The following is a 461,373-nucleotide window of genomic DNA, read 5'->3' as shown; positions in this document are numbered from 1 at the left end:
TTATTTTACCAATATCAAAGGTTGGCTTTGGTTTTGCAGCTGGAGGTAGTGAGTTTGTTTTAGAAGGTTCCCCTAAAACTCCTACTGAAACTGAGAAAAAGCATCCATTTGGTGGTGGTAGTGGTGGTGGTGTTTCCATTACTCCAATTGCCTTCTTAGTAGTAAATGGACAGGGAGTAAATATGGTTCACTTAGACCAAAATACACATTTATATGAAAAACTACTCGATTTTGCACCTCAAGTTGTTGATAAAATTCAACAAATGATTCAATCTAATCAGAGTAGTGGTCAGTCACAAGGATCAACAGGACAAGATGCACAAGATATCAATATAAATGTGGATAATGACTAATAATGTGGCTTGAGGATGTTCCTACAGGATGTGATCCTATATGGAGCATCCTCTTTTCAGGTGTAAAGTTAGATCATTACTACTATATTAATGCATATCACTATCATCACGATGGTTTATATGTTATTTTATGTATGAAAACAAATAGAGCGTATAAGGAGGAGAATTGAGCATGGCAAATGTAACTTTTAAAGGAAATGCTGTTACTTTAAATGGCACAGAAGTGAAAGTCGGTGAAAAAGCTCCTAATTTTAAAGTGTTAGCAAATGATTTATCTGAGGTATCTTTAGACACTTATGCTGACAAAGTGAAATTAATTAGTGTAGTACCTTCTATTGATACTGGTGTTTGTGAACAGCAAACGAAACGTTTTAATGAAGAAGCGAGTAAGCTTGGTGGGGTGGAAGTATTAACTATTAGTGTTGATTTACCTTTTGCTCAAAAGCGTTGGTGTGCTGCAGAAGGGATTGAAAATGTACATACATTGTCAGATCATAGAGATTTGTCTTTCGGAACAAATTATGGTGTTGTAATAGAAGAGTTACGACTATTAGCTAGATCTATTTTTGTAGTTGATTCTTCTAATAAGGTTGTACATGTTGAATATGTACCTGAAGTAACGGATCATCCTAACTATGAAGCTGCTCTAGATGCAGCTAAAACAGCACAATAATTAAAAAAGAAGTGAGGATGTCCAAAAGGATAATACCCTTTTGAGATATCCTCTTTTCTTGTAATGAGGATATTTAGCCAATTTTCCTACTTATACGTTTAAATCTTATGAAAATTCATTAAACTAAATATTTAGATAGATATAAAAGGGAGTGGAGAAAGTGACAACAACTATCGTTGAGGAATTATATACCGTATTAGATAATGGTTCTCAAATTTTACAAGATGCATTAAATATTCCATACATAGAAGCAATATCTGAAATGGGTGAAGTCATTTTTCATCAAGAAGTAACACATAATATAAAAGAGGAAAGTAAACAGTTAGTTTTAGATGAATTGAAAAAAATTACTGACTATGAAGCAATTACAAATGAAGAATATAGAAGAGCTATACAGTTAGCTGTACTTAAAGGGATGAAGGAAGCTACTCAGCCACATCACGCAATGACACCAGATGCTGTTAGCCTTTTTATTGGATATTTAGTAAATAAAATTTTAGGGTACGATAAGAAAGGAGAAACAGCTATCATTTTAGATCAAGCTGTTGGCTCTGGAAATTTGTTAACGGCTATTATGAATCAAACAGAAAAAAGTCACGGCATCGGTGTTGAAGTTGATGAAACTTTGCTGAAAATAGCATATACTAATGCAAATTTACAAAAGCATTCCGTGGATTTATTTCATCAAGATAGTGTAGCGACACCAACAGTAAAAAACGTTGATATCATTGCTTCGGATTTGCCTATTGGATTCTATCCAAACGATGATATAGCGAAAGATTTTGTGCTGAAATCTGATGAAGGGCATTCCTTTGTCCATCATTTAATTATTGAACAAGGTTTTTCTCATGTAAAAGAAGGAGGATTTCTTGTATTTTTAGTGCCTAACTTCTTATTTGAATCTCAGGAAGCAAAAAAACTCCATGATTTTATCAAAAAAGAAGGAGTCATTTATTCTTTTCTACAGCTTCCTAAATCAATGTTTAAAAATGGTCAATGGGGAAAAAGTATCCTAATCTTAAGAAAGAAGAAGCAAGGCATTAAGATACCTAAAGAGGCGCTATTAGTGGAACTACCGTCTTTTTCAAATAATAGTGCATTAACAGATATGATGAATCGAATTTCCAAATGGTTTGATAGCTACTTGTGATAAGTTCACATAAATGTCATTATTTTTTATGTGTTGAAGTGGGAAAACATGTTTTTAAGAAGAAGTATTAATATAGCAAGCTTTTTGTTGGAAAAGGCAAAGCGTTTACATTTTTCTGTGTTATAGTATCTTACACTGAAAAAGTGAAACATGTATTGCAATTCCTTATATACCATGGTTTAATAATGTAGGGAAAATTATATAACAGTTTTAAAAAAGAAATACTTGAAGGACAGAAGGAGCGGTATAAGAATGTCAAAAATTATGGCAATAAATGCTGGAAGCTCATCATTAAAATTTCAGCTTTTGGACATGCCTAGCGAGGCTGTAGTGACAAAAGGTATTGTTGAGAGAATAGGCTTAGATGATTCAATTTTTACGATTGAAGTTAATGGGGAAAAGAAAAAAGATGTTACAGAGATTGAAGATCACTCAAAAGCTGTTAAAATTCTTTTAGATAAATTGACGACGTATGGGATCATTGAAAACTTAAATGACATTGACGGCATAGGTCATCGTGTTGTACATGGTGGAGAAAAGTTTAATGATTCTGTTTTAATTTCCGATGAAGTAATAAAAGGTATCGAGGAAGTATCTGAATTAGCGCCTCTACACAATCCAGCGAACTTAGTTGGTATTAAAGCTTTTAGAGAGGTATTGCCTAATGTCCCAGCAGTTGCGGTTTTTGATACTGCTTTCCATCAAACAATGCCAAAAGAATCTTATTTATATAGCTTGCCATATGAATATTACGAGGATTACGGTATTCGTAAATATGGTTTCCACGGTACTTCACATAAATATGTGTCAGAACGTGCTGCTGAATTACTCGGACGACCTTTAGAACATTTACGATTGATTTCTTGTCATTTAGGTAATGGTGCGAGTATTGCTGCCATCGATGGTGGTAAATCGATCGATACGTCAATGGGATTCACACCGCTAGCTGGTGTGACAATGGGTACCCGTTCTGGTAACATTGACCCTGCTTTAATACCTTATATTATGGAAAAAGCAGATTTGACTGCAGAAGAGGTAATTTCCGTTTTAAATAAAAAAAGTGGGATGTTAGCTTTATCTGGATTCTCAAGTGACCTAAGGGATATTGAAATTCAATCAAATGAAGGTAATGAAAGAGCAAGGTTAGCGCTTGAAGTTTTCACTTCGAGAATTCATAAATATATTGGTTCGTATGCAGCGAGAATGCATGGACTAGATGCTGTTATTTTTACTGCAGGTATCGGTGAAAATAGTGAAACGATTCGTGCAAAAGTATTAAAAGGTTTAGAATTTATGGGTGTTTATTGGGATCCTACGTTAAACAAGGTTCGTGGAGAAGAATCATTCTTAAACTATCCACACTCTCCTGTTAAGGTAATTGTAATACCAACAAATGAAGAAGTGATGTTAGCGAGAGATACAGTACGTTTGGCTCAATAAATAGCACTCCAAGGTATTCGATAAGATTCTTATCGGATACCTTTTTTAAAAGTAAGAAAGTATAAATTTGGTAGTGGAATTTTTTTCGCCGTGCGTACTAGCGAGAAGATCAGTCACTAGTACTTTAAGAGCTACGTCGAAATTCCACTGCTTGTAAGAAAAGACTAAAAACGAGCTTTACAAAGCTCGTTTTTAGTCTTTTTTATTATATGAAGATTAAAAATTAACTTTATGGCTTATAAATTTTTAAGGGGGAAATTCGGATATATCTAAGCTGTGATGAATACTTAATAAACTAGAAGTATTTTTAAGGGAGAGGGTAGTTGGTGACACTTACAATTCGAGAAAAGGAAATATGGAGAGAGATTGAGGAGTGGGAATTTGATACATTTTATGGAAAAGAAACAGATTTCTCACGTACTTATCAGTTATTATTTGATCGAGCAGTTTTATCAATAAATGTATTAGATACGAAGAAAATGCTTTCTCGAATAGAAAATATATTATTTCACTTTCACGCAATGCTTTTACAAACACGTATTGATAAACAAGCAAAAAGCGAATTAATCGACCAAGCTAGAATTTTTCGATCAGATATATATGAAATTAAAGATATGCAAAAATTATCTATCGATCAAATTCGATTTCTTGCAAAAAAACAGTTAGCAAGACAAAGGTTAACTGCCCTTGCTCAGGGGGGACTAACAGGTGCAGGTGGTGTCATTTTTACTTTAAGCGATTTACCGTTACTGCTTATGATTAATTTAAGGACTGTTCACTTGATCGCAACAACGTACGGATATGATTTAAGGAAACCATATGAACTAATGCTCGTTTTAAAAGTGTTTCATGCTGTATCTTTACCTAGGACTTTACGAAAAAAAGCATGGGATCAATTGTTTGAAGAGTTGAACTTAAATGATGAGGATTTATTTTTTTATGAAGGAGAAGAGGATGTTTTGAGCTCAGGATGGATACAACAGCCAATGAAACATATAGTTAAGTTGTTTTTCCTTATTTTCGCAAGAAAAAAACTAATCCAAGGAATACCGATTTTTGGCATTTTAGTAGGTTCAGCATTTAACTATCGATTTACAAACTATATTGCTGTTGCCTCTCACCAGTTTTATCAGAAACGTTGGTTACTAGAAAAGAAAGGAAGGACTAGTAGTAGTTAAGTAATGAATAGGGGAGCGTCAACTTGGTATTTGACACAAAAGGCGATGATGATACTAGCCCGCGCGTCATCCCCCACAAATTGCTTAGAGGTTGACTCAAAAGGTAAAAATTTAACCTTATGAGTCAACCTCTTTACGCATGCATTTTTACTTTAACACTTTCCCCAGCACGATACCATATCCACAAATCATTAATGATAGAAGCTAATTCTGCAATGGATGAATTAAGTTCACAGCTTTTTTGGAACTCTTCTTCCTCATATAATTTTTTTTGTAGCGTATTAATTTCTTGTTCGATTTCTTTAATTCTGTCTGGTATGTCTCCACGCACTTCTTCCCATTTGTTCATGATTTCTTCTTGTTCACTTGAGGTAAGCTCATCCCAAGTAACTTTAATGTCAGGAACAGGTATTCCGAGGCGTGAATCAAAAACAAATACAATCAATGTCCGACTCCTCCAGTTAGCTTAAAGATTATTCATTACGTACAATTAATACATCACAACGTGCGTGCCTTGCGATATGTTCAGATACACTTCCTATTAAAAATCTCTCGACTGCATTCAACCCGGTAGCGCCAGTTACTATTAAGTCAACATTATGCTTTTTAGCAACATCTTTTGCAATTTTTACCTTTGGTGAACCAAAGTCAATAACCATAGCTACGTCCGTAACACCTGCATCTAAAGCTTGTTGACGATAATTTCTAAGCATTTCCTCTGCGTATTTCTCTGCTTCTGCATAGACCATCCTATCATAATGCTCTACGGCCGCAAAAGTACGTGTGTCTACAATATGACAAATAATCAAATTCCCATCGTTTTCAAGCGCAATGGTTATTGCTTTAGCCAATGCACGCTTTGCTTCTTTCGAACCGTCTACTGCAACAAGAACTGTATCATAGTTTACAGGCATACTCTTAGCCTCCTTAATTGGAAAGAGATTAGGGATATTTTTCTTATTTTTATTATATCAAATAATACTCTCTTCTAGTGGAATGTTGAATAAATATGTTTGCTTTTTGAAACTATATTCATGAGGAGAGGGGGTGCTGTTCTTGAATAAGAAAAATGAACATTCATCAATCGTATTTGATGAAGCAGGACATATGGAGACATATCATCAATTGATGAGTTCTTATTATCAATATACTGAGAGCATTGACAATGGTGATAATGTAGAGTCTGCTGAAAAAGATCATTAAAGGATTTTTCCTTTAGTGATTTTTTTTCAATGAGAGTATAAATATTGGCGGTGGAAATGCTGCCACGCGTAGTAGTGAGAAGAGCAGAGGGCACTGAAAAAGTGGTGTTCTTTCACTTTTTCAGTGTCCTCAAAGCAATGAGCGTAGTCGTTGCAGTCTTTTAAAAGACTACTATGAGTGGGTTTCTCATAGTAGTCGCGCAACGAACGAAGCCATTGCAAATACTTTCTGCAATTTATGGGACAACCTCTTCCTAGAAAAAGAAGTGAAAATATTGGCTGTGGAAAAGCTGCCACGCGTAGTAGTGTGGAGAGCACTCACTACTACTTTAAAGACATGTGGCTACATTTCTTCACCGCTTCTAAGAAAAACTAAAACCGAGCTTTACCAGCCCGTTTTTAGTTTTTCTTATTCAATCAACTTTTTTTACAAGTGTGTATGTAGATAAGTATAATGAAGTTATATAATATTATACTTTGTATAACGAAAGTAGGTGACACTTTGCGACATGCATTAATTACAGCTGGAACGAAGGGATTAGGTAAAAGAGTAACTGAGCAGCTGTTAAAGGATGGATATTCTGTAACGGTGACGCATCGAGATGATAACGACAAGTTGGATGCTGTAAAAAATGAATGGGGTCGCCACCTAGAAAGGATCCAGTTTATTCGAGGAGATGTGACGTGTAAAGAAGATTTAATTCGCATCTCCGAAGAAACCGTTAAGGCATGGGGACGAATAGATGCGCTAGTAATGAATGCTGGTCCATACATATTTGAGAGAAAAAAGCTTATCGACTATTCAGAAGAAGAATGGAACAAGATGTTGGATGGTAATTTAAATTCTGCGTTTTATTTGTTAAAGCAAGTTATTCCTATTATGCGAAAGCAAAAGTCAGGTAGAATTATTGCATACGCATTTCAAGGAGCAGATCATTCACCAGGCTGGTTATACCGTTCAGCCTTTGCTGCAGCAAAAGTAGGCTTAGTTTCATTAACAAAAACAATCGCTATTGAGGAAGCGGAGAACGGGATAACTGCAAATGTTATTTGCCCAGGTAAAATTGTCGGAGAAATGAAAGAAGCCTCTATCACGCAGTCGCGTCAATATGGACATGAGGAAACGCCTATTGGTCGCTCAGGGACTGGGGAAGATATCGGTAGAACAATTAGCTTCTTATGCGATGAAAACTCGGATATGATCACTGGTGCTGTTTTAGAAGTAACAGGTGGAATGGACGTATTGAACCGCTTCAGGTAATAGAATATAGTAGTATATTTTTACTAAAACTACCTTAAATTAAGCTAGAGGTGGTTTTAATGAAGAAATATCTTATTGCTACAGGAATCGTTGTACTATTATTATTTTTGATTACTCCTGTTACATTTGGAAAAGAATTTTCTTGGTATCAACATATGACATTAAAGATATCATTGCAATCTAAAGATACTTACTATGAATGGGAATATGAGAACCCAACCTCTTTTGAATATGAGTATGGGGATAGCATTAAGCGTGGCGAGAAAGCGAAACAATCGTTTGAAGCAATCTTAAACCATTTAGATTTAAAACAGGCTAAAATAACGGATGATCAAATTAATCAAATAGAAAAGATGGGCTACGAGGAAATAGAACGTTTTGTTGTCCGGAGTGTTGATAAAAGCGGATATACAAGAACGTGGATATGGAAAAAAGGCGAATCTTGAAGGGGAATTATTTGAAAGTTACTTCATTGTTATTGTGACTCTTTTCCACAATGTGGACGGCAAGCGACCTTATTTGTGCTCTTTACTTGTTTGTTTAGTGCCAATATGAAGGTGGGACAGGGTTGACTCAAAAGGTCGATTTTTTACCTTTTGAGTCAACCTCTAAGCTTTTAGTAGCTTTTGGGACACCCTCGTTTTTGTAATCAAAATGAATGAGCATACCTATCTATTGAAAAAATAAGAAAGGCCAGCTACAAAATGCGAGAACCTCCTATGTACAAGGAACGATAGTTAAGGCTCTTGGAAATTTAGTTAACAACTCATGTCCATCATTAGTGATGAGTACATCATCCTCAATCCTCACACCCACTTTATTAGGAACGTATATACCAGGCTCAATTGTAAAAGTCATCCCCGCTTTAAGAACACTATTATTTGTAGCATTTAGTGAGGGGTACTCGTGTACTTCAATACCTAATCCATGTCCAATTCGGTGAGGGAAATATTCAGCAAATCCGTGATCAGCTATTTTTTGTCTTGCAGCTGCATCTAACTGTGATATTTTATTACCAGGACTACATAATGAAATCGAAGCTTCTTGAGCACTCAATACAACCTCGTAAACTTCTTGATCTTCTTCCTTTACATGATCAAAAAATACAGTCCTTGTGATGTCTGAGCAATAGCCATTACAGACAACACCTAAGTCAAACAATACAGCATCTCCTTTTTTAAGCTTTCGATTCCCAGGGTTCCCATGAGGATCACCAGCTTTTTCGCCGAATAGCACCATCGTGGAAAATGACATTTCACGAATACCTTTTTTCTTCAATTCGTATTCTATTGTGGCAAGTACTTCCATTTCTGTGATTCCTTCTTTCAGTGCGCGGACCCCAACCTTTACTCCGTAATCTGCTAATTTTGCGGCTTCCTTTAAATGAACAACTTCTTCTTCGCTTTTTATTATTCTTTGATTTAAAATTGCTTCATCCACTTCAAAAAGTTCTACATCTCCGTTAAATTGCTGGATTTCTTTCATTCTATCCCAAGATAAAGACTTCTCTACAGCTACCTTTTTCATTGGTATGTTTCGTTTATTAAATTCCTCTTTGATCAATTGCCAAACATTATCTGTATCACTATAGCCGATAATATCGCCACCACTATAAATATGTTTAACTTGATTTACTTCCATATTTGGACAAACAAAGAATTCATCACCATTTTCAAATAAAAATATAGCAACTAATCGTTCGTGAGGATCCGTATCAAACCCAGTTAAGTAATAGACATTTGCTCTTGATTGGCAAATGAGAGTGTCTATTTGGTTTTCTTTCATCCAGTTTAAAAGTTCAGTGCTACTTTTTGTCATTCCTTCGTCCTCCTTCGGTTCCCTACATACTTAATCTTAACAATATGTGCTGAAACTATCTACTTTCAAATACGAAGGAAAACATTAGATAATAGTAGAATAAATATGATGAAGTACGGGTATGAAGGGTAGTAGTACATTTTTTAAAGGAGAGATGTTATATGAAAGTATCATATCATGGGCATTCCGTCGTTATGGTTAATGCAAATGGAAAAAAGATTATTATTGATCCTTTTATTACAGGGAACGGGCAGACAGATTTGAAAGTAGAAGATATACAAGTAGATGCTATATTATTAACTCACGGTCATAACGACCATGTAGGTGATACAGTTGAAATAGCTAAAGCAAATGATGCCTTAGTTGTTGCTCCATTTGAACTTGCAACATTTTTAAGTTGGAAAGGAGTACATACACATGCTATGCACATAGGTGGAGAGTATCAATTTGACTTTGGAACCGTAAAATACACCCAAGCATTTCACGGTTCGTCTTATACTGATGAGGATAGCAAACAAATTATTTATACAGGAATGCCTGGTGGAATTATATTAAAGGCTGAAGGGAAAACAATGTATCATGCCGGTGATACTGCACTATTTTCTGATATGAAATTGATTGGAGAGCAGCATGACATAGATCTCGCTTTCTTACCAATTGGGGATAATTTTACGATGGGACCAGATGATGCACTAGTTGCATCACAATGGTTGAAGGCAAAAAAAATTGTTCCTATTCACTACAACACATTTCCAGTAATTGAACAAGACCCAGTAGCGTTCGTACAAAAAGTCAATGCTGAAGGGATTGTCATGAATGCAGGAGATATCCTTCATTTGTAAAGAGAGCATTAATTCTCTTAGTGAAAAATCGTGATTAGTTCTGCTCAAGGTAAAATGGTGATTTGATTTGTCATCATTCCTTGAGCTTTTTTATGGTCAGAGGGGAGAAAATAAACCTACCTTTAACTACATAGGTGAAGAGCCAAAAGATGTGCTATCTTTCCAAGCTGATAATTTTTGTAATAAAAAGCTGTTTATAGTATTGAAGTAGAAGTCTGACATGATTATAATTGTATTAATACAGATAGTCGGGAACGATTAAAACAGATTTTTAGATAAAGGAAGTGAGTGCTCAATGACTAAGCACGAACAAATATTACAGCATATAGCATCATTAGAAGTAGGGAATAAAATTTCAGTACGTCAAATAGCAAAAGCACTACAAGTGAGTGAAGGTACAGCGTATAGAGCGATTAAAGATGCGGAAAATCAAGGGTTAGTAAGTACAATAGAACGAGTCGGTACGATTAGAATTGAAAAAAAGCAGAAGGAAAACATAGAAAGATTAACATACGCAGAAGTGATAAACATTGTCGATGGACAAGTACTTGGCGGGCGTAATGGTCTATATAAAACGCTCAACAAATTTGTTATTGGTGCCATGAAAGCAGATGCCATGATGCGTTATGTTGATGCCGGAAACTTATTAATCGTTGGTAATAGAGAAGAAGTACATAAGTTAGCATTGGAGGAAGGATCAGCAGTGCTAATCACTGGTGGATTTGACACGAGTGAACATGTGAAGCAATTAGCAGATGAATTAGAACTTCCTATTATCTCTACCTCTTATGATACCTTTACAGTAGCGGCAATGATAAATAGAGCTATTTATGATCAATTAATTAAAAAAGAAATTGTTCTAGTGGAGGACATTTTGACACACCTAGACGATACCGTTTATATGACTACTTCACATACGATTGAAAAGTGGCACGAACTTAATAATCGTACAGGGCATAGTCGTTATCCAGTTGTAGATGATAATCTGAAAATACAAGGGATTGTGACTGCAAAGGACGTAATGGGGGTAAGTCCCTTTATAGAAGTAGAGAAAGTAATGACGAAACAGCCCATCACTGTAACGAGCCAAACTTCAGTAGCTTCTGCAGCACACAGAATGGTTTGGGAAGGTATTGAAATATTACCGGTCATTGATAGCGGAAAGAGGTTATTAGGAATTATAAGCCGTCAAGACGTTCTAAAAGCGTTACAAATGCTACAAAGACAGCCTCAAGTAGGAGATACAATTGAAGACCTTGTAACGCGTCATTTTGATGATGTATCGACATCACAGGAACATTGCTTCCAACTGGAAGTAAACCCACAAATGACCAATCATTTAGGAACAATATCTTATGGGGTAATTACGACGATTGTAACAGAAGCAGGAAGTAGAGTATTGAGAAAATATAAGAAAGGTGATTTAGTAGTAGAAAACATTACGTTATTTTTTATTAAGCCAGTACAAATAGATAGCAAAATAAAAATATATCCAAAGGTATTAGAGGTAGGACGAAAATTTGGGAAGGTAGATGTTGAAATTTTTCACGATGGACAAATTGTTGGCAAAGCGATGTTAATGGCTCAATTAATTGACAGATAAGTCTTCTACATAATACTATCATTGAAATGCAAGGTGTCGTAAAAGGAGTAACCCTTTAGGACACCTTTCCACTTATTCTGATTTACTTAATTGTTCTACTTCTTCTCTTGCTAAAGGAAGAAATGTTCTATATTGTTTAAAGCCAAAGATCACATTAACAAGGCCAAAGATTACAAATACTAATGCAACAATAGCAGCAACTTGTGAACCGAGGCTATTGTAAGAGTTAATTCCAAACGAAATGAAGAATATGCCGATGGCAATACTTCCTTTAGAGGAGTACCAATACTTTTCCATAGGCCCTCTACCTTTCGTTTGTTGAACTTTATAGTAAACAAAAAGTACTAATGAAACAACAATAATCATGACTAATACCATAGTGAAGTGCTCCTTTTTACCACACTAAACAATCTATATAGTGCTACGTTTTTTCTTTCTCTAGTAAAGTAGCATAAAAATAAAGAAAAATCCAAGGATGTTAATAACAATTTGCAAATAATAATAAAATATATAGTGATTTAAACAAAGGCTTTTTTCGCATAGATTGTGTTTTTAATAATATTTATATCTTTGGCTGTACTAGTCGCCACCTTTCGTTTCACCAATCTGAAAAAAGCAACAATTTTTACGAAAACAGCCTAAACAAAAAAACAAACTTAAAAAGATATGAGGGATAAAATGAAAGATATCATCTTTGAAAAAATTAAAGAATGGGATTCAATTATCATTCATCGTCACGTGCGGCCTGATCCAGATGCTTATGGCAGTCAAGGGGCACTGAAGGAGTTAATAAAAACTCACTTTCCAAATAAAAAGGTTTATATTGTAGGGGAACATGAAAAGTCATTACAGTTTTTAACTCAAATGGATAATGTAACTGATGAAACGTTCGCACGCTCGTTAGTCATTGTATGTGATACAGCTAATAGAGAACGAATTGATGATGAACGTTATCGAAATGGTGCTTTTTTAATTAAAATAGATCATCATCCAGAGGTTGATGTGTATGGTGATATTGCATGGGTCGATGAAACAGCAAGTTCAACGAGTGAAATGATTTGTGAGCTATTCATTGAATTTGAGAAAGATGGCGCTCAAATATCAGAAGAGGCGGCAAGATTATTATATGCTGGAATGATCGGTGATACGGGGAGATTTAAATTCCCTAATACAACGGAGAGGACGTTTATGTGGGCTGGTAAGCTAATAAAAAAGGGGTTCTCAAGAGAACAACTGCATGATGCAATGTATGAAACGACATTACCTATACTCCGCTTAGAAGGTTATGTATTATCTGAATTAAAGCTAAGAGAATCAGGTGCAGGTGTCGTTTATTTGACTAAGGAGACGCTTGAAAAATTTCAAGTTACTTCTAAAGAAGCAGCAAGTATTGTCAATTCTTTCTCTACATTAAAAGGGATTAAAGCATGGGTTTTCTTTGTAGAAGAGGAAGACATTATCCGAGTGAGGTTACGCTCAAAAGGTCCTGTTATTAATAAGCTGGCAGAACGTTATCATGGTGGTGGACACCCGTTAGCATCTGGTGCTCAAGTAAAGGCGTGGGAAGAGACAGACGAAGTGATAGCTGAATTAGACTCACTTTGTGAGGCTTATGAATAGAGTGGTTATACAAATTTACTCGCACACTATATGAAACAGAGATATAAGTGATAGTTTCTGGTGACCGCTCCTACCTTCTTTCGCTGCATAGGGGAAGACTCAAAAGATAGACATTTAACCTTTTGAGCCTTCCTCTCTTATTTCTTAATCTACCTTTTCAATTCTCAAATTCATCTCAAGCGTCGTATATAAAACTAATTGTTCTACGATCAGTTGATAGCTCTGTGATGGCGTAACAAACTGTTTATTCTCGACCATACCTAAAAGGAGTTCTTTTGAGCCTGCTACCGTCTCAATATCTTTATTACGAACGCGTTCTAATTCCTTTTCCACCTCGCTTCTTAGCTGATGGAGCGTTAGTTCACTTATTTTTATATCTTCTTCATTTACAAATTTAATGCTAACGTCTTGAATCGTTAAGCTCTGCTTAATATCATTGTTCCTTTCATCTTGCTCCTTACGTAAATTTTCAATCGTATCTTCTTGGTTTTCAATCGTCGTTTTTTGTTTATTTATTTCAAGCACTAAATTTTCATGGATGGAGCCAAAATTGTGAATAAAGAAAAACCAACCGATGATCATACCTAAAATAACGCCGGCAAAAAAACGTTGCCAGCTCTTATCATGATAAAGAGGGGGGATTCTCATCCCGACCCCTCCTGAGTAATCCATTGAATGATGACACTACCAGAGTGCGCACCACTTAAAGCTGCAAAAATCATCATTAGTGTTTTAAAAATATCGCTATGCGTTCCTTCGAATATACCTCTTTCTAGGCTAGAGATAGCATCAAAGGTACCACCAATTGCAGCTACAAGTGCCCAGATTTTTAAGCTTGAGGATAAATCATACATGATGGAAAGAGGAGGCTTACCAATTAAGTAGGCACCTATACCACCAACAATTGTTCCTCCAATTATTACTCCGAACGCAACAAAATAGTCAATAACTAATGTTGCCAGGAAATCTTTATCCATTTCTTGCTCCTCCTTTGCCAACCTCTTTGTACATTTTTATGGACAAAGTAGTGAAGATATGCAAAGTACATTTGATATTTTAAAAAAACGTAATCTATACGTCTAGAAAATCTCAGTTTTGGAAGAGTTGCTAGAAAATTTGATGCATAAAAAAAGTGAAAAGAACAAGTGTTTCCGTTACAATGAAATTATAAAATATTCTCCAGAATGAGGGGGAACAGCGATGTCTTTTGTACATCTTCATGTTCATAGTGAATATAGTCTTTTAAGAAGTACGGGTAAATTAGAAGAATTAGTAAAACAAGCAAAACACTTAGGATATGAGGCGTTAGCTATAACAGATATAGATGCCATGTATGGTGTCATTCCTTTTTATAAAGCTTGTCTAAAAAATAATATAAAACCGATTATTGGTGTTGAATTGGCATATGTCAAAAACCAAGACGAAGTAAAAAAGGATCATCACCGACTTTTATTTTTAGCGGAAAATAATGAAGGCTACCAATCACTTATTAGGCTTACGACGAGAGCACAGGAAAAGTCGTCAAGCTTTGGTCCATACGTAACTTATGAGGAATTACAGGCTAACAGTAACGGTGTGATCGCTATCTCTCCCTTTGCGGAGGGGTTAGTTCAACAATACATATATGACAAACAAGATGCGAGTGCCCTTCAACATTTTGAATGGCTACAAAGTATTTTTGGGAAAGAAAATGTCTTTTTAGAATTGCAAAATCATTGGCGCCAAGAGGAACGAGAGAAACTTCTAGCTATATCCAATTGGCTTAAAGGAAAAGAAGATGCAATACGAGTCATAGCGAGTAACCATATTCATTTTACACATAAGGAGCAGCATGATGCGCATCGGGCAATACAATCGATACGTTTAGGTATTAAGCTTGATGAACTACCTCATGATTACTCATCTTCTGAATACTATTTAAAATCAATCGATGAAATGCATCACCTTTTTAAAAAGGATGGAGAGGCAAGTCGCAATACACTAAGGGTAGCCGATAAATGTAACGTAAAAATTGAATTAGGGAATATGATTCTACCTCATTTTCCTCTTCCGAACGAAACAACAGCTACTGAATACTTGCGTGAATTATGTTATAAGGGTATTCAAGAACGCTATGAAAATCCATCGGAAGAGACATGGAAAAGACTAGATTATGAACTAGAAGTCATCTCTGAAATGAAATATGAGGACTACTTTTTAATTGTTGCAGACTTTATGAGATATGCCCATGAGAAAAAAATATTAACTGGGCCAGGTCGAGGCTCCTCTGCAGGATCAATTGTTGCATATGTACTTAAAATAACAAATGTTGATCCAATGAAATATGGTCTCATTTTTGAGCGTTTTTTAAATAGAGAAAGAATTTCGATGCCAGATATAGATATTGATTTTCCAGATAATCGTAGAGATGAAGTAATCCGCTACGTAAAAGAGAAATACGGGAGGACACATGTTGCACAAATAATCACATTTGGGACGTTAGCAGCAAAAGCTGCGATACGTGATGTCGGACGAGTTTTAGGTATTGAACTACCTATCATTGATAAAATTTCTAAAAGTATACCGTCTAGACCGAACATCACGCTAGAAAATGCTTTGAAAGAATCAACTGTATTACAGGGAATGATAGAGAGTGAAGAGAAGGTGGCAGAGCTATTTACGATTGCGAAAGAGGTCGAGGGACTTCCTAGACATTCTTCTATTCATGCTGCTGGAATAGTAATGAGTAAAGAACCATTAACCAATGTTGTCCCACTCCAGATTGGGAACGATGAGATGTATTTAACTCAATTTCCAATGGGCGACATTGAAGATATTGGTTTGTTAAAAATGGACTTTCTCGGTCTAAGAAATTTAAGCTTCATTGAGCAAATTTTAAAGCTCATTCATAACCAACAACACATCGATATAGAGTTAAATAACATCCCTTTTCATGACGTTAACACCTTTACTTTACTAGGTAAAGGGCAAACGAGTGGTGTATTTCAGCTAGAATCTACTGGTATGAGAAGTGTTTTGAAGAGATTAAAGCCTACAGAGTTTGAAGACATTGTCGCTGTAAATGCTTTATATCGTCCAGGACCGATGGAAAATATTCCTGTATATATACGAAGACTCCATAAAGAAGAGAAGGTGACATATCCACATCCTTCTCTTGAGGAGATTTTATCGCCTACATATGGAGTTCTAATTTATCAGGAACAAATCATGCAAATTGCTTCTAAAATGGCTGGTTTTTCTCTTGGAGAAGCGGATATTTTGAGAAGAGCTGTCGGAAAAAAGAAAAGGGATGTATTAGAAGAACAACGGCAGAAGTTTGTTCAAGGATCTATTAGTAAAGGATATGACGAAAAAGAAGCAAATGAAATGTACAATCTCATCCTTCGCTTTGCTGATTACGGCTTTCCGAGAAGTCATGCTGTAGCATACAGTATTATCGCCTATTACCTTGCCTATTTAAAAGCAAATTATCAGTTAGAATTTATGACTGCGCTTATGGGATCAGTGATACATCATCACGATAAATTAGGTGAGTATATTACCGAAGCGCGGCGAAGCGGAATGAAAGTTCATCCACCTTCTATTCAACAAAGTGAAGCACAGTTTTCTATAAAAAATAAGGACATTTGGATTGGTTTACATGCGATAAAAAATGTTGGAGTTCAAGCCGTTCAGGCCATTTTAGAGGAAAGAGCAAAATCTGATTTTGACAGTTTATTTGATCTTTGTGCACGTATTCCTACTAGGTTGTTACCTAAAAGAGCATTAGATGCTCTCATTGTAGCAGGAGCACTTGATTGTATTCATGATGATAGAGCACAGCTCTTAGCTAGTGTAGACGACGCAATAGAGTATGGTGAAAAATTACGTGAGCAAGAAAAAAATGCCCAAACAGAGCTTTTTATAGAAGAAGTGAAACAACCAGAATATATGTCTGTTCCACCTTTATCAAGTAAAGATCGCTTAAACTTTGAAAAACAAGTGCTTGGTTTTTATGCGTCTGGGCACCCGATTGAATCGGAGTTAGCACTTGTAGAAAGCTTTGGAAGACTTTCGGTTATTGATGCGAAAGAAAAAAAGTCTACGTTGCGAATAGCAGGGATGATTGAAGATGTGAAAGTCATTAAAACGAAAAAAGGAGATCAGATGGCTTTTGCCCAATTATCAGATGAGACAGGCGAGATCGATTTAACATTCTTTCCAGAAGTGTATAAAGATTGCCGCTTAAAACTCCAAAAGGGAGAACTTGTTTTTGTTCAAGGAAATGTACAAGAGCATAAAGGAGAAGGAAAGGTTGTTGTAGAAAAGTGTACAACAATATCTTTGTTGAAATCCAAGAAGGCAAAAGGGACGGAACCAACGCTATATTTAAAAATTAATGCGCTACATGAAAAAAAAGGATTAACAGCGTTAAAGAAAGAATTGGAGATGTCTCCAGGTAACGTAAGCGTGATTATTGTTTACGAAAGAACAAAGAAAGCATTACATTTATCGGAAATGTGGAATGTTTCTGCTGATGAGAGATTATTATTAAAACTAAGAAGTCTATTAGGAAAAGAAAATGTTTATTTAAAAGGTCATAAATAATCAGCTAGTTTCAGGGGTTAAATACATTCTTAAAGCTTACATCGATGGATAAGAGAATATTAAGGGATGTATAAGCTAGAATATTTTGTTATAATGTTAGTTGCTCAAGTGGTCAGACCACTTTCATTTTGTAAAAAGGGAGAGTTGGAATTGACGAACCTACGTGAAGAAGCATTACATATGCATCGGTTAAAGAAGGGGAAGTTAGAAACGAGAGCAAAAGTACCTGTTCGAAATTCCGAGGATTTATCTTTAGCGTATTCACCAGGAGTAGCCGAACCTTGTAAAGAAATTTTTGAAGATCCCCAATCAGTATATGAATACACTGTAAAGGGAAATATGGTTGCTGTTGTATCTGACGGTACAGCAGTGTTAGGGTTAGGGAATATTGGACCTGAAGCAGCAATGCCTGTGATGGAGGGGAAAGCAGTTTTGTTTAAATCCTTTGCAGGAGTAGATGCTTTTCCAATTTGCTTAAACACAACGGATGTAGAGAAAATTGTAGAAACTGTAAAGGTTTTAGAACCAACTTTTGGTGGAGTAAATCTGGAAGATATTTCAGCACCTAGATGTTTCGAGGTTGAAGAGCGCTTAAAAAAAGAAATGAATATTCCAGTTTTTCATGATGATCAACATGGAACAGCCATAGTCACTGCAGCGGGATTATTAAATGCCTTAAAGTTAACAAATAAATCTTTACAAGAAATAAAGGTTGTTGTTAATGGCGCAGGAGCAGCGGGAATTGCTATTATTAAGCTTCTAAAAAGTATGGGGTGCAAGGACTTCATATTATGTGATTCTAAAGGAGCAATATATGAAGGGCGCCCATATGGGATGAATGACTTAAAGCATGAACTTGCACTAGTGACTAACCGAGGTAAAAAGGAAGGCTCTCTTGAAGACGTGGTTAAAGAAACAGATGTATTTATTGGAGTATCTGTTGAAGGAGCTTTAAGTAAAGAGATGGTTCAAAGTATGAATGATGACCCTATTATCTTTGCAATGGCAAATCCAATACCAGAAATTATGCCTGAAGATGCAAAAGAAGCGGGTGCTAGTGTCATTGGTACTGGTAGGTCCGATTTTCCAAATCAGGTAAATAATGTTCTTGCCTTTCCTGGGATTTTTCGCGGAGCTTTAGATGTTTACGCAACGCACATTAATGAAGAAATGAAGGTTGCTGCAGTAAAAGCTATTGCCGATTTAGTGAGCGAAGAAGACCTAGAAGCTGACAAGGTTATTCCAGCACCATTTGACCCCCGCGTAGCACCAGCAGTTGCTAAAAGTGTTGCACAAGCTGCTATGGAGACTGGTGTCGCTCGTAGAAAAGTAGACCCAGAAGCTGTTGCAAGAAAAACGAGAGAACTAACAATCATAGAAGATGGTTAAAAATAATAAGGCAGGTGCCCTTTTTAGTGTCTAAAACGAACAAAGTTTATTTAAATATATTGAAAGAAATTGATCGAATTATTCATGCAGATCAATTGTCACCAGGAGATAAGCTTCCTTCAGAAAGAGAACTAGCTGAACGGCTAAACGTCGGCAGGTCTTCGGTGAGGGAAGCGCTACGCTCCCTAGAATTATTAGACTTGATAGAGACGAGAAAAGGAGAAGGGACGTTTATCGTCGAATCTGGGGGACATAAACTTGCAGAAATATTAGCTAGCTTTTTTTTACGAGACATAAAAGCTCGGCAAGATGTAGTAGAAACAAGAAATATAATAGAAACTGAAGCAATTAGATTAGCTTGTAAAAGAATTACAAGTGATCAATTAAATAAATTGCGTGATATTATTCAGCAAACAGTTAGTAAATGTGCTGGAGGCAAGTATCCAATAGAAGAAGATTATTTATTTCATAAATTGCTAATGGAAGCGAGTCACAATCGGTTAATGCTCAACATTTGGCGTCCTCTTGTAGCGTTTAGTAAAGTAGCACTAAAAGTTTCATTAGCACAGGATGAAAGTAAAATAGAACACAATATTGTAGAGGAGCATGATGCTATATATCAAGCCTTAGTTAGTAAGGATGAACCATCTGCGGTAGCTTCATTACAATATCATTTAAAAAATAGTCGCCTTTAATGAAGTAAGAATAGTTTTCATAGTCTTTGATGTAGAAAGGTGGGATTGACAGTGACAAAGATACGAAGTTTATTTTCAAAAAAGAAAAAGTATGCAACAATCCCTTCAGAACAAGCAAAACAGGAAGTTCCAGAGGGCCTCATGACTAAATGTCCAAGCTGTAAGACAATAATGTATACGAAAGAATTACGTAAAATTAAAATGGTATGTAACGGCTGTGGATTTCATCATAAAATCACAGCAATAGAAAGACTAGAAATGACTTTAGATGAAGGAAGTTTTAGAGAATACGATAAGGATATGATCGCTACAGATCCATTAAACTTTCCGTCATACAAAGAAAAGTCTGAGTTAGATCGTAAGAAAACGAAAATGAACGAAGCAATAGTTACAGGGGAAGGGACGATCAATGGTTTTCCCACTATCATTGGTGTAATGGATTCTAGATTTAGAATGGCAAGTATGGGATCAGTTGTAGGAGAAAAGATTACGAGAGCAATTGAGCAAGCAATTGAACAGGACAAGCCATTTATTTTATTTTGTGCATCAGGTGGGGCAAGGATGCAAGAAGGTGTATTTAGTTTAATGCAAATGGCTAAAACATCAGCTGCATTGAACCAACTTCACGAAGAGGGACAACTATTTATTAGTGTGATGACACACCCAACTACAGGTGGGGTATCAGCTAGCTTCGCATCCATAGGTGATATCAATTTAGCCGAACCAGGTGCGTTAATTGGCTTTGCAGGTCGTAGAATTATTGAACAAACAATACGACAAAAGCTGCCTGATGACTTTCAAACAGCAGAGTTTTTATTAGATCATGGTCAACTGGATAAAGTCGTATCAAGGCATGATATGAAAGCCACTTTAACGACTATTCTGGAACTACATCAACCTCAAACGAAATGATAAAGGAGGAAGTACGATGGCGGAGCAGCAATTACCTTTCGAAAAGCCAATTATAGAATTAAAGACTAAAATAGCAGAGCTAAAAGAATTTACTGCTGAAAAAGGGATTGACTTATCTGGTGAAATAGAAAAGCTAGAAGGTAGGTTAGAGCAGTTAGAGAAGGATATATACGGAAACTTAAATCCATGGGAAAGAGTACAAATAGCACGGCATAGTAAACGTCCGACTACAAAAGATTATATCGAACGTCTCTTTACTGATTTTATTGAATTCCATGGTGATCGTTTATATGGTGATGATAAAGCAATTGTTGGTGGAATCGCAAAATTTAATGATACACCAGTTACTGTCATTGGGCACCAACGAGGTAAAGATACGAAAGAAAATATAAAAAGAAATTTTGGAATGCCTCATCCTGAAGGGTACAGAAAAGCTTTGCGTCTCATGAAACAGGCCGAGAAATTTAATAGGCCGATAATTTGTTTTATAGACACGAAAGGAGCAGACCCGGGTATTGAATCAGAAGAAAGGGGGCAAAGCCAGGCCATTGCAAAAAATTTAATAGATATGGCTGGATTGCGTGTTCCAATTATATGTGTTGTTATTGGTGAAGGTGGAAGTGGTGGAGCACTTGCATTAGGAGTTGGGGACCGAATATTTATGCTTGAAAATTCTACTTATTCTGTTATTTCTCCTGAAGGTGCTGCGGCGTTACTATGGAAAGATTCAAGTTTAGCAAAAAGAGCAGCAGAAACAATGAAGATTACAGCACCTGATCTAATGGAGCTTGGACTAATAGATAAAATGATTCCTGAGATTAGAGGTGGTGCTCACCGAGACATCGACAAGCAAGCACTTGAGATTAAAAAAGTGATTACTAATTCTTTGAAGGAATTGAAAAATATGTCACCGGATGAAATTGTCACAAAACGTTACGAAAAATTTAAGAATATGGGAGAATATACAACTGAAAGCGATACCATGCTGATAGAATAAGGAATATGCTTTCCCAAAAATGGGAAAGCGTTTTTACATTTGCAATTCCTCGTATTGTTTTTAATAAATGAAAATGGTATTTTTAACACATATTAAAAAAAAAGAGTTAGTTTATGAAGAGGTGAAGGTATAAATGAAACGTATTGGCGTTCTTACAAGTGGTGGAGATTCACCAGGAATGAATGCAGCCATTCGTGCCGTAGTTCGTAAAGCAATTTTTCATAATTTGGAAGTGTATGGTATTTATTACGGCTACGCAGGCTTAATAAGCGGAGATATTAAGAAACTTGAAATAGGTTCTGTAGGAGATATTATTCATCGTGGTGGAACAATGTTGTATACTGCACGATGTGAAGAATTTAAAACATTAGAAGGTCAGAAAAAGGGAATAGAGCAACTAAAGAAATTTGGTATAGAAGCACTTGTCGTTATCGGTGGAGATGGGTCCTTCCAAGGAGCAAAGAAATTAACGGAACATGGATTCCCAACGATAGGTGTACCTGGTACAATTGATAACGATATCCCTGGTACTGATTTTACGATCGGCTTTGATACAGCACTAAACACTGTGATAGATGCTGTCGATAAAATAAGAGATACTGCAACGTCTCATGAACGTACATATGTAATAGAAGTGATGGGAAGAGATGCTGGAGATATCGCTTTGTGGGCTGGTTTGGCCGATGGAGCAGAGTCAATTTTAATTCCAGAAGACGATTTTAGTATGGATGATATTATAGATCGTCTAGAAAAAGGGCATAAAAGAGGAAAGAAGCATAGTATTATTGTAGTTGCAGAAGGCTGTGGATCAGGTGTTGAGATTGGTAAAACAATTGAGGAAAGAACAAAACTTGATACACGTGTTACAGTTTTAGGCCACATTCAACGTGGTGGTTCACCAACTGCATCAGACCGAGTGTTAGCAAGTCGATTAGGAGCTTATGCAGTTGAATTATTGTTAGACGGTGAAGCTGGTAAAATGGTAGGTATTGAAAAGAATCAGCTAGTATCACACGACATTGACGAAGCATTATCAAGAAAGCATACAATCGACCTGAATATGTATAAGCTTTCAAAGGAATTATCCATTTAACATAGCCCTTCAGCTATTTGTAGAAGATGTGATGCATTTTTAATAGCTAGGACAAGCTATTTTGTCCTGGCTTTTGTATGGGAATAGGCAAATAGTTGTAGACTATATATAAGCTATTGTTTTAATTATGAGGAGGAAATAAAAAGTGAGAAAAACAAAAATAGTTTGTACGATTGGTCCTGCGAGTGAAACTGTAGAAAAACTAGAACAATTAATATCTGCTGGAATGAATGTTGCGAGATTAAATTTTTCCCATGGTGATTTTGATGAGCATGGAGCTCGTATTAAAAATATTCGTGAAGCTGCAAATAAACTAGGTAAACCTGTTGCGATTCTTTTAGATACAAAAGGTCCAGAAATCCGTACACAAACGGTTGAAGGTGGAGCTATCGAATTAGTGAAAGGCTCTGCGCTTAAAGTAGCTATGACTGAGGTAGTTGGTACGACTGAGAAAATTTCAGTAACATACCCTGGACTTGTTGATGATGTACAAGTTGGTTCAACAATCCTTCTAGATGACGGGTTAATTGAATTGAAGGTTACAGAAGTCGGTAATGAAGAGTTAACGACTGAAGTAATGAATAGTGGTACATTGAAAAATAAAAAAGGTGTCAACGTTCCTGGTGTCAGTGTTCAGTTGCCTGGAATTACAGAAAAGGATGCAAACGACATCGTTTTCGGTATTGAGCAAGATGTAGATTTTATTGCGCCATCTTTTGTGAGAAAAGCTTCGGATGTGTTAGAACTTCGTGAATTACTTGAAAAGCATAACGCTGGTCATATTCAAATCATCCCTAAAATTGAAAACCAAGAGGGTGTAGACAATATTGAAGAGATTCTTGAAATCTCTGATGGTTTAATGGTAGCACGTGGAGACCTTGGCGTTGAAATTCCTGCTGAAGATGTACCGTTAGTTCAAAAAGAGTTAATTAAAAAGTGTAATGCACAAGGGAAGCCTGTTATTACAGCTACACAAATGTTAGATTCCATGCAACGTAATCCTCGCCCAACTCGTGCAGAAGCTAGTGACGTAGCAAACGCTATATTTGATGGTACGGATGCAATTATGCTATCAGGTGAAACGGCTGCCGGTGATTACCCAGTAGAATCTGTACAAACGATGAGAAACATTGCGTTGAAAACTGAAACAGCGCTTAAATATAAAGATATTCTTCGTAAAAAGACGAAGGAAAGTGAACACACTATTACAGATGCAATTAGCCAATCTGTATCACATACTGCTCTTAATTTAAATGCATCAGCTATTATTACTGCAACAGAAAGTGGACACACTGCAAAAATGATTGCGAAATATCGTCCGCAATCTCCAATTGCTGCAGTAACAAGCAGTGAGCGTGTATGTCGATCATTAGCGTTAACTTGGGGTGTATATCCATCTGTAGGTCATAGTGCTGATTCTACTGATGAAATGCTACAAATTGCAGTAGAAGGAGCTTTACAGACGGGGTTAGTACAGTATGGTGACCTAGTTGTTATTACTGCAGGTGTACCAATTAACGAAAAAGGTACAACAAACATTATGAAGGTACATGTAGTAGGTGAAGTTGCTGCTAAAGGGCAAGGTGTAGGTCGTAAATCTGCTACAGGTAAAGTAGTTGTTGCTAACAGCGCAACAGAAGCTCTTAACAAATTAAATGATGGTGATGTATTAGTAACAACAAATACAGACCGTGACATGATGGAGGCTTTTGAAAAAGCTGGAGCAGTTATTACTGAGCAAGGTGGCCTCACTTCTCATGCTGCTGTTGTTGGACTAAGCTTAGATATTCCTGTAATTGTTGGTGTTGAAAATGTAACTTCACTCTTTAATGAAGGTGAAGAAGTTACAGTTGACGCGCAACACGGATATGTTTATAAAGGACAAGCAAACGTACTTTAAATGACTGAATAGAGTCTGTCCAAATTTGCTAGTGAAAGTTCGATAAGGTTGACTCAAAAGGTTTAGTAGAACCTTGAGTCAACCTATTTTTTTCGAATCACATAAAAGAGGGTATTTTTAGGGAAAATGTATTTTATAAACATACTCATATGTTTATAGCTTTAAACAACAAAAGATATTAATGGTATAATAGAAACATTAATTATTAAATATGAATGAATGTTTACTCGTGAGAAGTATACATAAAGGTGGGGAAGCAATATGGGGCGTTTATTTTTTTTACTTATTATTATTGTACCGGCTCTAGAAATTTGGGTGTTAATATTGTCTGGAAATATGATAGGTGTGATCCCAACGATTCTATTAATTATACTAACCGGTGTTTTAGGTGCTGCCTTAGCTAAAAGGGAAGGACTAAATGCAATAAGGACAGCACAGATGCAAGCATCACAAGGAATGGTACCGAGTAGCGTACTTTTAGATGGAATATGCATATTAGTTGGTGCAGTTGTATTACTTACACCGGGTTTTATAACGGATGCTATCGGGTTCTTCTTGTTACTGCCTTTAACGAGAGGGGTTTTCAAAGGCTTTCTCCAAAAAATGTTTCAACGCATGATTCGTTCTGGAAACATCGTGTTTCATTCAAATAAAAGGTGGTAAGAGTTTGATGTAACCCTCTCAACTTCCTTAAAAGCAACGTTCTACTTTAATAGAGACAAAAAAAGATGTTATAAGGGAAGTCCCTTTGACATCTTCTTTTTCAGGAGTGATTCTTTAATGTTACTCCCATTATCGTCCTTTTATATAATAAAACACTTCATCAATCACCCCAGCTCGAATGACTGATTGAACAAATATGAGCAATGCTGGACCAAGTAGTAAACCTAACACGCCGAATAATTGATAGCATGCAAAGAGTGATACTAATAAAGCTAATGGCGGGATTCCCATATGTTTTGACATCACTTTTGGCTCAGCTAAATTTCTTTGAATTATGACAATAGCATAAAGGATAGACAATCCTATCGCTAATCCCCAATGGCCAGAGAAAAAAGTGTATAGGATCCATGGGATAAAAACTAACCCTGTACCAAGGTAAGGTAATAGATCAACGATAGCAATTAATAATGCAGTGGTTATTGCATAATCTACGCCTATAATTAATAAACCAATGAAGACAATAACTCCAGTCATTGAAACTAATATTAACTGTGCAAATACATAACCTACAATGGCCTTTTTCCACTGCTCTGTCATTCTATTAGCTATCACTTTTATTTTTTTTGGTGTTTTCGACTCAAGCCACTGCATCATCGTCGGCCAATCTTTCGTAATAAAAAAAGCTCCAAGTAAAGCAAAAAAGAGAACAGTAATGGTATTAGGTAAAGCCATTAGAAAGTCTGCAAATCCATTGAGGACATATTGTATAATATTGCTCATTTGTTCCCCGAAGTTACTCAAAAGTCTCTCTAAGGACTGATGAATAGTGGTTTGTTGACCTGGATCTAATTGAGAAGAAAATGCGATAAGCCCTTCATATATAGGGAGTAAGTAAGTGTCGAACCATAAGTGAATGAACTCAATGCCATCATGAATATAAGTTGGAAGCTCCTTAGTTAAGTAACTAAGTCCTGCGACAATTTCAGCGACTAGTAAGGTAATGAGAGCTGAAAAAGTTAAAATAAAGAAAACAATAATTAATAAAACAGCTGAAGATCTATTCCACCCAAATTTATTTTCGATAAAATTTACTGCTGGTAAAAAAATAAGAGAAATAATCAATCCAATTAAAAAAGGATAAAGATAAATAGTAAGGATATAAATAAGTGCAATAATAAGGAGTAGGTAAGTTAATACGATACTTGCACGAATAAAGCGTTGAATATAAGTGTCCTTATGCATGATCACTCCCCCTAGACAAGCTCTTAAGACAATGTATGCTTTCTAAGGGAGAATATGCTCTTGAAAATTCTTGCTCTGAAGCTTGAATTGCAAAACATAAGTGAAAGTATGAGCAACATTTTTTTAATTATAATTTTCATATGCTAGAATGAAATAGTTCCCGTACAGTAGGAGGATTTACATTATGAGTCACGGAACAATATTTATGTTAGTACTGCTTGCAATCGGGATTTTTGCAAAAAATAGTTCACTCATTATTGCGGTTGCCTTTTTATTAGTGATACAGTGGATTGACCTTGGGGAAAAGGTTTTTCCCTTTTTGCAACAAAAAGGAATTCAAATTGGAGTTACCATTATTACGATAGCTGTACTTGTCCCTATTGTTACTGGTGAGATAGGGTTTAGAGAGCTACAGGGGGCATTAAAGTCTTCTTATGCTTGGATCGCACTTGCATCAGGCGTATTAGTTGCTGTTATAGCATCCAGTGGGATTGAACTTCTTAAAAGTGATCCACATATTACAGCAGCACTAGTCTTTGGAACGATATTGGCCGTCGCACTATTTAATGGAGTCGCTGTAGGTCCGTTAATAGGAGCTGGAATTGCTTATCTTGCAATGAAGGTCGTTGCTTTTTTTAGCTCATTTATTGGTTAAGTAGTTGTAAAGTTAAATATTCAAACAAATTAAAATAATGTTACAAGTCGGAATTTTTAGCTCTTTTATAAATAAAAAGTTCACAAAAATGTGAAAAATGGTATAATAAAAAACAAATGGTAAGTTTATTTACATACTTATTTATAATAATTAGTTAAGTAAGACGTTTGGTAACCGCTTACTTAAATGTTGTGTTATCCTTTGTTCAACAAACAATACGTTTGAAAGAAAGTATATTAATAAAATTTTATGTGAGGGTGTATAAATGAGTGATGTTTTTCATTCGTTTTTTTTGCGGAGCATTGTCTCCCAAATGATACATGATAAAATTTGAGTGAGAAAAATATACTCAAATAATATTGGGGAAAAGGAGAGGTAGATATGAGTACGACTAAGGGGTTAGAAGGTGTTGTTGCAACAACATCGAGTGTAAGTTCAATCATTGATGGAGTTCTAACGTATCACGGATATAACATTGATGATCTAGCGGATCACGCTAGTTTTGAAGAGGTTGTATATTTATTATGGAATCATCGACTTCCTAATGCAGCAGAACTTAAAGATTTCAAAGAAAAATTATCAGAAGCTGCGACTGTTCCTCAAGAAGTATTAGACCAATTGAAAACAATTCCTGTTGATTCTGTTCATCCGATGGCAGTTCTTAGAACAGCGGTTTCAAATCTAGCATTGTTTGATGATAGTGCTGACGATATGAGTGAGGATGCAAACAGAGAAAAAGCAATCAAGCTTCAAGCACAGCTACCAACTTTAGTTACAGCGTTCTCGAGAATCCGTGAAGGAAAAGAACCTGTTTCTCCTAAAAGCGACTTAAGCTTTTCCGCAAATTTCCTCTATATGTTAACTGGTAAAGAGCCTGATGAAATTTCAGAAAAAGCATTTAACAAAGCACTAGTACTACATGCAGATCACGAACTAAATGCTTCTACATTTACTGCGCGAGTCTGTGTTGCAACGTTATCAGATATGTATTCAGGGATTACCTCAGCAATTGGAGCGTTAAAAGGTCCTTTACATGGCGGGGCGAATGAGCGCGTAATGAAAATGCTTTCTGAAATTGGGGATGTAAGTAACGCTGAGTCATATATTAAAGATGCACTTTCAAGAAAAGTGAAAATTATGGGCTTTGGGCACCGTGTTTATAAAAATGGTGATCCAAGAGCAAAACATTTAAAGGAAATGTCTCGTCAATTAACACATATTACTGGAGAAACAAAATGGTATGAAATGAGTATAAAAATTGATGAAATTGTTAGTGGTGAAAAGGGCTTATTACCAAATGTAGATTTTTATTCTGCATCTGTATACCACAGCTTAGGTATTGAGCATGATCTTTTCACACCGATATTTGCGGTAAGTAGAGTTTCAGGATGGATTGCTCATATACTTGAGCAATATGATAATAATCGCCTTATCCGTCCAAGAGCTGAATATACAGGACCGTCAGTACAAAAGTGGCTTCCAGTGGAAGAAAGATAATGGTGTTGTGAATGATGGGAGGAGAGAGTACCTTATGGAACTCCTCTTCCCATTGGTTACATAAAGGGATGTTCTAGTAGAATTTCCTACTAAATCAAAATAACAAATAGAATTATCGGGAGGTATTTAGTATGACAGGAGAAAAAATAACAGTAAATAATGGGGTACTTAATGTTCCTAATCAACCAGTTATACCATACATCGAAGGAGATGGGATTGGTCCAGATATTTGGGCAGCGGCATCAAGAGTAATCGAAGCGGCTGTTGAAAAAGCGTATAATGGCGAAAAGAAGATTGAATGGAAAGAAGTACTAGCAGGTGAAAAAGCTTTTAACCAAACAGGAGAATGGCTTCCTAATGAAACGCTAGATACAATAAGAGAATACTTAATTGCCATTAAAGGTCCTTTAACAACACCAATTGGTGGAGGTTTTAGATCGTTAAACGTTGCTCTCCGACAAGAGCTAGATTTATTCGCTTGTGTACGACCAGTTAGATGGTTTGAAGGGGTTCCTTCACCAGTAAAGCGTCCAGAAGATACAGATATGGTCATTTTCCGTGAAAACACAGAGGACATTTATGCAGGTATTGAGTTCCAAAAAGGCTCAGACGAAGTGAAAAAATTAATAAATTTCCTACAGACAGAAATGGGAGCAACAAAGATTCGCTTCCCAGAAACGTCTGGAATCGGTGTAAAACCTGTTTCTGAAGAAGGGACACACCGCCTCGTCCGTTCAGCAATTCAATATGCTATTGATGAAGGACGAAAAAGTGTCACTCTAGTTCATAAAGGGAACATCATGAAATTTACGGAAGGTGCTTTTAAAAATTGGGGCTATGAATTAGCAGAGAAGGAATTTGGAGATAAAGTGTTCACATGGGCACAATACGATAAAATTGTAGAAGAAAGTGGTCGTGATGCTGCGAATGAAGCACAATCTAAAGCGGAAGCGGAAGGGAAAATTATTGTAAAAGATGCAATAGCGGACATTTTCCTACAGCAAATTTTAACACGTCCAAAAGAATTTGATGTCGTTGCTACGATGAACTTAAATGGGGATTACGTATCTGATGCACTTGCAGCGCAAGTAGGTGGAATCGGAATTGCACCTGGAGCAAACATCAATTACGACACAGGTCATGCAATTTTTGAAGCAACACATGGTACAGCTCCTAAATACGCAGGACTCGATAAAGTAAATCCATCGTCGGTACTATTATCAGGGGTGCTAATGTTACGACACTTAGGATGGACTGAAGCAGCAGACTTAATTGAGAACTCTATGGACAAAACAATAGGTAGTAAAGTAGTAACATATGATTTCGCTCGTTTAATGGAAGGCGCTACTGAAGTATCTTGCTCTGCATTTGGTACAGAATTAATTAATAATCTGTAATAAATGTGATTAATCGGAATATTAATCATTGGGGGGGGAGCAACATACATGGCTATTAAAAGAAGGAAGATTACAGTTGTTGGTGGGGGATTCACAGGAACAACAACAGCATTACTGGCAGCACAAAAGGAATTAGGAGATGTCGTATTAGTGGATATCCCGCAATCGGAAGGTCCTACTAAAGGTAAAGCGCTAGATATGTTGGAATCTAGTCCGGTACAAGGATTTGATGCCAATATTATAGGTACATCAGATTATAAGGATACGGAAGGCTCAGATATTGTAGTTATTACAGCTGGAATTCCAAGAAAACCAGGGATGAGTCGAGATGATTTAGTTGCAACGAATGCTGGGATAATGAAGTCAGTTACAAAGGAAATTGTAAAGTATTCGCCAGACTGCTTTATTATTGTTTTAACAAACCCTGTAGATGCGATGACTTATACAGTGTTTAAAGAATCCGGCTTACCTAAAAATCGAGTTATTGGTCAATCAGGGGTGCTTGACACAGCTCGATTCAGGACATTTGTTGCACAAGAATTAAACATATCTGTTGAAGATGTTACTGGGTTTGTACTAGGTGGACATGGTGATGACATGGTGCCAATGCTCCGTTATTCCTATGCTGGTGGTATTCCATTACAGTCTTTAATAGCTGAAGAACGATTAGAAGAAATTGTTGAACGTACGAGAAAAGGCGGCGGTGAAATTGTCAATCTACTAGGTACGGGCAGTGCTTATTTTGCGCCAGCGGCCTCCATCGTGCAAATGGTAGAAGCAATTTTGAAAGATAAAAAACGTATTTTGCCTTCAATCGCGTATTTAGAAGGTGAATACGGATACGAAGACATTTACTTAGGAGTTCCTACCATCCTCGGTGGCAGTGGAATTGAAAAAGTGATAGAACTTGATTTAAATGATGATGAGAAATCAGCATTAGCTAAATCAGTAGCTTCTGTAAAAAATGTCATGAATGTATTGGATAAGGCATAAACGTGTAAAATAATAAAGAGATCCAGATAATTTCTGGATTTCTTTATTTAACAATATTGTAAGCGCTTACTTTTTATCACGCAATGATTGTAAGGGGTGATTGTTTGTTTGCGAAAAAAAGAAAACTTGGCCAATTGATAGATCAATTGCATATAGGTCAAACTTTTGAAATGTCACAAGCCATCAATGATAAAGATATTTTATTATACTTAGGCTTCACAGATGATGCAAATCCAGTTTATATCCAGCATGATTATACAGCTAGAACTCCATATAAAAAGCCAATTGTTCCAAACGTGATGATAAATGGTATTGTAACAACTGTTATATCGATGCACTTACCGGGACCTGGGAGCACCATAAATAAATTAAATCTTTCCTATCCGCACCCTCTATATCACTATGGAACACTTTCATTGAAAATGAAAATAAAGGAAATTGATCATAGTAAACATAAAATCACCATTGAAGCTCTAGGAGTGAATGAAATAGAAGAAAAAGTGTTAGAAGGAGAAATAGAAGTAACTCCTCCTTATCCTTGGAAGCCGATGACACATGATGCGGGCAATTTTGAGAACTTTTAATTGATATGTTTTAGTCGAAGAGTGCGATGCTCATGGAGCAATCCGCTCTTTTTTGTTTTAATTTATTTCCAGTATTTGAGAGATATTTCGATTATCAAAAATGTGTTGTATTCTTTAGTGTTTTATCTCTCCTCAAAAGGGGAGAGTCTAAATGTAAATAAAATGAAGTTTAATCACCCGTTAGAAGAGTAACGCCATTCTGAGTGTCTATGAACAGAAGTTTAATATCCCATCATCAGAGCACCGCATGTCTGAGTGTACAAGAACTAATATTTAATATCCCATCATGAGAGGAATCCAAGTGTGAGTGTCTATGAACAGAAGTTTAATATCCCATCATGAGAGCACCGCATGTCTGAGTGTACATGAACAAATATTTAATATCCCATCATCATAGGAATCCAAGTGTGAGTGTCTATGAACGAATTAATCGCCATCAATAAAGGGAACTTACCTCACTTTATCTGAACCAACATTTAACTCCTCTTATATAGAAATGTCAAATAAAAGTAATATGTGTTCCTCTATTTTTTCAAACACAAACATTCTTTGCTATGTAGAGAAAAATTTGATTTGTCTAAATGCAAAAATATAGTAAGATAAAAGAAAATAAAAAATATAAAATCTTTTGGGGATATATAGCGAATGACATGATATCGTTGTAAACTGCAGTGATATCTATTAGGAGGAATTGTGATGGCACAGCACATACTAGTCGTAGATGATGAAGAATCTATTGTTACTTTACTTCAATTTAATTTGGAGCAAGGGGGATTTCAAGTTTCTACGGCGATGGATGGACAGACAGCACTTGATAAAGCACTAAATGAGTCATTCGATTTTATTGTATTAGATTTAATGCTTCCAGAAATGGATGGATTAGAAGTTTGTAAGCAGTTAAGACAAAATAAAATAATGACGCCTATCTTAATGTTAACAGCCAAGGACGACGAATTTGATAAAGTACTAGGTTTAGAGTTAGGCGCAGACGATTACTTAACAAAGCCATTTAGTCCAAGAGAGGTTGTAGCTAGAGTTAGGGCAATTTTAAGAAGAACGAAAGCAGCGAAGCGAAGTGAAAAGGATGATAATGAAAAAGAAAAAATAGTCATTGGTGATGTTGAAATTTATTCTGATAATTACGAAGTGTTTTTAAAAGGCAATCAGCTAGAGCTTACACCTAAAGAGTTCGAATTACTTTTGTACTTAGCTAATCATAAAGGGCGTGTCATGACAAGAGACCAGCTCTTAAATGCCGTTTGGAATTATGAATTTGTTGGTGATACAAGAATTGTAGATGTTCACATTAGTCACTTAAGAGAGAAAATAGAACCTAATACAAAAAAACCAATATATATAAAAACGATTCGAGGATTAGGTTATAAGTTAGAGGTACCGCTAAAAGATGAATAGTTTCCGAGCTAAACTCATTTTTCCGATTACACTCATAATTTTAATTGTGCTAACAAGTTTAGGTGTAATTTTAGGCCCTTTATTTAAGGAGTTTTACTTTGAGCGAATGAGTGAGCGAATTGCTAAAGAGACAGAAGTGGTCGCTTTATATATTGAAGACGTACCTTTAAGCGATCAAAAGCTTCTTGGTCAGAAAATGAATGCAATGGCCGATAGGCTTGAGATTAGAATTACAATGATTGATATGGATGGAAATGTCATTGGGGAAACGCATGGTGAAGCCGAGCTAATGGAGAACCACTTATCTCGTCCCGAAATTCAAAGAGTGAACGAACTTGGGGCAGGACAAGAAGTACGATTCAGTAATACGGTAAATAAAGAGCTACTTTATTATGCTATTCCATTTATCCAATCAGGTGAGCAAACAGCTTATATTAGGACAGGTATACCAATAGAACAATTAAATTCTATGTATCAAAATATATGGGGTGTCATTTTCGTTAGTTTTTTAATAGGATTTGTTGTGATTGTTGTTTTAATTACTAAAATAACGAATCAACAGCTTACACCTATAGAAGATGCACGAATAGTTGCTAATCAATTGGCGAAAGGAAATTTTTCTGTTAGAACGTATGAAGGTATTCCAAACGAAGCGGGACAATTGAATCGTTCTTTAAATGTATTAGCAGAAAATTTATCACATATTACGAAAACGTATGAAGTACAGCAAGATAGACTTGAAACGTTAATTGATAATATGGGCAGTGGCTTACTACTTATTAATTCTAAAGGGGATATAACGTTAGTAAATAAAACATGCCAATCAATTTTTCAAGAAAATACGGATCACTGGATTAATAAATTGTATTACCAAGTTATTAAGCATAGGGAAGTCATCAAGTTTATCCAGGAAATATTGTTAACAGAGAAAAGAATTAAAAAACATTTAGCACTACCTATAGGTATTGAGATTAGACATTTTGATGTTTACGGTGCACCAATTATCGGTTCTGATTTAAGTCTTACTGGTATAGTTCTTGTTTTTCACGATATAACCGAATTGAAAAAGCTTGAGCAGGCTAGAAAAGATTTTGTTGCAAATGTGTCTCATGAACTGAAAACACCAGTTACATCACTTAAAGGATTCACAGAAACACTTCTCTCTGGAGCCGTACATGATGAGCAGTTAAGAGAGAAATTTCTAACGATTATCTCTAATGAATCAGAAAGGCTAGAATCTCTCATTCATGATTTATTGGAACTCTCAAAGATAGAAGGATCACAATTCGTATTGAATTGGGATTTGGTGAATATCGATGTTTTATTAAGTGATGTTTTTATGATGTTAGAGAGTAAAGCTCAAAATAAAAATATTCATTTTTCAAAAGAAGTAATTGGTGACACTGTCATAGAGGCTGATGCACATCGTATAAAACAAGTTTTTATTAACATTATCAATAACGCGATCATGTACACACCGAACGATGGAGAAGTTCATGTAAAAGTCATCGAAAAGGCTGAAACAGTTATTGTGGAGGTGCAAGATACAGGTATTGGTATTAGCAAGAAAGAAATTCCGAGAATTTTTGAGCGTTTTTACCGTGTTGATCGTGCACGTAGTCGTAACTCTGGAGGAACAGGATTAGGGTTAGCAATCGTAAAACATTTAATTGAAGCTCATAGAGCAACAATGAGTGTAGATAGTGAAGTTGGTCAAGGGACGACTTTTAAAATGGAATTTAAAAAGCAACAAGAAAAGAAGTTTCATTAATTTTTTACGTTAGCTTAATATTTCATTTACAAAGGGGTGTTATAGTAAATCTAGCTATACATCCCCTTAGGAACGAATGTCTATATAGACTTCGTTCTCTTTTTTTAAGATAAGTATAAATTTGGCAGTGGAATTTTTTCGCCGTGCGTACTAGCGAGAAGAGTAGTACTTTAAGAGCTACGATTTCCACTGCTTCTAAGAAAAGACTAAAAACGGGCTTTGAGGAGGGCACTGAAAAAGTACAAAACACCTTTTTCAGTGCCCTTGCTTCAAAATCGTTTTTAGTTTTTCTTATTTTGCAATGTGAAACTCTGCGTCGCTATTTACTCCAGAATACTCGATTGTCGAAGGCATACTAATAAAAGACCTATAACAAGCTTCATGAAGCTTGTTATAAGTTTTTCTTAAATGATAAAATAAGTAAAAGGTTGGAATAATGAGCCTATACTTTTTAATGAGGTGTTTAATTATGAATAAACTCGTCTTAGTGGACGGAAATAGTATCGCGTATCGTGCTTTTTTTGCATTGCCATTGTTAAATAATGAAAAAGGTGTATTTACAAATGCAGTTTATGGTTTTACTACAATGCTTTTAAAGATATTAGAAGAAGAAAAACCGACACATATGCTTGTTGCGTTTGATGCAGGGAAAACGACATTTCGTCATAATACATACAAAGAATATAAAGGTAAACGTCAGAAAACTCCAGGAGAACTAGCGGAACAGCTCCCAGTGATGAGAGATTTGTTGAAGGCTTTTAATATTACATATTATGAAGTGGAAAACTATGAAGCAGATGACATTATTGGAACACTTTCAACAAAAGCCTCGAAAAGTAATTGGGAAGTTAAGATTGTTAGTGGTGATAAAGATTTATTACAGCTAGTGTCCGAGAATGTAAAAGTAGCATTAACTAGAAAAGGAATCACGAATGTGGACACATATGATTTGCAGATGATTGATGAAAAATATGGGATTAAACCTGAGCAAATCATAGACATGAAGGGACTAATGGGTGATGCCTCTGACAATATTCCTGGTGTACCAGGTGTTGGAGAAAAAACAGCCCTAAAGCTTTTAAAGCAATTTGGAACAGTTGAAAAGCTTTATGAATCATTAGAAGATGTCTCTGGGAAAAAGTTAAAGGAAAAGCTAGCGGAGAACAAAGACAACGCATTTATGAGTAAAAAGCTTGCAACAATTGAGTTAAATAGTCCTGTTACTATCGATTTTGAAGATACAAAGCTTACTGATCCTAACAATAAAGAAGTAACCGCTTTGTTTAAAGAGCTAGAATTTAACTCACTTCTTGAAAGGATTGACCAAGAAGAAGAGGCAGAGCAGCCATTGGTAGATGTAGACGTGGAGGTAGTTCATACTATAACAGAGGACATGCTATATAGTCCTTCGGCAATTGTTGTCGAAGTGTTGGAAGAGAACTACCACAACGCAGAAATTGTAGGTATCTCTATTGTAAATGAAGTTGGTAGTTACTACATTCCAACTGAAGTAGCAATCAATAGTGACATGTTTAAAAAATGGGCAAATGATGAGAAAAACGAAAAATGGATTTTTAATGCAAAACAAGCAATCGTATCTTTAGGGTGGAACGATATCTCTTTAAGAGGTGTTACGTTCGACATACAAATTGCATCTTATTTAATTGATCCTTCCGCTAGCTCACATGAAATGGCAGATATTTCAAATAGGAAACGAAGCTATACGGTGAAATCGGATGAAGCTGTTTACGGGAAAGGGAAAAAGCGCCAAGTCCCAGAAGAGGAAATCGTGGCTCAGCATTTAGTTAGAAAAGCTGCGGCTATTAATGTATTGAAAGAAGAGTTAGAAAGTGAACTAAAAGAGAATGAGCAATTTGAGCTTTTTAAAGATTTAGAAATGCCATTGTCTATTGTGTTAGGCCACATGGAGATGAATGGTATTAGTATAAATAAAGAAGAGCTTCTTCAGATGGGAGAAACGTTAAGTGATAAACTAAGTACGATGGAAAAAGAGATTCATGAGCTAGCAGGGGTCGAATTTAACATTAATTCTCCGAAGCAATTGGGTGAAATATTATTTGATAAACTGCAATTACCAGTTGTTAAAAAGACGAAGACAGGTTATTCGACATCGGCTGATGTATTAGAACAGTTAAGGGACAAGCATGAGATTGTGGAGAAAATTTTACTGTACCGTCAACTTGGTAAGTTAAATTCAACCTACATTGAAGGATTACTAAAAGTCATACACCAAAAGTCTGGAAAGATTCACACTATATTTAACCAGGCATTAACACAAACAGGGAGACTAAGCTCAACAGAGCCTAACCTTCAAAACATTCCAATTCGACTTGAGGAAGGAAGAAAAATAAGACGAGCATTTGTGCCTGAAAGAGAAAATGCAGTTATTTTTGCTGCTGATTATTCACAAATTGAGCTTCGTGTTTTAGCACATATATCAAACGATGAAAATTTAACAAATGCCTTCAAAGAAAATATGGATGTGCATACGAAAACAGCGATGGATGTATTTCATGTTTCAGCAGATGAAGTGACGAGCTTAATGAGAAGAACAGCAAAAGCAGTCAATTTCGGAATTGTATACGGCATTAGTGATTATGGTCTATCACAAAACTTAGGGATTACCCGTAAAGAAGCGAAAAAGTTTATTGACCGTTACTTCGATAGCTATCCAGGAGTGAAGGAGTATATGGAATCGATTGTGGAGGAAGCGCGTGTTAATGGCTATGTTACGACGATGCTTCATAGAAGAAGGTATTTACCCGAAATTACTTCTAGAAACTTTAATTTAAGAAGTTTTGCTGAACGTACCGCAATGAATACCCCTATACAGGGAAGTGCAGCTGATATTATTAAAAAAGCAATGGTGAAAATGGAAGAAGAGATGAAGGAAAAAGGATTGAAGTCTACGCTCCTATTACAAGTACATGATGAATTGATATTTGAAGTAGTTCAAGAGGAAATTGAGACGATGAAAGAGTTAGTTCCAAAGGTGATGGAGAATGCTGTTAACCTGGCAGTTCCTTTAAAGGTTGATTTTTCATTTGGAGATACATGGTACGACGCAAAGTAATGGAGCCAATGAGAAGGTGAGAAAAAATGCCCGAATTACCAGAGGTCGAAACAGTAAAACGAACGTTAAAAAAGTTAATCTTAAATGAGACAATAAAAGATGTACGAGTTTCCTGGCCAAAGATCATTAAGGAGCCAGACGATATTGATGAATTTAGACTAAAACTAATTGGACAAACGTTTCACGATATTAAAAGAAGAGGGAAGTTCCTTGTTTTTCTATTAGATGACTATGCGCTAATTTCTCACCTACGTATGGAAGGGAGATACGGCATCTTTTCTGAAGACGAAGAGCCAGATAAACATACACACGTTCGATTTATTTTAGAAAGTAATAAAGAACTACGCTATCGAGATGTGCGTAAGTTTGGGACGATGCACTTATTCCCAAAGGGAGAAGAGTACAATCACTTACCATTAATACAGTTAGGAGTGGAACCATTTTCAAATGAGTTCACGCCTGAACGTTTATATCATCTTTTAAATAAGACAACAAGAAATATTAAAGCGACCCTTTTAGATCAGACATATGTCGTTGGATTAGGAAATATTTATGTTGATGAGGCATTGTTTCGAGCTAATATCCATCCAGAGGTTGCAAGTAATGAACTTAATACCAATGATGTGAAAAAGCTTCACAAAAGTATTGTTGATACGTTAGAAGAAGCTGTTAATATGGGTGGCTCCTCTATAAAAACATACGTAAATGGTCAAGGAGAAATGGGGATGTTTCAGCAAACACTTTACGTGTATGGTCGAAAAGGAATGGAATGTAAAGTGTGTGGAGACGAAATTGTAAAAAACGTTGTTAGTGGAAGAGGAACTCATACGTGTCCATCCTGCCAAAAGGTACGTAATCATTGATGAGGGACATGATAAATTGTAAACATTTTTAAAAGATGAAGCGAACTTTCATTTTTCAAGTACATTGGAAAGGCTCTAACCATATACTATCGTATCACTGATAGGAAGGAGCTCATGCCAATGGCGGAAATGATCTCGCTTTTTCTTCTTGCATTCGCTGTTAGTATGGATAGCTTTGGAGTCGGTTTGACGTACGGATTAAGAAAAATGAAGTTACCTTTTTCTTCCTTACTGTTTATAGCTGGCTTTTCAGCTTTTTCTATTTTAATTGCAATGGCGATAGGTAGTGGGTTACAGCAACTAATTTCCACTAGCGTAGCAGAGTCAATTGGTGGCATTATACTAATAGGGATTGGTGCTTGGGCGATATATCAATCGTACCGACCAGCAAAAACTGAAAAGAAAACAAAAAAAGAAAAAGAAACATTAATTAATCTAGAAATAAAAACGTTAGGTATCGTTATAAAAATATTAAGAAAGCCTATGGTAGCAGATTTAGATAACTCGGGTGCTATTACTGGAAAAGAGGCACTATTACTAGGGCTAGCATTGTCATTAGATGCTTTTGGTGCAGGAATAGGCGCTTCTCTTATCGGACTTTCACCTTGGCTAATGGCAATTAGCGTTGGTGTAATGTGTGGGGTGTTCTTAAGCCTTGGTATGAAAAGTGGTTGGTTATTTTCAGGTATAAAGTGGATACAACGCTTTTCTTTTTTACCAGGTTTATTACTTATTATTATTGGGGTGTGGCAACTGTAATCACACCCCTTTATACATATCATGACTAGGACAAGGAGGTATCACATGATTATCGGACTTACTGGAGGCATAGCTACAGGGAAGTCTACTGTCTCCCTTATGCTAAAGGAGAAAGGATTTCCAATAGTAGATGCAGATCAAATAGCAAAAGAAGCTGTAATGCCTAAACGTGAAGCTTACATCAAAATTGTGGAAACCTTTGGAGAAGGCATTTTATTGCATGACACGTCTATTGATCGAAAAAAGCTTGGTTCAATTATTTTTAAAGATGAAGGGAAAAGAAAAGCACTGAATGATATCGTTCATCCCGTTGTTAGAAGAAAAATGAAAGAAGAAACGAATATGTATAAAAAAAATGGTTATAAAACTGTTATTTTAGATATCCCTTTATTAATAGAGAGTAACCTTCTTTCTCTTGTCGAGAAGGTATTACTAGTATATGTCCCTCAAACGATACAGTTAAGACGCCTCATGACTCGTGATTCATCAACGGAAAAAGAAGCACTTAGCCGAATACATGCACAAATACCAATTGACGAAAAGAAAAAATACGCAAATGCAATTATCTACAATGATGGCACATTTGAAGACACTAAAAAGCAATTAAATGAACTCATTCACCGCTGGCAATTAATATGCAAATAAATTTAGCATCTCCATTTGTTACTTCTGTGAATGAAAGTGTATCTTTTTACACGTTACACTTCATAATAACGTTAGACAACATATATGGAGGTAAGTGAATGAATACTAGCATTACACATTACATGATGAACGTAAAAGAGACAGTCGAGGAAGCGCAAAAGGAATTATTAGATATAAAAATAATAAGAGAATACGATCCAACAGAGTATAGTTATGCGTTCAAACAATTAAAGGAATTAGAAGAAGAGGCAAGTGTCCTTTTAGAAACCGCTACTCCTGAAGAGCAAGTAGCTATTCGTGAGGCGAGAGACCTCGTACTTTACACACAAGAAGTAATGACAAGAGGAATATAGTTTTTTGAGTGAATAAAAGTTCTTCAAACCCATACACAGCAAGCTTATGGTTGATAACATTGTTTTTCCTCGTGCTATGTGTGAAAAAGCGAATAGCAAGTTGTAAAGGGGTTGTGACTCTTATGAATACGATGGGCAGGCATGTTATTGCAGAATTAAAGGATTGTAACTTAGAAAAATTAATTGATATGCAATACATGGAAAGGGTTTTTGTGGATGCGGCACTAGAAGCGGGTGCGGAAGTAAGAGAAGTAGTATTTCATAAATTTGCACCATACGGAATAAGTGGAGTAGTGATCATTAGTGAGTCACACTTAACTATTCATAGTTTTCCGGAGCATAAATATGCTAGCATTGATATTTACACTTGTGGAGATCTAGACCCGCATGTTGCAGCAAACTATATTATGGGATCTCTAGAAGCAAAGTCGACACAATCGTTAGAATTATCTCGAGGTATAGGTCCTATCAAAATAAATCAATAAGAAAAGGGTAGATAAGGAGAAAGTGCAAAACTTTCAAAAACTGTTTTAAATTAGCTTTTAACATTTCATTAATGTGACACCAAATTACCGATGGTGTCACATTCCTTATGCATTAACTTTTCATTATTTCCATCTAATTTTAATTGAATAAAGTCTTATTTCTTGCTATTCTTAAATTGGTAAGGTGGGATGATAAAATGGGAATAATACAAAAAGCAAAATTGTATTTAGGAAATCATACAGAAACGAAGGAAAATCATTTTGATGAAAAGTTAAGGACACGGTATTACAAAGCAATGAAAGATAAAGTTATTGCAGAAATCGAAGGTGTAATAAATCAGCGCCAAGGTTATGAAATAGCTAGAGTTGAAGAGGATCGTGGAGAAGTAATTGTGAAAGTAAAGAAAGGAAAGAAGAAGTTAATTGTTTTTACTGTTATTATGGTAAGACCAAATAAAACAGCTGTGGATATTTCAGTAGATACAGATACGGTGCTATTTACTGATTTTGGACATAGTCGTCATGTTATTTATGGGATTTATGAAGATTTAGACAAGCGACTAACTTTTATAGGTAGTGGCTTAGGAGACGAGCTTATTAAATATTAATTAACGGATAAAGACCAATCGGAGATGATCAACATATGATTTGTCCAAGCTGTCATCATAATGGGACAAGGGTCTTAGATTCAAGGCCGAGTGATGAAGGGCATTCCATTCGCCGCCGTAGAGAGTGTGAGGAATGTAGCTACCGTTTTACAACCTTTGAACGTGTTGAAAAAACACCATTAATTGTTGTGAAAAAAGGTGGAAATAGAGAAGAATTTAGTAGAGAGAAAGTATTGAGAGGTCTTATTCGTGCTTGTGAAAAACGTCCAGTCCCGTTAGAAAAGCTTGAAAAACTTGTAGAAGATGTTGAAAAAGAGATTCGCAACAAGGGATTATCAGAGGTACCATCTAATGAAATTGGTGAACAAGTAATGGAGCATCTCGTTGTATTAGATGATGTTGCATATGTGCGGTTTGCTTCTGTTTATCGACAGTTTAAAGATATAAACGTATTTGTTGAAGAACTTAAAGAACTATTAGATAGGGAAAATAAAAAGTAGAATGATGATCTTGGAGCGAAGTGAACGCTCCTTTTTTATCTTTATCGACTATATATATATCTATTACTAACTTTAAAGAAGAAAAGGTGAAGGCTTTGCATTGGAAAGAAATTTTACCGTCTGATCGATTTATTGCTTATATGAAGGATCGCTTACACGAAACAGATAGAGATGTATTAACGTTACTATATCAACCGTTAATAGGAGCTACAGCTTTTAGTTTATATATGACGTTAGCAAGCGAGTTAAGTAGGCATGTAGGTAAAAAAATTGAGCGAACACATAAAACATTAATGATCTATACGGGAAAGCACCTTGATGAAATTTTTCAAGAGCGAAAAAAGCTAGAAGCAATAGGATTGTTAAAAGTATATAGAGAAAAACAGACAGATGAATTTGTTCATTATTATGAATTACAACCTCCAATGTCACCAGAATCCTTTTTTTTAGATGATATGTTGAGTGTCTTTTTATATAATCGAATCGGAAGTAAAGACAGATATATTCAGCTACGTAACTGCTTTAAAGTAGAACAAGTCGATATTAGCAATCATGAAGATATTACGAGATCATTTGATCAAGTATTTACTTCTCTACATCCTTCAGAATTAAATAGTGTACACCCAGATATGGATGATGTTTTAACAAGAAGTGACGCTCTTGAGGGACGCAAGAAGAATGAAAATTACATTATTGAAGGAATTGATTTTGACTTTAACGCCTTTTTATCATTTTTGCCTCCATTTGTAGTGAAGGATGGGCTATTAAAACGAGATAAAAAAGCATTAATTTATAAAATGGCATTTTTATATAAATTAACCCCTAATGAAATGAGTAAGGTTGTCCAAGATTCCATTTTGCATACCGATGAGTTAGATGAAGAAGAATTCAAAAAACAAGTGAAACGTAGGTACCGTATGAATGAAATCGATAAGCCACCTACACTTGGCTTACGAGTACATCCGGAAGCGCTACGTACGATAGAAAAACCTAAAACAGCAGAAGAAGAACAAATTTATTACTTCGAAACGACATCACCAATTGAATTTATGCAGGACTGGGGAAATGGTGCTAAAGTTTCGCCAAGCGATTTAGAGATAATTGAAAAGCTCATGTTTGATTATAAGCTTGAACCTGGTGTTGTAAATGTTTTACTTGAATATATTTTTATTATGCATGATAAAAAATTAAATAAAAACTTAGCATATAAAATTGCCAGTCACTGGGCGCGAGCGAATTTAAAGACGGTGAAAGAAGCGATGAATTTTGCTAGGAAAGAATATGATAAAATAGAAAGCTTCCAAAAAAGTAAAGAAACGAAGGCGGCTAATACGATAAAGAATACTTCTAAAAATGTACGCCAAGAACCTTTGCCTAAATGGATGACGGAAGATAAGTGGAAAAGCAAAACAGAAAGTGCAGAACAATTGTCAGAAGCTAAAAAGAAAGTGGAATTATATAAAGAAATGTTAAAGAACTCGAAGAAGGAGGGATAAAAGTTGGATTCGATTAGAGATTCATTACAACATTTTTCTGATGGAAAGTTTGAAAAAAGATTCCAAAAAATGAAGGTTGAAACATTAAGCAGCGAGCGTGTTCAAAACTTTTTATCCGAAAATCCACATGTAACGAATGAACAATTAGATCGTGCGATAAATGAACTATATCAATATAAAACGCAGTGGGATAACTGTGACAATTGTCCGGGTGTTGAAGCCTGTTTGAATATCATGAAAGGATATCAGCCGAAGCTATCAACATACCGGGACGATTTACAGCTAGAGTACCAGGTGTGCTCAGTAAAGAAAACGGCTGATGAAAGAAAGCGCCAATCGTCATTAATAAAAAGCTTATATGTACCAAAAGAAATGACTCAGGCAACGTTTGACGATATTCATGAAGACCATTCTTCGAGAATGATGGCAGTAGCCAATGCGCTTGAGTTTATCGTTAATGTGAAACCAGGAGAAAATGGAAGAGGATTGTACGTATATGGCCCATTTGGTGTTGGAAAAACGTTTCTGATGGGTGCCATTGCGAATGAATTAGCAGATAGAGAAGTTTCTACTCTGATTGTTTATGCTCCAGACTTCTTTCGAGAGCTAAAAAATGGTATATCTGATGGATCATATCAATCGAAGCTTGATGAAGTGAAGCAAGCTCCTGTTCTTATTTTAGACGATATTGGGGCAGAAACAATGTCTAACTGGGTGAGAGATGATATTTTAGGCGCATTACTGCAGTATAGAATGATGGAAAAGCTGCCAACGCTCTTTACTTCGAACTTTGACCTTGATGAGCTAGAACATCATCTTTCTTACACGCAAAGAGGTGGAGTAGAAAAAATGGATGAGCTAAAGGCAAAAAGAATCATGGAAAGAATACGTTATTTAAATGATGTTATTGTTATGAATGGGGAAAATAAACGAGCATAGTTTCGTATCGATAATTTTCAAGCTTTTCCAAGGAAATTACTAGGATTATATGTTACGATAGTTTTATAAGTAATAATAATTGTTATTTTATATATGATATGGCTTGCCTACTTACTAGTTTTATAGGAATGGGGGAAAATGATGAGTATTGATCATATTCTTGATCGCGCTCGTAATGGTGAACGGATTTCTGTTGAGGATGCTGTTCAGCTTTATGAAAGTGATGAAATTGAAAAAATCGGAGCAGTAGCTAACGAAATGATGCAAAAATGGCACCCTGATCCAGTAACGACATTTGTTATTGGGAGGAATGTAAACTATACAAATTTTTGTGATACTTATTGTAGATTTTGTGCCTTCTATCGACCACCAGGACATGAAGAGGGTTATGTGTTAGATGATGAGGAAATATTTAAAAAGATTCAAGAAACGATTGATATTGGTGGAACTGAAATATTAATGCAAGGTGGAACGAATCCAGATTTGCCATTTAGCTATTATACGAATTTATTAAAGGAAATTAAAAAACGTTTCCCTCAAATTACGATGCATTCATTCTCACCAGCAGAAATATATAAAATGGTGGAAGTTTCTGGGTTATCATTAGAAGAAGTATGCCGTCAACTTCACGAAGCAGGTTTGGATTCACTGCCAGGTGGTGGTGCGGAAATACTTGATAATAGAACAAGAAAACGCATTAGCCGTTTAAAAGGTACTTGGGAAGAGTGGATCGACTGTATGAAAACAGCTAAAAACGTTGGAATGCACGGAACTGCTACGATGGTTATTGGATTTGGAGAAACATTTGAAGAGCGTGCGCTTCACTTAAAGCGTGTTCGTGATGCCCAAGATGAAACAGAATGCTTCCTTGCCTTTATTTCATGGTTATTCCAACCAGATAATACTAACATGAAAGCAGAAAAGCTAACTCCAGAGGATTATTTGAAGAATGTTGCAATTTCGAGAATATTCCTAGACAACATTCCAAACTTCCAATCCTCCTGGGTTACAATGGGACCAGAGGTTGGGAAAAAATCGTTATCTTTTGGTTGTAATGACTTTGGAAGTACGATGATTGAAGAAAATGTTGTATCCGCTGCAGGGGCGACACATAAAGTAAACACTAACTTAATATTGAGGTTAATTCGTGAAGCAGGTAAAACACCTGCACAACGTGATACAAAATATCGCGTTCTGCACACTTTCGAAGAAAAAGAATCAGCAGAGAAAGACTTCATTATGCAAAACTAAAAAACTAAATGATTTACTCCAAAAGGTCGCCTAGCAACCATTTGGAGTTTTTTTATATTTCTACTCCTCCATCATGTATTTAATATTAAATTTTATATCAAATTATAAGTTTTTTTAAAATATATGATCGTTTTCAAATTCCCGATTCATAATTAAACAGTACGTCCATATATATGTATTAGATTAGATGTTTGCAAAAGAAGAGTTGAAACTAACGATGAATTACTCCCGAGACGCTCAACTCGATTTGCACGATTGGGAGGGGCTGCTGTTGTTAACGATTCAATTTAAGGATTCCTCTTTATGTGAGGCCTTCTATCATCAATTGCTTCATTCATTAAGTACATATGGTGGTGTGAAAAAATCAATTAGTATAGAGAAGACAGAACAGTATACAAATTTAAGTATCAATTTCTCTACTATTCTCGGAGGTGGAATGAGTCAAAGAAAAAAGTTAGTAGCAACCGTATTAACGAATGTAACGATAAAAAAATTTTTGCCTATATGGCTAGAAGAATGTATTAGAGGTCGGTTTTACTTTGAGGACCAATATGAGGTAGGGGCAATTATTGAGCACGCAAGAGAGGTATTTTTTAATGAAAAGCCTGATGTTCCTTTAAAAACAAACTTTATCGAATGGCAAAAAGAATTATTTATGTTGTATTACCATTTTATTAAAGAGGCTATGCACTTTTCCTTTGACTCTTTTATCATTTTTCGATTAAGGAAATTTAAACTTCAACTCGTCGATGTAGTAGAGAAAGCGATTGATGAGTATAAAATAGAACATGATTACCAAGTGATGCTTAACACGTGCAGAGAATTCTTAAGAAATCATGAATCTCGTATTGATACGATACATGTGTATTTAAATGAGAATATAGAAATACAAGATGACAGTGGCGAAAGTATATCACTTCAGCAAATTCGCAATTGGCTAACACGTGACTTAATGTTTGAGGATCCGCTTCCGTTATCTCAACGAGTAATTGGACCATTGGTTTGTATTGCACCGAAAAAAATATTTATATATCCTCATGAAAACGAATATGATGGACTTGTTCAAACATTATTGTCTATATTCGAGGAGAGAGTGAATATCGTTGATAAAGAAGATACAAATACCGTTAATTTATTGCAATCTTAAATCATAAGAGTGAAATTAGGAATTATTTTGAGTTGTAAATATACATTCGTTAAACTTCACATAAATTTTTCCATTACACACTTGCTTTTCTTAATTCGACTTATTATAATACTATCCATAAGGAAATCAAGGATCAGTAATGATGAGGACATGGGTGTATTCGAATCAACTTACAGAGAGGGAAGACATTTGCTGGAAGCTTCCTAGTTTGGCGAGACACTTACCACCTCTAAACTTCAGTACAGAACGAGTCACGACTTTATTAAGTGCTGACGGAAACTCACCGTTATATGAGAATGAAGCTAGACAGGAAAATGTTCATGTTGTTTTCTTGTTTAGGAATTAGGGTGGAACCACGTGTAACACACTCGTCCCTTTGTATGAGAGGGACGGGTGTTTTTTGTTTTTTAAAAACATTGCTCCTCAAGTATAGAAAGCTTTAACCTTGAGAACCTTTTCAAATTTAACGTAATAGAAAAGGAGTGTATTTTCATATGTCAGATCAAATTGTAATGACTTTCCCAGATGGTGCGAAGAAAGAGTTTTCTAAAGGTGTGACAACTGAGGATATTGCAGGATCGATCTCACCAGGATTAAAGAAAAACGCACTTGCAGGCAAAGTCGATGGGCAGTATGTTGATTTACGTCAACCTTTAGTAGAAAATGGGAATCTTGAAATTATCACGTATGATTCACAAGATGGTTTAGAGATTCTTCGTCACAGTACAGCTCATTTAATGGCACAGGCGGTAAAACGTCTATATGAGAACGTAAAATTAGGGGTTGGACCAGTCATTGAAGGTGGCTTTTACTATGACATCGACATGGAGCATTCGCTTACACCAGAGGACCTTGAAAAAATTGAAAAAGAGATGAAGCGAATTGTTGATGAAAACTTAGAGATAAGACGTGTAGAAGTGAGCCGAGAAACGGCTGTACAACGCTATAAAGAAATAGGTGACGACCTGAAACTAGAGTTATTAGAAGATATTCCAGAAGGTGACACAATAAGTATTTACGAGCAAGGAGAATTTTTTGATCTTTGTCGTGGCGTACACTTACCTTCCACTAGTAAAATAAAGAAGTTTAAACTCATGACTGTTAACGGTGCATACTGGCGTGGTGACAGTAAAAATAAAATGTTGCAGCGTATATATGGAACAGCTTTCCCGAAACAACAACAGCTAGAAGATCACTTAAAAATGCTTGAAGAAGCGAAAGAGCGTGATCATAGAAAGCTAGGTAAGGAATTAGGTATTTTTACAATAAACCAAAAAGTAGGACAAGGACTTCCATTATGGCTTCCAAAAGGAGCAACAATTCGTCGTACAATTGAACGTTACATTGTAGATCTGGAAGAGCGACTTGGCTACGATCATGTGTATACACCTGTTTTAGGAAGTGTAGAGCTATATAAAACGTCCGGGCACTGGGATCACTATCATGAAGACATGTTTCCTACAATGGAAATGGACAATGAGGATCTAGTACTAAGACCGATGAACTGCCCGCATCATATGATGATTTATAAAAACCAACTCCACAGCTATCGTAATTTGCCAGTTCGTATTGCTGAGCTAGGAACAATGCACCGTCACGAAATGTCCGGAGCATTAGCAGGCTTACAACGAGTTCGTGCTATGACACTGAATGATGCTCATATTTTCTGTCGACCAGATCAGTTAAAGGATGAATTTATTAGAGTAGTAGAGCTAGTACAAAATGTATATCAAGATTTCGGAATTGACGACTATTATTTCCGCCTATCCTATCGTGATCCTGAAGATAAGGAAAAATATGTGGATAATGATGAAATGTGGGAAAAAGCGCAAGCGATGTTAAAAGAAGCGATGGAGGATATGAACGTAGACTATGTCGAAGCAGAGGGGGAAGCGGCATTTTATGGTCCTAAGCTTGATGTGCAAGTAAAAACAGCACTAGGTAAGGACGAAACCCTGTCTACTGTGCAGCTTGATTTCCACTTGCCAAATCGTTTCGAGCTAGCCTATGTTGGGGAAGATGGGAAAGAACATCGTCCTGTCGTCATACATCGTGGAGTTGTTTCAACAATGGAGCGTTTTGTAGCGTTCTTAATTGAGGAGTATAAAGGAGCTTTTCCTACTTGGCTTGCACCTGTACAGGTTGAGGTCATTCCAGTAAGTGAAGTGCACATGGATTATGTAAGACGAGTGGAAGATAAATTAAAACAAGCTGGTGTTCGTGTACACGTGGATGTTCGTGATGAAAAGCTTGGCTATAAAATAAGAGAAGCACAAATGCAAAAAATACCTTATATTCTCGTGCTTGGAGATAAAGAGATTGAAGCAAGTACTGTGAATGTAAGAAAATATGGCCAGAAAGACTCTGAAGCAGTAGGTTTAGATGAATTTGTTTCGAGTATGAAAGAAGAAATACAAAACAGAAAAAAATAGTTTACAATACAGGACATTTTTAAAAGCTGTCCCAAAAGCTATTAAAAGTTTAGAGGTTGACTCAAAAGGTAAAAATTAGGCCTATTGAGTCAACCTCTTCTTTAAATATCCCTATTTAGTACGCAATATCATGAAATTAATAATGTATTGTGAATTAGTAAGAAAAACAGTAGAATATAAATAAGGTTTTTCAACATTATATTACAAAAAACGCCATTAACTTTGAAGTCGAATAGGATGTGCATATTATGTTTCAGTCATTAGGTACCGTTAGTAATTGGGTGAATAGTTTTCGAGAAAATTTAATGCAAGAATATGAAAACATTAGTGATTATAGTCACTCAATGCTTATACAGTTGGAAGAATTACTTCGCGCCTTTGACCATTCGTGCATATTAGTTCTGACTGATAGTAGTGGCAGCATTATTGAAGTGAACGATACATACTGCCAAGTCTCAGGATATTCAAGAGATGAATTAGTAGGTAATACACATAGGTTAGTCCACTCAGGCTATCATACACAAGAATTTTATCATAAGTTATGGCAGACAATCATGAATGGCGATATATGGAGTGGTGAAATTAAGAATCGTAAAAAAGATGGCTCAATTTACTGGGTAAAAGCAACGATCTACCCTATTTATAATAAAGAGGGAAAAATTGACATGTTTTTATCGATTCGTCTTGATATTACAGAAGGCAAGATATATGAAGAAAAACTGAGACAAATTATTGAAAAAGATTATTCTACCATTATTAAAAATATTCAAAATTTCATTATAAGAGTTTTACCATCTAATGATAAAGGGCCGGTTGTCTCATTATTAGAAGGTCACTTAGCAAAAGTGATTGGGATTGATACAGAAAAAGCTAAAAATAAACCAATCGGTGAAGTTATTGGGAATAGCAGAGATAAAGACATCATTACTTCAAGATTTAAACAAGCCTTTGAGGGACAAAAGGTTGAATTCGACTTCAAGCATGGATATCGAATTTTACACGCTTCAATAACACCAATTATTCATTGCAATGAAGTAATTGAAGTGATTGCAACAATCAATGATATCACTGAACTAAAAAACTCTGAGCTTGCAGTAAAGAATATGGCCTATCATGATGCACTTACAGGTTTACCTAACCGTAGAATACTTGAAGAAGATTTAATGTATCGTCTAGTCGATGCTAAAACACAACAAAAAAAGGCGAGCCTTATCATTGTAGACTTGGATAAGTTTAAATATATTAATGATACGCTAGGTCACAATGTTGGAGATCGCTTTATCATGATGGCAGCTGAAAGGCTTCAAACATTAACGTTTGATAATCATGTGGAATATTTCAGATTATACCACTTAGGTGGAGATGAGTTTGCATGGATTATTATTGGTCCAGATGAACATGTATGTATAGTGACTAGACAAATATTAACATTGTTTGATGAGCCATTTTACTATCGAAATGGTGAATTCCATCAAAAAGCTAGTATCGGCGTTTCTGTATTTCCAGAACATGCTACTAACCCTGAAGAGTTAATGAAGGCAGCTGATATGGCATTGCTTTCTGCTAAACACGCTGGTGGCAACACATTTAGAAAATTTAATTCACAAATGAAGAATGTATTTGTCTCAAAAGTGTTAATGGAAGATGATCTAAGGCAAGCCATTATAGCGAATAACCAATTCGAGCTTTTTTATCAGCCGGTAATGGATGTAAAACAGCAAAAAATAAATTCGTGTGAGGCACTTATTCGTTGGTATCATCCTAAAAAAGGACTTATCAATCCTGCAGATTTTATTCCAATTGCTGAGGAAACAGGTTTAATTATTCCGCTAGGGGAGTGGGTCATTCGTCAAGCTTGTCGAGATCTAAAACGCTGGGAAGAATCACAAATACATTTGAACATTTCTGTTAATATTTCAGCATATCAGCTTAAACAATCAGACTTTGTTGAAAGGTTAACAACAATTGTGAGTGACGAACGTGTACTCCCTAATCGGATACAGTTAGAGATAACTGAAAATGGACTAATGGAAAATACAACTGATTCCATTAATACACTACAAAAGCTAAAACAAATAGGCTTTACGATTGCTATCGATGATTTCGGCATAGGATACTCATCTTTGAGCTATTTAAAGCAATTTCCTGTTAACTGTCTAAAGATCGATCGCTCGTTTGTAAAAGATATTCCAAGCGATAATTCAGATAGTGCAATCGTATCTTCCGTAGTTAAATTAGGTAAAGACCTCGGATTGCTAGTAGTCGCTGAAGGAGTAGAAGGACAGGAAGCAAGTGATTACTTATCTTCGATTGAATGTCCATACTTACAAGGTTATTACTATAGCAAGCCAATTAAATTTGAAGATTTTACCGATTTGATGAATGAGCATGTAATGTAAAAAAACATATTTGACATAAGCAGTCTTGTATGATAAATTGTTCAAGTGGAACAAAATAGGAAACAAAGCAAGAAGAAGCGCCCGCTTCTCACCTGATTGACTAGAGGTTGACAGGTTACATGATTGTGATAAACACGTATGTAGAAGTGTGGGCGAAATATGCACCCACATTTTTTTTATGTACACATCACACCATTTTCACGTATTTGTGAAAAGTGGAGAGTCCAAGGTGTTTGATTACGTCTTGCTTTGATCCCCAAAAATTTATGGAGGTGGCTCAACATTAGTAAGGATATGATGATCAACGACGCGATTCGCGCTCGAGAAGTACGCTTGGTCGGTGCAAACGGAGACCAAATTGGTGTAAAAACAAAGCAAGAAGCTTTAGAAATGGCTCAAAATGCTAATTTAGATCTTGTTATGGTAGCGCCAAATGCGAAACCGCCAGTATGTCGGATCATGGATTACGGAAAATTCCGTTACGAGCAGCAAAAGAAAGAAAAAGAAGCTCGTAAAAACCAAAAAATTATTAACACAAAGGAAGTTCGCCTAAGTCCAACGATAGAAGAGCATGATTTTAACACGAAGCTTCGTAACGCTCGTAAATTCTTAACGAAGGGCGATAAAGTGAAAGCTGCTATTCGCTTCCGTGGAAGAGCTATTACGCATTCTCAAATTGGGAAGGTCGTATTAGAAAAACTTGCTTCGGAATGTGAAGACATAGCTACAGTCGAACAAAAGCCAAAGATGGAAGGACGCAGTATGTTCCTTATCCTTTCACCAAAAGCTGAAAAATAGACGAAATCGAATGCAATATAGGCATTTCTTGCAAGACAACAACAACTGATTTTATTTCTTTACAAGACAAACAACGAAATATGCACAAAGGGAGGTCACCCAACATGCCAAAAATGAAAACTCACAGTGGTGCTTCAAAACGTTTTAAGAAAACGGGAACTGGAAAATTGAAGCGTGCTCATGGATATACAAGTCACTTAGCAGCAAACAAATCTCAAAAGCAAAAGAGAAAGCTTCGTAAAGGTGCACTTGTAAGTAAGAGTGATCAAAAACGTATAGGTCAAATGATCTAATACGTCAATAAAAAAACACTAACGTAGAATTGATTGAGAAGGAGGGATTACGATGGCTAGAGTTAAAGGCGGTTATGTAGCGCGTCGTCGTCGTAAAAAAGTATTAAAACTTGCAAAAGGTTATGTAGGTTCTAAACATAGATTATTTAAATCAGCACAAGTGCAGGTAATGAAATCATTACTTTATGCATACCGTGACCGTAGACAGAAAAAGCGTGATTTCCGTAAACTTTGGATTACACGTATTAACGCTGCTGCACGTATTAACGGATTATCTTATAATCGTTTCATGCATGGTTTAAAGCAGTCTGGTATTGAAATGAACCGTAAAATGCTTGCAGATATTGCAATCCATGATGAAAAAGCTTTTGCTGAATTAGCAGAAAAAGCAAAATCAGGACTAAATAATTAAGTAAAAACCACAAAAGTCACTTTCGAGAGAGAGTGACTTTTTTTTTACCCATAAGAAAGTGTATGAGTAAGGGATGATTGCACCACTCGCATCATTGATGCTGCTGTTCACTCACCAATGCTTAAAAGGAGGGACTCAAAAGCTAATATCGCTCTTTTTCAGTGCCTTCGGTTAAAAGCTAGTAGTGAAATAAAAAAATCAGCGCGCCTGTGCTTAAATTAGGAACACATATGCTGGCACATATTCATACATTTTATAGAAAGGATAGAATCATCTGATTTATCTAGTATCATACTTTATATTAATAAGTATATTAACCGTATTCACAGTAGGACACGATAAGCATCGAGCGAGAAAAAGAAAGTGGAGGTATTCAGAAAAGTACCTTTTTTTACTAGCAATTATAGGTGGTTCAATAGCAATGCTCATAGCTAATCATGTATTTCGTCATAAGACTAAAAAACGCCTATTTACTCTCGGGCTACCAGTAGTGATTAGCATACAGTTAATCATTGTTTTATTTTTATATTTTTAGCTAGTAGCATAGTTTAAGTAGATAGACATATTATTTAGAAGAGAGGAGGAAGGCAACATGGATATGTTTGATGGAGCAATTCCTCATGTAATGGAAGAGGCAGGTTTTCTTGCACCTATATTATTTGTTCTTATTCATTTAATTCGTCCGTTTTTGTTTATACCAGTTATAGTAGTCTGTATAGCAGGTGGGATCCTATTTGGTTTCGTACATGGGACTATTTATAACATTATTGGCTTATCGTTAATGAGTCTTATTTTCTACAAGTTAGTAGATATTTTCCCCTCATTTCGCAGGAAAATAACAAATTTGAAGAAGAAGCTCTTTAAAGATCGAGTCATCACATTAGGGCAAGTAATGATTTTAAGAATGATGCCTTTTATGCATTTTCATTTGTTATCGCTCTATTTAATGGAAATGACAAAGTCATTTAATGAGTACATGCGTTATTCTATCGGAGGTGTCATTCTTCCATCAATTATCTATACAGCCTTCGGACAATCGGTTACTGAAATGCCTATTTACATTTCAGCCTTCTTTTTTCTACTATTAATAGGGTTATACGTCTATTTAGGGAAATATAATACGACTACTTATAAATGGAATCACTTTTTTCATGTGAAGTCTTCTGAATGATAAAGGTTAACTCATAGGGCACTAGATGCCATATGAGTTTTTTTACAATTGATTGAATTTCATCATTATCACCCCTTGCACGCTTTCCCTGGAGGGGACTGGAAAAGGTAAATATCGGAGGCCACTGAAAAAGTACTTAAAATTAAAGGGAAGACTAATTAATATAAGGTTGTTTGAATAGAGAAGTTGATGAGACCTGTGCAAACTTTCGCTTTCCGTGGGCGGCTGGTGAGCCTCATCGACCTGTGGTCTGCGGGGTCTCACTCCTGCCTTTAATCCCATAGGAACGAGCGTTACTTCGTCGCCTTATGCTTCGAGTTGTCTCGACGGATACGCTCCAAAGCATATGCTCGTAGAGGAAGAGACAGTTACCTCGCTTGCTCCGGTCTCATCAACTTTCCCTATAATGAGGTATATTGAATATTAATGCAACGAAACAGCAAATTTTTCACTTTTTCAGTGGCCTTAAATATCGACCTTTTTCAGTCCCTCTTGAATACACTGCGAGCTGTCTCGACGGATGCAGCTTCAGAGGGAAACTAGAAGAGGAAGAGACAAGCGAGTATCCTGCAGTGAAAATAAACACCCAAGTTAATAGAAAAAAAATTTTTTTAAAGTGAAATTAACTAACTTGATAAATAGGCATTTTTTCTATCATTCACTATTGTCAATCTTGCTTATTTTTTAAAGAATCGATGACCTCTAGCAAGTCTTCATTTTTTTCTTCAAAATAATGAGCAAATGGACACCCAACAGTTCTTACACGTTCAAGTACAGAAAAGAGATGGTAGTCATCTGGATTTAAATTTTCATCTACCTCTTTCCAAAAAAGTGGAGCAGCAACTGTCGCTCCTTCCCTTCCTCTTGTGGAATAAGGAGCGATAATGGTTTTCCCATGCCAATGCTGTACATAGTCAATGTACAACCTATTCCCTCTATTTTTTTTCATTCTTTCAACTGTGAAAAGGTCAGGTTGTGTTTCAACTAAATAATGTGCGATAAAGGAAGTGAATACACGTGTATCTTCATAGCTAATCGGACTTGTTGCTAATGGAACATGAACTTGTAACCCCTTATTTCCAGAGAGCTTTGGGAAGCTAATAATATTAAATTTATCAAATAGTTTTTTCATTTCCATAGCTGCAACAACAGCTAAAGAAAAATCTTCACGCGATGGAGGATCTAAATCAAATACAATTTCCCTCGGGTAGTTATCATGTAAAAGCTGAAAGGGGATGTGAAACTCTAGTGCAAGCTGATTCCCTAGCCAAAGTAAAGATGATAAATTTTCACAAACAATATAATTAATATCATCCTCCATATGCGTTCTTATAAAAGGAGGTGCATATTCAGGACAATTCTTTTGATAAAAGACTTCTCCACTCACACCATGTGGGTATCTGCGAACAGTCAATATTCTATCGTGTAAAAAAGGAAGCATGAATGGAGAAATATCATGTAGGTAACATATATATTGATCCTTTACAATTACAGGGGATTGCCATAATGGCTTATCAGGATTTGTTATCGTCACTTCCTTTTTTACATTTTTGTTTAGTAGAATGAGTTGCCCTTTAGTACATACCGTCCATGACAAATCGGTACGGAATTGTTGGAAAACTGGGTTAGTTAATTTGTCACTTATAATGCCTTTAAATGTTAACTCTACTACAATACCGGGTTCAATATGAATGAAGCTACCTTTAATAGACGATTTATTCTTTCTAACAATTTCGGTCAGTGCTTTTTTTTCTTCCTCGCTCATGCCATCTGAAAAAGACCCTATTTGTAAAACTTCTTGATTTATTAATAGCCCACAAGTAAATTCATTCGTCTTATTATTCATACCTGTAATAAAAAAGTAGCCAACATAATTCATCTTTTTAGAGAAGCTATTTAAAGTGATCATTTTGAAACCTCGTTTTCAATTCATCATTTTGGTAAGAGACATTCCGTTGGTGGTATATCGACAAATGATTGAATGCTGGGCTGTCGAATGGAACGTCCTTTTGGCCATTCTATATACTTTATTTTCACAGTTAAGCTCGGCTTTATCCATTGTGCGTCCTTAGCGCGTTCAGGCTCATTAACGAAAGGTTTTTGTGCAATTTTTAATTGGTCTACGAAATTAGTAAGTATTCTCCAATCATTTTGTGTTAGTTTTCCAGTGCCAGCATGCCCGATATAATGAAGGTTCATATCGTTGTCGTATAAGCCAAGTAATATGGCATTAACAATCCCGTTTCGGTATGTGACGCCGCCAACTACAGCAATGATATCCTGGAAGTTTTTTATTTTTAGCCACCTGTTATCTTTACCTCCAAAAGCATAAGTACTACTTAGCTTTTTTGCTACGATTCCTTCCATACCTTGTTGCTTTGTTACATCAAAAAGAGTTTCACCATCATCGTAGGAAGGGGTTAATTGTATGAACTCATTAGGTGTTATAATTTCCGATAAAAGATCTTTCCTATCTGACAAATGCCAATCGTTTACCCACTCATCATTGTAATAAACGATATCAAATATACAATAAAATACTGACAAGATTGGAATTAGTTGCTTTACTTTATCCATATTGCGAAGTGCATCTCTCCGCATCACTTGATGGAAGGATGGTTTTCCATTTTCGCCGAGTGCGATCACTTCACCATCTAATATGACAGAACTTGCCTTACAATATGAGTGAATGTCTAGTAATTCAGGAAACTGTTGTGTCCGTTCATTTTGCTTTCGATTAAAAAGACGGACATTATCACCGTTATAATAATTGATAATCCTAACACCATCCCATTTCATTTCATAAATCCATTCATTTCCTTGAGGCACGATATTTGCTTGAACAGGTTCAAAAGGTTTAATGAAGTCGATGTTCACCATGCCCCCTCTACATTACTTTGCTTGCTTTTCTGGATTCTTTGTCACTTTCGGCTTCGCTGTCGTTTTTGTTTTCGTTTTTGTTGTTGTCTTTTTCGTCGTCTTGCTTGGCTTTGCTTTTTCGATGCTTTTTTCTAATGCTTGCATGAGGTCTATTACGTTCGTTTGCTCCTGCTTTGTTACTCCTTGATCTTCCTCGACTTTTTCACGGATAAGTTCTAAAAGCTCTACTCGATATTCATCGGTATATTTTGATGGATCAAACTCTGCTGTCAAATGATCAATTAATGTTTTGGCGGTTTCAAGTTCATTCTTTTGGAATTCTGCTTCATTCGGTATGTTTGGAACATTTTTTACGTCTCTTACTTCGTCCGGAAAGTGGAGCGTTTCCATCACGATAGTGTTACCGTACACCCGAATAGCTGCTAAGTTCTCTTTTGATCTAATTGTTATTTTAGCGAGTCCAATTTTATCAGTTTCCTGAAGAGATTTTCTTAAAAGGGCATATGCCTTTGAACCTCCCTCATTTGGACTAACATAATACGTACGGTCAAAGTATATCGGATCAATTTCATCTAACATGACAAAATCAATAATTTCAACAGCTTTATCCTCCTGCTCTTTCTTTAGTTTCTCAAGCTCTTCATCATCTAAAACAACATATTTCCCTTCTGTATATTCATACGCTTTGACGATTTCTTCATTTGATATTTCTTTACCACATTCTGAACATGTTTTTTCGTACTTTATAGGTGCATGACAATCTTTATGAAGGTTTCTTAGTTTGACATCTTTATTTTCTGTTGCAGCATGCAATTTTATAGGGATATTAACTAAGCCAAATGAAATGCTTCCTTTCCAAATCGTATGCATGTCCATCATTCTCCTTTTAGTTAATTTGAATTTAGTATGCACCGATTATGATTATTCAATGAGGAGACATTCCTGGAGATAAGGAAAGGTCAATTTTAAGAATTTGAAGCTAGTGGAGAGCGTCGTTTCAGAAGTGAATGATGATGAAAGAAACGGTTCTTTAGGGGGGAAAAAGAGGAGACTTATTAGGAATATTTTTTTGATGTTATACCTGGAGAAGGGGTGGAATTGCCATCTAATGTTGCGGCAAATTTTTCTTAACAAGATCTAACTGACAAGAGGCCATCTAGCTAATTCGCTATAGGTAAGATGGCGAGGCAAACGAACTTAAAAGGAGGTCAAGTGTCTCCTTATCTTCACCCATAATAAAAGCTGAAGGTAAAATAAGACAGTGTGTCCCTGTACCTCCAGCGATTAAACTAAAATAAATCAAACCCACAGCGTTAATTATTTCGCTTAACTAGCTGTTTAATCGGGCTTCTCCAATCTATTTCCGCTTTCGGATAGTGAATCAAGATTTCTTTTTCGATAAAGTGGAAATCCTTTTTACTGAGTCCTTTCAATTCATCTGTATCTTCCGTTGAAATAATAATAGAAGTAACTTCAAAGGAGTCATCAGTTGCCCCTAAAAATTTTTCCCCTTCAAACATGACGTTTCGATATGTGAACAACAAGTTTTTTCGCACATTTTCAGGATCGTCAAGCAAATAAAAACCACCTTGATTATGGGCAGCTTCAAGCTTTCTACGAGGATCTAGAAAGTATTTAATTACACTATAAATGATAATTACAATAGCTGTTAGGAGGAACAAGCGAAATAGGATCACTGTCATCACGATCAACGCTCCTTTTATATTTTGATACAATCATCTATTCCCAATATCATTGTTTTATGAACATTTAATACATTGATTTCTATTGTATACGAATGAAAGCTGAAATGGTTTCAAAATTTTTTTCATCATCTGATATAATACATATAATATAGTTTGTTAACCAATACAAATGCATTACTAATTATCAACACTACATAACAAAATGCCGTATGTAAAGGGATTAGTAGATGTCCTGAATAGGCAAGAAAATAAAAGGAGTAAAAAAATGGACTTTCAAATGCTTTATAAAATGCAAAAACAGTTGGATAATCATATAGAAGCAAAACATCAACTAGAAGATGAAAATGTATTAGATAGAAAAATTCTTGCGTTTCATGTTGAACTAGCTGAATTGGCAAATGAGACGAGATGCTTTAAATTTTGGAGTGAAAAAGCCCCATCAGATGATGCCATTATTTTAGAAGAATATGTTGATGGTATCCATTTTATATTATCAATTGGGATAGAATATGGTTACGACAACGAAACAATGTTCGAAGCTCCTAAGCAAACTAAAAAGACAGGAGAAGCACTAGTCCCATATTTTTTTGAAGTAATTAATGCAACATCATTACTAAGAGAAAAGGGTGACAAAACATCGTTTGATCATTTATTTACTTCTTACCTAACTTTAGGAGAAGCGTTAGGATTTTCAGCAAATAATATAATAGATGCCTATAAGAACAAAAATGAAGTGAATTATCAACGACAACAACAGGGATACTAAAGGATACCAATCCGAAGTGGGTTTATCTATTGTATTGAAGGTACTTCGGGATTCGAAATTTGAGCTACTACGTAAAAGTAGGTATAATAGCTTTTAGGACATCATTATTGTTTTATTGAAAATAAGGAGGTACATAATTCATGGATGAAATGTTAAATATGTTGAAAGATCTTACTGATGCAAATGGAATTCCAGGTAATGAAAGAGAACCGAGAGATGTGATGAGAAAGTACATCGCCCCCTTTGCTGATCAAGTAGAGACAGATAATCTAGGAAGCTTAATTGCTAAAAAGGTTGGGGATCCAAATGGCCCTAAAATTATGGTCGCGGGTCACCTGGACGAAATAGGATTTATGGTAACTAGCATCGATGATAAAGGGTTTGTTAAATTCCAACCAGTTGGTGGTTGGTGGGAGCAAGTGATGCTGGCTCAACGTGTGACAATTATGACTCGTAATGGGAATATTCCCGGAGTAATTGGGTCTAAGCCGCCACATATTCTACCAGCTGAAGCGAGAAAGAAACCAGTCGATAAAAAGGATATGTTTATCGATATTGGCGCTTCAAGTAAGGAAGAAGCACAGGAGTTTGGTGTTCGACCAGGAGACTCTATCGTTCCAGTATGTGAATTTACTGTCATGAAAAATGAAAAAATGTTAATGGCAAAAGCGTGGGACAATCGCATTGGCTGTGCGATTGCAATAGAAGTGCTAAGACGTCTAAAGGATGAACAACATCCTAATGTCGTGTACGGTGTAGGAACCGTTCAAGAAGAAGTTGGGTTACGTGGAGCAAGAACATCTGCACATCATATTCAACCTGATATCGGTTTTGGTGTAGACGTCGGAATTGCAGGTGATACACCTGGAGTAACAGATAAAGATGCTCTTGCAAAAATGGGTAAAGGACCACAAATCATCGTTTACGATGCATCAATGGTTTCACATAAAGGATTAAGAGATTTTGTTACGGACACTGCAGATGAAAAGAATATTCCTTATCAATTTGACTCTGTTGCTGCAGGTGGCACAGACTCTGGTGCGATTCACTTAACTGCTAATGGTGTACCATCACTTTCTATAACAATTGCAACTCGCTACATTCATACGCATGCTGCAATTTTACATCGCGATGATTTTGAAAATGCAGTTAAGTTAATTGTTGAAGTGATTAAAAAGTTAGATAGAAATACAGTTAACACGATTACATTTCAATAAAGACTAAGTAAATATACTATCATTGTAGTACAGACCAAAGAACCGGTTTGTACTACTTTTTTATAAGGAGAAGGTGGCGAAATTTCCTCGATGCTTCTTTTACCAATCCTCTTTCCTTTTTATTCTATGCTTTTCAATCCCCTCTTTCCTTAACGATTTGTATATGGCAACGATCATGAATAACATTAAAAGTGTAAATGGTACAGCTGTTGTTATCGCTATGGCTTGTAAGCCATCTAATCCGCCACTCACTATTAATGCAGAAGCAATAGCAGATATTAAAATACCCCAGGAAATTAAAAGGACATTTTTTGGTGATAGATTTCCTTGAGACGTAAATACACCTAACACATATGTAGCTGAATTAGCTGACGTTATAAAGAAGATGGTAATCAGTACTAATGCAATGAGACTTAATATTAATCCGAATGGAAGCTCGCTCAGCACTAAAAATAAACCAGTTTCAGGACTTGAATAAATTTGTTCAGACATAGAGATGTCTTCATTCATTTCCAAGAATATACCGGAACCACCAAATGTAACAAACCAAAAAACTGTTACAATCGTCGGTATAAAAAGAACACCTATAATGAATTGCTGCAAACTTCTTCCTCTCGAAATTCTAGCAATAAATGTTCCGACGAACGGGCTCCAAGAAATGACCCATGCCCAGTAAAAGAAAGTCCAATTTCCGATCCATTCATTATCTGTATATGGAGTAGTACTATAAGTTAATGCTATAAACCCACTAATATAGCTTCCCAATGTTTTTGTGAAATGCTCTAAAATAAATAAAGTTGGTCCTAAAAATAGGACGGCGAGCAATAAAAAACAAGCAATATATAAGTTTGTGATACTTAAATACTTCATCCCACGGTTTATTCCAGTCACAACAGATACTATAAAAACGACTGTAATGACAGAGACGATCGATAATTGAAGGAATATACTGTTTTCTATACCAATTAATTCGTTAAGCCCTCCGCTTATTTGTAAAGTACTCAGACCGAAAGAGGTAGCGATACCGATAGTCGTTCCAATAATGGCAACGATGTCGATCGATTTGCCTATAGGACCATGTATTCGTTCACCTATAATGGGATAAAAAGCAGAGCTTATTAATCCTGGGAGCTCTTTTCTAAATTTTGCAAAAGCAAGTCCTAGCGCAACTATTGCATATACAGCCCAAGGGTGGATTCCCCAGTGAAATACCCCATAAAGGATTCCTACCTCAGCAGCTTCTTGTGAATGCGGAGTGATACCATGTGGTGGAGGAGAATGGTAATGGCTCATAGGCTCTGCGACACCCCAAAACACTAAACCGACTCCCATTCCTGCAGCAAATAGCATGCCAATCCATGAAAAAAAACTGTATTCGGGTTTGTCATTTACTTTTCCAAGTTTCATATGTTTATATGGACCAAAGCCTAAATAAAGACAAAATGAAATGAACACAGCAGTACTCAATACATAGAACCATCCAAAGCCATCGATAGCAAAAGATAAAATATAAGTCATTGTGTTTTCCATGTGAGAAGGAAAGAGGAACCCCCATCCACTAATGAGAATAACTATAATGACGGATATGATTAAGACGATATTTTTAAATATTTTGTTCATAGTTGCCTCCAATAATAGAGATCGATTTTAAGAAACAAATAAGCAGTATATGCTTCTTTATCCATTTGAGTTGTAAAAAAAACGTCTTTTTTTTAGGGGAAGTATAATAAGACAATAAAAACAAATGGTGTTCCGTATGAGGTTGGTTGAGAGACACCATTTGTTTTAGAGAGAAAGAACTAAAAAATTCATTTGTATAAATGATACGACAAGCAGCAGTAAGAACTGTACTATTTTTAGTAGCGGAAAATATTTGTAACCATAACGAGGGTGCCCTCTAAGCGAAATAAAGGATGACTCGAAAGGCAAAAAATCAACCTTGTGAGTCATCCTCCCTCTTATTGTAATCCTTTAGAAATTTGATTAATTACTTGTTGTTTATCGTCTTCACTAGCATTCTTCCAATACACTTCAAATAAAACCCCTAACCCAGGAAGCATTTTCTCTTCTCCACTTTGTACTGCATCTAAAATGGTTTCTTCCACTTCTTGAGCGCTATTTCCTGATACGTTTTGTAAGATTGCACCACGTAAATTAAAACTCATTGTCATCTCCCTTTCGTTATGAATCAACTTTTTACCACAACAAGTGATTTATTTCTGTTATAGTATGAGTGATAGGACGTATGAATATGTAATAAAAAGGTAAAAATTGAGAATGTTTTCAATTACTGATCTCGTAATTATATATGAGCGTATGAAGTGTGGGGAGGAATTGTTAATATGGACCCGATAGAATCAACGAGTAATCCAAGGGTGAAGACCTGGAAAAAGCTGCACTCTAGAAAAGGTAGAGAAAAAACAGGCTTATTTTTAGTTGAAGGAGTACATCTTATTGAAGAAGCATTAAAAGCTTTTATACATATGAAAGAGCTTGTTATAGATGTTGACAAAGAAATTCCTGTAGAGTGGAAAGTATCTAATGTTCCACAAGTGTTCGTAACAAATAAAGTAATGAAAGAAATATGTGAAACTGAGACACCACAAGGGTTTGTTGCTATTTGTGAATTACCAGATAATAAAAATGTACCTTTGGAGAGAGGGAAGTTTTTATTTTTAGATGGTCTCCAAGACCCTGGTAACGTGGGAGCTATTATTCGTACTGCTGATGCTGCAGGCATAAACGGTGTTGTACTAGGAGAAGGTACTGTTGACCCGTTTAACGGAAAAGTCATTCGAGCAACACAAGGATCTATTTTTCACTTGCCGGTACAACGAATGGATTTAAAAGAAGCTGTTCAGATTTGTAAAGAAAAGAATATCCCTGTCTTTGGAACAAGTTTACAAGGAAGTACATATAATGCGATCCAACCGCAAGATAATTTTGCGCTAATCGTTGGAAATGAAGGAAGTGGTGTGGAAGATACACTACTAGAAATGACAGATCAAAATTTATATATTCCGATACACGGGAAAGCTGAATCATTAAATGTTAGTATTGCAACTGGGATTTTACTTTATCATTTAAGAGGATAAGATAATAATGTTATAGCTGTTGCGGAACAAAATAAAAACATATATAATAATTAGGAAAAATAACAGCTAGTTAATAATGGAAAGACGATGAAGGAGAGTAGTACGCTGATACGTTCTCATCCAGGGAGAAAATGCCTTAGACTGTGAGCATTTTTATGAAGGATACAGCTGAATTCACTCTTGAGTTGACACTGGAGCACAGAATAGTTTTCTATTTTGTGAAGGTGATCCGGCCTTGGAGTCCGTTATCTTCGTATGAGTGAATGAATACATTTGTAATCATTAACAAGGGTGGTACCGCGAGCTTTCGTCCCTTTCAGGGAATGAAGGCTTTTTTTATATTTTCATTACTATTAAACATGTAACCATGTTTCTAATATAAAGGAGGAAGAGGATATGATAGATCGTCTACAGCAACTAAAAGATGAAGCAATCACTAAAGCAAATGAAGCAACGACGATAAAAGAATTAAAGGATTTAAGGGTGTCTTATTTAGGGAAAAAAGGGCCTATAACTGAAGTATTAAAAGGAATGGGCAAGCTTTCCGCAGATGAGCGTCCTAAAGTTGGACAGGCAGCTAACGAAGTGCGTGAGGCTGTTGCAACGGTTATAGAGGAAAAGGAACAAAAACTAGAAGAAGCAGCATTAACAGAAAAGTTAAAAAGCGAGAGCATTGATGTAACATTGCCAGGTCGTCCGATAAATAAAGGTAGCAGACATCCACTAACATCTGTTGTGGAAACAATTGAGGATATTTTTATCGGGATGGGCTTTACTGTTGCTGAAGGGCCAGAAGTAGAAACTGATTATTATAATTTTGAATCATTAAACTTACCGAAAGATCATCCGGCAAGGGATATGCAAGATACATTTTTTATTACTAACGATTTATTATTGCGAACACAGACGTCACCAGTTCAAACGAGAACGATGGAAAAGCATGAAGGGCGTGGTCCAGTAAAAATAATCTGTCCAGGAAAGGTGTATCGTCGAGATGAAGACGACGCGACGCACTCGCATCAATTTATGCAAATAGAAGGATTAGTTGTAGATGAAGGTATTCGCATGAGTGATTTAAAAGGGATTTTCGAGCAGTTCGTGAAAAAGTACTTTGGTGAGGGAAGAGAAATACGTCTTCGTCCTAGCTTTTTTCCATTCACTGAACCTTCAGCAGAGTTAGACGTGTCATGTGCGATTTGTGGGGGAGACGGTTGTAGAACGTGTAAGCAGACAGGATGGATTGAAGTATTAGGTTCAGGAATGGTCCACCCAAATGTGTTACGTATGAGTGGATTTGATCCTGAAAAGTATACTGGTTTTGCTTTTGGTATGGGTGTTGAGCGATTTGCGATGTTAAAATATGGCGTTGATGATATTCGCCATTTCTATACGAACGATACGAGATTTTTATCTCAATTTAAGAGAGTTTAATCGAAGGAGGAACAGCTGTGCTTGTATCTTATAAATGGTTAAAGGATTATATTGAAATTGATGATTTAACACCGCAGGAAGTAGCAGAGAAGCTGACAAGAAGTGGTGTTGAGGTAGATATTGTTCATGCAATGAATCAAGGGGTCAAGAACATCGTTGTAGGTAAAGTAGTTGATTGTGAGAAGCATCCAGAAGCGGATAAGCTCAACCTCTGTCAAGTCGATATTGGGGAAGAAGAACTTACGCAAATCGTATGTGGTGCTGCAAACGTTGGCAAAGGTCAATATGTCGTCGTTGCAAAAGTTGGTGCTAGACTTCCAGGTGGAGTGAAAATAAAGCGAGCAAAGCTACGTGGTCAAACATCGGAAGGGATGATTTGCTCGTTGCAAGAGCTTGGTTTTGAAGGGAAAACAGTAGCCAAGGAATATGCTGAAGGCATTTACAATTTCCCAACAGAATTACCACCAGGAACAGATGCAATACCATTATTAAATTTAGATGATCACGTTTTAGAATTAGATTTAACACCTAACAGGGCTGATTGCTTAAGTTTATTAGGTGTTGCATATGAGGTAGGTGCTATTTTAGGGCGAGACGTAAAACTACCTCGTTTTTCTGTGAATGAGGCGAGTGAAAAAGCGGACGAATACATTTCAGTAAACGTGGATGCAAAGACGGATAGCCCATATTACGGGGCAATTGTAATTAAAGATGTAAAGATTGAGCCTTCTCCACTCTGGCTGCAATCGAGATTAATGGCAGCGGGTATTCGTCCACATAACAACGTAGTTGACGTAACGAACTATGTGCTATTAGAATACGGGCAACCACTACATTCTTTTGACTATGATCGGTTAGGATCAAAGGAAGTACTCGTAAGACGCGCAGTGGCGGGAGAAAAAATAACAACGCTTGATGACGTTGAAAGAACGCTTACGACAGACTATTTAGCTATTACTAACGGTAGTGATCCAGTAGCTTTAGCGGGAGTGATGGGCGGCGCTACTTCGGAAGTTGATAATGAAACGACAAACATTTTATTAGAAGCTGCATATTTTCATGGTTCTACAATTAGAAAAGCATCGAGAGAGTTAGGTCTTCGCAGCGATGCTAGTGCACGTTTTGAAAAAGGGGTAGACCCAAATCGCGTGAGAGAGGCTGGTCTTCGAGCAGCTGCAATGATCGCCGAATTAGCAGGTGGAACAGTTCTTTCTGGCGTTGTTGAGTTTGATGAGCTCGATGCGAAGCCGAATGTGGTGGAAATATCACTTGAAAAAATAAATGCACTTCTAGGAACGAATATTGATGCTAATACGGTAGAAGGCATTATGGATAAATTACAGTTTCCTTATGAAGAAGAAAATGGCGTATTTACAATTACTGCACCTACTCGGAGGCAGGATATAGTAATAGAAGCTGATGTGATAGAAGAAGTTGCAAGGCTATATGGTTATGATAATATTCCAACTACGCTTCCAAACACAGCGACAACACCTGGTGGATTAACTACTATTCAGGTGAAAAAACGTAAAGTTCGTCGTTTTCTTGAAAATGCAGGTTTGCATGAAGCTGTAAGCTACTCCTTAACTACGGCAGAGAAGGAATCGTTCTTTACAAAAGAAAGCAGTAACAGAGTAAATGTAGCACTACCTATGAGTGAAGAGCGCAGTGCACTTCGCACAACACTTATCCCACATTTACTTGATGCGTTAAGTCATAATAAGAACCGAAGCATGCAAGAAGTTCGTTTATATGAGGTTGGTTCTGTTTTTCAAACAGATGAGGAGACGATTACGAAGCAGCCTACAGAAACGACCTTCGTTTCAGGTGCGATAATGGGTCTTTGGCATGAACATAGCTGGCAAGGAGAGAAAAAGCCTGTTGATTTCTTCGTAGCTAAAGGGATCGTTGAAGGATTGTTAGCACAGCTGAACGTACTAGAGAAGGCAGAATTTGTCCAAACGGAAGTAGAAGGTTTCCATCCTGGTAGAACGGCTAAGCTCAAAGTTTCAGGTACTGATGTTGGAGTCATTGGTCAAGTGCACCCAACTGTTGCTAAAGAATGGTCATTACACGAAACATATGTGTTTGAATTAAACTTTACAAAGCTAGTAAATATAGAAACAGAAGAAATTCGGTATAATGCTATCCCAAGATTCCCAGCAATTGATCGTGACATTGCACTTGTAGTAACGGAATCAACACAAGCGGGTGAGGTTGAAAAAGTTATTGTAGAATTCGGTGGACCTCTACTTAAAAATGTTGCATTATTTGACGTGTATCAAGGTGAGCATTTAGATGCTGGAAAAAAATCATTAGCATTTTCTCTACGATATCAAGATCCTGAGAAAACGTTAACGGATGAAGAAGTCACGAAGGTACATGAAAATGTGCTAAAAGGATTAGAGGAAAAACTAGGAGCGACACTCCGGTCGTAAGGAAGAGAACACAAAGTCTTCAGGAGTCTTTATAGCTCCTGAAGGCTTTTTTAAATAACCCTTGTATGTATATCGATCGATTAAAGTCATTTATCATAAAGCTTTGTTAAACTTTGTTGTTGATTTTCGCTTCATGGGGTTTGCACCCGTGATAATCAACACTAGCCTTTAACAGTGCCTATTATAAAAAGGAGGAGCTACTACAATGAAAATTGCTTTTATTTCGGATATTCATGGTAATGCGACTGCGTTAGAAGCTGTTCTACACGACATTGAAAGGAAGCAGGTAGACAAAATAGTCGTCCTTGGAGATATTTGTTATCGAGGTCCTGAACCGAAAAGATCTCTACAATTAGTACAACAGTTAAATACAACAGTGTTAAAAGGGAATGCAGATGAATGGGTTGTTCGAGGAATACAGGAGGGAGAAGTCCCACAACATGCATTAAATATGATGAGAAAAGAACGAGAATGGATTGTTGAAAGGCTCGATAGTCACGACCTTACATATCTCGAAAATTTACCGACTAATCATGTTCTACAATTTTCAAATGATTTAAATATTCATTGTTTTCATGCTACACCATCAAGTCTCTTTGATGTTGTCCCACAACACGAGCAAGCAGATTCATTAAGTGAAAAACTGATGTCACAGGAGGAAGCGGGTATATACTTATATGCGCATATTCATCTACCATATGTAAAGTACATTAACGGAAAGGTAGTCGCAAATTTAGGAAGTGTTGGGTTACCTTTTGATGGTACTGCAAAGTCTTCTTATTTGATTGTCGAAGATGACAATGGGCAGGTTCAGTTAACGATACAGAGAGTAGACTATGATATAGAAAAAGTAGTTGAACAATATCAATCATTGCAATACCCAAATAGTGAATTAATGATAAACGTTGTTAGGAATGCACGCTTGCCTTAGAAAAAAACGAGGGTGTCCCAAAAGAATTAAAAGTTCAGAGGGTTGACTCAAAAGGTAAAGAAATCAAGGAAACTGAAAAAGTAGAAAACAACTTTTTCAGTTTCCTTTTATTTGTATTGCAGTCGCTCGCCTGATAGGAGAAACTTACTCCTATCAGGATTTTTAACAATTGCGATGGCTACGCACATTGCTTAAGGCCGCTGGAAAAGTGAAAGAACACGAGGCCACTGAAAAAGTACTTAAATTTAAAGGGTAGACTAATTAATATAAGGTTGTTTGAATTTAGAAGTTGATGAGACCTGTGCAAACTCGCTTTCCGTGGGCGGCTGGTGAGCCTCCTCAACCTGCGGTCTGCGGTGTCTCACCCCTGCCTCTGATCCCACAGGAACGAGCGTTACTTCGTCGCCTTATGCTTCGAGTTGTCTCGACGGATACGCTCCAAAGCATATGCTCGTAGAGGAAGAGACAGTTACCTCGCTTGCTCCGGTCTCATCAACTTTCCCTATAATGAGGTATATTGAATATTAATGCAGCGAACTGTAAGTTTTTCACTTTTTCAGCGGCCTTGTTGTTAGTAAGTCACCCTCATGATTATTTCATGGCCTTTTTCGTGTTTGCGAAATGCCACTTTGTACAACGATATAATGTTTCTTTTCCTTTCAGATGCAAAATGTTTCGGGCTGCTTCGTCGACCTTTGGACCAGCACCTTTAGGTAAAGGAAGACCAATATCACGCTCTAGCTTTTCCATTTCATTTAAAAAGGAATAACGAGCTAATATAGATGCAGCAGCAACGGAAGGATGAATATTCTCTGCTTTTGTAGCAAAATACAAAGGTTTTTTCGAAGTCCATGATTTACCCTTTACTTTTAAATACTCAAAATACCTATCTGGTTGTACAAACTGGTCGATAAATACTCCGTCATATGTGAAGGATTCGTCATCACACTTCTTCATTACATTTACGATTGCTTGATGGTGAAGCATCGCCTTCATCTGACCTTGATTCATCCCTCTTTCTTGTAGCTCATTATATTTTTCATTTTTCAATACTAACAAGCTATATGTACATTGTTTAACTAGACGAGGAGCAATTTCACGAATGGTAGTATCATTGATCATTTTAGAATCGCGAACTCCCCAGCTTTCAATTGCCTTCATTTGCTCTTTACTTAAATGAGCACATACAACTGTCATCGGACCAAAGTAATCTCCAGTACCTGTTTCGTCACTCCCCAATAAAATGAGGCTTGATACGTTAGAAGGGGGTTGGTAGGAGTGCTCATCAACACTCTTTTTTCCAGTGCTTGCTGCTTTTGGAACACTAGTAGCTATACTAGTCCACTTACCCGCTTCTAGACTAGCACCTTTTCCTTGAAACAATACTTTTCCCGACTTGTAGCCCGTTATTGTACAATCTTTTGTTTTTGCTGAAAAAACAGCCCCTTGTGGAGGTGTTTTTAAATCTGCTATGTAATAATTCTTTAGCTTCGTTAGCGTTTCGTTATTGACTTTTAACACTTCATGGCTCACATTTATCACCCTTTTCATTGACCGTATTTTAAAAATAAACCTCTTTACACGAGGGACACTGAAAAAGTGAAAGAACACCACTTTTTCAGTACCCTTCTTTACATCTTCTTCACAGTATAGCCAACATAGCAGTGTTCGTCATCTCTTTGCATAAAATCAAAGAATGAAATTGGAAAATAGCCTATGGAAATAGTAATATATACTATCTTTATATTTCCATCTACTCTTCTGCATGTTATGATATAAAATAGGATTTCTATGACGAATGGAGGCCTTGTGAGTGGGAGATGGACGTGAAAAAAGTCGAACAAATGTAACTATCTATGGTCAGCAATATACCATCGTCGGAGAGAAAAACGAAGAACACGTAAAAAAAGTGGCTGCGTTTGTTGACTGGAAAATGAGAGAAATAAAAAGTAGTAATCCCTATTTAGATACAGCAAAATTAGCAGTCTTAACTGCGGTCAATATAGGGAATGATTATATTGAACTATTAGAAAAATTGGAGAAAGAAAAGAAAGATGGGGATTTATAAAGATGTTAAGCTTTTTGTTGTTTTTCGTACTTCTAATTTGCTTTTTCGTCGGGTTCCGAAGAGGGCTCATATTACAATTAGTGCACTTGCTAGGTTTTTTTGTAGCATTTTTTGTAGCCTATTTATATTACCAGGACGTAGCACATTACATACGATTGTGGATTCCATTTCCACAACTACCATCCGAATCGACATTTACATTATTAGTAGAATCATTCGGGGCAGAGACAGTATATTATAATGGTATTGCCTTTGCAATTCTATTTTTTGCTACAAAAATAGTGATGCATATTGTGGGGTCATTATTTGATTTTTTAGCACACCTGCCAATCTTAAATATGATTAATAGATGGCTTGGAGGTATTCTAGGTTTTATTGAGGGCTTATTAATTATCGTTGTGTTATTACATTTAGCGGCACTCATTCAAATAGAGTTCATTCAACAAATTATTCAAACATCTTCGTTTGCTGAAATGATCTTTGAATATACTCCTGTAATTTCTGACCAAATAAAAGAGCTATGGTCAGATGTAGATGTATAATATAAAAAGTAGAGGGTGTCTAAAAAGGAAAAAAACCTTTTTATGACATCCTTTTTTCATATACTCTATCTAGATTATTTGCACGGATTACTAGTTAGAGCTATGATGATACAAGATAAGGGAAATGGGATACAATAGAGATAGTGTTTTTTTCAAAAAGAGGGTGAAATAAATGGCAGTAATAAATAAAAAAGATATTATCAAATCGTTAGAGATGATTGCAGTGTATTTAGAAATTAAAGGTGAAAATTCATTTAAAGTTTCTGCGTATAGAAAAGCAGCAAATGCGCTAGAAAGAGATGAAAGAACGATAAATGAAATAGATGATCCGTCTAAGCTTCAAGGAATTGGTAAAGGTACAGCATCAGTGATCAATGAGCTTATGGAAACAGGGCAATCAAAGCTACTCAATGAACTTGTTGAAGAATTACCATCTGGGCTATTACCATTACTTAAACTACCTGGTCTAGGTGGGAAAAAAATAGGGAAGTTATATCAAGAGCTACAAGTTGTTGATATAGATACATTAAGAAAAGCATGTGAGGAAAATAGAGTTCAAGTACTTGCTGGATTTGGGGAGAAGACGGAGGAGAAAATTTTAGCAGCGCTTAAAGAATTTGGAAAACGACCTGAGCGATTACCAATAGCGCAAGTAATCCCTGTAGCTGAGCTTTTAAAAGACCGTTTGAAAGAAATGAATGATATTGAGAGGTTTGAGCTTGCTGGAAGCTTTAGGAGAACGAGAGAAACCGTAAAAGACTTAGACTTTATTATTTCTACCTCAAAACCAGAAAAGGTAGGAGAGCAAATTGTGTCTATGGAAAATATACATTCTGTAAGTGGACATGGTGATACAAAAATTAGTTTAGAGCTAAAATTTGACGATTTAATCGTCTCAGTTGATTTTAGAATGATAAAGGACGAGGCATTTATTACAACGCTTCACCATTTTACAGGCTCAAAGGACCATAATGTACTCATGCGTCAACGGGCGAAGGAGAATGGTGAAAAAATAAGTGAATACGGTGTTGAGAATGAAGAAACTGGTAAAGTGTTGACATTCCAATCGGAAACAGATTTCTTTCAACATTTTGGTTTACATTATATTCCTCCTGAAGTACGGGAAGGTAAAGGGGAACTGGAAATATTTGAGGGAGAGTTTCCTCTTATTCATATTGATCAAATCCGCTCTGATTTACATATGCACACGACATGGAGTGATGGGGCTGACTCTATTGAAGAAATGATAGAAGCTTGTAGAAATCGTAAATACGATTATATGGCTATAACAGATCACTCACAATTTTTGAAGGTTGCAAATGGCTTATCTGAAGAACGTTTGAAACGCCAGCATGAAGAAATACGTAAAATAAACGACAGTATGAAAGACTTCACTGTACTTACAGGGGTTGAGATGGATATTCTTCCAGATGGATCGTTAGATTATAATGACGCAGTATTACAAAATATTGATTTTGTTATTGCATCGATCCACTCATCGTTTCATCAAGATAAGAAAACAATTATGAAACGGATAAGAACGGCAATGGAAAATCCACACGTGGCGATGATTGCTCACCCTACTGGTAGAGTAATTGGTAGGCGAGAGGGGTATCCAGTTGACTATGAGGAGCTTATTGCTTTAGCTGTAGAGACTGGAACGATTCTTGAGCTGAATGCCAATCCAAACCGACTTGATCTAAGTGCTGAATGGGTAAAAAAGGCTCAGGATGCGGGAGCTAAAATTGCTATTAACACTGACGCTCATAGACTTTCATGGTTAAACCATATGGAGGTTGGTGTAAATACAGGTAAACGTGGATGGCTTAAGAAGGAATCAGTTGTCAATACGTGGTCAGTAGAACAATTACTGCAATTTATTAATCAAAATCGATAAGGTATAGAACTTGGAGGTGACCCTTGTGTTAGAAAGGGTTTGTCGCATATTAGAATACGATAAGATGAAGTCGCAACTCGTTAACCATGCCAGTAGTTCCTTAGGGAAACAACGGGTGGAACATTTACAGCCGTCTTTAAACTTTTCAGAGATAGAGCATGCTCAAAAAAGTACGTATGAGGGGGCAAAGGTTTTAAGGCTGAAAGGTCAAGCACCATTAGGTGGAATACGAGATATAAGAGCTTCTGTAAAAAGAGCAAAAATAGGTGGAGCCCTAAATGAAATAGAGTTATTAGATGTATCCTCTACCATTTATGGAAGCCGTCGTTTCAAATCATTTGTTGAGGCGATGATAGAAGATGAAGTAGAGCTTACGATTATCCCGGAGTTAGCAGAAAACATTGTTCCATTAACAGATGTCGAACGGGATATTAAGCAAGCAATTGATGAAAATGGAGAAGTACTTGATTCTGCGAGCCCAGCACTTCGTACGTTAAGACAGCAAATACGTTCTTATGAGTCGAGTGTTCGTTCTAAATTAGAAAGCATTACGAGATCTAGTAGTGGTAGAAAAATGTTATCTGATGGGATTATTACAATTAGAAATGATCGATATGTTATTCCTGTTAAACAAGAGTATCGCGGTCATTTTGGAGGCATGGTTCACGACCAATCTGCTTCGGGTGCTACATTATTTATCGAGCCAAGTTCAGTGGTAGAGATAAACAACCAACTTCGTGAAGCTCGTATGAAAGAAAAACAAGAGATAAGCAGAATATTACTAGCATTATCCGTACTTGTAAGTGAAGTAGCGGAGGAATTATTAACGATAGTAGAAGTTATGTCAGAAATTGATTTTATTTTTGCAAAGGCGCTTTATAGTTTGGAAATTGGTGGCACTCAACCGAAGTTAAATGAAGATGGCTATATTCATATGGCGAAAGCAAGACATCCATTAATAGCAAAAGATGAAATAGTTCCAATTGATATAGAAATTGGGAAGGAATACTCCTCTTTAGTCATTACTGGGCCGAATACCGGGGGTAAAACAGTAACGCTTAAAACGGTAGGATTACTTACACTAATGGTACAGTCAGGACTTCAAATTCCGTGTGAGGAAGGTTCATCCGCCGCCGTATTTCAGCATATATTTGCTGACATTGGTGACGAGCAATCTATTGAACAAAGTTTAAGTACGTTCTCCTCACATATGACGAACATTGTTGATATTTTAAAGCATGTTGATCATCGCTCATTAGTATTATTTGATGAGCTAGGTGCAGGTACGGATCCGACAGAGGGTGCTGCATTAGCGATTTCTATTCTTGACTATGTATACAATGTAGGTGCTAAAGTAATAGCAACAACGCACTATAGTGAACTGAAAGGATATGCTTACAATCGAGAAGGCGTGATGAATGCAAGCGTAGAGTTTGACGTAGAAACGCTCCGCCCGACGTATAGGCTTTTAATAGGAGTTCCTGGTCGAAGTAATGCATTCGCAATAAGTCGCCGTTTAGGACTTAGTGATACGATTATAGAAGATGCTAAAAGTCATATTACAGCCGATACAAATAAAATAGAAAATATGATAGCCTCTTTAGAATCAAGTCGTAAAAATGCAGAAAGAGAAATGGAAGAATCAGAATTGCTAAGGAAGGAAGCAGAGCAACTTCATCAGCAATTGGAAAAAGAGTTTGAAAAGCTTCAAATGGAAAGAGAGAAAATATTACAGCAAGCGGAAGAAAAAGCAGAGCAATCTCTAAACAAAGCAACTGCTGAAGCAGAGAAGATTATTTCTGAATTAAGAGAAATTCAAAGAAGTAACCCGCAAATTAAAGACCATCAATTAATTGAAGCGAAAAAGAGATTAGAAGAAGCGAAGCCTCATCTCGTGAACAAGAAATCGAATGAAAAGCCAAAAACATCTTCAAATAGTAAAAAGAAAAAACTTATCCCTGGTGACGAGGTAAAAGTATTGAGCTTTGATCAAAAAGGACATATCGTTGAGCAAGTGAATGATAAAGAGTACTTTGTTCAGCTCGGTATGATGAAAATGAAGGTGAAAGCCGATGATATACAATATATGAGTAGTCCAAAACAGCTCGAAAAACAATCACTATCTACAGTAAGAGGGAAAGATTCCCATGTGAAAACAGAGTTAGATTTAAGGGGAGAAAGATACGATAGTGCGATGATGGAAGTAGAAAAGTATTTAGATGATGCCGTACTAGCTGGCTACCATCAAGTTTCTATTATACATGGAAAAGGGACAGGTGCATTAAGAAAAGGAGTACAAGATTTACTAAAAACTCACAGAAATGTAAAAGAAACAAGAATGGGAGCAGCTGGTGAAGGTGGTTCGGGAGTAACGATTGTTTCACTAAAGTAAGAGGGGGAAATACTGCATGTGGGATATCTTCCAGCACGATTATATGTATACTGCAGGACTTTATAGTATAGTTGTAATAGCGATTATTGTGTATTTATCGATATTTGAGCTTGTTACTAAGTACAGCACTTGGAATGAGATAAAAAATGGTAATGTTGCTGTTGCGCTTGCTACAGGTGGTAAAGTGTTTGGAGTAGCCAACGTTTTTCGTCATTCTATTATGCACAATGATACCGTAATGGAAATGCTTGGATGGGGAACGTTCGGCTTTATCCTACTTATCTTCGTGTACTTCATATTTGAATTTTTAACACCAGGCTTTAAAGTTGATGAACAGCTGAAGGAAAATAATAGAGCAGTAGGATTCATTTCATTTATATTATCTGTTGCACTTTCCTATATAATAGGTGCGAGTATACTGTAATGATGTATTGATATGTATTTGATACGAAATAGTAAATAAGCTACAAAATAAAGGTGATTATAATATGGAAACACTTTGGAAAATATTAATCGTTTTATGTGGGCTATTTGTAATAGCTGGATTAGTTTTTATGTATGTATATCCTTGAGAAATGTTATACGTTCTTCTTAAAAGGTAAGGAAAAAAAGACGTTAATAACAGCTGTTATACGTTATATATTCTTGCAATGGCTCCACTCGCCGCGCGCCCACTATAAGAAAAACCACTTATAGTGGGCTTTAAGGGATTGCGGCGCTACGCACATTGCTTAGAAGTTGACTCAAAGGTAAAATTCGACCTATTGAGTCAACTTCTTCTTATTTCGTAAAATGCGGTGCATATTCTGCCGCCATCTTTATACATTCTTCCATACTAACAGAACTAGCAATTCCTTTTCCTGCAATATCAAAAGCAGTGCCATGGTCAACGGAAGTACGGAGGAAAGGTAGTCCATTCGTAATTGAGACCGTTTTTTCAAAGTCCGTCATTTTCGCTGCAATATGTCCTTGGTCATGGTAAAGGGATAATACTGCATCATATTTCCCTTGTAATGCCTGATGGAAAACAGAATCGGCAGGAACAGGCCCGACTGCATCTATACCATCTTTTACAGCTAATTCTATACCTGGTGCAATTTCATCTACTTCCTCTCTTCCAAACAAACCATTTTCACCACTATGTGGGTTTAACCCTGCAACAGCAAATTTTCTAGTCGTTACGCCTAAACGTTGTAGTGCTTCATCACAACGTTTTAAATAATCATGAACACGCTCCTTCGTCATAGCAGCAATAGCATCTTTTAATGAAAGATGGCGAGTTAAGAAAAAGATTCGCATATTTCTAACTTGAAACATCGTTAATGGATCTGGCGTATTAGTCATGTCTGCGAGCATCTCTGTGTGTCCAATATGAGGAACGTTTGCAGCTTTTAACGATTCTTTATTAATAGGTGTTGTTGCAATGACATCTGCTTTTCCTTCATTTGCTAGAGTAACAGCCTCTTTAATGTATTCAAAAGCTGCTTGACCGCATTGTGCTTGTATTTCTCCAAACGAAAAGGAATCTGTATTTACGTTGTTCAGTGAGATGACATCTACTGTGCCAAATTCATATTTCGCTTCTTCTAGAGAAGAGACTTCATTCACTTTTAAATTTACGCCAGTTAATGCAATTGCTTTGTTTAATATAGCGGTATCTCCAATAACAAACGGTTTACCGGCTTGAAATACTTCTTTTTTTGCTAAAGCTTTAACAGTAATTTCAGGACCAATACCTGCTGGATCCCCCATCGGAATCGCAATGATTGCTTTTTTAGTCATATTATCGTCTCCTTTTTCGGCAAGTGCCTACATATATTAATCTAGACATGATCGCCCTTCAATAAAAGGGTGAAAAGCATCTAGTAGCCCATACTCATATCATTGTTTTCTTCTTTAAAAAATGGATGCATTGCAGGAGTGCTGTTTCGTCTCCGACAAGCCCACCTTTAGTTACGATAGGCATCTTATTAAAAGTGCCTTCAATTAGTCTGCCGTATGCAGCTAAAGGCAATACTTCATCTATTAACTCAATCCCTGAAGCGGAACTAATCGAACAGAGAGAAGCTGTAACATCCCCACCGCTAGTAAATACCCCTTTAAAACTAAAGTTCTCATTACATAGTAAAGAATAACTAATGTGGGCTAGTGCATCCGTTATTTGCTTAGCAAGGGTTGTTACAGAAACTTTTTGTTCTTTTGCAATGGATGCTAAATCCAGGACCTCATGATCTTGGCCGTGTGTCGTGACGAGAATGAGAGAATGTTCTTGTAAACTTTCTGCTTGTAATATTGCTGTATTTACTTCTCGCTTCCATGCAATCTTACTCCCTACTAAATTATTAGGGTCGACATAAATAGGATGAGCATCCGTTTTATTTAGTAAATATGATAGTTGCTCACTCGACGTTTTTGTACTACTACCTATTGTAACGAGGAGTTGATGTTTTTCTGATTGTAAATTTCTTGTTTCGTATGCATATTGTGCTGTTAATGGCCCAGGATCAACTGAAATGATGTTAAATTCATGAATAAGTGCCATTGCTTTTGCAATTCGAGTAATGTCATTGTTGGAAACAGCATCACAAGTGATGACTTTTTTTCCTTGATAAAATAATCGAACTAATCCTTGCTTTAGCTGATCCACATTGTCATATAGAGGTATGGAGGCAACGCTGTTAACGGTTTGCTGAGAAAGTAAAGTTGAAACATGTGATTGAGTAATTGGATGAAGTGGATCTTGTGCCACTCCAGTTTTATGTAAAGGAATATTATTAACATAAAGTATATCTTCTTTTACAATACGCCTTGAATCTGGAAATGCCGGAACTACAATAGCAACTGTATCTTTACCATGTTTATCTAGCATAGTATCAAGTTCTACTCCGATATTACCTCGTAAAGTACTATCAATACGTTTTGAATAAAGGGTGGCTTCCCAGTTTGCTAACAATTCCATTTTCTCTTCTACTCTTTGTTTCGCAATAGTTCGCTCACAATAACGACTATCTGTATCTAGTATGAGTGCTTCAAAATGTTCTCTAGTAGGTATTTGGGCATCTTTTACAATGGTTGCTGAGGAGAATCCAAACTGAGTAAGACGGACTCCTGTTCCATTTGCTCCTGTTAAGTCATCAGCAATAACTCCGATTTTCATTATTTTCCTCCTTGGTAATAGTAAAAGGTACTAAGCAAAAATAACGTTGTTGTGATAGCTTTCTACATTCTCTTTTTTGCTGTTTACGTCAGTTACGATACCATCAATATCATCGAGTGAACAAACCTTAGCGAATGCTTTTTTATTAAATTTACTAGAGTCGGCAATAAGCCAAGTTTCCTTTGCTGCTTTTATCATAAGTTGCTTTGCTTTTGCTTTATCTAAAGTTGGTGCAGTAATACCAGTTGTAGGATGAACAGCGTGAGCACCTAATAACAGTATGTCAACATTAATTTGTTGTAATAAAGCCTCTGTATGTGACCCAAGCATTGCACCAATATGATTTTGCAGGTGGCCACCCGTAACGAGGAGCTGATTGTTGCTATTTATTAATTCTAATGCGATAAAGATATCGTTTGTAATAATCGTAATATTTTCTTTCATTTTTAGGTGACGGGCAACTTCTAGTGTCGTCGTACCTGAATCTAAAAAGATAGTTGACCCAGCTGAAATGAAATTTGCTGCTTCAGTTGCTATAGCTTTTTTTTCAAATAGAAACTTATTTTCCTTACTCGAATGAGCTGTCTCATTTATTAAACCTGACGTAGATACGGCACCACCATGTGTCCTTACTATTTTATTGTCCCTTTCAAGCTGCAATAGGTCGCGACGTATAGTCATTGTAGAAACATGAAACTTATTTACTAATTCTTCTACATCGACTTTTCCTTGAAGTAATAAGTACTTTTCAATCTCTTTTCTGCGGTTTTTACTATTCATTTTCTTTTCCTTTCCGACATAAAAATGAACAACAATCACTTTTCAGTATGTCTATTTTGTTCGTTTTTGTCAATATATTTACCTAAATGTTCGTTTTGAACATTCGGCTGTGTTTAATACTTATTTAAGTTAACAAAAAATAAGGATATTATCTTAAATTTTTAGTATTTTTAACTAATTAATCATATGACATAATCATAATGTAAGCGATTACAAATATACAGGGGGAGGTTCTGATATGTTTGACAAATGGAAGAAGCTGCTATTTTTTGGTGCCGTTGTTGGTCTTTTAAGTTTAATGGTTGCATGTGGGGATGAGGGGAGTAGTGGAGAAAGTAACGAAAACGAAAATGGTGAGGATGATGCTACTCCAGACAGTGGAGAAGTGGTAGAGCTTACTTTTTGGGCATCGTCCAATCCAGACAGGGCTGATTTTCAATATACAATGGAGCGTGTAGAACAATTTAATGATGAACATAGTGACATTCAAATTAACATTGAAACGACAGCACATGCAGATTATAGGACGAGATTAAACACACAAGCTGCAGGTGGTCAGTTGCCTGATATATTTCAAGTGTGGCCAGGAGCCGAACTTGAGCCATTAGTGGAAGGGAACGCAGTAAAATCATTAAATGAAATTAAAGGGAACTGGACAGATAGCGGATTAGTCGATGAAGAGGTATTACAGGATTTTACTTTTGATGGGGAAACGTATGCGATTCCATCCGTTCAAAATCCTACTAGCTTCGTTTTTTATGACGTAGACATGTTAGCTGATGTTGGCTACGATGAATTTCCAGCCACATACGATGAGTTGTTGGAGCTTATTGAAGCTTTAAATAATGAGGGGATAACGCCGATAGCATTAGGAAACTCTGCAGCATGGCCTTTACAATCTGTATATATATCGACAATCGCTGATCGTTTTACAGGTCCTGACTTTTTATCGCAAGTATTTGCTGGAGAAAGAAAGTTTACTGATGATGATTTTGTTCAAGCTTTAGGAGTAATAGAAGAGTTATATCAGGTTGGAGCATTTAATGAAGATTTAAATACGATGGATGATAATCAAATGCTAGAATACTTCCTGCAAGGAAGGTCAGCGATGGTACTTGATGGGAACTGGGGAGTAATCAACATATTGACAGATAAGCCAGAGGACAAAAATGTAGGAATTGCCATATTCCCATTAGGAGATACAAATAGTGTCTCTACCGTAGCTGGGAACTCTTGGTCTATCAATGCTGATTTAGAAGGTGAAGAACTTGAAGCTGCCCATACTTTTATGAAGTGGATGTTTAGTGAAGAGTTTTACCAAGGTTTAGCTAATGTTGGGAGAGTAGTAGCAGCAGATGTTGATCTACCAGAAGACTCTGAACATGACCAATTGTTTATTGACATGCTTGAATTAGCAAGCTCTGCACCACCGGCACCAGTGTATGACGCAACGTTACCACAAGCGGTTAATAACGTATTACAAAATGAACTGCAAGCAATTACAATTGGAAGATCAACACCAGAGGAATCAGCAGAAAAAATTCAACAAGCAGTCGAAAATGAATGATATAATTAGTAATTAAAAACGGCTTGTCTCAAAAGGTCTACGACTTTTTGAGACACCGTTATTTCTAGGCAAAATCGTGATTCTTTCCTATTCATATGTCTGACTAATATCAGGAGTTATTAGTATGGAAAAGTGGATTCCTCTACAAAATTGGAGTTTAAAATGGAAGTCTGTCATCATGTTTCTATTACTTGTCATTACACCGACAATGACTATCGGAATAATGGTATATTACCAGACGAATGAAATTTTAAAAAGGCAAGTTATAGATACTGCAAGTAGGAATTTGATACATGTAGAATCCAATTTCTTGAATGTACAGGAGGAAATTGAGGACATATCAGGATATGTTATTTATAGTAATGAATTTCGCGATTTTATGACGTTAACAACACACGATGACAATTATAATGAAATTTATAAAAACCAAAACCAAATAAAAGGATTTATTACGTTTCATTTAACTAATAAGCCATACTTTCATTCGATGGTAGTAGAGGGAGTAAATGATAACTACTTAGAATTTGGTGACTTAGTTCAAGGTGATGAAACTGAATGGATTGAAAAAGCCGTAGGAAATGAAGGTCTCTTTATATGGAGTAGTCCTTATACGATGGAGAGAAGAATATGGTCTAATGATGAAGTTTCAGTCATTTCTTTGTTTCGTGTTATTAATCATTTATACGATATTAAACGACCTGTAGGCATGGTTACAATTCGCCTAGATGAACGAGAATTGTATGATTACGTGACAAATGGTTTTTCAGATAACACGCATGAAACATTTGTCATCAAAAAGGATGGGGAAGTACTTTTACATGAGGAACCATCCTATGTAGGAGCACGTTATCGAGATGAAAATTTTGTAAAGCAACTGACTACTTCAAATGAAGATGTATTTTCATATGAACTAGATGGAGAAGTGTATTATGCCGTAAAACAGAAGATAGAAGATAGGGAACTATTCTTAGTTTCTATGGTTAAAGAAGAGTATATACTAGCGGAGCTAGCAGGAATTCGCTTAACGATGAAGATTATGATTGGGATGGGGGTATTTATTGGGGTATTGGCTGTTTTTATTTCAATACTCATGATTATTCGTCCAATATTAGAGCTAACAAATGAAACGAAAAAGCTAGAGGACGGAGATTTTCAGGCAAATGTAAAAATTCGCTCTCACGATGAAATTGGAAAACTAGGGATACGATTCAATAAAATGGTAAAACAAATTCAAAGGTTAATTGAAACAAAATATAAGTTAGAAATAGAAAATAAAGAATCAGAACTGCAAGCATTACAAAGCCAAATTAACCCACATTTTCTATATAATACACTCGATATGATCCGTTGGACAGCGAGGTTAGAGAATGCAGCAGAAACAGGTAAAAGTATCGAAGATTTATCGAGACTTTTTAGAATTAACTTAAATAATGGAAAGCTATGGATACAATTGAAGGATGAAATGAAATATGTTCATAGTTATATAGAATTGCAAAAAAAGAGATTACCAGGAAAAACAAATGTCTTGATAGTAATGGAATCAGGTATAGAGAATGCGCTAGTCATGAAAATCATTTTACAGCCGTTAGCGGAGAACAGTATTAAACATGGTTTTAAAAATAACGGTAACTCTAAGCGTGTTTATATAAGAGCATATAGAAATGGTGATGGGATTAATATAGATGTGATTGATAATGGAACTGGATTAGAAGTACGTAAAACAAATGAAAAGCTTTCAAGGAAGCATGAGGATGAAAGTGGTTTCGGATTGAAAAACATAAATGATAGAATTGTAAATGCTTTCGGAAGTGACTATGGCTTAAAGTTAATTGAACCAGCCAATAGACAAGGCACCCATGTTCAATTATTTATCCCATTTATTTGCAGTGAAGAGGATCTTAAGAAAATTCTTAAGAGGGAGGATAAGTAATGATCTTAAAGATGCTAATAGTAGATGACGAACCTATAATATGTAAAGGGCTTCATACGACTATTGATTGGAGAGACATTGATATAGAAGTTGTGGGTACTGCCCACGATGGGAATGAAGCGGTAACGCTTATGAAAGACCAACATGTAGACATTATTTTGACGGATGTATGCATGCCTGAAATGGACGGATTAGCACTTTCTGAGCACATCATTACTGAGTATCCTAAGGCGAAGATAATTATGATTAGTGGTTTTGATGAGTTTAAGTATGCACGTCAGGCGCTAAGGTTAGGGGTAGAGGATTACTTACTAAAGCCAGTAAATATCGATGAGTTACTTACCCTTGTTAAGAACATAAAGAAAGTAATAATAGAGGATAAAAAAGAAGAAATACAAAAAGAAAAAATGATCACCTCTCAATGGGTACTCCATTATTTATTCAATGCACCGCTTTCTTTGGAAATGAAACATAAAAGTCTTACTAACGCTCAACATTATCGCATAGTCGTGAGTGTAATGAAAGATTACGATCAAAAGATGCGTCACTATTCCACGAAGGAAATTGCTCATGTTCGAGAGGAATGGAAGGAACAAATAAGTCATCATCTTTTAAAAAGGGATGTAGAAAATATATCGGTATTTAGTCAAGATGATGAATTAATAACTATTTGCTTCGAAAAGAATGATCAAAAATTAGATGACATTTTATTCAAAGAGTTAAGTGATAATATACATCATACTTTAGCATTCACAATACATTTTGCGATCTCAACTCTCCAAAATAATCTATCTAACATATCTTCTGTTTACAAAGATACTTCCGCATTAATGTCAGAATCAAGAGGAATTGGTAAAACGGTGCTGTTCTTAGATCAGCATAGCGATTTTGAAAATGAGGTGACTCATCAGCATCATTGGATAATAGAGAATGCCAAAAAATATATACAGGAACATTTTAATAAAGATGTAAAAGCCTCGGAATTGGCCGAAAAGCATTTCATTACACCAAATTATTTTAGTGTTATTTTTAAGCAAGAAACAGGAGTAAGCTTTTCTGAATATTTAAACTCAATCAGAATAGAAAAGGCGAGTGAACTTTTGTTAAGCACAGCAAATAAAGTATTCGAAATTGCTGAATACGTTGGATATAAAGAATATAAGTACTTTGTGCAAATATTTAAAAGACACACGGGTGTAACCCCGACCTACTATCGGAAAATAAATAAGGTAAACATAAAATAAATAGAGGATATAATCTTAATTTTATAGGATTTTTACATGTTCGCTTTTTCTTTATAATCATTAATGTAAACGTTTTCTTTCGAGAGAAAAGGAGGGGAGAGCATGCATCTACTAAAAAGACCTTGGAAAATTGGTTTAGGTATTTTACCAGCTTTAGCGATATACAGTATTTTTAGTATCGTACCAATCTTTATATCAATATATTATTCTTTTCATTCTTGGAATGGCTTCTCACCAATGCAGTTTGTGGGTTTAAGGAATTATCTCAATCTTCTAACTGACTCAATTTTCTGGGCGTCTTTAAGAAATAACCTATTAGTAGTATTAGCTTCCGTATTTGGTCAAATTCCAATTGCTCTAGGGTTGGCTTTATTATTAAATAGAAAAATTAAAGGTGCTAAATTTTTTCGGACAATTGGTTTTTTACCAGTAGTTATTTCAACTGTCGTTATTTCTATTACATGGAGAATGATGTATAACTCAGAGTACGGTATGATAAACAATTTTTTAGAATCTATTGGCTTAGGCTTCCTGCGACAAAATTGGTTAGGGAACCCTGACATAGCGATGTATGCAGTTTGTATCGTAATTATTTGGCAGTTTATTGGTCTCTACTTTATTATTTTCCTTTCTGCATTACAAACTGTCCCAAAAGATATTATAGAAGCTGCTGAGCTAGACGGTGCATCTGAGTGGCAAAAAACACGACACATCATATTGCCATCAATTTGGAATGTCATACTAGTAGCTATAGTCTTATGTATTAGTGGTAGTTTAAAAACGTTTGATCTGATTTTTGTTATGACAGGAGGAGGACCGGCCCATACAACTGAGGTAATGGCTACCTATATGTATGTGGAGACATTCCAAGGACTTCGTTACGGTTACGGAAGTGCCATTTCAGTGCTCATCCTCATATTTAGCTTAATACTCATTATTATTAATATGAAATTTTTAAGTAGAAAGGATGCATAGAAAGGAGGCAAAAACGATGCAACCAACCGTACAAAAGAAGTCAAATACATTAAAGACTTTTCAATCAGAGAAGGCGAGGAAGAAAAAGAATTTAAAACGAATTTTAATATATGGCATATTAATTGGTTTTACTGTTGTCAATTCCTATCCAATTCTATGGATGGTGATGAACTCTTTTAAATCTCGTCAAGAGTTTGCACTAAATCCTTTTGGATTACCAACAGAATGGATTTTCACTAACTATGCAGAAGCGTGGGTAACTGCAAATATCAATACTTATTTCTTTAATAGTGTGTTTGTAGGGCTAGTAGCGGTCATTATTGCAATTTTTACAGGAGCATTGGCATCCTTCTTTTTATCAAGGTTTGATTTTAAGGGGAAAAAACTTCTTTACGTTTTCTTTGTTATCGGTTTGTTAGTTCCTATTCATGCAACGTTAGTACCTATGTTTATATTAATGCAAAATATAGGTCTTATTAATACACGGTGGGCACTCATCTTTCCTTATGTTGCCTTTAATTTACCCATTACAATCTTTCTTCTAACGAGCTTTATGAGCACATTCCCTAAAGAAATAGAAGAGTCAGCGATTATGGATGGATGCGGTGTCTTTCGAGTATTTTGGTCGATTATTCTCCCAATGACTCGACCAGCAATTGCAACGGCAGTAATTTTAAATTTTATTAACAATTGGAATGAATTTGCATTTGCTCTCGTTCTCATCAATGACGATCAGTTACGAACACTACCATTAGGTCTTGCTAATTTCGCAGGTGAATATGCAACTAACTATGTTGCTCAAATGTCAGGATTAACGATTGTTTTAATCCCAACTATATTATTTTATTTAGTAATGGAAAAACAAATAGTCCAAGGAATGACACAAGGTGCTGTAAAAGGTTAAAATTTTAATGTTATTATTAAAAATAACTTTTGCATAACAAATAAAACGAATTGTATAATAGTGATAAGTAGACCAATGTATTGAGAAAGCAATGGCTACATCGCTAAATGAGGCTGACTCAATTGTTGATTTAATGACTAGAGTCAGCCTTCGTTTTTATTTTTAAAAAATAGGCTCAAAAATAAGTAGCTTTTTTAAAAGTATCTGTTAACAAACATAGGAGGGAAAATGCTGATGTCAAAGCTTGTTTTTTTCTACGATCCATCCTTTCCTTATAAAGGAGAGCGCCCTACAAATGAGGAACTAGCTGAACTAAAAAAAATAGGAGAAGTTGTAGCGGCGAAATCATTATCAGAATCATTACAAAATGCTGACTGTCTTATTCATTTACATGGAGAATATTTTCCTAAATCAGCATGGGCATCGATTTTACATTTTTTGAAAACTGGTAAGGCAATGTTGCATGTTGGTGGTGCCCCATTTAAAATTCCAGTGAGAGAGGAAGCGGGACAATGGGTCACAGAAACAGAACAGGTCGGCTACCATCAACAACTACATATTCATGAAACACACGATGTGACTTCTGATAGAGTTGATTATTATAAAGCTGATGATAAAGTTCCTTTATTTATAGGGAAAGAAAACCTATTTGAAGTGAAGCCTACCTTCAGCTTCTCTCTTCACGTAACGAAAGCAAGAGATTTGCAACATGAAAATGGTTCTGGTGGACCAATGGATGCTCATTTTTATCCGTTAATGAAAGGGGTAACAAGTGGAGGGAGAAGTATATCTGCTCCTGCCGTCCTGTTAGAACATACGAAAGGACATTTTTCTGGGGGGCGCTGGTTATTTATCAATCAAGCACTTACGAATGTGTTTTGGAATAATGGAGGTATTGAAGCTTTAGGTGAATGGGCAAGGTACTGCGCAAAAGGTGTGACAGAAATATGGGTAAAAACGAACTATGCTACGTACTTTGAAGGTGAACAACCGAGATTACTCGTTCAACTTCAAGCATTGCAAAGAGAAATTAAAGATAATCAAGATTGGACATTTCAGGTTACAGTGACATTAGACAATCAAAAAAACGAATGGGAACATGAATTTACTTTATCTGCACGCGAACATATAGAGTACTCTCAATATACTATTCCGATAAAAGCAAAGCCAGGGTTTTATCACATTATTTGTAAGGCGATTTCGTCAGATGGACAACAACGCACTTTCGAACATGGCTTTTGGGGATTTGATGAGAAATTACTACAAGAAGGTGACCCGCTCCGTTGTGGCCGTGACTACTTTGAAAAAAATGGCCGTCCATTTCCTATTGTAGGTATGACGCATATGACATCAGACGTATCGAGAAAGTTTTTATTCTTACCGAATGTTTCTGTCTGGAATGAAGATATGGCTCATATGAAGGGAGCTGGAATTAACTTTCTACGCACTGGACTTTGGACAGCATGGCGTAGTGTGATGTTTGTTGATGGTCACCCTTATGAAGAAGTGATGCGAGCAATTGATGCTTACATTTTAACAGCAAAAAAACATGATCTTGAAGTCACGTTTAACTTCTTTTCTTTTACACCTGAGACGTGGGAAGGGGAAAATCCATACCTTGATCCAAGAAGTATAGAAGCGCAAAAGCGTTTTATATCTGCTGTTGTATCTCGTCATAAACATACGACAAATGTTCAGTGGGACTTAATTAATGAACCTTCAATGTTTGATCCAAAACGTATTTTTCAAGGGGCGAGAACTTCAGGAGATGTCTTTGAACAAAAAGCGTTTGTTGAATGGTTGAAAGAAAGACACCATTACATTGAGGTGCTTCAAGAACATTGGAACATGACTCCAGATGAATTACCAACCTTTGATTCTGTGGAACTTCCAGAGCAAGATGATATAAACTTTGGAACTACGGATAAGCAATCTAAGAAGGGGAATCGCTGGTTAGACTATAGTTTATTTTCTATGGATATGCATAATCGTTGGGCGCGTGCTTTAACAAAAACAATCAAGGCGATTGCACCGAACCAATTAGTGACTGTTGGTCAAGATGAAGCGCTTGGGGGAAAAAGACCTTCCCCATTTTTCTATGCGGAGGCAGTAGATTATACAACTGTACATTCGTGGTGGCTACTAGACCATCTCGTTTGGGATAGCTTATTTACAAAGGACCCTAATAAACCGAATTTAGTTCAAGAAACAGGCATTATGCATGTAGAGCGACCAGATGGAAGCTCTAAACGTTCTGAGCTGGAGTCAAAATCCATACTAGAACGAAAATATGCTTATGCTTTTGCAACTGGCGGTGCCGGCGCTGTACAATGGCTCTGGAATACAAACCACTATATGAATAATATTAACGAATCAAATATAGGCGCTGTACGTTCTGACCAAACAGAAAAGCCTGAAGCAGATGTATCCTATGATTTTGGTGCATTCATTCCTAAAATTCAAGATTTGTTTAAAGGAAGAGAGCTTGAGGATATCGTTGTTGTTTATCCTTACTCAAACGACTTTTCTAATCGTGCCTTTGCATTTACTTCAACGGCTAAATTAACTCGTGTGCTTAATTATGAGTTGAAGGTGCCTTTTAGAGGGATTAGTGAGTATCATTTGGATAGTTTAAAAGAGCATCCGCCAAAGCTTATTATCGTTCCAAGCGCGCATAATTTTCAAACGTCTGCTTTGGAAAAAATCATTTCTCATATAAAGGAGTATGGTGGTACTTTGCTATGGACTGGGCCGATTAGTTTAGATGAATATTGGAGATTCAGACCAAGAACATCTATTTTTGGTAAAACGTCTCGAAAAAATATATTAAGAGAAGAAAGGATAAGTATTGAAGGATACCTTTATCCGGTATCGTTCCTTACAGATCAACAAGTTTCAGTTACGTTTGGGAAAAATCGATTGGCAGAGCTGGAAACGGAGACATTAGAAGCTCGGGAACAGTCAGATTCTCAAGGGACGAATGTGTTAGAAGAAAAGGTAGGTAATGGGAAAATAATATGGTGCCCATTACCGATTGAGTTGAATCATCGAGATGAGCCTTTACTTGCACTATATAATAAGGCAATCAAAGCCTCAGAGGTGAATCCAGAATTAGAATGGTTAATAGGTGGAAATCTTCCTGGAGTATATGGTAGAAAGGTTACGTTTAGTGAAGGGTACTTGTATGTTTTTGTCTCAGAAGATGCATATAACAACGATATTAAAGTAAAAGATCCTCTAACAGATGTAACATATTCATTCAAATTACAAAGCGATCGGACTGTCATGTTTGCAACAGATTTAAAAGGGGAGGTTTTTGCCATATATCGTCCTCAAGAGGTGTCAATAAACAAAAGCTAATGTTCAAGGGTGACTCAAAAGGTAAACATTCGACCTTCTGACTCACCCCTTTTTCATTTAAGCATTTAACTTCTAATCATACTGTCATATAATACTATCTTCGTACATATATAAAACAAAAAAGTCAATACAAAACATCAATAATTCAAAAAATTGAAACATATTAGTTTCAATTTGAATGCGTTTTCATTAAAATGGAGTGTAGAGGGGAGAAGTTCGAGATGTTGTTGTTGTGAAAATGGTGGTCAATCACTTTTCGCTTAGGAAACAACAAAGTTCTTAAAGAAGGAGAGGTCATTCTACTAAGGGAGGGAAAAGGATGGAAACGTTGAATGCAAAACCGTGGTTTAAGCATTACCCAGCGGAAATTCCGCAATCTGTCGAGTACGAAGTCGCAACCTTACAAAGCTATTTAAAGAAATCGGCGGAAAAGTTTCCTATGAAATCGGCGCTTAACTTCATGGGAAAGGAAATGACGTATACCGAGGTGTATGAAGCTGCCTTAAAGCTAGCAAATCAATTAAAGAAATTAGGTGTAGAAAAAGGTGACCGTGTTGCAATTATGTTAGCTAACACACCACAAGCAGTAATTTCATACTATGGTGCATTATTTGCTGGTGCGATTGTTGTCCAAACAAACCCGTTGTATGTGGAAAGAGAGATTGAGCATCAAATGAATGATTCTGGTGCAAAAGTAATGATATGTCTTGATCTCGTGTACCCGCGTGTAGCTAGAGTACAGGAGAAAACGAAGCTTGAACATGTAATTGTCACCGGTATAAAAGACTACCTACCATTCCCTAAAAATATGATCTATCCTTTCATTCAAAAAAAGAACACAGGAATATCAGTTAAGCTTGACTATAATGAACGGTTACATTCTTTTGTTAAGTTAATTGAAAACGGTACTATTGAAGAAATTGACGTGCATATTGATCCTAAGGAAGACTTGGCTTTGTTACAGTACACTGGTGGAACAACTGGACCAGCAAAAGGGGTAATGCTCACTCATTATAATTTAGTCGTTAATACTCAGCAGTGCCAATTATGGATGCCTAAGTTGAATGAGGCCGAAGAAGTGGTTTTAGCAGCTTTGCCATTTTTTCATGTTTATGGAATGACGACAGTAATGAATTTATCCATTCGAATGGGATTTAAAATGATTATTATGCCAAAGTTCGAGCCGAAGGATATATTAAAAGCAATTGAAAAACATAAAGCAACTTTATATCCTGGGGCACCTACTATGTATATTGGTTTACTAAATCATCCTGATATTACAAAGCATGACCTTTCCTCAATAAAAGCCTGTATAAGTGGCTCTGCACCGTTACCGCTAGAAGTTCAAACATCATTTGAAGAAAAGACAAAAGGTCGCCTTGTCGAAGGTTATGGGTTAACGGAAACTTCACCTGTTGCTGCAGCAAATTTAATTTGGTCTAGTCGAAAAAATGGAAGTATCGGCATACCTTGGCCAGATACTGACATGGCAGTTTTGTCAGTGGAAAATGCTGATATAGCTGAACCGAATGAGATTGGTGAAATTATGATAAAAGGACCTCAGGTTATGAAAGGTTATTGGAATAGACCAGAGGATACACAAGCAACTTTTAAAGGCGAATGGCTATTAACCGGAGATATGGGATATATGGATGAGGACGGTTTCTTTTATATCGTAGATAGGAAAAAAGATATGATCATTGCGGGTGGTTTCAATATTTATCCGAGAGAGATTGAAGAAGTTCTTTATGAACATGAAGATATTCAGGAAGCTTGTGCCATAGGTGTTCCTGATCCTTATCGTGGGGAGACGGTAAAGGCATTTATTGTTCTTAAAGAAGGACGTCAAGTCTCAGAGGTAGAGCTTGAGGAATATTGTCGAAAGCAATTAGCTGCCTATAAAATACCAAGAATATTTGAATTTAGAGATGAGTTGCCGAAGACAATGGTTGGTAAAATATTAAGAAGAGTGCTAGTTGAAGAAGAAAAAAGTAAGTTGAAGAAAACTGCTGAGGAAACAAGTAAAAAGGTAGAATAATAATCCAACTGAAAGGAGGTTGACTTAAAAGGGGGGGACTTTCCCTTTTGAGTCAACCTTTAAGCAATACCGCGCGAATGTAGCCAATTTCAATACTTTCAATCGCTTAAGTGACACCCTCTTTTAGTCAATATGCGTTGTCAACACTTCTTTAATTCAACATGAATTGTAGTAAGATCATCTCTAGTGTTGCGTATTGAAAATAGACAATTTGTCGTATCTAACTTTTATCTTTTATAATGATCTTGATAGAAAAATAAACTTCCTACAATGACAAGCAAAATAAACAGCACTAATACTAAAATAAAAAACATAGGAAAGGCAAGCAAAGTCAGCTTTCGCAGCTAGCACGCTTGCGTATCAACTCCTTTCAACTAAAGGTACTATATCCTATTCAAAATGTATTCATTTGTATAGCTTAGTAGCGGATTTCGCTTTTTTATGAATGTGAATAAATGTCATCATTATCGAACATATTGGCCAAGTGTTTAAATCATGAAGAAAGAGTACAAGACGCCTGGGGGAAAAGCGAGAGCTGAAGACACGATGAAGAAGCTGCCATGAAAATTTATACAAGCTAAGTAGAGATGGATAAGGTCAGCATGTAAGCTTTCTTTTTTACAAAGTGAAGGATGAAATTGATTCATGTAGCAACATAATCATTTGTTGACACAATCCGGTAATTAAATTAGAATGAATATATGAATGAACAATCATTCATTATAGAAAAACCATTTATAATACAGTTCGTTATTGTATATAGATCAAGGAAGTGATAAATATGGGAAAAAAACGCGGTCAAAAATATGAAGCAATTATTGATGCAGCTGTTAAAGTTATTGCGGCAAATGGTTATCACCATTCACAAGTTTCAAAAATTGCAAAGGAAGCTAGTGTAGCTGATGGAACGATCTATTTATATTTTAAAAATAAAGAAGATATATTAATCTCATTATTTGAAGAAAAAATGGGTCAATTTGTACAGAAGAGTAAAGAGAAGTTAGATAAAGAAGTGTCTATTGAGAAAAAATTGTTCATGCTTATTGAAATGCACTTGATGCAATTAGAAGAAGATCATAACTTAGCCATCGTTACACAGTTAGAGCTAAGGCAATCGAATAAGCAATTGCGAAATAAAATTAATGAAGTGTTGAGAGATTACTTAGGCTTAATTGATTCTATATTAGTTGATGGGGTGAAAGAAGGTGTCTTTCCAGCTAGCTTAAATGCTCGGTTTGCACGCCAAGTTATTTTTGGAGCTATCGATGAAGTTGTTACTAATTGGGTAATGAAGGAGCATAAATACGAACTTGTACCTCTAGCAAAGCCGTTACATGATATGTTATTAAATGGACTCAAGAAATAAAAATAGTAATAAAGAAAGGGGTGTACCGTTTGTTTGCATACTTGGAATTAGAAGTTGACGATAAAGTTGCGCTGGTGAAAATTAATCATCCGCCAGCCAACACACTCTCTCAAGCTCTACTGCAAGAGCTGTCAGACATCTTTGATGAGCTTCATCAAAATGAGGAAGTAAAAGTAGTTCTCCTTTATGGAGAAGGTCGATACTTTGCGGCTGGTGCAGATATAAAGGAGTTTTCAATCATAAATGGAAATGCTAGTTTTTATGATTTGAGTCGTAAAGGACAATTATTGTTCGATAAAATTGAAGCGTTTTCAAAGCCGGTCATTGCAGCTGTACATGGTGCTGCACTAGGCGGTGGACTTGAGCTTGCTATGGCTGCTCATATAAGGGTTGTTGCAACGGATGCAAAGCTAGGTCTTCCAGAACTTCAGTTAGGACTTATTCCAGGATTTGGTGGAACACATCGTTTATCTTCAATTGTCGGGAAAGCGAAAGCTACTGAACTAATACTAACATCAAAACCAATAAGTGGCGAAGAAGCAGTTCGCCTAGGATTAGCAAACACGGATTACCCTGAAGAAACACTTCTAGAGGAGGCGAAAGAGCTTGCTCGATTGATTGCTACAAAGAGCAGCCTATCTGTCAAGCGTACGTTACAACTATTACGTCATGAACAAAGTAGGGAAGAAAGTAACAAGCTTGAGTCAACATACTTTCATGAAGTGATGAGGACACAAGACGCAACGGAAGGTATTCAAGCTTTTATTGAAAAGCGTACACCGATATTTAAGGATCGGTAATTTTTTACCGTATAAATTGTCTGAATAGTGTAGTTAATAAGGGTTTGATCATTACCTTTCAATACAAATAGGAGGGGATATACATGAACATTTATGTTTTGATGAAACGTACCTTTGACACAGAAGAGAAGATTCAAATTACAGACGGAGAAATATTAGTTGACGGGGCTGAATTTATTATTAATCCATATGATGAGTATGCAGTGGAAGAAGCTATAAAATTAAGAGAAGAACATGGTGGAGAGGTCACGGTCGTAACTGTTGGTGACGAAGAAGCAGAAAAGCAGCTAAGGACAGCCCTTGCGATGGGAGCAGATAAAGCAGTTCTTATAGAGGATGAAGAGATAGAAAATGGTGATCACTACTCAACACAAGCCATTCTGGGGGCTTACTTCAACGATAAAGAGGTTGATATTATTTTAGGTGGGAATGTAGCCGTAGACGGAGGGTCTGGTCAAGTAGGACCTCGATTAGCAGAGCAGTTAGGCATTAATCATGTAACATCCATCGTAAAGCTTGAAGTTACAGATGGAAAAGCGGTAATAGAAAAAGATGTTGAAGGTGATATAGAAAAAATCAAAGTGGCTCTACCGCTACTAATAACAGCTCAACAAGGGTTAAATGAACCGAGATATCCTTCATTACCTGGAATAATGAAAGCGAAGAAAAAACCGTTGGATGTATTAGACATTGATGACCTTGATTTAGATGAGGAAGAAGTAGAAGGAAAAATTAAAACAGTCGACACTTATTTACCTCCAGAAAAACAAGCTGGGAAAGTATTAGACGGAGAGCTTGACGAACAAGTTGAACAATTAGTTTCTCTATTAAAAACAGAGTCGAAAGTAATATAAAAGGGGGAGATTGTCTTGGCAAAGAAAATGCTTGTTATCGGTGAGATTCGTGATGCACAGTTCCGTAATGTTACTTTTGAAGCAATTGCAGCGGCAAAAGGTATTTCCTCCGGTGGAGAAGTCGTTGGTGTTGTTCTAGGTGAAAAAGTATCAAATCATGCAAATGAGATGGTGGCATACGGGGCCGACAGGGTCATTGTAGTTGAAAATGAAAAACTAGCACACTATACTCCAGAAGGCTATGCACAAGCGTTAAATGAAGTTGTTAATAAGGAAAACCCTGACGGAATTCTTTTAGGTCATACTGCAGTAGGACGTGACATCGCACCTAAATTAGCTGCACGTATCGGATCAGGGCTTATATCAGATGCAGTATCATATGACGTAGTAGGTGAAGAAGTGGTTTTTACGAGACCGATTTATTCTGGCAAAGCGTTTGAAAAAGTTGTTGTAACGGACGGCATGATTTTTGCGACAATCCGACCTAATAATATTGCTGCCCTTGAAAAAGAGGAAGAAAGAAGCGGGGATATCGAGTCGCTGGATGTACCTATAATGGACTTAAAAACAATGATAAAAGAAGTGGTGAAAAATACATCTACTGGTATAGATTTATCAGAGGCTTCGATCATAGTAGCTGGTGGCCGCGGAATGAAAGGGGAAGAGAACTTTAGTATTCTTTATGAATTAGCGGATGTTTTAGGTGCTGCTGTTGGAGCATCTCGTGGAGCATGTGATGCAGAATATTGCGATTACGCGTTGCAAATTGGGCAAACAGGTAAAGTCGTTACGCCAGATTTATATATTGCTGTAGGAATAAGTGGTGCTATTCAGCATGTTGCAGGTATGTCCAATTCGAAAGTAATTGTTGCAATTAATAAAGATCCAGAAGCCGAGATATTTCAAATTGCCGATTATGGTATAGTAGGAGATCTGTTTGAAGTTATACCTAAGCTAACCGAGGAATTTAAAAAAGTTCTCGTAAATTAATGAAAGTAAAAAACAACCTTCCTTTCTCCAAAAAAGTGAAGGTTGTTTTTTTGAAGCATTTTTTTTGCACTATGAGGGAATGTTATTTATTATAGGAAATAAGTTGTAAATATATAAGAAAACAATGGACATAATTATAAGCAACATATTACCAGGTAAGAATTTAATGGTGATATAATACAGTATAAGGTAATTATTTTATTGTTTTGAGGAGGAATTTTGGAATGGCAATCGTTAACGTATCAGATCAAAACTTTGCCGCTGAAACAGGTGAAGGCGTAGTATTAGCAGATTTTTGGGCGCCATGGTGTGGCCCTTGTAAAATGATCGCTCCAGTATTAGAGGAGTTAGACGGTGAAATGGGCGACAAAGTAAAAATTGTAAAGCTTGACGTCGATGAGAATCAAGAAACTGCTGGGAAGTTCGGTGTTATGAGTATCCCAACACTGCTCGTATTTAAAGATGGGCAAGTCGTTGATCAAGTTGTTGGCTTCCAACCGAAAGAACAGTTAGCAAGCTTATTAAATAAGCACATATAATATTTAAAAAACTGAGTGATGTAAAATCATTCAGTTTTTTCTTTGTTAACCTAATATTGTGAAATTTGCCTCACATCAACTTCCTCCTAGATAGTTTTATTAGCCAATAACGACTTCAAGAAATTGTAAAGTATACCTCCTATTAAATCCTGTATAATAAAATGCACCTTTATGATAAATTTATAAATATAAACGAAGTGATATTAGTAATTGGGTTCAATATAAAAGGGGAGAACAAAAATGCCAGAATTAAAGGAGAAATTATCGTTAGTGCCAGCACAGCCTGGCTGCTATTTAATGAAAAATAAACATGGAACGATTATTTATGTAGGGAAAGCGAAGTTACTAAGAAATCGCGTCCGCTCTTATTTTACTGGTTCTCATGATAAAAAAACTCAACGCCTCGTTTCGGAAATACGAGACTTTGAATATATTGTCACTTCATCAAATATAGAGGCTTTACTTCTCGAGCAAAATCTTATTAAAAAGCATGAACCAAAATATAATGTACTCTTGAAGGATGATAAAAGTTATCCTTATTTAAAAATTACGAAAGAGGAGCACCCTCGCTTAATTACTACGAGAAAGGTCAAAAAAGATGGTGGGAAATATTTTGGCCCATATCCGAATGTGCACGCTGCTAATGAAACGAAAAAATTGTTGGATCGCCTATATCCGCTAAGGAAATGCCGCACGTTACCTGATAGAGTTTGTTTATATTATCATATCGGACAATGCTTAGCTCCGTGCGAGTTTGATGTTACACAAGAAAAAAATCAAGAAATGGTGCAAGAAATTACTAAATTTTTAAATGGTGGTCATAAGGAGATTAAAGAAAACTTAACGAATAAAATGCTAGAAGCATCTGAAGAGTTGAACTTTGAACGTGCGCAAGAATTGAGAGACCAAGTACAGCACATAGAAGCCGTGATGGAAAAGCAAAAAATGACGATGACAGATGAAGTTGATCGAGATGTATTTGGTTATGCATATGACAAAGGTTGGATGTGCGTCCAAGTATTTTTTATTAGACAAGGTAAATTGATTGAAAGAGATGTTTCTATGTTTCCAATGTACCAAGAGCCAGAGGATGATTTTTACACATATGTTGGGCAGTTTTATTTAAACGATCAACATCGTAAACCGAAGGAGATATTAATTCCGGAAGTGATAGATGAGGCTGTCGTACAAGAGTTTATTCAAGTGAAGACGTTTAAACCTAAAAAAGGACAAAAGAAGCAATTAGTTGACCTTGCTAATAAAAATGCACAAATAGCCTTAAAGGAGAAATTCGATCTTATAGAGCGAGATGAGCAAAAAACGATCGTTGCAATTGAACGTCTCGGTGCTGCACTAAATATAGAAACGCCTCATCGAATCGAAGCTTTTGATAACTCTAATATTCAAGGAGTCGATCCTGTATCTGCGATGGTTTCTTTTTTGGATGGTAAGCCAGATAAAAAGAACTATCGTAAATACAAAGTGAAAGATGTAGAGGGACCTGATGACTATGAATCGATGAGAGAAGTTGTTCGAAGAAGATATATAAGGTTGCTGAAAGAAAATCAACCACTTCCTGACTTAATTGTAATCGATGGAGGAAAAGGACAAATTTCTGCTGCGCAAGGTGTGTTAGAGGACGAGCTCGGCATTTATATTCCTGTTTGCGGCCTCGTAAAGGATGAAAAGCACCGTACTTCACAACTTATGATCGGAGATCCGGCTGAGGTCGTTCCTTTGAAAAGAACGAGTCAGGAGTTTTATTTACTCCAAAGAATTCAAGATGAAGTGCACCGATTTGCCATTACGTTTCATAGAAACGTAAGAAAGCAATCAATGTTTTCTTCTATACTTGATGATGTTGAGGGAATTGGAGAAAAGAGAAAAAGGGAACTTTTAAAGCATTTTGGATCGTTAAAGCGAATAAAGGAAGCTAATATAGAGGAAATTGAAGGTGTAGGTATACCAAAGTTAGTTGCTAAAGCGCTATTCGATAAAATACAAGAAGAGGAGCAATAATCGTAATTGCAAAAAAAAAATGTATTTGATAAACTACTATTTGTGTAATATTTCCTTACAAAAAAATAAAAATTCATAACTTTTTGCTCTTAGGAGTGAAGGTAGAGGTGCGAAAACCATCAGTAAACTATGAGAGAAGGTTGAGCTTCAAAGATCATAGCTTGAAAGGGGAATTCGCCGAAGAAGAAATGTTTTCTCAACGACAATCTTCTGGATCTGTATTGAATAAGTACAGAACTGTCATGCAGGAGAACTGCATGGAGCACTATCTCACGGAGCGGCTTTGTATGTATCATATTTTAAAAGTCGTATTCGACAGTGGGATATAGCCTACTGTCGTTTTTTATTTTATTTTTGTCGAAACCTCATGAAAAATTTCAGTTTAATTAAAGCTGAATAGGGTATGTTAGCTTCATACTTTCATAGGTTTCATCCGTGAGCTATCTTTATTGATTATGTTCTATTAAATAGGGCAGAGAGTACAATGAAATGTATGTTTGAATCAAAAGAGGAGGCGTTCATGTTGGCAACGATTGTTCAGAAGTTCGGAGGGACTTCTGTAGGAGATGTAACAAAAATTAAAAGAGCAGCTGAAAAGGTGAAAGCTGCAATGGAAGCAGGTAACAAAGTAGTTACCGTTGTATCTGCGATGGGGAAATCAACCGACGCGTTAGTAGGATTAGCGCAAGATATAAGTGAGCATCCTGATAAAAGAGAAATGGATATGCTATTAAGTACTGGTGAGCAAGTAACGATGTCCTTAATGGTTATGGCTTTAAAGGAAATCGGTATTGATGCCGTTTCGTTTACTGGTTGGCAAGCGGGGATTAAAACGGAGCCTATTCACCAAAACGCTAGAATAATGGGAATTGAGACAGATAGAGTGCAATCCGCTTTAGATGAAAATAAAGCTGTAATAGTAGCTGGTTTTCAAGGGATGACGGAAAGCGGTGAGATAACAACGCTTGGTCGTGGTGGTTCTGATACAACTGCAGTAGCGTTGGCTGCTGCCCTTAAAGCTGAATCATGTTCTATTTTTACAGATGTTACTGGTGTTTATACTTGTGACCCTAGAACTGCTAAAAAAGCTCGACAACTACATAGCATTTCCTATGATGAAATGCTGGAGCTTGCAAACTTAGGTGCTGGAGTATTGCATCCTAGAGCAGTTGAATTTGCAAAGAACTATAATGTACCACTTATTGTTAGATCAAGCATGGTTGATAAAGAAGGAACGATTGTAGAGGAGGAAGCGTCAATGGAACAAAATTTAGCAGTACGAGGATTAGCTTTTGAAGGTGCAGTGACAAAAATTACAATTGAACATTTACCGAATAACTTTAATACAATGTCAAATGTGTTCTCAGCACTTGCGGAATCGGGCATTGATGTCGACATTATCATTCAACAAATGACAGGCAAAAATGAAATGAATATATCTTTTTCCATTCACACACATGAATTGACAGAAGCGCTTTCTATTTTAGAGAAAAATAAAGAGGAATTAGGTTACGAGCATATTCGTCACGAGGATAACTTGGCAAAAGTATCAATAGTTGGTTCTGGTATGGTTTCAAACCCTGGTGTTGCCGCAAACATGTTTACAGTACTTTCTGAGCAAGAAGTTTCTATTAAAATGGTAAGTACGTCAGAAATTAAAGTATCTGTTGTCATACCTGAAGTAGATATGGTGAAATCAGTGGAAGCACTTCACACCGCATTTGACTTAGATGTGCGAGAAGAAGCGAAAGTAACATCATAGTAACAATAAATGGGGACTCATAAGGTTAGCCTTTTGAGTCCCCATTTTTTTCTAAAATAAATATTTATTAGTCCTTATAAATAGGATCGGAGTTATCCCAACGAACGATGATCCGACACGTTAAAGGCTTTTTCTTTTTCACTTCATATGTGGCCTCTGTCACATACTGTGTTTGCTGCTCAGTCCATTGCGCTAAAAAACCACATTCTAAAGTCACAGGGCGTTCGTGTATCATAAGGGGAGCTACTAATTCGTAATGTTTTTCGGTCCTTTTTTCTTTTAAGAGAGAAAGTGTTCCCCAGTTCGCCTTTTCAAAAAAAAGTGAGAGGTCATCTAATTGCTCTGTTTTAAGCTTTCTCGCAACTGATTTTCCTGCCCAGTATAAAATACTTTCCTCATCTTCCCCTAATAGTTCAGGTAATAATACATGGCGAAGAAGATGATTACTATAAGCTGAAACCTCCATATTGAGTTCTTCAATTGTGTCAATCCACTGTTTCTTCTTGGCCATTGCATTCATCCTTCATTTGTTAATCTGTAAACTTATTCTTTTATTATATTACCACATACATGATTCATTCGGATAAAAATTATCCATGAATTTCTTGGACAAACTATAGTATATATGTTAATCCCGTGTTATACTATTACCCGATTTATAGGCGGAGGTAATGTTAAATGAATCTTGGTATGAGTAAGTTTTTAAGTCCTTTTAGGATTATTGTATTTTCTTACATAATAGCAATGTTTGTATTTAGTATTTTTTTATACTTACCAATATCAGCGCAGCCTGGTGTAAACGTTACCTACTCTGAGGCTCTTTTCACATCAGTAAGTGCAGTAAGTGTCACAGGACTTACTGTCGTAAACGTTTCTGAAACTTATAGTGGTTTCGGTGTTTTTATATTAGCGTTAGCGATTCAATTAGGTGGAATTGGTGTGATGACACTAGGGACATTCATTTGGCTCGTATTCGGTAGGAAAATAAATCTTTCCCAACGTATGCTTATCATGGTAGACCACAATCAAATTGCTTTTTCTGGTCTCGTTAATTTAATGCGTGGAATTTTGTTTGTCGCTTTAGGAATAGAAATAATAGGTGCATTAATACTGGGAACGTATTTCTTAAACTATTTTGATACAGTTGGAGAGGCATACTATCAAGGTGCCTTTGCCGCATTATCAGCTTTTACGAATGCCGGCTTTGACGTTACAGGAGCTTCTTTAATTCCATTCGTTGATGATTACTTTGTTCAATTAGTTTCCATTCTTTTAATTTTCGCTGGAGCAATTGGATTCCCTGTATTAATGGAGTTAAAGGAGTATTTTACTTCGAAGGATAGAAGTTTTAGGTTTAGCTTGTTTACGAAAATTGCTGCCTCTACTTATTTTATTGTGTTCGGAATCGGTGTAGTAGGTTTGTGGATCATAGAAAAAAACGCTTTTTACGATGGATTAAGTTGGCATCAGCAACTATTTTTTTCACTATTTAATTCGGCTACTGCAAGAAGTGGCGGTTTAGCGACAATGGATGTCTCTCAATTAACTTTGGCGAGCTTATTGTTTTTATCAGCATTAATGATTATCGGCGCGAGTCCATCAAGTGTTGGTGGTGGTATTCGTACGACAACGCTTGCGGTCATGTTTTTAACAATTAGAAGCTTTGCTTTAGGAAGAAAAGATGTAAAAGCATTTGGGAGAGAAATACACGAAGAGGACCGCCAAAAAGCGTTTATCGTACTTTCTGTTTTCGTTGTTGGGTTGTTTACTGCCATTATTTTAGTTAGTGCTTTTGAGCATAGTAGTGAATTAGAGCTAATGGCGATAATATTTGAAGTGAGCTCGGCGTTTGGAACGTGTGGTTTATCGATGGGAATTACCCCAACATTAACACTTCCAAGTCAAATTACCTTGATGGTGCTGATGCTAATTGGACGGGTTGGTTTAGTAGCATTCCTCTTTTCTATTAGAGGTAGAGAAAAAACGAGTCATTATAAATATCCCACAGAACGTATCATTATTGGTTAATTCACAAAAAGGTATTTCAAGAAAATTGTGTATGCATTTCTTCACACATAAAACATTTATTATATTAAATGGAAAGTAACTGTATTAATGAAAGTAAAAGAATATATAATCGCATGTAAATAAAGAGTAAGAAGGGGGATTATGGTTAATAATCCCAGTAATACCAACGTTTTAATATTTATTTGAAAAGAGTTCTTTTAAAGAGTTAATTCTTTTGAGGGCTCTTTTTTTTTAATTAAATGCGAGACAAATAAAGGTTTAATAAGGAGATTGTGTTAAGCTAAACGCTTTTTTATAAAATTAAATACTGTATCCGCTTTCTTGACGCAGCATAGGGAAGAGGGGTAAAATGGAATTGTCACACTTTATACAAAATTGTGTGCAATTTAATGATTGACAATGTTAGAATAATAGAAATTGAGAAGTTAAAGGAGGTATATTTGTTCGTTCATAAAATAGGTTATTAGTATAGTATAAAACATAATAGGGGGAGAGTTTGATGTCTACTAATCGTGAGTTTTTCTATCGGAAATTACATTCCCTGCTAGGTGTTGTACCATTAGGTGCCTTTTTAGTCGTTCACTTTTTGGTGAACTACCAGGCGGTACAAGGACCAGAAGTATATAATCAAGCTGCAGGAATGATGGAACGCTTGCCGTTTTTATTAGTATTGGAATTTGGTCTTATATATATTCCAATTATTTTTCACGGCATTTATGGTCTATATATTGCTTTTCAAGCTAAACATAATACGTCTACATATAGTTATTTTAGGAACTGGATGTTCCGCTTACAACGTATTACAGGAGTAATAACGATCATTTTTGTCGCATGGCATATATATGATACGAGAATTCAAAAAGCACTTGGAGCAGAAGTGAATTATGACATGGTAGCAAACATTGTCGCTAGTCCGATCGCTCTTGTTCTATACATTATTTCAATCGTTGCAGCATCTTTCCATTTAGCGAATGGTTTATGGTCATTTGCTGTTACATGGGGAATCACTGTATCACCAAGATCTCAACAAATTGCAACATACGTTACAATGGCTATATTCGTTGTGATGTCCTATATCGGTATAAGAGCAATCTTAGCATTTGTCTAGCCAAAGAGAAGGAGTGTTTAGAATGAGCAAAGGTAAAATTATCGTTGTTGGCGGCGGTTTAGCTGGGCTAATGGCGACAATTAAAGCAGCCGAAGCAGGTGTTTCCGTTGACTTATTTTCCGTAGTACCTGTAAAACGTTCACACTCTGTTTGTGCGCAGGGTGGAATTAACGGCGCATTAAATACAATGGGGGAAGGCGACTCTACATGGGAGCACTTTGATGATTCTGTATATGGAGGAGACTTTCTAGCGAATCAACCGCCTCTAAAAGCAATGTGTGATGCAGCACCTGGTATTATTCATTTAATGGATCGTATGGGAGTAATGTTTAACCGTACTGGTGAAGGCCTTTTAGCATTACGCCGTTTTGGCGGTACACAACATCACCGTACAGCATTTGCTGGTGCTACGACTGGTCAGCAGCTTCTATATGCGCTAGATGAACAAGTACGACGTCATGAGGTAGCGGGATTAGTCACAAAGTATGAAGGCTGGGAATTTTTACACGCTGTCTTAGATGATGATAATGTATGTCGTGGTGTAACGGCACAAAACTTACAAACTTCTGAAATAGAATCCTTTAGAGCTGATGCTGTTATTTTGGCTACAGGTGGTCCAGGGATTATTTTTGGTAAATCAACCAACTCCATGATTAACACCGGCTATGCTGCAGCAGCAGTGTACGAGCAAGGTGCTTATTATGCAAATGGTGAATTTATTCAGATCCACCCTACCGCAATTCCAGGTGATGATAAGCTTCGACTTATGAGCGAATCTGCACGTGGAGAAGGTGGGCGTGTTTGGACGTATAAAGATGGAAAGCCATGGTACTTCCTTGAGGAGAAGTATCCAGCTTATGGGAACTTAGTTCCTCGTGATATTGCAACAAGGGAAATATTCCACGTATGTGTCGACTTAAAGCTCGGAATTAATGGTGAAAATATGGTTTATTTAGACCTTTCTCATAAGGATCCAAAGGAGCTCGATGTTAAGCTTGGTGGGATCATGGAAATCTATGAAAAATTTATGGGTGACGATCCTCGTAAAGTACCAATGAAAATATTCCCAGCAGTTCACTATTCTATGGGTGGATTATGGGTTGACTATAATCAGATGACCAATATTCCAGGTTTGTTTGCAGCTGGTGAGTGTGATTATTCTCAGCATGGTGCTAACAGATTAGGAGCAAACTCTCTAGTTTCAGCTATTTACGGAGGTATGGTCGCTGGTCCGAAAGCGATTGAGTATATTGAAGGTCTTGAAAAGAAGAGTGAGGAAATCTCAGATTCTGTTTATGAGGCACAGATCAAAGCTGACGAAGCAAAATTCCAAGAAATCCTTTCTTTCAATGGGAAAGAAAATGCATTTAAGCTTCACCAGGAACTAGGGCAATGGATGACTGAAAATGTAACTGTAGTTCGCGAAAATAAAAAGCTACTAGCTACTGATGAAAAAATACTAGAATTAATGGAACGTTTCAAGAACATTAATATTGATGATACTGCAAAGTGGAGTAACCAGAGTGCGGCATTTGTTCGTCAATTAGAAGGGATGCTAAACTTAGCAAGAGTCATTACACTAGGGGCTTATAACAGAAACGAAAGCCGAGGTGCGCATTATAAACCAGAATTCCCTGAACGAAACGATGAGGAATGGTTAAAAACGACTAAAGCGAAATATAACCCTGAAACGAATACACCTAATTTCGAATATGAAGATGTTGATGTATCTCTCATCAAGCCTCGTAAGCGCGACTACACTTCTAAGAAGAAGGCGGGTGAAAAATCATGAGTGGGAAAACAATTAAAATAATCATTACACGTCAAAAGGACATGGATAGTGCACCATACAAAGAAACTTTTGAACTACCATACCGTGAAAATATGAATGTTATTTCCGCATTGATGGAAATTCGCCGTAATCCAGTGAATGCAGATGGAAAAGAGACAACGGCTGTATCGTGGGATTCAAGCTGTTTAGAGGAAGTATGTGGCGCCTGTTCAATGGTGATTAACGGAAAGCCTCGTCAATCCTGTACAGCGTTAATAGACCAGCTTGAACAACCTATTCGTCTAGAGCCGATGAATACGTTCCCGGTTGTTAGAGATTTAGTTGTAGATAGAAGTAGAATGTTTGATTCTCTTAAGCGTGTAAAAGCATGGGTACCAATAGATGGAACGTATGATTTAGGGCCGGGACCGCGCATGCCAGAATCTAAACGTCAATGGGCATATGAGTTATCAAAATGTATGACTTGTGGTGTATGTTTACAAGCATGTCCAAATGTAAACAGTAAATCAGAATTTATTGGACCTGCAGCACTTTCTCAAGTTCGTTTATTTAACAATCATCCAACGGGTGCAATGCACAAAACAGAACGCCTTCAAACGATTATGGATGGCGAAGGTGGATTAACAAACTGTGGTAATTCACAAAACTGTGTGCAAGCATGTCCTAAAGGCATACCATTGACAACATCTATCGCTTCTTTAAATAGAGAAACAACATTACAATCCTTTAAGAACTTCTTTGGAAGTGACAATGTATAAAAATAATAAGGGGAGAGATTTGTCTCTCCTTTTATTTTGAAGAAAAGCGTTAATGAGTGAGACTCACATAACGTTTTTCTTATCAAAATTTCATGAATGATTATTCATTCATTTATTAGGGGGAAGGTAAATGAATTTACCCGATTACATCGGTAATTTTCAAGAATGGAAACAAAGCTTTCGTTTTTTTCATAACATATGTGTAAGGTTTTCTGAGACTGACGCATTTGGACACATGAATAATACAAATGCATTTGTCTACTTTGAAGAGGCACGCATTAACTTTTTGAGATCTTTAGGTCTTACAATAAAAGAAGGTAGTTCTGTATTTCCGGTAACTGCAGATATTCAGTGTAACTATTTGAAGCAAATTTTTTTTGATGAGACAATAAAGGTGGCAGTGAAGGTCGTACATGTGGGCAATACTTCAGTTGAATTGCATTATATTGTTTTAAACGAGAATAATGAAGTGTGTTTAACTGGGAGAGGAAGAATTGTTCAAATTTCAAGTGTTTCTGGAAAACCAGAACCTTGGAGCGATCATGTTAAAGAGCGATTAAAAAAAGGCAGTTAATCAAATATTTTTATTCAAATACCTTCTTATATCTCTTTTTTATTAGATGAATCGTAATTTTAAAAGAAAAAATCCTTTCTTGCCTAGTAAAGTCATGTCACAGGCATTCCATTCCTTACATAAGATAATGATGACTAAATACAAACCTACTGCTTGCTATAAATTAGACAAAGCAGCCCATGCAAGAAAGGGTGAAACTATTGAAAGAACATGAGTTCCGACCTAAACCATTACTAACGAAGCGCGAAAGAGAAGTGTTTGAACTTCTTGTACAGGATAAGACAACAAAAGAGATTGCCGCAGAACTGTTTATTAGTGAAAAAACTGTTCGAAATCATATCTCAAATACGATGCAAAAGCTTGGAGTTAAGGGGCGTTCTCAAGCTGTTATTGAATTAGTTAGATTAGGGGAACTAAAGATTTAAGCTAGCAATACACGATTGCAGTAAAGTTTTCGCTTAAAACCTCAGGGAAAATCACCCTGAGGTTATTTTTAAAGAAAACAAAAGATGATGGTTATTCATCATATTCTTTTAATCTATTTTTTGGAGTATTTTTATTGTATTGAAAAAAGAAAATATGTTACAATAAAACTTGTAAATACAAGTGGTTAAAAATGTAAAAAAATAAGTAGCGTTAGTATCATAAATGAAAAGTTATCACCAAAGAACGTGTTACTGATTCGATCAGGCATGAGTAAAGAGGTGTATATGAAATTCTCAACAGCATTTATTCTTTTGTTGAGCTATCGGATTGGTTTACCGGTATGTCATATATAGTCTTTGCTCATGCCTTTTTATTTTACTCACAAAATTAGCGTTAAACTTTTATAATATGGGTACTTTAATAGCGAGAAACGCTTATGATTACATTCGTAGACCACTAGTTAAATTATAAAAGGAGTGTTTTATTATGGCAGAAAAGAAATACACAATTACAGCAGACACAGGAATTCATGCGAGACCAGCTACACAACTAGTTAATAAAGCTGGACAGTTTGATGCAGAAATTACTTTAGAGCACAAAGGGAAGGAAGTAAACCTTAAATCAATCATGGGTGTAATGTCTTTAGGTGTCTCTCAAGGAGCTGAAGTAACAATTAAAGCAGAAGGGGCAGATGCTGATAAAGCGATGGCAGAACTTGATGCCCTTATGAAGGAAGGATTAGCAGAGTAATGACAATGAAATTAACAGGGATTGGTGCTTCGGCTGGAATAGCAATAGCGAAAGCCTTCCACTTAGTTCCTCCTGATTTAACAGTAGTAAAAGAAGAAGTGAATGATATTAATAAAGAAATAGAAAAATTTGATTTATCTCTTGAAACAGCTAAAGGAGAGCTCGAAGCAATTAAAGAAAAAACGCTTCAAAGTCTTGGTGAAGAGCACGCAGAAATATTCTCTGCTCACATACTAGTACTTAGTGACCCAGAATTAGTGGATACGATACGTAATAAAGTGAGAGATGAAAAAGTGAATGCAGCATATGCATTAAAAGCTGTTGCTGATCAATTCATTGCTATGTTTGAAGCAATGGAAAATGAATATATGAAGGAAAGAGCAGCTGATATAAGGGACGTCTCTCAAAGGGTTCTTGCACATGTTTTAGGTAAGCCAATCGTGTCTTTAACAGAAATAAATGAAGAAGTGATCATTATTGCTGAGGATTTAACGCCGTCAGACACTGCTCAGTTAAATAAACAATTTGTAAAAGGTTTTGTTACTGACATTGGTGGTAGGACTTCTCACTCTGCGATTATGGCGAGGTCAATGGAAATTCCAGCTGTTGTCGGTACAAAGTCCATTACAGGTGAAGCGGAGCACGGCATCACTATTATTGTCGATGGAATGGAGGGGGATGTCATTCTCAACCCTTCAAGTACAGAGCTTGCTGATTATGAGAAAAAGAAACAAGAACATGAAGAACAAAAAAGAGAATGGGCGAAGCTCGTTCATGAAGCTACTACAACGAAGGATGGTCACCATGTAGAGCTTGCTGCAAATATCGGTACACCGAAAGATATTGAAGGTGTAAAAAATAACGGTGGAGAGGCTGTGGGGCTTTACCGTACTGAATTCCTATATATGGGAAGAGATCAATTACCTACAGAAGAAGAACAGTTCCAGGCATATAAAAGTGTCGCTGAAGCAATGGATGGAAAACCTGTCGTTATCCGTACTTTAGATATTGGTGGAGACAAAGAATTACCTTACTTAGATCTTCCGAAAGAAATGAATCCTTTCTTAGGGTTTCGGGCAATTCGTCTTTGTTTAGAACAGGATGACATGTTTCGAACACAATTGCGAGCACTTCTAAGAGCAAGTGCATTCGGAAACATAAAAATAATGTTTCCAATGATTGCGACTTTGAGTGAGTTTAGACAAGCGAAGCAAATCCTTGAACAAGAGAGGAAAGGGTTATTAGATAATGGTACTGAAGTAAGTGATTCTATAGAGATAGGTATTATGGTCGAAATCCCATCTACCGCTGTTATGGCGGAGCAATTTGCAAAAGAAGTTGACTTTTTTAGTATAGGAACTAATGATTTGATTCAATATACGATGGCTGCAGATCGTATGAATGAACAAGTTTCCTATTTGTATCAACCATATAACCCAGCGATTTTGCGGTTAATAAAAATGGTTATCGATGCATCACATAAAGAAGGTAAGTGGACTGGTATGTGTGGGGAAATGGCTGGTGATTCAGTTGCCATACCTCTATTACTAGGTCTTGGATTAGATGAATTCAGTATGAGTGCTACCTCCATATTGCCAGCTAGAAGTCAGCTAGCGGGAATCACTAAAGAGGCCGCCGAGAAGGTCGCACAAGAAGCACTACACTTAAACACTGCTGAAGAAGTGAAATCGCTTGTAGAAAAATCATTTATAAAATAGTTTTATCAAGAGGATATTCCAAAAGGTTGAAATAGTAACCTTTAGGGTGTCCTCTTTTTTTACACCTAGAATGGAGTTTTAGTAAGAATATTTAAATCGAAGTATGGCAAGCATCTTTGACAAGTTATCATGAAGTGAAAAAAAACACCAAAGTTAAATTAACAAGAAATTTTTCATGAGATGATATTATTCTGAGACTAAGATCTTTTTAGAAAGTGAATGATGAAATTGCTTCAAGTATTCAGTAGCAGCATAATTCCCCGGTTTTGTACAAAGTATTGTTGATTGAAGGAAAGGGTACGAGACGCCTGCGGGAAAAGCAAGAGCTGAAGATCCATCGGGGTGGGGTTCCCCCGATTAGCTGAAGCCTTGCCCGCGGCAAGCGAGTATCCTGAAGTGAAAATCAACAACAATGTTCAAAGTAAGTCAAAAAGAAAATTTATTAATAAGAAAATATCTTTTGAAAGTATGATGTTATTTAGTGAATGATGAAATTGACAACTATAGAACATTTCATTAAAAATGAGTATCAAAATACAAAAAAACGTCGATATTTGTGGTTTTTCACTAGTAATACGAGATAAACACTTGAAATTATTGATGAAAACAACGAAAATAAGTTTATATGGTGTTTCGTTTTTCGAAAGGAGGGAATATGGATGACAGTACAAATAGATCAAGTAGCGCATATTGAAAAGTCATTACGAAGAATTGCGGATATAGTTAAACAAAAAGGGAGAGAGATTTTAAATGAATTCCCAATCACCCCTCCGCAGTTTGTTGCTCTACAGTGGTTAAATGAAAAAGGTGACATGACGATAGGAGAATTATCTTCTAAAATGTATTTAGCTTGCAGTACTACGACTGATTTAGTGGATCGTATGGAAAAAAACGAATTAGTAGAGCGAGTGAAAGATACGAAAGACCGTCGTGTTGTTAGAATTCACCTTTTAGATAAAGGTGCTACAATCATTCGGGAAGTGATTCATCAGCGACAAACATATTTACAAGGAATATTAGAAAACTTTTCCAAAGAGGAAATTGATTTCCTTGAGAAAAGCTTGAGTTTCTTGAACGATGAAATGAAACGTGACTCCGAAACATGGAAGTCAGAGTAAATATATATAATGGAAAGAGGAAGTATACCATTGGATAGACCAATAGGAGTGATTGATTCAGGTGTAGGTGGTCTTACTGTAGTGTCTGAATTAATCCGTCAACTACCGAAGGAAGAAATCATCTATATTGGTGATACTGCACGTTGTCCGTATGGGCCTAGACCAGAGTCTGAAGTGCGTAAATATACATGGGAAATGATTGATTATCTACTATTAAAAGATATAAAGATGCTAGTGATCGCATGTAACACTGCTACAGCTGTTGTGTTAGAAGAAGCGAAACAACAATTGCCAATTCCTGTTGTTGGTGTCATTCACCCAGGGACAATTGCTGCGTTGAAGGTAACTAAAACGGACCATGTAGGTGTAATTGGTACAGAAGGTACGATTAATAGTGGAGCGTACGAGCGTGAGCTGACGATGATTAATCACGAAGTGAAAGTGGAGAGTTTGGCATGTCCAAACTTAGTTCCTCTTGTCGAGAGAGGGTTATTTTCTAGTGATGAGGCGAGTGAGATTGTTAAAGAATCGTTAGCACCAATCTTAAGTACGAGGATTGACAGCTTAATTCTTGGATGTACCCATTATCCATTACTAGCACCTGTTATTAGAGAAATAGCTGGTGAAAAAGTAGAGATCATTTGTTCAGGGGATGAAACTGCAAGAGAGGTAAGTGCATTATTATATCATCAAGAGCTCCTTTTTAAAGAAGAACGTATTCCGAAACATGCCTTTTATTCTACAGGATCGAGTGATATGTTTGAGCAAATAGCTAAACAGTGGTTGCTGATGGAAGATATAGATGTACAAAAAATTCATCTTCATGAAAAGCCTAAAAATAGTTTTTTTATAAAACTTAATAAAAAATAAATAGTATAGTTAACGGTTTGAAAAAAGGCTGCACGTAAAGTGCAGCCTTTTTTGAGTTAAAAAGATTTTTTAAGGTTGTTCAATTATATTGGTCTAAATTTTAGATAAGCTCGTATATATGTTAGTACAAACTGTCAAGGAGGGAATAGTATGCGTCGCCTAAAATTAAAATCAGGGTGGTTGCTAATCGTTGCGGCTGCTGTTACACTCACAGCTTGTGGTTCGGATCCAGTTGATGATGTTTTACAAGAGATCGATCCTCCACAACAAATAAACTTTGTGGATGAAGAGGAAGGACTTGAAGTTGATCTAGTGGTAGAGGAAGATGGTGATCAATCCTCTAGTACTACAGACATGGATGGAGACGGGGTTGCTGACGAGGCCGAAGAAAAAGGTGGAACTGTCAGTGAAACTGTTATGAGAGAATTGTACTTAGTGGATAGCAATGGCTTAGTTGCTCCTCAAAGTGTAAATCTTCCTAGGGGAGATAGTGAATTAGAGGGGATTGTACAATACTTAGTTCAAGGTGGTCCGGTTACTGAATTATTGCCAAATGGATTTCAAGCTGTACTCCCATCAGGTACAGAAATATTAAATGCAGAGGTACAACAAGGAACAGCTACATTAAATCTTTCTGAGCAATTTACTGAATATCATCCACAACAGGAAATGCAAATATTACAAGCGCTCACTTGGACTGTGACACAGCTAGACGGTGTTGATAGCTTGAAGCTGCAATTAGATGGAGAAGAATTATCTATGATGCCTCAAAATGGTACTCCGATATCTTCTTCCGGTTATACAAGGAATCATGGTATTAACCTAGAGATGAGTGATCAAGCAGACTTAGTCAATACAAAATCAGTTGTTCTTTATTTCTTATCTCAAACAGATGATCAAACATACTATGTGCCTGTAACTCGTCGAGTAAATCAAGACGACGATTTATACGAAGCAGTGGTAGGAGAGTTAATAAAAGGTCCAGGAATGATGTCACCGCTTTTAACTGAATTTTCTAATGGTGTTGAGCTGTTAGATGCTCCTCAGCTTGCGAACGGCACGCTTACACTAAATTTCAACGAGGCACTTTTAAATATGTCTGAAGGAACAGCCCTTTCAGAGTATGTATTGAATATGATTGTTTATTCACTAACGGAACAACCGACTGTTGAAAATGTCTCACTTCAAGTCGATTCAGAATCATCAATCGAAGTAAACTCTGGTGAGACGCTTACTGAACCAGTTGCAAGACCGAATATGGTCAATACTGGAGAATATTAAAGAAATAAATAAAGACTCGTAATAATCTATAAAGGGTGACTCAAATGATGAAAAACAATTGGGTCACCCTATTCAATTTCTCAAAAAGTAAGTATAAAATTAGCAGTGAAATTTAATAGACTAACTAGTTTTTAGAGGTGCGGGATTCCACCGTTTTAAACAAAAATAGTGATAAATTTTTCCCTATGTGATTTATTTTTAGCTTTATTTGAAAAAGAGAGAATAAACGATTACTATAAAAGAGGTAGCAAAAAAGCTACCTTTATTTTTTGGGAAAGACAATAATAACAGCTTTTGTGAATCTGTTATAACGTTTTTCATAAGAAAACGGGATTGGAGCGTTAGTTCTATGCTTTTTTAGGTTAAAATAGCATAGGTATGACAATATGAATTTCGTGAACTACGATTTATAAAAAAGGAGTGATACGATGCGCCACGACGGTCGTAAAACAGATGATATTAGAAAAGTTGACATTATTCCTCATTACATAAAACACCCTGAAGGTTCGGTTTTAATCTCTTTCGGAGAAACGAAAGTTATTTGTGCCGCAAGCATTGAAGATAGAGTTCCTCCTTTTATGAGAGGGCAAGGAAAAGGCTGGATTACAGCAGAATACTCTATGCTTCCACGTGCGACAGAGCAAAGAAATATTCGAGAGTCAGCAAAAGGGAAATTAAGTGGGAGAACGATGGAAATTCAGCGTCTTATCGGTAGAGCACTACGGTCAGTAGTAGATCTCGATGCAATCGGTGAGAGAACAATTTGGATTGACTGTGATGTCATACAAGCGGATGGCGGTACGCGTACGGCGTCTGTAACGGGGGCATTTGTTGCCATGGCTTTAGCTCTACATAAATTAAAGGAAGCTAAGCAAATTAAAAAGTTTCCTATAAAACATTTTTTAGCAGCAATATCAGTTGGTGTAAATGAAGGGAATATAGCGATACTTGATTTAGATTACATAGAGGATTCAAAGGCGAATGTTGATATGAATATTATTATGACAGGAAATAGTGAATTTGTAGAAATTCAAGGTACAGGGGAAGAGGCAACATTTTCACGTAAGCAATTAAATGAAATGCTTGATTTAGCTGAGTTAGGCATTAACGAGTTGTTCCTCCACCAAAAAGAAGCACTCGGTCCTATTTCTGACTATATACAAACGCCTCATCTATTAGTAGAAGGGGAGAAATAAATGAGTACGAGCTTGTTTGTTGCTACAAAAAATGAAGGGAAAGTGAAGGAGTTTACTGCATTTTTTCAAGAAAGGGGAATCGAGGTTAAATCATTATTAGATCTTGAAGAAGATATTGACGTTCTTGAAGATGGGGATACATTCGAGGACAACGCAATAAAAAAAGCAGAAACAATCGGTAAAAAAATAGGACAAATCGTGATATCAGATGACTCTGGGTTAGAGGTAGATGCATTAGACGGTAGACCGGGAGTATATTCAGCAAGATATGCTGGTCAAGAAAAAAATGATGCTGCAAACAATGCAAAGCTTTTAAAAGAGCTAGAAGGAATATCAGATAACAATAGAACAGCTCAATTTGTTTGTGTTATTGCCGTTTATATACCCGGCCAAGAGACAAGAACGATTAGAGGTACATGTAAAGGAATTATTGCAACGGCCCCCCGTGGGAATTCTGGTTTCGGTTATGATCCGGTTTTCTATTTACCACATCTGAAAAAAACGATGGCCGAACTTAGTAGAGAAGAAAAAAACAAACTAAGTCATCGTGCGAATGCAATGCTTCTACTGCAGCAACAGTGGGATAAGTGGTCGTTATAAGGTTGCAATTATCTATATTAATATAATTAATTTGTTTGAAGGTGAATAACATGCGTGCACTAATTATGAGTGATAGCCATGGCTGGGAGCAAGAAATGCAAGCAGTGATTGATCGTCATGAAAAAAAAGTAGATGCAATCATTCATTGTGGAGATTCGGAGCTTTCAAAAAGCTCTCCATTATTAAAGAACGTTCATATAGTGAAAGGGAACTGTGACTTCGGAGGAGACTTCCCTGAAGAACTAACGATCGATGTTCAAGGGACGAAAGTATTCGTTGCACATGGACACTTGCTCAATGTAAAAATGAATGAGATGAATCTCATTTATAAAAGCCAAGAAACAGGTGCAAATATTGTATGCTTTGGGCATACGCATATACCAGTTGCATTTGAGCAAAATGGTGTTATAATTATAAATCCTGGTAGCATAAGGCTACCGAGACAGTACCCCTTAGGTACATACGTGATAGTTGAAACGAGTGATGAAGGCACTTCTGTGAACTACTATTCTGTAGATGGGATGCCTCAGGAAAAATTAAATAAAACTTTTTTGAAATAAGGTTGACATTTGAATGAGGATTGTATATATTAATATATGTCGCTGATTTAATACGATCCTCATTCACAGAAAAAAGAGATAACTTTGAAGCAAAAGCAAGTAGAGGAAGAAACATGTAAGGCGGATTAAAAAAACAGAATAAAAAATATGCGGATGTAGTTTAGTGGTAAAACCTCAGCCACGAGCGTTTACATCGTCGAATGATCTACGAGTTGTCTCGACGGATACGCATCGAAGCAAAAGCAAGTAGAGGAAGAGACATGTAAGGCGGATTAAAAAAAACAGAATAAAAAATATGCGGGTGTAGTTTAGTGGTAAAACCTCAGCCACGAGCGTTTACATCGTCGAATGATCTACGAGTTGTCTCGACGGATACGCATCGAAGCAAAAGCAAGTAGAGGAAGAGACTGTAAGGCGGATTAAAAAAAACAGAATAAAAAAATATGCGGGTGTAGTTTAGTGGTAAAACCTCAGCCTTCCAAGCTGATGTCGTGAGTTCGATTCTCATCACCCGCTCCATGTCCCAGTAGCTCAGCTGGATAGAGCAACGGCCTTCTAAGCCGTCGGTCGGGAGTTCGAATCTCTCCTGGGACGCCATTTACATAATGAATAAATAGCATCATATAAGCCTTCTATATCATTTAGTGAAACGGTCAGTATAACGGTCATGTAAGAAATTACACCGTATATCGACTTATACACTTTCGGTATAGGAGGTTTTTTGTATGACGAAAAGAAAAGGTATTTTAGATGTTGATGTGGACATAAGAAAGATAATTGGAGAAATACCCGCTCCACGCTATAACGTTGCCACTGAAGGCGGAATCTTACAAAAAGTATTAAATGATTCAATTACTATTCCAAAGGCTTTAGAAGTTATTACTAGGCAAATGAAAGTGAGTGGGAATAGAAGTCGAACTATAAATGATTATACATCATGTAAAACATTTTATAATACTAATACAAATTGCTTATGTATCTGATATTAATTCAGAAAAAATATAGCGTGAATGGAAGTAACCAAACTAAACTTACACGATTAAAATGTTTAAAAGCCTTCTTATCACTTTGCTTTGATAATTGGTGGATTGAAGTTAAGTTTTGGAAAACAATATAGGGCAAGAGGGAGAAGTGGTGGAAGACCTAAAAGGAAATTGAGAAGGCTTTGAAGCTATATGACACTGAACACTTCACAGTAAAGGAAATAGAGGAATGACACAAGTTTTTAAAGCTACATTATATAGAGAGATATGGAAAGTGGAAAAGTAAATAAGAGATTATGTAGGCACTCACTTATCACGGTGAGTGTCTTTAGCTTTATTTAGTTAGTAGGGGGTAATTTACAGTTAAATTGTAAATGAATTATTAGCATATTGTGAGAGTACATCCTCAGCTACAGCTTGTCCTTATATAGCGTCCGAACCTAATATACAATTACAATAAGAGTATTGATAATTTTGTATTAATATAAAAAATGGGTATTGATTGAGAGTGTAGTGTTAATTAATATCAGTTAAATGTAAAAAAACATTGTAACCTTTTCCTAGCTGGTACGACTAATTAGAAATTGAATTTAAGGGAGGGGAAAATTTGAACGAACAAATAAATACAGAGGAAGAAATTCGTCTAATCTATCGGCAATATTTTAAAGAGGTTTACCATTTTATTGTTTCATTTACAAATAATCATGATGAAGCCGAAGATTTAACTCAAGAAGTTTTTATTAGGTTATTTAAATCTATTTCTAAGTTTAAAGGAGAATCAGAATTAAAAACATTTATATTTTCTATTGCGAGAAATGTTGCGGTTGACCATTATCGTAAAATAAAAAGGAGAATGATTTTAGGGGATTTATTCTTAAATTTTGTTCCATCAAATAACAAATCTACAGAAGAGATTGTGGAACATAAGGAATCTATATCAAAGGTCTATAACTATTTACAGGAATTAAAACCTAGTTATAGAATGATCGTTATTCTTAGAGGGATAAATGAGTTTTCCATAAAAGAAACCGCTACAATCTTAAATTGTTCAGAAACAAATATTAAAGTTTCTTATCATAGGGCACTGAAGCTACTTAGACAAAAGATGGTTACAGAAGGAGATTCTAAAGGAGAAGGGTGGCTTAATAATGGGAAGTAAAGATGATAAAGATATAATAGATAGTTTAAGAAGAAATAAAGATTCTATTTTAATTCGAAAAGGTTTTGAAAAAGAGTTAGAAGAAAACCTAGTTCACCGCTTTACACGAAAAAACAAAAACAAATTACTTGTACCTGGTATAGTGACGATAGTTGCTAGTATTGTTTTCTTTTTATTAGTTATAAGTAGTGACAATGTATTTGAAGAACAACAGACGTTAACAAATACTGAAGAGCCATTAGTGTATATTTACCATACCCACACACACGAATCGTTTTTTCCAGAATTAGATTGGAAGGATGATAACGCCCTTGCCACAGCTTATGATAAAACAGTTAATGTTACTTTATTAGGAAAACATTTAGGGGAAACATTAGAAAGTAAAGGTATTCCAGTATTATGGGATGATACAGATTACACGAAAATGCTTGAAGAACAAAATCTTGAATATACTGAATCCTATAATGTAGCTAGGGAAAATATAAACACTGTTTTAAATAATCATCACAGTATAAAAATGTTATTAGATATTCATCGTGATAGTCTCCCACGTAATATAACAACTACCACAATTAATGATGAGGAAGTTGCAAAAATAGGTTTTATAGTTAGTGAAAATCATTTCAACTATGAAAAAAATGCAGAGTTTGCTAAACAACTCCATGAACTTCTTGAGGAACGTTATCCTGAACTATCAAGAGGAGTCCTTTTACTAGCTTCTACTGATCGCAATTATAATCAAGATTTACATGATAAATCTATCCTTATTGATATTGGTGGCGTATATAACACGTTAGAGGAAGTTAAGCAGTCTGCTGAATACTTAGCGGAGATAATTAGTGAAATTCTAAATGATAATAATTAAGGATAATACTGCAGATTAATTGTTGTTTTGAAAACTTATAGTAGTACTTAAAATGTTAATAAAAGAAAAGTTTTATTTCTTAGTAAATTAGTTAATACCACTTCTTCACAAAGAAGTGGTATTATTGCTTTCTTTTTTTTGTTGAAATCTTAATACCGTTCACATTTCTCAGAACAGATAGTAGAGAACGAAAGTAGATCAAGTGCCGATAGCACGCTTCTCAGAGCAGATAGGAAAGACATGAAGAAGAGTAAGTACCGATAGAATAATTCAAAGCATATAGATATATAAGAAAAATCTTCCGGTGTCAGAATTTTTAAGAACAAATAGAGCAAGAGTAGTGTGTTTAGTACTAATCATTTCATATGAAAGATGTACATATTTTTTAATTCCTATGGAATAGTAAAAACGTAATCAAATTTGATCTACATAAAATGGAGGGTTTAGAATGGCAGACATGCATGAAAAAAATACGAAAAATAAAGCTATCGAAAGAGGACGCCAATCAAACAAGCGTACAGAGCGAGAAAATGCACCTGGTTATGGTGACAAAAAGTTAGACGGTCCTAATAGACCTTCTGAATGATGTCTGGAAAATTCAAGAGGATGACTCAAAAGTCGAATTTTGCCTTATGAGTCATCCTCTATGCAATGTGCGGTGCCGCCGCAATCTCTTAAAGCCCATTATAAGTGGATTTCTTATAGTAGGCACGCGGCGAATCGAGCATTGTTAGAAAATATAATAGCTTTTGGGACAGCCAGCTCTTTATAACTACCCGCTATGCAAAGGAAATTTACGGGGTTTGTTTATAATGGTCACTTTTAAAGAAACTTTTTCTCCTTTCTACTATTTGTAATAATCTTTTTAATTCCTCATCTTTTTCATAATCTTCAAATGCAACAACAAACACCTTCCAACCTAATAAGGATAAATACCACTTTTTTATTTTTGAAAAAGTACTTCTTTTTAATAAGGCTATCTTGAATGGTCTTAAACATAAAGGGATTGTTAATAAACCATACTTCAATGAACAACTGACATAGTATCCCTTTCCTGTAATATAATCATAAATAGCACGTGTGCTCTTTGATAATGGTGGTACTTCCTTTTTTACAGGTGTTAATGTTATTTTTTTTCTAGCAATTGCGTAAATGAATGATGCTAATAAGAAAAAAGTTGTCATATGTACATCACCCCTTCAGATGTGTACTAACATCATTAACAAATACTTATCATTAAAAACTTAGTAATTTTAATTTTTATCTTCTTTCAAAAGGACATACTCTTCGGGAGATCATATTACCTGTCTATTTCAGAGATAACTATTTGTTTTTCATTATTTGAATTGGTAAACTGAATAAAAGTAATAAATAATTAAATTATGCCTCGAATGTTTCGTTTTGTTAAATTGAATTCAAAAAACTAAGTTTTATCTGTTCATCTAATTAGACCTTGAAATGAGGACAAAGGTGGTAATACTATGGGGAAACAAGTCGATAGTCATGAGAATAATGTTATCCTTTTTCCTGGTCTTGTGACTAGGCTTGTTGAAAAAGGGATGGCATCATTGAAAGAAAAAAAATATTATGATGCTTTAAAGTATTTTGAACAATCAACAGAACTTGAGTCTGAACATCCACAGGCGAGATATGGCTTAGTCATTACAAACATTGAGTTAGAAAGACTAGATGAAGCGAAAGATCATTGTGAATCAATGCTCCATGAAGGAATTGGACAATATTATGAAGTACTGCAAGTGTATGTGTCATTGTTAGTCCAACTCGGAGATTATCAAAAGGTGGAAAGCTTATTGGAAGGAGTTATGTCGGAAGAAAAACTACCTCCCAAAATGGCAGAATCGTTTTATCAGCTATTAGAATTCTCAAGGCAAATGATCTCACCACCAGTTGAAAGTTTAAATGAAGAAATCCATGACGAAAATATTGAAGACATAACAAAAAAAGATGTTTCTGATTGGTTATACTTATTAGAACAAGGCGAACCTGAGCAGCAGTGGGGGGCTTTGCAAAAGCTAAGTCAAATGGATTCGGAAGTTGTCCAGCATGCTTATAGAACTTTCTTAAAAGGGGAGCAAAACAATCCGGTACTTAAAAGCTACTTATTACAAATGCTAAAGGAATTAAACATACAAGATTCGATTGAAGTACATAAATTTGGTGAAACTTTTATTGTAAACATAGAAGAATTAGAAGATGTTTTTCAAGAAGAATTCGGAACACTCGTTTTAAAAGAGCTTGAGAAAAACTTGGGTCAAGAAAGTCCTTCCTTATTTGAGATGGTACAACAAATGTGGTGGCACTACTTATTTGCACTTTATCCGAAGTCACCGTCACCACCTATAGGGAATTTATGGGCAGCAGCACTCCATGTTCTTGGGCTAGAATTAATGGGTGGACAGCAGGAGGTGAAAGATGTAGTTAGTAGCTATCGAGTTAGAGAACAGGACGTTTATCAAGCTGTAGAACATATGAAAAAAATAGAGCTCAATATATTCGATTTAAATAGTAAACATACATAACAATGAAAATGATTGAAATCGTTCTGTTTAGTAGTATATAATAAAAGGGTTGTTTAATTTGTCAGATTATCAGTAATATTTCTTTAAAATGTTGGAGGGAAAGTATACATGACTGCAAAATGGGAAAAATTAGAAGGTAACTCCGGCGTACTTACTGTGGAAGTTGACAGTAGTCGCGTTGATACAGCTTTAGATGAAGCATTTAAAAAAGTTGTAAAAAAGGTAAACGTACCAGGATTCCGTAAAGGGAAAATTCCACGTAAAATGTTTGAGCAACGTTTTGGAGTGGAATCGCTATACCAAGATGCATTAGATATTTTATTACCACAAGCTTATTCAGAAGCAATCGAAGAGTCTGGGATTGAACCAGTAGATCGTCCAGATATTGATATCGAAACAATGGAACAAGGTCAAAATCTTGTTTTTAAAGCGACCGTTACAGTAAAACCAGAAGTAAAGCTAGGCGAATATAAAGGTCTAGAAGTTCAAGCACAAGAATCAGAAGTTACAGATGAAGATATTGATGCAGAACTAAAACAACTTCAAGAGCGTCATGCTGACTTAGTAGCAATCGAGGATGGAGAAGTTCAAACTGGTGATACAGTAGTAATGGACTTTGAAGGATTTGTTGATGGAGAGCCATTTGAAGGTGGTCAAGCCGATAATTATTCACTTGAAATCGGCTCGGGTCAATTTATTCCTGGCTTTGAAGACCAGCTAGTTGGTGTGAAAACTGGAGAAGAAAAAGAAGTAAATGTTGAGTTTCCTGCAGAGTATCATTCAGAGGAGCTTGCTGGTAAGCCAGCGACATTCAAAGTAAAGGTTCACGATATTAAGCGTAAAGAGCTACCGGAACTTGATGATGAATTCGCTAAAGATGTAAATGAAGACGTGGAAACGTTAGAAGATTTGAAAAAAGATCTTCGTGAAAAAATGGAAACTTCTAAAAAGCAACAAGCAGAAGCAACTACTAGAGATGAGTTAGTCCAAAAAGCAACAGAAAATGCAGAGATCGATGTTCCTGAAGCAATGATTACAACAGAAACGGACCGCATGCTTCAAGAATTTGGACAACGTCTACAAGCTCAAGGTATGTCTTTAGATATGTACTATCAATTCTCACAAACTGATGAGGAAGGCATGAAGGCACAATTCCACGATGATGCAGAAAAAAGAGTGCGTGCAAACTTAACTCTAGAAGCGATTGCTGAAGCAGAGAATGTAGAAGTTTCAGACGAAGATGTGGACAAAGAAATTGGAGAAATGGCAGAGACATATAAGCGTTCTGCAGATGAAATTAAGCAAATCCTTGCTATGCAAGGTGGCGTAAATACGCTAAAAGGTGATCTAAAAGTAAGAAAAGCAATTGACCTTTTAGTAGAAAATAGTAAAGAAGTTGAGTAATTAACCATTTAGGTAAAAATAAGAGGGATTCTGTAAAGGGATTTTAACTGACAAAAGTGAATAATTCGACATTATATCCTCTTATTTGAGCTTTCGGTTAACGAAGGACAAAGGCAAGGCATGAATATTTCATGCCTTGCCTTATACATAACAGTAAAATTTGCGAATAATGGAGAATTTTCTTTTTTATTATTTAAAGGGAATTTAAAACTCTTTGTTGTATGGTAATAAAATAAGCCTAATATTGATACGATAGAATAAGTCTTAAAAAAACAACGGATGTTTGTTAACAAAGAGACGGCTGTTAGGAATATTATCCATATGGAAATTGGAAATTCTCATAATCACTTTGTTTGACAGGTAACTTGTCGTGCTTTATCCTTGTGAGACATAAAAGTACGGATAGCTTTATATAACTTAGCTTCTTTTATAAGTAAGGGTTTCTATTTCAGGTCACTTTCATTATTATGGTACAATGCATCTATGTAGTTAATACTTTCTTTATAGAACGTACGAATCCTTTTGTCACGTTGGAGTTTGAAGGATGGCTATTGAATACGAACATCGTTGTGATTAAAAAATGAAACTGCAACGTAAAATGTAAATGATGAAGAGAAGATTTATTTGGAGTAACCAATCTAGATAAAAGCTCTGTTGCGTTTCTTAATTTTATTGTAAGGGGTGAACGGTATGTTTAAATTCAACGAAGAAAAGGGACAGTTAAAATGTTCGTTTTGTGGAAAAACACAGGATCAAGTGAGGAAGCTTGTTGCTGGACCTGGTGTTTATATATGTGATGAGTGTATTGAGCTTTGTACGGAAATCGTTGAGGAGGAATTAGGAACGGAAGAAGAAGTGGAAATGGAAGATATTCCAAAGCCACAGGAAATCCGAGAAATCCTTAATGATTACGTCATTGGGCAAGATCAGGCAAAGAAAACACTGTCTGTTGCAGTTTATAATCATTATAAGCGTGTTAACTCTACGAAGAAAAATGATGAGGTAGAACTTGCGAAAAGTAACATTTGTTTAATTGGGCCAACAGGTAGTGGTAAAACATTACTAGCACAAACATTAGCGCGAATACTTAATGTTCCTTTCGCAATCGCAGATGCAACATCGTTAACAGAAGCAGGCTACGTAGGGGAAGATGTAGAAAACATCTTGCTTAAATTAATTCAAGCTGCTGATTACGATGTTGAAAAAGCAGAGCGAGGTATCATTTATATTGATGAAATTGATAAAGTAGCTAGAAAATCTGAAAATCCTTCTATTACACGTGACGTATCAGGTGAAGGTGTACAGCAAGCGCTACTTAAAATCTTAGAAGGTACAACTGCAAGTGTTCCTCCACAAGGTGGACGTAAGCATCCACACCAAGAGTTCATTCAAATTGATACAACAAATGTACTCTTTGTTGTAGGTGGAGCATTTGATGGTATCGAGCAAATCATTAAGCGTCGTTTAGGGAAGAAAGTAATTGGTTTTGGATCTGAAACGACAAGTGAAGATTTAAAAGAAGGTCAATACCTATCAAAAATATTACCAGAGGATCTGCTGCGTTACGGACTTATTCCTGAGTTTATTGGTCGTTTGCCGGTTATCTCTAGCCTTGAGCCGTTAGACGAAGCAGCCTTAGTTGAAATTCTTACAAAGCCTAAAAACGCGTTAGTTAAGCAATATAAAAAGTTACTCGAACTTGATGATGTCGAATTAGAATTCAGTGATGACGCATTGAAAGAAGTGGCTAAACAAGCGATTGAGCGAAAAACTGGGGCACGTGGACTTCGTTCTATCATAGAAGGAATCATGTTGGATGTCATGTATGATTTACCTTCCAGAACGGATATAGCTAAATGTATCATTACTGACGAATCTGTAAAAGGACATAAGCGTCCAGTGTTAGAAACATCAGACGGAAAAGTAATTAAGGATAAGCAAGAACCTAAGGAAAGTGCATAAAAGGTAAGAGGGTACCCATCAGGTTGCAAAAGTGACCTTTACGGGTACCCTCTTTTTTTTCGCGTAATTTTGAACGCAATAAGATAGCTGATGGAAAAATATATTAAATAAATATACAGGTCGATATTTTATGTCAGTCACGTTCGAATTAATAGGTGAATATGTATAGTGAAGATAAGTTATTAATGAAATGGAGGAGGTTTAACTACAAACTTTTAATGATCATAAAAAGTAGCTGAGAGGTATTAAAAACCCTCATAAACCTATAATTAATAAAACTGCATAGAATTACTTATGATTGAGAGGTTAAGACATGAATATTTCAGGGTTGAATTTACCATTAAGAGATGAGAAGCCGAGACAGCATGGACTTACAGTGCTAATCGATAATGGACTACCAATCGAATACTTTAAAGATATGGTTAACAGTTCTGCTGAATTTATAGACTTTATCAAATTTGGCTGGGGAACGTCTATTGTCACAGGGAAACTGATTGAAAAAATTGAATGCTTAAAAGAGAATAACATAGATTATTTCTTCGGTGGCACTTTATTTGAAAAGTTTTTAAGTCAGGGGAAATTAGATCAATACTATTTGTACTGTAAAAAATTTGATTGTAAGTATATAGAAATCTCTAACGGAACGATGGAATTGACAAATAAAGAAAAAGCAAACTTTATTTCGGAATTTTCAGAAGAATTCAATGTGTTTAGTGAGGTTGGACAAAAGGATGCAGACAAAGCGGATGAGACAACCTCAAGTGACTGGATAGAATTTATTAAAGAAGACTTTGAAGCAGGTGCTACAAAGGTGATTACTGAAGCACGGGAAAGTGGTACAAGTGGATTGTGTAAGGCAACAGGAGAAGTACGAATGAAAATAGTGGAGGATATTTTAACTTCCTCTATCAATATAAAGGATGTAATTTTTGAAGCACCAAATAAAACAATGCAATCATTATTCATTAAATATGTAGGATCAAATGTCAACTTAGCTAACATTTCGTTTTCAGATACCATTCCATTAGAAACGTTAAGGTTAGGTTTACGTTCAGATACTTTTTATTTAGTTAATTTTGATTGGGGGAGCATTCGTGAGGGACAAAAATAAAGTTTTTCATTTAGCGATACCTTGTAAAAGCTTAGATGAGACAGTAGATTTTTATGAAAAATTAGGTTGTCAGCTGGCACGTCGTTATGACGACCGTGTGACTTTTAATTTTTTTGGTGATCAAGTTGTATGTCATTTGAATCCAGATAAAATTGACACTAAGCCAAAAATGTACCCGAGACATTTTGGCATTACCTTTACTAAGAAAGAAGAGTTTGATCAGTGTTTGACATTGGCGGAGGAAAGATGTCTTCCTTTTTTCCAAGAGCCAATGATGAGATTTGAAGGTAGACAAGAGGAACATGAAACATTTTTTCTTATTGATCCATCGAATAATCTTCTAGAGTTTAAGTATTATCAAGACACATCAATGGTGTATTAATATTCACACGTCTTATGCAAAAGCCGTATAAGAAACAATGTTTAAAATCCCAATAGAGTTGCTAAAGCAGACTGAAGGGCTAAGAAACAATGTTTAAAATCCCAATAGAGTTGCTAAAGCAGACTGAAGGGCTAAGAAACAATGTTTAAAATCCCATTATAGTTGCTAAAGCAGACTAAAGGACTAAGAAACAATGTTTAAAACTCCAATAGAGTTGCTAAAGCCGGATGAAGGTCAATAAAATAAAATCCAAAGTCCCATCATACTGGAGTGAACAGTAATGCCTCGCTGTACTGCGACTACGCGAAGTCCAATTATAGTAGGCATTACGCGAATGTACCAGCTATGATGAAAAGCTTCCATCGGGGTACTGAAATTAAAGAATCACTTTTTCAGTACCCTTACTAGCATTAAAGTTACATACAAAAAAGACCTTTTGATTTAATCTCATGTTAAATATTACCTCCTTGTTTTTTAAAGATTATAGTTGCATGTTAAGGAAATACTAAACTTCACAAAGAAGATTAGTCAGGGAGGGAAAAAAATGAATCTGACAGGAATAGCTTTCTTTATACAGTTATTTTTCGGTATCGTTATTGGGCTGTATTTTTGGAATATGTTAAGAAGTCAACGGACACAAAAGGTTTCTGTAGACAAAGAGTCAAAAAAAGAACTTGAGCAACTAAGAAAGTTGCGTTCGATTAGATTAAGTCAACCTTTATCTGAAAAAATTAGGCCACAATCTTTTTCTGATATTGTAGGGCAAGAGGATGGCATTCGTTCATTGAAGGCTGCGTTATGTGGTCCTAATCCTCAACATGTCATTATTTACGGTCCACCTGGTGTAGGGAAAACTGCAGCAGCGCGACTCGTATTAAATGAAGCGAAACGAAATCCGCTATCTCCATTTAAAGAAAAATCAACTTTTGTAGAATTAGATGGTGCGACAGCAAGATTTGATGAACGAGGTATTGCTGATCCACTAATAGGTTCTGTACATGATCCTATATATCAAGGTGCTGGTGCCATGGGACAAGCAGGGATACCGCAACCGAAGCAAGGTGCTGTAACAAAGGCACACGGTGGAATTCTTTTTATTGATGAAATTGGCGAACTACATTCCATTCAATTAAATAAGCTATTAAAAGTATTAGAAGATCGAAAAGTATTTTTAGAAAGTGCTTATTATAGTGAAGAAAACACCCAAATTCCTGATCATATTCATGATATTTTTAAAAACGGATTGCCGGCAGATTTCCGTCTAATTAGTGCTACTACAAGACAGCCGGAAGAAATACCGCCAGCGATTCGGTCTCGTTGTATGGAAGTTTATTTCCGCCCACTGAAGCCATCAGAAATATGTACAGTTGCAGAGAAGTCTCTAAAGCGTATAGGTATAGGCGCGGAAGAAGGCGTTCTTGAATTAACTGCAAAGTATGCAACGAACGGTCGTGAAGCGGTAAATATTATACAACTAGCAGCAGGAATGGCTACAAGTGCAAGTAGAGATCTCATTTCAAAAAAAGATGTAGAATGGGTTATTCACTCAAGTCAAAGAGCACCAAGACCAGAAAAGAAAGTCCATCAAGAGGATAAGGTCGGTTTTGTTAATGGCTTAGGTGTTTTTGGCCCGAATATGGGTGCTCTATTAGACATTGAAGTAAGTGTCATCGAAAATAAAGGAAAAGGTACAATTAACGTAACTGGTATTGCAGAAGAGGAAAGTAGCGGGAATCAAATGAAGCAAGTAAAAAGAAAAAGTATGGCAAAAGGCTCCGCTGAAAATGTGTTAACGGTTTTAAGAAATATGGGGGTTAATACATTTGATTATGATATTCATGTGAATTTTCCTGGGGGCATTCCAGTAGATGGTCCTTCAGCGGGTATTTCAATGGCTACGGCAATTTATTCAGCAATTCACCAAATTCCAGTCGCTCATTCCATTGCAATGACAGGAGAATTAGGAATACACGGTCATGTTAAGCCGATCGGTGGAGTTGTAGCAAAAGTGGAGGCTGCAATTCAAGCTGGAGCTACGGATGTAATAATCCCTAAAGGAAATTTCCAATCTATTCTTCAAGAGTTCAAAGGTATTCGTATTCACGCTGTCGATACATTAGAGGAAGTATTCCGATTAGCCTTCGTAAGCGAAGCAAAACAAGAAGAAATAGAAGGGAATGGAGCTTTACCTGAGGCAGCTTCATTTGCACTTGGACAAACCTAAGGGGAAAAAAAATCCGATCACCGACCGAGTGTTCAATGATAAGGAAATTTTTTAATGGTCTTTTCATCGTCTGAAACGAATCAAACGCTTTGCCTAAGGTTGACTCAATAGGTGGATATCAACCTTTTGAGTCAACCTCTCATTATGTTTGGGAAGAACTACATACATAAAGCATATTATCGCTTTTTTTCTTTACAAGAATAAAAAGTATGTGTGTTCATGTTAGACAAAACTATGCTTAATAAGATAAAATTGAACGAGACTTCATGATATTACTGGCGTTATTCTGTGAATGACGTCTGTTTTTATAACCTTTTCTGAATTCAATGCGAAGTAAAAGTCATATTTATGAGGAAAACTAAGAAAAATAACATTGTAGCCATGATGTTTTTTTCTTAAATAGTATAGATAAGGTGGAGATGTTTATATGGGTGAGCATACTCAAAGAAAACTCCCTTTACTGCCATTGAGAGGCTTATTAGTATATCCAACAATGGTGCTTCATTTAGATGTAGGTCGAGATAAATCGGTTCAAGCACTGGAACGTGCTATGGTTGACGAGAAAGAAATTTTTCTCGTTACCCAAAAGGAAATAGCAATTGATGAACCAGATGAAACTGATATTTATTCAGTAGGGACGTTAGCAAAAATAAACCAGATGCTAAAGTTACCTAATGGAACGATTCGTGTGCTCGTTGAAGGCCTACAAAGAGGGAATGTATTGACGTTTGAGGATAAAGAAGAGTACTTCGAAGTTGAAGTTGAACTCCTTGAAGAAAGACAGGAGGCAACCGTTGAAGAACAAGCATTAATGCGTAATGTTTTAGAGCAGTTTGAGCAATATATTCAAATTTCAAAGAAAATCTCGCAAGAAACGCTTGCCACAGTTTCAGATATTATTGAACCTGGTCGATTAGCTGATATTATCTCATCGCACTTGCCATTAAAAATAGTTCAAAAACAAGAAGTGCTAGAAACTTTTTCATTAAAGGAGCGCTTAACTTTAATACTTCAAATATTGAGTAATGAAAAAGAAGTATTAGGTCTTGAGAAAAAAATTGGACAACGTGTGAAGAAATCGATGGAGAAAACGCAAAAAGAATATTACTTGCGTGAGCAAATGAAAGCTATTCAAAAGGAACTTGGAGATAAAGATGGAAAAGAAAGTGAAATTGAGGAGTTTCGTAAAAAAATAGCAGCCGCTGATATGCCAGAATCAGTACAAGAAAAAGCAATTAAAGAGTTGGCTCGTTATGAAAAGATGCCGGCAAGTTCTGCCGAAAGCTCTGTAATAAGGAACTATGTTGAATGGTTAACACAAGTGCCTTGGTCAAAGGAAACAGAGGATTTACTTGATATACACCATTCCGAAAAAATACTGGATGAAGATCATTACGGATTAGAAAAAGTGAAAGAAAGAGTACTTGAGTACTTAGCGGTTCAGCAGCTAACTCGTGAATTAAAAGGTCCTATCCTTTGTCTTGCCGGACCACCAGGGGTAGGAAAAACGTCATTAGCACGTTCAATTGCCAGATCTTTAGGAAGAAATTTTGTGAGAATATCGTTAGGTGGTGTACGTGACGAAGCGGAAATTCGCGGACACCGTCGTACGTATGTCGGAGCGATGCCTGGTCGAATCATCCAAGGGATGAAGAAAGCAGAGACGATTAATCCTGTGTTTTTACTAGATGAAATCGATAAAATGGCGAGTGACTTCCGTGGTGATCCTTCTGCTGCAATGCTAGAAGTGTTAGATCCTGAACAGAACAACAGCTTTAGCGACCATTATATAGAAGAGCCTTATGACTTATCAAAGGTTATGTTCATTATGACAGCAAATAACATTGGTGCTATCCCAGCTCCACTCATGGACCGTATGGAAATTATCAATATTGCTGGCTATACAGAAGTTGAAAAACTAAATATAGCCCAAGAATATTTACTACCGAAGCAAGTAAAAGAGCATGGCTTAACGAAAGGGAAGCTTCAAGTTAAAGAAGAGGCGATTCTAAAAGTTGTACGCTATTATACTCGTGAAGCAGGTGTCCGTGGACTAGAGCGTCAAATGGCAACAATTTGCCGTAAAGCTGCGAAAATTATTGTTTCAGGAGAGAAAAAGAAAGTTATTGTAACTGATAAAACGATTGAAGATTTATTAGGTAAACCTAAATTCCGTTACGGAAAAGCTGAACTAGAGGATCAAATAGGTGCTGCTACTGGACTAGCATATACGACAGCAGGTGGTGATACTTTGCAAATTGAAGTATCTCTAGCACCAGGAAAAGGCAAACTGACACTTACAGGGAAATTAGGAGATGTTATGAAGGAGTCGGCTCAGGCTGCATTTAGCTATATACGCTCTAAGTCAGAGGAATTATCAATTGATTCCGACTTTCATGAGACGAATGATATTCATATCCATGTTCCAGAAGGTGCAGTGCCGAAGGATGGACCATCAGCAGGAATAACGATTGCAACTGCTCTCATCTCAGCTTTAACTGGGCGTGCGGTACGTAAAGAGGTAGGCATGACAGGTGAAATTACTTTAAGAGGACGCGTATTACCTATCGGAGGTTTAAAAGAAAAGTCGATGAGTGCGCATAGAGCAGGAATTACACATATTATCATGCCTAAGGATAATGAAAAGGATTTAGAGGATATTCCAGAAAGTGTTAGAAAGGATTTAACCTTTATTCCAGTGTCACACTTGGATGAAGTATTAAAGGAAGCTTTAGTAGGAGAGTAATATGAAAATTAACAGTGCAGAAATTATTATAAGTGCAGCAAAACCACATCAATTTCCAGCAGGGCCCTTTCCAGAAGTGGCTCTGTCTGGACGTTCAAATGTTGGAAAGTCATCCTTCATCAATACGATGCTCGCAAGGAAAGGCCTCGCGAGAACATCGCAACGTCCTGGGAAAACACAAACGCTAAATTGGTATTTTATTAATGAACGTTTTCATTTTGTCGACGTACCAGGCTATGGATATGCAAAGGTATCCAAGTCGGAACGTGAGGCGTGGGGACGTGTAATGGAGACATATTTTCAAGAAAGAGAGCAACTAAAAGGTGTTGTGCAATTAATTGATATTAGGCATAAGCCAACAGAAGATGATGTCATGATGTACGATTGGTTAAAGCATCACGAGCATCCTGTGTTAATTGTTGCAACAAAGGCTGACAAAATCCCTCGTGGAAAATGGGACAAGCATGTCAAGCAAATAAAGGAGCATTTAGAGCTTCATACAGAAGATAAAATCGTCGTTTTTTCATCAGAAACTGGTCAAGGAAAAGAGAAAGCTTGGAAAGAGATGAGTAATCTCCTTTTTGGGGAAAAGTAATAGTACAGAAGAAAAGAGTATATTTCAAAGGGTGACTCGAAGATTCTATCAATTTGAGTCGCCCTTTATTGTTCATACTCTTGTGATTATCTCTTCTTAAAAAACAACACATAAATACCAACGACAACTAACGCAATTGGCCAAATCAGGTCAAAGCTAGAAGTGAGGTTGTTTAACCAAGAAAATACCTTATCAGAATAAAGCGCAAATCCAGATATAATGAGTAATACAATAGCAGGAGTTAATCCATCTTTTTTATGAACAAAGTATTTCATAAAGAAAGCAATGCTAATGATTAGTGTAAAGTATCCCCAATGATAGCCCCAGCTAGAAAATGTATGAGCGCCATGAAAAAACACCCCTAAGCCGAGTAACACTGATCCAGAAAACATCTTAGTGTCATCTCGATTCGAGAAGCCTTGAAACGCAAGAACAATTCCAATAACAACTAAAATACTAGGCCAAGTAAAGACTGTGTCCGAAAAAGGAAATGAAATGTTAAATTGTCTTAAAAGAAAATAAAGTCCAACAGAGATTAATATAATTCCAGGAAAAAGGTTATTATTATTTTTCACTCATCACAACTCCTATAAATTGTTTTTTATCATAATTTTTTTGTAAAATATGGTTAATAGGGTACAATAATACACATGTTACCAAAAAATACCCACAAGGACACAAATTGTTCATAATTTCTCAATACCTTTTTTTATGTTATTCACTATAAAAATGTTATAATGTAAGACGAGTTTTGATAATAATTCTTATGAAATATAAATTATTCATAAATTTTCCAGTTGTTATGACGATAATAAATAAAATTGTGCAAGACAGATGATGAATTTCTAAAATTTATGGGGGTGAAAGCATGCACATCCTAGTCGTTAGTTTGAATTATAAAACAACTCCAGTTGAAATTCGAGAACAATTTAGCTTTCAAGATGATTTAGGTCGTGCATTATTGAAGCTTCGCCAATCGAAAAGTGTTCTAGAATGTGCCATTATCTCAACCTGTAATCGTACGGAAGTATACGTAGTAGCTGACCAGCTGCATACAGGTCGTTATTATACGAAAGTATTTTTATCTGAATGGTTTAATATTCAGAAGGAAGACTTCTCTCGTTATCTAGATATTAGGGAAGATGAACATGCTATCGAGCATTTATTTCGTGTTACGTGTGGCTTAGACTCGATGATTTTAGGAGAAACGCAAATATTAGGTCAAGTAAGAGATAGCTTTATACTTGCGCAGGAAAAAGAAACAACAGGGACAATATTTAACCATTTGTTTAAGCAAGCTATAACGCTAGCAAAACGCGCACACTCTGAAACGAATATCGGTGAAAATGCGGTCTCAGTAAGCTATGCTGCAGTTGAATTAGGGAAAAAGATATTTGGAGACTTTGACAATAAAAAGGTACTTGTATTAGGTGCTGGAAAAATGAGTGAGTTAACGGCTAAGCATTTAACATCAAGTGGTGTTAATGATATTACAGTAATGAACCGTACGAAAGAAAAAGCGATTATGCTTGCTGAAAAGTTTAATGGGAAAGCGTTAAGTATGGATGAGATGGATAGTTCTCTTGTAGCTACAGATATATTAATTAGCTCAACGGGTTCGCGAGACTATGTTGTAACAAAGTCTCGAGTAGAAAGCCTAGCGAAAAAAAGAAAAGGCCGTCCTTTATTTCTTGTTGATATCGCTGTCCCACGTGATTTAGACCCTTCTTTAGCAGACATTGAAAACGTCTATTTATATGATATAGATGACTTACAAGGGATAGTTGCTGCTAATCTTGAAGATCGTAAGAAGGAAGCTGAGAAAATAGAGTTAATGATTGAAGAAGAATTAATCGGCTTTAGTGAATGGTTAGACACTTTAGGCGTTGTACCAGTTATTTCGGCTCTTAGAAAAAAGGCTGTAACGATCCAAGCGGATACGATGGAAAGTCTTGAAAGGAAGTTAACGGGCTTATCTGATAGAGAAAAGAAGGTTATTCGCAAACATATGAAAAGCATTGTCAACCAGTTTTTAAGAGACCCTATTTCAGCAGTAAAGGAACTACCAGAACAGGAAAATTCAGAGGAATTATTAAAGTTTATTACAAAGGTATTTGCTATAGATGAACAACTGAAAGAGCAAGAGCAACTTCCTTCCTCTCAAATACAAATAAATAAAATAGAACGTCAGTGGAATGTGGAAAAACGGAAGGCAAAGCTAGCTAGTAATAATAAAGTGGTTGCCCGCTCTATATAGAGAGGGGAAAAGTGTATGCTACTAAACCTTTTGTACATCTCAATTATCATTATATACGCGTTGAGTGTGTTAGGATATTTTGTTGACTTCATTCAAAACAACCAGAAGGTAAATAAACTTGCCTTCTGGTTGCTTTCGATTGTTGCCATATTACAAACGATATTTATTATAATTAGAACTGTCGAATATAACCGGCTACCACTCATGACGATATTCGAAGGCATGTTTATATATGCTTGGATTCTTGTGATCTTTTCTTTAGTCATTAGTCGTTTTTCAAAGTTAGATTTTTTACTATTAGTAGTAAATATTATCGGCTTTGTCATTTTAACAATTAGTATATTTGCACCAACGGATGATATATCACCGAGGCTTTCTGACTTACTTATATTAGAGCTTTTAGTTATTCATGTGACACTGCTTTTATTGGCATATGGTTTATTAACACTATCCTTTTCACTATCTGTTTTATATGCGGTTCAACATCATTTGTTAAAGCAGAAGAGATGGGGAAAAAAGATGGTGAGGATTGGTAACCTTTCTGTTCTAGAGCGTTTTTCTTATATTTTTACACTCATAGGGCTTCCACTGATGCTTTTAGGGGTAATTCAAGGGATTGTATGGACGTGGTTAGAGTTTGACCAAATACCGTGGTTAGACTTAAAGGTCATTAGCTCATTTTTGGTGATGATTGCCTATAGCGTATATTTATTTCAATGGGCTGTAAAAAAGCAGCGTGGATACGGATTAGCACTTTTTAATATTGCAGCATTTTTGCTTCTTTTAATTAATTACTTTTTATCTAGCTCATTTTCTAACTTTCATATTTGGTAAAGTGTAAGCGTAGTATTAAAGGGATTATTTGAAAATAATGATATGATTCTTTACAATAAGTGTATTGATATCAGTTGGAGGTAAGCATGAGAAAAATAATAGTTGGCTCACGTAAAAGTAACTTGGCAATGACACAAACGAAGTGGGTTATAGAACAATTAAAATCACTAGGATTAAATTACGAGTTTGAAATTAAGGAAATTGTGACAAAAGGCGATAAAATATTAGACGTAACGTTATCAAAAGTTGGGGGAAAAGGTCTTTTCGTAAAAGAGATAGAAAAAGCAATGTATGATGGTGAAATTGATATTGCTGTTCATAGTATGAAAGACTTACCTGCCGAAATTGCTGACGGTATGGCGGTCGGCGCTATTCCGAAAAGAGTAGATCCAAGAGATGCATTCATTTCTAACAGTGGAAAAGGGTTAATGGATTTGCCTGCAGGGTCCATTGTTGGTACGAGTAGCCTTCGTCGTTCAGCACAAGTGTTAGCGAAACGACCAGATTTAGAGATTCAATGGATTAGAGGAAATATTGATACAAGACTACGTAAATGCCGGGAAGAAAACTTTGATGCGATTATTTTAGCAGCAGCCGGTATAGAGCGAGTTGGATGGACAAGTGATATTGTGACAGAATTTTTAGAGCCAGAAGTATGTTTACCAGCTGTAGGACAAGGTGCATTAGGTATAGAATGCCGTGCAGATGATAAAGAAGTACTAGCGCTTTTAGCTAAAATAAATGATAGTGATACAGAAAAAACAGTAACTGCTGAACGCGCTTTTCTCCATACGGTAGAAGGTGGATGCCAAGTACCAGTAGCAGGCTATGCGACACTCCAAGATAATGGTGAAATTGCATTAACTGCACTTGTTGGTTCACCAGATGGTCAGCAAATCTTCCGCGAATCAATTGCTGGGACTGACCCAGTTGCTATTGGAAAGGAAGTTGCACAGCGAATGCTTAAAGCTGGTGCAAAGAAAGTGTTAGACGAAGTGAAAGCTGACCTCGATCAATAAGGAGCTTGATATAATCATGACTTCACCACTTCAAGGCTATACTTTATTAAACACGAGGGCGATTCACCAAGCCGCGCCTTTAACGAAATACTTGGAAAAGCATGGGGGGAATGTCGTAGAAATTCCCCTTATTTCCATGAAAAAAACGTCTGACCCAAAAATAAAAGAAGCGATAAAAATGATACATACGTATGATTACATTGTTTTTACGAGCACGAATAGTATCTCCTTTTTTCTAGAAATCCTTAAAGAACAAGGTCTGAGTAAGCGTGAAATATGTAACATGAAATTTGCAGTTGTAGGGAAAAGTACGTTAAGAAGCTTAAATAAAGAAGGCTTCGACGCTGATATTATACCGCCAATTTTTGATGCAGAGCATTTAGCATCTGCATTAAAAACAGAACTGTCAGCCGGAGAGAAAGTACTCTATCCGAAAAGCGATCTTGCTAGAGATGTCTTAACTAGAGAATTACATAAGGTTGGTATTCAGATCGATGATCCGTCTGTTTATGAAACAGTGTTTCGTATCGATGATAAGGCAAAATTAAATGAACTTATAAAAAAGAACTTAATACATATTATTATTTTTACTAGTCCATCAACAGTGCATTCTTTTTTCTCGCAAGTCGATAAAGAAGTGGTGATGAACAATGTGGACAAGCTCCATTTTGCGGTAATAGGGTCAGTCACTAGTCGTGCATTAAAGGATGAAGGAATTGAAGAGATGATCATCCCTAAGGAATTTACGACAGAAGCTTTAGTCCATGCAATCATGAAGCATATTAAATAAAGTTAAGGAGGTTTATTTATGTCAACAATTGATTTTCGTCGCCATAGACGGTTACGTAGAACAGAAGGTATTCGTAATATGGTGAGAGAAACACACTTACATAAAGAAGATTTAATCTATCCTATTTTCGTTAAAGAAGGTACAAACATCAAAAATGAAATTGCTTCAATGCCAGGTATTTATCAATGGTCATTAGATCTAGTAGAGCAAGAGGTGAAGGAAGTTGTTGATCTCGGTATACCATCAATTATCTTATTCGGTATACCTCATGAAAAGGACGAGTGTGGAACATCTGCTTATGCTGAAGACGGAATAGTGCAGCAGGCGACACGCTTAGTTAAAGAAAAGTTTCCTCACTTAACAGTCATTGCTGATACTTGCTTATGTCAGTTTACTGACCATGGTCATTGTGGTGTGATTGAAGATGGACAAGTGTTAAATGACCCTACTCTTGAGCTTCTTGTGAAAACTGCAGTGTCGCAAGCAAAAGCTGGAGCTGATATTATTGCGCCGTCAAATATGATGGACGGCTTTGTAGCAGCGATCCGTCATGGATTAGACGATGCGGGATATCACGATATTCCAATTATGAGTTATGCAGTGAAGTTTGCATCATCTTTTTACGGTCCATTCCGAGATGCAGCCCATAGTTCACCTCAATTTGGTGATCGTAAAACATATCAAATGGATCCTGCCAATCGACTAGATGCTTTAAGAGAGGCACAATCAGATGTCGAGGAAGGAGCAGATTTCCTCATAGTTAAGCCTGCACTTTCATATTTAGACATTATGAGAGATGTGAAAGACCGTTTTCCACTTCCTGTCGTTGCCTATAACGTTAGTGGTGAATACTCAATGATAAAAGCTGCTGCTCAAAATGGCTGGGTAGATGAAAAAGGTATCGTTTTAGAAAAATTAGTAAGTATGAAGCGAGCGGGAGCCGATTTAATTTTAACTTATTTTGCAAAAGATGTTGTAAAGTGGTTAGAACAATAAATACATAGAAGGGGGCTTATTTTCTAATGAACCGAAATAAGTCAATAGAAGCATTTAAACATGCAAAGAAGGTTATGCCAGGTGGAGTCAATAGTCCTGTACGTGCTTTTAAATCAGTAAACTTAGACCCTGTTTTTATGGAAAAAGGTAAAGGGTCAACCATATGGGACATTGATGGAAATGAGTATATTGATTACGTGCTTTCTTGGGGTCCGCTAGTATTAGGTCATGCTGATGATCAAGTCGTAGAAGCATTAAAAGCTGTAACGGAAAAAGGAACTAGCTTCGGTGCCCCTAGTGAAATCGAAACGACGTTAGCTGAGCTAGTTGTAGAACGTGTACCTTCAATTGAAGTTGTTCGAATGGTTAACTCAGGAACAGAGGCTACAATGAGTGCCCTACGATTAGCAAGAGGCTACACTGGCCGTAATAAAATTGTGAAATTTGAAGGCTGCTACCACGGTCATGGAGATTCTTTACTTATTAAAGCTGGTTCCGGTGTAGCAACGTTAGGGTTACCCGATAGTCCTGGTGTACCTGAATCCGTTGCACAAAATACGTTAACAGTACCATATAACGACCTAGAAAGCTTAAAATTAGCATTTAGTGAGTTTGGGGACGATATCGCTGCAGTAATATTAGAGCCAGTAGCAGGAAACATGGGCGTTGTCCCTCCAGAGGAAGGATTCTTAGAAGGTGTCCGCAAAATAACTGAAGATAATGGAACTCTAATGATATTTGACGAGGTTATGACAGGTTTCCGTGTAGGCTACGAATGTGCCCAAGGGAAGTTTGGTGTTACACCAGATTTAACTTGTTTAGGAAAAGTTATTGGTGGTGGATTACCAGTAGGTGCTTACGGTGGGAAGCGTGAAATAATGGAAAAAATTGCTCCAGCTGGTCCAATCTATCAAGCAGGTACGTTGTCAGGAAACCCATTAGCGATGACAGCTGGTTATGAAACGCTCCGTCAGCTTACGCCTGAAAGCTATGAAGAATTTGAGCGATTAGGAAAACGTCTTGCTGAAGGCTTGTCAGCAGCTGCAAAGAACTATGGTATTCCACACCATATCAATCGTGCCGGATCAATGGTAGGCTTTTTCTTTACTAACGAAAAAGTAACTAATTATGAAAAAGCATCTTCATCAGATTTATCTATGTTCACACAATACTTCAAGTTAATGCTAGACCAAGGCATATCTATACCGCCTTCTCAATTCGAAGGAATGTTCTTATCTACAAAGCATACTGATGAGGATATTGACCGCACAATTGAAGCGGCAAAGCAGGCATTTGCAAAAATAAAATAAAAAACGAAGAACGAGCTTAGTAAAGCTCGTTCTTCGTTTTTTTTGGCTCTAAAATATATGTTGGGGTAATAAGAAAATTCTGAGCATATAAAAACACGCAATCTCCAATATCCTTTAAACTTGAATTGTCGAAGAAACAAGAAAAGGATAGGAGTTGCGTGCATATGCATTTTATCATGAATTTTCCTGGTTTAGAAGAGTTGACTGTAACAAAAACAGAAGTAGTGGCAGATTCGTTTCATATCCATGTAGAGATGGAGCGTAAAACACATCGATGTCCCGTATGTGAGGGGAAAACGAAGCAAGTTCATGACTATCGAATTCAGAAGATCCAACATCTGAAGATGTTTGAAAGAAACACATATTTGTTTTATCGAAAGAGACGCTATAAGTGTTCCTGTGGTAAGAGTTTTCCTGAAAAGACGAAAGTGATAGAAAAGTATCAGCGCCATACAGTGGAATGGAATCAGGCATTGGGATTGCGTGTCATTCAAGGAAAGAACTTTAAAGATACAGCTAGCCAGTTTCGAACATCTCCAACCACTGTAATAAGACGATTTGATAAAATTTCAACACCGATGTTTAAGGAAGTGGAGGAATTACCTGAAGTAATTGCGATTGATGAATATAAAGGAGATACAAACAAAGGAAAGTTCCAGGTTATCATAGCGAATGGAAAGACAGGAGAGCCGCTGGACATCCTTCCGGATCGTTCGGTGAAAACTGTTAAGTCCTACCTCCGAAAAAAAGGTGACAATGTAAAAATGGTAGTCATGGATATGAGTTATTCCTTCAAGTCAGCTGTAGAAAAAGCCCTGGGTAGTCCTGTGATTATTGCGGATCGTTTCCACTTCTGTCGCTATATATATTGGTCATTAGATCAAGTAAGAAGAAGAGTTCAAAAAGACTTTCATGATTACGACCGAAAAAAGTGCAAACGAATGAAGCATGTATTTAATAAACGCCATGAGGATTTAACAGAGAAGCAGCACTGGTATTTGGAAAGGTATTTAAATCTCTCCAGTGAATTAAGAAGGGCATATGAACTTAAGGAAGCCTTCCGATTGTGGTTTGATAAGGCAAAAGAGATAGGTTCCAAAGATGGCTTACGAGTAAAACAAGGTCTTAATAACTTCTATGAATTGGTTAAAAATTCAGGGATGAAGGAGTTTATAAAAGCGATTGAAACGTTTAAGAACTGGGAGAATGAGATAATTAATAGTTTTACTTTTGGCTACACCAATGGTCCAATTGAGGGGCTTAACAACCAAACGAAGGTCATAAAACGTAATGCCTTTGGATTTAAGCGTTATGACAGATTGCGAATGCGAGTGTTATTACATCATCAATTAAAAGGAAAGACAATTCAAGTAGGATAAAGGGGCAGGAGAATTATTCTCCCACCCCAACATTTGACTTAGAACCTTTTTTTTAGAAGCGGTGAAGAAATGATGCCACAATCTGCCCTTGAGCAAAGAAAAAGAAGAGTGAAGGTAAGATGGGACCACACGCCATCTACCTTCAGATAGAAGCACTACAATATAAGCAGTTGGCAAATTAGCAGCCTTCACCGCTTATATTCTAGAAATCTCAGATAGTTTACTCGATTTCGAAGCTATTTTTTTAACTCGCCTTCTTATTGTCATCCTCATTATCTACTTTTTTTCTTGACCATAAAGAAACGAGAATTGGTCCAGAAATGTTGTGCCATACAGAAAATATAGCGCTTGGTAGTGCAGCAAGTGGAGAAAAATGAACGCTAGCTAATGTAGCGCCAAGTCCTGAGTTTTGCATCCCTACTTCAATAGAAATTGCACGACGTTTCGTTTCGTCAAGACCAACAGCCTTTGCGGCAACATAGCCTAGTAAGAGACCGAAAACGTTATGAAGAATGACAGCCGTAAACAATAACAAAGCAGCAGATGCTAAATTTTCCTGATTTACTCCAACAACAGCAGCAACAATACCGAGTATAGCGACAATAGATATGACAGGGAGTGCCTCTGTACCTTTTTCCACTATATTCGGTAATAGCTTCCGCACGATAATCCCTAATGCGATCGGAACAATAATGACTTCAATGATAGAGAAGAACATAGCTCCTGCATCTACTGGAAGCCATTGACCTGCTAATAATAATAAGATTGCAGGTGTTAATAGTGGTGCTAATAAAGTAGATACGGAAGTCATCGCAACGGAAACTGGAAGATCGCCTTTTGCTAAATAAACCATTACATTTGATGCGGTTCCACCAGGACATGCTCCTACTAATACTAAACCAGCAGCTAATTCAGGAGGTAGTCCTAATAGTTTCGCTATTCCAAAAGCTACTAATGGCATAATGACGAATTGAGCAATGACTCCGAAAAATACAGGTATAGGTTTTTTAGCAACTGCGGAAAAATCAGATAGCTTCATCGTTAATCCCATTCCAAACATGATGATACCTAATAGTATCGTTATGTGAGGAGCAATCCATGTAAAGCCTTCTGGTGCTGAAAAAGCGATAACTGCAATAATAATGACAAAGAACGCAAAATATTTACTCACAAATTGACTAATAGATTGGATAGTTTGCATAACAAACAACTCCTTTATGTATTAATATTCTAACTATTATGAACTCATTGTGTGAGAAAATCAAACATTAAGTAGGACGAATAATGATTACTTAAAAGAACGTGTCGACATATGCTTGTTTTTTTACGAATAGGCATATTTTTAAAGCTTGAATCATACATGTGTAACGTATGAGTCACTTTAAGTAAGCTAGCAAAGACAAACACCGTAGAGCAACTAAGCGAATGGGCGAGTTTAAAATAAAGGGGGAATCACGTTGACTAACGAACAACCGTCATCCTTGGCATTCACTATTAAGGAATCAGTTTGGTTAAGCCAAGGCAATGAAATCGATGAACTGTTATCACTAGCATTAGAGCCAGATATCTCTATTCAGGAAGAGGAGGATCAGGTGAACGTAAGAGGAAACCTCTTACTATTTGGAGAGTATAAGCCAAAGGAAGAAGATTCAAGCGGAGGCTCTTTTTCAGACCAACTTTCTTTTAGGTCGATTGAAGAAGTTTCTATGACTGACGATGGAATAGGAATGATTAGGCATTCATTCCCTTTAGATGTAACGATTCCTCGTGAGAGAATACACCGTTTAGAGGACTTATATGTCACTGTCGACACCTTTGATTATGAGATGCCTAACAAAGGTTGTATTGAGTTAGAAGCTAGCGTATCTGTTAGTGGAATAAAAAGTGAGAGAGAAGTAGAGCGACAAGCCGAGAGTGTAGGGGATAGTTTATATCGTAATGTTGAGGAAGAAGAACAATATAGTCCTCCTCAATATACATTTGATAATTCTCCTATAGAAGAGCAAACTGTAGAATTTGAAATGAGCAGGAATGACAACAACCAAAATGATCGAAGTTTTCACTTTGAGGCGTATCGACAATCAGAACAAGATGAGGTTGAAGATGTAGAAGCAAATATTGATCCTACGCCGGTAAATGAAGTAGATGAACAGCCAGATAATGAGATTAATAGAGATGAAGATATAGAAAAAAATGTTGTAGAGGATCAAAATGAAGAGGAGGTCATTAAAGTAAATTCTGAGTCAGAAGAAGAGGTAAGTGAAGTTCGTTCAGAGTCTGTAGAGCCGTTAAAAGAGGAATCCGAGTCGGTAGATAGAACAGATGCGTCAGCTGAGCCTATCGTATCGTTTACTTCACAGGAACCAAAAGTATCATTTAAGGCTGATTCAAAGGATCTCAGTGGAGAAAATAGCGAAGCTGGAAGAGTTGATGAAGATGGAGAGACATCGAAGGCGAGTGAAAGAAAGGAAGAAAATGCACTTTACTTAACGAAGATGCTTACTAAAGGTGAAGAACAGTACTCGAAGCTTAAAATGTGTATTGTGCAAGAAGGAGAATCATTAGAAACGATTGCTGATCGGTATGAAATGCAAGTGAGTAGTCTCATCTCAGTAAATAGATTAAGTGAAGAAAGAGTTTCAGAGGGACAGATTCTTTACATTCCCGTAAGGCAGACTCCTACATCCAGTTCGTGATCGGGGGGAGTATAAATGGTTAGTTTACATGATATACAACAAAGCTACGGTTTTAATCAAGCACAATGGAAAGTAAATGGGGAGCTACTGTCGACTGAAAAAGGAATGAAACGGGTTACGCTATGGCCAGACGAGAAGCTTGCACGGTGGCATGCACAATGGCGAGATCGACTTGCTGAAAAAACAGGCGTTTTAACGAATCGAATGATTCAAACCGCACAAGGAGAAAGGATTTTACTTACAGAGGCAGGCTGGATTACACTTCATGATGAAGTGACCAGCCTCTACTCCTTCCAAGATCAAGAAAAACAATTCGGTTTCTTTCTAGGTCAATATTTCACTTTGGAGATGGATGAGTTTCATATTGACTTTGAAGAGCCAATAGTGACGGAAGAAACAAAAAAGAAGTTATATATGCAAATTCCACATTATAAAGATAACAAGGATGCTAGATTTTTAGAGGCGATTAGGAAAGAATCCCTACTAAGGTTATCAAAGGCAAATAGTTTAAAGGAGCAAGGTGATAACGTTATTGAACCTGTTGTAGCACCAGTTCACTCGTTAGATCAAGGGAAAATTGTATTTGAAGGGCTACATTGGACTCATAATAATGGAAAGCCAGAACAAGGTTATCGCTCCTTACGATTGATACTATCAGAATGGTTGGAGCGCTATGGGCAAGCATCCTTATTTAAGTTGCTAGACGAAGTGGACAACTATTTTCCTCTCAATAATAAGCATGGACAAAACTTGCTAGTAGATTGCCTTATACCTTGGGAATTCATTACGTTTTTGAGTTCTGTGAAAAATGTAGACGATGCAGAAGAAATGGCAATGTGGAAAGAGAAATTAAGCTACCAATGGGAGAGTTCTAGAAAGTTAGTGAAGGCAATTGTTGAATGGTTGGACGTCACACGGGAGAGGGTGACTGTATGAACATACAAGTTCAGCAAAAGCCTATAGGTGCAGTACTATTTCAATACGATATTTATCCAGAAAAAATAGAAACTGTAGGAAAAGTAAAAAAAGTTTTCTCTGCAAATGGTGTATATGCATTAAAAGAGGCAAAAATGAATCAAGAGGAAGCGGATTGGTTCGTTCATGTCATAAGGCGATTGGAGCGTATTGGTTTCCATTACGTCGTCCCCATTTTACCTACAAAATATGGGGATTACATCGTTCGGTACAATGAGCAAGCATATTATATGATGCCTTGGTATGAGGACAATACAGAGTTTCGTCACCCAGTACACCCTGAAGAAGTAATGGTGGAAGAATTGGCAAGGCTCCATGGCTTAACAGAAAGAACACAAGAGTATTCAGAAGAAGTGTTAGAGGAATCATATGAAACGTTAAAAAGACGATGGGGGTACAGAAGGCTTGAAATGGAGAGGTATGCTGATCAAATAGAAGGGAATGTATACTTATCACCATTCGAACTTACTTTTTTAACGCACTTCCAACGAAGTTTATACATGGCCGATGAAGCAGAGAAGCATTTGAGTTCATGGATAGAAGGAGCAAAACATAAAAAAAGCTTCAGAAGTGTTTTATGTCATGGAAAGCCGAGTCGAAAGCACGCTTGCTTTGATAAATATGGAACTGCGTATTTATTAAACTTTGAAAAGGCAGTATTAGACACGCCATCAAGAGATTTAGCATTATTATTCCGTCATTTTTTCCAATCAAGACCTTGGGATGAGCAAGAAGGTCAGCATTGGTTACACTTATATGAACGACACTTTGCATTGTTTGAAGAAGAGAAGCATTTATTTATAAGCTATTTAGCATTTCCAGAAAGTATTTACCAAGCTGTAGATGCTTATAAGAAAAAAGATAATGCAATGACTGAGCTCCAAGCAGTGACTCAATTAGAGAGGAAAATATTGACTATGAATCGCGTACAACGATTTATGACAAGCTTGTTTGAGAAAAAAGAAAATGAATAACTAAAAAAGGCAACCTCCAGTATAAACCTGCGCTAGTAACTGCAGTTTTGTAATGGTTGGTTGCCTTTTAAAAAACAATGCCCGTTCTAAATTTTAAGTGGGAATAGCAAATATGTTCTATCAAAGTAACCCACATTAAATATAGATCTTTTAACGAAAAGCATTCACTTCGAAAACCATCCCATTTGATGCGAAAGATAAAGGATTACAAGGGCACCTAATAATATAATGTCAAAGGTCGTAGGCAAAAAGAGAATACGTAAAAATTGTAAAATAATTAAAGGTAATAAAATTTGATACAATACGTCTATCCCACGCTGAAACCATCGAGGCCAACGAAATTGTCTGAAGCTTCTACGTCTTCTAAACAACGTAATCCTCCTCTCTATGCGCTCTTACTTTATTCATATGCACGGCTAATTCAGTTGTGTACTAAAAATAGTCTTTGTTTAAGTTGAAAAGTTTTTGGTGAAAATAGTAGAAGTAATGAAAAATGTGAAAATTCAAAGCTGCCTATTGATTATAAAGTCAATAAAAGGTAAAATAACGTGTACATAAATTGACTCTATTAAAAACGAAGATAGGGAAGAGTACATCTTGAGCCCATCAGAGAGGGAAACCATCGAAATATCGATGCTGAAAGGTTTCCTTGGAGGTAGAGGTGGAAGGTCGCCCTTGAGTTGTTATCGTGAACACATTGTCATTAGCGATAGCCGGTTCAGCACCGTTAAAGCCGTGAGTGTACAATCTATAGACGGGGTTTTAATTAATGCCCACTATTTTGATTGTAAACAAAGGTGGTACCGCGAGGAATATAACTCCCTTCGTCCTTTGACGTGAGGAGTTTTTTTTATGCGTTTTTTTAGCATAGTTACAATCAATGTTAATCAATTATTACATAAAAGGGATTACCCTAAGATTTAAGGAGGAAGAAAAAATGGAAAATAAAGAAATATCAATGCCACCAAAGTATGATCCACAATCAACTGAAGCAAAGTGGTATCCTTTCTGGGTGAATGGTAAGTTTTTTGAAGCAACAGGAGATGAAAATAAAAAGCCGTACACAATTGTTATCCCACCACCAAATGTTACGGGAAAGCTGCATTTAGGTCATGCTTGGGATACAACACTACAAGATATTCTTATTCGAGTGAAAAGAATGCAAGGGTATGATGCATTATGGTTACCTGGTATGGATCATGCGGGGATAGCGACACAAGCGAAGGTAGAAGGTAAACTTCGCGAAGAAGGCGTTTCTCGTTATGATTTAGGAAGAGAGAAATTCATTGAAAAGTCATGGGAATGGAAGGAAGAGTATGCGGAGACCATTCGTCAACAGTGGTCTAAGCTAGGACTATCATTAGATTATTCACGAGAGCGTTTCACACTTGATGAAGGTTTATCTGATGCAGTAAAAGAAGTGTTTGTACGTTTATACGAAGAAGGCTTGATTTACCGTGGTGAATATATTATTAACTGGGACCCACAAACGAAAACTGCATTATCCGATATTGAGGTTATTTATAAAGACGTACAAGGTGCATTTTATCATATGAAATATCCATTAGCAGATGGAAGCTGTCATATAGAAGTTGCGACAACTCGCCCGGAAACGATGCTAGGTGATACAGCAGTTGCGGTACACCCTAAAGACGAACGATATCAACATCTCATTGGAAAAAAAGTAAAGCTACCTATTGTCGGCCGGGAAATTGCTATTGTTGCGGACGATTACGTAGATATGGACTTCGGATCTGGTGCTGTAAAAATCACACCTGCTCATGACCCTAATGATTTTGAAATTGGAAATCGTCATGACCTTGAGCGTGTGCTTGTCATGGATGAAGCGGGAAAAATGAATGAAAATGCGGGTAAATATCAAGGGATGGATCGTTTTGAATGCCGAAAGCAAATCGTAAAGGACTTGCAAGAGGAAGGAATTCTTTTCAAAATTGAAGATCATATGCATAGCGTTGGTCATTCAGAGCGTAGTGGAGCAGTTGTAGAGCCTTATCTTTCAACACAGTGGTTCGTAAAGATGAAGCCATTGGCAGAGGAAGCAATAAAGCTTCAACAATCAGAAGGTAAAGTAGACTTCGTTCCTGATCGCTTTGAGAAGACATATTTACATTGGATAGAAAATATTCGTGATTGGTGTATTTCTCGTCAACTGTGGTGGGGGCATCGAATTCCAGCGTGGTTCCATAAAGAAACAGGGGAGCTTTATGTAGGTCGTACAGCACCAGAGGATATCGAAAATTGGGAGCAGGATGAGGATGTTTTAGATACTTGGTTTAGCTCTGCACTATGGCCATTTTCAACGATGGGCTGGCCAAATCAAGAAGCTCCTGACTTCAAACGTTACTACTCTACAGATGTATTAGTTACAGGTTACGACATTATATATTTTTGGGTAGCACGCATGATTTTCCAAGGATTACACTTTACTAACGAAAGACCATTTAAAGACGTACTCATACACGGGCTTGTTCGAGATGCTGAAGGTAGAAAAATGAGTAAATCTCTTGGAAACGGTGTAGACCCGATGGATGTTATTGATAAGTACGGAGCAGATGCTCTTCGTTTCTTCCTTTCAACAGGCAGTTCACCAGGGCAGGACCTTCGTTTTTATTGGGAAAAAGTTGAATCGAACTGGAATTTTGGAAATAAAATTTGGAACGCTTCTCGCTTTGCTTTAATGAATATGGAAGGATTAAAATATGAGGAAATTGATTTAACTGGTAAAAAGTCAATTGCCGATAAGTGGATCTTAACTCGTTTACAAGATACGATCACGCAAGTAACAAAGCTCATTGATACGTATGAGTTTGGAGAAGTAGGAAGAGCTCTTTATAACTTCATTTGGGATGACTTCTGTGATTGGTACATTGAAATGGCAAAGCTACCATTAAATGGGGATGACGAAGAGGCGAAGTTAACTACGCGCTCGGTACTCGCTTACGTTTTAGACCAAACGATGCGTTTATTACATCCGTTTATGCCTTTTATTACAGAAGAGGTATGGCAATACCTTCCGCACGAAGGCGAGTCGATCACAGTAGCAGCTTGGCCAACACGTGACGATGAACTTATGGATCAACAAGCAGTTAAGGATATGCAGCTGCTTCAAGAAATCATTCGCTCCGTTCGTAATACACGAGCAGAGTTAAATGTACCGATGAGTCGTGAAATTACCCTTCACATAAATGCTGATTCTGAGTCAATTCTTGATCAGTTAAACCGCGGTCAAGCGTATATCGAACGCTTCTGCCGACCAAGTGAGCTAAAAATGGGCACAGGTTTAACGGCACCAGAAAAATCGATGAGTTCTGTTTTATCCGGAGTGGAGCTATATTTACCTTTAGCAGGACTTCTTGATTTAGATGCAGAAATAAAGCGTCTTGAAGGTGAATGGAAACGACTAGATGGAGAAGTGACTCGCGTTCAGAAGAAGCTGTCAAACGACGGTTTTATTGCGAAAGCTCCAGAAAATGTAGTAGAAGCTGAGCGAGAAAAGGAAAAGGATTATTTAGAACAACGAGATAAAGTAGCAGCGCGATTAGAAGAATTAAAAAAATAGCTTGTAAAGTAAAACCAAGGATTGCTACTGATCCTTGGTTTTCTTGAGGAATAAGAAAATGAAACTTGGCAGTGGATATTGTCCGCCGTGCTACTAGCGTGAAGAGCATTAATTATAAACTTAAGAAATACCGGGAAATGCCACGCTTGAGGCTGTCAAAAAAGCTATAACAAGCTTTAGTGGTTGACTAAAAGGTAAAAATTTTGACCTTTTGAGTCAAGCTCAATAAATTGGTTAAAATAACAGTCAGACAAAAAGGGGGAAAGCAAATGACAGTGTTGAAAAGAGCAAGAGATTGGAATATTAATATTGGTACCCTCCCGACTGGGCCACTAAACAAAATTACGGACGTAAAAGGGGTAACAGTAGGACATAAAACAATCCGAGATGGTGAAATACATACTGGAGTTACCTCTATCCTCCCTCACCAAGGGAACATATTTCAGGAAAAAGTAGTTGCTGCAAGCCATGTATTAAATGGATTTGGTAAAACAGCAGGTACAATTCAAATTGATGAACTAGGAACGATTGAAACGCCTATATTACTAACAAACACGTTAAGTGTAGGAAATGTCTCAGCAAGCTTAATTAAATATATGCTGAAAGATAATCCGGATATTGGACGAACGACAGGTACAATTAACCCGATTGTGGCAGAGTGTAATGATATGCATTTTAATGATATTCGCCAGCAAGTCATTCATGAGGAGGATGTTTTTACCGCGATTAAAGACGCGAAGCAAGATTTTCCAGAAGGAGCAGTAGGAGCAGGAACCGGAATGAAATGCTTCGGATTAAAAGGGGGTATTGGCTCAGCATCAAGGGAAATAGAAGTGTTAAATAAAACATATACACTAGGTGTTCTCGTCTTAACGAACTTCGGTAAACTTCATGATCTCATTATTAACGGGAAAAACGTCGGAACTAAGCTTGAAAAGATGAAGGTAAATGACAAAATAGATAATAAAGATAAAGGCTCAGTCATCATTATTGTAGCTACAGACTTGCCTGTTTCTGAAAGACAACTTGAAAGAATAATAAAACGCTGTGGTGTAGGTTTAAGTAGGACAGGTTCCAAGATGGCACACGGTAGTGGTGACATAGTTATTGGCTTTAGTACAGCTGCAACCATTCCGCATAAGCGTCCAAAGAAACTATTAACACAAACATGTATTCACGAGGAAGAAATAGACCTAGCCTTTCATGCCATCGCTGAAGCGACTGAAGAGGCAATTATCAACTCTATGATCACTGCCGAAAAAACAGTTGGAAGAAGCGGAACTACGCTGCATTCTTTAGCTGATTATTTATCGGAGCTTGATTTATAATATCTTTAGACTAGGTAGTGAAGGTAGAATAAATTTAATATCCCTTCAGAAGGAATGTGCCGTTCTGAAGGGAGAAGAACCATGTTTTAAAATCCCGTCATGGCGCTGAGAATCGTGTGAAGGTAGAATAAAACGATTTAATATCCTTTTAGAGTGAAAGTGCTGATCTGAAGGGAGAAGAACCATGTTTTAAAGTCCCGTCATGGCGCTGAGAATCGTGTGAAGGTAGAATAAAACGATTTAATATCCTTTTAGAGTGAACGCCCCGGTCTGAAGGGGTAAGAACCATGTTTTAAATTCCCGTCATGACGGGGAGAATCGTGTGAAGGTAGAATAAAACGATTTAATATCCTTTTAGAGTGAACGCCCCGGTCTGAAGGGGTAAGAACCATGTTTTAAAGTCCCATCATGACGTGGAGAATCGTGTGAAGGTAGAATAAACATTCAATACACTTTTAAATGAAGCCAATATCCAAAAGGAACAATCTCATGTTTTACATGATTTCTATTTTAAGATTGATAAACATTCATTTACAGAGAAAAATCTGCATGTCATAATGAAGAAAAAGTGCTAGAGTGGGTGATAGATATGGCAGAAATCGCATTTTATGAAAACAAATTTGTAGATATTAATGAAAAAGTAGTACCAATTCAAGAACGTGGACATCAATTTGGAGACGGAATTTATGAAGTTGTACGAGTGTATAACGGACAACCATTTTTGCTAGAGGAGCATTTAGAAAGGTTTCAAAAAAGTGCAGATGCTATTGAATTGGTATTGCCTTTTCCTAAAGAGAAAATAACGGCGATTATTGATGAGGGCATCACTCGTTCGGAAATGAAAGAAGCCGACGTTTATTTTCAATTAACACGTGGAATTGCTCCAAGGCAGCACAATTATCCTGAATGTCCTGCGGTGTTTTCAATGACAGTTCGTAAAGCTCGTCCAATATCTAATCGAGAAAAAGGTATTTCAGTTATTACTCTCGAAGACGAACGGTGGTTAAATTGTTACATTAAATCACTTAATCTACTCCCGAATATCATCGCGAAACAAAAAGCACTAAAAAATGGGCATGGTGAAGCAATCCTTGTTCGTGAAGGTATCGTCACCGAAGGCTCTAGTAGTAATGTGTTTGCAGTGAAGGATGGTAAACTTTATACTCACCCTGCGACTAAAAGAATACTACACGGAATCACTCGTGCCAAGGTGATGCAATTAGCAAAAGAGCTTCGTATACCATTAGTGGAAAAGGAGTTTACAACTGATTTTCTAAAAAATGCAGATGAAGCTTTTATTACGAGTACAAGTGCTGAAGTAATGCCAATACATACGATTGATGATACGGTGTTACCTGTTGATAGACCAATAAGTAGTATGTTAGTGGAAGAATTTGTGAAGCTATATCATCATCACGCTATGAAGTAAAAACAAATGAGAATGTTCAAAAAGCTAGTAAAAGTACTGAAAATGGTATGTGAGCTGCTTACCCACAAGCTAATAAAAGTCCTGGCATTGCTACTCTCGCCGAACGCGCAATATAAAAAACACTTATAGCGGGGCTTTTAAAGGATAAGACTTATAAAAAAGACTTGAAACTATCTTCACAAAGTTTTAAGTCTATTTTTTTTGAAGTGGCTTCTACAACGAAAGAAAATTTAGTGGTGACTGAACAAGCAGAGGGAACTGAATTAGGTAAAGACCAGAGGCCACAGAAAAAGTACAAAGCAAATTTTCAGTGCCTTTTATTTGTGTTGCAATGGCTACGCTCGTCGCTCGCCTGATAGGAGAAACCCACTCCTATCAGGCTTTTAAACGATTGCGACGGCTACGCACATTGCTTAAAGGCACTTAAAAAGTGAAAGAAAGCCACTTTTTCAGTGCCCTCTAAAATCACCAGTTGTGTCCACATGAACTATTCAAGGAATCTCTCACGAATGTCTCGGGAAGGGATCATACATGACTCCTTTTTTCCAAACCATTTATATCGATTGTTCGAGATGAGAGAATAAAACAAGTCTCTAATAGGACGTGGAACGATAATAAGTGGATAAAACGCCCTCCACCCACGATCTAACCCTTTACATACTCGCAATGCTGCTGTTGATTTATAAAAAACTTGGTTATCTTCGATTAAAATGAAACTATTTATGTTTTCAGGGATTTGATACTCTGCTTTTAATTTGTTTCCTATTTCACTTTGAAGGGAAGCAAATTGGTAACGCGCATTCTTATCTCTTTTAATAATAAATTGCACACTTCCAACGCAAAAATTACAAACGCCATCAAATAAAATGATGCTTTTCATTAGCCATCCCTCAAATCTATGTATTTTTTTTATCCATTTAGACACCGGTGCGCTCCGAACGACTTGAACGATATATCGTCATTCGGTTATATACTAATTGTCTTATTTCTTATTCTAATAGTCAAAAAATAGTATTTGACTATTAGGATAAGGTAATTTTTTCGTTAAATACTCCTTAAGTCTTAGTTGAAATATTTCTCAAGTTCATTATGAAAAAACTTTTTTATAGGTAATATATAGACAAGAAGTAAATGAGGAGGAATAAAGAATGAATAAAATATGGATGTTTGTGTTAGGAATAGTTGCTCTAATTATTTTAATTGTCAACATAGGACCGATGATTGTCCTTGGTGTTAGCATATATTTACTTTATATCATCTTAAAGCAGTTTGGGAAAGCGGAGTCAACGACTGGGAAAATTGGCTGGATCATCGCAGGGCTTATCGTTTTAAGCATTGGATTATCTAATATTTTCGCGGTGATTGGTGTTGCAGCATTATATTTACTATATGTTCTTTATAAGCATTGGCAAGAAGAAAAAGAAGTGAAAACGGTATGAAAAAATGTCAAACATGCGAAATTTATGGAAGTAGAAATGTAAATAGGTGTATGATAGAAAGGGCGCGCGTAGCTGCGTCTTTTCGAAGTCATGATCATGTTACATGATATATTCTAAAAAACTACTATTAAAACAGACAGGAGGGCCTAATTGATGTTTCAACGCTTTTCAACAAACACATTGAGTTTGTTATTGTTAATAGGTGTCGCCCTTTTATTTATAGAACTATTCTTTTTTAATAGTGGATTAGTTTTTACGCTCATATTTTTCTCTTTCCTTATTTTTATAGGAAGAAAACAATATGAGTCTACTTTCGGGAAAATTCTTTTTGGGTTCGGCTGCATCGTATTATTTTTTACTGTATTAAATATGTTTGCATTTCGATTTTTAGCCATCGCGCTTGTCATTCTATTTTTTATCCATTATCAAAAATCTAAAGAGGAGCCTGAATATTTATCTCCTCAGTTCGGTGATGAAAATATCAATGCATTACCAGAACCCATTGTAAAAGTAGAACCTCTCTTTCAAAATAAATTTTTTGGGAATCAACAAACGAGTGAGTCACCATACCAATGGCGCGATATTAATATCCATGGTGGTGTTGGCGATCGCGTCATAGACCTTAGTAATACCGTTTTACCAGAGGATGCAGTCATATCGATCAGACATATTGTCGGTAATATAAAAATCTATGTACCGTATGAAGTAGAAGTTCACGTTCATCATAGCTCCCTATTAGGACGAGCAACGATATTTCATAAGCGTCACACGAAATTATTTAACGAGAGTATTTCCTATTATACAGAAGGCTACGGCGTGAATACACCGAGAGTTAAAATAGTGACGTCTGTTGTTTCAGGTGATATTGAGGTGAAGCGAATATGAACCTCATGCTAAAACAGATCATTGTCGGCGTCGTGGGAGCACTCATATTTACTATCATTATTGTCGGAACAACTTTTCTTATATTTCCATTAGAGGAATGGCGTTTACTATTTACTACTAAAATTTATGATGTGAATTACCTCATATTATTAGGTGGTCTTATCGTTATGACCGGAATCATTGTTGGTGCTTCATATAGTATTTATTTTTCTAAAAAGCTCACATATGTACACGATCAACTGGAGGACGTCGTGAAGGGAAGAAAAGTTTCCGACGTTGCTTTGGAAAAAAGTAAGGATATTATACCGATACAAAAGCAGTTATTGTTGTTGGAAGAAAAGCTTGAAAAACAAGCAGAACTTTCTCAGAGGTTAGCAACAGAACGAACCGAGGAGCGCGAAAAAAGCTTACAAGAAGTTATTTTACAAGAGCGTAATCGCCTTGCACGAGAACTTCATGACTCAGTAAGTCAACAGCTTTTTGCGGCTTCCATGATGATGTCAGCGATTAACGAAGGTGACCCGCCTGAGGACCCTGCAGTAAAAAATCAGTTAGGGCTAGTTGAACGGATGATTGAGCAATCACAATTAGAAATGAGAGCTCTATTATTACATTTACGTCCAATCGCGTTAAAAGAAAAAACGCTTTCGGAAGGAATGAACGAGCTACTCACGGAATTAAAACAAAAGGTACCAATGGAAATAGAGTGTAAAATAGAAACGCTTGAGCTAGAAAAAGGTGTAGAGGACCATTTATTTAGAATATTACAAGAGTCCGTCTCCAACGCACTACGTCACTCTAAAGCCGGACGACTACATATAATGCTAATAGAGCGAGATGAATTTGTGATATTGCGCGTGTCTGATGATGGTATTGGCTTTAATGTTGAAGAGGCAAAAACGAATAGTTCATACGGATTACTAAATATGCAGGAGCGTGCGCTTGAAATTGGTGGTACATTAAAAGTAGTAAGTGTTGAACAAGAAGGAACACGCTTAGAAGTGAAGATCCCATACCGTAGAAAAGGGGGCAAGTAACGTGATTAAAGTTTTATTTGCTGATGATCATGAAATGGTACGCATTGGCGTATCCTCCTATTTATCAGCGCAAAAGGATATTGATGTTGTTGCCGAAGCAAATGATGGAGATGAAGCAGTCGACTTAGCACTACAGTTAAAGCCAGATATTATATTAATGGATTTAGTAATGAAAAGGATGGATGGAATCGAAGCAACTAAAAACATCATTGAGAAATGGCCAGAGGCGAAAATCATTATCGTTACGAGCTTCCTTGATGACGAAAAAGTTTATCCAGCTCTTGAGGCAGGAGCAACAAGTTATATGTTAAAAACGTCTAAAGCGAAGGATATAGCTGATGCGATACGTGCTACATATGGTGGCCAATCGATTTTAGAGCCCGAGGTTACGGGGAAAATCATGAGTCAAATGAGAAAAAAACAAGAGGCTCATTTGCATGATCAACTCACGGAGCGGGAAATGGAAGTGTTGAAGCTCATGACAGAAGGGAAAGCAAACCAAGAAATAGCTGATGAGCTTTATATTGCCCTCAAAACGGTGAAGGTACATGTGAGTAATATTTTAAATAAACTCGAAGTACATGATCGCACCCAAGCTGTTATTTATGCATTTAAAAATAATTTAATTAGGTAGACTCCTTCACTTTAAAGGACTCAATAGATAAAAAGAGGGCACAGAAAAAGTGGTGTTCTTTCACTTTTTCAGTGCCCCTAAGTAATGTGCGTAGTCGTCGCAAACGTTAAAAAGCCTGATAGGAATGGGGTTCTCCTATCAGGCGAGCGACGAGCGTAGCCATTACAATATAAACTACAATCCCTCAACAATCACCGCTTTTGAGCCCCTTTCTTACGATAACAGTGTTTCCTTCACATGCTTCATAAATAGCGCGGCAATATTGATTTCACTATTCATATACAAGCTTCTACAGCCTACAGCATCCTCCATTTCGTTAAATAAAAGATCGCCGTTTTTATCAAATAAAAAGTCTATTCCGGCGAAATCAATCGTGATTTCTTCACACATTTTTGTAATAAGCATTTTCTCACGGTGAGACAAGTCATATAGCCGTGATGTTCCTCCTGTTGAAATGTTCGCACGAATTTCAGTACTAGTTTCACTTTCACGTAATATCGCAGCGACTATTTCATTATTCATGATATACACCCTCAAATCTTTTCCAGGGCTATCACATACTGGTTGTACGATGCAATCGTCACTGAAGGATGGCGCTAATTCGACTAGTTCCTTCTCAGTTTTGACGTGAAATACACCTACACCGCCACGACTTAACGGGTCCTTTACGACAAATGGGAAAGAAAGAGGTGGTTGTTTAACGAGCTGTAACTTTGTCGTTGAAACAGTAGGAAGCATTCTAATACCTTTATGTTGAAAATAAGCATGCGTTAGTCTTTTGTCGTTTGCTAAGCGCGCAACAGTAGCATTGTTAAATACGCGAATGCCATTAAGCGCTATCACTTCATTTAGCCAAGGAGAAACGGATCGGTTTATCACAAAGGAAGGCTTTTCCTTGTCAGTAAAGGATGTAGTACCATTTGCTAGCTGATACACTAAATCCTCATACGAGACTAAAGAAAGGACAAGGTCATATTGTTCTGCTGCCTCGTGAAGGAAGTTGATGAAACGTTCATTCTTATGTATATCTTCATTACGATAAATCAGCCAACCAAGACGTTTATCCACCATTTTATTCTCCCTTCCTGCAAGCCACTTTAATAAATTCAACCATTTCAACCGCTACATCTACCCCTGTGCATTCATAAATACTTCTAAGGTGAGGGTTTGAATTTACTTCGCAAAGAACAGGTCCATCTTCTCCAATGAGTAAGTCAACCCCAGCAAACACAGCTCCTACGGCTTTCGCACTTGCGATTGCCAATGCTTCTTCATTTGCAGTTGGCTTATATCGTATCGTTTTACCTCCAGCAGTGACATTTGCTCTGAAATCTGTTTCTGACGTGCGCTTCATTGCAGCTACTACCCGTTCACCGACAACATTTAAACGAATATCCGTACCTAGACTTGTCATGACAGGTTCTTGAAAAACGAGTTCCCTTCCTTTAAGTTCAGTTACTTTTTGTATTAATTCCTTTTCATTGTTAATCCAATAGACTTGTTGTCCGAAGGAGCCATAAGCCTCCTTCAAAATTAATGGAAAATTCAATGTTTCTTTAATCATTTCTACATGGGATTCGTCGGTCAACGGTAACCCTGGATAAACCTTTGGTGAAATGATTGTTTTCGGCATCGGTATGTGCTTAGATGACAACACTTGATGCATATATGCTTTATTATCACATAGCTCAATAGCGCTTGATGAATTAAATACAGGGATGCCAGCATTCTCTAAATGTCTTGCAAGGTGAAGGTCCTTATCGGCAAAATGAACGAAATCGGGACGTTTCCTACTCATATCTACTTTTTTTGATGTGAAGCTAGCCTCTCCACTTCGTTCTATAGTGACGAGAAGTTCATTATTCGCAATGGCATCGACATAGACGTCGTGCTCTTTTGCTACCTTTTGGAACCAACGAACGTAATCTATAAATTTATCTGTCTTTAAATTTCCGTTATATATTAACCAGCCATAAAGCGGATTCATAGGTGCAACTCCTTTCAGAACTATAAAAATATATGATAAAGTTATATTCGGAACAGATATGTTTAAGCATGATCGCCGTTCCTCGAGATTATCATGGCAGTAATGAAACAAAATTGCAATTATTCATATCATGGAGGCTTATAAAAAATGATTACGACATATAAAAATGCGATAGATTATGTCAACTCTAAACGAGTTGCCGGAATTAGATATGATTTAAAGCGAATGGAAAAGCTCATGGAGGCATTAAATCATCCAGAACGAAAAGTAAAGACGATTCATGTAGCAGGGACGAATGGAAAAGGATCGACCGTTACCTTTCTACGCTCTATGCTTCAAGAAGCAGGTTTTTTTGTAGGTACATATATGACCCCTTCATTTGGTGACGTCAGGGAGCAAATTGCGATTAATGGAGAGCCAATGTCTGAATCACAATTTACGACAATGATAAGTGAAATTGCACCAACAGTTGCGGTAGTTGAGCAAGAAATGGACGAGCTTATTAGCGAGTTTGAGCTCATAACGGCACTTGCATTATATTATTTCTCTTTTAAAAGCCCGGTTGATATCGCAGTCATTGAAGCAGGAATGGGGGGGAGAAATGATGCGACCAATGTCATTTTCCCACTCGTATCAGTAATTACTAATGTAGGCTATGACCATCAAGAATATTTAGGAGATTCATTAAAGGAAATTGCCAAAGAAAAGGCAGGTATTATTAAACCAGGGGTGGCTGTGATGACAGCCTGTGATTCTAATATACAATTTGTATTTGAAGAGGAAGCAAAGGAAAAAAGGTCTTCATTATACGCGCTACAAAGTCGAATTACTTATGAAACGAGTTTGGAAGCAGATACACAAACACTTTCGTACGAAGCAGCGTATCGGAAATTAAAACATGTTCCGTTAAAGCTATTAGGGGACCATCAAGGGAAAAATGCTGCCTTAGCACTTATGACGATAGACTACTTACACCAATTTTATGCGCTGATGGTCACAGATGAACAAGCTGTTGCCGGCTTATCTAAGGCACAACTAGCAGGGAGATTTGAAATAATAGATACTATCCCAGTGATCGTATTAGACACTGCACATAATCCTCCAGCGATAGAAAAAACGCTTGAAACAGTAAAAAAAAGATTCCGAGAAAAGGAAATAACCGTGTTGTTTGCTGCAATGAAGGATAAAGAAATAAAAACGATGATTGAACAGCTAGAAGGAGCTACATCAAAGCTATTTGTGACAACCTTTTCCTCGCCAAGGGCTTTACCACTATCAGATTTCGAGCAATTCGGCATCCATGAAAACCAGCTTGTTGAGCATCCAAAAGCATGGATGAAAGATTATGTAATAAATAATGAATCAAACATAGTATTAATTACAGGCTCACACCAATTTATAAATGATATGAAACGAAGCTTTCATTAAAAAATAGGAGATTAGCCTTATATAAGATAGTTTTATAAGACTAATCTCCTATCTTTATAAAAAAATATACACTTTATGTAAACGGTTACCGTATTGGTGCAATAATGTTTTTAGTTATTTCTTATGGTTCGAAAGTCTGATTATGTACCAAAAATGGACATTTTTTCCTTAACATATTAGTAGTAAGCATGGTAAAATAGTTTCATTATTATAATGATTTTTCAGAAAATTCGACATAAGCAATGTTGTAGCATTATAGAGACTATATCGTATCGTTTTTTACTTACATGAGTTGGAGGTGTGGCGATGACGGCTAAGAAAAAATATATAGTATGGGCCACTTGGCTTCTATTATATCCGATTTTTATTTATTTCTTTATTAAAAACGGTTTACCTATTTTTCTAGAAGAATGGCACGCTATTCTTTTCTTCTTAAGTCTTGTTTTATTTGCCTCAAGGTTTCCTATTCGGTTTCGTCACGCTAATATCGTTCCATTACACGGAATATCACTAGCGATATTCCTACAGTTCGGGTTATTAATAGAAATGGTGGTAATGCAGCTAGCTATTATCGTCACGCTATTAAGCTTAAAGCTCTCTAGAAATGAGATTTATCGATTACCAATTAACTCTATCGTTTTTTTATTAGTCTCGTTCGTTTCAGGGAGTGTATTTTATTTAATGGGTGGGATTACGGGGAATTTTTCCGAAATATCTATAATAAGCATGATTTTCCCTATCATTACATACGCAACAGTTTACTTTTTCTTAAATAATTGGTTCATATTTATTTTAAGAAAATATATAGTGAAGCTAAAAGGAATAAAGTTTTTTGATGAAGCGTTAGCGTGGGAAGCAGTTTCCGCAATAATGATTATACCTATTGGGATTTCATTAGTAGCTTTGTATCAAGAAATAGGATATTTAGCTGTACTATTAATTGGAATACCACTCGTTTTTCTTTCTCTCTTTTTAAAGCTTTATAATGAGAGTGAAAGAACAGGGAAATTATTAAAAAAAGTGAGTGCTTTTGGTTCTGAAATAAATGAAAACTTATCGGTAAATGATATATGTTCATTGTTTGTAAAAAAGGTAAAATCAATCTTTGACGTTAATTATGTTTATGTGTTTGATACGTTAAAGGATGGAAAGCTACAAGCGATTGAAATGTACACGACAAATAACCAAAATAATATTGGACTATTGTCCGGTGATAATATTAGTATAAATGTCTCACAAACAGGGGAATCAGTACTCTATACAGAAGCAAAGCAGTGGAAGCCGTTTGTTAATAAAGAACACTTTCCTCATGCACACTCCATTATGTCTGTACCCTCGGTAAGGAATAATGAAATAGTAGGTGTCATTACAATTGTTGCTAACAAGAAGCGTGCATTTGAAAAAAGTCATCTCATGATATTGCAAATAATGGCTAACTACATCGCCGTCGCGGCCCAAAATGCAAGAAACTATGAAAAAACGAAAAAAGATAGTGAACGTTGTGCATTAACAAACTTGTTTAACTTTCGTTATTTTGAAAATAGACTTTTGGAAAAATACGATGTTCCAGAGAAAGACGATCAATTTGCGATCATACTTCTAGACCTCGATCACTTTAAGAAAATCAATGATAATTATGGACATCAAAGTGGAAACGATATTTTATGCCAAGTTGCCCATTTGTTACAAGAGAGTGTAGGGACATCTGGAGTACTAGCGCGTTATGGGGGAGAAGAGTTTGTAGTGCTTTTAGAAGGTGATACTGCTCAATACGCTGAAGATATGGCTGAGACGCTGCGTCAAAACATTGAATCACAGCTATTTAAAGTTTCCGATGATTTAAACAGTGGCGATGGTAAGCTAGTTAGAATTACCGCTAGTATAGGTGTTGCAACAAAGCTAGAAAATGATGAAACAGGCATGTCTGTTTTACGTAACGCCGACCGTGCGATGTATACAGGAGCTAAGCAGCAAGGGAGAAATAAAGTAGCGTATTATTAACTGTTGGTTACTTGACTTCAAAAGTGTAAAATGAGGGCATTGAAAAGGGATGATGTTTGCCTTTTTCAATCCCTAATATTAAAGAGGGACTCGAAAAGGTGTACTTTCACCTTTTCGAGTCCCTCTTTGAATATAACAGTCTATGAGCTTTCTTTATAATCTTATTTTTCAACAGTTGGTGTCTGTAACTCAAAGTTAAATGTAGGAGTTTCTTCATCTCCGGAACCATTTCCAGGGAAGAAAGGAATTAAGCTGTCTTGATCAATCTCTTGGTAATCGACTCTAATTCCTCCACCAGAAGCTTCATATTCCTTTGAGATAATAGTTCCTCTTACTTGACTAGAACCAGTCATCTCAACTTTTGCTAATGGTGCAAACAGTACTCTTGTATTATTTTTAGAATCTCCAGAAATCTCAACCTTATTACCTCCAGAAATAATATGTCCAGTAAAGGTAGCAGAAGCACCTATATCTAGGTCAGCATGATTAATATATATCGAACCAAAAATTTGCGATTGGCCGCCTACTTCTAGTTTGTTAGATCCGCTATAAAATATATTTAACTGATCAGTTACGTCTTTAATCTCATTTTGATCACCTGAATGCGTGACATTTATGCGATTGGTACTCTGGAAAGTAAATTGATTTTCTATATATAAAGTCAACTTTCCTTCTCCTACTAAACGAATATGGCCTTGTCTTAGATGTAAATTATTCACTCTTATTTTTCGATGCTCATTTTCACCACCAACATCAATGGTCAAAGTTGTATTTGAATCAACGATGATCGTATTAAAATGTGCATCTTCTGAGAAAGTATAGCCTTGAAATGGCCAAGGACCGACGTGTAAATTTCCATTTGAAATAGGGCCACCATTTGCAGGTGTAGTTAATTCAGGGAAATTTGGGAATTGAGGTAATGTATAATCAAAACTATTTTGTATCACTTTTGGATCTCTTAATGTTACACCATTCGGTTTTGAAATAACATTATTCAAATTCCCACCTACAAAAATATCACCTGTAATTCTATTTCCACCACCGCCGGCAATCGTTATACTTCCAGGGTTATCAGAGACAGTTCCAACAGAACCATTAATGGACGTGCTACCATCTAGTTTTATTGTACTGTTGGAAAATACCGCCATGTCAGATGGAATAAATATAGGTGGACCACTTTCTCCCTCACTCATTGGTAAGGTAAAGGTCACTTCTACTACCCTTGAACGATTTCCTATCTCTCCAATTGATGTGATTTTGTAAACACCATCCATGTTAGTCTCATCGATGGTTACTATCGCCCTAGGTTCAATGCCTTGCTGAGGCTCAAAATTTGAATAGATAGTTTCATTAGGAAGAGGCCCAATAATTTCGTCTACACTCTCTTTATCTAGATTTTCTTTTATACTATTAATATGAAGGTTAATCCCTGACTCTGCAATATAATAGGCAGATTGATTATCTCTTTCCCCAGAACTCACTTTCAAGTTTGTTGCTGTGACACCGATAAGGCTAACAGTTAAAACGGACATGACAACGATTAAAATCAACACGAGAATTAATGTGATACCTTTTTCATTCGTCATGTATTTTTTCACATCTAAACTTAGCTTCATTCAGAATCACCGCCTCTTCCTCTTAAAAATATTGTGCTAGACAGTGATGTTGTTTGGTAATTAAGTTCACCTTGACTATGGATCGTTAATTTCACTCCAATACTCTCATGCGCTTCATTTTTTATGAAGATAGGATGATCGACTTGAACATTTTCTGCGATGATGTTTGAGTTATTTTGTATAATTTGATTATCAATAAATGAAAATATAGTAGATTCGCCACCGACCTTTTCGATCTTCAATTCAGTAAAATCTGCACTAAGTTCGGCTGAACTCCCACTTCTAATTTCTTTCGTTAACACATTCATTGCTAATCGAACATTTGCTTGATTATCAATTTGCTTTGATTGATTTGTGTATTGATTTTGTCCAAAAATCTGAATTGAGGTGATTAAAATAGCAATCATTGATATTAAAGCTACTGAAATGAGTAGCTCGACTAACGTTAAACCTTTTTCATTTTTAATCATATGACCACCTCTACTTCCAATCTAAATACGTTTCCATTTGTGCTGATAACTTTCCTTGTTCGATCACTTTAACTAATACATTTACGAGATCATTTTCGTTTGATAAAATAACCTCTATTTCATAACCATTTTTAATTTGCTGAAAAATATAATCTGGCTCTTCTAAATCAATGGGAGAATAATCGAATCCTTCTGCTTCATGTAGCGCATCAAAACTAGCTAATGAACCATCACTTATATGATAAATTTCCTCCATAACTGTTTGTGCTACGTAGGTGGCGTCCATCAGCTCTTCGGCAACATTAATAGAGCGAGCAGACTGAACAAACATCGATGCAATCGGTACAGTAACAATAGCTAATATCGTGATAGAGATTAGAATTTCTACTAATGTTCTACCATCTTCAACAAATATTTTACGAGAGAGGTCTTTTAGCACTATAATATCACCACCTTAATTTTTAAGTTTAAGCCTATAATAATATTGGTAATAAGAACTGTACACATGTGAAATTCACTATATTGAACAAATGATAAGTGAATAGTCCTATATATTTTTTTGCTTTTGGTAAAAAAATTCTATTTATTTAGTCCTATTATACATTATAATGAGTAATATAGTACATGACAGGATTTTATTTTTTCTGCTGATTGACATGGTACTTATTTACTATGTATCCGCGATGCGTTATCGTTAACTATAGAGAACATCACATACTAAAAGGTAGGTGAACGTTTTGAATCAAAGTCGAAAGCGATTAGGTGACTTATTAGTTGAGACAGGCCTTATTAGTAAAGAACAGTTAGAAGAGGCACTAGAACAAAAGACAAGTAACCAAAAGCTTGGTGATGTATTACTTCAACAAGGCTATATTACTGAGCAGCAATTAATAGAAGTACTTGAATATCAGCTTGGAATTCCACATGTTAGTTTATATCGTTACCCGATTGATCCAAAGATGACAAATCTAGTACCTAAGGAAATTGCTAATACGAGAAACTTAATGCCACTAAAGCTTGAAGGAGATAAGCTTTTCATTGCAATGGCAGATCCGATGGACTTTTTTGCTATCGATGATATACGTCTTTCCACTGGATTTGAGGTAGAAGTCGCTATCGCTACGAAAGACGATATTTTAAAAGCAATCCATAAATATTACGAGCTTGAGGATACTGTAGAAGAACTATTTGAGGAAATGCCTTCTACAGATGATAAAGAAATGGAAACATTAATTGAAAATGATTCACCCATGGTCAAGCTAGTAAACCAGCTTTTACTTAGAGCAGTTCAAGAGAGAGCTAGTGACATTCATATAGATACACAAGAAAGTAAAGTCATCATTCGTTATCGTGTAGATGGCGTGTTAAAAACTGAACGAACACTTCCAAAGCACATGCAAAATATGCTAATTGCTCGAATTAAAATTATGGGCAATTTAGATATAACAGAATCACGTATTCCACAGGATGGAAGAATTAAAGTGAATATTGATTTTCATCCTATTGATTTAAGAATCTCCACTTTACCGACAGTATACGGAGAAAAAATCGTAATGCGTATTTTAGACTTAGGCAATTCACTCAACGATTTAGAAAAGCTTGGCTTTAGTGAGAAGCATTATGAACAGTTAACAGAGATGTTGGACATGCCAAACGGTATTGTTTTAATTACAGGACCAACTGGATCTGGTAAATCATCGACGTTATATGCAAGCTTAAACCGCTTAAATTCGGAACAAGTGAACATCATTACGGTAGAGGACCCTGTGGAATATCAGCTTGAAGGGATTAATCAAATTCAAGTGAATACGAAGGTCGGGATGACATTTGCTAGTGGACTCCGCTCCATATTGAGACAAGATCCAGATATTATCATGGTCGGAGAAATAAGAGACTCAGAAACGGCAGAAATTGCTGTCCGTGCATCACTAACAGGCCACTTAGTATTAAGTACAATTCATACGAACGACTCAATCAGTACGATCAACCGATTAGTTGATATGAAAATTGAACCTTTTCTCTTAGCTGCATCATTGTCTGGTATTGTTTCACAACGTCTTGTCAGAAAGATTTGCCGAGATTGTAAGAAAGAACATGAATTAACATTGAGAGAAAAAGCAATTTTTTCTAAAAGAGGTATTGAAGTAGATAAAGTGTATCGAGGCGAAGGCTGCCCAACATGCAATATGACAGGCTATCGGGATCGAATTGCGATACATGAAATGCTTGTACTAGATGATGAGATAAAGCACATGATTATGAATGAAAAATCTAGCCATGCAATTAAAGAGTATGCGCTAAAAAAAGGAATGTCCTTTTTAGTCGATGATGGCTTAGAAAAAGTGAAGCTAGGTTTAACAACGACAGAAGAAGTTTTACGAGTAGCAACCGACAAGTAGGTGAAAAGACGTGGGTCGAAGCTTAAAAAAATTATTATCAGAAGCTATTTATCTCGAAGCCTCGGATATACACTTAACGATTGGGAAACCGCCAGTACTAAGGATTCATGGTGAATTAATAACACTCGATCAGGAAAGTTTAAAACCTGAGGACATTAAAGAGATGGTAGAAGAGGTATTACCAGAAGCGTTAAAGGAACAGCTAGAAACAAATCGTGAAGTCGACTTTTCATATGGAATTCCAGGTGTTTCGCGTTTTCGTTTAAATGCATATTACCAAAGGTCGCACTTAAGCATGGCGATTCGTGTCATTCAAGTGCAAATCCCGAGTTTAGAAGACTTAGCGATGCCGAGTGTGTTAAAGACAATTGCAGAGAAAAAGCAAGGGTTAGTGTTAGTGACAGGTCCTACTGGTAGCGGGAAATCGACGACTTTAGCCGCTATGATTAAGCACATGAACGAAAATGTAAAGAAGCACATTATTACGCTCGAAGACCCAATCGAGTATTTGCACAAGCATAGAAACTGTATTATTGATCAAAGAGAGGTTGGATCTGATACGAAGAGCTTCTCTACAGGATTGAGGTCGGCACTTCGACAAGATCCAGACGTTATTTTAGTAGGGGAAATGCGAGATTTAGACACGATTGCTACAGCCATTACAGCAGCAGAAACGGGTCATCTCGTTTTAGGCACGCTACACACATCTAGCGCTGCTGCAACAATTGATCGTATTATCGATGTATTCCAGCCAAGTCAGCAAGCACAAATTAGAATTCAGCTCGCTTCTGTTTTAGCAGCTGTCATTTCCCAACGTTTATTAACGACGGTCGATCGTCGTGGACGAAAAGCGGCAACAGAAATACTTGTGAACAATTATGCGATAGCGAATTTAATTAGAAACGAAAAAATACATCAAATCGAAAATGTACTTCAAACGAGTCGTTCAGAAGGAATGCATACGCTAGAAATGAGCATAAGACAGCTTTTAACGGATCGCTTAATCGATTATGAAGAGGCAAAACATTATATAAAAGAGAGGTGAATGGTTTGCCACAATTTCGCTATAAAGGAAGAACAAATACAGGATTACCGAAGGAAGGGACGATTTCAGGACAATCTCGTAAAAAAGCGATACAAAAGTTAAGAGACCAAGGTGTTGCACAAGCAACACTAGACGAAGTCCAACCGACCTTTTTAAATAAAGAGATTACTTTTGGTAACCCTGTAAAGCTTGGAGATTTTGTTCTATTTTTAAGGCAATTCGCCACTCTATTAAAATCGGGTGTCTCTATTGTAGATGCTACGAACATTTTGTCAAAGCAGACGAGCAGTAAGCCGTTAATGCGAGCGCTAGAAAATGTAGAGGAAGAGCTTTTATCGGGAATGTCATTTTCTGAAGCTGCTGAAAAGCAGAAAAATATATTCCCACCGATTTTCGTCAATATGGTTCGTGCTGGTGAAGCTACTGGGTCTTTAGACGAAGCGCTTGAGCAATTAGCTGTACAATTTGAAAAGCAGCATGATACGAAGCAAAAGGTAAAATCTGCATTAGCTTATCCAATCATTATCGCAATTGTTGCTACTGTCGTTGTTATTTTCTTATTAACGTCTGTTGTGCCAATGTTTGCATCGATGTTATCTGACTTAGGAGGTGAGCTGCCTGCAATTACTGTCTTTGTTTTAACTGTAAGTAATATCGTGTCAACATTATGGTGGTTAATTCTTATTGCTGTCATACTGTTAGCGGTCGCGATTTGGATTATGAGGAAAAACGATGATACGAAGTATTATTTAGACTACTTTCTCTTAAAATTACCGATATTTGGCCTCTTGTTGCAGAAGGCGGCATTAGCTAGAATGAGTAGGACGCTAAGCTCTTTATTTAGCAGCTCCGTACCAATTTTACAATCATTAAAAATTGTAGAAAAGGTCATCGGCAATGAGGTGATAGCACGTACATTAAAACAGTCACGTGATTCATTAGAAGAAGGAAAACGCCTCACAGAACCAATGAAGGATAATTGGGTATTTCCGCCACTAGTCGTTCAAATGATTAGCATCGGCGAGGAAACAGGCTCATTAGATCAAATGCTAGGAAAGGTCGCAGACTTTTATGAAAAAGAAGTAGAGTATGCAACCGATAGATTAAAAGCACTTATTGAGCCATTACTCATCGTGATACTTGCAGCAGCTGTTGGAGTCATTGTCATTTCCATCATCGTACCAATGTTCCAAATCTATTCAGAGATTTAAGTTATATTAAGGAGCGATGAAAAATGATCTACATGTGGGCACTTGGATCATTAGGAGCGAGTAGTGCAACCGGACTTTATATATAAATTATTTAAGTTGATTTGAGCGGAAGTTGTACGTGTCCAGTGGGTATAGCAATCGTTGTAGCCTCATCAAGAAGAGGGGGAAACAGTAGCCTGGCCAGTGAAAACGAACAAATGAAGCGATAATCAACAAACAAGATTTACAGAAAAAACATATAAAAGGAGAGAAAAAAACATGTTAAAAAGAATGGTTAAAAACGAAAAAGGTTTAACACTAATCGAGCTACTAGTTGTCGTTGTTATACTAGGAATAATCGCAGCAATTGCAATTCCAAGTATCGGTGGGTTAATTGATAACGCGAAGAAAGATGCACACGTAGGGAATGCACAGCAGATGGTAAACTCTGCAAGGATCTATTTTACAGCTTTTCCTGATGAAACATCTGTCACATTAGAGGAATTAGAAAATGAGAATTATTTAGATCCTATGGTAGACCCGGATGATAATGATGAAAATTATGAAGAAGGCACCGTAAATGCATTGGGCGATGGTCGATATTCTGTCTATTTAGAGGGGCAAGAAAGATATGTTGGTACTGCAGCAGGTGGAGCAATCAATCAATCTGACCTTGATAGAAGTGCAGTTCATGATAATTAATCATAAAAAATAAGGTTATATTCTGAAAGGAGCCCATCATGACACTATTCTTACACGTTTACTTATTCGTATTTGGTGCCATTTTAGGCTCCTTCTATAATGTAGTTGGTTTGCGGGTGCCCGCGGGAGAATCGATTGTCTCCCCGGGCTCCCACTGCCCTACATGTAAAAAGTCATTATCTTGGTTAGAGTTAATCCCAGTCATTTCTTTTTTCATTCAAAGAGGTCGCTGCCGTAAATGCGCAACGAAGATTTCTCCGATATATCCTTTCTTTGAAACGGTAACAGCATGTCTTTTTACGATTTCACCTTTATTGGTGGGATGGTCAAAGGAATTGCCAATTGCTTTAGCATTTATTTCTTTGTTAATGATTATTACAGTATCTGATTTGAAAACAATGCTCATACCGGATAAAGTACTCATCATATTTCTCGTTATTTTTATCGTATTAAGACTTGTCCATCCGCTTACACCTTGGTGGGATAGTCTCTTAGGTGCTTCCGTTGGCTTCGGAGTACTTTTGCTCCTTGCTATTGTAAGTAAAGGTGGTATGGGGGGCGGAGATATTAAGCTTTTTGGCGTTATCGGTATCATTTTAGGCTTTTACGGTGTATTAGTGACGTTGTTTTTAGCTAGCTTTATTGGTGCGATCGTTGGTGGTATTGGTCTTGTAACAAAGAAAGTAAGAAGGGGGAATCCAATCCCTTTCGGACCGTTTATTGCTGTCGGTGCAATCATTAGCTATTTTTTTCATCAATCAATGATTGAGTGGTATATACATTTACTTTAAGAAAGGAGGGGGCTTACTTGTTCAAATTTACGACGAAACCTTCTGTTGGGATACATATTAAGGACCACGTCATTCGTTTCGTTTCGATGAGGGGGTCTTCTTTAGCAAACGTAGAAAGCTTTGGGGAAAAATATTTACCTAAAGGCGTCATTGAAAAAGGAAAGATCGTGCAAGCTGATGTGTTTGAGGAAATGATGCTAGATTGTGTGAAAAAGTGGAACTTAAAAAATAAAGAAGTGATGTTTTTCGTACCAGATTCGTCTGTATTTTTTCGAAAGCTTTCCATACCTGCTGACATAAAGGAAGAAGAGATTAGAGGGTATTTGAATTTTGAGATTGGTGCCTCCATCCATCTGCCCTTTGACGAAGCATATTTTGATTACCACGTTTTGGAGACGAACGAAGCCGATGAAAAAAGACAAATATTATTCTTTGCTACGCCAGAACTATTAATAAAGGATTACGCAAAACGGCTAGAAAGTGTCAAGTTAAAGCCAATTGCAGCAGATATATCGGGCTTATCACTATATCGTTTTTTTCAACAAAACAGTGAGGCTGGAGATCGCGATCACTTCTTATTTATAGAATGGGACGTCACATCGATTAACCTTTCCATTTTCCACGATGATATCCCAGTGTTTATGCGTCATATTCCTCAAATTTTGGAAGAAACAGATTGGGATGTGAAAATTGGAGAAGATCATACGACATTAGTGTGCAAAAATGATGTGAAAATCGACGGAGAAATTAGTGACCACATACTTGAGGTTGAACGTGTACTCAATTTCTATAAATACTCCATGAATCAAGGACAAAAGGAAATTACGAATATTGTTTTAACTGGTGACCACCCAAAGCTCGCCACATTAATTAAAGATAGGCTTGCTGAAATAAATACAAATTCATCTTTAAAAGTGATAGAAGATCTTCAAGTAGAGCTTCACCCTCATTATATATTACCGTTGAGCCTATGCTTAAAAGAGGTGTAACCAATGACAATTGAAATTAATTTATTGCCAAAAAAGCCTAAAAAAAATTATATGCTTATTACTGTCATTGGAATCACTTATGGTGTTGCAATGGTTATATTAATTGCTGGAATTTTTTATTACCAAGCGTTACAGCGAGAGCAAGCTTTCCTCCGAGCTAACATTCAAACCGTACAGCAGCTACAAGAAATAGCAAGCTTACAGGAATTAGCAATGCCGGAAACCCAGCAGCTTGAAAAGACAGTTTCGTATTTAGAGGAAGGCTATGTATCTTCAGTTCTTGTTCTTGATCAATTCATTGCTCAGTTACCAGAAGGTGGTCAGTTTTTGAACTATCAATATAATGAAGGTGGTACCGTTCAAATTACGGCACAATTTTCTTCACAAAATGAGACAGCTAGTTACCTTCATCACCTAAACAGGTTGCCGTTTGTAAATAATGTCATGATTAATGATGTTCGAGCAGAAGGGGCAACGGGCACTGACGGTGAAACTGGAACAGAGCGCTTTGTAGCCTCGTATTCAATTGCCTTCCAAGAGGAACAAGCGAAGTTACTCGATGAGAGTAACTTGACTGATGAGGAGGGTAACGAATGAAGTTAGAAACGAGTAGAATTCAAAAACTTATTATTGCCTTTGTTATCGTCGTCGTACTGTCTGTTGTTGCTGCCTATTTTCTGATGATTTCACCGCTGCAAAAAGAGGTAGAAAGTGCTAGAAATGAGCTCCATTTCGAAGAACAGCTCTTAGAGACGTTACAACAAAATAATGACGTCGAGCCAGATCTAGGTGTAGAAGAAATAATGGCATACATACAAAAGGTACCAGTTATGCCGTTAATTGAAAACTGGATGGTTGATTTAGAGAGAGCGGAGACGGCATCTAACACATCCATTAGCAATTATAGCTTCTCACAAGGAGAAACGAGTTTTTCAATCCAGGAGGAAGCAGTGGAAAGTGACGAGGCAAGTGACGCCACGGAAGAGGAGCAAGTAAATACTAGCCATGAGCAAACAGTTCATTATATTAATGCGTCCTTGACCGTTACGGCAAATAGATTTGCTGATATGTATACATTTATAGAAAAAGTTGAAGATCTAAATAGAATAACAAAAGTCTCTGCATTAAGCTTTGGCGAGCCGTCAGGCGAAGAGGAAGGACAAATACTGTCATTTCAGATGACGATAACAACTTATTATTTACCAGAACTAAAAGAGGAATTAGAGCATTATGAGTTGACGGAGTTCTTCATCATACCAAGCGGAAAAGAGCAACCTTTTTAATGAGTCATACATGCTTTCGGGGCATCGATCGAAGGCAAAATATATTTCACAGGTAACATAAGCAAATAAGATGTGGCATATATCCAACCTAAAAAATCCAACCTCTATAATAAGAACGAACATTATAATTCTGGAAAAAATAAAAAGCCTGTATCGTAAAACAATCTACGATGCAGGCTTTTTCTATGGAAAAATGTTTTACCATTGTAAGTTGTATTCTTAAGCTTCGCGTCCATTAACTAAGATAATTCCACATAAATACGTTTCTTTTCATAAATTTCACCCCTACTACCGTCGTTCTGTATCTCTCTTTTGTTATATTTACTAATAAAAATTATCTTTAATAAACAAACTAAAGTTAGAGAAAAGTGATATAAAGGAGCAATTTAATATGAAATATTTTAAATTAATTCCGTTCTTCTTTATTTTTATTTTTTTAATAATAGGTAGTACGAAAGCAGCAGAGTCAAATAATAAAATAGCTTTATTAAATGAAAAATCAGATTTTCAATTATATGTTCCAAATAATCCATTTTTAGATCAGTCAAAAGTGATTATTAAAGATCCTGATACACTACAATTAGAACATGATGAGAAAATATCATTAGTTGCACTTCATTATATTGATCCTCATGATGATTCTTTCATATTGTCTATTACACAGCATAAAGCTTTTAACTACAAACAAAAGATAGATATAGTATTAATAGAACCTGATGGAGAAGTAAAAGAGTTTGTAAAAGAGGAAGAGTTTAAACCTAATTACAATACTGGAGAAAAGGTTACCATAAATGGACATGAAGGAAGATTCGAAAAATTAGCGGGGGAAAATAGTTTAGGTGGTATTTTATGGTGGATTGAGGATGATACGTATATTGAATTTCATACCCAAGTGTTAACGAAAGAGGAATTGGTGCAAATTGCAACATCTATGATACAGTGCACCAGTACGTGATTCCATCGCTTAGAAAGAGCGATTCAAGGAACGGAGTTCAGGTGAAAAGGTTAATGGATACCTTGAAGAATTCTAGTTTTCACCATCCATTTAAAAGCCCACTCTATTACGTTGATTACGCTATCGGCAAAGGGGGAAGTATGAGCCGCTGAAAAAGTAGAAATCTTGATATTTTATTGTATTAATATTCAATATATCTAATTATAGAATAGGTTGATGAGACCGGAGCAAGCGAGGTAACTGTCTCTTCCTCTACGAGCATAAGCTTTGAAGCGTATCCGTCGAGACAACTCGTAGCATTAGCGACGAAGCGACGTTCGTTCCTGCGGGAACAAAGGCAGAGGTAAGACCCCGCAGATGCGCAGCATTGAGGAGGCTTACCAGCCGCCCGCGGAAAGCGAGTTTGCACAGGTCTCATCAACTTCTATATTCAAATAACTTTATATTTATTAGTCTATACTTAAAGTATAAGTACTTTTTCACTGGTTCCGGAAGTATCCATCTATCATTCTATGCTACAACACTTCTGTGTCTTGTTATCAGCATATTGGACTATCTCAATACATAAACTGTCTATCTACTACTAATGACATCGCATCTAGTAAAATAAGATAAAAATAGTTTATAAAATAGTTCTATCATTTCACCCTTGTTAATAGAATACTAGTAAAGAGTTTGAGGAGGAAGGAGTCAGGTCGAAGTGGGGAAAAAAAATGACGTATCGATCCGTCTCAACGGTGAGGAAAAAGAATATTATGAAAGAAAAAAAGATGAATTTTATACGAAAACAGTAGATGAAGTAGCTGCGGCAACAGAACACACAAGTGATTGGGTATTATTTGAGCATGACAATGAGAGCAAGAAAGAAAAAAATGTAATAGATTTTGGAGATAAAAGGAAGAAAAAGCATGAGCCAGTAGAGCCGTTTTGGGATGATGGGAAAAGTGAAAAAGGACCTAAGCTACCACCATTTGGTAGAAAGAAAAAAGGACGTCTCCATTTTTCATTGCGATTTATGCAGGATTCTTTATTTATTTCTATCATTTCAGCAATCGTTGTCGGAAGTGTATTCGGCTATATTTTACTTAGCATGTTTACAGGAGAAGAAACATCTTCTAACGGTTCGAATGGACTAAGTAACGGAACAACGGCACCACAAGACGATGGAGTACCTGTTGCTGCTATCGGAGATGATGAGGAGCTAACTGGAGTACCAACGATGGAGTTTTTCGTTGTGCAGCAAGGAGCCTATTCTACTATGGATAAAGGAGATGAGGTTGCTTCTTCTTATAGTAATGATGGATTACCTGCATTTTTATCGGACGGTGGAGAGGAATTAATCTATTTATATATTGGTTTAGGTGGAGATCGTGATGTTACGGATAAAATTGCAGATGCGTATAGAGAGAAGGGAGAAGAGCCTTACGTAAAATCATTTGCAGTATTAGGTGAAGGGAAAGCTGCTACTGATGAAATGATAGACTTTATAGAAAACGGTATAACGTGGATGGAGGACGCAGCTAGCTTATCTGCACGCGCCATTGCACGGGAGGAAGTTTCTGAACAAGATGTACTTGATATGATTGATCTAGCAAAGCAATGGGAGGAGTCTTACAAAGCACTAACGGATGAGGATATGGATGAAGATATAGCAGAGCTTGCGGAGGCATGGCTAAAAGAAGGAGAACCAGTTTACACACTTACTTCTTTTTCCAGAAGCATTGCTTGGGATATACAAAACACATTACTAAGCACCATCCATATGTACGAGCAATTCGTCGAAGAAATGAATTGAAAAGTGATAGTAGTAGGGCAATGAAGAGGTGAAAATTGTATTAGAGGTACGACGAAATTCGACTGCTAGTCTTGTACCAAAAGCAGGTTGATTCAAAAGGTGAAAATTGACCTTTTGAGTCAACCTTGTTTTTGTTTTCAATCGTTTCCAATATAATAACGGTAGTTATTAATATTTGTAATGATTGTTTCATACATAGAAGTAAAATGATAATACTATGGAATGTAATAGAAAGGAAGGTAAAGTCATGTCACTAAAAGGGATGTCTACTCGTACGGAACGTGATTTGATGGGGGAGAAGGAAATACCGGCTGATGCCTATTATGGCATTCAAACGGTTCGTGCAAAGGAGAATTTTCCTATAACAGGGTATCCACCACATAAAGAGTTGATTCGTGCATTTGGCTATGTGAAAAAAGCCGCAGCAAAGGCAAATGCGGACGTCGGTGTCCTAAACAAAAACATTGCTGAAGCAATAATAAAAGCATCTGATGAGGTAATAGAGGGAAAACTGAATGACCATTTTATCGTCGATAGCATTCAAGGTGGGGCAGGAACATCGTTTAACATGAATGCAAATGAAGTCATTGCTAATCGAGCGATTGAAATTTTAGGAGGAAAAAAAGGAGATTATATAAAGGTAAGTCCAAATACACACGTAAATATGGCACAGTCGACAAACGATACTTTCCCAACAGCGATACATATCGCATGTTTACACTTGTCCTCTGGTCTTATTAGATCATTAAATGACTTAATAGAGTCAATGAGAAAAAAAGAGCGTGAGTTTGATGATGTGATAAAAATGGGACGTACTCATCTTCAAGATGCAGTTCCGATTCGTTTAGGACAAGAATTTGGCTCTTACAGGAGATTATTAAGTCGAGATTTAGGTCGTATTAAACGATCGGTTGACCTATTGTACGAAGTAAATATGGGGGCAACAGCTGTAGGAACAGGTTTAAATGCGATGCCTGAATACATTGAAAAAGTCACAGAGCACTTAGCGGCGATGACAAGTATGCCGTTACATCGCGCAGAAGACTTAGTAGACGCAACACAAAATACAGATGCGTATACACAATTATCTAGTGCAATGAAGATTTTAGCGATAAATTTGTCAAAGATAGCAAATGATTTAAGGTTAATGAGCTCTGGACCGAGAACAGGAATAAATGAGATTAATTTACCTCCTCGACAAGCAGGGTCCTCGATTATGCCTGGTAAGGTAAACCCTGTCATGTGCGAAGTAATCAATCAAATATCTTTTCAAGTGATAGGGAACGATCATACGATCAGCTTAGCCTCTGAAGCAGGGCAATTGGAGCTAAATGTGATGGAACCTGTACTCGTCTTTAATTTGTTACAGTCGTTTACTATTTTGCAAAATGGAATGAAAGTTTTCCGTGATTTTGCGATTGAGGGTATGACCGCAAATATTGAGCACTGTAAAGAATTAGTTGAACGAAGCGTTGGAATAATAACGGCAATCAATCCACATGTCGGTTACGAAACCGCTGCAAGAGTTGCTAAAGAGGCGATTACAACAAATCGACCAGTGAGAGAGATTTGCCATGAACGTGGTCTCTTGAGTGAAGAAGAGCTTGAGCGTATATTAGATCCGAATGAAATGACAAACCCTGGGATTGCTGCCCGAGAGTTAATCTTTGGCGAAGAGTAAGAGTAAGAGTTAGAAATTTACATTAGTTTAAAAAAAACAAGAAAAACTAATTGTCCAATTTGCTAGAGTTTTGTATACTTTAAATAACCTCTAGCAAATGGATATTATTTTGTTAGGAGGTCCGCATGAAACCTTTTATATTAGCCTCACAATCTCCGCGTAGAAAACAATTACTAGAGCAAGTTAACCTTTCATTTTCCATTGAAGCTAGCCAAGTTGAAGAAGTCATTCGTAACGAATCAACGCCAGAGGATATCGTTATTTCTTTAGCTCGGCAAAAAGCAGAGGACGTCTTTTTTCGAAACAAAAATAGTGTCGTACTAGGATCGGATACGATTGTCGTCATAGACGGCGAAGTGTTAGGGAAGCCAGAAAATGAAGCGATGGCTAGACATATGCTTCAACGTTTATCAGGGCGTACCCATCATGTATATACCGGTGTTTATATGATAAGTGAAGAACAAGCAGAAGGCTTCTTTGTACGTTCAGAAGTTGAATTTTACACTTTGACAAATGAAGAAATAGATACTTACATAGCCACTGGTGATCCATTTGATAAAGCAGGTTCATATGGTATTCAAGGTGTTGGTGCGATACTTGTAAAAAAAATTAACGGGGATTTCTTTGCTATTATGGGTTTACCCATTGCAAAGGTTGTTCGTGCACTAAAAAAATTTCATATTAATGTTGACCATTCCTAAGCTTGTACTTCTCCCAAGATAATCTTCAGTGCTCACGGATGATGGTCAGAGAGGGGAAGTACAATGAATGTTATGCTCATTCGTGATGTACCAAAAAGTGAACGCCCACGTGAGCGAATGATGAGGGAGGGTGCACAAACTCTTTCAAATCAAGATTTGATAGCTGTATTATTAGGTTCTGGGACAAAATCTGAATCTGTATTACAGTTAGCAGGACGAGTAATCCAGCATTTTGATGGGTTAAAGCTTTTAAAGGAAGCGTCTATTCCAGAGTTGCAAAATATTAAAGGGATAGGAGAAGCAAAGGCCGTAACGATTAAGGCAGCAATGGAGCTAGGGAAGAGAATCCAACAGTTTTCAGTAATTGATAGATATACAATCCGCTCCCCAGAGGATGCTGCAAATTATATGATGGAAGAAATGCGACACTTAACACAAGAACATTTCGTTGCACTTTATTTGAATACGAAAAATCATGTCATGCATAAGCAAACGATTTTTATTGGCAGCTTAAACGCGTCGATCGTACACCCAAGGGAACTTTTCAAGGAAGCATTCCGTTATTCCGCCGCGTCGATCGTATTTGCACATATAGGTATGAAATTTTTAGGGCGAAATAATAATTTGTTGTGCTTTTAACCTTATATTAATTTCGCCAGTTTTTTTGTGGCGAAAATGACCGATAGTAAAGATAGAACTGACACAATACTTGTAAAAGATCTGTATGATACGAGTAATGAAATTGAATAATTTAAAAAGAGATCTCATGAGTTCTCTCAGTTTGGCCACAGTAGTTGTTATGGGTAAGGAAATGTACCAAGGATGACATATCATATTTTCTACCACCATAGCTTCTGGTTTATTAAAAGTAAAAGCCATACGTATTTTAAAATATAAATGTTGTACTTGTTGTGCTAATTTAGATTTTCATAAAGAAATGTCTTCAACAATCTAGCCTTTTATTGAGTAAATTAATAATAAGAAAATAATATCAAATACTTGACCCTGTACCTAAGTACAGGGTTTATACTATATTTGAGGTGAAACAATGGAACTCCTGATAAGTGAACTAGCAGAAAAATGTGGTGTGAATAAAGAAACGATTAGATATTATGAACGTAAAAAGTTGTTACAACAACCATCTCGAACTCATTCAGGTTACAGAATATATTCAGAAAATGATGTTAAACGAATTAAATTTATTAAAAGACTGCAAGACCTTGGCTTTTCTTTGGGTGAAATATATAAATTGCTTGGTGTTGTTGATAATGATGAAGTTCGTTGCCGAGATATGTATAAATTTGTTTCTAAAAAAGAAGAGGAAGTTCAAAAGCACATAGAGGATTTAAAGCGAATTGAAACTATGTTACAAGATTTAAAACAGCGATGTCCAGACAGGAAACAATTACATGCTTGTCCAATAATCGAAACATTGATTAAAGACTAACTAACCAAAGGAATGATTTTAATGAAAAAATTTAAATTGTACATTCAAGGAATGACTTGCACAGGGTGTGAAGAACATGTGGGCGAAGCACTTGAAAAAATAGGTGCTGAAAATATTGAGACCAGTTTTCATCATGGTGAAGCAGTATTTGAATTGCCAGATGATATTGGTGTTGAAAGTGCACTAAAGGCAATTCATGAAGCAAAATATCAGCCTGGAGAAATAGAAAGGGTATCATCAGAAGAAAAAGTGGTCTTAGGTAATGAAGGAGATTATGACCTGCTTATCATTGGTTCTGGTGGTGCTGCTTTTTCGGCTGCAATTAAAGCGATTGAGTATGGGGCAAAAGTTGCCATGATAGAGCGTGGAACAGTTGGGGGAACATGCGTAAATATTGGTTGTGTTCCATCAAAAACACTCCTTAGAGCTGGGGAAATCAATCATTTAGCAAAAAATAATTCATTTACAGGTTTACAGACAACTGCTGGAGAAGTGGAATTAGCACCTTTAATCAAGCAAAAGAATGAATTGGTGAGTGAGCTTCGAAATCAAAAATATGTTGATCTAATTGATGAATATGGATTTGATTTAATTGAAGGTGATGCGAAATTTATTGATGAAAATACGGTTAAAGTCAATGGAAAGAAATTTTCTGCAAAGCGCTTTTTAATTGCAACGGGGGCTTCTCCATCTTTACCCCTGATTTCGGGACTTAAAGAAGTGGAGTATTTAACAAGTACAACGCTACTTGAATTAAAGAAAGTACCAAAACGATTAACAGTGATTGGTTCAGGATACATTGGAATGGAGCTTGGACAACTATTTCATAATTTAGGTTCAAAAGTAACACTTATGCAAAGGAGTGAGCGACTTTTAAAAGAGTATGATCCAGAGATTTCGGAAACAGTAGAAAAAGCCTTAGTTGAACAAGGAATAAACCTTGTAAAAGGAGCATCTTTTGAACGTGTTGAACAAGCTGGAGAAATCAAAAAGGTACATGTAACAGTAGATGGTAAGAAAAAAGTCATTGAATCAGAGCAGTTGCTTGTTGCAACAGGAAGAAAACCGAATACGGAAAAATTAAATTTACATGTTGCAGGTGTTGAAGTTGGACCTCGAAAAGAAATAAAAATCAATGACTATGCGCAAACAAGTAATGAAAAAATTTATGCAGCAGGAGATGTAACACTAGGACCCCAATTTGTATATGTAGCAGCATATGAAGGTGGAATTGTTGCTGATAATGCGATTGGTGGGTTAAATAAAAAAATAGATTTATCTGTTGTTCCAGGTGTCACATTTACAAAACCTTCGATTGCAACGGTTGGATTAACAGAAGAACAAGCAAAAGAAAAAGGCTATGAGGTAAAAACATCTGTCTTGCCTTTAAGTGCTATTCCAAGAGCGATAGTAAACCGTGAAACAACAGGTGTTTTCAAGCTTGTTGCTGACGCGAAAACACTAAAAGTGCTTGGGGTTCATATCGTGTCTGAAAATGCAGGAGATGTGATTTATTCAGCGACATTAGCCGTTAAGTTTGGCTTAACGGTAGAGGATCTAAAAGAAACTATAGTACCATACTTAACAATGACAGAAGGACTAAAACTAGCTGCTCTTACCTTCGATAAAGATGTATCAAAATTATCTTGTTGTGCAGGTTAAAGCTTTCTCTTTTTTGGCCAAATACAGTTAAATATAATAATTTAAGTATTCGATAATCTCGCGATTGTGGAACAATGTGAAGTCGCCTTTTAACTAGGCAGATCTGAATAGTTCTTTAATAATTTGATGTAAATAAATACGGAACCCAGCAACCTTCTCATGGAAAGTTTGCTGGGTTTTAAAGTATAGTTGCGTAAAATAGCGCCTAAAACAGGTGCAAAATAACTCCTAAAGTGACACATTAGAGGTAGAGAATAAGCAATTAATAGATCAAGTTCAAAAATTACACGGGAAGGTGTTTTAAACGACATTACACTCCTTATTTGTCCGTAATTTGGGAATCTAATTCCCTTTCATTCAAGTTTTTACTTGAATGTTTTTTGTAGAAAGAGTACACTATAATCAAATAGAAACTTGAATGAAAGTGGAGTGAGAAAATGAATAATAAAGATGCTTGTGAAATTTACTGTTATGACGAAGAAAAGGTTAATCGAATACAAGGGGAATTAGAGAAAGAAGATATTTCTAGTGTTGCCCAATTATTTAAAGCTATTGCTGATGAAAACAGGGCAAAAATTACCTTTGCATTGTATAAAGGTGAAGAGTTATGTGTTTGTGATATAGCAAATATTATTGGTGTCACGGTTGCAAATGCTTCCCACCACTTACGCACACTCCATAAGCAAGGAGTTGTGAAATTTAGGAAAGAAGGGAAATTAGCATTTTATTCACTTGATGATGAGCATGTTAAACAGTTATTTGTCATCGGATTAACGCATATGAAAGAGGTGAAAGTAAATGTCTGATCAACAAGCTAAATTATCTGAACAAGAAATGAAAACATATCGTGTTCAAGGATTTACTTGTGCAAATTGTGCAGGTAAGTTTGAAAAAAATGTAAAAAAAATTCCGGGAATACAGGATGCAAAAGTAAATTTTGGTGCATCTAAGATATCGGTTTCCGGTGGTGCAACGATTGAAGAACTAGAAAAAGCCGGTGCATTTGAGAATCTTAAAGTGACCCCTGAAAAAACAAGACGGGAAGTTAGACAAGAGATTAAAGAAGACAAAAACGTTTACCGTGTTGAAGGATTTACTTGTGCAAACTGTGCAGGAAAATTTGAGAATAATGTAAAACAGCTTTCTGGAGTTGAGGATGCAAAAGTAAATTTTGGTGCTTCTAAAATTTCTGTTTACGGTCATGCAACAATTGAAGAACTAGAAAAAGCCGGGGCATTCGAGAACCTTAAAGTGACTCACGAAAAACCTGCCCGTCATGATTCGCAAGAGGTAACCGAAGAGATAAAAGAAGAAAAAGTTCCATTTTATAAAAAGTATAGCACATTGCTTTATTCAACTTCGTTCCTTGCTTTCGGTTATCTCTCCAACTTTGTAAATGGAGAAGGAAATCTTCTTACAACCCTATTATTTTTAGCATCAATGTTGGTAGGTGGATTGTCGCTTTTTAAAGTAGGTTTGCAAAACTTATTACGCTTTGAATTTGACATGAAAACCCTTATGACAGTAGCTGTCATAGGTGGATCCATTATTGGTGAATGGGGAGAAGTTGCTCTTGTTGTCATTCTCTTTGCTATCAGTGAAGAGCTTGAACGATTCTCTATGGATCGAGCAAGAAATTCGATTCGTTCTCTAATGGGTATCGCCCCTAAAGAAGCACTCGTTAGACGTAATGGGCAAGAAATAATGATTCATGTCGATGATATTGCTGTTGGGGATATCATGATTGTAAAGCCCGGTGAAAAGATTGCGATGGATGGTGTAGTCGTAAATGGTTACTCTGCTGTCAACCAAGCAGCGATTACAGGTGAATCAGTACCCGTCGGAAAAACAGTTGATGATGAAGTATTTGCAGGTACTTTAAACGAAGAAGGATTACTTGAAGTAAAAATAACAAAACTTGTAGAAGATACAACAATTTCTAAAATTATTCATCTTGTAGAGGAAGCACAAGGAGAACGCGCTCCAGCGCAAGCATTTGTCGATAAATTTGCGAAATATTACACACCGATCATTATGATCATTGCGGCATTAGTTGTTATAGTCCCTCCTTTACTCCTTGGTGGCACTTGGGAAACATGGATCTATCAAGGATTAGCTGTTCTTGTTGTTGGTTGTCCTTGTGCTTTGGTCATATCGACTCCGATTTCTATCGTTTCAGCAATTGGGAATGCTGCGAAAAAAGGCGTTCTTATTAAAGGTGGAGTGTATTTAGAAGAAATGGGTGCCTTAAAGGCAATAGCATTCGATAAAACAGGTACATTGACAAAAGGTGTTCCCGTTGTAACTGATTTTAATGTATTGAATAACCAAACGAATGAAAAAGAATTATTGTCGATCATTACTGCACTAGAGTATCGTTCCCAGCATCCCCTTGCTTCAGCTATCATGAAAAAAGCAGAAGAAGAAAACATTTCATATTCTGATGTACTGGTAGAGGGTTTCTCTTCTATTACAGGTAAGGGTATTAAAGGGATTGTAAATGGGATGACTTATTATATCGGTAGCCCGAAACTCTTTAAAGAATTATCGAAAACTGATTTCGATAATGACTTTGAGAAAAATGTGACAGCTCTTCAAAATCAAGGCAAAACAGCCATGATTATTGGAACTGAAAAAGAAATACTAGGAGTTATTGCAGTTGCTGATGAGGTTCGTGAATCAAGTAAGGAAATTATTCAAAAGTTACATCAACTTGGAATTAAAAAAACGATTATGCTTACAGGTGACAACCAAGGTACTGCGAATGCAATAGGCAGTCATGTTGGGGTATCTGATATCCGAGCTGATCTAATGCCTGAAGACAAATTAGACTTTATTAAACAGTTAAGATCCGAGTATGGCAATGTTGCTATGGTAGGAGATGGTGTTAATGATGCACCTGCATTGGCGGCCTCAACAGTTGGTATTGCAATGGGTGGAGCTGGTACAGATACAGCCCTAGAAACGGCAGACGTCGCTCTAATGGGAGACGATTTAAGAAAACTTCCGTTCACTGTAAAACTTAGTCGAAAAGCTCTAAATATCATCAAAGCTAACATTACTTTTGCCATTGCTATTAAATTTATTGCCTTACTATTGGTTATCCCTGGCTGGTTGACACTCTGGATTGCCATCCTTTCAGATATGGGGGCAACCATTATAGTAGCGCTAAATGGTTTGCGCCTAATGAGAGTGAAAGAATAAAGGAAAAAAGGCTAAAAGGGCTTTCTAGACAGTCTAGAAAGCCTTTTTCTAAAATAACTCAAATAGTATTACTTTTTAATATTCATTCTAATTAATATGGGAAGATTGGGTATAAGTAAATATCAGTTTCATATTACATATAGGTATCTATATGGAACAAAAGAACTTTCATTGGAATTAAAAATAATTCTATTCTTTATTAAATCGAAGGAGGAAACTAAAATGACTGTTGAAGGAAAAAGAGAAGTAGATTTGTTAGTTATTGGTGCAGGTTCAGGAGGTTATGTAGCTGCTATACGTGCTGCTCAGTTAGGGAAAAAAGTGGTGTTGGTGGATAAAGCAGAGTTAGGAGGGGTTTGTCTTAATCGTGGATGTATACCTTCAAAGGCTCTTATCAGCGCTTCTGAACGAGTAAAACACATAAAACATGCTAATACAATGGGGATAAAAGTTTCTGGTGAAGTTGATGTAGAGATGCCAGAAGTAGTGAAGTGGAAGGACGGTATAGTTAATAAACTAACGAATGGTGTTCAAACTTTGTTGAAAGGAAATAGTGTCGAAGTCATTAGTGGGGAAGCTTATCTGACTGAACCCTATGTTGCCAAAATAAAAATTGGTAACGAAGAACAACTCTTTTCATACAAAGACCTAATCCTTGCAATAGGATCAGTACCTACTGAGTTAAAAAGTATGCCAATTGATAGAAAAAGAATCATCTCTTCGACTGAAGCATTGACGCTTCAAGAAGTGCCAAAACATTTAGTTGTAGTAGGTGGCGGTTATATCGGTTTAGAGTTAGGAACTGCCTATGCCAAATTCGGAGCTAAAGTGACCATCCTTGAAGGATCAGATACAATTCTTCCAGGTACAGACCCTATGCTGACAAGCGTAGTGAAACGTCATTTAAAGGAATATGGAATCACAGTCAAAACGAATGCTTTAGTCCAAGGTGGAGAAAATACAGGCGATGAAGTAAACATTGAGGTTCAAGTTAATGGAAAAGAAGAGATAGTCAAGGGTGACTATTGCTTAGTTTCCATTGGAAGAAAACCGAATACAGGAAAAATAGGGTTAGAAAATATTGGAGTAGAACTTGACCAACACGGGTTTATTAAGATAAATGATAAATGTCAAACAAATGTTGAACATGTATATGCGATTGGAGACTGTGCTGGTGGTTACCTCCTTGCTCATAAAGCTAGTTACGAAGGTAAAATAGCTGCCGAAGTTATAAGTGGTCTAAAAAGTGTGATTGATTTTCAGGCAATGCCTTTTGTAATTTTCAGCGATCCTGAAGTAGCTTATACAGGTTTAACGGAGAAGGAAGCAAAGGAAAAAGGATATGAAACGGTTTCTAGTCGATTTCCATTCCAAGCTAACGGTAGAGCCTTATCTGTTTCGGACGGTGATGGTTTCGTAAAAGTTGTAGCCGACAAAAAATCCAATCGAGTGTTAGGTGTACAAATGGTAGGACCAGATGTATCATCCCTCATTGCTGAAGCAGTTTTTGCGATTGAGTGTGGAGCAACAGCAGAAGATCTCAGCCTTACGATTCATGCACATCCAACTTTACCTGAACCACTCATGGAAGCTGCTGAAGGTGTTATGGGACGTGCTATTCATATGTTAAATAAAAAAGTATAATGCGAACAAGTTAGATCATTAGATTTGTATAGAATAATAAAATCACGACTGCCAACAAACTTTTAGTATATCTATATAGTGTGCGCAATTTAAGGAAGGGCTTTTCAATTTGAAGAAAAGTCCTTACCCTAAAATATTGGAGATGGAAAAATGATTGCAACGATACTTACAGCTGCTGCGGTATATTTAGCAACAGGAATTGATTATATTGTTATATTAATTCTTTTGTTTTCGCAAATAAAAAAAGGTCAGATAAAACATATTTGGATAGGACAATATATAGGGACTGCAATTATTATAGGTGTAAGTCTTTTAGTTGCTCTGGGGGTTGCAAATTTAATTCCTCAGCAATGGGTTATAGGACTACTTGGACTTTTACCACTTTACTTAGGTGTGAAAATATGGATTAAAGGGGAAGAGGATGAAGATGAAAGTAATATTTTATCCTTATTTTCCTCAGGTAAATTTAATCAATTATTTTTAACGGTTACTTTCATTGTATTGGCTTCCAGTGCGGATGATTTTTCCATTTATATACCGTACTTCACGACGTTAAATATGATTGAAATCTTTGTTGCTATTATTGTGTTTTTAATTATGGTTGGGGTTTTATGCTATGTCAGCTATCGCCTAGCTTCATTCGATTTTGTATCGGAAAAAATTGAGAAGTATGAACGTTGGATTGTACCAATTGTATTCATAGGGTTAGGGGTCTATATAATGTTTGAAAATGGCACATTCGATGCTTTGGTTTCATTTCTTCTTTGAAGTGACAAATCGTTGTTATTATTTTATTGGTTTACCTTGGCAGTATTGACGTGGATCAGCCTTACTACAAGGTGTAGGATCTGATGCAGAATATATTATAAGGAAAATAGTTAGCCAATAATCCTTCTTCAACTAACCATTTAGATGAAGAAGGATTACCGAAAATGATCAAACTTTTTATAATAAATTCTTGCTGTGATAGGACTATGGGATTCATTTTTGATCAATTGAATATTGCGGATGAATTGAGCCACTTATGCGGAGTTTTGAGCCCGCAATTGCGGAGAAAAGAGCCGGGCTTTGCGGAACGGAAAGCCACTCAAATATAGAAACCTCTTGTATGAAACGATAGGCGTTTACGACTCCATACCCTTTATACAATTGATTCCTGCGTGCGAGACATGGATACACAGCGACTGGGGAGAGGATGTCGATTCTTCAACTTACAACTTTACAGGGAGAGGCGGGCATGATAGCCTTGGCGGGCAAGCCAGCATGCGCTGCTGGTTTCCAGGCTTGGGACTCATGCCCGTAGAGGCTCCGTGTCAAGTTGTTATCTAGCGCATACCGCTTTAGGGTCTTACTGTTAAAAGAACACCTCCGCACAGCTGGCTCATTCTATCCGCAATACTCATCAATCAAATCTTTTTTCCGAAATGGATTCTATTATTTACCGTAAAACACGAGTTTACAAGGTATTTTTAATCAAACTTTTATAATTTCAAAGCCACAATTGTTAAAGATCAAAAGCCTAATTCCTTGCTAAAAGAAGGAGGAATTAGGCTTTTGTATCTGTAGATTTGAAATAAAGTCGTACCGTTTATAAAAAAGATGTATCGTTTTAAATAAAGTCGTACCGTTTATAATAAAGTTGTACCGTTTTACCCCTTTGGATATAATTGTCTAAAGGGGTGTTTTTATGTCAAAAAGAAAAAGAACATCTAAAATTGAGAAATGGATAAAAGAAGGCCGTGGATCAGGTATTGGTTCAGAATATAAACCATGGTTAAAAATTCAAGATGTATCTTCGTTAGGTAGATCTACTCGCTTGAAAGGAATAAAGACAAAGAGGCAGCACGAGTTTTTATCAGATTTAGAACGAAACTATTTTTATATAACTGAATTTTCCGATTTTGTTATTGATATTCGTGAGCAATTTCCTTTACTACCATTGGAAGAAACCAGTGTCATTGCAAATGAGTTAGGTATTAAACATCCTACTGATCCAAAAACGGGAGAACTGATTGTGATGACAACGGATTTTTTATTAACGATTAATAATGGACAAGGTGTAATTGAAGTAGCTCATACAATTAAAATGAAGGATGAATTATTAAAAGAGCGTATACTTGAAAAGTTTGAGATTGAACGTGAGTATTGGCATCGAAAAGAAATTGATTGGGGCATTGTAACAGAAGAAGAAATAAATAAAACAATGGCTAGAAACATCAGTAATATCCACGACTACTACGACATTAGAGATTATGATGTATTTTGTGAAATGAATGCCCAGTATATTGAAGACTTATCTATGTCTTTAGTGCAGAGGCTTTTAGGCACTAATGATAGCATCCGTAACATCACAAATGAATTTGATAAAGACACGCATTTACCTATTGGTAGTGGGGTTACATTATTTTATCATTTGTTAGCTCAAAAAATAGTCATTATAAATATGTTTAAACCGATAGATTTAGAGCAACCAATTAGTATTATATCGGTTGATGAGAGCAAGGTGAAGAAGGTGAAATACGGATGATTTTTATTAATCAGGTACTTCAATATGTGAAAGGTTCCAAGCGAATTCGTGTAATTGAAATAGAGGAATCGTATGTGTTTATTGTTGATATAGATGCTCATACGTCTATGCCTAAGAAAGAACTATACACAACATTAGTTACGGAAATTGAACAGAATGAATTGTTAGTAATAGCAGATCCATTTGGACGTGTTATAGCGGACAATGATCTAACAGCTGTACAGATTCTAAAACGTGAAGAAGATTGGGATACCATTCAAGAGAATTGTTTACTACACATGAATGAATTAATTCAGAAACGTGGAAGAGAATCCAAGATTAAAGAAATTGCTGAAGAGCTTAATGTAACACCAACTAAAGTGAAAAAACTTCTTAGTCGATATTGGCAGCGTGGTATGAATAAAAATGCCATGTTACCCGATTATGCAAACTCTGGTGGTAAGGGTAAAACAAAGTCTTTGACTGAAGCTAAAATAGGTCGTCCACGTAGAGTGAACATTAGTGGCGATTATCAAATTGGTATTAATATAACAGACGAAGTGAAACTACAGTTTGAGCATGCCATTAATAAATATTACCGAAAGACGAATAACTACTCGTTAAAGGATGTCTATCATTTCATATTGCGTGATTTTTATTCAGACCGGTATAAAGAAAATGGTGAAATGAAATACAGGGTATGGGAAGCTAACCGAATTCCGTCTTACAACCAGTTTTACTATTGGTTTAAGAAAATAGAAGATCCAAAGAAAGATATTCAGTTCCGTAAAAGTACTAAAGAATATGAACTAAAGCATCGTCCTATTTTAAGTGATTCAAAGTCGGAAACAAATGGTCCAGGTACTCGTTTTCAAATTGATGCTACAATTGCAGACATCTATTTAGTAAGCTCGTTTGATGTAAATAAAGTCATTGGTCGTCCTGTTATATATGCTGTTATTGATGTGTATTCAAGAATTATCACAGGAATATATGTTGGATTAGAAGGGCCTTCATGGATTGGAGCAATGATGGCTTTAGATAATATGGTAGCCGACAAGGTGGAGTTTTGTAAGCAATATGGAATCGAGATTACAGAGGAACAATGGCCAACAGAACATTTACCCGAAATTATAATTGCAGACCGAGGAGAGTTTGAAGGTTATTCTGTCGAGAATTTAATCAATAACTTAAATATAAAAATAGAAAATACTACTGCTTACCGAGGGGATTTAAAAGGAATTGTTGAACGTAAATTTCGTACGTTTAACGGCAAAGTAAAGCAGAAGGCTCCTGGTGCCATTCAAAAGGAGTTTCGTGAGCGCGGTGATCAAGATTATCGTTTAGATGCTACGTTGAATCTTAAAGAATTTACAACATTAATTATTACTCTAGTTCTTTACAATAATCATAAAATCATTGATAAATATCCAATGGAAAAGGAAATGATTACAGACGGTATAGTGCCAACACCGATAAATTTATGGTACTGGGGCATTCAAAATCGTAAAGGGCGTTTAAGAACAGTTAATCGTAATATTCTGCGCTTAAATGTGTTACCACGTGGTAAGGCAACAATTTCTAGAGCAGGTATTAAGTTTAAAAACTTGTTATATGGTTCAAGGCAAGCAATTGAAGAACAGTGGTTCTTGAAGCTGAAAAATCGCAGTATTGCGATTGTTTATGACCCTCGAAATATCGAAAAGATATATATTCCTCATGATAATGGCATGGAATATGAGGCGTGTACATTACTCGAACCAAGCCAACAGTATCGAAACGACTTTTTGGAGGAAATTGTTTTTCAGCAACAGTTACATAGTGAGTTAGAAGAGATTGAACATTCTAGTCAAGTTCAACTAACAATTAATACTGATGTAATGATGGATGAAATTATAAAAAAGCCAGAGAAGAAGAAAAAGCAGTCATATAATCAACCAACAAGTAAGAAAGAAAAGATTGCCTCTGTAAGAGATAACAAGCTTAGGGAAAAACAGTTGAATCGAGAAGAGGAAAAGTTTGATTTATCACCAGCCGTAGTCAGTGATCAAGCAGATGTTATTGATTTTGTAACAAAAGAAAAAGTTCAAGATGACAAATCTGAAAAATCTAGTTCACGTTTAATGGAAAAACTAAAAAAGAAGAGAGATGAGACGTTTGGAAAAGACGAATAGCCTTGTTCTTAAAGGAGATTTTGAGGAAGCTTTGTATAAGGAACAAGCTTTATCAGAGTACAGTAATAATCCATTCATCGAAGCTCTTCCCCCTATTTTCAGTGAAGACAATGTGCTAGAGCGATTTATGGTAACACCACGTATTACTCAGCAGGAAAAGCAAAGTGAAACGAATATCCGATATCATGTGCTAAAACGTGTGAAAAATTTTATTCAGCCCTTACCCATCCATTTTGAAGTGGAACGAAGACTTTCCACGTTAATTCGAAGAGGATATTTAGCACGAAATCCTTTGGATAAAACATTTTTAGAACGTATTCGAGTATTACACCAATTGCGTGAAGATGAGGAAGAAGCTCATAAATACATTGATGAGCGTTTGAATTATCTTCGTTCTACAGCAGATAGTTTATCTATTATTGGTATCTCTGGTATTGGTAAAACAACAGCAATTGAGCGATTGTTGCTTATGTATCCACAAGTCATTAAACATGAAACATATGAAGGACATCCTTTTAATCGTACACAAATTGTTTGGCTGAAAATAGATTGCCCGTATGATGGCAGCCTATCAACGCTTTGTAAAAGCTTTTTTAAAGCAATTGATAATTTACTTGGCACACGTTATTTAGAGAAGTACGGCTATTTAAATCGTGTTACGTCAACAATGCTTTTGCATATGACCTCATTAGCTAGTATGTATGGTATTGGTGTGCTGGTCATCGATGAAATCCAGCACCTACTACATTCTAAAAATGACCAAGAGGAAATGCTGAATTTCTTTGTTACTCTATCAAACACTGTTGGTATTCCTACAGTATTAATTGGTACTTCAAAGGCACAGCAACTATTTAAAGGAAACTTCCGACAAGCTCGTCGTGCAGCGAGTGAAGGAGCGATTATTTGGGACCGGATGGCTGCAGACAGTGAGGAGTGGGAGTTCTTCTTAGAAACTTTATGGGAATTACAATGTCTTAAAACACGTTCTGAACTTACTGAAGATGTGAAAAAGGCCTTTTATGAGGAATGTCAGGGGATAACTTCAGTTGCCGTGAACATGTTTATATTATCTCAGGAACGAGCTTTGTTTGATGACTCTAATGTGGAAGAAAGACTTACTCCACGCGTTCTGAAGAAGACAGCTAAAGAGGATATAAAAATTCTTCAACCAATGCTCAATGCAATACGTAAAAACGATTTAAATGCGATGTATAAGTACGAGGATATAATGATTAATCTAGACGATCTGATGGTTAACCATAAGCAAAATACAGAGTATGAAGGTGAAATCAAAGAGGCTATGAAAGAACGACAAAATACTTTGGAATATAAGCGGCAGGATACGATAGAAAGTTTAATTGTAGAGGTAGCTTCATTAGGTATTTTTGATAATCTTGAAATGAATGATATTAAGCGAATTATTATTAAAATTGTTGAGAATAACCCAATTGATACAGATATAAATGTATTAAAAACAGATTCAATTCAACAAGCTATTGCCGTAAATCAACAAAAGAAAAAGAAAAAAGAACCCTTAAAGCAAAATGGAGAGTTATTGCCGTTGCTCACATTAAGAACAGCCGCAATTGAAAAAAAGCAACATCCATACAAATTATTAAAATCAAAAGGATTTATTAAAAATCCACTTCAAGAATTTTATTATTAAATTGGAAGCTAATTCATGAGGTGTCTAAAAACCTAATTTAATCGACATGATAGAAGTAAGTCGATTAAAACTAGGAGGATTTTAGATGCTGCCCTTCTTTACAAATCCATATTCAAACGAATTGGTATATTCAGCGATTGCTCGTTATCACTTTTATAGTGGCAATATTGATTATAAAGATACATTAGAAGAAGTTTTTCATAGCCGTTCTGTGACCCCTAGTGTTGAGATTGGTAGCAATTTTTCTATATTAGCTCAGCAACTAGCTCCCAATCACTCTCTTGAAAGTTTATTATCTAAACATACCATTTATCCTTACTATGCTTCGTTTCTATCTAAAAGTCGTAAAAAAGAAATTATTAAAGATGTTCAAGGAGACGGACAAGGGCTTTATTCAAGACTTGGAATGGTTGCGGGAGGGATTTGTAAAAAGAATGGACTACTTTATTGTCCAAAGTGTGTAACTAACGATCTTGAACAATACGGAGAACCTTATATACATCGTGAGCACCAGCTACAAGGAATTGTTTACTGTGCTCATCATGAACTGATATTAAAGAAGTATCCTATTGATTTTTCAACGTCAAGTCGAATTGAGTTTATTCGATTTGATGAAAAACTGATGAATTTATCGATGCTACATGAAGTAGAACCTAAAGAGTTTATTACCATCCAAATTGCTTTAGCAAAGCTGGCTTATCAACTGTTGCAACTTCCAATACATAATTTTTGTAGAGAATCAATTAATTTTAAATACCGTACTCTCTTACGAGAACGTAATTTGATGACAGCTTCTAATCGAATTCGGCAATACGAGCTATATAATGCTTTTCAATCAAAGTTCCCAAAAGGCTTTTTAGAAAAGTGCGAGTCAGCTATCGTTGCAAATGATGAGTACAATTGGCTGAAGGTCATTACCCGCAAACTAAAACGTCATGTACACCCGTTCCGTCATTTGCTTATGCTTTATTTCTTAGAGCAAGACTTGGATTCCTTTTTACAAGTTGAAGCTGATACAGGCCCTTTTGGCAGTGGGCCATGGCCTTGTTTAAATAAAGCAGCTAATCATTATAAGGAATATGTGATCCAAGAAGTAAATGTAACGAGAGATTTTAAATCAAAAGCACCTATTGGTACGTTTGAATGCTCTTGTGGCTTTATTTACGCTAGAAAAGGTCCTGACAGATTATCTGAAGATAAATATCGTATTGGGCGTATAAAAGCGTTTGGAGACGCCTGGAAGGCTAAATTACGTGAGTTGGAAGCCGAAGGGACGTACAGTACAAGAACATTAGCTCGAATGTTTGGTGTAGATTCGAAAACGGTTATAAAATATCTTTCTTCCGAGATAAAAATAGAAGGACATTCAGAAAAAAGTATTCCTTCGAAGTTGCTAATTTATCGAAACCAATTATTAAAAGGAATACGGCAATACCCAAGTTATTCAAGGACAAAAATTCGTTTGTGTTTCCCAAAAGAATATATGTACTTGTATCGTCACGATAATGAATGGCTATTTGAACAGTTGCCTATAATTCAGAGGGAAAAGAATAACCAAGTAATTGTCGATTGGGACTCACGTGATCGTGCTCTAAAGTAGAGAAGCTTTACAAGGAGTTAATCGAGCTAGATAAACCTGTTCGAATTACAATCTCGAATATTGGAAATTGGAGGCGACTTAGCAACGCAGGGGTCACCAGCACAAGCCCAACTCTCGATTTCGCCAAGCCCTTGTCTATTGCACGAAGTAACGGCACGCCGAGGCCAACGTCTTTCTCGCTGAACCAGACGGAGACACCTTGTGACTCAAGTAGATCGTGCAGATCCTTGGCGACTCCCTTCCGGTCGTCCCACGCACGGCAGAGGAAGACGTCCCTAAGGTCAAGGTCAGGTAGCTCTGCTAGCTTTTCGACGCTGTTGCGGATTGGTGTGAGTGCCCTAACTTCTTGAACCGTGTACACCACGGACGAATTTGCTCCCGACCAACGCGGTTTTGCACTGCTTCTGGCCCCTCCGCTACTACTTCCGCCGCCTCCACTTCTATAAGACGGGGAATAAGAAGGGGTTGAGTACGACCTGTAGTTGCTACTGTAACTACCACCGCACGCTGGGCAGTTGGCTCGTGCACTTGCTGATTGATGTCCCCTTACTGGAGCCGTACATCTAGCCATGTTTCTACCTCCCTTATGGAATGAATTGTTCATACAAATTATATAATATTTCTCCAATAAGATACAGATAATCTGGGATATCCTACCTATCATTGAGAGTATGTTCAACCTAACGGAGCAGGATTGTTAAATAGCGGAATAAACTTATGATAAAGTTAAGTAATGGAGGTGTTTTAATGGAAATGAGAAACTTTATACTTCATCGAGATATACTTTCCGTTGAAGTAACAATAGATAAAAAGGATTACATTATCGGCGTTCAGTGGAAAACACCAGAAAAGCCATATGGTGAATAGGTTGTTTAAGCTACCGGGTGCAAGAGTGGAACAAGGAGTTGCAGAAGGCAGCTCCTTTTATTAATGGTCTAAGATCAATCCTTTAATGCGTAGTATACTGCGCAATAAATAATTTCGTATATTGAAGAATGTACTTTGGAGAAAGTATTATCTGGTGGGTTTTCAATAAACGGACCATTATCTGGCACAAAAATGATTGCCTATATTATATAAATTTGGAATAATTGGTATTAAGGAAACTAGGCAAGTTTTGAAGTTTTGTTAATAAAATTTTCATTTCATAGCTTTATTATTATGTAAATTTTAATTTTTAGAAAGGAGAGGGGGAATGAATCATGTCTAGTGATAATCTATCAAAAAAGGAACAGGAGAAAATAGTGGAAAAGTTAATTTCTAGTCTTGATGAGATGGGGCCAGAGGATGAATTAGATGAAGAATTATATGATCAGCTTGATTCGGATCACCAACAACAAGTAGATGATGCAATAAGGGAATTTGCTGATGCTGCTATTGGATCTGACACTTGGGACTCTGATGAATGGTGAGTAATTACTATTGAAATAACTTTTTAATAAGATTTATCTCAATGCAGTTATAAATTTAGCGAAATTACAAAATCAAAATGACTAATTAAACATATAATCAGGTCTAAGATTTTTTTCATTTCTGCCGCATTTCCATATTAGGAGGTGCGTCTTTTTATTTATAGGAATGTATTGTGAGGGAGTTGGTATAGCTTAGTAGAATCTTACTGCGCATTGAAACGACATGAGAAGGTAACTGTTGATGGTGATAAAGTGACTGTAGAGTTTCAAGTCAGGGGTTGAGCTTGAGGTTGAAATATAAGATATTGATCCGACCGCCAATCAAGGGAACTATAACTGATTGGCGGTTTTATTGTTTATACAAATATATGAAGATATACATAGATAAAATGTTATAAGGTATGTATAATTATGGTAATAAATCTAGCTGTCGAGGTGTAAAGTCTTACTATGATCGTTGGGTGAATGGGGAGACGGGAGTTAGACATGAGTTCAGCAGAAAATCAAGAAACACTGCGTATGTTTTTTCTCTGATAGTCGATTTGCTAACTGACAGCGTTTTATTTTTTTAGGTATTAAAGAGGCTTTATGGGCGATGACTCCTGGTTGGCATTTAGATGTCTAGCCCTAGTATTTTGGTTTGGAGTGGTTTTTATGCTTAGTATTGAAGAGTATATTGCACGCAGAAAAAAAGAAGACAAGCTTAATGAATTTGATCTTGATGCACGTACTCAGAATATGAAAATATGTGTAGATTATATCTTTGAATACTTCAATAACTATCTCAACACCACTGAATCTGAAGAAAAAACAGTGCTCCACAGCGAGAAGCTAGAAAAATATCGTAAACAGTTAGATGAATATGAGCCTGAAGTTAGAGATTGGGCTGTTAGTATGTATGATGAATATGGAAAGCAGGTCAACAAGTATATAGGGAATATCTTGAAAGAGGATGAGCTGTTTTTTCTTTATAATACTGACAGCGAATTTAGGAGTGTCTCTTATGAGTGCTATACTAAACTCATTAAAAAGCTTCCATTTCTTAAGGAGCAGACAGAAATGCTTTTTCTCTTTATCAAAGACTATCATAGGGTTCAAAGCCAAAAACATTCTGCCTTTCGCGTGCCAACAATATCTGAAGAGATTAGTGATTGGCTCGAAAGAACTTGGGCGAAGCATCAAGTAAACCTTGCTGCATTTGCTTTTGATTGGATTAACAGATTTCATGATAATGAAGATATCTGGCCTACTTCACATAGGAAAAAAAGTCAGTATTCCTATAGGAAGTATGACTATGATTATAAGCAGAAAAGTAATCTATTTAATCTCAACTCTTTGTATAGAAAAATACCAAAGAAACCATTCATAAAAGGAAAAAAGCAAGAACTAGAAATGCTATTTATGTACTATTGGCTACATGACATGGAAGGCGATAATGATTATTGGCAGGAGTATTTAGATGCAGTTTTACCGGCCCTAAAAGAAAAATAGAAATACGGGCAGTGATATTATTAACAATTGATGCAATATGACAGGGTGGGGTTAAAAGTTGAATTTATTCATTATTGGAAACGGTTTTGACATATACCGAAATTGAAAAGCAGAAAAACGAGGAGGAAGAATGAAACTCTACATATGTGGAAATGGTTTTGACTTGCATCATGGCTATAGAACCGGATACAGAGATTATCGCGATTTTATATTAAAACATCATTCACATGCATTTAAGGCTCTTGAAGACTTTCAGTATTTAGACTTGTCTATTTCAGATAAGTGGAGCGATCTGGAACAATCATTAACAATTAATTATGAGGAATGTATCGATGATGCAATTAATGAGTATTACCCAGATTTAAATGACGACAGCGATTCAAGATGGTATGGAATTGATATAGATTTGGAAGAACAAACAAAATTTATATTCGATTTTACTGGCCAATACTTTTTGGAATGGTTGGTCAATATAGAATTCTCAGACCCGGAAAATAAAATGCATTTAAGTGGAAGTGACTCATATATTACATTTAATTACACCAGCACTTTAGAACAAGTCTATAAAATTGCGCCTGACAACGTTTTTCATATTCATGGGCACATTGACTTGATTAACATTCGCGATATGTTTGACTGGATTACTCCGAGTTTTGCAACAATTGAAGAAGCTGAGACTGCTGAGCAAGTAAGGGTCGATTTAATCAATAACGATACCGTAAGACGACAAATACAATTTGGATCAGTAGGAAATAACATAGAGGTTATCAAAAAAGAAATGGAAGAAAAGTATGGACACAATGACTTCTATACTGTCTCAATTGAACCGGGGATTAAACACATTATTGAATTTTGTGATGCTGCATCAAAGAATTCAGAAAAGAATTATGCCTCGCTGGAGTCTTTTATTAATAGTAAAGACATAGATGAAGTTATTGTAATGGGACATTCAATTATGGGTGTCGATTTTCCTTATTATTCTGATGTGATTGTTCCTATTTTAAGGAGCCGTCGGTGGGTATTTTACTGGCATAGTAAAGATGATCTAGATAAGATAGAGTTATTTATTAAGCAGTTTTCACTAAATAATTTTTCCTTGATTAAATGGTAAGCGCTATTGTTGATATGTTCTCTTGAACGTCCAATTAACTAAAAAAAGCCAAAAATCTATGGCTATGTTCCCACGAACGTAAGAATATAAAAAATACTAAAGACAGCAATGCTATCCTCTCGAGCCATGTGGAGTGTGTAGCGCAGATAGTTTTAAAAGATGCAGGAGCCACTAAATAGGAGATTCCTGTGAAAACAGCCTAATGATAAAGGTCCCGATCATCAGTTATTGATGTTTGGAACCTTTTTGCACTATTTTTAGCTAGTTTTGTCTCAGCTTCTTTTTAGCGATAGCGTTTTGTACCAATGTATCTTGAAGCCCAATACGAATTATCCATTTTTGTAATGGTTACACCTCTTGAGGAACTAGCGTGAATAAACTCACCGTTTCCTAAATAGATACCTGCATGGGATGCTCCTGAGCGCCATGTTTCAAAGAAAACAACATCCCCTCTTTGTCGATCGGATGACACTACAGACGACCCTAATGGATAGTAATCTCTATGCGTTCTAGGAAGAGATATTCCATTTTGATTGAATGTATAAACGATAAAACCACTGCTGTCAAAGCCACTTGGTGTAATTCCACCCCATAGATATGGTGTTCCTAGATGTGATTTGGCATCAGCAATTAGTGATTCTACAAAATTATTGTTTGAATTGCTTACTTGGGAAGGACTTGCATCTACATTTCCTTGTACATTAATTTGCTGACCTACTCGAATTAAATTCGCGTTTGAAATAGAAGGATTAAGACTTAATATTTGATTTAGTGTTAACCCATGATTTCTTGCAATTCCAGATAGGAAATCACCAGCTTGTACTGTATAAGTGCTTGTACGATTCGAAAGTTGTGTGATAGATGTATTTGAACTACTTGAAACATTAATTTCTTGACCTACTCGAATCACATTTGGATTTGAGATCGTTGAATTAAAATTTAACAACTGCCTTAGTGTTAATCCGTGTTTTTTTGCGATAACAGATAATGTGTCCCCTGATTGAACTAGATATTTTGAAGTGTTATTTTGATTTAGATCAATCGTGGTAATTTCTTCTATCTTCAGTGTTTGCCCTTGGCGAATTAATGTCGATTGAAGGTTATTGATATCCATTAATTGTTTTACTGTTATGTTGTTGTTCGTTGCAATTCTCCATAATGAATCACCAGATTGAACGGAATATGTTGATGCCTGTACAGCACTTCCAAAAAGTAACGAACCTGCTAAAACACTTGATAATATCTTTTTTTTCATGATTGCTCTCCTCCATAATTAACAACAAATAAATTGTTTGTGTAATTAAATATAAATCAAGATTATCACTTATTTTTGAAAAAGAGGAGACACTTTATATTAAACTATTGTTACAAAATATTTCCCGATTTTTCATCTTCATTACGTGTTGATTTATTGTTATTACTATTAACCTTTGATAAATATGAAACTTTTCTAAAATACTTAATCAATAATTTAATGGGATAAATATTATAGAGGGAAAAGTAGATATTTAAATTAGTGGTGTCGGTACTAGCGGTACTATTAATGGTGTTACAGAGGTCTTAAAAGAAAGAAATCCTAATTTCGAAAAGCATGCCCTATGTAATAATCAAAGGAAATATATTTTTTTAGACAGATTAGAGATGAAAAATTAATAGTCGAAATTTGTTCAGTTCCATGAAGGAGCTGATTTTTTGTTGTAAAAAGTTGGAAAGTGTCAAATGTTAGACATGTTTTTGTGATCTTCCTGTAGCAATTTCTCCATCGTTTTTTCAAAATTCCTAGGTAAGATTGTATTATGTTTAACATGGTCATTAGCATTTGAAAATCTTATGGAAAGCTTAAAAATAGTGGGAAACATAGGTTCGTTTTACAAATTATGTTACTTTTTGGTGTTGACTTGGAGGATTGATAGATGGTTCCTCCGGAAGGACAAGCACAGGGGAAATCTTATAAAAGAGAGCCTTATTGACTATGAGGAGGAATTTCATGAATAATCGTAATATCATTTTATTGTTTACCATGTTAATTGCACTATCAACTCTCACTGTACTTACGTTTCAAGTAGTAGAAGCCAATGAAGAAGACTTAGAGAGGAAGATTGAATCCTATCAGGAACGTCAAGGTGAAATTGATAGGGAAGCAGAGGAAGCGAATCGTGAACTGGAAACAATTAAGCAAAAAATAAAGCAAGCTTACAATGAGTTTCAGGTGTTAGATGAAAAGGCAGTAGAAACAAAAAAACTAATTAATGAAAAGGAAATAGAGATGGATGAAACCGAAGAGCGAATCGAAGTACTGCATATAGAAATAGAGGAACTTGAAGAGAGAATTGCTCAGAGGGATGAACTGTTAAAGGATCGCGTGCGATCCATGTATCAAACGGGTGGAATTATCAATTATATAGAAGTGATTTTAGGTTCTAAAAGTTTCGGAGACTTAATAGAACGAGTGAGTGCGTTAACAACGATAGCCCGACAGGATAGGAATATATTAGAGCAGCATGTTGCCGACAAAGAAGCATTAGATATGGCATTCATTGATCTAGAATCGCAGTTAACGAGTTTAGAAGAACAAAGGAGAGAATTACAGTCATTATTACAGAAGATTGAAGACAAGCTTCAGGAGAAAGAGGAAATTGTAGAGATGCTGGAAAAGCAGCAAATTGATGTAGAAGATTTCATCGTTTCCTATGAGGAGGAGAAGACTATATTGAAAAACCAAGAAGCAGCTGCTAAAGCGGAATTGAAACGTTTGGAAGAAGATGGAAATAAGAAAACACAACCGTCTCAAACTAGTAATCGTTCGACTTTAAAACAAAATAATTCCGGTACGTTAATGTGGCCGACATTAAGTAAAGATATTACCTCTCCATACGGACCAAGAATCCATCCCGTCCGTAGAACTGAAGAGTTTCATCATGGAATTGATATAAGTAGAAACCGAGGAACGGATATTTTTGCTGCAGAATCAGGGTCGGTAATTGAAGCGAGATATATGGGGGGATATGGGAACACAATCATGCTATCCCACGTGATCAATGGTCAAACGATTACAACACTATATGCACATTTGGACTCGATTCATGTTCGTGTCGGTCAACGTGTCGAACGTGGAGAACAAATAGCAGTGATGGGGACAACTGGTGTATCAACAGGAGTTCACTTACATTTTGAAGTGCACGAAGGTGGATGGAATGGGCAAAAATCGAATAGTGTAGACCCATTGAATTATTTGAATTAATGATAATTTCACAGTTTCATCATATTTTCAATTTATACTGATAACAGATCACTAGAATTAGAAAACTGACTAACAAAGTTGAGGGGGGAAAGTTTAATGGATTTTTCGTATCTTGCACTGTTATTATGTCCATTAATGCTAATTGCCATGTTTTTCATCATTAAGAGTATGAACAGCAATAACAATCAGTCTCAAGGTAATAATTCAAATGTTACGGAAATGAAAAAGAATATTGGGAAATTGATGGAACAAAATGAAAAGCTAGTAAAGGAAATTGAATCACTAAAACGCTATCGATAATGGGTCATCTTTTATGTAAACTAGTTAACTTCTAATTGGAAGGGGGACAATGGAATGGATTCATCCTTATTAACTGTCATTTTGTTGATCGTATTTGTATATATGATGATTAAGTGTGGAAAAGGGATGACGGGGAAAAGCGGGGGCTGTTGTGGATCCGGTAAAACATCAAATAAAACAACAAACTTTTATAATTTGGAGTCGAAGCTAGATAAATTAGAAAAGGAAAATGAAAGCCTAAAAAATAAAATTAATGAAATGAAAGGTTAAGTTTATTTATTTGTTAGGGGTGAGACTTTGGATAATTATTTATTATTAGCTATTATTGCTTTAAAAGGGGTATGTCTATTCTTCTGCTGGAAAGCCATATCCGTATCTAGTAAACAAAATAAACAAGTGACACAAAACAATCTATCAAAGGAAGAAACGGAACTACTAAATGAAAGAATGAATAAAGCCTTCGAACAGAATCAACTTCTGCAAAAAGAGTTACAGCAGTTGAGGGAACATAGAGAAAAGTTATAGGTTAATTGATAAGAACCAGGTACCAATATGGAATGAGGTGCCTGTTTTTTCTATCATGTACCTCAAGTTTTTTTCTACTATTTATTAATAGGTGTTGTTATTGAAGTAGAAAGAATTTGGTAACGATGATTAAAGGAGGAACTCTAATTGAATAAGAAACGGATGATTTTATTACTTAGTATGCTGATTTTCATAGGAGTAGTTGTTTTTTTTACACTAGACAGAAATGTTGCAGTAAGTGCACCTGCTTTTTATGTAGCCAATGCAGGCGATGGAACACTTTCCAAAATTGATCTAGATGAAAGGGAATCGGTTGAATCTATTTCATTGGGTGTAAATGAGCTTTCTCATGGTATTGCTATTTCTCCTGATGAAAAAGTTGTTTATTATGGTACAGGTTTTCAAGGGAAAAGTTTACAAGCGTTGGAGGTTGATACACAGGAAATTGTCAGCGAATTAATTTTTGATGAGGGAGTACATGGGATTGACATTCATCCATCAGGTGAATTCTTGTACGTTTCACTAATGGGAGGTTTAGGAGAAGATGGGGGAGTCTTAGCTGTTGTCGATACGAACACATTTACAGAAATCGCAAGAATAACCACAGATGACGGTCCAGCTCATGTGAGTGTCACCAATGATGGAGCACAAATTTGGGTCGCAAATGTGAATGGTAACTCCATTAGTGTCGTTGATGCTTATACTTATCAAGTGCTCGCAACTATTCCTGTGGGAGAAGTTCCCAATGAAGTAGCAGTTAGTCCAACTATGGATTTTGCTTATTCAGCCAATGTCAGATCAAATACGATTAGTGTTATAGATATGGTGAGATTTGAAGTAATTGAAGAAATACAAGTTGGAGAAGGCGTTCATGGAGTAACGGTGTCTCCAGATGGGAAACAAGTGTGGACCGCAAATAATCATTCCAATGATGTTTCTGTGATCGATGTGGAAACCCTATCTGTCGTGAAAACAATAGAAACAGCCTCCTATGCTAATCATATCTCCTTTTCTCCTAATGGAGAATTTGCTTTTGTAACCCATCGGGAATCGAATAACCTAGTTATTATTGATACAAAAGACTATTCGATTTTAAATGAATTGGATTTAGGAAACGAACCACACGAAATGACGTTAAAAGGAATGTTAGCAAGTAACGAGACTATGGAAGATGATTTTACGGACAGACAAGAAACGAAAAACTACTTGGTAAGTGGAGAAGAGTTTACGGAAGGAGTGGATATTCAAATCCAGCTTTTATCTCCATACAACTTAGAGAATCAAGAGCTCATATGGGAACTAGCCAATGTTAATCCATTTGATTTCTTTTTCATAAATATAGATATGTCCACACATTCTGGTGATTTAATGGCGGTTCCATTCGATGAGGGGATTGTACTAGCTAATGAGGAAGGTACCGAAGTATCCCCTATTCAATGGATCGTCGTCAATGAAGAGTCACATCACCCGCGATATATGGCGATTTTTGAGAAGACAGTTAATATGACCCCGCTATTGACTAATCAAAACTCCTATTTAGAAATGATATTCCGACCATTCATCAATGAAGAGGAAGTACGGGTGGAGCTTAGTAAACACTAGGGTTAAACTATTGCTACTGTCGAATGGTGAGCCTTTTATTTGTATGACAATGGCTACGCTCGGCACTCGCCTGATAGGAGAAAACCACTTCTATCAGGCTTTTTAACGATTGCGAAGGCTACGCACATTGTTTAGGGACACTGAAAAGTGAAAAAACACAATTTTTACACTTATCCAACTGTGTGTCACTACCGTTTAGGGTCGTAATCAAAATGGATTTTGTCATATTTGTGAAATGTTTCGCTCTACATAGAAAATCTACATTTGGTTGCTACACTAAATTAATAAAATCGATTTATAGGAGGGATTTATACGCATGAAACCTATTTTTAATGTTGGGCCATTTACTATTTATTTCTTTGGCATAATGATTGCCATAGGAGCTTTAATTGGATTACTTTTATTTATAAGAGAGGTTAAGCGTAGAGGGTTTAATGAAAAGATCCTAATAGATGGAATCTTTTATTCCCTAATTGGGGGAATCGTGGGGGCACGTCTCATTTATGTATTGGTATACAACCCATCTTTTTATTTTACTAATCCAATGGAAATTCTTTCAATCCATAAAGGAGGACTCTCCATCCATGGTGGAATATTAGGGGGCCTTATTGTTGGCTACATCTTTTTAAAACGTCACAAGTTACCACTATTTCAAATTCTTGATATTGCTGCGCCGTCCCTAATCTTAGCCCAAGGAATAAGTAGAATAGGATGTGATGTATTTGGAGGGCCAATTTCTCACTCACTTCCTTGGGGTATTGAATTTAAGGGAGAATATTTACACCCTGCACAAGCTTATGAATTTATCTTAAATTATTTGTTATTTGGGTATTTATGGTTACGTTTAAAAAGACCTAACTACTATGGGCAAGTTTTTACCCACTATCTTATAGGTTTTTTAGTAATAAGAGGAATCGTAGAGTTTTCTAGAATTAATCCAATGGTTATGGGATTACTTAGTGTCAGTCATGTGATGAGCATTTTAGGTATTTTATTTGGATTGATACTTTCTATATATTTAAGACAAAACCAAATAAAAGGTCAATCATCACTGTTTGATAAAAACGATTTAGTTAAAACAAGTGTATCCGTTTTGATACTTATTACTGTATCACTACAAGTATATTATTCGGTCCAAGGGTAAGTTTATAGTCATTATAACAAAATTCCACTTTATCAGATAAAATAACTGAGGTAGTTTTTTATACCGGAAGAATAAATATCTGAGTAGAACTTATAAAAAGTAAAAATGGTAAAATGGTTTAGTTGTTATTAATATTTGTATAGCAAATGGGCATGAAGATCACGAAATTTACGAAGTGGACGAAGGTGACGTGGTAAAAGTTACCATTGTTAACAATACTGATGTAGATCACCCGATGCATCTTCACGGACATTTCTTTTATGTTGTAGCACGAAACGGAGAAGCTATATCTGGGTCTCCAATAAAAAAAGAAACATTAATTGTAATACCAGAAGAATCCTATGAGATTGTATTTGTTGCTGAGAATCATGGAAATTGGATGTTCCACTGTCATGAATTACATCATGCATCCAGTGGAATGGTCGCAGCCGTTCATTATTATGACTTTGAGCCTGTTTTCACACCTGATTTTACTATTCCTAACAAACCCGAATAACCATAGAAACACTCCCCTGTTATTTTAGGGGGAGCATTTATGGTAATGGTAATTTATAAAGGCTCTTTTCGTAAAGAAATGAGCCTTATAGAAGAACGCAGGTTATATCTAAACATATATTAATCAACTATGCTGGAGGAAAAAATTGAAATACTTTATATTACTTCTATTATTTGTACTCATTGGTTTTGGATTATACAATCAACAAGATTGGCTTATTTATTTTAAGTCTGGTGATTGGGCTACACTTCATGAAATGATGGGGCAAGAATTGCTTTTCATTCTATTAATTACATTTACCTTTATGATTATGCAGAATGTACTCTCCCTTATCCCCTTTCTGTTTTTAACCATGTTTAACATTTGGTTATTCGGGTTTCTAAATGGGTACTTGTGGAGTTTAATGGGAAATTTTTTAGGGTCTGTCTTGGTATTTTATTTAGCAAGATACAGTTTTCAGGAATGGGGACATAAATACAATCACCTAAGATTTAAGCAACAAATAGAACAGAACGGATTCAAGGTTATACTATTTATGCGACTATTCCCGTTTATGCCTGCAAGTATTGTTAATATTGGTAGTGGCTTGAGTAAAATAAAAGCGAAAGACTATGTATTAGCAACCTTTATTGGCAATACCGTTTTCGTATTTTTGCTCTCGTTGTTTTCAGCTGGAGTTATAGCTTTAGAATATCAAAATACTATATATGTACTCTTAACCATTAGTTTGTTGGTGTTTGCTGTCATAAAACTAAGGAAAATGAGACTCAAGGATAGATTGAAAGTTTAAATGTGAAAAAAATCAGCCGTGGTATTGCATCTGTCAGGTACATACTATGGTTGATTTTTTTTATTTACAAGAAAATTAGGAAAGAAACTTCACAAAAACTTCAACAAATCTAGATAATATATAAATACTGTGTTTATGTTAGAAACTCTAAGTTTAGTTGTAACATATTTGAATTTGTACAAAAAAAAACATAAAGCCTCGGAGGTAAGTTTATATGGATATAAAAAGTTATAGTAAATCTGTCGAACTTAATGATGCTATAGATAGGTCGATAGAATGTGCTGTTTCAACGACTTATACTATTACAGTTCCAAAGATTATAAGGAACATAATGGGGATTATTCCTGGAGAGCAGGTTAATGTTGGCTTATCTATTGAACAACAGGCATTGTTAATTAGTAAAGCAACTCGAGGTACAACAGACAACATAATGATAGTTAGAGATAATAATAAATTAACAATTCCTACAGAATTACGGAGAAGCTTAAACCTAAATAAAGGGGATAAGTTTAAAGTCCTTACCTTACAAGATAGAATGGCGATATTTAGAAAGAAGACTGGGAATTTAGTGAAAAGGAATTACTAATGGACTGAGGTGGGAAAGTGAAAAAAAACTCATAATGAGATTAACAATTCTTTTGGTAATCGTCCTAGCAATAGGATACACCCTCTTTGAAAGCCGTTTTTATAGTTTTGTTCGGTCTGGTTGTAGCTGGAATTGTAAAACCATCTGTATTAATGAAAAATTACCAAATCAGTTTTTCCAAAAGACCAAGCGGTTTTCTTGGCACGTATGCAATTGGATTAGTATTTGCTGCAGGGTGGACACCTTGTATAGGGCCAATATTGGCTTCAATAATATCCCTCAGTTTAAGTAATCCAGGTTCAGGGTTGATCTATATGGTGGCTTATAGTATTGGTTTTTCTATTCCGTTCTTTGTGATGGCATTTTTCATTGGAAAAATGAATTGGATAAAAAAATATATGAATCTCGTAATGAAAATAGGTGGATTATTAATGATAATCTTTAGAATAATGTTGTATTTTGATTTAATAGTCCTTCTAACAGCTTTTTTAGTTAATAACTTTTTTGATGGTTTTATGGGTTTTTAAAGAAAATCTAAAATAATAACTATTTAGGATGGTGAAAGTGTGAAGTATAAAAATTCAACTCTAATTATTATAGTAAGTATACTCTTAGTGGCTGCAATAATATTACTGGTACAAAATGTTATAAGTACTAGTAATAATGTCACTTTCCAACACATACATGGATTAGATTATTCAGGTGATGGTCAAACAATATATGTACCTGCTCATGATGGGTTAAAGTTTTATAAAAATGGTACATGGTATGATCAGACAGAAGGAGAGCTTCATGATTTTATGGGGTTTTCCATGTTTGAAGATGGTTTTTTCAGTAGTGGTCATCCAGCACCAGGATCTCAGATGGGAGATCCCTTTGGAATTGTAAAAAGTACGGACAGTGGTAAAACATTAGAAATCTTTGACCTATACGAAGAAGTGGATTTTCACGGAATGGCGGTTGGCTACAGGACGCGAGAAATATATGTGTTTAACCCACATCCTAATTCCCGAATGGAAGAACCAGGGTTTTATTATTCTACAGATGAAACAGAGACATGGAATCAAAGTGAGTTAAATGGTCTAATTGGACAACCCTCTTCCTTGGCTGCGCATCCTACAAAAGAAGGAGTGGTAGCAATTGGAACAAACACTGGTCTGTATCTTTCAAAGGATTACGGAGACTCATTTATACCTTTCCTTGAAAATTTGAATGTTACAGCAGTTTCATTTGATCATGGGGATTCTTTATTAGTAGGACTACCGCAAGGATTACTATCTATAAAAATGGATGGATCAGATCAAATTGATTTTAAAATTTCTTCGTTAGATAGTGGGGATGTAATAACTTACGTAAAACAAAACCCAGAAAATGAAAATGAATATGTGTATTCCACCCGAAATAAAGATATATTTTTGTCAAAAGACGGTGGGGCTACATGGGACAAGATCGTAAGTCAAGGTGTTGCTGAACAGTAGCATAATCTTCTTAAAAATCCAGGTAACATTTGAAATGAACCATTATATTTATAAAAACGGTTGGGAGGAACAATTCAATAATGAGTAAAAAACCAAATTCCAATACCAAAACGAAATCGTTAATATAGAAAGAAAAATAGAGGAGGAACCACCAGGAATCCCTAGTTGGGTAAAAGTATCTACATTTATAGCAGTTATTGTCGTACTACTAATAGTAATGATTATGTTAATTACTGGTGGTGAACACGGTCCTGGCCGTCATTTACCTGGTGGAAACTCTATTGGAGAAATTGAACAACATGATTTTGTAAATCATCCCACTGATAGGATTTGGTACTGGTGAAGATGTCATCAGGTCTTCGTAAATTCGTACTCATTTCACATATAACTCTATCTGTAGGTTGGATAGGTTCAGTTATTGCTTTTATTGCGTTAGATGTTGCTGTAATAACTAGTAATGATTCTCAGTTATTGAGGTCCTCTTATCTAGCAATGGGGTTAATCTACTGGTGGGTTTTAGTACCATTGGCAATAGGGGCATTAGTTACTGGTTTTGCGATGTCACTAGGAACCAAGTGGGGGTTGTTTCATCACTATTGGGTAATTTTTAAACTGGTATTAACTTCTCTTGCTACTGTTGTATTACTTAGCTACTCTCAAACAATTAACTATATGGTTAAGGTAGCTAGAGATCCTGTAACCTCCTTTGATGACATAAGTGCACTTGGTGGATCATTGGTCCATTCCGTTGGCGGTCTTACTGTATTGCTTATGATTATGATCTTGTCTGTTTATAAACCAAGGGGGATGACACGATACGGATGGAACAAGCAACAGGAATTGCGTCAATTATCGAAGCAGTAGGTGAAGTACAGATGCTTTTAAGCATTTATGATAAAGATTTAATAGATTTACTCCAATCTCTTAAAAATAGCCAAAACTAAAGGGGATGGTTAGCACCATTAAAAATAACAGTAAAAAATGAAGGGGAACTTCACTTATTTTTCATTAATTTATTATAAACTATGGCTAAACCTAGATTTAAAATTAGTTAATTAAAAAATAAGCCTTAAGGGAAAGAGATGGAGGATTTAATATGAATGATCGTATATTACTTGTGGATGATGAACAAGAAATGAGGAAATTGCTTCGAGTTTGTCTCACTCCTTATTCATATCTACTAGATGAAGCCTCAAATGGTGAGGAAGCAATAGATAAAATAAGTGCGGATTTCTATGACCTTATTCTTTTGGATATTATGATGCCAGAAGTAGATGGTTTCGAGTTGTTAAAAACCTTAAGGGAACATCTTGATAATAAAACTCCTGTCATATTATTGACGGCATTAGGTGATACGGAGCGAATTGTTGAAGGATTAAAGCTAGGTGCAGATGATTATTTAGTAAAACCATTTGAACCTAAAGAACTAGCTGCGCGTGTTGAGTCTGTTATAAGGAGGACAAAAAACTATAAATCAAAGGTGGAATCCTTTATTGTTAAGGATTTAGTATTTCAGCCTAGTAATTATAATATTTCTTTTAATAATAAGATTCTTCCTCTTACAAAGAAGGAGTTTCAAATATTTTATCGTCTAGCAAGTAACCGGGGGAAGGTATATAGTCGTGATCATTTATTAGAATTAGAGTGGGGAATGGAATACGAAGGAGATAATAGAACAGTAGATACACATGTGAAGAATATACGCGAAAAATTGAAGGCTGTAGGTTACACAGATGCCATTATCGAAACGGTTTGGGGAATTGGATATAAAGTTCCCAATGAATCATAAGGAAAGAAAGGATCCAGTATGTTGCCAAAAAATCTCTCTTCTAGAATAACTGCATGGGTAATGTTAATTTTACTACTATCGGTAATAATCCTTATTATTGGAGCAAATTGGATTACAAAAAACTTTTATCAAGAGCATTTAACAAATGAGGTTACTGGAAGAATAAGTTCTCACGCTCAGTTACTAGAAAAAGACGTAGGTGAATTGGTAATCGAGTATATTGAACAAATAGAAACGGATAAAAAAAGCTCCTTTTTGATATTAGATAAAGATTTAAACATTACTTATCTATCAGAAAAAGTTACAGATGCCAAATTACATCATTTTTTAAGCTGGATAAATGACAATGTTGGATTAGTTACTGCTGATGAACCCACAGTAGATCGTGTAGATACATCAATAAGGTTTCATATCCCCCATGTTTGGGCACTCATGCCAATTGTTGCGGGCGGAGAAGAAGAGATTACGGGTTATGTATTTTTGGACCAGGATACTGGAGACTTAAATCAAGCACAGCTAAAGCTTCTCTATTTATTAGCTATTATGGGTATTATAACATTTGTAGTAGGGTTAGTATTTACTAAATATTTAACAAAAAGAATTTCTAAACCGCTTAATCAAATCAGCGAAACAACAAAAAAGATTGCCGAAGGGAACTTCGATATTGAATTAGCTATTTCTGGTGAAGATGAAGTGAGCCGTCTCGCAAATAGTATTCAGTCCATGACGAAGCAGTTAAAACAATACCGTGACTCTAGAAGACATTTTATTTCGCACATCTCCCATGATCTCAGAACACCTATTACGTATATAAAGGGGTATTCTGCAGTAATGAAGGATACTGTAAAAGACGATAAGGATGATTGGAAGCAAAACTTAAACGTTATTTATAAAGAAGCAACGAGAATGGAGAATTTAGTTAGTGATTTATTTTTGTTAACCAAGCTTGAAGAAGGGAAAATCAAGCTGGAAAAAGAAAAGGTACCGGTCGCATCCTGGCTAAAAAGTATTTATGAAAGCAGGGCTTTAATGTTTAATCAAAAAAATATTAAGCACCGCCTTAACATCCAGGATGCATGTAAGGAGTTAATAGTTTTTATGGATGCTTATCGCTTAGAACAAGCGATCATTAATATAGTGGAAAACGCCATTAGGCATACGCCAAAAGAGGGAGAAATTGAATTATCTCTCTATAAAAAGTCAGAACAGATTATCTTTTCTGTTAGGGATACAGGTAGTGGTATCAACAATAAGGATCTTCCACATATTTGGGAAAGGTTTTATAAGGCAGACACATCGAGAAATCGGGTCATTAATGGAGGAACTGGATTAGGTTTGGCAATAGTAAAAGAGATTGTAGAGGCACATGGTGGGAAGGTTAAAGTAGCAAGTAAAGTTGGAGAAGGGACAACCTTTTCGATATATCTACCACTACAAGTAACTTAAAAATAATAAACTACAAATAGCACTAGATTTATAGCAATTGGAGGAAGTTTATGTTACAAGGAATAAAAAGTAAAAAGGTAATATTATTACGTCATCTGAGTGTAGGTGTATTTTCTTTTCTTCTCGTTTATTTATTTTATTTATCGTATTACACATGGGGGGTTATTCCTTCTTTGTGGCCAGATTGGGGTATGGATCATCCATTCTGGCGAGCGTGGGCTCATGCTGCGTTTATACTCTTATTTCTATCCCTCATTCTATCGCCCGCTGCAAAGCTTTGGCATCCGATAAACAAGTTTATCACATGGAGACGGGAATTTGGAATCTGGTTCGCCATACTTTCCTTCGGACATGGTTATGCTATTTGGGACCGTTGGGCTCGTTGGGATGTGGCAAGACTATTTGGTTTTGAATATATCGAAGAAGTAGGCGGGTATATTTTGTTTAGACCGGAAGTTGGAATTATGAATATGATGGGCCTTGTAATGGCTCCGATGATCGTTTTATTAGCTGTCACTTCCTTTGATAAAGCAGTGAGGCTTCTAGGAGTTTCTTCTTGGAAGTGGTTACACACAACCTTAATTAATGTCATTTTCTATATTGCGATGCTGCGAGGCGTTCTTTATTTGTTTTATTTCTTTCAATTTTCACCACCGAACTGGAGAGAGTATCCGTCCATTTGGTTCTTATATGTTTTTCTTGGTATGGCCGTTATTATTGTCTTACTTCAGGCCGTAGCTTTTGTGAAGACGGTACTAGAAAAGAGAAATGGCAAAGAAAAGAAGAGTATCCTTCAGGTTGCTTTTGTAATTAGTGTGGCAACAATGTTTATCATGCCAATAGTGCTACTTCTTGGTGCAGTAGCGTATTTTGACAGTCGTTCTATTAAGGAAGCTCCTATGTCTATTGGACAAGCATCTCCACAGCATTATGTATTAAACCATGAAGAAGATTATAATATCAACAACACCTGAGAAAAGCTTCGAGGTTGTCTCAAAAAGGGAAAAGCTCCCGTTGGAGGCAACCTCGATTTGTGTTATTAATCAACATTTTGTCTCATCATACCACGGTTATTTTCACCGTTGCCATGACAAGATCTGTACATAGCTTCCAATTCTTCATCAGACCAGTCTGGATGCATTTGTTGCATAAATGGGAGCATTTCCTTAAAGTTTGGGAAACCTTCGTCTGTTGAATAAGCAACCACAGAAGTTCCAATTCCAAAAACTAAACCTAATGCAACTACACCAATGATTATTTTTTTCATCTGTTTCATCTCCTTTACTATTTCTACTTTCATCTTACCCAGCATTTATGATGAACTAATGAAGAAGTTATGAAGAAGTTATGTGTTTTTTCTAATACGAGTTTTGGGAAAGAATGCTTATGCTATACTGTTTAAAAATAACATCTGGAGTGGTGGAAATGGCCATTACTGTATTTATAGTTGAAGATGAACCTATGATTATAGAAGTGCTTAAAGCATACCTTGAGAAATCAGGCTATCGAGTAGAGTCAGCCCAAAATGGAAAAGAAGGATTAACGAAAATTAGGGAAGGGAACCCTGATTTTGTAATTCTAGATTTGATGCTGCCTGATATGCCTGGAGAAGAAATTTGTAAACAAATTCGTTTAACCTCGGATGTTCCGATTATGATGTTAAGCGCCAAATCATCGGAAGAAGATAGAATCGGTGGGATTGTTATTGGAGCGGATGATTACGTAACAAAACCTTTTAGCCCTCGAGAGGTTATTGTACGGCTGGAAGCCATTTTACGGAGGACGAGAACATTAAATAAAATGGAGATTTTCTCTTTTAATAAAAAAGAGATCATTATTGATTTTATTAAAAAAGAAGTGCTATTAAATAATGAAACTATTTCCTTAACCCCTATTGAATTTAATATCATCACCATTATGGCGAAACATCCAGGGCGTGTTTTCAGCCGAGCTGACTTACTACAAAAAATTCAAGAAGATAGTTTTTTTGAAGGCTATGAAAGAAGTATTGATGTGCACATAAAAAATCTAAGGAAAAAGCTAGAAGTGAACACGAAACAACCAAAATATATTTTAACAGTCTTCGGCATGGGGTATAAGTTTGGAGGGAAACGGGATGTTTCGTACACTTTATAGTAAACTACTCACGTTTTTTTTGATTTTATCCTTAGGGGGAATTCTCTTAGTGGGTGTCGCTATCTATTTTGGCGTACAGGAAACCTTCCAGGAATATCTAATAAACAAGCGTGAAGGACAAATAAAGCAAGTCGTAATGGAATTAGAAAATACGTATGAATTAGAAGGGGATATAACTGTAGAGCCTTTATGGATGATGTTACATCATTATGGTTTTCAGGAACAATTATTTTTTCATGTGTTTAATAGGAATGGAGAACTCATTATTGATACGGCGCAAATGAATAATGGGATGGGACAACATATGATGAGTAGCCCCCCAATGGGGAGTGTGAATATTGAATCCGATATATTTGATTATATAGAACACCCGTTGGTTGTTAACGGTGAACAGATTGGTGTAGTAAAAGCATTTTTCCCTTCTGCATTTTTACAAGGTGATGTAGACTTTCTCACTCAATTTAACAAGTATTTAATTGGTGCGGTTATTATAATGATTATTGTATCGCTCATATTAAGTTTTATCTTTTCCAAACGATTAACAACGGGGTTAAAAGGAATTGCTAATGCAACTGGTGCTTTACGGAATCATCAATTAGATATTCAAGTGAAAGCAGATTCCAAGGTAGAAGAGATTGATGAATTAGCAAAGGGAATAAATGAATTAGCAGCGTCTTTAAAGGAAGGGGAGAGGCTTCGTAAGCAGTTTACGAGCGACCTTGCCCATGAATTAAGGACCCCGTTAACGACGTTGAGAAGTCAGTTGGAGTCCATTCAAGATGGTATTTTTTACCCGACAAAAGAAAGGTTAGATCAATGTCATCATGAGTTAATGCGCCTTGTACGCTTGGTTAATGAAATGGAAGAGTTACATGCTGCGGAAAACCCACGAATTCGATTAAATTTGGAACAACATAATGCAAAGGAGACTATCCACTCTCTGTATGATCGATTTCAGCCAATGTTTAAGCAAAAGGGGATTAATTTGAAAATTAAAGTGGACGAGGATATACAAATTAGAGCCGACCGAGATCGTTTTATTCAAATTATGACCAACTTACTGAATAACGCCCTGAAATTTACAGAAAGCAGTGGAGAAGTTCAGGTATTAGTGGAACAAATCGGTGAAGGAGTCTATATTTCAGTAAAAGACAATGGAATAGGCATGACAGAGGAAGAATTAAACCACATTTTTGAAAGGTTTTACCGTGGAGAAAAATCAAGGAATCGAAAAACTGGGGGCTTAGGTATTGGTTTATCAATTGTCAAAGCATTAATGGATGCCCATCGTGGGGAAATATACGTTGATAGTAAGAAGGGTCGAGGTACAACAGTAACTATATTTTTTTATTAAATTACATCACTAGTGTTGCATAAAAGGTGTCATAACTTTCAGATTAATCATCTGACCTTCGGAGAGCCAAAAAGGTAAATAGCTTAATAAAGGTGGCTCCATCCATTTGGAAATTTATTGACAATTAGACTGGTGCGACGACGACAAAAATCTTTTTAGGGAATGGTTTTCCCTTGTATCTTACGAAGCCAAATATGCGCTGATTTCCACAATGCAGCCCTTAAATACCGGCTAATTTGCAAGGTTTTTCGCTTACTATTTGTTTCGATTTGAACGAGAACATGTAGGCAGAAAACAATCAGTGCAATAAATACTTGGTTTTGGATCGCCCATTCACTTTGACCGTAGAACTTTTTGATGCTGAGATGCTGTTTTATCCATTTGAAAAACAATTCGATTGCCCAGCGAGATTTATACAGCTCTGAAATTTCTTCTGCACTCAAATCAAATCGATTGGTGATGAGGTGAAGTTCATTTCCTTTTGAGTCAATCACTTTTAGTAGTCGAAAATAGTTCTCAGCACGGTTTTGAGTTGTACCAATCAAGACCATTTGATCGGATAAAACGGATGACTCTTCAGGTAGTTTGAAATCGTAAACCTCCCGTATGACAGCGTTTTTCCGTAGTCTAGAAAGGAAAAAGTAGCCATCATCAGTCATCCGGTCAAAGCGTTCATAGTCAAGATAACCGCGGTCAAACACATACATGCATTCTTTGTCATCTACCATGACTTCAAGCTGATTGCGGTCGTGTTCCTTGGCCGTTGTAATCAAGGCCTTTTCGGGGTATGAAATCCCTTTTTCCATAAATACAAGACGCAAATGCAGTTTTACTCCAGCTTTTGTTTTCCGGAACTTAGCCCATTTATGATTGGTTAAATTAAGTGGCAAGGTGCTTGAATCAATGATTTTTAACGGCATGATGAGCTTTGTATAATGTGTTTTCGCGTGAATTTGTGACACTAAATCAAGGAAGAGCCGCTGAAATAAATCTGGATTCATACCATTCAACCGGCGTGAAAGTTGAGAAATACTGATCGAATCAAGGTTGATTCCTTCTTGAAGCTGGTCATCGAATAGACAATCACTCAGCGCATGAAGACTTTCTACTTCTTCGAGTTGTGCGTAGAGTAATAATTTTAGGAATGATTCCGTCGTAAGTTTCTTCGTATAGAAATCTAATTTCAATGTTTTCACCTGTTCTTCAAATAATTGATGATTTATTGGTGAAAACCATTGTCCAAATGAAGTTTTTGGTGTAATCTTATCCATGCGATTGGTCCTTTTTATTGGATTTGGACGGGATTACCACCTGACTTATCCATTATAAAGGACTTTTTCTTTGCACAAAATAATTAAATTGAACATTTTGAGTATTTTTAATAATTAATCTAAATTAATGCAACACTAGTGAAATTACATGTTAAATTACAATGTTACAATTCAATATTTATTATGTAGGAATTATTGTTTTGTGATGGTCGTCGATATCATAAGAACAGCTGATATCAACGATGAAAAGGGAAAGGTTTAAAATAATAAAGAAACTAGTACCTCTGAATATGTCTGTTACGAGAGTATATAATTGGTCTCTTGCTCCTTTAACTTCCCTGCAAGAAACCTATGATACACCAAGCTAAACCGGATTTATTAAGTAAAAATATTTTTATTCACTGAGACTAGTACAATAAAATAGATTTCGAGAGAGGTGAGTTGAAATAAGGCTTTTAAGTATGTAGCCTCATTAACTATTGGAAATATTATTCTGAATTTTGGTGTATTTAAATAGTGGACTAGCGCCCCTGTGATTCTCAAATCGCTAGTCCTTTTCCTTGAAAAACGTCAAATTAAGCATCACAAAGTAAACTAAAAAGTAAACCACCTTTGCTAAAAAAGGTGGTTTCTCTCCTATTAATCTTTAACTTCTCTTAGACTTTTTATTTAATGACAAGCGATACTATAACCTAATTCTTCAATGGCTTGCTCGATTTGAAGAACACGAACTTTTGAAATATCCAACTCCACAAGTACCTTATTCTCTTTTAAATTTACTTCTACCTTGGAAACACCGTCTAACTTCGATAATGCTCCTTCGATTGTAGAAACACAATGTCCACAACTCATACCTACTACTGCTATATTAACTTTTTTCATTTTACAACTCTCCTTTATTTTTAAATTAACAAAAATTAATGGTAAAAGGCGGTTAAGCGGAGACAGATTTAAACTTTTTTAATCGTAATGTGTTTAACACAACGGATACTGAACTGAAGGCCATTGCAGCTCCTGCTATTGCGGGATTAAGGAATATTCCTATGAACGGATAAAGAATACCTGCTGCAACTGGAATCAATACAACGTTATAACCAAATGCCCAACCTAAGTTTTGCCAAATCATATGCATGGTTGATTTTGCTAACTTTAATGACGTTACAACACTCATGATATTACCGCGCATTAAGGTAATACTTGCTGTTTCCATCGCTACATCGGTACCAGTTCCAATGGCAATTCCCACATCGGCTTGGGCAAGGGCAGGGGCATCGTTAATACCATCACCAACCATGGCAACTATTTCGCCATTCGCTTGTAATTTTTTGATTTCATCTGCTTTGTGCTCTGGAAGGACTTCCGCGATAAATTCATTGATACCGGCTTCTTTAGCAATTGCTCTCGCTGTTCGGTAGTGGTCCCCAGTAAGCATAATGACCTTTACATTCATTTCTTTTAGTGCCTTTATGGCAGCTATAGTATCTTTCTTTAACGTATCTGCAACCGCAATAATGCCGGCGTATTTACCATTAATGGCTACATACATTGGTGTTTTTCCTTGATCGGCTAGAGTTTCAGCAGTTTTAACCATATCCGGATTGGAAATGTTGTGTTCTTTCATCAATTTTAGATTACCGACTAGTATTTCTTGATTATTAAGTGACCCTATTAATCCATGACCTGTTATAGACTCAAAGGTATCAGGCTCTTGAAGTACAAGATTTTTTGAAATTGCTTCCTGAACAATTGCCTCGCCTAGTGGATGCTCGGATACTCGTTCAACAGAAGCTACTAGTGTTAGTAATTCCATTTCGGAAAAAGAGGTACTTGGTACAATATCCGTTACTTTCGGCTTTCCTTCTGTAATCGTACCTGTTTTGTCTAATACAACTGTTTTTACTTTATTTGCTCTTTCAATGCTAGCGGCATCTTTAATTAAAATCCCATTTTCTGCGCCTTTCTCCGTACCAACCATGATTGCAGTAGGAGTAGCTAACCCTAGTGCACATGGGCATGCAATGATTAATACAGCAATAAATGATGTGAGACCGACAATAAAGGCAGGTTCAGGTCCGATAGCCCACCAAACAAAGAAGCTGATAAAAGCAAGCACTACAACTGCCGGTACGAAATATGCTGATATTTTATCTACGACTCGTTGAATAGGAGCTTTTGACCCCTGTGCTTCATTAACCATTCGGATAATTTGAGATAGTGCTGTATCCTTGCCTATTTTGGTTGCACGTAATGTAAAGCTTCCTGTTTTATTGATGGTAGCTCCAATTACTTCGTCACCGATTTGTTTTTCAACGGGAATGGATTCTCCAGTTAGCATCGATTCATCTACGGAAGACTTTCCTTTTATTACTTCACCATCTACTGGAACTCTCTCTCCAGGACGAACTACTATGGCATCATCAATTACAACGTCTTCGACTGGAATCTCTAATTCTTCTCCATTGCGTATTACTCTTGCCGTTTTCGCTTGCAAATTCATTAATTTTTTGATCGCAGAAGAGGTTTCGCCTTTTGCCTTAGCTTCAAGGTAACGACCTAGAATAATTAATGTCGTAATAACAGTTGTTACATCGTAGTATAACTGAACTGGAAACCCCATATTGGATAGGGTAGTAGGGAAGAGTGTCATAGCACCACTATAAGCCCACGCCGCGGTTGTACCCATTGCAACGAGTACATTCATATCTGCAGACTTATTTTTAAGAACTTTGTAGCTATTTGTATAAAAACGCATCCCTGGACCTAACTGTACAATACTAGTTAATAAAAGTAACCAATATGCGTTTCCTGCAAGTTCCATTAATGGCCAATTCTCTCCCCATCCACCTATCATATGGGGGATACTTCCGTATAAAACAATGGAAGTGAGGATAGCACCAATTGTAAAATCCTTTTTAAGCTTTTTCGTTTCTTTTTGCTGTTCTAGGCTAGCATCTACCTCATTATTTTCATCGATTACATTCGCGTTATAACCAATGTCTTCAATGGACTTGATAATTTTCTCTGTACTTGCTAAGGAATTATCATAAGAGACTTGTGCTTGATTAGCTGCTAGGTTTACATTAACCTTTTCAACTCCTGGTACTTTTGCAATCTTTTTTTCAACTCGATTAACACAAGAAGAACAGGTCATTCCTCTAACAGAGAATAGCGTTTTTTCCATTTTTGTTCACTCCAATTATTATTTTTAATTACATACTATACCTATATAATTTGAATAAATATACACTTGAGTATGACTTCAAGTGTATTCTTGCTAATTTACTTACTTAAAAAAGGTTTATAATTTAATGATTATGATGATTTTTACATTGGCATTGTCCTTTTAAACAGTTACATTTCACTTCTTTTACAGCTGTTTTCTTCTTTTTTCCTATTACTTCTTCCAATAAGTCGATATCGTCAAAGCTCAATGTGGAGGTAGAAATCATTTCTGCAATTGTTTTTCCTACATCCTTACTACAAATATTATCAAAAAATTCATTAGTAACATTTTTCACTGTTTCATCTTCACTGACAGCTGCAGAATAGATGTAGCGTTTTCCATGAGACTCTGTATTGAGCATTCTTTTTTTTACGAGGCGGCCTATAAATGTCTTCGTAGTTGCTGGTTTCCAATCTTTTTTTTCTTGTAAAACTTCGATTATTTCCTTACTTGTAACTTTATTTAATGTCCAAACCACACGCATAATTTCCCATTCTGATTCGGTAATCCTAGTGTTAATTTCGGTTGTCATACCATCACCACCTATCGTTTACAAACGTAATCGATTTATTGGTTTCAGTTTACAATTGTAATCGGTTTTTGTCAACACTTTTTTATAGGAATTTTGATTCTTAAAATTAAATTATACTTACGACGAGAGTGTAAAGTATTTACGTGTTACAGTGTGTTATACATTCATAAGTCTATTAATTGGAAAATGGTGAGTTTACTTTAATATTTTTCTGATTAAAATTAACGTACACTAGTGACTGGATCTTTTATTTGTTATTGTTGGTTTTTTAGAGAAATTTATGAAAGTTTTTAGCTTAGAGGAGAGAGGAGGAGGGAATGAGATGATTCTCCTGATCTGCATTTTTGAATACTGATATTATATGAATACATCTCATAATGGAGGCTAGCGGAGAATATTCATTTGTGACTAATTTACTGTTATTGTGCCAATCATTCCCTTTTTTTTATGCCCAGGTATTGTACAATAAAAGAGATAAGTTCCTTCCTGAGTTGGTATAAAACTAATTGAATTAGTACTATTAGGTTGCGCATGGATATGTATTGCTGAATTATGAGAGTGACTTCCATGACTATCTTTTTCAGATTCATTATCAATTTTTTCAACGGGTAAATCTACGATTTCTATATTATGTTCAATTTCGTAATTATTAACTAATATAAGTTCCGTAATCTCCGATTTATTAACGAATATCTCACTAGGGCTATATGCAAAACCGGTTACTTCGATTTCCAACTGATTTTTAGGAATGTGCATTTCATGATTATAATGACTTTGATTGGGATGGTCTAAGTTTGAGTTTACATTTATTTGATCTAACCATACAAGAAGTATGAATAGGAGAACAAAAGTTGTGATGGGGCGTATCATCCACTTTAAATTAGCATTTTCATCTCTTTTCTTATTTTGTAATAGAAATAATAATATCAAAATTGTGGAACAGACTGAAACAGATAATAAAATTTTCACTAAAAGTATAGCATCCGTAAGAGTAATCATTTCTCCAAGCATAGCACCCATCATTCCACCCATAATCCCCGCGAGCATTCCATCTAAAACGGCTAGTGTATTGAACGGCATTCCTATTAAAATGCCCGCAAACATACCTATCCCCATCGAAATGGTTGTTGAAATTAATAGGTCTCCTCGGAATAAATTACCAAGTAAAACACCTATAGTTAAACCGATACTCATACCTATAACCATTGCTGTCATCATACCTGTCATTGTTGTACTATTCTTTCTTTGTATGATTGAAGTAGTAAAGGAAGTAAAAAGTATAATCGTTAATAAAGTTATTACTATAATATTAAAAGTAGTCAATGTATTTCCCTCCTTCCATCTAATACAAAAATAATATGTACAACTTATAATAAAATGCATAGCTTATTGATGTTTTAGAAGAGGAACTAATTGTGTTATGGAAATTTTTAAGTTTACGTAGGGGATGTGATTATATTCAGTGAGGTACCTTGTCATGAAAATAAAAGAGATCATCTACATTTTATAGATAATCTCTTTAGCCATTTACTGTATATCAAGAAAAGGGAATACATTTTTTTTAGTGTCCGCAATGAACACAATGCCCGGCACCTTTTGCTTGTACTATTTCGAGTTCCTCTTCAGTATTTCCACGTGTTTATAGGGTAACTTATTCTTCGTTACTAATTAGATAAACATGATTATACGGTCCTTCTGTTGGTTCATTTACAAAGGTAGGGTTATGGAGTTCTATGTTTCACGACATTGAAGCTGTTAACCTTCCTTCTTCTAACCATAATATCGGGGCAAGTTTATCCAAATGGGCAAACGAAACCCTAAGGATGAATGATGTAACAAAGAAACTCTTTACCCCCCTTTTTGTAGGATACCAGTTACCATAACACGCTGGGGTTGAACAATCTCTTCATTCTGAAAAAACTGTTCATACCACAAAATAAAACAGTAAATCGACCATATTTTACGCATATTTGCTTTTGTGCCATATCGGTGCTCATCCAATAGCTTCATGAGTTCTTTTGTTTCAAAAAAACGACTAGATATATCTGAATTAAACTTAACTTTGATCATTTCATAGTATTTCTCTTGTTTTATCCAACTAGCCAATGGAGATGGGAAACCTAACTTTTTTTTATTTGCAGTCCTTTCGGGAAGTTCCCTCATAGCTGCTTGACGTAAAGATACCTTAGTACGTTTCTTTGCGACCCGATATTTTGATGGTAAATGCAAGGCTATATCTAACAGTTTTGTATCTAAAAAAGGAACCCTAAGTTCTATGGAGTGTGCCATACTCATACGATCTGCTTTCACTAAAATATTATTACTTAACCAGGTATGAAAATCTAAATACTGCATTTGTGTAAGTTGATCTAGGTGATTAGACTCCTCAAACCAGCTATTTGTTAATAAGGAAGCCTGTTTATTTAAACTCTTATTTTTTAATATTTGTTGCCTTTCATCATAATTAAATACATAATCGATTCGGAAAAAGCGCTCCTTTAACGGTAGAACACCTCTCATCAAAAATCGACGTCCTTTAATTTGTGGTAGTTTTTCTGCTATAGTTCCCAATAGTTTCCGAAAAGAGTAAGGGAGTTTTTGATACTTTTCGTATATCAAGGCTTCTGTATACTGATTATATCCACCAAATAGCTCATCTGCACCTTCACCTGATAAGACAACTTTTACATAGTTACTTGCTTTATCAGCTAGGAAATATAACGGAATTGCAGAAGGGTTTGACATTGGTTCATCCATATGATACTGGACCTTTGGTACTGCTGCGAAAAAATCATCTGCTGATACTTTTTCAGTTATATTTTTAATACCTATTTGTTTGGCAAAATTAGTAGAATCTTGTAATTCACTAAATTGTTCCTCTTCATATCCAACAGAAAATGTTTTTATTTTGTTTCTTTTTGCTACTTCATGGAGAACGAAGCTGGAGTCAATTCCCCCGGATAGAAAACCTCCAATTTCGACATCGCTAATCTCATGTATTTTAACAGATTCTTGAAATGTATTCGTAATCAACTTAACATAGTCATCCAAGTCTTTTGAGTTATCAATATTATAGTTAAATTTGTGATATTCATATGTTTCAAATTGTCCGTTATCATATTCGAAGTAATGTCCAGGCTTCAGTTTATATACGTTTCTAAACATTGTTTCACTAGAAGGAATATACTCGAAACTGAGATAGTAAGATAAAGATGCTTCATTGAAAACTTTCTCAAACTTCGGGTGGGGAAGAAATCCCTTTATTTCTGAACTAAATAAAAATTCCTGTCCATTTAAATAATAAAAGAACGGTTTAATTCCAAAGATATCACGGGCACCAAAGAGTTTATGTTCCAATTGATCCCATATTACAAATGCGTACATCCCCCTTAATTTATTTAACAGTGATTTCCCATATTCTTCATAACCATGTAATATTACTTCTGAATCAGAGTTCGTCCGGAAGTGATGCCCTTTACTCAAGAGTTCTTCCCGCAGTTCTTTATAATTATATATTTCTCCATTAAATACGAGTACTTTTGTTTCATCTTCATTAAATAGTGGTTGTTTACCATGATCAACATCTATTATTGAAAGACGTCTAAAACCTAAGGCAATCTTACTGTCTAAAAAGTATGCCTCATCATCTGGCCCCCTATGGATTATTTGGTCTGCCATATTTTTTATTATCGTTTTATTATTATTCTGTTCGTTTATTAAATAGCCTACAAAACCACACATCGTATTTCCTCCACATTTCCGTATTATTTTTTTAAGTTCAAATAACTAAACCCTGGGATTAAAAACATAGTTACAGTATTAATGTTATATTAAAAATGTGAAGAAATTACGGAGTTATTGTAGTTACGAAAAATCTATGAATAAAAGAAGGATAATTATAGATATCTTTTCATAATTATTATGAACACTCTTAAATCAATCCTGAGACAATTTTCACATGATATGTGAATACGTATGAATAAATATATTGAATTTGGATAAAAATTCTGAAAGTGGAGCTGCTTTCCATTATGATTAATATACGCTAGAAATACTCGAGACATATTCCCTAATCATGCATGTATTAGATGAACTTTTAGCTCCTTATAAAAAACAAAAAGATGGTAAAACACAGTCTTTCGAATGGCATATTAGTCCACTCCATGATGGATGATCCATTTTATGATGAAATATTGTCAAAGTGGTTATAACTTATTTACTGGAATAGATGTGTTAAAGTTAAAAAAATTACCAAAGAATACTCAAGAAGTAACCAGTATTGAATATAGAGATACAGTTGCTTCTTTTTTTGTTTTTTTTAATTGTTGTTTGTACACGATAATTCAATGCTTATTAAAGTAAACCGAGGAAACTGTGAAAATAGGAATGGGAATAGGTTTTCCGTAATATTAGATAAAATAATGCAGATGAGTAACTTCGGGGAGACAAATGGTATTATTGTTGGTCCGGAATTTTCTCGAATTGTTGCAGAAATTGTACTTTGTAGGATTGATAAAATTGCTTATGAAAGAATAGAGCATGAGAATATCTTCTATAAACGAGATTATGAGATAGTTAGGTCCATTGATGATATTTTTATATTTACAAATTCTTATCATACAGCAGACGTAATAAAAAACATTTATATTGAAGTGTGTAATGAATATAAATTAAAAATTAATGAATCGAAGGCTTTTGTTGAGAGTAACCCCTTCTTGAAAAAACATATATGTGTCGTAAAGTTAGGGAGGATTTTAAAAGAATATTTCGACTTATTTGAAGAGCCATCATCGTTGAATAAACCTAGTGTTAGAAGAGAAACCAATACTTTTATATCAGAGGTACGTGCAATTATAATAGAGTTTGAAAAAGATAAGCATAGTATTGTTTCTTTTATTTTATCTGCGTTAGAAAACGTTTGTAAGGGATTGATTTCCAAATCGTTTGGAAAAATACAAAGTAATGAATACAAAAGTTATCTACTGTATAAATTTGTAGATTTAATACATTATGTTTTGACTTTTTCATTAACTACTCAGAATGTTATTAAGTTTTCTAAACTAATTGTTTACATAACTAATGAATCTCAAATAATTAATGACAATTCTATACAAGAGCTCATCTTTTATAAAACTTTAGAAGTATAAAATATCATAGTAATAAAAGAAGTGAAATACTATATTTAATTATTATACTAATGGAATACTAAATGGAAATCCCTGAAAACTTACTAATAGATATACTCAATATTGACTCTAATTACTTTACTTTATCTTCAATTACATATTATCTCAGCGAAGGTAACAGGAGTTTTTGATATATGGACTTCGACTAAGGAAGATATGATAAAAGCGTTGGTTGAGAAAACTACCAGTTTGGATCAAACATATTAGTCTCTAAACTTTATGTGGTAAAGTCAATAAATCTTATAATGGGTAAATTTGTTTCTAAAAATATGTTTTTTTACACTGTTCTAAAAAATTACATAAATAAGGTCTAATATGAATTTTACAGCAAAAATTATTTTAATAGCATTAGCCATAATTTTCACATCAATTATTTTGGATCAAGTGTTAAGAGTTCCCACTGGAAGATATACACTTGGTGATGAAGCTGCCAGGGTTGGTTTCTTCGGGAATTATTCTGGTGGTATTATCGGTGGCATTGTAGCCTATTTAATTGCAAATAAAGAAAATAAACAAACAAAGCAGCAAGTAATGCTCGAAAAAGAAGAAAACCAGAGGAAAGTTGAAGAGTTACTATTTGATATCATTAACCTATTTTTATAAGATGAAATAGAAAAAAATATTAGAATTTTAAGTAAAAAAAAAGATTTTAGTGATTATCTGGAAAGTCATGATAATCCTTTTCAACTTGGCCATAGATGGCATTTTGATACGAGTCATTTTGAAGAGATTAAATTTGATATAATTAAGTATAAGAATAACCCGCTCATTAAAGAAACAATTAGTCTTTACAAAATTTTAATGGTCCTAAATAGGACTAGTGATATCAAACAACTAAATCAAAAACAATTATGAAGATCTAAAAAGAAATTATTTTTTCTGGAGTAAATGCGTTGATGAGGCAGAAATAGTTTTTCTTAATCGATTATAATTAGGTAAACACCACTACACCATAATATCTGCGACCACTATTCAACCCAAATGGTATATAGGAACATAATCTACACCTATCAAAACTTTAATGTTATGAAAATTTAGGGGAAGTTTGAAATGCTTTTAGAATTTGCTTAACCACTACTACATAGTACAACGATACTGTACAGCAGACAAGAAGAACGATAGACATAAAGTTTGCCATCGGCCTTCTTCAACTAATATAGGAGCTTTAGTGTAACAAGAGTAACAAATATATCAACTATTTACTGGAAAATACAACGATGCCATTTTAAAAAATGTGATAATTCACAATTTGGTGCGATTGTGGAGAACCAAAAGCCTATTTCCTCGGTATAAATAGAAGGATTAGGCTGTTTTATTTTAAAGTAAATTTTTTCGGTTGTTGCAAGCAAACAAAAGTCGATTTCTAATTTAAAATTCGGCTTTTTTGCTTAAAGTATTTTTCTTCCTTCCCTTAGTAGAGATATGTATAACCTTTGTATTGTTTTCAGAATTTATTAATTGTTGAAAAAGGTATTATTTAGTAGAATAATATCATAATGCAATTCCCATAAATTGTAGGAGGTAATATTTACATTGTCTACGTTTAAAAAATCTCTTTACTGGATAGTAGCATAAAGAAATACCATTGGCTTCAATCATCAATGTTACTATTTCTTTGAAATCAATGGAGAGGTAAATAGGCAACATTTAATGAGTGAACTTCCTACTAATTACAGAAGTTTCAAAGACCACTTAGAAAAATAAAACATCACAACAATGAACAGGCAACCCATAAAAAGACTTAACTTTAGGGGGGAAATATGAACGAACTAAGCGCTCCATACATTTCAAGGGTAAAAATTAAAAATTTCAGAAATTATAAAGATGTTGACGTAGTTCTGAGTCATAAACAGGTAATCATTGGGGAAAACAACGTCGGAAAAACAAACTTTCTAAGAGCAATTCAAATCATTTTAGATCCGAAGCTGTCTGATGAGGATCGTTATTTAAATGAATCTGATTTCTTCGATGGATTAGTTGATCCAATGAAAAATGGTGATGAAATTGAAATAATAATAGAAATCAAAGGATTTGAACACAATAAATCTCTTTTATCTATGTTAGCCGATGCAACGATAAGAGCTAGCGAACCAGTAATAAGACTTACATACCATTACTTTCCTGTAACTAATATAAACGGGAAATATGAATATGAGTACACTATATTTCAAGGAGAAAAGACAGAAGTTGCATTTAATCATTCACATAGAAAGTATCTAAATTTAAAAGTTATAAATGCTATACGTGATGTTGAAGCTGAGTTGAAAAATATTCGTAGATCCCCCATTAATCAATTATTAAAGCAATATAAAATTGATAAAGACGAACTGGTTGAAATCTCCAATAAACTAAAACAACAAAGTAATGATATTCTGACTATTGATGAATTAGTTGATCTCCAAACTCAAATAAATAAGAGATTCTCAAATGTTTTGGGCAACCAACCTTATTCAAAGATTGCATTAGAAACTGTAGACGTTGATCCAAATCGAATACTTAACACCTTGAAATTAATGATCGGCATAGAAAAACAACGACCTACTAGTGAAACGAGTCTGGGCTTAAATAATATTTTGTACATTTCCTTAATTCTGTTATCTTTGGAAGATAAGACAATCCCTTCACTAATCAAAAAGGATACATACGATGAGCTTATTTTAGAAAATGAAAGTGACATTTTAACACTGTGCTATGAAAAAACGGAAAAAGAAAACTATTCTCTAAAACAAGATCTGAATGAACAGAATTTAATTGATTTATACAGTTTTATGGATACTAATCATTCTTCGACCGAGGGGTTCACTATTCCAGCTATCGAAGAACCTGAAGCTCATTTGCACCCTACTTTTCAAAGAATTATTTACAAGGATGTAATGAAGAAAAACACATCTGTTTTAATGACTACGCATTCTCCATATATTACATCTGTTGCTCCATTAGATTCAATTGTCCATTTACGAGCGACAAACCAAGGAACCGTAGTCCATTCAACCGCAACTATAGAATTAACAGATGGTGAACGGAGAGACCTAGAAAGATATATTGATGTGAAAAAGGGTGAAATATACTTTGGTAAAGGTGTCATTTTGGTTGAAGGAATTGCTGAAGAATATTTAATTCCTGCTTTTGCTGATTTATTAGAAAAACCATTGGACTTAAAAGGGATTATATGTTGTAACATTAATTCAACAAATTTTAAACCATTTGTAAAATTCCTTGATTTATTAGGCATACCGTATGTCGCTCTCACTGACGGAGATTTTTATATTGAAGTCAAAGATGATGACGATAATGAACCCACAAGAAAATTTCATATAATGTCCGAAGGTTCTAATCAACAATATGGGTATCTTGGGAACGAACGAATTAGTAGCTTGTTAATTGATCTACAAAAGTTGAATGAGTCAAAAATACCTGATTCCTTTCAAGAACAAGATAAATTTTTTTCTAAATTAGGATTCTTTATCGGCAGGTACACAATGGAAGTCGATATTATGGATACCTGCTCTGCAAGTGAAGATGGAAAGAAAGTTATTTTTGACATATTTAATGAGTTGACATCAGGTGGTTCAAGGCAACAAACTAATTTCAGAAAAGAGTTCGAGGAGAGAAAATACTGGGATTGTCTGAAAAAGATAGAGAGCAGTAATAATGGAATTGGAAAGGGGAGATTTTCCCAACGTCTTTCAACCAGTTGTAGGGTTGAACATATTCCTTCGTATATTGATGATGCTATAACAGATATTTACGCTAGAGTTGATGAGGTTTAAGTAAATGATTCCATATGAAAAAAAACTTGAGCAAATAAAAAAAGATGAATCTCAGTATGCAGCTTACAATTCAAATGTCAGTACAGTCGTTAAAGCAGGTCCAGGAAGCGGAAAAACAACCGTTTTAACTTTAAAAATTATGAAACTTTTGTACGAAAAAATAAAACCTCCAAGGGGTTTAGCTTGTATCACTTACAATAAAGAAGCAGTAAAAGAGTTTACTAATAGATTGTATGATTTAGGTTATAAGAAAAGACAGAACGTTTTTTTAGGAACTGTACATGCATTTTGTATTGCAGAAGTTATTAGTCCCTATATTCATTTATACGAATACGATGTCCCTCTTCCATTAACAATTATTTCAGAAAAAGATAGAAAACAAATTTATGATAATATTGTTTCTGAATTAGATTATGATCCTAAAAAAATTAGAATTGAGGATATGGACAAAGAACGAACTCTAAGTATTGATGGAATTAGTTCTGTTGCTCTAGAACCTTTTGAAGTGGCATTGAGAATTGCTAAAGAGTATGAAATTCGTCTTCGTTCAAAGGGTATGGTTGATTTCATTGAAATTGTAAAAATGGCTACATTGTTAATTCAAAATCATTATTATGTTAGAAAATGCTTAGAGGCAAAGTTTCCTTGGATTTTAATTGATGAATACCAAGACTTAGGTAAACCCTTGCATGAAATGGTTTTAGCCCTTTTTCATAAGACAAATATTAAAATATTTGCAGTCGGAGATCCTGATCAATCCATATATAGCTTTAATGGAGCCATACCAGATTATCTAAACGAACTATATCGACACCCGAATATATTGCCAATCGAACTCTTTACCAATTATAGGAGTCATCAAGATATTATTGACGCTTCACTTGTAGGGTTAAACCAGGAAGGACGAAAATATATATCGGGTAAAGATTTTAAAAGTGAAGCTGAATTTCATTTTGTAACATGTGAAGAAGAACTAGATGATCAGTATAATGATGTCGTTAACAGCATTATACCCGAATGCATAGAAAAGGGTATTCCACTAGAAGAGATTTGTATATTAGTTCAAGGTGGTAAAGAAATTAAGGCAATAGGAAATTTATTAGCAAAAACAAATATTCCATTTTATGTATCGAAGTTTGATTTTAAACGTAGCGATGTTGTGATGTGGTTAGAATCCTGTGCAGCTTGGGTAATCAATAATGAAAACGAGTCCTTCTCTAAACTTTTTGATTTTTGGGTAAGTTTGTACAACAGGCATATTAAAGTTCTAACACTCACCCAGTTAATGCAAGAAAGAAAAAAAGTCTATAAGATGCTCGCTGAAAGTCGAACTTTCACTAATAACCTTGAAGAGTGGTTGAATTTTGTAATTGAGGAACTAAAATTGAATTCCGTTCTAGAGAGCTCTAAGGTTTACCCTGATGAACTTGATAATTTAACATTATTATTTCGAGAAATTAAAGATCAGAACCAGTCTAACTACGATTTAGAAAAATTTGCAAATTTAGGGAAAGCAGTTAACCAGGTTACTGTCTCAACAAGACACAGCTCAAAAGGTTTAGAATTTGAAGTGGTGATCATGCTTGGAATGGAAGATGGTACTTTTCCTTATTATTTGAATGTGAATGACCCAAAAAAACTAAGTGAAGATCGGAGAGTATTTTTTGTTTGTGTATCTAGGGCTAAAAGAATATGTTATTTATTACGTTCAAAAAAATATACCCGAATGACTTGGAATGGTCAAAGGACGTTCTATCCAAAACCATCAATTTTTTGGAAGGAATTGTATCAGAGTGTAAAGTAGAACTTAAGCAAAATCATTTGATGAAGATCAAAATTGGCACTCAATTTTGATCTTCATTTCTTTTGTTCCTTGACTGATAAATTTAAAATTTTCCTTTGTTGTTGTCATTTCAAGTCTTTCATTTTTCCCTTTATTATTTAATTGAATTTCCTGGATCATATGGCTTGGCAAACATATTTTTCAACAGTTCAGAGTTTAACGTCACAAACTCTCTCGTATACAATTTCAACTAATGGGTTTAGTTTAAAATCGACAGCAGAAAATGATTAAACTTTTTTACAAAAATTGTGCAGTGTTTCTCAAATGAATAACCCCTTTTTGATCAATCTTTTTTTTAAAACACGTTATTTAATTTAACGTAAATACAGGGTTTGAGAGATTTTTTTTGATCAAACTTTATTTCAAAGCTACAGTATCTTTCATTATTTTCAATATTACTCGATTGGTAAAATGGTACATTCTTATGGACGTAATCAGATAGTGTATTACTATCCTCTTTTTAATTATTTTTCAGTCTGTTCTTAAAAAAGTTAGCTACATTATTTTGATTTTGAGTTTCTTTCTTTAATACTGAAAGGTAATCTAAGGGGTTTGAGAATATACTTTTTAGTGCAGAATCAAAAAAATTTAAATTTTCATGTGAAGACTTGTTTAGAAAGTAATGAAAAACCTGTGATATTAATTCTTGTTGCTGTTTATTCAATGTTTTTAAATCTTCATGTGATGTTTTTAATGATAATATACTTTCTTCTTTTGTATTTAGTTCTTTTTCAAGCTGTTCTACTTTATTTTGCTTAGATTCTAATTCGTTGAAAAGAGTTGTTTTTAGTTCTTTATTTGTTATTTTATTATCTATTAGGTTTATTAAACTTTGTAGCTCATGATTTTTTTCATGTCTTTCAAGTTTGTGAGATAGAGCTGAATTTACCTCATCTATTAATTTTCTGCCAGTTCGATCCTTTTTCCTCCAAAATGATTCTGACGGTAATTTAGATATCTCTTTATTCTGATATAATTCAATACAATAATTGTGTAAATCAATATACTTAATCTCTTTCGATACACCATGCTTTAGAACGTAACTATTTACTATTTCTTTAGCTTCATATTCGGTTAGTATTGGTTTTCGACCTTTTTTAGTCATATAATTAATAGATACTCCTTTCAATTTGGATGAGTTTTGATAAATTGTGGAGTTCTGACTTAACTTTTTGGAATGTTCGCTGTAAGTCTTTCTCGTTTTCTAGGTGTTCGGGTGTCATGATATTTAAAACTGTATTTGTATGAATTTTATAAATGAAATTCATGAGTTCCATTAGATTATTTCGATTTTTATTAACCTTTTCGATAATAAGATCATGTTTTATTTTTAAACCATCTAAATCAATTCGCCAGTGGCTACAGAGCATGCATTCTTTAGATTCACAACGTATAAGAGAGTCGCTACAATAGCCAATTTCTAATTCGCCTCTAAAACTTGATGTAGGTAATTCAAAAGCCTTTAGTTTAACATTTTCTGGAATATATCTAATATTATTGTTATCGAAATTAGATATGTTTTTATAGTTTTTAATTAACTTAAATACCTCGTTATCAATCCAGTATTCTTTGTGAAAGCTGTAATGATACTGTGCTGCTATGGTTCTATGACCACCTAAACGAGCTATTTCAACAGGTGAAATACCTTGCATCATAAGTGAAACAAAAGCTATGTGGCGAGTATCATTTGGACTTAATTTTTGATTTAAAGGTACGTTAATTTGATAATATTCGTTAATAACTTCTTTGTAAAAACGTTTAAGTAACTTTTCTAAATTATTTTTATTGAATGAGTTGAGGTCTCTTTTTTGAAGTTTTCTACGTCCTGTGTTGTCGACGTAAATTAATGATCTATAAGAGATAAGTGTTTCACTTTCTCCATATTCTTCTGTAAGCTCAATATAATTATTTAATAAGTGATACATACTTTCATTTATTTCAATTTTATTATAATAATTTACTATATCTTTCTGATTTAATGGTTTTTTAATTCGAGATATTGTAACAAAATATTTATTATTTTCTTTTGAAATACAATCCCTTTTTATTAAACAAAATTCAGTAGATCTTATTGGAATTATTGTAGTTAAATTCCACCAAATTAAGATTGGATAGAAAAGGATTGTCTTTTTTATAGTTTCTTCATCATCAAATAATTCATCTTTTTTGATGTCAGCAAAATATTTTTCTAAATAATATGAGAATAATAGGCTATATCTTGATGAAGGTAGTTGAATAGGATTTTTAACAAATTTAATTTTGTTACGTATATCGTATAATTTAGCAAGATATTTACTTGAATTGGAAATTTCACTAAAATCAAAAAAACTAAAAACAGTAGACAGAACATAAGTCTTTTCATTATTAGTGATATGATCTTCATGAAGCCATTCTACAAAATGATTTATACGATCTAAAGAGAAAAAGTTTGTAATATTGATTGCCATGCAAAAATGATGGAAATAGTGAATACACGTAGATGGTCGGTATTTATCAAGTAATGAACCAATCCAACATTTTATTAGTAATTGATCATCTTTATTTAAATCTTTTTCAATCTTTCCGAAATCTAGTTTAATAGACCTTCCTGGACTATACTCATGTGAGAATAACCAAATGTCATCGTGAAGTGAATTCGATAAAAAAATACCATTTGTTTTAAGTTCAGATATTAAATTGTTTGCGTAAGTAATTTCATATTCGGATAAATAGGGGTTATCAAAAGAAACATTAGTTATTGTAGTTGTATTATCACTCAAGATCACTCAACTCCTTTTGGTGTATAAGTAGCGTATTTATGTATAGGTTTTTCCGAATCAATATCATTTAATAAATCTAGTAACTTTATATAGCCTTGTTTACTTCCCTCAAAAAATCCAAAGACTACATCTTCGCCAAACTTATTAACGGCATCGTCTAAAATATCTAATTCCATAAACAACAGATTTACTTGTTTTGTCTTTTCAATTTCAAAATTAGTATTGTTGAAGTCGTTTTCAAACTGTTTTAGTGTGTTTGTAACGCTAGAGACTATGTTAGCAGTAGCATAAAAGTTTGGTACAGAATAAACACAATTCTTACAGTCTAAACCAGTATTAAGACAACCTTTTTCCGAAACAATACATTGAAAGTCATCGTCTTTTCCAGGTAAGAAATTCTTTTGGAGCTTGTTTAAAGTTTTAAATGCTTCTTTTGATCCTTTATTAATAAATAATTGGATTATAGATTCTTTTTGTTTGATTACACTGTTTAAAAAACCCGAGGTGGCTTCAATGTTATAAATATCTTTGAATACTGATTTTAACTTTAGTATATTGTTCGTTTCTTCTGTCAGGTCGCTTGTTGTATTTCCGTAAACTATTTCACTAAGTATTTTTGGTATATAACCAAATATTCCACGATTAAATAAGTTTATCGAAAGTTTATTAATATCTTCGTCTGGGATTTTAATATACATATTGGTTGATTCCTCACTTTTATGAGAACGAAGTCGCTGAGCAATGTTAAGAGCTGCACCACCATGTCTTTCCTTTTTTAGTAGTGTATACATGATAGTAAGTAATGTTCTATTCATCTTTCTGTTTTTAAATTTGAATTCTTTAGGAAAATCCTTAAAAAAATTATTGTTATGTGTGTCGAGAAAGTTATTTTGTTTATTGTTAAAATTAATAATATTATCTGAAATAGGGTAACAATGATGATTTATCAAATGACAAATTACATAGGCGTTAGCAACAGCGACTTTTATGTCATCAGATATGAAAAAATTATTGATAGCCTTAGTTTTAGAAACAATGTATTCTTTTGTTAAAAGCAAATTAATGATTTTATCCACTTCATCGTTGGTAAGATCTCTATTAGAAAAATCTTCTAATGAATTTATGTTTAAAAAAGAAATATTAATCATTTTTATATTACATATATCCCTATGTCTCCAAGCATTGTTTAGGTGTAATAATATATAAAGCCAAGAATAAGCATATTCATTTGATTGTCTAGAGTTTACTCTATATAAACCGTCATTTATTGCAATCTCTCTATGGTTAAGGTTATTTACGTATGAATAGATCTGCTTAAAGGTAATGTAATCATATATACCCATGTCTTGATTTAAAGTTCTAGTGTTTGACGAATTTTTTATTTTTTTAACCTGGAATGAGGTTTTAATATTATCTTGAATTAATCGGTAATAAAGTTTATTAATAAAGGGTATTATAATATTTCGATGATTAATTGGAATATTTGAATTTAGTAAACTAAAATTTATTTCATTGCTCGATATTAGATGTAATTCCGAATCCAAAATAAAGTCCGATAATAATTTAGTGCATTTTACCAAGGTATTTACAAAGTAGGGCACAGTTTCTTTCGCTTTATTGTTATATAGAATAGAATCGGTGCAGTAATCAAACCAATATTGTTGTGTAATAGGTGATTTTTCGTGAAACTCAATGCCGTTTATTTCCAATAGTTCGTAAAAAGCCGAAAGTGGATCATTGTATGATATGGAATCTAATAGTTCTTGATGTTCTTTCTGTTTTAACAGTTTTTCGTACTCTGATTTAGGAAAAAGTAAGAATGTTGGAGAACCTATATCGAAAGCGTATCTTTCGATACCCGTTGGTTTTTTTCTATTTTTAAAGTATCTAAAGTAATGTTCTCCAAGTGTTTCAGAAACTAAAGCCGAAGGAACATACTTCTCTGTAATATCCTGTTTTAGTTTTAATAAATTATTTATTTCTTCTTTGTAGTAATGGGTTGTGTTGTGGAAATTATAAAAAGACAGTTTAGTGTCTTTTCTAATAGTGATTAGTTCACTATCTGAAACTTTCAAAAGTTGTAAGGTCTCTTTTAGAGAATGGAATTTATCTTTTTCCCCAAGATATAGCCATGTATCATCTTTGTTAAACATTTCAATAATGTCTTTTCGTTCATAGAACCTTAATCTTATGTGCAAATCAATCTGTTCAATGTTGTGATGATTGGTCAAGAAGTTTAATTGATGATAAGTAATATTATATTGATTAACCGCTTCTTTATTGGAAATATAATTAGTTAGGAATTCATTAACATGCTCTTTTTTGAAATAAATATTATCCCCTAAAAGTTGCTGACCTGTTTTAAAATATTTAATACCTAATTTTTCACACATTATAAATAAACTAGGGATAAAGTTAGATTTTAGAATGGTAATTGAAGTTTTATTCATACCAAATAATTTTCTAATCTCTGTAAAAGTATAGTAGTTATTTGATAAATTTAGATGTTTCCTGTAAAACGATGAAAGAGAATAATACTCTACATATAAAATTTTTTCGTGATTCTTAAAGTGTATGATTGAATTTTCGAGACAGAGTTTATACAAAGTTTCATTTTTCTTAACTAATTTCGAAAAAATACTACTTTTGATTATTGTTGTTCCTTTGATCCATATAGCTTTACGTTCTCTGGAAGAAAAGTTTTTTGATAAAACTTTTACTTTGGTTAAATCGGATTTAGAGATGTATTCTGTATTTTTTGAGATTCTGATTAAATTTACATTCTTGGTATATACAATGTTTTCGTAGATATAAATATTGATGTTTAATTTGTGTAAAAGTTCGTCTTTGTGATATACATTATCAATAAATTTTTCTACATCAGATTTAGCGAAATATAATGAATTCCTGTAGTTAACAGTCTTTATTTTATATACCTGATTACATTTAGATAGTATTTCGCTTAAATGTTTCCTATAAGATGTGGTACTAGACGATCTACAAACAGTTTGTAGAAAACTATCTGTACTTAAATAGTTTTCCGATAAGTCCTTTTCAATCTGAACAACTTTCATTACTTCATCACGATTAAAATAGGCCACATTGTTAATTCTGTTGACATTAAGATAGCCTTCCTGAATAAGGAGTTTTACTTTATTCTTAGTGACGGGAATATTTTGTTTATTGTAAAAAAATGAGGATAATTTAATAAGATTATCTTCCAAATTATTTGCCTCCTATAATTGTGACATTGCTCCTTTATTTAGTTTTGGAAATATTTTTCACTTAACTTTGTAATTCGAGGTAAATTGTCTTTGATTGCATTTATAGTTGTTTTTTCGTCTACATACTCCATGGATGAATTAATATTAGTATCACCTCTAGCAATAGCTATTTGAGTAGGTGTAAGTTTCATGTCAAACAGTATATTACTGTAAATTCCTCGACCTATATGAGTAGACCAATAACTTTCACTTAATAACGTGTAATCTTCATATCTGCCTTGCTTTAATAATTCCTCTAAAAAACGTTTTTTCACTTTATTGAACCTTCGATCATAAACCTTACCTGACATTGCATTTCCATCTTTATTTAAAAATATTGCCTGTTTATTTTTAGGTTTCATAGTTTGCAGGTATTTAATATGCTCAAAGTAAACTTCCCACACTAAAGGTATATCCATTATGATTTGTTTGCACAGCCTAGGGCTAAGATAATTTGTTCTTTTTGGAAACTCGTTTGATGTATCTTCCAAATGAGGAAATAAGATATGTCTATTATCTTTTATGTCAACTATCATAGATTCATTTGGAATAACCTTTAAATCCAATTTGGTAACATTTACAACCTCACCTCTACGTAACCCACCATAAAACTGAAAACAAATACCTAATGCAATATCTGGTGAAACAGCTCTAGCCACTTGTATAAATAAAATCATAAGCTCATAACGATTCTTACCGAAATCTTTTAGTTTTAAAATAGTATTTGATTTTCTTGAAGAAGGATATTTAGTTTGCAGATGACTTTTTTCAAATAACGATTTAACCGTTCTTCTATCTTTGTAAAAGTTAAATTCAACCTCTATCTTTTCATTGATATAGTTATTCTCGCTTAAAAACACAAAAAAGTTAGTGAGTACCCCTTCATACAATTTAATCGTGTTCCTCGATAAACCATTTCTTGTTAGATAAGAAATATAATTACTACCATGATATAGATTCAGCTTCTGTAAACCTGTAATTGATAGCTGCATGAACAATTTGTCTTTTTTATCTATTGATTTAAGAATATGGTTTAGAAAACGACATACTACTCTGGCTGGTAGTAATTGTGAATTTAATGATTTGCCATGATATGCGTATTTTACAGTTATAAATTCTGTAATCGGGTGAGGTACTTGAATGTTTGTTCTTAGGTCATGTATCATTATCGATACGACTTTATTATTACCATCAACCTCTTTAATCTCTTTTACAATAAACCTGTAAGATTCATTTAACTCCATATGATCGACCTACCTACTTCAAATGTTGTTATTTATATTTTACCTTTTTATAATATTTATTGCTACATTTAGCCTTATTAATTTTAGGAATGGCGAAATAGAAAATGTTGTAATATCAATGGTGGATGGGGATATATGCGCCATGTAATAGTTATCGCCTAATAGTGTACCTATAAGTCTACATAATCATCCTAGTGGCGAGTGTTCACCAAGTCGTGAAGATATCGATGTGACGAAACGGCTTGTTGAATGCGGAAAACTGCTTGGCATCGACATTTTGGATCACAGTGTGCGTTGTTCCTAGACAATCTGCGTAGAAATATGCAATAAAACTAGGCAAAGATATATATCTTTGAACTTTACGCTTGAATAGGTTGGTGTAATTCCAACTCATCGTTAAATGTTGGTAACGATGCTCTGAAACTCCGACATGCATGAATGGTTAACTACTTTTGTGTATGAAGCTCGGTAAAGGCGTTGAAAAGTAGACCTGAGAAGTGGTTAGCGAAGTAAGCGGGAGGCTATAAGACCGTCATGCTGACTCGCCAGGAATCCTCGTTCGTAAGGCTCGTAAAGATATAGGGAAACAAAATGAAGTTTCTCGCTTCTGTTTAAGAGGTTTAATCGTGGGTTTTGTATTTGTGGTTGCAAAATCTATACTAATCCAGCAAAGGAATAGTGTCTTGCGCCCTTCCAACTATGGACAAAAAGATGGTTAACGGGTCAAAGAGGACAGCTAAAACGGTAATTGAAAGCTAAAGTGTAAGGAACAGCGGAACCATAGAAGATGATGATAAGAGGAGTTAACCTCAAAGCATCTAAATTGTAGGAAATGACAATTGAATCTGTGGGGCAGCAGCCCGTAGTAGTTTTGAAGTTTCTGTAATGGAAATGGAGCGAAGGGGCATAGTCAGTTTAATTAACAAGTTATATCAACTTGTTAGGGAAGCCGCTTGGGCATACCTGATTAAAGCCTTGCATTCTCCCAGTAAGGAGGAACGCAATGGAACAAGAATCTAACTATCTAAAATCAGAACAGGAATTAAAAGATAAACAGGACGAATTATATCAAAAAACCATCGAAGGTATTAGACAAAAGGGACAATCACCTGGACACAAAGATTTAGTGGAACTAATGGTAAGTGAAGCTACAATACTAACGGCTATCCATCGTATTAAAGCGAATAAGGGAAGTCGTACTGCTGGAAGTGACCATAAATTGATGAAGCCAGATATTCTGCAAAAAGATTATCCCGAGGTTATACAACTTGTAAAAGAAGGCCTTCGAAAGTATCGTCCGAAACCAATTAAAAGAAAGTACATTCCAAAAACCAATTCTGAAGAATTACGCCCACTCGGGATTCCAAGCATTATCGACAGAGTGATTCAAGAATGTGTACGTTTAATTATTGAACCAATTATCGAAGCACAGTTCTTTAAACATTCATACGGTTTCAGACCGATGAGGGATTCAAGTATGGCACTTGTTCGTACGACTGACATTGTACACATATCAGGACATTATTGGATAATTGAAGGAGATATAAGCAAATTCTTCGATTGCGTCAATCATACGATTCTCATTAAAAAGCTATGGCATATGGGGATTAGAGATAGACGAGTGCTAATGATTATTAAAGCTATGCTTAAAGCTGGAATTATGGACGAGCTAAAGGAGAACCCAATTGGAACCCCGCAAGGTGGAATCATTTCTCCACTGTTAGCAAATGCTTATTTACACGCTTTTGACCAATGAGTGACCAGAGAATGGGAAAATAAGAAAACACGTTATCCGTACGCCCAAAAGTACAAACAATACGATAGGTTACGGAAAACAACACACTTAAAAGAAGCATATTTAGTGCGATATACAGATGATTGGGTACTCATAACGAGTTCCAAGCGGAATGCGGAGAAATGGAAGTACAGGATAACAAAGTATCTTAAAGAGCGATTAAAATTGACTTTGTCAGAAGAAAAAACGCTCATAACAGATATACGAAGACGACCAATAAAATTTTTGGGCTTTGAAATCAAGGCAATTAAAGGCAAAGCGAAAAATGGACATATACTCGTCAGCAAACCCAATCAACAACGATTAAAAGGAAAAGTAAATGAGATTCATAAAACAATAAAGAAAATAAAACGTGCAACTAAAAAAGAAGACCTAATACACTGGATAAATCTCATTAACTCTAAAATTAGAGGGCAAATTCAATACTATGAATGTACCACGAAAGTTAATGTGTACCTACGCAAGTATGCAGACAAACTTCATTATGCGGCTTACTTAAAACTGCGGAAACATGGTGGTTATAAGATGTCTGCTAAACAAGTGGACAACTTGCGGTCAGTACATGAAAAGTACAATACAAAAATACCGGTTATAGAATATAACGACTTGAAAATAGGTGTAACAAGATTGGATTTTTGCACATGGCAAAAAGCCAAAAACAAAAGTCCTAAAGAAACGCCATACACTGAACTAGGTCGACAGGTTCATATGAATAGAACCGGTAAAAAGCCTTTAAAAGTAAGAGCAGATGAACTTCTCAGTATGAATTGGTCTAAGATAATCAAAATTGGACATAAAGAAAAAATATACAACTTTGAATACTTTATGAATCGAGCATATGCTTTTAATCGTGATAAGGGAAAATGCAGAGTATGTAAAGAGGTATTACAAGGGGAGGATATCCATATACATCATATTAATCCTAAATTACCTCTAGATGAAGTGAATCGTGTTTCTAATCTTGCTTCCATGCATGAGCATTGTCATCAAATAATTCATAGCTCGAAAGATTATTCAACCGTCGGAAAGAAAACATGGGAAAAGGTTCTAGGTTTTAGAGAAAAGTTGAGCCTAACTTAGATAATTGAATTGATAGAACGCCGTATGAGGTGAAAGTCTCACGTACGGTGTGAAGTGGGGGAAAAGAGTTCCTAACGAGTAATGTCGAGGTTGTCTCTTACCTATCACTATTCATCATCGGTGATCAGCGCTTTTGTTCTTTAAAAGAAAAAGGATATCTATAAAAATAAGAGGAGTGACGAGTGAATGGTACAATCCCATTTACTCGTTATTTTATATATCCATATATGAACGTTCACAATAGACGAGTTTGTTATCCAAAAATTGTTATCGGTGTTACAAAAATATCATTATTAGTATTGTAAAAGTTTCACATTCTCAATAATCCTGTAATGTACATGTTTACATCATTGTGGTAGGATGAAGTGAGGATTTTAAAGCAATATATTTACAAATAAAGATAGAGTTTTTGTTTAGCTTTTTACAATGTTATTATATGATAGGAAAGTGTGTAGGATTTTTTCCTGTCGTTTGTATGAAAATGCTACTCATTCCTAAAAATATTAAGTATAATTACGATATGAGTTTTGTTTATAATGAAGGGAGATTACATAGATGTTTGGTGGTTTTTCAAAAGATTTGGGTATTGACTTAGGTACAGCAAATACGCTTGTATATGTAAAGGGAAAAGGTGTTATCTTACGTGAACCGTCTGTTGTAGCGATTCGTTCAGATTCTGGTTCTATTGAAGCTGTAGGTAATGATGCAAAAAATATGATAGGTCGTACGCCAGGTAATATTGTTGCTATTCGCCCGATGAAAGATGGCGTTATCGCAGATTTTGATACAACTGCTACGATGATGAAGTACTTTATTCGTCAAGCTCTAAGAAATCGTTCTATTTTTACAAGAAAGCCAAATGTAATGGTATGTGTGCCATCAGGGATTACAGCAGTAGAAAAAAGAGCGGTTGAAGATGCTACAAAACAAGCAGGAGCAAAAGAGGCTTATACAATAGAAGAGCCGTTTGCAGCTGCAATTGGAGCCGATTTACCTGTTTGGGAACCTACAGGAAGTATGATTGTAGATATCGGTGGAGGTACGACAGAAGTGGCAATCATTTCACTTGGAGGAATTGTAACGAGTGAATCAGTACGAGTTGCTGGTGACGAAATGGATGAAGCCATTGCACAGTATGTGAAGAAAAAATATAATTTAATGATCGGTGAACGAACTGCTGAAATGATCAAATTTGAAATTGGCTCAGCAGGCAAACCGGACACTCCAGATGAAATGGATATTCGTGGACGCGACCTCGTAAGTGGTTTACCTAAAACAATTACGATTTCTGCAGATGAAATTGCCAGTGCACTAGAAGATACTGTGGCACAAATTGTTCAATCGGTGAAGGATACGTTAGAGCAATCTCCTCCAGAATTAGCAGCAGATATTATGGATCGTGGTATCGTACTTACTGGTGGTGGGGCACTTCTACGTAATCTTGATAAAGTATTATCGGATGAAACGAATATGCCAGTTCTCGTTTCCGAAAGCCCATTAGATTGTGTTGCTATCGGTACAGGACGAGCTTTAGAGAATTTACATTTATTTAGATCAAAGGCAGGTATTACTGTAAGATCAAACAGAAAAGGATAAGAAGGTGTCGCCATTATGCAGTCATTTTTTTCAAATAAGCGACTTATCGTCTTACTTGTATGTATTATCATTCTAGTTGCACTTATAGGATACTCTATGAGTGAACGTCGCTCATCATCATGGCCAGAGCAGTTCATTTCTGACAGCGTTGGTTGGGTTCAATCTGCCTTTTCAAAGCCCGCTCATTTTGTAGCGGGTTTCTTTGAGAACGTGAATGATATGCGTAATATATATGAGGAAAATCAAATATTAAAGTCTCACCTAGATGAATATGCATCACTTCAAGTGGAACTCAATGATTTAAGAAGGCAAAACGAAGAACTGAAGTCATCTTTAGATTTACAAGAAGGTGATTTGTACAGTTATTCTGTTAGAAATGCGATGGTTATTCATCGAACACCAGATCGCTGGAATGATTTTATCGGGATTAACAAAGGGACACAACACGGTATTGAAAAAGATATGGCTGTAATGACTTCTCAAGGTCTAATCGGTAAAGTGAATCAAGTTTCCCAATTTACAGCTACTATTCAGCTATTAAGTGATCCTGATAGGTCTAACCGTATTTCAGTAACGGTTGACAGCGAGGAGCAATCAATAAATGGGTTTATTGAAGGTATAGATGTAGAGACTGGATATTTACAATTTACAATGATTGATATTGGTGCAGAGCTAGAGGAAGGTCAATTTGTTGTGACTTCTGGTTTAGGTGGCGTATTCCCAGAAGGGCTACCTATCGGAGAGATCGTCTCGTTTGAGACAGACGAATTTGCGTTAACGCAAACCGCTTTTGTAAAACCAAGTGCATCATTCCAACGATTAGATTATGTTATGATAATTGAACGTGGAGCCCCATCTTTAGATATTACGATTGATCCGGATTATGATGGCGTGCTACCTGAAGAAGATGAGGAAGACGAGGATGATGAGGAAGAGGATAATGAAGGAGAAGAGTCATGATCCGATACTTGTTATTCATCATCCTCTTCGTTCTCTTTTTAATTGAAGGTACGGTTTTTCAAATATTTGCTCCGGATCAATATGGCGTATCTTATCTCTTTATTCCGAGATGGGTTTTTCTAGTTATTATTTTTACTGGTATATATAGAGGCAGAGGTGCTGGAACATTGTATGCTGTTATTTTTGGTGTACTCTATGATGTCATCTACTCTTCTGTACTAGGTATTTATACATTTTCGATGGGGTTAATCGCTTATTTATTTTCAATATCCATCCCATTTTTTCAAAGAAACTTAACAGTGGCAATATTGACGAGCTTAGCAGCTATTACATTATTAGATTACTTTATCTATGGTATGATGCTAATAATAGGGTTAGCGTCCATCAGCCATGAGGAATTTTTAACGGGAAGATTTATTCCAAGTTTTTTAATGAACGCCTTGGTTATTATCATACTAGCGTATCCATTAAGAAAACTGTTTTATTTTATAAAACGTAGAAGTGAAGAAAACGATAAATTATAGTATGAAAGTGTAAAGAATAGATTTGAGGTGAGGAAAAAGCATGACGTCAAAGCAGGTGAAAAAACAGAATGTACTTATCAAAGGCACAAAAGATGGACTTACCTTTTTCCTCAATGACCAATGTACATTTGATTCTCTAATAAAAGAGCTCCAAGATAAGCTTTCTGAACGTCCACAATATATCGATAACGATGGCGCATTTGTTCGAGTAAAATTAGTAAGTGGAAAAAGATATTTAGAGAAAGAGCATATAGATGTATTAAGTAAAACGTTATCGGAGTACATACACGGTGTAATAGACTCTATAGAATGTGATGTTGTAACGAAAGAAGAAGCAGAATCGATGAAAGCATCTGAAGAAATTACACGTCTCGTAAAAGTGGTCAGATCAGGACAAGTAATTGATGTACCCGGCGACTTATTATTAATAGGTGATGTTAATCCTGGAGGAACTGTTCGAGCTAAAGGGAATATTTACATTCTTGGGAAGTTGCTCGGTATAGCGCACGCAGGGATGGCTGGAAATAAAGATGCGATTATTTGTGCATCCGCACTTACACCATCTCAATTACGTATTGCTGATGTCATAAGAAGACCACCAGAGGATGAAAATGATAAGGGTCAGTTAATGGAATGTGCTTACGTAGACGAATCTGGTGAAATGGTATTAGACCGTCTTCAAAGATTGTCTACAATTCGTCCTAATATATCTTCTATCTTAAACAATTAAAATGAACGAACCAACCGCAATCATGGTAAAATAATTTATGTGACTTCATACCTAGATAAAAAAAAGGAAGCTGACATAAATTAAGAAGTCTATGCTGTTTATAGATTCGTATTGTAGAAAGGGGAGAATGACGTGGGAGAAGCAATCGTTGTAACTTCAGGAAAAGGCGGGGTTGGAAAAACAACAACAACTGCAAACCTAGGAACTGCACTCGCATTAATGGGTAAAAAGGTAAGTTTAGTTGATACTGATATTGGCTTACGTAACTTAGATGTCGTTATGGGGTTGGAAAATAGAATTATTTATGACCTTGTAGATGTTGTTGAAGGTAGATGTCGTTTGCCGCAAGCATTAGTAACTGATAAGCGATTTGACTGCTTAACGCTTCTACCAGCTGCCCAAACGAAAGATAAGTCTGCAGTAGAGCCGCATCAAATGAAAAAGTTAATCGGGGAATTAAAGAAAGACTATGATTATGTTTTAATAGATTGCCCAGCCGGAATTGAGCAAGGCTTCCAAAATGCGGTAGCAGGAGCTGATAAAGCAATTGTTGTTACTACACCAGAAGTGTCGTCTGTTCGAGATGCAGATCGAATTATCGGCTTATTAGAAAAAGAAGATATCGAACCACCGAAACTAGTATTAAACAGAATTAGACCACATATGAGTAAAAGCGGAGACTCTTTAGATATTGAAGAAGTAGTAACAATTTTATCAATCGAATTACTTGGTATCGTCGTAGATGAAGATAATGTTATACGTGCTTCTAATAACGGGGAGCCCATTGCAATGGATCCAAAATTTAAGGCTGCAATAGCTTATCGTAATATTGCTCGACGTATTTGTGGGGAAACAGTTCCTTTAATCTCGTTGGAAAACGATAAAGGTATGTTTAAAAAGATGAAGAAGTTTTTAGGTATAAGAAGTTAATACAGGAAGAGAAATCCGTGCGTCCTAAGGTGATTACCTGAGGGCGTTTTTTTATATCCCTCTTTATTGTGAGGTTTGTCACAATTATGTCACCACTTTGAAACAAAACGGCCACATTTTGTGATAAACTTCACATACTTTGTGATATATAATGTAATTAAAGATAGTTAGTAACCACTCACTATAACCTACTAACTCATTTAATATCTATAATTATTATTCAAATAGAGAGTAGTTACTAAAATCTAACAGACAAACAATAAAACTATTGGGGGAATGTAACATGTTTATGAATTTCTTAAGAAACAACAAAATCGCAGCGGGTATTTTAACAGTATTACGAATTTACTTAGGATGGTCTTGGTTAACAGCAGGTTGGGGAAAAGTGACAGGTGGATTTGATGCAAGTGGTTATTTACACGGCGTAGTAGCAAACGAAACAGTAGCTGCAACGTATCCAACGTATCACGCATTTATAGAGAACTTTGCCTTACCGTATGCAGGCACATTTAGCTTTATGGTCGCTTGGGGAGAGCTACTTGTAGGATTAGGACTAATCATCGGTGTGTTAACGACGGCAGCTGCTTTCTTTGGTATCATGATGAATTTTGCGTTTATGTTTGCAGGAACAATTTCAACAAATCCTTGGATGACATTGATCACAATCTTTATTTTAGCTGCTGGTTACAACGCAGGTAAATTCGGAGGAGACCGTTGGGTAATTCCTTACATTCGTGAAGTGTTATTTAAAAATAAATTAACTGGTAAATTAACTGCTTAAAACAACATAAAAGTGGTTGTACCATAACCTAATTAAAAGCATTGGTAATGGCAACATTCGTATACACTATTAAAAGAAAGACTTAAAACTAGCTTGATAGTTTTAAGTCTTTTTATTTTTATAAACCTAGTTTTAGTAGCTTTTAGATTGATTGCGTTGCTCATCAGGATTACTAAAACGGCTCACTTAATTAGGAGAAACAACTTCATCTTAATTAAAGTATCAATTTAGAAATCATTTAATTAGTAAATCTGAATGGACAAACAATGCATATCATTAAAGGACAAGTCATACATATGAACAAAGAAACTAAAGCAGGTGATGGGATGATGAATAAACGCGTTGAGCTGTTAAGAAAAAAAATGGAAGAAAAAAGAAAAAAAAGAAAACCGGCATCTAACCGTTTCGTTGTGCGGGAAAAGGATCAACGTGCACAGTTACCATTAACTATGAAACATGATGAAGAAAGAGAGGAACATTTTTATACATACGGTGACAATAAACAAGCTTCACAATATGATGGGCAATCCTTTTTCAAAAAAGATCGCTTTATCATGCAAGTGTTAGCTAGTATTTGTTTGTTCTTTACTATTGGAATCATATCACAAACGCAGTCACCATCAATGGAAGGTGTACGTGAGTATGTAAATAATTCCTTTCAAAATGACTTCCAATTTAGTGCAGTAGCCGAATGGTATGAGGATGCATTCGGTCGCCCGCTAGCCTTGATTCCAAATGATATGCATGTTGGAGCCCCAGGCGATTTTAATAATGATGAGGAAATATATGCAATGCCCGCTACTGGTACAGTGCAGGAGTCGTTTCAACAAAATGGGAGAGGAATATACGTCGAAACGAGTGCAGATGCAACAGTTGAGGCTGTTAGAAGTGGGCAAGTACGTATCATTGGTGAAGATGAAGCTGGAGAATGGGGAAAAGTAGTAGTTATTAGACACAATGATGGTACGGAGTCATGGTATGGCAACCTAGAGAATATTAGTGTTCAACTATATGAAACTGTTGAAAGAGGGGAATTAATTGGAGGTGTTACTCCACATGAAGAAAAGGAGGCTACTGGTGTCTATTACTTTGCTTTTAGGGATGGAGATACCTTTATCGACCCAAGCGAAGTGATATCTTTTGATTAGTTTAATAAAAAAAATTCATATACATCCAGTATTTTGGGGAATTCTCGGTATTGGTGGTTTAACAGGAATGTTCAAAGAGATCGTTATGTTATTTTTGATTGTTCTTGTACACGAACTTGGTCATAGCTATATGGCATACCGCTTTAATTGGAGGATAAAGAAAATAATGCTTCTTCCTTTCGGAGGAATGGCAGAAACTGAAGAATACGGGAATAGGCCAGTTCGCGAAGAATTGCTCGTCACTATTAGTGGGCCTATTCAGCATCTTTGGTTAATCGGTGGCAGTTATTTATTACTCCATACACCAATTTGGACAGAGGCGGACCATCAAATTTTTCTCTTTCATAATTTAACAATTTTATTCTTTAATTTGCTACCAATCTTACCGTTAGATGGTGGAAAGCTTGTTTTTGCTGGAATATCATACTTTAACTCCTTTCATAGAGCACAACAATGGAGCTACATTTCCTCCATCATCATTTTATCTATACTATCTTTTTGCTCGCTAAGTTTTCTTCCGTTTCACTTAAACTTAATTGTTGTTTTAGTCTTTTTATGGATTCATCACTATCTTGAATGGAAGCAGCGACACTTTATGTTTTTAAGGTTTTTACTAGAAAGAAAGCGAGTGATTCCTAGAGGTTATAGTGAATGGGTTAAAGTTTCCCCCTCCATCACGGTTGCTGAGGCGATGAAACATGTAAACAGACAAAAATACCATTACTTTACTTTTGGGAAGAAAGATACTTTTATAGAAGAGGAAAAGGTGTTAGAAGCATTTTTTGATCTTGAAAAACGCTTTTTACCGCTTGGTAAATTAATATAAAATCTTTAACTGGTGAACGATTTCCGTGGACACGACTTTAGTTATTTCACGCAAAGACCAGTGTCTGCGAACCTTCATCAAGCATTCTTCGCGTATACATCAAATTTCAGGAGTTTTCTACGAACGGTTGACTAATAAGGAGTATTTCCGAGGCCATTGAAAAAGTGGAAGAACACCACTTTTTTCAGTGTCCTTTTTTCCTCCTTACATAGCCAACCTTCTTTTACGTATACCAGTTGTTTAAGTCGAAAATTTCACTTTTTTTAAAGTACTAATGAGTAGACAGCGCCATTACTACTTGTCATATATAGTGTTTTATTTATATAATGATCGAAATAGGTCCAATTAGAATGGGGTATTTAAATTGCGAAAAGTAATACTGAATTTAACAACGTCCCAAAAACGCGGTGCTGTGTTAGAAGATAATAAAGTGGTGGAATGGCTTTTTGAACAAGAAGATGAACATAGTAGGACGAGCAATGTGTTTATTGGTAGAGTGGAGGATATTGTTCCTGGGATGGAAGCAGCTTTTGTTAATATTGGGGCGGATAAAAATGGGTTCCTGTATCGGAATGAACTCATTGCTTATGATACATTGAAAGACGATAAAGAACCTGATGTAAAGCAACCAACTATTGCTTCGATGTTAAAAGAAGGACAATCAATTATTGTACAAGTGACGAAAGAAGCTGTCGGAGCGAAGGGTGTACGATTAACTGAAAAGATTTCATTACCAGGGAAATATATTGTGTATTTACCTTATGGAAACTATGTGGCTGTTTCAAAAAAAATGAATGAAGAGAACCGTAAAGGCTGGCGAGAAAAAGCACGTGAATGGATAGAAGACCGAGAGGGAATCATTATTAGAACGAATGCTGAAGATGCTTCGCATGAGGAAATTTATCATGAGTTTACGCTTTTAAGGCATCAACATCAACAAATGCTACAACAAGCAGAAAAAGTAAACGTTCCAAACGTATTACTCAATCAATCGTCACTCATTAGTAGAGTCCAAAGAGACTATCTTACAAATAAAAATTCAGAAATTGTTGTTGATCACTTTGAATCCTATGAACAGCTATTGAATAGTTCATTAGAAGGCTGTAACATACATCTTTATCAAGAAAAAGAAGATATTTTTTCTTATTATGACATAGAGAAGCACTTAGAAAAGGCATTGCATGAAAAAGTCTGGTTAAAAAGTGGGGGCTTTTTAATCATTGAAAAGACCGAGGCGTTAACGGTTATTGATGTGAATACTGGGAAATTTACTGGTAAGCATAATTTAAGAGATACTGTTGTCAAAACGAATATTGAGGCAGCCTATGCTGTAGCACAACAATTACGATTAAGAAATATTGGTGGGATCATCTTAATTGATTTTATTGATATGAAGGTTGAGTCAGATCAGAAGAGCGTTTTAAAAGCTTTAAAGGAAGCAACAAAAAATGATCGAACATTAACAAATGTTGCTGGATTTACAAACTTTGGTTTAGTGGAAATGACAAGGAAAAAAGCGAGGAAGCCACTTCATGATATTATGATGGAATCATGCTCAGTTTGTAAAGGTACTGGACAAGTCCTATCACTTAAAAGTAAAATAGCCCACTTAGAAAGAGAAGTGTTCGCATTACGTTATATTGATCAAGATGCGATTCTTGTAGAGGTCGACAGTGCAGTATATGAATCGCTTCTTCAAAACAATAACGATTTACTTACATCAATGGAACAAGTAGTTAATAAAACGATATATTTAGTAAATGGAGAAAACGGCCACTTGCCAACTATTCGGCTTATTGGAGATTATGATGAAATAAAGGCTAGCTGGGAAAAGCGGATGAAAGAAGTCTGAAATAGCGCCTAGCGCTTTTAAAAAGAGAAATACAAAACGAGCTTTAGCAAGCTTGTTTTGTATTTCATAAGAGAATGTATCAGAATAGCGGTGGAAATGATGCCACGCGTAGTAGCGAGAAGAGCACTCACTACTACTTTAAAGACATGTGGCAACATATCTTCACCGCTTCTAAGAGAAACTAAAAACGAGCTTTAGTAAGCTCGTTTTTAGTTTCTCTTATATATTGACACTGTTCTCTTAAATATGGTATGATTTCCTTTGTTAGTTGTTTGGGATATCTCCAAGGAGCTACAACCGCGCAGATCAGGTTTTAAGCATGAACGTATGTGCACCTGTAATGGCGAGTCTGAGTATTGAAGGAGGTGCCGATAGTGTACGCAATTATTGAAACAGGTGGAAAACAAGTAAAAGTAACTGAAGGCCAAGAAGTTTACATCGAGAAGCTTGATGTAGCTGAAGGTGATGCAGTAACATTTGACCGTGTAATCCTTGTAGGTGGAGACGAGACGAAAGTTGGAGCTCCATACGTAGAAGGAGCGACAGTTTCTGCTAAAGTAGAAAAGCAAGGTCGTGCTAAAAAGATGATCGTGTATAAATACAAAGCAAAGAAAAACTACCGTCGTAAGCAAGGTCATCGTCAACCATACACAAAAGTTACAATTGAAAAAATTAACGCATAAGGTGTCCTTATGATACAAGTAGTGTTTGAAAGAAACGATAATAATTCCATTCATACATTTACAATGAGCGGACATGCTGAAGCCGCTGAACGCGGTAAAGATTTAGTTTGTGCTGGAGCCTCTGCGGTGTCATTTGGTGCCGTTAATGCGATAGCTGAAATTTGTGATGTTCGTTTAGATGTAGAGATGAAGGGTGAAGGCGGCTTTCTCCGCTGTCGTGTTCCTGAAAAACTTAAGTTAGACACTTATGAGAAAGTACAAATTTTGCTAGAAGGATTGTTCTACTCGTTAAAAACGTTAGAAGAGCAATACGGACAGTTTATACGGATAACGAATAACTGAGGAGGTGAAGACAATGTTCTTAAAATTGGACCTTCAATTTTTCGCAAGTAAAAAAGGGGTAGGTAGTACTAAGAACGGACGTGACTCTATCGCTAAGCGTTTAGGTACAAAGCGTGGAGACGGACAAGAAGTTACTGGTGGATCTATCCTAGTACGTCAACGTGGTACGAAAATCTACCCTGGTGTGAACGTTGGAAGAGGTGGAGATGACACTTTGTTTGCTAAAGTAGACGGTGTTGTTAAATTCGAGCGTGTTGGACGTGACAAGAAGCAAGTAAGCGTGTATCCAGTAGCGCAAGAAGCATAATATCAAATTTTTAAAACCTTAATGGGATTTCCCATTGAGGTTTTTTAAAATTTTGAGGTGGCTAAATTTCTTCACCTCTTCTATAAAAAGACGTAAAACTAGCTTTATAAAGCTAGTTTTACGTCTTTTTAATTTGAATTAGTGTGTAAGTTTTTTTGGCCAATAGAGAGCTAGTGAATTTCAATGAGTTCGTCTTAACAATAATACTGGAATAAATAAATGTGAAAATTTACAGAATGTTTACAAATGTTTACACTTCATTTATTTGTCCTTAATAATTGCCTATTATACTAGCAATTGTGGTAGAGAAATACTCTATCAAAATATGAAAGATATATAGGGAGGAAATTACGCGTGAAGAAATATTTATTATCTTTAACAATGGCAGCATTAACCGTTTTTGCAGTAGCTTGTGGTGCTGATGATGAAGGAAATCAAGCAGAGGCTGGAACTGGATCATCGTCGGAAGATGAAAAGACAGAGGAAACGGAAGAAACACCAGTAAATGATGAATTATCAGGTACAGTATCAATTGATGGTTCAGGAACGGTGTATCCATTAATGGCAAGAATTGCAGATGAATATATGACTTCCGTTGAAACAGGTGTAAGTGTTGAAGTAGGTCGCGGTGGTACAAGTGCAGGTATGCAAAAATATGTTGTAGGTGAAACTGACTTTTCAAATGCTTCACGTCCTATAAAAGAAGAAGAACTATCAGAATTAGATGCGAATGGTATTGAATCTAAAGAGCTGAAGGTTGCATTGGACGGTTTAACAATTGTTATTAACCCAGAAAATGATTGGGCAACAGAAATGACAGAAGAAGAAATTAGTACAATGTTTGTAACTGGTCAATACAAAGATGATGATGTTGTGCTTTGGTCGGATATACGTTCTGAGTGGCCTGAAGAAGAAATTAATTTTTACGGACCGAATGAAAACCACGGTACTTATGAGTTTTTCGTAGACGTTATTATAGAAAAGCAAGACTTAGTAGCAGGAATTAATTTACAGCAAGAATACTCAACTTTAGTTAGTCTAGTATCAGACGATGTTAATGGGATTGCTTTCTTTGGATATGGTTACTATGCAAATAATGACGATAAAATCACAGCAGTAAAAGTAGACTTTGGAAACGGACCAGTTGGACCTTCGATTGATACTATTGCTGAAGATGGTGACTATGCTCCATTTACTAGACCAGTATTCACAAACTTAAACTTGGATGCTGCGAAAGAAAAGCCGCAAGTAAAGGCGTTTGCTGAGTACATTTTTAGTACAGGGGTAGCGGCATTTGCTGGAGAAACTGGTTTTGCTCCACTACCAGAAGAGGAATTAGCAGAGTCACTAGAATTTATTCGAAATCTTAACTAATAACGCATAACGGAAAATGAGAAGTAATGAATACTTCTCATTTTCTTTAAAAGGAAATTATGAACAAATGTTAATATTTACGTCATTGCAGGTAGAAAGGAGCAGTTTTTATGCAAAAAACTGTTAGTACAAAAGAGCTGATAAGAAACAAAGATAAAATAAGTTTCATAAAAATGAAGTTTGAAAAAATAATTCCATTCTTTCTGTTCGCTTTGGCGTCAGTATCGATTCTTACTACATTAGGTATCCTATCAACGTTAATTTATGAAACGGTTTTATTTTTCCGTGAAGTATCAATTATTGAATTTTTCACAAACACGGAAATGAAACCTTTGAGTAGGGTTGATCCAACTTTTAGTATCTTACCGCTACTTACAGGTACAGTACTAATTTCGCTTGTGGCAATGCTAGTTGCTATACCTATTGGATTAACAACGGCCATTTATTTAAGTGAGTATGCATCAGCAAATACTAGAAAAATATTTAAACCAATCATTGAAGTACTAGCAGGTATACCGACAATTGTGTATGGTTTTTTCGCATTTACATTCGTGACACCAGTGCTTAGAGAGTTTATTCCTGCATTACAATCAACGAACGCACTTAGCCCAGGTATAGTGATGGGGATTATGATTATCCCTCTCGTAGCATCGTTATCAGAGGATGCAATGAGCGCTGTTCCGAAAGCAATGCGTGAAGGTGCTTTGGCACTCGGCGCAACTAAGCTAGAGGTAACATTCCGTGTAGTTATTCCTGCAGCTATTTCAGGAATTATCGCTTCTTTTGTATTAGGTATTTCTAGAGCAATAGGTGAAACGATGATTGTTACGATTGCGAGTGGAAGCTCCAAAAACTTTACATTTGATATTACACAATCGATGCAAACGATGACTGCTTATATAGTAGAAGTAACGAGTGGTGATGCAGGAGCTGGAACAACAGCGTATTATAGCTTGTATGCAGTCGCCTTTGCACTATTTTTCTTTACATTACTAATGAATATGTTTGCAAGGTATATCTCTCGCAAATATAGGGAGGCATATTAAAATGGCTGAGCTATCAGTACAATCAGAAGTGAATAAGCAAACAAAATATATCAACTTTGAAAAAGTAAGTAAAAGAATGTCTTTTAGAATATTTTTAAATAATGCAGTTAAGATATTATTTTTCCTTTCAACTATGTTTGGATTTGTTGTATTACTATTCTTACTTTACAGGATATTTGCAGATGGACTTGGTTGGATTAGTATAGATTTTCTAACTAATAAACTTTCAACGCTTCCTGAACGCGCAGGAATTTTTGGAGCGATCGTTGGTACAATTTGGCTAATGGTTATTGTAGGACCATTAACAATGTTATTAGGAATTGGTACAGCTATATATTTAGAGGAATATGCCAAAAAAGGTAAGGTGCATTCATTTATACAGACAAATATAACGAATTTAGCAGGAGTTCCATCGATTGTTTTTGGCCTTTTAGGGTTAACTATTTTTGTGAGAATGTTTGGCTTTGGTCCAAGTATTATCGCTGGTGGTATGACAATGTCATTGCTTGTGCTACCAATTGTAGTTGTTGCTGCACAAGAGGCTATTCGCTCTGTTCCACAACATTTAAGAGAGGCTTCCTATGGTATGGGGGCAACAAAGTGGCAAACGATAAAAAACATTGTTTTACCTGCCTCAATTGCTGGTATATTGACCGGTGTTATTTTAGCGCTATCAAGAGCAATTGGGGAAACGGCACCATTAGTAGCACTTGGTATTCCTGCTTTGATCATTCCGATACCTGGTGGAGTGATGGACAATTTCACAGTACTTCCGATGCAAATTTATTATTGGACGATAGATTCAGTGTTAGTTGATGAGTATGCGCAAATGGCTGCAGCTACGATAATTGTTTTACTCATTATTTTATTCTTAATGAATTCAATTGCAATAATAATAAGAAACAAGTTTCAAAACCGCTTTTAAAAAATTTGATTTGTAATAGATTACTGTTGATTTTACACGAAGGTTTAAGAATCTAACGCTAAGCGAGCGGTCTCAAACGAAAATTAATAACAAAGTTTAACATAGGCTAAACATTATGGGAGGAATCTGATATGTCTTCTTTATCTATTTCTACAGAGGTGTTAGAAAGAAAGCAACCGAAGGAACAAGAAACAAAAAATATTGTATATAATACAAAAAATCTAAACCTCTGGTATGGTACTAACCATGCCTTGAAAGATATTAACTTACCAATGTATGAAAATGAAGTAACGGCTATTATTGGACCATCTGGGTGTGGTAAATCAACATATATTAAAACGTTAAACAGAATGGTTGAATTAGTTTCAGGTGTAAAAATATCGGGAGAAATATTATATAGAAATAAAAATATATTTAACAAGACTTTTCGTGTTGAAGAATTGCGTACAACGGTTGGAATGGTTTTTCAAAAGCCTAATCCTTTCCCTAAATCAATTTTTGATAATGTTGCATATGGACCAAGAATACATGGTATAAGAGATAAAAAGATATTGAGGGAAATAGTAGAAAGAAGTTTAAAGGGGGCTGCTATTTGGGAGGAAGTTAAAGACCGACTTCACGAAAATGCATATGGTTTATCAGGAGGTCAACAGCAACGTCTTTGTATAGCAAGATGTTTAGCTATTGAACCTGATGTCATCCTTATGGATGAGCCAACTTCTGCACTAGATCCTAAATCGACATTAAAGGTTGAAGAATTGATACAGGAGTTAAAGAAGGATTACTCTATTATTATTGTGACACATAATATGCAGCAGGCGGCAAGGATATCTGATAAGACTGCTTTTTTCTTAAATGGAGAAGTAATTGAATTTGATGATACAGACCTTATTTTTTCAAACCCCAATGATAAGAGGACGGAAGATTACATTACTGGCCGTTTTGGTTAATGGAGGAGAATATAAGATGGCAATTCGAGGGCAATTTGAATTAGAGTTGGAGGATTTGAAGAAGGAGATTAATCTATTAGCATCTATGGTAGAACAGTCTTTTCGGGAAATGATGGAAGCTTTTGAACAGAAACAATATGCCAAAATGGATGACATCATTCTACACGATAAACAAATCAATGATGCAGAACTAGCTATTAATGAAAAAGCTACGCTAATGATTGCAAGACAACAACCAGTAGCTTCAGATTTAAGAAAAATCATTGTAAGCTTAAAGGTCTCTAGTGATTTAGAAAGAATGGGAGATTTAACTGTTGATATGGCTAAAGCAGCAAAGAGGTTTGTACTCAAAGATGAACTTGCACATTTTAAAAAAGATTTGTTAGAACTTGCTGTAAGGGCAAAAGAAATGGTAGATGAAGTGATTACTGCTTATAATGACTTAAATGTATTAGCTGCGCAGAAAATTGCCACTATGGATGATGAAGTAGATCGTTCTTATGCAAAATTTGTTCAATCACTATTTGATGTTGTAGCGATTGAGACAGGTGTAACGGAGCAAATAACACAAATGGCCTTCATATCAAGATATATTGAACGAATTGCAGATTATTGTACAAATATTGCGGAATGGATCATCTATGAAGTTAATGGTAAGAGGTTCGATTTAAATTAGATAGCTTCTCTTATGATGGAGGTGTGCTAATGGAGCAATCGGTATTAATAGTAGCAGCTTTTACAGAAGAACGAACGACTTTACAAAAATTCTTTCATGATAACGGTTTTAAGACGTGGGCTGTAGAGAAAATGGAAGAAGCTTTAAAGCTTACAACAACCTTTTCTCCTGATGTCATCATCGTTGATATTGATTCAAAAAACATCGGTCTTGATTTTTGTCGCACTGTAAGAAATGTATATAGTGATTGGACCCCAATCGTTCTACTTTCTTCAAGAAATGAAGAATTGGATGCAGTATTAGGATTAGAGCTTGGGGCAGATGATTATGTATTCAAGCCACTAAGGTATAAAGAATTACACGCTCGTGTTAAATCAATACTAAGAAGAGGAAGCTATTGCTGTGACTATAAAAATTCTCAAAATAACGGGGATAATAACAAATTCATTAATGGAAATTTAATGCTAGATGCTAACCACTTTATGGTATATAACAAAGGTGAACCAGTTGACTTGACGAGAAAAGAGTATGAGCTTTTATACTATTTGTTTTTAAATAAAGGAAAAGTGTTAACAAGAATGGAATTGATGAAGGAGCTATCGGGAGAATCTGACGAGCTAGATGAACGTATTATTGATGTGTTTATTAGTAGGATTAGAACGAAAATTGAACCTTCGAGAAAAAATCCAATATATTTAAAAACAGTAAGAAACTTAGGCTACATGATGAAGGATATAAGAAAATCCTCTATAAGTATTGAGAAAGAAAAAGTCACAAGGGTGTAAAACCTTGTGACTTTTATATATTGATGCTGTTAATAAGGTGTTTCTTACAGAATCCGAGAATCATTAAAAAATGTGAAACTATGTTAACGTGCATATAAAAGTGGTATGAATTACCTCTCTTTATGGCCAATATAGAGGAAGGGATAGCATCAATACGTCTTAGTTACGTTTGAAATTAAAATCTAGTATAATAAGGACAAGTGAAGATATATGTTTTGTTAAACGCTAGTGTTGATTTAACTGCCAATGATGATGTTTTTTGTGGAAGGTGCGATGGTTATGATATGCCGCTCTGATGCAATACATTTGGTCTACTTTTGAAATTATAAGTCAACAGCAAATGTATAACAGGACGATACATAAAGGAGGAGACATTTTTGGGCGCTTATATATTACACTCACATGCCTTATTTTGGTTTGTTGGGATCGTTGTTTTCTTTTTAACAGTGATTTTTATAAACAATGGTAAGGCAAAAGCAAGTAAAATACTTCAAATGGTTTTACGTTTAATGTATGTACTACTACTAGTTACTGGAATTTGGCTAATTGTCTTAAATGGTTTCTACTGGTCAGCAGTAGTAAAAGGTTTATTGGCTATTTGGTTAATATTCGTGATGGAATTCATTAGCAATAGAATGGCAAAAGGGAGTTTATCTGGCAAAGGTAAAGCAATCTTTTGGATTCAGTTTATTGTAGCTTTTGTTTTAGTATTGTATTTTGGTTATGTTGTAACAGGATAATAAGAGGGTGTGCCATAAGCTATATAAAGTCCTAGCAATGGCTACACTCGTCGTGTGCCCGCTATAAGAAACTCACTTATAGCGGGCTTTTAAGTGTGCGCGAAGACTTCTCGTAAAGTTGGAAGAAAAAATTGAGAATAGATTTGTTTTATCCTATCTGTCCTCGACGAGTATTGTCATCCATTTCTTTTAAAAAAGTTCTTTACTTCCTATTCAACTAGAGGTAAAATATGGTTGTAAGAAATCAAAATAATGGTAAAGGAGGCAGCAAAACATGATTAACGTATATTTTGTAACTACAAAGCAACTAAATAATAATCTAGCCTCCAGTATTCAGTTGAATTAGTTTTCTACTTTATTATAACGATATTACTGTGCAGGTTAGAGATGATGACCTGTGCTTTTTTGTGTCTTTATTCAGTAGGGATCCGTATGCCTATCGATAACACAGGTCTAACATGACCTGTGTTTTTTTATGTTCTTAACTAAAGGAGGTGATAAGATATGATGTTTCATTTATTTTTCTTAACTGTAACAATTTCAAAGCGGAAGTATACTGCAGATGAAATTAAAAGTGTGCAATTACAAAATCAATTAGAAAAGGAAATAATGCACAAGCGCGCGCAGCATATGAGTGTTGGTCGAATGATGTAAGGTAGAAATAAAAACTAAAAGGAGGAGATTAATATGATTATCATTCCAATTTTTCACTTAGTTCGATTGCCAGAAGGGAAAGGTTTTGTTTAGCTACCTACTAAAAAGAAAGGGAAAAGATAAAAATTAATATTAATGTAATAAAATGAGTAACAACATATGTAAATTAATACGAAAAATATAAACAAACAAGGCTGCTATGGGATTTATGGCAGCCTTCTTGTTTTTATTTTTAATATTCATATAAGAAAATACCCAAAAACTAAACGAACGTCTAAACAAAATGACTCCTCCTCACATAAGATGTTTATGTCAAACGTGATGAAAACCTATATTCATATTCTTAAAAAGTAAGGAGAGAGTTATAATGGTAAACAGACCAACAAACCAACCGTTTGGAAACTTATTCAACTTTCCGTTTTTTGATGCACCTCAGCGTCAACAGTTTAATCTAAATCTTCACGTTCAAGATACACCTAAGGAACTCATTATTCAAGGAACTTTAGAAGGCTTTAATAAAGAAAATGTACAGTTGGAACTTGTTAGGAATGGTGTTCTCGTTTCAGCACAGCAACCTGTAACTGAACAAACAGTTACAGACCAGGAAACAGAAAATGAAGATGAAGCTGCTACAACTGAGAGCACTACAGAAGATACTACATTAGTACGACAAAGAGCTGAACAATTTGTCCCTGTTTATTTTCCTTTTACAGAAGAAGATGTAACAGCAGTATTTAGTGATGAAAATGTTCTTAAAATCGTCATTGCGAAAAATGATGCAAATAGAAAGTTTATTACAATCGACTAATAAACATATTGCTTTTGAAAGGGGTCAAGGGAGTGTTCTATTGGAAAAATTCCATAGGACACTTTTTTTAAAGAAAAACTAAAACTAAAACCGTCTTCACCAGGCTCGGTTTTAGTTTTTCTTAAGATATGTGTGAGCTGAAATACTTTCAACGATTGTAATATAACTCTCACTAACGTGAAAAAGACAGTGACGATTTTTTGACCGAAAAAAATAAGTATCGTATTATTTTTATACAGTGATCATTTTTTATTGCAGTTGCCCTTCCACTTCATGATTTATTACATAAAGTAATAGTAAATACACTATGATGTGATTAAAAAGGGGGGAAACACATGCACCAAGGGAGACAAGAGAGCCATACAAGACATCGAGACCCATTTTCACAAATGATGTTTGGACCACCAAGACCACCGATGCAGCAAGCGCAACAATATCAACAGCAGTATCATCCACAGCAACAGCAGGTCCAACATATTCAGCAACCACAACAGCAAACACAACACACTCAGTATCCTCATCCTCAACAACAGCCATTCCAAAACCAACCTCAATTCCCTCAACATATGGGAACACCAATGGGGCATCAAGGAGCTGGTAAGAAGATAAATTCAAAGAAAATGATGTCCTACATTACTAAAGAGGATGGAACGTTAGATTATGCGAAGATAGGAAATGGATTTCAACAAGTATATGGAATAGCTGGGCAAGTTACACCAATGATAAAAAAAATAACACCATTTATTACGAAATTTATAGCAAAATAAAATAAAAATGATGGGATTCTGTTTACAAGGTAAACGGAATCCCATTTTTTGTTTGGAAAAGGAGCGTAGAAGAAGCAAAGTAAAATCCTGCGAGAAATAGAAAGCTCGTATGAAAATTAGTGTTTAAAGTCCATTGAGAGTGTGTCTACTTGTGTGAAGGGAGAAGAACCAAAGAATAAAAGCCGTTCATCAAAAGGAACCATGTCTAAACGGAGAATAAGCAACATTTAACGTATACTTAGAAAGGATTCGCTACCATTGTCTGTTGAGCATAAACAACATGCAGAAGTTTAATCAATTTGTTTCGGCAAGAAATACTTTTCAATATAAAAATCGTTCTAAGGAGAGGGTCCCCCTCTTCCTATAGAACGATTTACTTTATATATTAAGATTTTACCAGAAGAAAGCTGTGCCTAGTGCAAAGCCTCCTATTCCAGCAAGTGCTACTGGGAAAAAATAAGGATTTCTGCCGAATCCACCACCGTAGCCTTGACCAGGACCTGGTGCTCCATATTGACTAGGACCAGTAGCATAACTATAAGGACCATATTGTCCTTGTGGACCATGGCCATAATAACCATAGCCAAAACCTTGATGACGATTCATTCTTTCCATCCATACATATTGTTGGTCTACATCGACTATTTTTCCAACATGAACATTACCACTTTTTTCTTTAATTTGAACGACTTGACCTCGATGTTGACAGCAAAGGTCATAGTAACTCATATATTTCCCCTCCCTTCATGGGAATCTTTTAACATTGTATTAAGAAAAATTGAAATTGATTGTACAGGTGCTTAGCTTTTAAAATATTTATCCGTTTCATAAAAAACAAATTTTTTTTTAAGAACTCAGCAGGTGTCTATACAAAGTTTCAAGTTCAACATAGGTTAGTATTGTAAAGCGAAGAGAAATTCGCAAGGATATTTCTCAAGAGGAGGGAAGTTCATAATGAGTGCACCAGCAGCAGGTCACGGCTACGGCAGAGCTTTCGCGTTTATTATCGTAGTGTTCATCTTACTTGTTATTATTGGCGCTGCGGTTGTTAGACCAGGAGGATATGGTTACTACTAAAATCCTCTCATTATATAGCTAATAATAAAGTACCATGAAAATTATGATTGAACTACAAATGGGTATTACAATTGATTAAGGAGGAATTTCCCATGCATTATGGAGTAGAACCAGGATATTATGGATGTGCACCAGCAGCACCAGCAACTGGTGGAGGATTTGCAGCAGGATTTGCGTTAATCTTAGTATTATTTATCCTGCTAGTTATTATCGGTGCAGCTTGGGCTTACTAAGCTAGTCAATAAAAAAGGTTGTTTGGGATTAACTTCCCTTGCAGCCTTTTTAAATCCAATGTATATCTTCTCTAATTATTCCTTAAAGGAGTGATTGTTAATGAGTCATACAACAGCAGGAGGATACGCAGGTGGATTTGCGTTCATTCTTGTAGTGTTTATTTTACTAGTTATCATTGGAGCAGCAATTGTTAGACCGGGTGGTTATGGATATTATTAATATCCAAGAAAACCCTTTCGATATAAAACAAAAGTATTAGAAGGAGGAATTTACTCATGAGTCACTATCACGGATATGATCCAGCAGTAGCAGGTTATGGTTATGGATACGGAGCACCAGTAGGTTGTGGATATGCACCAGTAGCACCTGTCACAACAGCAGCACCAGCAACAGGCGGGTTTGCAACAGGATTTGCGTTAGTGCTAGTACTATTCATCCTATTAGTTATCATTGGAGCAGCTTGGGCTTACTAAAGTAGAAAATAGGGTGCACAAAGTGAATCTCTCCCTTTGTGGCCCTTATTCTTTCATGTAAATGATTTTAAGTATTAGAAAGCGCCTAAATTTAGAATAGATGGTTTATCGTCTATACAATTTACACTTAACATCATAGGTTATTAGTGCGAAGAATATTTCGCAGACTTTTTCCGAAGGAGTGATTATTAAATGAGTCATAAAACAGGAGGATACGCAGGCGGATTCGCGTTTATTCTTGTAGTGTTTATTTTATTAGTGATTATCGGAGCAGCAGTTGTTAGACCAGGTGGGTATGGATACGGCTACTAATAATCACTAATAAAAAAAGTAAAGGTAAGATTAATTTTAAAATATTTAGAGGAGGAATTTTTCATGAGTCACTATCAAGGATATGGTTATGGAGCACCAGCAGCTGGATATGCTGATCCAGCAGCAGCGTACGGATGTGCACCATATGCTGCAGCACCTGTAGCAGCACCAGCTCACGGAGGAGGATTTGCAACAGGATTTGCGTTAATCCTAGTATTGTTCATCCTATTAGTAATTATTGGAGCAGCTTGGGCTGCGTAAATAGTAAAAGTGAGAAAGAGCGATGGTATATTCCCATCGCTCTTTTTTTAAGCAAGAGAGGCTAAAACTAGGCGGTTGAATTTTTCCGCCGTGCGTACTAGCGAGAAGAGCAAATAACACTGAAAAAGATCAATATATACTTTTCCATCGCTCAAAAGAGATACGGCGAAATTCCAACTCATTAAAAAAACGTCAACAACAGCTTCTTGAAGCTGTTGTTAACGTTCTTCTTATGATTAAACAATTCGCTTTCTAATTGCGGCACTTAAGTAATCAATAACAGTTACAACCACGATGATAACTAAAAGAATCATTCCTACTTCATCCCAGTTTCGGTTTTGAGTAGCGATTGTGACTAACGTACCAATACCCCCAGCACCAATGATACCGAGTATTGTAGAAGCACGTACGTCAATTTCAAAACGATATATTGCATAAGATAAAAATTCAGGAATGATCTGTGGAATTATTCCATAGTACAATACTTGAATTTTATTTGCTCCGTTTGCTTCCAAAGCTTCTACAACATTCATATCGATTGACTCGATAACTTCACTGTAGAGTTTACCGAGCATTCCAATTGAACCAATTGCAATAGCGAGTACCCCAGCGAAAGGGCGAGGTCCAATTGCTGCAACGAACATGAGGGCTAGTACAAGTTCTGGAAAGGCACGAATGGCATCTAGTGCCCCTTTTGATAATGTATTTAATACTTTACTTTTCGTCACATTACTAGCAGCAAAGAAACCAAATGGAATTGCTAAAATAGCGGCAAGCAATGTTCCTGTATAGGCCATTTGAAGTGTCTCCCACATAAGCCCCATGACTTTTCCAAATGCAGACCAATCAGGAGAAAAAAGCTGTGGTATTACACGAGTAAAATTATCAATCGTTCTTTCACTAAATACCCGTTCCCAACGAATTTCAATAGTTAGAAAGGTCCATAAGTAAAGGGCGATCAGTGCAATGGCAATAAGAATATTTCTAATCACCTTAGATTTGGAACGTTTTTTCTTTGGTGGCATTGTTAATTCCATTAGACTAATCTCTCCCTTATCTTATTACTAATATAATCAATGACTACAACAGCGATAAATATAATGATAATAATTGTCATTACTCGTGGATAGTTAAAGAAACTCACTTGTTGTTGTAGTAATAGACCGATACCACCTGCACCAACAAAACCGAGTACTACTGATGCACGAACATTTACTTCAAAAACGTATAGACTAAATGAAACGAATTGCGGTAACACTTGGGGCAATACAGCATACCAAATGACTTGTATTGTATTCCCTCCTGATGCTCTAATGGCATCTAGTGGATTCATATCTATAGACTCAATCGTTTCATACATTAGTTTTGCTAATAGCCCTAGTGAGAAAATAAATAGTGCCATAATACCTGGGAATACACCTACACCAAAAATACCAACGAAAATAACAGCTAATAAAATATCAGGTATTGTACGAAGAATGTTCATAACAAAACGAACAGGCATATGTACCCAAGCGTTAGGATATAAATTTGCTGCTGATAGCAGGAATATTGGTATACTAACTATTGCTGCCATCGTAGTAGCAATAATCGCCATTTGTATCGTCTCAGCTAACTTTTCCCAAACTTGAGGAATGTAAGAAAAATTTGGTGGGAATAGATCAGTTGCAATACGTACAAAGCCACCCCAACCATTTATAAGGTCAATTATAGATGAGTTCGTTGCCCAAGACGTATACATATATATCCCTACAATAGCGACTAATATAATCGTCGTTCTTGTCTTTGCTTTTGATGAAGTTAGGCCTCTTACTTCTGTTTGACTACTCATCGTCTTGACCCCCTACAAGGTCATCCTCTCGAATTTTTCTTCCGTAAATTTCTTCGAATGTACTTTCGCTCACTTCACTAGCAGGCCCGTCAAATACAACTTCACCAGCACGCATTCCGATAATGCGGTCGGCATATTCCATTGCCATATCAATAAAGTGTAAATTAACAACAGTAGTAATGTTGTCTTCTTTATTGATTTTTCTCAAGTATGTCATTACTTGGTGTGAAGTAGGTGGGTCTAAGCTGGCTACAGGCTCGTCCGCTAATACAACCTTAGGCTGTTGCGTTAAAACACGAGCGATTGCTACACGCTGCTGTTGACCACCACTGAGTTGGTCGGCACGTTGGTAAACTTTTTCAGCTATGTTTACACGTTCTAAACTCTGATAGGCGAGGGAAAGCTCTTCCTTTGAAAAAATACCAAGCAAGCTTTTTAATGTACCTGTGTATCCAAGTCTTCCAGAAATAACATTTTTCATTACTGTTGAACGTTTTACTAAATTATAATTTTGAAAGATCATTCCTACTTCAGTACGAAGTTTTCTTAAGTTTCTCGAGTTGTATGCTAAGATATTTTCATCATCAATGAACAGTTCCCCGTCTGTAGGAGTTACTAGACGGTTCATACTTCGAATAAGTGTAGATTTACCAGCTCCAGAGAGTCCAACGACTACAACAAATTCTCCATCGTTTATTTTTAAGTTTATGTTTTTTAGCCCTTGTGTGCCGTTCGGATAGACGAGTGAGACATTTTTAAATTCGATCATTTTTTACTAATCCCTCATTTCTGTAGTTATAGGAAGGAAACACCCACCTCTTTTGTGATCGAAACAGACAAAAGAGGAGGGGAGAATATCTTCTCCCCTACCATTTCTTGTTGTTATTTTTACCCTATTTTTTATATTAATACTTATTCTACTTCAATTCCTAAACTTTCATAAGTCATACGAACTACATCGTATGTGCTATCTTGCGCTTCAGCAATTCCAGTCCAGTTGTATACTTCATCCATGATTGTAATCATTTCTTCATCATCATTAAATGACATGAAAACTGCAACAAGTTGCTCAATAAGTTCAGAAGATAAAGTGTTTGTGTTAACACTGATTGTGTCATTTGGAATATCATCAGTATAGCCTAAAATAACTAACTCATCATAAACTTCTGGATAATCTCCAGCAATAGAATCACGTGCATCGTCAAACGTTGTTGCAAAGTCAGCTCCACCTTCAAGAACTTCCATTAATGCGTTGTCGTGAGAACCAGCTTGAATCATATCACTTACCCAGCTATCAACATCTTCAACACCTAGCTCATTCATTAATTGAGCTGCAGGGAATAAATAACCACTAGCAGAAGATAAGTCTGGGAATGCCCATGCTTTGCCTTCTAAGTCTGCAAATGTTTCAATTCCAGAGTCAGCACGAACTACATACTGTGCTTGATAAGTAGTACTTCCGTGACGTACAGACGCAAGGACAACTTCAACATTATCATAACGATCTGTTGCTAAAGCATATCCGAATGGAGGTAGGAAGCCGATATCAACTTGATCATTTCCCATTGCTTCAACTAACGCCGAATAGTTAGTCATTACTTGTCCAGTAACTTTTACACCTAACTCTTCTGAAAGTCTCTCTGCAAGAGGCTCAACTGTGTCTGCAATGTTTGCAGAATCTTGAGAAGGAACAAACCCCATAATAATTTCTTCTTCGTCACCGCATGCCGCTAATGAAAGTGTAGCTAAAGATAATAGTAATGCAGAAAACAATTTTTTCATTTTTTTAACCCCTCGCTTTTTGTAGATTCATGTCTTACCGAAAATGATTATACAACACCATTTTAGGAAAAGCTATATAATTTACACGATTGTTACACTATTTTTACAAAAAAAATAGTAGAAAACCTAACAATCATGAAAATATTAGCCGTAATCTTCGCTATTTCACAATATTTTTGAAAGGAAGGTACGTAACCTAGGCAGTGTTATTAATAAAAAACTTGCTCATTGTAAGCAATATATATTAATCTGATGAATGGATAAAAAGGTAGTAAAATAAGCACCAATAAATTATCAATTAAAAAAAGGACGTGAAGAGTAGTGGAAAATAAATTATTTATATTTGATTTAGATGGAACTTTATACGAAGGAACAGATCATTTTGATTATTATGCAGAAAGGTTAAAACTAGATGTACCACCTGAGAATCTTGAGGCATTCGTACGCGATTATGAATTAATGAAGGCTGGAAAGCACCCTGTAGCAATAGGGAAAGCATACGACACGAAAAATGATGCGATACTAACAGTAGACCCAATGACCTTGACTGTTGTAAAGGCTGAAGACTGGAACGGAAATCGAGTTACTGAGGTTGAAAAGCAATATGGGGAAAAGCAAATAACCTTTGATTTTAAAAATATTATTGCTATTGGAGACGGATGGTGGCTACCTTGTGCTTGTGCTCTTCATCACGGTGTCGATGAGTGTTATCCACGATATGTGGAAACGAAGGATTATATGGTTACAGACCAATTTCAATTAGAAAAAATTAAAGGACTTACTACTTTCTTAAAGAATTTAAGAGAGAAAGCAAGTATTGTTCTATTAACAAATAGTGATGAGGATGACGTATCGCGTTTATTATCTGAATTGGACTTAGAAGGGATTTTTCACGAAGTGCTTACTTCTGCTCAAAAGCCAACAAAGACGACAAGTTTCTTTGAACAGCTTTTAGAAAAGTATGATGTTAGCCCGAAAGAAACAGTCTCTGTTGGTGATAATTTTATCAATGAGATAGCTCCTGCACTTTTAATGGGAATGAATGCTGTTTACATATCTGAACATTCGCACGAGGCTGAACACGAACAATTAGTTCAAGTAAACCGGTTACATGAGTGGATGGAATTGATGAAATAAAGCGATTTAATTGGAGGGATAGAAGTGAGAAAGTTTCCGATAAGACTTTATGGACGAAAACGGTGGTCTTACTCACAAATTAGTAAAAATAATCGATCTATACCTTCATCTAGAGAAATTTTACATGTGAAATTTAATGATTGGAAAGCAACAAGAACAAAAGATAGCACTGCATTTGTAATATTTATGGATTTCGACCAATTTAAGTCAATAAACGAATTGTTCAGCTTTGAGGTTGGCGACCAATTGCTTCAGCTTGTATATCATACGCTGAATGAAAAATCACCTAGTAACTGTACATGGATATCACTAGGTAATAATTCATTTATGGCACTAGTAACTGGTGTTTATGAAAAAAGTGATATTGAAGCACTCGTAGAAAGTTGGAAAAATAGTATTTCTCGTTCTTTAGTCGTTGACAGCTATGAATTTAATTTAAAACCAACTTTTGGTAGTTCAAAGTGGTTTAATGACGCTCATGATTTACAATCTCTCATGAAATGTGCAGATGTAGCCCATCGACAAGCAAAGGGAAAGCCGCAAAGCTTTTTCGAATGGTATGATCCAGTATATAAAGAAAGAATTGTTGCTGCTTTTGAATTAGAATCGGAAATGCATTCTGGCATAAAAAATGGAGAATTTGAATTGTATTATCACCCTCAATGGGATGTTGATAAAGGGGGTTGGGGTGGACTTGAAGTTTTAGTTCGTTGGCGCCATCCTAACAAAGGGTTGATACCTCCTGATAAATTTATAGATATCGCAGAAGAAACGGGGCTAATTCATCCCTTAGGAGATTGGATTATTGAGAAGGCGTGTAAAAATCATGTTGTTCTTCAAAGAACAACTGGGTTAAAAGATCTACCTATTGCAATAAACTTTAGTATTAAACAGTTAATGAAAAAAAATTATATTGAAAAGTTAGTAAACATTATAAAGGAAACTGGGTTAGACCCTCATCATTTTATTATGGAAATTACTGAATCTGTTGCTGTAGATGTTGAAAAAGCAAAATCTTTACTTAGTCAAGCTAGAGAACACGGCATGAAAATAAGTATAGATGATTTCGGTACTGGATATAGTTCTTTAAGCTATTTAAGAGAACTTCCAATTGACGAATTAAAAATTGATCGAAGCTTCGTAAAAAAAACTGATAACGGTGACGAAAAACAAAAACATTTGTTAAGGTGGATTGTTCACTTAAAAAAAGTATTGGGTGTGACGATAGTAGCAGAAGGTATAGAGACGAAACAACACTTTAATATGTTGCGAAGATGGGGGTGTAACAAACTACAAGGATATTACTTCAGTAAACCAATCTCGCAAAAGGAAATCAACAATTACTTAATCAAAAATCACGCAAACGAGTAGAGGCAGTCTCAAAGATGTGCCAGCTACTATAAGTCTGTTTTATTTCTTGATTATACACAACGTGCAAATCAATGCCATTAACATAAAAAAAGGTCACTGAAAAAGTAAAGAGCAACTTTTTCAGCGTCTATAAAGACAGGTGGCAATGTCCACTCGCCACCCGCTGACTATAAGAACTCCATTTAAGTGGCCTTTAAGAGATTGCGACGCTACCAACCATTGCATAAGGGAGACTCGATAGGTGAAAATTACCTTTTGAGTCTCCCTTTAAGTCTTCACTTATAACTTGTACCTTTGTATTTGATTATATTGGTACAGCGATTGTAACTATTGCCAAACTCCTCACTTATGGACAGTTACAATTTTAACTTATGGTTCGAGATGGGTACCGAGGCTCGATTCTTTCCTCAAAAAACTCTGTATAGTTCTTTGTTGATAAGAAACCGACGTAATCGAGCTTATAAACCTCATAATAAATAACGTATTCACCATTCTTAAAATGTACATGAAGATGCCTATTTGTCTCATCATACTCAATGTAAGATAGTTTACCGTGGTTCAATTCAACTGTTTCCATAATACCCTCCCTCTAATTTTTCTTTAGGGAATTACTCTTACTAATAGGATACCCGATATAATAGAAAAGAAACGAGCCTATAAAAAAAAGTTGGTCATTTCTTGTTTTGATAATACTTTGCCACTTGATACAACTTTATCGTTTACGACTAGTGTTGGAGTATAGTAAAATCCATTTAAAGTAGGGGGATCTTGATGGTGAATTTCTACGTGAGCATGTAAGCCAATATCATTGATGACTTCCTTCAACCTTTTCTCAACGATCTTGCCATTAATGTTTGAACTAACAAACAGCTTCACTTCCAATTCACTCACCTCACTTGTCTATTCTTATTTTTATTATAATCCATTGTTTTTGACCGGAAACGCTATCATTTGACAGTGATGTGACTAAATTGTTACTATTTAGAAAACTTTATTATTCAGCAAATATCGATTTTTTATAAAAAAAATGTAAAATTATGCTTGTATTTTTACTTTAGAAAATAATACAATTAAACTAGTAATCTTTTCTAGAAATGCGCGCATGGTAAAATGTAGTTGATTATTAGTTTAGGATACTCGCATACCGTGTTTATTACTTCAGCTTCCTTTCGTGAGAAATCAGCTGTAAAATCATCATCAGTTTTAACTAAGCTAAAAATTTAAAAGGTAGCGAAGAATATATGTCTTGATTTGGGCACTTGGACATACAGGAGCTAGTAGTGCAACCGACCTTGTTATTTAGGTCGGTTTTTAATATTGATACAACTTAATAATGTTAGTTTTGTATACTGGAATATATTTCAGTACAAAACGAGGGATTATCCCAAACTAATCATGGATGAATAATGATAATTCAAGGAGGAACAGAATGGAAATAAATAAGTTACCTTCAATAGAGAAGAAGACTATAGAAAAAAATTACCATTCTCACTTGCCTAAATGGTTTTCACATGTTTGGGGTCAAGAAAAACAGCCAAGCATTGAAAGTGATCAAGCACTAGATCAACAATATGAACAATTAATAAGTAGATTTAAAATTGCATTAGAAACGACAGCATTGATCGTACTTGTTAATGATACGGGTGCAATTACATATGTTAGTGAAGAATTTTGTGATCTTTTAGATTATTCAGAAAGTGAACTAATAGGTGTGAACTATTTATCATTACAACACCGTTCATTTAAAGAACGGGAATTGTTTAGTAACACACTAGCATCACAAAAAATCACTTCCTTTGAAATGATTCCCTTAAAGAAAAGTGGAAATCCGCTTATATTAAAGACACAAATAATGCCTTTAATAAAATCAAATCAGGAAAGCGATATATTTCTCATCATGCATCGAGATGTTACACGTTTAAAGCAGGCAGAAAAAGTAATAAAGGAATTAGGAGCAGTAGATACTCTTACAGGGTTACCAAATAGAGATAAATTTGAAAGAGATGTCAGATCAAGAATTGAAATGAAGCATGCAGAGAAATTTCCTTTTGCCATTCTTTTCTTTGATTTAGATCGTTTTAAGTTTTATAACGACACTTTAGGGCATTTTACTGGAGACAAACTAATACAATCTATCTCTCAAACGTTAAGTAGTATCCAACATAAAAAAGTGCAAATATATCGTTATGGGGGAGACGAATTTTCCGTATTATTTCATTCTCCAAAGTCTAAAGAGGAAGTACAAGAGTTGGCTCAAGAAATATTACTAGCCTTTGAATCACCATTTCATGTAAAAGGAAATGAACTATACATCACAGCTAGTATAGGAATCTCGTATTTTCCTGTCATAGGAGTCACTTATGACCAAATAATTCAACAAGCGGAAATGGCTATGCACTACGCTAAAGAGTTAGGTAAGGGTGATTTTCAATGGTATCAATCGTCAATTCGAACAGAGCATGACGAAAAATTACTTATGGAAAAAAGATTAAGAATTGCTATGGAGCAAGAAAACTTTGAGCTATATTATCATCCTCAAATTGATTTAAAAGAAAACAAAGTGATCGGAGTAGAAGCACTTTTAAGGTGGAACGATGAACAGTTAGGAAAGGTTTCTCCTTACAAATTTATTCCAATTGCTGAAGAAACAGGATTAATTAACCAAATCGGGGATTGGGTACTTGAAAAAGCTTGTATTCAAGCGAAGAAATGGAATAATGAAGGTCATGAACTAAGGATAGGTATAAATATTTCACCCCAGCAATTTCAGAGACCAGATTTTGTTAGTAAAGTAAAAAATACTTTAGATAAAACAGGCCTGTCTCCAAAACTGTTAGACTTGGAAATAACGGAAAATGATTTACTTTATAATCGTGATGAATGTCTTAAAACGTTGTATCGTCTAAAGCAATTTGGAGTCAGTATCTCTATCGATGACTTTGGTACGGGCTATTCTTCATTAAGTTATTTACGTAGATTTCCGATAGATACGTTAAAAATAGATCAATCATTTATTAAAGAGGTAGTTGATAATACTAATGATCAAGCAATCGTGACTTCTATCATTCAATTAGCACACAATATGAAGCTGAGAGTCATTGCTGAAGGAGTAGAAACGTCTGAAATGGTTGCATTTTTAAATAAGTTAAGCTGCGATGAAATGCAAGGATTTTTGTATAGCCAACCGCTTCCACCAGAAGCTGTAACAAAATATATAGAGTCAACTAGTCCGTCAATGAAACTAAACGTATAGGACCATGTAACCTATTAACATTTTCTCTATATTGTTATACTGATGTATAAGGTAGAAAGCGTATTTTTTGACTTCAAACCCAATATCAGTTTATAGTATAATCGCTCAATCCAAATTGCATAATACTATGGAAAGAGGAAAATGTTATGGCGATAACAGCAAAACAAAAGAAAATTGAATATGCTATGCTTCTTGCATGGGGGATAGCATTAATAGCAACCCTCGGGTCTTTATACTTTTCTGAAATTGAAAACTTTATTCCTTGTGAACTTTGTTGGGTGCAAAGGATATTTATGTATCCTTTAGCAATAACACTAGCAATTGCAGCAATAAAGAAGGATTCGAAACAGGCTTACTATACGTTGCCTATTAGTTTAATCGGCTTAAGCTTCTCTATTTACCATGTAATGCTAGAAAGAATACCAGCGTTAAGTGAGACTGCTGAAGGGTGTGGGATTATCCCATGCAATTATTTATATATTAATTGGTTTGGATTCATCACAATTCCTTTTCTAGCACTAATCGCCTTTCTTTCCATTTCAATTATTATGGTTTACGTGATTGTTACAGAGAGGAGAGGGGAAAAGTGAAAAAGGTTATCATTTTCGGATTAATTATTGTCATTATTTTTGCTGCATTAGCTTTCGTTACATCTCAGCAAAATAAACAGCAATCGGAAGGTAATCCTTTTGGTAAGGATCAATTACATCGTGAGACATTAAATCAGCTTGATAATCCACTTTATCAAAATGTCATAATACCTGAAGAATTAAACAGTAAGCTAGAAAATGAGGAAACGGTAACGGTATACTTTTATAGCCCTACATGTGAATATTGTAATGAGGCCACCCCAGTTTTAGTACCTTTAGCAGAACAGTTAGGTGTTGATGTTGTGTTATTCAATTTACTTGAATTTAACCACGGTTTTAATGATTACAACATTGATTATACTCCAACACTTGTTCACTATGAAAATGGTGTTGAGGTGAGCCGAAAAGTCGGATTATTTAATGAAGCAGCTTATGAACAGTTTTATCGTGAAGATGTTCTAGGTGAATAATGAGAAAACTATAAATTGTACAGAAAAAAAGAGACCATTTCACTATGTGAAATGGTCTCTTTTTTTTACCCTAATATATATTAAATAAATATCTATTTCGCTCATGTTTTCTACTTTCATAAATCAGCTTATTTTGGAAGGTTAATGGGAAATTTTATCGTAAATTAAAAAGTGAAGATTTTGGTGTTGAGGCCACACTGAAAAAGTGAAAGAACACGAGGGCCCTGAGGAAGGGTGTTCTTTCACTTTTCAGTGTCCCTAAGTAATATTTCGTGTTCCAATTAAAGAATAACTGAAGGAAATGTTATAAAATAAAAATTCCTAGTCCAATTTGCTATCTATTTGGACTAGGAATTACGGTTATTTTTGTATTTTTCTCCTTAGGATCGGCACTACTTACTTTACACCCTCATCCATATAAAGGACTCTGTTAAAGACTAGTGTTGATTCTTAAGAGATAAAAAAAGGTTGGTGGGTAAACCATACTATTTAATGTGAAAACGTTAAAATAAACTCTGTTCCTTGACCGATTTCGCTTTTGACAGAAACCGCACCACCTAAAGATTCGATGATACTATAGGAAACCATTAAACCTAAGCCTGTGCCATTTGTCTTAGTTGAATAATAAGCCTTACCTATTTGTTGTAATTGTTCTTTGGACATTCCAATACCAGTGTCTTTTATGGATAATATAATTTTCTCCCTCTCACGGTACCCATTTATGATTAGTTCCCCACCGTTTTCCATAGCCTCAATGCCATTTTTAGTTAAGTTCAAAATTACTTGTGTGAGCTTTTGTTCGTTTCCTATTATCGTAATGTCCTCTTGAACATCCATTTTCACTTTTACATTATTCATGAGGGCATAAGCTTCAATCGTATGTAACACTTTATAAATGATGCTATATATTTGAATTTGTTTCGTAGCTTTATCAGCTGGCTTTGCTAATGATAAATAATCAGTAATAATCAACTGTGCTCGATCAAGTTCAGACATTGTAAGCTTCAAATAGCGTTTTTCTTCGGATGTTAATTTTGAATTAGAGTGAATCAGTTGTATAAATCCACGGGCAACTGTCATTGGATTTCGTACTTCATGCGCTATAGAAGCAGCTAATTCGCTCACTAATCGTAATTGCTCACTTTTCTGTAAGTCTTTTTTCAGATTGGCATTTAATTCAATTTGTTGTACGTAAGCAATCATAATAAAAACAATTGGGATGGGAGATACTATGATAACACTATAGAAAATGTGAAATTCAGAAGATGAGAAATAGTTAATTGGGTATAAAAATATTATTGTATAAGGTATGAGAAACAAAAATGATATCATTGCAAAATTTTTCGGAGTAATCCAGCTTCTGTCATTCGTTGATAACCATTGAGCTATTATGATAAAATAGCAACTAATCATAAACCAAAGAAGTAAATGGGTATCTCCATAAAGTATTCGAGAGATGAGATCAATGATTAATAAGCAGGCACCAATAGTTACACCGTTAAAAAGTGTTGCCAAAAATATAACAATATGACGAAAGTCAATTACATGGTCACTAAATATTGATATAGGAAACTGCACTGTTAGTAAAAATATAATGATATAGATTGAATAATTTAATAAACGAATAGCAATATGACCTTTTAACTGAAAATTGTTTGAAAGGGTAAGAAAAAATAATAAAGGTGTTAATATAATAAATGCTTGAAAAAGATACTGAAAAAACAGTTCCATAACGATGGGCCTCCAATTTCTTCCTGTGACTTTATTTTACGTATTCTGACTAATAATTACAATATTTTAAAAATAAAAAGTAAAAATATAAAAAAGAGGTGAACATAGTTTGAATAAACTACTTAAATACATAGGTGTTGGGATTTTTGTCGGTTGGTCAATAGCCATGCTAGTAAATTACTCTATATATGAATATACGACAATGCAAACGACATTATTCCACCCAATTATCGATGGAATATTATTTATGGCTTTAATGGTAGGTATATATTTTCTTTCTATTTTCCTATATAAAAATAAAGAAGCCAACGCATCAATTTTGTTAGGAATATTAGGTGTTATCGCTATTTCTATAGCCTTTTATTTTTATACTTAAACAAAGGTTGACTCAATAGGTTGATTTTTACCTATTGAGTCAACTTCATTTTTTCCAATTCATTGAAGACTAAAAACTAGCTTCACCAAGCTCGTTTTTAGTTTTTCTTTTATAGAAAGAGAAATTAAGAGAGAGGGATTTTTTTATGATTACTGTAGTGAAAAATGGGGAAGTTTATGCACCACATTATGTAGGGCAGAAGGATGTATTGATTATTGGTGGTCGTATAGCTGCTATAGACGAAGACATACATATTCAAGGGATTAGTGAACATACTGAAATTGTTAATGCCACCGGTAAAATCGTTGCACCTGGATTAATTGATGGTCATGTTCATATTACAGGTGGAGGAGGGGAAGGTAGCTTCCGTACTCGAACACCTGAACTTCAGCTATCAGATTGCATTAAAGGTGGTATTACTACTGTCGTTGGTGTTTTAGGGACAGATGGCGCAGCACGTACGATGAGTAATCTTGTAGCGAAAGCAAAAGGTTTAACAGAGGAAGGTATTACTTGCTTTTGCTTAACAGGTAATTATCATGTACCAGTTACCCCTTTAACAGATTCTATTGAGACTGATATTATGTTTATCCATGAGATTATAGGTTCAGGAGAAATTGCTATTGCAGATCATCGTTCCTCTCAACCGACGAGTCAAGAATTAGCAAGGCTTGCAAGTGAATCTAGAGTTGGAGGGTTACTCTCTGGTAAAGGTGGTGCAGTTGTCGTCCATGTTGGTGATGGGAGCGGAAAGCTTGAATTACTCGAAGAGGTTGTAACGACAACGGATATTCCGAGGAAACAGTTCATTCCTACTCATATTAATCGGACAAAGTCATTACTTGAAGCAGGTATAGAATATGCTAAGAAGGGTGGATACGTCGATTTTACGACGAGTACTACCCGTTCAGATAACGATGAACTCTTAAGCAGTAAATGTTTGAAAAAGCTAATTGAGGCAAATGTTCCTGTTGAAAATATTTCCTTTACTTCAGATGGTCAAGGAAGCTTACCAAAATTTGACGAAAATAGAAATTTCATCGGCTTAGGCGTTGGTAGGGTTACAAGTTTATATGATGAAATAAGAAAGGCTGTTTTAAATGAAGGTGTACCGTTGGAAATTGCTTTAAAAGTAGCCACATCTAATCCAGCAGGAATGTTACAGCTTAACGAGAAGGGTAATATAGAAAAGGGGAAGGATGGAGACATTCTTTTAATAAATAAACAATCGCTTGTGATCGAAGGTGTTATGGCAAAAGGGAAATGGCTGATGAAAGAGGGGCAAGAAAATAAAAGAGGAACCTTTGAATAATTTAGATGTATAAAAAAAGGGTGATTCTCTGAACGGACTCTTTTAGAACGCCAGTTGGCAAAATGTATTGACCTCTCTTACGACACTTGCTTTTAGTGACTTTTATTTGTATTGCAGTCGCTCGCCTGATAGGGGGAAAATCACTCCTATCAGGCATTTTAACGATTGCAACGGCTACGCACATTGCTTAGAGGGACTGAAAAAGGTAAATATCGACCTTTTTCAGTCCCTCAAAAGAACACCATTTTTTCAGTGTCCTCCGGTTTATCACCCTGGGATCTTACCTGGAAACTGTTCCACAGTGGTCTCGCAGCTTACGCAAATATTAACATTATCCCTTGGTAGAGCATTTTTCTAGGATAAAGTAAGCGGAATCAAAAAATGGATAATATTTTTCTGAAAAAAACTGATGCTTTTTCAATGTTTCAGAATGCTTACTTTCTAAATTATCGTCTACAATTAGTTCTGGGTATACATACAAGTCTTCTTGATCAATTTCTTCACTTTTTAAAACGCGTTTCAGAGTAAATCCGTGTTTTAAGAAAAGAGCTTTCCACTCTTCCATTGTAAGTAAGCTTTTAAAACCGTAAAACCTCTTGTACTCCTCTAATTCATGTTCCTTTAGTCCAGTTAAATATATTGGTTCTAAACAATAAAGTTGACCAACATCTTTTAAGGTTTCATACATTTTCGGTAATAGTGAATCAAGGTTAGTAAAGGATAGAACAGATTCTGCAATAACTACATCAAAAGCTTTTTTCTTTGGTAAGGTAGCATTTAAGAAGTCCTCATTCTTAAAGATGATGTTCTCTGATTCAATATGACGATTTTTTGCCTTTTCAATCATTTTAGGGTGGGAGTCTAGTGCAACAACCTTCGCACCAAACTTCTTAACAATTGCACTTGCAGTATCACCAATGCCACAACCAATTTCTAGTACTAAACAATTTTTCTTTATTGGATAATCGTCTAAAATTTGATTTGTTATTTTTTTTCCTCCAGGTCGTGCCTCGGTAATACCATAGGCTGCAAGCATGTTCGTATAGTCATTCATTTAAAAATCAACCTCCCAATATTAATATATGCAAAAGGAATTTGAAAGAACGTGGCAATTGTCCATACAAAATAGATGTATGTTAAATACACTATTGTTGAAAGAAGAAAAGGAGGTGGCATGATGAGGAATGCTGCTTATTACTATGACTTATGCTGTAAGCATAGAGGAAAGTTTGTAAAAATATATTGTCTTAATACACGAAAAGAGTATGTTGGTAAGATCGTAGATATTGATCGTCAATATGTTTGGCTAGAACCAAGTCAACCACAAACACAAGGCCATGGATTTGGCTATGGTTGGGGCTGGGGAGCTGGTCTCGTTCCCATTTCCCTTGCTGCTATAGGTGGTTTCGCTTTAGGTACAGCATTTTTCTGGTAAAAAAGGGCTTGCTTGCGATTTAACCAACTTCATCTATGATGGAGTTGGTTTTTTCAGACATGGACCTATCAATTAAAAAAACATGTAACAGTTTTCGACATTAATTCACCCTTTTCAACTGTAAGTAGAAAGTGATAAAATTAATTATCTTTGAATACATAGTATCATTTAATGAAAAATGTATAATAAATAAGTTGTATAATAGTTATTATTATAGTAATCAATTTTATTTTTAAAAGGAGCGTACTTATGAAAAGGGTATTTTTATCCGCTTGTTTTGCATTTACCGTTCTATTAGTGGCGTGCTCAAATGAACAAACAAATGGTGCCGTTGACTATTTAGAAGATACAGATGATATAGAAACTCTCATTGAAAGAAATCAATCTCTAGCTGCTCAAGTCACAAATTTGCAAGAAGAAAATGAACAGCTATCTTCACAAATGGAGAATTTGTCTAGCGAAAATATAGAATTAAAAGATGATATTTTTAATTATCGCCAACAATTATTAGAATTAAGGGACGAGATTGAAGAAACAGTAAGTGTAAGAAATGATTTAGACGAGCTTGCTGCTGATATATTTATAGCTATGGACGAAGAAAATCATATATATTTAGAGAGAGTTGTTGGTGATAACATCACTGTTAATCGTGCTGAATCGCAATTACTAATTAATGATTCGAATAGTTTTGTTTATTCTTTCCCGTACATATCGATGGACACCATCAATTATGTTCGCCAAAGTGAATATGATTACAACAAAGATGAAAATATATTTACAGCAAAATACTTAATTTATCAATCAGCTAATAAAGCACAATTTCAAGAAGTGACGCTAACATTTGAGTATGATGAAAACTGGAAATTAGTAGCAGCCATTATGCGGTAGAGAGAATTAATTATTAATTGAATATTAAGCGTTCAGTCTTAGAAGTGTTGAAAGGAAATTCCCTTTTAACACTTCTTTTTTTTAAGACAAGAAATTTGCGTTGGAATTGCTATCCCGCGCAGAATCGAGAATATCACTACTACTTTAGACATGCTTCACCACATCTAAGAAAAAATTAAAAATGGGGCTTCACCAAGCTCGGTTTTTGGTCGCTAAATAGGATTGAGGAGAGAAAAAGGATGCAAAATTCTCACATCTTCATGAAAGTTTTATGACATTCATAGAAATTCGACCTTTTGATCTTGTTCATCTATTCACAAAGATATAAAATATATATAAGAAAAACAAGTAAAGGATAAAGGTGGGTTGCCTTATGGAACAACAAAATGAGATGTTTATGTCCACCGAAGATCAGATTTTAGGAGCTGCCATTGATTTGATGGAGAAGAGAGGTTTTAAAGCAGTTACAACAAAAGAAATCGCTGCTGAAGCTGGATTTAGTGAAATGACTTTATTTCGTCGCTTTGGAACGAAAAAAAAGTTATTAGAAGCAGCTGTTGAAAGGTACTCATACATCATTGATATGGAAAACATCTTTCAAAAATATATTACTTATGAATTGGAAGAAGATCTTATGCTCGTCAGTAAGACCTACCATCGATATATGATACAAAATCAAAAAATTGTATTATTAGCATTTCAAGAAAGAAACACATATCCAATGATTGCTGAAAAAACTGCTGAAAGCCCAAAAATACTAAAAGACTATTTAGTGCGCTATTTTACAGAGATGCAAAAAAGAGAAAAAATCATTGCAGTCGATTCAGAGATTCAAGCTATGTCATTTCTATGGATGAACTTTGGTTATTTTATGTCCAGATATATAGCAGGCGAAAGTGTTTCACAAGTTCCCCTTTCAACATTTATTGATGAATCGGTTAAAGCTTTCTCTAGAGGAATAAAGAAAGAAGCTATTATCGTATATTAATCTAAAATAAAATTGCTGCTTGTATTAGAAGAGATAACACGTATAGTATACCGATGAAAAAGAAGTGAGGTGTAAATTTTTTTAATAGCATATCGATCATATCCACAATCTTCATTGAAACATCCTTTTCAATTTGAGATTGTGTTTTTTTTTGTTGAATCCGTTCTAATAAAGGTGAATAAGCTAGTTTACTTTCCATAATATAAATCCTCCTCATTTTAACTGCTTGTCCATTACTTATAGTTGACAATATGAGAGGATAATAGAATTTATACCAAAAAAATAAGATGTTTCAAAAGTTGTTATTAGGCTTGCTGTTCGCTCACTTTTATAAATCCAGTTATTGTTATAATGACTACTGCTACTATAAAGGGACTCGATAGGTAAATCAGGAGGGTACTGAAATACAGAGTAGTTTTTCAGTGCCCTCTAAATCAGCCTATTGAGTCCCATCTTTAAGTTTTTCTTATATATGACATTCATCAAAGGGGCAGTGGTTACATCGTAAATGCTCTTCTAAATATTGTTTGTTCAGTATTGTTATATATTTTGTATTAACTGATATGATATTGTGATTAATTAACCTTTTTAATATCCGGTTAATGCTCTCTCGTGTAGCGCCGACGAAGTTTGCTAGCTCTTGGTTGGTGACTTTACGATTAATTAATATCCCGTTACTTATTTTTTTTCCGTACTCATTACTCATTCTAATTAATATTGAATAGACAGCCCCCTCCTTACCACAAAAAATTAAATCTCTAAACTGGGCCAATAAAGTTTGGTTTTCTTTAGCTAGCCATTTCATATAATACATGGCTAAGTCACTATGCTGAAAAAATAGGTCTTCAATCGTTTTTCTATCAAACCTAAAAAGTACTGAGTCCTGCACGACTTCTGCATTCAAATGGTAATTATAACCGTTATATAACGTTAATTCACCAACGAAGTCATATTCTTTTTTTACTTGCATATAAAATACTTTTCCTTGAACTGATGTCTTGCTTAATCTAATTTTCCCTGATTGAATATAATAGATATGGTCTGATGAATCCCCTTCATTAAAAAGCATCGTACCTTTTTCTGCAATTAATTCTGTACCATTTAATATCAATAATTGTTTTATATTTTGAGGTAAATTTTCAAATAAATGTGTATATTTTGTAGATCCACTAGTTGCAATCATATGATCCTCCCTCTATTCCGCACCCATTGGAAATAATGATTCCTTAACGTTAGAATAGCATATAGAGAATAGTCAAAACGCATGTAATCAAGAACAATTTGTAAACTTTTTTACTATTTTGATATAATGCACAAAGAATTGAGGGATGGGAAGCACCTGAAGAGTGACAACTAGTCAATTTGTTTAGTTTTAGTTTTAGAATTTTGTAATGCTCCTAATTCTTTTTCGTGTACTGTGCCATGATGGTACTGGTTATGTCCTATCCTTACATTACCTAACTGTAGAACAGAATCATTTAATTTGTCTAACTTCTTTTCTATTCTATGAAGTAAGTAGAATGTAATGATTATAGGAAAGCCGTACTCGTTGAGCATACTAAGCCACATATCCATTTCTATAGCTCCTTTCAGTTATAATGGAAAACTATTAGTAGATATTTAATAAAGGCTGTGTCAAACAGGGGATAGCCCCCTTTTAACACAGCCTCTTTTGTTTTAATTATAGTGACGTAATCTCAATATCTTGAACAGTTCTCTCTACAATACGTGCTCCTCGTTTGGCAACAAGCGAGCCTTCGTGCGTTGTAAAAGCATTGAATAAAATAACATCGTCCATTACTTTTGAAACATTGGCACTATCTACTGGCTCTAGCGGATCATCAATAGAAATGGTGACATTTCTCCCAGCTTCATTGGAAAACAATAGCTCTAGTCGTTTAGACATTTCGTTTCACCTCCTCCTTTTGAGATATAATTGTTAGTTTACGAGTTCATAAGTATTACTACGCTCGATTTTTTCAACATCGTATTTTTGTAAAGATGCTAAAGCTGCAGCAGTAGAAAATAGTTGTTCATTTTCCGTAGAAGGCTCAATATTGTTAAAGCTCTTTACTTTAAAAATTGGCTCACCTTCTTCGTTATAGCCAGTAATGAATGTTAAAGATAAACGAGTATTTGCCAAATATGCCATGATTACCACCTCCTTTCACAAAGGGATTGAAAAAGGTAAATGTCGGAGGCCTTTTTCAGCTCCCTCTTTTCACAGTTTATGTACTGCTTAATTTGAAAAAAGGAGGAGAGGCTTGAACTATTTTTAATTTAGAGAGAAAATAATAGAAAGAAGTTGAAAGGAGAATTGAAAAGTGAAAATTATTTTAACTGGATTTGAGCCTTTTGGTAAATTAACTACAAACCCTACAATGGAGATTATTGCTAAAAGTGCAAAATGGAACATTGATAATGTAGAATTGAATACGTTCATTTTACCTGTTGTGTATGATGAATGTGCGTCCATTCTCATAGATAAAATAAAGGAGATGAAACCAGATTATGTCATTTCATTAGGTGTTGCTGTTGGAAGAGGAGCAATTACACTAGAAAGAATTGGCATTAATATTCAAGATACGGTAGGAGAAGGGGAGTTAGGCGATAATTTAGGAGAACAGCCAAAAGATAAACTCATCGACCAAAATGGTCCAGATGGCTTGTTTTCAACATTACCTATTCGAAAAATGACGGATGTGTTAATAAAAGAAGGGATACCAGCCCAAATATCAAATACTGCTGGTACGTATATTTGTAACAATACTTTATATAGTGTTTTAAATGTCATTAATAACGAAAAGTTGTCAGTAAAAGCTGGTTTTATCCACGTACCAGCGTCTCCAAATATGGTCGTGAAGAAACCACAAATACCGAGTATGTCTATAGAACTTCAAGAAAAAGCAGTTAAACGTCTTGTTGAATATTGTTCAGAAGTATAGAGGCGTTAACGCTAAAAAAATCGGCGGAAACGTGATGGTGGAGGCATGTCCAACAAATGAGTAACATAAGTATTAAAAATATAGATCTGCTTATAAGGAAGGGGAATGAATTTGCGCGAATTAGAAATAGAGATTATTAGATTTATGACGGGGTTACAGCAACCATTTTTAGACCAGATTGCATGGATTTTAACGTTTCTTGGCAACGAGGAATTTTATTTTATTATATTACCATTTGTTTTTTGGTGTTTATCGAAGTCGTTTGGTATTCGTTTAATTTACGTATTTCTATTATCAGTTTATATTAATGCGTGGTTAAAAGTGATTTTTGCCGTAACAAGGCCTGTTGGTATAGAAGGACTCAATATTAACTCTTTATATGTTGATTCAGCTGAGGTTGGTTCTAGATTTCCTCATGATAGTTTTCCTAGTGGACATGCACAAGGCTCAGCTACTTTATGGGGGTTTATTGCATACCGATTAAATAAACGTGCTTTTTGGATATTTACAATCGTTCTTGTATTTCTTATTTCCATTGCTCGCTTATATACAGGTGTTCATTGGCCTACAGATGTCCTCGTAGGAGTCCTATTAGCGATTGGAATTATCGTTACATATCATTTCGTTGAAAAGGGAATTACAAGCCTTACAGATAGAACAAAACTGATATTATCGATTGTTATACCTTTTATCATGGTCTTATTATTTAATGATAGCGAAGGCTTCGCTTATAGTGGCTTCTTGTTAGGAACTGGAATTGGATATTTTCTTGAAAAGAAGTATGTGAAAATGGTAATACCTTCTGCTTGGATCAAAAAGATACTAGCATATATAATAGGTCTTGCTGGATTATTTGGCTTACAAGCTGGATTAAAAGCAATATTCCCAGAGGGGTCAGCAGCTTTTGATGGACTTCGATACGCTCTAATGGGTATATGGGGATTATGGGGAGCACCATACTTGTTTACTGCCTTGAAACTATACAAGAAAGAACGATAAGAGAAAGGAGTACGATAGGCCTCATGCTTATCGTACTCCTTTTTTAAAATTAACGAGATTGTTCTAAAAGCTATGATACGTGACGATATGCCTTTTTCGTTAATTTGACAGGCCAAGGAAGGTGCATAAACATCACTGCCATTACGATACATAACATCCCTACTACTTGCCAATATGTTACAGTATCTTTAAAAATAAAAACGCCAATTAGTGCAGCGACGACAGGCTCAATCGTGGTAGCGATAGATGCCTTACTAGATTCAATAGATTGAAGCCCTTTTGTATAAAGTAAGTAAGCTAATACTGTAGGGATGATGCCAAGCCCTAAACTAAGTAAAACTGTTTGTGTGTTTATGAAAGAAACACCATGATTGAATAGACCGCTCGTAGGTATAAGTACTAATGTAGCAATAAAAAAGGTATACACTGTCGTTGTTAATGATGAATAATTTGCAAGGGCTATTTTCCCAAAAATGCTGTAAAGTGCATAACCAAACCCAGAACTTAATCCGATGATGAATCCATAAAAGGAAAACATAGTAACATCATTAAATGGAAGTAGTCCGATCACAAGTACGCATCCAATAAAAGTCGTCACTAACGCAATCATTTTTTGTGGGGTAATAAGTTCCTTAAAAAAGATTCGAGACATTATCGTAACAAAAGCTGGGCCCGTATATAAGAGAACTGCAGCAATAGATAAATTCATCTCTTGAATAGCAGTGAAGTAAGCCCAATTGAAAAAGACAATGCTACAAACCCCCGTACCAAAAAAGTATGGAAGGTGCTTCCACTTAATCTTCAGCGAGTGTATATCCTTTATGACGACATAGACTAGTAAAGTAATAAAAGCTACAGTAACCCTTAGCGTAACAACTTCAATAGGAGAGAAGCCAAAAGTATATAGGCCGTTAACAAAAAGTCCAATTGTCCCCCATAGTGAGGCACCAATGACGATCATTAAAAAAGCCATTTTGTACATAAAAACTCTCTCCTATCAATTGTTATATGTGTTTAATTTTTGTCGTGTAGGAATACTTAGTGCTGCGTTTTGAATCGTAATGAACAATAAATAAATAATCACCATGAACAAGCTTACGCTCATTTATCCACTTAGATACGTGAAATGGTATTTTTTCTACAACGATGTGTTTTGCGATATTCTTCTCATTATATTTTAACTCTGAATCAATCGCATGTTGTATTAAGTTATTATGCACTTCTTTTGAAATGCTAGACACCCACCATTTTTTTCGTGGCTTCTGGTTGTAGTGGAGGAGATAGTCGACCTTCATTAAGCCGTCAATTAACGCAAAGTTGTCTACATTTTCCGTTTCAAGAAATTCTTTTAATCTTACGAATAAGTCTTCAAACTGATGTCCAATACGTCCCCAGCCTTTTTTATCCCAATAATCACCGAAAAGTTGGAAAAAGTCAAAAGGAGTTTCAAAGACATGTTCTATTAAGTACTCGACCGTATTATCAAGCCTATGATCATTCCAAAATTTCTCTAATATATCTTCTGCACGTTTAATACGAGTTAATTCTTGGAAGCTCAATACATTGTTAGAAAGTATCTCATACGGTGCATAGTCCATATATTTATATTTATATTGATCTGCCATGGCACGCATTCCGGTACCGCGTAGCATTTTTAAAAAGCCAAGCTGCAATTCTTCTGGTCGCAATGCAAAGACATCGTTGAATGTTTTCTTAAAGGAATCATAATTTTCTTCTGGAAGACCGGCTATTAGGTCAAGGTGTTGATCTATTTTTCCACCTTCTTTAACTAACGTTACTGTTCTAGCTAGCTTCTTAAAGTTTTGACGTCGTTTCACTAGATCGTTCGTAAGATCATTTGTCGATTGGACACCTATTTCGAAACGAAATACCCCAGGTGGTGCATGTTCATTGAGGTATTGTAGCACCTCTGGCCTCATAATATCAGCAGTAATTTCGAATTGGAATTCACAACCGCCATGATTTTCAATAAGAAATTGAAACATCTCCATTGCATAATCTCGTTTAATATTGAAGGTACGGTCAATAAATTTGATCATCTTCGCACCATTTTCAATGAGGTAAAGAATGTCTGATTTTACATTTTCAATATCATAATAGCGTACACCGACCTCTATGGAAGACAGACAAAATTGACATTGGAATGGACATCCACGGCTTGTCTCAAAATAGACTATACGTTTACTAAGTTCGTGACGATCAAAGTCAAAGCGATAAGGGGAAGGAATTTTCGATATATCTAAGTTCGGTCTAGATGGAGTACTGGTGACCTTGCCATCCCTTCTATATCCCAAACTTCCAATAGTCTCAACACTCTCACCTGATTTTAATTGATGGAGAAGCTGTTTAAACGTTTCTTCACCTTCCCCACGTACAATATAATCAACTTCCTCCACTCTTTTTAGCCAGTACTCAGTATCGTAAGAAACTTCTGGTCCACCTAGAACAATTTTTGTGTCAGGTAAAACTTTCTTTAGTAGCTTTACGATTTGGATGGTTTTTTCAATGTTCCATATGTAGCAGCTGAATCCGATGATGTCAGGAGATTTAGAAAATAAATCACTCACGACATTTAATTCGGGATCTTTAATTGTATACTCAACTATTTCAACATCATGCTCCGGGGCAGAATATGCTTTTAGTAATCTTAAAGCGAGACACGTATGAATATATTTTGCATTAAGTGTAGTAACTACGATGTTCATAGGCTTGCCTCCAATTTTCCTAAATATCACCGCTTATCATATCATAAATTGATTTGCGGTGACAGAGAATGACGAAAATGGTTTCTCATCATTAAGTAATCGCGTATGAACTTATAAAGATAAACCCATTCTATGAAGGTTTTCATAGTGATCGTCACGATGCTTTATTGCATTGTTAACCGTTCCTTCTATTTGGAAACCAAGTCTTTCATATAACTTAATTGCCGCGTGATTTGAGCTTAATACTTCTAACTCTATTTTTTCATAGTACGGTGTATTTTTAGCCCATGAAATTGCAGTGTTCATTAATGCCCATCCGATTTGTAAGGAGCGAAATTCCTCTTTTATGATTAGCCCTATATTGCAACGGTGAGCGGTTTTAAGAAATATTTCAGGTTCTATAGTTAAGATGCCAATAATTATATGATTATGTTCAGCAACTAGTGTTAAAGTATGGGGAAGTTGAAGATACCACTCATTTTGTTGAGCCTGCTCTTCTACAGTCATTGTGAAGTCCTTTATTGTCATAACTAGTCCTTTTTCCTCGAACAATACCTCCTTTGTTAATGTATGCATGCCGAGGCCATCGTTAGCCGTTGCAGTTCTAAGTAATACTCTTTGCTTTCGTTTCGTTTCAAAATACTTATGAGATATGTGAGCCAATGAAATCACCTTTTATCCTTTTTCAATACTCTATGATGCTATGAGGTAGAAAGTGTGCTATTTCTTTTGAGAGGATATTTTGCTTTTCGTCAATTTGACGTATGATTAGAATAAGAGGTGATTTGATGAAGTTCGTAAGTTTTACTTATAATGGCGAACCCAATTTTGGTTTAGTAGTTGATGAAGGACAGAAGGTCGTTCCGCTTGGTAACGGTATTATAGCTTCGACAAGTTTTTTAGATTTTCTTTCGGAAGAAGATGGGATGAAAAAAGTAAGAAAAATAGAAGCTGAATGGAATGATGTTGAAGCGTTATCTGTGAAAGATCCTTTATTTAAATGGGAAGCTCCAATACCGAAGCCAAATAGAAACATATTTGCTGTAGGTAAAAACTACATAGATCATGCAAAAGAAATGGGGAGTGAATCAGCCCCATCGTCCCCAGTAATTTTCACTAAAGCACCAACTACAGTGATCGGGAATTATGGTGACATACAATTGCATAGGGGGGTAACAGAAAAGGTTGACTATGAAGGTGAACTAGCCGTTATTTTAGGTCGAGGGGGAAAAGGGATTAGTGAATCTGAGGCTTGGGATTATATATTTGGCTTCACGATAATGAATGATGTAACAGCCAGAGATTTACAAAAGCAACATCAACAGTTTTTTATTGGGAAAAGTTTAGATACTTTTTGTCCAATGGGGCCTTATATCATTGATAAAGAGAGCTTTTATCCGTTTCATGATAAAGAGCTTATAACGAAAGTGAATGGTGAGGTGCGTCAACGAGCTACTTTTGATTTAATGGTTTTTTCTATACCAACAATCATTGAAACGTTAAGTAAAGGAATGACGTTGCAAAAGGGAGATATCATTGCAATGGGTACTCCAAAAGGAACGGGAAGCGGTTATCAACCGCCCAAATTTTTAAAAGATGGAGATACAGTAGAAATTAAAGTCGAAGGGCTCGGTACGCTCGTAAATCAAGTAAGAAACTAATTTAAAACCATTGTCTAGGGATGTCCCCGTAACGGCGAATACAGTAGGACAAAATCACATTTTTCTCCCCAACTCATAATATATCATTGTGCATAATAAAAAGCGTAGATGAAAGGGGAAAAATAATGAGCTGTAACTGCAAGAAACCAATGGGAATTCAAAATAATATGCCACAACCTCACCATAGCTATTATGGAAATATAAACGTACCTCATGCGACAGAAGGAGCTCACATGCATGGCTATCCAATGCAGCCGATGACACCTACACCTTATGGAATGCAGGGCTACGAGGGTATGTCACCACAACAACAGTACGGTCACATGCCAATGACGCCAAACATGGGGCATCCTATCTATGGTCAAATGGAAATGGCTCCTTTGACACATATCAATCAGCACCCTATACAACAAGCTCCAATGCCACAGCAAGGGTTACATGGACATATGGGGCATGGTGCAATGACTGGGCACGGTGCAAATGTTCAACAAGCGCAACATGAAGTAAAGCCTACTAAAGCACAAGTGCCACTTCAAGAATATCCAGAGATGCCAGCACCACCGCAGCAAGCTCCTGTTACACCACCTCATGGAGTTGCAGCACCTGGAATGCTACCTCCTCACGGATATATGCCTATGGATAATGACGACTTTGAATAAAGAAATTGACTCAAAAGGTTGAATTTTACCTTTTGAGTCAATCTCTAAGCAATGTGCAAAGCCGCCGCAATCCTTTAATGCCCTCTATCATTTTTTTATAGTAGTGGAGCATTGCCATGCTTTTTAATAACTTTTGGGACTACCTCAATCTAATCTATAGGGGGGAACAGATAATTTCAAGAGGGATGGTATAACATTACGAATTCTAAATAATGGTCTTTCCTCAATTTACATCAACGATAAAGGTGAATTCCCATTGAGGTAAGGTAACGGTTGTTCGATGTATAATTAATTCAATTGGATATTCTAATGAGTGGGCAAATGACAGCTCAATTAGTTTGCCTGTATTTTTATAGGTTACGTTAGAAAGTAGAGGGTAAACTTTTTGATTTTCTTTTAATTTCATAAAATCATAGGAGATGTTCCTGTTCAACGTCTGTTGGTACTCATCGTATAATTCAAATGAAATATGATTTTTATCAATATTTATATTATGCAAGTGCATATCTCCTAGAGAAAGATTGTCACTTTCATTGTTCGTTATAGTGAACAGGTATCCTTCTTCATAAAGAGATGGTGTAATTGTAATAGGAATCATTAATTTTTTTGAATGAGTATCTAGTTGTGGCGCTACGTCGAGATTAACAAAAAAACTTTCATGATTGTGTATATCGATATTATATTGAGAGATTTTATATGGAATATTATTTTCGTCAAATATATAGCTTGGAAACCGTACTACATAGTCATCAGGTGAAAGAGGTGTGTCATCAACGTGTGTAAATTCAAAGGTTAGTGTAAAAAAATCTTCAAACTCATTAGTTTCAGTATATGTCACCATTAGTGGGAACATCTTAAACTGTTCAAATATTGGAGACTCATGAGAGGAATCAATCATAGAGGGGGCAGGGGAGTAGTGACAGCTAACTAATGTCAGTAATAATATGTATAGAATCGTCTTTTTCATGACACTAGCAGCCTCCTTCTATAATAAACATTATCATTTATTTTAGCATGAAGTAAATGCAATTGGTATGAGGATACGTAGTCAATAGTCTATACAATCAGATTATATTAGACATACATATATAAGAGGTTGACTGGAAAGATGAATGTTACCCTTTCAGTCAACCTTTAACTATGTTCGGGGACACAGCAATCACATAAAAGCCCACTATGAGGTCTAGTGGGCATGCGGAAAGTGTAGCTATTCCATGGCTATTATTAGACATGAATAGCCCCTTCACTTTCAAAATTTTAATAGAATAATGTTAAATGGTTAGATGTTTACTTCATCTTTTGCTTTAATTTTTTCGTTTGCACCAACAAAGCTATCTAACTTTTTCTTTGGAGGCTCCCAGTATTGTTCATTTCCTGGTAGGTCATCGAACCATGCAGCATCCTTCGGGCAATCTAATACCATAAATTTACCATAATCACCATCACGAGATTGATGATATTTTAAGTATGCTTTACCGTTATCAATGGCAAGTACTTCAATTTTACCTGATGTATGACTCATTGATAGACGAACTCTTTTTCCAAGACCAGAAGTTTTCGCTTTTGCAGCTTCAACAGCGTTATAAGCTTCCTCTAGCGTTAACACGAAATCATTATTTCCAGCAACTGGTCTATTAATGAAGAAGTAGTATGGTGTTACACCTGCCCATGATAACTTGTCTAATAATTCTGCAAGCACTTCAGGGTCATCATTAATACCTTTTAATACTGGCGTTTGGTTAACAACGATAGCACCAGCATTATGCAATGCGTCGAAGCCTTTTTTTGCTTCTTCTGTAATTTCTACAGGGTGATTAATGTGTGCCATCACATAAATTCTTTGTTCTGGTGTAGAGTACTCTTTTATGAGATCTAATAATTCCTGGTCTTCGTATATGCGCATTGGGTTAAAGACGGGCATTTTTGACCCAAGACGAATAATTTTTACATGAGGGATCTCACGTAATTGCTCGATAATTAAGCGTAATTTCTTTGTAGCTAAAATGAGTGAATCTCCCCCCGTAAGTAATACATTATTGATCTGAGGGTTGTTCTTAATGTATTCAATACCTGGTTGAACATCAGCCATTGCTTCTTTTATATCGTTTCTGAATAAACGCTTTCGGAAACAATAACGACAGTAAGCACCACAAACTTCGGAAACGATAAGTAACGCAGTAGTTCCGTATTTATGCTGACAGCCAGGAGCGGCATAGTTCGTATCTTCATCGGAAGCATCCCAGCGACCATATTCTTCTAACTCACCTTCATTTGGAATGATAAGCTTTTTTATTGGGTCGTTCGGATTATTCCAATCAATTAGGTTTAAGTAGTAATCGTTTACACGAAAAACAAATTTTTCTGTAATCTTTTTTAGCTTTGCTCGCTCTTCTTCGGGAATTTGCGTAATCTTATCGATATTCATAATGTACTTAGGTTGTGCCATCGATATCTCCTCCTTATTAGTATTATAAATACATGTTAATATTTATAGTTTCATTTAAACATAGACTATAAAATTGGTCAAAAACGGAGTTAAACTTCTAAAATAATGCAAAAATGAAAGATTTCCTTCATATTTCTCGTATTTATGTACGATAAATATGACTCCAGCATAAATTTAAAAAAATTGGTTATAACCCTTCACATACAAGCTCTTTTTTCATAAAATGAAATAAATCCTTCAAAAAAATGAAATCAAGAAGGGAGAAGGAGTAAAAATAATGGCAATTAGAAAAACTCATCATCCTTTCGTAAATTATGGAAAGAAAACAAAGGCTTCATATGAGAATATGAAGGAGGCAAAGAATTACTTGCCCGGGGGAGTTACCGCGAATATTAAACATTTTGCACCGTATCCAATTGTGATGAACAAAGCGAATGGTGCATGGGTAGAGGATGTAGATGGGAATAAATATATTGACTATTTAATGGGATATGGCTCATTAGCGTTAGGACATGGTCACAAAGATATTCGATTAGCGATAAATAAACAACTTTCCGATGATGGAACATTTTTATTTGGCACACCTCATCGATTAGAAGTTGAATTTGCGAAAAGAATACAAGAACATTATCCTTCAATGGAAAAGATGCGTTATACTAATTCTGGGACAGAAGCAACACTATTAGCAATTAGGTTAGCAAGAGCATTTACTGGCAAAGGAAAAATAGCGAAATTCGAAGGACATTACCATGGTGGGTACAATAGCATGCTTTATAGTATTAATCCACCATTATCTGAGGCTGGAGAGGAAGGTGAACCTTTACCAGTTCCAGAGTCTTCAGGGTTAGACACATTTAAAGAAAACGAGCCAATTATATTACCATTTAATCATTTGCATGCAACCGAATCCCTCATTAAAAAGCATGCATCTGAGTTGGCTGCTGTGATCGTTGAACCAGTACAAGGAGGATTTATACCAGCTAAGCAAGAATTCATGGACCTTTTAAGAAAAGTAACAAAAAAGTATGGTATTGTTTTAATCTTTGATGAAGTAAAAACAGGATTTCGTGTATCATTAGGAGGAGCACAAAGTGTATATAATATTTCTCCTGACCTCACGACATTAGGCAAAGCGATTGGTGGTGGTTTTCCAATTGGTTTAGTCGGTGGGAAAGAAAAAATCATGGCAACGAGCAGTCCAAAAGTAGCTGGAGATGTTTTCGATGTTGGTCAAGGGAATAATTCCTCTGCAAAGGACACATTGTTCCATAGTGGAACATATAACGGCCATCCTACCATTTTAGCAGCAGGTTTAGCGACGATTGATCGACTTCAAAAGGAGTTTTCTATCGTAGAAGAGAATACTACAATATTGAGAAGAAAACTTGAACATGTCGCAAAAAAAGCAAATGTACCAATTAAGACTGTTGGCATAGGTACGATATTTAGTGTACTATGTACCCGTGAAAAAAATATTTATAACTATCGAGACCTACAGAAGACGAATCTGCCGCTAAGAAAAGAGATTGATTATCATCTGTTAGATGAAGGAATATATACGAAACCTTTAAACCGTTATAGTCTATCTACTGAACATGGAGAAGAAGAACTAAACAAAACGATAAACGCATACGAGCGAGTGCTAAATAGCAGATTAGAAGATGGAGGGCGGTCTTAAAAAGGGGGAAGTACTTTGTTAGAAAGTGATGTCTATAAACGAATAGTACAAAATAGAGAAAGAATGAGTAAATCTCACAAAAAAATAGCTAATTACTTAATAAAAAATCATGAAACAGCTCCATTTTTAACCGCATCAAAACTAGCGAAAAATGTTCAAGTAGGAGAAGCGACTGTCATTCGTTTTGCTTTCTTTTTAAATTACAAAGGCTACCCAGATATGCAGCGTCATCTACAGGAAGCATTACAAAGAAAGATGACTTCAGCCGAAGTATTAGCGCGAACAACCGATGAAAATGATGAAACAAAGCACGTTATTTCAGAGGTGCTGTCAGATGATATTCAAAATATAAAAATGACCCTTAATCAAGTAGACCCTGCTGTTTTTGAAAATGCAGTAGAACAAATTATAGAAGCAAAACGAATTTATATCATTGCATATAGAAGTGCAACGAGTATAGGGTCTTTTTTAGAGTTCTATTTAGATTTAGTTTTGCAAAATACTGAGCTCATACGTCAAGCTGATGGCGTGTCTGAACACGTACTCGATATAACAGATGAAGACTTAGTCATTGGATTAGGCTTTAATCGATATACGAAAAGAACAGTAGAAGTATTAAAATTTGTAAAACAGCAAGGAGCCAAGACATTAGTTATTACTGACCATTTAATGAGTCCATTAGTCCCGTACGCCGATATTAAGCTCATTGCTTCTACAGAAATTAACTCTTTCATTGATTCGTTTGCAGCGCCTATGAGTATCTCAAGTGCTTTAATAACAGCATTAACGAGATCAGAGCATAAAAAGGTTGAAAAACGATTAGAGGAGCTTGAAGGGTTATGGGATACGTTTGATGTATTTTATGATTAGTAAAAGGGAGCCACAGTAGGTTTATTACCTATTGTGGCTCCCTTTTTTTGTATAAATTTTCACCTTATGTTGTTATATGATTTCTATTTTCACCGTTTTCATCATTATGCTTTTTCTTACGTAACCATTGAATGATCCCTACCAATACTAATAGGGCTAATCCTGCTAATTCAACAGGTAAATTCTCTGGAACAATTAGCATAATTCCAGCAGCAAATAATAATATTCGTTCATACCATATCGGGTTATAAACAAAGTAATTCATCATTGCAGCACTTATTGCTGCCATTCCGAGTAATGCAGTAATAAGAACAGGAATTAAGGTCAGTAATGTTGCATCCTGTAATAATAATACCGGGTTATAAACGAACACGTATGGAATAATAAATGCCGCTATTGCAAGTTTAAAGGCGGTGACCCCAGCCTTCATTGGATTCGCCTTGGCTATACCAGAACCAGCGTAAGCAGCTAAACAAACTGGAGGAGTAATATCTGCGACAATTCCAAAGTAAAAGACAAAGAAATGTGCTGCGATAGGCTCGATTCCAAATTGAATGAGAGCAGGTGCTGCCATAGTTGCGGTAACAACATAGTTTGCCGTTGTTGGTAACCCCATTCCTAGTAATATACAAGCAAACATAGTGAAGAACAATAGTAAAAATAAGCTATCACCAGCCATATTGATGAGACCGCCAGCAATTCTTGTTCCTAATCCAGTAAATACTACAACTCCAACGATAATACCAGCTGTGGCACAGGCAGCAATAACAGGTAATGCGACTCTTGCCCCTTGTTCAAGAGCATCGATGATATCTCTTGGTTTCATTCTAGTATCTTTCCTAAAGAAGCTAACTAAAAAGGCGGCACCAATACCATAAAGTGCAGCTGTAGTAGCTGTAAATCCTAGAAGTAGCATCGATATTATCGCTACGAGAGGAGCTAATAAATATATTCTCTTAAAAATGCCTCTCAAAGTTGGAAGCTGATCTTTTGGCAATCCGGTAATTCCATGCTTTTTCGCCTCAAAATGTGTTCCGAAAAATACACCGGTAAAATATAAAATTGCTGGAATTATGCCAATGATAATAATATCGCTGTACGAGACGCTTTCAACATACTCAGCCATAATGAAAGCTGCTGCCCCCATAATTGGTGGCATAATTTGACCACCTGTAGAAGCGGATGCTTCGGCTGCTGCTGCAAATTCGGGTTTAAATTTTGCTCGTTTCATCATTGGAATTGTAAAGGAACCGGAAGACACTGTATTTGCTACAGAGCTTCCTGTAACCATCCCTTGCATAGCAGAAGCAGCTACTGCAGCCTTTGCAGTACCACCAGTATATTTTCCAGTAGCCCCAAAAGCCAAATCGTTGAAATATTGGCCAACCCCTGTTTTTGTTAACATGACACCGAAGAAAAGAAATAAAAATATAAAGGTTGATGATATTTGAATAGGAGTACCAAAAATGGCATCGGTTGTATAAAATAATCGCTGAGCAAGTCGATCCCAACTAAATCCAGTATGGCCGATATAGGGGAGATTGGTGCCAAATAAGCCATAAAGAATGGCGACCCCTGCAATGACGATAATCGGAACCCCTACCGCTCGCCTTGTTGCTTCAAATAAAAGAATAATACCTATTGTTGCAACCGCAATATCAATGGTAGTATAGCCTAGAAGTATTGCCGGACCAGTAATCCAATCATACCGGAATAAAATGTAATATGTAGATCCCATGGCAAGAAATGCTAGTAGTACGTCATACCAAGGGACACCGCTTTTTTTAAGGCCTATTTTACGAGCTGGGTATAGAAGAAAAATTAAACCTAGCGCGGTACCTAAATGAACTGCCCCTTGCATTCTATAACCTAAAGGCCCTATTTGTGGGAACGCTCGATATAGATGAAAAAGGGTTAAAGAGATAGCTATAAAGGATATAACCCATTTCCATTTCCCTGTATTTCGTCTATAAGCTGACTCTCTATCAAATTTTGAGAGCATTTCTTGCTGTTGTTCTTCTGTTAAAGCTCCTTTTACTTCCATGTGTTCACCACCTAATCCGATTTCTAGTAAAACCGACGAAAAAGTAGGATAGTTCCTGCTTTTTCGTCGATGCCTACGTGAAATAATTTCTCATATAATTTTTCTTTTATGTTACTATGTCTCTTTTTTATCACATTATGATGATGATGAAAAGGGAATTTTTTTGAATTGTTAACAAGACAGCTTGAATGGTTAAAGTGTTTAAAAACGGTCGGACCCGGAAGTCCGACCGTAGTTACTTAAATTTAAGATGTTTACTTTATCTAATTAGTCAAGTAGTCCAGCTTCTTGGAAATATCTTTCCGCACCAGGATGCATAGGAAGTCCTTCATGACCTAATAAAGCATTTTCTTTCGTCAAGTGTGCACCTTGAGCATGCGAGATTTGATCTCTGTTTTCAAAAAGAGCTTTTGTAATTTCATAACCAAGATCTTCATCAACTAGGTCTGTAGAACCTACAAGAATCGCATAAGCAGTAAGTGCAACTACAGGCTCCTCAAGAAAATCGTAAGCATCAGCTGGAATTTCATATGCTTCGTATCCGCTGTTTGCTTCAATGTATTCCATTGCTTCAGAGCTGATAGAAATCATACGAATATCGCGTTGAGCAGCTAACTGCTCAATACCACTAGCTGGTAAACCTAGTAATCCAAAAGAAGCATCTAGACTACCATCTTGGATACGTCCTGCAGCTTCACCAAATCCTTCATCACTTTCAGTATAATCGCCTTCTTCAAGACCATATGCTTCAAGAATCAGTCTAGCTGCGGCACGTGTACCACTACCAACAGGTCCAGTGTTTACAGTTTTACCTCTAAGGTCCTCAATCGACTCAATTCCAGAATTTTCTTGAGTGACAATTTGCATAATCTCAGGATAAATATGTCCCATGAAACCGAAGTTATCAATTTCAACACCATGGAAATCACCGTCTCCAGTAAGTGCGTCTAAAGCTGGTAAGTGTACTGTCATACCTAAACCAAAGTTACCTTGGCCAATTTCAGCAAGGTTCTCAACCGATGCACCAGTTGCGACTGCATCGATCGTTAGGTCGAAGTTTTCGATGTTATTGTTAATAACCGTTGCCATTTCTCCACCTAGTGGGTAGTATGTACCACCAGTTCCCCCTGTACCCATTTGAAGGTTGATAGCACCGCCATCAGCAGCTGCATCATCATCTTCCTCTTCTTCAGTAGCATCATCTGTTTCTTCAGTTTCTGGTTCGTCACCACCAGCGTCGTCTGTTGTGTCATCGTCTCCTTCTCCACAGGCAGCTAATAATAAAATACCTGCAAGAAGAATCGCTAAAATGGAATAAAACTTCTTATTCAAGATACATTCCCCCTTAAAGATATTAGATTGTATCAACAATTGCATAATAAATTGTTGATATTCTATTTAATTTAACCAAAATTTGAACAAGTTGTCAAAACTTACTCACAAAAACCGAGTAAGAAAAACTAACAAATTTTGCGAAAATTGTTGAAATAGCAATGTTTTTGCAAAATGTGATCTATTGAACACCTTTGTTGCACGGAAAAGATTATTAAAATAATGAGCTCGTCATAACATGAATAAAGTGAATAAAAATACAAATGCGTGTATGATGACTAACTGTTTTTTCCTTCTTCATTTACAAAGGACATCGTTACCCACTTTTTTGAATTCCATCTTCTAAGCATAAGTATTCCTCTTATCCACTCATCTAATATCATTGCAATCCAGACTCCGATTAGTCCAAGACCAAACATAATACCAGCAGTATAAGAAACTGTTACAGACACGCCCCACATACAAATAATACCGATATAGGCTGGATATCTGACGTCTCCTGCTGCCCGAAGTGCATTGATTACAATGAGGTTAAATGCTCTACCAGGTTCAAGAATGATTGAAATCAATAATAAAAGACTTCCTATTTGAATAATTTCTGGATTTGAAGTGAATAGGGATAGTAATGTTTCTCTAAATAAGCTTAATGTAATCATAAAGAACGTTGATATCGCAACACCTATCCACAAACTTTTTAAACATCTTTCATAAGCTTTATTAATCTGTTTTTCACCTACTAAATAGCCAATTAATATTTGTGTGCCTTGACCGATAGCAATGGAAAATAACATCGCAAACATGATGATATTAAAAGCATACACTCTCGTAGTAAGCTCCACTGTTCCCATTGTGGCAATAAATGCCGTAATGACCATTTGTGATAAATTGTAAGCTAATTGCTCACCTGCAGATGGGATACCAATTTTTAAGAGCTGCTGAATTTCCTCTTTAGGGAATTTTTCAAATAGATAATTCCAAGGCAAATACCCATTTACTCTTTTATAAAGACAAATAAAAAGAATAACTAAACCAATAGCACGACTTATTGCAGTACTTATTGCGACTCCAGTAACACCTAGCTCTGGCGCACCAAATGCACCAAATATGAGGACATAGTTTCCGATGACATTCAATATATTCATTCCGAGTGTGACGTACATGGCATCCTTCGTAAAACCGTAGCTTTTTACGACTGCACCTAGCGTCATGATAACGGATTGAATAAAAAGGGTTCCGCCAACAATTTGTAAATAAATAAGGGAATCAGCTATTAACTCTTCAGGAATGTTCATAGCTAATAATACAGGCTTTCCAAATAATAATAGTGAAAGACTAAGTAAAATTCCAAATAATAAATTAGCTGCAATGGAAACAACCGAAATTTGACTAGCTTTTTCCTTTTTCTTAGCCCCTATATTTTGAGCAATAAGTATCGTTGTTCCAGCTGCAACAAACCCAAACATGACGATGATGACACTCATAATTTGATTAGAAACACCCACTGAGGCAACGGCATTATCATTGTATTGGCTTAACATGATAGTATCTACATTCCCCATCAACATGTGGAGAAGGATTTCTACAAAAATTGGCCAGGTTAGGGCGAAAAGGGTTATCTTAGCTGCTTTTTCTTTATTTGATGACATTTTGCCCCCTCACTTCCTTTATATAATTGTACATTTACTTTGAACATACTTTATAATAATAAACGATGCTTAATAAGTATTGTTGTGTAAAAATCGATAACAATTGTACAAAAACGATGTGAGAGGAGAACATAATGGAAATACTAACTTTTACAATACCTCCACTCCCAACATTTATTACAGGAGGGAATGCGACTTTTAGAAAGGGAGAACAGCACTTTCAGAGAATATTTCATATTTTCGACCTTATTTACGTCGTTAAAGGAAAAATATATATGAAAGAAGCAGGAGAAAAATATGAGGTGAAAGAGGGACAATACATCATTTTGGCCCCGGGATTAAAGCATGGAGGTTACGAGCGCTGTGAAGAAGAAGCGATATATTATTGGATACACTTTACTTTACCAAATGACTACGAATTAAAGAAGAAACATGATTTTGATTGGTCAAATGTTATTATTAAAGAGAGTACATTGGTAGAAGCGCCTGAGTATAAATTACATATTCCAAGGTACGCGGCTTTTCGTAACAAGGAAAGAGGTATCCAAGCTATCCAGTCTATTTTAGAGTTAAATGATTCAAGTGATCCAGCTGAAAAAATGAGACAACAGCTTTTATTCGGGGATTTAATGATTCAATTACAAAAGGATGCTGTAGAGCTGCCAACGAGTGCTCAAAATGTAACAGACGAAGTTGTGCGCTATATAAAAAGGAATTACTTAATTGAAGGTTTTACTGTAAAAGAAATGGCGCAAGAGCTACTATACCACCCAGACTATATTACACGGTCAATGAAAAAGGTGATAGGGATGACCCCAATTCAATTTTTAAATCATTATCGATTGTCCATGGCAAAATCAAAAATTATCCGTGGTAATCATGACCTAGATACAGTAGCAAGAGAATGCGGTTTTTCTGATGTAAGTTATTTTTCAAGGATATTTAAGAAAAAAGAAGGAATGACACCTGGACAATATCGAAGAATGAGTAGAACATATGAAAAGGAACCAAAAATGTAATCGTTCACGTTCTTTTAAATATATGATACTTTAATAGAAGATAGATTAATTATTTCATACGACATAGAGGGTGGTTTCTGTTGACTAAAAGCAAGTTGTTTCGTGGTTTACTGTATACGATATTAATTCTTATTATTATTTATTTAGCTACATTAGTGTCTTTTATTTTTCGACCTTTAGTAGTTTTTGTACAAACAGTATTTATCCCTTTTCTAATAGCTGGTGTTTTGTTCTATTTACTAAGGCCCATTCTCATCTTTTTACATAATCGTAAAGTACCTAAAGTTATAGCTATCTTGATCATATATGTACTACTTATTGGTGTCTTAACAGGGCTAGTCTTTCTCATAGGTCCAGCATTACAAGCGCAGCTAATGAACCTTATTGATAATATGCCATTTTTAGTTAATGAAGTTAGAAAAGTAATTTTTGATCTTTCAGAAATTGAGTGGCTTGCCCAATTCCAAGATTTTGAGAGCTTTTCTATAGAAAGTATCAGTGAAAATATAGCAGGCGTTTTAATGGATACGTTTAATTTCATATCTATGAATATTGCTAGCTTTCTTGGTGCTTTAACAAACACCTTATTTACGATTATTCTCATTCCTTTTATGTTGTTTTACATATTAAAGGATGGTCATAAAGCACCAAATCAAGTGTTACGCTTTTTTCCTGAAAAACAACAAATCGAAGGAAAGCGTATTTTAAGTGATATGGATAAGGCACTTAGCTCATTTATTCAAGGGCAAATTATCGTTAGTTTATGTGTCGGTATCCTGATGTTTATTTCCTATACTATTATTGGGTTAGAATATACGCTTATTTTAGCTTTAATAGCAATGGCTACGAACTTAATCCCTTTCATTGGTCCATGGATTGGGGCAGTGCCGGCAGTTATCGTAGCACTTATTGCATCACCTATGACCGCGTTATGGGTCATTGTTGCAATCGTAGTTGTTCAGCAAATTGAAAGTAACTTGATAGCACCGCAGGTTATGGGCAGAAAGCTTGCTATTCATCCTTTGACAATTATTATACTTATTTTAGTTGCGGGACGTTTTGCTGGTTTTATTGGATTCTTAATTGCAGTTCCTACGTATGCAGTAACGAAAGTTGTCGTAAGTCACACGTACAGGTTATTGAAATTACGCAAACAAAACCTAGAAGAGACTAGAAGAATGAATGAAGAAAAAGGCCTTTAAAGATTTTTATCGAAAAGGCTTAAAGAATAAAAGTGTTTTTTCTTTCTTAGCCGAGTGTAGATTTTTGCAACGTTCCTCATTTTTATATAGTATTATCGTTAGTGATGATAGGAGGGATTATGATGAGTTTTGACCAAGATGGAATTAAACAAATTGATGTTGACGAACTAAAAGCGTTAGTAAAGTCTCCGAAAGAAGATACAGTACTAATAGACGTAAGAGAACCAGAGGAATATGAAAGTGGTCACATTCCAGGAGTACCGTTAGTTCCAATGCACACGATTCCAAATTTGATTGATGGTTTTCATAAGGATAAAGAATACGTGTTTATTTGTAGGAGCGGCAACCGTTCGCAAAATGTTTCTTTATTCTTAAATGAAAACGGAGTTGGAAAAGTAACAAATTTTAATGGTGGCATGCTATCTTATGATGGAGAAACTGTTAATGGTTCTGAAATTCATATAACTTCTGTAGACGAGTTAAAAGGCTGGAAAAAGTAAAGAAGAGGGAGACTCCATAGGTGAATTTTAACCTGCTGGAGTCTCCCTTTCTGCATTGTGAGGACTTTTAATGCTTTAGTAACATGTATTTGTATAACAATATAAAAAGGCGATGGATACGCCATACGAATTATTATGTTGTTGCAATAGTAACCCTTCCCATACTATATAAAGAAATGGAATTGGAGACAGAAAAATGCTTTTGAAGAAACGATGAGTACATACTGCAAATAGTGGCTTTATCTATTGGTAAAGATAGATAAAGCCACTTTTATATTTGCTTGAATAATGTTACCTTATTAAAAAAGAGAAATAAAATAATAGATAATTCTAGTTACTTTAATTGAGTGTAAGATTGACAAGGATAAGATACATAGATTACTAAAAGATGGAACCTTATTTTACAAGAGAGGGTGTAAAACATGCATCACTATAAAAAAATAAGATATACGTTTGTTACGATAGAAGATACATTACCATTATTTGTAGAGAGTGTAGGTTTTAACCCGGCAGAGCAAGACTTTGTAAGAGAAGAAGGGTACCCATACTATCATTGGCTTCAAACGGTTGAGGGGCAAGGACGATTTCACTTTAATGGAAATGAATATGTGCTTCCAGAGGGAAGGGGAGTACTATTAAAACCTTATACGCCTCATTCGTATTTTACTTATGGGAAAAAATGGTCAACTATTTATGTAACATTTGGTGGTGCATCGATCATCTCGATTCTTGATTCGTTGAAATTAAACTTTTCAACACTATACACAGAAATGAAACAAGAAACGTTTATCGATTTAATAATGAACATGATCAATATTACAAGAGAGAAGTCCGAGTTTTCAAAGTTGGAATTATCGAGCTGTTTATATCAATTCCTTATTAATCTTAGAAAATATGGTAAAATAAACAATCAGCCATCCTTATCACATTTTTATGATAAAATTCGTCCAATAGTAGAGTGGCTTGAAACCGTCTATGCCGAAGATATAGGACTACAGGATATGGCTGAACACTTGAATGTAAGTTCACAATATTTAAATCGTCTATTTCAAGATACTTTTAATGTAAGCCCTTACTCCTTTTTGATCCAGTTAAGGATAAGGAAAGCAAAGGAAATTTTAATCCATAGCCCTGACACACCATTGAAGAACGTAGCCTTTCTAGTTGGTTTTAATGATGTTAGTAATTTTGTAGCTACATTCAAAAAAAAGGAAGGCATTACACCTAAAAAATATCGGAATTTACTAGTAAAGAACAAAACTATGAACTTAAAAAGTGAGAGAGCCTAGAAAGGAATATACCTTTCTAGCTTTTTTTATGCATTTTATCGGGTTCTATCAATGTCTTTTATTGGTTAAAGATGAAGGATATTGTTGAAAAAAAGCAGTGCCGATACGGCGTTCGAAGAAAATTAATTATTTCGAAAGATAGTTATTGGAGTTTCATATTTTTATATAATTATGGAATATATTCATACACAAAGGTTTTGTAATCGGTTACACTTATCTCATATTCTTATAAGAGAAAGGGGTAATTACAAATGTATAAGAAAAAATTACTTATTATGACCATGATGATGCTTACTCTAATGCTTGTTGCTGTTGGATGTGGGCGAGATGCTGCTGAACCAGTAGAAGAGGATGAATCAACAGTAGAAAATGGTAGCGATGTCACAGAAGAAACAAGTGATGATGTAGTACCAGAAAAGCCAGAATCTCTTGAAATCTGGGCAAACAATGAAGAGTACCAATTTGCAGCAATAGAACATTTAGTAAAGCAGTTTGAAGAAGAACATGGAATTGAAGTATTAGTTACACCTTACTTAATGGCTGATCAAGACGAAGCTTTCGAATTAGATGGGCCAAGTGGAATTGGACCTGATCTTATTTTTCAACCACATGATCGTTTAGGCAATTTAGTAACACAAAATCTACTAGCGCCATTAGAGGCTGATGAGGCAACGCTAGCTGAGTATACAGAAGACGCTATTATAGCTTTTACTTTAGATGGTGAAGTTTACGGGGCGCCATTAGTGATGGAAAATACGGCTTTATATTATAACAAAGATATTATAAGTGAAGTACCTGAAACAATGGAAGAACTATATGAATTAGCAGAAGAATTAACAGATGCGTCTAATGATGAATACGGTTTCTTATTTGAAGCACTTAATTTCTATCACGTGTTCCCTTGGATGGGAGGATACGGTGGGTATGTATTCCCACAAGATGCAGAAGGAAACTATGATCCAACAGATTTAGGTTTAAATAACGAAGGATCTGTTGAAGCATTCGCAGAAGTTCAAAGTTTGTTTGAAAGAGGATTAATTCCAAGAAGTATAACAGAAGATGTTCTTAATGGCTTATTTACTGATGGGAAAGTAGGAGCAGTTCTATCTGGACCTTGGTATATGGCATCCTTCTCAGATGCTTTAGGGGATAGCTTAGGAGTTGCTCCTTTGCCAACTTTATCTAATGGAGAAGACCCAACACCATTTGCAGGTGTAAAAGGTTGGCTTGTATCTAACTATACAGAGCACACTTACTGGGCGTCACAACTTGCTTTACACCTAACTAGTGCTGATTCACAAGCATATTACTTCGAGGAGACTGGCGAAATTCCAGCCCGCCCTGATGCGGATATCGATCACCCATTAGCAGAAGGTTTCTTAGATCAATCACAATCTGCGATCCCAATGCCAAACATTCCTGAAATGGGCCAAGTGTGGGACCCGATGGAAGATGCGGTACAATTTAATGCAGACGGAGATGACCCAAAAGAAATACTAGATGAAGCAGTAGAGGATATCTTTTTGAATATTGATTTAATGCAGTAATTGGTTTATTACATTGATTTGATAGGGAGGCTGTTAGCCTTCCTATCACCATTCTATTGTGTTTAGGAGGTTCATGGATGGAACGTAACGAGCAAGACGAACTAGAAACTGGAAAAGAAACGGAACATAAATTTTCCAACCATAATCCAAAGTTAGCGTTGCTATTATCAGTTATACCAGGCCTTGGTCAATTTTATAATCGTAGATTTATGAAAGGTGCCTTTTTCCTAATTTTTGGAGCTGCATTTCTAATTACCTTATATGATTTTCTTAATATTGGGTTATGGGGAATCTTTACGCTTGGTACACAACCAATTAGAGACCACTCTCTACAATTAATCATTCAAGGGCTTGTTTCCATCATATTAATTGCTTTCGCATTATTAATATATGGTATCAATTTACGAGATGCATACAAAGATGCAGAAAAACTAAAAGAGGGCTTCGGTATCCCGACATTAAGGGAAGCTTTTCATAATACGTACGACAAAACATTTCCATACTTTTTAGTTGGACCAGGTTTAATTTTAGTAATCTTTTCAGTCATTTTACCGCTAGGATTCATGCTTTCTTTAGCTTTTGTTAATTATAGTTTAAGGAATACTCCACCACATAATTTGCTAGATTGGGTAGGGTTAGATAACTTTATCGCATTAGCAACGACCTCGATTTTCCAGCAAACATTCATTAGTGTATTCAGTTGGACACTTGTTTGGACTCTAGTCGCGACTACGTTGCAAATAGCATTAGGATTATTTTTAGCAATTCTAGTAAATGACAAGCGAGTTAAATTCAAACGTACATTTAGAACATTATTTATCTTACCTTGGGCAGTACCTGGCTTTGTTTCTATATTGATTTTTGCAGCAATGTTTAATGACGGTTTTGGAGCTATTAATAGACAAATCATGGAGCCGTTATTAAACATTAGTATCCCGTGGATGACAGATGTCATGTGGACAAGGGTAGCAATCATAACAATTCAAGTTTGGTTAGGATTTCCCTTTGTATTTGCGTTATTTACTGGTGTTCTACAGAGTATTTCGGATGATTGGTATGAAGCAGCAACAGTCGATGGAGCTAATAGGTGGCAGAAATTTAAGGCCATTACTTTCCCACATGTCATGTATGCAACAGCTCCACTCTTGATTATGCAATATACAGGTAATTTTAATAACTTTAATATTATTTATTTATTTAATGAAGGTGGGCCAGCTGTTCGAGGACAAAATGCAGGTGGTACAGATATCTTAATTTCCTGGGTATATAGTTTAACATTCCAACAACAGAACTATAGTATAGCTGCAGCAATATCAATGATTATTGGTCTCGTTATTGCAGTATTTGCCTTTTTCCAATTCAGGAAGACAAAATCTTATAAAGAGGAGGGGAAAGTATATTGAAGCTTAATACAAAGACAAAAAACAGATTGGAACTTATCGGTATCTACACGGTGTTTGCCATCATGGCAGTAATCATTGCCTATCCCCTCTTATGGGCTGTAGGTATGTCATTGAATCCTGGTCGCAGTATGTTTTCAGCATCAATGATCCCAGAAAATTGGAGTTTAGAACATTACAGGTGGTTGTTCTTTGATGACCCAAGAGGACGATATGTAACGTGGTATAAAAACAGTTTAATTGTAGCAGGCTTTACATCGTTTTTCTCTGTCATTGTAGCAACATTTACCGCCTATGCCTTTTCTAGGTATAAATTTGTAGGACGAAAAAATGGGATATTTATATTACTAGTATTACAAATGTTCCCAATATTAATGGCAATGGTTGCGTTGTATTTACTTTTAAGCTTAGTGGGTTTATTAAATTCATTAACTGGGTTAATCATTATTTATGTTGGGGCAAGTGTCCCAATGATGACATTCTTAGTTAAAGGGTATTTTGATACGATACCAAAAGAACTTGATGAAGCGGCTAAAATTGACGGTGCTGGTCACTTTAGAATATTTGCACAAATTATTCTTCCGTTAACTAAACCGATATTAGCAGTGGTAGCCTTATTCCAATTTATGACACCGTTTATGGATTTCCTGCTACCAAGAATTGTATTACGAAGTGAAGATAAGTTTACGCTAGCACTTGGTTTATTTAATTTTGTTAGTAATGAGTTTGATAACAATTTCACACGGTTTGCAGCTGGTGCTATCTTAGTCGCCATACCAATAGCGTTAGTATTTTTATTCTTACAAAGATATTTAATATCAGGGCTAACAGCTGGTGGGACTAAAGGGTAAACGCATAAACGAAATTATATTAAAAATTATACAGCATAGAAAAGGTGATTTAATTGGTAAAAAAATATCAGCCGATAAGTAGTAAAATTCCTAAAATGTTACATGGTGCAGACTATAATCCAGAGCAGTGGTTAGATTATCCAGAAGTGTTTGAGGAAGATCTTCGTCTTATGAAACTAGCAAATTGTAATGTTATGTCTGTTGGTATCTTTTCTTGGGTATCCCTTGAACCGGAGGAAGGTAAATTTACGTTTGACTGGATGGATCACGTACTAGATAAATTAGTTGAGAGTGGGATATATGTTTTTCTTGCAACCCCAAGTGGTGCAAGACCAGCATGGATGTCTCAAAAATACCCAGAGGTTCTTATCACTCGATCCAATAGAGTAAGAAACTTACATGGGGAACGTCATAATCATTGCTATAGCTCCCCTGTTTACCGTGAAAAAGTACGTATCATGAATACGAAATTAGCAGAAAGATACGGAAATCATCCGGCAGTTATTGGGTGGCATATATCGAACGAGTATAATGGTGGTTATTGTAACTGTCATTATTGCCAAGAAAATTTTAGAGAATGGCTAAAAGAACGTTACGGATCATTAGATAGATTAAATCATGCGTGGTGGACAAAGTTCTGGAGTCATACACTCACAGATTGGTCACAAGTAGAGTCACCAGCACCACACGGTGAAAACTCCGTCCATGGAATGAATCTTGATTGGAAACGGTTTATCACGGATTTGACAATGGATTTTATAGAAAATGAAGTAGCACCACTCCGTAAAGTGAATCCTGATATTCCTGTTACGACAAATTACATGGAAACATTTGAGCCATTAAACTATTATAAAATGTCATCTATATTAGATGTTATTTCCTGGGACTCTTATCCACTTTGGCATAGTGAGAAAGATGATAGTAATATAGCAGTTTGGACTGCATTGAATCATGATATGATGCGTTCATTTAAAGGTGGTAAGCCATTTATGCTGATGGAAAGTACGCCGAGCCAAACGAATTGGCAAGATGTGAGTAAACTGAAAAAGCCAGGGATGCACTTGTTATCTTCTCTTCAAGCCGTGGCTCACGGTTCCGATACGATTCAATATTTCCAATGGAGGAAAAGTAGAGGTTCCAGCGAGAAATTCCATGGCGCCGTTGTAGATCATGTAGGTACTGAGCATACTAGAGTATTCTGTGACGTCGCAAAAGTGGGGGAAACACTAGGTGAGTTAACAGAAGTGGTAGGAACAAGTGTAGAGACTGAAGTGGCCATTATTTTTGATACAGAAAACAGGTGGGCAATAAATGATTCTCAAGGACCGAGAAATATGGGAGTACACTATGAACAAACGGTCTTGCGTCACTATAAAGCATTTTGGACGCTAGGAATACCGATGGATGTCATTGATATGGACTTTGATTTCTCTAAATATAAGGTAATTGTTGCGCCTATGTTATATATGGTTAGACCTGGAGTTGGAGAGAGGATAGAGAAGTTTGTAGAAAATGGTGGGACATTTGTAGCAACCTATTGGTCTGGAATTGTAAATGAAAATGACCTTACTTTCCTAGGTGGATTCCCTGGACCTCTCCGCAAAACGCTAGGAATATGGTCAGAAGAAATCGACGGATTGTATGATTGGGAGAAAAACAGTGTAGTGATGTCTAAGGATAATGCGTTAGGTCTAAAAGGGTCTTATGAAGCACATGATCTATGTGACTTAATTCATACGGAAGGTGCGGAAGTTCTTGCAACATATGGGAGCGATTTTTATGCAGGACGTCCAGCAATTACCGTAAATAAGTTAGGAAATGGGAAAGCATATTATGTTGCTTCACGTAACAAAGAACCATTTTATTATGACTTCTTTTCAAAGATTGTCAAGGAAGATAACTTAAGACCTGTATTGGACACAAACTTACCAGACGGAGTTTCAGTACAACTTCGTACTGATGGTACTAATGACTATGTTTTTCTTTTGAACTTTAGTGCAAAAGAACAAACAGTTCTATTAGACGACAAACAATATACGAACATAATTAAGGGGAATGCAGAAATAAATAGTGTTAACTTAGCTATAAATGGAGTAGCTATTTTGAAGCGTCCGAGTAAGTTAACACATCACTAATAAGCTACATCATCTCCAGTGTAAACTTTATTGAGGCTGAAATGTATGGAAAACCAATTCATTAATAATGTGGAGGAATAACTTTTTCTTATTTGCCAGCCTCTTCTCCATTATTTTTCAACAACGAAACGACTACTCATGATAGGGGCAATGTTCTTTTGAGGAGGTGAATGTTATATACATACCAATCAAATGTAAATTAAATTATTAGCATGAAAAGAAGGAAAAGTATAGCTAGAATTAAACTTGAAATATTTTGAAGATTCTGTTTTTTGAAACTTGTTTCGAAAAGAGAAATTGTTTTATTTTTTAGGAGGGATAATATATGCGCTTAAAAAAAATTGTAAAACGTAACTCAAAGGTAATGCTAATTGCTATTTTATTAGCAGGTATATTTGCTGGGACACCACTATCGACTACTCTAGCAGAATCGTCACTAGTGAAAAATCATAGTTTCGAAAATGATTTAGACTCATGGGAAACAAATGAAAGTGAAGCAATTACGACACCTGAGAGTGGCTGGTTACCTGAAGGTGGCGAAAGTAAGCTATTAAACTACTGGTTAGATGAAGCTTATGTTGCTGATACGTATCAGACAATTAATGGAATCGAAGGTGGCTCTTACATGTTATCAGCTTGGGTCGCTAACGATGGGGGATTTAATGAGAGTTATATGTATATTGAAAGACCAGGAGGGGAGGTCTTGAAAGAGGAAATCTCTTCTGTTGAGGGGTGGACTAAAATTGAAAAGCCCATAGAAGTGGAAAATGGTGAAATTAAAATTGGTTTTTATGCAGATGCAGAGCCTGGAGCATGGCTTGGTGTAGATATCGTGCAGTTAGTACCGGAGGGTTCTGGAGAACAGCCGACACCAGAAAGAGATGATTTTATTTATGGTGTTGACATTTCTACGCTCACAAAAGTAGAGGACTATGGCGGTGTTTTTTACGACCAAGGAGAAGAAAATGATGTACTAGATATTTTAACGAGTTATGGATCGAACTGGGCTCGTTTAAAAGTTTGGGAAGATCCAGTGGATGTCTATGAAAATGGAATGGCTTATAACGATTTAGATGACACGATTGAAAAAGCAGTGAGAATTAAGAAAGCAGACATGAAGTTCTTACTTAACTTTCACTACTCAGGCTTTTGGGCAGATCCAGGTAGACAAGACAAGCCTGCATCATGGGAAGACCTATCTTTTGAAGAGCTAAAACAAGCTGTTTACGATCACACTGCAGATACGATTGAGGCATTAGTCGAAGCTGGTGCAGAGCCGGACATGGTACAAGTAGGAAATGAAATTAGACCAGGGATGCTTTTTGATGATGGTCGTATAGTAGATAATGATTTTAGTAATTTAGCAGAATTAGTAAACTCTGGTATAGACGCTGTGCGTGACACTTTAGGTGACGAAGTTGAAATTATGTTACATCTTGACCAAGGTGGGGACAATAGTGCTTATCGTTGGTGGTTTGATGGAATTATTGCTGAAGGTGTGACTGATTTCCAAGTAATCGGGGCGTCATACTATCCATATTGGCATGGAACATTAGAAGACCTTGAATATAATCTTAATGATATAAGTGAACGTTATGAAAGAGATGTCGTTGTTGTCGAAACAGCATATGCATATACGTTAGAAGATCAAGACGGTCATTCGAACATTTTCACTTCTGCAGAAGAAAACATTGCAGGATACCCTGCAACCGTAGAAGGACAAGCTCGGTTCCTTTACGATGTAATGGAAGTAGTGAGGAATGTACCTAATGATCGAGGGTACGGTATATTTTACTGGGAGCCAGCGTGGTTAGGTGTTGAAGGAGCAGGTTGGACTGCAGGTGAAGGGAACGCGTGGGAAAACCAAGCAATGTTCGATTTTGAAGGAAATGCGCTAGAATCTCTAAATGTATTTACTCGAGGTTATGTACCACCAGTACCAGAACCTAGGGCAGTAGAAGAAGTGGAAGTAGATGAAACGTTAGCGGACTTAATCCTTCACTCTTTAAATAAACCTGCAAATGCTTCAAGCAGTGCAGGACACGGTGGAGGAAAGGACAATGCCCCTGAAAATGCTGTTGAAGAAGATGAAAATACATCTTGGGGTACAGATGAAGGTGTTAACGCTTGGTGGTCAGTAGACCTTCTAGAGATTGTACCATTAGAGAGAATATTGATTCATTTCTGGGATGGTGTTAATGAGTTTGAAATAGAAATTTCTGATAATGGAGTAGATTTTACTTCCTTAGGTACTTATGAGGTAACATCCTCCAATATGGATATAACGTTGCCAGAAGACACTACTGCGCGATATGTCAAAGTGACAATTACAGAAGCTACGAGTAATTGGGTAGGATTCATGTATTTTAAAGCGTATGGTAATGAAGAACTTCCAAAAGAGGGCCCATCAACCGTTGAAAATGGTGAGGTCGAAGAGGGCGAAACGCCTGAATCTAGTGGAGGTGGAGAAACAAATAGTGACACCGAAAAAACAGTAGAAAATGGTAGCGAAGATAAAGAAACACAAGAAACTGAGTTCGATAAAAAAGAAGACGATGAAGCTGAAGAGACTTCTAAACCGGGAGAAGAGGGAGATAGATTACCAGATACAGCAACATCTAAGTTTAATCTATTCATGTTAGGTATGTTATTACTCGTAATTGGTACTACTGTATTCTTTCTTAGTCGAAGAAAACAACTAAGGCTATAGCATATGCTCGAGGGTGTCCCAAAGAAGAAAGATTTAATGGGACATCCTCCCTTTAAAAGGGGGGATTATTATGAAGAAAAAGCCAGCAAATTTTAAGAGTTATGGAAAAAGTTTATTAAAGAAAATAAAAAGGATGAGGTATAAAGGAAAGTTGATTCAAAAGTTAACATTATTGATCGCCGCTATTTTCGTCGTAAGTACCGCATCAAGTTTCTTTATTTATTATCATAACCAACAAGTGACGAATAACAGCTTAGCTTTAGAAGAAGCTGCGGATTTACAACAAAGGTATACGCTATTGTTATCCGAGGTGAAACAAATTGGATTGACACAACTACAACTCGTCACTTCAGGTTATGAAAGTGACCGAGTCGAAAATCTCCAGGAATCTTTACATTTGTATGAACAAAACTACAACTATATTAATGACATGATTGAAGGAGATGAAGCTTTAGAACATTATTTTTCTCACTTTGGCAACGCATTTAGCACTTATGAAGAGTTAAATGAAAGATACTTCTTACCTGGATTTGAGTACGAAGATAGAGATAGAGTCCGATCGAGAGTTACTCCACACATTGTGAGAACAGAAGACAACATTAATTCTGTCGACGATCGAATTCATACATATTTGGAAAATAGCATTGATGAAGCTAGGTCTGAATTACATAGTGCAATCACAACGACTACCATCATAACTATTACAGGCACCGTCTTTCTTGTCCTTGTTCCGCTATTATTTTTGTTATTATTTGGTAAAAACGTCTCAAGTGGTGTAAGACTTGTGATGGATCGAATTGAGGCGTACAAAGCTGGAAACTTGCATTTTAAGCAAAGTAAAACAAGATATGATGAATTTCATGACATCAATACGGCGTTAGAAGAAATGGGGACTTCTTTACGAGACGTACTAGAGTCTAATGAACAAGCGGGAAAAGAAGTCACTCATGTAGCTGAGCAAACATCAAAAGCTTCGTCTGAGCAATTAACTGCCATGGAAAAATTACTAGAGACAATCCATCATTTTTCAAATGAACTAGATCAACAAACGGATTTTACTACTACTATCTCAAGTACAACGGAACAAGTATCCGCAAGCTCACAAGAAATGCAATCCTCTGTTGAATTAATGACATCTCAAGTAAATGAAGTAGGTTCTACTTCAAACCAAGGTGTAGCATTGATGAGAGAATTGCAGGAAACGATGAAACAATTAAATGAAAACACAGAAATTGCTTCACGAAAAGTATCGGATATGGAGCAACAATTAAATGAGATCAGTGCATTTATGGAAGGAATCGACAACATTGCTTCACAAACTAATTTATTGGCACTCAATGCATCAATTGAAGCTACAAGAGCAGGAGCAGCTGGTAGAAGTTTCTCGGTAGTTGCAACTGAAATAAGAAAGCTTTCCTCTGAAACAAATGAATTCTCTACACGTACAAAAGAGATATTAGCGAATTTAGGGGAAGAAACAATTCAGGTTGTAAGCGCCTTTGACTCCTTTTTAATCAAAAGCATAGAGACGTTAGAAAAAACAGATGTAGCTTCCACTAAATTTCAAGATATATCAGAAAAAAATAACCATTTAACTACGCAATATAACGAGATGATCCTCTCTATTGAACAAATTAATGAAGCGATGGAAAGTGTCGTTGAATCCGTTTCCCAACTCGTAGAAGGCGCAAACTATTTACAAAAAAACAATCATACGTTTAAAGGGGTTATTGAAAAACAAACATTAAGTCAAAAAGAGTTAACAAAATTAATCGCTTCGTTATATGATACGGCACAGTCATTGAAGAAGTCGAGTTAAGCAGGTGAGGATGTCCCAATAGTGATAACATACGGTGACACCTTCTTCTTTCTATAAATAGGTAAAACACTACAGCGGTACTTACCAATGGATTTAGAGGTATATACTCCTTAAAATCATGTATGTAGAATTGTAAATGATGCCGTTGACAAATCGATAATACATACTGGATGGAAAGCAATGATGGGTGAAGTACGTTCACACTACCATCCAAAAATGATGTAGGATTAATTCATAGATAAGGTATTAATAAGCAAATAAATAGAGAGGTGGTCTCTAAAAGTCATTTACTAATGCCTTTTGGGACCCACTTTGTTGGTAAAGTGACCTTATAAAGTATTTTAATGGGAGGATACTTACTATTCGTTTTGAAAGTTTAAAGAGAGGGTATAGACAAGTAATGAAACATTAAGGAGGAGTGGATGATAATGATGAAGTGGGTGGCATCTGCAGCAGTTGTGTCAATCATCACAACAGGATCTTACTACATCTCTAAGGAGAAAAATAGAAAGCAAGTATACGATAAATGGAATCGCCTAAAAGCAAAAGTAAATAACAAAACAAACGAGCATCATGTTGATTATTTATCTGAGAAGATTGGGCACTCTGATCCACATGACATTGATGATAATACTATGGTAGATGAAGGCGCCACATATGCGGTGAATTACTATAACAAGGAAATAAGACAGTAACTAATTAAACAGGATCGAAAAGTAAAAGGCTAAATGGTTAAAATCCCATTTAGCCTTTTAAGAGCAAAATTCATAAAATAGTTCTATTTTGAACTTGATGCTTACTGCTCATCAGCGCAATTATTTGATACTGGCTGGTGTCAATACAGTTTAATGAATTTAGGAGTGGTGTTCGAGTGCGAAGGTAAATAAAATATAGTTTAAAGTCCATTCAGGAGTGGTGTTTCTCCTACCTCATGAGATTTTAAAGGCACTTTAATGTCCACTCGCACATGCTCCCTCGACTTCATGGGACTTTATAGGCACATTAAAGTCCACTCGCACATAATCCCTCTACCTCACGGGATTTTAAAGGCATTTTAATGTCCACTCGCACATGCTCTCTCTACCTCACGGGATTTTAAAGGTACTTTAAAGTCCACTCGCACATGCTCCCTCGACCTCATGGGACTTTATAGGCACATTAAAGTCCACTCGCACATGCTCCCTTTACCACATGGGCTATTAACGAACTTTAATGTCCACTCGCATATCCACGCACTTCCACACGGGCTATTAAATTCCTTTCCATCATACTCGAGTGTAAAGGTGAAGTAAACAGTGTAGAAAGTCCATTAAGGAGTAGTGTGAAAGTGTGAAGGTAGAATACTAAATAAACACTATCTAAAGTCCACACGTAAGCATCATCCGTTTGTAAGAATAAAATGGATATCACTCACTCTCAAAAAATCCCTTTGTCCTTAATATAAATAGTTTTTTGTTTTATTAATAATGAATAGCTAGTTGTGAAACGATATATAGGTAAGGACAGTATCTTTCTTTATATTCAGCTAAAGATGAATGCATGAACTTTACTAAAGCATTTAAGATATTAAAGAAGAAAGCTCTGTTAAAGACTTGTGTTGATTTTTCGAGACAGGATGATCGTAGCGGTAGGTGCGAGACGCTTGTGGAAAGCAAGAGTTGAAGATACATCGGGATGGGTAAGGTCGATAGCAATGGCTCCGTTCGTTGCGCGACTACTATGAGAACCGCGACTCATAGTAGTCTTTCAAAAGATTGCAACGACTACGCTCATTGCATTGAGGGACTAAAAAAGGTAAATTTCAACATTTTTCATTGCCCTCTTGAAGCCTTATTCGCCGCTCCGAGCTGTCTCGACGGATGCAGCTTCAGAGGGAAACTAGAAGAGGAAGAGAAAAGTGAGCGTCTTGCAGCGAAAATCAACAGAGTTTAACAGACCCAAGAAAAAAGAAAAGGGAGCTAACATGATAAAAAATATAAACGTTTTAGAAGAATCAAAAAAAATTATCATTGCTGCATTCAGTGCTGTATTATTAGCTTTAAGCTTAAACTTTTTTTTGATACCAGCTAATGTTTTCGCGAGTGGCTTCACAGGGATTGCCCAAATTTTAGCTGAGCTTGTTCCTTTATCACCGGGTATTTTACTCTTTTTATTAAATGTTCCAGTTGCTATTTTAGGTTGGCTTAAAGTAGGGAAAAGCTTCACGCTATATAGCTTTATTAATGTTGCTTTTACAACTTTATTTTTAGAAATAATACCGATAACATACATATCAAGTGATATTATTTTGAACTCTGTTTTCGGTGGTGTTTTAGGTGGAATGGGTGCGGGAATTATTTTAAAGTTCGGTGCCTCTTCTGGTGGTGTTGATATTGTTGCTTTACTAATGGCTAGAAAAAGTGATCGTCCTTTAGGAATTTATTTCTTTATATTAAATGCTTTTATCGTATTGACTTCAGGGTTAATGTTTGGAATGGAAAAAGCACTTTATACGCTTCTAACGTTGTATGTTAGTTCAAGACTCATTGATACAATACATACTCGTCATGTGAAGTTAACGGCGATGATCGTAACAAGCAAAGCCGATGAGCTTCAGCACGCGATATATCAAGAAGTGACAAGAGGAGTAACTCGAATACCAGCAAAAGGAGGCTATTCGAAAGCAGACAAAGAAATTATAATGATCGTGATTACGAGATATGAGCTTTATCAGCTGAAACATATTATTGATGCTGTCGACCCTCAAGCGTTTACTAACATAGTACAAACGACAGGGATTTTTGGTATGTTTCGTAAAGAATAAACAAATGAAACTTTTCAATAAAAGGGTCGTCTACTATAATAAATGGATAAAAGCTGGAGGCGATGAATAATGAAGAAGTTTGTAATCATGGTTTGTATGTTGTCATTTATTACTGCTTGTGGTACGGGGGAAGGTGAAGAAAGTACAGAGTCTGTACCAGTGACTGGGCAAGGTGAACAGCATACTGATAGTGAAAACAATGATATAGATAAAGAAGAAAAACAAGGAGATCAGGGGGGAGAAAGTATGGAATATAGGGATTTTTTATATAGTGTAGATGCCTCTCTGGAAGACAATGCTTTACAAGTATCAATCACTTTAAAAAATGAAGCTGAATCTGCTCGTAAACTAGAATTTTCCTCTGGACATCAGTTTGATATCATCGTAAAAGATCAAGAGGGGAATGTTATATATGACTACGCAGCTGATCGTATGTTTACTCAAGCATTCATATTTGAGGAAGTGGGAGAAAGTGAAGCTTTAACATTTAACGATCAATGGTATTCAGAATCATTAGGTGATTATGAAGTGTTACAAGTTGAAGCGACACTTCTTCCTTTTGCTATTGACGATGAAGAGGTAGAGAAAGGTGATATAAGTCTAACAGTAACGCTCACAAAATAAGGAAGCCAAAATTATTTGGCAATGGCTCCGTTCGTTGCGCGACTACTATGAGAAAACAACTCATAGTAGTCTTTTAGTAGATTGCAACGCTACGATATTCTTTGAGGTACTGAAAAAGTGGTGTTCTTTGAGGCCACTGAAAAAGTACTTAAATTCAAAGGATAGACTAATAAAAATAAGGTTGTTTGAATATAGAAGTTGATGAGTCCTATGCAAACTCGCTTTCCGTGGGCGGCTGGTGAGCCTCCTCAACCTGCGGTCTGCGGGGTCTCAACCCTGCCTTCGATCCCACAGGAACGAGCGTTGCTTCGTCGATAATGCTTCGAGTTGTCTCGACGGACACGCTCCAACGCATATGCTTGTAGAGGAAGAGACAGTTACCTCGCTTGCTCCGGTCTCATCAACCTTTCCTATTATGAGGTATATTGAATATTAATGCAACGAAACAGCAAGTTTTTCACTTTTTCAGTGGCCTCGCGTTCTTTCACTTTTCCAGTGCTTTCTTATCTTAACTTTAGCAGTGAAGCTATTTCAGTATCGTTTAATTCCCATAATGGTACGGACGTTGACTGAAGGAGTGACTGCTGCAATGCCTTTTTTTCTTGTAATAGGTTGTCGAGTTTTTGTTCGATCGTTCCTTCGCTTATAAATGTGTGAACTGTGACATCTCTTTTTTGTCCAATTCGATAAACACGATCGGTCGCCTGGTCTTCTACTGCTGGGTTCCACCAACGGTCATAATGAATAACTTCCGAAGCATTCGTTAAGTTTAATCCAAAGCCTCCTGCACGTAGTGAAATGATCATGACAGGATAACGCCTCTCTGCTTGAAATGATGTTATCATATTTTGACGATCTTTCATTGATAATTGTCCATGAAAAAATGGAACCGTTGTGTTTAGCTCTTTAGCAATCGCTTTTTGTAATAAGTTTCCGATATAACGATATTGAGTAAAAAGTAAAGTTTGTTTAGCCTCTACTTGGTTATGTGCTAGTAGGCTCATACAAGTATCCCATTTATTAGATCTTCCCTTCATATTCGCTATATTTGATTCTTTTGTAAAGTGGGCAGGATGGTTACATATTTGCTTCAGTTGTGTAATGGCTTGGAACAGACGTGATCTTTTCTCTAACATAGAGTACGAAGGGAGGTCCTCTAACAACTCTTCAACTACAGCTTCATATAAAACCTTTTGTTCTTTTGTTAATGCTATAATGTGCTTGATTTCTTTTTTATTTGGTAACATTAATTCATGTTTAAATTGCTTTTTTGTTCGTCTTAATATAAATGGATTTACTAGCGTTTTTAATTTATCTAATGCTTGTTCTACGTTTTTATTTGTTAAGAAATTTTTAGTAAACCACTCTTCATCTCGTAGAAACCCCGGATTTAATAAATCAATCAGACTCCAAATTTCTTTCGGCTCATTTTCTATAGGTGTTCCTGTCAGTGCAATTTTATGGTTACTGTTAATATTTTTAATCGCTTTTCTTTGCTTAGAATTGACGTTTTTTATTCTTTGCGCTTCATCTAAAATAAGTGCAGACCAATTTTGTTTTTCAAAATATTGGCTATCCCTTAATGTTAACGGATATGAAGAAATAATTATGTCTACTTTGCAATTCTGTAACATAGCACGTCTTTCAGAAGGCTTTCCAGCATGAACATAAAAAGTAAATGATGGTGCGAAAGATTGAATTTCACTCACCCAATTTTCGACTAAACTAGTTGGACAAACGATGAGAAAAGGTTGATTTTCATTCTCTTTTAACTTTACTGTTTCTAGATAGGCGATCGTTTGAACTGTCTTACCTAATCCCATATCGTCTGCTAAACATGCCCCGAGTTTCGCTGCTCGCATTTTTAAGAGCCATAGTGCACCTTCTTTTTGATATGAACGCAATGTGTTTGACCACTTATCTTCTAATTGGTGATGTGAATATAGAGAAAATGTATTTAATACACTTTTATCAAGACACCACTGAATTGTAGCATCGCTTCTTTGCTCTTCAAGGTTGTTTGGAGCCAGCGTTTGACGCCAAACATCATAAATCAATTCTTCGCTTACAGATGCTAACTCATATTCTTTTAACAATTTCTCTGCTTGGAGTAGATCCCACTTCACCCAATGATTGTTAAAAAATATAAGCTGTCGTTTTTCTTCAACCCACTGTTTAAATTGAAATTCACTTATTTCATGATTATCAATAAGAAAAGATAAAGAAATTTTGCTGTTTCGCCAATTTGTTGATTGGCTGTTACTACCTTCTTCTTCTGAGTAGATGACTCCCTTTGCTTGAGGTATTACATGGTTTTCCTTCCAACGATCAGGGATGAGGATTGCAATGCTAGCAGCCTCAATCTCATCTGTTTTATGCATTAATAAATCAGTTAACTCTTCGAGTGACAACATTAAAGTCGGGGTATCGAAGCACATCCTATTTATTGGAACAATATTTTTTATGTTGGAGTACAGCATTTTATAATACGGGAATGGATTAACTAAGAAAGGATGATCGCCTTCAAATAAAGATTTAATAGGAACAATTTTTTCTGATACCCATTCCTTCATGTAAAGCTCAATTGTCCAAGGTGAATTTTCGGCTTCTGGTTCGTGAATAAGTAAGACGACCTGAAATGGATCATCCGTTTTACCATTCCACTTTTTAAGGCAGAGTGGATACAAATGTTGTGATAGTGTATAACACTTTAATGGTATTTGTAATGATTTCGTCCATGTTGTCATTGCTTCATTTGTTTCAGTAGAGAGTAAATCATCCACGTACGGTTTGACATGTGATTCATAAAGTGAAGTAGAACACATCATGTATTGAATAAACGAATGGATAAACTGCTTCCAATCTTCCTCTTGCATTCTTTTAATTTTTAAACCAGTTTCCCCTCGTTCAACCATGTATGGAAATAGGGGGGGATTGCTTTGTGAGACACTTTTGTCAATAGACCAGTTTGCATCTCTCGTCGGTATTACTTTCCGGGTATTTGCTAATTCTTCGACATTCATCAGGTGCTCTATTAAGTAGGTGGAGCATTCGTCTAATAAGACATTTTGATTTTTATATAATTTAAATAGTGCACTAACTTTGTTTAAGGGAAACCATATCCCTGCATAGCTTGTTTTTTCATCGTTTTTTGTTACTGAAAAATCTTTTATACTATAAGCTAACCCATAAAATGAATCTGGGTCATTCGCAAATAATTTTTGCTTTAACATTAATGTATGATCATCTTTATTTTGTTTATTGTATAGCAACAAGCCTAGTGTAGGCTCATTTATTAAGAGCAAAGTTAATTCGTTATTAAGTTTAAACACGTGAAGTTAGCTCCTTTTGAAAGGATGTAAATCGTTCGTATTTATCTTGTAATAGAGAAATAAAGGTCTCGAAATACACTTCATTTTGTTGTTGACTATAGATTAAGCGAAGCTTTTCGATATACATAATTGCCTCATGATAATGCTTTCTAGTTCTCTTTTCGATTAGCCGCTCAATAAAATGGTGAACAAGCGAAAGGTAATATTCCTCCATTTTCTCTTCTAATAGCTGTAAAAAATCTTTTTCTTCAGGTGTTAGCATTAATGGATCTGAAGTGGCTCGAAACAGCTCTTCATAGCCATCGGAAAGGTGAGAATGAAAGTATAGTAAACGGAAATATACTCTTCTCACGTGAGGATGGTGCACTTGTTTGAACAATTTATTAGAAGCTAAATGAGCTAGTTTCTCCTGAGATTCATCATCCAATGTCGTGTAATACGTTTTATATTTAGGGAAATGTGGCCTTACAATCCAATCTTTAAGCCAATCTTCCATTGTTTGTGTAACACTATTTCTATCTTTGTAATGATGATGAACAGCTAAATTGTTTAAAGTATCATTGAGTAGTTCAAAAAAAGGTTCGTTTTTCATCGCACTTGCTTTTATTGTTGGTAGAATTTCATCAAGTAGCTGTTGAAGAAGCTCATCCATTTTTCTTTTACGTAACGAAAAGAGACCACTATCAATCATATTTAATCTCACTTGAAGATAGCTATATAGAATAATAACAATGTAGTGTTCATTTTCTAGATCGATTACTTTGATGTGTTCTTCACTTATATTTTTCAGCCATTTATAAAATAATGCAGTGCCTTGTTTTTGGTGAAAAATAATCTTTGCATAGTTCTCCCACTCTACATGTAATTGGTTGTATAAGTAATTACACAACTCATCCTTTGAATATTTACAAATCATTCAAATACTCCTCCAAAACGACTACTTTGTCACCATTGTACTAGTGGAATAGAAGAAGGACAATCTAAAAAAAATGATTGTATTATATAAAATATTTCTTCTTTTTTATTTACTAAAAACATACGATATCAATAAGAAAGAAGAAAGGAGCGTGGTCATGAAGGAGAGCTGTTTCCAGGCTGAGTTCCAGGATGTGTTTATTGAATTACCACGACCAGCTTTAAAATCCTTTATTCATAAATTGCTCCAGGCACAATTTCGAATTTCTTGGCGTCACGAAAATAAAGATGTTGAATTAGTGATTAAGTCAAAAGAAGGGGAAGTCACGATCCCTATAAAACGCCCAAATGAGCATTTAACGGTAATTCAATTACACGAATTAAGCATATGTATGGAAGACTTAGCCATCTTACTAGAAGAATTAATTACAGAAACGAAAGGAAGAGCGATAGTAAAAACGGCTAGTGGTGGTTGGATTTATGTGAGTTGCTTTGACAAAGGTAAAATCGTTTCTGTTATGAAAATAGGTGGAGGTGAGAAGGCTGAGATGGGGTCATACCGGACTATTAATAAAAACCGGAATCCAATGGAGGAAATAGACCCAGAAGTAAAAGAATATATGCTTACAGCCGAAATCGATTATTTACTTATGGAACTAGTAGAAGCTTTAGAAAATGAAGATGGAAATGAAGTGCAAACGATAAAAAAAGAATTACGCTATCTCTCTGAAGAAAGGGAGAAATTAAAACACTATGTTAAACGTACTGCATCGAGAAATTGAGTTTCAATGTTACAAGCTAGTATATTCGCCATCTCAATAGCTACCTTTTATAGGAAGCTAAGGGATGGCTTTTTTAATTTGGCTCTTATCGTTTAGATTGTTGTTATAGAAAATATATGATTTTCTTATAATAGGGTTGTCTTTGAAATCCGACTTCATGAAATGGTATGATGTTGTTATCGATAATAAGGAGGAATGACGAATGTCAATTGAAGTGAGAGCAGAACCAACACCGAATCCAAATGCAATGAAATTTACAGCAACTGAGGTTTTATTTGAAGGATCAGGGAGTGCTTCATTCAAAAAAGGTGACTCACCAGATCATGCATTAGCTAAAGCTTTGCTTGAAATTGATGGTGTAGATAACATTTTTGGATATCAAGACTTTGTAACTGTAAATAAGGAAGCAGATGTTGAGTGGGATGCACTTCTTCCAAAGATAGAAGAGGCTTTTAATAAAATTTAGGCTTAATTGTACATGAATGCGAGGGGGACTCAAAAGGGTAGTTTATACCTATTGAGTCCCCCTTCTCCTTTTAATGAAGCCACTGAAAAATATAGAGCAGCTTTTTTAAGCGCCTTCCTTTTACTAGCTTAGGGACATCCTCAATAATTCAGTTCCCCCCTTGAAAATTTCCTTCTCAAACATTTCCCATTATCACTTTGCGAACATTTTATGAACAACAGTTATTTATTATGTGAAAGTCTTGTGAAGTGTGCGTAAAATCACGCCTTATAACGTTTAAAAAGGATATTATAAAGTTAATATTAAATGTAAGGAAGGAGAATCTTAATGACAGAATTCCATGGTTGCCTTCATTCAGGAATTATAAAGCCAGAAGTATACTGTGAAGCAATACAACAGCTATTAGAAGAGCATACCGTATTAAGAAAGGAAATGACTAATTTTTATTATCTTGCTTCGCAATTGGCTTATGAGCCAAAACGGAAAGATAGACATGAGTTATTAAAAAACTTGGCTAATCAAATAGAGACATTCCATAAAAATATAGTCGCTCACTCAATAAAAGAGGGCAGCTATTTGTTTGATGTTGTCGCAAAATATATTGGTAGGGAAGACGGGCCAATAGAAGTGATGGAGAAGGAGCATCAAATAGTGAAGCGCCATCTTAATCAGTTTTTAAAAAAGTACCCTAATATTAACGGTAACATCCCCGAGGATATAAGAGAGCTAACTTCTCACATTGCTGCAGTATTCCACACGTTAACAGATCACATTTTGAAGGAAGAAGAAGTCCTTTTTCCACTGGCGGAAGAATTATTAAGTGATGCTGAAAAAAATATGTTAGAAGATAGATTTAAAGAAATAAAGGTATATTGAAGGACATAAGCTGAATGGGCTTATGTTTTTTTCTTGACAAAAGAATGACCTAAAGGAGTAGAATATAAGCAGACTTTTTTCAGATAAAAGAGAAGGGGCTGTACATATTGGAAAGTATCTCAACATTTAACTCAGAGGCCTCCACATGGAGAAAAGGCATGGTGGATGGGTTACCTATCGCGATTGGTTACATGCCAGTTGCCATTACATTTGGTTTACTCGCTAGCACTACGGGACTAACAGTATTAGACTCATTGTTCATGAGTATGATTGTTTTTGCAGGTGCATCACAATATATGGCACTAACGATGATTGCGTTAGGTTCAGGTGCTATTGAAATTATAATGGCGACATTTATTGTAAACTTTCGGCATTTATTGATGAGTGCTTCAATAAATGAAAAAGCAGAAAAATCTCCAAAACTCCTTCGCGCTATCTATGCGTTTGGACTTACTGATGAAGTGTTTGCTGTTGCTTCAACTAAGGAGACACCTGTAAAGTCAAATTATATATTGTGTATAGCATTTATGGCCTATTCTAGCTGGGTAAGCTTTACTGTCGTTGGTTACTATGCAGGTGAGATTTTACCATCGACGCTTCAAGAGAGTATGGCAATTGCCTTATACGCATTATTCATCGCATTACTAGTGCCATCAATAAAAACAGGTGGAAAAACCGTCATCATGTTAGCTATATTAGGTGCATTATTCCATGGTATTTTTCAATTTTGGCTATCAACAGGTTGGGCGATTATGTTTGGAACGATCGTGGCAGTCGTTGTATTCGAGCTAATTGAAATGTCGGTAAAGAAGGAGGTAGTCAAAGAGTGAGTACTCCTTTTTTCTGGATGATTGTTGGAATGGGCATAGTTACTTACATCCCAAGGTTACTTCCACTAATTATGTTACAAACCGAAAATTGGCCAAAGTGGTCAAAAAGAATGCTTTCAAGGGTTCCGTATGCGGTTTTAGGTGCCTTAATTTTCCCCGGAATATTAACAGTAAATGAAAATTTTTATTACGGTATTATCGGCGGTTTAATTGCCATTGCATTAGCTTACTTAAAAATGCCACTAATTATTGTCGTTGCTGGTGCAATTAGTTCATTAGCTTTTATTTCTTATATTTTTTAGGTTGGAAGCATTTTGTGATATTTAAAAGAGGTACTGGTTGACTAAAAAGGTAGAAACTTTGTCTTTTGGGTCAGCCCTTTAATCTATAACCAGAGTAGCCTTTTACAAAAGCTATGTTAAACTTTGTTGTTGATTTTCGCTTCAGGACGCTCGCTTGTCTCTTCCTCTTCCAGTTTCGCTTTGAAGATGCATCCGTCGAGACAGCTCGTAGCGTATTCAAGATGTTATGCTCGGTGCGGCGGGCATTGCACCCTGCGGGATCTTCAGCTCACAACCTGTCTCTTCCTCTTCATGCAACGCTCTGGAGTTGTATCCGTCGATACAACGCGAAGCTTAATCGTGATGTAATGCTCGCCGCTGGCGTCTCGCGCCTTTCATGAGAATGAACAATTGTCTTTAACAGAGCTTTTAAAAAAATCTGTAACGATTCTAACCTCCGCTTCGACGGGTGATAGTCTAATCCAGAACTGGCGGTTACCCTGGTGTTTCCCACTTCAAAGAGCTTGCAACAATAGTTAAATGACGGTTAGTTCAAATATGTCTGCCATATCGTTTTGAAACTATGTCATAAAACCCTAAGGCATTATACAGTTTTTTTGTTGCAATGTTATTGATGCCTGTTTCAAGCTCTATTCCTCTATAACCTTCTTGCTCAGCCCAATAAAGTACTTTAAGCAAAAGCTTTCGTGCTACTCCTTTACGGCGATGTTGTTTTACTACGTACAAATCATTTAACCAAATGTAAAAGCCTCCTTTTTCAAGGCTAATCCCTGAGTTTAAAAAAGCGTAACCAACAATTTCACCGTTTTCATTAGCAATAAATAGTTCTGCTCCTGAAGCGTTATCTAAAGCAAGTGTAACTGTATGTAATAATTTTTCTTCAGTAATAGGTGTACTTATTGCGGTCATTTGTTTCATCATTATTTTAGCAACAGCTAAAGGCAAACTCTTATCGTAATTTTGCTTACTTACTTTCAAAATTTCCATTCTGATTCCCCCGTTTACATATTTTTATAAACGTCGAGCCAAACTCTTGCTTGTACTAATAGTATGGGGGTTCTCAAGCTGTATGACAATAAATCTAATATGGAGCATCATAAGATCGTAATGAAGCCTGAAAAGTGATGTTCGATTCAATAACTGTAATCGGACGAAGATAATACAACCCCTTTTAAAAAGAAGCAATTAAAAAACATGAGGAAACAATTAAAAAAGGTGAATCAAGAAAGGCATGTAGTTCCGTTTAGAGGGAGAAAACTAAAAATGATACAGCAAAAACGAGACTTTTTCACTATGTGAAATTGTCTCGAATTAACACTATAAAAAATGTACTTAAACTTCCTCACTTTGATACTACAGGGGGGATGATTTATTTAGGGGAGATAGTGAGAGTTTGAAATAAGCGGAGTTTTTCCACTTATGCTCCAGAATTGCGTTTGATTAGTGTTAAATAAACGGAGTTTTTCCCTTTAAGCTAAATAAAATGGCTTATTTTCACGACTTTTTAATAAATAGCCGGAATTTCTCCTTCTATTCCAGTGATTTTTGTTGCTATCTTATAAATAAGCGGAATTTCTCCACTTATTTACGCCCAACTCATTTCAGCAATCTAACCTTATCAAATTAATATTAAAACTGCACTTGCAGTTTTTCTAAAATAGATGTCTTGCGTTAGTTGGAGATAAAATAAAGAACGATTACTCCAGTCTAGTTGGTTTTTTACATGTATCTTTATTGGTTACTTAGTTTCCACCTAATTCAACATCATTTTAGATAGGTAAATAGCAGATACTTTAGCATACAAAATAATTATTGAATAATGAGCATTAGTCTGTTGTTTTTTAGTACGATATTTCGGGGGCCAATCAGAGACTAAATGAAGGGGAAATCTTGTTATATCAATAAAAATTCCTAGTCCAATTAGCTATCTATTTGGACTAGGAATTGCGGTTATATTTGTATTTTTCTCCTCACAAACGGAACTACTTACAAGAAAGGGCAACTCCTTTATTAGACACATCTATTATTAAGAATCACCATTGTTACTACTTTGACTCATTTGTAAATTCTTCAGAAAACTCATACAACGATTCTTGTAAAGCCATTAGTTGTTCTCTTTCCGCCATTGAAGAGTCGGCGAAAGCTTGTGAAAGTGCTTGTTTCGCACGTTTGATCTTTTCCTTCGCTTCTTCTTGAGCTTCAGGTGTGTGTGTGGCAGCAATCGCCTCATTGGCTTCTTCTACTGCACTTCTCGCTTGTTGAAAGTAGCGGTTTCCCATCGTTATCGTCTCCCTTTTATTTACTACGCAAACATTTCCCCTTAGCCTGAAAAGGGGAGTAATATTTAATCCTTACAATAATTATGATGTGCAGTTGTAAAGAAAAAATAAAGAAATTATCTTCCAATAGCGCATTTAGAGAGAGAAAAACCTTTCTAAGTATACCGCAACACCATCTTCTTCATTTGTTAACGTTTGCTCATTACTAATGTTTTTAAGCTCTGCGATGGCATTGTCCATTGCAATACCGTGTCCAGCATATTCAATCATTTCAAGATCGTTATCTTCATCTCCAAAGGCGATGATTCTCTCTTGAGGAATATTATAATATTGAGCAATTCTCTTTAATCCAATCGCTTTATTTAAACCGTATTTGACAATTTCAATCACGTTCCACGGTGCTCCCCATGATCTTTGTTCAATAAATTCAGCATGAGCATCATGGATTAGATTTTTTAGCTGCTGATGATTAGTCTCTTTTGGATGAATTAATATGGAAGTAGGATCAGCTTGCAGTATTTGCTGAAGATTTCCATACTCAACTGGGGATTGCCCAAGCGTGAATGCTTCTGCAAACCCTTTATTTTCATACCGTAAATAATACTCGTCCATAATCTCAACCATAATATTTTCGACTTGAAAAGCTTCACATGTTTGAATGATTGTTTTTGCAACGTTTTTTTCTAATGGTGTGTGAACTGGTTGAAAACTTTTAGGATAAACTGGGTGATGAATGAAAGCACCATTAAAATTAACCATTGGTGAGTCTAATAATAGTTCATCATAGTATGATTTACTTGCGCGATATGGTCTTCCTGTTGCAATAACAACTTTATGCCCTAATTGTCGTACCTTGGCTATAGCAGCTCGATTTCTTGATGATATATTTTTATTATCTGTTAATAATGTGCCATCTAAGTCAAGAGCAATTAAATAATCTTTCATATGTAAACCCTCCTATATACTTCCAAAGCAATTTCTTATGTTTTACAATGCATTCATGTTATAAATATACTATACTAGACTTTGGTTAAAAAAATAAAAGTATAATTCCTATTTTTGTTATAAAACTAAAATAATAAATATAGTAATAGGGGGTGAGTACGATGGAACAGTTTTTCTCCACGTTCTCCGCAAGAACGATTTGGACACCTGAACTTATCGTTGTTTTAATTGTATTTAGTACGTTGTACTTTCTTTTTACTGGTCCGTTAAGACACCATTTTTCTGATTCTGAACCTGTACCAACTAGGAGAAAAGTATATTTTCATTTAGGGTTAATAGCAATTTATTTTGGTTTTGGTGGACCGTTATATGTTGCTGGCCATATGATGCTAAGCATGCATATGCTATCAATGGCAATTGTTTACTTAATTGCACCGCCGTTATTGTTATTAGGACTACCATCATGGTTTTTTAGCTATTTTACTCGTTTTAAATTAGTGAGAGGGATATTTCTCGTATTAGGATTCCCAATATTAGGGCTCGTTCTTTTCAATGCGATGATCTCTTTTTACCATATACCGTTTACGTTTGATACATTAATGCAAAACGAAGGATGGCATAACGTATATCAGTTAGGTATGCTGTTTGCTGCGATGCTCATGTGGTGGCATCTAGTTCCGCGCTTAACGACAAAATATGATTTATCAGAGCTCAAAAAAATGGGATATATGTTTGCGAGCGGTGCGCTGTTTACACCGGCTTGTGTGTTAATCATCTTTGCTGGAGCACCGTTGTATGCTATTTACACAGACGCTACTGCTTGGTCGGTAGCGATTAGCTATTGCCTTCCGCCAGGCACTACCCCTCCTTATGAATTATTTACTACAGGAGATCAAAGGTTGGCAATTTTACCACCATTACAGGACCAACAACTTGGTGGAGCATCAATGAAAGTCATTCAAGAGTTAGTCTATGGTGTAGCTATCGGTTACGTATTTAAGCAATGGATGACAAGAGATAAAGAAACAAATAATAAAGTGACTTATCAAGAGTACGAAATGGTTGAGCAACCGAACAGTTAAAAAGAAAGAGGGCGAGGAGATGTTCGGAAATAAAACTAACTTGTTACTAGTATTATTAGGAGTATTTTTCCTACAAGGCTGTAGCTTTTTATATCAAAATTCAGAGCCAGTACCACAATCAGAATCAATTATAGATGTCTCGCAAAATGAAGAGAGGAACTGGGATGTGGTTCCATTTTCTGGTCTCACTCAAGATGGGGATGAATGGTCTACAGAAGAAATGGAAGGAACGTATTGGGTTGCCAAATTTGTATTTACACGCTGTCCTACAGTATGTATGACAATGACTCCTAATATGGTTCAATTACAAGAAGCTTTAGCCGAAGAAGACTTAGATGTTGAAATTATATCATTTACAGTCGACCCAGAATTTGATTCTCCTGAAGCACTTCAAGATTATGCTGAAGCTTATAACGTAAGCTTAAATAATTGGGACTTCATAACTGGATACAGTGAGGATGACATTACAGCATTTGCACTAGAGTCATTCGCAGGTACTGTCATGCCAGCAGAAAATGATATTATCCACCCAACACGTTTTTACGTTGTAAACGATGAAGGAAGAGTAGTCAGGCTTTACGATGGGGAAAGAGATTTTGATGTGGAAGCTTATATTGAGGACTTAAAAGTACTGACAAATTAATAATAACGATAATAAGCTACGTTAGATCATTTGCTCTAGCGTAGTTTTTCTTTACAATAGAATAGAGACATGATTTTATTAATAGACAGTATACGTTTTAGTGAAGATATATAAGGGGTGTTATAAATGGTGTATGAAGAACGTACAGCGATCCCGGTTAGTGAAGCAATTAAAAGGGTCATGCAGTTTACAAAAAAGGGCGAAAAAGAGTATATACATATTGATGAAGCAGAAGGTAGATATTTAGCAGAGGACATTATAGCAGATCATAACATACCTCCATTTGATCGATCACCTTTAGATGGATTTGCTATTAGGAGTGAAGATACTTTTTCTGCCTCCTCTACAAATCCAGTAAAGCTCAAAGTAATTGAAACTGTAGGAGCTGGATCCGTTGCAACGAAAAAGGTCCAGCCTGGAGAAGTGATACGTGTAATGACAGGAACAAAACTACCTGACGATTGTGATGCGATTGCTCAGTTTGAGCTCACAACAGAATCAGAAGAAGATGGACAAGCGTTTATAACTTTGAAGCGTCCATTTTCATCCGGAGACTTTGTTTCCTTTGAAGGAGAAGAAACGAAAAAGGGAGATTTATTACTTTCTGCAGGCACGAAAATCCATGCTGGTGTTGTTGCAGTACTAGCAACATTTGGCTATAAAGATGTACCTGTTGTGAAAAAACCTGTGATAGGCATATATGCAACTGGTACTGAATTATTAGAACTAGATGAACCGTTAGCCCCTGGGAAAATCCGTAATAGTAACGCATATATGATCCAATCGCAAGTTAGACAGGCAGGAGCAGAGTGTGTTTATTTTGGACAACTCGTGGATGATTTTAATCAAAGCTACGTGGCGATCCGTGAAGCAATAGAGAAAGTAGATGTTCTAATTACAACAGGTGGAGTATCGGTTGGTGACTTTGATTACTTACCTGAAATATATAAGAAACTAGGTGCTACTGTATTATTTAATAAAATTGCTATGAGGCCAGGGAGCGTTACGACAGTAGCCGAGAAAGATGGAAAACTATTATATGGATTATCTGGTAACCCTTCTGCTTGTTATGTAGGGTTTGAACTGTATACGAGACCATGGATAAAATCGTATTTATATTCAAATAAGCCACATCTAGATTGGACGAAAGGAAAGCTAGGTAAAGATTTTCCGAAACCAAACCCATTTACCCGGTTTATTCGCGGGAGAGTGTCATTTGAGGATGGTATGATTACTGCTTCTCCAGTAGGAATGGACAAGTCTCAAGTCGTAACTTCATTAGCAAAATCTGACGTACTCATCGCTTTACCAGGTGGCTCTAGGGGCTATGAGGCTGGCGATGTAGTCGACATATTATTTTTACAAAGGGAAGGCAGAGGGCAACCACTTGAAGAAATAAAAAAAACGAGGAAAGATAGTGAATGAATACAGAACCAATTGTATTTCAAGTTGTCGGATATTCCAATAGTGGGAAGACCACGTTAATAAAAAAAATAATTTCTAATCTCAAAAATATTGGATTAGACGTAGCTACAATTAAGCACCATGGTCATGCAACAGACTTACAGCCTATAAAAGAAGACAAAGATAGTCATATTCATCGTCAAGCTGGTGCAGTGGGCTCATTTGTAGTTAGTGATCATCAATTTCAGTGGGACATGTCGCCACAAATGACGTTAGACCTTGAAGATGTGCTTCATTTCTATCAACGATTCTCTCTCGATGCCATTATCGTTGAGGGATATAAAAAGAAGTCATATAGCAAATTATTATTATTAAAAAGTAGTGAGGATCGCCATTTAATAAACGAATGTGAAAATATAGAGATAATCGTTTGTTGGGATGAAATAGAAAGCAAGCTTTTAAAAGAAAGCTTAAAAATGCCTGTCTTTCATTTAAATGAAGAGAAAAACTACTTAAAATGGTTAGTTGAACGATTATGTAGGGGTGAAACTTTATGAAAAAAAATGATCTTTTTCAAATAACGGATAATGAAGTGAATGTCCAAAGTGTAATCGAGAAAGTGATGGACAGAAATGCAGGAGCTATTAATACATTCATTGGAACAGTTCGTGAGATGACAAAAGGAAAAAAGACATTATATTTAAAGTATGATGCATACATTCCAATGGCTGAAAAGAAATTAATGCAAATTGGAGAAGAAATTCAAAGAGATTTTCCAGAAGCAAAGGTAGCGATTACTCATCGGATTGGAGAACTGAAAATTTCTGATATTGCTGTCGTTATTGCCGTATCTACTCCGCATCGTAATGATGCTTACGTTGCTAGTAGATATGCAATAGAGAGAATAAAAGAAATTGTACCAATTTGGAAGAAAGAGCATTGGGAAGATGGAGAAGAGTGGATTGGTGATCAAAAGGAACAGAAGGCTTATCCACTAGGTAAACCAGAAAAGGAGGATCTCATATGATACGTGTGCTACTATTTGCAGATTTGGAAGAAAAAGCTGGAGAACGTGAAATTACAATTACTAATGAACAAGAACTAACTGTATTGGAGATAAAGGACTATTTACTAGAAAAATATCCAAAGCTATCGAGTATTCATTCAGCAATGCCAGCAGTTAATGAAGAGTATGCAGATGATTCTCTTCGCGTAAAGAATAATGATACTGTTGCTTTTATACCTCCTGTTAGTGGCGGCTAATCATACTTTGTTTTTAACGGTTCTATTTTATAGGAATTATAAATATACACAGAACGTTCATGATTACTACGTTTTTTAGTGTTATATTGTGAGGTTAATCACATTATTGTCTGTTTTTTTTGGTTAAAATATAAATGAATCGAAAGCAAATGCAAAATTTGTACCCGCGATTCATAGCTTTACTTCCTTTTAAAAATAAGAACCCAATGTAGTACCTTGTTATGTAGCTGGTTTCCCCAAAACCAGCAATGTTGCCAAATCATAACGTAACAACCCTATTATTTCGTTCTTGTGACCCCCAATCATAAGAGCGAAACGAGGAAGACGTTTCCGAAGTTGCTTTTAAAACAACTGAGAGAAACGTCTTTTTTGATTTACTATATTGTCTTAAATCGATACATAATAACTTTTTTGTTTTCTACTAATAAACATCGCTTCGTGCTACTCAAGTTTCTATAGCTCACTCAAGTACCTCTACACATGACTGAAACAATTTTCCTCGCAAACTATACTAAAACATGAATCATAATGAAGAACAGGCAGAGAAAAGCCATTGTACGGTGGAACAACTTTCTTTTCTTATTAGCTCTTCGCTGGCGAATAAACCCAGAAATCAATAGTATGACGAGGATAATGGCAGCTAATAAACCAGCTATTGTCTTTGATGTAAATTGGTAATGATGCATCAAAGTCAATAAAAAGTGTATGAGAATGACCGTAAAAATGAGATAAGCTACAGGTTGATGTATGCGCATCCATTTACGGGCTAACTTAGCTAAAAATATTTGCAGACTTCTCTTTTTACATTTTCTAATTGATAAAAATAAAAAATAAATACTGATATTACAAAAAAATAATAGGAGAGCGAACACCCCAGAAAGCATAACAACGTTATAATTCATTCGATCACCTCTAATATAGTGTAATCTAGTATAGAAATCTTTTACAGTGATTTATAGTGTGATAAGGTTCACATATTTATTTACTGATTAATGGTACCTTTAATAAAAACACAACTATTGGAGGTGTTTTCTAATGGTAAAATGCGAAATCACGCGTGTTGGAGAGGACGATCTCATTCTTGTTACAGGAGGTACAAAGCCTCATATTGGAGCAATTGTTTTATGTACATGGGATGGTATCCAGGCACATGTTGTAAGTCATGGTTTACCTCACCATAAAGAAGAAAAATTATATATAGAGCTAGCGCAATTGTGGTGCACCACTTTTAAAAAAAACGTTGTTTTGACCGGGGGCATTCATATTGACAATGCTACAAAAGAGGATATTGAAATGCTAGTCAATAAAACGTGGGAGAGCTTCTTCCTTCTAATGGCAAACAATAAAGTAAGTATAATAAAGTAATGAGAAATATTGTGATTGTGCTCACCGAAAATAGATTTAGATTTCGTTAAGATAGCTACGATAGTAACAGAGGGGTGGAAAAAGATGAAGTTTAAAAATAATTATGATGAAACACCTTTTATCGTTATTTGGGAAGTAACTCGAGCGTGTGCATTAAAGTGTCTTCACTGTAGAGCAGAAGCGCAATATAAATCTGACCCAAGAGAACTAAGCCGTAATGAAGGCAAAGCGCTTATTGATGATATTGCGTCGATGGATAATCCATTATTTGTGTTTACAGGTGGAGATCCACTGATGAGAAGTGATTTATTTGACCTTGCAAAATATGCAAAAGAAAAAGGATTATCTGTTTCAATGACACCGAGTGCTACTCCGAAAGTTACGAGGAAAGCTGTAGCGAGAGCGAAAGAAGTTGGATTATCCCGCTGGGCATTTAGTTTAGATGGTTCTAATGCGGAAATTCATGACCATTTCCGTGGTACTAAAGGCTCGTTTGACACGACTATGAAAGGAATTAGTTATTTACAAGAATTAAATATACCTATTCAAATTAATACGACGGTGTCAAAGTACAACTTAAAAGACTTAGAGCACATTGCAGAACTTGTTCGTTCAATGAATACTGTACTTTGGAGTGTATTTTTTCTTATCCCAACTGGTAGAGGAATGGAAAAAGATATGATTAGCCCAGAGGAGCATGAACATGTCATGCAATGGCTCTTTGAAATGCAACAAAAAATGCCATATGATATTAAAGCAACAGAAGCACCTCATTATCGAAGAGTTGCAGCAATGGAGAGAAAGCGTTTAGGTCTATCAAATGTAGTTGGAGGTAAAAGATTAGACGCGTTAGGGCGAGCTCCCAAAGGTGTAAATGACGGAGATGGCTTTGCTTTCATTAGTCATATTGGAGATGTTTATCCAAGTGGCTTCTTACCTATACATTGTGGAAATGTAAGGAATGAAAAGTTATCTTCGATATACAAAAATTCTCCGGTTTTTAAAGAGTTACGTGATAAACAAAAGCTAAAAGGAAAATGTGGCATTTGCGAATATAAAGCACTTTGCGGTGGATCGAGAGCAAGAGCATACGCAATGACGAATGATCACTTAGAAAGTGATCCGACCTGTACTTATATCCCTTCAGGGTCATAAAAAGAAAGCGAAACAATCGAATTTTTATTATTTTTAGATGAAATTTGATACTATAAAGAGAGTAGGATAATTTGTTTAGAAAGGTTCGACTGGAAGGGAGACTATCATGAATATAAAAGTAACAGATGAGGCATATAAATGGTTTTCAGAGGAACTTGGTGTAACTGATGGTGACCATGTGCAATTTTTCGTTAGATATGGTGGATGCGGTGATTTTCAAACTGGTTTTTCATTAGGAGTATCAGTAAAAGAACCAGAGGAAGCGGCAGTATCACATGTGAAAAATGGAGTAACGTTTTATATCGAAAAAAAAGATGAATGGTATTTCGACGATCATGATTTATTAGTACAGTTTGACGATACAATTGATGAAATTAAATACTTACACGATTCCAATAACTAAAAAGTGTAGAAGACGAGTGAATTGCTTTCATAAGCATTCACTCGTCTTTTTTATAGATAAGAAATTTACGGTGTAAATGATGCCACACGTAGAAGAGAGAAGAGCACTCATTATTATTTTAAAGACATGTGGCATTGTTTCTTCAATGCATTTTAGTCTTAAAATACCGACACCATGTTTACGAAAAATGATGAAAGAGCTCATATGTTGCACATGTTTTAATCGTTCACAAAATTGTAACTAACGCTTAGAGCATACAATGACAGTTTTGTGAACGTCGGTAGACAAAAAATAATGACTAAAAATTGTAGGTGTGACAACGTTTATACAAATTGTGATTTTTTTCACACCTCACATCAACAGTATCAGTGTGATGAAAATCACACTTTAACTGTGAGAGATATCACAGTAGTTGTGACGATAGATTTCTACAATGAAAGCATGTTAAAGAATTTAATTGCTAATAGATGGAGGTAACAAACCATGAGGAATATAGAAAGATCCTTTTATTCAAAAGCTAGTATGTACTCATTTTTCGTTGTTATGATTTTGTTTGTCCTTATGTGGATTGGAACTGGGCAGTTTGCAAAGATAGATTTAATGTTATCTGGATATATGGTTGCATCGTATATATTTTTTATCGGAATGACAGTTCGGTTAACTTCTTGGGCAATGCGTCCTGCAACTAGAGAAGTATTAAAACGGTCATTTAAAAATATGAAAACGAAAAAACGTCAAAAAAGAAATTTTAAATCTATATTAAAAACGCTTTTCGATAATATTATTTTGCAGAAATACATTTTTAAACGAGGAATTTACAGAGGTATTCAACATTGGCTAATTGCTTGGGGATGTATCGGCTCATTAGCGATAACGTTTGGTTTAACGTTTGGATGGATGCACTTTAGATTAGTCGATGCTACGACATATCAAATGGTTGTCTTTGGAATTCCAGCAATTGAAATGCATCCAGATGGATTTTTAGCAAGTATGATATTTGAAGGCTTAAATATTACAGCAACTATGCTTTTAATAGGTGTTATTATGGCGATCGTTCGTCGAATTGGTAATAAAGATTTGCAAGTTACGCAAAGGGCAGAATTTGATTTGTTACCACTATATTTATTGTTAGCAATGACAGCTACAGGTTTATTTTTAACAGTATCTTATAAGCTTTTAGGCGGCTGGATGCATCCAGAACTACAACTTCTACATCAAGTAACAACTGTTATGTTTCTAGTATATTTCCCATTTGGAAAGCTCTTTCACTTACCGATTCGTCCGATGGCTGCTGCAGTACCAATGAACTATCAGGAAGAGGTTGGTGTTGATACGAAGAAGTGTAGTGGATGTGGTGAGCAATATTCAAATGATGATCAAATTGCTGATGTACAAAGTATATTAGGGGCTCAGGCTTTCCACTTTGAAATGAGTGATGGAAAGCAGTTATCTGATTACTGTACAGCATGTCGAAGAAAAATTCGTGTCATGAGTCAGCTGAACATGAAATCACCGTTTGGGGAATCAAATGGACCAATTCAAACGAATAACGGTATTCATATACCGGGATTTGGACGAGAAAGAACAGAAGATTTTTATGATAGAAACAATAAGGGGGACAATTAGATGACACAATTTGTTGTAAAGCCAGGGGTTAAAAACCTTCAGCATAAAGGTGAAAAACTCATTACGACTCACTGCTGTTACTGTGGTATGCAATGTGGGATGCACATTCGTGTAAACGAAAAAACTGGAAATGTTGTAGGTGTAGAACCACGATATGATTGGCCAGTTACGAAAGGGAAAATGTGCCCTAAAGGTGTGACGGCATATCAAACGATTGATCATCCTGAACGTATAAAAAGACCACTAATAAAAAAGAATGGCAAATTCGTTGAAAGTAGTTGGGGAGAAGCTTTAGATCTTATAGAAAAGAACTTTAAACGTATTCAGAAAGAACATGGTAAAGATGCTTTGTCAGTGTTCGGTGGGGTGTCAATGACAAATGAAAAGTGTTATTTAGTCGGAAAATATGCAAGAGTGGGCCTTGGCACGCGCTACGTTGATTATAATGGTCGTTTTTGTATGTCCTCTGCGGCTGGCGGGTTTATGAAAACTCTCGGATTAGATCGTGGATCGACACTCCCTTGGCCAGAGCTAGAGCATACAGATTGCTTCTTTATGGCAGGATCTAACACTGCAGAATGTCATCCAACTACTATTCAATGGCTTTGGAAAGCACGTGATAAAGGAGCAAAAATGATCGTTGCGGACCCAAGAGAAACACCAACTGCAAGAATCGCAGATGTTCACCTTGATCTAAAGGCAGGAACAGATTCTGCGTTAGCAAATGGCATGATGCATCTTCTCATTCAAGGCGGTTATGTAGATGAAGAATATGTGAACGAAAGATGTAACAATTTTGAACAGTTAAAAGAGTCCGTGAAAAAGTTTACTCCTAAATACACTTCAGAAATTACAGGGGTTTCAGTTGAAAAGCTAATAAAAGCAGCTCAAATATTCGGGAAATCACCAAGATCTGTTGTAATGTTTGCTAGAGGTGTAGAGCAGCAATCAAAAGGTGTAGATAATGTTTGTTTATATACTTCTATGGCCCTTTTAAGAGGTCAAATAGGTAAATTTGCTTCAGGTGTTGCCACGTTTACTGGACAAGGGAACGGCCAAGGTGGTCGTGAACACGGACAAAAAGCTGATGCATTGCCAGGATATCGTAAAATTGATAACCCTGATCATGTCGAATACGTTTCAAAAGTGTGGGGTATCGATCCATCTGAAATGCCAAAAGCAGGTGTTTCCGCTTATGAAATGTTTGATGAAATACAAGCAGGAAACATTCGAGCGATGCATGTTATTTGTAGTAACCCAGCAGTTTCTGCACCAAACAATCACTATATTTGGGATGGGTTTAATAAGCTTGATTTTATGGTTGTAAGTGACTTTTTCTTATCTGAAACAGCAGAATTTGCCGATGTTATCCTTCCTGCAACGACTTGGGCAGAAGATGAAGGGACTACGACAAACCTAGAAGGTAGAGTTATTCGAATTCGAAAGGTAAAGGATCCAATTGGAGAGTCGAAGCCTGACTGGGAAATTATGAACTTAATTGCTGAACGAATGGGGAAAGATCAGTACTTCGGTTATGAAAATGTCGATCAGATTTTCCAAGAGTTTAGAATAGCTTCAAAGGGTGGTAAAGCAGACTACTTTGGAATCACATACGAAAGAATAGAAAAGGAAGATGGTATCTTTTGGCCATGTCCTTCTGAGGACCACCCAGGAACACCAACGATGTTTAAAGAAAAATTTGAAACACCTGATGGAAAAGCTAATTTAGCAGTCGTGGACTGGCAAGAGCCAGATGAAACGCCTAGTGATGATTATCCACATACATTAACAACTGGACGTGTCGTTTTTCACTATTTATCCGGTACACAAACAAGAAGAACAGATTTCTTAATGGAAAAATGTCCTGAACCGTACGTAGAAATGCATCCAGATCTCGCTTCGACATATGCGATTCAAGATGGTGATGACGTGTTTTTAGAAACAAAACGTGGATCGATGACAGTGAAATCAAAAATAACGAAAGCAATTAGAAAGGACCATGTCTTTATCCCGTATCACTGGGGAAAAGAGCTGTCTGTAAATAAGTTAACTAATCCGGCTTTAGATCCAACATCACGTATGCCTGAGTTTAAAGTGTGTGCCGTGAAATTAAAAAAGGTGTAAGGAGGAACGATCAATGAAAAAAGTAATGTATTTAGAATTTGAGCGTTGTATAGGGTGTCGGGCCTGCCAAGCAGCTTGTAGAGAGTGCGGTGGACATGATAGTAAGGAAAGAAACTATGTAGAATATATCGATTTTACGGAAAGTCGTCAAACGTTCCCGATGCTTTGTATGCAATGTAAAGATCCAGCATGTGCGCGTGTTTGTCCTGCTAATGCAATTCAAATAACAGACGATGGTGTAGTACTTTCTGCAATGGAAGAAAAATGTATTGGCTGTCGTAACTGTACGTTTGGATGCCCATTTGGCATACCGAAATTCGATTTTGAAGAAAACAAAATGTATAAATGTGATATGTGTTACGACAGGACGAAGCACGAAATTGCTCCGATGTGTGCGTCGGTATGTCCGAGTGATGCAATAAGATTTATTGATCATGAAGAAATGATGGAACTTCGTCGTCGTAGAACACAAATGAACTTAATTGAAGGAAAAAAACCATCAGAAAATGACAAATGGCAGTATGTACCAGAGTTTTTCGGAGTGTATACAGACTAATAATGAAAAAATATAGGTAGAAAGGAGTGGAAGAAATGTCAAAAGAATGTCCTAAAGAACGGAACGGAAAAAATTCTAAAAGTGACATGGTCAACCTTACGAGCAATCTTGATCAACAAGATGATCTCAAATTTAACCGTCGCGCGTTTCTAAAAACTGCCGTTGGGGCCTCTATCGGATTAGGACTTGCTACGGTCCCGTTTAGCGTAAGGGCAGTCATGGGTTTAACAGAACCAGACTTTGAAAGGGTTGAGATTGTAGATCTAGAAGCGTTACCTAAAGGGGAATCTAAAACTTTTTACTATCCAACTGAAAATGACCCTGCACTGTTAATTCATACGCCAGCTGGTGAGCTTGTTGCATATAATTCAGCATGTACCCACTTGATGTGTCCAGTTTTTTATCAAAAGGAAGAGGACATATTACTCTGTCCATGTCATAAAGGTTATTTTGATGTTAATAGTGGTCACCCAGTCGCCGGTCCGCCACAAAGAGAATTACCGCTTATTGAAGTGGAAGTTGACCAAGGGAAGGTTTATGCAGTAGGGAGGCAGTATCGTCATGGGTAAAAAAATGTGTTGGGCCGTGTTAATTTTTACGATAGCCCTCAATGTGGTAATGCTTCAATGGACGGTAGTCGCTTACCTTGGAAGAGAATATGACCTTGTAGTAACTTATTCTAGTATTGGCGTATTAGGTGCAGTTATCGCTTTCTTAACGTACTTACGTTGGAGAAAAGTTGAATATAGAAGTGAGGATTAATGAGGTTGACTCAAAAGGGGAGAGTTGGGACCTTTTGAGTCAGCTTACTGTATGGGAGTTATCAAAGTGCATTAAAAACGGGGGAATAAAAAAATGGCGAGAATCACAAAATGGAATCCAGAGGATGAACATTTTTGGGATACAGAGGGGAAGTATCATGCGCGAAGAAATTTATGGATATCAATACCTTCACTATTTCTTGCGTTTGCAGTTTGGCAAATTTGGTCTGTAGTAGCGGTAAATTTAAATGATGTTGGGTTTTCTTTTACCGATAGAGAACTCTTTTTACTTGCTGCACTACCTGGACTTACAGGTGCAACTTTAAGAATTATTTATACTTTTTTAGTACCTATTTTTGGTGGGAGAAATTGGACTGTTATTAGCACAGCCTCCTTATTGATACCTTCAGTAGGAATTGGTATTGCAGTTCAAAATCCGGATACACCATTTATAACAATGGCTATATTAGCCGCCCTTTGTGGATTCGGTGGTGGAAACTTTTCATCAAGCATGTCAAACATAAGCTTTTTCTACCCGAAAAAGGCTAAAGGAACTGCGCTTGGATTAAATGCGGGAATCGGAAACTTAGGTGTTAGTGCAGTGCAATTACTTGCACCACTTGTAGTTACCTTTGCACTGTTTGGAGCATTTGCAGGAGCGCCTCAATACTTAGGGGACGGAACCCAGGTTTACTTACAAAATGCAGCTTTTATTTGGGTGATTCCAATTATACTGACGGTTATTGCTGCTATTTTTGGTATGGATAATTTACCTGGTACGAAAGCATCTATTAAAGAACAATCAGTCATCTTTAAAAATAAGCATACGTGGATCATGACTTGGCTATACACGATGTGTTTTGGTTCGTTTATCGGTTATGCTGCAGCATTTCCATTGCTCATTCGCACAGAATTTCCTGAGGTCAATGCGATGGCATTTGCATTTATTGGTCCCTTTATTGGTGCTGCGATTAGACCACTAGGTGGTTGGCTTTCAGATAAATTAGGTGGAGCATTTGTTACCTTTTGGGACATTATTTTAATGATAGGAGCAACACTCGGTGTTCTTTACTTTTATAATGCTGGTAATTTCACAGGGTTTTTGATTATGTTTATCGTATTATTTTTTGCCACTGGTATCGCAAATGGATCAACATTTAGAATGATTCCGTTCATCTTTAATCAGAAAGAAGCAGCCGCAGTGTTAGGTTTTACAGCAGCAATTGCAGCATATGGAGCATATCTGATTCCTAGCATTTTTGGTTGGTCTATAGATACTACTGGAACAGCAAATTTGGCTCTTTATATTTTCATAGCTTACTATGTAATCAGTTTAGTAATGAACTGGTACTACTACTCGAGAAAAAATGCTGAAGTGAAATGTTAAATATTTAACCTTGACGCGTGGGAGAGATTTAATTGCTGCATTCTAGTTTAGTGGAGATTATCTTATTAGAATGCAGCCTCAATCCCTTCATTAAATGAATATATTATTATTTACACAAACTGGATTGAGCTATCTCAAACCAGTTTTCTTTTCAACAGCAGAGACGCTCGTTTCACTTTTCGATAAGTGACAAAAGATAGAAAAAGACGAACAATTAACGTACATTAGGCATAGTGATTGGGAAAAAGTAACTGTCATACAATAGTCAAATTATTATCACTTTTACCTATACGAATAGTGTTAACATAAGGGTAGTAAAATAAATGCAAAACGAATGACAGAAAGTAGGGTTTTCTCATGAATAAGAAGCAACTCCAGATGAAAAGATTCTTTAATGAACTCTCAGAGGAAAACCAAAAGCTATTACTTAGTTATGGATTAGAGATAAAAGTAAAAAGTGGAACATTTCTCTTTTACGAAGGGGATTTTCCTGAGCATGTATATTTAGTGTGCTCTGGCAAAGTGCGGTTAAGTAAAATGACAGCGGATGGAAAAGAGTTTTCCGTTCATTTAAAGCAGAAAGACGAACTTGTCGGTGAGGTAGGATTATTTAATGAAATGGCAATTAGTGTAACGGCCGAAGTGATTGATGATGCTACACTTGTTCGATTTGATAGACATACATTAGAAGAGTTATTTCGTGAAAATGGTGAAATTGCTGTTGCCTTTATGAAATGGTTTGCAAGACATACACAGTCTACACAAGCAAAGTTTCGCGATCTAATTCTTTGTGGAAAGACTGGTGCCTTATATTCAACACTGATACGATTTAGTAATTCATATGGTGAAGATAGAGATGGTTCCATCTTTATTAATGTACAACTAACAAACCAAGATATTGCAAACTATATAGGGACGACACGTGAAAGTGTCAATCGTATGCTCAATGATTTGAAAAAAACTAATATCTTATCGATGAAAGACGGATATATTACTATTCATAATATACAATTTTTTAAAGATTATTTACATTGTGGTGATTGTCCAGTTGAAATATGTACAATTTAAAAAGGGTTTCCTGCGCAAGGCGATATAGTGCCTCGCGCTTTTTTTACATTAAAGGTTCGAGGTGTAGATCTTCACCAAAAAAAGATTGTTCCCCTGAAGTAGTTAAAAGAGTACAGGAAATGGATTTTATTTTGTGATCATCGCTAACTACTTCCTCGTACGTTAAAAGAATACCGTGACCGAGTTCTTCTTCACCATGGAAAATGACAACTCGTTGTCCTTCTAGAGAACGGTGTTTCGCTTTATTGATATATTTTGTCCATGATGGAAATCCATGGTATACATTAACTTTGTTACCTTCTGAGTCATAGCCTAAATGTGCTTTAGCATCATCGATGTGGCAATCGAGATTATCATCAATGCTTTTAATTAAACCATAAATTTGCTCACAATCATCCATTGTTACATTTTCAGGAAAAGTGAGAACTAAAAGGTCTTTATCTAATTGGCCTTTTAGCTCTTTTCTAGAGATTTTAGAGAGCTTCTTAACAAATATACCATTTTTATTTTTAAAACCTAAATCTTCAAGAAACTCATGAAGATTAGGCTCTTTTTTGTACGTAATCTTTACACTTAACATATAAAAACCTCCTTATATGTACATTACAATAACAAATAAAGTCTGTATATGATGTATAAAACATCACATATATGTCTTTATGAAATGTGATATTTATCACAAACTTTATGTTAAAATTCCTTTATTATTAAAATATAGCCTCTGTTAAAGGAGAGTATTGATTTTAACGAAGGTGCGAGCCCACTGTGGCAACTGAGCATATTGAAGCGGAAATGATCAACAAAGTTTTAACATAGACAAAATATAAAGTTGTTTTAGAGAGGTGAATGAGATGAAATGGTACATTCCAAGAGAGCATGGTGCGTGGGCGATGCTTATTGTCCCTTACTGGATAGGAGCAATAACTAGCGGTTTTCAATGGGGACACCTACTATTTTTTTTAGGAGTATTTTCCTTTTATTTTGCCCAATCGCCTTTATTAACGTATATAAGAAATACGAAAAAAAGTGATGTGTGGCCATCCTTCATAGTATACATGATCATAGGGGGGATGTTTACTGTTCCTTACGTGATCATATACCCACATATTCTATTTATAGGAAGCGTTATTATTGCCCTATTTGCTTGTAACGTTTATTTTGCAAAAACAAAGAGGGAAAGATGGTTTATTAATGATTTGATCGCTATTGTTGCGTTATCTAGTCTTTTGCCTATTGCTCATATTATAAGTGGAAATGTTTTACAAGGTCATGTATTTACTTACTTGTTTTTAACTGTTTTATACTTTACTAGCAGTGTTTTTCATGTTAAATCATTAATAAGGGAAAAGAATAACCGGTTATTCCACAAATGGTCATTTGCGTACCATATTGCAATAGTAATCATCACTATTTATCTGCAATATTATCTTATAGCTATTGTCTTCATTATTACATTCCTTAAAGCAATTGCATTTCCAAAACAGCTATTAAAGAAGCCTATGAATATAGGAATTGTTGAAATAATAAACAGTTTACTATTCTTCATTTTTATCATCCTTCATCACATTTGAGGTTGACTCAAAAGATTCAATTCTATACTATGAGTCAACCCTTTTCTACATTAAGTGGTTAAAATGAGATATTATATTTGTCTACGGTGAAAAATATTCATCTTAAACGTCCCTCGTATAATCTAACCGTTCAAACATGAAATTAGTATATCTTCGTCTTTCTTAAATGCGCTAAGGAAAGTCCAGTTTCCCACACCACTGAGAAAGGAAAGGACCTTTCACTTTTCTAAATAAGATTCGTAATATCCCACCCCTCTCAATAGATTTAAGCAAGCTAATTCATTTTAAAAAATAGATGACACAATTTCTAAAGGAAACAAGAACTAATTTATAAAAAAAGAGAACGAGGCAGTAAATTACGAATAAGATATTGATGAGGAAGACTGGAGTTAAACTTAATTTAATTTATATGAGAAATATTATTGGAGAGGGATGAACATGTCGATAAATGAAAGAGTTTTAACAATTGAAGGACTAAAATGCTATGTCCATCTTCCTGAAAAACCTAATGGATTTGCAATTCTTCTACTCGGTGATAAACACCACTTCGTTCATAGTACTACTAGTTCGTGGATTCAGCACCCTTTACGCAATCAGTTTCTTAATAGACTAATAGATGAAGGGTACACTGTTTTTTATTGTGATCCTAAACATATTCATTGGGGTAATGATCAGGTGTTTCATGTAGTAGAACGTTTAGTTAAATACGTTTTAACATCGGAAATTATAAATGAAAAAATTCATATATTTGCAGAAGGAATAGGAGCATTGATTGCCTTTAGATTAATGACACACCAATTTATTCAAATACGTTCAATTATTTTATACAATCCATGTATAGATTTATTCCAACAATACGAAGAAGAAAAAAAGAACCGTTTTTTTTATAAGCGTTTTATTCAAGAAATTAAAGAAGCGTATCGTGTTGAAGAGAAGAACGTAGAGAAATTATGTAAAGAAAAATCGTTAATACTAAATGATATACCAATGTATCTACCTTTTCGTGTTTTTCAAGTGATTTACCAGGCACCATATAATCCTGATATTCATATCCGTTCTTTTATTCAGCGAAGGAAGGATATTCAAAGGGAGCTCATCACTACTTTTTATATGCCGGGTAAAACGGTCGAACAATTTTCTAGTCAAATGATTAATTTTTATAGAAAACACGAAAAGAAATTAAAAATGTACAATATAAGAAAGCGGTAATAGGAAAAAAGTTTCACTTGCACAATTTAGCTTCTTTTGTAATGATAAAAAAGTAAAAAAAGTGAAAGGGGTGGAAGAATGAAACTGTTGTATGGCGTAATGATATTTGCAGTTGCCACCCTTCTTTGTTTTATCATTCTCTCTCAATTTTTTGCATCAGAAGGAATTGTTGTCCTTTTTGCTATATGCTTTGGATTTCTATGTGAATATATTTTTTATCGATCGAAAATGAGAGGCTAAAATGTAACATAAAAGTAAGAATCGGATTGTCCTTTTCTCTATAATTAAGAATATAATGGAAAGGAGAGTGATTAGTTAAAAATTAAATAATTGGCGCAGAGGAGCGTGTCGTTAGAAAATGAAGGGCTATATTTATTTATTGATAGTATTAAGCATCTTACTATTTACAGGCTGCTCACAAAGTGATGAAACACATGTAGAATTTAAGAAAATAGGATTGTTATTATCTGATCCAATTGATGATCACGGTTGGAATAGTAAGGCTTATCAAGGAGTACTTAATATTCAGTCTACATTTGATGTTCAAGTATACATAAAGGAAGATATTCAAACATCCGAACAAATATATGAATCTATAGAGGAATTTAGTAACGAAGGAGTCACACTTCTTTTTGGACATAGCTATTTATATGCAGACTATTTTATGGATTTAAAAGATGAGTATCCCCATATTCATTTTGTAAGCTTTAATGGAGATGTTTCTGGAGATGGGATAACAAGTATTCATTTTGAAGGTTATTCAATGGGCTATTTTGCTGGAATGCTAGCGAGTGAGATGTCTCATTCTAATAAAGTAGGCATCATTGCCGCATTTCCATTTCAACCTGAAGTAGAGGGCTTTATTGAAGGGGCAAATTATCAAAATGAAAATATAAAAGTTTTTACAGAATTTGTTTATGATTGGACAAATGAAGAGAAAGCTCTAGAGCATTTTTACAATATGAAAGGGCTTGAAGTTGATATTTTTTATCCTGCAGGAGATGGATTTCATGTAACACTTGTCAATGAGATAAAGGACTCTGGGTTATATGCAATAGGTTATGTCGGCGACCATATCGACTTAGGCGAATCTACTATTCTAACAAGTACAGTTCAAGATGTGGAGCGTTTATATGAGCATGTAGCTAATGAGTACCAAAATGGCACATTAGAGAATGGTAATATATACTACGATTTTGAAGAAGGCGTTATTTCATTAGGTACATTTAGTACAGAGGTGCCTGATGAAATAAGAGAAAAAATTGAAGTAGCGATTGCCCATTACATTGAAACTGGTCAATTACCACATGAAATGAATGAATAATTCAATTATATCCTATAATGGTAAATGTATTAAAATGCAAATGAAGAACCCTTTCATTTGCATTTTATAATTTTACACCTCAAAATAATGATTAAATGGCAATTCAAAAAGGGGATTTTATCATGCCGCAAAATAAGGCGATTAAAAAAATGGCCGATCGTGTAGTGGAAGGTTATGAAGCAATTCATCAGAAAAATTATGGTAGAGCGAAACAGCTTCTTGAACCTTTACGAGAGCTACTTCATCAAGAAGATAGACCGAATATTACTTTCTTATCTTATTTGGCGATTGCCCAAATTGGTACAAAAGATATTGAAAATTTTCTAGAGACATTTGAAGAACTGGAAAAGTATGATGCTAAAAATGTCAAAGAGGAAAAATTGAAAACGAGAGTAGCTGAACTTTTCCAAGAACTAATGGAATCGCTTGGCGATACACGTATAGGCGAATAACGTTTTTCTTCCACTGGCTAAGTGCAGGCGCCCGTTGCGCTTCTGGACAGGTACATAGAGTCAAATGCCCTCATATGATACTAAAGAAGACATGACAAGAGGTTGCTTCATCCTCAGAGCATGGAATAAAGGAGGTAGTTTTACGTGCATATGTCTCCAATGTATCAACAACAACACGGATGGTATAGAAATCAAGGTGGACATCAGCATCATCATGGAGGGCAAGAAAGATTTGGGCCTATTTTACCTTTTGTAGCAGGATTAGCAGGTGGTGGTTTACTAGGAATGGCATTCTCAGGTCCACGCCCACAAGCTTATGCGCCAGTGCCAGCCCATGGTCACCCAATGCCTTATGGTGCACCGCACTATGGTCCTCATCATGGACCACACTATGGCCCAAGCTACGGTCCAAACTACGGCCCAGATTATGGACCAAACTATGGTCCGAATTATGGTCCAGATTACGGTCCAAACTACGGTCCAAACTATGGACCAGATTACGCACCGAATATGGGACACAATTAGCTTGCAATAAATTCTTCACGTATAACTGAATTGTTTAATAAAATGATGTTCTTGTAGAGAGGGAGATGCAACAGGATGATTTTTACCTATTGCGTCTCTCTTTCATATTCAAAATAAGAAAGTCATCAATACATATACACGACATAATGAATACAGTTTGTTATTATATATTTTAATGTAATGATCATTTTGAGGACTGATAAAGTAATAATTGCATTTTTTTTAGCACTAGGTCATAATATTAACTATAAAAAATAATAATAGAATATTTCATATAGATTTTTTGAGGAGGAAGAGGTATGCAAGCAGGAATTTTAGGTGCTGGTAAATATGTACCGGAAACAGTAGTTACAAATCAAGAGCTTGAAAAGAAAATTGATACAAATGATGAATGGATAAGAACAAGAACTGGAATCAAAGAAAGAAGGATAGCTTCAGATGAGATGGATACTTCTCATATGTCGTATCTTGCGGCTAAAGAGGCGCTTTTGAATGCAAATGTATCAGCTGAAGATCTAGACCTTATTCTAGTTGCCACAGTTACTCCTGATCACGCTTTTCCTTCGGTATCATCCATGTTACAGCATCAATTAGGTGCACAGAAGGCCGCTGCAATGGATATAAGTGCTGCATGTGCGGGTTTTATTTATGGCATGGTGACAGCAAAACAGTTTATTGAAACTGGTGCATATAAAAACGTCCTTATCGTTGGTGCAGAAAAACTCTCAAAAATTGTAGATTGGCAAGACAGAAATACAGCTGTTCTTTTTGGTGATGGTGCAGGTGCTATCGTTATGGGAGAGGTTTCGAGTGATAAAGGGATATTGTCCTTTGAATTAGGTTCAGATGGAAGCGGAGGAGAACATATTAAGCTTCACGAATTTCTTCATATGAATGGAAGAGAAGTATTTAAATTTGCAGTAAGACAAATGGGAGAATCCTCGCTAAATGTAGTGGGGAAAGCTGGGCTGAACAAGGAGGATGTTGATTTTCTCATCCCGCATCAGGCAAATATTCGAATAATGGAATCAGCAAGACAAAGATTAGATTTACCGATAGAAAAAATGTCAATGACGGTTGATAGATATGGAAATACGTCATCCGCATCAATCCCATTATCGTTGGTGCATGAACTAGATAGCGGGAAAATACATGATGGTGATGTGCTTGTACTTGTAGGATTTGGAGCTGGATTAGTTTGGGGTTCAGTAGCATTACGTTGGGGACGATAATTCGTTTAGATGACCAAATTACAAAGAAATGAGAGGAGTTCGTTAAAATGGAAAAAAAACGTGTTGTTATAACAGGAATCGGAGCTGTAACTCCGTTAGGACTAGATGCTAATACGACTTGGGATAGACTTGTAAAAGGAGAATCAGGGATTGGTAAGCTAACGAAATTTGAGGATGCCCAATTCCCAACAGAAGTAGTTGCCGAAGTAAAGGATTTTGACCCTGCAGTCTTTATGGATGCAAAAGACGCACGAAAAATGGACAGGTTTACGCAATTTGCTGTCGCAAGTGCACAGATGGCAGTGAAGGATGCGAAATTAACAATTAATGATGAAAATGCTCATCGAATCGGAGTTTGGATTGGATCTGGAATTGGTGGAATGGAAACATATGAAAAACAATTCCGTTTATATGAAAAACGTGGACATCGTCGCGTCAGTCCATTTTTTGTGCCAATGTTAATCCCAGATATGGCTTCTGGACAAGTATCGATTTCATTAGGCGCAAAGGGAATCAATTCATGTACTGTTACAGCTTGTGCATCCGGTGCTAATTCTATCGGAGATGCTTTTAAAGTTGTTCAACGAGGAGACGCTGATATTATGATAACAGGTGGAGCTGAAGCACCTATTACAGAAATGTCTCTTGCAGGATTTAGCTCTGCTAAAGCGATGTCGACAAATCCAGACCCTAAATCTGCTAGTAGACCTTTTGATAAAAACCGTGACGGATTTGTTATGGGAGAAGGTGCAGGGATATTAATTTTAGAGTCCTTAGATTCTGCACTTGAACGAGGAGCACACATTTATGCAGAAGTTGTAGGGTATGGTTCAACTGGTGATGCATATCATGTTACAGCACCAGCTCCTGAAGGGGAAGGTGCAGCAAGAGCGATGAAACAAGCTTTAGACGATGCAGGCTTGCAGCCAGATGCTATTACGTATATAAATGCCCACGGAACGAGCACGGAATATAATGATAAATATGAGACTGCAGCAGCTAAAACAGTATTCGGTGATCATGCGTATAAGTTGGCAATTAGCTCTACTAAATCAATGACAGGACACTTACTAGGAGCAGCAGGTGCAGTGGAGTCGATTTTCTCAGCAAAAGCTATCGAAGATGGAATCATACCACCGACGATAAATTATGAAACGCCAGATCCTGAATGTGACTTAGATTATGTCCCGAATGAAGCTCGTCATCAAAAAGTTGACGCGGTTATGAGTACGTCTCTCGGCTTTGGGGGACATAATGTTGCACTAGTATTTAAAAGCTACAGAGCATAACAATTAGGGAATAACTCATATGAGAGCAATTTGGCGCGAGGCAACCAATGAAACGCAAAAAAAACTATTTAAAAGAATATCGTGCGACATATGGAAAACTCACATGAAAAAGAGGGTTTCCCAAAAGCTATTAATAGCTTTGAAATGGCGCCACTCACCGCGGGACACTATAAAAAAACCACTTATAGTGGTCTTTAAGGGATTGCGACGGTTACGCACATAGCTTATAGAGGTTGACTCAAAAGGTAAAAATCGACCTTTTGAGTCAACCTCTTTTGTATATTTTAATGTTTTATTGTCAGAGTCCAAATAGTATCCTATATCTTATGTAATTGAACCTGGGAATAAAGTACCCGAGTTCAAAATTCCTTAACTTTAAACGAAGCACTATTTTCCTCGCTGATAAGGCAGAGAGGTTCCCCTTTTCTATCTGAAATTGAAAAAAGTGTAAAGTTGTCTATTCTTAATCTTCGAAGGTAGAATTATTATCATCCATTAATTCAGTTCCTAAAAACTCGTGTAAAGCCTCTTTGTTTCTATCCCAATCTAACATTAAGACTGCCCCTGCATGAGAAAATGTTTCATCGTAATAGGCATCAGAAAGAGGGATAGTTATTGTTTCAATATCGTCAACAGGATTTAAGACAAAGCTTCTTCCGTAAGAAATCATTTTGCTTGTATCAATATTCGTTTGTATATAAGGTTCAATCGAACCTAATAGTTGTGGAATACGGCGAACACCTGAAATAGATAGCAGTTCACCTGATAGAGAATCAAGCACTTGCTGTTGTCTTCGAACTCGACCGAAGTCATTTTCAAAATCACTACGGAATCGCACATATTTTAGTGCTTCATCGCCTGACATCGTTTGTAAGCCTGGTTGGAAATCGATGACAAGGGAACGTGTTTCATAATACATTCGTCTTTCTACATCAATTTCAATGCCTTCAGGTGCTAACGTATCGACAATACGTTCGAAGCCATTAAAATCAACTTGTGCATAGTAGTGCACATCCACATCGAAGTTCTCCTTGATTGTTTGGCGTAAAAGTTCAAGACCACCAAAAGAGAATGCAGCATTAATTTTATTTTGGCCGTGTCCGGGAATGGTCACATACATATCACGCATAAGTGAAACGAGCTTCGCAGTTCCTTTTTCAGGATGATATTGTGCGATCATAATCGTGTCTGTTCTTGCAATATCTTCATCATCATCAATACCAATGAGTAAAACATTCATATAATCTAAGTCTGCTTCTTCAGGAGCATTAAACTCAATTTCTTCGTTAGAAGGTAATTGGCCCCCACTTTCTTCAATATGGCGCAGTGATTCTTGCCTAGCACGTTCATAGTCATTTTTTGCCCACACTGCAATAGAAAGACTCGCTAATACAATTAGTAACAAAATGAGGATGATTATTTTACGACGAAAAGTAAATAAATTGCTGAATTTGTTTTGCATTTATTGTCACCTCTATTCATTGCGATTATAACAGATAAAGGCAGATAACATAATGGTTAACTTATTAAAGTAATTTATTCGTAATATTAGTTTTATATTAGTAAAGTTTAGTTTTTTGTATTATTTATAAATATTATTCAGTGGAAATCAGACTTCAGACGGATAGTTAAACGGACCAGCGCCTGTTTTATATTGTTTTGCAAACAACTACACTTATATTAAATAATAGGAAAAAAATCAATTGGCGTATTAGCAAGTACAGGATAAAATAGAGAAGAGACGCTTGATTTCCGAAATAAAGGAGACAAAACCATGAAGAATATTTTTGGATTACTTATATTAACTATTGGGCTTTTGTTTTTATTGTCTAACACTGGACTAATAGATACAGATGTAACAAGTATTTTTTCAACATTTTGGCCCATTTTAATCGTCCTTATTGGTCTGAAAATGTTTTTTGAAGGTAGCATTTACTTTTTCCAAAGCTTAAAACGAGACAATGTTAGTTTTAGTAAAGCTGTGTGGGGAGCTTTAATTTTAGCTATAGGAATCATTTTACTAGGCAATAACGCTGAATGGTTTGCTTATACGCTATCTGACTTATGGAGTTGGATTTGGCCATTATTAATTGTTTATATTGGATTTAAGTTAATTTTTAATAAAAGAAACGATATTATTATCGACTTAAACTGGGATAAAGGGAGCACTGATCATCATCATTCTGATGATGTTTCCATAAAAAAGAAGAACAAAGAGAAAAAAAAGCAGAGTGAAAAACACCACGCTTTTATAGGAGATATTCAGCTAGGAAAGCACCCTTTTGAAATAGACGGAACGAACATCTCTATGGGAATTGGGAGTATTGAAGTCGATCTAACAAGGGCAGTTCTCAAAGAAGGCGAAAATATGATTGATATTCGTTCTTGGATAGGATCAGTTGAAATACTTGTTCCACGTGACATGGCTGTGAAAGCTGTCGCAGATGTACGAATTGGTGAGGTGACATTATTCGATGACACATATTCGGGGACAAGCAGAAAAGCAACGTATACGAGTCCAAACTTTCATGATGCTGATAAAAGGGTCATCCTCTATGTCAATTTGAATATTGGTGATGTGGAGGTTTTGACAGTTGATTAAAAAGAACAGAAATAAGAAAGCGAAACCATTAAAGCAGGATCGAGGACTAAAAGGAATATTATGGGATCTTCTCCGTTTACAAGGAAAGATTACTCTCACTGCTTTTTTTGTTACGATATTAATCATTTTGATTATGCAAACGTTAATTCCAGGTGCATTTAACTCGATACTTAATATACATGAGAGCTTCGAGGAACGAATTCAAGCACCTATTAGTTATATAAGCTTTTTGCTCATTTATTCTATCGTTTTTTTAGGAACAGCTTGGGTTTTTACTTATTCTTATGGTGCACAATTAAAGAGATCTATTACATCCATTATTCATCAATTAAAGCAATTTCAAAGAGGTGCCCTTGGTCATAAGATTGAAGTAGAAAGAAGAGATGAACTTCATAAACTTGCAGACCAAATTAATGAATTAACAGATGATGCGAAAAAGCAAATAGTATCGATGAGACGTGTATTAGATGAAAATGCGCAATTGATTGCAGATGCTGAGCTTGCAGCTAGTTTAGAAGAAAGAAGGAAACTAGCAAGGGATTTACATGACTCAGTGAGTCAAGAGTTGTTTGCCGTTTCAATGTCTTTAAGTGCAATGCCGAGGCTTTTAGAGGCGAAGCCGGATAAGGCGAAGGAAGTATTTAAACAGACAGAAAAAATGGTTCACCATGCACAACAAGAGTTAAGAGCTCTCATTATGCACCTTCGACCAATAACATTAGAGGGAAAAGGCTTATACCAAGCAGTTGAAAGTTTATATATTGAATTAAAGAGGAAGCACCCGCAACTACAGGTGGAATGCGAATTAAATAATATTCCTAAAGTTGCTCCAGGTGTTGAGGAACAGCTATTTCGAGTAATTCAAGAAGCGATATCTAACTCATTAAGACATGGTAATCCTAAATCACTAAAATTTAGATCAGATTATAAAGGTAAACGGTTACTGCTAGTATTAGAGGATGACGGGGATGGTTTCGACATGGAGAAAGTGATGAATAAACAACAAGTGAGCTACGGTCTCCATTCCATGAGAGAAAGAATTGTAGAGTTAGGTGGACATTTTACGATACTCTCTTATCCAAATAAGGGGACAAAAATAGAATTAAGAGTTCCAATAGTTGAAAGCGTTGAGGAGGAACGAGATAATGAGTGAAAAAATTCGTTTATTAGTTGTAGATGATCATGAAATGGTGCGAATGGGTTTAATCACCTTTTTACAATTAGAAGATGACATTGAAGTTGTAGGAGAAGCATCTAATGGAAAAGAGGCCATTACATTAGCGAGAGAACTATCCCCAGATGTTATATTAATGGACCTTTTGATGGATGAAATGAATGGTATCGATGCAACTAGGGAACTTACAAATGATGATGTGAAAATAATTGTACTAACTAGTTACTTAGACGATGAAATGCTTTTTCCAGTCATGGAAGCAGGTGCATTCAGTTACATATTAAAAACGTCTAGTGCGAACGAAATTGTTGAAGCAATTCGCAAAGCACATAAAGGTGTACCTACATTTCAAGGCCAAGTGACGCAAAAGATGTTTCATCAAATGCGTTCTAAGCCCAAACATGAGGAATTAACTAATCGAGAAAGAGAAGTATTGGCTTTAATAGGACAGGGGAAAACAAATAAGGACATAGCAGAGACACTGCATATAGGTATAAAAACAGTGAAAACTCACGTTAGCCATATCTTAAGTAAGCTAGAGGTGGAGGATCGTACTCAAGCAGCTATTTATGCAAATAAAAATAAACTTACTTAAACCGAATCTACCGTATTTTTAGTGGGTTTCTCATAGTAGTCGCGCAACGAACGAAGCCATTGCCAATACTTTCTACAATTATGGGAAATTGCAATGGTTACGCTCGTCGCTCGCCTGGTAGGATAAATCCACTCCTATCAGGCTTTTAAACGATTGCGACGGCTACGCACATTGCTTAGGGACACTGTAAAAGTGAAAGAACACCACTTTTTCAATGCCCTGCTTCACGAGCTCGGTTTTAGTTTTTCTTATCAAGTTGAAAGCTATATTGTACAGATCTCTAAAGGGCATTTACCACATTGAACGTAATTCTTTAACGTATTAATATTAGTAAGAACAATATATCCACGTTCCATATAAACGATATTATCTTGCTTTAAATCATTTAACAGACGGTTAATCGTCTCACGACTTGTTCCTATGAAGTGAGCAATGTCTTGGTTTGTAAGCTTTTTATTAATACGAATCCCTTTTGGATGTGATACACCATAAGAGTTTGCAAACCGAATTAATATAGAATAAAAAGCGCCTGTTTTTCCGTATAAAAGCAAATCAGAAAATTTCGCCTGCGTTGATTGTGTATTACGGGCAAACAACTTAATAAATGCAACTGCAATTTCCCCGTGTTGAGAAAATAGAGCTTCTAAGTCTTTTTTATCAAATCTAATTAAAGTTGCATCTTGGACTACTTCGCTAGTCATACTTGCGCTCATGTCATTAAATAAGCAATACTCTCCAAAAACATCACCTTTCTGCTTTAAGTGAAGGAAAAACATTTTTTGGTCAATTGTCATTTTACTTAATCTAACTTGACCACTTTTAATAAGATATAGGTGATTAGCTTCTTCTCCCTCGTAAAATAGTATTTGGCCCTTTCTTATAAAAACTTCTTGTCCGTGTAATAACAATGTATGTTGATCTTCATCACGTAACTGATCAAAGAAAGGGGTATATTCCTTTAGTGTTTCATTGTTTTTCATAAAAATTATCCTTTCAAAAACAGAAATATTGATCAATAAGAAGCGAAAAAGCATAGCATATAGCATGATTCCATTCATTCTCAAAAAGGTAAGAAAGTAGCTAAGAAAAGACATTTATAGCAGTGAAGCTCATATATCGCTTTTCTTCTTATTATAACAGAAAGGAGTCCTTATAAGTGCCTATCATTCCATCTAGAATATGGATAAGACACCTTTTTAATGAAATGACAGAAACAGGATTAAAACGTATCCCACGATTTCAAGCATTAATGAAACATAAACAAGACTGGAAGAAAGATGAATGGCTATTATTCCTTTATCAACAGGGGATGATGCCGATTCATCGCCAAACAAAGACACTATGTGAAAACTGGATGAGAGGAGAGCCAAATAAAGGACTGAGAAAACAATATGACATGTTAATAGAAAAGTTTGCAGGGCCAGATGTAGATATATTTGCATTCCCTATTAACACAGAAAATGAAGCATTGATGAACGTGATGGAAGGGAAAAATGGTATAACCTTTCCAAACTTTATCATTTTATTTTTTCAAGAAGGAACTTCTATTAAAGAAAAACAAGCACTGCTTACGCATGAATACCATCATGCATGTAGGCTATATCATCAAAATAATGATGAAAAGTCAGTAACGTTGTTAGAGTCTTTTATTATGGAGGGATTGGCCGAGTGGGAGGTAAAGAAAATAGTCGGTGAGAAGTATGTTTCCCCGTGGATGACTCGATATACAAGAGATGAATTGTTGGCGTGGTGGAAAAGAGGTATTAAAGAAAAGAGGAATATTCGCGGAAGAGAGAACCACCATCAATATTTATATGGGGGATTTAGAGGATATCCTAAATGGCTCGGTTATTGCCTTGGGTACAGAATGGTAGAGTCATTTATAGAAAATCATGGAGAAGTGCCGGCAAAAAAACTTATAAAAATAAATCCAGAAACAATTTGTAATGAATCTATTTTCTCAAATAAATAGAATTTGTCCTAATTAATTGTCCTTTTTTACGAGGATGTTTCATAAATATGAGTAAGAATACGATTATGTTAGGTTATCACTTATACAAGAAGGAAAGGAGGAGAAAAATGATTACAAGATTTATATTTTTATTTATTGGTTTTGGACTTGCTGTTGCAGGGGGAATAAGCCTTGTTGCTTATTTGAATTTATTAACAGTAGGCTACACCATAAAAGATTATGCACTATTTCTGCTAGGTAGAATCGAATTTTACATTTTTCTTCTCGGACTACTTCTTGTATGGGGAATGATATATTTGCCGATAAGGCGAAAATAAATTATTAATTATACTGTTTTAGTGGAATAAACTGGTTACCTCCTGCCCATACTGTTGATAAATAAATATACGTATAAGGGGGTTAACATCTATGCTCCATATGCGGGACGTATGGGTTAATTGGTTTGAAGGAGAAGAGAATGGATATAACGTTTGCGAATTTTTTGAATGGCGTAAAGAAGATAGGATAGAATTGTTAGATCAAGTTGTCGTAATAAAAATGCAAAGTAATTTATTTGACTATATTGAAAACACGCTTCAGGAATTACCAGAAGAACTTTTGGCTGATGTGTATAAACAGAGTTATGTAAGAAGAAAAAGTCAACGCGTCGAGTTAGAATATTGCTTTATCGCTACTGATGGTGTTAGATCAATAGTTGTTGATACTATAGGATATCATACCCCTGTTAGGAAAAGTAGACTCGTTCCTCGTCAAGAAGAACAATTGCTGACATTAGTTGAGTCAGAGCTTCAACGAGAGTTTTATATGGATTACTTGGATTGTGAAAAACAGTATCACATCCTTTCACCAGAGCCTTCTTTAATGAAGGGATTGATTCGAAAGGAGCGTCAATTAAAGCAGATTTTATTTATGGCCCTCGATCAGCTATATAATGATGCGGAGGAAGCTGAACTCAAGTACTGGTATACAGAATGGGCTCCTCATAAATATAGAGAAATTCAAGAAATGAGCTATGAAGAAGCTTGGAGCTGTCTATATGAAGATATTAAGTACGGGTGGTCCGAAAAGCATGAAGATTATTGCTTTACTATGATCAAAGGTCAGCCATTTTTTGAAAAACTATGGGAACTACAGCAAGGTGAAATCGAAAAGAAAAATGTACGATGAAATTTCTACGGAAATCCAAACTTTGTTTGGATTTTTTTTGTGTATATCAAATTAAGTTTGGAATTTTGTCCCTTCTAAGTTCTTTCTAGGTGGAGCGGGGAGTGTATCCGGGATAATGTGAAGCCTGGGGAACTGTGAACCCGGGTTCAAAAGTATCAGCTTCAAAATGGTAGTAAAAGAGAGTATGAAGGCGTTTGAAGGTGAGGAAAAGGAACCCGGGTTAAAGCGAACCCGGGTTCAAAAGTATCAGCTTCAAAAAGAGAGTAAAAGAGAGAATAGGGGCGTTTGAAGGTGAGGGAAAGGAACCCGGGTTAGAGCGAACCCGGGTTCAAAAGTATCAGCTTCAAAATGAGAGTAAAAGAGAGAATAGGGGCGTTTGAAGGTGAGGGAAAGGAACCCGGGTTAAAGCGAACCCGGGTTCAAAAGTATCAGCTTCAAAAAGAGAGTAAAAGAGAGAATAAGGGCGTTTGAAGGTGAGGGAAAGGAACCCGGGTTAAAGCGAACCCGGGTTCAAAAGTATCAGCTTCAAAACAGTAGTATCAGTTTACCCTCTTAAATGAACAATACATTTACACTTTTAAAGAAATGGCTATCTTAGCGCTCAAGCATTTACCTTCTTTTTCGTCCTAATCCCATCGCCCTTTCGGCCTTTTTCAACATTTTAAATGCTTCTTTATTTGCTTTTTCTGCGCCGTGATCTAATATAACATCGAGTTCTTCTGATTCAATAAGCTCGTAGTAACGTTCTTGTATAGGTTTAATGACTGATACAACTGCTTCAGCCACATCGGATTTGAAATCTCCGTATCCCTTTCCAACATATTTATTCTCTAAAGAATCTATACTTTCTCCTGTACAAAGTGAATAAATCGATAGTAAATTTGCTACACCAGGCTTATTTTCTTTGTCGAATCGGACTTCGTTTTCTGAGTCAGTAACAGCACTTTTAATTTTCTTAATAATTGTTTTTTCTTCATCTAACATTGAGATAAAACTTTTCGGGTTGGGGTTAGATTTACTCATTTTTTTAGTAGGTTCCGTTAGTGACATGATTCTAGCCCCTACTTTAGGAATCTTTACTTCTGGAATTGTAAAGATGTCATTGTATTTTTTATTAAATCTTTCTGCTAAGTCTCTCGTTAGCTCTAAATGCTGCTTTTGATCCTCACCGACTGGAACGATATCTGTTCCATATAACAAAATATCAGCAGCCATGAGAGGAGGATAAGTTAGCAGTGCTGAAGAAACACCTTCTTTTCCTGCTGATTTATCTTTAAACTGTGTCATTCTTTCAAGCTCACCGATGTAGCTGACGCATTGCATAATCCATCCTAGTTGGGCGTGGGCTGGGACTTCCGATTGAATAAATAACGTTGATTTGTTATGGTCAATCCCCACTGCTAAATATAGTGCCGCTAAACTACGAATGTTTTTTTTCAGCGTTAATTTTTCTTGTGGAACGGTAATGGCATGTTGATCAACGATACAAAAATAGCAATTATTTTCATGTTGTAAGTCCACAAAATGCTTCATTGCACCTAAATAGTTTCCTAAAGTTAATGTTCCGCTCGGCTGAATACCAGAAAAAATAGTTTTCATTTCAAAACCCCACCTTTGCAAATATTATAAAATGTAAATTAGCTTTAGCTAAATTTCATACATAAAAAAAAGCCCATTCATCCCTGGAATAGGGACGAATGGACCGTGTTGCCACCCTGATTATTTCTAAAAAGAAATCACTTATTACCCTCGCTACAAAGCTACAAATAGTAAGGGGTTTCAATATAACGTTTGAATGACGTCGAAGCCTACTGTGAGTGTATCAGTTCAACTTGAAGGCTCCAAAGTCCATTCCTTCTCACCACATTATCTGCTCCCAGCAAACAACAGACTCTCTGTAAAATGCTACATGAAAAGTACTACTCTTTATCATTGCCTACGATTTATTAATTTTTTTTTATTATACGCCGTTTTTATTTTAGATGCAAACGAATTTTAATTGATATAAGTAATGGATGGACAAAGGGGCTCATATGATAAAGTGGAGGGATGTCCATGACTTTAAAGAAAAGGTTACAATTCGTAGGGGTATGTTTTATTTTATTTTCTCTAGGCCTATTATATTTACAATCAAATCATGAACTCGCTTTAACTCAAAGAGCAATGACAGAAGTGTCAGAAGGAATTGATAAAGGTGACAAAGCCTTTCCAATTTCCCTAAAGAAATTATCAGGAGAAAATATAGAGTTAGCTGAATATGAAGATCAAAATATCTTTTTATTTTTCTTCACTACATGGTGTGAAATTTGTTCAGAGCAATGGAATCATCTACAAGCTGCAAAAAATGAAGGTTTCATGGATGGGACGAAAATAATCGCCATTAATTTAACGGATGAGGAACGAAATGTGGATGATGTTATTCAGTATGCAGCTAATGTACCAATTGATGATGTGACTATATTACTTGATGAGGATGGCGTCGTACAAAATACGTATCAAGTTGCAGTTGTACCAACACGATTGCTGATTAATAAAGGTGGAATTATTGAAGATCGGGCTTACGGCCTTATGACTTTTAACCAAATAAAGGAAAGTTCATTTTTTCAATAAAAACATAAAGTAAAATGTCTATCATCGCTGCTGCATATGTAAAAAAGCGGCTGTTCCAAAAACTAGTCAAGATTCTGGCAATGGAGCCACTCGCCGCGCGCCCACTATAAGAAATTCAATTCACTTATAGTGAGCTTTAAGGGATTGCGGCAGCTCCGCACATTGCTTTGAGGTTGGTTTAAAAATTCAACCTTCTAAGTCAACCTCTTAGTGGAAATTTAGCTTAAAGTGAAAATGAGATAACTAGATACGAAATATACAAGAATGAGTAATATAGAAGGTACTGGATAAGAAAACTTTGGCTTCGTTTTTGTTTGCCAAAGTATGATCGCACCTAGCACAATCGTGTTTAATACAATAACCGCAAGTGCAGTAATGGCACTGACTTGGTTTGCCGCGGCTAGAATACTACCCTCCCTATAAAGGAGGTCTGTAAATGCTAAAATTAATAAGTTGAAAATATTACTTCCTAAAATATTCCCTATTGCTAAATTATAGTTTAATAATTGAATGGCAACTAAAACAGTAACCAATTCTGGCAATGAGGTTGCTCCTGCAATGAGAAAGCTTCCAACAAAACTTGAGCTAATTCCTGTAGATTGAGCAATTTGATCGCCTGAAATAGTTAATAATGATCCGGTAATGAATATAATGAATGCAAAACCAGCAAACCCATACTTTGCTTTTTTTAATGATATTGCTCTAGTATGATGTGCTTTTTTTACTTCCTCAGTAGGGATTGTTGCAGCAACTTCACTATTTACGTGCGTACTTTCGTTTCCACCGGATACATATCGCATACTAATTCCGTAAAAAATAATTAACAAATATGACTCAATTCCGATATTGAATAGGGTGATTCCAGTAGGAACGAGAATAGTAACCAATACTAAACCAGTTAGGCCCAGACTTATAAAGCCTGTAAAAAGATGATCTTTATGAATTTCTGTCATCATTTGTCTTCGTCTATAAATAAGGTCAATGGTCGCTAAAATCAATAAATTGAATAAATTGCTTCCTAATACATTTCCGACGGCGATATCAGGGTTGTTTAAGAACACGGCACTAGCACTTGTAGTAACCTCTGGTAAGGAGGTTGCCCCTGCTAACAGTAATGTTCCAACTAGCATTCCACCAAGAGAAGTTCGCTCACTAAGCACATCTGCATAGGTTGATAATTTAATGGAAGAATAAACAGTAATGGTTGCTGCTAATAAAAAAATCAAGTACATCATTTTAATCGCTTCTCCTTTTTTATGAACAAAAAACAGACCTTTTTATGAAATGGCAATAGTAAGCATGAACTACTGTCATTTCATAAAAAGGTCTTGCGTACTTTGCTATTGCAAAGCTTAACGGACCGAGCGTAATATTCGCCGTAATGACGATCCGTTAACCGTGAGGTCGCTACTCCCCTTTTTAAAGGGTGTTTTTCTATTACTATTAATCTATCAGTAAGTAACTGTCTGGTCAAGAAAAAAAATAAAGCACTACAAAATTGTAGGCTTCTTCAGCTAATGCGCAAGTTTAATTTACCTTCAACCTTTTTGTCTAAGCTCTCTAATTTAAAGATTGCTTCGCTATTTGAAATGGTTTTGTAGTGATGCTTACCTCCAGGTTCTTCATCTGCTTTATCGGCTAATGCAACCACTTCTTGAAGCGGTTCTAACTGAAGATTACCATCAGGTAAGTAAGAATCTGTATGAAGCAAAATAGCTAAAGCAATTTTTTTCGCAAAAACAGGATTTTCTCCGAGTCTAATTAAAAGTTTATGTGCTCTTTCTGCTCCTTTAATTGCATGGATGTCATTTTGTTTATATAAGCTGTAGTCCCAAGAGCCGTTTTTATACCAAGTGTAATGACCGATATCATGTAAAAAAGCAGCCTTTACAGCTAGATCAGGATTTACATCAAATTCTTGCGAATAATCGAATGCATACTGGGCAGTGGAGATAGCATGAGCTAACCCAGACCGGGTAATATATTTTTGCGCGATAGGGTGCTGATACACATCAAGTAATGTGACACGTTTCATTAGTACCTCCTCCTTTATATAAAAAAGTATATTGTTCAATATTGTATTTACTTTTTATATATTTGTCAATCCCTTTTTTCTATTTCTTAAAAACGAGAACAGGAAAAAGTAATAATGATATTTTCTATGTTTCTAGCATATTATTCCTAATAATAGAGAAATGAAGCTATTTATTACAAAAAAAGGAATAGTGAAATATAAATTGTGCATTGGTGTATGGTGCTTTCCAATGTATAATTAAGGTAATAAGTTGTCCAAACATTCATTTTTTGAAAGTTCAAAAAGGAAATGGGCTACTAGTATAATGGTGATTTTGAGAAGCACCTTAAGAAATAACAGAAATAGAAAAGGTTGTGAATACGATGGGGAAAACGAAACTATTTTTAGCAAGTATCACGGCTTTACTAGTTTTTGGTGGAGCAAGTGCTTTCGCTGAAGAAGCAGATGAAGTAAAAACAGCTGCATACCACCAAGAAAAGCAAACGAACCTAGTTGAACGAGAGTGGCCAGACATTGTTGCTCGATTTGTTGTGTTTGATTCAGGGTATACGTTTGAATACCCGGATGCGGTGCGTGGGATATACGTAACAGGAAATACGGTAGGTGTTCAACGTTTTGATGAATTAATTGAGTTCCTGGATACGACAGCGCTGAATTCAATGGTAATTGATATTAAAGAGGATCACGGCTGGTTAACTTATCGCCCTGACGAAGATTCACCATATTATGAGATCTCTCAAAACTTCATCCCAGATACTGAAGCAATGATGAGTAGGCTAGAGGAGCACGAAATCTATCCGATAGCAAGAGTCGTTGTATTTAAGGATTCCGTTCTTGCTGAAAAAAGACCAGATCTTTCCTTTTTAGAAAACGGTGAAGTTTGGAAAAATAATCGTAATGAAGCTTTTGTTAATCCCTTTTTAAAAGAAGTTTGGGATTATAACATTGATATCGCAATAAAAGCTGCTGAGATGGGCTTTCAAGAAATCCAATTTGACTATGTTCGTTTTCCAGAAGGATTCGAGCGTCGTGATGATATTTTAGAATATGATGTTGGGCCATACACTGATGGGGATGACAACGTACAAAAACGAGTGGATGCAGTTACAGACTTCGTGGCATATGCGAGAGAGCAATTGGAGCCATATGATGTAGACGTGTCTGTTGACATTTTTGGTTATGCAGCGACAATTTCCGAGGCGCCAGGGATCGGACAAAATTTTTCAAGAATATCTGATAACGTAGACGTGATCTCTTCGATGATTTATCCAAGTCATTGGACACCATACTTTGGTATTGATAAACCTGACCTATATCCTTATGAATTAGTTGATGAGTACGCTAAAGTGGAAAATGAAGTGTTAGGTGCATTGGAAACGCCACCTGTCTCACGTCCGTGGATTCAAGATTTCACTGCTTCATGGTTAGGGCCAGGAAATTACATGACATATGGTGTTGATGAAGTTGAAGCACAAATTAGGGCATTATATGACAACGATATTTACGAATTTCTGTTATGGAATGCTAACAACCGCTATACAAGAGGAGTAAATTATTTAGAACCATAATACACGGAGGATGATCGTAACTGCAAGTAGCCTTTACGGTCATCTTTTTTTCGCCTATAGGGTGATCATTTTCCTCTACCCCGCTCTGGTGGATCATTAGCTAATGCTATTCAAGCATGTGTCTCGCCCCTTTGTTTGAATAAATTTAACACTAACCTTAAACAGTGCATTTATTTATGAAAAAACAAGCTATACAAAGGATTTCATTGTATCTTTTATTATGAGAAAGATCGATAGTCATAACCAGATAATATTAACAAAAATGAGTTGTAAGCATGTAGTAATCTTGTTTATCATTTTGGAAATATCGCATATAATATAAGGAGATATGTTACCTTGCGTTAAACGAAAGCAAGCTAAATTAAACAGGAAAAGAGAGGTTAAACATCAATGAACTGGTATGAAAAGTTAAACCAATACTTTCCTATAGAAGAAATGAAATCGAAAGAGCATATGGAACTACTTTTAAAGGAAAAGAGAGAAATATACAAAAAAGATGATGGCCCAAATCATGTGCTAATGTATGTTGAAATGGATGACTTTATATTTATCGATTACCTTTTTGTTTCTAATGAGGCAAGAGGACAAGGGCTAGGAAAAAAGTTATTAGATAAATTAAAATCTAAAAGTAAACCAATTATTTTAGAGGTTGAACCAATTGATTATGATGATTCAGATACACAAAAAAGGCAACGTTTTTATAAGCGTGAAGGCTTTAAACACGCTAAATCTATAGGTTATCATCGTCGATCTATAGCAACAGGGGAAATCAATGAATTAGAAATTTTATATTGGTCGCCTTCGAATGAATCAGAAGAAAGTATTTATGAGAAGCTTCGTCACACGTATGAAAACATTCATACGTACAAAGATGAGGAATTGTATGGAATGCCATATGAGGATGCTGATGAAGTATTTAGCTTTGAGTCAGATGAACAATCAGCTCCATAAGTCTTTCTTGCTTTCGTCTTTTAAAGCACAATAAATGAAGGAGAGTGTTTACGATGAAAGGAAGTACGAAAAGGAAAAGGTTGAAAAAGGAACTGTGGAAAGATTATTTAAAGCGTAAGTGGGATGAAGTAAACAAAATTCCTAAGCGTAATCCAAGTACTCAATCAAAAACAATTGCATAAATAAATGTTGTTACGGGGGATATCCATTTAAATCAATATTTCTTTGGAATCCCCTTTTAAATTGATAATGAAAGAGTCTAATTGAAAATATCACTTTATGTAAAATAAGCACTTTTTTTGTTGGAATTGGTTAGGATATAGGTCTAATTTATAAAAAATATAAAAAAAACTTCATATTTTCATTAGAAATACGTTTTAATATTTGTTTTATTGGGTAATTGACTACTGTTAGAGTAAAAAAACGATACCATTATTAGAAGTCAACTTTTAAAAAAAGTTCTATCCAAATTATAATAATTATAGTATAATACATATTGTAAACATAAGATATCAATTCATTCACATACACGCTTCTCTTGGACAAATTATGGAAAGGGGAATATATACATGGTTACACTATTTACATCACCAAGTTGTACTTCTTGTCGAAAGGCAAAAGCATGGTTGCAAGAAAACAATATTGAATTTGTTGAAAGAAATATTTTTTCAGAGCCTTTATCTGTTGAAGAGGTAAAGGAAGTAATAAGAATGACTGAGGATGGAACAGATGAAATAATATCTACTCGTTCTAAGGTTTTTCAAGAATTAGATGTTGAGGTAGATGCTTTGCCGCTACAAACATTATTTCAGTTAATTAGTGATAATCCCGGTCTGTTAAGACGTCCGATAATTCTTGACGAAAAACGAATCCAAGTAGGCTATAATGAGGCTGAGATTCGCAGATTCTTACCAAGAAAAGTAAGAACTTTCCAGCTGCAAGAAGCAACAAAAAAATTAGTAAATGAATAATAAGTAAGAGGGTGACTAGAAAGGTTGTTATTGACCTTAAGTCACCCTCTTCATTTTATAGCAGGTTTTTAAGATTGAAGAGCTTTACGATTGTACAGCCAGCCTCCTAATAAAGTTAGAACTACAAGTAATATTGTGAACATCGTTGCATTTACTCCAACACGATCAATGAAATCTGAAACTGCAGCTTCGTGTAAGATCATCTTTGCTGCTGTGTATACGAGGATACTAGCACCAATATAAATGATAAAAGAAAATTTAGTCATTAAGTAAAGAATAAGCTTGCTTCCCCAAATAATAATTGGGACAGAAACTAAAAGTCCTATTAATACTAGTACTCCGTTTCCATTAGCAGCACCAGCAACAGCTAGTACATTATCAAAGCCCATGACTACATCAGCTACTACGATTGTTTTAATCGCATCACTCACTTTTGCTTCTCCTCTAATATCGTGATCTTCTTCTGTATTCGTCATTAATTTAAAGGCAATCCAAAGGAGCAATATACCACCAATACTCATTAAGTATGGTATAGCCAATAATTGAACGGCGACAAGTGTGAGGATTGCTCTAGCGGCAATGGCGAGCATAATACCAGCAATGATTGCTTTGTTTCTTAAATGTGGTGGTAGCTTTCTACACGCTAGAGCAACAACGATTGCATTGTCACCACCAAGTATAATGTCGATACCAATAATTGTAAGAAGAGAAATGATAAATTCTGAGCTCAAAGGTTGATTCCTCCTTAGTTATCCAATTAAAATAGAATTAGTTATTTTTAAATATAGTCATCGTCTAATAGACAAGGAATCTTCAATAATATATATACAAGCTCTTACTATTTCAGAACTTACTTTCATTCTTTTTCATTTGCTATGCAGAGAAAGGAATTTCACAGAGGTAGATCGGTAAAAAGCTGTTGGTAATTTGATATAAACAAAGTGTGGGAGAAGCTGGAGCTACCCAAGGTGGGGGAATATGTTGAAGTAGTAAAAAATTAATGCGTAGAAGGACTAAAATTAAGGTCATTTTTTCCAAGGCTATGAACATACTATACAATATCACAAAGTTTTTAAATTCGAAGGTAATATTGTATAATTGTAGTTAGAAAAAAGAAAGTTGTTATTGGCAATCATAAGTTGTTTACTTTTTTCTTAATTGGGTATAAAATACTCATAACTTATAAGGTGGTTGTTCTCAATGTAGACGCAAGACTCTAAGAAAGGGTGAGAACAAATGGAAATTGAGAGAATAAACGATACTACGATTAAGTTTTATATTACCTACCACGACATGGAACGTCGCGGTTTTCATAAAGATGAAATATGGTATAACCGTGAACGTGGAGAAGAACTTTTTTTCGAAATGATGAACGAAGCAAATGATCAAGAAAGTTTCGAATTAAATGGGCCGTTGTGGGTGCAAGTACACGCACTAGAAAAAGGATTAGAGATTATCGTAACGCGCGGACAAATGAGTGGTGATGGAAACCTTAAACTTGAAATCCCAATGGATGAAGAAAAGGATGATATGCCAGTGGATAATAATATTGTCGATATGCTTGATAGTCAGTTTGCCGGTGATAAAGATACTGAATTAGTAAAAGATCATTCTTTAAGTGTTGTTCTAGGATTTAAGGATCTCGAAGACATCATTTCTTTAAGTCATGTCTTTTATGATGAAGTTGAAACAAGCATGTATAGCTTTGAGGGGGTCTATTATGTATACGTGACGCTAGACGAAACGTATACTGATGATGAGCAAGATAACCTTCTTAGTCGTATGCTCGAATACGGTTATGAATCGGACATAACGATACATCGAATTTCAGAGTATGGAAAAGAAATCTTTGCCGAAAATGCATTGTCCCAATTACGTTCAAAGTTTTCTTAAGTAAAAAGTCTTAATGGGATATTTTAACAAAAGCCGATGGATTCCATCGGCTTTTTGTTTCCTAAATGATTAATTCATAGTATATTTAAAGATAGAGCATAGAGAGATAAAAAGGGGAAAATTATGTTAAAACGTATTCAATTAATTGTCTTTTTAACAATTCTATGTATTGTATTATTTGCTACACGACAATATTGGGAGAGCTGGGTTGTCGGTGTATTTAGTATTTTGTTTTCTTTATCCGCTTTTTTTATTGCAGTCGTTATATTCTTTGAAAATAGAAATCCAACAAAAACAGTAACTTGGTTAGTAGTGTTAGGTACATTCCCGATAGTAGGCTTTTTCTTTTATTTAATGTTTGGTCAAAATGTAAGGAAAAGAAAATCATTCAATAAAAAAGCGATTGAAGATGAACAGGCTTTTCACCATATGGAGGGCAACCGTCCCCTTGATGAGACGAAGCTAAAAAGAATGTCAGACCATCAGCAAAAGCTATTTAGGTTAGCTAATAAAATAGGCAATAATCCGATCTCGTTTCAAACAGAGACAAAAGTATTGACTGATGGGAAGGAAACGTTTACATATATAGTGGAAGCTTTAAAAAAAGCCGAGAACCACATTCACCTTGAGTATTATATCGTACGACATGATGAGATTGGGCAGGAAATCAAGCAGATTCTTATAGATAAAGCGAAAGCTGGCGTTGCAGTAAGATTTTTATATGACTCTGTTGGTAGCTGGAAACTAAATAATGATTATGTGGAAGAGATGCGACAGGCTGGTGTAAAAATTGTCCCGTTCTCCCCAGTGAAATTTCCATTATTTAATCATAGAATCAATTACCGTAATCATCGAAAAATTATTGTTGTTGACACAACTTATGCATTTATTGGAGGATTAAATATAGGGGATGAATACTTAGGGAAAAATAGATATTTCGGACATTGGAGAGATACACATCTTTTTGTTCAAGGAGAGGCTATTCGCAGCTTACAACTTATATTTTTAAGAGATTGGTATTATGAAACAAAGGAAAATGCCTTCCATCAAAATTATTTATCTCCTAGTTTAGCATCTAAGCCAGATGATGGTGGCGTTCAGATGATCGCGAGTGGTCCGGATAGCAGGTGGGAAATTTTAAAAAAGTTATTTTTTACGATGATTACATCTGCAAACAAGTCGATTTGGATTGCTTCACCATACTTTATCCCAGATGAAGATATTTTAAGTGCCTTAAAAATTGCTGCTCTTAGCGGTGTTGATGTTCGGATATTAGTTCCTAATAGACCTGATAAACGTATTGTTTTTTATGCTTCAAGATCCTATTTTCCTGAACTGTTGGAGGCTGGTGTAAAAATTTATGAATATAATCGAGGATTCATGCACAGTAAGTTAATTATTGTTGACCATGAAATTGCATCGATCGGTACAGCCAATATGGATATGAGAAGCTTTCATTTAAATTTTGAAGTGAACGCCTTTCTTTACCAAACGTCTAGTGTAGAGCGGTTAGTGAGTGATTTTATATACGATATGGAACACTCTACAGTAATTCGAGAAGATGTATTTAAAAATCGTTCTTTTTCACATAAAGTCATTGAATCTACCTCAAGGCTATTATCTCCGCTTTTATAGTCGGTATCTTACTTGAAGGTGGGATACCGTCCGACCCTTTCTAAATGATATATCCCCAAAAAAGTATATTAAACCTGAGAAAGAGGTGTTTTTCTTGTTTGTTGCTATGCGCAGTAACGGTTCTATTCTACATTTACTAAATAAAAATTGGACGAGAGAGGAGTTGGAAAGAGATAGAAGTATATTTGAATACGAATGTTTTATTTGTAAGGAAAAAGTGATACTAAAGCTAGGCACACAACAATCTTGGCATTTTTCACATATGCCTGATAGTCAATGTACGGAAAAAAGAGAAACAGAAGATCACAAAAAAGGAAAGCTTTTGGTCGCAAATTGGCTTCAAAAGCATGGGTTTCATCCGAAAGTGGAATGGTATATTCCAAAAATGAAACAACGACCTGATGTGTATGTGGAAATAAAAAAAGTAAAGTATGTCATTGAAATACAAAGAGCCTTTCTTTCAGAAGAAGTTCATAGAAGACGGGATCATAATTATTTAGAACAAGGATTTGTGCCGATTTGGATTGGTTTAAAGAATAAATTTTCTCATCCTATCATGAGAAAGACAAACGTATTAGATGCGTTGCTAATGCGGCCATCACCTCAATGGCACGCAATTTATTTAGACATTAAGGACTCTGTTTGGACTATATATACAAACTTTAAATATGTAACAAGACAAAAAACGATTATTTTTCCTCTTCACAGCGACTTTAATATATCTCCCGTTCAGTTATTTTCACTAAAAGGGCTGACCCCTACAATATCATACACTCATTTTTTAAAAACGTTTTACACACACTGGCAATATGAAATTAAATTAAGACGTCAAAAGTGTTATTTATCAATGACACGTACAGAAAAAGCAATGCTACGAATATTTCAACAGTATCAACTTAACCTCAATTACTTTCCCGCGCTTGGCTGCTTACCTTTACAATCAAATTTTTACTTCAATACAGCCCCAATGTGGTGGCAATCATGGATAATTATAGAATGTATTAATAAGAATATACTAAACGGTAAAATTGAGGCTAGTAAAATAATGAATCAATTATATTACCTTATAGAAATTGGGATATTTCACTTAAGACCTTTAGGGAAACATCCAAAGGAGCTTCTATTTGAAGCAATCACGGAATTTTTTGATATGCTTACGTATTTTAACGTATTGAAGAAACAATATAATAATGTATACTTTGTTATACATCATATTAATATAAATAAACAGCTGGACACACTATGTATGGATGATTTATACATTCAAAGCAAGATAGAGGGGGGATTATGTAGCAATGTAGTGGAATAATCATTCGAGTTTAGAAATATTTTTTGAAATGGAAAGGGATTTTTATTTTTTTATCGAATAATGTAACAGAAAACTATATTAATAAAATATATGGAGGGCTTTTTCTATGGCAAATACGACATCTTTACCAAAAAGAGATGAAATCCCAAAAGAGTTAACATGGGATTTAGAGGATATTTATGCAACAAACGATGATTGGGAAAAGGACTTTTCTCAAGTGAAAGAGATGCTACCGAAACTAAAGGAATTTAAAGGAAAGCTAGGAGAATCAGCAGATTCATTATATGATCTCTTAAAATACCAAGATGAAGTATCAATTCTTCTTGGGAAATTGTATACATATGCTCATATGCGATATGATCAAGATACTACGAATTCTTTTTATCAAGGTTTGAATGACCGAGCAAGTCAATTATTATCACAAGTATCTAATGCGGCTTCTTTTGTTACACCTGAACTTCTTTCTATTCCAGAGGAAAAGATTAACCAATTTCTAGATGAAAAAGATGAACTCAAGCTTTATAAGCACGCACTAGAAAAGATAAATCGTCAAAGACCTCACGTATTAAGTGAAAAAGAGGAATCAATATTAGCACAAGTAAGCGAAGTAACGGATAGTTCTTCAAATACATTTGGAATGTTAAATAATGCAGATATGAAGTTTCCCTCTGTGAAGGATGAAGAAGGTAATGAAATCGAAATTACACATGGACGTTATATTCGATTTTTAGAAAGTGACGATCAAAGAGTTCGATCAGATGCATTTAAGGCCGTATATGATACTTATGGTAAATTTAAAAATACTTTTGCTAGCACAATTAGTGGTAATGTAAAAAGGAACATTTTTAATGCAAATGTAAGAAATTATGAATCGGCAAGGCAGGCAGCACTAAGTAAAAATGATATACCAGAGGTGGTGTATGATCAGCTAGTTTCAACTGTAAACGATCATTTACATTTATTGCACCGTTATGTAAAGCTACGTAAGAAGGTTCTTGGTGTAGATGAGCTTCATATGTATGATCTTTATACACCATTAGTAAAAGAAGTAGATATGAAAATCCCTTATGAGGAAGCAAAAGATCTTGTTACAAAGGGGGTAGCACCACTTGGTGAGGAATATGTATCTATAGTTGAAGAAGGCTTCAATAATAGATGGGTAGACGTTGAAGAAAATGTTGGAAAAAGAAGTGGAGCCTATTCATCGGGAGCATACGGAACGATGCCATACATTTTGATGAACTGGCAGGACAATGTCAATAACTTATTTACTTTAGCACATGAGTTTGGACATTCCGTTCATAGCTATTATACGAGAAAACATCAACCTTATCCTTATGCAAATTACTCGATTTTCGTTGCAGAAGTAGCATCTACTTGTAATGAAGCCTTATTAAATGATTATTTATTAAAGGTGACAGATGATAAGCAGAAGCGTTTATATTTATTAAATCATTTCCTTGAAGGTTTTAGGGGAACTGTTTTCCGTCAAACGATGTTTGCAGAATTTGAAAAATTAATGCATGAAAAAGCAGCAAACGGAGAACCGTTAACACCAGACCTTCTCAGTAGTATGTATTATGATTTAAATAAAAAGTATTTTGGAGATGACATCGTTATTGATGATGAAATTGCATTAGAATGGGCAAGAATTCCTCATTTTTATTACAATTTTTATGTATATCAATATGCTACAGGGTATAGTGCAGCGACGGCATTAGCAAAGCAAATTCTTGATGAAGGTGAACCAGCTGTTCAAAGATACATTGACCATTTCTTAAAGGCAGGTAATTCAGATTATCCAATTGAAGTACTTAAAAAGGCTGGAGTGGATATGACGTCTTCCGAACCAATTAAGCAAGCACTAGCAGTGTTTGAAGAAACGTTAACAGAGTTAGAGGAGTTATTATCTGAAGCATAAAAAGTTGCAAGTGCGATAATATGGGCTTTACATTAAAAGTAATAAGAGGGTGACCTAAAAGGTAAATTCCAAACCTTTTGAGTCACCCTCTTTCTACCTTGATGGTCTAAATCCCTTAAAGCGATGCCGCTCATTTATTGTGTGTGTAAAAATGATAATGGAAAGCAACAGCAATGGCATAGAGACCCAAAAAGGGAACAAATGTAACAAACTTAATATAACTAAGAAGAAACAAACAACAATACATAGGAACATAAATATGAGAAAAATAAGCAAATCTAGTCCCCCTCCTTTAGTTAATTAATAAACATAGACAGCCTGACTACTCCTTTTATTAACAAATATGCAGGTATATTAGAAAATAGACAAAGATGTTCTTTTTTCATTGATTTTATTTAATAATAAATTTCATCATTCACTTTCTAAGAATACTAAATGAGATAATTAGGGAGGTACTATTTTTAAGGGACGATAATTATGCAATTCATTCATTTATATATATTAAATTAGATTTGAAAAGAGTATTTGACGATTTTGTGAAAAAGATCACGACTTGATTGCTTTCATACATGAACTCTGATAAATTAAAGTTGTGAAAGGAATCACATAGCTCCCCCTAAAGTGTATGTGTTTAATAGACGTCACAAACCCCTGGACGTACCCCTTTCATAGATAAACTTGACAATGTTCCGATTGAAAAAATCAGGTTACCCCACCTGATTTTTTTCATTGTAAGACAAGTATAAAAATATGGAAGCGGCATTTTTCCACACTTTATGGCTAGTTTTAAATAAAGAAAGTATCTCAAACTAGACAGAGGAATTTAATCGCCGTGCGTACTAGCGAGAAGAGCACTCACTAGTACTTTAAGGGATACGGCGAAATTCCACTGCTTCTAAAAAAGACTAAAACTAGCTTTATGGCTAGTTCTAAAAGTATCAAAACTAGGCAGAGGAATTTAATCGCCGTGCGTACTAGCGAGAAGAGCACTCACTAGTACATGAAGGGGTACGGCGAAATTCCACTGCTTCTAAAAAAGACTAAAACTAGCTTTATGGCTAGTTTTAAAAGTATCAAAACTAGGCAGAGGAATTTAATCGCCGTGCGTACTAGCGAGAAGAGCACTCGCTAATACATGAAGGGATACGGCGAAATTCCACTGCTTTTAAAAAAGACTAAAACTAGCTTTATGGCTAGTTTTAGTCTTTTTTATTGAATAAAGCGCCATAGAGTTCCGTATTTTACAGGAACACGTTCTACTAGTTGCATAATCTGGAGCTTTTTCATCTTTTTTTCCGTTTGTTCAATAGTCCAATCAAAAACAACACTAATTTCTTTCGTAGTAACGACAGAATAAAATTCTAAAAAGCTTTCTAACGTCATTTGAGGACACTTTTCCATTTGTTCACCTAACATATCTTCCATTATTCTAACGTAAGTAGGGTAGTCGTATAAACCAGGTACATTTAGCCCAGGCTCATCTACATTATCATTAAAGAAAACTAAAGTAGGTACGGCAGTTACTTCCATTTCCTTCGTCGTACAAACATCATTTTGAAAAGCTTTGGAAGAAGTTTTAGAGTGTAAGTCTTGTTTAAACTCGTTAACATCTAAGCCTTTTACTTTGTTTGCACATTCTATTAAGACTTCTTCACAAGCTATGTTTTGTTTATGGAGAAATAGTGCTTCTCTCAGGCGGCGCAAAAACTTGGAGCCGATTGCTTTTCCTTGAAGTTCGGCGGCTTTAATAGCCAATATGGCTAAATACGGCGTTGTAGGTGTAGCCTCATACCATACATCACCATCACAAGGCATACCGGTTCTTGTTGCTGTTTCATCATAAGAACGAGCTAATTCTCTAATATGTGCTGCCTTTTTAGAACCAGCTGGTTGATTTAATGACTTTAACTCATTGGCAAGTAAAGTTCGTAAAGTGAAGTACGGTGAATATTCCATTTGTAGTTTTTTTACAATTGGTTCTAGTGCCCAGCATTCTGGACATAGTGGATCAATAAACATATAAATTTCGATTGGCTTCTTTTTACGGTCCTTATAATAGGAGGAAGGCTCCTCTGGACAACAAAGGCCTAATTCATCATTACAAATAAATTTTTCTTCTTTAGAAGTCATATCCTATCCCCCTGAAACAAATTACACTTTTGTATTTACCATATGATGAGCGGTATATGTTAATCTTTCGAATAATTGCGATCTAATAGGTTCTTGTAGTTCAATATCAGCCATTGCTTGAGACATACAAGCTAGCCAAGCGTTCGCTCTTTCTTCTGTTATTTGAAAAGGCATGTGTCTAGCGCGAAGCATCGGGTGACCATGCTCTTCTGAATATAAAGGTGGTCCGCCGAGAAATTGTGTCAAAAATTGTTTTTGTTTTCGAATTGTCTCGGTAAAATCATCTGGAAAAATTGGTGCTAGTGCTGGATGAACAGCAACTAGTTCATAAAAACGTTCTACTAATTGATGTACATTCTCCTCACCAATTTCATCAAAAGGTGTTTTCTCAAATTGTGAATGCATTGTTCCTTCTCCTCTAGCATACCGCTATTTTTTTACATATATTTTAATGCTTAGTTTATTTATCATTTAATAATCTTTCTATTGTAAACTTATTGTAACAAGCATTCATATTATTCAGCAACAAATGTGAATTATTATGCCATTTTTCAAACATTATTATGTTATTTATGGTGTTTATAGTACAGAAATAGAAAAAGAGAGTACCCCAAAATTTTTATTTCTTTGGAGTACCCTCTATATCATTAGAGTATTTGCAATTCATGTTATTTATATGACATTTGGAATAGAACGCTTCCTAAATGTATCCAGTACTGTTGGTACGTATTTTTCCGTTTCTTTAAATGGAGGAATTCCACCATATCGATCCACATTACCAGGTCCAGCATTATATGCAGCAAGTGCTAATGAGATATCTCCATTGTAACGATCGATCATAGATTTTAAGTAACGAGTCCCAGCATCTATGTTTTGCTGTGCATCAAAGCTATCTACGACACCAAGACTTTTGGCTGTTTTCGGCATTAACTGCATTAGCCCTCTCGCTCCTGCTGGACTAACAGCGTTGGAACGAAAGCTAGATTCATGCTGTATGACAGAATAGATAAGGTTTGCATCTACCCCATGTTTTTTTGCAGCTGATTCTATAAGGGATAAATATGGTTTTGCTCTTTCATTTGTACTTTCTATTTGTGTATTAAAAGGAGTGTGTACCATTTCATTAAATTGCAATAATGGCACATGGTTAGTCATCCCATTAAGCTTTGATATATTATTTGAAAGCTTTTCTAATTCATTGTCTAACAACCCTTGGAACATGCTAGTAGCATTTAAAGGAGTCGAAGTTAATTTTTTTGATTGATTTTCTCCCCAAGAACGAAGAACTTGCCACTGATAAAAGTCATTCATCATATTTGTTTTCATATCTTTATCCCCATTCTGCAAAATAAAAGTACTTATTCTTCCTCAATTTTTTTTTGAAAAAATCTGCTCATTTTACTGTCCGTTTTTCTTTTAGGAATACGATTTTTTTCTAAAAGTTGGTTAAAGAAGGCTTGTCCAGACTTTACGTCATCACATTCAAATTCTAATTCGTAATCAACTGTATCAAAGTAATAACTTTTATCGAGTACTAAAAGACCTTCAACCAAATTTTTTTCAGCACGTTCTGTTGTAAGCTTTCCTAAGTACTGAACATTTTTTGAATGAGGTATTATCGATATTAATTGATGTGTTACATCGCCTTTAGGGAGATGACCGTATGAAATGGCATCTTCAAACTCTTCTTTATTGAGACTTTGATGCGTTTCAAAAATTGTATTCTCTTCGCTAGATTGCTTCAACGTTAACGTGTACAAGGTTTCTTTATTTCTTATTCGTAATGCGCAACGGTTATTTTTTAAGTCCATATCTTTTGTGTCAAAATAATAATTTACTTGTGAAATAACATCATTCAAATGTATAGAATACGTTTGTAGCAAACGCGAGTATTCTTCTTCAGTTAATATGTTTTTAAATTCAATTTCTATTTCATGACTCATTACATTCACCTACAAATCTTTTCATAAAGAAATTTTGTTAACAATTTGTAAACATCTTCTTATCATTTCATGGAACACTTTCTTTTACTATATAATTATATACGACTGAAAAGTGTAGTGCTATAAAAATTATGATAAACTAAATGTGGAATGATTTAGGAGTTATTATGGAGGGTGAATAAGATCATGAAATCATGGACAGTAGAAGAAATTTTTCTAAATGAAGATCAAGGTGAAGCACTAGTAAAAGCTGAAGAACCTTTAAGCTATATAAAACAACTGAAGGCAGGAGAGCAGATTCTTGTTGATTCTGATGCAAAAGCATTTGTATACATATTGGAAGATAATGAAGGTTACGTACATATAAGATTTCCATTAGCGGTATGGAGCGAACTAGAGGTAATGAAAACAAATGGACTACCAATGTTCGTTGTATTCTCACATAAAGAAGAAAATATCATAATACAGCTTAACAATTTCTTAGAGGAGTTAAACACTCTCCTTGAAAACATAAAAGATAATAGCAACTACGGAAAAGATTTTGTCTTATCTGTAGAGAATGCTTTTCATTTATAAAGTGCATAGAAAGTTATTCATTTATGCTTTCTAGTTGGTGGTGATTACATGTTGGATTGGAACACTTTACTAGCTCCTTACAAACAGGCAGTAGACGAAATGAAAATTAAATTAAAAGGTATACGAGAGCAATACCAGTTATCCTCTCAACATACTCCTATTGAATTCGTTACTGGGAGAGTTAAGCCTGTTTCAAGTATTTTACAAAAGTCTAAGAGGAAGAATATACCTTTAAATGAGCTGGAAGAAAAGATGCAAGACTTAGCTGGTGTGCGGGTGATGTGTCAATTTGTTGGAGATATAGATACAGTTGTAGAGTTAGTAAGAGCGAGAACTGATTTTGAAATAGTTGAAGAGCGTGACTATATAAAACATAAAAAGAATAGTGGGTACCGTTCTTACCACTTCGTTCTAAAATACCCAGTTCAAATGATTGAAGGTGGGGAAAAGAGAATTTTAGTTGAACTTCAAATAAGAACGTTAGCAATGAATTTTTGGGCTACAATAGAACACTCCCTTCAATATAAATATGCAGGTAAAATTCCTGCAGAAGTCGAACAACGTTTACAGAGGGCGGCGGAAGCAGCGTTTCGATTAGATGAAGAGATGTCGCAAATTCGCGGAGAAGTCCAAGAAGCGCAACAGATTCTATCAAAAAAAAGGGATTCTGTTAGGTAATTTCCATGAAAGGGTGCACCAATAATGAAATACACAGTTTGCTCTCGGGGAGATCGTGACTCCCAAGAGATATCGCAGAAAATACAACAGTACTTAGACGACTTCCATTTAGAATTGGATGCTGAAAAACCTGAGATAGTTATTTCTGTAGGTGGAGATGGAACATTATTAAAAGCTTTTCATGAATATTCTCATCGACTACATGAAACAGCTTTTGTTGGTGTACATACAGGTCATCTAGGTTTTTATGCAGATTGGCAACCAGAGGAAGTGGAGAAGTTGGTCACTCATATTGCAAAAACGCCTTTTAAAATTGTTGAATATCCACTGCTTGAAGTAACGATTACTTATTATGGTCAAAAAGATAGTCAGCAATTTTTAGCATTAAATGAGTGCTCTGTGAAAAGTACAGAAGGTTCCATTGTCATGGATATAGAAATAAAAGGGGAGTTGTTTGAAACATTTAGAGGAGATGGATTATGTATATCTACGCCCTCTGGAAGTACAGCGTATAATAAAGCTCTTGGTGGAGCTATATTACATCCTTCTTTAGCAACGTTTCAAGTAGCAGAAATGGCATCTATTAATAATCGAGTGTATCGAACTATTGGATCCCCATTAGTGCTCCCACAACATCATGTATGTCTTTTAAAGCCAATAAAGGATGCTGATTTCCATGTGACAATTGATCATCGAACGTTAATACAGCATGACGTGAAAGCTATTCAGTGCAGGGTCGCAGAGGAAAAAGTTCGATTTGCTAGGTTTCGACCTTTCCCGTTTTGGAAAAGAGTAAAGGAATCTTTTATAACAGGCTAATGAAAAGTATTCGATTACAATGGGTTATAGATAATGCTGCCACTGGGAAATTATTAAGGGATTATTTAAGAGAAGAAAAACAAATTTCAAGAAAAGCTTTAGCAGATATAAAGTTTAATGGAGGTCAAATTACTGTTAACGGAAAAGAAGAGAATGTTAGGTATACACTTCGCTTAGGCGATGTAATAGAGGTAATTTTCCCTAAAGAAAAAGTAAGTCGTTCTATTAAGCCGTACAAAATAAAGCTTCATATTATTTTTGAGGATGAGCATGTAATAATTATAAATAAACCTCCTCATTTGCCCACTATACCAACACGTAATGAAGGGGAACCATCTTTAGCAGGAGCAATCCTGGCTTATTACATAGAAAATGGAATACCTTCTACTTTTCATGCTGTTAGTCGTCTTGACCGAGATACCTCTGGCTTAGTCATGGTAGCTAAACACCGTTATATGCATGACCTATGTGTGAAACTGCAAAAAAGTTATGAGATTAAACGATCTTACGTTGCGTTAGTCGAGGGCATTTTGTCGGACGATTATAATACAATCGATTTGCCTATTTCAAGGAAAACGACAAGTATTATAGAAAGAGAAGTAAATGAATTCGGTAAAAGCGCTATAACACACTACGAAGTATTGAAAAGGTATAGTGGAGCTACACTTTTACAGTTGACATTAGAAACTGGACGAACCCACCAAATTAGGGTTCATATGAGTGCAATTGGACACCCCTTATTAGGAGATACTTTATATGGAGGGGACGTCCGCTATATTGATCGACAAGCGTTGCATTCTCATCAATTATCTTTTTTTCATCCAATTAATAAACGAGAGTATACGTTTCATTGTCCTATTCCAGATGATATTGAAGATGCGATGAGCAAGTTCTAAATGAGTGATGAGTAGAGAAGTACAATTTTGGAATAGTGTATTAAAGACATTTAACTAGCTATCTAAAGAGTTAAATGTCTTTTTTAAAAGAAAGTATAAAAGAAAGACCAACGTTGTTTATTGTCCTTTAGTTTTAGCGGTAAGTGAAGGTGTTGAGTAAATTATTGGAAGCCATAAGCATCTTCTTCTATAGGATGAAATTTTTCTTCGTTAAATGGTTGATGGGAAGAAACAGAAACGATTGATTTTTCTGGCCATTGTAATGCGCTTAAACGATTTCCGAAAACACAACCAGTATCAATGTTAATTGTGTTTTCAACTTGACGTACTTGTTTGACAGGGGTATGCCCATAAACTACTGTGCATTCATATGTATATTTTTTTGCCCAATCCCTTCTGACAGGTCGTCCATCGGGATGCTTCTCTCCAGTAATATCTCCGTATAGAACGAAGGTTTTTACACTTTTATTCGTCTTCCCAATGTCTTGAGGTCTTATGCCTGCATGTGCGACCACTAATTTACCATCATCGAGCTGCAAGTAAAGTGGGCATTCTTCATATAAACGTTTAAACATAGAAGAAAGATGTTGATATTGTTTTTGAGTAAGCGCTTCCAATTCCGCTACGGTCGTTTCTAAACCGTGGCTAATAACAACATTTCTACCTAAAAAGTAACGATATAATTTATTGCAATGATTACCTGGGCAATAAAGTGCCTGGTCGTTTTTTACCCACGTGCATACCGATTTAATTACAGATATGGAATCGGGCCCCCGATCCGTCAGGTCACCTAAAAATACTGGTTTGCGATTGTCTTTATGAGATAAATTATCTTCTTCAAATTGATATCCAAGCTTTTGGAGTAATTCTACCAATTCCTGATAACAGCCGTGTATATCTCCAATTACATCATACAATATGATCACTCCTTTTAAATAAAACTTATTAATAGTGTTACACGAATCAGCGAGTATTATCTAGTTAAACCACTTAAGATAAATGGAGCATTTTGGTAAGAAAAAGTAATCTGATTGACGTTTTGAAAAAAACAAAGTAAAATTAGTACCAAGTGCTAATAACAACTATTATAGGGGTGGCCTTTATGAAAATTGATTTAAGTAATCGTACGTATGTAATTATGGGCGTAGCTAATAAAAGAAGTATAGCATGGGGGATTGCAGAGTCTTTGTCAAAAGCAGGCGCAAGACTTGTTTTTACATATCAAGGAGAACGTTTAGAAAAGAATGTTAGATCTTTAGCGGAAACGCTTGAGCGAAATGACTCTATTATTTTGCCATGCGACGTCACTAATGACGAAGAAGTGGAAAAAGCGTTTCAGGACATACAAGCGCAAGTAGGTGTTATACATGGGATTGCACATTGTATTGCTTATGCAAAGAGAGAAGAAATTACTGGTGAATATTTAAATACTACGAGAGATGGCTTTTTACTAGCGCAAAATATAAGTGCATACTCATTAACAGCAGTTGTAAAAGCTGCTCGTCCGATGATGACGGAAGGTGGAAGCGTGGTTACACTGACGTATCTTGGTGGAGAGAGAGTTGTGAAAAATTATAACGTTATGGGTGTAGCAAAAGCTTCATTAGATGCCAGTGTAAAGTACTTAGCAAATGATCTCGGTGGAGAAGGAATTCGTGTAAATGCCATTTCTGCTGGACCAATCCGTACGTTAGCTGCTAAAGGAATTGGTGGATTTAATGATGTGCTTAAAGAAATGGAAGATAATGCGCCTTTAAAACGACCAGTTACACAAGATGAAGTAGGAGATACAGCTTTGTTTCTAATGAGCGACTTATCACGAGGTATTACGGGTGAAATTCTTCATGTTGACGGTGGTTATAATACAATTGGATTAATGTAATCATTTTTAAGGACCGTGCGGTAGTAGCACGGTTCTTTTTCGTGCGCTTGGCAGCGCATCGAACTAATGGGTGGAAGTCCCTAACACGCCGAAGTGGCGGAAGTGTATAGCTGACAGGTAGTGCATGTCCGCGAGGAAATGTGTGGAGGACCTGAAGGCGAATCTCGGAACAGACGACTAACCACCATGTTGGCTGACAGAATCGGATAACCTTGCGAAAGATGGGGAAGTCCAGTGCCACAAGAGGGTTCTGTAAGTTATGAGGACTGGGTTCGAGGGAAAGTTTGATGACGTGACCCAAGGAGATCTCATCATCTCCGCTATGCAGTGGTAACTCTCAAACAAGTCCGTGAGGGGCGAGTTGGGATTATGGGTGGTGAGAAGTCAGAGCAGGGGATATTAGTGAATAAGCTCGTCGGAAAAGTCGTAATGGCGAGTGACTTAGCATGGCGTTGCTAAGGCGAGCCCTTACCCAAAAGGAAGGGACTTGATGCGAAGCCCGTCTGTCCATGGAAGAAAAGCAATTCAATTTAGAAAGCCGTCATGTGCCAAGCAGAAGCCAGTGAGGTGGAGCCTAAGAACTGGGGTCGAATAGTAAGTAGACCGTTTGGGACGGAGTACTTTAGGTAAAACTCGGAAAATGCCGTGTGCTAGTCATCCGAGAGAGCCAAGGGAAGGATACGAACATGAGCGAGAGATTAAATCAGAAGAGTTTTCGTGATGGAGTAAAGTCTACACAAAAGAGAAAATGGTATAGCTTAATGGATAAGGTATGGGCTATGTCCAACATGGAGGAAGCATTCAAAGAGGTAAAACGAAATCGAGGGTCTGCAGGAGTAGATGGAGTTTCTATCCGTACTTTTGAACACGGGGTGGAGGACAATGTACAAGTTCTTCAACGTGAATTAAAAGAAAAGGCCTATAGACCGAGACCCGTGAAGCGTGTATTTATTCCAAAAACGGATGGGACGAAAAGACCTTTAGGAATTCCTACTGTGAGAGACCGTGTTGTTCAAGCGGCTGTACGTCGCATTATAGAGCCAATTTTCGAAGACAAATTTTTGGATTGTAGTTTCGGATTCAGACCGAATAAAAGTGCACATATGGCATTAGAGAAAATCCGAAAGGATTTAATGGATGGGTATGTGTACGTAATTGACGCTGATCTAAAAGCCTACTTTGATACAATCCCACAGGATAAACTCATTCAAGCTGTAAGGGAAGAAGTAGTAGACGGTAGTGTTATTCGGTTGATTCAGAGTTTTTTACAAGCAGGGGTTATGGATGGAGGAAGCTTCCACCTTACTGAAAAAGGAACACCTCAAGGTGGGGTTATTAGTCCATTACTTGCAAATATCTATTTACACCCACTCGATGAACTGATGACAAAACGGGGGCATCGAATCACAAGGTACGCTGATGACTTTGTTATATGTTGTAAATCACAAAAAGGGGCTGAAAGAGTCCTTAAATCAGTAACTCGCTTCTTAAACGAGGAACTAGGTTTAACGGTTCACCCTGAAAAGACTAAGGTTGTTAATAACCTAGAAGAACCATTTCTATTTTTGGGTCACGAATTCAAGGGTGGTTATTATGTTTCTGCATCTCCTAAAGCTTTAAAGAAATTTAAAGAAAAGGTTAAGGAGATCACTAGGCGAAACCAAACCGTAAACATCGAGACATTGATTAAAGAAAAACTTAATCCATACCTAAGAGGTTGGGGTAACTACTTTGGTCACTTTTATGGGAAGACTATATTCACTATATTTGATGGATGGATACGTAGAAGATTAAGATCAGTTCAATTAAGAAGTTGGAGAAATATTAGGAAATTGCACAGGGAACTGAGGAAAAGAAAATGGAAAGGAGATCTCCCTAGATTGCGTATGAATAGATGGAGAAGCTCTTTGTCTACCCCAGTACATACTGCTTTACCTAAAGAATGGTTCGTAGAAATCGGTCTTGTCTCACTTGTAAAACTTTACAATGATCATCATCCCCAACGGGGATAATCATGGAGGAGCCGTATGCGATGACCCGCACGTACGGATCTGTGAGAGGCGCATGAATAATTTCATGCGCCTACTCTATTTGAGGAGAGATAGAAAGGGTGGCACGAAAGGGGGAAATTCAACCTTTTGTGTCACCCTTTCTTGTTAGATGAAATAGGTACTTAAAGTATCATTTAGATAGGCTCTTTTCGTAAAGTTTGATGTTTTGAATTAAATTTGTTAGCTTGGTTGCCCTACAAGCGGACGCTTTTCGCGGACAAGGCTATAACTAATAGGGAAAAATTCACTGGCAATGGCTCCGTTTGTTGCATTGAGGGCACTGAAAAGTGCAGATCAACTTTTTCAGTGCCCTTCTTCATATTCCCGCTGGAGTAACCACCTTTCGTTTCACCAAGTCTGAAAAAGCAACAAGTTTTACAAAAAACGCTTTTAGAAAAGTGATTTTTCTTAGATCATTAGCAAAAATGAATTTTTATCATATGGATAGAGAGAGGGGCCTCTCACTATTTTCTTTATAAGCAGGTGCGAAAAGAAATGACATTACATGGATTTCAATTTATGTTATTTGCACTAGCAGTTTTCAGATTAACTCATTTATTACTATATGATTCTATAACATTGTTTATAAGAAAGATATTCTTAACTTACGAAGAAGAAACCGATGAATCTGGAGAAGTGGAAACTGTCATTGTGATTGAGGATGTTGGTTGGAAAAAATGGCTTGGTGAGCTTTTTACTTGTCATTGGTGTATGAGTATTTGGTCGAGTATTTTATTATTATGCAGTTACTTCATACTACCTACAATTGTTTCAGTTATTATCATCATATTAGCAGCCTCGGCAGTTGCTTCGATTATTGAATCGGCCATTATAAAATGGCTATGATGAATACTGAAATTCGGATGAGAATATCGCTTATCTATAATTTAGAAAAGGGAGGTTACCAATGAAAAATATCCTTGTAACTGGAGGATTGAGTTTTATTGGTTCCTACTTTATAAAGATGATTGCAGAAAAGCATCCACATACATTTATAACTAATGCTGACCGTAAAAAATCAGATTATAATGGAACCGAAAAGAAACTAAATAGTTTAAAAAAATATCGTTTTATTGAGACAGATCTAGATGATAAATATTCGGTAAATAATCTATTTGATATCAATTATGACGCAATCATTTATTTTGAGGATTTAAAGGACGATTGCACGTTGGTCCCTTCTATTTCAAAACAAGAAAGTGATTTAAGTGTAGTTCACTTATTGGAGCAATTAAGAAAAGGGAAAGCAAAACGAATGGTATATGTTTCTTCTAGTGAAGTCATTGGTTCTCATAGGAAACCTTTTGTTTCATATATGGGAAAAGAAAACACAACAGACTTATATATACGCTCGTTTTTTCGAACATATGGCGCTCCAATTATATCCGTAAAAAGCTGCTGTAGTTTTGGGGAGGATCAAAGGCATAGTGAATTTATTCCTAATGTCATTACAAAAGCAGTTAATAACTTAACTATTCCTATATACGGCAATGAAGGCTTAATAAGAGAGTGGGTGTACGTTAAGGATCAATGTGAAGCAATATATTTAGCTTTAATGAAAGGACGAATAGGGAAAACATACTATATTCACACGAGTGAACCAAAAAAAGATATAGAAGTAGTAAAAAATATCCTTGCGCGAATGAAAAGACAGGAATCACTCATGAAGTGTAGTTTTCCTGTATTTACTCAAAAAAGAATTCATAAGGAAGAAGACCTCATCTCAGTACGTGAACTCGGTTGGAAGATGACCCATACATTTGGTGCTGCATTAGAAAAAACTGTCCAGTGGTATTTAAATGAATTAATAAAAGAGACAAAACGCAAATGAGTTAATACTAAAAAGTCAATATTGAACTTGCACTAGAAAAAGATTAAAAACTAGCTTCATAAAGCTAGTTTTTATTTCTTCTTAAATGGTTGTGGAATCTTTCCGAAAGTGCGTAGTAACTAGCAGAGTACTCAAGATTACTTCAGAATAATGTGGCAAAATTTCTTCATCATTTTTTAAAAAATCGCTTCGTTAGCAAGTTTTAATATTTCATACATATGGTAGTAATAAAGGATGGAAAAAAAGGGGGCAGTTACAGTGGCGAAGGAAAAATTAACACCTGTTCAAGTGAAACAAAAGGTAATATATCTGCAATCAGAATTACAAAAATATCGTAACAAAGTAAAGGATTATGAGGAAAACTATCATTACAAATTGCTAGAAGAATTAAAAGTGGAAAATGATATGTTAAAGAAAGAAAATCGTAAATTAGAAGATAAAATGGAACAGTTAACTAACGAAAAAAAAGGACTATTGTTAGAAAAGGAACAGTTAGAAGCTAATATTCAAATTATGACGAGAGAAAAGGAAAAAATGATATCCGAAAAGAAGGAAAAAGAATTAGAAAAGTCAAATAATATAAACGAAGCACCTTTTGTAAATCCTCAAGAACCTTCGAATATTGTAAATGAACAAAACAACACTACCTCTGATTATGAATGGTTCAAAAATAACGTGAAGCAGTCTTCAAATATTACTAAATCTGATCACAGTAAATAATGAATAATTTTGTTCGTTTCGCTGTGTTAAGACCTTGTTGTTGAATCAAGTGATGTATACACGTTTCCACAGTCGTCTAGTACTTATTGTGATAAATAAAAGGCATCCACGAGAATGATATATTTTCATCATATAAAAGCGTTTCGTTTAGAAAGTGTATGAGCGGGTATAGCTTATTAAAAACGATGAAGTGAGGTGCTAGTAATGGGATATATACCACCAATGAAAGATGAACAGTTTATTTTGTACAATCAAAGAAAGAATAATAGTAGAACGAATATTAGCCCAACTGCACCGACGCAAATAGTTGAGTTTTTTGATGTAACAAAGGAGAAAACGTACTTCAATGAAAAAGAAAAAGTCGATTATAAACATAAACAGCTAAATAAAGAAAAAATAAAACATATCGGTGAAAAGGTAGAAAATGAATTAAGTGGTAAAGGGAAGTACGTAGATGAATCGATATAATCAATAGTGACCCAACGAGAGGTAGAAAGTCTTGTCAGTGGAATTTATCCGATGTGCATACTAGCGGGCTTAAACGCCGAAAAGGAGGGCACTGAAAAAGTGAAAGAACACCACTTTTTCAGTGCCCTTATTGCTTTTCCTTCTGGAGTCTCCACCTTTCGTTTTACAAAGTCTTAAATAACAACAATGTTTACGAAAACAGCCTTAAAAGAAAAGACGTTATAGCAGCTTTACTGCTATAACGTCTTTTCTTATGCAGAATAATCGGGTGTGATGTATGTCACAGATTAGTCACTGTTTTGCAACTATATGTTCACAGTTACAACAGTCGTAATAGTGTTTTCCGTTATATACTAAAAGTGAAGAAAGTTAGTGATCACTAAACAAAATAAACTTCAATATTAGTAAAGTGGAACTTGTATTATTCAAAATTGCTATTATCATATTTTATAACCTTTAGGAGGAATGTAACATGTTTATGAACTTTATAAGAAACAACAAAATCGCAGCAGGTATTTTAACAGTATTACGAATTTACTTAGGATGGTCTTGGTTAACAGCAGGATGGGGAAAAGTGACAGGTGGATTTGATGCAAGTGGTTATTTACACGGCGTAGTAGCAAACGAAACAGTAGCGGCAACGTATCCAACATACCACGCATTTATAGAGAACTTTGCCTTACCGTATGCAGGTACATTTAGCTTTATGGTCGCTTGGGGAGAGCTACTTGTAGGATTAGGACTAATCATCGGTGTGTTAACGACGGCAGCTGCTTTCTTTGGTATCATGATGAATTTTGCGTTTATGTTTGCAGGGACAATTTCAACAAATCCTTGGATGACATTGATCACAATCTTTATTTTAGCTGCTGGTTACAACGCAGGTAAATTCGGAGGAGACCGTTGGGTCATACCATATCTTCGTGCAAAGCTATTTAGAAGTAAAGGGAATGCAGAAGCAACAACAGTATAATGATGTAGCACTCTGATTCTGTTCAGAGTGCTTTTCTGTATGATAAGAACAGGCGGCTATCTTACCTGGAATTATTTCTTTTAGGAGAAGCTGTCAAATCGTCGCAATCCCTTTTTAACCCGTCTCCCTCATATAGGGAGAGGGTGATCCCTTCCTAAAAACTATAGTTCATGGTTAGAGAGAGGGCGAGCCGTAAAAACATCCTAGATTTATAAAGGAGAAACCTTTTTAACATGAACTCATTTTAGGAAGGGATTAATGTATTTTATGATTAAAAAGATGGCTTGTATAGCTATGTAGCGGAAATATAAAAAAATAGGTCAATTGTTTTTAATTTCTTTCGGAATAGTCACTTTTCACTATTGCGTTTACATATAGTGAGGTGAGGGAGGCGTTAATATGCAAAAATTAATATGGGGAGTTGACTCAGCAGCTGCAGTCAACGAGCAGCTGTTACAATGTGTACGAAGTAACTTCGGTCAACCTGACGTGTGGGGAAGATACTTAAATACAATTGAAAATGTTAGTGAAGGGCTAACAAGGACAGAAATCTCTTTCTTAAAAAATAATGGTATAAAGGTGATGCCTATTTATAATAATTTCCGTTCTGCAGTAGGCTATCAAGCAGGAAGAATTGCAGCTCAAAATGCGATTTATAATGCACAAAGAGTTGGCATCGACGAAGGGGTATTCATCTTTGCCAATGTAGAGCGTTTTTTTGAAGTAGATGCAGATTGGATTATTGCTTGGGTGGAAAGGTTTTATAATAGTAATTATCGACCTGGAATATACAATGATCCTACGGAAGGCCCTTTTAATGAAGCTTATTGTCAAGCAGCTGAGAGAAGTGATCTCGTACGAGAACAAACGGTACTTTGGAGTGCAGAACCAGAAGTCGGCATTTCAGCTAAAACGAAAATGCCTCGTTACAATCCAGTAGCACCTAATTGTGGTGGAAACGTTTGGGCTTGGCAATACGGTAGGGATGCTGATGAGTGTCCAATTGACACCATTCTCGTTCAAGAGCGGCTTTTTAGCGAACTTCATTAATAGTAAGAAGAGCGCTGTCCGAAAAGCTATTAAGAGTTCAGGCTATGGCTCCATGCGCCCCGAGCAAACTATAAAAACGCCACTTATACTGGGCTTTATAGGTTTGTGGAGACTTCGCACAATACTTAGAGGGTGACTCAAAAGGTAAAAATTCAACCTTCTGAGTCACCCTCTTTTTTTTAATAATTTCTTGCTGAATTTACCAAGCCCATGCTGCTCCAATAATGACGAGCAGAATAAACAGAACAAGGACTAAAGCAAACCCTGCTGCAAAACCGCCTCCGTGGTGTCCGTAACCCATAATCGAACCCCCCTTTCGTATAGGGCTACTACAACATATGTAAGGTAGCTACTTTTTGTATAGTTAATTAGCAGTTACAAATTAAAAATGGGCTAATGTTGTCGTTAAAAACATTAAAAAATACAATGTGGGCAAACACACATTTTTTAGAAATGACTACAATAATAAAAAGTGAATATCATCAAATATTCCTAAAACAAAAGGGAGATGATGAAATGATTAAAATGAAAATCTTCAAAGGAAGAAAAAATCAAAATAGTCGTTCGAATAAATCCATGACTGCAGAGCATTTAATGAAGGGTAAGAAAGAAGGTAAAATCTTCTTAACAAAAGAAGGAGAAAAGCTATTAAATAAATGGTCGTAGGATGATAATCTCCGAAAGAGGATGACTCAAAAAGTAACATTTCGACCTTTTGAGTCATCCTTTTTCAAGTGAGTGCAACTGGTCCTGGCACTACTTCATGGTTATAAATCAATCTTATCAATCAACCTCGTTCTTACTGATTCATAAGTGGAAATACAACTTAAATGCAGGAATATATTAATAGATATGGAAGATTTAAATAAATAGGATTGGGAAAGGGGGGCTAAAATAATATGTTATATTTTTTATCATTCATTCTCTCTATTGTATTAATTATAGCAATATTAGCTACTTGGATAAATACTAAAAAGATTTTAGAGGATTTAAAAATGATTAAAAGAGAGTTAGGTATAAAAGATACAGAGAGAAAGTCGTCACTTAAAAATACGTTTATAGAAGATAGCGAGAATTAGTAGGACGGAATAGAAGATTTATATTTTTTGAGCACTCATAAAGTCTATTCATTTTAGAAAATACTTACTTATAGGTAGGAGAACCTATAAGAATAGTGTACATATAAAAATCGAAAAGCGGAGCGTTTCGAGACAACTTTAACCCGTTTTTTTTTGAAATCGATCGTTTCCTTTGTACTGTCTTTTCCATCTAAAAATAGTTATAATGAATGGTAGTTAGTTATACCTGGTAATAAAACAATAAAATGATTGACTAATAGAAAATAATAGTAGGGAGAGAGTGTGATGAAAAAGCGGGTAGTTATTACAGGTATTGGAGCGGTAACGCCGTTAGGGAATGACATAGAAACAACGTGGGAACACATAAAAAATGGACAATCTGGAATAGCACCTATAACTGGGATTAATACTGATCAATTTAATGTGAAAGTTGCCGGACAAGTGAAAGGTTTTGACCCAAAAGAGTATATAGATTTTAAGGAAGCTAGAAGAATGGCTAGGTTTACGCACTTTGCGATTGCTGCTAGTAAAATGGCTGTACGTGATGCAGCTGTAAATATCGGTGATAATGTCGACCCAGAAAGAGTAGGTGTTTGGATTGGGTCCGGGATTGGTGGATTAGACGAGTTCGAAATACAGCATAAAAGGTTTTTAGATAAAGGACCAAAGCGAGTTAGTCCCTTTATTATACCAATGTTTATTCCTGATATGGCATCAGGAAGGGTGTCAATAGAACTAGGTATAAAAGGGATTAATAATTGTTCGGTAACTGCCTGTGCTTCGGGAGCAAATTCGATTGGGGATGCGTTTCGAGTTGTACAAAATGGGACAGTTGATATGATGATCGCTGGTGGTTCTGAAGCTTCTATTACAGAAATGACAATAGCAGGTTTTTCTAATATGACAGCACTTTCTACAAATCATGATCCAAATAGTGCAAGTAGACCGTTTGATAAAAATAGAGATGGTTTTGTTATTGCAGAAGGATCAGGAATTATAGTACTAGAGGAATTAAATCATGCGCTCTCAAGAGGAGCGAAGATATATGGGGAAATAGTTGGATATGGTGCTACCGGTGATGCCCATCATATCACGACACCAGCGCCTAACGGTGAGGGTGGTCAACGTGCAATGAGATTAGCTTTAGAGGATGGAGGAGTCTCACCTAGTGAAGTCGATTATATAAATGCGCACGGAACTTCGACTAGTTACAATGATTTGTTTGAAACGAAAGCAATAAAAGAGGTATTTGGTGAGCATGCGTATCATCTAGGCGTGAGCTCAACAAAATCTATGACTGGTCACTTATTAGGAGCTACCGGAGCCGTCGAAGCCATTTTTTCATTATTATCGATGAAAGACAGTATTTTGCCCCCAACAATTAACTATAAAACTAAAGATGAAGAATTGGATTTAGATTACATCCCAAATGAATCCAGGCATGTAAATGTAGACGTAGCGTTATCTAACTCATTTGGTTTTGGTGGACATAATGCAACTCTATTATTTAAAAAATATTAATTCATTTGTAAGCAAAGTACCGAGCTGCCGCATTTTTTAAGAGGCTGTCCCAAAAGGTCATTGAAAGTGACTTTAGAGGGAGAGTCTCTCTTTTTTTTTTGTTTTTTACTGTTTTATCTAAACTAAAGAATAGTAGTGGGTGAAATTAGCCCACCTTTTTGTCTTTTTTTAATGTTCTTTGATCAAATCTTCTAAGTATACGCATAGAGGATAACTTTAAGCATCATTTATGGGTGGTAAGGTGATCTTCCCCCACCATCATAGGTGCAACAGAAAATTCGTATTAATCTGTTCAACTGCTTCATGAACAGTTCTACATACATGATTCTCTGGTATATGTACTTCTAAATCCATTGGTAAATAGAGCTGTTCAATGTTATAATTTTTGAAAGGTATATAATCATATGTCATAAGAAAATCGCTCCTTTGGTAGGTTATTGGTGGTACTTTAATTATACTAATTAGAGCGATTTTTTTATTTTTCATTTCTGTTAAAAATAAGCAAGTTTATTATCTAAGTAATGCCGATGTGGTTTTCCATTGATATAAATAACTCGAACAGCGATAGGCGGCGACTCCAGCGGGAAAAGCAATAGCTGAAGATCCCGCAGGGTGATTTTCCCGAGGAAGCTGAAGCATTGCCCGCGGAAAGCGTCCGCCTATAGCGGTTCGAGTACTCTTATAGTAATTACCAGAAAACAGAGCGAGGCTGCCCTAAAGTTTATACTTTTGGGACAGCCTCTATTAATATTATATAAGCAGTTATGCTTTAAGTACCCATTCGCTAAAATGCCAATTCCAAAGGCGTACCTTTATAAGCCTCTTTCTAATCAACCATCTTTGATTGTACATAGTGATATAATAGCTTTGTTGTTTCTTCAATAGAGCTAATATGAGTACGTTCAAAGGCGTGTGAAGAGTCTATTCCAGGGCCGACTAATCCATGGACAATATCATTACCAGATCTAATTGCCGCAGATGCATCAGATCCATAATATGGATAAATATCGAGCTTAAAACCAATTTTATTTTCTTTTGCTAGTGAGACTAAGTTTTTCCTTAACTCGTAGTGATACGGACCACTGGCATCCTTTACACAGATGGATACTGTATACTCGTCAGTAGCCTGACCATCACCCATTGCTCCCATATCTACCGCTAAGTATTCAACTGTTTCTGGTGTGATATTTGAGTTTCCACCATATCCAATCTCCTCGTTATTTGAGATGAGAAATTGAGTAGTGTATGGTAATTGTAATTTTTCAGTAACAACTTGCTTGATTAATTGTAGCAAGATACCAACACTCGCTTTATCATCAAGGTGACGAGACTTTATATAACCACTTGGTAAAACTTGTACTCTAGGATCAAACGATACAAAATCACCAACCTCAATGCCAAGTGACCGTACTTCATCAGCACTGTGTACTTTTTCATCGATTCTAACTTCCATATTATCCTGGTTTCTTTCATATTTACCCGCATTTTTGTAGACATGTACAGATGTTTGATGCATTAAAATGGTGCCAGAATAAATATCACCAGCAGAAGTTTCTATTTCACAGTATTCTCCTTCAATAGAGTTGTAGCGAAAACCACCTATGAGGTCAAGCTTTAACCTACCACTAGGTTTAATTTCTTTTACTATCGCACCTAGTGTATCAACATGCGCAGTTAGCATTCTATGATTTTCGGTATCTTTGCCACGGATGGTTGCGATAAGGCCGCCTTTACGATTTCGTTTCGTTTCCACATTCAGTTTGTTTAAATAATCTTCAACAAAGGAAATAACTTTATTCGTATTCCCAGAAGGGCTAGGAATACTGACTAATTCTTTTATTAAGCTTACTGTATCTTGCACATTTGGATAAGTCATATAGATCACCTTTCACATTTTATTTGTATCGGTATGTAAGTAAGTCACTTCCATTATACCGTTTTATGTGTGAAAATTCTTCGATTACGTTTTTAACATCGTGATGTAGCGTTTATTTTCCTAGCATGAGACTTCTTTATGACAAATTGGAAGGATATAAGAAAAAAAGAGAGAATTATATGTTTAACACTTTAATTCGTTATAGCGAAGGGGATGATTGCTATGAAAGTTGATCAAACAGTAATCAAAAATATACAGGAGAACTTGTCAAAAGCTTTATTAGGTAAACATGCTGAAGTGGATATTATTTTGACAGCACTGTTAGCGGGAGGACATGTTCTTTTAGAAGGGGTGCCAGGAACAGGGAAAACATTAATTGTGAAAGCATTAGCAAGATCAATCCATGGGGAATATAGAAGGGTGCAATGTAATCCGGATTTATTACCTACTGATATTACAGGCTTTTCAATTTACCATCCTAATGAAAAGAAGTTTATTTTTCAGCAAGGACCAATTATGACCAACTTTTTATTAATGGATGAAATTAATAGAGCTTCGACGAAGACACAATCTGCACTTCTAGAGGCGATGGAGGAAGAGCAAGTAACCATTGATGGTAATGTATATGCCCTCCCACAGCCCTTTTTTGTTATGGCAACACAAAACCCTATTGACTTTGAAGGAACTTATGTATTACCTGAAGCCCAATTAGACCGTTTTATGATAAAACTTTATTTTAGCTATCCAGATAAGAACACAGAAAAGCATTTGTTAAAATCTAAACGGAGAAAAAACATAGTTAATTCTTTGGAAGCGGTTACAAATATTGAAGGGATACAGTTGCTTCAAGAGCAGATTTATGACGTCTATGTCGATGATAAACTAATAGATTACGTTCTAAATATTGCTGTAGCAACGAGGAATCATCAAAATATTTATTTAGGTGTTAGCCCAAGAGGAACACAAGCGCTTGTCCATGCCCTAAAAGCATTGGCGTTTATAAGAGAGCGTAACTTTGTTACACCAGATGACGTAAAGCATTTAGCACCATATGTGTTTTGCCATAGAATGATATTGAAACAGGAGACGAGGATTAACGGAGTTAAGGAAGAAGAAATATTACAATCAATACTAAAAAATATAGAGGCACCTCTAACGTAAGGGAAGTGTGAAGTATGTTACTTCAGGAAATTAGTCGTTGGATACCTAGGAATCAAAGATTTTTATTTTTTAGTTTAGTATGTAGTTGGTTTTGTAGTTTACTATTATTTTTATTTGAAGGTGGAAAACTATCGTTTGTCCTTTTATTTATCGTAACATTACTAACATTATATCCAATGTTGTTAGAAAGATGGAGTGGTATAGCTAACATAAAGGGGACAAGGGATTCAATTGTAGAGAGAATAGAAGCAGGGGCAACGCTTCATTTGAAAACAAGGTTTGAAGTTCCAGGCTTCTGGCCAATAACGTATGTGTTTGTAAAGGATCAGTTATATCATCACCATGATGGCTTATCAATACTAGAGTCTTCGTTCGTACCTAATTATTATCGTCGTGGTGAAATTGAATATACGATAGAGAATATAAGACGTGGCTCTTATTATTTTGGTGAGACAGAATGTTCAACAGGCGACATATTTAACTTGTTCCATCATAAAAAAAAGCTACATTTACGAGTGAGATTTCATGTGTATCCGAAAACGATAACTATCCCATACTGGAATCTGTCACAGACGAAAAACTTTGTCTCTCATTCTCATAATTGGGCTTTGAATAAAAAGGAGACGACACACCTCGATGGGATTAGAGAATATGTAGAAGGAGATCGACTTTCTCAAATTCATTGGAAGGCTACCGCAAAAACAGGGGAATTAAAGTCGAAGGAATTTGAAAGAGAGTCGCTTCCGACTGTTTGGCTTGTTATTGATAGGAATTACTTAGCTTATACAAACGAAGAACACTTTGAATTGGCAGTAAGCTGTGTTGCTTCTATCATCAAATATGTGAGAAACAAAGGGATGATAATAGGGTTACTATCAATAGGCGATAAAGCCACTTATTTTGAACCGAAAAGGGATGTATCGTATTCTTACTTAATCGATAAGCATTTATTACACATTCAAATGGATGGGAGTATAAAAATTCATGAAGTGTTAAAGGATCCAAGATTAAAGCTAGAACAAGGATCAATTATGGCTATCATTACACCAAAATCGAATGAGGAACTCTTCAACCAGTTCAAATGGCTAAAGAGAATGAATGTCAAACCATATCATTTTTGGATTCAAAAAAACAGAGATGATATTTCATCAAAGCATTGGTTACGCAAAATGAAAGTGGAAGGGATACGTGTATACAGTATTCCAACCCTTCGAAATTTGGCTACTGAGATAGGGAGGGATTAAACTATGAAATCTCTCGATTGGCTGGACCGTTGTACAATTTTTTTAATGTGTTTATTTTTGTACGCATTTATCTCCCCATTTGCAGACTATTATCGTTTTGAAATACAACATTTTATGCTATTCGTATTTTTGATCATCTGTTTAATGGAAATGTTTCCTTTAACGACACGCGTAGGTAACCGACTATTACAACTTGTTGTTTTAGCAGTTGGAGCTGTTACAATTTTAGGGTGGAGGCCTACTTTATTTCTTTCACCTACATGGGATGGAATCATAACAGTCGTTTCGCGAGACCTTCCACAACTGCAACAAAATATTTATCAGACTTGGTATGTATTTGTTTTATGGCTGTTATATTTTTTTACTGTTTTTTGGTTTAGATCTAAAGCGAGATCAATTTTGACATTATTTGTTACGACTATAACACTAGTGTTTTTAGATACATTTTCTAACTTATCGTTATGGGTTGATGTTGTTTTAGTTGTAAGTACGATTTTGCTTCTACTCATTGTTTTTCATTTCAAAATGCTAAGAAGGAAAAGTCCTAAAGGCTGGGCGCATTTAACTTATTATCCAGAAACACTACTTGCTCCAGTACTCATTTTCTTTTTTCTAGTGTTATTTGCTAGCATTTTCCTTCCTGATACGGACCCTTTATTACGTGATCCATATGCCATTTTTAGTGACAATGAAACTCAAGAAACATTATCAGAGCGAAGTGGAAATGACGGCCTTGAAAACGGATTAAATCGTGATAGAGCTTCAGGATACAGACGGGATGATAACAATCTAGGGGGTGGCTTTCGTTTTGATTACTCACCGGTGATGAACATTGAGACAACAATTCCATATTATTGGCGTGGTGAAACACGTGATTTTTATAATGGGAGTGGTTGGGAAATAAGTGATCCGGATGTTTACGTAGAAAATGTTGTGTTTATAGATAGCAAAGAACACGAGTCATTTAGTAAGGATTTACCTGAATACGTTAACCGAAGTTTACTTGAAACACGTGAAGTAGAATATACAGTAGAATTTACTACATATCCTATCGAAATATTCCCAGTACTTTTTGGAGCTTATGCTATTGAGCACATTGAAGTAGTCAGTGAAATAGAAGAGGTGGATCATTATTACAGTAGTCTGATAAAGGAAAATATACCTTCGAACTCAGATTTTGTTTGGTTACCACGGAGTGAGTCCATTCATTATATTGGGGATGGTGATGTTTTTCCAGAAAAGTATCACATTGTTTCAAAGGTCCCTATTATAAATGAAGTAGCGTTACGCGATGTAGAACCATTCCCTCTGCCTAAAGAGCTAGAGCCATATGTACAATTACCTGAAAATATACCTGAACGAGTATTTGATCTTTTAAATCAAATAACAGAAGGTGAAGAGAATATATATGATCAAGTAAAGGCGATTGAGCAGTATTTGAAAAACACTTACTCGTACGAAAATAATCCTAATGATAGCTTAGGTGAGAGTGATGATTTTGTCGATCGGTTTTTATTTGAAATTGAGGAAGGTTATTGTGATTACTTTTCCACTTCTATGGTTGTTTTAACTAGAGGTTTAGGAATTCCATCTCGTTGGGTGAAGGGTTTTACACAAGGGGTATTAGATGAAGATCCATATATCAATTATTTAAATCCACATAGTCGTGGTGAAGGAACATATCAAGTAAATAATTCACACGCACACTCATGGGTAGAGGTTTATTTTGAAGGGTATGGTTGGATTCCCTTTGAACCTACACCTAATTTTTCCCTTCCAATTATCTCACCTGAACTGGAGGAATCTACCTCTAATAATGAGCAGAATAACCTAGATGATGAAGATGGAACAGGGGAGATGCGCGAAGAATTATTGACTAAAAGACATTTTATTTTCATTGCGCTCCTAATAACTATTGTGATCAGTATATTATTATTTAGAAGGCAGTTACGTTATTTTATAAAAAGAGTAATAAAAAGAAAAGGGAAAACGACACGAGCAATTGTAAAATATGAGTTTGAAAGGTTAATGGATTACGGCATACTACAAGGATATAATCATTACAAGGACGATACATTTGAAAGTATGGTGCATCGTTGGAGCATGCAAAATCCAATATTAGAGGAAGAATTCAACAGTTTAAGAAATACGTTTGAAAAAGCGATGTACAGTAATGAAAACATAAGTACAGAAGAATTACTTATATTTAGAAATAAAGTGAAAGCGGTTATGAAAAAAATGAAAAAGTGATATAGTAGGATTTGAGAGGTTAGAAGTAAGAAAGAGCATGCAATGTTTAGTATAATAGCTTAAAAAAAGCCGACTTCAATTTATTGAAGTCGGCTATCATATAGGGGGTTATTTTGAAATTCAACTAGTAGCTAATTACGGCTGTGCCGATAATTACTAAGAGGATGAACAACACTAGCACTAATGCAAAGCCTGGTGCGTAAGTCATTCTTTAAACCTCCTTCTAGTTTGACTTCTAAGGGAGCTATACTCCCTTATGCTATACTTTATGATTTATAACATGAAATTGTTTGTTTCTCTGCCTATAAAACAATCATTTTCTTAGTAAGTGTAACCGCCGCCGCTTACTGCAACGCCACCAATGATTACTAATAGTACGAACACCACTAATACAAAAGCAAACCCACCGAATGGTGCTGTAGTTTGAGTGTGTGACATATCTATCTAGCCTCCTTAAGTTAGGTTAGGTTTTTCATAGGGTTGATGCTTTAATACCCTATCTGTTTACACTTTATGAATGAGATACTAAAATGATTGTATTAGTGCCTAATATATATAGAAAAACATCTGAGGGGGTCAAAAATTGTTAGGATTAGATTGGGGAGCTTTTATATTAGTAGCAATATGTGCACTGTTAATTGGAATGTCAAAAACTGGACTTCCGACTTTAGGAATTCTCGTTGTAGCTGCAATGGCTTCCATTTTCCCAGCTAGGGAATCAATAGGAATAGTTTTACCGATGTTAATTGCTGCTGACATTATTGCAGTTACGTACTATAGAAGAAGTGTACATTGGAAAACATTAATGTCATTATTACCATGGGTGCTTGGTGGTATCGCGCTAGGATTTATCTTACTGTTTTTTGTAGAAGCAAGTCGGCCAATAGAAATTATTTTAGGAGCGATCGTTTTAGTCCTTATTGCTATCCAAGTAACACGGGACAAGTGGGGAACAAAATTTTTAGCCGTATTACCGGAATCTAGAGTTTTCATCGGTGTAATGGGGACATTAGCTGGATTCACGACGATGATAGGTAATGCAGCTGGTCCAATTATGGCGATATTCCTCATTGCAATTGCTCTGCCTAAAAAAGAATTTATTGGTACTGGTGCGTGGTTTTTCTTGTCTGTCAATTTAATTAAAGTGCCAATGTATATTGGCTTAGGGCTGATTACATTTGAAACGATTACATTTAATTTATGGCTTGTCCCAGCAATTTTACTTGGAACGTACTTAGGGATAAAATTTTTACCGCTTATTCCACAAAAGTATTTTAACGTAACTATTTTAATTTTAGCTGCTGTCGGTGGGATAAATCTGCTATTATAATTAGAATTTTTATAATGAGAATAAGAGGATATATTTAAAGATGCTGACTCTGGCAATTAAAGAGGGCACTGAAAAAGGAAATAACCGAGGGCACTGAAAAAGTGATGTTCTTTCACTTTTCAGTGTCCCTTGGTATATCCATTTGAGTGAGCCTTAATCTACCTAATTAGCTTTAGAAAACCTCTTTATAGGTTAATTAGTAACCATGCCCTCCAACAATTACAGCGCCAATAATTACTAATAAAATGAACATCACCAATACAAAAGGAAATCCACTAAAGTTTGAATGAGTGTGTGACATTCTCTATCGAGCCTCCTTTAATGATGGTAAGGGAGAATTGAGAAAACACCCTTTTCAATACTACGTTATGACTGTATTTAACTTTTGATTGTGTGTTAGCCTATTTTAAATAAATCAAAAAAAATTGATTTAACACTTGCTTTTTATGGAAGGGAGTGGTATTTTTATTGTATCAAAAAAAATTGATTAATCAGGGAGGGGTTACGATGAAACTTTCGATACCATTAAAAAATGAAAATGATTTTTCTTTTTACGAAAAGAGGTTTAAGGCATTAGCCGATAATAAACGTCTACACTTATTGTCTATACTTTGTAGACAAGGTTCTACATGTGTGTGTGATTTGACGGATTTATTAGAGATTCCTCAATCAAAGCTCTCATACCATCTTAAGATTTTATTAGATGCTGACATTATTGTAAAAGAAAAAAAGGGGACATGGAATTACTATACAATTAATAACCAATCTATTGATCATTTACTTTCAGAAGAATTATGCTGTTTATTCCGCCCAGATAAATGATAAATTGCTGGGCTACTTTCAAATCTATTATATCAAAAAAAGTTGATTTAATAACAATTGTGTTTTACATCAAAAAAAATTGATTAATAAGAGGAGGTGATCCTTATGAGTGAAACGTTACAAATGTTTGTTCAACTATTGATAAAACTCATTATCCTATTTATTGTTGTATCCATTCTCATGAATATGATACGAGGATTTATTCCGCATGAAAAGATAAGAGATAAACTTAAAAACTCAAGCTTAATAACTGCTATTACTCTCGCTTTGTTATTTGCATTCATTACGCTCATGGCGGCATTGATGGGGTGGAATGTAGCGATTACTTACATAATAATAACAGCAAGCTTATCGGTAATAATTGGACTTCTTCTTGAAAAATTAGGATATAGTAAATCGATAAAAAATGGTGTTATCACAGGGAATATACAACAAGGCCAGCATTTTTCCTGGTGAAAGAGACAAGCGAGCGTCCTGAAGTGAAAGTCAACATCAAAGTTTATCATAGCCAAAAATATAAAGGAGTGTATTTAAAATGATATTTCACCTATTTTTTTTAACAATTACAATCTCAAAGAGAAGATATACTGTCGAGAACATAAGAAGTGAAAGGAATCAACAACGCATTAAAGAAGAGTTATTATATAAACGCGCTCAATATGTACAAACGAGAAGATTCTTTTAGGAGGTGTTCAGGATGTTACAAAAATGGTTCAAAAGAGTATTTTTTAAAAAGCATCAAAGCAATACTAGTCAGTGCTGTAACATGGAGATTAAGCATATTTCTGATGAAAATTCATCTATTTGTAATAAAGATAAATAGACTTTTTATAAAAAAATGATAAAATAATAGGTATAATCACTTAATAGGGGAGTAATGAATCATGAGATGGAAGCTATGGATGAAAAAAATTTCTGTAATCGCTATCACTTTTATGACATTGGGTGTATTTATACCACCCAACTATTTAGATGCGTATGCTGATAACAATGAGCTTTCATTACCAGATTCAGAATCAGATCAAATAACTGATTTTTCTCATGTAGATCAAGTTGATGAAATAGATCTATTTGAAGAATCGGATGAATTTGACACAGATGATCTTATTCACCTTATTACAGAGCAAGCGATAGAACAAACAGTAAATAAGTTAGGCCCGAGAATTGTTAATAAAGTAGAGTCCGATCTTATGAGCACAGTGATGCCAAATATGGAAGAAGTAATTAAGGATTTATTAATCGAGGCTGAGGAAGAAGATCTTCGCCATTATGAAGTTTCCGAAAATCCTGCTAACGGTTACGGTGAAAAAATATTTAACATATATGATGTGAGAACAAACACGGAAGTAGCTCGCTTCGATGTGAGACGTGATATTCGACCTAAACAAGGGTATTGGTTTAATTTTCATTATCATTTAAGTGAAGATGATTTTGAAGAGCATCACCATTTAGGAGATATTTATTGGGATAAAAATACGCCACCAAAGTGGATGTCATAAAAAATAGAGGGTGACTCAAAGCTTGAACTTATGAGTTACCCTTTTAATTTTTTTCAAATAGAATCTAAGTAAACGACTCCTCACATAGTAATTTTCACGTTAGCAAAGGATAACGTCATATACATTTTAAAACAACCTAGTAGGATATTCTCTGTAAATTTTGTTTTTATGCTGCTCAATGAACTTTTTTGTTCTAATCTCATTTTCAATGTTTACATATAATTTTTGTTTTATCATTGCGATGATCACTTTTCATCACCTCTAATCTTTATTTCTTGCTTCCATTTTAACGAATAGAAAAACTGCAAAAAACGTCCTGGAGGTTGTATTTACATCCTCCTTAAGTCTGAATGTTATGTACACCTCAATATGTATGAAAAAAATGGATAAAAATATAAAATTTGCAGACACTACTACTACATTTTTTTAGGAGGGTTTGTATGAAACGTAAGTTAGTAGTTGGGGTGTTGTCAGCTATTATGTTATTTAGTGTTGGCTTTTCTTCAGAGGTTGGCGCTCATGGAATGAATGAAGATGTTGAATTAACTGCAGAGCAAATGGATGAGATGGCAACATTACAAGAGAAGGCATTGGAGAAAAAGGTAGAGATCATTAACAAATATGTTGAATTCGGTGTTTTTACAGAGGAAAAAGGAAAGAAGATGATTTCTTTTGTTGAAAAGAAATATAATGAATTAAAAGAGAACAATTTTATCCCTAAATGGGACAAGCACAAAAAGCATGACCATTAACGACATCATAATAAAGGGGTAAAAGGTAAAAATTTATAAAAAAAGGCGGTGGAAAAGATGCCACGCGTAGTAGCGAGAAGAGCACTCACTACTACGTTAAAGACATGTGGCATCCTTTCTTCACCGCTTCTAAGAAAAAACTAAAAGCGAGCTTCACGAAGCGCGTTTTTAGTTTTTTCTTATCAATTGTTAACTGCGATTTTTTCTAAAGCCACATCAACTGCTACATAACCATAGCCGAGATCCTTAGCAACTGCTTCATAAGTGATGAATCCACCAGCAGTGTTAACCCCCATCTCTAAAGCTCGGTTTTCGGAAATTGCTTGTTTAACACCTTTATTGGCAATCTGTAGAGCATATGGAACGGTTACATTTGTGAGTGCTACTGTAGATGTTCGAGGAACAGCTCCTGGCATATTTGCAACGGCATAGTGAACGACCCCGTGTTTATTATAAGTTGGATTATCATGAGTTGTAATGTGATCTACTGTTTCGAATATTCCTCCTTGGTCTATAGCAACATCTACTATGACAGAGCCAGGAGTCATCCTTTGAATCATTTGTTCAGTCACTAGCTTAGGTGCTTTAGCTCCAGGAATGAGAACAGCACCAATAACTAAGTCTGAGTTTGCAACTGTATTTGCAATATTAGTAGGATTTGACATAAGTGTTTGAATGCTATTCCCAAAAATATCATCGAGCTGCCTTAATCGGTCAGCACTTAAATCAATAATTGTTACGTTTGCCCCTAGACCAATGGCTAGTTTTGCGGCGTTCGTGCCTACGACACCACCACCAATAATCGTGACATTACCTCTAGAGACGCCAGGAACGCCAGCTAACAGTATTCCTTTACCACCGTTAAATTTTTGTAAAAATTGTGCACCAATTTGCGTTGCCATTCTTCCAGCAACTTCACTCATCGGTGTTAACAATGGTAACGTTCGATTAACCTCTACTGTTTCATAGGCAATTGCTATTACTTCATTTTCCGTTAATGCCTTCGCTAAGTCCGGCTCAGCTGCCAAGTGAAGATACGTAAATAGCACTAATCCTTTGTGGAAGTATTGATATTCTGCTGGAAGTGGTTCCTTCACTTTCATCACCATTTCTACAGTCCAAGCATCTGACGCTTTTTCTACTATAACAGCACCAGCAGCTATATAGTCTTCATCGGAAAAACCACTACCTATTCCTGCGTCAGTTTCTATTAGTACTTGGTGACCTGATTTTATTAAAGTATCAACGCCAGAAGGTGTTAAAGCTACACGGTTTTCATTATTTTTAATTTCCTTGGGTACACCGATTAACATACTTTCTACCCCCTTAAGTTTCGTATGTAAAGTATAAAGTTTATTATTTTATTTTTCATTGTTCATCATTCCGAAATAAAACAAACTCATTTGTGTATTTTTACAAATGAGTTTGTTTACTTAACTTATATAGTTTCATATCAACGAAGAGAGAAGTTTTTTCATTCATATTCTTCAAATTGATTTTTCCTACTTCGGATATTCTTTTCAAACGATAAAGTAGTGTATTTGTGTGAATATGAAGTTGATTGGCTGCTTCATTGACGTTACTGTCCATTGATAAAAATGTATCGAGGGTATGTAATAAATGAGTATTATGGTTTTGATCATAGCTTTCTAGATTTAGAATGGCTTGATTATAATAGTTATCTACCTTATTTTTTTGTTGAAGAAACTCTATGTATCGAAATATCCCTAATTTTTCATACGTATGAGTTTTTATTAATTCGTCTGGGTACTGCTTTTTTAAGTTTAATACTGTAATTGCTTGTTGATAACTAGTCTCAATATTTTCATATTTATTGTATTTATTTCCAGCGCCGCTTATTATGTCATCAATACTAAACTTTTTTTTCATTTGTGATGTAAAGTTTGTGAGAAAGGAAGAGAAATTTATATCAAAATCATTATCATTTACTGTAGTACTCAGTAAAATCAATTCGTTGCCATCAATGACATAAAAAACGGTGCGAATTTGCTGTGATATTGTGAGTAAATATGAAATATGACGTTCTTCTTCCAAAGTAATGTCATGATTAAAGGAAAAAATAACAATGAAAAAGGAGGAAGGAGGGATTATTTCCAATTGATCAAATTTATTCACTATTTCTTCAGTGGAAGTTAAATGTCCTGTTAGGAGTTGCCAAAAAAATTCTTGGTAACCTTTTGTTTGCTTTTGTTTTCGTACTTGTCTTTGTAAAAGCTGATTTCTAGCAGTCTCTGCTGCCATTTTCAGTAATGCTAGGTCATTATCGCTCAATTGCTTGTTAATTTCCAAAACCCATATAAACCCTAAAATATCATTATTAGCTTTAATAGATATAGCAACTCTATTACTAATACCCATATCTATAATTTCTGGTACTCTTACTGGATTGTTAGTTTCAAGCAACTTTGGTAATATACCGTTCTTCCAAAATTGATTAATTACTTTCTCTGGTACTCTTCGACCGATAATGGTAGCAATTCTCGCTTGATCTGTTCGTTCATCATGTGAACTATATACTAATAAGTTATGGTTTGCATCTTCAATCGTGACGGGACAGCTCAACACATCACTAATTTTATCTACTAGATTTTCTAAACTTCCAAAAGATTTCTTGAACGGGTCATGTTTTTGTTCTTTTTTCATCATTATCACTCCACAAAAAGTGTTAATATAATTATACATTAATTATAAGGTAAAAAGGAATCAACAATTCAGTAAGCGATATGTATGGAAAAAATTAAATTCTACATTTTTTGTTAATTGTATATGAATATTGACAATATATTATATAATTAAATCTATGAACCTTTATTGCGAAACTATGGGGTGATTAAATGGAAACCTATTTTATTATATTATTAGCATATTTAATCGGGTCTATACCATTTGCGCTTATTGTAGGTAAGCTCAAGTATGGAGCGGATGTAAGAAATTTTGGAAGCGGAAACTTAGGAGCATCCAATAGTGCACTAGTTTTAGGGAAAAAAGCAGGAATTCTCGTTTTATTAGGTGATGTTAGTAAAGGTGTGCTTGCAGTTTCATTACCTGTGATATTTTCTATTGAGGTTAATCCAGTGTATATCGGGGTTGCCGTCATTTTAGGACACTGTTTTCCTGTATTCGCTAACTTTCGTGGTGGGAAAGCTGTCGCTACTACAGCTGGAGTTCTCATTACAATAAACCCGATATTATTTCTAAGCGGCTACTCTACATTCTTTTTAGTTATTTTTATTACAAAGTATGTTTTTTTTGGTTCGCTTTCCATTGGCATTGCGTTAACCGTTCATTCCATTTTTATAGGTAGTTTTGAGCTGATGCTATTATTTACGTTATTTTCGTTATTTATGGTTTATTTACATCGATCGAATATAACGAATTATATTTGCGGTAAAGAAGTCAAAATAACAGATAAAAGAATAAAGAAGTATCAGGAACAAATAAAAGAGGAACTTAGTGAGGAAATCATCAAATCATAGGTAGGTCACGGCATTCATATATATGAATGTCGTATTTTTTTGCTTAAAGGGTTACGAATGTAAGCTATTCATGCTCTGGTGGAATTAATAAAGGGGGAGGGGGCATAGTGAACATTCATACAGAACACATATTATTATATAGTATCTTGTTAGTAAGCATCTCGTTTTTTTTAGGTTTTTTTGTTGCATCAAGAAAGGGAAGAGTTTCAATCGCAAAGCAAAGACTATATAGCGTATATTTACCGATTTTTAAAGTGATGGAGCCGTACTTATACAAACAAATCAGTCGAGATGATGGTATTGCAATCATAAACGAAGTAAATAAATTGGTGAAAACGTACTATGAGTTGTTTCACCCAGATTGTTTACATGCATATCATCAGTTTAGAAATAATTTGATAAAAAATTCAGATGATAAAAATATTCATTTTGAAGAATTTTGCAGATATGTGGAAAGAGATTTTGAGAAATTGAAAAGAACTGTTGGTTTACCAATTCGACCACTGTCATACCGTATAAAAGTGGGACAAATTCCAAGGAAGAAATCTGTTATTATTTATATCATAATAGAGAATTTAACGAAGTGGTTATTTACTTTCTCACTCTTGCTGTTTGGGATATTGCTAGCTAGAGTATTTGCGTTATTAATTAAATTCATGCTATTTCAATAGTCTTAAAGTAGTTTTTTAAAAATTTTTAACATTCATCATATACATTAATCAATCCATTATGTTATTATTACATTCGACATAAAAATATTGAAAGTTAAAATAGGTGCTAAAATTCTCGTGATAGAATCTTAGCTTAATAGGGAAGTTTGGTGAAAATCCAACGCGGTCCCGCCACTGTAAATGGGAGCAACCTACAGTATGTCACTGTCTTAATGATGGGAAGACGTAGGAAGCTATGACCATGAGCCAGGAAACCTGCCTATTTTATTTTTTCACCAGTACTACGAGGATAGGAGGGTGTTAAGAAGTGAACTGTTTTGTAAGTTTATTTCTTTGACAAACTTCTCCTTCAAGGGGATTTTTTTTATGCCAAAATATTACATAAAAAAGAGGGAGAGCGAAAAATGTCTAAATTACTTTTATTAAGAAAATCTATTGTCGCAATGATACTTGTTCTATTATTATTTCCGTTGAATGTGTTAGCTAGTCAAGAGGTGAAACAAGATATAGAACGAACTGCTGCACACTTAATTGAAACAGAGCATTATACAGATTGGTCCATAGCAGCATTGGCGAAGGCTAATCATTTACCAGATGACGTATCTGAACTTTATAGAGGGTATTTAGTTGAGGATCTGGATCAAGTACTAAGGGGTACTAGTTTACAGAGAATGGTCATTGCTGTAGCTGCAATAGGCGAGGACCCTACAGACTTTGAAGGGGTAAACTTAATCGAGAAAGTATATTCTGATGAATTTATAAATATGCTATCTGCGCAAATTTATGGATTGATTGCACTAAATACAGGGGAATACGATATACCTGAAGACGCTTTGTGGACAGAAGAAAAGTTATTAAATAAAATTCTAGAACAATCTCTACCTCATGGTGGTTGGGGCTGGGATGGTGTTAATGCCGATTTAGATTTCACGGGCATGGCATTAACAGCTCTTGGTTTTTATAAAGATCGAGATGAAGTACAAGCTGAAATTGACAAGGCTGTTACATTATTAGCTGACGTCATGCAAGAAGACGGAGGGTTTGATAACTGGGGTGTTAACTCAAACACTGCAGCTCAGGTTATTATAGGATTGTCATCTGTAGGAGTCGATGTTACACAAGAGCCTTTTTATAATGATGGACACCACCCCCTTCAACATTTACTAGATTACCAACTAGAAAACGGTGCATATAAATGGCTATTAAGCGATACATCAGAAAATAGTATGTCAACAGAACAAGCATTTCAAGCTTTAGTAGCTTATAACAATTTAGGAGTTAGTCATTTATATGACTTTAGTTATGTAGAGCCGGAGGTTGAACCTGAACCTATCGAAGAAACTCCAGGTGATCAGGTCGAGGATCCAAATGATGAAGAGACACAGGAACCTGTAGATTCCCCGGGTGATGTTGACACTGAAGAACAAGAAGAGTTAATTGAAGAAGAGGAAAAAAAGGAAAAGCTCAAAGAAGATCAAGAGGTTGACAATGAACAGGTAGTTGTAACTGATGGAGAATCAAATGGTAACGAGAATAATAATCAGGCAGAACATCAATCATCAAACGAAACAGAAACCACTAGTCAAGAAGGAGAACGCCTTCCTGACACAGCAACTTCCAATTATCATGTACTTGCTCTTGGTGCTTTATTCTTTCTCATTGGGACAGTTATCTTTTTTACACAAAGAAGAAAAGTATTGAATTAAATAAAAAAAGTTTAAAAAAGTATGAAGTGAAGTCAGGTAAGAAACTGACATCACATACCGTTTATTTATATTATGTAAGCTTAGAGTAACAACTACGATTTTGTTAGGATGAGGCTGTCTCATAGTCTATAGAAAGTCATGGCAATGGCTACACTCGATTCTTATACTTTCTTTTATTCGATCCACTTAGAGTAGTTACTATGGAGACACCCTGCTTAGCTTATAGTTTGGCTCAAAAGGTATAAAAGTGCCTTTTGAGTCATCCTCTTTACTCACGTTTTTTTGAAGAACAAGAATCGAGATAATAAACCGATATACATTTATAGGAGGGAAACAAGTTGAAGGTCACTTATATAAGTAAGTTATTTCGTTTACTCCTATTTACTGTCATGGTGTTATTTTTAGTTAGTTGTGGACAAGGACAAAATAGCTCTTCATTAACGATTTCTGATTTGACTGGAAAAGATGCTATAAGTGAACGGAAATTTAGCGATATTAATAATGACTTAAAAATAAATGAAGTGGAAATAGACGATAATACGGAAGAAAAAGAGGAATCTATTGAAAAGGTAGAGGAATCTTTACATAAAGATGATCCGAATGATAGTGAAACTGCAAATTCAAGCAAATCTACTAGTGCTGATACAGTAGAAGATCGTGAAGAGTCATCAAGTAGTAATCATAATGATTCGAGTGAAAAGAAAAGTCAATCACAAAAGGAAGAGCGTTCACATCCAGAAGAACCGAGAAAAAAAGAGTCTGATAATCAAAAGGATAGTAACAAATCAGATAAGTCTAACGAAAGTACAACTCCATCAGAAGAAGATAATAATTTACCAACTGTAACGTTAACTGTCCAAGGCCCTAAAGATATAGGTACGATTATTGGAGAAGTAACGGTAGAGTATGCGGACGGAGATACAGTGCTAGATATATTATTAAAAGAAGCGAATAAACGTAATATTCATGTAGATTATAGTGGGAGAGGGGTAACAGCCTATGTCAAAGGTATCTATAATGTATATGAATTTGATTACGGACCGTTAAGTGGTTGGTTAGCATATATTAATGGAACTAGTTTAACTAGGAGCGCTGGGGCTACATCTGTTAAAGAGGGAGATAAGATATATTGGAAATATACAGAGGATTATACGAGTGAATCATGATAAATCGATTTGAGCATTTTCATCCGTTCGTTACGTTCTTTTATTATGCTGGTGTTATCATTTTATTAATGGTATACCAGCATCCTACTGTTTTGGGAGCCGCATTTATATTAATATTACTAGTTAACTACGCCCAAGATCGATTAAGAGGTTTTAGGAAATGGGCTTTCTTTATCATCATTTCAGGTGCATTAATCATTATCTTAAACCCTGTTTTTAATGAAAGAGGTCAGCACATATTATTTGAGGTGTTTGGACATAGGATAACACTAGAAGCGGTTGTCAACGGAAGTATAACAGCTTTAACAATTATGTGTGTCATCTCTCTCTTCATATCTTACAATGAAGTCATGACTCCGAATAAGTTATTATACCTCTTTGCAAGATTTCTACCACAGTTTGCTGTCTTACTCATGTTAACATTACGATTTATCCCTTTAATGAAGCGACGGTTAGATGACATCTCTGTCGTTCAGCAAAGTAAAGGTATATTTGTGAATGGAGGAAGATGGAGGGATCGAGTGAAAAATGGTTTGTTATATGTACAAGCCCTCTTAACTTTCTCGTTAGAAGAGGCCATACAGACGGCAGATTCTATGAAGGCGAGGGAATATGGTAAACACAAAAGAAGCAGTTATGAACATTTTCGATTTAAAAGAATGGACTACTTCTTACTCATTTCACTCATCTTGTTCCTTACTATTTGTATTATTGGTAGAATAAATGGCTACTTGCATTTAAAAATATATCCAGTAATGGACTCGCTTTTCTTAAGTCATATTGAATCGTTTTATTTCTTTTGTTTTGTCATTTTTTTAAGTATTCCATTATTGATTGAAGTCGGAGGCAAAATTCGATGGCGTTTATTAAAATAAGTGATGTGTCATTTACCTATCCTCATTCATCTCGTCCTGCACTTGACAATCTTTCTCTAAACATAGAGAAGGGAGAATTTGTTATTTTGTTTGGCCCTTCTGGTAGTGGTAAAAGTACACTACTTCGATTATTAAAAAATGATATTAAGCCCCACGGGACAGAGACAGGAAGTATTAATTTTGAAAATAACGAGATCAATACCATCAAGAATAGTCATGATATTGGCTTCGTGTTTCAAGATCCAGAAAATCAAGTAGTAGCGGAGGAAGTATTACATGAACTTGTATTTGGTCTTGAAAATATAGGCCTATCAACGAGTGAAATGAGGAATAGGGTTGCTGAAATGGTTCATTATATGGGAGCACAGGAATTACTAGAACGTAAGACCCATGAGCTTTCAGGTGGTCAAAAACAGCAGCTTAATTTAGCTTCGGTTTTGTTAATGCAACCTAGCATATTACTTTTAGATGAACCTACAGCACAACTAGATCCAGTGAGTGCTCGCGATTTTTTATCGATGCTCATTCGTTTGAATGAAGAATTCGGTATCACTATTGTTATGGCAGAGCATCGATTAGAAGAAGTAATTTCTGTTGCAGATAAAATCGTATTGCTGGATCAAGGGCGATTGGTGCAAGAAGGAAATCCTAAAAAGGTTGTTCAACATATATGGACAACTGATAAAAAAGAGTTTGTTCCGTCTATTCCATCTCTATTTTTACATATTAATAATAACGATGAACTGGATGTACCTTTAAATATTAAAGAGGGAAGGAACTGGATTGAATCTCATATACATATGAGAGAAAAAGAAGTCACCTCTGTGGATGTTGACTTAAGTGAAGAAATTTTGCGTGCCAATCATGTGTTCTATACATACGATACCGAACGGAGTCCGGTAATTAAAGATTTAAATTTCACACTATATAAAGGAGAGACATATGCGCTTTTAGGAGGGAACGGTTCAGGTAAATCGACATTTCTGAAAATTCTTTGTGGTATTATTAAACCTCAAAAAGGAAAAGTCCTTTTAGAGAAGAGAAAATTAAAATCTATTATTAGAAAAGAAATAGTAGGTGATATAGGCTATTTACCACAAAACCCCAAGCTATTTTTCATTCGAGAGACAGTAGAAGAAGAAATAGAATACACAGTAAAGCAATGGGACGTCACAAATAAAGTTGAGGTTACAGAGCTATTAGCAAGATTAAATATTTTACACCTTTTAAGGGAACATCCGTATGATTTAAGTGGTGGAGAGTTACAGAAAGTAGCATTAGCATGCTTATTGATAAGAAAGCCAAAGATTTTACTTTTGGACGAACCAACGAAGGGATTAGATCCTATTTCTAAGCAGCAGTTAGCTAGTATATTAGTTGAATTGAAACGGCAAGGTGTAACAATATTAATCACTTCTCATGATATAGAATTTGTTGCAAAGCATGCAACTAGATGCGGTATGATGTTTCAAGGGAAAATTACTTCTGAAAATACACCAAGTCAATTCTTTAAAGGAAACTTTTTTTACACGACAATGATGCAACGGTTATTTCGTGGTGAGAGAGACGACGTTTTAACAATTGAGGAGGCAGTACTGTTATGCGAGCAAAGAAAGGATTAGTGAGCCTACTTATTTTCGCACTGCTTATTATTTTTATCATTGTCTCTCTTCTGTGGGTGAATCATTATTTATTCTTAAGCTTTGGCGTTATCATTACTGCTATATTACTTTTTCTTGTTCATTTTGAAAGGCGAGTTATTGAAGCGCGGGAAATCGTATTACTTGCAGTACTTGCTGCAATTGCTGCGGTGAGCCGCATTCCATTTGCGAGTATTCCTAGTGTACAGCCGACAACCTTTGTCATTATGATGGCAGGATTAGTATTCGGAGCAGAGACAGGTCTAATAGTCGGTGTAGTAGCTGCACTTTCTTCCAATATGGTGTTAGGTCAAGGTCCTTGGACCCCGTGGCAAATGATTGCCTGGGGACTAGTCGGATTTACTGCAGGACTATTAAGAAATCAGTCCTTTATGAAAAAAACTTGGGGGAAAGTTCTTTTTGCGATTAGCTGGGGATTTTTATTTGGTTGGATTATGAACTTATGGGGGCTTCTTGCAGCTTTCGGCTCAGAAGCTTTATTAGATATGAGATTATTAATACCATACTTTTTAATGAGTGCTCCTTTTGATACAATGCATGCGGTATCGAACGTCATTTTTCTACTCGTGTTCGGAGGTATTTGGATAAAAATATTAGAACGATTTAAGCGGAAATATGGTTTGTTAGAGTAAACGGAACAATTGACTTAGTTTTGTATAAACATAAATGTTTTATATTTTGTTTAAATTAGCCAACATTTTTATATTGTTTTTCCCCCCCATTTTAGAGTAAGGTATTATAGTATCAATTTTTTAGACACATTGGAGATGACTTACGTGAAGGGAAATTCAATTTTTTACATTGGGCTAACAATTATTTCTATAATATGGGGAATTAATTTCGGTATTTCTCGCTGGGCAATGGAAGTATTCACTGCAGAGGTATTTACTTTATTGAGGTTCGGATTGGCAGTTCCAATTTTGTTCCTTATACTGTACAAATTAGAAGGAAGTATAAAAGTAGAAAAGCGCGATTTATTGAAGCTAGTCATTATCGGATTTTTCGGGGTTACTATTTTGGAATTGCTCGTCATGTATTCTATTAAGTATACGACGCTAGCGAATGCTTCGTTATTAAATGTTGCACCATGGCCAATTTTTGCTGCTTTGTTTGCTCCGCTTTTTACAAAAGAAGTGATGACAAAAAGAATTGTTCTTGGTGGTGCCATTGCTTTAATTGGTGTTACGCTAATTATAGGTGGTGGAAGCGATAATCTTGATTTATCAGGTCAATATATGCTTGGAAATTTATTAGCACTAGCAGTTAGCTTAATAGGTGCACTATTTAATCTAGCTTGTATGCCACTAATGAAGAAATACTCGCCTCTTCGTGTGAGTACGTGGTATATCTTATTTGGATCTTTGTTTTTAATTCCTTTTACATTAGGTGGATGGAGCGATATTCATTGGTCGACACTAACATTACCTGTAGTAGGTGCAATTTTATATAACGTTATTTTATGTACTGTCGTCGCATTCCTTGTATGGAATGCTTCTATGAATCGTGTAGGAGCTACGAAAGCTAATTTTTATCGTTACGTCGTCCCAGCAGCTGCAGCAGTGGCTGGTGCATTATTCTTTAATGAACCGATTATGATAGGCCAAATTATTGGGGCAATCATTATTATGTCTGGTCTTGTCATTATTGGAGCTGAGAAAAAACAACTGGAAAAAGAGGGAACGGTAGACTCTCAGCAAAAGGTTGCAAATTAGTGTAACGGACTTTGAATCAATAGATAATAAAAAAGTGCACTGAAAGAAGGCCACTGAAAAAGTGGTGTTCTTTCACTTTTTCAGTGGCCCTAAGCAATGTGCGTAGCCGTCGCACTCGTTAAAAAGCCTGATAGGAGTGGGCTTCTCCTACCAGGCGAGCGACGAACATAGCCATTGCAATACAAATAAAAGGCACTGAGAAAGTTGTTTTATACTTTTTCAGTGGCCTCCACTGAAAGTTCCTTTTAGAGGGAGAAAACTAAATATCATTCAACAAAAACGAGACATTCCATTATGTGAAATTGTCTCGTTTTTTATCGTAAAAAACATATAAAATAAACATCTAATTAGCTCATGTTTACTACGTTCATCTTCTGCTTATTTCTTGAAGGTAAATGGAAAATCTAATGGTATAGTTTTGAGTCAGCTTTAGCCTATTTTTATTTCTTCCGGCATTTGTTTAGGTGCACTTGGCACTTCTCTTGGCTCATAATTAATGACATCAGATGAATAAATATTTGTGTAAATTTGTCCGTTTTGCGATTTTGCACGAATTAAAATTGGTTGATTATGAATGTTTTTAAAGGTGAAATCAGGGCCATACCAACTTACAGTTGCATCTCTTCCTGGCGGGACATAAGGGACACGCCTACTATGTGAGTATCTTTGGATAATTTCAACGCCAGCTCGATCGACTGCATTAAATAAAGTTGAAGATACTTGGCATATGCCGCCACCTACCCCTTCGAATAATTCCCCCTTCACGATGACAGGGGCTGGTAAGTACCCTTTTTCTAACGTTCTTTCTCCTACTACTTCATTAAATGAAAATACTTCCCCAGGAAATACTACATGGCTGTCAATAGCTTTAGCAGCGAGTGCGATATTGTGTGCCCGTTCACTGTTTCTTTTATTAAAGTATGTGATGTATCCACCAATGTGTTGAACACGTATATTGGCTAATAACTCACTATCTACTTTTGGATGTAACGGTAATTTAGGGAGTTCAATTGTAGCAGCTCCTGTTCCGAAGTAATATTCATAAAACTTAGTAGTAAACTTCCTTCGATCAAGTTTAAACCCATCAATACCTGTAATAATAGCCCCACTATCATCAATATAAGCATTTTCAGGTTCTTTCAGTATTTGCTCATCTAATTTGTTTAAAAAGTCGTCGAATATGTACTCATCGATTACTCCTTCCCCGAGAGCAGGAGAAGAAAAGGCATCTCTATTTATTGTTGCAAGTATTTCGCCGTCTAACGTTAAGAATAAATTATCAGAATCGTTTACTTCAGCACTAATAAACAATAGTAAAAAAAATAGATACTTCATTATCACATTTCCTCCCATTGCTATTATTCGTAGATCATGATTTTTAATGTGTCAAAAATATTTAAAACTTAAGACAACTTTTGCTATTTTTCACTAGTAAAATTGCTTCAGATTCGTTATCGTTAAATTTAACGTTAATATTACTAGGAACTGGTGTCGTAAGGGGGACAGCAATAAAGTGAAAACATATAAAGTGAATAATATCGTAATCGGAGAAGGGACTCCAAAAATTTGTGTACCTATTGTTGGAGAGACGATGAAAGAATTAATAGAAGAAGCAATGAACCTTGAAAATATTGCTTATGATTTAGTCGAATGGAGAGTTGATTTTTTCCATAAAGTGTTTGATTTAGAAGAGGTACTACATGCTTTACGTGAAATAAGAAAAATATTAAAGGATGCTCCAATTATTTTTACATTTCGTACAGCAAAAGAGGGGGGCGAAAAGGAGATCAGCTCTTCTACTTACTTTGAATTAAACAAACGTATAGCAGAATCTCGTTTAGTTGATTTCATCGATGTTGAATTATTTCAAGAAGAAAAAAGTATACGATCACTCATTACTTTTGCTCATGAAAAAGATGTACGAATTATAGCTTCAAATCATGACTTTGAAAAGACCCCTTCTGAAGATGACATTATTCACCGATTAAAAAAAGCACAGTATCTTGGAGCAGATATTCCTAAGATTGCTGTCATGCCTAATAATAATGAGGATGTACTTACTTTATTAAGTGCAACAAATCGCATGAAGGAGTATTATGCAGACCGTCCTTTTATTACAATGTCCATGAAAGGAATGGGGCTTATTAGCCGTATAAGTGGAGAGTTGTTCGGCTCGGCTATTACATTTGGTTCAGCAAAAAAATCATCTGCTCCAGGTCAAATTCCTGTGGCAGAATTAAGGCAACTACTATCCGTTATTAGTAATAACATGAATGATTAGAGAAGGTTATCGGTAACGAAGATAATTAAGTATATGGTATAATTCAGTGGGTATTATTGTGAAAAAATAAAGTGTTTTGAAAGGTGTGCAAAAATGGCGAAAGTTATATTATTTGATTTAGACGGTACATTATTGCCAATGGATACAGAGGCTTTTGTAAAAAATTATTTGAAAGAACTTGCACCGAGAGTTGCACATATTATCGACCCTAATGAATTTATCCAAGCACTTTTAGCTGGTACTGACGCGATGTTAAAAAACTTAGATGCAACAAAGACGAATGAGCAAGTGTTTGAAGAAACATTTTTATCTATTACAAAACTGGCTAGAGAAGATATTTGGCCGACTTTAGACGATTTTTATGAAAAAGTATTCCCTACGTTTTCTCACCTTTGTCAGCCAACGAATACGGCAAGAGAAATATTAGAAGAGGCACTATCCCAAGGTTATCGTCTAGCTGTTGCAACAAACCCTGTTTTTCCGAAAGCAGCTATTTATCATCGGTTAACATGGGCTAGAATTGATGATATACCTTTTGAACTCGTTACAGTATACGAGGAAAGCATATATACAAAACCGCATAAAGAATATTATCAATACATATGTGACAAGCTTAATGTTCATCCACAAGATTGCATCATGGTTGGAAATGATAAGCAGGAAGACTTATCAGCAAGTCAAATTGGGATGAAAACATTTTTAGTAGAGGGGTGTGTCATTGATCGTGGAGAACCAAAGTATCCTATTGATGATCAAGGTACACTAGAGCAATTACTAGAAAAATTGAAAAACAATCAAGGTTTGTTCTCTAAAGTTGCAATGAAATAACCAGTGATAAAAAGAGGTTGACTCAAAAGGTAAAAAATCGACCTTTTAAGTCAACCTCTCTAGAGCAATTACTAGAAAAATTGAAAAACAATCAAGATTTATTCTCTAAAGTTGCAATGAAATAACCAGTTTTAAAAAGCGGGATGTCCCCGAAAAGTGAACGTCCACGTGAGCGGATGATCAAAGAAGGATCAAATGCACTGTCTAATCAGGAGCTCATTGCGTTATTACTTGGTTCTGGTTCAAGTCTGAATCAGTGATTAACCTTTCAGCTAAGGTCATTCAGCATTTTGACGGCTTAAAACTCCTCAAAGAAGATATTGATTATTTTCATAGTGGGAACCTTACATTTCGGCATGTACTTTACTGGGATAATAGTGGTTCGATACCTATAAGACCATAATTAAATAAATTAAGGGAGAAATCAGTATGGATAGAATTGGGTTGATTTTCTCAATACCGAATGAATACAATCAGGTTTTGTTGAAATTACTGGAAGATGTTCTTGATATCCCCTCATATTGGGTTAGAGGTCCACATGAAGAAATTCATTTTCCTGGTGATTCAAGTACTTCTTTTTTCAATGAGGAAGAATCTATTCTGGATAATATCCGAATAAAGGAAACTTTATTAAGTGTAAAGCATGACTATTATCCAATTTTTTCTAAATTTTCCATTTATGAATCTAAGATACTCGAAAAAGACTCAAACAACTTAGAAGATTTTTTACATTCTAGAAGTCATACGGTAATCTGTATCAGTGACGTTACACAATTTATGGTAGTTTCAAAATGTCTGTCTATAATTAATAGTTTTGAGAAAATTTACGAAAAGTATGGATATACTGATCTAGAATATATATATTACGAGAAGCATAAAGATACCCTACGACTTTAAATTTGATTCATCAAACTTTTGTTTATAAATTTATATATATTCATTATTATTAATACTAACCTTCTAGTAAAGAGGCTGTCCCAAAAGTATAAACTTTTGGGACAGCCTCTCTCTTTTTTCTGGTAATTATTATTAAAGTACTCGAACTGCTGTAGGAGGACGCTTTCTGCGGGCAATATTTCAGCTTCCTCGGGAAAATCACCCTGCGGGATCTTCAGCTCTCAACCTGTCTCTTCCTCTATATGCAACGCTCTGGAGTTGTATCCGTCGAGACAACGAGAAGCTTAATCGTGATGTAACGATCGTCGCTGGAGTCGCCGCCTGTTGCTCTTCGAGTTATTCTTATCAATAGAAAAATACAGGGTCATTATTTAAATGAGAGGCTCTCCCTAAAAAGTCATTTTCATTGACCTTTTGGGACAGCCTCCTTTTTTTAATCATTAAACAACTAAATTATGATATGATAATGAAGGTGAATAGTAGGGAATAAATGCTCTTAAAGAAGGTGTTATTTTGAAGCAATCTTTTATTATCGGTATGTTTTATATAACCGGTATATTTTTTCTGTCATTTGGAATTAGTTTAATGATCTTATCGAATTTAGGTGTTGGACCGTGGGACGCTTTATTCGTTGGTCTTTCAATAAATGTAGGTTTAACAGTCGGTAGCTGGATTTTTATCATTGGCTTTTTGTTAATTTTTATCAATGCTTATTTAATGAAAAAGACGCCAGACTTTTCCGCAGTAATAACGATATTTTTAGTTGGTGCGTTTTTAGATATGTGGTTAGAAGTCGTATTTCGGAATATAGAAATAATACAATTAGTCACCCAAGTACCAGTTCTTTTCGTAGGAATTTTATTTATTGCACTTGGAATTTCCACATATCTTCAATCAAGCTTTGCAAGAAATCCTATTGATCAATTAATGATGGCAATACACATCCGAACAGGTAAAAGCATCGCATTTTCGAAAACTGTGATGGAGTTAACAGTATTAACAATCGCTTTTTTTATAGGTGGCCCAATTGGTATAGGTACAATCGTCGCTGCTGTAGTAATGGGGAAGTTAATTGAAACGTTCTATAAACCTGTGAGCTTATTTAGAAAAAATGTGTGCTCCATTATTCAATAAGATAACTTATATAAAAGGTGGTATAGGTGATGAAAAAACTAGTAGCTTTTGCATCTCTTTTCATTGTTCTATTGACGATCTTTTATTTGTTGGAAGAAACTTTTGTTATTGAGGAAATTCATACTGGAGAAGACGAATTTCCGATTGTTCTCCGATTAAAAAGTAATAAGCTTGTGAATCCATCTTATAAGCAAGTCGATGTGTTCATAGAAGCAGATAGTATTCTTATAAATAAACATGGCGAGGAGATTGAACATTCTAAGTTAAACATTGATAGCAAAGTGAAAGTAACATTTAGTGACCAACTTATTAAAGTTTTACCATATCCTCCAAGAGAGACAGCAAAAGAAGTAGTTCTGATCGAATAACATATTATTATCCATCTTTAAAACCATGGAATAATCTTCCTCCGTACGGTGCTAATGTATCATCAACAAGGGCTATTACCTTATGTTTATTTCCATATTTATAAAAATCATCGATTGCTTCAATAAATCTTTCACTGTAATTTTGGTCAAACTGTTGAAGTCTTCGAATGATCCACTTTGAATCTCCAATCCAATGTCCATTAGTTCTTAGTACAAATTCATGTAACCAATATGCTAACGTATTTGTAATAAAAATTTCTTCTGATCTATTAGACGACCCTATTAAATCGTCTAATGCATCGGTTATAAAGTAACGTTTTCTCTTTATCGTTTCATTAGTCCAAGTTTGAGGTCCGTTCTTTAATATGAGTTTAGCTTCTTTTTGTATCGGACCTAATACTCCTTTATCGACTATTGTGATTCCTTCCGCAAGCATCGTTTGATGTGTTGGCGTCGCACGCTCATAATCATCTTGAAACATGTGCTTTAAGGATTGGACGTTGTGCACAAATACTTCTATAGGCCATTGTAAAAACATCACCGATTTTCTGTATTGAGAAATTATGTTCATATCAATGACGACAATATCTAAATCAGAGGTTTCAGTTGCTTCACCCCTTACGACACTTCCAGCTAAGACAGCACCATGGCAATGTGGAAAGTTCTTTTGTATAAACTGCTTAGCAACCTCAAAAGGCTGCAATCGCTTTGTCATAACCTCACCTCAAGCTCTCTCTACATTTTTATTATGTATATGAATGCAAGATACGTATCATGAAACAGAACATCTGTAATTTTCGTTCGCAAGTCTAGAAAAATATGAACCGTATTCCCCTAAAATATGGTACTATATTAAATCTATCATGATTGATTATGAAAGGAGCCAATATGTTTTTAACAATAGATTATTTAAAAAAGGGATCAAAGATACAGAAGCAGGCGTTTGCTGCATTAACAGATTTAAATATTATGAACGACTTAGCTGACTATTCACCAATTTTATGTGGAACGATACCAATCAATTTGAATGTAGCTGGATCTGATTTAGATATCATTTTGGAAGTGAAAGATTTTGTTACATTCAAAAATATAATTCACGGGTTATACGGTGATAAAGAAGAATTCACTTTGAAAATGAAAGAGATAAGAAATAATCCTGTAATGAAGGTTAATTTTGTTTATAGTGGGTTTGAATTTGAAATATTTGGCCAGCCAGTACCTGTAATAAAGCAATATGCATACTTACATATGATTATTGAAGATTATATTTTGCATGAGTCACCGCACTTAAAAGAGAAAATTATGTTGTTAAAGGAGCAAGGATATAAAACAGAGCCGGCATTTTGTAAAGTTCTTTCTATAGAGGAGGGGGATCCTTATGAGTCTCTCCTTCACTATGGTAAAGAAAGAGGAATTATTCATAGATAAATGACCGATAGCAAAGGGGACTTGATATGATTATTAGAAGAGCAAGGATAGGAGATGAAAAAGGAATAGCGAAAGTACATGTAGATAGTTGGAAATCAACTTATAAAAACATTGTTCCAGAAGAATATTTAAATACCCTTTCTTATGAGCAACGAGAGGTAATGTGGAAAAGGGGAATAGCTGACAATAATCCAATATTTGTTGCCGAAGATTTTGGCTCTATCGTTGGTTTTGCAACAGGTGGTAAAGAAAGAAGTGCTAAATATGAAGAGTATGAGGGTGAAGTTTATGCTATTTATATTTTAAAAGAATACGAAGGAAGAGGAATAGGAAAAAGATTATTCAATCAAGTAGTGAACGAAATAGTTGGATATGGAATGAATTCGATGATTGTCCTAGTATTAGAGGATAACCCTTCAATACAATTTTATGAAGCACTAGGTGGTACGAAATTGGATATAGTTGAGATTGAAATAGGTGGAAAAAAATTAAAAGAAGCAATTTACGGCTGGACTACTATAGAAGCAGATATGTTCTAGAGTAGAGTACAGGGAATTCTTCCCTTTAGTCTGTAAAGGAAGGAGTGACGGAGATGAAGCAGAATATTTATGATAACGATCAGTTTTTTAATGGGTACAGAAATTTAAGGTTTGGTCATGGTGGGTTAAACGATGTATTAGAGCAACCTGCAATACGAAAGTTACTACCAAGGTTGCATGACTTGACTATTTTAGATTTAGGGTGTGGTATGGGTCAATTTGCACGTTATTGTATAGAGAATGGGGCTAAGGAAGTAATTGGCACTGATATTTCTAATAAAATGTTAGCGATCGCGAAGGAACAATATGCTCATAAAAAAATTAAATATATCCATTCAGCAATGGAGGATATACAGTTTCCAAAAGCTTATTATGACCTAGTAGTTAGTTCACTTGCATTACATTATGTAGAAGATTATCAGCAAATCGTTTCAAAAGTGTATGATAGCTTAAAGCCGAATGGTTTTTTTATATATTCTATTGAACACCCTATTTGTACTGCAGCAAACCCGATGAACGGATGGATAAAGGACGAAAACGGAGCTAAAAAATATTGGCCAGTAGATCACTATCAAGAAGAAGGTTATAGACAAGCACACTGGTTCGTTGATGACGTGACGAAGTATCACAGGACTTTATCTACTCTCATTAACACGTTAATAAAAGTAGGCTTTCACATTGAAGAAATAGATGAACCTGAGGTAGTTCCGGAGGCGTTATCGGAAAGGCAAGAGCTTAAAGATGAAGCTCGAAGACCACCATTTTTAATTGTGAAAGTAAGGAAATACTAACGGTAATTACCACGCTCCAATTTTATATAAATAACGAAACAAAGGGGTGATACAAAGGATTGTTTTTCCTTTGCAATCACCCCATACTTTTCTCGCACAAAACTAATAAATTCAAACTATTGTCCTTGGCCTAATGAGTAGCCTAGCTCACCGTTAAATTTATATAAATTTTCTGTTTTTATAAAATCAATTCCAGCTTCTTCAATTCTTGTTAATAGTTTTAGGATTGCTGCGTTTGAAGATTTACTTTCTGATTCATTGAGCTGGAAGCGACAACGCCAATGGTCTGTGGTGAATGTTTCTGGGAAACCGTTCGGATAAACTTTAACGCCTCTATTAGTAATAATGGCTAAATTAAATTCAGGCCCAGCGGCATTTTCTAGCGTTTGTCCGAGTTCTTCAGATGTAAGCTCATTATTAAAAACGAATACATCTACACCGTCTAATTCTCGAACAACATCTGTTTTTGGTCGGTCCTTTACTAATGGAGGAAGTTTAAATGTATCATCACTTTCAGGCTCAGGAGCATTATACTCAATTGGAGTAAATGTTGACGGTTTTTGTCCGAGTCGAGCAATGACAGCCTCAGAAAATTCAGCTGTACCTACAGAAGGTCTTCCTTTAGCTACATCGCCAGTAAAGATTTCATCCTCTAATGTTTTTAGCCATGCGTTGTGGATACGCACTGCTACATCAGGTTGACCAATATGAACTAACATCATAATTGCTCCATGAAGAAGTCCAGATGGGTTAGCGATGCCTTTACCAGCTATATCAGGTGCACTTCCGTGAATAGCTTCAAACATAGCGATATTGTCACCGATATTAGCAGAACCGGCTAATCCAACACTTCCAGCAACTTGCGCGGCAACATCGGAAACAATATCACCATAGAGGTTTAACGTAACAACAACATCAAAATCTTGCGGTGTATCAGCAACTTTAGCCATGCCGATATCTATAATCCAATGGTCCGTTTCAATTTCTGGGTAATCTTTAGATACTTCGTCAAATACTTTATGAAATAGTCCATCAGTAATTTTCATAATGTTATCTTTAGACATACATGTTACTTTTTTACGATTATTTTTTCTTGCATATTCAAAAGCATAACGAACAATTTTTTCTGTACCTGGTCTTGAAATTAGCTTAAGGCATTGAACGACTTCAGGGGTTTGCTGATGTTCGATACCAGCGTATAAATCTTCCTCGTTTTCACGGATAATGACCATATCCATGTTTGGATGCTTAGTCTGTACGAAAGGAGCATAGGAAACATTAGGTCTAACGTTAGCAAATAACCCTAATGATTTACGAATTGTTACGTTTAAGCTTTTGTAGCCGCCACCTTGTGGGGTAGTAATAGGACTTTTTAAAAATACTTTCGTTCTGCGCAATGAATCCCATGCTTCATCTGAAATACCGGTAGTATTACCTGATAAATAAACCTTTTCACCTATATCAATAAATTCAGGTTCAATCATTGCGCCTGCCTTATCTAATATATTTAAGGTCGCTTCCATAATTTCTGGGCCTATTCCGTCTCCGCGAGCGATGGTGATTGGGCGTTTCTTTGTCATATGTAACATCTCCCTTTCCATTATGTTCTGAAATGCTATATTCCTATAGGAATATTAAGCCAACATGTTATATTTTAACCTAAATATACTTTTTGTGGCAAAAAATATAGTAAGTTAATCATTGTTTTATTTTTAAAAAGGTATGTTAAACTTTGCTGTTGATTTCGCTACTGGACGTGCACTTGTCTCTTCCTCTTCTAGTTTAGAACTGAAGCTGCACTCGGAGCGTATTCAGGAAGTAAATGCTCGGTGTCGCGGTTACTACCTCATGAGGGACATTTTTATCAACAATAATCACTAATATTCATATAAAATGAAATTGTAGTCTTAACATATGTTGGAAATGAGCTGCATAGAATGGAGGTCGCAAAAGATGAAGACAACAATACAAGATGTCATCGATCAATTAACAAAACCAATTGTAAAAATAGATAATACAGTAGATACGTTAAAATTTGGGTGCTCTAGCCAGGTTGTCACAGGAATTGTGGTTTCATTTATGCCTACATACGATGCTATTAAAAAGGCGATTGAACTGGAAGCAAATTTACTCATTACACATGAAGGCATCTTTTATAGTCATTCGGATACGAATACAATAGAAAAGAATGATGTAGTAAATAAAAAGCTGGAATTGATCAAACAATCGAATATAACCATTTTTCGCTTTCATGATTATTGGCACCGCTATGAACCTGATGGGGTTATGAAGGGGCTTGTACAAGCATTACAGTGGGAGCAGTATGTAACTAGGCATGATCCTATTGCTACGATTTTAAACGTACCGACACGTACTGCAGAAGAAATCGCTCATGATGTGAAGGGGAAATTAGGAATTTCTTTTATTCGCTTTGTAGGAGAAAAAGAAATGGTATGTAACAAAATAGCAATTTTAGTAGGATACCGTGGTGGTGGTCATTTATCTATACCACTCTTTGAAAAGGAGAATGTCGATTTAGTTATATATGGTGAGGGTCCGGAGTGGGAGACACCCGAATATGTGCGTGATGCTTTGAGTTTAGGAAAGAAAAAAGCACTAATGATTATTGGACACGCCGAAAGTGAAGAACCAGGTATGAGCTATTTAGCTGAATTAGTAAAGGAAGCGTACCCCAACATACGTACTCACTTTTTTTCAACAAGCCAATTATTTGAAATAGTTTAATAGAAAAAAGCTGACCAATAAAGGCACAAACGAACAGAATCTCGTTAAATAAGAACGCTATCATGAAAAGAGGTTTACTCTAAAAGGTCGAATTTTTGAGGACACTGAAAAAGTACTTATTCTATAATTATCAGCTATTATTATAAGTTACTCTGTATATAGTGAATTGATGATCCCTGCGCAAGCTCGCTTTCCGTGGGCGGCTGGTGAGCCTCCTGACCTGCGGTCTGAGGGTCTCACCCCTGCCTTCGATCCCACAGGAACGAGCGACTCTTCTTCGCTAATGCTTCGAGTTGTCTCGACGGATACGCTCCGTAGCATATGCTCGTAGAGGAAGAGACAGTAACCTCGCTTGCTCCGGTCTCATCAACTTTCCCTATAATGAGGTATAATGAATATTAATGCAACGAAACAGCAAGTTTTTCACTTTTTCAGTGGCCCTGAATTTTTACCTTTTGAGTAGACCTCTTCTTAATTACAAAGTTCTTCTCTTACTTAATTGGTTTTAAGTACAGCAATTTTTTCAAAAGTAGGCTTTAAAGATTGATACAAGCTATTATAAATGGAATAATAATTTTTATATGTTTCATTGTTTGCCATATTAGGTTTAATAACATCCTTCATAGGAATGGCTCGTTTAATATCAGAAAAGCTAGAAACTTCGTTTACTGCCTTTAAACTAACCCACGCAGCTCCCCAAGCTGAGCTTTGGTGACTCTCAGGTATGTGGACCTCTTGGCCAAATATATCTGCTAAAATTTGAAGCCATAATGGTGATCGAGAGAAGCCTCCGCTAGCATAAAGCGTTTTTGTAGTACCTGCAAGCTGGTGAAGTGCTTCGTTAATTTGATAAATGTTATACATGACTCCTTCTAAGCCTGCTCTCAATAAGTGAGCTTTACCGTGCTGAGAAGAGAGCCCAACATAGCTAGAATGTGCATTTGCATCCCAGTGAGGTGCGCGCTCACCATATAAGAAGGGAAGAAATATAAGACCGTCCGATCCTGGTGCAACAGTACTCGCTGTTGCTGTTAATAATTCATATGGATCCTCACCTGATTCAGTAGATAAAGCTACTTCTCTTTCTCCAAGCACTTGTTTCATCCAATGTAGGACGTTTCCACCATTATTCGTTGGTCCACCAAATATCCATAAGTCTTCTGTAAATGAGTAACAAAAAACCTCTTGCTTACTATCCGTTTTTGGTGCAGAAGCCATTTGTCTAATTGCACCACTCGTACCAATTGTGATAGCGGTATCTCCTGCATCGATCGCACCAATTCCTAAATTAGCTAATGGGCCGTCACTCGCTCCAATAACAATGGGAAGGTTTTCTCGTACTCCCATTTTATTTGCGATGTCTTTTCGTAAAGTTTCAAATACATACGTTGGAGGTACAGGTGTAGAGAGCTGTTCCTTGTGTAGCCCAACAAATTCAAGGGTTTCGCTATCCCAATCTAGTTTGTGGATATTAAACATGCCAGTCGCTGCAGCGATGGAATAATCGACAACAGCTTCGTTAAACCAGCGATATGTAAGAAATTCTTTAATAGACACGAATTTCCAAGCTTTTTTAAACGGTTCAAAATCATTTTCTTTCATCCATAATAGTTTGGATAGTGGAGACATTGGATGGATTGGTGTTCCTGTGTGGAGGTATATTTTATTTCCAAGATCACTTGCTTTTACTTCAGTAGATTGCTTTACACTTCTCCTGTCGGCCCATGTAATGGAATTAGTAAGTGCATCACCATCTTTAGACATACAAATCAACGAGTGCATGGCAGCTGAAATACCTATTGAAACGATTTGAGCACTATTGATACCTGCCTTTTCTATCGAGAGCTTAATTGCTGATAAGGCAGCTGTTTCAATTGCATACGGGTCTTGCTCCACCCACTCTGGAAACGGTTGGATAATAGAATAATCTTCCTCGTGTTCCCCTATTACTTCTCCACCTGTAGTAAAGGTGACAGCTTTTGCAGAAGTAGTTCCGATATCTAAACCAATTACGTATTTACTTATCATTGTAAACCCCTTTCTTTCGAAAATAGTAGAAGAGGAGAGGTTGTCTTATTATTGGGGACAACCTTTATTTTAATCTTCATCACATACATTTTGCTATTGAACTATAACCTATTCGGTAACAGTTTACCATGATCGATTAATTAGTCAATTGTAATAAAAAGGTGATAAAATATATCTGCAAGGAAAAAATTGGAATGTATGTGAGGGATGATGATGCAAGCATTAGTAATAGGTGGAACTGGAATGCTGTCTGAAGCTACACTTTGGCTATGTCGGCAAGGTTATCACGTTCATGTGATTGCTCGTAATAAGAAAAAGATGAAAAATCTCATATATAAAGTACATGATACTGCTATTATCTCACCATTATATGTTGACTACCGTGATAATGAAAATTTAAGGAAGGTATTAAAACAGCTCATGCAAGAGGGGGGACATATTGATCTAGTTGTTTCTTGGATACATGCTGATGGAAAAAATGCATTTAACATTGTGAATGAGGAAGTCTCTGCTCTTAATCAAAGGTGGAGTTTGTATCATGTTTTAGGGAGTAGTTCTGATTTAAAGAAAATAGAAATGATGGTAAGTCTACCTGAGTATTGTAGCTATTATCAAGTACAACTTGGATTTGTAATTGAAAATGATAGATCAAGGTGGCTTACTCACGAAGAAATATCGAAAGGGGTCATTGATGCGATAAAGGGGCGAGAGAAGTGTAGTGTTATCGGTTCACTTGAGCCTTGGGATAAGCGACCGTAGTAGAACTGGCTCAAATGTAACAAAAGATGAAACAATTGTAGGCCATTATACGTAAATATGGTTGGAGGTGTTGTGTATGTTTACAGAACTAAATGAAAAATTAAAATATGTAAAAGAACAAAGAAGAAAAAAGTATAAATGGAAAGATCATCTTCAACGTGCTCAATTCCAGTTGCAAGAAGAAAGGCAAAAGAAGAGTGAACTTCATCGTCTATTACAAAAGGAGCAAGCGGATGTTGAGAGGTTAGAAAGCTTTTCAATCACAAATTTGTTATATTCATTGAGCGGCAAAAAATTAGAAAAGGTAGAAAAGGAAAAACAGCATGTTGTTGCTGCACAATTTAAATATGAGGAAGCGGTCAGAACTGTAGAGGACTTAGAAAAAGAGATTGTAGAATACGAAAAGTTAATAGAGCCTTTGCAAAATAGTGAGAAACTATATAGAGAAATAATATGTGAGAAAGAAAGGCTAATAAAGGATACTTCTACTGTATGGAGCGATGAATTATTTGCTTTAGTTGATGAAGAAACAGAGCTCCAATCAATGTTAAAGGAGTATGAAGAGGCTATTTCAGCTGGGAGAATAGTAGAAGAAGGATTGTTAGAAGTAATCGACTCCTTGAATAAAGCGAAGGGTTGGTCTACATTTGATATGTTAGGAGGCGGTATGATTACAACGGCTGTGAAGCATAGTCACATCAATTCTGCAAAGGATGACATGCACCGCGTTCAAAGTCAATTAAGACATTTTCAAGATGAACTCCTAGATATTAAAAATCATTTCCATGTAGATTTAGAGATTGGGAATATGCTAACATTTGCCGACTACTTTTTTGATGGACTTATCGTTGATTGGATGGTTCACGGTAAAATAGCAGATTCATATAAACAAACGGAAAGCACACAAAGACAAGTGATAGAAATGCTAAATAAACTTGATATCGATTATAAGGATATTCAAAAGAGACTAGTAAATGTTTCAAACAAAAGAATGGCGTTACTAGAAAATGCCTAAGCTTAGGGGATGGAACATATGAGTATGCATTCGCATTATAAAAAGGCATCCAAAGCATATTTTATTTTAAGTTTTCTACAGTTTATTGGTGCACTGATATTACTTTACTTAGTTATTACTATCGATAACGTAGAAATTTCTATTCAGTTAATTTATCCAATGATTTTCCTATTTGGAGGAAGTATTGCACTGCTTATAACAGCAATAGTAAAACAAAAACGTTCGCATAGAAAATATAACACACCGAATATAAGTCGCCGCGAGGAAGATCTGTTTCAAGCAAATCGACTAATGCTTGTACCACATGTTCACTGGCTACGAGAATATGAGTATTACGCACTAAACGGAAAGTCAGTTGCTCGTATTAGAGAAGAGGTGGAAGGATGGAAAAGGGTCGTTACTTTTTTTCTCCATTTAATAAAATTAAGGCCGTACTTAAAGAAGTCGATCATAGTTGAAAATGGGGAAAAGGTACTTTTTTATTTGAAGAAGGATTGGGGCTTCCGTCAACGCTATCGTGTTTATAATGAAAATAAGGAACTCATTGCCTCATATAAGATGAATTTATTTAACCCTATAAGCCAGTATGCGACGATTTATGATGAAAATGGCAACATCATTGGAAAAAATGACGGTGGTTTTTCAGCAATCCAATTTAAAATAAAAAATAACAATGAAGAAAAACTCATTGAGCTAAAATATCAGGGAGTTCCTTTAGAAGCGATGGAGCTTTTTTCAGGGACGAATGGTGACATTGTAGACTTTAATCGGGATGTCTTGACTGATGAAGAAATGCAAAAATTTGTGCTAGCTCCTGTTATTGTGCAATTACATTTTCGGTAAAAGGAGAGTATATGATTTTCTTTGACATTGACGGTACGCTTTTAGATCACGAAAAAGCAGAGGAAATGGCTGCAGTTGAGTTTTATTTGGAACACGTAAATACAATAGCAATGAGGCAATCACAATTTCTTGATCATTGGAAGTTTCTTTCAAAAAAATACTTTGATCTATATTTAAAAAATCAAATCTCCTTCCAACAACAAAGAAGAATGAGGATAAAAGAAATGATTCAAACGCCTCTTAATGATGAAGAAGCGGATACAAAATTTGCTTTCTTCTTACATTTGTACAAAAAATATTGGCTAGTTTATGATGATGTAATTCCGTCCTTAACTTCATTAAAAAAATTAGGTTTTCGACTTGGGATAATAAGTAATGGACAATATAATCAGCAAATAGAAAAGTTAGAAAGAACGGGTATCCTCCCGTATTTTGACTGTGTGGTAACATCTAGTGAAGTGAAAGAACCAAAACCAAGTTCTGTTATTTTTCAAGAAGCATGTCATAAAGCAAATGTTAAATTAAGTGAATGTACTTATATTGGAGACATACTGGAAACAGATGCTTTAGGGAGTAAAAATGCTGGAATGCATGGTGTGTGGCTTAATAGAAAGTATAACCAAAAAGCTCATGAAGTAACTGTAATAAATCGTCTAACTGAATTAGAGCCCATAATTATTATGGGAAAATAAGTGCAAGTAAAGTTAAAGCAGGTATCATGATGGGATGCATACTCCTGAGAAAAAATTAATAGTGCTCAATTATTCGCTACATTTGATATGATGCACAATAATGATTCCTAACGATATTTACTACTCAAAATAAAAAGAATTATCGTTTCGTCGCTCGAGTTGATTTGGAAATAGAAAAAACAGTGCTAAAAGAGATGAAAAATGACCTTTTGCACTGTCCGCGCGTAAGTATTTGGAGACTCTTCTAATAAGTTATAAAGGTTTTAGTGCATTTGTTTTATCTACATGAATAAAGGCGTCATACCTTTCTGATATCCGGCTAGGTACGTAATTTCCGTGGTGCTCAAAGTTAGGGTTATATACTACGCCAATCGCGCGATGTCCAATAATATTCGAGAATTCTTTTCTGTTTTCTTCATTAAAAATGATATATTTATTTCCAGGAGAAGATTGATGTAGTGCTTCCTCCCAGCTGCAAGGCGTTCCCTTAGGAACAACCATTACTTCAGGTTTCTCTCCCCATTTATGTCCGGCAATGACAGTACCTTCAAATGTTCCGAAACCAATGGCATATATATTTGCTTCGCTATATTGTTCACGAGTTATCTGTCCAACATTCACCATTCCTTCACTAGCCATATCTGTCGCTCTTGCGTCTCCAATATGGGTGTTATGCTCCCATACTATCCCTTTTGTGCTTGTACCATAAAAGCTAGCAATATGTCGCAGTGCTTCTACCATATGACGGTCACGTATATTCCAAGATTCGTTGTCATTCGTCATCATCGTATAGTAATAATGTTCGGCATTTTTAGCAACTAGCGCATTGATAGTCATATTAAGTCTAGCCTCTGAGTCATCTTTAAATCTTTGTTTGTCATTCTGTATGTTATGAAGTAGCTCGATGATTTCAGAGACACAGTTCTCACCGTAAAAAGCGGATGAAATTCCATATTTTTCTGGCTTTTTTTCAAATGGATCCAAGCACTCTAGTGCATTTATTGCTTTTTGTAAAATGGGGGAATTCGTTTTCTTTAAATATTTTACGATGGCTTCGATAGACTCCCATAAGCTATAAACATCTACGCCATAAAAGCCTATTTTGTCTTCTTCATTTCTAGTTTGATTATAATTGCGAAGCCATTCTATTAGTTCCACCATTTCGTAGTTAGCCCACATCCATGCTGGCCAACGTGTGAAAGACTTCTTCAATACATCTTCTCCATTTTTGTACTCTGTGGCTATTCCTTTTATGTATCTGTTTATCTCGTAACACGAGGGCCAATCGCCTTCTACAGCGATAAATGAGTACTGATGGTGTTGAATGAGCTGTTTTGTTATGTCTGATCGGATTTTATAAAACTCACTTGTGCCATGACTCGCTTCTCCTAATAGCACAAATTTTGCATGAGAAGCATTTTCTATGAGTGGCTGTAACCCTTCTGTATGTGAAAAGGGTTCTGCATATTTTTCAATATTTTTAATAAGCTCTTTCTCTTTAATCATATATTCACCTCCGTGCTTAGTATGAGCAAAAACAAATAGATCATGATTTAAAAAATGATTAAAAGTTGCCTCAAAAGAAAATACCTTTTCGGGCAACTTCTTATAAAAACGTTTTCAAACTACAGATAGTTTTAATGCAAAAAACTGTCAAAAATCTGTTGTTTTTTCAACCGTCACAAGTAAAGGATTATCGATATAATGAAATTGTTAATTATTTCACAATGTATGATTCATACATCGATGAACGAACGGGAGGAAACACATATGGCTAAGTACTTTAATCATAAAAAAATTGAGTTGCTCGCTCCATCAGGGAATATGGACACCTTTAAGCAAATAGTGAAGGCAAACTGCGATGCTATTTATTTAGGCGGAAAATCGTTAAATATGAGAATGATTAGAAAGGGCTATAATTTTTCAAACGAAGAAATTAAAGAAGCAGTAAACATGGCCCATGACAGCGATAAAAAAGTATATGTCACTGTCAATAATATGTTAAATGATTCGGAAATTGATGAAGCAGCCGAGTATTTACATTATTTGGAGAGTGTCAATGTTGATGGGATTATCGTCCAGGATCTTGGTGTTGTACAACTTTGTAAAGAACAAAATATAAAGAAAATTGAGATACATTCTTCTGTCATGATGAATGTACATAACATGGACTTTGTAAAGGCTTTGAAGGAGGATGGCTTAACAAGAGTCGTGCTTTCAAGAGAAATGGATTTAAAGACTGCAAAGCTTTTACAAACAGAAACAGGAGTAGAAACAGAATATTTTATGCATGGAGACATGTGTTCCGTCAATGGTGCAAACTGTTATTTCAGTTCGATTGCAATGGGAAATAGTTCTAATCGTGGGCGCTGTTTTAAACCGTGTCGTTGGTCTTACCGTGTAAAAAAGGACGGCAATGTGTATCCAACCGAATATCCACTTGCAGCGAAAGATATGTACATGTATGAACATATTCCGGAGTTAATTGAAGCGAATGTCACGTCATTTAAAATCGAAGGTAGAATGAGAGAGCCGGGCTTTATCGTCGATCTCGTAAATACGTACGGTGACGCCATTGATCGTTATATTGAAGATCCTCTAAGCTACGATAGGAAAAAACATGCAGAGGAGCTGTATGAAAATCGAAAGCGTGATTTTTCTACTGCTTATGCATTTTCTAATCCAGGACTTGACTTTATTAATACGAGATATGAAGGGACGGGGAAATTTTACTCTACCGGGAAGGTGTTTTCAACACCAACGGAGGAGCCTGAAATATCTGAAAAAGCATTGAATAAAGTGCATGAAAAAGTAGGAGTAGAAAGTTCAACAACAAAAACGGACCTTTTATCGGTGAAAGTAAATAATTTGGAGCAGGCACAGCTTTGTATAGAACTTGGTGTAAAGAGAATTTATTTGGCTACAGAAGTATTTTTACCAGATACGTTTATGACGGTAGAACAACTAAGAAGCTTAATAGAAACAAAGAAGAATACAGAAATATATCTTAGCTTACCTCAAATGATGGATGAGCTTCAATGTGAATTAATAGATCAATATCTAGAGAAGCAGGGGCATTTATTTGATGGAATATTAGCAACGAATCTAGGGTCAATAAAAAAGTACGCGAAAAAATACAATGTCATTACCGATTATAATGTCAACATTTATAACCGAAAAGCGATGGACTACTATAAGAAGTTAGGAGTAAAAGAGTCAACAGTTTCTATTGAGATGAAAGGCTGTGAGCTACCGACATTTATGAAGTATGCCACTAACCCGGTAGAGTTAATTGTACATGGCCCGTTAAGAGTAATGTATTTGGACTTGGATTTATATGAGAATACGAGAGTGCTAGATCCAGTGGAACACGAGGATAATCAGTTTGTTAATAACGAAGTACTAGTACTTAAATCGGATAAAGGGGAAAGTCCAGTATATATTGATCAAAACAAAAAGAACCACCTCTTTACAGCAAAGGAGCTCTGTTTATTGCCAGTTCTTCAAGACATTCAGTTTGAGTCATTAAAAAGCTACAGAATTGAAGGACAGACATATTCTTTGGACGAATTACGTGTAGTCATTCAGATATATAAGAAAGCTTTAAATGATAAAACGAAAACGAAGAAGCTCTTTGAGCAGTTTGCAACAACTAGAGCAGGATTTACTTTAGGGGCATTATCTTTTTAAAATAGGAGGGGACATTAGTGAGCTATATAGGACCAGATAATATTGTAAAAAAAAGAAAAGACTATTTTTTCCCTGCGATAGCGAATTTTTATGAGGACCCACCGCAATTAGTAAGTGGTTCTATGCAATACTTGGAGGACCACACAGGGAAAAGGTATCTCGATTTTTTTGCTGGGGTATCAGTTATGAACTGTGGACATTCTAATGCTGAGATCATGAAAGACACAATAGAACAACTTACGAAACTTCAGCATACTACTACCATCTATTTGACAGAGCCGATCGTTCATTTAGCTGAAAAGCTATCTGAAATACTGCCTGGAAATATTACTAGAACATTTTTCTGTGTGACTGGCTCTGAGGCAAACGAAGGGGCTTTGGCGCTAGCAAGAATGCATACGAATAAAAGTGGGATTATCGCTTTACAAGGTGGATTACACGGTAGAACACACTTGACTTTAAGTGTTACAGGTATTCCGATGTGGCGACTTGATGATGAATTAGTAAAGGAAAATATATTTTTCATTGACCGTCCATACGCTGAAAATGAAACGAGTGAAATCTCGATGGAGAGATCGTTACAGCAGCTTTCAACGATTTTACAAAAGCACGGTAGCGATATTGGGGCGTTAATCATAGAGCCCATTCAAGGAAATGGTGGCATCGTCATGTACCCATCAACATTTTTGAAGGAAGTAAAACAGCTATTAAAGCAATATGGTGTACTTCTTATTGTCGATGAAGTGCAAACTGGATATGGGCGTACGGGAAAAATGTTTGCGATCGAGCACTACGATATTGTGCCAGACATCATTGTGACTGCGAAGGCATTAGGGAATGGTTTTCCAATTTCAACTTTCTCCACAACAGATGAAATAGCAAAATCATTTAATAAGCCATCAGCATCAACTTTTGGTGGAAATGCACTTGCTTCCCAAACAGCACTAAGTGTGTTGAAGTATATTCATGATCAAAGCTTAGTCGAGCGTGCAGCTCAATTAGGGGCGTATTTAAAGGAGAAGCTATTAAAGCTTGAATCTCCTTTTATCCAAGAAATACGTGGGATAGGACTAATGCTTGGCATGCAAATCCAGTCAAACACTGGTGTGGAGCTAACATCTGCAAATGTTACCGATTATATTTTAGAAAAAATGAAGGAAAGAGGATTTCTGATAGGTAAAAATGGACTTAATCGAGATGTGATTGCCTTTCAACCTCCACTAGTCATTACGAAGGAAAATATTGATGAATTAATCATCCATTTAGAAGATGTGTTTACAGAGTTAATACGAAAGGAGGGATAGTATGGAGCAACATGCATCCGTTGGCTTTATCATGAATAAAGCAGTTAAGAAGGTGCAAGATTACGGCGTACTTGTCATGTTCTCTCACACGATTTTTTCATTATCCTTTGCGCTTATTTCCATGTTATTGGCTAGTGGTGGCCTTCCTGACCTAAATGTGATGTTTTGGATTTTCGTAGCTTTTATAGGGGCTAGGACAGGGGCAAATGCTATTAATAGAGTGATAGATGCGGAGATTGATGCAAAAAATCCGAGAACAGCAACACGTCAAATTCCTCAAGGTTTGATGAAGAAGAAAGAGGTTATTATATTTTCGATCCTATGCTTTTTAGTCATGTTAATAGGTGCTGCTATGCTTAACCCATTATGCTTACTCCTTTCACCTATTGCACTCGTGCTGATGGTGATATATCCGTATATGAAACGATACACTTGGTTATGTCATGTCGTTTTAGGGATCACTTCGGCGTCTGCTCCCGTAGGTGCTTGGATTGCGGTAACCGGAACGATTTCGTGGCTACCGTTATTTATGGGGGCTGCCAATACAGCGTGGGTAGCAGGCTTTGATATTATATATGGATCACAAGACTATGATTTCGATAGAAAAAACGGTTTGAAATCGATCCCTACTAAGTTTGGTGTGAAATACGGACTTTATATCGCAGCATTATTCCATGCAGCAACAATTTTCTTCCTAGTAGTAGTTGGTCTTTTAAGTACTCAACTAGGAACAATCTATTATGTTGGAGTTAGCATCATCGCCGTTTTATTTATTGTAGAACACTGGATTGTCTCACCAACAAATTTAGCGAACGTAAAAATAGCTTCCTATGGAATTAATCAGATTGTAAGTATTGTCTTTTTAGTATTTGGAACGATTGCAGCGTTATTATAGGTTGAAAGCAGGGGCTTAATGCTCCTGCTAATTTTTATTACGGAATCAGGTGTATTTTATTTTACAATATATTTACATAAATATTTTAGTATGATAGAAATAGGTAAATCCAGGCTAATGAATTTAATGATGAGAGGAGATTCTTTTATGAGTAAATATTCTATAAATCAATTTATTCAACAAACTGTGCAGGACAAAGCTGGTCAAGACTTTTTTCAACTAGAGACTCCTCGTATACTGGAAGTGAATTTGAGAGATAAAGTATGGGCAAAAATGGGATCGATGATCTCGTATAATGGAAAAATAAAGTTTGAAAGGGAGCGAGTGTTAGAACACGGTGTTGGTCGAATGTTTAAAAAAGCATTTACTGGTGAGGGAAGCTCCTTAATGAAGGCGCAAGGTAATGGACAACTTTTTTTAGCGGATGCTGGGAAAAGAATCACGCTTTTAGAGCTAGACAATGATGAAATTACGGTAAATGGGAATGACCTCCTTGCATTTGAACCTGGGATTGAATGGGATATCAAGCTGATGAAAAAAATAGCAGGTGTAATGTCTGGTGGTTTATTTAACGTTACTTTAAAAGGAAGAGGAATGGTTGCGATCACGTCTCATTTTGAACCGTTAACACTTCTTGTACGTCCTGGTATTCCTGTAATGACAGATCCACAAGCAACTGTAGCATGGTCTGGACATCTAAAACCAGAAATACGAACAGATATTAGCTTTAGAACATTCATTGGTCGAGCGAGTGGTGAATCATTTCAAATGGAATTTTCCGGTGAAGGGTTTGTCATTGTGCAATCGGTAGAGGAAACGATTTCAGATAGAAATAGTTCGTCTTAAACAATGTCTGTTACTAGTATTGGGAGATTAAACAAGTGGTGTTCTTTCACTAAGCAATGTGCGTTGCCGTCACAATCGGTAAAAAGCCTGATAGGATTGAGTTTCTCCTATCAGGTGAGCGACGACACATAGCCATTGCAATACAAATAGAAGGCACTGAAAAAGTTGCTATGTACTTTTTCAGTGGCCTCGTCTCATCAACTTCTCTTTATGAGACAGTCTCTCTTTTTTACCTATATAGTTCTCGAATATATTTTACTTCATTTTCTATCCCTTCCTTTAATTTCGTAGTCGGATTGTAGTTTAATAAACGTTGCGCCTTATTTATGTTTGCCCAAGTATGCTTCGGTTCGCCGTGTATTTTTTTTAGAAAATTAACTTTTGCACTTTTACCAATGATTTCTTCAAGCATTTCGATGATTTCTATCATCGATGCTCGTTCCTTTCCTCCAATATTTATTGTTTCACCTATCACGTTATCTGAATGAAGGGCAGAAATCGTTGCAGCGATACAATCTCGAATATAAGTGAAATCTCTCGTTTGAAGTCCATCACCAAATACCGGAATTGTTTCTTCAGAGAGCATTTTTTTAATAAAAATATGGAAAGCCATATCGTCCCGTTGTCTCGGTCCAAATACAGTGAAGTACCTTAATATAACTATTGGTAGACGATATGTTTGATAATATATACGGAATAAGTTTTCACATGTTAACTTCGTTACGCCATAAGGAGAAAGTGGACGAGGTGTTGCATCTTCAGAAACTTTTCCATGTTTTTCCCCATAAACAGATGAGGTAGAGGCATATATAAACCTTTGTAAACGTGGCTTGTCTATACATGCTTCTAGAAGTCTTTGTGTAGCTTGAATATTATGAATCACATAATCGTTGAAATTTTCTCCCCAGCTTGCTCTTACTCCAGGTATGCCAGCTAAATGATAAATCACATCTATCTCACTAATTACATTGTCCCATGAAATATTTAACATGTTTTCTTCATAAAATGTAAAGCGCTCATTTTTCAATAAACGATTTATTAACCCTCTTTTCTCTTCGTCAAGAGAATTGTTGATATATCCATCTATCCCGACTACATGATAGTTTTTATTTATGAGGAGGGTTTCGCATAAGTGGGATCCGATAAAACCAGCTGCCCCTGTCACTAAGATTTTCATGTCATCATCACCGCCAAAAACTAAAATTAGTATCTTTTACATCATATTGACGATTTCAATGGTGGTGAGTTGTATAGGAAATCAATTAAAAAATGGTTCATTTAACTACGACAAGAGAGGGATAAAATATGAACGTCTCTGTTATTACTTGCACGATGAGAGAAGATTGTATGGAAAATATGATTCGGAATTTTCTTCATCAAACGTGGCAGAAAAAAGAGCTCATCATTATATTAAATAATGACAAAATGAACTTAGAACAATGCTTGAAGTACGTTAGCCAATATCAAGAAAAGATTAAGGTGTATCAGCTCCCAGAAAAAACAACGTTAGGTTCATGTATTAATTTTGCCGTTTCAAAGGCGAGGTACAATTATATAGCGAAATTTGACGATGATGACTTCTATTCTCCCTTTTATTTAGATGAAGCAATGCATGCTTTTCGTACAACAGAAGCGCTGGTAGTCGGGAAAAGGACCGTTTATACGTATTTTATCAATAGTCAGGAATTAGGAATCCATCATCCTGGATTTGAAGGTAAGTATGTTCATTCTGTGAGAGGAGCAACAATTGTGTTTAATAAACGTATTTATAAAAATATACAATTTCCAGATTTAAATAGAGGGGAGGATGGAGGATTTTTTTTACAGTGTCAAAAACATGGCTATAAAATATTTTCGACAAACAAAGAAAATTTTGTTTGCTTGAGAAACGATATTAGTAAGCAGACGGAAAAAAATGATCGTCTAAAGGAAGGTTGTATTTCTATCATCAAAACAAAAAATTACGAGAAGTTAGTTACTTCCACTAAATAAAATTCATAATCGTAGCAAGCTAGATTTGGAGGGCAATCATATTGGTATCTATCATCACATGTACAATACGTCAAGAGCAAATGGAAAGTGTTTTTAAACAGTTTGAACATCAAACATGGCTTGAAAAGGAATTAATCGTCATATTGAACAAAGATGAGATGAATATTGATTTATGGAAAAAAAAGGCTGCACTGGATAACAGAGTAACCATATTTCAATTGCCAGAGTACTATTCTTTAGGAGAATGTTTGAATTTTGGTATAACAAAAGCTTCGTATGATTATATTGCTAAGTTTGATGATGATGATTACTATTCCCCGTATTATTTGGCAGAGGCGATGAATGCCTTTAAACAGACAAATGCAATGATTGTTGGCAAGGCTTCAATTTACGTTTATATTTACCATGACAAGGCGTTGACAACGTTTCATGATGGTAAGGAAAATGAGTATGTTCGATTTGTTTCTGGAGGAACGTTGACATTTAAAAAATGTGTCGCAAATAAGATAAAGTTCAGTAGTCAAAAAGCAGGATCAGATATGCAATTTCAATACGATTGCAGAAAAGAACGTTTTAAGATTTATTCCACTTCTAAAAATAACTATATACTTATTAGAAAAAACGAAGAGGAGCATACGTGGAAAATAGAAAATGCTAAGTTTTTGAAAAAAAAGAATATCCAATATACTGATGATTATGAATCAATCGTGACATCAAGGTATAAATAACTCAAAACTTAATGTACTCATTGTTGAAGTTGTATCAGATGATGAAGAGGAAGACTGGAGAATATAAATTTTGCGGTGGAAATGATGCCACGCGTAGTAGTGAGAAGAGCACTCACTACTACTTTAAAAACATGTGGCATCATTTCTACACCGCTTATAAGAAAACATAAAACCGAGCTTTACCAAGCTCGGTTTTAGTTTTTCTTAAAAGACCAGAGAGTATAAAATTTGCGGTGGAAATGATGCCACGCGTAGTAGTGAGAAGAGCACTCACTACTACTTTAAAAACATGTGGCATCATTTCTACACCGCATATAAGAAAACATAAAACCGAGCTTTACCAAGCTCGGTTTTAGTTTTTCTTAAAAGACCAGAGAGTATAAAATTTGCGGTGGAAATGATGCCACGCGTAGTAGTGAGAAGAGCATCACTACTACTTTAAAAACATGTGGCATCATTTCTACACCGCATATAAGAAAACATAAAACCGAGCTTTACCAAGCTCGGTTTTAGTTTTTCTTAAAAGACCAGAGAGTATAAAATTTGCGGTGGAAATGATGCCACGCGTAGTAGTGAGAAGAGCACTCACTACTACTTTAAAAACATGTGGCATCATTTCTACACCGCTTATAAGAAAACATAAAACCGAGCTTTACCAAGCTCGGTTTTATGTTTTCTTATTTAGTTTCTTTACTTTCAAGCGTCCGTTTATCCACGTGAAAACTGGCTCATATTCATTACCCCAATCTTTTAGTGCTTTTTCATAAAGATAGCGATTGACTTGAGCATATTTATCTAGGTTTTCTTTACCGCTATTGTTCGTGTCGTGTATGCGATGATTATATAAGTGTTCATTGACATGTAAAAAGGAAAAGTGAGGGATAAGCTTTAATAAGATTTGTCGGTCCTCAGAATACCTGCCACCATGTGGTACATTTGTCGACCATCCACCAACTGCTTTGACAGCATCTGTTTTATAAAAACGAGGGTAAAACATTGGATGATAAGTAATAAAGTCGTACTTATCCTGTAGCTGTTTATGGGTAATCAATTTTTTGCGCTTTTTCTTTTTTAACTGTTGCCAGCGAACGAGATTTCCGTACGCAACAGCTGCATTTTCGCTAGACGTTTCCATTTTATGAACTAATAGCTGTAATGCATCCTTCTCTAACCAATCATCTCCATCGAGCTGTACGAAGTATTTTGTATCTATCTTATTCAAAGCGTATTGTAATACTGCAGATATTCCGATGTTTTTTTCTAATTTGATATAGTTGAATCTTCGGTCATCCTTTATGATTGGTAATACAATATTTTCCGTAGCATCTGTGGATGCATCATCAATGATCAAAGCCTTCCAATGCTTTAAACTTTGATTTTGAACACTTTTGATCGCTTTTATAATAAACTTTGCTTTATTATATGAAGGAATGACTACTGTTACTAAGGGTGTTTTCATCATCATCGTCCTCCTAAAACATACATAGTCGGTTATACTAATCTATTAAACTAGTATATAAATTCTCGAGTTGTTTTACTTGTATCGTAGAATTGTAGCTCTTTTCTATTTTTTTACGTGCTCTCAGCGTCATTTTTTCCCATGAATGACTGTCATCTATAATCCTTACTAATCCATGAACTAATCCTCTTACATCCCTTTCGTGAACTAAATAGCCATGCACTTTGTGCTCAATAAGTTCTGGGATACCAGCATGTTCTGTTGTCACGATGGGAACTCCTATTGCCATTGCTTCCTTTAGCACGTTCGGAATTCCCTCCTGATTACCATTCTTTTCGGTTACACTAGGTAAACAAAAAATATGAGCACGTGCCATTTCTTTTACTATTTCTTTATGAGGAAGCGGATCTTTGATTTGCACAGACTTTTTCATTTTGTGTTTTTTTACGATACGAATAATCTCCTTCCTTCTTGGTCCATCACCGATAAGTGTTAGTTTTACTGGATACTTTTTTTGGACTTTTGAAAATGCTTTAAGCAAGTATTGAAATCCCTTCTTTTCAACAAAACGCCCAACAGAAAGTATTTGAACCTTTTCACCTTCAAGAGGAATACGTGGCTTTCGATATTGAAATTTATTTAAATCAATTCCGCTTTTTTGTACATGAATTTTATTAGGTGGACAGCCTAGAGCGATCAACTTGTTCTTCATATAGCATGAAGTAGCTGTAAAACAATCTCCAACCTGGAACAACGATTTTAATTGTACGTGGTAGGGCGTTTTCTTTTCTGGATCAGGTACGTCATAGCCATGAAAAGAGGTGATGGTAGGAATGTTTATTTCCTTCAATAATTTAATCAACCTTATTGCTGTCGTTCCAAATCTAACATGAAGAAGCTTTATATTTTCTTTTTGTAAAATAGAAGGTAATTCATCTTCTAAGTGACTCACTTTTATGATGTGCTTATACGGAAATAAATGAGCATTCAATTCTTTTTCTGTAATGACGATAGGGCTAAACTGTTTGATATTAATTAATTCTTCGTAAATAAACGTTTCTGTTATAGGAAGAAATTGTGTTCTAATAAAAGCGATTTTTTTCACGATTCTCACTTCCAAATGTTTTTGTATATAAATGTAATAAGTACTTCGTTTTCTTCATTTCACAAAATATTAATCTTTCTAATTCTATTAATGTCATTTTTTTGTATAAACGCTTTCTCATAATGCGTTCAAATTGATGCGGAAATATGAGATCCAGTAAAAATAATTGTTCTTCTACTGTGGAGAGGTTATTTATTTGTTTATAGCATGATAGTAATTGATGGAGAAGGTCGGTATCGAAAGTTTGGTAGCGTTTATAGTACGTAAACAAGTAACGGCTAAAATCTCTAGATGGAAAATGGTAGCTCATATTATCTAAGTCAATAATAAACGTATTGTCCTTCGTCCATAATAAGTTGTCTATTGTAAAATCGCCGTGTCCTAAATAAGGGAAATGGTTTTTAGGGTCATCATGTGAATAGGAAAGATCATGAGTTAATTGCATTACCTTCTTTCCATAAGTCGAAAACTGTGCTGTATATTTGTTTATACATTTGACGGATTTAGACTGCCTATTCTCTTTCGGTATATCGCGAGGAAATCGTTCTATATTTATTATTTTACTGTTATACTCCGTAATCCAATCGTAGATCGAATATGCTTTGTAATTTTGATCAATCGGTTTAAAGGTAAGTGATGCTTTATGGAAAGAGGCTAATGCTTGTATTCCGGTAATCAATTGTTTATTGGTGAGATTAGTATTAGTAACGTGCTCAATATATTTGTAAATGACCATTTTTTCATCTTTATACTGAAAATACAAACTATTGTCTCTAGTTTTTATGATTGACGGTATATCCACTTGATTTTTACTTAAATACGCTTGCGCTTCAATGAAGAATAGAAACCTTCTTTCTGGGAGTCTAGGTTTCTTTAAAATAAACGTGCCATGGGATGTATGCAGCTTAATGATAAATCGCTTTGTTGCGACTTTTAAGATTTTATAGGAGTGTATGTTAAATGTATATAACCGTTCTACTAATTCAAGTAATTTTTCGACATCTTGTATATTTAGCGTACTTTTGTTCATTTCTGGTATCACCACCAATTAGTCGTCATGTTTGTTATTATGCCATGTCATAAGGGCATCTATTTTTTCATAAGTGTGACGATCAACCTCTTTAAAGCCTCGAAACCTTGGACGAATATTAGCTTCAATAATCCATAAATGCCCTTTCTTATCTAACCCTAAATCGATACCCCAAACGTGCTCCACCTTCCAAATATGAGAAAGATGACCGACAACGGTGAGCGAAAGATCATCGATTTTCTTTTCCAATACTTGTATCTCTCGAGTGGGAAGATAAGCGAAGTGTAGAGCGTCCTTCAAGTTAAAGGCTGTACCACCTTGTTTTAAATTTGTAGTAAATAACTGATTCCGCGCTTTTCTTGCATACTTACCAGATACTTGCCATTGGTTTTCTTTCGTGCGTTGAACAATGACACGTATATCTACAGGGTCACCGTCAATTTCTATTAGTGGGATTACCTGTTGAATAATAAACGAGCTCGAAGATTTCTTTCGAGCATATTTTTTTATCTGACTTTTAATATATGCATGAACAGACAATAACCTAGAAAAAGATTGTTGTGAATCTTTGAAAAAAACGTCATACCTTTCATTGTTACTCATGCGTACTTTTATGATGCCAGATCCACTTGATCCGATTGTCGGCTTAATCATAGCTTCATTATATTTGAATAAAATAGTTCGCAAAGCTATTTTAGAGTAGGGTTTCGTTTCTGGTAAGAACGGTTTAATGACTTCATTTGATCCTAATACATGATATTGGTGTTGTTTATTCTTACAGTGATAAATAGGAATCCCTCCTCTCGAGTACATGATTACAGACGAAATGATATGTTGTTTAAAGCCGGGAATCCTTCGGAAGAGGCTTCACTGAAAACATAGCCATCAATGTTTATGTTACTTATATTATTTTTTTTTCGTATTCTTATTTCAAAGTTTGAAAATGTTAGCGTTTCGTTTGGATTGATCTCATTGCAATGTAATGGTTGAAGCCAATACTCACCATGATGTTGGATTCTTTTTTTCCAATCACGGTAGACATGTGTCCACTCCTCCTCTGCGTCGGTTATGACTTGGTCATTACGATGCATCATTAAAATTTTTCCACTAAGGTGTGCAGCTTTTGGCGGAGAAATCCGTATACAAATGATAGGTTGCTTGAGGGGGGAGTTCCCTTCATTTTTTATTGAAAAATTCCCGAGGACTAATGTTTCTTCTTCACCTTGTTCAGGTAAAAAAGTTACAAAATGAAAGTATGGCAAAATCGATATGTTTTTTTCTACGTCTATATTCAGTGATGAGCCGTTGTTATATTCGTTTGATCTAAATAATAATTGATTCGGATTCGCTTCCTTAATTGGATCGACATTCGTCCATATTTTTTGTGATTGTTGTAGTAGCTTATATAATCGTTTAATTTCGCTTTCATAATTTGCCATTATTTTTTTTCTTTTGTTTTCAAGCTGATTATTTCTTTTACTCATTTCTTTTGTCACCTACTTATCTCCATTTATGTATTAATATATTTCAAGGAGCTAATAAGCGTTAAAAAAAAATGAGAATAACTATAAGAATAGGGATTCTTAATAGGTATTCTCATTTGTATTGCTATCATGTCCTTCTGATTAATCCAACCTTATCATATTTATTATTTTTTATGAGGTCGAGGAAAAACTGTTGGACATTGTGGTGGAAATTCAAAATCTGGGCATTCTTTTGTCACTATTGGTAGCGGAATTTCCTCTCTTGGTTTACAATGCTTGCCTTCTACTTCCACCTTTACTATCGCCTCTGCTTGTATAGATTGGCAGATTAATAGGGATAAGTCGATTGTCCATTCCGTGCCATCACCGTTACACACGAATGAACCATCAGCAACGATATCATACACATCGCAGACAACATCCGTTCCTTCAGGTGCACAAAGCACTACTTTTTCGAGTTTGAAAAACGGAATTGGCTCAGAGTAAAGTGGAGGAAGTTTATCTGCACTTAAGATGATTTGAAACTCGCCTTGCTTTTGAAGCTTGACGATTTGAAGGTTTGCATCTAACTCATCGTAAAAGAAATCTTCTCTTTCTCCAACCTCCTGACAAATATCATCACCGTCATGCTTCATCCACTTTTTCGGTTCTGGAATTAACAGCTGTGCATCGACCTTTACTGTTTCTGGAAGGAAGTATGCACAAACATCGTCCACTAATGTGTCTGTCGTTTGTAATGCAGGATCTTCAACTGTAAAAAAATCAAGATCATCTTGATCAAATTGGAATTGTTTTTCTGCCTGGTGAGTAATCCAGTCGTATACCTTTGGAACTTTAATACACATACGTTCAAATTTACTCATCGTTTTCATCCTCTCTTTAAATCTAGGTTGTTCTACTGAACTACTTCATCTTATGTACACTCATCATGCTTGTGTAGTCTTATTACCCAGAAATTACATAATAATTCTAGATTTTGCTAATTAGGCTTACTACCAATTAAACTCATGATACTTCCAAATAAGCATATTTATGTAAGAGGATATTATTTACATGGGGGTGGAGAGGAAATTGAGAGACACACTTATTCAGTTAAAGCAGCGTGTGTTACATTTGGAGTCGGAGATGTCAAAATATAAACAAAAGGTAAAGGAGTATGAGGGCAATTATCATCACGTATTGCTAACAGAATTGAATATTAGACATAAGGAACTACAGAAACAATTCGAGAAAAGTAAAAAGCTAAATGAAAAGTATTACTCGGATTTGGAGTCATTGAGAATGGAGTATGAGTTACTAAAAAGAGAACTATTTGAGAAGGATGAAAAATTAATGATGCTCTTAGAAGAAGTTAAGGATAAGGATCATAAAATAAAAGAACTCGTACAATCGCATTCTTTAAATGAAAACAGGGATACGTTAAGAGAGAATAAGATTAATGAGGATGATGACGGATGGTTCCGAAATAATTTAAAGCATATACCTAAAAAAGACGTTTCCGAGGTTAATTTTAAGAATAACATCTTTCATGATTCCTTTGTAATACAAAAGAGAAGAAGAAGAGCTAGAGGGAAGAACATCAAGAATAAAGAATAGAATGGGATGAACCATTTCACACCCCTATCATAAACTAGATACTATATTAATATGAAATTTGGGGTGTTAAAAGTGTATAAAAAGATTCGAAGTTCATCTACGAAAAAGAGAATTTTACGCCCTTCAGCTACACAACAAAAACAACGAATTCGTGGTTGTGGGTGCGGCCAGAATGTAAAAAAGAAGAAAAGTATATAGTGAAATGAAAGAAAAGGGAGACCCAAAGGTAGATTTTTACCTATTGAGTCTCCCTTTAATAATAGCTTTAAGAACATATACATAGCTAATGGAAGCTAGTGATACTGAACTCCTTTCGGAAAAGGCAACAGGACATGATACAGGAGTAAAGTAACGAGCGTTTTATTTCAACAATATCATCAGTTGTTAGCCTGTTTCTTCCATATGTAGGGGATTTATAATGCACAAGCTTTCGAATTAAAAATAAAATAAATTATAAACTATTGAAGGAGGATTCATGATGAAACCTATTATACCAAGGGTACCAGCAGTAGGGGTTACAGGTAGTGCAGGAAAATCTTCTACAACTAGTTTTATAAATGCAATCTTCAATACTAGGTGGAAAAACGTACTGACAACAAAGGGGAATATGAATTTACCAAAGCATACGAAACAAGCAGTTAGTCAATTCAACCGTAATCATAAAGCCATTGTACTTGAAATGGGCTTAGGGAGAGCCAGTAATCATTTCAATTATATTCAACCAAACATTGGGGTTATCACTAATGTCGGTACCGCACATTATGGGAAATTAGGTAATAGCATTAAAGAAACTGCAAAAGCAAAATCTGCGATGATAAGAAATATACATCCTAGAGGAATACTCTTGTTAAACAATGATGACACAAATTCAAAGTTGCTTGATTATAAAAATTTTAAAGGAGACTTAATTAGAGTTGGTATTACATCAAAATCTGAATATCAGGCTACTAATATTAAGTATACAAGTTATGGAATGATATTTGGAGTAACTTTAAGAGGAAAGAAAGTATACTTCTTTATTCCAGCGTTTGGTATGCATAATGTAATAAATGCTTTATTTGCTATTGCAATAGCTGACAGACTTAATTTTTCTATTAATGAAATGAAATTAGGATTAAGGAGCTGTAAGTCTCCTAGTAGGAGAGTTAATGTTATAAAACTATCAAAGCCAAAGGGTGCACTATTAATTGATGATACATTTAATGCAAACCCGCAATCTGTTAAGGCTGCGGTAGATGTTCTAGCAGAATTAGGCAATAAAAAGAAAAAAATAGCAGTATTAGGAAGTATGCTAGAACTTGGGGATTACTCAAAGAAAGGGCACCAAGAGGTAGGTGCATATTTAGCCAAGAAGGGAATTAAACATGTTTTTTTATATGGAAAAAATGCATCCTATGTGAAAACTGCAGCTATAGAAAATGGTATCCCAGAGAAAAACATCTTGCATACTACCAATCGTGATAAATTACATTACGGTATTTTAAGAGTATTAAATGAAGGTTGTGTTGTTTTAATAAAAGGTTCACATAAAATGAAAATGAGTAGAACTGCTGAATATATAGCAAGGAACAGTCTGAAAAAATAAAATAGTACGATATTACGAGGAGAGGTTCGATGAAAAAAAAGTAGGCATAATTTTTGGTGGGAAATCTTCTGAACATCAAATCTCGCTTCAATCAGCAAAAAGTATCATAGAAGCGATTGATAAAAATAAATATGAATTGGTTTTAATAGGGATAGACAAAAATGGGAAGTGGTATTTACTAGATCCAAATAATTATCTACGAAATATGGACAATCCTAAACTAATTGAAATGATTCCTTCAGACCAAAGGGTAAATATTGTACTTGGTGAACATGACTGCTTTTTTACAACTCCAGATGGAAGAAGTCTTGGAAACATTGATGTCATTTTTCCGATTTTACATGGTTCCTATGGCGAGGATGGGAGCATTCAAGGCTTACTCCGTTTAATGGGAAAACCTTTTATTGGTCCTAGTGTGTTAGGTTCTGCTGTAAGCATGGATAAAGAAGTTTCAAAAAAGTTGTTAAGTGAAGCGGGACTATTTATAGGTAAATATTTTGCTTATACAAAAGATAGGAAGGGAAATATAGATTATGAAAAAGTGAAAGAGAACTTGGGTACACCAGTTTTTGTTAAACCCGCTAATCAAGGTTCTTCTGTAGGGATTAGTAAAGTTTATGAGAAGAAAAAGTTTTATATGGCTGTCGATGAAGCTTTTCGTTACGATAATAAAATTGTGATTGAGGAAGAAATAAAAGGTAGAGAAATAGAATGTGCAGTATTAGGTAATGAAGATCCTATTGCCTCTTTACCAGGTGAAGTTTTGTTCACTGATTCCTTTTACTCCTATGATGCAAAGTATATAAATTCCGGTGGTGTTCAATTAAAAGTCCCTGCAGAATTAGACGGAGATGATGTAGAGAAAGTAAAAAAAGAGGCAATAAAAGCATTTAAAGCCTTACAATGTAATGGTGTAGCCAGAGTTGATTTCTTTTTGACGAAAGAAGGGAACCTTTTTGTTAACGAAATAAATACACTGCCGGGCTTCACTAAACTAAGTATGTACCCTAAATTATGGGAAGTAAGTGGTTTACCATATAAGGATCTTGTGAATAAAATGATTGCGCTTGCTATTGAAAGCCATAAACAGGAGCAGCGTCTGAAGAAAAACTTATAACATGATAGCATTATTAAATTAATGGATCAGGGAAATGAATACTCTGGTCCTGCTTATATTTTTATAGTATTTTATGTATAAGTTTAAAGTGCTAAACACCTAGTAGATAATATCTATAGGACCTGATCATTTTTACAATAATGTTAAGATGTTTTCTTACGTACAGCTAGATTAAATGAATGTAATGTACATACGAAAGCAAGCAGGAACAAGAAGAAAAATATGAGAATATCTCTACACGAGAATACGCTTGAAAGTTTGAAATGGTTACATTAGCTGTGTATTGCAAAAAAGTTGACTCAAAATGTTAAAATCCACCTTTTGAGTCAACCTCGGATGCTTACTAAAAACCTGCTAACTTTTTTGCGTATTTTAATGGAGTAGGGAGTATAAATGGTAATACTCTTTGTTCATCCTCTGTTCTGAGTGCTTTAGCATCTGCTCGATAATTTAATTGAACCTCTAATATTTTCACATTTTGGTTATTGTCTATTATTAAGTCAATAGCAGAATCCCCTATTGTATAACCTTTATTCTCAATTACCTTTAACATACTAATACAGAGTTTTGATATTTCTTTTAACTTTTTATTTGCTTTATTGTCACTCATTTTGAATACATTGGTCAAAGCTTCCTTCGCTGTTAATATTTTTTCTCTGTACCTTGAGTTTGTAACAATGGTTCCTTTTTTACCAACTTTTGCTTCACCACCAGTGTACCTCCAGTTTTTCGATTCATCCTTTTGAATGTAAATGCGAAAATCCATTTTATTATCCTTATATTGAAAAGGGATTTCCTCCTGTATAATATATTTTCTCTTAATATTCTTGTTCAAGTATTTCTCTAACTCCAATTTATTTTTTATATTAATTGTTTTATTAAAACGATTTGTAACAGTATAGCCACTTTTGTTTTTTTGAATATATAAAATCCCTCTTCCCTTAGATAGGTTTGTAGGTTTTAAATAAAGATTTTTATACTTATTTAGTAAAATATCTAGTTGCTCTGAGCTGTTGTATTTTTCTGTATAAGGTAAATGTTTGACTATACTAGTATGGTTTTCCATATACCTCCATAATCTCCATTTGTTTATTCGGAAGGGATAGTTAAAAAAATTATCTCCAATCTCCTTCTTAAAGTGCCTATATAAGCTTCTAATTCTATTTGAACGATTGTAAACTACACTAGGGTATGGAAAAACCCCTTTTTTAAATGTTTTTGTTTCTTTATCGAAGTATAGACCTTTTATTGTTTTCTCTTTTTTATTGACAGAATTTTTGTGAAAAATATAAACTAATCCATCTATTGAAGCACCAGAAAAACGGGAAATTAAAAGGGATGGATCTTTGCAATACTGCTTTGTTGTCAAGTATCCAATAACAGGACCGATATTGATGGAATTTTCTCTAATCATGATAGTTAGAGGAATAGTGGGGAACGTAAGCCGCTTAGTAATTTGACCATTCATTTTTATCTCGTCCGTTGAAAGTGCATTATCTTCTATCACTTTATAAACCTTTGAAAAGTTTCCATATTTTAGAGTTACTTTGGAACTACTTATTTTTTGCTTTGTAGTACCATTCATGTGTATGTTATTTTTACTTATATTATTATCTAAAGTTAATTTACACATATTAAATCGACACCTTTCAATACCTAAAATAACTTTATTTGGTGGAAATGTATTTAGCATATTTCCACAAATCAACAAAAGACTGCTTTATAACTTCTTCACCGTATGCTTTCTTTAATGAAACCTTTGTACTTCTGGAGTTACATTCTATAAAGAAGAGATTTTCATGTCTATCAAGAGCAAAGTCAATTCCCATTTCACCACATTGACCATAAATTTTTTCCATTTCTTCATATATTTCTTTTAAAAAGCTAGAAACCTTTGTGTGAAAAGAGATAAGTTTGTCATCAGAGTAGTTAAGTTTATTTCTGCAAAACTCCTCTAACGAATAGCTATCGGAGTGGGTTGTAATAGGAGAATATTGCTCTCCCCTTCTGGCCGAGATACCAGTTATTGTGACAATGCCATTTCCGTTTCTTTGTAGTTCAGCGCGTAAATCGATAGGTCTATCATCTGTACTGAGTAAATCTATAGCTTCCTGTATGATAAAATGATCATTATAAAATGATAGGAGGTGTTTTTTTAAAGAAGAGTAGTGTTTATAGTGGAATTGAAATAACTTTCTATTAAAGTAACTACAAAAATAACCTTCGAAGGGGATCTTTTTAATTTTCATTACATGTTTTCCGCGACCACCTACGAGAGATTTAACATAGATTTTATTTGTAAAGTTGAAAATCGTTTTAATTTCATCAACATCTTTGCATATTTTAGTGAAGGGTAAATGTTTTTGTAAGTCTGGGGATTGATTTAAATGATTATATGCTACCCAATTATTAAACCCCTTTGGAGAATTTATAAATTTAGTCCCATTATTTCTAACCTTTTCAATAAATGAATCTGATAATTCACTTGTTCTTCTATACATTACATGTGGTATAGGGAATTTTTTTTCTTCATATTCTTTTTTTAATGGATTGTAAGCTACTCCTATAATAGAAGAGTTATCAAAGTCAATATTAGATTTTGAAAACATATACAAATTAATATTTCTTACTTTTTGTGATGTTTCTTGAATAATATGGAATATTGGTGTTGGGGTTTGCTTTAATAATTTCTTTCTTACACTTTTTCTAACCAATACGCCAATATTCGTGAAATTTTCCTTCGTACTTGCCTGTACCATGCTCATTTGAATCCCCTTCCTTTATATAATAGATACAATAGAAATTTTCACTGATTTGCTTCATTTATGGCTCTTTTTGCCAGTAGTAAGGATGAGTCTATTTTTGAACATTTATGAGTTAAATAGGGAAGTAATAAGGAGATCTCTGTACATCCAGCTAGAATACAAGTTATATGGTTACCTGTGATATAGTTATCTATCATGTTATTTAACTTACTGATATACGGGTTCGTTTCAACTAAGTTTGACTTAGTAAAATCAATTGCTTTTGAAACAATCTCTTGTTCTTCACTATTCGGTACAACGTAAGGAATTCTTTTTATCATGAATTCATTTTGAAATATTTTTGAATAGATAGTTCCTCTAGTAGCCAATATAAGAACTTTCTGAGATTCATTTTTTGTTAAGCTATTTATATAATTTACAGTATTATCTATCATATTAATAATAGGGATATTTAGTTGGTCTTGTAGTTCTCTGAACCAATAATGGGCAGTATGACATGGGATGATGATAAAATCAGCACCAGCAGCTTCCAATGTTTTAGCTGATTTTAACAATTGTGGAAAAGCGGTATTCATCCCCTTTAATATTGCTTCACTCCTTGATGGGATTTTAGGATTATTAAATATAATAATTTTATGGTGATCTTGATCCCTTTCTGCCCCTGATTCATTTACTATCTTTTTGAATAAATCAACAGTTGCCATTGGTCCCATCCCACCTAATATACCAATTGTTCTGCTGTTTTTGTTCATTATTAACAACTCCATTTTCCTAACTTAAATTAATGGTTTGTGCGTACTAACCATTTAGCATAAGATAGTACATTACCTTGTAGGTTTTGAATCGATTGATCATCATATGCTTGTATGAAGGCTCTTTTACCGGATGTTGCATTACATTCAATTAACCATAAGTTTCCTTTCTTATCTAAAGCGAAATCAATACCTAGTTCACCAAACCTACCATATTTTTTCTCTACGCTCCTATAGACATTTTCAAGAAAAGTCGTCACTTTTTCATTGAAATCGAGGTATTGTTTTGTTGAGTAACCAAGTTTATTAACGAAAAATTGTTTGAAAGGGAAAATATTTGTTTTCGTTCTAGAGCTTGTTACAGGTGAATTGCTATGAGCAACTCTTACAGGTATGCCGGCAACAACCAATTTTCCTTTTCCGTTTCGTTGAACTTCCGCACGCATGTCAAAAATGGCGTCTTTATATGTTTCTAACTGAATTGCTTGCTGAATAATGAAATTTTTCTTTGTAAAAATTGTTTTTATATATTGCAGTGTTTCGTCTAAATTACCCAGCGTAATGGTTTTGACTCTAGATGTGAATTGTTTACACTCAAACTGACCATTATTAAGCTTTGTTATTTTTAGCACACTCTTTCCACGTCTACCTTTAACGTCTTTTACGTATACAGAAGTATATTTTTTAAGCATGTTATTAAGGCTCTCTTTTTCTTGAAATAAAACAGTTTTTGGTAACTTAATTTTTCCTCTTCTACCTTTTGAGAGTTTTTCATATAATTCCCATTTATTAAAGTCATGTTTTGGATTTATTTGCTTTACATTTAATTCATTCAGCTTTCTTTTAAATACTATAATATGAGTTGTCTTACTCTCTAATCCTTTAGCAACGCGATTGTAAAAAACATCTGGAAATGGAAAATGCCTTTGTTCCCATCGTTCTTTTTTCCAATTGTAGAAAGTCCCCTTTATTCTTAATTGTAAATAATCGATATTTTTTAATGAAAAAAAGTAAAGCTTTGTATTCATATTTTTATTCCGCTCTACTAAATAGTATATTTTTAAATTTTTTTTTAGTAATTTTTGTTTTTTTAGAAGTCTGTTAATTGTTTTCTGATTTAGTAAAACACCGATGTAAGGATTAATATTCAATGAAGTCACACCTTTACAAGATAATCAAACAACCTTAAGCAAATCTTGTCTTCTTTAGACTATGCATTAGATTTCATGAGGGTACGGCTATTCGTGCAATGCAAACATCTAATTATGATTGAGACAATAATATATTTTTTTATATTAGTACTAATCACCGAGTCAAATCACTTTTCATTGGAGTATTATTATTAACAAAACTCTTCTTTGAGAAATAGAAGAACAAAAATGAGGTGACATAATGAAGAGGGCTTTCATTATCATTGTTAAAGGTAAAGTTCAAGGTGTTGGATTTAGAAGGTATACAAAAAAGAAAGCGATGCAATTCAATGTGTTAGGGTGGGTGAAAAATAACAAAGATGGAAGTGTTGAAATTCATGTAGAAGGTGGTGAAGATGGAGTCAATAGTTTTATTAATAAATTGAGGGTAGGACCGAAGTCTTCAGAAATAAAATCGGTTTATATTGAAGAGAAAAGTAAATTAGAAGGGTTTAAGAGTTTCAGAATAAAAAAGGGGAATAATTAATTTCTGATTTATGATTATAATCCTTTTATTTCTAAAAAAGACATACAGAATACCTAATCAGGTAAATCTGTATGTCTTTTTTCATTCTTTTCTTTCCCTGCAATCCCATAAAACAAAAGCTTCATAATATCTTCAGTCAGCGGTAGTATTTTCGTGTAAACATCCTCACGTTGAGAATATTCTTTTATCATATGAATAAAAAAGAGGATAGCCTCATTCGATATTTCAGGATCAACAAATCCTTCCTTTCTTCCTTCATTAAACAATTCAATGAGACGTGGGATGGCCCTTTTTTGATAAAAATCTTCAATATAGCTAAGGCCACCCGAGTATTCCTTCATCATAAAGAGGTAAAAGTCCTCATGTATCTTATCTGCTGCTTGCTTTTTATTGAAAATAAGAAACTTCACTTTTTCAGGAAATGACAAATCACTTTCTAGTATCTTCAGGCCTTCTTCCCAAGCTTTATCCACATAGTAAATGATTGTTTCATGAGCTAAATTATCCTTACTTTGAAAGTAATTATAAATGGTTACTTGAGATACATTTGCCTTTGTAGCAATTTCGGTGATAGAAACTTTTTGTACACCGTAATTCATAAATAGCTCTAATGAAGCCTCTAATATTTCTGTTTTTTTTCGTTGTCTACGACGCTCAAATCCGTCCATAATATCTATCACCTCTTTCTTTAGTTTAATAAAATTTATGAAATAAAACAAATAATCTATTTCAAAATATATTGCATAAAGTTAGAACTGTGTATATTATGAAATATATAAGTTAAAATATTTCATTTTTTATAAATCCTAAAAGGAGGATTGAACATGGCTTTTTTAAAAGTAACAAATTTGACAAAGGAGTTCGGTAAGTTCAGGGCTTTAGACGGCGTTAATTTAGAGGTAAACAGAGGCGAGGTTTTTGGCTTTATTGGGCCTAATGGGGCTGGGAAATCTACTACGATACGTGTTCTTCTCGGAATATTAAAAGCTACAAAAGGAGAAGTGCAGATTTTTGATATGGATGCTTGGAATGACGCTGTAGACATTCATAAGCGGGTTGCATACGTTCCAGGAGATGTCAATTTATGGCCTAATTTAACAGGAGGCGAAGTTATTGACTTATTTGTAAAGCTTCGTGGAGGAAATAACACAAATACGCGAGAGGAACTGATAAAAAGGTTTAATTTAGACCCCACTAAGAAATGTAGAACATATTCAAAAGGGAATCGGCAAAAGGTTGCTTTAATAGCAGCATTTTCTTCAGATGCTGATTTATATATTTTAGACGAACCGACTTCAGGACTTGACCCGTTAATGGAAAATGTATTCCAAGAATGTGTCATGGAAGTTAAACAGCAAGGGAAAAGTGTACTATTGTCTAGCCATATATTATCAGAGGTAGAGAAGCTATGTGATCGAGTTGGGATTATTCGCGAAGGTAGAATAATAGAAACAGGCTCCCTAAGTGAATTGCGTCACCTCACTAGAACACAAATGTATGTGGAAACGAAAGAGCCTGTTAACGAACTAGCTAATATGTTAGGAGTTCACGAACTTGAAGAAAAAGAGAATGGACTTTCATTCCAGGTAGATAGTGAGCAAATGGACCATGTCATGAAACATGTGAGTCAATTTGGCATTTTGAAGCTAGAAAGTGCACCTCCAACGCTTGAGGATTTATTTATGCGCCACTATGAAGGCTCGAATAAAAGTACAGGAGCTGGAGGTGAAAAATAATGGCTAAAAGTTTAGTCACAAAAACAAGCCACCTATCTACATTTATTTTAAAGCTTGATCGAATTAGAATCCCACTATGGTTATTAGGACTTACACTTTTTACATTAATTGTTCCGATTGCCTATGATGATTTATATGGAAATGATCAAGAGAGAGCTGGAATAGCGGAGACGATGGCAAATCCAGCGATGACCGCGATGACAGGTCCAGCTGATTTAGAGAATTATACTGTTGGCGTCATGACTGCACATGCGATGCTGTTAATGACAGCAGTCGTTGTAGGTTTGATGGCGATTTTAATCGTGACACGTCATACTAGAGCAGACGAAGAGGATGGACGCATTGAACTAATACGCTCACTACCTGTAGGGAGACTTTCTTACTTAAATGCCACATTAATAGTGTTAGTCATTACAAGTGTTTTGTTGACATTTATTATTGGTTTTGGACTTTATGCACTTGGAATTGAAACGTTGGATCTTCAAGGGTCGTTACTGTATGGCGCTGCTCTCGGAGGAACGTGTCTGTTCTTTGGGGGAGTCACGGCTGTTTTTGCGCAAATATCAGATAGCTCGCGTGGGACAATAGGTTTGTCTATTGCTGTTTTGCTTATATCATATTTATTCCGTGCGATTACGGACGTAAGCAATGACACGTTATCTTGGTTAGCACCACTAGGTTGGGTAACGAAAATGGAAGTATATGGAGAAAATAATTGGTGGCCACTAGCACTCATGATTGGCGGGGCAATACTGTTATTTATTCTGGCAAACTATTTAAATGCGATTCGAGATTTAGAGAGAGGATTTTTACCTACTAAGGGAGGGAAGCGTTTCGCATCAAAGCTTTTACTAAGCCCACTTGGACTTGCAATCCGTCTTCAACGAACAGGTATTATCGCCTGGGCTGTTGGGATGTTTGTACTTGGAGCATCTTATGGGTCTGTATTAGGCGATTTAGAAGCATTCTTTGGCGATAATGAAATGATGAAACAAATACTTGCAGACATAGAAGGTGCATCTATTGTTGAGCAGTTCTTGCCAATGTTAATGATTGTGATTACGTTATTAGCTACTGTTCCTCCAATTATGGCGATGAATAAACTTCGTGGTGAGGAGAAAAAAGATCGTATAGACCATATATTAGGCAGAGCAATTTCGAGAAATCATTTGATGGGAAGCTATATCGTTATTGCAGTTATAAACGGATTCCTGATGTTTTCACTAGCTGCTCTAGGGCTTTGGTCAGCTGGAGATGCTGTAATGGAGGAAGGACTTAGCTTTAGTATGATATATGGTACAATGATGAGCTACTTCCCGGCAATGTTAGTCATGGTTGCGATTTGCGTATTTTTTATTGGCTTTTTGCCAAGGCTTACGTCTCTTATTTGGTTATATTTCCTATATTCCTTTATGACTTTATATTTAGGCAATATGTTCCAGCTTTCCGATTGGGTAGGGAAATTGTCGCCTTTCGGACATATACCTCAAGCACCAGTTGAGGAAGTTACGTTTTTACCTTTAATTATCTTGTCGTTAATCGCAGTTCTATTAATGGTAGTAGGGTTTATCGGCTTTAACAGGAGAGATATTGAAACTAGTTAACAATAGAACGCCTCTTGACTTAGAAAATTTGTCAAGAGGCGCTTTACTACTTACCTTTAGCTGCAGTTATAATCATTCTTCTAATAAAAATAATTGATGTGAAGGGAGCTTAACTCGGTTATTGTCATTTAGGAAAGCAACCTTCTCATTAGGAATAGTTGCCTGTATTTTAAAGGAATCCTCCACTACTACTATAATATTTGCGTGGTGGATGCCTTTTATTGTTTCAAGTAATTGATAGGAAAAAACATTATCATCATGGTCGTCACTATTTACAAACAGAACATCCTCAGCATATATCCCAATGTACTTTGCGTTATATGCTTTTGGTTTTGCAATACGTATTTTTACACCAGAAACGGTACAGTCGACATTGTTTTGTAAATGATTAACAGAATCAACTTTGAGAATGTTTTGACAACCAACAATGTTAGCCGCGATCACATTTCTTGGCTGTTTAAAGACATGATCTTTATGTCCACTTTGTACGATAGTTCCCTCATGGTATAGCATGAACGTATCACAAAGCCTATAGGCTTCCTCCATATTATGGGTAACTAGAAGTACAATGCCTTGAAAATTCTCTTTAATGATACGTATTACTTCCTGCTCCATTATTTGTTTCACTTGGTGATCGAGTGCAGAGAATGGCTCATCTAGTAATAGTACTTCAGGATCTGTGATCAATGTTCTCGCTAAAGCGACTCTTTGCTGTTGTCCTCCAGATAGCTGGTGAGGGTAATACTTTTCGTAGCCTGTAAGTTGAACTGTATGAATCATAGTCTTTACTTTACTTTTAATGTCATTTTTTCGTTCAGACTTTAGACCATATGCAATATTTTGTTCAACAGTTAAATGAGGAAATAAAGCATAATTTTGAAAGACATAGCCTATTTTTCTATCCTTAGGTTTTACAAAAATACGATTATTTTTATCGAAAAGGGTGACGCCATTTAAATTGATTGATCCACTATCCGGTTTTTGTAACCCAGCAATACATTGTAACGTAATACTTTTACCACTACCCGATGGACCAATAATGCCTGTTATCCCCGCATGAACCTCAAATGTTGTATTAAGTTTAAAATGCTGCAGTGATTTTTGAATAGCAACTTTCAGTATGGTAACCACCTCATTCTTTTGTCCTTATTAGTCTTTTTTCTAATCGGTTGATAGCATAAAGAACGATAATGGAGACGATAGTCATGATCATCACTAAAACATTAGCAAGCTCTCGATTTCCGGCAAGCAATGCATCATAAATTGCAATTGGCATTGTCATCGTTTCGTTTGGAATGCTTCCAGCTATCATCAATGTTGCACCAAAATCACCTAATGCTCGTGCAAATCCTAATGTAATGCCTGCTGCAATGCCACGCCAGGCTAATGGGAAGATAATTGTAAAAAATATATTTAATTCTGAGTGTCCTAACACTCTGGCCGCTTGAATATAAGACGAATCAATGCTTGAAAATGCTGTGCGAGCAGATTTAATTAAAAACGGAATAGAAACGATTAACGCCGCAATAACGGCTCCAGTTGGTGTGAAAACAATCGTAATATTAAAGTGACCTTCAAGAAATCCTCCTATTGGACTTTGTCTGCCAAATAAAACAAGTAAGTAGTATCCTAGCACAGTTGGAGGCAATACAATTGGTAATGTAATGATTGTATCAATCATATCTGCGAATCGCCCTTTGGAGCGACTTATATAATAAGCTATTGGGAGACCGATAATGAGTGCAAAAAGCGTTGCAGTAAAGGCAACCCTTAAGGATAAAAAAAGTGGAAATAAATTAATATCATCAAACATCTATTTTCCCTCCGGAACTACGAAACCATAACTTTCCATGATCGGTTTACCGATAGGTCCTTTAATAAATGAAATAAACTCACGAGCTAATTCCTCTGCATTTGTACGATTTATAACGGCAATGACGTGTTCTAACGGTTCATGTAACTGATCATCAATGAGGAAGAAGTCCATCTTCTCCTCCTTATATAAAGATAATGCAATAATACCAGCTTCAGCATTTCCTGTCTCGATAAACGTTAACGTGTCGTTGATGTTTCTCCCATATACTAATTTCGATTCTACATCTTCCCATAATCCAGTTGCAACGAGCGTTTCTTTAGCTGCTAATCCATACGGAGCATGATCAGGGTTAGCAATAGCAATTCGTTTTATATCATCTTGTAGTAAATCGTCAAGATGATTAATAGAGAAGGAAGTGTTGGGGAGAGTAGCCACTCCAATTCTTCCATATGCATATGTAGTCTCTGTTTCTTGGATGAGAAGGTCTTGCTCTCGTAATCGGTCAACAAAATCAATGTTTGCTGCAGCAAAAATATCAAACGGGGCTCCATTTTCTATTTGCTCCGCCAATTGCCCCGAAGAGCCAAAGGAAAAAGTAACGTTTGTCCCAGTTTCTTCTTCAAATCGCCTTCCAATTTCTGTGAATGCTAGCTGCTTATTGGCTGCAGCAGCTATCGTTAATTCATTATTTGGAGATTGTGAATTGTGAGGGGAACTGCAACTTATAAATAATAGGAAAATAGTGATAGATAACATATACATCTTCAATTTTAGTCTCTCCTCAGCGGTCGTCATATAGACTTTTATTATATATGCATTTCTTACATCGATTCAATGATAAAAGTCACCAGCCTTTGTATTGTTTAAGACTAAGAAATCTGAATAGATGAGACGTGCTAAAATAAAAATAAAAAGTTTGCAATATTTGAAACCTTTTTTTATGATCTAACATCTCCATATGTGAAGGGGGAGTGAGTGTGGATGTTGTTGACCGTTTACGAAATAAAGATGAAGAAGCTTTAAGAGAGCTGATGGATAGCTATGGAAACGAATTAATTCGTACTGCTATTCTCCTTGTGAAAGATGAATTTCTAGCACAGGAAATTGTTCAAGATACGTTTATAACAGCCTTTAAAAAAATCCATACGTTAGAAAAAAAAGAAAAGCTAAAAAGCTGGTTATTTATCATTACATTAAATGGTTGTAAAGCAAGGATGAGAAGCTGGAGCTGGAAAAACATTTTCCTTTCCAAGCGTGGAGAAGAATTTACAAATATAGAAGACTCAAAGAAGATACCGGAACAGTTACTCATACAATCGTTAAATGATGGCAGCTTACATAAGGCAATACAATCACTTTCGTATCCTTACAGAGAAGCCATTACGCTATTTTATTTCCAAGAGCTATCAATTAAAGAAATTTCATTCTATATAAAAGAAAAGGAAAACACTGTGAAAACAAGGTTAGCTCGTGCGAGAGGACAATTAAAAGAGGTATTAACGAAAGGAGCGTTGCATGATGAATAATAGCGAAGAACAAATTAGGGTGAATGACCAGTTAAAAAAAGAACTTTCATCATACTCATTTACTCATCATGAAGAAGTAATTAAGCACACGCATCCTAAAACATTTCAGGGAAAGCTGTTGTGCTTCTGGAATAAAGAAATTACCATCCCTCTAGTACCAATTAGCGCTGTTTTATTTTTTGTAATCACTGTCGGAACAGTGTTCTCAACTTTAAACGGAGATATGGAAATTAATAGACAAATTGTGGAAAGTGGCGGAAGCTTTTACTGGAATGATTTATTGGAAAAAGGGAGAGATGGACAATGAAGGTTCAATTGAAGGTTAAACATCTAGTCGCATGCTTCAGCGGAGTTATCGTGTTACTGTTATTATTTATTCTCTTTTTTCAACCTAAGCTAGAAAGCTGGAGTATTAATAGACAAATTGCTAATGGAAATATCGATGGTGCAAAGGAACAAATAGTAGCAAGTATAGAAGATAATTCTCGCAATCGCACAAACCTAATAATAGATTACATGATTGAACCAGTTCACACTGATGGTTACGATGTATTCATTGGGCCAGGAGGTAGTAGCCATTCGCTTGACGTTAATACGAATCGGATTTTTAACATCGAGGAGACAGTTCCTTATATTGAAGAATATTTGGAGGAAGCGCCTGCAAACGACTATACCCTTCGAGCAGTAGAAATCGTTACACTTTTTTATAAAGAAAATGGAGAATATGAGAAGGTTTCTTCTGTAATTGAGGAAGTAGTCTCTCAATTTTCTGACGACGATTATATTTATCACCATCTAAACATACTAGCTATTGAAGAAGCTTTAGACGTAAAGGAACTTATCATTGCACAAGAAAAAATAGACGAATATGAGCACGAAGTGACGGACCATTTTCAAGATCAAAAAATGCAATTAGCGTATTTGCAAGCAAAGTTATATGTAAATCAAGGTCAAAAAGAGAAGGCTGTTCTTCATTTAGAGGATGCGATCGATCAGTTTTCTGACTGGCATGATAGTTTGCTTGACGAATTTAATGATGACGAAGGTTATACAAATCGATGGTTAGGAAGTCCTTATTACAATAATCTAATTGATCTACAAGAGGAGTTATTAAATGTAAATGGTGATGGTGATTTTCACAATTTAGAAGGAAAAGTCATGAAATCAAATGGAGAACCCCTGTCAAATGTGGTTGTCGTATTAAGGGATGCGGCAGACGACTTTTATTCTAGTAGTTTGGAAAATGAACGCCACTATACGGTGACAAATGCCGATGGAAGCTTCCAATTTAATCATGTTGCGCCAGGCAGCTATCAGGCATATATTGGTCTATCATTTGAGCAAGTAGATGGTTGGGTATGGCCGGTAGATATGTACGAAACGATTGAGGTTGGAGGTATAGGGGCAGAACCGTATAATATTGTCCTAACCCCATTAATAGACACACATACTCCAACAAAATATGAAGTGATTGAAGAAAATGAGATCACTTTTTCATGGGAAAATTATGACGGTGCACATAGCTATTCGCTTTTTGTTGGTATTCAAGTAGATGGTTCGGCGCTGTCTAGTCCTTTTAAAGAAAGCATTAAAGAATCATCTATTACAGTTTCAGTAGATGACTTATACAATCAAAGAGTCGGTGTGATGTTTGGTGAAGGGGAGTGGGATAACGTGCAAGGAGAAAGTTTACTCGCTTTTACGAATACAGAAGGAACATTTTTTTGGTCGGTATCAGCATTTAATGAAGCAGGAGAACTCATTGGCCAAAGCAATGGGTATCGCTTACAAGAAGAAACGATGGGAGACATTCCTTTCTTTCATTTAAATGAGAGAAAGATGACAGAGGCAGATAACCTTTTGCTCGAAGGTAAAATTGAAAAAGCATATGCAACATATAAAAAAGACGTAAAAAACAATAGTGATGATGTTCATAGCTTACGTATGCTAAATAGAATAAAGGCAGTAAGTGATGAAGAGCACGAAGAAGCATTAGCGTATTTGTTAGCATTAGGGAATGTGAACCCAATCCCTGATATCGTGGTAGATATTATGCAGCATTATTCAAACAAAGGCTCTTGGGTAGAGGTAAGGAAGTGGTACGAAAAAATGGTAGGAGATGAGAGCAATAGAAGCATTTCTGCTGATGCTATGTATGGGAAAGCATTGATCATGGACGAAGAATATGAGGAGGCAAGGCAACTTTTCCGAGACACCGTTGAAAAAGACACTTTAAACAGTTATGTTGGTTATTTGATTGCTTTAGAGCTATATCATGACAATAGTTTTGAAAATGTTGTGAGAATTGCAGATAGTAATCCCCAAAGAGGGCATGAAGCACCAGAGTGGGCAAACATACTAAAGGAAATGAAGGAAGACGGAATTAATAACGAACAATTAAAAGAAGCGATATACCTTTTCTTTACTAATGACAAAGATCGCCTTCATAAACTGATTGATGAAAAAGAAAGCTTAAAACCTTTTATTGATAGTTTAAAAAGTTTTTAGCGGTGAAACTCCCCCCCCCTTTGAAACACTTTCTTTGAAAAGGTAGGGAGTATATAACTTGCAGTGGAATTTTTCATCCGTGAGTAATAGCGAGAAATAGTGACATGTGTCCATCATTTCCTCACCGCTTCTAAGAAAAGGAGGCCGGAACAAAAGGAAAAAACAACCTTTTGTCCCGGCCTCTTTTCTTATTTCCCTTCCCTAATAATTATATGTGTGTTGGATATACTATCACTACTAATCCAAGGTGGAGGTTATCCATGTGAGTAAACAAGAAAACACATTGTCCATTTTTGCCTTAGGTGGCTTAAACGAAATCGGAAAAAACATGTATGCAATTCAATATGAAGATGACATTATTATTATTGATTGTGGGAATAAATTTCCTGATGAAAGTTTGTTAGGCATTGATCTTATTATTCCTGACATGAGTTACTTGCAGGAAAATAAAGAAAAAGTACGAGCATTAATTGTCACTCACGGACATGAGGATCATATAGGTGGTATACCATTTTTCTTAAAAAAATTAAATGTTCCTGTATTTGCGACAAGGTTTACACTCGGTTTAATAGAGTTAAAGCTAAGAGAACATAAAATTTTGCGTGAATCTGAGCTGAAGGAAATAACGAGTGCATCAGAACTTACCTTTGGAAAAGTAAGCGTCGACTTTTTTAAAGTAACACATAGTATTCCAGATTGTTTAGGGATGGTATTTCGTACACCAGAAGGAAATGTCGTCCATACTGGTGACTTTAAATTTGACTACACACCTGCGAAAAACGAGCACGCAGATATTCATAAGCTAGCCGAAATAGGGAAGGAAGGTGTTTTACTTTTATTATCTGAAAGTACAAACGCTGAACGACCAGGAGCAACACCGTCAGAACAGATGGTTGGAGAGCATGTAGATGAAGCATTTATGAAGGCACAGCAAAAGGTAATCCTCTCCACATTTGCATCAAATGTGAGCCGGGTTCAGCAAGTAGTTGATGCAGCAAGAAAGACAAATCGTAAGCTTGCATTACTTGGTCGTAGTATGGTAAATGTTGTCGAGGTTGCAATGGAGCGAGGGTATTTGCAAGTTCCAGAAGGAATGATCATTGACCAAAATCAAATAAATGACCTTCCTCCTGAGAGGGTAGCGATATTGTGTACTGGTAGTCAAGGAGAACCAATGGCAGCATTATCACGTCTTTCTACTGGTAATTTTCGTGGAGTAGAGGTACTGCCAGGGGA

Annotated in this window: 439 protein-coding genes, 2 tRNA genes, 2 pseudogenes, 4 riboswitches and 5 other annotated features (2 of these 452 only partly in view); of the genes and pseudogenes, 334 read left to right on the top strand and 109 right to left on the bottom strand. The window is 35.7% G+C overall.

Features of this window, described 5'->3' with window-relative positions; genetic code table 11:
- From ytfJ to BCELL_RS16010, 5 genes are all read left to right on the top strand, one after another.
- A protein-coding gene (ytfJ, locus tag BCELL_RS16030) for a GerW family sporulation protein (RefSeq protein ID WP_013489822.1) crosses the window boundary here: on the top strand, window positions 1–353 show its 3' portion. Its footprint begins 112 nt before the window's first position; only the last 353 of its 465 coding nucleotides appear in the window; the start codon falls outside the window, past its left edge; it ends in the stop codon at window positions 351–353.
- 172 nt (window positions 354–525) lie between these two features.
- Window positions 526–1,026, top strand: coding sequence for a thiol peroxidase (tpx, locus tag BCELL_RS16025; protein ID WP_013489820.1), 501 nt, complete (start codon window positions 526–528; stop codon window positions 1,024–1,026).
- A 160-nt stretch (window positions 1,027–1,186) separates the two neighbouring features.
- A complete protein-coding gene (locus tag BCELL_RS16020; protein WP_013489819.1) occupies window positions 1,187–2,176 on the top strand; it encodes a class I SAM-dependent methyltransferase in 990 nt (329 codons plus the stop codon).
- Window positions 2,177–2,428: 252 nt separating this feature from the next.
- Complete coding sequence (locus BCELL_RS16015) at window positions 2,429–3,616, top strand: acetate kinase (RefSeq protein WP_013489818.1); 1,188 nt, start codon at window positions 2,429–2,431, stop codon at window positions 3,614–3,616.
- A 326-nt stretch (window positions 3,617–3,942) separates the two neighbouring features.
- Window positions 3,943–4,794, top strand: a complete 852-nt coding sequence (locus BCELL_RS16010) for an EcsC family protein (protein WP_013489817.1) — start codon at window positions 3,943–3,945, stop codon at window positions 4,792–4,794.
- Between the two features lie 133 nt (window positions 4,795–4,927).
- Here the strand turns inward: BCELL_RS16010 and BCELL_RS16005 are convergent, their stop codons facing one another.
- Together BCELL_RS16005 and BCELL_RS16000 are read right to left on the bottom strand one after the other, a co-directional pair.
- Entirely contained in the window at window positions 4,928–5,239 is a 312-nt protein-coding gene (locus BCELL_RS16005; RefSeq protein WP_013489816.1) for a hypothetical protein, read from the bottom strand.
- Window positions 5,240–5,267: 28 nt separating this feature from the next.
- On the bottom strand, window positions 5,268–5,708 hold the full coding sequence (locus tag BCELL_RS16000) for a universal stress protein (protein ID WP_013489815.1): 441 nt from the start codon (window positions 5,706–5,708) through the stop codon (window positions 5,268–5,270).
- Between the two features lie 142 nt (window positions 5,709–5,850).
- On the opposite strand from BCELL_RS16000, the gene BCELL_RS22675 reads away from it, so the two are divergent.
- The 3 genes from BCELL_RS22675 (at window position 5,851) to BCELL_RS15990 (ending at window position 7,703) form a co-directional block, all read left to right on the top strand.
- On the top strand, window positions 5,851–5,997 hold the full coding sequence (locus BCELL_RS22675; RefSeq protein WP_157184212.1) for a hypothetical protein: 147 nt from the start codon (window positions 5,851–5,853) through the stop codon (window positions 5,995–5,997).
- A 453-nt stretch (window positions 5,998–6,450) separates the two neighbouring features.
- Window positions 6,451–7,257 carry an SDR family oxidoreductase gene (locus tag BCELL_RS15995; protein WP_198283986.1) on the top strand — a complete coding sequence of 269 codons (807 nt, stop codon included), beginning with the start codon at window positions 6,451–6,453 and terminating at the stop codon, window positions 7,255–7,257.
- A 59-nt stretch (window positions 7,258–7,316) separates the two neighbouring features.
- Entirely contained in the window at window positions 7,317–7,703 is a 387-nt protein-coding gene (locus tag BCELL_RS15990; RefSeq protein WP_013489811.1) for a hypothetical protein, read from the top strand.
- A 271-nt stretch (window positions 7,704–7,974) separates the two neighbouring features.
- On the opposite strand, the gene BCELL_RS15985 is transcribed toward BCELL_RS15990, so the two are convergent.
- Window positions 7,975–9,075, bottom strand: a complete 1,101-nt coding sequence (locus tag BCELL_RS15985) for a M24 family metallopeptidase (protein WP_013489810.1) — start codon at window positions 9,073–9,075, stop codon at window positions 7,975–7,977.
- 161 nt (window positions 9,076–9,236) lie between these two features.
- On the opposite strand from BCELL_RS15985, the gene BCELL_RS15980 reads away from it, so the two are divergent.
- Together BCELL_RS15980 and BCELL_RS15975 are read left to right on the top strand one after the other, a co-directional pair.
- Window positions 9,237–9,917: a metal-dependent hydrolase gene (locus tag BCELL_RS15980; protein WP_013489809.1), complete on the top strand. Its 681-nt coding sequence runs from the start codon at window positions 9,237–9,239 to the stop codon at window positions 9,915–9,917.
- Window positions 9,918–10,212: 295 nt separating this feature from the next.
- Entirely contained in the window at window positions 10,213–11,520 is a 1,308-nt protein-coding gene (locus BCELL_RS15975) for a CBS domain-containing protein (RefSeq protein WP_013489808.1), read from the top strand.
- Window positions 11,521–11,592: 72 nt separating this feature from the next.
- Here BCELL_RS15975 and BCELL_RS15970 read toward each other — a convergent pair whose 3' ends face one another.
- Complete coding sequence (locus BCELL_RS15970; protein ID WP_013489807.1) at window positions 11,593–11,898, bottom strand: YtpI family protein; 306 nt, start codon at window positions 11,896–11,898, stop codon at window positions 11,593–11,595.
- A 300-nt stretch (window positions 11,899–12,198) separates the two neighbouring features.
- Between BCELL_RS15970 and BCELL_RS15965 the strand changes: the two genes are divergently transcribed.
- Window positions 12,199–13,140 (top strand): DHH family phosphoesterase, encoded by a 942-nt coding sequence (locus BCELL_RS15965; protein WP_013489806.1) that lies wholly within the window; start codon window positions 12,199–12,201, stop codon window positions 13,138–13,140.
- Window positions 13,141–13,284: 144 nt separating this feature from the next.
- Here BCELL_RS15965 and ytrI read toward each other — a convergent pair whose 3' ends face one another.
- A complete protein-coding gene (ytrI, locus tag BCELL_RS15960) occupies window positions 13,285–13,788 on the bottom strand; it encodes a sporulation membrane protein YtrI (protein ID WP_013489805.1) in 504 nt (167 codons plus the stop codon).
- The gene (gene ytrH / locus BCELL_RS15955; RefSeq protein WP_013489804.1) at window positions 13,785–14,117 is read right to left on the bottom strand and encodes a sporulation membrane protein YtrH; all 333 of its coding nucleotides are present in this window, start codon (window positions 14,115–14,117) and stop codon (window positions 13,785–13,787) included. Before ytrH ends, ytrI begins: the two co-directional genes overlap by 4 nt.
- A 223-nt stretch (window positions 14,118–14,340) precedes the next feature.
- On the opposite strand from ytrH, the gene dnaE reads away from it, so the two are divergent.
- The 8 genes from dnaE to BCELL_RS15915 all read left to right on the top strand — a co-directional run bounded on the left by dnaE (window position 14,341) and on the right by BCELL_RS15915 (window position 25,376).
- A complete protein-coding gene (gene dnaE, locus BCELL_RS15950; protein ID WP_013489803.1) occupies window positions 14,341–17,727 on the top strand; it encodes a DNA polymerase III subunit alpha in 3,387 nt (1,128 codons plus the stop codon).
- Window positions 17,728–17,907: 180 nt separating this feature from the next.
- Window positions 17,908–19,116 carry an NADP-dependent malic enzyme gene (gene ystJ, locus BCELL_RS15945; protein WP_041809122.1) on the top strand — a complete coding sequence of 403 codons (1,209 nt, stop codon included), beginning with the start codon at window positions 17,908–17,910 and terminating at the stop codon, window positions 19,114–19,116.
- A gap of 26 nt (window positions 19,117–19,142) precedes the next feature.
- Entirely contained in the window at window positions 19,143–19,811 is a 669-nt protein-coding gene (locus tag BCELL_RS15940; RefSeq protein ID WP_013489801.1) for a FadR/GntR family transcriptional regulator, read from the top strand.
- Between the two features lie 51 nt (window positions 19,812–19,862).
- Window positions 19,863–20,723: an acetyl-CoA carboxylase, carboxyltransferase subunit beta gene (gene accD / locus BCELL_RS15935; RefSeq protein ID WP_013489800.1), complete on the top strand. Its 861-nt coding sequence runs from the start codon at window positions 19,863–19,865 to the stop codon at window positions 20,721–20,723.
- A 16-nt stretch (window positions 20,724–20,739) separates the two neighbouring features.
- The gene (gene accA, locus BCELL_RS15930; protein ID WP_013489799.1) at window positions 20,740–21,720 is read left to right on the top strand and encodes an acetyl-CoA carboxylase carboxyl transferase subunit alpha; all 981 of its coding nucleotides are present in this window, start codon (window positions 20,740–20,742) and stop codon (window positions 21,718–21,720) included.
- A 133-nt stretch (window positions 21,721–21,853) separates the two neighbouring features.
- Complete coding sequence (gene pfkA / locus BCELL_RS15925; RefSeq protein ID WP_013489798.1) at window positions 21,854–22,813, top strand: 6-phosphofructokinase; 960 nt, start codon at window positions 21,854–21,856, stop codon at window positions 22,811–22,813.
- Window positions 22,814–22,958: 145 nt separating this feature from the next.
- The gene (gene pyk, locus BCELL_RS15920) at window positions 22,959–24,713 is read left to right on the top strand and encodes a pyruvate kinase (protein ID WP_013489797.1); all 1,755 of its coding nucleotides are present in this window, start codon (window positions 22,959–22,961) and stop codon (window positions 24,711–24,713) included.
- Between the two features lie 261 nt (window positions 24,714–24,974).
- Window positions 24,975–25,376 (top strand): FxsA family protein, encoded by a 402-nt coding sequence (locus BCELL_RS15915; RefSeq protein WP_013489796.1) that lies wholly within the window; start codon window positions 24,975–24,977, stop codon window positions 25,374–25,376.
- Between the two features lie 129 nt (window positions 25,377–25,505).
- Here BCELL_RS15915 and ytvI read toward each other — a convergent pair whose 3' ends face one another.
- Window positions 25,506–26,618, bottom strand: a complete 1,113-nt coding sequence (gene ytvI / locus BCELL_RS15910) for a sporulation integral membrane protein YtvI (protein WP_013489795.1) — start codon at window positions 26,616–26,618, stop codon at window positions 25,506–25,508.
- A gap of 184 nt (window positions 26,619–26,802) precedes the next feature.
- Between ytvI and BCELL_RS15905 the strand changes: the two genes are divergently transcribed.
- From BCELL_RS15905 to BCELL_RS15780, 27 genes are all read left to right on the top strand, one after another.
- The gene (locus BCELL_RS15905; RefSeq protein WP_013489794.1) at window positions 26,803–27,273 is read left to right on the top strand and encodes a DUF441 domain-containing protein; all 471 of its coding nucleotides are present in this window, start codon (window positions 26,803–26,805) and stop codon (window positions 27,271–27,273) included.
- A 381-nt stretch (window positions 27,274–27,654) separates the two neighbouring features.
- Window positions 27,655–28,770 (top strand): citrate synthase, encoded by a 1,116-nt coding sequence (citZ, locus tag BCELL_RS15900; RefSeq protein WP_013489793.1) that lies wholly within the window; start codon window positions 27,655–27,657, stop codon window positions 28,768–28,770.
- A gap of 131 nt (window positions 28,771–28,901) precedes the next feature.
- Window positions 28,902–30,167 (top strand): NADP-dependent isocitrate dehydrogenase, encoded by a 1,266-nt coding sequence (icd, locus tag BCELL_RS15895; RefSeq protein ID WP_013489792.1) that lies wholly within the window; start codon window positions 28,902–28,904, stop codon window positions 30,165–30,167.
- A 48-nt stretch (window positions 30,168–30,215) separates the two neighbouring features.
- Window positions 30,216–31,160 carry a malate dehydrogenase gene (mdh, locus tag BCELL_RS15890; RefSeq protein ID WP_013489791.1) on the top strand — a complete coding sequence of 315 codons (945 nt, stop codon included), beginning with the start codon at window positions 30,216–30,218 and terminating at the stop codon, window positions 31,158–31,160.
- A 104-nt stretch (window positions 31,161–31,264) separates the two neighbouring features.
- The gene (locus tag BCELL_RS15885; protein ID WP_013489790.1) at window positions 31,265–31,744 is read left to right on the top strand and encodes a hotdog family protein; all 480 of its coding nucleotides are present in this window, start codon (window positions 31,265–31,267) and stop codon (window positions 31,742–31,744) included.
- A gap of 696 nt (window positions 31,745–32,440) precedes the next feature.
- Complete coding sequence (locus BCELL_RS15880; protein WP_013489789.1) at window positions 32,441–33,157, top strand: response regulator transcription factor; 717 nt, start codon at window positions 32,441–32,443, stop codon at window positions 33,155–33,157.
- Entirely contained in the window at window positions 33,150–34,928 is a 1,779-nt protein-coding gene (gene pnpS, locus BCELL_RS15875; protein ID WP_013489788.1) for a two-component system histidine kinase PnpS, read from the top strand. The genes BCELL_RS15880 and pnpS overlap by 8 nt, the downstream gene beginning before the upstream one ends.
- A 469-nt stretch (window positions 34,929–35,397) precedes the next feature.
- Window positions 35,398–38,022, top strand: a complete 2,625-nt coding sequence (gene polA / locus BCELL_RS15870; protein WP_013489787.1) for a DNA polymerase I — start codon at window positions 35,398–35,400, stop codon at window positions 38,020–38,022.
- 26 nt (window positions 38,023–38,048) lie between these two features.
- Window positions 38,049–38,885, top strand: a complete 837-nt coding sequence (mutM, locus tag BCELL_RS15865; protein WP_013489786.1) for a DNA-formamidopyrimidine glycosylase — start codon at window positions 38,049–38,051, stop codon at window positions 38,883–38,885.
- 120 nt (window positions 38,886–39,005) lie between these two features.
- Entirely contained in the window at window positions 39,006–39,644 is a 639-nt protein-coding gene (gene ytaF / locus BCELL_RS15860) for a sporulation membrane protein YtaF (protein ID WP_013489785.1), read from the top strand.
- Window positions 39,645–39,689: 45 nt separating this feature from the next.
- A complete protein-coding gene (gene coaE, locus BCELL_RS15855) occupies window positions 39,690–40,289 on the top strand; it encodes a dephospho-CoA kinase (RefSeq protein ID WP_013489784.1) in 600 nt (199 codons plus the stop codon).
- A 98-nt stretch (window positions 40,290–40,387) separates the two neighbouring features.
- Window positions 40,388–40,642 (top strand): DUF2524 family protein, encoded by a 255-nt coding sequence (locus BCELL_RS15850; protein WP_013489783.1) that lies wholly within the window; start codon window positions 40,388–40,390, stop codon window positions 40,640–40,642.
- A gap of 122 nt (window positions 40,643–40,764) precedes the next feature.
- Window positions 40,765–41,127 carry an adenosylmethionine decarboxylase gene (speD, locus tag BCELL_RS15845; RefSeq protein WP_013489782.1) on the top strand — a complete coding sequence of 121 codons (363 nt, stop codon included), beginning with the start codon at window positions 40,765–40,767 and terminating at the stop codon, window positions 41,125–41,127.
- Between the two features lie 197 nt (window positions 41,128–41,324).
- Window positions 41,325–41,735 (top strand): hypothetical protein, encoded by a 411-nt coding sequence (locus BCELL_RS15840; protein ID WP_013489781.1) that lies wholly within the window; start codon window positions 41,325–41,327, stop codon window positions 41,733–41,735.
- 35 nt (window positions 41,736–41,770) lie between these two features.
- Window positions 41,771–42,235, top strand: coding sequence for a transcriptional regulator NrdR (gene nrdR, locus BCELL_RS15835; protein WP_013489780.1), 465 nt, complete (start codon window positions 41,771–41,773; stop codon window positions 42,233–42,235).
- A gap of 95 nt (window positions 42,236–42,330) precedes the next feature.
- Window positions 42,331–43,731 (top strand): replication initiation and membrane attachment family protein, encoded by a 1,401-nt coding sequence (locus tag BCELL_RS15830; protein ID WP_041809120.1) that lies wholly within the window; start codon window positions 42,331–42,333, stop codon window positions 43,729–43,731.
- Between the two features lie 3 nt (window positions 43,732–43,734).
- Entirely contained in the window at window positions 43,735–44,670 is a 936-nt protein-coding gene (dnaI, locus tag BCELL_RS15825; RefSeq protein ID WP_013489778.1) for a primosomal protein DnaI, read from the top strand.
- A gap of 141 nt (window positions 44,671–44,811) precedes the next feature.
- Window positions 44,812–45,921 carry a cyclic dehypoxanthinyl futalosine synthase gene (gene mqnC / locus BCELL_RS15820; protein ID WP_013489777.1) on the top strand — a complete coding sequence of 370 codons (1,110 nt, stop codon included), beginning with the start codon at window positions 44,812–44,814 and terminating at the stop codon, window positions 45,919–45,921.
- Between the two features lie 271 nt (window positions 45,922–46,192).
- The gene (locus BCELL_RS15815; protein WP_041808336.1) at window positions 46,193–47,068 is read left to right on the top strand and encodes a putative sporulation protein YtxC; all 876 of its coding nucleotides are present in this window, start codon (window positions 46,193–46,195) and stop codon (window positions 47,066–47,068) included.
- A 154-nt stretch (window positions 47,069–47,222) separates the two neighbouring features.
- Window positions 47,223–47,414 carry a hypothetical protein gene (locus BCELL_RS15810; RefSeq protein WP_041808333.1) on the top strand — a complete coding sequence of 64 codons (192 nt, stop codon included), beginning with the start codon at window positions 47,223–47,225 and terminating at the stop codon, window positions 47,412–47,414.
- A gap of 148 nt (window positions 47,415–47,562) precedes the next feature.
- Complete coding sequence (gene thrS, locus BCELL_RS15805; protein ID WP_013489774.1) at window positions 47,563–49,500, top strand: threonine--tRNA ligase; 1,938 nt, start codon at window positions 47,563–47,565, stop codon at window positions 49,498–49,500.
- Between the two features lie 248 nt (window positions 49,501–49,748).
- Window positions 49,749–51,899, top strand: coding sequence for a sensor domain-containing protein (locus BCELL_RS15800; protein WP_013489773.1), 2,151 nt, complete (start codon window positions 49,749–49,751; stop codon window positions 51,897–51,899).
- Window positions 51,900–51,962: 63 nt separating this feature from the next.
- Window positions 51,963–52,082, top strand: a sequence feature (ribosomal protein L20 leader region).
- A gap of 111 nt (window positions 52,083–52,193) precedes the next feature.
- A complete protein-coding gene (gene infC / locus BCELL_RS15795) occupies window positions 52,194–52,697 on the top strand; it encodes a translation initiation factor IF-3 (RefSeq protein ID WP_041808332.1) in 504 nt (167 codons plus the stop codon).
- A gap of 104 nt (window positions 52,698–52,801) precedes the next feature.
- Entirely contained in the window at window positions 52,802–52,990 is a 189-nt protein-coding gene (rpmI, locus tag BCELL_RS15790) for a 50S ribosomal protein L35 (protein WP_013489771.1), read from the top strand.
- Window positions 52,991–53,042: 52 nt separating this feature from the next.
- Window positions 53,043–53,402, top strand: a complete 360-nt coding sequence (gene rplT, locus BCELL_RS15785; protein WP_013489770.1) for a 50S ribosomal protein L20 — start codon at window positions 53,043–53,045, stop codon at window positions 53,400–53,402.
- Window positions 53,403–53,676: 274 nt separating this feature from the next.
- Window positions 53,677–53,937 carry a DUF1294 domain-containing protein gene (locus tag BCELL_RS22240; protein WP_013489769.1) on the top strand — a complete coding sequence of 87 codons (261 nt, stop codon included), beginning with the start codon at window positions 53,677–53,679 and terminating at the stop codon, window positions 53,935–53,937.
- Window positions 53,938–53,994: 57 nt separating this feature from the next.
- The gene (locus BCELL_RS15780) at window positions 53,995–54,573 is read left to right on the top strand and encodes a TVP38/TMEM64 family protein (RefSeq protein ID WP_013489768.1); all 579 of its coding nucleotides are present in this window, start codon (window positions 53,995–53,997) and stop codon (window positions 54,571–54,573) included.
- Window positions 54,574–55,240: 667 nt separating this feature from the next.
- On the opposite strand, the gene ligD is transcribed toward BCELL_RS15780, so the two are convergent.
- From ligD to BCELL_RS15755, 4 genes are all read right to left on the bottom strand, one after another.
- Entirely contained in the window at window positions 55,241–56,482 is a 1,242-nt protein-coding gene (ligD, locus tag BCELL_RS15770) for a DNA ligase D (protein WP_013489767.1), read from the bottom strand.
- Window positions 56,483–56,505: 23 nt separating this feature from the next.
- Window positions 56,506–57,453, bottom strand: a complete 948-nt coding sequence (locus BCELL_RS15765; RefSeq protein ID WP_087942427.1) for an ATP-dependent DNA ligase — start codon at window positions 57,451–57,453, stop codon at window positions 56,506–56,508.
- Window positions 57,454–57,465: 12 nt separating this feature from the next.
- Entirely contained in the window at window positions 57,466–58,323 is an 858-nt protein-coding gene (gene ku / locus BCELL_RS15760) for a non-homologous end joining protein Ku (protein WP_013489765.1), read from the bottom strand.
- A 443-nt stretch (window positions 58,324–58,766) separates the two neighbouring features.
- Complete coding sequence (locus BCELL_RS15755) at window positions 58,767–59,156, bottom strand: hypothetical protein (RefSeq protein WP_013489764.1); 390 nt, start codon at window positions 59,154–59,156, stop codon at window positions 58,767–58,769.
- 268 nt (window positions 59,157–59,424) lie between these two features.
- Between BCELL_RS15755 and BCELL_RS15750 the strand changes: the two genes are divergently transcribed.
- Entirely contained in the window at window positions 59,425–59,925 is a 501-nt protein-coding gene (locus tag BCELL_RS15750; protein ID WP_013489763.1) for a dUTP diphosphatase, read from the top strand.
- 140 nt (window positions 59,926–60,065) lie between these two features.
- Window positions 60,066–61,142 (top strand): M42 family metallopeptidase, encoded by a 1,077-nt coding sequence (locus tag BCELL_RS15745; RefSeq protein ID WP_013489762.1) that lies wholly within the window; start codon window positions 60,066–60,068, stop codon window positions 61,140–61,142.
- Between the two features lie 99 nt (window positions 61,143–61,241).
- On the opposite strand, the gene BCELL_RS15740 is transcribed toward BCELL_RS15745, so the two are convergent.
- Both BCELL_RS15740 and sspI read right to left on the bottom strand, forming a co-directional pair.
- Entirely contained in the window at window positions 61,242–62,762 is a 1,521-nt protein-coding gene (locus BCELL_RS15740) for a BCCT family transporter (protein WP_013489761.1), read from the bottom strand.
- 338 nt (window positions 62,763–63,100) lie between these two features.
- Complete coding sequence (gene sspI, locus BCELL_RS15735; RefSeq protein WP_013489760.1) at window positions 63,101–63,307, bottom strand: small acid-soluble spore protein SspI; 207 nt, start codon at window positions 63,305–63,307, stop codon at window positions 63,101–63,103.
- Window positions 63,308–63,484: 177 nt separating this feature from the next.
- Between sspI and BCELL_RS15730 the strand changes: the two genes are divergently transcribed.
- The 4 genes from BCELL_RS15730 (at window position 63,485) to BCELL_RS15715 (ending at window position 69,037) form a co-directional block, all read left to right on the top strand.
- Window positions 63,485–64,237 carry a TrmH family RNA methyltransferase gene (locus BCELL_RS15730; protein ID WP_013489759.1) on the top strand — a complete coding sequence of 251 codons (753 nt, stop codon included), beginning with the start codon at window positions 63,485–63,487 and terminating at the stop codon, window positions 64,235–64,237.
- A gap of 78 nt (window positions 64,238–64,315) precedes the next feature.
- Window positions 64,316–64,555 (top strand) — a binding site (T-box leader).
- Window positions 64,556–64,633: 78 nt separating this feature from the next.
- Window positions 64,634–65,668, top strand: coding sequence for a phenylalanine--tRNA ligase subunit alpha (gene pheS / locus BCELL_RS15725; protein WP_013489758.1), 1,035 nt, complete (start codon window positions 64,634–64,636; stop codon window positions 65,666–65,668).
- 17 nt (window positions 65,669–65,685) lie between these two features.
- Window positions 65,686–68,106, top strand: coding sequence for a phenylalanine--tRNA ligase subunit beta (pheT, locus tag BCELL_RS15720; protein WP_013489757.1), 2,421 nt, complete (start codon window positions 65,686–65,688; stop codon window positions 68,104–68,106).
- 205 nt (window positions 68,107–68,311) lie between these two features.
- A complete protein-coding gene (locus BCELL_RS15715; RefSeq protein ID WP_013489756.1) occupies window positions 68,312–69,037 on the top strand; it encodes a metallophosphoesterase family protein in 726 nt (241 codons plus the stop codon).
- Between the two features lie 591 nt (window positions 69,038–69,628).
- Here the strand turns inward: BCELL_RS15715 and rnhC are convergent.
- On the bottom strand, window positions 69,629–70,570 hold the full coding sequence (gene rnhC, locus BCELL_RS15710; RefSeq protein WP_041808328.1) for a ribonuclease HIII: 942 nt from the start codon (window positions 70,568–70,570) through the stop codon (window positions 69,629–69,631).
- A 280-nt stretch (window positions 70,571–70,850) separates the two neighbouring features.
- Here rnhC and zapA point away from each other — a divergent pair, with 280 nt between their 5' ends.
- The 5 genes from zapA (at window position 70,851) to BCELL_RS15685 (ending at window position 76,360) form a co-directional block, all read left to right on the top strand.
- Window positions 70,851–71,105, top strand: coding sequence for a cell division protein ZapA (gene zapA / locus BCELL_RS15705; protein WP_013489754.1), 255 nt, complete (start codon window positions 70,851–70,853; stop codon window positions 71,103–71,105).
- Window positions 71,106–71,107: 2 nt separating this feature from the next.
- Window positions 71,108–71,647, top strand: a complete 540-nt coding sequence (locus BCELL_RS15700) for a CvpA family protein (RefSeq protein ID WP_013489753.1) — start codon at window positions 71,108–71,110, stop codon at window positions 71,645–71,647.
- A gap of 172 nt (window positions 71,648–71,819) precedes the next feature.
- The gene (gene polX / locus BCELL_RS15695; RefSeq protein ID WP_013489752.1) at window positions 71,820–73,544 is read left to right on the top strand and encodes a DNA polymerase/3'-5' exonuclease PolX; all 1,725 of its coding nucleotides are present in this window, start codon (window positions 71,820–71,822) and stop codon (window positions 73,542–73,544) included.
- A gap of 25 nt (window positions 73,545–73,569) precedes the next feature.
- Complete coding sequence (locus BCELL_RS15690) at window positions 73,570–75,936, top strand: endonuclease MutS2 (protein ID WP_013489751.1); 2,367 nt, start codon at window positions 73,570–73,572, stop codon at window positions 75,934–75,936.
- Between the two features lie 16 nt (window positions 75,937–75,952).
- Window positions 75,953–76,360: a DUF350 domain-containing protein gene (locus BCELL_RS15685; RefSeq protein WP_013489750.1), complete on the top strand. Its 408-nt coding sequence runs from the start codon at window positions 75,953–75,955 to the stop codon at window positions 76,358–76,360.
- 356 nt (window positions 76,361–76,716) lie between these two features.
- Here the strand turns inward: BCELL_RS15685 and pdxA are convergent, their stop codons facing one another.
- The 3 genes from pdxA to BCELL_RS15670 all read right to left on the bottom strand — a co-directional run bounded on the left by pdxA (window position 76,717) and on the right by BCELL_RS15670 (window position 79,873).
- Entirely contained in the window at window positions 76,717–77,718 is a 1,002-nt protein-coding gene (pdxA, locus tag BCELL_RS15680; RefSeq protein ID WP_013489749.1) for a 4-hydroxythreonine-4-phosphate dehydrogenase PdxA, read from the bottom strand.
- A 94-nt stretch (window positions 77,719–77,812) separates the two neighbouring features.
- On the bottom strand, window positions 77,813–79,093 hold the full coding sequence (locus BCELL_RS15675) for a four-carbon acid sugar kinase family protein (RefSeq protein ID WP_013489748.1): 1,281 nt from the start codon (window positions 79,091–79,093) through the stop codon (window positions 77,813–77,815).
- A 30-nt stretch (window positions 79,094–79,123) separates the two neighbouring features.
- Window positions 79,124–79,873: a DeoR/GlpR family DNA-binding transcription regulator gene (locus BCELL_RS15670; protein ID WP_013489747.1), complete on the bottom strand. Its 750-nt coding sequence runs from the start codon at window positions 79,871–79,873 to the stop codon at window positions 79,124–79,126.
- Between the two features lie 238 nt (window positions 79,874–80,111).
- On the opposite strand from BCELL_RS15670, the gene BCELL_RS15665 reads away from it, so the two are divergent.
- The 14 genes from BCELL_RS15665 to BCELL_RS15595 all read left to right on the top strand — a co-directional run bounded on the left by BCELL_RS15665 (window position 80,112) and on the right by BCELL_RS15595 (window position 100,221).
- The gene (locus BCELL_RS15665) at window positions 80,112–81,440 is read left to right on the top strand and encodes an extracellular solute-binding protein (protein WP_013489746.1); all 1,329 of its coding nucleotides are present in this window, start codon (window positions 80,112–80,114) and stop codon (window positions 81,438–81,440) included.
- Between the two features lie 124 nt (window positions 81,441–81,564).
- The gene (locus BCELL_RS15660; protein WP_013489745.1) at window positions 81,565–83,370 is read left to right on the top strand and encodes a cache domain-containing sensor histidine kinase; all 1,806 of its coding nucleotides are present in this window, start codon (window positions 81,565–81,567) and stop codon (window positions 83,368–83,370) included.
- Window positions 83,370–84,614, top strand: coding sequence for a response regulator transcription factor (locus tag BCELL_RS15655; protein ID WP_013489744.1), 1,245 nt, complete (start codon window positions 83,370–83,372; stop codon window positions 84,612–84,614). Before BCELL_RS15660 ends, BCELL_RS15655 begins: the two co-directional genes overlap by 1 nt.
- Before the next feature lie 102 nt (window positions 84,615–84,716).
- Entirely contained in the window at window positions 84,717–85,589 is an 873-nt protein-coding gene (locus BCELL_RS15650; RefSeq protein WP_013489743.1) for a carbohydrate ABC transporter permease, read from the top strand.
- Between the two features lie 16 nt (window positions 85,590–85,605).
- Window positions 85,606–86,493, top strand: a complete 888-nt coding sequence (locus BCELL_RS15645) for a carbohydrate ABC transporter permease (RefSeq protein ID WP_013489742.1) — start codon at window positions 85,606–85,608, stop codon at window positions 86,491–86,493.
- Window positions 86,494–86,727: 234 nt separating this feature from the next.
- On the top strand, window positions 86,728–89,853 hold the full coding sequence (locus BCELL_RS15640; RefSeq protein WP_013489741.1) for a beta-galactosidase: 3,126 nt from the start codon (window positions 86,728–86,730) through the stop codon (window positions 89,851–89,853).
- Window positions 89,854–90,172: 319 nt separating this feature from the next.
- A complete protein-coding gene (locus tag BCELL_RS15635) occupies window positions 90,173–91,891 on the top strand; it encodes a long-chain-fatty-acid--CoA ligase (protein ID WP_013489740.1) in 1,719 nt (572 codons plus the stop codon).
- A gap of 781 nt (window positions 91,892–92,672) precedes the next feature.
- Window positions 92,673–93,257: a fatty acid metabolism transcriptional regulator FadR gene (locus tag BCELL_RS15630; RefSeq protein WP_013489739.1), complete on the top strand. Its 585-nt coding sequence runs from the start codon at window positions 92,673–92,675 to the stop codon at window positions 93,255–93,257.
- A gap of 29 nt (window positions 93,258–93,286) precedes the next feature.
- Window positions 93,287–94,057 (top strand): enoyl-CoA hydratase, encoded by a 771-nt coding sequence (locus tag BCELL_RS15625; protein WP_013489738.1) that lies wholly within the window; start codon window positions 93,287–93,289, stop codon window positions 94,055–94,057.
- Between the two features lie 83 nt (window positions 94,058–94,140).
- Window positions 94,141–94,911 (top strand): electron transfer flavoprotein subunit beta/FixA family protein, encoded by a 771-nt coding sequence (locus tag BCELL_RS15620; RefSeq protein WP_013489737.1) that lies wholly within the window; start codon window positions 94,141–94,143, stop codon window positions 94,909–94,911.
- A 15-nt stretch (window positions 94,912–94,926) separates the two neighbouring features.
- The gene (locus BCELL_RS15615; RefSeq protein ID WP_013489736.1) at window positions 94,927–95,901 is read left to right on the top strand and encodes an electron transfer flavoprotein subunit alpha/FixB family protein; all 975 of its coding nucleotides are present in this window, start codon (window positions 94,927–94,929) and stop codon (window positions 95,899–95,901) included.
- 224 nt (window positions 95,902–96,125) lie between these two features.
- The gene (gene trxA, locus BCELL_RS15610) at window positions 96,126–96,440 is read left to right on the top strand and encodes a thioredoxin (RefSeq protein WP_013489735.1); all 315 of its coding nucleotides are present in this window, start codon (window positions 96,126–96,128) and stop codon (window positions 96,438–96,440) included.
- Between the two features lie 240 nt (window positions 96,441–96,680).
- The gene (gene uvrC / locus BCELL_RS15605) at window positions 96,681–98,459 is read left to right on the top strand and encodes an excinuclease ABC subunit UvrC (protein ID WP_013489734.1); all 1,779 of its coding nucleotides are present in this window, start codon (window positions 96,681–96,683) and stop codon (window positions 98,457–98,459) included.
- Between the two features lie 94 nt (window positions 98,460–98,553).
- A riboswitch (Lysine riboswitch) is annotated at window positions 98,554–98,735 on the top strand.
- Window positions 98,736–98,982: 247 nt separating this feature from the next.
- On the top strand, window positions 98,983–100,221 hold the full coding sequence (locus tag BCELL_RS15595; protein ID WP_041809116.1) for an aspartate kinase: 1,239 nt from the start codon (window positions 98,983–98,985) through the stop codon (window positions 100,219–100,221).
- Window positions 100,222–100,288: 67 nt separating this feature from the next.
- On the opposite strand, the gene BCELL_RS15590 is transcribed toward BCELL_RS15595, so the two are convergent.
- A complete protein-coding gene (locus tag BCELL_RS15590) occupies window positions 100,289–100,732 on the bottom strand; it encodes a YslB family protein (protein WP_013489732.1) in 444 nt (147 codons plus the stop codon).
- Between the two features lie 167 nt (window positions 100,733–100,899).
- Between BCELL_RS15590 and BCELL_RS15585 the strand changes: the two genes are divergently transcribed.
- From BCELL_RS15585 to BCELL_RS22670, 20 genes are all read left to right on the top strand, one after another.
- Window positions 100,900–102,249, top strand: coding sequence for a TrkH family potassium uptake protein (locus BCELL_RS15585; RefSeq protein WP_013489731.1), 1,350 nt, complete (start codon window positions 100,900–100,902; stop codon window positions 102,247–102,249).
- A 499-nt stretch (window positions 102,250–102,748) separates the two neighbouring features.
- Window positions 102,749–103,357 carry a succinate dehydrogenase cytochrome b558 subunit gene (locus BCELL_RS15580; protein ID WP_013489730.1) on the top strand — a complete coding sequence of 203 codons (609 nt, stop codon included), beginning with the start codon at window positions 102,749–102,751 and terminating at the stop codon, window positions 103,355–103,357.
- Between the two features lie 22 nt (window positions 103,358–103,379).
- Window positions 103,380–105,149, top strand: coding sequence for a succinate dehydrogenase flavoprotein subunit (gene sdhA, locus BCELL_RS15575; protein ID WP_013489729.1), 1,770 nt, complete (start codon window positions 103,380–103,382; stop codon window positions 105,147–105,149).
- Window positions 105,146–105,907, top strand: coding sequence for a succinate dehydrogenase iron-sulfur subunit (gene sdhB / locus BCELL_RS15570; protein ID WP_013489728.1), 762 nt, complete (start codon window positions 105,146–105,148; stop codon window positions 105,905–105,907). Before sdhA ends, sdhB begins: the two co-directional genes overlap by 4 nt.
- A 130-nt stretch (window positions 105,908–106,037) precedes the next feature.
- Window positions 106,038–106,481: an acyl-CoA thioesterase gene (locus BCELL_RS15565; RefSeq protein ID WP_013489727.1), complete on the top strand. Its 444-nt coding sequence runs from the start codon at window positions 106,038–106,040 to the stop codon at window positions 106,479–106,481.
- 200 nt (window positions 106,482–106,681) lie between these two features.
- Window positions 106,682–106,906 carry a helix-turn-helix domain-containing protein gene (locus BCELL_RS15560; RefSeq protein WP_013489726.1) on the top strand — a complete coding sequence of 75 codons (225 nt, stop codon included), beginning with the start codon at window positions 106,682–106,684 and terminating at the stop codon, window positions 106,904–106,906.
- A gap of 487 nt (window positions 106,907–107,393) precedes the next feature.
- Window positions 107,394–107,657 (top strand): phosphocarrier protein HPr, encoded by a 264-nt coding sequence (locus BCELL_RS15555; RefSeq protein WP_013489725.1) that lies wholly within the window; start codon window positions 107,394–107,396, stop codon window positions 107,655–107,657.
- On the top strand, window positions 107,657–109,375 hold the full coding sequence (gene ptsP / locus BCELL_RS15550) for a phosphoenolpyruvate--protein phosphotransferase (RefSeq protein ID WP_013489724.1): 1,719 nt from the start codon (window positions 107,657–107,659) through the stop codon (window positions 109,373–109,375). Before BCELL_RS15555 ends, ptsP begins: the two co-directional genes overlap by 1 nt.
- Window positions 109,376–110,034: 659 nt before the next feature.
- The gene (locus tag BCELL_RS15545; RefSeq protein ID WP_013489723.1) at window positions 110,035–110,493 is read left to right on the top strand and encodes a MarR family winged helix-turn-helix transcriptional regulator; all 459 of its coding nucleotides are present in this window, start codon (window positions 110,035–110,037) and stop codon (window positions 110,491–110,493) included.
- 30 nt (window positions 110,494–110,523) lie between these two features.
- Window positions 110,524–111,363, top strand: a complete 840-nt coding sequence (gene racE, locus BCELL_RS15540) for a glutamate racemase (protein WP_013489722.1) — start codon at window positions 110,524–110,526, stop codon at window positions 111,361–111,363.
- A gap of 150 nt (window positions 111,364–111,513) precedes the next feature.
- The gene (locus BCELL_RS15535) at window positions 111,514–112,644 is read left to right on the top strand and encodes a GerMN domain-containing protein (protein WP_013489721.1); all 1,131 of its coding nucleotides are present in this window, start codon (window positions 111,514–111,516) and stop codon (window positions 112,642–112,644) included.
- Between the two features lie 428 nt (window positions 112,645–113,072).
- A complete protein-coding gene (gene rph, locus BCELL_RS15530; RefSeq protein ID WP_013489720.1) occupies window positions 113,073–113,840 on the top strand; it encodes a ribonuclease PH in 768 nt (255 codons plus the stop codon).
- Window positions 113,841–114,440, top strand: a complete 600-nt coding sequence (locus BCELL_RS15525) for an XTP/dITP diphosphatase (protein WP_013489719.1) — start codon at window positions 113,841–113,843, stop codon at window positions 114,438–114,440. It abuts the gene before it with no gap.
- A gap of 50 nt (window positions 114,441–114,490) precedes the next feature.
- Window positions 114,491–115,000 (top strand): metallophosphoesterase family protein, encoded by a 510-nt coding sequence (locus BCELL_RS15520; RefSeq protein ID WP_013489718.1) that lies wholly within the window; start codon window positions 114,491–114,493, stop codon window positions 114,998–115,000.
- A gap of 445 nt (window positions 115,001–115,445) precedes the next feature.
- Window positions 115,446–115,519, top strand: a tRNA-Gly gene (locus tag BCELL_RS15515).
- 1 nt (window position 115,520) lies between these two features.
- Window positions 115,521–115,597, top strand: a tRNA-Arg gene (locus BCELL_RS15510).
- Between the two features lie 128 nt (window positions 115,598–115,725).
- On the top strand, window positions 115,726–115,983 hold the full coding sequence (locus BCELL_RS21740; RefSeq protein WP_049786653.1) for a hypothetical protein: 258 nt from the start codon (window positions 115,726–115,728) through the stop codon (window positions 115,981–115,983).
- 607 nt (window positions 115,984–116,590) lie between these two features.
- Window positions 116,591–117,142, top strand: a complete 552-nt coding sequence (locus tag BCELL_RS15500; protein WP_013489717.1) for an RNA polymerase sigma factor — start codon at window positions 116,591–116,593, stop codon at window positions 117,140–117,142.
- Window positions 117,132–118,007, top strand: coding sequence for a stage II sporulation protein P (gene spoIIP / locus BCELL_RS15495; protein WP_013489716.1), 876 nt, complete (start codon window positions 117,132–117,134; stop codon window positions 118,005–118,007). The genes BCELL_RS15500 and spoIIP overlap by 11 nt, the downstream gene beginning before the upstream one ends.
- A 448-nt stretch (window positions 118,008–118,455) precedes the next feature.
- On the top strand, window positions 118,456–118,593 hold the full coding sequence (locus tag BCELL_RS22670) for a hypothetical protein (protein WP_013489715.1): 138 nt from the start codon (window positions 118,456–118,458) through the stop codon (window positions 118,591–118,593).
- Between the two features lie 208 nt (window positions 118,594–118,801).
- Here BCELL_RS22670 and BCELL_RS15490 read toward each other — a convergent pair whose 3' ends face one another.
- The gene (locus BCELL_RS15490) at window positions 118,802–119,191 is read right to left on the bottom strand and encodes a hypothetical protein (RefSeq protein ID WP_013489714.1); all 390 of its coding nucleotides are present in this window, start codon (window positions 119,189–119,191) and stop codon (window positions 118,802–118,804) included.
- Between the two features lie 297 nt (window positions 119,192–119,488).
- Here BCELL_RS15490 and BCELL_RS15485 point away from each other — a divergent pair, with 297 nt between their 5' ends.
- The 8 genes from BCELL_RS15485 (at window position 119,489) to yihA (ending at window position 130,971) form a co-directional block, all read left to right on the top strand.
- Window positions 119,489–120,547 (top strand): tetratricopeptide repeat protein, encoded by a 1,059-nt coding sequence (locus tag BCELL_RS15485; RefSeq protein ID WP_013489713.1) that lies wholly within the window; start codon window positions 119,489–119,491, stop codon window positions 120,545–120,547.
- Window positions 120,548–120,655: 108 nt separating this feature from the next.
- Window positions 120,656–121,951: a trigger factor gene (gene tig / locus BCELL_RS15480; protein ID WP_013489712.1), complete on the top strand. Its 1,296-nt coding sequence runs from the start codon at window positions 120,656–120,658 to the stop codon at window positions 121,949–121,951.
- 690 nt (window positions 121,952–122,641) lie between these two features.
- Window positions 122,642–123,913 (top strand): ATP-dependent protease ATP-binding subunit ClpX, encoded by a 1,272-nt coding sequence (clpX, locus tag BCELL_RS15475; RefSeq protein WP_013489711.1) that lies wholly within the window; start codon window positions 122,642–122,644, stop codon window positions 123,911–123,913.
- Between the two features lie 313 nt (window positions 123,914–124,226).
- Window positions 124,227–125,024: a phosphosulfolactate synthase gene (locus BCELL_RS15470; protein ID WP_013489710.1), complete on the top strand. Its 798-nt coding sequence runs from the start codon at window positions 124,227–124,229 to the stop codon at window positions 125,022–125,024.
- On the top strand, window positions 125,008–125,406 hold the full coding sequence (locus tag BCELL_RS15465) for a VOC family protein (protein WP_013489709.1): 399 nt from the start codon (window positions 125,008–125,010) through the stop codon (window positions 125,404–125,406). Before BCELL_RS15470 ends, BCELL_RS15465 begins: the two co-directional genes overlap by 17 nt.
- Window positions 125,407–125,950: 544 nt before the next feature.
- A complete protein-coding gene (gene lonB, locus BCELL_RS15460; protein ID WP_013489708.1) occupies window positions 125,951–127,630 on the top strand; it encodes an ATP-dependent protease LonB in 1,680 nt (559 codons plus the stop codon).
- A 427-nt stretch (window positions 127,631–128,057) separates the two neighbouring features.
- On the top strand, window positions 128,058–130,376 hold the full coding sequence (gene lon / locus BCELL_RS15455; RefSeq protein WP_013489707.1) for an endopeptidase La: 2,319 nt from the start codon (window positions 128,058–128,060) through the stop codon (window positions 130,374–130,376).
- 1 nt (window position 130,377) lies between these two features.
- Entirely contained in the window at window positions 130,378–130,971 is a 594-nt protein-coding gene (yihA, locus tag BCELL_RS15450; protein ID WP_013489706.1) for a ribosome biogenesis GTP-binding protein YihA/YsxC, read from the top strand.
- 86 nt (window positions 130,972–131,057) lie between these two features.
- Here the strand turns inward: yihA and BCELL_RS15445 are convergent, their stop codons facing one another.
- Complete coding sequence (locus tag BCELL_RS15445) at window positions 131,058–131,546, bottom strand: LiaI-LiaF-like domain-containing protein (protein ID WP_013489705.1); 489 nt, start codon at window positions 131,544–131,546, stop codon at window positions 131,058–131,060.
- A gap of 293 nt (window positions 131,547–131,839) precedes the next feature.
- Here BCELL_RS15445 and hemA point away from each other — a divergent pair, with 293 nt between their 5' ends.
- The 7 genes from hemA to BCELL_RS15410 all read left to right on the top strand — a co-directional run bounded on the left by hemA (window position 131,840) and on the right by BCELL_RS15410 (window position 139,556).
- Window positions 131,840–133,228, top strand: a complete 1,389-nt coding sequence (hemA, locus tag BCELL_RS15440) for a glutamyl-tRNA reductase (protein WP_013489704.1) — start codon at window positions 131,840–131,842, stop codon at window positions 133,226–133,228.
- 15 nt (window positions 133,229–133,243) lie between these two features.
- Entirely contained in the window at window positions 133,244–134,062 is an 819-nt protein-coding gene (locus BCELL_RS15435; RefSeq protein ID WP_013489703.1) for a cytochrome C assembly family protein, read from the top strand.
- Between the two features lie 86 nt (window positions 134,063–134,148).
- Entirely contained in the window at window positions 134,149–135,081 is a 933-nt protein-coding gene (gene hemC, locus BCELL_RS15430; RefSeq protein ID WP_013489702.1) for a hydroxymethylbilane synthase, read from the top strand.
- Window positions 135,082–135,097: 16 nt separating this feature from the next.
- On the top strand, window positions 135,098–135,871 hold the full coding sequence (locus BCELL_RS15425) for a uroporphyrinogen-III synthase (RefSeq protein ID WP_013489701.1): 774 nt from the start codon (window positions 135,098–135,100) through the stop codon (window positions 135,869–135,871).
- Between the two features lie 18 nt (window positions 135,872–135,889).
- Entirely contained in the window at window positions 135,890–136,867 is a 978-nt protein-coding gene (hemB, locus tag BCELL_RS15420) for a porphobilinogen synthase (RefSeq protein WP_013489700.1), read from the top strand.
- Between the two features lie 26 nt (window positions 136,868–136,893).
- The gene (hemL, locus tag BCELL_RS15415; RefSeq protein WP_013489699.1) at window positions 136,894–138,177 is read left to right on the top strand and encodes a glutamate-1-semialdehyde 2,1-aminomutase; all 1,284 of its coding nucleotides are present in this window, start codon (window positions 136,894–136,896) and stop codon (window positions 138,175–138,177) included.
- A 158-nt stretch (window positions 138,178–138,335) separates the two neighbouring features.
- On the top strand, window positions 138,336–139,556 hold the full coding sequence (locus BCELL_RS15410) for an ISL3 family transposase (RefSeq protein WP_081457318.1): 1,221 nt from the start codon (window positions 138,336–138,338) through the stop codon (window positions 139,554–139,556).
- Window positions 139,557–139,800: 244 nt separating this feature from the next.
- On the opposite strand, the gene BCELL_RS15405 is transcribed toward BCELL_RS15410, so the two are convergent.
- The gene (locus BCELL_RS15405; RefSeq protein WP_013489697.1) at window positions 139,801–140,757 is read right to left on the bottom strand and encodes a bile acid:sodium symporter family protein; all 957 of its coding nucleotides are present in this window, start codon (window positions 140,755–140,757) and stop codon (window positions 139,801–139,803) included.
- Window positions 140,758–141,013: 256 nt separating this feature from the next.
- Here BCELL_RS15405 and spoVID point away from each other — a divergent pair, with 256 nt between their 5' ends.
- From spoVID to ysxE, 3 genes are read left to right on the top strand one after another with little or no spacing between them, the layout of a single operon-like run.
- Window positions 141,014–142,252: a stage VI sporulation protein D gene (spoVID, locus tag BCELL_RS15400; RefSeq protein WP_013489696.1), complete on the top strand. Its 1,239-nt coding sequence runs from the start codon at window positions 141,014–141,016 to the stop codon at window positions 142,250–142,252.
- A gap of 15 nt (window positions 142,253–142,267) precedes the next feature.
- Window positions 142,268–143,188: a hypothetical protein gene (locus BCELL_RS15395; protein WP_013489695.1), complete on the top strand. Its 921-nt coding sequence runs from the start codon at window positions 142,268–142,270 to the stop codon at window positions 143,186–143,188.
- Window positions 143,185–144,201 (top strand): spore coat protein YsxE, encoded by a 1,017-nt coding sequence (gene ysxE, locus BCELL_RS15390; protein ID WP_013489694.1) that lies wholly within the window; start codon window positions 143,185–143,187, stop codon window positions 144,199–144,201. The genes BCELL_RS15395 and ysxE overlap by 4 nt, the downstream gene beginning before the upstream one ends.
- 164 nt (window positions 144,202–144,365) lie before the next feature.
- Here the strand turns inward: ysxE and BCELL_RS15385 are convergent, their stop codons facing one another.
- The gene (locus BCELL_RS15385; protein ID WP_013489693.1) at window positions 144,366–144,572 is read right to left on the bottom strand and encodes a hypothetical protein; all 207 of its coding nucleotides are present in this window, start codon (window positions 144,570–144,572) and stop codon (window positions 144,366–144,368) included.
- Between the two features lie 197 nt (window positions 144,573–144,769).
- Window positions 144,770–145,036: a binding site (T-box leader), on the top strand.
- Window positions 145,037–145,138: 102 nt separating this feature from the next.
- Between BCELL_RS15385 and BCELL_RS15380 the strand changes: the two genes are divergently transcribed.
- The 3 genes from BCELL_RS15380 to dat all read left to right on the top strand — a co-directional run bounded on the left by BCELL_RS15380 (window position 145,139) and on the right by dat (window position 150,538).
- Entirely contained in the window at window positions 145,139–147,781 is a 2,643-nt protein-coding gene (locus BCELL_RS15380) for a valine--tRNA ligase (RefSeq protein ID WP_013489692.1), read from the top strand.
- A 269-nt stretch (window positions 147,782–148,050) separates the two neighbouring features.
- Window positions 148,051–149,109, top strand: a complete 1,059-nt coding sequence (locus BCELL_RS15375; RefSeq protein ID WP_013489691.1) for a DmpA family aminopeptidase — start codon at window positions 148,051–148,053, stop codon at window positions 149,107–149,109.
- Window positions 149,110–149,698: 589 nt separating this feature from the next.
- Window positions 149,699–150,538: a D-amino-acid transaminase gene (gene dat, locus BCELL_RS15370; RefSeq protein WP_013489690.1), complete on the top strand. Its 840-nt coding sequence runs from the start codon at window positions 149,699–149,701 to the stop codon at window positions 150,536–150,538.
- A 487-nt stretch (window positions 150,539–151,025) separates the two neighbouring features.
- Here the strand turns inward: dat and BCELL_RS15365 are convergent, their stop codons facing one another.
- Window positions 151,026–151,418 carry a thiol-disulfide oxidoreductase DCC family protein gene (locus tag BCELL_RS15365; protein WP_013489689.1) on the bottom strand — a complete coding sequence of 131 codons (393 nt, stop codon included), beginning with the start codon at window positions 151,416–151,418 and terminating at the stop codon, window positions 151,026–151,028.
- Between the two features lie 268 nt (window positions 151,419–151,686).
- Between BCELL_RS15365 and BCELL_RS15360 the strand changes: the two genes are divergently transcribed.
- The 4 genes from BCELL_RS15360 (at window position 151,687) to BCELL_RS15345 (ending at window position 154,533) form a co-directional block, all read left to right on the top strand.
- A complete protein-coding gene (locus BCELL_RS15360; RefSeq protein ID WP_013489688.1) occupies window positions 151,687–151,977 on the top strand; it encodes a lmo0954 family membrane protein in 291 nt (96 codons plus the stop codon).
- A 153-nt stretch (window positions 151,978–152,130) separates the two neighbouring features.
- Entirely contained in the window at window positions 152,131–152,862 is a 732-nt protein-coding gene (gene liaF / locus BCELL_RS15355; RefSeq protein ID WP_013489687.1) for a cell wall-active antibiotics response protein LiaF, read from the top strand.
- Entirely contained in the window at window positions 152,859–153,899 is a 1,041-nt protein-coding gene (locus BCELL_RS15350) for a sensor histidine kinase (RefSeq protein WP_013489686.1), read from the top strand. Before liaF (BCELL_RS15355) ends, BCELL_RS15350 begins: the two co-directional genes overlap by 4 nt.
- A 1-nt stretch (window position 153,900) precedes the next feature.
- Entirely contained in the window at window positions 153,901–154,533 is a 633-nt protein-coding gene (locus BCELL_RS15345; protein ID WP_013489685.1) for a response regulator transcription factor, read from the top strand.
- A gap of 213 nt (window positions 154,534–154,746) precedes the next feature.
- Here BCELL_RS15345 and BCELL_RS15340 read toward each other — a convergent pair whose 3' ends face one another.
- Entirely contained in the window at window positions 154,747–155,604 is an 858-nt protein-coding gene (locus BCELL_RS15340) for an ATP-grasp domain-containing protein (RefSeq protein ID WP_013489684.1), read from the bottom strand.
- A gap of 1 nt (window position 155,605) precedes the next feature.
- The gene (locus tag BCELL_RS15335) at window positions 155,606–156,520 is read right to left on the bottom strand and encodes an ATP-grasp domain-containing protein (RefSeq protein ID WP_013489683.1); all 915 of its coding nucleotides are present in this window, start codon (window positions 156,518–156,520) and stop codon (window positions 155,606–155,608) included.
- A gap of 147 nt (window positions 156,521–156,667) precedes the next feature.
- Here BCELL_RS15335 and BCELL_RS15330 point away from each other — a divergent pair, with 147 nt between their 5' ends.
- Together BCELL_RS15330 and BCELL_RS15325 are read left to right on the top strand one after the other, a co-directional pair.
- On the top strand, window positions 156,668–157,948 hold the full coding sequence (locus BCELL_RS15330) for a bifunctional folylpolyglutamate synthase/dihydrofolate synthase (protein ID WP_013489682.1): 1,281 nt from the start codon (window positions 156,668–156,670) through the stop codon (window positions 157,946–157,948).
- A gap of 306 nt (window positions 157,949–158,254) precedes the next feature.
- Window positions 158,255–159,949, top strand: coding sequence for a sensor domain-containing diguanylate cyclase (locus BCELL_RS15325; protein ID WP_013489681.1), 1,695 nt, complete (start codon window positions 158,255–158,257; stop codon window positions 159,947–159,949).
- 161 nt (window positions 159,950–160,110) lie between these two features.
- Here the strand turns inward: BCELL_RS15325 and BCELL_RS15320 are convergent, their stop codons facing one another.
- The 3 genes from BCELL_RS15320 to BCELL_RS21735 are packed head-to-tail and all read right to left on the bottom strand — an operon-like array spanning window position 160,111 to window position 162,474.
- Window positions 160,111–161,565, bottom strand: coding sequence for a pilus assembly PilX N-terminal domain-containing protein (locus BCELL_RS15320; protein WP_013489680.1), 1,455 nt, complete (start codon window positions 161,563–161,565; stop codon window positions 160,111–160,113).
- A complete protein-coding gene (locus tag BCELL_RS15315; RefSeq protein WP_013489679.1) occupies window positions 161,562–162,035 on the bottom strand; it encodes a PilW family protein in 474 nt (157 codons plus the stop codon). The genes BCELL_RS15320 and BCELL_RS15315 overlap by 4 nt, the downstream gene beginning before the upstream one ends.
- A 10-nt stretch (window positions 162,036–162,045) precedes the next feature.
- Window positions 162,046–162,474 carry a type IV pilus modification PilV family protein gene (locus BCELL_RS21735; protein WP_013489678.1) on the bottom strand — a complete coding sequence of 143 codons (429 nt, stop codon included), beginning with the start codon at window positions 162,472–162,474 and terminating at the stop codon, window positions 162,046–162,048.
- 298 nt (window positions 162,475–162,772) lie between these two features.
- Here BCELL_RS21735 and BCELL_RS15305 point away from each other — a divergent pair, with 298 nt between their 5' ends.
- The 24 genes and pseudogenes from BCELL_RS15305 to BCELL_RS15195 all read left to right on the top strand — a co-directional run bounded on the left by BCELL_RS15305 (window position 162,773) and on the right by BCELL_RS15195 (window position 191,469).
- Window positions 162,773–164,434: a GspE/PulE family protein gene (locus BCELL_RS15305; RefSeq protein ID WP_013489677.1), complete on the top strand. Its 1,662-nt coding sequence runs from the start codon at window positions 162,773–162,775 to the stop codon at window positions 164,432–164,434.
- A 10-nt stretch (window positions 164,435–164,444) separates the two neighbouring features.
- Window positions 164,445–165,479: a type IV pilus twitching motility protein PilT gene (locus BCELL_RS15300; protein WP_013489676.1), complete on the top strand. Its 1,035-nt coding sequence runs from the start codon at window positions 164,445–164,447 to the stop codon at window positions 165,477–165,479.
- A 5-nt stretch (window positions 165,480–165,484) separates the two neighbouring features.
- Window positions 165,485–166,690 carry a type II secretion system F family protein gene (locus tag BCELL_RS15295; RefSeq protein WP_013489675.1) on the top strand — a complete coding sequence of 402 codons (1,206 nt, stop codon included), beginning with the start codon at window positions 165,485–165,487 and terminating at the stop codon, window positions 166,688–166,690.
- Window positions 166,691–166,775: riboswitch (cyclic di-GMP riboswitch) on the top strand. It begins immediately after the preceding gene.
- A 173-nt stretch (window positions 166,776–166,948) separates the two neighbouring features.
- Window positions 166,949–167,371: a type II secretion system protein gene (locus BCELL_RS15290; RefSeq protein WP_013489674.1), complete on the top strand. Its 423-nt coding sequence runs from the start codon at window positions 166,949–166,951 to the stop codon at window positions 167,369–167,371.
- Window positions 167,372–167,409: 38 nt separating this feature from the next.
- Window positions 167,410–168,162 (top strand): prepilin peptidase, encoded by a 753-nt coding sequence (locus BCELL_RS15285; RefSeq protein WP_013489673.1) that lies wholly within the window; start codon window positions 167,410–167,412, stop codon window positions 168,160–168,162.
- A gap of 17 nt (window positions 168,163–168,179) precedes the next feature.
- Entirely contained in the window at window positions 168,180–169,151 is a 972-nt protein-coding gene (gene pilM / locus BCELL_RS15280) for a type IV pilus biogenesis protein PilM (protein WP_013489672.1), read from the top strand.
- A gap of 3 nt (window positions 169,152–169,154) precedes the next feature.
- A complete protein-coding gene (locus tag BCELL_RS15275) occupies window positions 169,155–169,748 on the top strand; it encodes a PilN domain-containing protein (protein ID WP_013489671.1) in 594 nt (197 codons plus the stop codon).
- Complete coding sequence (pilO, locus tag BCELL_RS15270; protein WP_013489670.1) at window positions 169,745–170,434, top strand: type 4a pilus biogenesis protein PilO; 690 nt, start codon at window positions 169,745–169,747, stop codon at window positions 170,432–170,434. The genes BCELL_RS15275 and pilO overlap by 4 nt, the downstream gene beginning before the upstream one ends.
- A gap of 391 nt (window positions 170,435–170,825) precedes the next feature.
- Window positions 170,826–171,389, top strand: coding sequence for a DUF4367 domain-containing protein (locus BCELL_RS21730; RefSeq protein WP_013489669.1), 564 nt, complete (start codon window positions 170,826–170,828; stop codon window positions 171,387–171,389).
- 700 nt (window positions 171,390–172,089) lie between these two features.
- Window positions 172,090–173,184 (top strand): hypothetical protein, encoded by a 1,095-nt coding sequence (locus BCELL_RS15260; RefSeq protein ID WP_013489668.1) that lies wholly within the window; start codon window positions 172,090–172,092, stop codon window positions 173,182–173,184.
- Window positions 173,185–173,431: 247 nt separating this feature from the next.
- Window positions 173,432–174,865: an aspartate ammonia-lyase gene (gene aspA / locus BCELL_RS15255; protein WP_013489667.1), complete on the top strand. Its 1,434-nt coding sequence runs from the start codon at window positions 173,432–173,434 to the stop codon at window positions 174,863–174,865.
- A gap of 125 nt (window positions 174,866–174,990) precedes the next feature.
- Window positions 174,991–175,566: a Maf family protein gene (locus BCELL_RS15250; protein ID WP_013489666.1), complete on the top strand. Its 576-nt coding sequence runs from the start codon at window positions 174,991–174,993 to the stop codon at window positions 175,564–175,566.
- A 63-nt stretch (window positions 175,567–175,629) separates the two neighbouring features.
- Window positions 175,630–176,205: a RadC family protein gene (radC, locus tag BCELL_RS15245; RefSeq protein WP_013489665.1), complete on the top strand. Its 576-nt coding sequence runs from the start codon at window positions 175,630–175,632 to the stop codon at window positions 176,203–176,205.
- 409 nt (window positions 176,206–176,614) lie between these two features.
- Window positions 176,615–177,013, top strand: coding sequence for a mercury resistance transcriptional regulator MerR (gene merR, locus BCELL_RS15240; protein ID WP_013489664.1), 399 nt, complete (start codon window positions 176,615–176,617; stop codon window positions 177,011–177,013).
- A 21-nt stretch (window positions 177,014–177,034) separates the two neighbouring features.
- Window positions 177,035–178,675, top strand: a complete 1,641-nt coding sequence (merA, locus tag BCELL_RS15235; protein ID WP_013489663.1) for a mercury(II) reductase — start codon at window positions 177,035–177,037, stop codon at window positions 178,673–178,675.
- A 437-nt stretch (window positions 178,676–179,112) separates the two neighbouring features.
- On the top strand, window positions 179,113–179,481 hold the full coding sequence (locus BCELL_RS15230; RefSeq protein WP_013489662.1) for an ArsR/SmtB family transcription factor: 369 nt from the start codon (window positions 179,113–179,115) through the stop codon (window positions 179,479–179,481).
- Window positions 179,474–181,879 carry a heavy metal translocating P-type ATPase gene (locus BCELL_RS15225; protein ID WP_013489661.1) on the top strand — a complete coding sequence of 802 codons (2,406 nt, stop codon included), beginning with the start codon at window positions 179,474–179,476 and terminating at the stop codon, window positions 181,877–181,879. The genes BCELL_RS15230 and BCELL_RS15225 overlap by 8 nt, the downstream gene beginning before the upstream one ends.
- A 222-nt stretch (window positions 181,880–182,101) precedes the next feature.
- Window positions 182,102–183,523: a dihydrolipoyl dehydrogenase gene (gene lpdA / locus BCELL_RS15220; protein ID WP_013489660.1), complete on the top strand. Its 1,422-nt coding sequence runs from the start codon at window positions 182,102–182,104 to the stop codon at window positions 183,521–183,523.
- Window positions 183,524–183,673: 150 nt separating this feature from the next.
- Entirely contained in the window at window positions 183,674–184,291 is a 618-nt protein-coding gene (locus BCELL_RS15215) for a CadD family cadmium resistance transporter (protein ID WP_013489659.1), read from the top strand.
- 19 nt (window positions 184,292–184,310) lie between these two features.
- Window positions 184,311–184,412 (top strand): annotated as a pseudogene (locus BCELL_RS23295) (NAD(P)/FAD-dependent oxidoreductase); the annotation flags it as partial.
- Between the two features lie 798 nt (window positions 184,413–185,210).
- On the top strand, window positions 185,211–186,050 hold the full coding sequence (locus tag BCELL_RS15210) for a heteromeric transposase endonuclease subunit TnsA (RefSeq protein ID WP_013489658.1): 840 nt from the start codon (window positions 185,211–185,213) through the stop codon (window positions 186,048–186,050).
- Window positions 186,047–188,203, top strand: coding sequence for a Mu transposase C-terminal domain-containing protein (locus BCELL_RS15205; protein ID WP_013489657.1), 2,157 nt, complete (start codon window positions 186,047–186,049; stop codon window positions 188,201–188,203). Before BCELL_RS15210 ends, BCELL_RS15205 begins: the two co-directional genes overlap by 4 nt.
- The gene (locus BCELL_RS15200) at window positions 188,178–189,869 is read left to right on the top strand and encodes an ATP-binding protein (RefSeq protein WP_013489656.1); all 1,692 of its coding nucleotides are present in this window, start codon (window positions 188,178–188,180) and stop codon (window positions 189,867–189,869) included. Before BCELL_RS15205 ends, BCELL_RS15200 begins: the two co-directional genes overlap by 26 nt.
- An 85-nt stretch (window positions 189,870–189,954) precedes the next feature.
- Window positions 189,955–191,469, top strand: coding sequence for a TnsD family Tn7-like transposition protein (locus BCELL_RS15195; RefSeq protein WP_013489655.1), 1,515 nt, complete (start codon window positions 189,955–189,957; stop codon window positions 191,467–191,469).
- A gap of 7 nt (window positions 191,470–191,476) precedes the next feature.
- Here the strand turns inward: BCELL_RS15195 and BCELL_RS15190 are convergent, their stop codons facing one another.
- Window positions 191,477–192,040 carry a toll/interleukin-1 receptor domain-containing protein gene (locus tag BCELL_RS15190; RefSeq protein WP_013489654.1) on the bottom strand — a complete coding sequence of 188 codons (564 nt, stop codon included), beginning with the start codon at window positions 192,038–192,040 and terminating at the stop codon, window positions 191,477–191,479.
- Window positions 192,041–192,671: 631 nt separating this feature from the next.
- Between BCELL_RS15190 and BCELL_RS15185 the strand changes: the two genes are divergently transcribed.
- The 3 genes from BCELL_RS15185 (at window position 192,672) to BCELL_RS15175 (ending at window position 195,483) form a co-directional block, all read left to right on the top strand.
- Window positions 192,672–192,881 carry a hypothetical protein gene (locus tag BCELL_RS15185; protein WP_013489652.1) on the top strand — a complete coding sequence of 70 codons (210 nt, stop codon included), beginning with the start codon at window positions 192,672–192,674 and terminating at the stop codon, window positions 192,879–192,881.
- A gap of 654 nt (window positions 192,882–193,535) precedes the next feature.
- Window positions 193,536–194,372 carry a hypothetical protein gene (locus tag BCELL_RS15180; RefSeq protein ID WP_013489651.1) on the top strand — a complete coding sequence of 279 codons (837 nt, stop codon included), beginning with the start codon at window positions 193,536–193,538 and terminating at the stop codon, window positions 194,370–194,372.
- 130 nt (window positions 194,373–194,502) lie between these two features.
- Window positions 194,503–195,483, top strand: a complete 981-nt coding sequence (locus tag BCELL_RS15175; RefSeq protein WP_013489650.1) for a bacteriophage abortive infection AbiH family protein — start codon at window positions 194,503–194,505, stop codon at window positions 195,481–195,483.
- 283 nt (window positions 195,484–195,766) lie between these two features.
- Here the strand turns inward: BCELL_RS15175 and BCELL_RS15170 are convergent, their stop codons facing one another.
- The gene (locus tag BCELL_RS15170) at window positions 195,767–196,738 is read right to left on the bottom strand and encodes a C40 family peptidase (RefSeq protein ID WP_013489649.1); all 972 of its coding nucleotides are present in this window, start codon (window positions 196,736–196,738) and stop codon (window positions 195,767–195,769) included.
- 732 nt (window positions 196,739–197,470) lie between these two features.
- Here BCELL_RS15170 and BCELL_RS15165 point away from each other — a divergent pair.
- From BCELL_RS15165 to BCELL_RS15095, 15 genes are all read left to right on the top strand, one after another.
- Complete coding sequence (locus BCELL_RS15165; RefSeq protein WP_013489648.1) at window positions 197,471–198,724, top strand: murein hydrolase activator EnvC family protein; 1,254 nt, start codon at window positions 197,471–197,473, stop codon at window positions 198,722–198,724.
- A gap of 96 nt (window positions 198,725–198,820) precedes the next feature.
- Window positions 198,821–199,024 carry a hypothetical protein gene (locus tag BCELL_RS15160; RefSeq protein WP_013489647.1) on the top strand — a complete coding sequence of 68 codons (204 nt, stop codon included), beginning with the start codon at window positions 198,821–198,823 and terminating at the stop codon, window positions 199,022–199,024.
- A 54-nt stretch (window positions 199,025–199,078) separates the two neighbouring features.
- A complete protein-coding gene (locus BCELL_RS15155; protein WP_013489646.1) occupies window positions 199,079–199,294 on the top strand; it encodes a hypothetical protein in 216 nt (71 codons plus the stop codon).
- Window positions 199,295–199,321: 27 nt separating this feature from the next.
- Entirely contained in the window at window positions 199,322–199,549 is a 228-nt protein-coding gene (locus BCELL_RS15150; RefSeq protein WP_013489645.1) for a hypothetical protein, read from the top strand.
- Between the two features lie 147 nt (window positions 199,550–199,696).
- A complete protein-coding gene (locus BCELL_RS15145) occupies window positions 199,697–201,151 on the top strand; it encodes a YncE family protein (RefSeq protein ID WP_013489644.1) in 1,455 nt (484 codons plus the stop codon).
- A 316-nt stretch (window positions 201,152–201,467) separates the two neighbouring features.
- A complete protein-coding gene (gene lgt / locus BCELL_RS15140; protein WP_013489643.1) occupies window positions 201,468–202,295 on the top strand; it encodes a prolipoprotein diacylglyceryl transferase in 828 nt (275 codons plus the stop codon).
- Between the two features lie 127 nt (window positions 202,296–202,422).
- The gene (locus BCELL_RS15135; RefSeq protein ID WP_081457315.1) at window positions 202,423–202,791 is read left to right on the top strand and encodes a multicopper oxidase domain-containing protein; all 369 of its coding nucleotides are present in this window, start codon (window positions 202,423–202,425) and stop codon (window positions 202,789–202,791) included.
- 145 nt (window positions 202,792–202,936) lie between these two features.
- Window positions 202,937–203,581 carry a TVP38/TMEM64 family protein gene (locus BCELL_RS15130; protein ID WP_013489641.1) on the top strand — a complete coding sequence of 215 codons (645 nt, stop codon included), beginning with the start codon at window positions 202,937–202,939 and terminating at the stop codon, window positions 203,579–203,581.
- Between the two features lie 214 nt (window positions 203,582–203,795).
- Window positions 203,796–204,167, top strand: coding sequence for a hypothetical protein (locus tag BCELL_RS15125; protein WP_013489640.1), 372 nt, complete (start codon window positions 203,796–203,798; stop codon window positions 204,165–204,167).
- An 86-nt stretch (window positions 204,168–204,253) separates the two neighbouring features.
- Window positions 204,254–204,694 (top strand): cytochrome c biogenesis CcdA family protein, encoded by a 441-nt coding sequence (locus BCELL_RS15120; protein ID WP_049786652.1) that lies wholly within the window; start codon window positions 204,254–204,256, stop codon window positions 204,692–204,694.
- A gap of 39 nt (window positions 204,695–204,733) precedes the next feature.
- A complete protein-coding gene (locus tag BCELL_RS15115; RefSeq protein ID WP_013489639.1) occupies window positions 204,734–205,645 on the top strand; it encodes a F510_1955 family glycosylhydrolase in 912 nt (303 codons plus the stop codon).
- Window positions 205,646–205,990: 345 nt separating this feature from the next.
- Window positions 205,991–206,509 (top strand): hypothetical protein, encoded by a 519-nt coding sequence (locus tag BCELL_RS15110; protein WP_041809099.1) that lies wholly within the window; start codon window positions 205,991–205,993, stop codon window positions 206,507–206,509.
- Window positions 206,510–206,741: 232 nt separating this feature from the next.
- Window positions 206,742–207,434 (top strand): response regulator transcription factor, encoded by a 693-nt coding sequence (locus BCELL_RS15105; protein ID WP_013489637.1) that lies wholly within the window; start codon window positions 206,742–206,744, stop codon window positions 207,432–207,434.
- An 18-nt stretch (window positions 207,435–207,452) separates the two neighbouring features.
- Window positions 207,453–208,880 carry a sensor histidine kinase gene (locus BCELL_RS15100; RefSeq protein ID WP_013489636.1) on the top strand — a complete coding sequence of 476 codons (1,428 nt, stop codon included), beginning with the start codon at window positions 207,453–207,455 and terminating at the stop codon, window positions 208,878–208,880.
- A 50-nt stretch (window positions 208,881–208,930) separates the two neighbouring features.
- Window positions 208,931–209,854: a cytochrome b family protein gene (locus tag BCELL_RS15095; RefSeq protein ID WP_013489635.1), complete on the top strand. Its 924-nt coding sequence runs from the start codon at window positions 208,931–208,933 to the stop codon at window positions 209,852–209,854.
- A 65-nt stretch (window positions 209,855–209,919) separates the two neighbouring features.
- Here the strand turns inward: BCELL_RS15095 and BCELL_RS15090 are convergent, their stop codons facing one another.
- Window positions 209,920–210,147, bottom strand: a complete 228-nt coding sequence (locus tag BCELL_RS15090) for a CUE domain-containing protein (protein WP_013489634.1) — start codon at window positions 210,145–210,147, stop codon at window positions 209,920–209,922.
- Between the two features lie 158 nt (window positions 210,148–210,305).
- Here BCELL_RS15090 and BCELL_RS15085 point away from each other — a divergent pair, with 158 nt between their 5' ends.
- Both BCELL_RS15085 and BCELL_RS15080 read left to right on the top strand, forming a co-directional pair.
- On the top strand, window positions 210,306–211,016 hold the full coding sequence (locus BCELL_RS15085; protein WP_013489633.1) for a response regulator transcription factor: 711 nt from the start codon (window positions 210,306–210,308) through the stop codon (window positions 211,014–211,016).
- Between the two features lie 49 nt (window positions 211,017–211,065).
- Window positions 211,066–212,370, top strand: coding sequence for a sensor histidine kinase (locus BCELL_RS15080; RefSeq protein ID WP_198283984.1), 1,305 nt, complete (start codon window positions 211,066–211,068; stop codon window positions 212,368–212,370).
- A 155-nt stretch (window positions 212,371–212,525) separates the two neighbouring features.
- On the opposite strand, the gene BCELL_RS15075 is transcribed toward BCELL_RS15080, so the two are convergent.
- From BCELL_RS15075 to asnB, 6 genes are all read right to left on the bottom strand, one after another.
- Window positions 212,526–213,641 carry an IS4 family transposase gene (locus BCELL_RS15075; protein WP_013489631.1) on the bottom strand — a complete coding sequence of 372 codons (1,116 nt, stop codon included), beginning with the start codon at window positions 213,639–213,641 and terminating at the stop codon, window positions 212,526–212,528.
- Window positions 213,642–214,310: 669 nt separating this feature from the next.
- Window positions 214,311–214,523: a copper ion binding protein gene (locus tag BCELL_RS15070; protein ID WP_013489630.1), complete on the bottom strand. Its 213-nt coding sequence runs from the start codon at window positions 214,521–214,523 to the stop codon at window positions 214,311–214,313.
- A gap of 52 nt (window positions 214,524–214,575) precedes the next feature.
- Complete coding sequence (locus BCELL_RS15065) at window positions 214,576–216,822, bottom strand: heavy metal translocating P-type ATPase (RefSeq protein ID WP_013489629.1); 2,247 nt, start codon at window positions 216,820–216,822, stop codon at window positions 214,576–214,578.
- A 124-nt stretch (window positions 216,823–216,946) separates the two neighbouring features.
- Window positions 216,947–217,396, bottom strand: a complete 450-nt coding sequence (locus BCELL_RS15060; RefSeq protein WP_013489628.1) for a CopY/TcrY family copper transport repressor — start codon at window positions 217,394–217,396, stop codon at window positions 216,947–216,949.
- A gap of 408 nt (window positions 217,397–217,804) precedes the next feature.
- Window positions 217,805–218,719, bottom strand: coding sequence for a cupredoxin domain-containing protein (locus tag BCELL_RS15055; RefSeq protein WP_013489627.1), 915 nt, complete (start codon window positions 218,717–218,719; stop codon window positions 217,805–217,807).
- Window positions 218,720–219,244: 525 nt separating this feature from the next.
- The gene (gene asnB, locus BCELL_RS15050) at window positions 219,245–221,137 is read right to left on the bottom strand and encodes an asparagine synthase (glutamine-hydrolyzing) (RefSeq protein ID WP_013489626.1); all 1,893 of its coding nucleotides are present in this window, start codon (window positions 221,135–221,137) and stop codon (window positions 219,245–219,247) included.
- A gap of 680 nt (window positions 221,138–221,817) precedes the next feature.
- Here asnB and BCELL_RS15045 point away from each other — a divergent pair.
- The 4 genes from BCELL_RS15045 to BCELL_RS15030 all read left to right on the top strand — a co-directional run bounded on the left by BCELL_RS15045 (window position 221,818) and on the right by BCELL_RS15030 (window position 228,156).
- The gene (locus tag BCELL_RS15045) at window positions 221,818–222,543 is read left to right on the top strand and encodes an RNA-directed DNA polymerase (RefSeq protein ID WP_157184211.1); all 726 of its coding nucleotides are present in this window, start codon (window positions 221,818–221,820) and stop codon (window positions 222,541–222,543) included.
- Window positions 222,544–222,897: 354 nt separating this feature from the next.
- Window positions 222,898–223,185 (top strand): hypothetical protein, encoded by a 288-nt coding sequence (locus BCELL_RS15040; RefSeq protein ID WP_013489624.1) that lies wholly within the window; start codon window positions 222,898–222,900, stop codon window positions 223,183–223,185.
- A gap of 1,157 nt (window positions 223,186–224,342) precedes the next feature.
- Window positions 224,343–226,352: an ATP-dependent nuclease gene (locus BCELL_RS15035; protein ID WP_013489623.1), complete on the top strand. Its 2,010-nt coding sequence runs from the start codon at window positions 224,343–224,345 to the stop codon at window positions 226,350–226,352.
- 4 nt (window positions 226,353–226,356) lie between these two features.
- Window positions 226,357–228,156, top strand: coding sequence for an ATP-dependent helicase (locus tag BCELL_RS15030; RefSeq protein ID WP_013489622.1), 1,800 nt, complete (start codon window positions 226,357–226,359; stop codon window positions 228,154–228,156).
- A gap of 499 nt (window positions 228,157–228,655) precedes the next feature.
- Here BCELL_RS15030 and BCELL_RS21725 read toward each other — a convergent pair whose 3' ends face one another.
- Genes BCELL_RS21725 through BCELL_RS15010 form a run of 4 tightly spaced genes read right to left on the bottom strand, consistent with a single transcriptional unit; the run spans window position 228,656 to window position 235,461 of the window.
- The gene (locus tag BCELL_RS21725; protein WP_013489621.1) at window positions 228,656–229,300 is read right to left on the bottom strand and encodes a hypothetical protein; all 645 of its coding nucleotides are present in this window, start codon (window positions 229,298–229,300) and stop codon (window positions 228,656–228,658) included.
- Window positions 229,301–229,304: 4 nt separating this feature from the next.
- Complete coding sequence (locus BCELL_RS15020) at window positions 229,305–230,954, bottom strand: site-specific integrase (protein ID WP_013489620.1); 1,650 nt, start codon at window positions 230,952–230,954, stop codon at window positions 229,305–229,307.
- Window positions 230,955–230,956: 2 nt separating this feature from the next.
- Complete coding sequence (locus tag BCELL_RS15015) at window positions 230,957–234,178, bottom strand: hypothetical protein (protein WP_013489619.1); 3,222 nt, start codon at window positions 234,176–234,178, stop codon at window positions 230,957–230,959.
- A 38-nt stretch (window positions 234,179–234,216) separates the two neighbouring features.
- Window positions 234,217–235,461: a hypothetical protein gene (locus BCELL_RS15010; RefSeq protein ID WP_013489618.1), complete on the bottom strand. Its 1,245-nt coding sequence runs from the start codon at window positions 235,459–235,461 to the stop codon at window positions 234,217–234,219.
- Between the two features lie 172 nt (window positions 235,462–235,633).
- Here BCELL_RS15010 and BCELL_RS22235 point away from each other — a divergent pair.
- The 26 genes and pseudogenes from BCELL_RS22235 to BCELL_RS14900 form a co-directional block, all read left to right on the top strand.
- Window positions 235,634–235,765: pseudogene (locus BCELL_RS22235) on the top strand (JAB domain-containing protein); the annotation flags it as partial.
- A gap of 699 nt (window positions 235,766–236,464) precedes the next feature.
- A complete protein-coding gene (locus BCELL_RS23070; RefSeq protein ID WP_245546890.1) occupies window positions 236,465–237,217 on the top strand; it encodes a reverse transcriptase domain-containing protein in 753 nt (250 codons plus the stop codon).
- Window positions 237,218–237,421: 204 nt separating this feature from the next.
- Window positions 237,422–238,336, top strand: a complete 915-nt coding sequence (locus BCELL_RS23065) for a group II intron reverse transcriptase (protein WP_245546889.1) — start codon at window positions 237,422–237,424, stop codon at window positions 238,334–238,336.
- 182 nt (window positions 238,337–238,518) lie between these two features.
- Complete coding sequence (locus tag BCELL_RS23230; protein ID WP_280965075.1) at window positions 238,519–238,641, top strand: hypothetical protein; 123 nt, start codon at window positions 238,519–238,521, stop codon at window positions 238,639–238,641.
- 250 nt (window positions 238,642–238,891) lie between these two features.
- Window positions 238,892–239,932 carry a rod shape-determining protein gene (locus BCELL_RS15000; protein ID WP_013489617.1) on the top strand — a complete coding sequence of 347 codons (1,041 nt, stop codon included), beginning with the start codon at window positions 238,892–238,894 and terminating at the stop codon, window positions 239,930–239,932.
- A gap of 15 nt (window positions 239,933–239,947) precedes the next feature.
- Entirely contained in the window at window positions 239,948–240,892 is a 945-nt protein-coding gene (gene mreC, locus BCELL_RS14995) for a rod shape-determining protein MreC (protein ID WP_013489616.1), read from the top strand.
- Window positions 240,889–241,416 (top strand): rod shape-determining protein MreD, encoded by a 528-nt coding sequence (gene mreD, locus BCELL_RS14990; protein ID WP_013489615.1) that lies wholly within the window; start codon window positions 240,889–240,891, stop codon window positions 241,414–241,416. The genes mreC and mreD overlap by 4 nt, the downstream gene beginning before the upstream one ends.
- A gap of 40 nt (window positions 241,417–241,456) precedes the next feature.
- Entirely contained in the window at window positions 241,457–242,146 is a 690-nt protein-coding gene (minC, locus tag BCELL_RS14985) for a septum site-determining protein MinC (RefSeq protein ID WP_013489614.1), read from the top strand.
- A gap of 132 nt (window positions 242,147–242,278) precedes the next feature.
- A complete protein-coding gene (gene minD, locus BCELL_RS14980) occupies window positions 242,279–243,076 on the top strand; it encodes a septum site-determining protein MinD (RefSeq protein ID WP_013489613.1) in 798 nt (265 codons plus the stop codon).
- A 283-nt stretch (window positions 243,077–243,359) separates the two neighbouring features.
- Window positions 243,360–243,857: a DoxX family protein gene (locus BCELL_RS14975; RefSeq protein ID WP_013489612.1), complete on the top strand. Its 498-nt coding sequence runs from the start codon at window positions 243,360–243,362 to the stop codon at window positions 243,855–243,857.
- Between the two features lie 296 nt (window positions 243,858–244,153).
- The gene (locus tag BCELL_RS14970; RefSeq protein ID WP_013489611.1) at window positions 244,154–245,005 is read left to right on the top strand and encodes a M23 family metallopeptidase; all 852 of its coding nucleotides are present in this window, start codon (window positions 244,154–244,156) and stop codon (window positions 245,003–245,005) included.
- A complete protein-coding gene (locus BCELL_RS14965; RefSeq protein WP_013489610.1) occupies window positions 244,998–245,831 on the top strand; it encodes a M50 family metallopeptidase in 834 nt (277 codons plus the stop codon). The genes BCELL_RS14970 and BCELL_RS14965 overlap by 8 nt, the downstream gene beginning before the upstream one ends.
- A 364-nt stretch (window positions 245,832–246,195) precedes the next feature.
- Window positions 246,196–247,683, top strand: coding sequence for an Rne/Rng family ribonuclease (locus tag BCELL_RS14960; RefSeq protein WP_013489609.1), 1,488 nt, complete (start codon window positions 246,196–246,198; stop codon window positions 247,681–247,683).
- 285 nt (window positions 247,684–247,968) lie between these two features.
- Window positions 247,969–248,044: a sequence feature (ribosomal protein L21 leader region), on the top strand.
- Window positions 248,045–248,057: 13 nt separating this feature from the next.
- Window positions 248,058–248,366: a 50S ribosomal protein L21 gene (gene rplU, locus BCELL_RS14955; RefSeq protein WP_013489608.1), complete on the top strand. Its 309-nt coding sequence runs from the start codon at window positions 248,058–248,060 to the stop codon at window positions 248,364–248,366.
- Between the two features lie 9 nt (window positions 248,367–248,375).
- A complete protein-coding gene (locus BCELL_RS14950; RefSeq protein ID WP_013489607.1) occupies window positions 248,376–248,708 on the top strand; it encodes a ribosomal-processing cysteine protease Prp in 333 nt (110 codons plus the stop codon).
- A gap of 13 nt (window positions 248,709–248,721) precedes the next feature.
- A complete protein-coding gene (rpmA, locus tag BCELL_RS14945) occupies window positions 248,722–249,015 on the top strand; it encodes a 50S ribosomal protein L27 (RefSeq protein WP_013489606.1) in 294 nt (97 codons plus the stop codon).
- Window positions 249,016–249,369: 354 nt separating this feature from the next.
- Window positions 249,370–250,389: a PstS family phosphate ABC transporter substrate-binding protein gene (locus BCELL_RS14940; RefSeq protein WP_013489605.1), complete on the top strand. Its 1,020-nt coding sequence runs from the start codon at window positions 249,370–249,372 to the stop codon at window positions 250,387–250,389.
- A 110-nt stretch (window positions 250,390–250,499) separates the two neighbouring features.
- Window positions 250,500–251,435, top strand: coding sequence for a phosphate ABC transporter permease subunit PstC (pstC, locus tag BCELL_RS14935; RefSeq protein ID WP_013489604.1), 936 nt, complete (start codon window positions 250,500–250,502; stop codon window positions 251,433–251,435).
- A gap of 1 nt (window position 251,436) precedes the next feature.
- Complete coding sequence (gene pstA / locus BCELL_RS14930) at window positions 251,437–252,360, top strand: phosphate ABC transporter permease PstA (RefSeq protein ID WP_013489603.1); 924 nt, start codon at window positions 251,437–251,439, stop codon at window positions 252,358–252,360.
- 131 nt (window positions 252,361–252,491) lie between these two features.
- Window positions 252,492–253,310 carry a phosphate ABC transporter ATP-binding protein PstB gene (gene pstB / locus BCELL_RS14925; RefSeq protein WP_013489602.1) on the top strand — a complete coding sequence of 273 codons (819 nt, stop codon included), beginning with the start codon at window positions 252,492–252,494 and terminating at the stop codon, window positions 253,308–253,310.
- 16 nt (window positions 253,311–253,326) lie between these two features.
- Window positions 253,327–253,986 (top strand): phosphate signaling complex protein PhoU, encoded by a 660-nt coding sequence (gene phoU / locus BCELL_RS14920; RefSeq protein WP_013489601.1) that lies wholly within the window; start codon window positions 253,327–253,329, stop codon window positions 253,984–253,986.
- A gap of 29 nt (window positions 253,987–254,015) precedes the next feature.
- The gene (locus BCELL_RS14915; protein WP_013489600.1) at window positions 254,016–254,771 is read left to right on the top strand and encodes a response regulator transcription factor; all 756 of its coding nucleotides are present in this window, start codon (window positions 254,016–254,018) and stop codon (window positions 254,769–254,771) included.
- A 377-nt stretch (window positions 254,772–255,148) separates the two neighbouring features.
- The gene (locus BCELL_RS14910; RefSeq protein ID WP_013489599.1) at window positions 255,149–255,511 is read left to right on the top strand and encodes a YisL family protein; all 363 of its coding nucleotides are present in this window, start codon (window positions 255,149–255,151) and stop codon (window positions 255,509–255,511) included.
- Window positions 255,512–256,015: 504 nt separating this feature from the next.
- Window positions 256,016–256,165: a YrzI family small protein gene (locus tag BCELL_RS22230; protein ID WP_013489598.1), complete on the top strand. Its 150-nt coding sequence runs from the start codon at window positions 256,016–256,018 to the stop codon at window positions 256,163–256,165.
- Between the two features lie 367 nt (window positions 256,166–256,532).
- The gene (locus tag BCELL_RS14905; protein ID WP_013489597.1) at window positions 256,533–256,973 is read left to right on the top strand and encodes an alpha-crystallin domain-containing protein; all 441 of its coding nucleotides are present in this window, start codon (window positions 256,533–256,535) and stop codon (window positions 256,971–256,973) included.
- Between the two features lie 335 nt (window positions 256,974–257,308).
- Window positions 257,309–257,740: a hypothetical protein gene (locus BCELL_RS14900; protein WP_013489596.1), complete on the top strand. Its 432-nt coding sequence runs from the start codon at window positions 257,309–257,311 to the stop codon at window positions 257,738–257,740.
- Between the two features lie 393 nt (window positions 257,741–258,133).
- Here BCELL_RS14900 and BCELL_RS14895 read toward each other — a convergent pair whose 3' ends face one another.
- Window positions 258,134–258,469, bottom strand: a complete 336-nt coding sequence (locus BCELL_RS14895; RefSeq protein WP_013489595.1) for a hypothetical protein — start codon at window positions 258,467–258,469, stop codon at window positions 258,134–258,136.
- A 225-nt stretch (window positions 258,470–258,694) separates the two neighbouring features.
- Here BCELL_RS14895 and BCELL_RS22225 point away from each other — a divergent pair, with 225 nt between their 5' ends.
- The 6 genes from BCELL_RS22225 to BCELL_RS23225 all read left to right on the top strand — a co-directional run bounded on the left by BCELL_RS22225 (window position 258,695) and on the right by BCELL_RS23225 (window position 260,097).
- On the top strand, window positions 258,695–258,817 hold the full coding sequence (locus BCELL_RS22225) for a YjcZ family sporulation protein (RefSeq protein ID WP_013489594.1): 123 nt from the start codon (window positions 258,695–258,697) through the stop codon (window positions 258,815–258,817).
- Between the two features lie 92 nt (window positions 258,818–258,909).
- Entirely contained in the window at window positions 258,910–259,050 is a 141-nt protein-coding gene (locus BCELL_RS22220) for a YjcZ family sporulation protein (RefSeq protein WP_013489593.1), read from the top strand.
- Between the two features lie 100 nt (window positions 259,051–259,150).
- The gene (locus BCELL_RS22215; protein WP_013489592.1) at window positions 259,151–259,270 is read left to right on the top strand and encodes a YjcZ family sporulation protein; all 120 of its coding nucleotides are present in this window, start codon (window positions 259,151–259,153) and stop codon (window positions 259,268–259,270) included.
- 56 nt (window positions 259,271–259,326) lie between these two features.
- Complete coding sequence (locus BCELL_RS14890; RefSeq protein ID WP_013489591.1) at window positions 259,327–259,524, top strand: YjcZ family sporulation protein; 198 nt, start codon at window positions 259,327–259,329, stop codon at window positions 259,522–259,524.
- A 192-nt stretch (window positions 259,525–259,716) separates the two neighbouring features.
- Entirely contained in the window at window positions 259,717–259,836 is a 120-nt protein-coding gene (locus BCELL_RS22210) for a YjcZ family sporulation protein (protein ID WP_013489590.1), read from the top strand.
- A gap of 63 nt (window positions 259,837–259,899) precedes the next feature.
- On the top strand, window positions 259,900–260,097 hold the full coding sequence (locus BCELL_RS23225; protein WP_013489589.1) for a YjcZ family sporulation protein: 198 nt from the start codon (window positions 259,900–259,902) through the stop codon (window positions 260,095–260,097).
- Window positions 260,098–260,333: 236 nt separating this feature from the next.
- On the opposite strand, the gene phnE (BCELL_RS14880) is transcribed toward BCELL_RS23225, so the two are convergent.
- The 4 genes from phnE (BCELL_RS14880) to BCELL_RS14865 all read right to left on the bottom strand — a co-directional run bounded on the left by phnE (BCELL_RS14880) (window position 260,334) and on the right by BCELL_RS14865 (window position 263,710).
- Window positions 260,334–261,134, bottom strand: coding sequence for a phosphonate ABC transporter, permease protein PhnE (gene phnE / locus BCELL_RS14880; RefSeq protein ID WP_013489588.1), 801 nt, complete (start codon window positions 261,132–261,134; stop codon window positions 260,334–260,336).
- Window positions 261,134–261,928, bottom strand: a complete 795-nt coding sequence (gene phnE, locus BCELL_RS14875) for a phosphonate ABC transporter, permease protein PhnE (RefSeq protein ID WP_013489587.1) — start codon at window positions 261,926–261,928, stop codon at window positions 261,134–261,136. The genes phnE (BCELL_RS14880) and phnE (BCELL_RS14875) overlap by 1 nt, the downstream gene beginning before the upstream one ends.
- Complete coding sequence (gene phnC / locus BCELL_RS14870) at window positions 261,921–262,697, bottom strand: phosphonate ABC transporter ATP-binding protein (RefSeq protein ID WP_013489586.1); 777 nt, start codon at window positions 262,695–262,697, stop codon at window positions 261,921–261,923. Before phnC ends, phnE (BCELL_RS14875) begins: the two co-directional genes overlap by 8 nt.
- A 143-nt stretch (window positions 262,698–262,840) precedes the next feature.
- Entirely contained in the window at window positions 262,841–263,710 is an 870-nt protein-coding gene (locus BCELL_RS14865; RefSeq protein ID WP_013489585.1) for a phosphate/phosphite/phosphonate ABC transporter substrate-binding protein, read from the bottom strand.
- 321 nt (window positions 263,711–264,031) lie between these two features.
- Between BCELL_RS14865 and BCELL_RS14860 the strand changes: the two genes are divergently transcribed.
- Together BCELL_RS14860 and BCELL_RS14855 are read left to right on the top strand one after the other, a co-directional pair.
- Window positions 264,032–264,847: an HAD family hydrolase gene (locus tag BCELL_RS14860; RefSeq protein ID WP_013489584.1), complete on the top strand. Its 816-nt coding sequence runs from the start codon at window positions 264,032–264,034 to the stop codon at window positions 264,845–264,847.
- A gap of 24 nt (window positions 264,848–264,871) precedes the next feature.
- Window positions 264,872–266,218 carry a putative bifunctional diguanylate cyclase/phosphodiesterase gene (locus BCELL_RS14855; RefSeq protein WP_013489583.1) on the top strand — a complete coding sequence of 449 codons (1,347 nt, stop codon included), beginning with the start codon at window positions 264,872–264,874 and terminating at the stop codon, window positions 266,216–266,218.
- Between the two features lie 364 nt (window positions 266,219–266,582).
- Here the strand turns inward: BCELL_RS14855 and BCELL_RS14850 are convergent, their stop codons facing one another.
- Entirely contained in the window at window positions 266,583–266,795 is a 213-nt protein-coding gene (locus BCELL_RS14850; protein ID WP_013489582.1) for a KTSC domain-containing protein, read from the bottom strand.
- A gap of 77 nt (window positions 266,796–266,872) precedes the next feature.
- Window positions 266,873–267,094, bottom strand: coding sequence for a thioredoxin family protein (locus BCELL_RS14845; RefSeq protein ID WP_245547029.1), 222 nt, complete (start codon window positions 267,092–267,094; stop codon window positions 266,873–266,875).
- Between the two features lie 341 nt (window positions 267,095–267,435).
- Window positions 267,436–267,519, top strand: a riboswitch (cyclic di-GMP riboswitch).
- A 128-nt stretch (window positions 267,520–267,647) separates the two neighbouring features.
- On the opposite strand from BCELL_RS14845, the gene BCELL_RS14840 reads away from it, so the two are divergent.
- From BCELL_RS14840 to BCELL_RS14830, 3 genes are all read left to right on the top strand, one after another.
- Entirely contained in the window at window positions 267,648–269,471 is a 1,824-nt protein-coding gene (locus tag BCELL_RS14840; protein WP_013489580.1) for a sensor domain-containing protein, read from the top strand.
- 146 nt (window positions 269,472–269,617) lie between these two features.
- Complete coding sequence (locus BCELL_RS14835) at window positions 269,618–270,061, top strand: disulfide oxidoreductase (protein ID WP_013489579.1); 444 nt, start codon at window positions 269,618–269,620, stop codon at window positions 270,059–270,061.
- Entirely contained in the window at window positions 270,058–270,531 is a 474-nt protein-coding gene (locus BCELL_RS14830) for a thioredoxin family protein (protein WP_013489578.1), read from the top strand. Before BCELL_RS14835 ends, BCELL_RS14830 begins: the two co-directional genes overlap by 4 nt.
- A gap of 489 nt (window positions 270,532–271,020) precedes the next feature.
- Here BCELL_RS14830 and BCELL_RS14825 read toward each other — a convergent pair whose 3' ends face one another.
- Window positions 271,021–272,262, bottom strand: coding sequence for an ATP-binding protein (locus BCELL_RS14825; protein ID WP_013489577.1), 1,242 nt, complete (start codon window positions 272,260–272,262; stop codon window positions 271,021–271,023).
- Window positions 272,263–272,371: 109 nt separating this feature from the next.
- Here BCELL_RS14825 and BCELL_RS14820 point away from each other — a divergent pair, with 109 nt between their 5' ends.
- Window positions 272,372–272,638, top strand: coding sequence for a hypothetical protein (locus BCELL_RS14820; protein WP_013489576.1), 267 nt, complete (start codon window positions 272,372–272,374; stop codon window positions 272,636–272,638).
- 145 nt (window positions 272,639–272,783) lie between these two features.
- Complete coding sequence (gene iadA, locus BCELL_RS14815; RefSeq protein WP_013489575.1) at window positions 272,784–273,950, top strand: beta-aspartyl-peptidase; 1,167 nt, start codon at window positions 272,784–272,786, stop codon at window positions 273,948–273,950.
- A 331-nt stretch (window positions 273,951–274,281) separates the two neighbouring features.
- Here the strand turns inward: iadA and BCELL_RS14810 are convergent, their stop codons facing one another.
- The gene (locus BCELL_RS14810) at window positions 274,282–275,004 is read right to left on the bottom strand and encodes a class I SAM-dependent methyltransferase (protein WP_013489574.1); all 723 of its coding nucleotides are present in this window, start codon (window positions 275,002–275,004) and stop codon (window positions 274,282–274,284) included.
- A gap of 120 nt (window positions 275,005–275,124) precedes the next feature.
- On the opposite strand from BCELL_RS14810, the gene BCELL_RS14805 reads away from it, so the two are divergent.
- The 3 genes from BCELL_RS14805 (at window position 275,125) to BCELL_RS14795 (ending at window position 277,261) form a co-directional block, all read left to right on the top strand.
- Window positions 275,125–275,385, top strand: a complete 261-nt coding sequence (locus BCELL_RS14805) for a hypothetical protein (RefSeq protein WP_157184210.1) — start codon at window positions 275,125–275,127, stop codon at window positions 275,383–275,385.
- Between the two features lie 249 nt (window positions 275,386–275,634).
- Entirely contained in the window at window positions 275,635–276,273 is a 639-nt protein-coding gene (locus BCELL_RS14800) for a hypothetical protein (RefSeq protein ID WP_013489572.1), read from the top strand.
- Between the two features lie 373 nt (window positions 276,274–276,646).
- A complete protein-coding gene (locus BCELL_RS14795; protein WP_013489571.1) occupies window positions 276,647–277,261 on the top strand; it encodes a TetR/AcrR family transcriptional regulator in 615 nt (204 codons plus the stop codon).
- Between the two features lies 1 nt (window position 277,262).
- On the opposite strand, the gene BCELL_RS14790 is transcribed toward BCELL_RS14795, so the two are convergent.
- From BCELL_RS14790 to BCELL_RS14770, 5 genes are all read right to left on the bottom strand, one after another.
- Window positions 277,263–277,460: a hypothetical protein gene (locus BCELL_RS14790; RefSeq protein WP_013489570.1), complete on the bottom strand. Its 198-nt coding sequence runs from the start codon at window positions 277,458–277,460 to the stop codon at window positions 277,263–277,265.
- A 267-nt stretch (window positions 277,461–277,727) separates the two neighbouring features.
- Window positions 277,728–278,444, bottom strand: a complete 717-nt coding sequence (locus BCELL_RS14785; protein ID WP_013489569.1) for a Crp/Fnr family transcriptional regulator — start codon at window positions 278,442–278,444, stop codon at window positions 277,728–277,730.
- A 170-nt stretch (window positions 278,445–278,614) separates the two neighbouring features.
- Window positions 278,615–278,836, bottom strand: coding sequence for a YvrJ family protein (locus BCELL_RS22205; RefSeq protein ID WP_013489568.1), 222 nt, complete (start codon window positions 278,834–278,836; stop codon window positions 278,615–278,617).
- A 106-nt stretch (window positions 278,837–278,942) separates the two neighbouring features.
- Window positions 278,943–279,167: a DUF2922 domain-containing protein gene (locus BCELL_RS14775; RefSeq protein WP_013489567.1), complete on the bottom strand. Its 225-nt coding sequence runs from the start codon at window positions 279,165–279,167 to the stop codon at window positions 278,943–278,945.
- 33 nt (window positions 279,168–279,200) lie between these two features.
- Entirely contained in the window at window positions 279,201–279,413 is a 213-nt protein-coding gene (locus tag BCELL_RS14770) for a DUF1659 domain-containing protein (protein ID WP_013489566.1), read from the bottom strand.
- Window positions 279,414–279,585: 172 nt separating this feature from the next.
- On the opposite strand from BCELL_RS14770, the gene BCELL_RS14765 reads away from it, so the two are divergent.
- Window positions 279,586–280,206, top strand: a complete 621-nt coding sequence (locus BCELL_RS14765; protein WP_013489565.1) for a pyroglutamyl-peptidase I — start codon at window positions 279,586–279,588, stop codon at window positions 280,204–280,206.
- A 105-nt stretch (window positions 280,207–280,311) separates the two neighbouring features.
- Window positions 280,312–281,205: a phosphatase PAP2 family protein gene (locus tag BCELL_RS14760; protein WP_013489564.1), complete on the top strand. Its 894-nt coding sequence runs from the start codon at window positions 280,312–280,314 to the stop codon at window positions 281,203–281,205.
- Between the two features lie 70 nt (window positions 281,206–281,275).
- Here the strand turns inward: BCELL_RS14760 and BCELL_RS14755 are convergent, their stop codons facing one another.
- The 3 genes from BCELL_RS14755 to BCELL_RS21720 form a co-directional block, all read right to left on the bottom strand.
- Entirely contained in the window at window positions 281,276–282,187 is a 912-nt protein-coding gene (locus BCELL_RS14755) for a DMT family transporter (RefSeq protein WP_013489563.1), read from the bottom strand.
- A gap of 22 nt (window positions 282,188–282,209) precedes the next feature.
- On the bottom strand, window positions 282,210–283,931 hold the full coding sequence (locus BCELL_RS14750; protein ID WP_013489562.1) for a B12-binding domain-containing radical SAM protein: 1,722 nt from the start codon (window positions 283,929–283,931) through the stop codon (window positions 282,210–282,212).
- Between the two features lie 111 nt (window positions 283,932–284,042).
- Window positions 284,043–284,594 carry a GNAT family N-acetyltransferase gene (locus BCELL_RS21720; RefSeq protein ID WP_049786649.1) on the bottom strand — a complete coding sequence of 184 codons (552 nt, stop codon included), beginning with the start codon at window positions 284,592–284,594 and terminating at the stop codon, window positions 284,043–284,045.
- Window positions 284,595–284,719: 125 nt separating this feature from the next.
- Here BCELL_RS21720 and BCELL_RS14740 point away from each other — a divergent pair, with 125 nt between their 5' ends.
- On the top strand, window positions 284,720–285,592 hold the full coding sequence (locus tag BCELL_RS14740; protein WP_013489560.1) for a fumarylacetoacetate hydrolase family protein: 873 nt from the start codon (window positions 284,720–284,722) through the stop codon (window positions 285,590–285,592).
- Between the two features lie 125 nt (window positions 285,593–285,717).
- Window positions 285,718–286,251 (top strand): hypothetical protein, encoded by a 534-nt coding sequence (locus BCELL_RS14735; protein WP_013489559.1) that lies wholly within the window; start codon window positions 285,718–285,720, stop codon window positions 286,249–286,251.
- 223 nt (window positions 286,252–286,474) lie between these two features.
- Here the strand turns inward: BCELL_RS14735 and BCELL_RS14730 are convergent, their stop codons facing one another.
- Both BCELL_RS14730 and BCELL_RS14725 read right to left on the bottom strand, forming a co-directional pair.
- A complete protein-coding gene (locus BCELL_RS14730; protein ID WP_013489558.1) occupies window positions 286,475–287,218 on the bottom strand; it encodes a hypothetical protein in 744 nt (247 codons plus the stop codon).
- Between the two features lie 312 nt (window positions 287,219–287,530).
- A complete protein-coding gene (locus tag BCELL_RS14725) occupies window positions 287,531–288,697 on the bottom strand; it encodes a KamA family radical SAM protein (RefSeq protein ID WP_013489557.1) in 1,167 nt (388 codons plus the stop codon).
- 277 nt (window positions 288,698–288,974) lie between these two features.
- Here BCELL_RS14725 and BCELL_RS14720 point away from each other — a divergent pair, with 277 nt between their 5' ends.
- A complete protein-coding gene (locus BCELL_RS14720; RefSeq protein ID WP_013489556.1) occupies window positions 288,975–290,375 on the top strand; it encodes an aspartate aminotransferase family protein in 1,401 nt (466 codons plus the stop codon).
- 15 nt (window positions 290,376–290,390) lie between these two features.
- The gene (locus tag BCELL_RS14715; protein WP_013489555.1) at window positions 290,391–291,245 is read left to right on the top strand and encodes a MurR/RpiR family transcriptional regulator; all 855 of its coding nucleotides are present in this window, start codon (window positions 290,391–290,393) and stop codon (window positions 291,243–291,245) included.
- A gap of 64 nt (window positions 291,246–291,309) precedes the next feature.
- Here the strand turns inward: BCELL_RS14715 and BCELL_RS14710 are convergent, their stop codons facing one another.
- The 3 genes from BCELL_RS14710 to BCELL_RS14700 all read right to left on the bottom strand — a co-directional run bounded on the left by BCELL_RS14710 (window position 291,310) and on the right by BCELL_RS14700 (window position 296,267).
- The gene (locus BCELL_RS14710) at window positions 291,310–293,289 is read right to left on the bottom strand and encodes a TRAP transporter permease (protein WP_013489554.1); all 1,980 of its coding nucleotides are present in this window, start codon (window positions 293,287–293,289) and stop codon (window positions 291,310–291,312) included.
- A gap of 267 nt (window positions 293,290–293,556) precedes the next feature.
- A complete protein-coding gene (locus BCELL_RS14705) occupies window positions 293,557–294,621 on the bottom strand; it encodes a TAXI family TRAP transporter solute-binding subunit (RefSeq protein ID WP_013489553.1) in 1,065 nt (354 codons plus the stop codon).
- A 278-nt stretch (window positions 294,622–294,899) separates the two neighbouring features.
- Complete coding sequence (locus BCELL_RS14700) at window positions 294,900–296,267, bottom strand: MATE family efflux transporter (protein WP_013489552.1); 1,368 nt, start codon at window positions 296,265–296,267, stop codon at window positions 294,900–294,902.
- A gap of 134 nt (window positions 296,268–296,401) precedes the next feature.
- Between BCELL_RS14700 and BCELL_RS14695 the strand changes: the two genes are divergently transcribed.
- The 13 genes from BCELL_RS14695 to BCELL_RS21715 all read left to right on the top strand — a co-directional run bounded on the left by BCELL_RS14695 (window position 296,402) and on the right by BCELL_RS21715 (window position 314,166).
- On the top strand, window positions 296,402–297,286 hold the full coding sequence (locus BCELL_RS14695) for a helix-turn-helix domain-containing protein (RefSeq protein ID WP_013489551.1): 885 nt from the start codon (window positions 296,402–296,404) through the stop codon (window positions 297,284–297,286).
- Window positions 297,287–297,366: 80 nt separating this feature from the next.
- Window positions 297,367–298,488, top strand: a complete 1,122-nt coding sequence (locus BCELL_RS14690) for an AI-2E family transporter (RefSeq protein WP_013489550.1) — start codon at window positions 297,367–297,369, stop codon at window positions 298,486–298,488.
- A 119-nt stretch (window positions 298,489–298,607) separates the two neighbouring features.
- Complete coding sequence (locus BCELL_RS14685) at window positions 298,608–298,988, top strand: rhodanese-like domain-containing protein (protein WP_342633085.1); 381 nt, start codon at window positions 298,608–298,610, stop codon at window positions 298,986–298,988.
- 422 nt (window positions 298,989–299,410) lie between these two features.
- A complete protein-coding gene (locus tag BCELL_RS14680) occupies window positions 299,411–300,277 on the top strand; it encodes an AraC family transcriptional regulator (protein WP_013489548.1) in 867 nt (288 codons plus the stop codon).
- A gap of 251 nt (window positions 300,278–300,528) precedes the next feature.
- Window positions 300,529–301,824: an extracellular solute-binding protein gene (locus tag BCELL_RS14675; protein ID WP_013489547.1), complete on the top strand. Its 1,296-nt coding sequence runs from the start codon at window positions 300,529–300,531 to the stop codon at window positions 301,822–301,824.
- A gap of 77 nt (window positions 301,825–301,901) precedes the next feature.
- On the top strand, window positions 301,902–303,227 hold the full coding sequence (locus BCELL_RS14670; RefSeq protein ID WP_013489546.1) for a sugar ABC transporter permease: 1,326 nt from the start codon (window positions 301,902–301,904) through the stop codon (window positions 303,225–303,227).
- Window positions 303,224–304,075: a sugar ABC transporter permease gene (locus BCELL_RS14665; protein ID WP_013489545.1), complete on the top strand. Its 852-nt coding sequence runs from the start codon at window positions 303,224–303,226 to the stop codon at window positions 304,073–304,075. Before BCELL_RS14670 ends, BCELL_RS14665 begins: the two co-directional genes overlap by 4 nt.
- A 53-nt stretch (window positions 304,076–304,128) precedes the next feature.
- Entirely contained in the window at window positions 304,129–306,210 is a 2,082-nt protein-coding gene (locus BCELL_RS14660; RefSeq protein ID WP_013489544.1) for a beta-galactosidase, read from the top strand.
- Window positions 306,211–306,535: 325 nt separating this feature from the next.
- A complete protein-coding gene (locus BCELL_RS22200; protein ID WP_013489543.1) occupies window positions 306,536–308,920 on the top strand; it encodes a glycosyl hydrolase 53 family protein in 2,385 nt (794 codons plus the stop codon).
- A 70-nt stretch (window positions 308,921–308,990) separates the two neighbouring features.
- Window positions 308,991–310,739 carry a methyl-accepting chemotaxis protein gene (locus BCELL_RS14650; RefSeq protein ID WP_013489542.1) on the top strand — a complete coding sequence of 583 codons (1,749 nt, stop codon included), beginning with the start codon at window positions 308,991–308,993 and terminating at the stop codon, window positions 310,737–310,739.
- Window positions 310,740–311,167: 428 nt separating this feature from the next.
- Window positions 311,168–311,434: a hypothetical protein gene (locus BCELL_RS14645; RefSeq protein WP_157184207.1), complete on the top strand. Its 267-nt coding sequence runs from the start codon at window positions 311,168–311,170 to the stop codon at window positions 311,432–311,434.
- Between the two features lie 1,268 nt (window positions 311,435–312,702).
- Window positions 312,703–313,542, top strand: a complete 840-nt coding sequence (locus tag BCELL_RS14640) for a YitT family protein (RefSeq protein ID WP_013489539.1) — start codon at window positions 312,703–312,705, stop codon at window positions 313,540–313,542.
- Window positions 313,543–313,611: 69 nt separating this feature from the next.
- On the top strand, window positions 313,612–314,166 hold the full coding sequence (locus BCELL_RS21715) for a BsuPI-related putative proteinase inhibitor (RefSeq protein WP_013489538.1): 555 nt from the start codon (window positions 313,612–313,614) through the stop codon (window positions 314,164–314,166).
- A gap of 503 nt (window positions 314,167–314,669) precedes the next feature.
- Here the strand turns inward: BCELL_RS21715 and BCELL_RS14630 are convergent.
- Window positions 314,670–317,498 (bottom strand): DEAD/DEAH box helicase, encoded by a 2,829-nt coding sequence (locus tag BCELL_RS14630; protein ID WP_013489537.1) that lies wholly within the window; start codon window positions 317,496–317,498, stop codon window positions 314,670–314,672.
- A complete protein-coding gene (locus BCELL_RS14625; protein ID WP_013489536.1) occupies window positions 317,491–318,414 on the bottom strand; it encodes a hypothetical protein in 924 nt (307 codons plus the stop codon). Before BCELL_RS14625 ends, BCELL_RS14630 begins: the two co-directional genes overlap by 8 nt.
- Window positions 318,415–318,571: 157 nt before the next feature.
- Between BCELL_RS14625 and BCELL_RS14620 the strand changes: the two genes are divergently transcribed.
- From BCELL_RS14620 to BCELL_RS14600, 5 genes are all read left to right on the top strand, one after another.
- Entirely contained in the window at window positions 318,572–319,195 is a 624-nt protein-coding gene (locus tag BCELL_RS14620) for a hypothetical protein (RefSeq protein ID WP_013489535.1), read from the top strand.
- A 202-nt stretch (window positions 319,196–319,397) separates the two neighbouring features.
- The gene (locus BCELL_RS14615; RefSeq protein ID WP_013489534.1) at window positions 319,398–319,661 is read left to right on the top strand and encodes a NifU N-terminal domain-containing protein; all 264 of its coding nucleotides are present in this window, start codon (window positions 319,398–319,400) and stop codon (window positions 319,659–319,661) included.
- A 327-nt stretch (window positions 319,662–319,988) separates the two neighbouring features.
- Window positions 319,989–320,537 carry a hemerythrin domain-containing protein gene (locus tag BCELL_RS21710; protein WP_013489533.1) on the top strand — a complete coding sequence of 183 codons (549 nt, stop codon included), beginning with the start codon at window positions 319,989–319,991 and terminating at the stop codon, window positions 320,535–320,537.
- A 107-nt stretch (window positions 320,538–320,644) separates the two neighbouring features.
- Window positions 320,645–321,367, top strand: coding sequence for an AzlC family ABC transporter permease (locus BCELL_RS14605; RefSeq protein WP_013489532.1), 723 nt, complete (start codon window positions 320,645–320,647; stop codon window positions 321,365–321,367).
- A complete protein-coding gene (locus BCELL_RS14600) occupies window positions 321,364–321,669 on the top strand; it encodes an AzlD domain-containing protein (RefSeq protein WP_013489531.1) in 306 nt (101 codons plus the stop codon). Before BCELL_RS14605 ends, BCELL_RS14600 begins: the two co-directional genes overlap by 4 nt.
- 531 nt (window positions 321,670–322,200) lie before the next feature.
- On the opposite strand, the gene BCELL_RS14595 is transcribed toward BCELL_RS14600, so the two are convergent.
- From BCELL_RS14595 to BCELL_RS14585, 3 genes are all read right to left on the bottom strand, one after another.
- Entirely contained in the window at window positions 322,201–322,656 is a 456-nt protein-coding gene (locus BCELL_RS14595; protein ID WP_013489530.1) for a GNAT family N-acetyltransferase, read from the bottom strand.
- A gap of 1,058 nt (window positions 322,657–323,714) precedes the next feature.
- Entirely contained in the window at window positions 323,715–323,948 is a 234-nt protein-coding gene (locus BCELL_RS14590; protein WP_013489529.1) for a DUF3813 domain-containing protein, read from the bottom strand.
- 135 nt (window positions 323,949–324,083) lie between these two features.
- Entirely contained in the window at window positions 324,084–324,893 is an 810-nt protein-coding gene (locus BCELL_RS14585; protein ID WP_013489528.1) for a Cof-type HAD-IIB family hydrolase, read from the bottom strand.
- A gap of 161 nt (window positions 324,894–325,054) precedes the next feature.
- Here BCELL_RS14585 and ctaG point away from each other — a divergent pair, with 161 nt between their 5' ends.
- The 6 genes from ctaG to moaD all read left to right on the top strand — a co-directional run bounded on the left by ctaG (window position 325,055) and on the right by moaD (window position 329,285).
- A complete protein-coding gene (gene ctaG, locus BCELL_RS14580; RefSeq protein ID WP_013489527.1) occupies window positions 325,055–325,975 on the top strand; it encodes a cytochrome c oxidase assembly factor CtaG in 921 nt (306 codons plus the stop codon).
- Between the two features lie 19 nt (window positions 325,976–325,994).
- Complete coding sequence (locus BCELL_RS14575) at window positions 325,995–326,618, top strand: SCO family protein (RefSeq protein ID WP_013489526.1); 624 nt, start codon at window positions 325,995–325,997, stop codon at window positions 326,616–326,618.
- A gap of 129 nt (window positions 326,619–326,747) precedes the next feature.
- Window positions 326,748–328,043 carry a molybdopterin molybdotransferase MoeA gene (locus BCELL_RS14570; protein ID WP_041809066.1) on the top strand — a complete coding sequence of 432 codons (1,296 nt, stop codon included), beginning with the start codon at window positions 326,748–326,750 and terminating at the stop codon, window positions 328,041–328,043.
- Window positions 328,040–328,579, top strand: coding sequence for a molybdopterin-guanine dinucleotide biosynthesis protein B (mobB, locus tag BCELL_RS14565; RefSeq protein WP_013489524.1), 540 nt, complete (start codon window positions 328,040–328,042; stop codon window positions 328,577–328,579). Before BCELL_RS14570 ends, mobB begins: the two co-directional genes overlap by 4 nt.
- On the top strand, window positions 328,576–329,049 hold the full coding sequence (locus BCELL_RS14560) for a molybdenum cofactor biosynthesis protein MoaE (protein ID WP_013489523.1): 474 nt from the start codon (window positions 328,576–328,578) through the stop codon (window positions 329,047–329,049). The genes mobB and BCELL_RS14560 overlap by 4 nt, the downstream gene beginning before the upstream one ends.
- Window positions 329,046–329,285 carry a molybdopterin converting factor subunit 1 gene (gene moaD, locus BCELL_RS14555; RefSeq protein WP_013489522.1) on the top strand — a complete coding sequence of 80 codons (240 nt, stop codon included), beginning with the start codon at window positions 329,046–329,048 and terminating at the stop codon, window positions 329,283–329,285. Before BCELL_RS14560 ends, moaD begins: the two co-directional genes overlap by 4 nt.
- Window positions 329,286–329,791: 506 nt before the next feature.
- Here the strand turns inward: moaD and BCELL_RS14550 are convergent.
- The gene (locus BCELL_RS14550) at window positions 329,792–330,187 is read right to left on the bottom strand and encodes a hypothetical protein (RefSeq protein WP_013489521.1); all 396 of its coding nucleotides are present in this window, start codon (window positions 330,185–330,187) and stop codon (window positions 329,792–329,794) included.
- 133 nt (window positions 330,188–330,320) lie between these two features.
- Between BCELL_RS14550 and lpdD the strand changes: the two genes are divergently transcribed.
- The 10 genes from lpdD (at window position 330,321) to BCELL_RS14500 (ending at window position 339,730) form a co-directional block, all read left to right on the top strand.
- Window positions 330,321–330,650 (top strand): prenylated flavin chaperone LpdD, encoded by a 330-nt coding sequence (gene lpdD, locus BCELL_RS14545; protein ID WP_013489520.1) that lies wholly within the window; start codon window positions 330,321–330,323, stop codon window positions 330,648–330,650.
- An 84-nt stretch (window positions 330,651–330,734) separates the two neighbouring features.
- The gene (locus tag BCELL_RS14540; RefSeq protein ID WP_013489519.1) at window positions 330,735–331,805 is read left to right on the top strand and encodes a TIGR04053 family radical SAM/SPASM domain-containing protein; all 1,071 of its coding nucleotides are present in this window, start codon (window positions 330,735–330,737) and stop codon (window positions 331,803–331,805) included.
- A gap of 106 nt (window positions 331,806–331,911) precedes the next feature.
- Complete coding sequence (locus tag BCELL_RS14535; protein WP_013489518.1) at window positions 331,912–332,208, top strand: HesB/YadR/YfhF family protein; 297 nt, start codon at window positions 331,912–331,914, stop codon at window positions 332,206–332,208.
- 483 nt (window positions 332,209–332,691) lie between these two features.
- Entirely contained in the window at window positions 332,692–333,834 is a 1,143-nt protein-coding gene (locus BCELL_RS14530) for a hypothetical protein (protein ID WP_013489517.1), read from the top strand.
- Entirely contained in the window at window positions 333,835–335,958 is a 2,124-nt protein-coding gene (gene fdhF / locus BCELL_RS14525; protein WP_013489516.1) for a formate dehydrogenase subunit alpha, read from the top strand.
- A 13-nt stretch (window positions 335,959–335,971) separates the two neighbouring features.
- Complete coding sequence (locus BCELL_RS14520; protein ID WP_013489515.1) at window positions 335,972–336,514, top strand: 4Fe-4S dicluster domain-containing protein; 543 nt, start codon at window positions 335,972–335,974, stop codon at window positions 336,512–336,514.
- A gap of 35 nt (window positions 336,515–336,549) precedes the next feature.
- Window positions 336,550–337,083 (top strand): QcrA and Rieske domain-containing protein, encoded by a 534-nt coding sequence (locus tag BCELL_RS14515; RefSeq protein ID WP_013489514.1) that lies wholly within the window; start codon window positions 336,550–336,552, stop codon window positions 337,081–337,083.
- Complete coding sequence (locus tag BCELL_RS14510) at window positions 337,076–337,276, top strand: hypothetical protein (RefSeq protein WP_013489513.1); 201 nt, start codon at window positions 337,076–337,078, stop codon at window positions 337,274–337,276. Before BCELL_RS14515 ends, BCELL_RS14510 begins: the two co-directional genes overlap by 8 nt.
- 93 nt (window positions 337,277–337,369) lie before the next feature.
- The gene (locus tag BCELL_RS14505) at window positions 337,370–338,662 is read left to right on the top strand and encodes a NarK family nitrate/nitrite MFS transporter (protein WP_013489512.1); all 1,293 of its coding nucleotides are present in this window, start codon (window positions 337,370–337,372) and stop codon (window positions 338,660–338,662) included.
- A 357-nt stretch (window positions 338,663–339,019) separates the two neighbouring features.
- A complete protein-coding gene (locus BCELL_RS14500; RefSeq protein ID WP_013489511.1) occupies window positions 339,020–339,730 on the top strand; it encodes a Crp/Fnr family transcriptional regulator in 711 nt (236 codons plus the stop codon).
- Between the two features lie 43 nt (window positions 339,731–339,773).
- On the opposite strand, the gene BCELL_RS14495 is transcribed toward BCELL_RS14500, so the two are convergent.
- On the bottom strand, window positions 339,774–340,310 hold the full coding sequence (locus BCELL_RS14495; RefSeq protein WP_013489510.1) for a hypothetical protein: 537 nt from the start codon (window positions 340,308–340,310) through the stop codon (window positions 339,774–339,776).
- A 271-nt stretch (window positions 340,311–340,581) separates the two neighbouring features.
- Here BCELL_RS14495 and BCELL_RS14490 point away from each other — a divergent pair, with 271 nt between their 5' ends.
- The 8 genes from BCELL_RS14490 (at window position 340,582) to fabF (BCELL_RS14460) (ending at window position 347,332) form a co-directional block, all read left to right on the top strand.
- Entirely contained in the window at window positions 340,582–341,301 is a 720-nt protein-coding gene (locus BCELL_RS14490) for a YwiC-like family protein (protein WP_013489509.1), read from the top strand.
- Window positions 341,302–341,739: 438 nt separating this feature from the next.
- Window positions 341,740–342,510 carry a hypothetical protein gene (locus tag BCELL_RS14485; RefSeq protein WP_013489508.1) on the top strand — a complete coding sequence of 257 codons (771 nt, stop codon included), beginning with the start codon at window positions 341,740–341,742 and terminating at the stop codon, window positions 342,508–342,510.
- A gap of 78 nt (window positions 342,511–342,588) precedes the next feature.
- Window positions 342,589–342,750 (top strand): hypothetical protein, encoded by a 162-nt coding sequence (locus BCELL_RS22660; RefSeq protein WP_157184206.1) that lies wholly within the window; start codon window positions 342,589–342,591, stop codon window positions 342,748–342,750.
- A 118-nt stretch (window positions 342,751–342,868) separates the two neighbouring features.
- On the top strand, window positions 342,869–343,834 hold the full coding sequence (locus BCELL_RS14480) for a BMP family ABC transporter substrate-binding protein (protein ID WP_013489507.1): 966 nt from the start codon (window positions 342,869–342,871) through the stop codon (window positions 343,832–343,834).
- Between the two features lie 122 nt (window positions 343,835–343,956).
- Entirely contained in the window at window positions 343,957–344,286 is a 330-nt protein-coding gene (locus tag BCELL_RS14475) for a hypothetical protein (RefSeq protein ID WP_013489506.1), read from the top strand.
- A 150-nt stretch (window positions 344,287–344,436) separates the two neighbouring features.
- A complete protein-coding gene (locus tag BCELL_RS14470) occupies window positions 344,437–344,811 on the top strand; it encodes a penicillin-binding protein (RefSeq protein WP_245547027.1) in 375 nt (124 codons plus the stop codon).
- Between the two features lie 299 nt (window positions 344,812–345,110).
- Window positions 345,111–346,043 carry a beta-ketoacyl-ACP synthase III gene (locus BCELL_RS14465; RefSeq protein WP_013489504.1) on the top strand — a complete coding sequence of 311 codons (933 nt, stop codon included), beginning with the start codon at window positions 345,111–345,113 and terminating at the stop codon, window positions 346,041–346,043.
- A 47-nt stretch (window positions 346,044–346,090) separates the two neighbouring features.
- A complete protein-coding gene (gene fabF, locus BCELL_RS14460) occupies window positions 346,091–347,332 on the top strand; it encodes a beta-ketoacyl-ACP synthase II (protein ID WP_013489503.1) in 1,242 nt (413 codons plus the stop codon).
- A gap of 463 nt (window positions 347,333–347,795) precedes the next feature.
- Here fabF (BCELL_RS14460) and BCELL_RS14455 read toward each other — a convergent pair whose 3' ends face one another.
- Window positions 347,796–348,794 carry an LCP family protein gene (locus BCELL_RS14455; RefSeq protein WP_013489502.1) on the bottom strand — a complete coding sequence of 333 codons (999 nt, stop codon included), beginning with the start codon at window positions 348,792–348,794 and terminating at the stop codon, window positions 347,796–347,798.
- A 312-nt stretch (window positions 348,795–349,106) separates the two neighbouring features.
- On the opposite strand from BCELL_RS14455, the gene liaF (BCELL_RS14450) reads away from it, so the two are divergent.
- The 3 genes from liaF (BCELL_RS14450) to BCELL_RS14440 are packed head-to-tail and all read left to right on the top strand — an operon-like array spanning window position 349,107 to window position 351,703.
- On the top strand, window positions 349,107–349,934 hold the full coding sequence (gene liaF / locus BCELL_RS14450; protein ID WP_013489501.1) for a cell wall-active antibiotics response protein LiaF: 828 nt from the start codon (window positions 349,107–349,109) through the stop codon (window positions 349,932–349,934).
- Window positions 349,927–351,087 carry a sensor histidine kinase gene (locus BCELL_RS14445; RefSeq protein ID WP_013489500.1) on the top strand — a complete coding sequence of 387 codons (1,161 nt, stop codon included), beginning with the start codon at window positions 349,927–349,929 and terminating at the stop codon, window positions 351,085–351,087. The genes liaF (BCELL_RS14450) and BCELL_RS14445 overlap by 8 nt, the downstream gene beginning before the upstream one ends.
- Window positions 351,080–351,703 carry a response regulator gene (locus BCELL_RS14440; protein WP_013489499.1) on the top strand — a complete coding sequence of 208 codons (624 nt, stop codon included), beginning with the start codon at window positions 351,080–351,082 and terminating at the stop codon, window positions 351,701–351,703. Before BCELL_RS14445 ends, BCELL_RS14440 begins: the two co-directional genes overlap by 8 nt.
- 263 nt (window positions 351,704–351,966) lie before the next feature.
- Here BCELL_RS14440 and BCELL_RS14435 read toward each other — a convergent pair whose 3' ends face one another.
- The gene (locus tag BCELL_RS14435) at window positions 351,967–352,683 is read right to left on the bottom strand and encodes a Crp/Fnr family transcriptional regulator (protein ID WP_013489498.1); all 717 of its coding nucleotides are present in this window, start codon (window positions 352,681–352,683) and stop codon (window positions 351,967–351,969) included.
- A 176-nt stretch (window positions 352,684–352,859) separates the two neighbouring features.
- On the opposite strand from BCELL_RS14435, the gene BCELL_RS14430 reads away from it, so the two are divergent.
- From BCELL_RS14430 to BCELL_RS14420, 3 genes are all read left to right on the top strand, one after another.
- Window positions 352,860–353,675 (top strand): DUF2268 domain-containing putative Zn-dependent protease, encoded by an 816-nt coding sequence (locus BCELL_RS14430; protein WP_013489497.1) that lies wholly within the window; start codon window positions 352,860–352,862, stop codon window positions 353,673–353,675.
- A 107-nt stretch (window positions 353,676–353,782) separates the two neighbouring features.
- Window positions 353,783–353,992, top strand: a complete 210-nt coding sequence (locus BCELL_RS14425) for a YuzI family membrane protein (protein WP_013489496.1) — start codon at window positions 353,783–353,785, stop codon at window positions 353,990–353,992.
- A gap of 91 nt (window positions 353,993–354,083) precedes the next feature.
- Window positions 354,084–354,842, top strand: coding sequence for a YjbA family protein (locus tag BCELL_RS14420; RefSeq protein ID WP_013489495.1), 759 nt, complete (start codon window positions 354,084–354,086; stop codon window positions 354,840–354,842).
- 609 nt (window positions 354,843–355,451) lie between these two features.
- On the opposite strand, the gene trpS is transcribed toward BCELL_RS14420, so the two are convergent.
- The gene (trpS, locus tag BCELL_RS14415; protein WP_013489494.1) at window positions 355,452–356,441 is read right to left on the bottom strand and encodes a tryptophan--tRNA ligase; all 990 of its coding nucleotides are present in this window, start codon (window positions 356,439–356,441) and stop codon (window positions 355,452–355,454) included.
- Between the two features lie 87 nt (window positions 356,442–356,528).
- Window positions 356,529–356,784: a binding site (T-box leader), on the bottom strand.
- A 113-nt stretch (window positions 356,785–356,897) separates the two neighbouring features.
- Here trpS and BCELL_RS14410 point away from each other — a divergent pair.
- On the top strand, window positions 356,898–357,452 hold the full coding sequence (locus BCELL_RS14410; protein ID WP_013489493.1) for a redoxin domain-containing protein: 555 nt from the start codon (window positions 356,898–356,900) through the stop codon (window positions 357,450–357,452).
- A gap of 218 nt (window positions 357,453–357,670) precedes the next feature.
- On the opposite strand, the gene BCELL_RS14405 is transcribed toward BCELL_RS14410, so the two are convergent.
- Window positions 357,671–358,687: a sodium:calcium antiporter gene (locus tag BCELL_RS14405; RefSeq protein WP_013489492.1), complete on the bottom strand. Its 1,017-nt coding sequence runs from the start codon at window positions 358,685–358,687 to the stop codon at window positions 357,671–357,673.
- Window positions 358,688–358,962: 275 nt separating this feature from the next.
- Window positions 358,963–359,487, bottom strand: a complete 525-nt coding sequence (locus tag BCELL_RS14400; protein ID WP_013489491.1) for an HD domain-containing protein — start codon at window positions 359,485–359,487, stop codon at window positions 358,963–358,965.
- A 362-nt stretch (window positions 359,488–359,849) separates the two neighbouring features.
- Here BCELL_RS14400 and BCELL_RS14395 point away from each other — a divergent pair, with 362 nt between their 5' ends.
- The 4 genes from BCELL_RS14395 to spxA all read left to right on the top strand — a co-directional run bounded on the left by BCELL_RS14395 (window position 359,850) and on the right by spxA (window position 362,977).
- The gene (locus BCELL_RS14395) at window positions 359,850–361,055 is read left to right on the top strand and encodes a putative glycoside hydrolase (RefSeq protein WP_013489490.1); all 1,206 of its coding nucleotides are present in this window, start codon (window positions 359,850–359,852) and stop codon (window positions 361,053–361,055) included.
- Between the two features lie 390 nt (window positions 361,056–361,445).
- Window positions 361,446–362,006 (top strand): GNAT family N-acetyltransferase, encoded by a 561-nt coding sequence (locus BCELL_RS14390; RefSeq protein WP_013489489.1) that lies wholly within the window; start codon window positions 361,446–361,448, stop codon window positions 362,004–362,006.
- Window positions 362,007–362,059: 53 nt separating this feature from the next.
- Complete coding sequence (locus BCELL_RS23220; protein ID WP_013489488.1) at window positions 362,060–362,188, top strand: hypothetical protein; 129 nt, start codon at window positions 362,060–362,062, stop codon at window positions 362,186–362,188.
- Window positions 362,189–362,575: 387 nt separating this feature from the next.
- On the top strand, window positions 362,576–362,977 hold the full coding sequence (gene spxA / locus BCELL_RS14385) for a transcriptional regulator SpxA (RefSeq protein WP_013489487.1): 402 nt from the start codon (window positions 362,576–362,578) through the stop codon (window positions 362,975–362,977).
- 68 nt (window positions 362,978–363,045) lie between these two features.
- Here spxA and BCELL_RS14380 read toward each other — a convergent pair whose 3' ends face one another.
- Entirely contained in the window at window positions 363,046–363,708 is a 663-nt protein-coding gene (locus BCELL_RS14380; protein ID WP_013489486.1) for a TerC family protein, read from the bottom strand.
- A 505-nt stretch (window positions 363,709–364,213) separates the two neighbouring features.
- Between BCELL_RS14380 and mecA the strand changes: the two genes are divergently transcribed.
- The 4 genes from mecA to pepF all read left to right on the top strand — a co-directional run bounded on the left by mecA (window position 364,214) and on the right by pepF (window position 369,735).
- On the top strand, window positions 364,214–364,870 hold the full coding sequence (gene mecA, locus BCELL_RS14375; RefSeq protein ID WP_013489485.1) for an adaptor protein MecA: 657 nt from the start codon (window positions 364,214–364,216) through the stop codon (window positions 364,868–364,870).
- A 123-nt stretch (window positions 364,871–364,993) separates the two neighbouring features.
- A complete protein-coding gene (gene cls / locus BCELL_RS14370) occupies window positions 364,994–366,505 on the top strand; it encodes a cardiolipin synthase (protein ID WP_013489484.1) in 1,512 nt (503 codons plus the stop codon).
- Between the two features lie 94 nt (window positions 366,506–366,599).
- Window positions 366,600–367,814 (top strand): competence protein CoiA, encoded by a 1,215-nt coding sequence (locus tag BCELL_RS14365; RefSeq protein WP_013489483.1) that lies wholly within the window; start codon window positions 366,600–366,602, stop codon window positions 367,812–367,814.
- A 106-nt stretch (window positions 367,815–367,920) separates the two neighbouring features.
- Window positions 367,921–369,735 carry an oligoendopeptidase F gene (gene pepF / locus BCELL_RS14360; protein WP_013489482.1) on the top strand — a complete coding sequence of 605 codons (1,815 nt, stop codon included), beginning with the start codon at window positions 367,921–367,923 and terminating at the stop codon, window positions 369,733–369,735.
- A 1,209-nt stretch (window positions 369,736–370,944) separates the two neighbouring features.
- On the opposite strand, the gene BCELL_RS14355 is transcribed toward pepF, so the two are convergent.
- The 4 genes from BCELL_RS14355 to BCELL_RS14340 form a co-directional block, all read right to left on the bottom strand.
- Window positions 370,945–371,865, bottom strand: a complete 921-nt coding sequence (locus tag BCELL_RS14355; protein ID WP_013489480.1) for a ClpXP adapter SpxH family protein — start codon at window positions 371,863–371,865, stop codon at window positions 370,945–370,947.
- Window positions 371,866–371,886: 21 nt separating this feature from the next.
- Complete coding sequence (locus tag BCELL_RS14350; protein ID WP_013489479.1) at window positions 371,887–372,270, bottom strand: globin domain-containing protein; 384 nt, start codon at window positions 372,268–372,270, stop codon at window positions 371,887–371,889.
- 267 nt (window positions 372,271–372,537) lie between these two features.
- Window positions 372,538–373,191 (bottom strand): lytic transglycosylase domain-containing protein, encoded by a 654-nt coding sequence (locus tag BCELL_RS14345; RefSeq protein ID WP_013489478.1) that lies wholly within the window; start codon window positions 373,189–373,191, stop codon window positions 372,538–372,540.
- Window positions 373,192–373,223: 32 nt separating this feature from the next.
- Window positions 373,224–373,808, bottom strand: a complete 585-nt coding sequence (locus BCELL_RS14340; protein WP_013489477.1) for a CYTH domain-containing protein — start codon at window positions 373,806–373,808, stop codon at window positions 373,224–373,226.
- A 174-nt stretch (window positions 373,809–373,982) separates the two neighbouring features.
- Between BCELL_RS14340 and BCELL_RS14335 the strand changes: the two genes are divergently transcribed.
- Genes BCELL_RS14335 through BCELL_RS14320 form a run of 4 tightly spaced genes read left to right on the top strand, consistent with a single transcriptional unit; the run spans window position 373,983 to window position 376,777 of the window.
- Entirely contained in the window at window positions 373,983–374,384 is a 402-nt protein-coding gene (locus tag BCELL_RS14335; RefSeq protein WP_198283983.1) for a UPF0738 family protein, read from the top strand.
- Between the two features lie 48 nt (window positions 374,385–374,432).
- Complete coding sequence (gene yjbM, locus BCELL_RS14330) at window positions 374,433–375,062, top strand: GTP diphosphokinase (protein ID WP_013489475.1); 630 nt, start codon at window positions 374,433–374,435, stop codon at window positions 375,060–375,062.
- Window positions 375,063–375,086: 24 nt separating this feature from the next.
- Window positions 375,087–375,881, top strand: a complete 795-nt coding sequence (locus BCELL_RS14325) for an NAD kinase (RefSeq protein WP_013489474.1) — start codon at window positions 375,087–375,089, stop codon at window positions 375,879–375,881.
- Window positions 375,881–376,777 carry an RluA family pseudouridine synthase gene (locus BCELL_RS14320; protein ID WP_013489473.1) on the top strand — a complete coding sequence of 299 codons (897 nt, stop codon included), beginning with the start codon at window positions 375,881–375,883 and terminating at the stop codon, window positions 376,775–376,777. The genes BCELL_RS14325 and BCELL_RS14320 overlap by 1 nt, the downstream gene beginning before the upstream one ends.
- Before the next feature lie 161 nt (window positions 376,778–376,938).
- On the opposite strand, the gene prpE is transcribed toward BCELL_RS14320, so the two are convergent.
- The gene (gene prpE / locus BCELL_RS14315) at window positions 376,939–377,697 is read right to left on the bottom strand and encodes a bis(5'-nucleosyl)-tetraphosphatase PrpE (protein WP_198284018.1); all 759 of its coding nucleotides are present in this window, start codon (window positions 377,695–377,697) and stop codon (window positions 376,939–376,941) included.
- Window positions 377,698–377,879: 182 nt separating this feature from the next.
- Between prpE and fabI the strand changes: the two genes are divergently transcribed.
- The 8 genes from fabI (at window position 377,880) to BCELL_RS14275 (ending at window position 385,752) form a co-directional block, all read left to right on the top strand.
- Entirely contained in the window at window positions 377,880–378,659 is a 780-nt protein-coding gene (fabI, locus tag BCELL_RS14310) for an enoyl-ACP reductase FabI (RefSeq protein WP_013489471.1), read from the top strand.
- A 686-nt stretch (window positions 378,660–379,345) separates the two neighbouring features.
- On the top strand, window positions 379,346–380,671 hold the full coding sequence (gene ltrA, locus BCELL_RS14305; RefSeq protein ID WP_013488213.1) for a group II intron reverse transcriptase/maturase: 1,326 nt from the start codon (window positions 379,346–379,348) through the stop codon (window positions 380,669–380,671).
- Between the two features lie 534 nt (window positions 380,672–381,205).
- A complete protein-coding gene (locus tag BCELL_RS14300) occupies window positions 381,206–381,556 on the top strand; it encodes a DUF1360 domain-containing protein (RefSeq protein WP_013489470.1) in 351 nt (116 codons plus the stop codon).
- A gap of 61 nt (window positions 381,557–381,617) precedes the next feature.
- The gene (locus tag BCELL_RS14295; protein ID WP_013489469.1) at window positions 381,618–382,541 is read left to right on the top strand and encodes an NAD-dependent epimerase/dehydratase family protein; all 924 of its coding nucleotides are present in this window, start codon (window positions 381,618–381,620) and stop codon (window positions 382,539–382,541) included.
- Between the two features lie 258 nt (window positions 382,542–382,799).
- Window positions 382,800–383,261, top strand: a complete 462-nt coding sequence (locus BCELL_RS14290; RefSeq protein ID WP_013489468.1) for a hypothetical protein — start codon at window positions 382,800–382,802, stop codon at window positions 383,259–383,261.
- Window positions 383,262–383,465: 204 nt separating this feature from the next.
- Window positions 383,466–383,729: a hypothetical protein gene (locus tag BCELL_RS14285; protein ID WP_013489467.1), complete on the top strand. Its 264-nt coding sequence runs from the start codon at window positions 383,466–383,468 to the stop codon at window positions 383,727–383,729.
- A 472-nt stretch (window positions 383,730–384,201) separates the two neighbouring features.
- Window positions 384,202–384,702 (top strand): DoxX family protein, encoded by a 501-nt coding sequence (locus BCELL_RS14280; protein ID WP_013489466.1) that lies wholly within the window; start codon window positions 384,202–384,204, stop codon window positions 384,700–384,702.
- Window positions 384,703–385,101: 399 nt separating this feature from the next.
- A complete protein-coding gene (locus tag BCELL_RS14275; protein WP_013489465.1) occupies window positions 385,102–385,752 on the top strand; it encodes a glycoside hydrolase domain-containing protein in 651 nt (216 codons plus the stop codon).
- A 199-nt stretch (window positions 385,753–385,951) separates the two neighbouring features.
- Here the strand turns inward: BCELL_RS14275 and BCELL_RS22195 are convergent, their stop codons facing one another.
- On the bottom strand, window positions 385,952–386,053 hold the full coding sequence (locus BCELL_RS22195; protein ID WP_013489464.1) for a YjcZ family sporulation protein: 102 nt from the start codon (window positions 386,051–386,053) through the stop codon (window positions 385,952–385,954).
- 215 nt (window positions 386,054–386,268) lie between these two features.
- On the opposite strand from BCELL_RS22195, the gene BCELL_RS22655 reads away from it, so the two are divergent.
- The 3 genes from BCELL_RS22655 to fabF (BCELL_RS14260) all read left to right on the top strand — a co-directional run bounded on the left by BCELL_RS22655 (window position 386,269) and on the right by fabF (BCELL_RS14260) (window position 388,352).
- Complete coding sequence (locus BCELL_RS22655) at window positions 386,269–386,418, top strand: hypothetical protein (RefSeq protein ID WP_157184205.1); 150 nt, start codon at window positions 386,269–386,271, stop codon at window positions 386,416–386,418.
- A 233-nt stretch (window positions 386,419–386,651) separates the two neighbouring features.
- Window positions 386,652–386,831 carry a hypothetical protein gene (locus BCELL_RS14265; protein ID WP_013489462.1) on the top strand — a complete coding sequence of 60 codons (180 nt, stop codon included), beginning with the start codon at window positions 386,652–386,654 and terminating at the stop codon, window positions 386,829–386,831.
- 282 nt (window positions 386,832–387,113) lie between these two features.
- The gene (gene fabF, locus BCELL_RS14260; RefSeq protein ID WP_041808305.1) at window positions 387,114–388,352 is read left to right on the top strand and encodes a beta-ketoacyl-ACP synthase II; all 1,239 of its coding nucleotides are present in this window, start codon (window positions 387,114–387,116) and stop codon (window positions 388,350–388,352) included.
- Between the two features lie 258 nt (window positions 388,353–388,610).
- Here fabF (BCELL_RS14260) and BCELL_RS22650 read toward each other — a convergent pair whose 3' ends face one another.
- Entirely contained in the window at window positions 388,611–388,763 is a 153-nt protein-coding gene (locus BCELL_RS22650) for a hypothetical protein (protein WP_157184204.1), read from the bottom strand.
- A gap of 415 nt (window positions 388,764–389,178) precedes the next feature.
- Window positions 389,179–390,228 (bottom strand): M42 family metallopeptidase, encoded by a 1,050-nt coding sequence (locus BCELL_RS14255; protein WP_013489460.1) that lies wholly within the window; start codon window positions 390,226–390,228, stop codon window positions 389,179–389,181.
- A gap of 222 nt (window positions 390,229–390,450) precedes the next feature.
- On the opposite strand from BCELL_RS14255, the gene BCELL_RS14250 reads away from it, so the two are divergent.
- The 3 genes from BCELL_RS14250 to BCELL_RS14240 are packed head-to-tail and all read left to right on the top strand — an operon-like array spanning window position 390,451 to window position 394,883.
- On the top strand, window positions 390,451–391,389 hold the full coding sequence (locus BCELL_RS14250) for an AAA family ATPase (RefSeq protein ID WP_013489459.1): 939 nt from the start codon (window positions 390,451–390,453) through the stop codon (window positions 391,387–391,389).
- Window positions 391,390–391,403: 14 nt separating this feature from the next.
- On the top strand, window positions 391,404–392,633 hold the full coding sequence (locus BCELL_RS14245; protein ID WP_013489458.1) for a DUF58 domain-containing protein: 1,230 nt from the start codon (window positions 391,404–391,406) through the stop codon (window positions 392,631–392,633).
- 3 nt (window positions 392,634–392,636) lie between these two features.
- Window positions 392,637–394,883 carry a transglutaminase TgpA family protein gene (locus BCELL_RS14240; protein WP_013489457.1) on the top strand — a complete coding sequence of 749 codons (2,247 nt, stop codon included), beginning with the start codon at window positions 392,637–392,639 and terminating at the stop codon, window positions 394,881–394,883.
- Between the two features lie 124 nt (window positions 394,884–395,007).
- On the opposite strand, the gene BCELL_RS22190 is transcribed toward BCELL_RS14240, so the two are convergent.
- Complete coding sequence (locus tag BCELL_RS22190) at window positions 395,008–395,091, bottom strand: YjcZ family sporulation protein (protein WP_081457310.1); 84 nt, start codon at window positions 395,089–395,091, stop codon at window positions 395,008–395,010.
- Window positions 395,092–395,204: 113 nt separating this feature from the next.
- Entirely contained in the window at window positions 395,205–395,321 is a 117-nt protein-coding gene (locus BCELL_RS22185; protein ID WP_013489456.1) for a hypothetical protein, read from the bottom strand.
- A gap of 145 nt (window positions 395,322–395,466) precedes the next feature.
- Between BCELL_RS22185 and BCELL_RS14235 the strand changes: the two genes are divergently transcribed.
- The gene (locus tag BCELL_RS14235) at window positions 395,467–396,213 is read left to right on the top strand and encodes a sulfite exporter TauE/SafE family protein (RefSeq protein ID WP_013489455.1); all 747 of its coding nucleotides are present in this window, start codon (window positions 395,467–395,469) and stop codon (window positions 396,211–396,213) included.
- A gap of 196 nt (window positions 396,214–396,409) precedes the next feature.
- Here BCELL_RS14235 and yjcZ read toward each other — a convergent pair whose 3' ends face one another.
- Window positions 396,410–396,514, bottom strand: a complete 105-nt coding sequence (yjcZ, locus tag BCELL_RS22180) for a sporulation protein YjcZ (RefSeq protein ID WP_013489454.1) — start codon at window positions 396,512–396,514, stop codon at window positions 396,410–396,412.
- 206 nt (window positions 396,515–396,720) lie between these two features.
- Here yjcZ and BCELL_RS14230 point away from each other — a divergent pair, with 206 nt between their 5' ends.
- The 6 genes from BCELL_RS14230 to BCELL_RS14215 all read left to right on the top strand — a co-directional run bounded on the left by BCELL_RS14230 (window position 396,721) and on the right by BCELL_RS14215 (window position 399,286).
- Window positions 396,721–397,035 (top strand): ArsR/SmtB family transcription factor, encoded by a 315-nt coding sequence (locus tag BCELL_RS14230; RefSeq protein WP_013489453.1) that lies wholly within the window; start codon window positions 396,721–396,723, stop codon window positions 397,033–397,035.
- A 105-nt stretch (window positions 397,036–397,140) separates the two neighbouring features.
- Window positions 397,141–397,491 carry a hypothetical protein gene (locus tag BCELL_RS14225; RefSeq protein WP_013489452.1) on the top strand — a complete coding sequence of 117 codons (351 nt, stop codon included), beginning with the start codon at window positions 397,141–397,143 and terminating at the stop codon, window positions 397,489–397,491.
- A gap of 79 nt (window positions 397,492–397,570) precedes the next feature.
- Window positions 397,571–397,720: a YrzI family small protein gene (locus tag BCELL_RS22175; RefSeq protein WP_013489451.1), complete on the top strand. Its 150-nt coding sequence runs from the start codon at window positions 397,571–397,573 to the stop codon at window positions 397,718–397,720.
- 12 nt (window positions 397,721–397,732) lie between these two features.
- Window positions 397,733–397,858, top strand: a complete 126-nt coding sequence (locus BCELL_RS23215) for a hypothetical protein (protein ID WP_280964895.1) — start codon at window positions 397,733–397,735, stop codon at window positions 397,856–397,858.
- A 61-nt stretch (window positions 397,859–397,919) separates the two neighbouring features.
- Window positions 397,920–398,534, top strand: coding sequence for a YpjP family protein (locus BCELL_RS14220; protein WP_013489450.1), 615 nt, complete (start codon window positions 397,920–397,922; stop codon window positions 398,532–398,534).
- Between the two features lie 440 nt (window positions 398,535–398,974).
- Entirely contained in the window at window positions 398,975–399,286 is a 312-nt protein-coding gene (locus BCELL_RS14215) for a YckD family protein (protein WP_013489449.1), read from the top strand.
- Window positions 399,287–399,468: 182 nt separating this feature from the next.
- Here the strand turns inward: BCELL_RS14215 and ald are convergent, their stop codons facing one another.
- On the bottom strand, window positions 399,469–400,599 hold the full coding sequence (ald, locus tag BCELL_RS14210; protein ID WP_013489448.1) for an alanine dehydrogenase: 1,131 nt from the start codon (window positions 400,597–400,599) through the stop codon (window positions 399,469–399,471).
- Window positions 400,600–400,699: 100 nt separating this feature from the next.
- Window positions 400,700–401,953, bottom strand: coding sequence for a PucR family transcriptional regulator (locus BCELL_RS14205; protein ID WP_013489447.1), 1,254 nt, complete (start codon window positions 401,951–401,953; stop codon window positions 400,700–400,702).
- 188 nt (window positions 401,954–402,141) lie between these two features.
- Here BCELL_RS14205 and plsY point away from each other — a divergent pair, with 188 nt between their 5' ends.
- From plsY to BCELL_RS14165, 8 genes are all read left to right on the top strand, one after another.
- Window positions 402,142–402,783 (top strand): glycerol-3-phosphate 1-O-acyltransferase PlsY, encoded by a 642-nt coding sequence (plsY, locus tag BCELL_RS14200; protein WP_013489446.1) that lies wholly within the window; start codon window positions 402,142–402,144, stop codon window positions 402,781–402,783.
- Window positions 402,784–402,890: 107 nt separating this feature from the next.
- The gene (locus tag BCELL_RS14195; RefSeq protein ID WP_013489445.1) at window positions 402,891–403,454 is read left to right on the top strand and encodes a hypothetical protein; all 564 of its coding nucleotides are present in this window, start codon (window positions 402,891–402,893) and stop codon (window positions 403,452–403,454) included.
- A gap of 84 nt (window positions 403,455–403,538) precedes the next feature.
- Window positions 403,539–403,731: riboswitch (cobalamin riboswitch) on the top strand.
- A 127-nt stretch (window positions 403,732–403,858) separates the two neighbouring features.
- A complete protein-coding gene (locus BCELL_RS21705) occupies window positions 403,859–405,160 on the top strand; it encodes a prenyltransferase/squalene oxidase repeat-containing protein (protein WP_013489444.1) in 1,302 nt (433 codons plus the stop codon).
- Between the two features lie 338 nt (window positions 405,161–405,498).
- Window positions 405,499–406,326 carry a DUF4430 domain-containing protein gene (locus tag BCELL_RS21700; protein ID WP_013489443.1) on the top strand — a complete coding sequence of 276 codons (828 nt, stop codon included), beginning with the start codon at window positions 405,499–405,501 and terminating at the stop codon, window positions 406,324–406,326.
- Window positions 406,323–407,201 carry an energy-coupling factor transporter transmembrane component T gene (locus BCELL_RS14180; RefSeq protein WP_013489442.1) on the top strand — a complete coding sequence of 293 codons (879 nt, stop codon included), beginning with the start codon at window positions 406,323–406,325 and terminating at the stop codon, window positions 407,199–407,201. Before BCELL_RS21700 ends, BCELL_RS14180 begins: the two co-directional genes overlap by 4 nt.
- Window positions 407,183–408,823 (top strand): ABC transporter ATP-binding protein, encoded by a 1,641-nt coding sequence (locus BCELL_RS14175; RefSeq protein WP_013489441.1) that lies wholly within the window; start codon window positions 407,183–407,185, stop codon window positions 408,821–408,823. The genes BCELL_RS14180 and BCELL_RS14175 overlap by 19 nt, the downstream gene beginning before the upstream one ends.
- Window positions 408,802–409,494, top strand: a complete 693-nt coding sequence (locus BCELL_RS14170) for an ECF transporter S component (protein ID WP_013489440.1) — start codon at window positions 408,802–408,804, stop codon at window positions 409,492–409,494. The genes BCELL_RS14175 and BCELL_RS14170 overlap by 22 nt, the downstream gene beginning before the upstream one ends.
- A gap of 135 nt (window positions 409,495–409,629) precedes the next feature.
- On the top strand, window positions 409,630–410,574 hold the full coding sequence (locus BCELL_RS14165) for a DMT family transporter (RefSeq protein ID WP_041809046.1): 945 nt from the start codon (window positions 409,630–409,632) through the stop codon (window positions 410,572–410,574).
- 429 nt (window positions 410,575–411,003) lie between these two features.
- On the opposite strand, the gene BCELL_RS14160 is transcribed toward BCELL_RS14165, so the two are convergent.
- A complete protein-coding gene (locus tag BCELL_RS14160; RefSeq protein ID WP_013489438.1) occupies window positions 411,004–411,909 on the bottom strand; it encodes a VanW family protein in 906 nt (301 codons plus the stop codon).
- Between the two features lie 178 nt (window positions 411,910–412,087).
- On the opposite strand from BCELL_RS14160, the gene aroD reads away from it, so the two are divergent.
- The 6 genes from aroD (at window position 412,088) to BCELL_RS14130 (ending at window position 416,082) form a co-directional block, all read left to right on the top strand.
- Window positions 412,088–412,855 carry a type I 3-dehydroquinate dehydratase gene (gene aroD, locus BCELL_RS14155; RefSeq protein ID WP_013489437.1) on the top strand — a complete coding sequence of 256 codons (768 nt, stop codon included), beginning with the start codon at window positions 412,088–412,090 and terminating at the stop codon, window positions 412,853–412,855.
- Between the two features lie 93 nt (window positions 412,856–412,948).
- Complete coding sequence (locus BCELL_RS14150; protein ID WP_013489436.1) at window positions 412,949–413,683, top strand: HAD family hydrolase; 735 nt, start codon at window positions 412,949–412,951, stop codon at window positions 413,681–413,683.
- Between the two features lie 143 nt (window positions 413,684–413,826).
- Window positions 413,827–413,943, top strand: a complete 117-nt coding sequence (locus BCELL_RS23345) for a UPF0758 domain-containing protein (RefSeq protein WP_425357447.1) — start codon at window positions 413,827–413,829, stop codon at window positions 413,941–413,943.
- A 169-nt stretch (window positions 413,944–414,112) separates the two neighbouring features.
- Entirely contained in the window at window positions 414,113–414,580 is a 468-nt protein-coding gene (locus BCELL_RS14145) for a DUF2691 family protein (protein ID WP_013489435.1), read from the top strand.
- Between the two features lie 513 nt (window positions 414,581–415,093).
- A complete protein-coding gene (locus BCELL_RS14135) occupies window positions 415,094–415,714 on the top strand; it encodes a YczE/YyaS/YitT family protein (protein ID WP_013489434.1) in 621 nt (206 codons plus the stop codon).
- 29 nt (window positions 415,715–415,743) lie between these two features.
- Window positions 415,744–416,082: a hypothetical protein gene (locus tag BCELL_RS14130; protein WP_013489433.1), complete on the top strand. Its 339-nt coding sequence runs from the start codon at window positions 415,744–415,746 to the stop codon at window positions 416,080–416,082.
- Window positions 416,083–416,089: 7 nt separating this feature from the next.
- On the opposite strand, the gene BCELL_RS14125 is transcribed toward BCELL_RS14130, so the two are convergent.
- Window positions 416,090–416,797 (bottom strand): nucleotidyltransferase domain-containing protein, encoded by a 708-nt coding sequence (locus BCELL_RS14125; protein WP_013489432.1) that lies wholly within the window; start codon window positions 416,795–416,797, stop codon window positions 416,090–416,092.
- A 173-nt stretch (window positions 416,798–416,970) separates the two neighbouring features.
- Between BCELL_RS14125 and BCELL_RS14120 the strand changes: the two genes are divergently transcribed.
- The 3 genes from BCELL_RS14120 to BCELL_RS14110 are packed head-to-tail and all read left to right on the top strand — an operon-like array spanning window position 416,971 to window position 418,840.
- Window positions 416,971–417,510, top strand: coding sequence for a DUF4269 domain-containing protein (locus BCELL_RS14120; RefSeq protein WP_013489431.1), 540 nt, complete (start codon window positions 416,971–416,973; stop codon window positions 417,508–417,510).
- A 26-nt stretch (window positions 417,511–417,536) separates the two neighbouring features.
- The gene (locus BCELL_RS14115; protein ID WP_013489430.1) at window positions 417,537–418,049 is read left to right on the top strand and encodes a GNAT family N-acetyltransferase; all 513 of its coding nucleotides are present in this window, start codon (window positions 417,537–417,539) and stop codon (window positions 418,047–418,049) included.
- Between the two features lie 53 nt (window positions 418,050–418,102).
- Window positions 418,103–418,840 (top strand): class I SAM-dependent methyltransferase, encoded by a 738-nt coding sequence (locus BCELL_RS14110; RefSeq protein WP_013489429.1) that lies wholly within the window; start codon window positions 418,103–418,105, stop codon window positions 418,838–418,840.
- Window positions 418,841–418,956: 116 nt separating this feature from the next.
- Here BCELL_RS14110 and BCELL_RS14105 read toward each other — a convergent pair whose 3' ends face one another.
- The gene (locus BCELL_RS14105; RefSeq protein WP_013489428.1) at window positions 418,957–420,420 is read right to left on the bottom strand and encodes an NADP-dependent isocitrate dehydrogenase; all 1,464 of its coding nucleotides are present in this window, start codon (window positions 420,418–420,420) and stop codon (window positions 418,957–418,959) included.
- Between the two features lie 373 nt (window positions 420,421–420,793).
- Here BCELL_RS14105 and BCELL_RS14100 point away from each other — a divergent pair, with 373 nt between their 5' ends.
- Entirely contained in the window at window positions 420,794–421,585 is a 792-nt protein-coding gene (locus BCELL_RS14100; RefSeq protein ID WP_013489427.1) for a Nif3-like dinuclear metal center hexameric protein, read from the top strand.
- A 495-nt stretch (window positions 421,586–422,080) separates the two neighbouring features.
- On the opposite strand, the gene BCELL_RS14095 is transcribed toward BCELL_RS14100, so the two are convergent.
- Window positions 422,081–423,613 carry a gluconokinase gene (locus tag BCELL_RS14095; protein ID WP_013489426.1) on the bottom strand — a complete coding sequence of 511 codons (1,533 nt, stop codon included), beginning with the start codon at window positions 423,611–423,613 and terminating at the stop codon, window positions 422,081–422,083.
- 213 nt (window positions 423,614–423,826) lie between these two features.
- On the opposite strand from BCELL_RS14095, the gene BCELL_RS14090 reads away from it, so the two are divergent.
- The 4 genes from BCELL_RS14090 to BCELL_RS14075 all read left to right on the top strand — a co-directional run bounded on the left by BCELL_RS14090 (window position 423,827) and on the right by BCELL_RS14075 (window position 426,922).
- On the top strand, window positions 423,827–424,372 hold the full coding sequence (locus tag BCELL_RS14090) for a short-chain dehydrogenase (RefSeq protein WP_013489425.1): 546 nt from the start codon (window positions 423,827–423,829) through the stop codon (window positions 424,370–424,372).
- Between the two features lie 76 nt (window positions 424,373–424,448).
- Complete coding sequence (locus BCELL_RS14085; RefSeq protein WP_013489424.1) at window positions 424,449–425,387, top strand: AAA family ATPase; 939 nt, start codon at window positions 424,449–424,451, stop codon at window positions 425,385–425,387.
- Between the two features lie 18 nt (window positions 425,388–425,405).
- Complete coding sequence (locus BCELL_RS14080) at window positions 425,406–426,230, top strand: hypothetical protein (RefSeq protein ID WP_041808297.1); 825 nt, start codon at window positions 425,406–425,408, stop codon at window positions 426,228–426,230.
- An 11-nt stretch (window positions 426,231–426,241) separates the two neighbouring features.
- A complete protein-coding gene (locus BCELL_RS14075) occupies window positions 426,242–426,922 on the top strand; it encodes an HAD family hydrolase (protein ID WP_013489422.1) in 681 nt (226 codons plus the stop codon).
- Window positions 426,923–427,174: 252 nt separating this feature from the next.
- On the opposite strand, the gene BCELL_RS14070 is transcribed toward BCELL_RS14075, so the two are convergent.
- Complete coding sequence (locus tag BCELL_RS14070) at window positions 427,175–428,428, bottom strand: erythromycin esterase family protein (RefSeq protein WP_013489421.1); 1,254 nt, start codon at window positions 428,426–428,428, stop codon at window positions 427,175–427,177.
- A gap of 264 nt (window positions 428,429–428,692) precedes the next feature.
- Here BCELL_RS14070 and BCELL_RS14065 point away from each other — a divergent pair, with 264 nt between their 5' ends.
- From BCELL_RS14065 to BCELL_RS14050, 4 genes are all read left to right on the top strand, one after another.
- Window positions 428,693–430,612: a U32 family peptidase gene (locus BCELL_RS14065; RefSeq protein ID WP_041808294.1), complete on the top strand. Its 1,920-nt coding sequence runs from the start codon at window positions 428,693–428,695 to the stop codon at window positions 430,610–430,612.
- A gap of 17 nt (window positions 430,613–430,629) precedes the next feature.
- Window positions 430,630–431,916: an aspartate aminotransferase family protein gene (locus BCELL_RS14060; protein ID WP_013489419.1), complete on the top strand. Its 1,287-nt coding sequence runs from the start codon at window positions 430,630–430,632 to the stop codon at window positions 431,914–431,916.
- A 1-nt stretch (window position 431,917) separates the two neighbouring features.
- Window positions 431,918–432,811, top strand: a complete 894-nt coding sequence (locus BCELL_RS14055; RefSeq protein ID WP_013489418.1) for a 4-hydroxybenzoate octaprenyltransferase — start codon at window positions 431,918–431,920, stop codon at window positions 432,809–432,811.
- Between the two features lie 147 nt (window positions 432,812–432,958).
- Entirely contained in the window at window positions 432,959–433,657 is a 699-nt protein-coding gene (locus tag BCELL_RS14050; RefSeq protein ID WP_041808292.1) for an AIM24 family protein, read from the top strand.
- A 229-nt stretch (window positions 433,658–433,886) separates the two neighbouring features.
- Here BCELL_RS14050 and BCELL_RS14045 read toward each other — a convergent pair whose 3' ends face one another.
- Complete coding sequence (locus BCELL_RS14045) at window positions 433,887–434,834, bottom strand: NAD-dependent epimerase/dehydratase family protein (protein WP_013489416.1); 948 nt, start codon at window positions 434,832–434,834, stop codon at window positions 433,887–433,889.
- A 128-nt stretch (window positions 434,835–434,962) separates the two neighbouring features.
- Between BCELL_RS14045 and BCELL_RS14040 the strand changes: the two genes are divergently transcribed.
- Window positions 434,963–435,649, top strand: coding sequence for a glycosyltransferase family 2 protein (locus BCELL_RS14040; protein ID WP_013489415.1), 687 nt, complete (start codon window positions 434,963–434,965; stop codon window positions 435,647–435,649).
- A 41-nt stretch (window positions 435,650–435,690) separates the two neighbouring features.
- Window positions 435,691–436,377 (top strand): glycosyltransferase, encoded by a 687-nt coding sequence (locus BCELL_RS14035; protein WP_013489414.1) that lies wholly within the window; start codon window positions 435,691–435,693, stop codon window positions 436,375–436,377.
- Between the two features lie 667 nt (window positions 436,378–437,044).
- Here the strand turns inward: BCELL_RS14035 and BCELL_RS14030 are convergent.
- The 6 genes from BCELL_RS14030 to BCELL_RS14005 all read right to left on the bottom strand — a co-directional run bounded on the left by BCELL_RS14030 (window position 437,045) and on the right by BCELL_RS14005 (window position 442,318).
- Entirely contained in the window at window positions 437,045–437,842 is a 798-nt protein-coding gene (locus BCELL_RS14030) for a glycosyltransferase family 2 protein (RefSeq protein WP_049786646.1), read from the bottom strand.
- Window positions 437,843–437,873: 31 nt separating this feature from the next.
- On the bottom strand, window positions 437,874–438,941 hold the full coding sequence (locus BCELL_RS14025; RefSeq protein ID WP_013489412.1) for a glycosyltransferase: 1,068 nt from the start codon (window positions 438,939–438,941) through the stop codon (window positions 437,874–437,876).
- Complete coding sequence (locus BCELL_RS14020; RefSeq protein WP_013489411.1) at window positions 438,919–439,971, bottom strand: phosphotransferase; 1,053 nt, start codon at window positions 439,969–439,971, stop codon at window positions 438,919–438,921. The genes BCELL_RS14025 and BCELL_RS14020 overlap by 23 nt, the downstream gene beginning before the upstream one ends.
- An 18-nt stretch (window positions 439,972–439,989) precedes the next feature.
- Window positions 439,990–440,784, bottom strand: a complete 795-nt coding sequence (locus tag BCELL_RS14015; RefSeq protein ID WP_013489410.1) for a YheC/YheD family protein — start codon at window positions 440,782–440,784, stop codon at window positions 439,990–439,992.
- Window positions 440,785–440,786: 2 nt separating this feature from the next.
- Window positions 440,787–441,455: a hypothetical protein gene (locus tag BCELL_RS14010; protein ID WP_013489409.1), complete on the bottom strand. Its 669-nt coding sequence runs from the start codon at window positions 441,453–441,455 to the stop codon at window positions 440,787–440,789.
- 164 nt (window positions 441,456–441,619) lie between these two features.
- Window positions 441,620–442,318, bottom strand: coding sequence for a BMQ_0737 family morphogenetic spore coat protein (locus BCELL_RS14005; RefSeq protein ID WP_013489408.1), 699 nt, complete (start codon window positions 442,316–442,318; stop codon window positions 441,620–441,622).
- Window positions 442,319–442,580: 262 nt separating this feature from the next.
- Here BCELL_RS14005 and BCELL_RS14000 point away from each other — a divergent pair, with 262 nt between their 5' ends.
- From BCELL_RS14000 to ddlA, 3 genes are all read left to right on the top strand, one after another.
- Window positions 442,581–443,051 (top strand): hypothetical protein, encoded by a 471-nt coding sequence (locus BCELL_RS14000; RefSeq protein WP_157184203.1) that lies wholly within the window; start codon window positions 442,581–442,583, stop codon window positions 443,049–443,051.
- Between the two features lie 475 nt (window positions 443,052–443,526).
- Window positions 443,527–444,636, top strand: a complete 1,110-nt coding sequence (locus BCELL_RS13995) for a UDP-N-acetylmuramoyl-tripeptide--D-alanyl-D-alanine ligase (RefSeq protein ID WP_041808286.1) — start codon at window positions 443,527–443,529, stop codon at window positions 444,634–444,636.
- 1 nt (window position 444,637) lies between these two features.
- Window positions 444,638–445,753 (top strand): D-alanine--D-alanine ligase, encoded by a 1,116-nt coding sequence (gene ddlA / locus BCELL_RS13990; protein WP_013489405.1) that lies wholly within the window; start codon window positions 444,638–444,640, stop codon window positions 445,751–445,753.
- 343 nt (window positions 445,754–446,096) lie between these two features.
- Here the strand turns inward: ddlA and BCELL_RS13985 are convergent, their stop codons facing one another.
- Genes BCELL_RS13985 through BCELL_RS13970 form a run of 4 tightly spaced genes read right to left on the bottom strand, consistent with a single transcriptional unit; the run spans window position 446,097 to window position 450,421 of the window.
- Window positions 446,097–447,386: a YheC/YheD family endospore coat-associated protein gene (locus tag BCELL_RS13985; protein WP_013489404.1), complete on the bottom strand. Its 1,290-nt coding sequence runs from the start codon at window positions 447,384–447,386 to the stop codon at window positions 446,097–446,099.
- 34 nt (window positions 447,387–447,420) lie between these two features.
- A complete protein-coding gene (locus BCELL_RS13980) occupies window positions 447,421–448,518 on the bottom strand; it encodes a YheC/YheD family protein (RefSeq protein WP_013489403.1) in 1,098 nt (365 codons plus the stop codon).
- Between the two features lie 41 nt (window positions 448,519–448,559).
- Entirely contained in the window at window positions 448,560–449,270 is a 711-nt protein-coding gene (gene cuyB, locus BCELL_RS13975) for a cysteate racemase (protein ID WP_013489402.1), read from the bottom strand.
- Between the two features lie 29 nt (window positions 449,271–449,299).
- A complete protein-coding gene (locus BCELL_RS13970; RefSeq protein WP_013489401.1) occupies window positions 449,300–450,421 on the bottom strand; it encodes a YheC/YheD family endospore coat-associated protein in 1,122 nt (373 codons plus the stop codon).
- Between the two features lie 241 nt (window positions 450,422–450,662).
- Here BCELL_RS13970 and BCELL_RS13965 point away from each other — a divergent pair, with 241 nt between their 5' ends.
- Window positions 450,663–450,947: an acylphosphatase gene (locus BCELL_RS13965; protein ID WP_013489400.1), complete on the top strand. Its 285-nt coding sequence runs from the start codon at window positions 450,663–450,665 to the stop codon at window positions 450,945–450,947.
- A 53-nt stretch (window positions 450,948–451,000) separates the two neighbouring features.
- Here the strand turns inward: BCELL_RS13965 and BCELL_RS13960 are convergent, their stop codons facing one another.
- The gene (locus BCELL_RS13960) at window positions 451,001–451,615 is read right to left on the bottom strand and encodes a TetR/AcrR family transcriptional regulator (RefSeq protein WP_013489399.1); all 615 of its coding nucleotides are present in this window, start codon (window positions 451,613–451,615) and stop codon (window positions 451,001–451,003) included.
- A gap of 156 nt (window positions 451,616–451,771) precedes the next feature.
- On the opposite strand from BCELL_RS13960, the gene BCELL_RS13955 reads away from it, so the two are divergent.
- A complete protein-coding gene (locus BCELL_RS13955) occupies window positions 451,772–452,683 on the top strand; it encodes an ABC transporter ATP-binding protein (RefSeq protein ID WP_013489398.1) in 912 nt (303 codons plus the stop codon).
- The gene (locus tag BCELL_RS13950; protein WP_013489397.1) at window positions 452,683–454,287 is read left to right on the top strand and encodes an ABC transporter permease; all 1,605 of its coding nucleotides are present in this window, start codon (window positions 452,683–452,685) and stop codon (window positions 454,285–454,287) included. Before BCELL_RS13955 ends, BCELL_RS13950 begins: the two co-directional genes overlap by 1 nt.
- 72 nt (window positions 454,288–454,359) lie before the next feature.
- Here the strand turns inward: BCELL_RS13950 and BCELL_RS13945 are convergent, their stop codons facing one another.
- From BCELL_RS13945 to modA, 3 genes are read right to left on the bottom strand one after another with little or no spacing between them, the layout of a single operon-like run.
- Entirely contained in the window at window positions 454,360–455,418 is a 1,059-nt protein-coding gene (locus BCELL_RS13945; RefSeq protein ID WP_013489396.1) for a sulfate/molybdate ABC transporter ATP-binding protein, read from the bottom strand.
- A gap of 1 nt (window position 455,419) precedes the next feature.
- Window positions 455,420–456,100 (bottom strand): molybdate ABC transporter permease subunit, encoded by a 681-nt coding sequence (gene modB / locus BCELL_RS13940; RefSeq protein ID WP_013489395.1) that lies wholly within the window; start codon window positions 456,098–456,100, stop codon window positions 455,420–455,422.
- A complete protein-coding gene (gene modA, locus BCELL_RS13935) occupies window positions 456,101–456,865 on the bottom strand; it encodes a molybdate ABC transporter substrate-binding protein (RefSeq protein WP_157184310.1) in 765 nt (254 codons plus the stop codon). It abuts the gene before it with no gap.
- 215 nt (window positions 456,866–457,080) lie between these two features.
- On the opposite strand from modA, the gene BCELL_RS13930 reads away from it, so the two are divergent.
- From BCELL_RS13930 to BCELL_RS13915, 4 genes are all read left to right on the top strand, one after another.
- Entirely contained in the window at window positions 457,081–457,629 is a 549-nt protein-coding gene (locus tag BCELL_RS13930; protein WP_013489393.1) for a sigma-70 family RNA polymerase sigma factor, read from the top strand.
- Window positions 457,619–457,936 carry a hypothetical protein gene (locus BCELL_RS13925; protein ID WP_157184202.1) on the top strand — a complete coding sequence of 106 codons (318 nt, stop codon included), beginning with the start codon at window positions 457,619–457,621 and terminating at the stop codon, window positions 457,934–457,936. Before BCELL_RS13930 ends, BCELL_RS13925 begins: the two co-directional genes overlap by 11 nt.
- On the top strand, window positions 457,933–460,137 hold the full coding sequence (locus tag BCELL_RS13920) for a carboxypeptidase regulatory-like domain-containing protein (RefSeq protein ID WP_013489391.1): 2,205 nt from the start codon (window positions 457,933–457,935) through the stop codon (window positions 460,135–460,137). The genes BCELL_RS13925 and BCELL_RS13920 overlap by 4 nt, the downstream gene beginning before the upstream one ends.
- A gap of 262 nt (window positions 460,138–460,399) precedes the next feature.
- Window positions 460,400–461,373, top strand: partial view of a ribonuclease J gene (locus BCELL_RS13915; protein WP_013489390.1) — the 5' portion only. 700 nt of this gene lie beyond the right edge of the window; only the first 974 of its 1,674 coding nucleotides appear in the window; it begins with the start codon at window positions 460,400–460,402; its stop codon lies beyond the right edge, outside the window.

Source organism: Evansella cellulosilytica DSM 2522 (assembly GCF_000177235.2).
Classification (GTDB): domain Bacteria; phylum Bacillota; class Bacilli; order Bacillales; family Salisediminibacteriaceae; genus Evansella; species Evansella cellulosilytica.
This window is presented reverse-complemented; position numbering and strand designations above follow the sequence as displayed.

Bases quoted from the DNA above. Each gene is read 5' to 3' on its own strand.
- tpx (WP_013489820.1), top strand. From the start codon at position 526: ATGGCAAATGTAACTTTTAAAGGAAATGCTGTTACTTTAAATGGCACA.
- BCELL_RS16015 (WP_013489818.1), top strand. From the start codon at position 2,429: ATGTCAAAAATTATGGCAATAAATGCTGGAAGCTCATCATTAAAATTT.
- BCELL_RS16000 (WP_013489815.1), bottom strand. From the start codon at position 5,708: ATGCCTGTAAACTATGATACAGTTCTTGTTGCAGTAGACGGTTCGAAA.
- BCELL_RS15995 (WP_198283986.1), top strand. From the start codon at position 6,451: ATGAAGTTATATAATATTATACTTTGTATAACGAAAGTAGGTGACACT.
- BCELL_RS15990 (WP_013489811.1), top strand. From the start codon at position 7,317: ATGAAGAAATATCTTATTGCTACAGGAATCGTTGTACTATTATTATTT.
- BCELL_RS15985 (WP_013489810.1), bottom strand. From the start codon at position 9,075: ATGACAAAAAGTAGCACTGAACTTTTAAACTGGATGAAAGAAAACCAA.
- BCELL_RS15980 (WP_013489809.1), top strand. From the start codon at position 9,237: ATGAAAGTATCATATCATGGGCATTCCGTCGTTATGGTTAATGCAAAT.
- BCELL_RS15975 (WP_013489808.1), top strand. From the start codon at position 10,213: ATGACTAAGCACGAACAAATATTACAGCATATAGCATCATTAGAAGTA.
- BCELL_RS15970 (WP_013489807.1), bottom strand. From the start codon at position 11,898: ATGGTATTAGTCATGATTATTGTTGTTTCATTAGTACTTTTTGTTTAC.
- BCELL_RS15965 (WP_013489806.1), top strand. From the start codon at position 12,199: ATGAAAGATATCATCTTTGAAAAAATTAAAGAATGGGATTCAATTATC.
- ytrI (WP_013489805.1), bottom strand. From the start codon at position 13,788: ATGAGAATCCCCCCTCTTTATCATGATAAGAGCTGGCAACGTTTTTTT.
- ytrH (WP_013489804.1), bottom strand. From the start codon at position 14,117: ATGGATAAAGATTTCCTGGCAACATTAGTTATTGACTATTTTGTTGCG.
- dnaE (WP_013489803.1), top strand. From the start codon at position 14,341: ATGTCTTTTGTACATCTTCATGTTCATAGTGAATATAGTCTTTTAAGA.
- ystJ (WP_041809122.1), top strand. From the start codon at position 17,908: ATGCATCGGTTAAAGAAGGGGAAGTTAGAAACGAGAGCAAAAGTACCT.
- accA (WP_013489799.1), top strand. From the start codon at position 20,740: ATGGCGGAGCAGCAATTACCTTTCGAAAAGCCAATTATAGAATTAAAG.
- pfkA (WP_013489798.1), top strand. From the start codon at position 21,854: ATGAAACGTATTGGCGTTCTTACAAGTGGTGGAGATTCACCAGGAATG.
- BCELL_RS15915 (WP_013489796.1), top strand. From the start codon at position 24,975: ATGGGGCGTTTATTTTTTTTACTTATTATTATTGTACCGGCTCTAGAA.
- ytvI (WP_013489795.1), bottom strand. From the start codon at position 26,618: ATGCATAAGGACACTTATATTCAACGCTTTATTCGTGCAAGTATCGTA.
- BCELL_RS15905 (WP_013489794.1), top strand. From the start codon at position 26,803: ATGAGTCACGGAACAATATTTATGTTAGTACTGCTTGCAATCGGGATT.
- citZ (WP_013489793.1), top strand. From the start codon at position 27,655: ATGAGTACGACTAAGGGGTTAGAAGGTGTTGTTGCAACAACATCGAGT.
- icd (WP_013489792.1), top strand. From the start codon at position 28,902: ATGACAGGAGAAAAAATAACAGTAAATAATGGGGTACTTAATGTTCCT.
- mdh (WP_013489791.1), top strand. From the start codon at position 30,216: ATGGCTATTAAAAGAAGGAAGATTACAGTTGTTGGTGGGGGATTCACA.
- BCELL_RS15880 (WP_013489789.1), top strand. From the start codon at position 32,441: ATGGCACAGCACATACTAGTCGTAGATGATGAAGAATCTATTGTTACT.
- pnpS (WP_013489788.1), top strand. From the start codon at position 33,150: ATGAATAGTTTCCGAGCTAAACTCATTTTTCCGATTACACTCATAATT.
- polA (WP_013489787.1), top strand. From the start codon at position 35,398: ATGAATAAACTCGTCTTAGTGGACGGAAATAGTATCGCGTATCGTGCT.
- mutM (WP_013489786.1), top strand. From the start codon at position 38,049: ATGCCCGAATTACCAGAGGTCGAAACAGTAAAACGAACGTTAAAAAAG.
- ytaF (WP_013489785.1), top strand. From the start codon at position 39,006: ATGGCGGAAATGATCTCGCTTTTTCTTCTTGCATTCGCTGTTAGTATG.
- coaE (WP_013489784.1), top strand. From the start codon at position 39,690: ATGATTATCGGACTTACTGGAGGCATAGCTACAGGGAAGTCTACTGTC.
- BCELL_RS15850 (WP_013489783.1), top strand. From the start codon at position 40,388: ATGAATACTAGCATTACACATTACATGATGAACGTAAAAGAGACAGTC.
- speD (WP_013489782.1), top strand. From the start codon at position 40,765: ATGAATACGATGGGCAGGCATGTTATTGCAGAATTAAAGGATTGTAAC.
- BCELL_RS15840 (WP_013489781.1), top strand. From the start codon at position 41,325: ATGGGAATAATACAAAAAGCAAAATTGTATTTAGGAAATCATACAGAA.
- nrdR (WP_013489780.1), top strand. From the start codon at position 41,771: ATGATTTGTCCAAGCTGTCATCATAATGGGACAAGGGTCTTAGATTCA.
- mqnC (WP_013489777.1), top strand. From the start codon at position 44,812: ATGAGTATTGATCATATTCTTGATCGCGCTCGTAATGGTGAACGGATT.
- thrS (WP_013489774.1), top strand. From the start codon at position 47,563: ATGTCAGATCAAATTGTAATGACTTTCCCAGATGGTGCGAAGAAAGAG.
- BCELL_RS15800 (WP_013489773.1), top strand. From the start codon at position 49,749: ATGTTTCAGTCATTAGGTACCGTTAGTAATTGGGTGAATAGTTTTCGA.
- infC (WP_041808332.1), top strand. From the start codon at position 52,194: ATGATGATCAACGACGCGATTCGCGCTCGAGAAGTACGCTTGGTCGGT.
- rpmI (WP_013489771.1), top strand. From the start codon at position 52,802: ATGCCAAAAATGAAAACTCACAGTGGTGCTTCAAAACGTTTTAAGAAA.
- rplT (WP_013489770.1), top strand. From the start codon at position 53,043: ATGGCTAGAGTTAAAGGCGGTTATGTAGCGCGTCGTCGTCGTAAAAAA.
- BCELL_RS15780 (WP_013489768.1), top strand. From the start codon at position 53,995: ATGGATATGTTTGATGGAGCAATTCCTCATGTAATGGAAGAGGCAGGT.
- ligD (WP_013489767.1), bottom strand. From the start codon at position 56,482: ATGATCACTTTAAATAGCTTCTCTAAAAAGATGAATTATGTTGGCTAC.
- BCELL_RS15765 (WP_087942427.1), bottom strand. From the start codon at position 57,453: ATGGTGAACATCGACTTCATTAAACCTTTTGAACCTGTTCAAGCAAAT.
- ku (WP_013489765.1), bottom strand. From the start codon at position 58,323: ATGCATACGATTTGGAAAGGAAGCATTTCATTTGGCTTAGTTAATATC.
- BCELL_RS15755 (WP_013489764.1), bottom strand. From the start codon at position 59,156: ATGACAGTGATCCTATTTCGCTTGTTCCTCCTAACAGCTATTGTAATT.
- BCELL_RS15750 (WP_013489763.1), top strand. From the start codon at position 59,425: ATGGACTTTCAAATGCTTTATAAAATGCAAAAACAGTTGGATAATCAT.
- BCELL_RS15745 (WP_013489762.1), top strand. From the start codon at position 60,066: ATGGATGAAATGTTAAATATGTTGAAAGATCTTACTGATGCAAATGGA.
- BCELL_RS15740 (WP_013489761.1), bottom strand. From the start codon at position 62,762: ATGAACAAAATATTTAAAAATATCGTCTTAATCATATCCGTCATTATA.
- sspI (WP_013489760.1), bottom strand. From the start codon at position 63,307: ATGAGTTTTAATTTACGTGGTGCAATCTTACAAAACGTATCAGGAAAT.
- BCELL_RS15730 (WP_013489759.1), top strand. From the start codon at position 63,485: ATGGACCCGATAGAATCAACGAGTAATCCAAGGGTGAAGACCTGGAAA.
- pheS (WP_013489758.1), top strand. From the start codon at position 64,634: ATGATAGATCGTCTACAGCAACTAAAAGATGAAGCAATCACTAAAGCA.
- BCELL_RS15715 (WP_013489756.1), top strand. From the start codon at position 68,312: ATGAAAATTGCTTTTATTTCGGATATTCATGGTAATGCGACTGCGTTA.
- BCELL_RS15700 (WP_013489753.1), top strand. From the start codon at position 71,108: ATGTTAAGCTTTTTGTTGTTTTTCGTACTTCTAATTTGCTTTTTCGTC.
- polX (WP_013489752.1), top strand. From the start codon at position 71,820: ATGGCAGTAATAAATAAAAAAGATATTATCAAATCGTTAGAGATGATT.
- BCELL_RS15685 (WP_013489750.1), top strand. From the start codon at position 75,953: ATGTGGGATATCTTCCAGCACGATTATATGTATACTGCAGGACTTTAT.
- pdxA (WP_013489749.1), bottom strand. From the start codon at position 77,718: ATGACTAAAAAAGCAATCATTGCGATTCCGATGGGGGATCCAGCAGGT.
- BCELL_RS15675 (WP_013489748.1), bottom strand. From the start codon at position 79,093: ATGAAAATCGGAGTTATTGCTGATGACTTAACAGGAGCAAATGGAACA.
- BCELL_RS15670 (WP_013489747.1), bottom strand. From the start codon at position 79,873: ATGAATAGTAAAAACCGCAGAAAAGAGATTGAAAAGTACTTATTACTT.
- BCELL_RS15665 (WP_013489746.1), top strand. From the start codon at position 80,112: ATGTTTGACAAATGGAAGAAGCTGCTATTTTTTGGTGCCGTTGTTGGT.
- BCELL_RS15660 (WP_013489745.1), top strand. From the start codon at position 81,565: ATGGAAAAGTGGATTCCTCTACAAAATTGGAGTTTAAAATGGAAGTCT.
- BCELL_RS15655 (WP_013489744.1), top strand. From the start codon at position 83,370: ATGATCTTAAAGATGCTAATAGTAGATGACGAACCTATAATATGTAAA.
- BCELL_RS15650 (WP_013489743.1), top strand. From the start codon at position 84,717: ATGCATCTACTAAAAAGACCTTGGAAAATTGGTTTAGGTATTTTACCA.
- BCELL_RS15645 (WP_013489742.1), top strand. From the start codon at position 85,606: ATGCAACCAACCGTACAAAAGAAGTCAAATACATTAAAGACTTTTCAA.
- BCELL_RS15640 (WP_013489741.1), top strand. From the start codon at position 86,728: ATGTCAAAGCTTGTTTTTTTCTACGATCCATCCTTTCCTTATAAAGGA.
- BCELL_RS15635 (WP_013489740.1), top strand. From the start codon at position 90,173: ATGGAAACGTTGAATGCAAAACCGTGGTTTAAGCATTACCCAGCGGAA.
- BCELL_RS15630 (WP_013489739.1), top strand. From the start codon at position 92,673: ATGGGAAAAAAACGCGGTCAAAAATATGAAGCAATTATTGATGCAGCT.
- BCELL_RS15620 (WP_013489737.1), top strand. From the start codon at position 94,141: ATGAACATTTATGTTTTGATGAAACGTACCTTTGACACAGAAGAGAAG.
- trxA (WP_013489735.1), top strand. From the start codon at position 96,126: ATGGCAATCGTTAACGTATCAGATCAAAACTTTGCCGCTGAAACAGGT.
- uvrC (WP_013489734.1), top strand. From the start codon at position 96,681: ATGCCAGAATTAAAGGAGAAATTATCGTTAGTGCCAGCACAGCCTGGC.
- BCELL_RS15590 (WP_013489732.1), bottom strand. From the start codon at position 100,732: ATGGCCAAGAAGAAACAGTGGATTGACACAATTGAAGAACTCAATATG.
- BCELL_RS15585 (WP_013489731.1), top strand. From the start codon at position 100,900: ATGAATCTTGGTATGAGTAAGTTTTTAAGTCCTTTTAGGATTATTGTA.
- BCELL_RS15580 (WP_013489730.1), top strand. From the start codon at position 102,749: ATGTCTACTAATCGTGAGTTTTTCTATCGGAAATTACATTCCCTGCTA.
- sdhA (WP_013489729.1), top strand. From the start codon at position 103,380: ATGAGCAAAGGTAAAATTATCGTTGTTGGCGGCGGTTTAGCTGGGCTA.
- sdhB (WP_013489728.1), top strand. From the start codon at position 105,146: ATGAGTGGGAAAACAATTAAAATAATCATTACACGTCAAAAGGACATG.
- BCELL_RS15565 (WP_013489727.1), top strand. From the start codon at position 106,038: ATGAATTTACCCGATTACATCGGTAATTTTCAAGAATGGAAACAAAGC.
- BCELL_RS15555 (WP_013489725.1), top strand. From the start codon at position 107,394: ATGGCAGAAAAGAAATACACAATTACAGCAGACACAGGAATTCATGCG.
- ptsP (WP_013489724.1), top strand. From the start codon at position 107,657: ATGACAATGAAATTAACAGGGATTGGTGCTTCGGCTGGAATAGCAATA.
- BCELL_RS15545 (WP_013489723.1), top strand. From the start codon at position 110,035: ATGACAGTACAAATAGATCAAGTAGCGCATATTGAAAAGTCATTACGA.
- BCELL_RS15535 (WP_013489721.1), top strand. From the start codon at position 111,514: ATGCGTCGCCTAAAATTAAAATCAGGGTGGTTGCTAATCGTTGCGGCT.
- rph (WP_013489720.1), top strand. From the start codon at position 113,073: ATGCGCCACGACGGTCGTAAAACAGATGATATTAGAAAAGTTGACATT.
- BCELL_RS15525 (WP_013489719.1), top strand. From the start codon at position 113,841: ATGAGTACGAGCTTGTTTGTTGCTACAAAAAATGAAGGGAAAGTGAAG.
- BCELL_RS15520 (WP_013489718.1), top strand. From the start codon at position 114,491: ATGCGTGCACTAATTATGAGTGATAGCCATGGCTGGGAGCAAGAAATG.
- BCELL_RS21740 (WP_049786653.1), top strand. From the start codon at position 115,726: ATGACGAAAAGAAAAGGTATTTTAGATGTTGATGTGGACATAAGAAAG.
- spoIIP (WP_013489716.1), top strand. From the start codon at position 117,132: ATGGGAAGTAAAGATGATAAAGATATAATAGATAGTTTAAGAAGAAAT.
- BCELL_RS22670 (WP_013489715.1), top strand. From the start codon at position 118,456: ATGGCAGACATGCATGAAAAAAATACGAAAAATAAAGCTATCGAAAGA.
- BCELL_RS15490 (WP_013489714.1), bottom strand. From the start codon at position 119,191: ATGACAACTTTTTTCTTATTAGCATCATTCATTTACGCAATTGCTAGA.
- BCELL_RS15485 (WP_013489713.1), top strand. From the start codon at position 119,489: ATGGGGAAACAAGTCGATAGTCATGAGAATAATGTTATCCTTTTTCCT.
- tig (WP_013489712.1), top strand. From the start codon at position 120,656: ATGACTGCAAAATGGGAAAAATTAGAAGGTAACTCCGGCGTACTTACT.
- clpX (WP_013489711.1), top strand. From the start codon at position 122,642: ATGTTTAAATTCAACGAAGAAAAGGGACAGTTAAAATGTTCGTTTTGT.
- BCELL_RS15470 (WP_013489710.1), top strand. From the start codon at position 124,227: ATGAATATTTCAGGGTTGAATTTACCATTAAGAGATGAGAAGCCGAGA.
- lonB (WP_013489708.1), top strand. From the start codon at position 125,951: ATGAATCTGACAGGAATAGCTTTCTTTATACAGTTATTTTTCGGTATC.
- lon (WP_013489707.1), top strand. From the start codon at position 128,058: ATGGGTGAGCATACTCAAAGAAAACTCCCTTTACTGCCATTGAGAGGC.
- yihA (WP_013489706.1), top strand. From the start codon at position 130,378: ATGAAAATTAACAGTGCAGAAATTATTATAAGTGCAGCAAAACCACAT.
- hemA (WP_013489704.1), top strand. From the start codon at position 131,840: ATGCACATCCTAGTCGTTAGTTTGAATTATAAAACAACTCCAGTTGAA.
- BCELL_RS15435 (WP_013489703.1), top strand. From the start codon at position 133,244: ATGCTACTAAACCTTTTGTACATCTCAATTATCATTATATACGCGTTG.
- hemC (WP_013489702.1), top strand. From the start codon at position 134,149: ATGAGAAAAATAATAGTTGGCTCACGTAAAAGTAACTTGGCAATGACA.
- BCELL_RS15425 (WP_013489701.1), top strand. From the start codon at position 135,098: ATGACTTCACCACTTCAAGGCTATACTTTATTAAACACGAGGGCGATT.
- hemB (WP_013489700.1), top strand. From the start codon at position 135,890: ATGTCAACAATTGATTTTCGTCGCCATAGACGGTTACGTAGAACAGAA.
- hemL (WP_013489699.1), top strand. From the start codon at position 136,894: ATGAACCGAAATAAGTCAATAGAAGCATTTAAACATGCAAAGAAGGTT.
- BCELL_RS15405 (WP_013489697.1), bottom strand. From the start codon at position 140,757: ATGCAAACTATCCAATCTATTAGTCAATTTGTGAGTAAATATTTTGCG.
- BCELL_RS15395 (WP_013489695.1), top strand. From the start codon at position 142,268: ATGGTTAGTTTACATGATATACAACAAAGCTACGGTTTTAATCAAGCA.
- ysxE (WP_013489694.1), top strand. From the start codon at position 143,185: ATGAACATACAAGTTCAGCAAAAGCCTATAGGTGCAGTACTATTTCAA.
- BCELL_RS15380 (WP_013489692.1), top strand. From the start codon at position 145,139: ATGGAAAATAAAGAAATATCAATGCCACCAAAGTATGATCCACAATCA.
- BCELL_RS15375 (WP_013489691.1), top strand. From the start codon at position 148,051: ATGACAGTGTTGAAAAGAGCAAGAGATTGGAATATTAATATTGGTACC.
- dat (WP_013489690.1), top strand. From the start codon at position 149,699: ATGGCAGAAATCGCATTTTATGAAAACAAATTTGTAGATATTAATGAA.
- BCELL_RS15365 (WP_013489689.1), bottom strand. From the start codon at position 151,418: ATGAAAAGCATCATTTTATTTGATGGCGTTTGTAATTTTTGCGTTGGA.
- BCELL_RS15360 (WP_013489688.1), top strand. From the start codon at position 151,687: ATGAATAAAATATGGATGTTTGTGTTAGGAATAGTTGCTCTAATTATT.
- liaF (WP_013489687.1), top strand. From the start codon at position 152,131: ATGTTTCAACGCTTTTCAACAAACACATTGAGTTTGTTATTGTTAATA.
- BCELL_RS15350 (WP_013489686.1), top strand. From the start codon at position 152,859: ATGAACCTCATGCTAAAACAGATCATTGTCGGCGTCGTGGGAGCACTC.
- BCELL_RS15340 (WP_013489684.1), bottom strand. From the start codon at position 155,604: ATGGTGGATAAACGTCTTGGTTGGCTGATTTATCGTAATGAAGATATA.
- BCELL_RS15335 (WP_013489683.1), bottom strand. From the start codon at position 156,520: ATGAATCCGCTTTATGGCTGGTTAATATATAACGGAAATTTAAAGACA.
- BCELL_RS15330 (WP_013489682.1), top strand. From the start codon at position 156,668: ATGATTACGACATATAAAAATGCGATAGATTATGTCAACTCTAAACGA.
- BCELL_RS15325 (WP_013489681.1), top strand. From the start codon at position 158,255: ATGACGGCTAAGAAAAAATATATAGTATGGGCCACTTGGCTTCTATTA.
- BCELL_RS15320 (WP_013489680.1), bottom strand. From the start codon at position 161,565: ATGAAGCTAAGTTTAGATGTGAAAAAATACATGACGAATGAAAAAGGT.
- BCELL_RS15315 (WP_013489679.1), bottom strand. From the start codon at position 162,035: ATGATTAAAAATGAAAAAGGTTTAACGTTAGTCGAGCTACTCATTTCA.
- BCELL_RS15290 (WP_013489674.1), top strand. From the start codon at position 166,949: ATGTTAAAAAGAATGGTTAAAAACGAAAAAGGTTTAACACTAATCGAG.
- BCELL_RS15285 (WP_013489673.1), top strand. From the start codon at position 167,410: ATGACACTATTCTTACACGTTTACTTATTCGTATTTGGTGCCATTTTA.
- BCELL_RS15275 (WP_013489671.1), top strand. From the start codon at position 169,155: ATGACAATTGAAATTAATTTATTGCCAAAAAAGCCTAAAAAAAATTAT.
- pilO (WP_013489670.1), top strand. From the start codon at position 169,745: ATGAAGTTAGAAACGAGTAGAATTCAAAAACTTATTATTGCCTTTGTT.
- BCELL_RS21730 (WP_013489669.1), top strand. From the start codon at position 170,826: ATGAAATATTTTAAATTAATTCCGTTCTTCTTTATTTTTATTTTTTTA.
- aspA (WP_013489667.1), top strand. From the start codon at position 173,432: ATGTCACTAAAAGGGATGTCTACTCGTACGGAACGTGATTTGATGGGG.
- BCELL_RS15250 (WP_013489666.1), top strand. From the start codon at position 174,991: ATGAAACCTTTTATATTAGCCTCACAATCTCCGCGTAGAAAACAATTA.
- radC (WP_013489665.1), top strand. From the start codon at position 175,630: ATGAATGTTATGCTCATTCGTGATGTACCAAAAAGTGAACGCCCACGT.
- merR (WP_013489664.1), top strand. From the start codon at position 176,615: ATGGAACTCCTGATAAGTGAACTAGCAGAAAAATGTGGTGTGAATAAA.
- merA (WP_013489663.1), top strand. From the start codon at position 177,035: ATGAAAAAATTTAAATTGTACATTCAAGGAATGACTTGCACAGGGTGT.
- BCELL_RS15230 (WP_013489662.1), top strand. From the start codon at position 179,113: ATGAATAATAAAGATGCTTGTGAAATTTACTGTTATGACGAAGAAAAG.
- BCELL_RS15225 (WP_013489661.1), top strand. From the start codon at position 179,474: ATGTCTGATCAACAAGCTAAATTATCTGAACAAGAAATGAAAACATAT.
- lpdA (WP_013489660.1), top strand. From the start codon at position 182,102: ATGACTGTTGAAGGAAAAAGAGAAGTAGATTTGTTAGTTATTGGTGCA.
- BCELL_RS15215 (WP_013489659.1), top strand. From the start codon at position 183,674: ATGATTGCAACGATACTTACAGCTGCTGCGGTATATTTAGCAACAGGA.
- BCELL_RS15210 (WP_013489658.1), top strand. From the start codon at position 185,211: ATGTCAAAAAGAAAAAGAACATCTAAAATTGAGAAATGGATAAAAGAA.
- BCELL_RS15205 (WP_013489657.1), top strand. From the start codon at position 186,047: ATGATTTTTATTAATCAGGTACTTCAATATGTGAAAGGTTCCAAGCGA.
- BCELL_RS15200 (WP_013489656.1), top strand. From the start codon at position 188,178: ATGAGACGTTTGGAAAAGACGAATAGCCTTGTTCTTAAAGGAGATTTT.
- BCELL_RS15195 (WP_013489655.1), top strand. From the start codon at position 189,955: ATGCTGCCCTTCTTTACAAATCCATATTCAAACGAATTGGTATATTCA.
- BCELL_RS15190 (WP_013489654.1), bottom strand. From the start codon at position 192,040: ATGGCTAGATGTACGGCTCCAGTAAGGGGACATCAATCAGCAAGTGCA.
- BCELL_RS15185 (WP_013489652.1), top strand. From the start codon at position 192,672: ATGTCTAGTGATAATCTATCAAAAAAGGAACAGGAGAAAATAGTGGAA.
- BCELL_RS15180 (WP_013489651.1), top strand. From the start codon at position 193,536: ATGCTTAGTATTGAAGAGTATATTGCACGCAGAAAAAAAGAAGACAAG.
- BCELL_RS15175 (WP_013489650.1), top strand. From the start codon at position 194,503: ATGAAACTCTACATATGTGGAAATGGTTTTGACTTGCATCATGGCTAT.
- BCELL_RS15170 (WP_013489649.1), bottom strand. From the start codon at position 196,738: ATGAAAAAAAAGATATTATCAAGTGTTTTAGCAGGTTCGTTACTTTTT.
- BCELL_RS15165 (WP_013489648.1), top strand. From the start codon at position 197,471: ATGAATAATCGTAATATCATTTTATTGTTTACCATGTTAATTGCACTA.
- BCELL_RS15160 (WP_013489647.1), top strand. From the start codon at position 198,821: ATGGATTTTTCGTATCTTGCACTGTTATTATGTCCATTAATGCTAATT.
- BCELL_RS15155 (WP_013489646.1), top strand. From the start codon at position 199,079: ATGGATTCATCCTTATTAACTGTCATTTTGTTGATCGTATTTGTATAT.
- lgt (WP_013489643.1), top strand. From the start codon at position 201,468: ATGAAACCTATTTTTAATGTTGGGCCATTTACTATTTATTTCTTTGGC.
- BCELL_RS15125 (WP_013489640.1), top strand. From the start codon at position 203,796: ATGGATATAAAAAGTTATAGTAAATCTGTCGAACTTAATGATGCTATA.
- BCELL_RS15110 (WP_041809099.1), top strand. From the start codon at position 205,991: ATGTCATCAGGTCTTCGTAAATTCGTACTCATTTCACATATAACTCTA.
- BCELL_RS15105 (WP_013489637.1), top strand. From the start codon at position 206,742: ATGAATGATCGTATATTACTTGTGGATGATGAACAAGAAATGAGGAAA.
- BCELL_RS15100 (WP_013489636.1), top strand. From the start codon at position 207,453: ATGTTGCCAAAAAATCTCTCTTCTAGAATAACTGCATGGGTAATGTTA.
- BCELL_RS15095 (WP_013489635.1), top strand. From the start codon at position 208,931: ATGTTACAAGGAATAAAAAGTAAAAAGGTAATATTATTACGTCATCTG.
- BCELL_RS15090 (WP_013489634.1), bottom strand. From the start codon at position 210,147: ATGAAAAAAATAATCATTGGTGTAGTTGCATTAGGTTTAGTTTTTGGA.
- BCELL_RS15085 (WP_013489633.1), top strand. From the start codon at position 210,306: ATGGCCATTACTGTATTTATAGTTGAAGATGAACCTATGATTATAGAA.
- BCELL_RS15075 (WP_013489631.1), bottom strand. From the start codon at position 213,641: ATGGATAAGATTACACCAAAAACTTCATTTGGACAATGGTTTTCACCA.
- BCELL_RS15070 (WP_013489630.1), bottom strand. From the start codon at position 214,523: ATGAAAAAAGTTAATATAGCAGTAGTAGGTATGAGTTGTGGACATTGT.
- BCELL_RS15065 (WP_013489629.1), bottom strand. From the start codon at position 216,822: ATGGAAAAAACGCTATTCTCTGTTAGAGGAATGACCTGTTCTTCTTGT.
- BCELL_RS15060 (WP_013489628.1), bottom strand. From the start codon at position 217,396: ATGACAACCGAAATTAACACTAGGATTACCGAATCAGAATGGGAAATT.
- asnB (WP_013489626.1), bottom strand. From the start codon at position 221,137: ATGTGTGGTTTTGTAGGCTATTTAATAAACGAACAGAATAATAATAAA.
- BCELL_RS15045 (WP_157184211.1), top strand. From the start codon at position 221,818: ATGCAGATGAGTAACTTCGGGGAGACAAATGGTATTATTGTTGGTCCG.
- BCELL_RS15040 (WP_013489624.1), top strand. From the start codon at position 222,898: ATGAATTTTACAGCAAAAATTATTTTAATAGCATTAGCCATAATTTTC.
- BCELL_RS15035 (WP_013489623.1), top strand. From the start codon at position 224,343: ATGAACGAACTAAGCGCTCCATACATTTCAAGGGTAAAAATTAAAAAT.
- BCELL_RS15030 (WP_013489622.1), top strand. From the start codon at position 226,357: ATGATTCCATATGAAAAAAAACTTGAGCAAATAAAAAAAGATGAATCT.
- BCELL_RS21725 (WP_013489621.1), bottom strand. From the start codon at position 229,300: ATGACTAAAAAAGGTCGAAAACCAATACTAACCGAATATGAAGCTAAA.
- BCELL_RS15010 (WP_013489618.1), bottom strand. From the start codon at position 235,461: ATGGAGTTAAATGAATCTTACAGGTTTATTGTAAAAGAGATTAAAGAG.
- BCELL_RS23070 (WP_245546890.1), top strand. From the start codon at position 236,465: ATGGAACAAGAATCTAACTATCTAAAATCAGAACAGGAATTAAAAGAT.
- BCELL_RS15000 (WP_013489617.1), top strand. From the start codon at position 238,892: ATGTTTGGTGGTTTTTCAAAAGATTTGGGTATTGACTTAGGTACAGCA.
- mreC (WP_013489616.1), top strand. From the start codon at position 239,948: ATGCAGTCATTTTTTTCAAATAAGCGACTTATCGTCTTACTTGTATGT.
- mreD (WP_013489615.1), top strand. From the start codon at position 240,889: ATGATCCGATACTTGTTATTCATCATCCTCTTCGTTCTCTTTTTAATT.
- minC (WP_013489614.1), top strand. From the start codon at position 241,457: ATGACGTCAAAGCAGGTGAAAAAACAGAATGTACTTATCAAAGGCACA.
- BCELL_RS14975 (WP_013489612.1), top strand. From the start codon at position 243,360: ATGTTTATGAATTTCTTAAGAAACAACAAAATCGCAGCGGGTATTTTA.
- BCELL_RS14970 (WP_013489611.1), top strand. From the start codon at position 244,154: ATGAACAAAGAAACTAAAGCAGGTGATGGGATGATGAATAAACGCGTT.
- BCELL_RS14950 (WP_013489607.1), top strand. From the start codon at position 248,376: ATGATACAAGTAGTGTTTGAAAGAAACGATAATAATTCCATTCATACA.
- rpmA (WP_013489606.1), top strand. From the start codon at position 248,722: ATGTTCTTAAAATTGGACCTTCAATTTTTCGCAAGTAAAAAAGGGGTA.
- pstC (WP_013489604.1), top strand. From the start codon at position 250,500: ATGCAAAAAACTGTTAGTACAAAAGAGCTGATAAGAAACAAAGATAAA.
- pstA (WP_013489603.1), top strand. From the start codon at position 251,437: ATGGCTGAGCTATCAGTACAATCAGAAGTGAATAAGCAAACAAAATAT.
- pstB (WP_013489602.1), top strand. From the start codon at position 252,492: ATGTCTTCTTTATCTATTTCTACAGAGGTGTTAGAAAGAAAGCAACCG.
- phoU (WP_013489601.1), top strand. From the start codon at position 253,327: ATGGCAATTCGAGGGCAATTTGAATTAGAGTTGGAGGATTTGAAGAAG.
- BCELL_RS14915 (WP_013489600.1), top strand. From the start codon at position 254,016: ATGGAGCAATCGGTATTAATAGTAGCAGCTTTTACAGAAGAACGAACG.
- BCELL_RS22230 (WP_013489598.1), top strand. From the start codon at position 256,016: ATGATGTTTCATTTATTTTTCTTAACTGTAACAATTTCAAAGCGGAAG.
- BCELL_RS14905 (WP_013489597.1), top strand. From the start codon at position 256,533: ATGGTAAACAGACCAACAAACCAACCGTTTGGAAACTTATTCAACTTT.
- BCELL_RS14900 (WP_013489596.1), top strand. From the start codon at position 257,309: ATGCACCAAGGGAGACAAGAGAGCCATACAAGACATCGAGACCCATTT.
- BCELL_RS14895 (WP_013489595.1), bottom strand. From the start codon at position 258,469: ATGAGTTACTATGACCTTTGCTGTCAACATCGAGGTCAAGTCGTTCAA.
- BCELL_RS22225 (WP_013489594.1), top strand. From the start codon at position 258,695: ATGAGTGCACCAGCAGCAGGTCACGGCTACGGCAGAGCTTTCGCGTTT.
- BCELL_RS22220 (WP_013489593.1), top strand. From the start codon at position 258,910: ATGCATTATGGAGTAGAACCAGGATATTATGGATGTGCACCAGCAGCA.
- BCELL_RS22215 (WP_013489592.1), top strand. From the start codon at position 259,151: ATGAGTCATACAACAGCAGGAGGATACGCAGGTGGATTTGCGTTCATT.
- BCELL_RS14890 (WP_013489591.1), top strand. From the start codon at position 259,327: ATGAGTCACTATCACGGATATGATCCAGCAGTAGCAGGTTATGGTTAT.
- BCELL_RS22210 (WP_013489590.1), top strand. From the start codon at position 259,717: ATGAGTCATAAAACAGGAGGATACGCAGGCGGATTCGCGTTTATTCTT.
- BCELL_RS23225 (WP_013489589.1), top strand. From the start codon at position 259,900: ATGAGTCACTATCAAGGATATGGTTATGGAGCACCAGCAGCTGGATAT.
- phnE (WP_013489588.1), bottom strand. From the start codon at position 261,134: ATGGAATTAACAATGCCACCAAAGAAAAAACGTTCCAAATCTAAGGTG.
- phnE (WP_013489587.1), bottom strand. From the start codon at position 261,928: ATGAGTAGTCAAACAGAAGTAAGAGGCCTAACTTCATCAAAAGCAAAG.
- phnC (WP_013489586.1), bottom strand. From the start codon at position 262,697: ATGATCGAATTTAAAAATGTCTCACTCGTCTATCCGAACGGCACACAA.
- BCELL_RS14865 (WP_013489585.1), bottom strand. From the start codon at position 263,710: ATGAAAAAATTGTTTTCTGCATTACTATTATCTTTAGCTACACTTTCA.
- BCELL_RS14850 (WP_013489582.1), bottom strand. From the start codon at position 266,795: ATGGAAACAGTTGAATTGAACCACGGTAAACTATCTTACATTGAGTAT.
- BCELL_RS14840 (WP_013489580.1), top strand. From the start codon at position 267,648: ATGGAAATAAATAAGTTACCTTCAATAGAGAAGAAGACTATAGAAAAA.
- BCELL_RS14835 (WP_013489579.1), top strand. From the start codon at position 269,618: ATGGCGATAACAGCAAAACAAAAGAAAATTGAATATGCTATGCTTCTT.
- BCELL_RS14825 (WP_013489577.1), bottom strand. From the start codon at position 272,262: ATGGAACTGTTTTTTCAGTATCTTTTTCAAGCATTTATTATATTAACA.
- iadA (WP_013489575.1), top strand. From the start codon at position 272,784: ATGATTACTGTAGTGAAAAATGGGGAAGTTTATGCACCACATTATGTA.
- BCELL_RS14810 (WP_013489574.1), bottom strand. From the start codon at position 275,004: ATGAATGACTATACGAACATGCTTGCAGCCTATGGTATTACCGAGGCA.
- BCELL_RS14805 (WP_157184210.1), top strand. From the start codon at position 275,125: ATGATGAGGAATGCTGCTTATTACTATGACTTATGCTGTAAGCATAGA.
- BCELL_RS14800 (WP_013489572.1), top strand. From the start codon at position 275,635: ATGAAAAGGGTATTTTTATCCGCTTGTTTTGCATTTACCGTTCTATTA.
- BCELL_RS14795 (WP_013489571.1), top strand. From the start codon at position 276,647: ATGGAACAACAAAATGAGATGTTTATGTCCACCGAAGATCAGATTTTA.
- BCELL_RS14790 (WP_013489570.1), bottom strand. From the start codon at position 277,460: ATGGAAAGTAAACTAGCTTATTCACCTTTATTAGAACGGATTCAACAA.
- BCELL_RS14785 (WP_013489569.1), bottom strand. From the start codon at position 278,444: ATGATTGCAACTAGTGGATCTACAAAATATACACATTTATTTGAAAAT.
- BCELL_RS22205 (WP_013489568.1), bottom strand. From the start codon at position 278,836: ATGGATATGTGGCTTAGTATGCTCAACGAGTACGGCTTTCCTATAATC.
- BCELL_RS14775 (WP_013489567.1), bottom strand. From the start codon at position 279,167: ATGTCTAAACGACTAGAGCTATTGTTTTCCAATGAAGCTGGGAGAAAT.
- BCELL_RS14770 (WP_013489566.1), bottom strand. From the start codon at position 279,413: ATGGCATATTTGGCAAATACTCGTTTATCTTTAACATTCATTACTGGC.
- BCELL_RS14760 (WP_013489564.1), top strand. From the start codon at position 280,312: ATGAATTTGCGCGAATTAGAAATAGAGATTATTAGATTTATGACGGGG.
- BCELL_RS14755 (WP_013489563.1), bottom strand. From the start codon at position 282,187: ATGTACAAAATGGCTTTTTTAATGATCGTCATTGGTGCCTCACTATGG.
- BCELL_RS14750 (WP_013489562.1), bottom strand. From the start codon at position 283,931: ATGAACATCGTAGTTACTACACTTAATGCAAAATATATTCATACGTGT.
- BCELL_RS14740 (WP_013489560.1), top strand. From the start codon at position 284,720: ATGAAGTTCGTAAGTTTTACTTATAATGGCGAACCCAATTTTGGTTTA.
- BCELL_RS14735 (WP_013489559.1), top strand. From the start codon at position 285,718: ATGAGCTGTAACTGCAAGAAACCAATGGGAATTCAAAATAATATGCCA.
- BCELL_RS14730 (WP_013489558.1), bottom strand. From the start codon at position 287,218: ATGAAAAAGACGATTCTATACATATTATTACTGACATTAGTTAGCTGT.
- BCELL_RS14725 (WP_013489557.1), bottom strand. From the start codon at position 288,697: ATGGCACAACCTAAGTACATTATGAATATCGATAAGATTACGCAAATT.
- BCELL_RS14720 (WP_013489556.1), top strand. From the start codon at position 288,975: ATGGCAATTAGAAAAACTCATCATCCTTTCGTAAATTATGGAAAGAAA.
- BCELL_RS14710 (WP_013489554.1), bottom strand. From the start codon at position 293,289: ATGGAAGTAAAAGGAGCTTTAACAGAAGAACAACAGCAAGAAATGCTC.
- BCELL_RS14700 (WP_013489552.1), bottom strand. From the start codon at position 296,267: ATGTCATCAAATAAAGAAAAAGCAGCTAAGATAACCCTTTTCGCCCTA.
- BCELL_RS14695 (WP_013489551.1), top strand. From the start codon at position 296,402: ATGGAAATACTAACTTTTACAATACCTCCACTCCCAACATTTATTACA.
- BCELL_RS14685 (WP_342633085.1), top strand. From the start codon at position 298,608: ATGATGAGTTTTGACCAAGATGGAATTAAACAAATTGATGTTGACGAA.
- BCELL_RS14680 (WP_013489548.1), top strand. From the start codon at position 299,411: ATGCATCACTATAAAAAAATAAGATATACGTTTGTTACGATAGAAGAT.
- BCELL_RS14675 (WP_013489547.1), top strand. From the start codon at position 300,529: ATGTATAAGAAAAAATTACTTATTATGACCATGATGATGCTTACTCTA.
- BCELL_RS14670 (WP_013489546.1), top strand. From the start codon at position 301,902: ATGGAACGTAACGAGCAAGACGAACTAGAAACTGGAAAAGAAACGGAA.
- BCELL_RS22200 (WP_013489543.1), top strand. From the start codon at position 306,536: ATGCGCTTAAAAAAAATTGTAAAACGTAACTCAAAGGTAATGCTAATT.
- BCELL_RS14650 (WP_013489542.1), top strand. From the start codon at position 308,991: ATGAAGAAAAAGCCAGCAAATTTTAAGAGTTATGGAAAAAGTTTATTA.
- BCELL_RS14645 (WP_157184207.1), top strand. From the start codon at position 311,168: ATGATGAAGTGGGTGGCATCTGCAGCAGTTGTGTCAATCATCACAACA.
- BCELL_RS14640 (WP_013489539.1), top strand. From the start codon at position 312,703: ATGATAAAAAATATAAACGTTTTAGAAGAATCAAAAAAAATTATCATT.
- BCELL_RS21715 (WP_013489538.1), top strand. From the start codon at position 313,612: ATGAAGAAGTTTGTAATCATGGTTTGTATGTTGTCATTTATTACTGCT.
- BCELL_RS14625 (WP_013489536.1), bottom strand. From the start codon at position 318,414: ATGATTTGTAAATATTCAAAGGATGAGTTGTGTAATTACTTATACAAC.
- BCELL_RS14620 (WP_013489535.1), top strand. From the start codon at position 318,572: ATGAAGGAGAGCTGTTTCCAGGCTGAGTTCCAGGATGTGTTTATTGAA.
- BCELL_RS14615 (WP_013489534.1), top strand. From the start codon at position 319,398: ATGTCAATTGAAGTGAGAGCAGAACCAACACCGAATCCAAATGCAATG.
- BCELL_RS21710 (WP_013489533.1), top strand. From the start codon at position 319,989: ATGACAGAATTCCATGGTTGCCTTCATTCAGGAATTATAAAGCCAGAA.
- BCELL_RS14595 (WP_013489530.1), bottom strand. From the start codon at position 322,656: ATGGAAATTTTGAAAGTAAGTAAGCAAAATTACGATAAGAGTTTGCCT.
- BCELL_RS14590 (WP_013489529.1), bottom strand. From the start codon at position 323,948: ATGGGAAACCGCTACTTTCAACAAGCGAGAAGTGCAGTAGAAGAAGCC.
- BCELL_RS14585 (WP_013489528.1), bottom strand. From the start codon at position 324,893: ATGAAAGATTATTTAATTGCTCTTGACTTAGATGGCACATTATTAACA.
- ctaG (WP_013489527.1), top strand. From the start codon at position 325,055: ATGGAACAGTTTTTCTCCACGTTCTCCGCAAGAACGATTTGGACACCT.
- BCELL_RS14575 (WP_013489526.1), top strand. From the start codon at position 325,995: ATGTTCGGAAATAAAACTAACTTGTTACTAGTATTATTAGGAGTATTT.
- mobB (WP_013489524.1), top strand. From the start codon at position 328,040: ATGAATACAGAACCAATTGTATTTCAAGTTGTCGGATATTCCAATAGT.
- BCELL_RS14560 (WP_013489523.1), top strand. From the start codon at position 328,576: ATGAAAAAAAATGATCTTTTTCAAATAACGGATAATGAAGTGAATGTC.
- moaD (WP_013489522.1), top strand. From the start codon at position 329,046: ATGATACGTGTGCTACTATTTGCAGATTTGGAAGAAAAAGCTGGAGAA.
- BCELL_RS14550 (WP_013489521.1), bottom strand. From the start codon at position 330,187: ATGAATTATAACGTTGTTATGCTTTCTGGGGTGTTCGCTCTCCTATTA.
- lpdD (WP_013489520.1), top strand. From the start codon at position 330,321: ATGGTAAAATGCGAAATCACGCGTGTTGGAGAGGACGATCTCATTCTT.
- BCELL_RS14540 (WP_013489519.1), top strand. From the start codon at position 330,735: ATGAAGTTTAAAAATAATTATGATGAAACACCTTTTATCGTTATTTGG.
- BCELL_RS14535 (WP_013489518.1), top strand. From the start codon at position 331,912: ATGAATATAAAAGTAACAGATGAGGCATATAAATGGTTTTCAGAGGAA.
- BCELL_RS14530 (WP_013489517.1), top strand. From the start codon at position 332,692: ATGAGGAATATAGAAAGATCCTTTTATTCAAAAGCTAGTATGTACTCA.
- fdhF (WP_013489516.1), top strand. From the start codon at position 333,835: ATGACACAATTTGTTGTAAAGCCAGGGGTTAAAAACCTTCAGCATAAA.
- BCELL_RS14520 (WP_013489515.1), top strand. From the start codon at position 335,972: ATGAAAAAAGTAATGTATTTAGAATTTGAGCGTTGTATAGGGTGTCGG.
- BCELL_RS14515 (WP_013489514.1), top strand. From the start codon at position 336,550: ATGTCAAAAGAATGTCCTAAAGAACGGAACGGAAAAAATTCTAAAAGT.
- BCELL_RS14510 (WP_013489513.1), top strand. From the start codon at position 337,076: ATGGGTAAAAAAATGTGTTGGGCCGTGTTAATTTTTACGATAGCCCTC.
- BCELL_RS14505 (WP_013489512.1), top strand. From the start codon at position 337,370: ATGGCGAGAATCACAAAATGGAATCCAGAGGATGAACATTTTTGGGAT.
- BCELL_RS14500 (WP_013489511.1), top strand. From the start codon at position 339,020: ATGAATAAGAAGCAACTCCAGATGAAAAGATTCTTTAATGAACTCTCA.
- BCELL_RS14495 (WP_013489510.1), bottom strand. From the start codon at position 340,310: ATGTTAAGTGTAAAGATTACGTACAAAAAAGAGCCTAATCTTCATGAG.
- BCELL_RS14490 (WP_013489509.1), top strand. From the start codon at position 340,582: ATGAAATGGTACATTCCAAGAGAGCATGGTGCGTGGGCGATGCTTATT.
- BCELL_RS14485 (WP_013489508.1), top strand. From the start codon at position 341,740: ATGTCGATAAATGAAAGAGTTTTAACAATTGAAGGACTAAAATGCTAT.
- BCELL_RS22660 (WP_157184206.1), top strand. From the start codon at position 342,589: ATGAAACTGTTGTATGGCGTAATGATATTTGCAGTTGCCACCCTTCTT.
- BCELL_RS14480 (WP_013489507.1), top strand. From the start codon at position 342,869: ATGAAGGGCTATATTTATTTATTGATAGTATTAAGCATCTTACTATTT.
- BCELL_RS14475 (WP_013489506.1), top strand. From the start codon at position 343,957: ATGCCGCAAAATAAGGCGATTAAAAAAATGGCCGATCGTGTAGTGGAA.
- BCELL_RS14470 (WP_245547027.1), top strand. From the start codon at position 344,437: ATGTCTCCAATGTATCAACAACAACACGGATGGTATAGAAATCAAGGT.
- BCELL_RS14465 (WP_013489504.1), top strand. From the start codon at position 345,111: ATGCAAGCAGGAATTTTAGGTGCTGGTAAATATGTACCGGAAACAGTA.
- fabF (WP_013489503.1), top strand. From the start codon at position 346,091: ATGGAAAAAAAACGTGTTGTTATAACAGGAATCGGAGCTGTAACTCCG.
- BCELL_RS14455 (WP_013489502.1), bottom strand. From the start codon at position 348,794: ATGCAAAACAAATTCAGCAATTTATTTACTTTTCGTCGTAAAATAATC.
- liaF (WP_013489501.1), top strand. From the start codon at position 349,107: ATGAAGAATATTTTTGGATTACTTATATTAACTATTGGGCTTTTGTTT.
- BCELL_RS14440 (WP_013489499.1), top strand. From the start codon at position 351,080: ATGAGTGAAAAAATTCGTTTATTAGTTGTAGATGATCATGAAATGGTG.
- BCELL_RS14435 (WP_013489498.1), bottom strand. From the start codon at position 352,683: ATGAAAAACAATGAAACACTAAAGGAATATACCCCTTTCTTTGATCAG.
- BCELL_RS14425 (WP_013489496.1), top strand. From the start codon at position 353,783: ATGATTACAAGATTTATATTTTTATTTATTGGTTTTGGACTTGCTGTT.
- BCELL_RS14420 (WP_013489495.1), top strand. From the start codon at position 354,084: ATGCTCCATATGCGGGACGTATGGGTTAATTGGTTTGAAGGAGAAGAG.
- trpS (WP_013489494.1), bottom strand. From the start codon at position 356,441: ATGAAAACTATTTTTTCTGGTATTCAGCCGAGCGGAACATTAACTTTA.
- BCELL_RS14410 (WP_013489493.1), top strand. From the start codon at position 356,898: ATGACTTTAAAGAAAAGGTTACAATTCGTAGGGGTATGTTTTATTTTA.
- BCELL_RS14405 (WP_013489492.1), bottom strand. From the start codon at position 358,687: ATGATGTACTTGATTTTTTTATTAGCAGCAACCATTACTGTTTATTCT.
- BCELL_RS14400 (WP_013489491.1), bottom strand. From the start codon at position 359,487: ATGAAACGTGTCACATTACTTGATGTGTATCAGCACCCTATCGCGCAA.
- BCELL_RS14395 (WP_013489490.1), top strand. From the start codon at position 359,850: ATGGGGAAAACGAAACTATTTTTAGCAAGTATCACGGCTTTACTAGTT.
- BCELL_RS14390 (WP_013489489.1), top strand. From the start codon at position 361,446: ATGAACTGGTATGAAAAGTTAAACCAATACTTTCCTATAGAAGAAATG.
- BCELL_RS23220 (WP_013489488.1), top strand. From the start codon at position 362,060: ATGAAAGGAAGTACGAAAAGGAAAAGGTTGAAAAAGGAACTGTGGAAA.
- spxA (WP_013489487.1), top strand. From the start codon at position 362,576: ATGGTTACACTATTTACATCACCAAGTTGTACTTCTTGTCGAAAGGCA.
- mecA (WP_013489485.1), top strand. From the start codon at position 364,214: ATGGAAATTGAGAGAATAAACGATACTACGATTAAGTTTTATATTACC.
- cls (WP_013489484.1), top strand. From the start codon at position 364,994: ATGTTAAAACGTATTCAATTAATTGTCTTTTTAACAATTCTATGTATT.
- pepF (WP_013489482.1), top strand. From the start codon at position 367,921: ATGGCAAATACGACATCTTTACCAAAAAGAGATGAAATCCCAAAAGAG.
- BCELL_RS14355 (WP_013489480.1), bottom strand. From the start codon at position 371,865: ATGACTTCTAAAGAAGAAAAATTTATTTGTAATGATGAATTAGGCCTT.
- BCELL_RS14350 (WP_013489479.1), bottom strand. From the start codon at position 372,270: ATGCATTCACAATTTGAGAAAACACCTTTTGATGAAATTGGTGAGGAG.
- BCELL_RS14345 (WP_013489478.1), bottom strand. From the start codon at position 373,191: ATGAAAACAAATATGATGAATGACTTTTATCAGTGGCAAGTTCTTCGT.
- BCELL_RS14340 (WP_013489477.1), bottom strand. From the start codon at position 373,808: ATGAGTCATGAAATAGAAATTGAATTTAAAAACATATTAACTGAAGAA.
- yjbM (WP_013489475.1), top strand. From the start codon at position 374,433: ATGTTGGATTGGAACACTTTACTAGCTCCTTACAAACAGGCAGTAGAC.
- BCELL_RS14325 (WP_013489474.1), top strand. From the start codon at position 375,087: ATGAAATACACAGTTTGCTCTCGGGGAGATCGTGACTCCCAAGAGATA.
- BCELL_RS14320 (WP_013489473.1), top strand. From the start codon at position 375,881: ATGAAAAGTATTCGATTACAATGGGTTATAGATAATGCTGCCACTGGG.
- fabI (WP_013489471.1), top strand. From the start codon at position 377,880: ATGAAAATTGATTTAAGTAATCGTACGTATGTAATTATGGGCGTAGCT.
- ltrA (WP_013488213.1), top strand. From the start codon at position 379,346: ATGAGCGAGAGATTAAATCAGAAGAGTTTTCGTGATGGAGTAAAGTCT.
- BCELL_RS14300 (WP_013489470.1), top strand. From the start codon at position 381,206: ATGACATTACATGGATTTCAATTTATGTTATTTGCACTAGCAGTTTTC.
- BCELL_RS14295 (WP_013489469.1), top strand. From the start codon at position 381,618: ATGAAAAATATCCTTGTAACTGGAGGATTGAGTTTTATTGGTTCCTAC.
- BCELL_RS14285 (WP_013489467.1), top strand. From the start codon at position 383,466: ATGGGATATATACCACCAATGAAAGATGAACAGTTTATTTTGTACAAT.
- BCELL_RS14280 (WP_013489466.1), top strand. From the start codon at position 384,202: ATGTTTATGAACTTTATAAGAAACAACAAAATCGCAGCAGGTATTTTA.
- BCELL_RS14275 (WP_013489465.1), top strand. From the start codon at position 385,102: ATGCAAAAATTAATATGGGGAGTTGACTCAGCAGCTGCAGTCAACGAG.
- BCELL_RS22195 (WP_013489464.1), bottom strand. From the start codon at position 386,053: ATGGGTTACGGACACCACGGAGGCGGTTTTGCAGCAGGGTTTGCTTTA.
- BCELL_RS22655 (WP_157184205.1), top strand. From the start codon at position 386,269: ATGATTAAAATGAAAATCTTCAAAGGAAGAAAAAATCAAAATAGTCGT.
- BCELL_RS14265 (WP_013489462.1), top strand. From the start codon at position 386,652: ATGTTATATTTTTTATCATTCATTCTCTCTATTGTATTAATTATAGCA.
- BCELL_RS22650 (WP_157184204.1), bottom strand. From the start codon at position 388,763: ATGACATATGATTATATACCTTTCAAAAATTATAACATTGAACAGCTC.
- BCELL_RS14255 (WP_013489460.1), bottom strand. From the start codon at position 390,228: ATGACTTATCCAAATGTGCAAGATACAGTAAGCTTAATAAAAGAATTA.
- BCELL_RS14250 (WP_013489459.1), top strand. From the start codon at position 390,451: ATGAAAGTTGATCAAACAGTAATCAAAAATATACAGGAGAACTTGTCA.
- BCELL_RS14245 (WP_013489458.1), top strand. From the start codon at position 391,404: ATGTTACTTCAGGAAATTAGTCGTTGGATACCTAGGAATCAAAGATTT.
- BCELL_RS14240 (WP_013489457.1), top strand. From the start codon at position 392,637: ATGAAATCTCTCGATTGGCTGGACCGTTGTACAATTTTTTTAATGTGT.
- BCELL_RS22190 (WP_081457310.1), bottom strand. From the start codon at position 395,091: ATGACTTACGCACCAGGCTTTGCATTAGTGCTAGTGTTGTTCATCCTC.
- BCELL_RS22185 (WP_013489456.1), bottom strand. From the start codon at position 395,321: ATGTCACACACTCAAACTACAGCACCATTCGGTGGGTTTGCTTTTGTA.
- yjcZ (WP_013489454.1), bottom strand. From the start codon at position 396,514: ATGTCACACACTCATTCAAACTTTAGTGGATTTCCTTTTGTATTGGTG.
- BCELL_RS14230 (WP_013489453.1), top strand. From the start codon at position 396,721: ATGAAACTTTCGATACCATTAAAAAATGAAAATGATTTTTCTTTTTAC.
- BCELL_RS14225 (WP_013489452.1), top strand. From the start codon at position 397,141: ATGAGTGAAACGTTACAAATGTTTGTTCAACTATTGATAAAACTCATT.
- BCELL_RS22175 (WP_013489451.1), top strand. From the start codon at position 397,571: ATGATATTTCACCTATTTTTTTTAACAATTACAATCTCAAAGAGAAGA.
- BCELL_RS23215 (WP_280964895.1), top strand. From the start codon at position 397,733: ATGTTACAAAAATGGTTCAAAAGAGTATTTTTTAAAAAGCATCAAAGC.
- BCELL_RS14220 (WP_013489450.1), top strand. From the start codon at position 397,920: ATGAGATGGAAGCTATGGATGAAAAAAATTTCTGTAATCGCTATCACT.
- BCELL_RS14215 (WP_013489449.1), top strand. From the start codon at position 398,975: ATGAAACGTAAGTTAGTAGTTGGGGTGTTGTCAGCTATTATGTTATTT.
- ald (WP_013489448.1), bottom strand. From the start codon at position 400,599: ATGTTAATCGGTGTACCCAAGGAAATTAAAAATAATGAAAACCGTGTA.
- BCELL_RS14205 (WP_013489447.1), bottom strand. From the start codon at position 401,953: ATGATGAAAAAAGAACAAAAACATGACCCGTTCAAGAAATCTTTTGGA.
- plsY (WP_013489446.1), top strand. From the start codon at position 402,142: ATGGAAACCTATTTTATTATATTATTAGCATATTTAATCGGGTCTATA.
- BCELL_RS21705 (WP_013489444.1), top strand. From the start codon at position 403,859: ATGTCTAAATTACTTTTATTAAGAAAATCTATTGTCGCAATGATACTT.
- BCELL_RS14180 (WP_013489442.1), top strand. From the start codon at position 406,323: ATGATAAATCGATTTGAGCATTTTCATCCGTTCGTTACGTTCTTTTAT.
- BCELL_RS14175 (WP_013489441.1), top strand. From the start codon at position 407,183: ATGGCGTTTATTAAAATAAGTGATGTGTCATTTACCTATCCTCATTCA.
- BCELL_RS14170 (WP_013489440.1), top strand. From the start codon at position 408,802: ATGCGAGCAAAGAAAGGATTAGTGAGCCTACTTATTTTCGCACTGCTT.
- BCELL_RS14165 (WP_041809046.1), top strand. From the start codon at position 409,630: ATGACTTACGTGAAGGGAAATTCAATTTTTTACATTGGGCTAACAATT.
- BCELL_RS14160 (WP_013489438.1), bottom strand. From the start codon at position 411,909: ATGAAGTATCTATTTTTTTTACTATTGTTTATTAGTGCTGAAGTAAAC.
- BCELL_RS14150 (WP_013489436.1), top strand. From the start codon at position 412,949: ATGGCGAAAGTTATATTATTTGATTTAGACGGTACATTATTGCCAATG.
- BCELL_RS23345 (WP_425357447.1), top strand. From the start codon at position 413,827: ATGTCCCCGAAAAGTGAACGTCCACGTGAGCGGATGATCAAAGAAGGA.
- BCELL_RS14145 (WP_013489435.1), top strand. From the start codon at position 414,113: ATGGATAGAATTGGGTTGATTTTCTCAATACCGAATGAATACAATCAG.
- BCELL_RS14130 (WP_013489433.1), top strand. From the start codon at position 415,744: ATGAAAAAACTAGTAGCTTTTGCATCTCTTTTCATTGTTCTATTGACG.
- BCELL_RS14125 (WP_013489432.1), bottom strand. From the start codon at position 416,797: ATGACAAAGCGATTGCAGCCTTTTGAGGTTGCTAAGCAGTTTATACAA.
- BCELL_RS14120 (WP_013489431.1), top strand. From the start codon at position 416,971: ATGTTTTTAACAATAGATTATTTAAAAAAGGGATCAAAGATACAGAAG.
- BCELL_RS14115 (WP_013489430.1), top strand. From the start codon at position 417,537: ATGATTATTAGAAGAGCAAGGATAGGAGATGAAAAAGGAATAGCGAAA.
- BCELL_RS14110 (WP_013489429.1), top strand. From the start codon at position 418,103: ATGAAGCAGAATATTTATGATAACGATCAGTTTTTTAATGGGTACAGA.
- BCELL_RS14105 (WP_013489428.1), bottom strand. From the start codon at position 420,420: ATGACAAAGAAACGCCCAATCACCATCGCTCGCGGAGACGGAATAGGC.
- BCELL_RS14100 (WP_013489427.1), top strand. From the start codon at position 420,794: ATGAAGACAACAATACAAGATGTCATCGATCAATTAACAAAACCAATT.
- BCELL_RS14095 (WP_013489426.1), bottom strand. From the start codon at position 423,613: ATGATAAGTAAATACGTAATTGGTTTAGATATCGGAACTACTTCTGCA.
- BCELL_RS14090 (WP_013489425.1), top strand. From the start codon at position 423,827: ATGCAAGCATTAGTAATAGGTGGAACTGGAATGCTGTCTGAAGCTACA.
- BCELL_RS14085 (WP_013489424.1), top strand. From the start codon at position 424,449: ATGTTTACAGAACTAAATGAAAAATTAAAATATGTAAAAGAACAAAGA.
- BCELL_RS14080 (WP_041808297.1), top strand. From the start codon at position 425,406: ATGAGTATGCATTCGCATTATAAAAAGGCATCCAAAGCATATTTTATT.
- BCELL_RS14075 (WP_013489422.1), top strand. From the start codon at position 426,242: ATGATTTTCTTTGACATTGACGGTACGCTTTTAGATCACGAAAAAGCA.
- BCELL_RS14070 (WP_013489421.1), bottom strand. From the start codon at position 428,428: ATGATTAAAGAGAAAGAGCTTATTAAAAATATTGAAAAATATGCAGAA.
- BCELL_RS14065 (WP_041808294.1), top strand. From the start codon at position 428,693: ATGGCTAAGTACTTTAATCATAAAAAAATTGAGTTGCTCGCTCCATCA.
- BCELL_RS14055 (WP_013489418.1), top strand. From the start codon at position 431,918: ATGGAGCAACATGCATCCGTTGGCTTTATCATGAATAAAGCAGTTAAG.
- BCELL_RS14050 (WP_041808292.1), top strand. From the start codon at position 432,959: ATGAGTAAATATTCTATAAATCAATTTATTCAACAAACTGTGCAGGAC.
- BCELL_RS14045 (WP_013489416.1), bottom strand. From the start codon at position 434,834: ATGAAAATCTTAGTGACAGGGGCAGCTGGTTTTATCGGATCCCACTTA.
- BCELL_RS14040 (WP_013489415.1), top strand. From the start codon at position 434,963: ATGAACGTCTCTGTTATTACTTGCACGATGAGAGAAGATTGTATGGAA.
- BCELL_RS14030 (WP_049786646.1), bottom strand. From the start codon at position 437,842: ATGATGATGAAAACACCCTTAGTAACAGTAGTCATTCCTTCATATAAT.
- BCELL_RS14020 (WP_013489411.1), bottom strand. From the start codon at position 439,971: ATGAACAAAAGTACGCTAAATATACAAGATGTCGAAAAATTACTTGAA.
- BCELL_RS14015 (WP_013489410.1), bottom strand. From the start codon at position 440,784: ATGTACTCGAGAGGAGGGATTCCTATTTATCACTGTAAGAATAAACAA.
- BCELL_RS14010 (WP_013489409.1), bottom strand. From the start codon at position 441,455: ATGAGTAAAAGAAATAATCAGCTTGAAAACAAAAGAAAAAAAATAATG.
- BCELL_RS14005 (WP_013489408.1), bottom strand. From the start codon at position 442,318: ATGAGTAAATTTGAACGTATGTGTATTAAAGTTCCAAAGGTATACGAC.
- BCELL_RS14000 (WP_157184203.1), top strand. From the start codon at position 442,581: ATGTCAAAATATAAACAAAAGGTAAAGGAGTATGAGGGCAATTATCAT.
- BCELL_RS13995 (WP_041808286.1), top strand. From the start codon at position 443,527: ATGATGAAACCTATTATACCAAGGGTACCAGCAGTAGGGGTTACAGGT.
- BCELL_RS13985 (WP_013489404.1), bottom strand. From the start codon at position 447,386: ATGTGTAAATTAACTTTAGATAATAATATAAGTAAAAATAACATACAC.
- BCELL_RS13980 (WP_013489403.1), bottom strand. From the start codon at position 448,518: ATGAGCATGGTACAGGCAAGTACGAAGGAAAATTTCACGAATATTGGC.
- cuyB (WP_013489402.1), bottom strand. From the start codon at position 449,270: ATGAACAAAAACAGCAGAACAATTGGTATATTAGGTGGGATGGGACCA.
- BCELL_RS13965 (WP_013489400.1), top strand. From the start codon at position 450,663: ATGAAGAGGGCTTTCATTATCATTGTTAAAGGTAAAGTTCAAGGTGTT.
- BCELL_RS13960 (WP_013489399.1), bottom strand. From the start codon at position 451,615: ATGGACGGATTTGAGCGTCGTAGACAACGAAAAAAAACAGAAATATTA.
- BCELL_RS13955 (WP_013489398.1), top strand. From the start codon at position 451,772: ATGGCTTTTTTAAAAGTAACAAATTTGACAAAGGAGTTCGGTAAGTTC.
- BCELL_RS13950 (WP_013489397.1), top strand. From the start codon at position 452,683: ATGGCTAAAAGTTTAGTCACAAAAACAAGCCACCTATCTACATTTATT.
- modB (WP_013489395.1), bottom strand. From the start codon at position 456,100: ATGTTTGATGATATTAATTTATTTCCACTTTTTTTATCCTTAAGGGTT.
- modA (WP_157184310.1), bottom strand. From the start codon at position 456,865: ATGTATATGTTATCTATCACTATTTTCCTATTATTTATAAGTTGCAGT.
- BCELL_RS13925 (WP_157184202.1), top strand. From the start codon at position 457,619: ATGATGAATAATAGCGAAGAACAAATTAGGGTGAATGACCAGTTAAAA.
- BCELL_RS13920 (WP_013489391.1), top strand. From the start codon at position 457,933: ATGAAGGTTCAATTGAAGGTTAAACATCTAGTCGCATGCTTCAGCGGA.